At 70.2% G+C, this 461,373-nt stretch carries 353 protein-coding genes, 3 tRNA genes, 25 pseudogenes and 1 riboswitch (2 of these 382 only partly in view); of the genes and pseudogenes, 208 read left to right on the top strand and 173 right to left on the bottom strand.

Translation table 11 applies throughout. The annotated features are described in order from the left end of the window. Positions 1-100, bottom strand: partial view of a ThuA domain-containing protein gene (locus ACW4TU_RS06095; protein WP_457425372.1) — the beginning only. It extends 2,330 nt beyond the left edge of the window; 100 of the gene's 2,430 nt are visible here — the first part of the coding sequence; its start codon is at positions 98-100; its stop codon lies beyond the left edge, outside the window. Between the two features lie 295 nt (positions 101-395). Here ACW4TU_RS06095 and ACW4TU_RS06090 point away from each other — a divergent pair, with 295 nt between their 5' ends. Both ACW4TU_RS06090 and ACW4TU_RS06085 read left to right on the top strand, forming a co-directional pair. Continuing rightward, the gene (locus ACW4TU_RS06090; protein ID WP_457425370.1) at positions 396-1,409 is read left to right on the top strand and encodes a multicopper oxidase domain-containing protein; all 1,014 of its coding nucleotides are present in this window, start codon (positions 396-398) and stop codon (positions 1,407-1,409) included. A gap of 74 nt (positions 1,410-1,483) precedes the next feature. Next, entirely contained in the window at positions 1,484-2,503 is a 1,020-nt protein-coding gene (locus ACW4TU_RS06085) for a LacI family DNA-binding transcriptional regulator (RefSeq protein WP_457425368.1), read from the top strand. 106 nt (positions 2,504-2,609) lie between these two features. On the opposite strand, the gene ACW4TU_RS06080 is transcribed toward ACW4TU_RS06085, so the two are convergent. Next, positions 2,610-3,401, bottom strand: a complete 792-nt coding sequence (locus ACW4TU_RS06080) for a VOC family protein (protein WP_457429947.1) — start codon at positions 3,399-3,401, stop codon at positions 2,610-2,612. 312 nt (positions 3,402-3,713) lie between these two features. Here ACW4TU_RS06080 and ACW4TU_RS06075 point away from each other — a divergent pair, with 312 nt between their 5' ends. Together ACW4TU_RS06075 and ACW4TU_RS06070 are read left to right on the top strand one after the other, a co-directional pair. Beyond that, complete coding sequence (locus ACW4TU_RS06075) at positions 3,714-3,968, top strand: WhiB family transcriptional regulator (protein WP_457425366.1); 255 nt, start codon at positions 3,714-3,716, stop codon at positions 3,966-3,968. A 57-nt stretch (positions 3,969-4,025) separates the two neighbouring features. Further along, positions 4,026-7,385: a hypothetical protein gene (locus ACW4TU_RS06070; protein WP_457425364.1), complete on the top strand. Its 3,360-nt coding sequence runs from the start codon at positions 4,026-4,028 to the stop codon at positions 7,383-7,385. A gap of 19 nt (positions 7,386-7,404) precedes the next feature. Here ACW4TU_RS06070 and ACW4TU_RS06065 read toward each other — a convergent pair whose 3' ends face one another. From ACW4TU_RS06065 to ssgD, 4 genes are all read right to left on the bottom strand, one after another. Next, a complete protein-coding gene (locus tag ACW4TU_RS06065) occupies positions 7,405-8,382 on the bottom strand; it encodes an acyl-ACP desaturase (protein WP_457425362.1) in 978 nt (325 codons plus the stop codon). A gap of 199 nt (positions 8,383-8,581) precedes the next feature. Continuing rightward, the gene (gene ddaH / locus ACW4TU_RS06060) at positions 8,582-9,358 is read right to left on the bottom strand and encodes a dimethylargininase (protein WP_457425360.1); all 777 of its coding nucleotides are present in this window, start codon (positions 9,356-9,358) and stop codon (positions 8,582-8,584) included. A 114-nt stretch (positions 9,359-9,472) separates the two neighbouring features. Then, positions 9,473-11,089 carry an ABC-F family ATP-binding cassette domain-containing protein gene (locus ACW4TU_RS06055; protein ID WP_457425358.1) on the bottom strand — a complete coding sequence of 539 codons (1,617 nt, stop codon included), beginning with the start codon at positions 11,087-11,089 and terminating at the stop codon, positions 9,473-9,475. 287 nt (positions 11,090-11,376) lie between these two features. Beyond that, a complete protein-coding gene (gene ssgD, locus ACW4TU_RS06050) occupies positions 11,377-11,793 on the bottom strand; it encodes a spore wall synthesis regulator SsgD (RefSeq protein WP_457425356.1) in 417 nt (138 codons plus the stop codon). 198 nt (positions 11,794-11,991) lie between these two features. Here ssgD and ACW4TU_RS06045 point away from each other — a divergent pair, with 198 nt between their 5' ends. From ACW4TU_RS06045 to mmpA, 4 genes are all read left to right on the top strand, one after another. Next, positions 11,992-13,077 carry a WD40/YVTN/BNR-like repeat-containing protein gene (locus ACW4TU_RS06045; protein ID WP_457429945.1) on the top strand — a complete coding sequence of 362 codons (1,086 nt, stop codon included), beginning with the start codon at positions 11,992-11,994 and terminating at the stop codon, positions 13,075-13,077. Between the two features lie 64 nt (positions 13,078-13,141). Next, the gene (locus ACW4TU_RS06040; RefSeq protein WP_457425354.1) at positions 13,142-13,468 is read left to right on the top strand and encodes a plasmid stabilization protein; all 327 of its coding nucleotides are present in this window, start codon (positions 13,142-13,144) and stop codon (positions 13,466-13,468) included. A 31-nt stretch (positions 13,469-13,499) separates the two neighbouring features. Further along, a complete protein-coding gene (locus tag ACW4TU_RS06035; protein WP_457425352.1) occupies positions 13,500-14,201 on the top strand; it encodes an endonuclease V in 702 nt (233 codons plus the stop codon). 103 nt (positions 14,202-14,304) lie between these two features. Next, the gene (gene mmpA, locus ACW4TU_RS06030; protein WP_203690270.1) at positions 14,305-14,451 is read left to right on the top strand and encodes a morphogenic membrane protein MmpA; all 147 of its coding nucleotides are present in this window, start codon (positions 14,305-14,307) and stop codon (positions 14,449-14,451) included. Between the two features lie 40 nt (positions 14,452-14,491). Here the strand turns inward: mmpA and ACW4TU_RS06025 are convergent, their stop codons facing one another. Further along, complete coding sequence (locus ACW4TU_RS06025; protein ID WP_457425349.1) at positions 14,492-15,679, bottom strand: saccharopine dehydrogenase family protein; 1,188 nt, start codon at positions 15,677-15,679, stop codon at positions 14,492-14,494. Between the two features lie 207 nt (positions 15,680-15,886). Between ACW4TU_RS06025 and ACW4TU_RS06020 the strand changes: the two genes are divergently transcribed. The 3 genes from ACW4TU_RS06020 to ACW4TU_RS06010 all read left to right on the top strand — a co-directional run bounded on the left by ACW4TU_RS06020 (position 15,887) and on the right by ACW4TU_RS06010 (position 20,565). After that, positions 15,887-17,023 carry a CaiB/BaiF CoA transferase family protein gene (locus ACW4TU_RS06020; RefSeq protein WP_457425347.1) on the top strand — a complete coding sequence of 379 codons (1,137 nt, stop codon included), beginning with the start codon at positions 15,887-15,889 and terminating at the stop codon, positions 17,021-17,023. 46 nt (positions 17,024-17,069) lie between these two features. Then, complete coding sequence (locus tag ACW4TU_RS06015; protein WP_457425345.1) at positions 17,070-18,284, top strand: acetyl-CoA C-acetyltransferase; 1,215 nt, start codon at positions 17,070-17,072, stop codon at positions 18,282-18,284. Positions 18,285-18,378: 94 nt separating this feature from the next. Next, positions 18,379-20,565: a 3-hydroxyacyl-CoA dehydrogenase NAD-binding domain-containing protein gene (locus ACW4TU_RS06010; protein WP_457425343.1), complete on the top strand. Its 2,187-nt coding sequence runs from the start codon at positions 18,379-18,381 to the stop codon at positions 20,563-20,565. Between the two features lie 162 nt (positions 20,566-20,727). Here ACW4TU_RS06010 and ACW4TU_RS06005 read toward each other — a convergent pair whose 3' ends face one another. Beyond that, positions 20,728-22,203, bottom strand: coding sequence for a M1 family metallopeptidase (locus tag ACW4TU_RS06005; protein WP_457425341.1), 1,476 nt, complete (start codon positions 22,201-22,203; stop codon positions 20,728-20,730). Between the two features lie 254 nt (positions 22,204-22,457). Between ACW4TU_RS06005 and ACW4TU_RS06000 the strand changes: the two genes are divergently transcribed. Then, complete coding sequence (locus tag ACW4TU_RS06000) at positions 22,458-24,410, top strand: Xaa-Pro dipeptidyl-peptidase (protein ID WP_457425339.1); 1,953 nt, start codon at positions 22,458-22,460, stop codon at positions 24,408-24,410. 151 nt (positions 24,411-24,561) lie between these two features. On the opposite strand, the gene ACW4TU_RS05995 is transcribed toward ACW4TU_RS06000, so the two are convergent. Further along, on the bottom strand, positions 24,562-25,503 hold the full coding sequence (locus ACW4TU_RS05995; RefSeq protein WP_457429944.1) for an FAD-dependent oxidoreductase: 942 nt from the start codon (positions 25,501-25,503) through the stop codon (positions 24,562-24,564). Between the two features lie 90 nt (positions 25,504-25,593). On the opposite strand from ACW4TU_RS05995, the gene ACW4TU_RS05990 reads away from it, so the two are divergent. Beyond that, entirely contained in the window at positions 25,594-26,646 is a 1,053-nt protein-coding gene (locus tag ACW4TU_RS05990; RefSeq protein WP_457425337.1) for an oxidoreductase, read from the top strand. A gap of 48 nt (positions 26,647-26,694) precedes the next feature. After that, positions 26,695-28,338, top strand: a complete 1,644-nt coding sequence (locus tag ACW4TU_RS05985) for an ABC-F family ATP-binding cassette domain-containing protein (protein WP_457425335.1) — start codon at positions 26,695-26,697, stop codon at positions 28,336-28,338. A gap of 136 nt (positions 28,339-28,474) precedes the next feature. Here ACW4TU_RS05985 and ACW4TU_RS05980 read toward each other — a convergent pair whose 3' ends face one another. Beyond that, positions 28,475-30,856 (bottom strand): Tex family protein, encoded by a 2,382-nt coding sequence (locus ACW4TU_RS05980; RefSeq protein WP_457425333.1) that lies wholly within the window; start codon positions 30,854-30,856, stop codon positions 28,475-28,477. A gap of 301 nt (positions 30,857-31,157) precedes the next feature. Here ACW4TU_RS05980 and ACW4TU_RS05975 point away from each other — a divergent pair, with 301 nt between their 5' ends. Beyond that, positions 31,158-31,793 (top strand): DJ-1/PfpI family protein, encoded by a 636-nt coding sequence (locus ACW4TU_RS05975; RefSeq protein ID WP_457425331.1) that lies wholly within the window; start codon positions 31,158-31,160, stop codon positions 31,791-31,793. Here the strand turns inward: ACW4TU_RS05975 and ACW4TU_RS05970 are convergent. Next, on the bottom strand, positions 31,780-32,544 hold the full coding sequence (locus tag ACW4TU_RS05970) for an enoyl-CoA hydratase/isomerase family protein (protein WP_457425329.1): 765 nt from the start codon (positions 32,542-32,544) through the stop codon (positions 31,780-31,782). The genes ACW4TU_RS05975 and ACW4TU_RS05970 overlap by 14 nt on opposite strands. 243 nt (positions 32,545-32,787) lie before the next feature. Between ACW4TU_RS05970 and ACW4TU_RS05965 the strand changes: the two genes are divergently transcribed. After that, complete coding sequence (locus ACW4TU_RS05965; protein ID WP_457429942.1) at positions 32,788-33,297, top strand: ATP-binding protein; 510 nt, start codon at positions 32,788-32,790, stop codon at positions 33,295-33,297. Positions 33,298-33,346: 49 nt separating this feature from the next. Here the strand turns inward: ACW4TU_RS05965 and idi are convergent, their stop codons facing one another. Both idi and ACW4TU_RS05955 read right to left on the bottom strand, forming a co-directional pair. Then, positions 33,347-33,943, bottom strand: coding sequence for an isopentenyl-diphosphate Delta-isomerase (gene idi, locus ACW4TU_RS05960; RefSeq protein ID WP_164410806.1), 597 nt, complete (start codon positions 33,941-33,943; stop codon positions 33,347-33,349). Between the two features lie 199 nt (positions 33,944-34,142). After that, positions 34,143-35,081, bottom strand: coding sequence for a cation diffusion facilitator family transporter (locus ACW4TU_RS05955; protein WP_457425327.1), 939 nt, complete (start codon positions 35,079-35,081; stop codon positions 34,143-34,145). A 420-nt stretch (positions 35,082-35,501) separates the two neighbouring features. On the opposite strand from ACW4TU_RS05955, the gene ACW4TU_RS05950 reads away from it, so the two are divergent. From ACW4TU_RS05950 to ACW4TU_RS05855, 20 genes are all read left to right on the top strand, one after another. Next, entirely contained in the window at positions 35,502-37,337 is a 1,836-nt protein-coding gene (locus tag ACW4TU_RS05950) for a DUF5941 domain-containing protein (RefSeq protein ID WP_457425325.1), read from the top strand. Continuing rightward, positions 37,334-38,086, top strand: a complete 753-nt coding sequence (locus ACW4TU_RS05945) for a phosphocholine cytidylyltransferase family protein (RefSeq protein ID WP_457425323.1) — start codon at positions 37,334-37,336, stop codon at positions 38,084-38,086. Before ACW4TU_RS05950 ends, ACW4TU_RS05945 begins: the two co-directional genes overlap by 4 nt. Continuing rightward, complete coding sequence (locus ACW4TU_RS05940) at positions 38,074-39,135, top strand: iron-containing alcohol dehydrogenase family protein (protein ID WP_457425321.1); 1,062 nt, start codon at positions 38,074-38,076, stop codon at positions 39,133-39,135. The genes ACW4TU_RS05945 and ACW4TU_RS05940 overlap by 13 nt, the downstream gene beginning before the upstream one ends. After that, a complete protein-coding gene (locus ACW4TU_RS05935; RefSeq protein WP_457425319.1) occupies positions 39,113-39,895 on the top strand; it encodes a CDP-alcohol phosphatidyltransferase family protein in 783 nt (260 codons plus the stop codon). Before ACW4TU_RS05940 ends, ACW4TU_RS05935 begins: the two co-directional genes overlap by 23 nt. Positions 39,896-39,903: 8 nt before the next feature. Further along, the gene (locus tag ACW4TU_RS05930; RefSeq protein ID WP_457425317.1) at positions 39,904-40,776 is read left to right on the top strand and encodes a glycosyltransferase family 2 protein; all 873 of its coding nucleotides are present in this window, start codon (positions 39,904-39,906) and stop codon (positions 40,774-40,776) included. A 98-nt stretch (positions 40,777-40,874) separates the two neighbouring features. Then, complete coding sequence (locus ACW4TU_RS05925) at positions 40,875-41,804, top strand: ABC transporter permease (protein WP_457425315.1); 930 nt, start codon at positions 40,875-40,877, stop codon at positions 41,802-41,804. Continuing rightward, positions 41,797-42,576 (top strand): ABC transporter ATP-binding protein, encoded by a 780-nt coding sequence (locus ACW4TU_RS05920; RefSeq protein ID WP_457425313.1) that lies wholly within the window; start codon positions 41,797-41,799, stop codon positions 42,574-42,576. Before ACW4TU_RS05925 ends, ACW4TU_RS05920 begins: the two co-directional genes overlap by 8 nt. Positions 42,577-42,957: 381 nt before the next feature. Then, a complete protein-coding gene (gene hpnC / locus ACW4TU_RS05915; RefSeq protein ID WP_457425311.1) occupies positions 42,958-43,860 on the top strand; it encodes a squalene synthase HpnC in 903 nt (300 codons plus the stop codon). Then, positions 43,857-44,807, top strand: a complete 951-nt coding sequence (gene hpnD, locus ACW4TU_RS05910; RefSeq protein ID WP_457425309.1) for a presqualene diphosphate synthase HpnD — start codon at positions 43,857-43,859, stop codon at positions 44,805-44,807. The genes hpnC and hpnD overlap by 4 nt, the downstream gene beginning before the upstream one ends. Continuing rightward, a complete protein-coding gene (locus tag ACW4TU_RS05905) occupies positions 44,807-44,947 on the top strand; it encodes a DUF6380 family protein (RefSeq protein ID WP_457425307.1) in 141 nt (46 codons plus the stop codon). Before hpnD ends, ACW4TU_RS05905 begins: the two co-directional genes overlap by 1 nt. Next, positions 44,944-46,371, top strand: coding sequence for a hydroxysqualene dehydroxylase HpnE (gene hpnE, locus ACW4TU_RS05900; protein ID WP_457425305.1), 1,428 nt, complete (start codon positions 44,944-44,946; stop codon positions 46,369-46,371). Before ACW4TU_RS05905 ends, hpnE begins: the two co-directional genes overlap by 4 nt. 62 nt (positions 46,372-46,433) lie before the next feature. Continuing rightward, a complete protein-coding gene (locus ACW4TU_RS05895; protein WP_457425303.1) occupies positions 46,434-47,501 on the top strand; it encodes a polyprenyl synthetase family protein in 1,068 nt (355 codons plus the stop codon). A gap of 206 nt (positions 47,502-47,707) precedes the next feature. Then, positions 47,708-49,705 carry a squalene--hopene cyclase gene (gene shc / locus ACW4TU_RS05890; protein ID WP_457425301.1) on the top strand — a complete coding sequence of 666 codons (1,998 nt, stop codon included), beginning with the start codon at positions 47,708-47,710 and terminating at the stop codon, positions 49,703-49,705. Beyond that, positions 49,705-50,340: a phosphorylase family protein gene (locus ACW4TU_RS05885; protein WP_457425299.1), complete on the top strand. Its 636-nt coding sequence runs from the start codon at positions 49,705-49,707 to the stop codon at positions 50,338-50,340. Before shc ends, ACW4TU_RS05885 begins: the two co-directional genes overlap by 1 nt. Before the next feature lie 5 nt (positions 50,341-50,345). Next, complete coding sequence (gene hpnH, locus ACW4TU_RS05880) at positions 50,346-51,368, top strand: adenosyl-hopene transferase HpnH (protein WP_457425298.1); 1,023 nt, start codon at positions 50,346-50,348, stop codon at positions 51,366-51,368. A gap of 4 nt (positions 51,369-51,372) precedes the next feature. Next, positions 51,373-52,530, top strand: coding sequence for a flavodoxin-dependent (E)-4-hydroxy-3-methylbut-2-enyl-diphosphate synthase (ispG, locus tag ACW4TU_RS05875; RefSeq protein WP_457425296.1), 1,158 nt, complete (start codon positions 51,373-51,375; stop codon positions 52,528-52,530). A 42-nt stretch (positions 52,531-52,572) separates the two neighbouring features. Next, a complete protein-coding gene (gene dxs, locus ACW4TU_RS05870; protein WP_457425294.1) occupies positions 52,573-54,495 on the top strand; it encodes a 1-deoxy-D-xylulose-5-phosphate synthase in 1,923 nt (640 codons plus the stop codon). After that, complete coding sequence (locus ACW4TU_RS05865) at positions 54,492-55,901, top strand: aspartate aminotransferase family protein (RefSeq protein ID WP_457425292.1); 1,410 nt, start codon at positions 54,492-54,494, stop codon at positions 55,899-55,901. The genes dxs and ACW4TU_RS05865 overlap by 4 nt, the downstream gene beginning before the upstream one ends. Before the next feature lie 86 nt (positions 55,902-55,987). Then, on the top strand, positions 55,988-56,602 hold the full coding sequence (locus tag ACW4TU_RS05860; protein ID WP_457425290.1) for a helix-turn-helix domain-containing protein: 615 nt from the start codon (positions 55,988-55,990) through the stop codon (positions 56,600-56,602). Then, entirely contained in the window at positions 56,599-56,721 is a 123-nt protein-coding gene (locus tag ACW4TU_RS05855) for a DUF6126 family protein (RefSeq protein ID WP_457425288.1), read from the top strand. Before ACW4TU_RS05860 ends, ACW4TU_RS05855 begins: the two co-directional genes overlap by 4 nt. A gap of 24 nt (positions 56,722-56,745) precedes the next feature. Here ACW4TU_RS05855 and ACW4TU_RS05850 read toward each other — a convergent pair whose 3' ends face one another. Then, the gene (locus ACW4TU_RS05850) at positions 56,746-57,543 is read right to left on the bottom strand and encodes a tyrosine-protein phosphatase (RefSeq protein WP_457425286.1); all 798 of its coding nucleotides are present in this window, start codon (positions 57,541-57,543) and stop codon (positions 56,746-56,748) included. 170 nt (positions 57,544-57,713) lie between these two features. On the opposite strand from ACW4TU_RS05850, the gene ACW4TU_RS05845 reads away from it, so the two are divergent. The 3 genes from ACW4TU_RS05845 (at position 57,714) to ACW4TU_RS05835 (ending at position 62,216) form a co-directional block, all read left to right on the top strand. Next, complete coding sequence (locus tag ACW4TU_RS05845; protein WP_457429940.1) at positions 57,714-59,804, top strand: alpha-galactosidase; 2,091 nt, start codon at positions 57,714-57,716, stop codon at positions 59,802-59,804. Between the two features lie 283 nt (positions 59,805-60,087). After that, a riboswitch (cyclic di-AMP (ydaO/yuaA leader) is annotated at positions 60,088-60,267 on the top strand. Positions 60,268-60,270: 3 nt separating this feature from the next. Continuing rightward, a complete protein-coding gene (locus ACW4TU_RS05840; protein ID WP_457425284.1) occupies positions 60,271-61,254 on the top strand; it encodes a M23 family metallopeptidase in 984 nt (327 codons plus the stop codon). A 176-nt stretch (positions 61,255-61,430) separates the two neighbouring features. After that, positions 61,431-62,216: an SGNH/GDSL hydrolase family protein gene (locus ACW4TU_RS05835; RefSeq protein ID WP_457430731.1), complete on the top strand. Its 786-nt coding sequence runs from the start codon at positions 61,431-61,433 to the stop codon at positions 62,214-62,216. A gap of 131 nt (positions 62,217-62,347) precedes the next feature. Here the strand turns inward: ACW4TU_RS05835 and ACW4TU_RS05830 are convergent, their stop codons facing one another. Together ACW4TU_RS05830 and ACW4TU_RS05825 are read right to left on the bottom strand one after the other, a co-directional pair. Further along, positions 62,348-62,962, bottom strand: a complete 615-nt coding sequence (locus tag ACW4TU_RS05830) for a TetR/AcrR family transcriptional regulator (RefSeq protein ID WP_457425282.1) — start codon at positions 62,960-62,962, stop codon at positions 62,348-62,350. A gap of 112 nt (positions 62,963-63,074) precedes the next feature. After that, positions 63,075-64,265 carry a Glu/Leu/Phe/Val dehydrogenase dimerization domain-containing protein gene (locus ACW4TU_RS05825; protein ID WP_457425280.1) on the bottom strand — a complete coding sequence of 397 codons (1,191 nt, stop codon included), beginning with the start codon at positions 64,263-64,265 and terminating at the stop codon, positions 63,075-63,077. Between the two features lie 184 nt (positions 64,266-64,449). Between ACW4TU_RS05825 and ACW4TU_RS05820 the strand changes: the two genes are divergently transcribed. The 6 genes from ACW4TU_RS05820 (at position 64,450) to ACW4TU_RS05795 (ending at position 70,272) form a co-directional block, all read left to right on the top strand. Then, positions 64,450-65,724, top strand: coding sequence for an MBL fold metallo-hydrolase (locus tag ACW4TU_RS05820; RefSeq protein WP_457425278.1), 1,275 nt, complete (start codon positions 64,450-64,452; stop codon positions 65,722-65,724). Positions 65,725-66,095: 371 nt separating this feature from the next. Beyond that, positions 66,096-68,213, top strand: a complete 2,118-nt coding sequence (locus ACW4TU_RS05815) for an ATP-binding protein (protein WP_457425276.1) — start codon at positions 66,096-66,098, stop codon at positions 68,211-68,213. 80 nt (positions 68,214-68,293) lie between these two features. Further along, the gene (locus ACW4TU_RS05810; protein WP_189145958.1) at positions 68,294-68,728 is read left to right on the top strand and encodes a roadblock/LC7 domain-containing protein; all 435 of its coding nucleotides are present in this window, start codon (positions 68,294-68,296) and stop codon (positions 68,726-68,728) included. Further along, a complete protein-coding gene (locus ACW4TU_RS05805) occupies positions 68,725-69,102 on the top strand; it encodes a DUF742 domain-containing protein (RefSeq protein ID WP_457425274.1) in 378 nt (125 codons plus the stop codon). Before ACW4TU_RS05810 ends, ACW4TU_RS05805 begins: the two co-directional genes overlap by 4 nt. Next, the gene (locus ACW4TU_RS05800) at positions 69,080-69,688 is read left to right on the top strand and encodes a GTP-binding protein (protein WP_327698933.1); all 609 of its coding nucleotides are present in this window, start codon (positions 69,080-69,082) and stop codon (positions 69,686-69,688) included. Before ACW4TU_RS05805 ends, ACW4TU_RS05800 begins: the two co-directional genes overlap by 23 nt. Then, positions 69,685-70,272, top strand: coding sequence for a GAF domain-containing protein (locus ACW4TU_RS05795; RefSeq protein ID WP_457425271.1), 588 nt, complete (start codon positions 69,685-69,687; stop codon positions 70,270-70,272). Before ACW4TU_RS05800 ends, ACW4TU_RS05795 begins: the two co-directional genes overlap by 4 nt. Positions 70,273-70,326: 54 nt before the next feature. On the opposite strand, the gene ACW4TU_RS05790 is transcribed toward ACW4TU_RS05795, so the two are convergent. Then, entirely contained in the window at positions 70,327-72,213 is a 1,887-nt protein-coding gene (locus tag ACW4TU_RS05790; RefSeq protein WP_457425269.1) for a DUF2264 domain-containing protein, read from the bottom strand. Between the two features lie 375 nt (positions 72,214-72,588). On the opposite strand from ACW4TU_RS05790, the gene tdh reads away from it, so the two are divergent. From tdh to ACW4TU_RS05770, 4 genes are all read left to right on the top strand, one after another. Continuing rightward, a complete protein-coding gene (tdh, locus tag ACW4TU_RS05785) occupies positions 72,589-73,617 on the top strand; it encodes an L-threonine 3-dehydrogenase (RefSeq protein ID WP_457425267.1) in 1,029 nt (342 codons plus the stop codon). Between the two features lie 28 nt (positions 73,618-73,645). Then, the gene (locus ACW4TU_RS05780; protein WP_457425265.1) at positions 73,646-74,845 is read left to right on the top strand and encodes a glycine C-acetyltransferase; all 1,200 of its coding nucleotides are present in this window, start codon (positions 73,646-73,648) and stop codon (positions 74,843-74,845) included. Positions 74,846-74,922: 77 nt separating this feature from the next. Next, the gene (locus ACW4TU_RS05775) at positions 74,923-75,825 is read left to right on the top strand and encodes a LysR family transcriptional regulator (protein WP_457425263.1); all 903 of its coding nucleotides are present in this window, start codon (positions 74,923-74,925) and stop codon (positions 75,823-75,825) included. A gap of 82 nt (positions 75,826-75,907) precedes the next feature. After that, positions 75,908-76,267, top strand: a complete 360-nt coding sequence (locus ACW4TU_RS05770) for an MmcQ/YjbR family DNA-binding protein (protein WP_457425261.1) — start codon at positions 75,908-75,910, stop codon at positions 76,265-76,267. 15 nt (positions 76,268-76,282) lie between these two features. On the opposite strand, the gene ACW4TU_RS05765 is transcribed toward ACW4TU_RS05770, so the two are convergent. Both ACW4TU_RS05765 and ACW4TU_RS05760 read right to left on the bottom strand, forming a co-directional pair. Beyond that, complete coding sequence (locus ACW4TU_RS05765; protein ID WP_457425259.1) at positions 76,283-77,179, bottom strand: transketolase family protein; 897 nt, start codon at positions 77,177-77,179, stop codon at positions 76,283-76,285. 69 nt (positions 77,180-77,248) lie between these two features. Continuing rightward, positions 77,249-77,965 carry a transketolase gene (locus tag ACW4TU_RS05760; RefSeq protein ID WP_457425257.1) on the bottom strand — a complete coding sequence of 239 codons (717 nt, stop codon included), beginning with the start codon at positions 77,963-77,965 and terminating at the stop codon, positions 77,249-77,251. A 139-nt stretch (positions 77,966-78,104) separates the two neighbouring features. Between ACW4TU_RS05760 and ACW4TU_RS05755 the strand changes: the two genes are divergently transcribed. Next, positions 78,105-78,178, top strand: a tRNA-Pro gene (locus ACW4TU_RS05755). Positions 78,179-78,253: 75 nt separating this feature from the next. On the opposite strand, the gene ACW4TU_RS05750 is transcribed toward ACW4TU_RS05755, so the two are convergent. Then, a complete protein-coding gene (locus tag ACW4TU_RS05750) occupies positions 78,254-79,255 on the bottom strand; it encodes a glycoside hydrolase family 43 protein (protein ID WP_457430729.1) in 1,002 nt (333 codons plus the stop codon). Between the two features lie 283 nt (positions 79,256-79,538). Between ACW4TU_RS05750 and ACW4TU_RS05745 the strand changes: the two genes are divergently transcribed. Both ACW4TU_RS05745 and ACW4TU_RS05740 read left to right on the top strand, forming a co-directional pair. Beyond that, a complete protein-coding gene (locus ACW4TU_RS05745) occupies positions 79,539-81,353 on the top strand; it encodes an ABC transporter ATP-binding protein (protein ID WP_457425255.1) in 1,815 nt (604 codons plus the stop codon). A gap of 99 nt (positions 81,354-81,452) precedes the next feature. Further along, complete coding sequence (locus ACW4TU_RS05740) at positions 81,453-84,827, top strand: pyruvate carboxylase (RefSeq protein ID WP_457425253.1); 3,375 nt, start codon at positions 81,453-81,455, stop codon at positions 84,825-84,827. A gap of 337 nt (positions 84,828-85,164) precedes the next feature. On the opposite strand, the gene ACW4TU_RS05735 is transcribed toward ACW4TU_RS05740, so the two are convergent. The 5 genes from ACW4TU_RS05735 to ACW4TU_RS05715 form a co-directional block, all read right to left on the bottom strand. Beyond that, on the bottom strand, positions 85,165-85,692 hold the full coding sequence (locus ACW4TU_RS05735) for an NUDIX hydrolase family protein (protein ID WP_189146100.1): 528 nt from the start codon (positions 85,690-85,692) through the stop codon (positions 85,165-85,167). A gap of 89 nt (positions 85,693-85,781) precedes the next feature. After that, a complete protein-coding gene (locus ACW4TU_RS05730) occupies positions 85,782-86,492 on the bottom strand; it encodes a response regulator (RefSeq protein ID WP_457425251.1) in 711 nt (236 codons plus the stop codon). 131 nt (positions 86,493-86,623) lie between these two features. Further along, positions 86,624-88,630 carry an FtsX-like permease family protein gene (locus tag ACW4TU_RS05725; RefSeq protein ID WP_457425248.1) on the bottom strand — a complete coding sequence of 669 codons (2,007 nt, stop codon included), beginning with the start codon at positions 88,628-88,630 and terminating at the stop codon, positions 86,624-86,626. A gap of 269 nt (positions 88,631-88,899) precedes the next feature. Then, positions 88,900-89,586: an ABC transporter ATP-binding protein gene (locus tag ACW4TU_RS05720; RefSeq protein WP_457425246.1), complete on the bottom strand. Its 687-nt coding sequence runs from the start codon at positions 89,584-89,586 to the stop codon at positions 88,900-88,902. Between the two features lie 35 nt (positions 89,587-89,621). Beyond that, on the bottom strand, positions 89,622-89,990 hold the full coding sequence (locus ACW4TU_RS05715; protein WP_457425244.1) for a DUF4333 domain-containing protein: 369 nt from the start codon (positions 89,988-89,990) through the stop codon (positions 89,622-89,624). A gap of 154 nt (positions 89,991-90,144) precedes the next feature. On the opposite strand from ACW4TU_RS05715, the gene ACW4TU_RS05710 reads away from it, so the two are divergent. After that, positions 90,145-91,311 (top strand): sensor histidine kinase, encoded by a 1,167-nt coding sequence (locus ACW4TU_RS05710; protein WP_457425242.1) that lies wholly within the window; start codon positions 90,145-90,147, stop codon positions 91,309-91,311. A 332-nt stretch (positions 91,312-91,643) separates the two neighbouring features. Here the strand turns inward: ACW4TU_RS05710 and ACW4TU_RS05705 are convergent, their stop codons facing one another. The 3 genes from ACW4TU_RS05705 to ACW4TU_RS05695 form a co-directional block, all read right to left on the bottom strand. Further along, positions 91,644-92,126 (bottom strand): Dps family protein, encoded by a 483-nt coding sequence (locus ACW4TU_RS05705; protein ID WP_457425240.1) that lies wholly within the window; start codon positions 92,124-92,126, stop codon positions 91,644-91,646. A 35-nt stretch (positions 92,127-92,161) separates the two neighbouring features. Next, positions 92,162-92,404 (bottom strand): WhiB family transcriptional regulator, encoded by a 243-nt coding sequence (locus tag ACW4TU_RS05700; RefSeq protein WP_457425238.1) that lies wholly within the window; start codon positions 92,402-92,404, stop codon positions 92,162-92,164. Positions 92,405-92,519: 115 nt separating this feature from the next. After that, positions 92,520-93,368, bottom strand: coding sequence for an alpha/beta hydrolase (locus ACW4TU_RS05695; protein WP_457425236.1), 849 nt, complete (start codon positions 93,366-93,368; stop codon positions 92,520-92,522). 158 nt (positions 93,369-93,526) lie between these two features. On the opposite strand from ACW4TU_RS05695, the gene ACW4TU_RS05690 reads away from it, so the two are divergent. Continuing rightward, complete coding sequence (locus ACW4TU_RS05690) at positions 93,527-94,321, top strand: sulfite exporter TauE/SafE family protein (RefSeq protein WP_457425234.1); 795 nt, start codon at positions 93,527-93,529, stop codon at positions 94,319-94,321. Here ACW4TU_RS05690 and ACW4TU_RS05685 read toward each other — a convergent pair whose 3' ends face one another. The 4 genes from ACW4TU_RS05685 to ACW4TU_RS05670 form a co-directional block, all read right to left on the bottom strand. Beyond that, complete coding sequence (locus tag ACW4TU_RS05685) at positions 94,322-94,843, bottom strand: hypothetical protein (RefSeq protein ID WP_457425232.1); 522 nt, start codon at positions 94,841-94,843, stop codon at positions 94,322-94,324. Positions 94,844-94,952: 109 nt separating this feature from the next. Beyond that, positions 94,953-97,043, bottom strand: a complete 2,091-nt coding sequence (locus tag ACW4TU_RS05680) for an MDR family MFS transporter (RefSeq protein WP_457425230.1) — start codon at positions 97,041-97,043, stop codon at positions 94,953-94,955. Between the two features lie 78 nt (positions 97,044-97,121). Further along, positions 97,122-97,910 carry a precorrin-6A synthase (deacetylating) gene (cobF, locus tag ACW4TU_RS05675; protein ID WP_457425228.1) on the bottom strand — a complete coding sequence of 263 codons (789 nt, stop codon included), beginning with the start codon at positions 97,908-97,910 and terminating at the stop codon, positions 97,122-97,124. 47 nt (positions 97,911-97,957) lie between these two features. Further along, a complete protein-coding gene (locus ACW4TU_RS05670; RefSeq protein WP_457425226.1) occupies positions 97,958-98,497 on the bottom strand; it encodes a DUF309 domain-containing protein in 540 nt (179 codons plus the stop codon). Positions 98,498-98,598: 101 nt separating this feature from the next. On the opposite strand from ACW4TU_RS05670, the gene ACW4TU_RS05665 reads away from it, so the two are divergent. After that, positions 98,599-98,672: transfer RNA gene (locus ACW4TU_RS05665), tRNA-Pro, on the top strand. 167 nt (positions 98,673-98,839) lie between these two features. On the opposite strand, the gene ACW4TU_RS05660 is transcribed toward ACW4TU_RS05665, so the two are convergent. Continuing rightward, positions 98,840-104,056 (bottom strand): family 43 glycosylhydrolase, encoded by a 5,217-nt coding sequence (locus ACW4TU_RS05660; RefSeq protein ID WP_457425224.1) that lies wholly within the window; start codon positions 104,054-104,056, stop codon positions 98,840-98,842. Between the two features lie 279 nt (positions 104,057-104,335). Here ACW4TU_RS05660 and ACW4TU_RS05655 point away from each other — a divergent pair, with 279 nt between their 5' ends. Further along, complete coding sequence (locus ACW4TU_RS05655; protein WP_457425222.1) at positions 104,336-105,841, top strand: family 43 glycosylhydrolase; 1,506 nt, start codon at positions 104,336-104,338, stop codon at positions 105,839-105,841. A gap of 66 nt (positions 105,842-105,907) precedes the next feature. Here ACW4TU_RS05655 and ACW4TU_RS05650 read toward each other — a convergent pair whose 3' ends face one another. From ACW4TU_RS05650 to ACW4TU_RS05635, 4 genes are all read right to left on the bottom strand, one after another. Next, the gene (locus tag ACW4TU_RS05650; protein ID WP_457425220.1) at positions 105,908-106,969 is read right to left on the bottom strand and encodes an iron-siderophore ABC transporter substrate-binding protein; all 1,062 of its coding nucleotides are present in this window, start codon (positions 106,967-106,969) and stop codon (positions 105,908-105,910) included. Continuing rightward, positions 106,969-108,798: an ABC transporter ATP-binding protein gene (locus tag ACW4TU_RS05645; RefSeq protein WP_457425218.1), complete on the bottom strand. Its 1,830-nt coding sequence runs from the start codon at positions 108,796-108,798 to the stop codon at positions 106,969-106,971. Before ACW4TU_RS05645 ends, ACW4TU_RS05650 begins: the two co-directional genes overlap by 1 nt. After that, complete coding sequence (locus ACW4TU_RS05640; protein ID WP_457425216.1) at positions 108,795-110,492, bottom strand: ABC transporter ATP-binding protein; 1,698 nt, start codon at positions 110,490-110,492, stop codon at positions 108,795-108,797. Before ACW4TU_RS05640 ends, ACW4TU_RS05645 begins: the two co-directional genes overlap by 4 nt. Before the next feature lie 113 nt (positions 110,493-110,605). Then, positions 110,606-111,958 (bottom strand): lysine N(6)-hydroxylase/L-ornithine N(5)-oxygenase family protein, encoded by a 1,353-nt coding sequence (locus ACW4TU_RS05635; protein WP_457425214.1) that lies wholly within the window; start codon positions 111,956-111,958, stop codon positions 110,606-110,608. An 85-nt stretch (positions 111,959-112,043) separates the two neighbouring features. On the opposite strand from ACW4TU_RS05635, the gene ACW4TU_RS05630 reads away from it, so the two are divergent. Next, positions 112,044-112,991, top strand: a complete 948-nt coding sequence (locus ACW4TU_RS05630; RefSeq protein ID WP_457425212.1) for a methionyl-tRNA formyltransferase — start codon at positions 112,044-112,046, stop codon at positions 112,989-112,991. Positions 112,992-113,063: 72 nt separating this feature from the next. Next, positions 113,064-113,609 carry a GNAT family N-acetyltransferase gene (locus tag ACW4TU_RS05625; protein ID WP_457425210.1) on the top strand — a complete coding sequence of 182 codons (546 nt, stop codon included), beginning with the start codon at positions 113,064-113,066 and terminating at the stop codon, positions 113,607-113,609. Positions 113,610-114,062: 453 nt separating this feature from the next. Here ACW4TU_RS05625 and ACW4TU_RS05620 read toward each other — a convergent pair whose 3' ends face one another. From ACW4TU_RS05620 to ACW4TU_RS05610, 3 genes are all read right to left on the bottom strand, one after another. Then, positions 114,063-114,917 carry an ABC transporter ATP-binding protein gene (locus ACW4TU_RS05620; RefSeq protein ID WP_457430728.1) on the bottom strand — a complete coding sequence of 285 codons (855 nt, stop codon included), beginning with the start codon at positions 114,915-114,917 and terminating at the stop codon, positions 114,063-114,065. A 79-nt stretch (positions 114,918-114,996) separates the two neighbouring features. Then, a complete protein-coding gene (locus ACW4TU_RS05615) occupies positions 114,997-116,097 on the bottom strand; it encodes a FecCD family ABC transporter permease (protein WP_457425208.1) in 1,101 nt (366 codons plus the stop codon). 2 nt (positions 116,098-116,099) lie between these two features. Continuing rightward, positions 116,100-117,125, bottom strand: coding sequence for a FecCD family ABC transporter permease (locus tag ACW4TU_RS05610; protein ID WP_457425206.1), 1,026 nt, complete (start codon positions 117,123-117,125; stop codon positions 116,100-116,102). A gap of 167 nt (positions 117,126-117,292) precedes the next feature. Between ACW4TU_RS05610 and ACW4TU_RS05605 the strand changes: the two genes are divergently transcribed. From ACW4TU_RS05605 to ACW4TU_RS05590, 4 genes are all read left to right on the top strand, one after another. Then, positions 117,293-136,042 (top strand): amino acid adenylation domain-containing protein, encoded by an 18,750-nt coding sequence (locus tag ACW4TU_RS05605; protein ID WP_457425204.1) that lies wholly within the window; start codon positions 117,293-117,295, stop codon positions 136,040-136,042. 53 nt (positions 136,043-136,095) lie between these two features. Then, positions 136,096-136,323, top strand: a complete 228-nt coding sequence (locus ACW4TU_RS05600; RefSeq protein WP_457425202.1) for an MbtH family protein — start codon at positions 136,096-136,098, stop codon at positions 136,321-136,323. 62 nt (positions 136,324-136,385) lie between these two features. Then, positions 136,386-137,960 (top strand): amidohydrolase, encoded by a 1,575-nt coding sequence (locus ACW4TU_RS05595; protein ID WP_457425200.1) that lies wholly within the window; start codon positions 136,386-136,388, stop codon positions 137,958-137,960. Further along, on the top strand, positions 137,957-138,193 hold the full coding sequence (locus ACW4TU_RS05590) for a hypothetical protein (protein WP_164313452.1): 237 nt from the start codon (positions 137,957-137,959) through the stop codon (positions 138,191-138,193). The genes ACW4TU_RS05595 and ACW4TU_RS05590 overlap by 4 nt, the downstream gene beginning before the upstream one ends. Before the next feature lie 55 nt (positions 138,194-138,248). On the opposite strand, the gene ACW4TU_RS05585 is transcribed toward ACW4TU_RS05590, so the two are convergent. From ACW4TU_RS05585 to iolC, 5 genes are all read right to left on the bottom strand, one after another. Next, positions 138,249-139,052: a GntR family transcriptional regulator gene (locus ACW4TU_RS05585; RefSeq protein WP_457430726.1), complete on the bottom strand. Its 804-nt coding sequence runs from the start codon at positions 139,050-139,052 to the stop codon at positions 138,249-138,251. Between the two features lie 72 nt (positions 139,053-139,124). Beyond that, the gene (iolD, locus tag ACW4TU_RS05580) at positions 139,125-141,002 is read right to left on the bottom strand and encodes a 3D-(3,5/4)-trihydroxycyclohexane-1,2-dione acylhydrolase (decyclizing) (RefSeq protein ID WP_457425198.1); all 1,878 of its coding nucleotides are present in this window, start codon (positions 141,000-141,002) and stop codon (positions 139,125-139,127) included. Beyond that, positions 141,002-141,898, bottom strand: a complete 897-nt coding sequence (iolB, locus tag ACW4TU_RS05575) for a 5-deoxy-glucuronate isomerase (protein WP_457425196.1) — start codon at positions 141,896-141,898, stop codon at positions 141,002-141,004. Before iolB ends, iolD begins: the two co-directional genes overlap by 1 nt. Positions 141,899-142,010: 112 nt before the next feature. Next, positions 142,011-142,889, bottom strand: a complete 879-nt coding sequence (locus ACW4TU_RS05570; protein ID WP_457425194.1) for a Cgl0159 family (beta/alpha)8-fold protein — start codon at positions 142,887-142,889, stop codon at positions 142,011-142,013. Positions 142,890-142,959: 70 nt separating this feature from the next. Next, on the bottom strand, positions 142,960-143,940 hold the full coding sequence (gene iolC / locus ACW4TU_RS05565) for a 5-dehydro-2-deoxygluconokinase (RefSeq protein ID WP_457425192.1): 981 nt from the start codon (positions 143,938-143,940) through the stop codon (positions 142,960-142,962). Between the two features lie 283 nt (positions 143,941-144,223). Between iolC and ACW4TU_RS05560 the strand changes: the two genes are divergently transcribed. The 5 genes from ACW4TU_RS05560 (at position 144,224) to ACW4TU_RS05540 (ending at position 149,215) form a co-directional block, all read left to right on the top strand. Then, positions 144,224-145,237, top strand: coding sequence for a substrate-binding domain-containing protein (locus ACW4TU_RS05560; protein ID WP_457425190.1), 1,014 nt, complete (start codon positions 144,224-144,226; stop codon positions 145,235-145,237). Then, a complete protein-coding gene (locus tag ACW4TU_RS05555; RefSeq protein WP_457425187.1) occupies positions 145,237-146,313 on the top strand; it encodes an ABC transporter permease in 1,077 nt (358 codons plus the stop codon). The genes ACW4TU_RS05560 and ACW4TU_RS05555 overlap by 1 nt, the downstream gene beginning before the upstream one ends. A 4-nt stretch (positions 146,314-146,317) precedes the next feature. After that, positions 146,318-147,232, top strand: coding sequence for an ATP-binding cassette domain-containing protein (locus ACW4TU_RS05550; protein ID WP_457425185.1), 915 nt, complete (start codon positions 146,318-146,320; stop codon positions 147,230-147,232). Further along, on the top strand, positions 147,229-148,131 hold the full coding sequence (locus ACW4TU_RS05545; protein WP_457425183.1) for a sugar phosphate isomerase/epimerase family protein: 903 nt from the start codon (positions 147,229-147,231) through the stop codon (positions 148,129-148,131). The genes ACW4TU_RS05550 and ACW4TU_RS05545 overlap by 4 nt, the downstream gene beginning before the upstream one ends. A 112-nt stretch (positions 148,132-148,243) precedes the next feature. Then, positions 148,244-149,215: a Gfo/Idh/MocA family protein gene (locus ACW4TU_RS05540; protein ID WP_457430725.1), complete on the top strand. Its 972-nt coding sequence runs from the start codon at positions 148,244-148,246 to the stop codon at positions 149,213-149,215. Between the two features lie 31 nt (positions 149,216-149,246). Here the strand turns inward: ACW4TU_RS05540 and ACW4TU_RS05535 are convergent, their stop codons facing one another. From ACW4TU_RS05535 to ACW4TU_RS05525, 3 genes are all read right to left on the bottom strand, one after another. Continuing rightward, on the bottom strand, positions 149,247-150,251 hold the full coding sequence (locus ACW4TU_RS05535) for a Gfo/Idh/MocA family protein (RefSeq protein WP_457425181.1): 1,005 nt from the start codon (positions 150,249-150,251) through the stop codon (positions 149,247-149,249). 78 nt (positions 150,252-150,329) lie between these two features. Continuing rightward, positions 150,330-151,106 (bottom strand): SDR family oxidoreductase, encoded by a 777-nt coding sequence (locus ACW4TU_RS05530; protein ID WP_457425179.1) that lies wholly within the window; start codon positions 151,104-151,106, stop codon positions 150,330-150,332. A gap of 12 nt (positions 151,107-151,118) precedes the next feature. After that, complete coding sequence (locus tag ACW4TU_RS05525; protein ID WP_457430723.1) at positions 151,119-152,297, bottom strand: phytanoyl-CoA dioxygenase family protein; 1,179 nt, start codon at positions 152,295-152,297, stop codon at positions 151,119-151,121. Positions 152,298-152,471: 174 nt separating this feature from the next. Between ACW4TU_RS05525 and ACW4TU_RS05520 the strand changes: the two genes are divergently transcribed. Then, positions 152,472-153,494: a LacI family DNA-binding transcriptional regulator gene (locus ACW4TU_RS05520; RefSeq protein WP_457425177.1), complete on the top strand. Its 1,023-nt coding sequence runs from the start codon at positions 152,472-152,474 to the stop codon at positions 153,492-153,494. Between the two features lie 90 nt (positions 153,495-153,584). Here the strand turns inward: ACW4TU_RS05520 and ACW4TU_RS05515 are convergent, their stop codons facing one another. Beyond that, positions 153,585-154,742: a Gfo/Idh/MocA family protein gene (locus tag ACW4TU_RS05515; protein WP_457425175.1), complete on the bottom strand. Its 1,158-nt coding sequence runs from the start codon at positions 154,740-154,742 to the stop codon at positions 153,585-153,587. A 95-nt stretch (positions 154,743-154,837) separates the two neighbouring features. On the opposite strand from ACW4TU_RS05515, the pseudogene ACW4TU_RS05510 reads away from it, so the two are divergent. Then, positions 154,838-155,068: pseudogene (locus ACW4TU_RS05510) on the top strand (substrate-binding domain-containing protein); the annotation flags it as partial. Positions 155,069-155,087: 19 nt separating this feature from the next. Here ACW4TU_RS05510 and ACW4TU_RS05505 read toward each other — a convergent pair. Next, on the bottom strand, positions 155,088-156,821 hold the full coding sequence (locus ACW4TU_RS05505; protein ID WP_457425173.1) for a helix-turn-helix domain-containing protein: 1,734 nt from the start codon (positions 156,819-156,821) through the stop codon (positions 155,088-155,090). 211 nt (positions 156,822-157,032) lie between these two features. On the opposite strand from ACW4TU_RS05505, the gene ACW4TU_RS05500 reads away from it, so the two are divergent. From ACW4TU_RS05500 to ACW4TU_RS05480, 5 genes are all read left to right on the top strand, one after another. Further along, positions 157,033-158,772, top strand: coding sequence for an FAD-dependent oxidoreductase (locus ACW4TU_RS05500; protein WP_457425171.1), 1,740 nt, complete (start codon positions 157,033-157,035; stop codon positions 158,770-158,772). A gap of 22 nt (positions 158,773-158,794) precedes the next feature. Next, positions 158,795-159,703 carry an intradiol ring-cleavage dioxygenase gene (locus tag ACW4TU_RS05495; protein WP_457425169.1) on the top strand — a complete coding sequence of 303 codons (909 nt, stop codon included), beginning with the start codon at positions 158,795-158,797 and terminating at the stop codon, positions 159,701-159,703. Between the two features lie 35 nt (positions 159,704-159,738). Then, entirely contained in the window at positions 159,739-160,782 is a 1,044-nt protein-coding gene (locus ACW4TU_RS05490) for a maleylacetate reductase (RefSeq protein WP_457430721.1), read from the top strand. 75 nt (positions 160,783-160,857) lie between these two features. Next, positions 160,858-161,769 (top strand): YceI family protein, encoded by a 912-nt coding sequence (locus ACW4TU_RS05485; RefSeq protein WP_457425167.1) that lies wholly within the window; start codon positions 160,858-160,860, stop codon positions 161,767-161,769. Positions 161,770-161,910: 141 nt separating this feature from the next. Next, the gene (locus ACW4TU_RS05480; RefSeq protein ID WP_457425165.1) at positions 161,911-162,678 is read left to right on the top strand and encodes an NPP1 family protein; all 768 of its coding nucleotides are present in this window, start codon (positions 161,911-161,913) and stop codon (positions 162,676-162,678) included. Positions 162,679-162,695: 17 nt separating this feature from the next. Here ACW4TU_RS05480 and ACW4TU_RS05475 read toward each other — a convergent pair whose 3' ends face one another. After that, complete coding sequence (locus ACW4TU_RS05475) at positions 162,696-163,202, bottom strand: excalibur calcium-binding domain-containing protein (protein ID WP_457425163.1); 507 nt, start codon at positions 163,200-163,202, stop codon at positions 162,696-162,698. Positions 163,203-163,369: 167 nt separating this feature from the next. Here ACW4TU_RS05475 and ACW4TU_RS05470 point away from each other — a divergent pair. Beyond that, a tRNA-Pro gene (locus ACW4TU_RS05470) sits at positions 163,370-163,443 on the top strand. Between the two features lie 99 nt (positions 163,444-163,542). On the opposite strand, the pseudogene ACW4TU_RS05465 reads toward ACW4TU_RS05470, so the two are convergent. Both ACW4TU_RS05465 and ACW4TU_RS05460 read right to left on the bottom strand, forming a co-directional pair. Beyond that, positions 163,543-164,126, bottom strand: a pseudogene (locus ACW4TU_RS05465) (tyrosine-type recombinase/integrase); the annotation flags it as partial. A gap of 85 nt (positions 164,127-164,211) precedes the next feature. Continuing rightward, entirely contained in the window at positions 164,212-166,983 is a 2,772-nt protein-coding gene (locus tag ACW4TU_RS05460; RefSeq protein WP_457425161.1) for an AAA family ATPase, read from the bottom strand. A 173-nt stretch (positions 166,984-167,156) separates the two neighbouring features. On the opposite strand from ACW4TU_RS05460, the gene ACW4TU_RS05455 reads away from it, so the two are divergent. The 11 genes from ACW4TU_RS05455 to ACW4TU_RS05405 all read left to right on the top strand — a co-directional run bounded on the left by ACW4TU_RS05455 (position 167,157) and on the right by ACW4TU_RS05405 (position 181,391). Continuing rightward, positions 167,157-169,883 (top strand): helix-turn-helix transcriptional regulator, encoded by a 2,727-nt coding sequence (locus tag ACW4TU_RS05455; protein WP_457425159.1) that lies wholly within the window; start codon positions 167,157-167,159, stop codon positions 169,881-169,883. Between the two features lie 113 nt (positions 169,884-169,996). After that, on the top strand, positions 169,997-170,986 hold the full coding sequence (locus ACW4TU_RS05450) for a polyprenyl synthetase family protein (protein WP_457425157.1): 990 nt from the start codon (positions 169,997-169,999) through the stop codon (positions 170,984-170,986). 28 nt (positions 170,987-171,014) lie between these two features. Then, positions 171,015-173,042 carry a tryptophan 2,3-dioxygenase family protein gene (locus ACW4TU_RS05445; RefSeq protein WP_457425155.1) on the top strand — a complete coding sequence of 676 codons (2,028 nt, stop codon included), beginning with the start codon at positions 171,015-171,017 and terminating at the stop codon, positions 173,040-173,042. A 127-nt stretch (positions 173,043-173,169) separates the two neighbouring features. Further along, entirely contained in the window at positions 173,170-174,195 is a 1,026-nt protein-coding gene (locus tag ACW4TU_RS05440; RefSeq protein ID WP_457425153.1) for a polyprenyl synthetase family protein, read from the top strand. Continuing rightward, the gene (locus ACW4TU_RS05435) at positions 174,196-175,650 is read left to right on the top strand and encodes an MFS transporter (protein ID WP_457425151.1); all 1,455 of its coding nucleotides are present in this window, start codon (positions 174,196-174,198) and stop codon (positions 175,648-175,650) included. Positions 175,651-175,687: 37 nt separating this feature from the next. Next, a complete protein-coding gene (locus tag ACW4TU_RS05430; protein WP_457425149.1) occupies positions 175,688-176,857 on the top strand; it encodes a cytochrome P450 in 1,170 nt (389 codons plus the stop codon). Between the two features lie 20 nt (positions 176,858-176,877). Next, a complete protein-coding gene (locus tag ACW4TU_RS05425) occupies positions 176,878-177,093 on the top strand; it encodes a ferredoxin (protein ID WP_457425147.1) in 216 nt (71 codons plus the stop codon). 42 nt (positions 177,094-177,135) lie between these two features. Then, complete coding sequence (locus ACW4TU_RS05420) at positions 177,136-178,926, top strand: FAD-dependent monooxygenase (RefSeq protein ID WP_457425145.1); 1,791 nt, start codon at positions 177,136-177,138, stop codon at positions 178,924-178,926. 2 nt (positions 178,927-178,928) lie between these two features. Continuing rightward, positions 178,929-179,318 (top strand): limonene-1,2-epoxide hydrolase family protein, encoded by a 390-nt coding sequence (locus tag ACW4TU_RS05415; protein WP_457425144.1) that lies wholly within the window; start codon positions 178,929-178,931, stop codon positions 179,316-179,318. Positions 179,319-179,320: 2 nt separating this feature from the next. Next, positions 179,321-180,514: an acyl-CoA dehydrogenase family protein gene (locus ACW4TU_RS05410; protein WP_457425143.1), complete on the top strand. Its 1,194-nt coding sequence runs from the start codon at positions 179,321-179,323 to the stop codon at positions 180,512-180,514. Positions 180,515-180,575: 61 nt separating this feature from the next. Next, positions 180,576-181,391 carry a transmembrane-type terpene cyclase gene (locus ACW4TU_RS05405; RefSeq protein WP_457425141.1) on the top strand — a complete coding sequence of 272 codons (816 nt, stop codon included), beginning with the start codon at positions 180,576-180,578 and terminating at the stop codon, positions 181,389-181,391. Here ACW4TU_RS05405 and ACW4TU_RS05400 read toward each other — a convergent pair. From ACW4TU_RS05400 to ACW4TU_RS05385, 4 genes are all read right to left on the bottom strand, one after another. Next, positions 181,371-181,919: a helix-turn-helix transcriptional regulator gene (locus ACW4TU_RS05400; RefSeq protein WP_457425139.1), complete on the bottom strand. Its 549-nt coding sequence runs from the start codon at positions 181,917-181,919 to the stop codon at positions 181,371-181,373. The two genes, ACW4TU_RS05405 and ACW4TU_RS05400, sit on opposite strands and share 21 nt — an antisense overlap. 542 nt (positions 181,920-182,461) lie before the next feature. Continuing rightward, positions 182,462-183,613 carry a flavodoxin-dependent (E)-4-hydroxy-3-methylbut-2-enyl-diphosphate synthase gene (gene ispG / locus ACW4TU_RS05395; protein ID WP_457425137.1) on the bottom strand — a complete coding sequence of 384 codons (1,152 nt, stop codon included), beginning with the start codon at positions 183,611-183,613 and terminating at the stop codon, positions 182,462-182,464. Beyond that, positions 183,610-185,424 (bottom strand): 1-deoxy-D-xylulose-5-phosphate synthase, encoded by a 1,815-nt coding sequence (locus tag ACW4TU_RS05390; RefSeq protein ID WP_457425135.1) that lies wholly within the window; start codon positions 185,422-185,424, stop codon positions 183,610-183,612. The genes ispG (ACW4TU_RS05395) and ACW4TU_RS05390 overlap by 4 nt, the downstream gene beginning before the upstream one ends. Positions 185,425-185,436: 12 nt before the next feature. Beyond that, entirely contained in the window at positions 185,437-186,399 is a 963-nt protein-coding gene (locus tag ACW4TU_RS05385; protein WP_457425133.1) for a 4-hydroxy-3-methylbut-2-enyl diphosphate reductase, read from the bottom strand. Positions 186,400-186,663: 264 nt separating this feature from the next. Between ACW4TU_RS05385 and ACW4TU_RS05380 the strand changes: the two genes are divergently transcribed. From ACW4TU_RS05380 to ACW4TU_RS05345, 8 genes are all read left to right on the top strand, one after another. Continuing rightward, positions 186,664-187,437: an IclR family transcriptional regulator gene (locus ACW4TU_RS05380; RefSeq protein ID WP_457425131.1), complete on the top strand. Its 774-nt coding sequence runs from the start codon at positions 186,664-186,666 to the stop codon at positions 187,435-187,437. An 894-nt stretch (positions 187,438-188,331) separates the two neighbouring features. Further along, positions 188,332-191,247: an ATP-binding protein gene (locus tag ACW4TU_RS05375; protein WP_457425129.1), complete on the top strand. Its 2,916-nt coding sequence runs from the start codon at positions 188,332-188,334 to the stop codon at positions 191,245-191,247. Positions 191,248-191,362: 115 nt separating this feature from the next. Beyond that, positions 191,363-192,991, top strand: a complete 1,629-nt coding sequence (locus tag ACW4TU_RS05370; RefSeq protein ID WP_457425127.1) for a S53 family peptidase — start codon at positions 191,363-191,365, stop codon at positions 192,989-192,991. A 231-nt stretch (positions 192,992-193,222) separates the two neighbouring features. After that, the gene (locus ACW4TU_RS05365) at positions 193,223-195,340 is read left to right on the top strand and encodes a xanthine dehydrogenase family protein molybdopterin-binding subunit (RefSeq protein ID WP_457430719.1); all 2,118 of its coding nucleotides are present in this window, start codon (positions 193,223-193,225) and stop codon (positions 195,338-195,340) included. A 62-nt stretch (positions 195,341-195,402) separates the two neighbouring features. After that, a complete protein-coding gene (locus ACW4TU_RS05360; protein WP_457425125.1) occupies positions 195,403-195,864 on the top strand; it encodes a (2Fe-2S)-binding protein in 462 nt (153 codons plus the stop codon). Positions 195,865-196,253: 389 nt separating this feature from the next. Continuing rightward, positions 196,254-196,751: an RNA polymerase sigma factor gene (locus tag ACW4TU_RS05355; protein ID WP_457425123.1), complete on the top strand. Its 498-nt coding sequence runs from the start codon at positions 196,254-196,256 to the stop codon at positions 196,749-196,751. 91 nt (positions 196,752-196,842) lie between these two features. Beyond that, complete coding sequence (locus tag ACW4TU_RS05350) at positions 196,843-197,433, top strand: hypothetical protein (protein WP_457425121.1); 591 nt, start codon at positions 196,843-196,845, stop codon at positions 197,431-197,433. 124 nt (positions 197,434-197,557) lie between these two features. Further along, positions 197,558-199,111: an ABC1 kinase family protein gene (locus tag ACW4TU_RS05345; protein ID WP_457425119.1), complete on the top strand. Its 1,554-nt coding sequence runs from the start codon at positions 197,558-197,560 to the stop codon at positions 199,109-199,111. A gap of 22 nt (positions 199,112-199,133) precedes the next feature. On the opposite strand, the gene ACW4TU_RS05340 is transcribed toward ACW4TU_RS05345, so the two are convergent. The 3 genes from ACW4TU_RS05340 to ACW4TU_RS05330 all read right to left on the bottom strand — a co-directional run bounded on the left by ACW4TU_RS05340 (position 199,134) and on the right by ACW4TU_RS05330 (position 202,811). Beyond that, positions 199,134-200,471 carry an aspartate aminotransferase family protein gene (locus tag ACW4TU_RS05340; protein WP_457425117.1) on the bottom strand — a complete coding sequence of 446 codons (1,338 nt, stop codon included), beginning with the start codon at positions 200,469-200,471 and terminating at the stop codon, positions 199,134-199,136. Beyond that, the gene (locus tag ACW4TU_RS05335) at positions 200,468-201,580 is read right to left on the bottom strand and encodes an SDR family oxidoreductase (RefSeq protein ID WP_457425115.1); all 1,113 of its coding nucleotides are present in this window, start codon (positions 201,578-201,580) and stop codon (positions 200,468-200,470) included. Before ACW4TU_RS05335 ends, ACW4TU_RS05340 begins: the two co-directional genes overlap by 4 nt. 91 nt (positions 201,581-201,671) lie before the next feature. Continuing rightward, positions 201,672-202,811 carry an acyl-CoA dehydrogenase gene (locus tag ACW4TU_RS05330; RefSeq protein ID WP_457425113.1) on the bottom strand — a complete coding sequence of 380 codons (1,140 nt, stop codon included), beginning with the start codon at positions 202,809-202,811 and terminating at the stop codon, positions 201,672-201,674. 232 nt (positions 202,812-203,043) lie between these two features. On the opposite strand from ACW4TU_RS05330, the gene ACW4TU_RS05325 reads away from it, so the two are divergent. The 5 genes from ACW4TU_RS05325 to ACW4TU_RS05305 all read left to right on the top strand — a co-directional run bounded on the left by ACW4TU_RS05325 (position 203,044) and on the right by ACW4TU_RS05305 (position 207,043). After that, positions 203,044-203,163 (top strand): putative leader peptide, encoded by a 120-nt coding sequence (locus ACW4TU_RS05325; protein ID WP_343240213.1) that lies wholly within the window; start codon positions 203,044-203,046, stop codon positions 203,161-203,163. 89 nt (positions 203,164-203,252) lie between these two features. Further along, entirely contained in the window at positions 203,253-204,122 is an 870-nt protein-coding gene (locus ACW4TU_RS05320) for a glutathione S-transferase C-terminal domain-containing protein (RefSeq protein WP_457425111.1), read from the top strand. Between the two features lie 162 nt (positions 204,123-204,284). Further along, on the top strand, positions 204,285-204,374 hold the full coding sequence (locus tag ACW4TU_RS05315) for a putative leader peptide (protein WP_457425109.1): 90 nt from the start codon (positions 204,285-204,287) through the stop codon (positions 204,372-204,374). A 48-nt stretch (positions 204,375-204,422) separates the two neighbouring features. Then, positions 204,423-205,646, top strand: a complete 1,224-nt coding sequence (locus ACW4TU_RS05310; protein ID WP_457425107.1) for an LLM class flavin-dependent oxidoreductase — start codon at positions 204,423-204,425, stop codon at positions 205,644-205,646. Between the two features lie 20 nt (positions 205,647-205,666). Then, complete coding sequence (locus ACW4TU_RS05305; protein WP_457425105.1) at positions 205,667-207,043, top strand: NtaA/DmoA family FMN-dependent monooxygenase; 1,377 nt, start codon at positions 205,667-205,669, stop codon at positions 207,041-207,043. Positions 207,044-207,178: 135 nt separating this feature from the next. On the opposite strand, the gene absR1 is transcribed toward ACW4TU_RS05305, so the two are convergent. Beyond that, positions 207,179-208,264, bottom strand: a complete 1,086-nt coding sequence (absR1, locus tag ACW4TU_RS05300; RefSeq protein ID WP_457425103.1) for a beta-glucuronidase AbsR1 — start codon at positions 208,262-208,264, stop codon at positions 207,179-207,181. A gap of 96 nt (positions 208,265-208,360) precedes the next feature. Here absR1 and ACW4TU_RS05295 point away from each other — a divergent pair, with 96 nt between their 5' ends. After that, positions 208,361-210,208, top strand: coding sequence for a LuxR family transcriptional regulator AbsR2 (locus ACW4TU_RS05295; RefSeq protein WP_457425101.1), 1,848 nt, complete (start codon positions 208,361-208,363; stop codon positions 210,206-210,208). 318 nt (positions 210,209-210,526) lie between these two features. On the opposite strand, the gene ACW4TU_RS05290 is transcribed toward ACW4TU_RS05295, so the two are convergent. Continuing rightward, positions 210,527-213,094, bottom strand: coding sequence for a CHAT domain-containing protein (locus ACW4TU_RS05290; protein WP_457430718.1), 2,568 nt, complete (start codon positions 213,092-213,094; stop codon positions 210,527-210,529). 213 nt (positions 213,095-213,307) lie between these two features. Here ACW4TU_RS05290 and ACW4TU_RS05285 point away from each other — a divergent pair, with 213 nt between their 5' ends. From ACW4TU_RS05285 to ACW4TU_RS05275, 3 genes are all read left to right on the top strand, one after another. Further along, positions 213,308-214,750: a S8/S53 family peptidase gene (locus tag ACW4TU_RS05285; protein WP_457425099.1), complete on the top strand. Its 1,443-nt coding sequence runs from the start codon at positions 213,308-213,310 to the stop codon at positions 214,748-214,750. A 41-nt stretch (positions 214,751-214,791) separates the two neighbouring features. Beyond that, positions 214,792-215,436: an RNA polymerase sigma factor gene (locus tag ACW4TU_RS05280; RefSeq protein ID WP_457425097.1), complete on the top strand. Its 645-nt coding sequence runs from the start codon at positions 214,792-214,794 to the stop codon at positions 215,434-215,436. A gap of 62 nt (positions 215,437-215,498) precedes the next feature. Continuing rightward, positions 215,499-216,032: a hypothetical protein gene (locus ACW4TU_RS05275; RefSeq protein WP_457430716.1), complete on the top strand. Its 534-nt coding sequence runs from the start codon at positions 215,499-215,501 to the stop codon at positions 216,030-216,032. Positions 216,033-216,089: 57 nt separating this feature from the next. Here the strand turns inward: ACW4TU_RS05275 and ACW4TU_RS05270 are convergent, their stop codons facing one another. The 6 genes from ACW4TU_RS05270 to ACW4TU_RS05245 form a co-directional block, all read right to left on the bottom strand. Further along, a complete protein-coding gene (locus tag ACW4TU_RS05270) occupies positions 216,090-217,118 on the bottom strand; it encodes an ABC transporter ATP-binding protein (RefSeq protein ID WP_457425095.1) in 1,029 nt (342 codons plus the stop codon). Then, complete coding sequence (locus tag ACW4TU_RS05265; protein WP_457425093.1) at positions 217,115-218,131, bottom strand: ABC transporter ATP-binding protein; 1,017 nt, start codon at positions 218,129-218,131, stop codon at positions 217,115-217,117. The genes ACW4TU_RS05270 and ACW4TU_RS05265 overlap by 4 nt, the downstream gene beginning before the upstream one ends. Continuing rightward, positions 218,124-219,092: an ABC transporter permease gene (locus ACW4TU_RS05260; RefSeq protein ID WP_457425091.1), complete on the bottom strand. Its 969-nt coding sequence runs from the start codon at positions 219,090-219,092 to the stop codon at positions 218,124-218,126. The genes ACW4TU_RS05265 and ACW4TU_RS05260 overlap by 8 nt, the downstream gene beginning before the upstream one ends. A gap of 4 nt (positions 219,093-219,096) precedes the next feature. After that, complete coding sequence (locus tag ACW4TU_RS05255; RefSeq protein ID WP_457425089.1) at positions 219,097-220,128, bottom strand: ABC transporter permease; 1,032 nt, start codon at positions 220,126-220,128, stop codon at positions 219,097-219,099. Next, positions 220,125-221,858, bottom strand: coding sequence for an ABC transporter substrate-binding protein (locus ACW4TU_RS05250; RefSeq protein ID WP_457425087.1), 1,734 nt, complete (start codon positions 221,856-221,858; stop codon positions 220,125-220,127). The genes ACW4TU_RS05255 and ACW4TU_RS05250 overlap by 4 nt, the downstream gene beginning before the upstream one ends. A gap of 67 nt (positions 221,859-221,925) precedes the next feature. Next, complete coding sequence (locus tag ACW4TU_RS05245) at positions 221,926-222,822, bottom strand: proline iminopeptidase-family hydrolase (RefSeq protein ID WP_457425085.1); 897 nt, start codon at positions 222,820-222,822, stop codon at positions 221,926-221,928. A gap of 265 nt (positions 222,823-223,087) precedes the next feature. Here ACW4TU_RS05245 and ACW4TU_RS05240 point away from each other — a divergent pair, with 265 nt between their 5' ends. Then, positions 223,088-223,858 (top strand): FadR/GntR family transcriptional regulator, encoded by a 771-nt coding sequence (locus ACW4TU_RS05240; RefSeq protein ID WP_457425083.1) that lies wholly within the window; start codon positions 223,088-223,090, stop codon positions 223,856-223,858. A gap of 190 nt (positions 223,859-224,048) precedes the next feature. Here the strand turns inward: ACW4TU_RS05240 and ACW4TU_RS05235 are convergent, their stop codons facing one another. Then, positions 224,049-226,268, bottom strand: coding sequence for an NADP-dependent isocitrate dehydrogenase (locus ACW4TU_RS05235; RefSeq protein WP_457425081.1), 2,220 nt, complete (start codon positions 226,266-226,268; stop codon positions 224,049-224,051). Positions 226,269-226,457: 189 nt separating this feature from the next. Between ACW4TU_RS05235 and ACW4TU_RS05230 the strand changes: the two genes are divergently transcribed. After that, positions 226,458-228,023, top strand: coding sequence for a M1 family metallopeptidase (locus ACW4TU_RS05230; protein ID WP_457425079.1), 1,566 nt, complete (start codon positions 226,458-226,460; stop codon positions 228,021-228,023). 28 nt (positions 228,024-228,051) lie between these two features. On the opposite strand, the gene ACW4TU_RS05225 is transcribed toward ACW4TU_RS05230, so the two are convergent. The 3 genes and pseudogenes from ACW4TU_RS05225 to ACW4TU_RS05215 all read right to left on the bottom strand — a co-directional run bounded on the left by ACW4TU_RS05225 (position 228,052) and on the right by ACW4TU_RS05215 (position 231,077). Further along, positions 228,052-229,194, bottom strand: a complete 1,143-nt coding sequence (locus ACW4TU_RS05225; protein WP_457425077.1) for a mechanosensitive ion channel family protein — start codon at positions 229,192-229,194, stop codon at positions 228,052-228,054. A 209-nt stretch (positions 229,195-229,403) separates the two neighbouring features. Further along, positions 229,404-230,012: pseudogene (locus ACW4TU_RS05220) on the bottom strand (GTP-binding protein); the annotation flags it as partial. Between the two features lie 102 nt (positions 230,013-230,114). Then, positions 230,115-231,077, bottom strand: a complete 963-nt coding sequence (locus ACW4TU_RS05215) for a lysylphosphatidylglycerol synthase transmembrane domain-containing protein (RefSeq protein ID WP_457425075.1) — start codon at positions 231,075-231,077, stop codon at positions 230,115-230,117. 154 nt (positions 231,078-231,231) lie between these two features. Between ACW4TU_RS05215 and ACW4TU_RS05210 the strand changes: the two genes are divergently transcribed. The 4 genes and pseudogenes from ACW4TU_RS05210 (at position 231,232) to ACW4TU_RS05195 (ending at position 235,979) form a co-directional block, all read left to right on the top strand. Continuing rightward, positions 231,232-233,112, top strand: coding sequence for an ABC transporter ATP-binding protein (locus ACW4TU_RS05210; protein WP_457430714.1), 1,881 nt, complete (start codon positions 231,232-231,234; stop codon positions 233,110-233,112). Between the two features lie 207 nt (positions 233,113-233,319). After that, positions 233,320-233,922: pseudogene (locus tag ACW4TU_RS05205) on the top strand (MMPL family transporter); the annotation flags it as partial. Between the two features lie 120 nt (positions 233,923-234,042). Beyond that, positions 234,043-235,302: a sensor histidine kinase gene (locus tag ACW4TU_RS05200; protein WP_457425073.1), complete on the top strand. Its 1,260-nt coding sequence runs from the start codon at positions 234,043-234,045 to the stop codon at positions 235,300-235,302. Next, on the top strand, positions 235,299-235,979 hold the full coding sequence (locus ACW4TU_RS05195) for a response regulator transcription factor (protein WP_457425071.1): 681 nt from the start codon (positions 235,299-235,301) through the stop codon (positions 235,977-235,979). Before ACW4TU_RS05200 ends, ACW4TU_RS05195 begins: the two co-directional genes overlap by 4 nt. Before the next feature lie 6 nt (positions 235,980-235,985). On the opposite strand, the gene ACW4TU_RS05190 is transcribed toward ACW4TU_RS05195, so the two are convergent. Continuing rightward, complete coding sequence (locus ACW4TU_RS05190) at positions 235,986-236,135, bottom strand: hypothetical protein (RefSeq protein ID WP_457425069.1); 150 nt, start codon at positions 236,133-236,135, stop codon at positions 235,986-235,988. Positions 236,136-236,193: 58 nt separating this feature from the next. Continuing rightward, on the bottom strand, positions 236,194-236,319 hold the full coding sequence (locus ACW4TU_RS05185; protein WP_457425067.1) for a hypothetical protein: 126 nt from the start codon (positions 236,317-236,319) through the stop codon (positions 236,194-236,196). A 260-nt stretch (positions 236,320-236,579) separates the two neighbouring features. On the opposite strand from ACW4TU_RS05185, the gene panD reads away from it, so the two are divergent. The 3 genes from panD to ACW4TU_RS05170 are packed head-to-tail and all read left to right on the top strand — an operon-like array spanning position 236,580 to position 238,076. Next, the gene (gene panD / locus ACW4TU_RS05180; RefSeq protein WP_457425065.1) at positions 236,580-236,999 is read left to right on the top strand and encodes an aspartate 1-decarboxylase; all 420 of its coding nucleotides are present in this window, start codon (positions 236,580-236,582) and stop codon (positions 236,997-236,999) included. A gap of 52 nt (positions 237,000-237,051) precedes the next feature. Beyond that, a complete protein-coding gene (locus ACW4TU_RS05175) occupies positions 237,052-237,396 on the top strand; it encodes a GNAT family N-acetyltransferase (RefSeq protein WP_457425063.1) in 345 nt (114 codons plus the stop codon). Between the two features lie 26 nt (positions 237,397-237,422). Continuing rightward, positions 237,423-238,076, top strand: coding sequence for an aspartate/glutamate racemase family protein (locus ACW4TU_RS05170; protein ID WP_457425061.1), 654 nt, complete (start codon positions 237,423-237,425; stop codon positions 238,074-238,076). 707 nt (positions 238,077-238,783) lie between these two features. On the opposite strand, the gene gndA is transcribed toward ACW4TU_RS05170, so the two are convergent. Beyond that, positions 238,784-240,223: an NADP-dependent phosphogluconate dehydrogenase gene (gndA, locus tag ACW4TU_RS05165; RefSeq protein WP_457425059.1), complete on the bottom strand. Its 1,440-nt coding sequence runs from the start codon at positions 240,221-240,223 to the stop codon at positions 238,784-238,786. Between the two features lie 339 nt (positions 240,224-240,562). Here gndA and ACW4TU_RS05160 point away from each other — a divergent pair, with 339 nt between their 5' ends. Next, the gene (locus tag ACW4TU_RS05160) at positions 240,563-241,741 is read left to right on the top strand and encodes a transglycosylase family protein (RefSeq protein WP_457425057.1); all 1,179 of its coding nucleotides are present in this window, start codon (positions 240,563-240,565) and stop codon (positions 241,739-241,741) included. Here ACW4TU_RS05160 and ACW4TU_RS05155 read toward each other — a convergent pair. After that, entirely contained in the window at positions 241,731-242,861 is a 1,131-nt protein-coding gene (locus tag ACW4TU_RS05155) for a DMT family transporter (protein ID WP_457425055.1), read from the bottom strand. The two genes, ACW4TU_RS05160 and ACW4TU_RS05155, sit on opposite strands and share 11 nt — an antisense overlap. 227 nt (positions 242,862-243,088) lie before the next feature. Here ACW4TU_RS05155 and ACW4TU_RS05150 point away from each other — a divergent pair, with 227 nt between their 5' ends. The 6 genes from ACW4TU_RS05150 (at position 243,089) to ACW4TU_RS05125 (ending at position 251,985) form a co-directional block, all read left to right on the top strand. Then, positions 243,089-243,823, top strand: a complete 735-nt coding sequence (locus tag ACW4TU_RS05150) for an IucA/IucC family C-terminal-domain containing protein (RefSeq protein WP_457425053.1) — start codon at positions 243,089-243,091, stop codon at positions 243,821-243,823. Positions 243,824-243,860: 37 nt separating this feature from the next. After that, on the top strand, positions 243,861-245,030 hold the full coding sequence (gene glgA, locus ACW4TU_RS05145) for a glycogen synthase (RefSeq protein WP_457425051.1): 1,170 nt from the start codon (positions 243,861-243,863) through the stop codon (positions 245,028-245,030). Between the two features lie 53 nt (positions 245,031-245,083). Further along, positions 245,084-246,304, top strand: a complete 1,221-nt coding sequence (glgC, locus tag ACW4TU_RS05140) for a glucose-1-phosphate adenylyltransferase (RefSeq protein WP_457425049.1) — start codon at positions 245,084-245,086, stop codon at positions 246,302-246,304. A 228-nt stretch (positions 246,305-246,532) separates the two neighbouring features. Beyond that, a complete protein-coding gene (locus ACW4TU_RS05135) occupies positions 246,533-248,845 on the top strand; it encodes a GH92 family glycosyl hydrolase (RefSeq protein ID WP_457430713.1) in 2,313 nt (770 codons plus the stop codon). Positions 248,846-249,011: 166 nt separating this feature from the next. Then, positions 249,012-250,358 carry a wax ester/triacylglycerol synthase family O-acyltransferase gene (locus tag ACW4TU_RS05130; RefSeq protein ID WP_457425047.1) on the top strand — a complete coding sequence of 449 codons (1,347 nt, stop codon included), beginning with the start codon at positions 249,012-249,014 and terminating at the stop codon, positions 250,356-250,358. A 115-nt stretch (positions 250,359-250,473) separates the two neighbouring features. Beyond that, on the top strand, positions 250,474-251,985 hold the full coding sequence (locus ACW4TU_RS05125) for an SDR family NAD(P)-dependent oxidoreductase (RefSeq protein ID WP_457425045.1): 1,512 nt from the start codon (positions 250,474-250,476) through the stop codon (positions 251,983-251,985). 88 nt (positions 251,986-252,073) lie between these two features. Here ACW4TU_RS05125 and ACW4TU_RS05120 read toward each other — a convergent pair whose 3' ends face one another. Further along, positions 252,074-252,874, bottom strand: a complete 801-nt coding sequence (locus ACW4TU_RS05120) for an SDR family oxidoreductase (protein WP_457425043.1) — start codon at positions 252,872-252,874, stop codon at positions 252,074-252,076. Positions 252,875-252,929: 55 nt separating this feature from the next. After that, the gene (locus ACW4TU_RS05115; protein ID WP_457425041.1) at positions 252,930-253,388 is read right to left on the bottom strand and encodes a hypothetical protein; all 459 of its coding nucleotides are present in this window, start codon (positions 253,386-253,388) and stop codon (positions 252,930-252,932) included. A 440-nt stretch (positions 253,389-253,828) separates the two neighbouring features. Between ACW4TU_RS05115 and ACW4TU_RS05110 the strand changes: the two genes are divergently transcribed. Then, positions 253,829-254,002 carry a hypothetical protein gene (locus tag ACW4TU_RS05110; RefSeq protein ID WP_457425039.1) on the top strand — a complete coding sequence of 58 codons (174 nt, stop codon included), beginning with the start codon at positions 253,829-253,831 and terminating at the stop codon, positions 254,000-254,002. Between the two features lie 88 nt (positions 254,003-254,090). Here ACW4TU_RS05110 and ACW4TU_RS05105 read toward each other — a convergent pair whose 3' ends face one another. Beyond that, a complete protein-coding gene (locus ACW4TU_RS05105; RefSeq protein ID WP_457425037.1) occupies positions 254,091-255,434 on the bottom strand; it encodes an amidase in 1,344 nt (447 codons plus the stop codon). Between the two features lie 262 nt (positions 255,435-255,696). On the opposite strand from ACW4TU_RS05105, the gene ACW4TU_RS05100 reads away from it, so the two are divergent. Together ACW4TU_RS05100 and ACW4TU_RS05095 are read left to right on the top strand one after the other, a co-directional pair. Next, entirely contained in the window at positions 255,697-257,544 is a 1,848-nt protein-coding gene (locus ACW4TU_RS05100; RefSeq protein WP_457425035.1) for a family 20 glycosylhydrolase, read from the top strand. A gap of 29 nt (positions 257,545-257,573) precedes the next feature. Then, positions 257,574-259,133, top strand: a complete 1,560-nt coding sequence (locus ACW4TU_RS05095; protein ID WP_457425033.1) for an alpha-L-fucosidase — start codon at positions 257,574-257,576, stop codon at positions 259,131-259,133. A gap of 111 nt (positions 259,134-259,244) precedes the next feature. On the opposite strand, the gene ACW4TU_RS05090 is transcribed toward ACW4TU_RS05095, so the two are convergent. After that, positions 259,245-259,973, bottom strand: coding sequence for a FadR/GntR family transcriptional regulator (locus ACW4TU_RS05090; protein ID WP_457425031.1), 729 nt, complete (start codon positions 259,971-259,973; stop codon positions 259,245-259,247). A 165-nt stretch (positions 259,974-260,138) separates the two neighbouring features. Between ACW4TU_RS05090 and ACW4TU_RS05085 the strand changes: the two genes are divergently transcribed. The 11 genes from ACW4TU_RS05085 (at position 260,139) to ACW4TU_RS05035 (ending at position 271,709) form a co-directional block, all read left to right on the top strand. Beyond that, positions 260,139-261,218, top strand: coding sequence for a sugar ABC transporter substrate-binding protein (locus ACW4TU_RS05085; RefSeq protein WP_457425029.1), 1,080 nt, complete (start codon positions 260,139-260,141; stop codon positions 261,216-261,218). Further along, positions 261,215-262,804: a sugar ABC transporter ATP-binding protein gene (locus ACW4TU_RS05080; RefSeq protein ID WP_457425027.1), complete on the top strand. Its 1,590-nt coding sequence runs from the start codon at positions 261,215-261,217 to the stop codon at positions 262,802-262,804. Before ACW4TU_RS05085 ends, ACW4TU_RS05080 begins: the two co-directional genes overlap by 4 nt. Then, positions 262,797-263,822, top strand: coding sequence for an ABC transporter permease (locus ACW4TU_RS05075; RefSeq protein WP_457425025.1), 1,026 nt, complete (start codon positions 262,797-262,799; stop codon positions 263,820-263,822). The genes ACW4TU_RS05080 and ACW4TU_RS05075 overlap by 8 nt, the downstream gene beginning before the upstream one ends. Positions 263,823-264,034: 212 nt before the next feature. Continuing rightward, positions 264,035-265,375 carry an L-fuconate dehydratase gene (locus ACW4TU_RS05070; protein ID WP_457425023.1) on the top strand — a complete coding sequence of 447 codons (1,341 nt, stop codon included), beginning with the start codon at positions 264,035-264,037 and terminating at the stop codon, positions 265,373-265,375. Then, positions 265,372-266,127 (top strand): SDR family NAD(P)-dependent oxidoreductase, encoded by a 756-nt coding sequence (locus ACW4TU_RS05065; RefSeq protein WP_457425021.1) that lies wholly within the window; start codon positions 265,372-265,374, stop codon positions 266,125-266,127. The genes ACW4TU_RS05070 and ACW4TU_RS05065 overlap by 4 nt, the downstream gene beginning before the upstream one ends. Positions 266,128-266,183: 56 nt before the next feature. Further along, positions 266,184-267,167: an aldo/keto reductase gene (locus ACW4TU_RS05060; RefSeq protein WP_457430711.1), complete on the top strand. Its 984-nt coding sequence runs from the start codon at positions 266,184-266,186 to the stop codon at positions 267,165-267,167. Further along, positions 267,164-267,478, top strand: coding sequence for an L-rhamnose mutarotase (locus ACW4TU_RS05055; protein ID WP_164316911.1), 315 nt, complete (start codon positions 267,164-267,166; stop codon positions 267,476-267,478). Before ACW4TU_RS05060 ends, ACW4TU_RS05055 begins: the two co-directional genes overlap by 4 nt. Next, positions 267,475-268,311, top strand: coding sequence for an amidohydrolase family protein (locus tag ACW4TU_RS05050; RefSeq protein WP_457425019.1), 837 nt, complete (start codon positions 267,475-267,477; stop codon positions 268,309-268,311). The genes ACW4TU_RS05055 and ACW4TU_RS05050 overlap by 4 nt, the downstream gene beginning before the upstream one ends. Positions 268,312-268,398: 87 nt before the next feature. Next, the gene (locus ACW4TU_RS05045) at positions 268,399-268,662 is read left to right on the top strand and encodes a hypothetical protein (protein ID WP_457425017.1); all 264 of its coding nucleotides are present in this window, start codon (positions 268,399-268,401) and stop codon (positions 268,660-268,662) included. A gap of 64 nt (positions 268,663-268,726) precedes the next feature. Continuing rightward, a complete protein-coding gene (locus ACW4TU_RS05040; RefSeq protein ID WP_457425015.1) occupies positions 268,727-270,814 on the top strand; it encodes a SpoIIE family protein phosphatase in 2,088 nt (695 codons plus the stop codon). Positions 270,815-270,845: 31 nt separating this feature from the next. Next, positions 270,846-271,709: an Fpg/Nei family DNA glycosylase gene (locus tag ACW4TU_RS05035; protein ID WP_457425013.1), complete on the top strand. Its 864-nt coding sequence runs from the start codon at positions 270,846-270,848 to the stop codon at positions 271,707-271,709. A 34-nt stretch (positions 271,710-271,743) separates the two neighbouring features. On the opposite strand, the gene ACW4TU_RS05030 is transcribed toward ACW4TU_RS05035, so the two are convergent. From ACW4TU_RS05030 to ACW4TU_RS05015, 4 genes are all read right to left on the bottom strand, one after another. Then, positions 271,744-272,397: a zf-HC2 domain-containing protein gene (locus ACW4TU_RS05030; protein WP_457425011.1), complete on the bottom strand. Its 654-nt coding sequence runs from the start codon at positions 272,395-272,397 to the stop codon at positions 271,744-271,746. A 139-nt stretch (positions 272,398-272,536) separates the two neighbouring features. Continuing rightward, on the bottom strand, positions 272,537-273,052 hold the full coding sequence (locus ACW4TU_RS05025; protein WP_457425009.1) for a hypothetical protein: 516 nt from the start codon (positions 273,050-273,052) through the stop codon (positions 272,537-272,539). 147 nt (positions 273,053-273,199) lie between these two features. After that, positions 273,200-273,748, bottom strand: coding sequence for a sigma-70 family RNA polymerase sigma factor (locus ACW4TU_RS05020; protein ID WP_457425007.1), 549 nt, complete (start codon positions 273,746-273,748; stop codon positions 273,200-273,202). A gap of 140 nt (positions 273,749-273,888) precedes the next feature. After that, on the bottom strand, positions 273,889-274,365 hold the full coding sequence (locus ACW4TU_RS05015; protein ID WP_457425005.1) for a universal stress protein: 477 nt from the start codon (positions 274,363-274,365) through the stop codon (positions 273,889-273,891). Between the two features lie 146 nt (positions 274,366-274,511). On the opposite strand from ACW4TU_RS05015, the gene ACW4TU_RS05010 reads away from it, so the two are divergent. Beyond that, on the top strand, positions 274,512-275,357 hold the full coding sequence (locus ACW4TU_RS05010) for a polysaccharide deacetylase family protein (RefSeq protein ID WP_457425003.1): 846 nt from the start codon (positions 274,512-274,514) through the stop codon (positions 275,355-275,357). Between the two features lie 45 nt (positions 275,358-275,402). Here the strand turns inward: ACW4TU_RS05010 and ACW4TU_RS05005 are convergent, their stop codons facing one another. Continuing rightward, positions 275,403-276,065 carry a class F sortase gene (locus ACW4TU_RS05005; protein ID WP_457425001.1) on the bottom strand — a complete coding sequence of 221 codons (663 nt, stop codon included), beginning with the start codon at positions 276,063-276,065 and terminating at the stop codon, positions 275,403-275,405. Positions 276,066-276,397: 332 nt separating this feature from the next. Here ACW4TU_RS05005 and ACW4TU_RS05000 point away from each other — a divergent pair, with 332 nt between their 5' ends. After that, positions 276,398-276,886 (top strand): hypothetical protein, encoded by a 489-nt coding sequence (locus tag ACW4TU_RS05000; RefSeq protein WP_457424999.1) that lies wholly within the window; start codon positions 276,398-276,400, stop codon positions 276,884-276,886. An 87-nt stretch (positions 276,887-276,973) separates the two neighbouring features. Here ACW4TU_RS05000 and ACW4TU_RS04995 read toward each other — a convergent pair whose 3' ends face one another. From ACW4TU_RS04995 to ACW4TU_RS04985, 3 genes are all read right to left on the bottom strand, one after another. After that, complete coding sequence (locus ACW4TU_RS04995; protein ID WP_457424997.1) at positions 276,974-277,498, bottom strand: hypothetical protein; 525 nt, start codon at positions 277,496-277,498, stop codon at positions 276,974-276,976. A 262-nt stretch (positions 277,499-277,760) separates the two neighbouring features. Then, entirely contained in the window at positions 277,761-278,525 is a 765-nt protein-coding gene (locus tag ACW4TU_RS04990) for a bestrophin-like domain (RefSeq protein WP_457424995.1), read from the bottom strand. An 18-nt stretch (positions 278,526-278,543) separates the two neighbouring features. Next, entirely contained in the window at positions 278,544-279,299 is a 756-nt protein-coding gene (locus ACW4TU_RS04985) for a hypothetical protein (protein WP_457424993.1), read from the bottom strand. A gap of 283 nt (positions 279,300-279,582) precedes the next feature. Here ACW4TU_RS04985 and ACW4TU_RS04980 point away from each other — a divergent pair, with 283 nt between their 5' ends. The 3 genes from ACW4TU_RS04980 (at position 279,583) to ACW4TU_RS04970 (ending at position 283,900) form a co-directional block, all read left to right on the top strand. Next, the gene (locus tag ACW4TU_RS04980; RefSeq protein ID WP_457424991.1) at positions 279,583-280,563 is read left to right on the top strand and encodes an SCO0930 family lipoprotein; all 981 of its coding nucleotides are present in this window, start codon (positions 279,583-279,585) and stop codon (positions 280,561-280,563) included. Positions 280,564-280,946: 383 nt separating this feature from the next. Then, a complete protein-coding gene (locus ACW4TU_RS04975; protein ID WP_457424989.1) occupies positions 280,947-281,759 on the top strand; it encodes an SAM-dependent methyltransferase in 813 nt (270 codons plus the stop codon). Further along, positions 281,756-283,900, top strand: coding sequence for a putative bifunctional diguanylate cyclase/phosphodiesterase (locus ACW4TU_RS04970; protein ID WP_457424987.1), 2,145 nt, complete (start codon positions 281,756-281,758; stop codon positions 283,898-283,900). The genes ACW4TU_RS04975 and ACW4TU_RS04970 overlap by 4 nt, the downstream gene beginning before the upstream one ends. 106 nt (positions 283,901-284,006) lie before the next feature. Here the strand turns inward: ACW4TU_RS04970 and ACW4TU_RS04965 are convergent. Next, positions 284,007-284,185: pseudogene (locus ACW4TU_RS04965) on the bottom strand (LysR family transcriptional regulator); the annotation flags it as partial. A gap of 15 nt (positions 284,186-284,200) precedes the next feature. On the opposite strand from ACW4TU_RS04965, the pseudogene ACW4TU_RS04960 reads away from it, so the two are divergent. The 3 genes and pseudogenes from ACW4TU_RS04960 to ACW4TU_RS04950 form a co-directional block, all read left to right on the top strand. Continuing rightward, positions 284,201-284,405 (top strand): annotated as a pseudogene (locus ACW4TU_RS04960) (succinate dehydrogenase/fumarate reductase iron-sulfur subunit); the annotation flags it as partial. Positions 284,406-284,624: 219 nt separating this feature from the next. Next, complete coding sequence (locus ACW4TU_RS04955) at positions 284,625-285,398, top strand: GNAT family N-acetyltransferase (protein ID WP_457424985.1); 774 nt, start codon at positions 284,625-284,627, stop codon at positions 285,396-285,398. Next, positions 285,398-286,324, top strand: a complete 927-nt coding sequence (locus ACW4TU_RS04950; protein ID WP_457424983.1) for a lysophospholipid acyltransferase family protein — start codon at positions 285,398-285,400, stop codon at positions 286,322-286,324. Before ACW4TU_RS04955 ends, ACW4TU_RS04950 begins: the two co-directional genes overlap by 1 nt. Positions 286,325-286,474: 150 nt before the next feature. On the opposite strand, the gene ACW4TU_RS04945 is transcribed toward ACW4TU_RS04950, so the two are convergent. Beyond that, positions 286,475-287,464: an LLM class flavin-dependent oxidoreductase gene (locus tag ACW4TU_RS04945; protein WP_457424981.1), complete on the bottom strand. Its 990-nt coding sequence runs from the start codon at positions 287,462-287,464 to the stop codon at positions 286,475-286,477. Positions 287,465-287,627: 163 nt separating this feature from the next. Here ACW4TU_RS04945 and ACW4TU_RS04940 point away from each other — a divergent pair, with 163 nt between their 5' ends. From ACW4TU_RS04940 to ACW4TU_RS04930, 3 genes are read left to right on the top strand one after another with little or no spacing between them, the layout of a single operon-like run. Further along, positions 287,628-288,158 carry a DinB family protein gene (locus tag ACW4TU_RS04940; protein WP_457424979.1) on the top strand — a complete coding sequence of 177 codons (531 nt, stop codon included), beginning with the start codon at positions 287,628-287,630 and terminating at the stop codon, positions 288,156-288,158. A 45-nt stretch (positions 288,159-288,203) separates the two neighbouring features. Continuing rightward, positions 288,204-288,689, top strand: a complete 486-nt coding sequence (locus ACW4TU_RS04935) for a cation:proton antiporter regulatory subunit (RefSeq protein WP_457424977.1) — start codon at positions 288,204-288,206, stop codon at positions 288,687-288,689. 7 nt (positions 288,690-288,696) lie between these two features. After that, on the top strand, positions 288,697-289,929 hold the full coding sequence (locus tag ACW4TU_RS04930) for a cation:proton antiporter (RefSeq protein ID WP_457424975.1): 1,233 nt from the start codon (positions 288,697-288,699) through the stop codon (positions 289,927-289,929). Positions 289,930-290,592: 663 nt separating this feature from the next. Here ACW4TU_RS04930 and ACW4TU_RS04925 read toward each other — a convergent pair. The 6 genes from ACW4TU_RS04925 to ACW4TU_RS04900 all read right to left on the bottom strand — a co-directional run bounded on the left by ACW4TU_RS04925 (position 290,593) and on the right by ACW4TU_RS04900 (position 300,781). Continuing rightward, a complete protein-coding gene (locus ACW4TU_RS04925; protein WP_457424973.1) occupies positions 290,593-291,276 on the bottom strand; it encodes a response regulator transcription factor in 684 nt (227 codons plus the stop codon). After that, positions 291,273-292,499 (bottom strand): sensor histidine kinase, encoded by a 1,227-nt coding sequence (locus ACW4TU_RS04920; protein WP_457424971.1) that lies wholly within the window; start codon positions 292,497-292,499, stop codon positions 291,273-291,275. The genes ACW4TU_RS04925 and ACW4TU_RS04920 overlap by 4 nt, the downstream gene beginning before the upstream one ends. 115 nt (positions 292,500-292,614) lie before the next feature. Further along, positions 292,615-294,828 (bottom strand): MMPL family transporter, encoded by a 2,214-nt coding sequence (locus ACW4TU_RS04915; protein WP_457424969.1) that lies wholly within the window; start codon positions 294,826-294,828, stop codon positions 292,615-292,617. A gap of 201 nt (positions 294,829-295,029) precedes the next feature. Beyond that, on the bottom strand, positions 295,030-297,834 hold the full coding sequence (locus ACW4TU_RS04910) for a beta-L-arabinofuranosidase domain-containing protein (protein ID WP_457424967.1): 2,805 nt from the start codon (positions 297,832-297,834) through the stop codon (positions 295,030-295,032). Positions 297,835-297,911: 77 nt separating this feature from the next. Beyond that, on the bottom strand, positions 297,912-299,324 hold the full coding sequence (locus ACW4TU_RS04905; protein ID WP_457430710.1) for a family 43 glycosylhydrolase: 1,413 nt from the start codon (positions 299,322-299,324) through the stop codon (positions 297,912-297,914). A 242-nt stretch (positions 299,325-299,566) separates the two neighbouring features. Then, the gene (locus ACW4TU_RS04900) at positions 299,567-300,781 is read right to left on the bottom strand and encodes a right-handed parallel beta-helix repeat-containing protein (RefSeq protein ID WP_457424965.1); all 1,215 of its coding nucleotides are present in this window, start codon (positions 300,779-300,781) and stop codon (positions 299,567-299,569) included. Between the two features lie 93 nt (positions 300,782-300,874). Between ACW4TU_RS04900 and ACW4TU_RS04895 the strand changes: the two genes are divergently transcribed. Beyond that, positions 300,875-301,378, top strand: a complete 504-nt coding sequence (locus tag ACW4TU_RS04895; RefSeq protein ID WP_457424963.1) for a phosphatase domain-containing protein — start codon at positions 300,875-300,877, stop codon at positions 301,376-301,378. Between the two features lie 18 nt (positions 301,379-301,396). Here the strand turns inward: ACW4TU_RS04895 and ACW4TU_RS04890 are convergent, their stop codons facing one another. From ACW4TU_RS04890 to egtA, 5 genes are all read right to left on the bottom strand, one after another. Continuing rightward, positions 301,397-301,612 carry a dodecin gene (locus ACW4TU_RS04890; protein ID WP_164316982.1) on the bottom strand — a complete coding sequence of 72 codons (216 nt, stop codon included), beginning with the start codon at positions 301,610-301,612 and terminating at the stop codon, positions 301,397-301,399. 113 nt (positions 301,613-301,725) lie between these two features. Continuing rightward, positions 301,726-302,688 carry an L-histidine N(alpha)-methyltransferase gene (gene egtD / locus ACW4TU_RS04885; RefSeq protein WP_457424961.1) on the bottom strand — a complete coding sequence of 321 codons (963 nt, stop codon included), beginning with the start codon at positions 302,686-302,688 and terminating at the stop codon, positions 301,726-301,728. After that, positions 302,685-303,476 (bottom strand): ergothioneine biosynthesis protein EgtC, encoded by a 792-nt coding sequence (gene egtC, locus ACW4TU_RS04880; protein ID WP_457424959.1) that lies wholly within the window; start codon positions 303,474-303,476, stop codon positions 302,685-302,687. The genes egtD and egtC overlap by 4 nt, the downstream gene beginning before the upstream one ends. Then, complete coding sequence (gene egtB, locus ACW4TU_RS04875; RefSeq protein WP_457424957.1) at positions 303,476-304,798, bottom strand: ergothioneine biosynthesis protein EgtB; 1,323 nt, start codon at positions 304,796-304,798, stop codon at positions 303,476-303,478. Before egtB ends, egtC begins: the two co-directional genes overlap by 1 nt. Beyond that, positions 304,795-306,111 (bottom strand): ergothioneine biosynthesis glutamate--cysteine ligase EgtA, encoded by a 1,317-nt coding sequence (gene egtA, locus ACW4TU_RS04870; RefSeq protein ID WP_457424955.1) that lies wholly within the window; start codon positions 306,109-306,111, stop codon positions 304,795-304,797. The genes egtB and egtA overlap by 4 nt, the downstream gene beginning before the upstream one ends. Positions 306,112-306,389: 278 nt before the next feature. On the opposite strand from egtA, the gene ACW4TU_RS04865 reads away from it, so the two are divergent. Continuing rightward, positions 306,390-307,199, top strand: a complete 810-nt coding sequence (locus tag ACW4TU_RS04865) for a TIGR02452 family protein (RefSeq protein ID WP_457424953.1) — start codon at positions 306,390-306,392, stop codon at positions 307,197-307,199. A gap of 18 nt (positions 307,200-307,217) precedes the next feature. Here ACW4TU_RS04865 and ACW4TU_RS04860 read toward each other — a convergent pair whose 3' ends face one another. The 4 genes from ACW4TU_RS04860 to ACW4TU_RS04845 all read right to left on the bottom strand — a co-directional run bounded on the left by ACW4TU_RS04860 (position 307,218) and on the right by ACW4TU_RS04845 (position 311,018). Then, complete coding sequence (locus ACW4TU_RS04860; RefSeq protein ID WP_457424951.1) at positions 307,218-307,664, bottom strand: type II toxin-antitoxin system PemK/MazF family toxin; 447 nt, start codon at positions 307,662-307,664, stop codon at positions 307,218-307,220. Between the two features lie 39 nt (positions 307,665-307,703). Continuing rightward, entirely contained in the window at positions 307,704-309,191 is a 1,488-nt protein-coding gene (locus ACW4TU_RS04855) for a flotillin family protein (protein WP_457424949.1), read from the bottom strand. A 156-nt stretch (positions 309,192-309,347) separates the two neighbouring features. Then, the gene (locus tag ACW4TU_RS04850; protein ID WP_239135298.1) at positions 309,348-309,566 is read right to left on the bottom strand and encodes a hypothetical protein; all 219 of its coding nucleotides are present in this window, start codon (positions 309,564-309,566) and stop codon (positions 309,348-309,350) included. A 9-nt stretch (positions 309,567-309,575) separates the two neighbouring features. Beyond that, on the bottom strand, positions 309,576-311,018 hold the full coding sequence (locus tag ACW4TU_RS04845) for an amidase (RefSeq protein ID WP_457424946.1): 1,443 nt from the start codon (positions 311,016-311,018) through the stop codon (positions 309,576-309,578). Positions 311,019-311,285: 267 nt separating this feature from the next. On the opposite strand from ACW4TU_RS04845, the gene ACW4TU_RS04840 reads away from it, so the two are divergent. After that, entirely contained in the window at positions 311,286-312,674 is a 1,389-nt protein-coding gene (locus ACW4TU_RS04840) for a glycoside hydrolase family 43 protein (RefSeq protein WP_457424944.1), read from the top strand. An 11-nt stretch (positions 312,675-312,685) separates the two neighbouring features. Here ACW4TU_RS04840 and ACW4TU_RS04835 read toward each other — a convergent pair whose 3' ends face one another. Beyond that, a complete protein-coding gene (locus ACW4TU_RS04835) occupies positions 312,686-313,771 on the bottom strand; it encodes a helix-turn-helix domain-containing protein (RefSeq protein ID WP_457424942.1) in 1,086 nt (361 codons plus the stop codon). Positions 313,772-314,002: 231 nt separating this feature from the next. Next, positions 314,003-314,977: an alpha/beta hydrolase gene (locus ACW4TU_RS04830; RefSeq protein ID WP_457424940.1), complete on the bottom strand. Its 975-nt coding sequence runs from the start codon at positions 314,975-314,977 to the stop codon at positions 314,003-314,005. A 259-nt stretch (positions 314,978-315,236) separates the two neighbouring features. On the opposite strand from ACW4TU_RS04830, the gene ACW4TU_RS04825 reads away from it, so the two are divergent. Then, positions 315,237-316,217 carry a TerC family protein gene (locus ACW4TU_RS04825; protein WP_457424938.1) on the top strand — a complete coding sequence of 327 codons (981 nt, stop codon included), beginning with the start codon at positions 315,237-315,239 and terminating at the stop codon, positions 316,215-316,217. Positions 316,218-316,286: 69 nt separating this feature from the next. After that, a complete protein-coding gene (locus tag ACW4TU_RS04820) occupies positions 316,287-317,168 on the top strand; it encodes an LLM class F420-dependent oxidoreductase (protein WP_457424936.1) in 882 nt (293 codons plus the stop codon). A 69-nt stretch (positions 317,169-317,237) separates the two neighbouring features. Here ACW4TU_RS04820 and ACW4TU_RS04815 read toward each other — a convergent pair whose 3' ends face one another. Beyond that, positions 317,238-317,795, bottom strand: a complete 558-nt coding sequence (locus ACW4TU_RS04815; RefSeq protein WP_457424934.1) for an NADPH-dependent FMN reductase — start codon at positions 317,793-317,795, stop codon at positions 317,238-317,240. 117 nt (positions 317,796-317,912) lie between these two features. On the opposite strand from ACW4TU_RS04815, the gene ACW4TU_RS04810 reads away from it, so the two are divergent. The 3 genes from ACW4TU_RS04810 (at position 317,913) to ACW4TU_RS04800 (ending at position 321,609) form a co-directional block, all read left to right on the top strand. After that, a complete protein-coding gene (locus ACW4TU_RS04810; RefSeq protein WP_457424932.1) occupies positions 317,913-318,605 on the top strand; it encodes a TetR/AcrR family transcriptional regulator in 693 nt (230 codons plus the stop codon). Positions 318,606-318,904: 299 nt separating this feature from the next. Further along, positions 318,905-319,939, top strand: a complete 1,035-nt coding sequence (locus ACW4TU_RS04805) for a LacI family DNA-binding transcriptional regulator (RefSeq protein WP_457424930.1) — start codon at positions 318,905-318,907, stop codon at positions 319,937-319,939. A gap of 224 nt (positions 319,940-320,163) precedes the next feature. Next, positions 320,164-321,609 (top strand): aldehyde dehydrogenase family protein, encoded by a 1,446-nt coding sequence (locus tag ACW4TU_RS04800; protein ID WP_457424928.1) that lies wholly within the window; start codon positions 320,164-320,166, stop codon positions 321,607-321,609. Between the two features lie 30 nt (positions 321,610-321,639). Here the strand turns inward: ACW4TU_RS04800 and trxA (ACW4TU_RS04795) are convergent, their stop codons facing one another. Further along, the gene (gene trxA / locus ACW4TU_RS04795) at positions 321,640-322,017 is read right to left on the bottom strand and encodes a thioredoxin (RefSeq protein ID WP_006376459.1); all 378 of its coding nucleotides are present in this window, start codon (positions 322,015-322,017) and stop codon (positions 321,640-321,642) included. A 127-nt stretch (positions 322,018-322,144) separates the two neighbouring features. Between trxA (ACW4TU_RS04795) and ACW4TU_RS04790 the strand changes: the two genes are divergently transcribed. Then, a complete protein-coding gene (locus tag ACW4TU_RS04790; RefSeq protein WP_457424926.1) occupies positions 322,145-323,581 on the top strand; it encodes a dihydrolipoyl dehydrogenase family protein in 1,437 nt (478 codons plus the stop codon). A 38-nt stretch (positions 323,582-323,619) separates the two neighbouring features. On the opposite strand, the gene ACW4TU_RS04785 is transcribed toward ACW4TU_RS04790, so the two are convergent. Further along, positions 323,620-324,261 (bottom strand): peptide deformylase, encoded by a 642-nt coding sequence (locus ACW4TU_RS04785; RefSeq protein ID WP_457424924.1) that lies wholly within the window; start codon positions 324,259-324,261, stop codon positions 323,620-323,622. 207 nt (positions 324,262-324,468) lie between these two features. Here ACW4TU_RS04785 and ACW4TU_RS04780 point away from each other — a divergent pair, with 207 nt between their 5' ends. Continuing rightward, positions 324,469-325,893: a PepSY-associated TM helix domain-containing protein gene (locus tag ACW4TU_RS04780; protein WP_457424922.1), complete on the top strand. Its 1,425-nt coding sequence runs from the start codon at positions 324,469-324,471 to the stop codon at positions 325,891-325,893. Between the two features lie 75 nt (positions 325,894-325,968). On the opposite strand, the gene ACW4TU_RS04775 is transcribed toward ACW4TU_RS04780, so the two are convergent. The 4 genes from ACW4TU_RS04775 to ACW4TU_RS04760 all read right to left on the bottom strand — a co-directional run bounded on the left by ACW4TU_RS04775 (position 325,969) and on the right by ACW4TU_RS04760 (position 328,118). Beyond that, positions 325,969-326,319, bottom strand: coding sequence for a tetratricopeptide repeat protein (locus ACW4TU_RS04775; RefSeq protein WP_327699277.1), 351 nt, complete (start codon positions 326,317-326,319; stop codon positions 325,969-325,971). 41 nt (positions 326,320-326,360) lie between these two features. Further along, positions 326,361-326,822: a MarR family transcriptional regulator gene (locus ACW4TU_RS04770; RefSeq protein WP_457424919.1), complete on the bottom strand. Its 462-nt coding sequence runs from the start codon at positions 326,820-326,822 to the stop codon at positions 326,361-326,363. Further along, the gene (locus ACW4TU_RS04765; RefSeq protein WP_457424917.1) at positions 326,819-327,295 is read right to left on the bottom strand and encodes a MarR family winged helix-turn-helix transcriptional regulator; all 477 of its coding nucleotides are present in this window, start codon (positions 327,293-327,295) and stop codon (positions 326,819-326,821) included. The genes ACW4TU_RS04770 and ACW4TU_RS04765 overlap by 4 nt, the downstream gene beginning before the upstream one ends. 88 nt (positions 327,296-327,383) lie before the next feature. Beyond that, on the bottom strand, positions 327,384-328,118 hold the full coding sequence (locus ACW4TU_RS04760; RefSeq protein WP_457424915.1) for a FadR/GntR family transcriptional regulator: 735 nt from the start codon (positions 328,116-328,118) through the stop codon (positions 327,384-327,386). A 652-nt stretch (positions 328,119-328,770) separates the two neighbouring features. On the opposite strand from ACW4TU_RS04760, the gene ACW4TU_RS04755 reads away from it, so the two are divergent. The 6 genes from ACW4TU_RS04755 (at position 328,771) to ACW4TU_RS04730 (ending at position 333,476) form a co-directional block, all read left to right on the top strand. Further along, on the top strand, positions 328,771-329,286 hold the full coding sequence (locus tag ACW4TU_RS04755) for a carboxymuconolactone decarboxylase family protein (RefSeq protein WP_457424913.1): 516 nt from the start codon (positions 328,771-328,773) through the stop codon (positions 329,284-329,286). Between the two features lie 16 nt (positions 329,287-329,302). Further along, positions 329,303-329,959: a carboxymuconolactone decarboxylase family protein gene (locus ACW4TU_RS04750; protein ID WP_457424911.1), complete on the top strand. Its 657-nt coding sequence runs from the start codon at positions 329,303-329,305 to the stop codon at positions 329,957-329,959. 35 nt (positions 329,960-329,994) lie between these two features. Then, entirely contained in the window at positions 329,995-330,327 is a 333-nt protein-coding gene (gene trxA, locus ACW4TU_RS04745) for a thioredoxin (protein ID WP_457424909.1), read from the top strand. A gap of 272 nt (positions 330,328-330,599) precedes the next feature. Continuing rightward, entirely contained in the window at positions 330,600-331,436 is an 837-nt protein-coding gene (locus ACW4TU_RS04740; RefSeq protein WP_457424907.1) for an SDR family NAD(P)-dependent oxidoreductase, read from the top strand. 107 nt (positions 331,437-331,543) lie between these two features. Continuing rightward, positions 331,544-332,668, top strand: coding sequence for a hypothetical protein (locus tag ACW4TU_RS04735; RefSeq protein ID WP_457424905.1), 1,125 nt, complete (start codon positions 331,544-331,546; stop codon positions 332,666-332,668). Between the two features lie 250 nt (positions 332,669-332,918). Next, positions 332,919-333,476, top strand: a complete 558-nt coding sequence (locus ACW4TU_RS04730) for a GNAT family N-acetyltransferase (protein ID WP_457424903.1) — start codon at positions 332,919-332,921, stop codon at positions 333,474-333,476. A gap of 234 nt (positions 333,477-333,710) precedes the next feature. On the opposite strand, the gene ACW4TU_RS04725 is transcribed toward ACW4TU_RS04730, so the two are convergent. After that, positions 333,711-334,310 (bottom strand): hypothetical protein, encoded by a 600-nt coding sequence (locus ACW4TU_RS04725; RefSeq protein WP_457424901.1) that lies wholly within the window; start codon positions 334,308-334,310, stop codon positions 333,711-333,713. Between the two features lie 136 nt (positions 334,311-334,446). Further along, positions 334,447-335,295, bottom strand: a pseudogene (locus tag ACW4TU_RS04720) (zinc-dependent alcohol dehydrogenase family protein); the annotation flags it as partial. A gap of 1,027 nt (positions 335,296-336,322) precedes the next feature. Between ACW4TU_RS04720 and ACW4TU_RS04715 the strand changes: the two are divergent. The 4 genes from ACW4TU_RS04715 to ACW4TU_RS04700 all read left to right on the top strand — a co-directional run bounded on the left by ACW4TU_RS04715 (position 336,323) and on the right by ACW4TU_RS04700 (position 341,533). Beyond that, positions 336,323-336,976 (top strand): (2Fe-2S)-binding protein, encoded by a 654-nt coding sequence (locus tag ACW4TU_RS04715; RefSeq protein ID WP_457424899.1) that lies wholly within the window; start codon positions 336,323-336,325, stop codon positions 336,974-336,976. 13 nt (positions 336,977-336,989) lie between these two features. Then, positions 336,990-337,970, top strand: a complete 981-nt coding sequence (locus tag ACW4TU_RS04710; RefSeq protein ID WP_457424897.1) for an FAD binding domain-containing protein — start codon at positions 336,990-336,992, stop codon at positions 337,968-337,970. Further along, the gene (locus tag ACW4TU_RS04705; RefSeq protein WP_457424895.1) at positions 337,967-340,162 is read left to right on the top strand and encodes a xanthine dehydrogenase family protein molybdopterin-binding subunit; all 2,196 of its coding nucleotides are present in this window, start codon (positions 337,967-337,969) and stop codon (positions 340,160-340,162) included. Before ACW4TU_RS04710 ends, ACW4TU_RS04705 begins: the two co-directional genes overlap by 4 nt. A 189-nt stretch (positions 340,163-340,351) precedes the next feature. Then, the gene (locus ACW4TU_RS04700; RefSeq protein WP_457424893.1) at positions 340,352-341,533 is read left to right on the top strand and encodes an XdhC family protein; all 1,182 of its coding nucleotides are present in this window, start codon (positions 340,352-340,354) and stop codon (positions 341,531-341,533) included. A 697-nt stretch (positions 341,534-342,230) separates the two neighbouring features. On the opposite strand, the pseudogene ACW4TU_RS04695 reads toward ACW4TU_RS04700, so the two are convergent. From ACW4TU_RS04695 to ACW4TU_RS04685, 3 genes and pseudogenes are all read right to left on the bottom strand, one after another. Beyond that, positions 342,231-342,317: pseudogene (locus ACW4TU_RS04695) on the bottom strand (pirin); the annotation flags it as partial. A 278-nt stretch (positions 342,318-342,595) separates the two neighbouring features. Further along, positions 342,596-342,814: pseudogene (locus tag ACW4TU_RS04690) on the bottom strand (ABC transporter substrate-binding protein); the annotation flags it as partial. Between the two features lie 358 nt (positions 342,815-343,172). Beyond that, a complete protein-coding gene (locus ACW4TU_RS04685) occupies positions 343,173-345,344 on the bottom strand; it encodes a SpoIIE family protein phosphatase (RefSeq protein WP_457430709.1) in 2,172 nt (723 codons plus the stop codon). A 450-nt stretch (positions 345,345-345,794) separates the two neighbouring features. Between ACW4TU_RS04685 and ACW4TU_RS04680 the strand changes: the two are divergent. Beyond that, positions 345,795-345,987 (top strand): annotated as a pseudogene (locus ACW4TU_RS04680) (MarR family transcriptional regulator). A 293-nt stretch (positions 345,988-346,280) separates the two neighbouring features. Then, entirely contained in the window at positions 346,281-347,291 is a 1,011-nt protein-coding gene (locus tag ACW4TU_RS04675) for a pentapeptide repeat-containing protein (RefSeq protein ID WP_457424891.1), read from the top strand. An 896-nt stretch (positions 347,292-348,187) separates the two neighbouring features. On the opposite strand, the gene ACW4TU_RS04670 is transcribed toward ACW4TU_RS04675, so the two are convergent. Beyond that, positions 348,188-349,015, bottom strand: a complete 828-nt coding sequence (locus tag ACW4TU_RS04670; RefSeq protein WP_457424889.1) for an HARBI1 family protein — start codon at positions 349,013-349,015, stop codon at positions 348,188-348,190. 438 nt (positions 349,016-349,453) lie between these two features. Between ACW4TU_RS04670 and ACW4TU_RS04665 the strand changes: the two genes are divergently transcribed. Next, entirely contained in the window at positions 349,454-350,326 is an 873-nt protein-coding gene (locus ACW4TU_RS04665; protein ID WP_457424887.1) for an STM4015 family protein, read from the top strand. 80 nt (positions 350,327-350,406) lie between these two features. Beyond that, the gene (locus ACW4TU_RS04660; RefSeq protein WP_457424885.1) at positions 350,407-351,585 is read left to right on the top strand and encodes a wHTH domain-containing protein; all 1,179 of its coding nucleotides are present in this window, start codon (positions 350,407-350,409) and stop codon (positions 351,583-351,585) included. Positions 351,586-351,640: 55 nt separating this feature from the next. Here the strand turns inward: ACW4TU_RS04660 and ACW4TU_RS04655 are convergent, their stop codons facing one another. The 3 genes and pseudogenes from ACW4TU_RS04655 to ACW4TU_RS04645 form a co-directional block, all read right to left on the bottom strand. Further along, positions 351,641-351,913 (bottom strand): hypothetical protein, encoded by a 273-nt coding sequence (locus ACW4TU_RS04655; protein WP_457424883.1) that lies wholly within the window; start codon positions 351,911-351,913, stop codon positions 351,641-351,643. A gap of 466 nt (positions 351,914-352,379) precedes the next feature. Further along, a complete protein-coding gene (locus ACW4TU_RS04650; protein WP_457424881.1) occupies positions 352,380-352,916 on the bottom strand; it encodes a hypothetical protein in 537 nt (178 codons plus the stop codon). A gap of 85 nt (positions 352,917-353,001) precedes the next feature. Further along, positions 353,002-353,442, bottom strand: a pseudogene (locus tag ACW4TU_RS04645) (HARBI1 family protein); the annotation flags it as partial. A gap of 226 nt (positions 353,443-353,668) precedes the next feature. On the opposite strand from ACW4TU_RS04645, the gene ACW4TU_RS04640 reads away from it, so the two are divergent. Continuing rightward, on the top strand, positions 353,669-355,039 hold the full coding sequence (locus ACW4TU_RS04640; protein WP_457430628.1) for an IS4 family transposase: 1,371 nt from the start codon (positions 353,669-353,671) through the stop codon (positions 355,037-355,039). 13 nt (positions 355,040-355,052) lie between these two features. Here ACW4TU_RS04640 and ACW4TU_RS04635 read toward each other — a convergent pair. From ACW4TU_RS04635 to ACW4TU_RS04620, 4 genes and pseudogenes are all read right to left on the bottom strand, one after another. Next, positions 355,053-355,430: pseudogene (locus ACW4TU_RS04635) on the bottom strand (IS5/IS1182 family transposase); the annotation flags it as partial. Positions 355,431-355,455: 25 nt separating this feature from the next. Then, on the bottom strand, positions 355,456-356,205 hold the full coding sequence (locus ACW4TU_RS04630) for a transposase (RefSeq protein WP_457424879.1): 750 nt from the start codon (positions 356,203-356,205) through the stop codon (positions 355,456-355,458). Positions 356,206-356,931: 726 nt separating this feature from the next. Next, the gene (locus tag ACW4TU_RS04625; RefSeq protein ID WP_457430707.1) at positions 356,932-357,723 is read right to left on the bottom strand and encodes a class I SAM-dependent methyltransferase; all 792 of its coding nucleotides are present in this window, start codon (positions 357,721-357,723) and stop codon (positions 356,932-356,934) included. 112 nt (positions 357,724-357,835) lie between these two features. Further along, positions 357,836-358,006: pseudogene (locus ACW4TU_RS04620) on the bottom strand (pirin family protein); the annotation flags it as partial. A 115-nt stretch (positions 358,007-358,121) separates the two neighbouring features. Between ACW4TU_RS04620 and ACW4TU_RS04615 the strand changes: the two are divergent. After that, positions 358,122-359,252, top strand: coding sequence for a tyrosine-type recombinase/integrase (locus ACW4TU_RS04615; protein ID WP_457430706.1), 1,131 nt, complete (start codon positions 358,122-358,124; stop codon positions 359,250-359,252). A 274-nt stretch (positions 359,253-359,526) separates the two neighbouring features. Here the strand turns inward: ACW4TU_RS04615 and ACW4TU_RS04610 are convergent, their stop codons facing one another. The 3 genes and pseudogenes from ACW4TU_RS04610 to ACW4TU_RS04600 form a co-directional block, all read right to left on the bottom strand. Further along, complete coding sequence (locus tag ACW4TU_RS04610; RefSeq protein ID WP_457424877.1) at positions 359,527-360,657, bottom strand: tyrosine-type recombinase/integrase; 1,131 nt, start codon at positions 360,655-360,657, stop codon at positions 359,527-359,529. A 106-nt stretch (positions 360,658-360,763) separates the two neighbouring features. Beyond that, on the bottom strand, positions 360,764-360,934 hold the full coding sequence (locus ACW4TU_RS04605) for a helix-turn-helix domain-containing protein (RefSeq protein ID WP_457430704.1): 171 nt from the start codon (positions 360,932-360,934) through the stop codon (positions 360,764-360,766). A 1,430-nt stretch (positions 360,935-362,364) separates the two neighbouring features. Next, positions 362,365-363,018 (bottom strand): annotated as a pseudogene (locus ACW4TU_RS04600) (metallophosphoesterase); the annotation flags it as partial. A gap of 15 nt (positions 363,019-363,033) precedes the next feature. On the opposite strand from ACW4TU_RS04600, the gene ACW4TU_RS04595 reads away from it, so the two are divergent. Then, positions 363,034-363,276, top strand: coding sequence for a hypothetical protein (locus ACW4TU_RS04595; RefSeq protein WP_457430761.1), 243 nt, complete (start codon positions 363,034-363,036; stop codon positions 363,274-363,276). A gap of 74 nt (positions 363,277-363,350) precedes the next feature. Here ACW4TU_RS04595 and ACW4TU_RS04590 read toward each other — a convergent pair. The 6 genes and pseudogenes from ACW4TU_RS04590 to ACW4TU_RS04565 all read right to left on the bottom strand — a co-directional run. Further along, a pseudogene (locus ACW4TU_RS04590) lies at positions 363,351-363,808 on the bottom strand (alpha/beta hydrolase); the annotation flags it as partial. A 91-nt stretch (positions 363,809-363,899) separates the two neighbouring features. Further along, a complete protein-coding gene (locus ACW4TU_RS04585) occupies positions 363,900-367,181 on the bottom strand; it encodes a family 78 glycoside hydrolase catalytic domain (RefSeq protein ID WP_457424875.1) in 3,282 nt (1,093 codons plus the stop codon). 88 nt (positions 367,182-367,269) lie between these two features. Further along, positions 367,270-367,503, bottom strand: coding sequence for a hypothetical protein (locus ACW4TU_RS04580; RefSeq protein WP_457424873.1), 234 nt, complete (start codon positions 367,501-367,503; stop codon positions 367,270-367,272). 139 nt (positions 367,504-367,642) lie between these two features. Continuing rightward, positions 367,643-367,798, bottom strand: a pseudogene (locus tag ACW4TU_RS04575) (alpha-L-rhamnosidase C-terminal domain-containing protein); the annotation flags it as partial. 109 nt (positions 367,799-367,907) lie between these two features. Continuing rightward, a pseudogene (locus ACW4TU_RS04570) lies at positions 367,908-368,087 on the bottom strand (glycoside hydrolase family 78 protein); the annotation flags it as partial. A gap of 180 nt (positions 368,088-368,267) precedes the next feature. Beyond that, positions 368,268-369,311: a LacI family DNA-binding transcriptional regulator gene (locus ACW4TU_RS04565; protein ID WP_457424871.1), complete on the bottom strand. Its 1,044-nt coding sequence runs from the start codon at positions 369,309-369,311 to the stop codon at positions 368,268-368,270. Between the two features lie 543 nt (positions 369,312-369,854). On the opposite strand from ACW4TU_RS04565, the gene ACW4TU_RS04560 reads away from it, so the two are divergent. After that, positions 369,855-371,042 carry an ABC transporter substrate-binding protein gene (locus tag ACW4TU_RS04560; protein WP_457424869.1) on the top strand — a complete coding sequence of 396 codons (1,188 nt, stop codon included), beginning with the start codon at positions 369,855-369,857 and terminating at the stop codon, positions 371,040-371,042. A gap of 538 nt (positions 371,043-371,580) precedes the next feature. Here ACW4TU_RS04560 and ACW4TU_RS04555 read toward each other — a convergent pair. Continuing rightward, positions 371,581-373,647: a Shedu anti-phage system protein SduA domain-containing protein gene (locus tag ACW4TU_RS04555; RefSeq protein WP_457424867.1), complete on the bottom strand. Its 2,067-nt coding sequence runs from the start codon at positions 373,645-373,647 to the stop codon at positions 371,581-371,583. Between the two features lie 317 nt (positions 373,648-373,964). Between ACW4TU_RS04555 and ACW4TU_RS04550 the strand changes: the two are divergent. The 7 genes and pseudogenes from ACW4TU_RS04550 to ACW4TU_RS04520 form a co-directional block, all read left to right on the top strand. Then, positions 373,965-374,409 (top strand): annotated as a pseudogene (locus ACW4TU_RS04550) (transcriptional regulator); the annotation flags it as partial. 943 nt (positions 374,410-375,352) lie between these two features. Further along, the gene (locus ACW4TU_RS04545) at positions 375,353-376,351 is read left to right on the top strand and encodes a LacI family DNA-binding transcriptional regulator (RefSeq protein WP_457424865.1); all 999 of its coding nucleotides are present in this window, start codon (positions 375,353-375,355) and stop codon (positions 376,349-376,351) included. A gap of 377 nt (positions 376,352-376,728) precedes the next feature. Next, complete coding sequence (locus ACW4TU_RS04540) at positions 376,729-378,027, top strand: ABC transporter substrate-binding protein (RefSeq protein ID WP_457424863.1); 1,299 nt, start codon at positions 376,729-376,731, stop codon at positions 378,025-378,027. A 51-nt stretch (positions 378,028-378,078) separates the two neighbouring features. Then, entirely contained in the window at positions 378,079-378,963 is an 885-nt protein-coding gene (locus tag ACW4TU_RS04535; RefSeq protein ID WP_033530253.1) for a carbohydrate ABC transporter permease, read from the top strand. Between the two features lie 6 nt (positions 378,964-378,969). Further along, positions 378,970-379,866, top strand: a complete 897-nt coding sequence (locus ACW4TU_RS04530) for a carbohydrate ABC transporter permease (RefSeq protein ID WP_457424861.1) — start codon at positions 378,970-378,972, stop codon at positions 379,864-379,866. Next, positions 379,863-382,478, top strand: a complete 2,616-nt coding sequence (locus ACW4TU_RS04525; RefSeq protein ID WP_457424859.1) for a family 78 glycoside hydrolase catalytic domain — start codon at positions 379,863-379,865, stop codon at positions 382,476-382,478. Before ACW4TU_RS04530 ends, ACW4TU_RS04525 begins: the two co-directional genes overlap by 4 nt. Positions 382,479-382,671: 193 nt before the next feature. Then, the gene (locus tag ACW4TU_RS04520) at positions 382,672-384,105 is read left to right on the top strand and encodes a family 43 glycosylhydrolase (RefSeq protein ID WP_457424857.1); all 1,434 of its coding nucleotides are present in this window, start codon (positions 382,672-382,674) and stop codon (positions 384,103-384,105) included. Between the two features lie 452 nt (positions 384,106-384,557). Here the strand turns inward: ACW4TU_RS04520 and ACW4TU_RS04515 are convergent, their stop codons facing one another. After that, positions 384,558-385,181, bottom strand: coding sequence for a TetR/AcrR family transcriptional regulator (locus tag ACW4TU_RS04515; protein ID WP_457424855.1), 624 nt, complete (start codon positions 385,179-385,181; stop codon positions 384,558-384,560). 229 nt (positions 385,182-385,410) lie between these two features. Between ACW4TU_RS04515 and ACW4TU_RS04510 the strand changes: the two genes are divergently transcribed. From ACW4TU_RS04510 to ACW4TU_RS04475, 8 genes and pseudogenes are all read left to right on the top strand, one after another. Next, the gene (locus ACW4TU_RS04510; RefSeq protein WP_457430703.1) at positions 385,411-385,716 is read left to right on the top strand and encodes a DUF4145 domain-containing protein; all 306 of its coding nucleotides are present in this window, start codon (positions 385,411-385,413) and stop codon (positions 385,714-385,716) included. 634 nt (positions 385,717-386,350) lie between these two features. Then, the gene (gene ltrA, locus ACW4TU_RS04505; protein WP_457424853.1) at positions 386,351-387,607 is read left to right on the top strand and encodes a group II intron reverse transcriptase/maturase; all 1,257 of its coding nucleotides are present in this window, start codon (positions 386,351-386,353) and stop codon (positions 387,605-387,607) included. A 249-nt stretch (positions 387,608-387,856) separates the two neighbouring features. Continuing rightward, positions 387,857-388,450, top strand: a pseudogene (locus tag ACW4TU_RS04500) (IS110 family transposase); the annotation flags it as partial. Positions 388,451-389,424: 974 nt separating this feature from the next. Beyond that, positions 389,425-390,288: a class I SAM-dependent methyltransferase gene (locus ACW4TU_RS04495; protein WP_457424851.1), complete on the top strand. Its 864-nt coding sequence runs from the start codon at positions 389,425-389,427 to the stop codon at positions 390,286-390,288. Between the two features lie 197 nt (positions 390,289-390,485). Then, positions 390,486-391,205: a DUF6152 family protein gene (locus ACW4TU_RS04490; protein ID WP_457424849.1), complete on the top strand. Its 720-nt coding sequence runs from the start codon at positions 390,486-390,488 to the stop codon at positions 391,203-391,205. Beyond that, positions 391,202-391,699, top strand: a complete 498-nt coding sequence (locus ACW4TU_RS04485; protein ID WP_457424847.1) for a hypothetical protein — start codon at positions 391,202-391,204, stop codon at positions 391,697-391,699. The genes ACW4TU_RS04490 and ACW4TU_RS04485 overlap by 4 nt, the downstream gene beginning before the upstream one ends. A 336-nt stretch (positions 391,700-392,035) precedes the next feature. Continuing rightward, positions 392,036-392,401: pseudogene (locus ACW4TU_RS04480) on the top strand (IS110 family transposase); the annotation flags it as partial. A gap of 69 nt (positions 392,402-392,470) precedes the next feature. Then, a protein-coding gene (locus ACW4TU_RS04475) for an IS3 family transposase (RefSeq protein ID WP_457424845.1) occupies positions 392,471-393,657 on the top strand; the annotation gives its coding sequence in 2 pieces (ribosomal slippage) (positions 392,471-392,729 and positions 392,729-393,657; 1,188 coding nt in all). A gap of 187 nt (positions 393,658-393,844) precedes the next feature. Here the strand turns inward: ACW4TU_RS04475 and ACW4TU_RS04470 are convergent. Beyond that, complete coding sequence (locus ACW4TU_RS04470; protein WP_457424843.1) at positions 393,845-394,093, bottom strand: hypothetical protein; 249 nt, start codon at positions 394,091-394,093, stop codon at positions 393,845-393,847. A 167-nt stretch (positions 394,094-394,260) separates the two neighbouring features. On the opposite strand from ACW4TU_RS04470, the pseudogene ACW4TU_RS04465 reads away from it, so the two are divergent. Further along, positions 394,261-394,895: pseudogene (locus ACW4TU_RS04465) on the top strand (SMP-30/gluconolactonase/LRE family protein). Between the two features lie 25 nt (positions 394,896-394,920). Here the strand turns inward: ACW4TU_RS04465 and ACW4TU_RS04460 are convergent. From ACW4TU_RS04460 to ACW4TU_RS04445, 4 genes are all read right to left on the bottom strand, one after another. Beyond that, on the bottom strand, positions 394,921-396,936 hold the full coding sequence (locus ACW4TU_RS04460) for a beta-galactosidase (protein WP_457424841.1): 2,016 nt from the start codon (positions 396,934-396,936) through the stop codon (positions 394,921-394,923). 405 nt (positions 396,937-397,341) lie between these two features. Then, positions 397,342-398,226, bottom strand: a complete 885-nt coding sequence (locus tag ACW4TU_RS04455; protein ID WP_457424839.1) for a carbohydrate ABC transporter permease — start codon at positions 398,224-398,226, stop codon at positions 397,342-397,344. Next, positions 398,223-399,203: a carbohydrate ABC transporter permease gene (locus ACW4TU_RS04450; RefSeq protein ID WP_457424836.1), complete on the bottom strand. Its 981-nt coding sequence runs from the start codon at positions 399,201-399,203 to the stop codon at positions 398,223-398,225. Before ACW4TU_RS04450 ends, ACW4TU_RS04455 begins: the two co-directional genes overlap by 4 nt. A gap of 38 nt (positions 399,204-399,241) precedes the next feature. Next, the gene (locus tag ACW4TU_RS04445; protein WP_457424834.1) at positions 399,242-400,552 is read right to left on the bottom strand and encodes an ABC transporter substrate-binding protein; all 1,311 of its coding nucleotides are present in this window, start codon (positions 400,550-400,552) and stop codon (positions 399,242-399,244) included. Between the two features lie 505 nt (positions 400,553-401,057). Between ACW4TU_RS04445 and ACW4TU_RS04440 the strand changes: the two genes are divergently transcribed. Both ACW4TU_RS04440 and ACW4TU_RS04435 read left to right on the top strand, forming a co-directional pair. Beyond that, positions 401,058-402,095, top strand: a complete 1,038-nt coding sequence (locus ACW4TU_RS04440) for a LacI family DNA-binding transcriptional regulator (RefSeq protein WP_457424832.1) — start codon at positions 401,058-401,060, stop codon at positions 402,093-402,095. Between the two features lie 204 nt (positions 402,096-402,299). Continuing rightward, positions 402,300-404,363 (top strand): RICIN domain-containing protein, encoded by a 2,064-nt coding sequence (locus ACW4TU_RS04435; protein WP_457424830.1) that lies wholly within the window; start codon positions 402,300-402,302, stop codon positions 404,361-404,363. A 23-nt stretch (positions 404,364-404,386) separates the two neighbouring features. Here the strand turns inward: ACW4TU_RS04435 and ACW4TU_RS04430 are convergent, their stop codons facing one another. Further along, positions 404,387-404,530, bottom strand: coding sequence for a hypothetical protein (locus ACW4TU_RS04430; protein WP_457424828.1), 144 nt, complete (start codon positions 404,528-404,530; stop codon positions 404,387-404,389). A gap of 420 nt (positions 404,531-404,950) precedes the next feature. Further along, positions 404,951-406,465: an aldehyde dehydrogenase family protein gene (locus ACW4TU_RS04425; RefSeq protein ID WP_457424826.1), complete on the bottom strand. Its 1,515-nt coding sequence runs from the start codon at positions 406,463-406,465 to the stop codon at positions 404,951-404,953. Positions 406,466-406,578: 113 nt separating this feature from the next. Between ACW4TU_RS04425 and ACW4TU_RS04420 the strand changes: the two genes are divergently transcribed. Continuing rightward, positions 406,579-407,199, top strand: coding sequence for a TetR/AcrR family transcriptional regulator (locus ACW4TU_RS04420; RefSeq protein ID WP_457424824.1), 621 nt, complete (start codon positions 406,579-406,581; stop codon positions 407,197-407,199). 308 nt (positions 407,200-407,507) lie between these two features. Here ACW4TU_RS04420 and ACW4TU_RS04415 read toward each other — a convergent pair whose 3' ends face one another. From ACW4TU_RS04415 to ACW4TU_RS04395, 5 genes and pseudogenes are all read right to left on the bottom strand, one after another. Continuing rightward, positions 407,508-407,933, bottom strand: coding sequence for a nitroreductase family deazaflavin-dependent oxidoreductase (locus ACW4TU_RS04415; RefSeq protein WP_457424822.1), 426 nt, complete (start codon positions 407,931-407,933; stop codon positions 407,508-407,510). A gap of 555 nt (positions 407,934-408,488) precedes the next feature. Continuing rightward, a pseudogene (locus tag ACW4TU_RS04410) lies at positions 408,489-408,840 on the bottom strand (pyridoxamine 5'-phosphate oxidase family protein); the annotation flags it as partial. Between the two features lie 314 nt (positions 408,841-409,154). After that, on the bottom strand, positions 409,155-409,886 hold the full coding sequence (locus ACW4TU_RS04405; protein WP_457424820.1) for an SDR family NAD(P)-dependent oxidoreductase: 732 nt from the start codon (positions 409,884-409,886) through the stop codon (positions 409,155-409,157). 88 nt (positions 409,887-409,974) lie between these two features. After that, a complete protein-coding gene (locus tag ACW4TU_RS04400) occupies positions 409,975-410,790 on the bottom strand; it encodes a siderophore-interacting protein (protein WP_457424818.1) in 816 nt (271 codons plus the stop codon). 24 nt (positions 410,791-410,814) lie between these two features. Beyond that, on the bottom strand, positions 410,815-411,387 hold the full coding sequence (locus ACW4TU_RS04395; protein ID WP_457424816.1) for a TetR/AcrR family transcriptional regulator: 573 nt from the start codon (positions 411,385-411,387) through the stop codon (positions 410,815-410,817). A gap of 70 nt (positions 411,388-411,457) precedes the next feature. On the opposite strand from ACW4TU_RS04395, the gene ACW4TU_RS04390 reads away from it, so the two are divergent. From ACW4TU_RS04390 to ACW4TU_RS04380, 3 genes are all read left to right on the top strand, one after another. After that, positions 411,458-412,717: an acyl-CoA dehydrogenase family protein gene (locus tag ACW4TU_RS04390; RefSeq protein WP_457424814.1), complete on the top strand. Its 1,260-nt coding sequence runs from the start codon at positions 411,458-411,460 to the stop codon at positions 412,715-412,717. Between the two features lie 462 nt (positions 412,718-413,179). Further along, positions 413,180-413,635 (top strand): flavin reductase family protein, encoded by a 456-nt coding sequence (locus tag ACW4TU_RS04385; protein WP_457424812.1) that lies wholly within the window; start codon positions 413,180-413,182, stop codon positions 413,633-413,635. A 143-nt stretch (positions 413,636-413,778) separates the two neighbouring features. After that, entirely contained in the window at positions 413,779-414,285 is a 507-nt protein-coding gene (locus tag ACW4TU_RS04380) for an aromatic-ring hydroxylase C-terminal domain-containing protein (protein ID WP_457424810.1), read from the top strand. An 84-nt stretch (positions 414,286-414,369) separates the two neighbouring features. Here the strand turns inward: ACW4TU_RS04380 and ACW4TU_RS04375 are convergent, their stop codons facing one another. Continuing rightward, positions 414,370-415,068, bottom strand: a complete 699-nt coding sequence (locus tag ACW4TU_RS04375) for a TetR/AcrR family transcriptional regulator (RefSeq protein ID WP_457424808.1) — start codon at positions 415,066-415,068, stop codon at positions 414,370-414,372. 268 nt (positions 415,069-415,336) lie between these two features. Here ACW4TU_RS04375 and ACW4TU_RS04370 point away from each other — a divergent pair, with 268 nt between their 5' ends. The 7 genes from ACW4TU_RS04370 to ACW4TU_RS04340 all read left to right on the top strand — a co-directional run bounded on the left by ACW4TU_RS04370 (position 415,337) and on the right by ACW4TU_RS04340 (position 427,489). Next, positions 415,337-417,817 (top strand): hypothetical protein, encoded by a 2,481-nt coding sequence (locus tag ACW4TU_RS04370; protein ID WP_457424806.1) that lies wholly within the window; start codon positions 415,337-415,339, stop codon positions 417,815-417,817. Between the two features lie 165 nt (positions 417,818-417,982). Next, complete coding sequence (gene pigE / locus ACW4TU_RS04365) at positions 417,983-420,595, top strand: prodigiosin MAP biosynthesis aminotransferase PigE (protein ID WP_457424804.1); 2,613 nt, start codon at positions 417,983-417,985, stop codon at positions 420,593-420,595. A gap of 112 nt (positions 420,596-420,707) precedes the next feature. Continuing rightward, a complete protein-coding gene (locus ACW4TU_RS04360; RefSeq protein WP_457424802.1) occupies positions 420,708-420,968 on the top strand; it encodes an acyl carrier protein in 261 nt (86 codons plus the stop codon). After that, positions 420,965-422,200 (top strand): beta-ketoacyl-[acyl-carrier-protein] synthase family protein, encoded by a 1,236-nt coding sequence (locus ACW4TU_RS04355; RefSeq protein WP_457424800.1) that lies wholly within the window; start codon positions 420,965-420,967, stop codon positions 422,198-422,200. Before ACW4TU_RS04360 ends, ACW4TU_RS04355 begins: the two co-directional genes overlap by 4 nt. A 40-nt stretch (positions 422,201-422,240) precedes the next feature. Then, positions 422,241-425,450 carry a bifunctional cytochrome P450/NADPH--P450 reductase gene (locus ACW4TU_RS04350; RefSeq protein ID WP_457424798.1) on the top strand — a complete coding sequence of 1,070 codons (3,210 nt, stop codon included), beginning with the start codon at positions 422,241-422,243 and terminating at the stop codon, positions 425,448-425,450. Positions 425,451-425,516: 66 nt separating this feature from the next. Next, a complete protein-coding gene (locus tag ACW4TU_RS04345; protein ID WP_457424796.1) occupies positions 425,517-426,350 on the top strand; it encodes a methyltransferase domain-containing protein in 834 nt (277 codons plus the stop codon). 47 nt (positions 426,351-426,397) lie between these two features. Then, complete coding sequence (locus tag ACW4TU_RS04340; protein WP_457424794.1) at positions 426,398-427,489, top strand: saccharopine dehydrogenase family protein; 1,092 nt, start codon at positions 426,398-426,400, stop codon at positions 427,487-427,489. Here the strand turns inward: ACW4TU_RS04340 and ACW4TU_RS04335 are convergent. Both ACW4TU_RS04335 and ACW4TU_RS04330 read right to left on the bottom strand, forming a co-directional pair. Continuing rightward, entirely contained in the window at positions 427,410-427,847 is a 438-nt protein-coding gene (locus tag ACW4TU_RS04335; RefSeq protein ID WP_457424792.1) for a hypothetical protein, read from the bottom strand. The two genes, ACW4TU_RS04340 and ACW4TU_RS04335, sit on opposite strands and share 80 nt — an antisense overlap. A 590-nt stretch (positions 427,848-428,437) precedes the next feature. After that, positions 428,438-430,714, bottom strand: a complete 2,277-nt coding sequence (locus ACW4TU_RS04330) for an ATP-binding protein (protein WP_457424790.1) — start codon at positions 430,712-430,714, stop codon at positions 428,438-428,440. Positions 430,715-431,110: 396 nt separating this feature from the next. Between ACW4TU_RS04330 and ACW4TU_RS04325 the strand changes: the two genes are divergently transcribed. Next, positions 431,111-433,351 carry an ATP-binding protein gene (locus ACW4TU_RS04325; protein WP_457424788.1) on the top strand — a complete coding sequence of 747 codons (2,241 nt, stop codon included), beginning with the start codon at positions 431,111-431,113 and terminating at the stop codon, positions 433,349-433,351. Positions 433,352-433,870: 519 nt separating this feature from the next. Beyond that, positions 433,871-435,661 (top strand): pectinesterase family protein, encoded by a 1,791-nt coding sequence (locus tag ACW4TU_RS04320; protein WP_457424786.1) that lies wholly within the window; start codon positions 433,871-433,873, stop codon positions 435,659-435,661. A 353-nt stretch (positions 435,662-436,014) separates the two neighbouring features. On the opposite strand, the gene ACW4TU_RS04315 is transcribed toward ACW4TU_RS04320, so the two are convergent. After that, complete coding sequence (locus ACW4TU_RS04315; RefSeq protein ID WP_457424784.1) at positions 436,015-436,725, bottom strand: SDR family oxidoreductase; 711 nt, start codon at positions 436,723-436,725, stop codon at positions 436,015-436,017. A 135-nt stretch (positions 436,726-436,860) separates the two neighbouring features. Between ACW4TU_RS04315 and ACW4TU_RS04310 the strand changes: the two genes are divergently transcribed. After that, entirely contained in the window at positions 436,861-437,229 is a 369-nt protein-coding gene (locus ACW4TU_RS04310; RefSeq protein ID WP_457430701.1) for a MerR family transcriptional regulator, read from the top strand. Positions 437,230-437,302: 73 nt separating this feature from the next. Here ACW4TU_RS04310 and ACW4TU_RS04305 read toward each other — a convergent pair. From ACW4TU_RS04305 to ACW4TU_RS04245, 13 genes and pseudogenes are all read right to left on the bottom strand, one after another. Further along, positions 437,303-438,142 (bottom strand): annotated as a pseudogene (locus ACW4TU_RS04305) (IS5 family transposase); the annotation flags it as partial. Between the two features lie 120 nt (positions 438,143-438,262). After that, positions 438,263-439,080 (bottom strand): IS5 family transposase gene (locus tag ACW4TU_RS04300; protein WP_457424782.1). Its coding sequence is split into 2 segments (ribosomal slippage): positions 438,263-438,723 and positions 438,723-439,080, totalling 819 coding nucleotides; the frame shifts between segments, so codons are not numbered across the junction. 100 nt (positions 439,081-439,180) lie between these two features. Further along, complete coding sequence (locus ACW4TU_RS04295; RefSeq protein ID WP_457430700.1) at positions 439,181-440,401, bottom strand: acyltransferase family protein; 1,221 nt, start codon at positions 440,399-440,401, stop codon at positions 439,181-439,183. Positions 440,402-440,581: 180 nt separating this feature from the next. Continuing rightward, complete coding sequence (locus ACW4TU_RS04290; RefSeq protein WP_457424780.1) at positions 440,582-441,772, bottom strand: alpha/beta hydrolase; 1,191 nt, start codon at positions 441,770-441,772, stop codon at positions 440,582-440,584. Positions 441,773-441,921: 149 nt separating this feature from the next. Next, a complete protein-coding gene (locus ACW4TU_RS04285; RefSeq protein WP_457424778.1) occupies positions 441,922-442,680 on the bottom strand; it encodes a class I SAM-dependent methyltransferase in 759 nt (252 codons plus the stop codon). A gap of 126 nt (positions 442,681-442,806) precedes the next feature. Then, positions 442,807-443,502 (bottom strand): response regulator, encoded by a 696-nt coding sequence (locus ACW4TU_RS04280; protein ID WP_457424776.1) that lies wholly within the window; start codon positions 443,500-443,502, stop codon positions 442,807-442,809. Between the two features lie 1,047 nt (positions 443,503-444,549). Continuing rightward, entirely contained in the window at positions 444,550-446,703 is a 2,154-nt protein-coding gene (locus tag ACW4TU_RS04275) for an alpha-galactosidase (protein WP_457424774.1), read from the bottom strand. A gap of 74 nt (positions 446,704-446,777) precedes the next feature. Then, positions 446,778-447,104 (bottom strand): annotated as a pseudogene (locus ACW4TU_RS04270) (cupin domain-containing protein). A 120-nt stretch (positions 447,105-447,224) separates the two neighbouring features. Next, positions 447,225-447,992: an SDR family NAD(P)-dependent oxidoreductase gene (locus tag ACW4TU_RS04265; protein ID WP_457430698.1), complete on the bottom strand. Its 768-nt coding sequence runs from the start codon at positions 447,990-447,992 to the stop codon at positions 447,225-447,227. 119 nt (positions 447,993-448,111) lie between these two features. Continuing rightward, positions 448,112-449,371, bottom strand: a complete 1,260-nt coding sequence (locus tag ACW4TU_RS04260) for an MFS transporter (protein WP_457424772.1) — start codon at positions 449,369-449,371, stop codon at positions 448,112-448,114. Positions 449,372-449,564: 193 nt separating this feature from the next. Continuing rightward, positions 449,565-450,101 carry a cyclophilin-like fold protein gene (locus tag ACW4TU_RS04255; protein ID WP_457424770.1) on the bottom strand — a complete coding sequence of 179 codons (537 nt, stop codon included), beginning with the start codon at positions 450,099-450,101 and terminating at the stop codon, positions 449,565-449,567. A gap of 18 nt (positions 450,102-450,119) precedes the next feature. Further along, positions 450,120-450,785 (bottom strand): SDR family NAD(P)-dependent oxidoreductase, encoded by a 666-nt coding sequence (locus ACW4TU_RS04250; RefSeq protein ID WP_457424768.1) that lies wholly within the window; start codon positions 450,783-450,785, stop codon positions 450,120-450,122. 77 nt (positions 450,786-450,862) lie between these two features. Continuing rightward, positions 450,863-451,879 (bottom strand): zinc-dependent alcohol dehydrogenase family protein, encoded by a 1,017-nt coding sequence (locus ACW4TU_RS04245; protein WP_457424766.1) that lies wholly within the window; start codon positions 451,877-451,879, stop codon positions 450,863-450,865. 172 nt (positions 451,880-452,051) lie between these two features. On the opposite strand from ACW4TU_RS04245, the gene ACW4TU_RS04240 reads away from it, so the two are divergent. Together ACW4TU_RS04240 and ACW4TU_RS04235 are read left to right on the top strand one after the other, a co-directional pair. Further along, a complete protein-coding gene (locus ACW4TU_RS04240) occupies positions 452,052-452,936 on the top strand; it encodes a helix-turn-helix transcriptional regulator (RefSeq protein ID WP_457424764.1) in 885 nt (294 codons plus the stop codon). Then, positions 452,933-453,802: a helix-turn-helix domain-containing protein gene (locus ACW4TU_RS04235; RefSeq protein WP_457424762.1), complete on the top strand. Its 870-nt coding sequence runs from the start codon at positions 452,933-452,935 to the stop codon at positions 453,800-453,802. Before ACW4TU_RS04240 ends, ACW4TU_RS04235 begins: the two co-directional genes overlap by 4 nt. 108 nt (positions 453,803-453,910) lie before the next feature. Here ACW4TU_RS04235 and ACW4TU_RS04230 read toward each other — a convergent pair whose 3' ends face one another. The 5 genes and pseudogenes from ACW4TU_RS04230 to ACW4TU_RS04210 form a co-directional block, all read right to left on the bottom strand. Continuing rightward, positions 453,911-455,164 (bottom strand): MFS transporter, encoded by a 1,254-nt coding sequence (locus ACW4TU_RS04230; RefSeq protein WP_457424760.1) that lies wholly within the window; start codon positions 455,162-455,164, stop codon positions 453,911-453,913. 348 nt (positions 455,165-455,512) lie between these two features. Then, positions 455,513-455,844, bottom strand: a pseudogene (locus tag ACW4TU_RS04225) (XdhC family protein); the annotation flags it as partial. Continuing rightward, positions 455,763-456,383 carry an alpha/beta hydrolase fold domain-containing protein gene (locus tag ACW4TU_RS04220; protein WP_457424758.1) on the bottom strand — a complete coding sequence of 207 codons (621 nt, stop codon included), beginning with the start codon at positions 456,381-456,383 and terminating at the stop codon, positions 455,763-455,765. The pseudogene ACW4TU_RS04225 and the gene ACW4TU_RS04220, both read right to left, overlap by 82 nt. A gap of 104 nt (positions 456,384-456,487) precedes the next feature. After that, positions 456,488-458,152 (bottom strand): tannase/feruloyl esterase family alpha/beta hydrolase, encoded by a 1,665-nt coding sequence (locus tag ACW4TU_RS04215; protein WP_457424756.1) that lies wholly within the window; start codon positions 458,150-458,152, stop codon positions 456,488-456,490. A gap of 529 nt (positions 458,153-458,681) precedes the next feature. Further along, positions 458,682-459,635, bottom strand: a complete 954-nt coding sequence (locus tag ACW4TU_RS04210; protein ID WP_457424754.1) for an alpha/beta hydrolase — start codon at positions 459,633-459,635, stop codon at positions 458,682-458,684. Positions 459,636-459,852: 217 nt separating this feature from the next. Here ACW4TU_RS04210 and ACW4TU_RS04205 point away from each other — a divergent pair, with 217 nt between their 5' ends. After that, on the top strand, positions 459,853-460,743 hold the full coding sequence (locus ACW4TU_RS04205) for a helix-turn-helix transcriptional regulator (RefSeq protein ID WP_457424752.1): 891 nt from the start codon (positions 459,853-459,855) through the stop codon (positions 460,741-460,743). 62 nt (positions 460,744-460,805) lie between these two features. On the opposite strand, the gene ACW4TU_RS04200 is transcribed toward ACW4TU_RS04205, so the two are convergent. Next, the gene (locus ACW4TU_RS04200; protein ID WP_457430696.1) at positions 460,806-461,048 is read right to left on the bottom strand and encodes an alpha/beta hydrolase fold domain-containing protein; all 243 of its coding nucleotides are present in this window, start codon (positions 461,046-461,048) and stop codon (positions 460,806-460,808) included. An 89-nt stretch (positions 461,049-461,137) separates the two neighbouring features. Between ACW4TU_RS04200 and ACW4TU_RS04195 the strand changes: the two genes are divergently transcribed. Then, positions 461,138-461,373, top strand: the 5' portion of a protein-coding gene (locus tag ACW4TU_RS04195; RefSeq protein WP_457424750.1) for an IclR family transcriptional regulator. The gene runs 520 nt beyond the window's last position; 236 of the gene's 756 nt are visible here — the first part of the coding sequence; its start codon is at positions 461,138-461,140; its stop codon lies off the right edge, out of view.

Genomic DNA, 461,373 nt, shown 5'->3' with positions numbered 1-461,373 from the left:
GCGACTTGACGGACATCGTTGTCATGGACGGTTCGGGAGCCGGCCGCGCGCTCGCGGCGGGCCCCGACAGCAGACCGGCGGTGACGACTCCTGCGGCCACGGTGGCCGCCCAGGTCCGTCTCCGTCCGCTCCCGTTCCTTCCCCTGCTTCTCGCGCTCAACTCCCGTAAGCGTATGGACTCTTGATGCGATGTGAACCGCATGTGGTCACCCACCCCTCCTCGGTCACGGCAAACGCAGAGGAAGCTAGACCTCTTTGGGCGACTCGCCAAGAGGTATGACCGGAATGCCGCGAACTTTGTCCTGGTCGTGGATAAACTGGGTCGATGCCGCTACCGTCTCACCGGTTCCTCTCGTTCCCTCTGTGTGATTCCGTACCAGGGTGGGGATTTCTGCATGGACAGACGTGACTTCAACCGGCGGGTGCTGCTCGGCGGCGCCGTCGCTGTGACATCGTTGTCGGTCGCCTCGGAGGCCGGCGGCGCAACCGCCGCCCCCGCGAGGACGGCCCCGGCCGGCGGCGAGGTGCGGTACATCCAGCTGTACGCGGAGCAGCTCGCCGACGGGCAGATGGGTTACGGCCTCGCGAAGGGCACGGCGTCCGTCCCCGGGCCTCTGATCGAGCTGAACGAGGGCGACACGGCACACATCACTTTGGAGAACACCTCCAGCGTGGCCGTGAGCCTGCACGTCCACGGCATGGACTACGAGATCTCCAGCGACGGCACGAAACTGACCCACAGCGAGGTCGAACCCGGCGGCACCCGCACCTACACCTGGCGCACACACGCCCCGGGCCGCCGTACGGACGGCACCTGGCGGGCGGGCAGCGCGGGCTACTGGCACTACCACGACCATGTCGTCGGCACCGAACACGGCACCGGCGGCATCCGCAAGGGGCTCTACGGCCCGGTGATCGTCCGGCGCAAGGGTGACGTCCTCCCGGACGTCACGTACACGATCGTCTTCAACGACATGACGATCAACAACAGGTTCGGCCATCAGAACCCGAACTTCGAGGCCACGGTGGGTGATCGCGTCGAGTTCGTGATGATCACGCACGGCGAGTACTACCACACCTTCCATATGCACGGTCACCGCTGGGCGGACAACCGCACCGGCCTGCTCACCGGCCCCGACGACCCGAGCCAGGTCGTCGACAACAAGATCGTGGGCCCGGGGGACTCCTTCGGGTTCCAGGTGATCGCGGGAGAGGGCGTCGGGGCGGGCGCGTGGATGTATCACTGCCATGTACAGAGCCACTCGGACATGGGGATGGCGGGTCTGTTCCTGGTGCGGAAGACGGACGGGACGATTCCCGGGTACGAGCCGCACGGTGCTGCGAGTGGGGCGGGTGCTGCGGCTCGGGCGGGCGGGGCGCGGGAATCGCAGCCGTCGCACGAGCACTGACGGGACCCGAGAGCGCTCTCATCCGGTGCCCGGGCGGGACTATCCTGATCGGCAACCGCCGATGAGGAGCCGAAGTGACCGAGACCGCGTCGCGTCCCACCCTGGAGGCCGTGGCCGCGCGGGCGGGGGTCTCCAGGGCCACCGCGTCACGCGTGGTGAACGGCGGGGACGGCGTGCGCGAGCCCCTCGTCGAACGGGTCAGGCAGGCCGTCGAGGAACTCGGGTACGTGCCCAACCAGGCCGCCCGCTCCCTGGTGACGAGACGGCACGACGCCATCGCCGTCGTCATCGCCGAACCGGAGACCCGGGTCTTCGCCGACCCCTTCTTCGCCCTGCAACTCCGGGGGATCAGCAAGGAGCTGACCGCCCATGACTCCCAACTCGTGCTGCTGCTCACCGAAGGGCGCGACGACCACTCCCGCGTCGGCAGATATCTCGCCGGCGGGCATGTCGACGGCGCCCTCGTCTTCTCCCTGCACCTCGACGACCCGCTGCCCGGCCTGGTCCAGCGCGCCGGCGTCCCGACCGTGTTCGGCGGCCGGCCCGGCTGGAGCGACGGCACCCGCGACGCCGTGTACGTCGACAGCGACAACCGGGGCGGCGCCCGGGCGGCCGTACGGCACCTCGTCGCCCTGGGGCGGACGCGGATCGCGCACATCACGGGTCCGCTGGACCAGACCTCGGCGGCGGACCGGCTCGACGGGTTCCGGGACGTCATGCCCGGCGCCGACCCGCGACTGATCGCCGAGAGCGACTTCACCCCGGCGGGCGGGGAACGCGCGATGCGCGAACTGCTCGACCGGTGCCCGCACCTGGACGCCGTGTTCGCGGCCAACGACCTCACCGCCTCGGGCGCCCTTCGCGTTCTGCGTGAACGCGGACGGCGCGTGCCCGAGGACGTCGCCGTGGTCGGCTTCGACGACATGCTCCCGGTCGCCGAACAGACCGACCCGCCGCTCACCACGGTCCGTCAGGATATCGAGGAGATGGGCAGGCTGATGGCCCGCCTGTTGCTGGGCGCGGTCGACCATGCGGCCGGCGCGCCGGCCGGCGTGGTCCTGCCCACCACGCTGGTCCGTCGCGCCTCGGCGTAGCACTGTGTGGGTGGTCCGTCGGCTGCGGGCCGGTGGGGGCTGGTCGCACCCCGCGGCCGAGCCGCGATCCGACACAGCCCCGCGCCTCTTCGGGGGCGCCCTCTCCTTACATCTGTGCCGGCGCGCTCCTGATCACCGCGAAGCGTGCCCCGTACGGGTCGGTGAGCCGGGCGATGCGGCCGACGCCCTCCACGTCCGTGGCCGGCATCCGGACCTGACCGCCGTGTTCCTGGGCCGTGGCGACCGTCGTGTCGGTGTCGGCGACCTCGAAGTACGGCAGCCAGTACGGAGTGGTCTCGGTGCCCGTCGGATCGTCGTCCACGTCGATGACCCCGCCGAACATCCCGTCGTCCCCGGAGCCCGCCGGGTTCACGCACGTGTACGAGCCGCCCGGGAACGGCACCGCCGAGGTCTCCAGGCCCAGCACCGCGCTGTAGAACGCGGCGACCTTGGGGACGTCCGTCGTGTAGAGCTCCACCCAGCACAGGGAGCCGGTCTCGCCGGCGATGTCGAGGCCCTTGATCCGGCCGGGCTGCCAGAGGCCGAAGACGGCGCCGGTGGTGTCGGTGAGGATGGCCATCCGGCCCGCGTCCATGACATCCATGGGCGGTGCCGGGACACCGCCCCCGGCCTGCTCGGCGGCCTTGGCGGTGGCGTCGACGTCCGGGGTCTGGAAGGACACCGTCCAGGACGGCGGTCCCTGGCCCTCGCCGCTCTGCATGCCGCCCGCGACGGTCCGCCCGCCCAGCTGGAAGAAGCCGTACCCCCCGGCTTCGGGGCCCGCCGACCGGAAGTCCCAGCCGAAGAGCGCCCGGTAGAAAGAGGTGGCACCCTCGATGTCGGGGGTACCGAGATCGATCCAGTTCGGAGCGCCGGTCACAAAACGGGTGGTGAGCATCATTGCCCTCCTCTGTGGGCCCCGCCCTCTGGGAGGGACCCGTTGCCTGTTCTGCCGAGTCTTGCACCGCCCACTGACAATCGCTGCCGGAGCGCTTCTGCGGAACCGGGCGCCGACCGCGGTCACCTTGGGTGAGGCGGAAGACGCGCCTCGTCCCAGAACACTCCGCGCGCCGCCGTGCGCTCGCGCCTCCGGCGGGAGGATCATCGGGCGAACCGGTGAGACCCCCGGGCCGTTCGTCGGTCGGGCCCGGAGGCGGCCGTTGATCGGACGTTGAGCGAACGTTTTTCACCGCCCGGCACGATCTCGGGCATGCACTACGAGACGATCACCCCGATGGACAGCGCCTGGCAGGCGCAGGCCCTGTGCGCAGAGACCGGGGCCGACTTCTTCTTTCCCGAACCGGGCAGCTCGGTGCGCGAGGCGAAGCGCATCTGCGGGATGTGCGAGATGCGCCCCGCCTGTCTGGAGTACGCGCTCAACAACGACGAACGGTTCGGCGTCTGGGGCGGCCTCTCCGAGAAGGAGCGACTCGACCTCAGGCGCACCTCGCGCACCTCCCACTGACCTCTCGGACGGCAATTCCTGTACGCCGACCGGTTCCGAGCGGGCACAATCCAGCTCATGCCCCGTACCCCGCACCAGCAGGCCGACAGTCTGCTGAACGCTCTCGACCCGCTTCCGTATCCGCAGCGCATGCGTGAACTCGCCGTCCGTGCAAGCGAGTTCACACCACTGCGATTGGTGTTGGCGGAACTTGAGGAACGCGGGTCGTACGGACGTGACCTCGCGGTCGTCGCGGCGGCGGTCGGGCGGGACTCCGCATGGATCGCGGACCGGATCGCCGACCCCGACCCCTACGTGCGGGGGCACGCGCTGCAAGTCGCCGACAGCCTCCGAGTACCCGACTCCGCCTACGAGTCGGGTCTCGTCGACGCCTCCGAGGCGGTACGCCGGGACCTGCTGCGCGCGATCGTCGCGGGCCGGCGAACCGCACTCGCCGACCGGATGCTGGACGGACTCCGGCGGGACTGGGGAGACGCGGAAGCGGCACGACTACTGCCCGGCTGCACGCCGGAGACGGTGACGCGGCTGCTCCCCGAACTGTTCCACGCCTTCGACGCCTGGCGGACGCTCGCCCGACACCACCCCGACGTCCTCTTCGACGTGGCGGAACGGGAGCTGGCCGACCTGCCCACCGCGCTGTACGACACCTGGTGGGAGCGCTGCGCCGACGCCATGGCCGCCGTCGTGCCACACGATCCCCTGCGTGTCCTCGGCTTCCTGGAGCAGCGGCCGCCCCGGGTGCTCCCTCATCAACTCCGCTCCTGCATGCGCGTGTTCGCTGCCGCCGCCCCCGAGCGCGTACTGCGCCTGCTCGCCACGCCCGGCTGGGCCGCCCCGGGAGTCCGCTCGCTGCCAGCCTCCGTGCTGCGCAGGCTGGCCCGCACCGGGGGCCCCGAACTCGTCCATTACGCAGGGGCGTTGGCGGCCTCCGGAGACCTTCCGGCACTTCTGAACGCCATGCCTCCCGGCAGGCGTCACGCCCTGCTCGTGGCGGTACGGGAAGGCCGGGGCGCGGCTGCCCTCACCGCCGACGAGACGATCCTGTCGGCGCTGCCCCGCACCCACGCCCCCGACGAGGCCCGCCGGACGGCCGCCGCCGCCCGGGAACGGGGCGCCGACTGGTACGCCGTACTCCTGGTCGAATCGTTCCTGCCCGTCGACGAGGTGCGCGCCAGGATCATCGACGCCACCCGTCGCCCCGCCGCCGAAGACCGTGCCCTGGCCTGGCCGTTGCTGATCCGCAACGCCGCGCGCTCCGGCCATTCGGCCGCCGTCACCGTCGTACTGGAGGAGATGGGACGGCTGCGGAACGAGCAGGACCCCGTGCGCTCCGCCGCGTTGGGGGCGCTGGCCGACGTCCGCCCCGCCCTCTTCACCGAGGACGCCGAACCGCACCTCGACCGCATCGCCGGGGACGCCGTCGAGGCCCGCGACTCCTCAGCCCTCACCCGGCAGCGGCTCAGCGCCCTCGCCCTCGGGGTGCTGCGCGAGCACGCGGCGGGCGGGCCAAGGGAGTTGGTGAACTGGGCGCTGCGCACCCTGGTCCGCATCACCGGCAACACAGGCACCGTCGACCTCGGCCACCTCGATCACACCCTCGCGCGCGGTCAGGAACACCGTGTCTACGAGGCCCTGCGCCCCTGGATCGAGGCGGGCGCCGAAAAGGCCGACTACAGCCTCGCCTTCGCCCTCACCCGGGCCGTCGGACGACGCGCTGCCGGCATGGCCGAACTCCAGGACCTGCTCTGGCAGGCGATCCGGTACGGCGGCAAGGACTCGACCGTACGCACAGCGGTCGACCTCTGGCTGGAACCGCCCGCCACCCGCGACGAACGGGTCACGCGCGTCCTCGCCCACGAACCCTCGGCCGGAGCGCTGCCCGCGGTGTGGCGTGTCCTCGCCCGCCGCCGCACCGACCTGCTCGACCCGTTCCTGGCCGAGACCCCGCCGTACGGCCGCTTCCTGCCGAAGCGCGAGCCCTGGACCGCCCGGGTCGATCACGACGTCCGTCGCTGGCTGCCCCGCCAACACCGGGCGTTCATAAGACAGTTGGCCGATGTCGCCGGCGACTCCGCGCTGCCGCTGTACCGGCGGGTCGGCGCGATCGAACAGGCCGCGCACGTCCCGGAGTTCGGCGCCGCGCTCGTGCGGCAGTGGACCGGCTCCGGGGATGTCGTCCTCGCCGAGGCGGCTCTCGCCGCGCTCGCCCGCACCGACCGGCCCCAGGACACGCTGCCCGAACTGCTCGCGCACGCGGGCGACGACCGGGCCCGCGTCGCCGTGTACGCGGCCACCGGAGCCTCCCGGCACGCGCGGCCGTCGCTGCTGGCCGGACAACTGGGGGACCTGCTGCGCGCGCCGGACACCAAGGTGACCAGCCGCAAGGAAGCTGTCCGGCTGGCGGCGACACGCCTCCCCGCGCCGTCGGCCGCGACGCTGCTGAGCGAGACGTACGGCCGTCCCGGCACCCACCGTGATGTGCGTACCGCGTGTGTGGCCTTCGCGGGAGGCCTGGTCGCGCACGAACCGGTCTGGGAGGTGCTGCGTGACGCGGCCGGCGCCGAGCCGGTGCTGCGCCGGGCCGTGCTGCGGGTCCGGCCCCTCGACCTGCCCGAACCCCACCGTGAGCGCTACGCCCGTCTCGTGCGTGACGTGTGCGCCACCGACGACCCCGAGACCGCGGCCCTCGCCCTGGGTGCGCTGCCCCAGTGGACGCCCTGGTCGCCCGACGCGCCCGCGGTGCTGGTCCGGGTCACGACGGATCTCGACGACCGGACGAACTGGCAGATCGCGGCCAGGGGCCTGGTGGCCGTCGCGGAGGGCTCCCCGCAGGGCGCGCGCCGGCTCCTGGAGGCTCTGCGGACACTTGCCGAACCCCCGGCGGCGGACGCCGACACCGATCTGGACGCGGGGGAGATCCGCGACCGCCCCGCCCGTCGGCGCGTCGAGTACGTCGTCTCCCACCTCTGCCGGTACGGCAGCCCGGCCGCCGAAGCCGTCCGGCCCGCCGCTCTCGCCGCGAGCGAGCTGCTCGCCGGGTACGACGCCCATGTGGCACAGGCCGCGACCCTGGCGGCGTACCACCTGGACCTCGACGCCCGGCCGCCCCGCCTCGAACAACTGGCCGCGCTCACCGCCGGTCGCCCCGCCCTCGCTGTCCGCACCGCCGGTGAGCTCGGCGAACGACTGGCGCGCCGGGAACACGAGGGCGCCCCCGATGCACTGCTGGCCGAGGTCCGCCGTCTGACCGCCCATGGAGGCCATGCCGAAGGGCTGTTCGCGGTCGCCGTCACCGGAGCGTTGGGCGGCCGGACGGGCTGGGCCGCTCCCTGGCGCGAGGAGCTGAGAGCACTGCGCCGCCACCTCGTGGCCGACGTGCGGGACGCGGCGCTGGACGAGGTGACGGCGTACGAGTGACCGGTGTCGCGGGGGTGGGTCAGCCGGCGGCGCGGGCCGCCATGCGGGCCTTGCGGGCCGCGAGCTTCGCGTCGAACTTGGAGGCCTCCGAGTCCAGGCCGCCCATGAACATGCCCAGTTCCTCCTGGGCCTGGAGACCCTCGGGACCGAGGTCGCCCATGTCCATGACCTTCAGGTGGCGCAGGACGGGCTGGAGCACGTCGTCGTGGTGGATGCGCATGTTGTAGACCTCGCCGATCGCCATCTGCGCGGCGGCCCGCTCGAAGCCGGGCATGCCGTGACCGGGCATGCGGAAGTTGACGATCACGTCCCGGACCGCCTGCATGGTCAGGTCGGGCGCGAGTTCGAACGCGGCCTTCAGCAGGTTCCGGTAGAAGACCATGTGCAGGTTCTCGTCGGTCGCGATGCGGGCCAGCATGCGGTCGCAGACCGGGTCGCCGGACTGGTGGCCGGTGTTGCGGTGCGAGACACGGGTGGCCAGCTCCTGGAAGGCGACGTACGCCACCGAGTGCAGCATGGAGTGCCGGTTGTCCGACTCGAAGCCCTCGGCCATGTGCTGCATACGGAACTCTTCGAGCTTGTCCGGGTCGACCGCGCGGGAGGCGAGCAGATAGTCGCGCATCACGATGCCGTGCCGGCCCTCCTCCGCCGTCCAGCGGTGCACCCAGGTGCCCCAGGCACCGTCGCGGCCGAAGAGGCTGGCGATCTCGTGGTGGTAGCTGGGGAGGTTGTCCTCGGTGAGGAGGTTGACGACCAGGGCGATCCGGCCGAGCTCGGTGACCTTGGACTGCTCCTTGCCCCAGGCCTCGCCGTCCTCGAAGATGCCGGGGAAGTTGCGGGCGTCGCTCCACGGCACGTACTCGTGCGGCATCCAGTCCTTGGCGACCTTCAGATGACGGTTGAGTTCCGTCTCGACCACTTCTTCCAGGGCGTACAGCAGCCGAGCGTCGGTCCAGGCGCTGGACGGGCTGCCGAGGTGCGGGGAAGTGATCGTCATGAATGCTCCAGAATGACGTTGCGAGCGGGTGAGCGGACTGCCGTTACCCAACCTACGGCATCGTAGGCTACGTTCCCGTAGGTTACGCCACCGTAAGTTAAGAACGCTGTAAAGATCGCTGATCAGCGCGTTTGTGCCAGAACCTGGTAAGCCTCCGGACTCGCAGGTCCGGGACCGGACGAGTACCCCGCTAGCCCGGTCACATGTACAGCTCCCGCAGCCGAACCGAGAGGCATGTCACACAGCCTTCCAGCTTCTCGAACTCGCTGATGTCGACGACCACCGGCTCGTGCCCGAGATCGGCGAGCAGTTCGGCCGTCTTCGGCGCGCTCGCGGCCATCAGCAGCTTCCCGCCGCCCAACAGCACCACGTGCGCCCCGGACTCCTCCGGCACCGGCAGGAAGCGCGGGAAGAGGGACGGGGTGTCCACCAGGGGCTCGTACCCGATGACGGTTCCGTCCGGCAGTGCGGTGACCGCGGACTTCAGGTGCAGCACGCTGCTCACCGGCACGGCGACGACCCGGGCGCCGAGCGGTTCGAACACGGCCTTGAGCTGCTGCACCCCGGCGGCGTTGGTCCGCCCGCCCCGCCCGACGTAGATGGTGTCGCCGACCTTGAGGACGTCACCGCCCTCCAGCGTGCCCGGCTCCCAGACCCAGTTCACCGAGCAGCCGAGGCGGGCCACCGCCTCCTCGACGCCGCCGGTCTCATCGCGCCGGGACTCGGCGCCGGGCCGCGCGATCAGCGCGACGTTCCGGTGGACGACCACCGCGTCCTCGACGAACACCGAGTCCGGGCAGTCGTCCGCCGGATCCACCTCGACGGTCTCCCAGCCGTGCGTGCGCAGGGCCTCCGCGTACATCTCCCACTGCCGGCCGGCGAGGTCGGCGTCGATCTTCTCGCGCTCGATGTGCGTGACGAGGCCCTCGGTCAGGCGCGGGCTCGGGCGGCGTATGAGGGCCTTCTTGCTGGGCACGAGGGAACTCCGTATCGGAAGGGGGTGTCCGCGCACATCATGCAGCCCCGGCCTGTGCGGACAAAAGCCCCGGAGGTCAGACGGAGGCGGACCGGGGCCGCGTCCCGCTGTCGATCATCCCACCTCCTCCGGATCGATCTCCCTCAGCTCCCCGTCCAGCAGCAGCCACCGGGTGATCCCGATCGACTCCAGGAACGGCAGGTCGTGGCTGGCGACGATCAGTGCTCCCTCGTACGAGTCCAGGGCCGTCGTGAGCTGTCGCGCGCTCGCCATGTCCAGGTTGTTGGTCGGCTCGTCCAGCATCAGGAACTGCGGCGCGGGCTCCGCCAGCATCAGGGCGGCCAGGGCGGCACGGAACCGCTCACCGCCCGACAGGGTCGCCGCCCGCTGGTCGGCGCGGGCACCCCGGAACAGGAAGCGGGCCAGCCGGGCGCGGACCCGGTTGTTGGTGGCGCCCGGGGCGAACCGGGCCACGTTCTCGGCGACGGTCAGCTCGTCGTCGAGGACATCGAGCCGCTGCGGAAGAAAGCGCAGCGGCACGTGTGTCTTCGTCTCCCCGGCGACCGGGGCCAGTTCGCCGGCGATCGTCCGCAGCAGGGTCGTCTTGCCCGAACCGTTGCGTCCGATCAGCGCGACCCGCTCGGGCCCGCGCAGATCGAAGGAGCCCGCGCTCGCTCCGTACGCCAACTCCAGGTCCAGGATCGTGAGTACGGTACGCCCGGGCGGTAGGGCCGTGCCGGGCAGGTCGACGCGGATCTCGTCGTCGTCCCGTACGGCGTCCACCGCCTCGTCGAGCCGCTCCTTCGCGCCGGCGAGCCGCTCCTCGTGCATGATGCGGTGCTTGCCCGCCGACTCCTGGGCGGCCCGTCTGCGTGCCCCCATGACGATCTTCGGCTCGCGCTTCTGCTCGGCCATCTTCTGTCCGTACTTCTTGCGGCGGGCCAACTTGAGCTGGGCGTCGGCCAGTTCGCGCTTCTGCTTCTTCACGTCGGCCTCGGCCACGCGCACCATGCGCTCGGCCGCCTCCTGTTCGGTGGCGAGTGCCTCCTCGTACGCAGAGAAGGTGCCGCCGTACCAGGTGACCTCCCCGGAGCGCAGGTCGGCGATCTGGTCGACCAGGTCCAGGAGTTCGCGGTCATGGCTGACCACGATCATCACGCCGGACCAGGAGGAGACGGCCGTGTAGAGCCGTCGGCGCGCGTACAGGTCCAGGTTGTTGGTCGGCTCGTCCAGCAGGAGGACGTCCGGGCGGTCCAGCAGCAGCGCGGCCAGCCGCAGGAGAACCGCCTCACCGCCCGAGACCTCGCCGACCGTGCGGTCCAAGTCGATGTGGCCGAGGCCGAGTTCGCCGAGCGTGACCAGGGCGCGTTCCTCGACGTCCCAGTCGTCGCCGATCGTCTCGAAGTGCCCCTCGGCCACGTCACCCGCCTCGATGGCGTGCAGCGCGGCCCGCTGGGCGGAGATGCCGAGCACCTCCTCGACGCGCAGCGCGGTGTCGAGGATGACGGTCTGCGGGAGGTAACCGACGTCGCCCGCGACACGGACGGTGCCGTCGGCGGGCCGCAGTTGCCCGGCGATGAGCTTCAACAGGGTTGATTTCCCTGATCCGTTGACGCCGACGAGCCCGGTGCGGCCGGGGCCGACGGCGACGTCGAGACCGTCGAAGACGGCGGTGCCGTCGGGCCAGGCGAAGGACAGGGAGGTGACGGCGACGGAAGTGGTGGCTGACATGTGGCCTCGCGGTTGCTTGGGTCGGTCGGGGCAAACGCGTGTCGAGACACCGACGGGCGGCGAAAGAGTCCTGATGGCACGAGAAAGGCCCTGCTCCGGAGGGAGGCACGGACGGCTCGGGCACCGAGGTCGCACGCTACGCACACACACCACTGGAGGGTGTGGGGCGCGGTGTCTCAGGACCTCAGTAGAGCAACGTCCTTCTCCAATTCGACGGCAACAGGACCGCGTACAGCGTAGGAAGAGGCGTTTCAGGCTGTCAAAGGATTAAACGTGGGCTGGGGCTGTCACAGGGCGTCGCGCATCAGCTCCGCGAGGTCGCGGTCCAGGTCCGTCTGGAGATGCTCGAGACCGACGGGCACCAGCTCGGTGGTGGCCGCCAGGAAGTGCCGCAGCTCGCCGGAGCGGACATGCACGACCGCGGTCCCTTCGGGGGCGTGGAACTCCAGCACCGTACGGTCGTAGCCGTACGGCCGCACTCGTACGTCGCCGTGACCCTGAGGCTCCCGCATGCCGTCGGCGAGGAGTTCGCGGGCGAAGGTCCAGCAGACCTCCACGCCCTCCAGTGTGGCCGACGCGGGGAAGGTCATCCGGACCGCGAACGGGTCGCTCCGGTCGTACGTGAGCGTTGCGGGAATGCTTGTCATCCGCGGTGCGGCGGCGACGAGACGGGCATCTACGAGCTGCTCGATGACGGTGAACAACGCCTTGCTCCCTTGTGACGGTTGGCCGGACTCCGGGTTGGAACGGTCCGCACACTGAGAGAGACGCTGGAACGAGCCAAACAGTGCACCTGAATTTCGAGTGACCTCTGTCACCGAGTTCATTCACTGCTACGTTCGCCCGCCATGAGGATCATGAGAATGCAGCGACAGAACAGGCGTGCGAGTCGGACGAGGCGAATGGTGATGGCGGGCACGTGCGCGGCTGCGCTCGCCGCCGTGGCCGCCGGGCTGGCAGCACCCGCGCAGGCGTCCGAGGGGACGGGCGCGGTGCCCGGAGCCGGGCACCGCACGCCGCACTGGGCGCCGAAGGACAGCGGCACCACCGACGTCCGCTTCCGCGGACTGTCCGCCGTCAGCCGAGGCACCGCCTGGGTCGCCGGTACCCAGGGCACCGTCCTGCGCACCACCGACGGCGGGACGAGCTGGCGAAACGTCTCTCCGCCGGGTGTGGCCGAGCTCCAGTTCCGGGACATCGAGGCGTTCGACGCGCGGCGCGCCGTGGTCCTGGCCATCGGCGAGGGAGAGGCCTCCCGCGTCTACCGCACCGACGACGGCGGCGAGACCTGGACCGAGTCCTTCCGCAACACCGACGCCAGGGCCTTCTACGACTGCCTCACCTTCTTCGACAGCCGCCACGGCCTCGCGATGAGCGATCCGGTGGACGGGAAGTTCCGCATCCTGTCCACCAGCGACGGCGGACGCTCCTGGACAGTGCTGCCCAGCGCCGGCATGCCGGCCGCGCTGGAGGGCGAGGCGGGCTTCGCGGCGAGCGGACAGTGCCTGGTGAGTTCGGGGCCGCGTGACGTGTGGCTGGCCACGGGCGGGGGTGCACGCGCGCGTGTGCTGCACTCCGCCGACCGAGGGCTCACCTGGACGGCCACCGGCACGCCGATACCGGCGGGCGACCCGGCCCGCGGCGTCTTCGCGCTCGCCTTCCGCGACCGCGCGCACGGACTGGCCGTGGGCGGCGACTACCGCGCCGACCAGGCCTCCCCGCGCGCGGGGGTGGTCAGCGCGGACGGCGGTCGCACCTGGACGACGGCGACCACACCGCCGCCCGCCTACCGCTCCGGCGTCGCCTGGCTCCCGTACAGCCGCACGGCAGCGCTCGCGGTCGGCCCGACCGGCACCGACCTCACCACGGACGCGGGGCGCACCTGGAAGACCGTCGACACGGGCTCGTACGACACCGTGGACTGCGCCCCCGACCTGGGCTGCTGGGCCTCCGGGGAGAAGGGCCGGGTGGCACGGCTCGAATCCTGAGACACGGGTACCCGTTCACCGAACCGGCACGAGAGGGCAGCGCGAGCCAAGGGAGTGAACGGTCATGCCACGTGGTGCGAGCCCCAAGCGGGAACGCCAGTACGAGCACATCAAGGACAGTGCGCTGGACCGGGGCGAGAGCGAGAAGCGCGCCGAGGAGATCGCCGCGCGGACCGTCAACAAGGAACGCGCCCGGTCCGGCGAGTCCAAGACCGCCAGCCGTACGTCCACCCAGGACATGTCGTCCGCCAGGCGCGGCGGACAGCGCTCGCACACGGGCGCCCAGGGCCCCACGTACGACCAGCTCTACGAGGAGGCCAGGAAGCGGAACGTGAACGGCCGCTCAAGCATGAACAAGGCGCAGCTGAAGAAGGCCCTCGGCGACAAGTGACCCAGGGCCGGCTCGTACGCTCGTCGGCACCATGGAGATGAAGACGACGACCGTACCCGTTCCGGCAGGCTGGCCCACGACCGAGGAACGGGCCCGCGCGGTCCAGGACGAGCTGCGGCTGCGGGTGGTGCTGGACGAGCCGGGGCCGCCGGCCGGGACCGGGCACGTCACGGGCGTCGATGTGGCCTACGACGACGAGCGGGACCTCGTCGTGGCCGCCGCGGTCGTCCTGGACGCGACGAGCCTCGACGTCGTCGCCGAGGCCACGGCCGCCGGGCGGGTCCCCTTTCCGTACGTGCCCGGTCTGCTCGCGTTCCGCGAGATCCCGGCCGTCCTGGCAGCCCTGGACGCGCTTCCCGTCCCGCCCGGCCTCGTCGTCTGCGACGGCTACGGTCTGGCCCACCCGCGCCGCTTCGGCCTCGCCAGCCACCTCGGCGTCCTCACCGGCCTCCCCACGATCGGCGTCGCGAAGAACCCGTTCACCTTCGCCTACGAGGAGCCGGGCGCCCGGCGTGGGTCGGCGTCCCCGCTCCTGGCGGGCGGGGAGGAGGTCGGCCGCGCCCTGCGCACCCGGGACGCGGTCAAACCGGTGTTCGTCTCGGTCGGCCACCGCACGGCCCTCGACACGGCCTGCGCCCACACCCTCGCGCTCACCCCGGACTACCGCCTCCCGGAGACCACCCGCCGGGCGGACGCCCTGTGCAGACGGGCGCTGAAGGAAGCGACCGCCTGAAGGGGAGCGACCGCCCGAGGCGATCAGGTGATGGTCATCTGAGTACCTGTTCTGAGTACGTGTACGGATGTCGGCGGGCCCGGGCTGTCGGCAGGCTGTGCCCATGACCACGCACCGAGCCCCTAAGCCCGTCGCCAGCCCCGCACAGCCCGTCGAGCGGGCCGTCACGGCCGCACTGATCGTCGCCGTACTGGCGGGGCTCGCCTGGATCGTCGGCATGATCTACACGGTCACCGGCTGGGCCCAGTAAGCCCCCGGAAGCCCTTCTTCGTCTCCGAGGGCCCGGCCGGTCACCTGCTGGCCGCGACCCGGAACGTGATGCCCGCCTTGCGCAGGCGTTCGATCAGCGCGTCGCCCATCGCCACGGCGGTGGTGACCTGACCGGCCGTCGCCGGGAGGTCGTCGAAGGCCAGGGAGAGCGCCGACTCGGCGAACATCTTCGCGGTCTCGTCGTAGCCGGGGTCGCCGCCCGAGACCTCCGTGAACACCCGTCGGCCGCCGCCCTCACCCACGAACCGCACCGAGAACCAGCTCTTCGCGCGCCGCTCCGCGCTCGGCCCGTCACCCGGCCGCAGTCGCCCGGACAGCCAGCGCCGCGCGGGCGGCAGCTGGGCCGCCGCGAACACCGCACCGGCCGCGGCGATCCCGCCCGCCGCGAAGGGCAGCCGTCGTACCGCCGCGTAGTGGCGGTAACGGAAATCGGGACCGTACCGTTCCAGCGCGCGTGCCGAGCGCACCACGACCTGCGGGTCGATGGTGGGCAGTGGCAGTGCCCAGGCGTCGACCTCCCCGGCGTACCGGGGTGCGCTCGCGGGAGCGGTCGCCCGGCGGCCCAGCAGCCGCGGCTCGTGCCGTCGGCGGTCGCGTGCGGCGGCCAGCATCTGCGGTCCCCGGGAGAACTGGTTGAGGGCCGAGGCGAAGGTGCCGCCCGAGAACATCGCCTCGGCGCGCACGAACCCGTCCACGGTCAGCGGCACGCCCTTGGGCAGCTGCGCGACGGTGAAGTACGCGCCCAGGTCGTGCGGGATCGAGTCGAAACCGCAGGCGTGCACCAGCCGGGCGCCGGTCTCCCGCGCGCGCGTGTCGTGCCGGACGTACATCAGGTCGACGAACTCCGGCTCACCACTGAGGTCGAGGTAGTCGGTGCCGGCGTCCGCGCAGGCGGCGACCAGTTCCTCGCCGTACGTCAGATAGGGGCCGACCGTGGTGGCCAGCACGCGCGCGTGCCCGGCGAGAGCGCGCAGCGAGGCCGGATCGGAGACGTCCGCCTCCAGCGCCCCGACCGCGGCGGCCCCGCCGATGTCCGCGAGGCGCTCACGCAGGCGCTCCAGCTTGTCCAGGTCACGGCCGGCGACCGCCCAGCGCAGATCCTCGGGCGCGTGCGCGGCGAGGTATTCGGCGGTGAGTGTGCCGACGAAGCCAGTGGCTCCGAACAGCACGATGTCGTACGGGCGTTCCACCCTGCTCGGCCTGTTCATGACACCCCTTGCTGTGCATCCCGCGCCGTTGTCGGTGGTCGAGGCTAGCGTGAGGTGGATCGATCTCGCGCGGCCGGTCGTTGTCCGGAACGAAGCGGCTTGGCCAAGCGCTTGCTTAATCAACGTCCTGCGAAGTCTTGTGCGGAGTGGAACGCGTTCCTAGCATCGCTGGTGTCACATCGGTTCGGGTAGGGGAGTGGGGGCTCGATGTCGGTTGCGGGGACGGCGGGAAGCGGCCCGCTCTCCGGAGTGCGGGTGGTCGAGCTGGCGGGCATCGGGCCCGGCCCCTTCGCGGCCATGCTCCTCGCCGACCTTGGCGCCGACGTGGTCCGGGTGGACCGGCCCGGGGGCACCGGACTCGCCGTCAACCCCGAGTACGACGTGACCAACCGCAACAAACGGTCGGTGATCGTCGACCTCAAGGCGGCCGACGGACCCTCCCGCGTCCTGGACCTGGCCGCCCGCGCCGACATCCTGGTCGAGGGCTACCGCCCCGGCGTCGCCGAGCGCCTCGGCATCGGACCCGAGACCTGCCACGCCCGCAACCCGAGGCTCGTCTACGGCCGGATGACGGGCTGGGGCCAGGAGGGCCCGCTCGCCCGCCGCGCCGGGCACGACATCGCCTACCTCGCCCCGACCGGCACCCTCGGCCTGATCGGCAACCCGCACGAACCGCCGCCCGCCCCGGCCAACCTCCTCGGCGACTACGCGGGCGGCTCGCTCTATCTCGTCGTCGGCGTCCTCGCCGCCCTCCACCTCGCGCGCGCGACGGGCACCGGCCAGGTCGTGGACGCCGCGATCGTCGACGGTGCCGCCCACCTCGCCACGATGATCCACGGCATGCTCGCGGCGGGCGGCTGGCAGGACCGGCGCGGCGCCAACCTCCTCGACGGCGGCTGCCCGTACTACGGGACGTACGAGACCGCCGACGGCCGGTACATGGCGGTCGGCGCGCTGGAACCGCAGTTCTACGAGGAGTTCCTCGACCTGCTCGGCCTCCCGGAGCACTCCGGCGCCCGCAAGGACATCGCCCGCTGGAACGAGCTGCGCGAGGCCGTCACGGCCCGCTTCAGAACCCGTACGAGGGACGAGTGGACGGCCGTCTTCGAGGGTTCCGACGCCTGCGTGGCGCCCGTCCTCTCGCTGCGCGAGGCCCCGCACCACCCGCACCTGGCCGCCCGCGGCACCTTCACCGACCACGGCGGCATAACCCAGCCCGCCCCCGCGCCCCGCTTCTCCGTCACCCACACGTCGATCCACAGCGGCCCCGCCCAGCCCGGCGCCGACACGGCCGACGTGGCGCGCGACTGGGACGTGCCCCGGCTCCTGCGGGACGGCGGCTGACCCCCTGTCGTCCCCGCTCGCCCAACCCACCCCGAAAGGCCCACCAGTGAGCACCGAAGCGTACGTGTACGACGCGATCCGCACCCCGCGCGGACGCGGCAAGGCGAGCGGAGCCCTGCACGGCACCAAGCCCGTCGATCTCGTCGTCGGCCTCATCCACGAGATCAGGTGCCGCTTCCCGGACCTCGACCCGGCCGCGATCGACGACATCGTGCTGGGCGTCGTCGGACCGGTCGGCGATCAGGGTTCCGACATCGCGCGGGTCGCCGCGGTCGTCGCCGGACTGCCGGACACCGTGGCCGGCGTCCAGGAGAACCGCTTCTGTGCCTCGGGTCTGGAGGCCGTCAACATGGCCGCCGCCAAGGTGCGCTCGGGCTGGGAGGACCTTGTCCTCGCGGGCGGCGTCGAGTCGATGTCACGGGTGCCGATGGGCTCGGACGGCGGCGCCTGGTTCAACGACCCGATGACCAACCTCGCCGTCGACTTCGTGCCCCAGGGCATCGGCGCCGACCTCATCGCCACCGTCGAGGGCTTCTCACGGCGCGACGTCGACGAGTACGCCGCCCTCTCCCAGGAACGGGCGGCGACGGCTACGAAGGAAGGCCGTTTCGAGCGGTCGCTCGTCCCGGTGAAGGACCGCAACGGCCTCGTCGTCCTCGACCACGACGAACACCCGCGCCCCGGCACCACGGCCGACTCCCTGGCCCGGCTGAAGCCGTCGTTCGCGGACATCGGCGACCTGGGCGGCTTCGACGCCGTGGCGCTCCAGAAGTACCACTGGGTCGAGAGGATCGACCACGTCCATCACGCGGGCAACTCGTCCGGCATCGTGGACGGCGCCTCGCTGGTCGCCATCGGTTCCCGGGAGGTCGGCGAGCGCTACGGGCTGCGTCCGCGCGCGCGGATCGTCTCCGCCGCCGTGTCCGGCTCCGAGCCCACCATCATGCTCACCGGCCCGGCACCCGCCACCCGCAAGGCCCTCGCCAAGGCCGGGCTGACGATCGACGACATCGACCTCGTCGAGATCAACGAGGCGTTCGCGGCCGTCGTCCTGCGCTTCGCACGGGACATGGGCCTGCCCCTCGACAGGATCAACGTCAACGGCGGCGCCATCGCGCTCGGCCACCCACTGGGCGCCACCGGCGCCATGATCCTCGGCACGCTCATCGACGAACTGGAGCGCCAGGACAAGCGCTACGGCCTGGCCACCCTGTGCGTGGGCGGCGGCATGGGCATCGCGACGATCGTCGAGCGGGTCTGAACTCCCAGCGGATTCAGCGCGATCAGTGCAATCAGCGCTATCAGCGGCTTCGGCGGCACCAAGAGACTTCTGAGCTTCTACGGAGATCCCTGTCATGACACAGAGCACCACCATCCGCTGGGAACAGGACCGCACCGGTCTCGTCACCCTCGTCCTCGACGACCCGGCCCAGTCCGCGAACACCATGAACCAGGCGTTCCGTGACTCCCTCGCGGTGGTCACCGACCGCCTGGAGGCCGAGAAGGACACGATCCGCGGCGTCATCCTCACCTCCGCCAAGAAGACGTTCTTCGCGGGCGGCGACCTGCGGGACCTGATCCGGGTCACCCCCGACACGGCCCAGGAACTGTTCGAGGGCGGCCTCGCCATCAAGCGCGACCTGCGTCGCATCGAGACCCTGGGCAAGCCGGTGGTCGCGGCGATGAACGGCGCGGCCCTGGGCGGTGGTTACGAGCTCGCTCTGGCCTGCCACCACCGGGTCGCGCTCGACGCGCCGGGTACGAAGATCGGCTGCCCCGAGGTCACCCTCGGCCTGCTCCCCGGAGGCGGCGGGGTCGTCCGTACGGTACGCCTGCTGGGCATCGCGGACGCGCTGCTGAAGGTGCTGCTCCAGGGCACCCAGTACAGCCCCCAGCGCGCTCTGAAGAACGGCCTGATCGACGAAGTGGCCGCCACCCAGGATGAGTTGATGGCCAAGGCCCGCGCCTTCATCGACGCCAACCCCGAGTCGCGGCAGCCCTGGGACAGGCCCGGCTACCGCATCCCGGGCGGCACCCCGGCCAGCCCCCGGTTCGCGGCGAACCTGCCCGCCTTCCCCGCCAACCTGCGCAAGCAGACGAACGGCGCTCCCTACCCGGCCCCGCGCGCCATCCTCGCGGCGGCCGTCGAGGGCGCCCAGGTCGACTTCGAGACCGCGCAGGTCATCGAGGCCCGCTACTTCGTGGAACTGGCCGCCGGACAGACCTCGAAGAACATGATCCAGGCGTTCTTCTTCGACCTCCAGGCCGTCAACTCGGGCGCCAACCGCCCCAAGGGCGTCGAACCGCGCCCGGTCCGCAGGGTGGCGGTCCTCGGCGCCGGGATGATGGGCGCGGGCATCGCGTACTCGTGCGCCCGCGCGGGCATCGACGTGGTCCTCAAGGACGTGTCGGCCGAAGCGGCGGCCCGCGGGAAGAACTACTCCGAGAAGCTGTGCGCGAAAGCCGTCTCCCGGGGGCGTACGACCCAGGAGAAGGCGGACGAGCTGCTGGCTCGGATCACGCCGACCTCGGATCCGCAGGACGTGGCCGGCTGCGACGCGGTCATCGAGGCGGTCTTCGAGGACCCGGCCCTGAAGCACAAGGTGTTCCAGGAGATCCAGCACCTCGTCGCACCGGACGCGCTGCTGTGCTCCAACACCTCGACGCTGCCCATCAGCGCCCTCGCCGAAGGTGTCGAACGGCAGGGCGACTTCGTCGGACTGCACTTCTTCTCGCCGGTCGACAGGATGCCGCTGGTCGAGATCATCAAGGGCGAGCGGACGGGGGAGGAGGCGCTGGCGCGGGCCTTCGACCTGGTCCGCCAGATCAGGAAGACCCCGATCGTCGTCAACGACTCGCGTGGCTTCTTCACCTCGCGGGTCATCGGGCACTTCATCAACGAGGGTGTGGCGATGGTCGGCGAGGGCATCGAGCCCGCGTCGGTCGAACAGGCGGCGGCGCAGGCCGGTTACCCGGCGAAGGTGCTGTCCCTGATGGACGAACTCACGCTGACGCTGCCGCGCAGAATCCGGGCGGAGTCCAGGCGGGCCGTGGAGGAGGCGGGCGGTACGTGGGAGACGCATCCCGCGGAGGCGGTGATCGACCGCATGGTGGACGAGTTCGGCCGTACCGGGCGGAGCGGGGGCGGGGGCTTCTACGAGTACGGGGAGGACGGCAGGCGGGCGGGGCTGTGGCCGGGGCTGCGGGAGCACTTCGGGCGTGAGGGCGGGGAGAGTGCGGCGCGGATCCCCTTCAAGGACATGCAGGAACGGATGCTGTTCTCGGAGGCGCTGGACACGGTGAGGCTGCTGGAGGAGGGCGTGCTGACGTCGGTCGCCGACGCCAACATCGGTTCGATCTTCGGGATCGGGTTCCCGGGGTGGACGGGGGGTGTCCTGCAGTACATCAACGGGTACGAGGGCGGCCTGCCGGGGTTCGTGGCGCGGGCGCGTGAGCTGGCGGAGCGGTACGGGGAGCGGTTCGCTCCGCCGGCACTGCTGGTGGAGAAGGCGGCGAAGGGGGAGGGGTTCGGGGACGGCTAGGGTTCGGCCGCCCCCGGCCCTGGGGGCTGTGCCCCCGGACCCCCGCTTTCGGCCCTGAAGGGGCCTCGTCCTCAAACGCCGGACGGGCTGGAGAGGCCGCCCGGCGTTTGAGAAGTTCCAGGGCACCCGGTTATCGGACTGGAAACGGGTGGGTGGGAAGACTCAGTGCCCCTCGTGCACGGAGTTCGTCGCCGCGATCTCCTTCCAGGACTTCGGCGTCACCGGAACGACAGACGCCCGCACCGCCGGCGCGTCCGGTTTCGACGCCTGGAACAGCCAGGTGTCGAACAGCGTCCCCAGCGACTCGCCGGACACCTGCTCGGCGTACGCCTGGAAGTCGGCGACGGACGCGTTGCCGTACGCGAACTTCGTCGGCCACCCCTTCAGGACCGCGAAGAAGTCCGCGTCGCCGATCTCGTTGCGCAACGCCTGGAGGGCCAGCGCGCCCCGGTCGTAGACGGCCAGGTCGAACTGGTTCTCGGGCCCCGGGTCGCCCGGCTTCACGGTCCAGAACGGATCGTCGGCCGGGTGCAGGGCGTACACGTAGTCCGCGAGTTCCTGTGCCGTGCCCTCGTCCTCGTGCTCGGACCACAGCCACTGGGCGTACCGGGCGAAGCCCTCGTTGACCCAGATGTCCTTCCAGCCGGCGACGGACACGTCGTCGCCGTACCACTGGTGGGCCAGCTCATGGACGACGACGGAGACGTTCGTGCCGTTCGCGAACTGGCGCGGGCTGTAGAAGGGCCGCGTCTGTGTCTCCAGCGCGTACCCCGTGGTCGTGTTCGGGACGTACCCGCCGAGCGCGTTGAAGGGGTACCGTCCGAAGTACCCCGCCAGCCAGTCCGCGACCTCCCCGGTCCGCTCGACGCTCGCCCGCGCGGCCCCGTAGTTGTCGCCGAGGTCCTTGCTGTAGGCGTTGACCACCGGGATGCCGCTCTCGGTCGTCCCGGTCGTGACGTCGAACCGCCCGACCGCGAGGGTGGCGAGATAGGTGGCCTGCGGCTTGTTGGAGCGCCAGTTGTAGCGCGTCCAGCCGAGGCGCGAACTCGTCGACTGGAGCGTGCCGTTGGAGATCGCCTGCGAGCCGTCCGGGACGAGCACCGAGACGTCGTACGTGGCCTTGTCGAGCGGGTGGTCGTTGCTGGGGAACCACCACCAGGCGGACTCCGGCTCGTTGGCGCCGACGCCGCCGTCCGGGGTGCGGTGCCAGCTGGTGAAGCCGTACGCCTGCTTCGACGAGGGAACTCCGCTGTACCGCACGACGACGGTGACCGCCGACCCCTTGGGCAGGGGAGTGCGCGGAGTGATCTCCAGTTCGTGCTCGCCGGAGGTGGCGAAAGAGGCCCGGACACCGTTGACGCGGACCTCGTCGACGTCCAGCAGGAAGTCCAGATCGAACCGCGACAGATCCTGGGTGGTGGTCGCGAGGAGGGTTGCCGTGCCCTCCAACTCGTCCGTCGCGGGCTGGTACTTGAGCCGCAGGTCGTAGTGCGAGACGTCGTATCCGCCGTTGCCGTACGCCGGATAGTAGGGGTCGCCGATGCCCGGCGCCCCAGGGGCGTAGCTCGCGGCCGATGCCGGGATCGCCAGCAGCAGGGAGGCCGTGAGCGCGCCGGGGGCGATGAGTCTGCGGTGCACGAGAGCTCCAAGTCGTAGAGACAGTCGTAGTCGTGGGGGGAAGGTGTCGTGGGGGAAGGTGGAATCTGTCCCGAGCCTATTCATTCGCTGTGCCCCCACACGTGTCCACAGCCACCGGTGTCACACGATCGCCATTCGGCCGCCATCTACCGCCCACGCACAGGCGGTTCTCAGCCACCACATGGCGACTTCACCCCCTCCCGCCCCTCAGCTGCCCTCTTCTGTACGGGAGTTGACCGATGTACCGTCCGCGCATGCCGATACGCACGCGCTCCACGACCTGGCGAACGTTCGCTGCGGCGGCCACCGCCGCCCTCACGGCCGCCCTGCTGACCCCGGCCGTCGCCCACAGCGCCCCACGGGAGAGCAGACCCGTCTACTCCTACGACAACGCGATCCGCGAGGCCGTCTGGGTGGACACCGGACTCGACGGCGACAGCGACGGGAAGACCGACCGCGTCGCCGTCGACATCGTCCGGCCGCGCGAACCCGCCGCGCAGGGCCGCAAGGTCCCCGTGATCATGGACGCCAGCCCCTACTACTCCTGCTGCGGACGCGGCAACGAGAGCCAGCGCAAGACGTACGACGCCGACGGCAACGTTGTCCAGATGCCGCTGTTCTACGACAACTACTTCGTGCCGCGCGGCTACGCCTTCGTCGGCGTCGACCTGGCAGGCACCAACCGCTCCGACGGCTGCGTCGACGTCGGCGGACGCTCCGACATCCAGTCCGCGAAGGCCGTCGTCGACTGGCTGAACGGCCGCGCCAAGGGCTACACGAGCCGCACGGGCACCAGCCGCGCCAAGGCGACCTGGACCAACGGCCGGACGGGCATGATCGGCAAGAGCTACGACGGCACGATCGCCAACGGCGTCGCCGCCACCGGCGTCAAGGGCCTGAAGACGATCGTCCCGATCAGTGGCATCTCCTCCTGGTACGACTACTACTTCGCCAAGGGCGCCCCCCTCTACGACTCCGGCCCCGACTGGCTGTCCGACTACGTCGAGAGCCCGGCCGCCCGCGCCAAGTGCGCCGCCGTACAGCAGAAGATCGTCGACGGGGCCCCGCGTACCGGCGACCGGACGTCCTTCTGGACCGAGCGCGACTACGCGAAGGACGCCCGGAAGGTCAGGGCGAGCGTCTTCGTCGTCCACGGCCAGCAGGACCTCAACGTCCGCCCCAAGCACTTCGGCCAGTGGTGGGACGCCCTCGCCAAGCACGGCGTCGAGCGCAAGATCTGGCTTTCGCAGACCGGCCACGTCGACCCCTTCGACTTCCGCCGCGCCACCTGGGTCGACACCCTGCACCGCTGGTTCGACCACGAACTCCTCGGCTACGACAACGGCATCGACGACGAGCCGATGGCCGACATCGAACGTCACCCCGACCAGTGGGTCACCTCGGCCGTCTGGCCGCCCCGCGCCACGCACACGGTGACCCTGCGCCCCGGCACCGGCGACCAGCCCGGCGTCGGCACTCTGGGCCTGCGGCAGCAGTCCGGCACGGCGACGTTCACCGACGACCCGAGCCTGAGCGAGACCGACTGGTCCGCGCAGATCGACAGCCCCACGCCCGCCAAGGCCGGCTTCACCACCAAGCCGCTGACCAAGGACCTGCGCGTGTCCGGCTCGTCCACGGTGACCGTCACGGCCACCCCGAGCACCTCGACGGCCCATCTGACCGCCGTCCTGGTCGACCTCGGCCCCGACACCATCCGGGACTACGCCGACGGCGCCGAGGGCATCACCACGCTCACCGACCGCACGTGCTGGGGCCCGAGCACCACCGGCGACAGCTCCTGCTTCCGCTCGACGCAGGCGAGGACGACGCCCGTCGACTACACGGTCTTCAGCCGGGGCTGGGCCGACCTGGGCAACCACACCTCGGCCACGAAGGGCGTGCCGCTCACCCCGGGCAAGCCCTACACGATCACCCTCGACCTGCACGCGAGCGACCATGTGATCCCGGCGGGCCACCGCCTCGCCCTGATCGTCGCGGGCACGGACAAGGACCTCATCGACCCCCCGTCGACCACCCCGACCCTGACGCTCGACCTGTCCCGTACGACGGCCAGGGTCCCCCTCGTCGGTGGTGCGGGCGCGTTCGCGAGGGCCACGTCGGGCACCGTCACGGCCACCCCGGGTCCGTCCCTCCTCGACGGCGTCCGCGATCCGCGTGCCGCCCACCGCATACCGGGAGCCGTATGAGACCGCGCCTGGTGGCGGTGACCGCCGCACCCCGCGCCTCGGCGAGCGGGCGCCAAACCACCTGACGGCAGGGCAGCCGACGCTGACCTGCTGACCTGCTGACCTGCTGACCTGCTGACCTGCTGACCTGCTGAGCGGCGGGGCGGCGGGGCTACGCCCGGGGCTGGTCCCCTCCATCCCCGGCGAGCCTCGCCGCCTCCTGCGCGCATCCCCACGCGACCGTGATCCCCGCGCCGCCGTGTCCGTAGTTGTGGACCAGCACCTGCCCGTCGGGAAGGAGTTCACGGTCCAGCCGCACCGCGTCGCGGGTGGGCCGCAGACCGATCCGGTGGCCGAGCACCCGCGCCCCGGCGATCTCCGGCCGCACCGCCGCACAGCGCCGCACGATCTCCTCCGCCACCGCGGGATCGGGCACGAGCGACCACTCGTCCTCGTCGGCCGTGCCGCCCAGGATCAGGCCGCCCGGCTGCGGAAAGAAGTACGTGCTCCTCGTGTCGCCGTGCCCCGCCGACGCGAACCACGTCGTGATCCCCGGGTTCTCCACGACGACCAACTGCCCGCGCACGGGACGTACCGCCGGATCGGGCACGAGATCACGCGCCCCGAGCCCCGTGCAGTTGACGACGACATCCACCCCGCCGACCTCCGCGGCTTCGGCGAGATCCTTGACGGATCGTTCCTCCACCACTCCACCCGCCGCGCGGAAACGCTCCCGCAGCCAGCCCAGATGCACCGGCATGTCGATCAACGGCAGCCGCGCCAGGAGTCCTTCGTCCGTCTCCCGCAACTCCGGTATTCGTGCCGCCCACGGCCCCAGCTCGTCCAGTCGCAGCCCGGCCTGTACACCCTCGACCATGCGTACGCCCGTCTCCCCGGGCCGCTCCGCCAAGCCCTCGTAGACGGACAGCGACGTGAGCGCCCACTCCCCGGCGAAAACCTCCGGCTCGATCCGGTACGGCCACCACAGCGCGCCCGCAACCGCCGAGGTGGTCAGCTCGGCGGGCTCCCGGGTCCACACCCGGACCCGGCGCCCGCGCTCGGCCAGCACCACCGCCGTCGTCAGCCCGATGACCCCGCCGCCGACCACGATCACTTCACCACTCCGCTGCTTCTCCACCGGGGGACCGTAGCGGAATATGTCATGCCGTGCTCAGATCGGTCCCAGTCTGGGGATACTCACAGCATGTCTGCCGACTACGCGACCTTCGGCCTGGCACCGGCGATGCGTGCCGGTGGAGTCCTCGCCAACGGTGACTACCAGGTCCACCGGGACTTCCTCGACTTCATCGTCGACGGCCGCCCCCTCCTCTACCAGCTGTCCGACCTCGACGCGGTCTCCCCGCTCGCCTCCGACATCCCGCCCGCGATCTTCACCGCCCAGGTCCGCGGCCTGCTCCTGGAGGCCGACGCACCCCTGGCGGGTGGCCGGTACATCATCTACGGCTGCCCCGAGTGCGCCGACCTGGCGTGCGGCGCCGTGACGGCGGCCATCGAGAAGGACGGCGACGACTACGTGTGGCGCGACTTCGCCTGGCAGACGGACACCCACGCCGACCTGGAGCTCAACGGCTACCACGGCATCGGGCCCTTCCGCTTCCCGGGCGCCGAGTACCGGGACACGCTCGGCTCCCTCCTCGACACCGCGGAGGCCGCCGAGACGGCGCACTCCGCCGAGTCCGCTGCGGCCCGTCGCCGGGTCCTGCTGATCGGCGCCCGGGTCGCCGTCCTCGCCAAGCTCGCCGCCGCGCTGCGCACCATCGGCATCGGCGCGGACATCACCCGGGACGCCACGGACGTGCCCGCCGAGGAGCTGCGCGGCTACGGCGCCGTCGCCTTCGGCCGCGCGATCGACGAGGAGGAACGTGCCGCCGTACGCCGCTCCTTCGACCACGCGGGCGTCGAGGTGGCGTATGTCGACGGTCTCGCCCCGATCATCCCGCTCCTCGTCGCCCAGATCGAACACGCCCTGGACCGCAGCCCGTTGGAACAACGCCGGCTCACCCGTCTGGTCGCCGCGGACGGCGAGGCGGGCATAGAGGTCACCTCCACCTGTCGCGTCCACCTCACCGCGTACCGCCTGGACCGGCTGTACCGCACCCACTCGCTCGACGTGTTCGACGGCATCCTCGAACCCGGCCGGCACCGCATCCCCCTGGACGCGAAGGCGGTGAAGGGGGAGTCGTTCATCGTGGCGCGCACGTCGGGAACCGTCCTGGTGGAGCCGATGGCCCGGTGAAATCCCGGACGCGGGGCACCGCGGGCGGCAGCTAGGATCGGCCTTCTGATGACTGCCACTCTCGTCGCCAAGAACCTCGCCGCCGGCCACGGCGACCGCTCCCTCTTCTCGGGGCTCGACCTCGTCGTCGCGCCCGGAGACGTGATCGGGCTCGTCGGTGCCAACGGCGCGGGCAAGTCCACGCTGCTCAGGATGCTGGCCGGGCTGCTCCCGCCCGAGCAGGGCGAACTGCGCCTGTCCCCGCCGACCGCGAGCGTCGGCCATCTCCCGCAGGAGCCGGAGCGCCGGGAGGGCGAGACCGTCCGCGACTTCCTCGCCCGCCGCACGGGCGTGGCCGAGGCCCAGCGGGTGATGGACGAGGCGACACAGGCGCTGGTGGACGGATCCCCCGGCGCGGACGACGCGTACTCGGTGAGCCTGGAGCGCTGGCTCGACCTCGGCGGCGCCGACCTGGACGAACGGGCGGAGGAGGTCGCCGGCTCCCTGGCCCTGACCGTGGACCTGGACCAGCCGATGACGTCCCTGTCGGGCGGCCAGGCGGCAAGGGCGGGCCTCGCCTCCCTGCTGCTCTCCCGCTACGACGTCTTCCTCCTCGACGAGCCGACGAACGACCTGGACCTCGACGGTCTCGAACGCTTGGAACGCTTCGTCAAGGGTCTGCGCGCCGGCACGCTCGTCGTCAGCCACGACCGAGAGTTCCTCACCCGCACGGTCACCAAGGTCCTCGAACTCGACCTCGCCCAGCAGCAGATCAGGCTGTACGGCGGCGGGTACGAGGCCTATCTGGAGGAGCGGGACGTCGCCCGCAGGCACGCCCGCGACGACTTCGACGAGTACGCCGACAAGCGGTCCGCGCTCCAGGACCGGGCCCAGATGCAGCGCGGCTGGATGGACAAGGGTGTCAAGAACGCCCGGCGCAAGGCGAACAACGACAACGACAAGATCGGCCGCAAGTTCCGCAGCGAGGCCAGCGAGAAGCAGGCCGCGAAGGCCCGCCAGACCCAGCGCATGATCGAACGCCTGGACGTGGTCGAGGAGCCGCGCAAGGAGTGGGAACTGCGCATGGAGATCGCGGCGGCCCCGCGCTCCGGCTCGGTGGTCGCGACCCTGCGGGACGCGGAGGTGCGCCGCGCGGGCTTCACGCTCGGCCCGGTGACCGTGCAGATCGACTGGGCGGACCGGATCGCGGTCACGGGCGCGAACGGCGCCGGGAAGTCGACCCTGCTGGGTGCCCTGCTCGGCCGTGTCCCCCTGGACGCGGGTCACGCCACGCTCGGTTCGGGTGTGGTGGTCGGCGAGGTGGACCAGGCCCGCAAGCTCTTCCTCGGCCCCGAGGCGCTGCTGGACGCGTTCTGCGAGGCGGTCCCCGACACGGAACCGGCGGAGGTGCGCACGCTCCTGGCCAAGTTCGGCCTGAAGGCGGAGCACGTCCTGCGCCCGGCGGCGACCCTGTCCCCGGGCGAACGCACCAGGTCGGCCCTGGCACTGCTCCAGGGCCGGGGTGTGAACCTCCTGGTCCTGGACGAGCCGACCAACCACCTCGACCTCCCGGCCATCGAACAACTGGAACAGGCCCTCGACTCCTACGAGGGCACCCTGCTCCTGGTGACCCACGACCGCAGAATGCTGAACGCGGTACAGGTGACCCGGCGCTTCGAGGTAGCGGACGGCAAGGTGTCGGAGCTCGCATAACTGCGGGCAGTCGTGCCGCTGGGCGGCACGGGTGGGCGCAGCGGCACCCCGTAGACGCCGGGCTGCGCGGCCCACCCCAACCTCGGCACCAGCCCCGGGTGCCCTCGCGACAAGGGCACCCGGCGTCAAGTCACTCTCACCGCCGCTTGGGATCCACCAACCCGGCCTTCCGCAGCGCGTCAGCCATCGCACTGTTCCCCGGCGCGGGCGCCTGCTGCCGAGCTCCGCCACCGGATTGCCCCTGCGCCTGCCCCTGTTGCCGTTGGCGAGGCTGCGGCGCACGCCCTCCACGCTGAGGCCGGCCACCACCCTGCTGCTGCCCCTCTCCGGAGGCCACCGCCTCGTCGTCCAAGCGCAGCGTCAGCGAGATCCGCTTGCGCGGAATATCGACATCGAGCACCTTCACCCTGACGATGTCACCGGACTTCACCACGTCGTGCGGGTCCTTGACGAACGTCCTGGACATCGCGGACACATGCACCAGCCCGTCCTGGTGGACGCCGACATCCACGAACGCCCCGAACGCCGCCACGTTCGTGACCACCCCCTCCAGCACCATCCCGGAGGCCAGGTCGCCGATCTTCTCGACCCCCTCCTTGAACGTGGCCGTCGCGAAGGCGGGCCGCGGGTCGCGCCCGGGCTTCTCCAGCTCGCGCAGAATGTCCGTCACCGTCGGCAGACCGAACTTCTCGTCCACGAAGTCATCGGGCCGCAGCGACCGCAGCACCGCCGTGTTCCCGACCAGCGACGTGACCCCGGCCCCCGCCGACTTCACCATCCTCCGCACCACCGGATACGCCTCCGGGTGCACACTGGACGCGTCCAGCGGATCGTCCCCGCCCCGGATCCGCAGGAACCCCGCACACTGCTCGTACGCCTTCGGCCCGAGCCGCGCGACACCCTTGAGCTGGGACCGGGAAGTGAACGGCCCGTTCGCGTCCCGGTGCGCCACGATGTTCTCCGCGAGCCCGGAGGAGATGCCGGAGACCCGCGAGAGCAGGGGCGTGGACGCCGTGTTGACGTCGACACCGACACCGTTCACACAGTCCTCGACCACCGCGTCCAGCGACCGCGACAGCTTCATCTCGGACAGGTCGTGCTGGTACTGCCCGACCCCGATCGACTTGGGGTCGATCTTCACCAGCTCGGCCAGCGGGTCCTGCAGCCGCCGGGCGATCGACACCGCCCCGCGCAGCGAGACGTCCATGCCCGGCAGCTCCTGCGAGGCGAACGCCGACGCCGAGTACACGGATGCGCCCGCCTCGGACACCATCACCTTGGTGAGCTTCAACTCCGGGTGCTTGGCGATGAGTTCACCGGCGAGCTTGTCCGTCTCGCGGGAGGCCGTACCGTTACCGATCGCGATCAGGTCGACCGAGTGCTCCTTGGCGAGCCGGGCCAGCTTGGCGATCGCCTCGTCCCACTTGTTCGCCGGCACGTGCGGATAGATGACGTCCGTGGCGACGGCCTTGCCCGTCGCGTCCACCACGGCCACCTTCACGCCCGTACGGAACCCGGGGTCCAGCCCCAGCGTCGTGCGCGTTCCGGCAGGGGCGGCGAGCAGCAGGTCGCGCAGGTTCGCCGCGAACACGTTGACCGCCTCGTCCTCCGCGACCGTACGCAGCCGAAGGCGCACGTCGATGCCGAGGTGCACCAGGATCCGGGTCCGCCAGGCCCAACGCACGGTGTCCTTCAGCCACTTGTCGCCGGGACGGCCGCGCTCGGCGATCCCGAAACGGTGGGCGATGATCCCCTCGTACGAGGAAGGGCCCTCCGTGGGCTCCTCCGGCTCCAGGACGAGGTCGAGGACGTCCTCCTTCTCGCCGCGCAGCATCGCGAGGATGCGGTGCGAGGGCAGGGCGGTGAAGGGCTCGGCGAAGTCGAAGTAGTCGGCGAACTTGGCGCCCGCCTCCTCCTTGCCCTCCTTCACCTTCGCGGCCAGCCGCCCGCGCACCCACATGCGCTCGCGCACCTCGCCGATCAGGTCGGCGTCCTCCGAGAAGCGCTCGGTGAGGATCGAACGGGCGCCGTCCAGCGCGGCCTGCGGATCGGCGACGCCCTTGTCGGCGTCGACGAAGGCCGCCGCCGCGGCGAGCGGGTCGACGGACGGGTCCCCGAGCAGCCCCTCGGCCAGCGGCTCCAGGCCCGCCTCACGCGCGATCTGCGCCTTCGTCCGCCGCTTCGGCTTGAACGGCAGGTAGATGTCCTCCAGGCGCGCCTTCGTCTCGGCCCCGCGGATCTGCGCCTCGACCTCGGGCGTCAGCTTGTCCTGCTCGCGCACCGATTCGAGGATCGCGGCCCGCCGCTCCTCCAGCTCCCGCAGATAGCGCAGCCGCTCCTCCAACGTGCGCAGCTGCGCATCGTCGAGCATCTCGGTCGCTTCCTTGCGGTAGCGGGCGATGAAGGGCACCGTCGAACCACCGTCGAGCAACTCGACGGCGGCCCTCACCTGCCGCTCCCGTACGCCGAGTTCCTCGGCGATCCTGCCTTCGATGGACCCTACGAGGGGTGTCGTCACGATCCCGTACCGCCTTCTCCACTGAGGTTGCGCGGCAATTGTGGCAGGTGGCACCGACATCCGGGGATCAGGGCGCCACCCGGCACGCGGGGACCGGGAGAGACCGGCCATCGGGCCGGCGCACACCGGGTGTGGCGGAAAAGGTGGGAAATTCGTCATGCCGCCTTGACGTCACGGGCCCCGTCGAGGTGCTCGCGGGGGCCTCCACCCGGCACCCGGGCAGTTACCGCGTCCGTACGGCCTCACCGACCGGCGAGCCGATCCACCCCGCACCCACCGCCAGCTGAAAGGCGCACACTCCATGCTGATCGCCCTGCTGCTCTTCGACCGCTTCACCGCTCTGGACGCCGTCGGCCCGTACGAGATCCTCAGCCGGCTCCCGGACGCGGAGACCGTCTTCGTCGCCGAGGAGACCGGGCCCGTCCGCAACGACAGCGGCACCCTCGCCCTCATCGCCGACCGCACCCTGGCCGACGTACCGCACCCCGACATCGTGGTCGTCCCCGGTGGGCCGGGCCAGTCCGCGCAGATGGACAACGAGGCCCTGCTCGACTGGCTGCGCGCCGCCGACGCCACCAGCACCTGGACGACCTCCGTGTGCACCGGCTCGCTGCTCCTGGCCGGTGCCGGTCTGCTCACCGGCCGCCGGGCGACCTCGCACTGGCTGGCCCTGGGCGAACTCCCGAAGTACGGCGCCGAACCCACGGGGGAGCGGGTCGTGACCGACGGCAAGTACGTCACCTCCGCCGGGGTCTCCTCCGGCATCGACATGGCCCTCACCCTGACCGGCCGGATCGCGGGCGACGAGCACGCCCGGACCGTACAGCTCGCGACGGAGTACGACCCGCAGCCGCCCTACGACGCCGGCGCCCCGCACAAGGCACCCGCGCATCTGGTCGAACTGCTGCGCTCCCACAGCCGGTTCAACCTGAGGTAGGCGACGCCGGCTCCGGCCAGGAGAAGCCGGGGGGACGGCGCTCCAGGAACGCGGCGACGCCCTCCGCGGCCTCGCCGCTCTCCCGCGCCTGCTCGGCCCAGTACGCGTCCCGGTCGGTGCGCCCGTCCGCGAACTCCTTCGCCGCCGCCTGCGTGAGCCGCGAGCGCGAGACGAGGACGCGGGCGAACTCCGCGACCCGCTTGTCGAGTTCGCCCGCGGGCAGTACCTCGTCGAGGAACCCGGTGCGCAGGGCGCGCTCCGTGTCGATCAACTCGCCCGAGAACAGCAGGTACTTGGCCGCCGCCGGACCCACCAGTGCCGCCAGCCGCCGCGTGGAGGACGCCGAGTACACCAGGCCCAGCTTCGCCGGAGTCACCCCGAACAGCGCTCCCTCCTCGGCGAACCGCAGATCGCAGGCCGCCGCGAGCTGCGCCCCGCCGCCCACACAGTGCCCGCGAATCGCCGCGAGCACCGGCTTCGGGAAGGCCGTGAGCGCGTCCTCGGCCAGCACGGACAGTCGCTGCGCCTCCTCCGGCGAGCCCTGGAGCGTCGAGATGTCGGCCCCCGCGCAGAACGTTCCGCCCGCTCCCGTGAGCACCAGGACACCGACGTCCGGATCGGCGGCCAGGGTGGCGAGCAGCGGCGGCAGCGCACGCCACATGCCGGCCGTCATGGCGTTGCGCTTGGCCGGGTGGCGGATGACGACGGTGGCGATCCCGTCGGCGGTACTGTGGGTCAGCTGCGGCTCCATGCGCCGGATCGTATCCGCCGGTGGCGGACGTCCCGACGACGGCGGCACCAAACCCGTACAACCCGAATAGTTCACGAAGTCGGCACTGCACGACCAGGTCCAGTCGGGTGTGGGCCCGTGTCGTACGTCATCTGTCAGAAGCGCTCGATACGTGCTGACTTCTGTTCAGTTCTCCGGTGGGGACCCATCGTTGCCAACACTCATCGTGTGGTGACAATCGAGCGCGAGGGCGGCGACCGAACGATGGACAACCATGGGCGCGAGTCCGGCTCACGCCCAGCGGACGACGACGTGCCCGTGGAGCGGAGACCTCCGGATCCGCTTCCCTACGAAGGGGTCTGGAGGTTCACCGCGCCCGCCGTCGACGCCTCCGTCCCGCAGGCGCGGCACGCAGTCCGGGACCTGCTGTACCGGCAGGGTGTGCCGGCTCCGCCGGACCTGGTGCAGGGGTTGCTGCTGATCGTCTCGGAGCTGGCGACGAACGCCGTCCGGCACGCGGCGGTCCTGTCGCCGACACTCGCCGTGGAGGTCGCCGTCGGCGCCGAGTGGGTGCGGGTGTCCGTGGAGGACAACCACCCCTACCGCCCCACCGCCCTGGAGGCCGACCACGGCCGGACCGGCGGGCGAGGTCTGCTCCTGGTCCGCGAGGTCACCAGGGAGGCGGGCGGGGTCTGCGACATCGAGCACACGGCGAGCGGCGGCAAGGTCGTCTGGGCGGCCCTGCCGCTCACCCCCGCACCCGGCCGGCCCTAGGTGTATTGCCCCGCGGCGTCGCGGGGCAACTCGGAACAGGCCCTGTCCGTCACCAGCCGGCGGACGGGCCCGTCAGCTCCCGGACCGCCGGGCGCGCCGCGTCCAGCACGGTCATGAACCAGGCCGAGAACGGGTCCTTCGCATGCCGCTCCGCCAGCTCGGCCGGGGTCACGAACACCGTGTCCCCGACCTCCTCCGGGTCCGGCGCGAGCGGCGACTGCGCCATCCCGACGAACAGGTGGTTGTACTCCTGCTCCACCAGGCCCGACTCCGGGTCGGGGTGGTTGTAGCGGACCGTGCCCGCCTCGGCGAGCAGTGACGGGGAGATCCCCAGCTCCTCGTACGTCCGCCGGGCCGCCGCCGCGAAGGGCGCCTCACCGGGGTAGGGGTGACCGCAGCAGGTGTTGGACCAGACGCCGGGGGAGTGGTACTTGCCCAGCGCGCGCTGCTGGAGGAGCAGCCGGCCCTGCTCGTCGAAGAGGAAGACGGAGAACGCCCGGTGCAGCCGGCCCGGTGGCTGGTGGGCGGAGAGCTTCTCGGCGGTGCCGATCGTCGTGCCGTTCTCGTCGACCAACTCGAGCAAGATCGCTTCTGCTGTGCCGTTCGACGAACTGTTGTGCGTCGCGGTGGCAGGTGTGATCGGCATACCCATCCTTCGCCTCGGTCTTCGAGCCCCAAGTCTGCCGTACGAATCCGGCACTCCCGGCACTTCGCGGCATCCTCCGCCTGTCCGGCGCGAAAGCGGCCCGACGGTGACCGGAAAGTCAATCGTTCCCTGTCTCCCGGCCGGGAACCGCCCGCGAGGGGGGCTTGAAGAAGGAGACGCGGGCGCGCGGCGGACGGGCTCAGTGGCAGAGCTTCGACTCGTGTTCCGCGTGCCCGCTCGGCTCCAGCTGGAAGGTGCAGTGCTCCACGTCGAAGTGGTCGCCCAGACAGCCCTGGAGCTCGTGCAGCATCTTCTCGTGCCCGATCCCGCTCAGCACCTCCGAACTGACGACCACGTGCGCCGACAGCACCGGCATCCCGGAGGTGATCGTCCAGGCGTGCAGATCGTGTACGTCCTCCACGCCGGACAGCGCCAGGATGTGGGCCCGCACCTCCGCCATGTCGACGTCCCGGGGAGCCGCCTCCAGCAGCACGTTCAGTGTCTCGCGCAGCAGCTTCCAGGTACGCGGGACGATCATCAGGCCGATGACGACCGAGGCGACGGGGTCGGCCCGCTGCCAGCCCGTCGCCATGATGACCACCGCCGAGATCAGCACCGCCAGCGAGCCCAGCGCGTCCGCGGCCACCTCCAGGAAGGCGCCGCGCACGTTGAGGCTCTCCTTCTGGCCGCGCATCAGCATCATCAGCGAGATCATGTTCGCGACCAGGCCGATCAGGCCGAAGACGACGGTCACCCCGCCCTCGGTCTCCGCGGGTGTGACGAACCGCTGGATCGCCTCGTACAGGACGTATCCGCCGACGCCGAGCAGGAGCAGGCAGTTGGCGAGCGCGGCGAGGATCTCGGCGCGGGCGTACCCGAAGGTGCGGTTGCCGGTCGGCGGGCGGTTCGCGAACTGGATCGCGAGCAGCGCCATACCGAGACCCAGCGCGTCCGTCGCCATGTGCGCCGCGTCCGCGATGAGCGCGAGCGAGTCGGCGACGATGCCGCCGACGATCTCGACGACCATGACGGTGAGCGTGATGGCCAGCGCGAAACGCAGCCGCCCGCGGTACGCCGCTGCCGCCGTACCCGTGGCCGGCGCGCCGTGCGCGTGTCCGTGATCGTGCCCAGCCCCCATGGAAGCCGCCTCCTGGTGTTCGTCCCGCGTCCCGTCCCGGAATCAGTGAACTACGGGTGGGGGGTATGTGGCAACGCGGCACTGAACACCGTTGTCATGTGCCCTGACCTGCGGAAACGAAACGCAGGTCAGCGAGTGCCGAGATCGCCACGGCTCGGCGGGCGGGGACACGGCGGGGGAGGCCGTGGCGGTCCTTGACGCGGGTCACGGTTTGTGCGCGGGGTGCTGGGGCACTCATGATGATCCGGTCGAGGCGGTCGCCGGTCCGCCGGAATCGGACCCTGAACAGGCGGTGAACCAAGGCGGGGCCCCATCCGATAGCCTCTGCCGACATGCTGCCCGGCCACCGTGGGTCAGGGTTCCCCCACCATCATGTACAGGACCGGCGTGCACGCGTCGGTGTCCAGGGAGTGAGTTCGGTTGCCGACCGCCATCCTCACGGGTCAGCCGGTTCCCGGATCGTCGATCGAGGGCGATCTGCGGTCCCTCGGCTTCGACGTGCGGAGCGCGACCGACGTCGCCGACACCGAGACCCTTCTCGCCGAGTCGTCCTGTGACGAACGGGTCGCCGTCGTCGACGCCCGCTTCGTCGGGCACCTCCACGCGCTGCGCCTCGGCCTCACCGACCCCCGCTTTCCGCTGGCCGCCGTACCGGGCGCCGTGACGGCACAGCCCGGCGCCGGCCGCACCGCCCTGACCCGCGAACTGGCCCGCGAGATCTCCGCGAGCGGCGACGCCCCGAAAGACCCCGGCAGAGCCTCCTCCGCCGTCGCCGTGGACAGCCTCGTCGACCGCGTCGCCCTCGCCCTGGACGCGGACCGCCTCGGCGTCCACCGCCCCGAGCTGGGCAGCCTGACCGCCGCCGTCCCCGCCGACCCCGAGGCCCGCGAACGGGCCCGGCAGGCCGTCGCCGGCGTCGACGACGAGGCCGTCCGCCTGAAGTCGGCGGTGAAGTCCCGGGACGGCTTCTTCACCACCTTCTGCGTCAGCCCGTACTCCCGTTATCTGGCCCGCTGGTGCGCCCGCCGAGGCCTCACCCCGAACCAGGTCACCACCGCCTCGCTGGTCACCGCGCTGATCGCGGCCGGCTGCGCGGCCACCGGCACCCGTGGCGGTTTCGTCACGGCAGGCGTGCTCCTGCTGCTCTCCTTCGTCCTGGACTGCACCGACGGCCAGCTCGCCCGCTACTCCCTCCAGTACTCGACGCTCGGCGCCTGGCTGGACGCCACCTTCGACCGCGCCAAGGAGTACGCCTTCTACGCGGGCCTCGCACTGGGCGCGGCCCGCGGCGGCGACGATGTGTGGGCCCTGGCACTCGGTGCGATGGTCCTGCAGACCTGCCGGCACGTCGTCGACTTCGCCTTCAACGAGGCCAACCACGACGCGACCGCGAACACCAGCCCCACGGCAGCCCTCTCCGACCGCCTCGACGGCGTCGGCTGGACGGTCTGGGTACGGCGGATGATCGTCCTGCCGATCGGCGAACGCTGGGCCCTGATCGCCGTCCTCACGGCGCTCAGCACCCCCCGGACCACCTTCACCGTGCTGCTCGTCGGCTGCGGCTTCGCGGCCACGTACACCACGGCGGGCCGCGTCCTGCGCTCCCTCACCCGAAAGGCGCAGCGGACCGAACGGGGGACGCGAGCCCTGGCGGACCTCGCGGACAGCGGACCGCTCGCGGAGCTGATCGGGCGCGTCCCGGTGCGTACACCGGGCAGCTCACGCTTCGTCCCGGCGCTGGAGAGCACCCTGCCGTTGGTCGTCGCGCTGTGGCTTTGCTCCTACGGCAGTTGGGTGCCCGTCGCCTTCGCCGCGCTGTACGTGCTCAGCGCGGGTGTCGCGTTCTCGGTCCCTCTCAAGGGCCGCCTCGACTGGCTCGTCCCCCCGCTCTTCAGGGTTACCGAATACGGCACAGTCCTCATCCTCGCGGGCAAAGCGGAGGTAAACGGAGCACTTCCCGCAGCTTTCGGCCTCGTGGCCGCCGTCGCCTACCATCACTACGACACGGTGTACCGCATCCGTGGCAACGCCGGAGCGCCCCCGCGCTGGCTGGTACGGGCGAGCGGAGGGCACGAAGGCCGGACAATGGTGGTCGTCGTACTGGCCGCGCTGCTCAGTGCCCCGCAGTTCGCGGTCGCGCTCACGGTCCTCGCCGTGGCCGTGGCCCTGCTGGTGCTCGCCGAGAGCATCCGCTACTGGGTGACCGCCCACCAGGGCGGCGCGCCCGCCGTACACGACGAAGGAGTACCCGCATGATCGGCCTCGTGCTGGCGGCCGGCGCCGGACGGCGTCTGCGCCCCTACACCGACAGCCTGCCCAAGGCTCTCGTGCCGGTCGGCCCCGCGGGCGACGAGGACGGCCCCACCGTCCTCGACCTCACCCTCGCCAACTTCGCCGAGATCGGCCTCACCGAGGCCGCGATCATCGTCGGCTACCGCAAGGAAGCCGTGTACGAGCGGCAGCCGGCCCTGGAGAAGAAGTACGGGCTGAAGGTCACCCTCATCGACAACGACCGCGCCGAGGAGTGGAACAACGCCTACTCCCTCTGGTGCGGCCGGGACGCCCTCGCCGACGGGGTGATCCTCGCCAACGGCGACACCGTGCACCCCGTCTCCGTCGAACGGACGCTGCTCGCCGCGCGCGGCGACGGTAAGCGGATCATCCTGGCCCTCGACACGGTGAAGGATCTCGCCGACGAGGAGATGAAGGTGATCGTGGACCCGGAGCGGGGCGTACGGAAGATCACCAAGCTGATGGACCCGGCCGAGGCGACCGGCGAGTACATCGGCGTCACCCTCATCGAGGGCGCAGCCGCCGCGGACCTGGCAGACGCCCTGAAGACCGTGTGGGAGACCGACCCCCAGCAGTTCTACGAGCACGGTTACCAGGAACTGGTCGACCGCGGCTTCCGGATCGACGTGGCGCCCATCGGCGAGGTCCCCTGGGTCGAGATAGACAACCACGACGATCTCGCCCGAGGACGGGAGATCGCGTGCCGGTACTGACGAGGCTGATCCCCTCGCCGGTCGTCGTAGACATCCGCCGGGGGGCATTGAACGACCTGGCGGACGTGCTGTTCGACCAGCGGATCTCGCACTCCGGGAAGATCGCCGTCGCGATCAGCTCCGGCTCCGGCGCGAGGCTGCGCGCGCGGCTCGCCCCGGCGCTGCCCGGCGCGAGCTGGTACGAGGTCGCCGGCGGCACCATCGACGACGCGGTCAAACTGGGCGACGCCATCAAGTCCGGCCACTACGACGCCCTGGTCGGCCTCGGCGGCGGCCGGATCATCGACTGCGCCAAGTTCGCCGCCGCCCGCGTCGGCCTGCCCCTCGTCGCCGTCGCCACCAACCTCGCGCACGACGGCCTGTGCTCGCCGGTCGCCACCCTCGACAACGACGCGGGGCGCGGCTCGTACGGCGTACCGAACCCGATCGCCGTCGTCATCGACCTCGACGTGATCCGCGAGGCACCCGCGCGGTTCGTGCGCTCCGGGATCGGCGACGCCATGTCGAACATCTCCGCGGTCGCGGACTGGGAGCTGGCCTGCCAGGTCAACGGCGAGAAGATCGACGGCCTCGCCGCCGCGATGGCCCGCCAGGCCGGAGAAGCCGTACTGCGCCACCCCGGCGGAGTCGGTGACAACGCGTTCCTCCAGGTACTGGCCGAGGCCCTCGTCCTCACCGGTATCGCCATGTCGGTGTCGGGCGACTCCCGCCCCTCCTCCGGCGCCTGTCACGAGATCAACCACGCCTTCGACCTGCTGTACCCCAAGCGTGCCGCGAGCCACGGCGAACAGTGCGGCCTCGGCGCCGCCTTCGCGATGTACCTGCGGGGCGCGCCCGAGGAGGCGGCCTACATGGCCGAGGTACTGCGCCGGCACGGGCTGCCGGTGCTGCCGGAGGAGATCGGCTTCACCACCGACGAGTTCGTACGGGTCGTCGAGTACGCCCCGCAGACCAGACCCGGTCGCTACACGATCCTGGAACACCTCGACCTCACGAACGACCAGATCAAGGACACGTACGCGGACTATGTCAAGGCCATCGGTAGCTGAACTACGCCCCGTCGTCCACCCCGACGGGGTGAAGGACCGGCGCAGCGGCGAGCACTGGGCGGGACGCCTCTACATGCGCGAGGTGTCCCTGCGGGTCGACCGCTACCTGGTGGACACCAGGATCACGCCCAACCAGCTCACGTACCTGATGGTCGTCGCGGGCGGTCTGGCCGGCGCGGCGCTCCTGGTGCCGGGTCTCACCGGGGCGCTCCTGGCTGCCGTACTGATGCAGCTCTACCTCCTCCTCGACTGCGTCGACGGGGAGATCGCCCGCTGGCGGAACCAGACCTCGATCACCGGCGTGTACCTCGACCGGATCGGCCACTACCTCTCCGAGGCGGCCCTGCTGATCGGTTTCGGGCTGCGCGGGGCCGACCTGTGGGACGGCTCCGGGAGCCCCGAGTGGCTGTGGGCGTTCATCGGCACCCTGGCCGCGCTCGGCGCGATCCTGATCAAGGCGGAGACCGACCTGGTGGACGTGGCCCGGTCCCGCAGCGGTCTGGTCGCCGCCAAGGACGAGCTGTCGGTGCCGCGCTCCGAGGGGCTCGCCCTGGCCCGCAAGGCCGCCGCCGCGCTGAAGTTCCACCGGCTGATCGGCGGCATCGAGGCGAGCCTGTTCATCCTCTTCGTGGCGGTCCTCGACCTCGTCGGCGGTGACCTGTTCTGGACCCGTCTGGGCATCGCCGTCCTGGCCGGCATCGCGATCCTGCAGACCCTGCTGCACCTCGTGTCCATCCTCGCTTCCAGCAGGCTGCGGTGAGTCCCGGGATGAGAGTCGGCGCGGTGATCATCACCATGGGCAACCGCCCCGACGAGCTGCGTGCCCTGGTCGACTCGATCGCCAAACAGGAGGGCGACCCCGTCCAGATCGTCGTGGTCGGCAACGGCTCGCCCGTCCCGGACCTCCCCGAGGGCGTACGGAGTGTCGAGCTGCCCGAGAACCTCGGCATCCCCGGTGGACGCAACGTCGGCATCGAGGCGTTCGGCCCGGCCGGCCGCGACGTCGACATCCTGATGTTCCTGGACGACGACGGCCTCCTCGGTCACCAGGACACCGCCGAACTGTGCCGCCGGGCCTTCACCGCCGACCCGGAACTGGGCATCATCAGCTTCCGCATCGCCGACCCCGACACCGGCCTCACCCAGCGCCGCCATGTACCCCGCCCCGGCACCACGGACCCGATGCGCAGCTCCCGGGTCACCAGCTTCCTGGGCGGCGCCAACGCCGTCCGTACCAAGGTCTTCGCCCAAGTGGGCATCCTCCCCGAGGAGTTCTTCTACGCCCATGAGGAGACCGACCTCGCCTGGCGGGCCCTCGACGCGGGCTGGATGATCGACTACCGGGCCGACATGCTGCTCTACCACCCCGCGACCGCGCCCTCGCGGCACGCGGTCTACCACCGCATGGTCGCCCGCAACCGCGTCTGGCTGGCCCGCCGAAACCTTCCCGCCCCCCTCGTACCCGTGTACCTGGGGGACTGGCTGCTTCTCACACTCCTCCGCAGACCCTCCCGCCCGGCGCTCCGAGCCTGGTGGGGCGGGTTCAAGGAGGGCCTGACCACCCCGTGCGGACCACGCCGGCCCATCCGGTGGCGTACGGTGTGGCGGCTGACCCGACTGGGCCGTCCCCCAGTGATCTGACAAGCTCTCCCCAGAGCCCCCGCGGTCCGGCCGCATCCCGGCCCGGCCCGCCCTCTGCCCCGTTCGGCTGCGCATATTGAAGACGAAAGTTTCCATTTGTGAGTGAGACAACGCATGACGGCGGTGTCGCGGTGAGCGACCGCCCGTCACCCGACGACGGCCTCTCCGCGGCCGAACTCGCCGCGAAGTACGGACTCGCCGTCAGCGGCGCCCGTCCCCGACTCGTCGAGTACGTCCGCCAGCTCTGGGGACGGCGTCACTTCATCCTCGCCTTCTCGCAGGCGAGGCTGACCGCCCAGTACAGCCAGGCCAAACTCGGCCAGTTGTGGCAGGTGGCCACACCGCTGCTGAACGCGGCCGTGTACTTCTTCATCTTCGGCGTGATTCTCAAGGCCGACCGCGGCATGCCCCGCGAGGTGTACATCCCGTTCCTCGTCACGGGCGTCTTCGTGTTCACCTTCACGCAGAGCTCGGTGATGGCGGGCGTACGCGCGATCTCCGGCAACCTGGGCCTGGTGCGCGCCCTGCACTTCCCGCGCGCCGCCCTGCCGGTCTCCTTCGCGCTCCAGCAACTCCAGCAGCTGCTCTTCTCGATGCTGGTGCTGTTCGTGGTGTCGATCGGCTTCGGCAGCTACCCGAAGGCGTCCTGGCTGCTGATCGTCCCGGCGCTGGCACTCCAGTTCCTCTTCAACACCGGGCTCGCGCTGATCATGGCCCGGTGGGGCGCGGCGACCCCGGACCTCGCCCAGCTGATGCCGTTCGTGATGCGTACGTGGATGTACGCGTCCGGCGTGATGTTCTCCATCCCGGTCATGCTCTCCGACAAGCCCCAGTGGGTCGCCGACGTCCTCCAGTGGAACCCGGCCGCCATCTACATGGACCTGATGCGCTTCGCGCTCATCGACGGCTACGGCTCGGAGAACCTGCCGCCGCACGTCTGGGCGGTCGCGGGCGGCTGGGCCGCGCTCTTCGCCGTCGGCGGTTTCGTGCACTTCTGGAAGGCGGAGGAGAGGTACGGCCGTGGCTGACCCGATTCCCGGGGACAAGATCCCCACTGTCATCGCGGACGAGCTCCACATCGTCTACCGCGTCAACGGCGCCAAGACCGGCAAGGGCAGCGCCACCTCCGCACTCAGCCGCATCATCAGGCGCGGCGAGTCACCCGGTGTGCGCAAGGTGCACGCCGTACGGGGCGTCTCCTTCGTCTCCTACCGCGGTGAGGCCGTCGGCCTGATCGGCTCCAACGGCTCCGGCAAGTCGACCCTGCTGCGCGCCATCGCCGGCCTGCTGCCCGCCGAGAGCGGTCATGTGTACACCGACGGGCAGCCCTCGCTCCTCGGCGTCAACGCCGCCCTGATGAACGACCTCACGGGCGAACGGAACGTCATATTGGGCGGTCTCGCGATGGGTATGACCCGTGAGGAGATCAAGGAGCGCTACCAGCAGATCGTCGACTTCTCCGGCATCAACGAGAAGGGCGACTTCATCACCCTGCCGATGCGCACCTACTCCTCCGGCATGGCGGCGCGGCTGCGGTTCTCCATCGCCGCCGCCAAGGACCATGACGTCCTGATGATCGACGAGGCCCTGGCGACCGGCGACCGGTCCTTCCAGAAGCGTTCCGAGGACCGCATCCGCGAACTGCGCAAGCACGCGGGCACGGTGTTCCTCGTCAGTCACAACAACAAGTCCATCCGCGACACCTGCGACCGCGTCCTGTGGCTGGAACGCGGCGAACTGCGCATGGACGGGCCGACGGACGAGGTCCTGAAGGAGTACGAGAAGTTCACCGGCAAGTAGCCGGGCGGTGAACCGGTGATCAACCGGGCGAATCGGGGCCCCGCCGGAACTGTTCCGGCGGGGCCCCGCGTCTGCAAAGGAAACGTCAACTCCGTGGCGTCCTAGGAATCTTGACGCCAATCGGTGCGTTCTTGTGATGCGCAGGACACCCCGACGGACCATGGCGCGTTGTACAACGTAAGCTGTACCAGTGCTGAATCGCGGCAAGTGGGGCGATAACACGCGACACCCGGCATCGAACCGCCGCGTGGGCGGCTGGGCGGCGTGTCCGAAATAGTGCCCATTGGGTCCGCAGTGTAGAACGGGAGATGTGACGGCGATGGCTACGGAAACTCCCCAGCTCCCCACAGCGTGTGCCGTCCCCGCCCCGGGTAGTGACCGGTGACGGCAACCGGCCCCGCGCGCACCGACGACCCGGTGCGCGGCACGCTCGACAAGGCCGCGGCCGAGAACTTCCCCGTGGCACCGTTCTTCCTCCCCAGGGCCTGGCGCACCGACCTCATGGCCGTCTACGGCTTCGCGCGCCTCGTCGACGACATCGGTGACGGCGACCTGGCCCCCGGCGGCGCCGACGCCCGGCTGCTCGGCGTCACCCCCGAGGAGGCCGACGACCGGCTCGTCCTCCTCGACGCCTTCGAGGCCGACCTGCGCAGGGTCTTCGACGGTACCCCGCACCACCCCCTGCTGCGCCGGCTCCAGCCGACCGTCCGCCGCCGCTCGCTCGCCCCCGAGCCGTTCCTCGGCCTGATCGCCGCCAACCGCCAGGACCAGCTGGTCAAGCGGTACGAGACGTACGACGACCTCCTCGCCTACTGCGAGCTGTCCGCCAACCCCGTAGGCCGCCTCGTTCTCGCCGTCACCGGCACCGCGACGCCCGAACGGATCCGCCTCTCCGACGCCGTCTGCACGGCCCTCCAGATCGTCGAGCACCTCCAGGACGTCGCCGAGGACCTCGGCCGCGACCGGATCTACCTGCCCGCCCAGGACATGAAGCGCTTTCATGTCCAGGAGGCGGATCTCGCCGCCCCCACCGCAGGCGCCTCGGTGCGCGCCCTGATCGCGTACGAGGCGGAACGCGCCAGTGGCCTGCTGAATGAAGGCACCCCTCTTGTGGGTAGCGTCCACGGCAGGCTGAAGCTGCTGCTCGCGGGTTTCGTGGCGGGGGGAAAGGCGGCGGTCCGAGCGATCGTCGCCGCCGAATACGACGTACTTCCCGGCCCGCCCGAGCCCGGCAGGATCCAGTTGCTGCGCGAGGTGGGCACAACCCTGCGAGGAAAGGGGTGATCCGGAGCGTGGAGTCGGAACCACACGTGTCCGCACCGGTACTCGCCGCCTACAGCTACTGCGAGTCCGTCACCGGGCAGCAGGCCCGCAACTTCGCGTACGGCATCAGACTGCTGCCGACGCCGAAGCGGCGCGCGATGTCCGCCCTGTACGCGTTCTCGCGCCGCGTCGACGACATCGGTGACGGCACGCTGGCCCCCGAGGTCAAGGCGGCGCGGCTGGAGGACACCAGAGCGCTGCTCACCCGGGTGCGCGAGGGCGCGATCGACGAGGACGACACCGACCCGGTCGCGGTCGCCCTCAGCCACGCGGGGACCCACTTCCCGATCCCGCTCGGCGGTCTCGACGAACTCATCGACGGCGTCGTGATGGACGTACGCGGTGAGACGTACGAGACCTGGGACGACCTCAAGGTCTACTGCCGCTGTGTGGCCGGGGCCATCGGGCGGCTGTCACTGGGCGTGTTCGGTACGGAGCGGGGCGCGCGCGGATCGGAACGCGCCTCCGAGTACGCCGACACGCTGGGGCTCGCACTCCAGCTCACCAACATCCTGCGGGACGTCCGTGAGGACGCCGAGGACGGGCGGACCTATCTGCCCGCCGACGACCTCGCCAAGTTCGGCTGCTCGGCCGGATTCAGCGGGCCGAACCCGCCGGAGGGCTCCGACTTCGCGGGCCTCGTCCACTTCGAAGTGCGGCGCGCCCGCGCCCTGTTCGCCGAGGGCTACCGGCTGTTGCCCATGCTCGACCGGCGCAGCGGCGCCTGTGTCGCCGCCATGGCCGGCATCTACCGACGGCTCCTGGACCGTATCGAGCGCGAGCCGGAGGCCGTGCTGCGCGGCCGGGTCTCGCTGCCCGGACGCGAGAAGGCGTATGTCGCGGTGCGCGGCCTGTCGGGTCTGGACGCCCGGCATGTCTCCCGGCGGGCCGTCAGGAGGCGCGTCTGATGGACAATTCGGTGCAAGCTGATGTGCCCGCGGCGAAACGGCGCGCAACCCTCCGGTCACGGACGGCGTCCCTGACTTCAACGGCCTGCCGTGCGGCGTTCATCCGGCGCGGCGGGCGCACAGGGGGGAGTGCGCGATGAGCGAGGGTACGCAGCCCGGGGAACGTCCGGGTCACCACGGTGAGAAGACCGCCGTGGTGGTCGGCGGCGGCCTGGCCGGCATCACCGCGGCGCTCTCGCTCGCCGACGCCGGTGTCCGCGTCACGCTGCTCGAAGGCCGGCCACGGCTGGGCGGGCTCGCCTTCTCCTTCCAGCGCGACGGACTCACCGTGGACAACGGCCAGCACGTGTACCTGCGTTGCTGCACCGCCTACCGCTGGTTCCTCGACCGCATCGACGGCGCCGCGCTCGCTCCGGTGCAGCCCCGTCTCGACGTACCCGTCGTCGACGTGGCGAAGCCGGCCGGGCGGCGTCTGGGCAGACTCCGGCGCGACGCGCTGCCTGTTCCTCTGCATCTCGGGCGCAGCCTGGCCACGTATCCGCACCTCTCGCTCGCGGAGCGCGCCAGAGTAGGGCGTGCCGCGCTCGCGCTCAAGGCGCTGGACCTCGCCGACCCGGCGCTGGACGCGCAGGACTTCGGCAGCTGGCTGGCCGCGCACGGTCAGTCCGAGCGTGCCGTCGAGGCACTGTGGGACCTGGTGGGGGTCGCCACCCTCAACGCGGTGGCCGGGGACTCATCCCTGGGGCTCGCCGCGATGGTGTTCAAGACCGGTCTGCTGTCCGACCCGGGCGCGGCCGACATCGGCTGGGCGCGCGTCCCACTGGGCGAACTGCACGACACTCTGGCCCGCAAGGCGCTCGACTCCGCGGGCGTGCGTACCGAAGTCCGTACACGCGTCACCTCCATCCAGACCATCCAACACAGCGAGAACGGCCGCTGGACCGTTCAGGTTCCCGGCGAGACGTTCGAGGTGGACACCGTCGTGCTCGCCGTGGCCCAGCGGGAGGCGCACGACCTGCTGCCGGCGGGCGCGCTCGACGCCCCCGAACGGCTGTTGGAGATCGGCACCGCACCCATCCTCAACGTGCATGTGGTGTACGACCGGAAGGTGCTGAGCACGCCGTTCCTGGCGGCGCTCGGCAGCCCGGTGCAGTGGGTCTTCGACCGGACCGACGCGTCCGGGCTCGGCGGCGACGGCCAGTATCTGGCGCTGTCACAGTCTGCCGCGCACGACGAGATCGACGAACCCGTGGCGGCGCTGCGCGAACGGTATCTGCCGGAGCTGGAGCGGCTGTTGCCCCGCACGCGGGGCGCCGGAGTACGGGACTTCTTCGTCACCCGGGAGCGGACAGCGACGTTCGCCCCCACTCCCGGCGTCGGACGGCTGCGGCCCGGCGCCCGTACCAATGCCCCCGGCCTGTACCTGGCCGGCTCGTGGACCGCCACCGGGTGGCCCGCGACCATGGAGAGTGCGGTCCGCAGCGGAGTCAGCGCGGCCGGTGCCGCGCTGGGCGCCCTGGGCCGGCCCCGCCACCACCTCTTCGACGTGGAGGAGGCGGCCTGATGCTCGACCATCAGCACACGGCAGGTCCTCGCACCCCCAGCACCGCAACAAGAGGAGAGACTGTGCCCACTGTGCCCCCGGCTCCGAAAGCCGCCGACGCGGTGGACGTGACCGCGCTCCTGGAGCGCGGCCGGACCCTGGCCACCCCGGTACTGCGGGCGGCGATCAACCGTCTCGCGGCGCCCATGGACACCGTCTCCGCCTATCACTTCGGCTGGATCGACGCCCAGGGCAGGCCCGCCGCCGGCGACGGCGGCAAGGCCGTACGTCCCGCGCTCGCCGTGTTGTCCGCCGAGGTCACCGGCGCCGACCCCGAGGTCGGCATCCCCGGCGCGGTCGCCGTCGAACTGGTGCACAACTTCTCGCTGCTGCACGACGACCTGATGGACGGCGACGAACAGCGCCGCCACCGCGACACCGTCTGGAAGGTGCACGGTCCCGCCCAGGCCATCCTGGTCGGCGACGCCCTGTTCGCGCTGGCCAACGAGATCCTCCTGGAACTCGGCACCGTCGAGGCCGGCCGCGCCACCCGCCGCCTCACCACCGCGACCCGCGCCCTCATCGACGGCCAGGCCCAGGACATCTCCTACGAGCACCGCGACCGCGTCAGCGTCGAGGAGTGCCTGGAGATGGAGGGCAACAAGACCGGCGCCCTGCTCGCCTGCGCCAGCTCCATCGGCGCGGTCCTCGGCGGCGCGGACGCCCGCACTGCCGACACCCTGGAGAAGTACGGCTACCACCTCGGCCTGGCCTTCCAGGCCGTCGACGACCTCCTCGGCATCTGGGGCGACCCGGAGGCCACCGGCAAGCAGACCTGGAGCGATCTGCGTCAGCGCAAGAAGTCCCTGCCCGTCGTCGCCGCCCTCGCGGCGAGCGGCCCGGCCGCCGAACGGCTCGGTGAACTCCTCGCCGCCGACGCGAAGAGCAGCGACTTCGAGAACTTCTCCGAGGAGGAGTTCGCCGCCCGCGCCGCCCTGATCGAACAGGCGGGCGGCCGGGAATGGACCGCCGAGGAGGCGCGCCGGCAGCACACCATCGCCGTCGACGCACTGAGCGCCATCGACATGCCCGACCGGGTGCGCGCGCAGTTCACCGCGCTCGCCGACTTCGTCGTCGTACGAAAGAGATGATCACTATCGGTCGAATAAACCTCGCGTAGTCGCCGGCCGGCGCCGCGTTCACTCGGGTTCGCCCCGCAGTGTTCGCGCCGTTCACACCTGCTGAGCTGTCTGTCTGCTGGGGGTCCGGGGGTTATCCCCCGGATTGACGCAGCCAGTGGCGCACCGGCCGACGGCGGACCCACAGCAGAGACATTCCACTGCACGAAGGGGAAGCCATGACAGCGACGACCGACGGAAGCACCGGGGCACTGCCGCCTCGCGCTGCCTCGGCCAGCGAAACCGACACCGACACCAACACCCCAGTGGCGGCAGGGGTTCAGGATGCCGCCGAGCGTGCGATGAGGCGCGCCACGGATTCCCTGCTCGCGCGGCAGGACGCCCAGGGCTGGTGGAAGGGCGACCTCGAGACCAACGTCACGATGGACGCCGAGGACCTGCTGCTCCGTCAGTTCCTGGGCATCCGCGACGAACAGACCACCCAGGCGGCCGCGTTGTTCATCCGCGGCGAGCAGCGCGACGACGGCACCTGGGCCACCTTCTACGGCGGACCCGCGGACCTCTCCGCCACCGTCGAGGCGTACGTCGCCCTGCGGCTGGCCGGGGACACACCTGAAGCGCCGCACATGGCGAGGGCGTCCGCCTGGATCCGCGACCGGGGAGGCATCGCCGCCGCCCGGGTCTTCACCCGGATCTGGCTGGCCCTGTTCGGCTGGTGGAAGTGGGACGACCTCCCCGAACTCCCGCCGGAACTCATCTACTTCCCGAAGTGGATGCCGCTCAACATCTACGACTTCGGCTGCTGGGCCCGGCAGACCATCGTGCCGCTCACCATCGTCAGCGCGAAGCGCCCGGTCCGCCCGGCGCCCTTCCCGCTGGACGAGCTGCACATCGACCCCGACCTGCCGAACCCGGGCAAGTCCTTTGCCCCGCTGGCCAGTTGGGACGGTGCTTTCCAGCGTCTCGACCGGGTCCTGCACGGCTACCGCAAGGTGGCGGTGCGCCGGCTGCGGAAGGCGGCCATGAACGCCGCAGCCCGCTGGATCATCGAGCGCCAGGAGAACGACGGCTGCTGGGGAGGTATCCAGCCGCCCGCCGTCTACTCGGTGATCGCCCTGCACCTGCTCGGCTACGACCTCGAACACCCCGTCATGCGAGCCGGGCTGGCGTCCCTGGACCGCTTCACGGTGTGGCGCGAGGACGGCGCCCGGATGATCGAGGCCTGCCAGTCACCGGTGTGGGACACCTGCCTCGCCGTCATCGCCCTCGCCGACGCGGGGCTGCCCGCCGACCACCCCCAACTGGTCAAGGCCGCCGACTGGATGCTGGGCGAGCAGGTGGTCCGGCCCGGCGACTGGTCCGTACGCAGACCCGAACTGCCCCCGGGCGGCTGGGCGTTCGAGTTCCACAACGACAACTACCCCGACATGGACGACACCGCCGAGGTGGTCCTCGCGCTGCGCCGGGTCCGGCACCACGACCCGGAGCGGGTCGAGAAGGCCATCGGGCGCGGGGTGCGCTGGAACCTCGGAATGCAGTCGAAGAACGGTGCCTGGGGCGCTTTCGACGTCGACAACACCAGCACGCTCCCCAACAAGCTGCCGTTCTGCGACTTCGGTGAGGTCATCGACCCGCCGTCCGCCGACGTCACCGCGCATGTCGTGGAGATGCTCGCCGTCGAGGGCATGTCCCACGATCCGCGCACCCGCCGCGGCATCGAGTGGCTGCTCGCCGAACAGGAGCCCAGCGGTGCCTGGTTCGGCCGCTGGGGCGTCAACTACGTCTACGGCACCGGCTCGGTGGTGCCCGCGCTGACCGCCGCCGGCCTGACCGCGGCGCACCCGGCGATCCGGCGCGCGGTGGGCTGGCTGGAGAAGGTCCAGAACGACGACGGTGGCTGGGGCGAGGACCTGCGCTCCTACGACGACAGCGCGGGCTGGAGCGGGCGGGGTGCCTCGACCGCCTCCCAGACGGCCTGGGCGCTGCTCGCCCTGCTTTCCGCCGGGGAGCGCGACTCGAAGGCCGTCGAACGCGGGGTCGAGTGGCTCGCCGCGACCCAGTTGCCGGACGGCTCCTGGGACGAGCCGTACTTCACCGGCACCGGCTTCCCCTGGGACTTCTCGATCAACTACCACCTCTACCGCCAGGTCTTCCCACTCACCGCGCTCGGCCGGTACGTCAACGGCGAGCCCTTCGCCGAGGTCAAGGGGGGTTGATGGAGAAGCGGCCCGAGCCGGCCCCGCTGCTGATCGCCTGCGCGCTCGGCATCGAACGGCTCGCCCTGCGCCGGGGCGGACGCGGCGACGGAACCGTCACCGTGCTGCGTACGGGAATGGGTCCGGCGGCGGCCGAGGCGGCCGTCACCCGGGCCCTCGCCGACCCGGCACTGCGCGACGCCGCCGTGCTGGCCACCGGTTTCTGCGCCGGACTCGCACCCGGTATGCACCCCGGTGACCTGGTGGTCGCCGAGGAGACCCGGGACCCGCGCGGCACCACCCGCTGCGTCGGCACCGAACTGCTCGTCAAGGAACTGCTGCGTGCAGTGCCCGGGCGCACGGTCCACACCGGCCCTCTCACCGGCTCCGATCACGTCGTGCGCGGTCACGAACGGTCGGACCTGCTCGCGACCGGCGCAATCGCGGTCGACATGGAGTCGGCGGCCACGCTCCACAGCGCCGGGCGCACGGGCGTGCGCCCGCTTGCGGCCGTACGGGTGGTCGTGGACGCTCCAGAACATGAACTCGTCCGGATCGGCACACTTCGCGGTGGAATATCGGCCTTCCGCGTTCTTCGTTCGGTCCTTCCCGTTTTTGTCGAATGGCACCGTTCCTTGCTGCTCCCCCGGAGGTGAGCCAGATGGCCATGCCGCTCCGTCAGTCCATCAAAATCGCTACGTATTTGGCCGAACAGAAAATCCGCAAGCGGGACAAGTTCCCGCTGATCGTCGAACTCGAACCGCTCTACGCCTGCAACCTCAAGTGCGAGGGCTGCGGGAAGATCCAGCATCCGGCCGGTGTGCTCAAGCAGCGCATGCCGGTCGCGCAGGCCGTGGGAGCGGTGCTGGAATCCGGGGCCCCGATGGTGTCCATCGCGGGCGGTGAACCCCTGATGCACCCTCATATCGACGAGATCGTGCGGCAGTTGGTGGCGAGGAAGAAGTACGTCTTCCTCTGCACCAACGCCATGCTGCTGCGCAAGAAGATGGACAAGTTCACGCCCTCGCCGTACTTCGCGTTCGCCGTGCACATCGACGGCCTGCGTGAGCGGCACGACGAGTCCGTCGCGAAGGAGGGGGTGTTCGACGAGGCCGTGGCCGCCATCAAGGAGGCCAAGAAGCGCGGATTCCGGGTCACCACCAACTCGACCTTCTTCAACACCGACACCCCGCAGACCATCATCGAGGTGCTCAACTTCCTCAACGACGACCTCCAGGTCGACGAGATGATGATCTCGCCCGCCTACGCCTACGAGAAGGCCCCCGACCAGGAGCACTTCCTCGGCGTCGAGCAGACCCGCGAGCTGTTCAAGAAAGCTTTCGGCGGCGGCAACCGGCGACGCTGGCGGCTCAACCACTCCCCGCTCTTCCTGGACTTCCTGGAGGGCAAGGTCGACTTCCCGTGCACGGCGTGGGCGATCCCGAACTACTCGCTGTTCGGCTGGCAGAAGCCCTGCTACCTGATGAGCGACGGGTACGTGACGACGTACAAGGACCTCATCGAGAAGACCGACTGGGACTCCTACGGCCGCGGCAAGGACGACCGGTGTGCCAACTGCATGGCGCACTGCGGCTACGAACCGACGGCCGTCATGGCCACCATGGGGTCCCTCAAGGAGTCCCTGCGCGCCATGCGCGAGACCGTCGCCGGAAACAGGGAGTGACGTCGTGACCGCCGTCTCCTTGGGCGTTCCCGAGGTACCGGCCCGTCCGATCGCCGAGCGCCGGGTCTCCCGGCGTATCGAGGTCGGGCCGGTGGCGGTCGGGGGCGGGGCCCCGGTGTCGGTGCAGTCGATGACGACGACGCGTACGTCCGACATCGGCGCCACGCTCCAGCAGATCGCCGAACTCACCGCGTCCGGCTGCCAGATCGTCCGCGTCGCCTGCCCCACGCAGGACGACGCGGACGCGCTGGCGACGATCGCGCGCAAGTCGCAGATCCCGGTGATCGCCGACATTCACTTCCAGCCGAAGTACGTGTTCGCCGCGATCGAGGCCGGCTGCGCGGCCGTTCGGGTCAATCCCGGCAACATCAAGCAGTTCGACGACAAGGTGAAGGAGATCGCGCGGGCCGCCAAGGAGCACGGCACGCCGATCCGGATCGGGGTCAACGCCGGTTCGCTGGACCGGAGGCTGCTGCAGAAGTACGGGAAGGCGACGCCCGAGGCGCTCGTGGAGTCGGCGCTGTGGGAGGCGTCGCTCTTCGAGGAGCACGACTTCCGGGACATCAAGATCTCGGTCAAGCACAACGACCCCGTGATCATGGTCAACGCCTATCGGCTGCTCGCCGAACGGTGCGACTACCCGCTGCACCTGGGCGTCACCGAGGCCGGTCCCGCCTTCCAGGGGACCATCAAGTCCGCTGTCGCCTTCGGGGCGTTGCTCAGCGAGGGCATCGGGGACACCATCCGCGTCTCGCTGTCCGCGCCGCCCGCCGAGGAGGTCAAGGTCGGCATCCAGATCCTGGAATCGCTCAACCTGCGGCAACGGCGGCTGGAGATCGTGTCCTGCCCGTCCTGCGGACGCGCCCAGGTCGACGTCTACAAGCTCGCCGACCAGGTCACGGCCGGGCTGGAGGGCATGGAAGTGCCGTTGCGCGTCGCGGTCATGGGGTGTGTGGTCAACGGCCCCGGCGAGGCGCGGGAGGCGGACCTCGGGGTCGCCTCCGGCAACGGGAAGGGGCAGATCTTCGTGAAGGGCGAGGTCATCAAGACCGTGCCCGAGTCGAAGATCGTGGAGACCCTGATCGAGGAGGCGATGAAGATCGCCGAACGGATGGAGCAGGACGGCGTCGCGTCGGGGGAACCGGCGGTCACCGTGAGCTGAACAGCACGGGCTGGCGAGTACGGAAGAAAAGGGGGCCCGAGCGTGACGATTCTGGAGAACATCCGGGGACCACGCGACCTGAAGGCGCTGTCCGAGGCGCAACTCGGTGAACTGAGCCACGAGATACGGGAGTTCCTGGTGCACGCGGTCGCCAGGACCGGCGGGCATCTCGGACCCAATCTGGGGGTGGTGGAACTCACCGTCGCGCTCCACCGGGTCTTCGAGTCACCGGTCGACCGCATCCTGTGGGACACCGGCCATCAGAGCTACGTACACAAACTTCTGACAGGGCGTCAGGACTTCTCCAAGCTGCGCGGCAAGGGCGGCCTGTCCGGCTATCCCTCGCGCGAGGAGTCCGAGCACGACGTCATCGAGAACAGCCACGCGTCCACCGCGCTCGGCTGGGCCGACGGGCTCGCCAAGGCCCGCCAGGTGCTGGGCGAGAAGGGGCATGTCGTCGCGGTCATCGGCGACGGCGCGCTCACCGGCGGGATGGCCTGGGAGGCGCTCAACAACATCGCGGCGGCCAAGGACCGGCCTCTGATCATCGTCGTCAACGACAACGAACGCTCCTACTCGCCCACCATCGGCGGCCTCGCCAACCATCTCGCGACCCTGCGGACGACGGACAGCTACGAGCAGGTGCTGGCCTGGGGCAAGGACGTACTGCTGCGCACCCCTCTCATCGGCAACACCCTCTACGAGTCGCTGCACGGCGCGAAGAAGGGGTTCAAGGACGCGTTCAATCCGCAGGGCATGTTCGAGGACCTGGGGCTGAAGTACGTCGGCCCGATCGACGGGCACGACATCGGGGCGGTGGAGTCCGCGCTGCGGCGCGCGAAGCGCTTCCATGGACCCGTGCTCGTCCACTGTCTGACGGAGAAGGGGCGCGGCTACGAGCCGGCGCGCTCGCACGAGGAGGACCACTTCCACACCGTCGGGGTGATGGACCCGCTCACCTGCGAGCCGCTCGCGCCCTCCAACGGGCCTTCCTGGACCTCGGTGTTCGGCGACGAGATCGTCAGGATCGGGGAGGAGCGGGACGACGTCGTCGCGATCACCGCGGCCATGCTGCACCCCGTGGGCCTCGGCAGGTTCGCCGAGCGGTTCCCCGACCGGGTGTGGGACGTCGGGATCGCCGAGCAGCACGCGGCCGTGTCGGCGGCGGGACTGGCAACGGGCGGTCTGCATCCCGTCGTCGCCGTGTACGCCACCTTCCTCAACCGTGCCTTCGACCAGTTGCTGATGGACGTCGCGCTGCACCGGTGCGGGGTGACGTTCGTCCTGGACCGCGCCGGGGTCACCGGAGTCGACGGAGCGTCGCACAACGGGATGTGGGACCTGTCCATCCTCCAGGTCGTGCCCGGCCTTCGGATCGCCGCACCGCGCGACGCCGACCAACTCCGCGCCCAGCTGCGGGAGGCGGTGGCCGTCGACGACGCGCCCACGCTGATCCGGTTCCCCAAGGAGTCGGTGGGGCCGGCCATCGAGGCGATCGGCCACGTCGGCGGGATGCATGTGCTGCACCGGTCCGAGGAGCCCGCCGACGTACTGCTGGTGGCCGTCGGCGTGATGGCGCCGGTGTGCCTGCAGGCCGCCGATTTGCTAGAAGCACGCGGTATCAACTGCACGGTCGTGGACCCGCGTTGGGTCAAGCCTGTCGATCCCGCGCTGCCGGGACTGGCCGCCGGACACCGGATGGTGGCCGTCGTCGAGGACAACAGCCGCGCGTCCGGGGTCGGCGCCGCTGTGGCCCTGGCGCTCGGCGACGCCGAAGTCGACGTACCCGTGCGGCGGTTCGGGATCCCGGAGCAGTTCCTCGCGCACGCCAAGCGCGGTGAGCTGCTCGCCGACATCGGCCTCACACCCGTCGAGATCGCCGGACGGATCAGCGCCGGGCTGGCCGTCAAGGAAGAGCTGTCCCAGGGGAAGTCCAAGGGGAAGGCCAAGGAGAAACAGGAATGACAACCGCTGAACCCGGGTCCCCGTCGAGGGAGTTCGATCTCGGCGCGCTGCTGGCCGAGCGCGGGGCCGAACGCTACGAGCTGCACGGCAGGCATCTCAACCACCAGCTCCCGCGCATGCTGCACACCATCGGCTTCGACAAGGTCTACGAGCGGGCCGAGGGCGCGTACTTCTGGGACACCGACGGCGACGACTACCTCGACATGCTCGCCGGGTTCGGGGTGATGGGCCTCGGCCGCCATCACCCCGTGGTCCGCAAGGCGCTGCACGACGTCCTCGACGCCCAGCTCGCCGACCTCACCCGCTTCGACTGCCCGCCGCTGCCCGGGCTGCTCGCGGAGCGGCTCCTGGCCCACAGCCCGCACCTGGACCGGGTGTTCTTCGGCAACAGCGGCACAGAGGCGGTGGAGACCGCGCTCAAGTTCGCCCGGTACGCCACCGGGAATCCGCGCGTCCTGTACTGCGAGCACGCCTTCCACGGTCTGACCACCGGGTCCCTCTCCGTCAACGGCGAGGACGGCTTCCGGGACGGTTTCGCCCCGCTGCTGCCCGACACGGCGGTACCGCTCGGTGATCTCGACGCCCTGGCACGTGAGTTGAAGAAGGGGGATGTCGCCGCCCTGATCGTCGAGCCGATCCAGGGCAAAGGCGTGCACGAGGCGCCCCCCGGATATCTGCGCGCCGCCCAGGAGTTGCTGCACAGGCACAAGGCGCTGCTGATCGCGGACGAGGTGCAGACCGGTCTCGGGCGGACCGGCGACTTCTACGCCTACCAGCACGAGGACGGGGTCGAGCCCGACCTGGTGTGCGTGGCGAAGGCGCTGTCCGGCGGATACGTGCCCGTGGGTGCCACGATCGGCAAGGAGTGGATCTTCAAGAAGGTGTACTCGTCGATCGACCGCGTCCTCGTGCACTCGGCCAGCTTCGGGGGCAACGCCCAGGCCATGGCGGCGGGCCTCGCCGTGCTGTCGGTCATGGAGAACGAGCAGATCGTGGCCAACGCCCGGGCCACCGGAGACCGGTTGAGGACCCGGCTGGCGGCACTCGTCGACAAGTACGAGCTGCTGGCCGACGTACGCGGCCGGGGTCTGATGATCGGCATCGAGTTCGGGAAACCCAAGTCGCTGAAGCTGCGCGGCCGTTGGACGATGCTTCAGGCCGCCCGCAAGGGGCTGTTCGCCCAGATGGTCGTCGTGCCGCTGCTGCAGCGGCACCGGATCCTGACACAGGTTTCCGGCGATCACCTGGAGGTGATCAAGCTGATTCCGCCGTTGGTCATCGGCGAGCGGGAGGTGGACCGTTTCGTGGACGCCTTCACCGCCGTGATGGACGACGCGCACAGTGGGGGCGGACTGATGTGGGACTTCGGGAAGACGCTGGTCAAGCAGGCGGTGGCCAACAGGTAGGGGGAGTGGCGAGGGCGTGAGCCAGGCGTTTTTGCCTCTGAGGCAAGAGATTTGCCTCAGAGGCACTCCTGCGGCTGAATGGAGGCATGAGCCTTCCCGAAGAGTCCGGGCCGGTCGAGAACCTGCCCGACGTCGCACCGCAGCTGCGGGCGCTGCGCCGCCGGGCCTCCCTCACACTGGAGGCCGCGGCCCGGTCCGCCGGGTTGTCGCCCGCCCATCTCTCCCGCCTGGAGACCGGCCGACGTCAGCCTTCCCTGCCGATGCTGCTCGGGCTCGCCCGCATTTACGGTACGACGGTTTCCGAACTGCTCGGTGAGACGGTCGCCGACCGGGACGCGATCGTACGCGCCGCCGACATGGAACCGACGGCCGCGGGCGGCTGGTCCTACTGGCCGGCCGGCGCGTCCGGACGTGGAATGCAGGCTCTGCGCGTCCATGTGCCGGACGGGGCGCAGGGTGACATGGTGCGCGTCCACCCCGGCGAGGAGTGGCTGTACGTACTCAAGGGGCGGCTGCGGCTGCGCCTGGGTGACACCGCGCACGTCCTCGCACCCGGCGACAGCGCGCACTTCGACTCGCTGACCCCGCATCGCCTCGCCGCCGACGGCCGCGACGGCACCGACCTGCTCTTCGTCCACACCCTGCTGCAGAGCCCCACCGCCGGCCTCTGCATCGGCCCGACCACTGGAGTGACGCCATGACCGACATCGAGGACAAGTTCCCCCGGGCCCTGTGGGTCCGACTGATCATCTACATCGCGGTCGGACACCTCTTCGCCGGCTTCGTCTACCTGCTGTTCGAGGTGGGCGCTAAGCAGTAGCGGTCACGGACGGCGGGTTCGGCCTCAGTCGAGGAACCGCTCCCGCAGCCGCTCCCGCATCTCGGGGGTGACGCCCAGTCCCTGCTCCAGGTAGTTGTCGACGCCGCCCCAGATCTCCTCGACCGTCTCCATGGCCGCCGTCAGATACTCGGGGCGGGTCCCGAAGAGCGGGTTGAGCAGCTCCAGGACCTCGGGGCTGTAGACCTTGGCCGCGGTGCCGTTGCGACGCACCTGGTAGCGGCGGTGCTGCGCGTTCGACTCCATGTAGTCCGCCGCGATGGCGTCGCGCTCCACCCCGACGGCGAGCAGTGTCACCGCGATGGACAGGCCCGCGCGGTCCTTGCCGGCCGCGCAGTGCATCAGGGCCGGGACGCTGTCCTCAGCCAGCGCATGGAGCATCCGGGAGTGCTCGGCCGTGCGGTCCCGGACGATCTCCCGGTAGGAGTTGATCATCCGCTGCTCGCCCTTGCCGTCGCCCAGGAGGCTGCGCAGTTCGTCGAGATCGCCGTCCCGGACCATCTTCCAGAACTCCGCGCCGTGCGCCGGGTCGGACAGCGGGATGTTCACGTTGCGCACGCCAGGCAGCTCGACGTCCGGCCCCTCCAGCCCGATGTCCGCCGCGTTGCGGAAGTCGAAGATCGTGTGCAGCCCGAGAGAGCCGAGAAACGCCGCGTCCTCGTCGGTCGCGTGGGCGAGATGGCCACTGCGGAACAGCCGTCCGTGCGCCACGCGTCGGCCGTCCACCGTCGGCAGTCCGCCCACGTCACGAAAGTTTCGTACGCCGCCCAGCTCGGGCTCGGTCGACGGGACCTGCTGCGTCACGGGGGCTCCCCTCCCACACCGCCCCGTGGACGCTGCTCGTCGACGGGCGCGCTTCGACGATACGACATGAGTGAGCAGGCCAATGAGTTTTCCACAGGCGTTGCCGTCCGGGGCCGTGGCGCTGATGATGTTGATGCTTGAGCGTGCCTGTTCGGATCTGTGGGGACATGATGCTGGAAATTGCCGAAACCGGTCGTACATGGCTCCTCTCGGGGCCCACCAGCAGTTACGCCGTCCATCTGACCGAGGACGACGAACTGCTGCACCTGCACTGGGGCCCACGGATCGCCCTGGCTGACGCCGAGGCGCTCGCCGTCCGTCCGCTGCCGGACTACTGGCCCTTCGAGGCCCCGCTCGACGGTCGCGAGGAGTATCCGGTCGAGGGCGGACCCCGGTTCGCACGGCCCGCGCTGTCCGTGCGAACCGACGAGCGCCGGGGCACCGAGTGGCGCTTCGAGGCGTACGAGACCGAGGGCGCCGACGGTGACGAGTTGCTGCTGCGGTTCCGTGACGCGGGGCTGGCGATCACCCTTCACTACCGGATGCGCCACGACGTGGTGGAGCGCTGGGTGACCCTCACTCATGACGGTGCCGACGGAACCGGCCCGCTGGAACTGCTCCGCGCGGACTCCGCCACCTGGACGCTCCCCGAGCGCGACGGCTGGCGTCTCTCCCAGCTCCATGGCCGCTGGGCCGCCGAGTCCCGGCTCGTGAGGGCGGACCTCACCTACGGTGAGAAGGTCATCGGCAGCCGGCGCGGCCACACCGGGCACCAGCACCTGCCCTGGGTGGCGCTGGACACCGACGCGACCGAGGAGCACGGCGAGGTGTACGCGTGCGCGCTCGGCTGGTCCGGCTCCTGGCGGATCGCCGTCGCCCAGCTGCCCGACGCGCGCGTGCAGATCACCGGCGGCGCCGGATACGACGACTCGGGCCTGTTGCGCCTGGCGGTGGGCGGGTCCTTCACCACGCCCGTCTTCGCGGGGCTGTGGACCGATACCGGGCACGGTGGGGCGAGCCGGGCGTGGCACGCGTACCAGCGCGCGTTCGTCGTCCCGGACGCGGACCGGGACCGGCCCGTGCTCTACAACTCCTGGGAGGCCACGGAGTTCGACATCTCCGAGGAGCAGCAGGGGACGCTGGCCCGGCGCGCCGCGGCGATCGGCGTCGAACTGTTCGTCGTGGACGACGGCTGGTTCGGGGCCCGCACCAGCGACCGGGCCGGCCTCGGTGACTGGACGCCGAACCCGGACCGTTTCCCGGCGGGCCTGGGGCCGCTCGCCGAGTACGTGCACGCCCTGGGGATGCAGTTCGGCATCTGGGTGGAGCCCGAGATGGTCAACCCGGACAGTGACCTGTACCGCGCGCACCCCGACTGGGTGCAGTTCCAGCCGGGACGAAAGCGGACGGAGTTCCGCAATCAGCTCGTTCTGAACCTCGCGCGCGAGGATGTCCGCGAGTACCTCTGGGAGCAGCTCGACGGGATGCTCTCCAGCGCCCCGATCGACTATGTGAAGTGGGACTTCAACCGCTGCTTCACCGACGCCGGCTGGCCCGGCGAGGACTACCCGCAGCGCCTGTGGGTCGACCACGTGCACGGGCTGTACGCCCTGCTGGACCGGCTGCGGGCCGCGCACCCGAACGTCGCCTTCGAGTCCTGCTCGGGCGGCGGCGGCCGGATCGACCTCGGTGTCCTCGCCCGTACGGACCAGGTGTGGACGTCCGACAACACCGACCCGCTGGACCGCCTCGCCATCCAGGAGGGCTTCAGCCAGATCCATCCGGCGCGGGTCATGGCCGCCTGGGTCACGGACAGCCCGAACACCCAGCTCAACGGCCGGGTCAGCTCGTTGCGGTTCCGGTTCGTGAGCGCGATGGCCGGGGTGCTCGGTGTCGGCGGCGACCTCACGGACTGGACGGAGGAGGAGCTGACCGAGGCCGGCGAGTGGGTGGGGATCTACAAGGAGATCCGGCCCGTCGTGCAGCGCGGCGACCTCTACCGGCTGCGGCGGCCGACCGGCGGGCTGAGCGCGGTGCAGTACGTGCTCGGGGGCGAGACCGTCGTCCTCGCCTGGCTCCAGGCGCAGCATCACGGAGAGCCGGTGCCGGCGCTGCGGTTGCGCGGACTCGACCCGTCGGCGACGTATGAATGCCGCGAAACGGGAGAAGTTCATCGGGGTGCCGTGCTCCTGCATCGCGGTCTGCGGACCGGATTGAAGGGCGACCTCGATGCGGCAGTTTTCCGGCTGCGTCGCATCTGACGCTTCTGTCCGTTATGGCGCCTTCATTCCAACTCGCCGGGAAATGGGGGTTGCTGTGAATCGGGCGCGTGAGCAGCGTCATATCCGTGACCCTGAGTCGCCGTCATGTTCACGTAATTTCGGCGTGTTTCAAGGGAGTTCCAGGGGCTGAAGGATCCGGAATTCACGGACAGTGACCGGGAATTCTGGGGAGGATCACAGGAAATCCGTACACAGGGAACGTGAGGCTTGTTCCGGTGCGTCCTGGTCGCTTACGTTCGCCACCAATCCGGACGGACGCCCAATCCTGCCGCCGCCCGGAGCCCGCATCGAACATCCGGGAACGGCAGGAGCGGGGGACCCACAGGTAGAACGCCTGTTCCGGTCTCTGGAACAGGCTTGGGGTTAAGTCACGTTCAGGCGTGGCCGGACATCTCCAGTCCGCACCCGACAGCTCACCCCGCAGGCGACGGAGAAGGAATTCGCCATGCCCGCGAAGGGTAAGCACCGCCGTCCGAAGACCCAGCGATTCACCCGTTCGATAGCCGTCGCCGGAACCGGCGGAGCGGCTCTCGCCCTGCCGCTCCTGGGAGCCACCGGCGCCCACGCGGCCACGGCTGAGTCCGCGACCCAGTCGTTGTCGTCGCTTTCGGAATCCGCCAAATCCGTAACGGCGAATTCCGTTTCCGCGAAGACGGTAAAGGCCGAAAAGGCCGCCGCTTCCGCAGGCAAGAAGGCGAGCGTCAGGACCTACGCGGTCCAGGCCGGCGACTATCTCTCGAAGATCGCCCAGGAGCAGAGCGTCAGCGGTGGCTGGCAGAAGCTCTACTCGGACAACCGCACCGCCATCGGCGCCGACCCGAGCCTGATCCACCCCGGTCTGAAGCTGACGATCGGCAAGAAGGCCGCGTCCGTCTCTTCGCCTTCCTCGTCCTCCTCGTCCTCCTCTTCCTCGTCGAAGTCCGCGCGGACGGAGGCGGCCAAGCCGGCCGCCGCGAGCGCGACGACCGAGACCTCGACGACGACCGAGGCAGCCGACACAAGCAGCTCCAGCAGCGCCAGTGGTTTCACCCTCCCCGTGTCCGGTGCCACCATCGGCACCGGTTACCGCGTGGCGGGCAGCATGTGGTCCAGCGGTTACCACACGGGCGTCGACTTCGTCGTCCCGACCGGCACCTCCCTCAAGGCCGTCGGCGCCGGCACCGTCGTCTCCGCCGGCTGGGGCGGCGCGTACGGCAACCAGGTCGTCATCCAGCTCGCCGACGGCTACTACGCCCAGTACGCGCACCTCTCCCAGCTCTCCGTCTCGGCAGGCCAGAGCGTGACGGAGGGTCAGCAGATCGGCCTCTCCGGTGCCACCGGCAACGTGACCGGACCGCACCTGCACTTCGAGATCCGGACCACCCCGGACTACGGCTCCGACGTGGACCCGGTCGCGTACCTCCGCTCGAAGGGTGTCGCCGTCGGCTGACGGGCGCACGACGAGGTGGTCCGCGAGTCACGTTCTCCCGTTATTCCGGGTTGACCAACACTTGACGAGTGGCTTATCTCACCGCGAGTCAACCCCTTCCTACGGTCGCGTAGCTCACATCGGAAGGTGAATCATGGGCCGATGTGGCAGACGATTCGAAGAATGACAGCAGAGCAGTGATCGGGTCGTACGTGGCGGTGGGGGACAGCTTCACCGAGGGCGTCGGCGACCCCGGCCCGGACGGGTCGTTCGTCGGCTGGGCCGACCGGTTCGCGGTACTGCTCGCGGACCGGCGCCCCGAGGGCGACTTCGACTACACGAACCTCGCGGTACGCGGGAAGCTGCTCGACCACATCGTGGCCGAGCAGCTTCCGCTCGCCAGGGAGCAGGCGCCGGACCTGGTCTCCTTCTGCGCGGGCGGCAACGACATCATCCGGCCCGGCAGCGACCCGGACGAGGTCGCCGAGCGCTTCGAGCGAGCGGTGATCGGCCTCACCTCGGCGGTCGGCACGGTCATGGTGACGACCGGCTTCGACACTCGCAACGTCCCGGTGCTGAAGCACATGCGCGGCAAGATCGCCACGTACAACGGGCATCTCCGGGCCATCGCCGACCGGTACGGCTGTCCCGTGCTCGACCTGTGGTCCCTGAAGACCATCCAGGACCGCAGGGCCTGGGACGGCGACCGGCTGCATCTGTCGCCCGAGGGGCACACGCGCGTGGCGCTGCGCGCGGGACAGGTCCTCGGCCTGGAGATCCCGGCCGACCCGGACCAGCCCTGGCCCCTGTTGCCCCCGCGAGGCACCTTCGAGATCCGCCGCGACAACGTGCACTGGGCCCGCGAGTACCTGGTCCCGTGGATCGGCCGACGCCTGCGCGGCGAGTCCTCGGGCGACCATGTGACGGCGAAGGGGAGCCTGTCGCCGATCGACATCAAGAGCCGGATCGACTGGGTCGCGTGAGTCGAGCACGGGGTCCGATCACTTTTCAGCGCCGGGCGGGCACTTTCAGCCCGTCCGGCGCTTGAGGGCGAGGCCGTCCAGGACGAAGCGGGGGCCTGGGGGCGGCAGCCCCCGGTAGACGGCCACGACACTCAGCCACCCGATGTCAACGCCGCCCGCTCCAACCCCAGTTCCCCAGCCAGCGCAGCGTCCACCCACTGCTCGGCCCGCGCCCGCGACACCCCGTCGTACGCCGTCATCTGGACGGCCAGCCCGTCCAGCAGCGCCGTGAGCCGCAGCGCCGTGCCCGCGGGGTCGGGGCACTCGAACTCGCCCGCGGCGACTCCCTCCGCGATGACCTCGGTGATCGCGGCCTTCCAGCGCCGGTCCAGGTCTCCGGCGACCTCCCGCAGCGCGGGGTCGCGCAGGGACACCGCCCACCCCTCGATCCACAGCCGCCAGCCCTTGGCCTGGCCGGTCGGCGCGTACCAGCGCACGGCGGACCGCAGTCGGCGCAGCGCCGGGGAACGGCGCCCGAGGAGCTTGCCCAGGTGGGTGAGGTCGGCCTCGGCCGCATATCTGAACGCGGCGGCGACCAGCTTCTCCTTGGTCGAGAAGTGGTACAGCACCAGTGCGTTGCTCACCCCGAGGACGGCGGCCACGTCGGCGATCCTGACCGCCGCCACGCCCCGCGCCTCGATCTGCTCGATGGCGGCCCGCAACAACTCCTCGCGCCGCTCGGCCACGCTCAACCGCACCCTTGCCACGCGGCCACACTAATCCGTCACCGGACACGATGGCGGGGCAGCCCTGTCAATCCCTGCGAATCCCCGTCAATACGGCCGGTTCGCGGTGACGGCCCCCGTTAGCCGGTCACCGTCACCGGTACCACCCGAACCGCTCTGCGATCACCGGCAGCCGGTCCTCGACGATCGCGTGCGCCGCCGCCCGCGGAGTCGTCCCGTCGGCCTCCGCGCGCGCGAGCACCTGGTCGATCAGGGCCCGCATCGAGCGCCGGGTGTACGCGAACGCCTCCTCCGCGTCCGCGCCGATGTCCCCGAACAGCGTCCACCACCACCAGGCGTTCGTCCCGGAGTTGACGACCACGTCCGGCAGTACGACGACGCCGCGCGCGGCGAGCAGCTCCTCGGCCTCCGGCAGTACGGGCATGTTGGCGGCCTCGACGATCCAACGCGCGGTGATCCCCGCCTGGTTCCCGCTGTCGACGGCGTACGAGACCGCCGCCGGCACCAGCACCTCCGCCGCCACGGACAGCCAGGCCTCGCCCGGCAGTTCGCGGTCGTCGGGGCGCAGCACCGCACGGTCCACGGTGCCGTACGTGTCCCGGGCCGCGAGCAGCGCCTCGATGTCGAGGCCCGCCGGGTTGGCGATCGTGCCCTTGATGTCGGCGACGGCCACCACCGAGAGCCCCGCGCGCGTGAGGAAGCGTGCCGTGGCCCCGCCCATCGTGCCGAGCCCCTGGACGGCGGCCCGGGTCCCGGCGTACGGCACCGCGGCCCGGTCGAGCGCCGCGAGCACGGACTCCGCGACCCCGCAGCCGCCGACCAGCTCGTCGAGCCCGATGCCGTCCACCTCGACCGCGAACGCGTCCGCGAGCCGCGCGCGGGCCACCGTCTCGTCGTCCAGCAGCGGATAGACGGCCTGGATCGACGACACGAGCCCCGCCTCGGAAGCCGCGCGGTCCACGACGTCCTGGCTGAGGCCCAGATCCTCGCCCGTGGTCCAGACGCTCTCGACGTACGGCCGCATCGCGCGCAGATATCGCACCAGCAGGCCGTACGCCGCCGGGTCCTGGGGGTCGCAGTCGATCCCGCCCTTGGCGCCGCCCAGTGGGATGTAGCGGCCCTCGGGGTTGTAGTGCAGGGCTTCCTTCATGGTCATGCCCCGGGCCAGTCCGGCGACCTCGTCCAGGGTGCAGCCCTCGCGCATCCGCAGCCCGCCGCTGGACACACCCCGCACCAGCCTGTCCACGACGAGGAAGCCCTGGCGGCCGGTGAGGTGATCGGTCCAGGTGAGGGAGAGCAGGGGAGCGCCCTGGAGGGTTGTCATGCGGGGAATATACTGACTCGTCGTTCAGTTGTGTGCTGCCGTGGGTCATCGGCCCCACACCCTCCGCCTGCCGTTCGGAACTTTGGTCTTTCCTTGGAATGACCCGGTCGACACACGCATGACGCCGGACTGTCGGAGGGGGCGACCATAATGGAATGTCTGACCGACTCCACCTGGAGGTACCGTGACCGGATTCCCCTCTCCGAACTCAGGGCTGCGCGCGCTGCGGCCCGCGGCCTTCGGTGCGGACCCGAGTGGGGAGCGCCTGGCGCGGATCCGCAGATCGCCGCACTTCGCGGACGGTGTCTTCCAGAATCCGCCGGGCACCCCTCGGCCCGACGGCGCCATGCTCGAGTTCGCCAAGTCCTCCCTGCGCAAGGAGGACCGGGTCCGCCGCGCCCCGGCCGGGACCGTGCCGGTGCACGCCACGACACTCGCGGACCTCGCCAAGCCCCCGGTCAGCGGTCTCCGGCTGACCTGGATGGGCCACTCCAGCGTGCTGACCGAGATCGACGGACAGCGGGTGCTCTTCGACCCCGTCTGGGGTGAGCGCTGTTCGCCGTTCGCCTTCGCCGGACCCAAGCGGCTGCATCCGGTGCCTCTGCCGCTGGCCGCGCTCGGCCCGGTCGACGTCGTCGTCATCTCGCACGACCACTACGACCACCTGGACATGCCCACGATCAAGGCGCTGGCCGGCACGGACACGCTGTTCGCCGTGCCGCTCGGTGTCGGCGCCCATCTGGAGCGCTGGGGCGTCTCGGCCGACCGGCTGCGCGAGCTGGACTGGCACGAGGCGACGAAGGTCGGCGGCCTGACCCTGACCGCCACCCCGGCCCGTCACTTCTGTGGCCGCGGTCTGCGCAACACCCAGCACACCCTGTGGGCCTCCTGGGTCGTCGCCGGTGCGGAGCACCGCGTCTACCACAGCGGCGACACGGGGTACTTCGAGGGCTTCCGGGACATCGGCGCAGACCATGGCCCGTTCGACGCCACGATGATCCAGATCGGGGCCTACAGCGAGTTCTGGCCCGACATCCACATGACCCCGGAGGAGGGCATGCGTGCCCATCTCGACCTCCAGGGCGGGGCGGCCGGCGGTCTGATGCTGCCGATCCACTGGGGCACCTTCAACCTGGCGGCGCACGCCTGGTCGGACCCCGGCGAGGGCACGATCGCCGCCGCTCGCAAGGCGGATGCGCGGATCGCGCTGCCGCACCCGGGCGAGCCCTTCGAACCCACGGCCGAGACCGTTCCCTCGGAGCCCTGGTGGCGGGGCGTGGCCGTGCTCCCGGAGGGTGGCTGGCCGGCGGTCGACGCCGACGGGGCGGCCGATGCCCTTCGTACGGCCGATATCACTCGTACGGCTGATATGGACGATGCCCGGACCGACACGCCCGGTGACATTCAGGGCGGAACTGGCGACGGCAGTGGAGAGCCCGAGGCGGTTTCCGCGGGCTGACGGCGACGGGCGAAAACGGACGACGGACGGACAACCGTACGAACGGCGAGGGCCGGGGAGCAGCTGACTCCCCGGCCCTCGCCGTCCGTATGTGACTGGTTCTGACCAGCCCTGATCGATTTGATGGGGCGAGGGAACGTGCGTCCGAAGGGCTTATCGGTTTGCCGTGCGAGGTGTCATACCAGAGCGGGACCCCGTTCGGGGGAGTTTGTCAACTGCCCACCGCACGTGATGCGTTGCCGACTACTGTGAGTGGCCGCCGGACAACACAGGGCCGTTTTCTCGGTTCTCGACCGGCACCGCGATGGCGCACGCCCGGGTCGCGCAGACGCGCGGTCCCCAGGTCCCGACGCACCAGTACGAGGACGAAGATGTCTCACCTCCGAGCACCGGCCCCCCGTGCAGACCGCCGTGAGGGCGGGCGGCACGGTCGGCCGGTCGCGCGTACTGTCCCCCCACTGCCCGAGACCCAGATACGGCCCCAGCTCATGCGGCTCGCCGTGCTGCCGCCCCTCGCGGTCGCCCTCAGCGCCTGCGCGGCCGTCCTGTTCATCGTCCGCTCCACCGGGGTGCGGCCCACCCTCACCCTGTTCGCCGTGCTCGCCGGGGCGATCGGCGTGGCCCTCGGGGGTGTCGTCATCGCCCTGGTGGCCGCCGACCGAGCCGCCAGATCCGTGCACGAACGCCTCGGTGCCCTGCGCCGCACCAGCGCCCGCGGTGAGGTGGAGCTGCGTGCCCTCGTCGAGGGACTGCGGCGCGGCGACCCACCACCGGCCCGCAGGACCCGGGGCGTACCCGCTGCCGACGCCGACGACTTCGAACTCCTCGGCGCCGACCTCGCCCGGGCCCACGACAGCGCCCTCACCGCGGTCGTCCAGGCCTCGCAGCTCTCCAGCCAGGCGGGCAGCGAACAGAAGGTCGAGGTCTTCGTCAACCTCGCCCGGCGCCTCCAGTCGCTCGTGCACCGCGAGATCTCCATCCTCGACGAGCTGGAACACGAGATCGAGGACCCCGACCTGCTCAAGGGCCTCTTCCACGTCGACCACCTCGCCACCCGCATCCGAAGGCACGCCGAGAACCTCGCCGTCCTCGGCGGCGCCGTCTCACGCCGCCAGTGGAGCAACCCGGTCTCCATGACGGAGGTGCTCCGCTCGGCCATCGCGGAGGTCGAGCAGTACTCGCGGGTCAAGCTCGTGCCCCCGATCGACGGCACCCTGCGCGGACACGCCGTCGCCGACGTCATCCACCTGCTCGCCGAACTCGTCGAGAACGCCACCGTGTTCTCCGCCCCGCACACCCAGGTGCTGCTGCGCGCCAACCTCGTGACCTCGGGGCTCGCCATCGAGGTCGAGGACCGCGGCCTCGGCATGCCCGTGGACGAACAGCACAAGATGAACACGCTGCTCACCGACCCCGACCAGGTCAACGTCGCCAGCCTGCTCCAGGACGGCCGTATCGGGCTCTTCGTGGTCTCCCAGCTCGCCCGTCGGCACGGCATCCACGTCCGCCTCCAGAGCAACATCTACGGCGGTGTGCAGGCCGTACTCGTCGTACCGCAGGCGCTGCTGGGCACGGAGACGGGACCCGGCGGAGTCGTGGGCACAGCCCAGTCGCGGCCGCAGGCACCGGCCCCCACCCAGGCCCCGACCCACGAGACCGGGAGCATGCGCAGGGTGGCCGAGCCGCCCCGGCAGCGTCCGTCGGCCGCCGGCCACGACGCCCGGCACCCGGCGCCCGCGACTCCCGGCCCCGGCACGCAGTCCGGCGACTCGACGCGGCGGCGGCAAGAGGCACCCCGGCCCACCGCACCGGCGCCGAACGGCCGGGGCCCGGCTCCGCTGCCCGTACGCGGGGCCCGTGTGGAGCGGCCCAACCCCGCGGAGGCGATGCCCGGCGTCCGCCCCGACGACCGGCGGACCGTCGCGGAGAACGTGGCCGCGCCGCCCACCCCCCGCAACAGCGCCGTGCGCGGCACCATGGGCAAGCCCCAACTGCCCCGCCGCCGCGCCCAGGAGCACATCGCGCCCCAACTGCGCGGCGGCCCGGCGGCCCCCCGCCCGGAGAGCGAACACGTCGCGCACGACCCCGGACTCATGGCCGCCTTCCAGCGCGGCATCGGGCTCGCCGAGGCGCGCCAGCTGGAGTCGGACTACACGGACCCGGCCGTGGCGGCGATGGAGAGGGCGTACGAGGCGGAGTACGGGGAGTCGGCGCACGCTCGGACGCCCGCCGGGCGACCGGCACTCCCGGAACCGACGTACGCGCCGGCCTCGTACCCGGCCGGGTACGAGGCCGCAGACCCGCAGCCGGTGTCCATCCCCCCGACGCACGAGGGCGCGGGCCGCACCGATGTCGCCATGTCCGCCACGGACTCCATGGACGTACCGCCCACGGACACGTCCCCCATATCCGAGGCGCACCGGCTGCTTGCGCCCGGACACGACCTGGACCTCACCGCCCGGCACGACGGGAGCGCACCGGCCGGATGACCATCCCCCGCAGCACCACCACCCCTGCCCCCCACCCCAGCGCTCCCGCAGACCTTCGTACCCCAAGGAGTCGATCCACCATGGCGAGCGATGTGCCGACCGGCCATGTATCCGATCTCGACTGGCTGATGAGCGGCCTCGTCCAGCGAGTACCGCACACCACGAGCGCGGTACTCCTGTCCTGCGACGGACTCGTCAAGTCCGTGCACGGACTCGACCCGGACAGCGCCGACCACATGGCCGCCCTGGCCTCCGGTCTCTACTCCCTCGGACGCAGCGCGGGCGTCCGGTTCGGTGACGGCGGTGAGGTGCGGCAGGTCGTCGTCGAACTCGACTCGACCCTGCTGTTCGTCACCACCGCCGGCTCCGGCACCTGTCTCGCCGTGCTGGCCGGCCGTGAGGCCGACGCCGCTGTCCTCGGCTACGAGATGGCGATGCTGGTCAAGAGCGTGCGCCCCTACCTGATGACCGCCCCCCGGCAGTCCGCCGTCGAGCCTACGGCGATGAGGCCTTGAGCGTCACGGCGGCCGGCGACGGGCCCTGGCTCGACGACGCGGCCGGACGGCTCGTGCGCCCCTACACCGTCAGCAACGGCCGGACCCGGCCGACCACCGCCCTCGACCTCATGTCCCAGGTGATGACCACCGGGGCCACCCCCCTCGGGTACCTCGGCCCCGAACACACCCAGGCGCTCGACCTGTGCCGGGAACCCGTCTCGGTCGCCGAGGTGTCCGCCCAGCTGAAGTTGCCGGCGGTGGTCACCAAGGTGCTGCTGTCCGACCTCGTCGACTGCGGAGCACTCACCACGAAACCGCCCGAGTTCTACCACAAACCCACTGACCGGTCACTTCTGGAGGCAGTGCTCGATGGACTACGACGACAGCTCTGATCCCTTCCCCACCGCCTTGAAGATCCTGGTGGCGGGAGGGTTCGGAGTCGGCAAGACGACCCTCGTCGGCGCGGTGAGCGAGATCGCGCCGCTCAGCACGGAGGAACTGCTCACCACGGTGAGCGCCTCGACCGACAGTCTCGAAGGCATCGAGAACAAGGTCGAGACCACCGTGGCGATGGACTTCGGCCGCATCACCCTGGACCCTGAACACGTCCTCTATCTGTTCGGTACGCCCGGACAGGAGCGGTTCTGGTTCATGTGGGACGAGCTCTCCGAGGGCGCGCTCGGCGCGGTGATCCTCGCCGACACCCGGCGTCTGGAGGACTGCTTCGCGGCCGTCGACTTCTTCGAACAGCGCGGCCTCGGCTTCATCGTCGCGATCAACGAGTTCGACGGCTCGTACCGCTACGACCCCGAGGAGGTGCGCGCCGCCATCGACCTCGACCCCGACATCCCGATCGTGCGCTGCGACGCCCGGATCTCCAGTTCGGGGGTGCAGACCCTGCTCACCCTCGTACGGCACCTGCTCGCCCACGCGCCCGCGCCCGCGGCCGGCGCCCACAGTGAGGGAGCCCGCCCATGAGCTACGACCCGCCCCGCCCGGCCGGTCGTCTGCTGCTGACCCCCGAGGACGACGAGGCCCCGGCCCGCACCCGACGACTGCGTGGACTGGGTTTCGGGGAACGGGCCGAGCCCGCCCTCGACGCCTTCGCGGACCGCCTCGCCGAGCTGGCCCGCGCGCCGTACGCGATGGTCAACTTCATCGGCGAGGAGCGGCAGTTCTTCGCCGGGCTCCATGTCCCCGGCGGTGCCGACCCGGGCACCGGTCGTGCCGCCGGTGCCGACTCGGACGGGGGGAAGCCGCGGGTGGGCCGCCGGCTGCCGCGCGACCACGGGTTCTGCCCGCATGTGGTGGTCCGGCGCAAGGCACTCGTCCTGGAGGACGTCCGCGACTATCCGCGGTTCGCGGGCAACCCGGTCGTCGACGAGTTCGGCATCCGCTCGTACCTGGGCGCGCCGCTCATCGACAGCGCGGGCATGGCGCTGGGCACGGTGTGTGTCGCCGACTTCGAGCCGCGCCGCTGGGGGAGGGCGGGGCTGGAGACCATCAAGGCGATGGCGGCGGAACTGGCCGGACAGCTCGCGCCGGGGGAGGCCCCCCTCTGAAGGACGTCTCCGTCATAAGGAGAGCGTCAAGTGGAGAGCGTCGTACGGATACGGTCATACGGAGACCGTCTCGCCGTCCGGGAACATGATGAGGGCGCGGCCCTCCTCCGTCACCGCGCACGACACCGCCTCGCGCAGGGCCTGTGGATGCACGGCGTCCCGGGTCAGCGCGACCAGGGTCACGAACAGCCTGCTCGCGCCCGGGGATTCGGCCGCGCGCTGGAGATACGGCGTCGCCGAGTGCGGGCCGAAGGCGTTCGCGTCGACCTCGCGGGCCACGCCCGTGGCCTCGTCCCAGCCGTGCAGCGCGACGACCACACTGGTCAGCCCCGAACCGGTACGGGTCAGGGCCCAGCCGTCACCCCGCTCCGCCTCGGGCAGGGCGGTGTCGGCCACCGTGTAGCCGCCCTCCCGGACCGCCGCGTCGGCCGGCACCTGTACCCGGTGCACGCGGATCTCCCAGGAACCGTGCAGCACGCTCGTCGACTCGACCCGGAACTCCCCCTCCACGCCCGGGATTTCGGCCTCGTACCGGGACGCGGCGACCCGCCCCGAGCAGTGCAGCGGAAGGATTCTGCGTCGGCGCGACGCCGTGCCGTCGGGGGCGAGGAGAGCCAGGTGGCCGTCCACGTTCCGCTCCCAGGCCGACGAGCCCGTCTCCGGCGCGGTGGCCGTCGAGTAGCCGAACTTGGCGTAGTGCGGATCGTCGTCGGCGGGTCCCTCCATCGGGTTGTGGTCGCTGCCGTGGTTGACGAGACGCACGATGCCGTCGTGCCGGGTGCCGTGCAGCAGCCAGCCCGGTCCAGGCAACGCCGTGTACTGGTCGGACTCCTCTACGGGCAGCGGGCGTTCGCGCGCGGTCCACACCGAGTGCTCCGGGGGCAGCAGCAGGCCCAGGAAGGCCATGCTCGACCAGTACGGCGATCCGGGCCCCGAGTACGCCTGGGTCGCCGGCAGGAACGTGCCGTACCAGCCCAGCGGCAGCAGCCCGCGCTCGTCGGGCACCCCGCGCTCCACGAAGTGCGCCACCGCGCCCGAGGCCAGCCGCCTGGTCAGCCCCGGCGCCAGCGGAGTGCACTCGGCCAGCGCGCCCAGCCACACGGGAGCGGTCGCGGCGAAACGGTACGTCAGAGAACGGCCCTGGTGGACCGGGGCGCCGTCCGCCCCGAAGAAGTGCGGGTAGGAGGTGAGGAACTGGGCCAGCCGGCGCTGGTGGACCCGGCCGCGCCCGCCGTCCTGGCCGCCCGTCATCCGGCACCACAGCAGTGGATACAGGTGCAGCGCCCAGCCGACGTGGTAGTCGAACGTACGGCCGTCGCCGTCGCTGTACCAGCCGCCGCCGACATACCAGTCGTCGATCCGGTCGAGCCCGCCGTCGATGTCCTCCTGGCGGTGCGGCGCCCCGACGGAGGCCAGGAACTGCTCGGCGACCACCTGGCACAGCCGCCCGCTGTCGTCCCGGGTACGGCGGCCCACGAATCCCCACAGCCAGTCGACGATCCGCTCCTGAACGTCCACGTCGAGCCGGTCCCAGATCCACGGCCTGGTCTCGTGCAGCCCGATGGCGATCGAGGCCGCCTCGGTCATCGGCTGGGAACAGTCGGTGAGTTCGGGCCAGGCCTCGCCGCTGTCACGGTCCGTGCCCGATGTCAGACCCTGCGTATAGCGTTCTACGAGACGAGGATCCACCTCGCCCGCCGCTCCCGCGATCCGGAAGGAGGCCAGCAGGAATGACCGTGCGAAACCCTCGAGGCCGTCCGACACCACGCCCGCCGAGGAGTTCCGGCCAGGCAGCCGGTACTGCGCGAGACCCGGCGTCGCATAGGGGACCAGCGCCTCCAGCTGCCGGTCTGCGAGCGCCTCCCAGTGCGCCCGGGTCCAGCCGGTGAACAGGGACAGGACCCGGTCGTTGGGCGGAAGCGCCAAGTGCGGTGCGGGCATGACGGGTTCCTGACTCCTTACGGCCCCCGGCGGGGCGCGGCTGTCGGTTCCGTTGTCGGTTCGCGCGGTTCCTCAGAAGGGATACGGCTGATCGTTCCGGTCGGATCAACAGGTGTGCCGCTGTTGTCGCTCTTCCGGCCAATGGGGATATGCCAGTCGTCGTCCGGCGTGAAGGAGAGCTGCGGCGCCGCTTAAGAAATCCTTGATGGACCTGGGAGCCGCCGTACGGCAGATTTCGACTCGCGTTCTCGCGTTCTCAGGTACGCGTTCTCAGGTCCGGGTTCTCGTCGGTCCTGCCGTCGACGTCACCATTCTCCCCGCCACGGGCTCCTTCGGCGTGCCCTGCCCCGGGGTCCTACCCACAGGAGCGTTGCGTTGAAGGCGCTGGTCAAGAAGAAGGCGGAGCCCGGACTGTGGCTCGCGGACGTACCGGAACCGGCGGTCGGCCCCGGTGACGTGCTGATCAAGGTGCTCAGAACCGGGATCTGCGGCACCGACCTGCACATCCGGGCCTGGGACGGCTGGGCGCGGCAGGCGATCCGTACGCCGCTGGTGGTCGGGCACGAGTTCGTCGGCGAGGTCGTCGAAACCGGACGCGATGTCTCCGACATCGGGGCCGGCGACCGGGTGAGCGGCGAGGGGCACCTGGTGTGCGGCCGGTGCCGCAACTGCCTCGCCGGGCGCCGCCACCTCTGCCGGGCCACAGTGGGGCTCGGCGTCGGCCGGGACGGTGCCTTCGCCGAGTACGTGGTGCTGCCCGCCGTCAACGTGTGGGTGCACCGTGTGCCCGTCGACCTCGACGTGGCGGCGATCTTCGACCCGTTCGGCAACGCCGTGCACACCGCCCTGTCCTTCCCGCTGGTGGGCGAGGACGTCCTGATCACCGGGGCCGGCCCGATCGGGCTGATGGCGGCGGCGGTGGCCCGGCACGCGGGGGCGCGGAACGTGGTCGTCACCGACGTCAGCGAGGAACGGCTCGAACTGGCCCGCAAGATCGGCGCGAGCCTGGCGCTGAACGTCTCCGGCGCGACCATCGCCGACGGCCAGCGCACCCTGGGTCTGCGTGAGGGCTTCGACATCGGCCTGGAGATGTCCGGTCGCCCCGAGGCGCTGCGGGACATGATCGCCAACATGACGCACGGCGGACGCATCGCCATGCTCGGTCTGCCCGCCGAGGAGTTCGCGGTCGACTGGTCCCGGATCGTCACCTCGATGATCACGATCAAGGGGATCTACGGCCGTGAGATGTTCGAGACCTGGTACGCGATGTCGGTGCTGCTGGAGGGCGGCCTCGACCTCTCCCCGGTCATCACCGGCCGCTACGACCACCGCGACCACGAGGCCGCGTTCGCGGACGCGGCCAGCGGCCGGGGCGGCAAGGTCATCCTCGACTGGAACACGTAACCCCCCTCATATCCACAGGAGCTTCCTCATGTTCGACTCCGTGCGTGACGACCTGCGCGCCACCCTCGACGAGATCCGCGCCGCCGGTCTGCACAAGCCCGAGCGCGTCATCGGCAGCCCGCAGTCCGCGACGGTCTCCGTCACCGCGGGCGGGCGCCCCGGCGAGGTCCTCAACTTCTGCGCCAACAACTACCTCGGCCTCGCCGACCACCCCGAGGTCGTCGCCGCCGCCCACGAGGCACTCGACCGCTGGGGCTACGGCATGGCCTCCGTCCGCTTCATCTGCGGTACGCAGGAGGTGCACAAGGAGCTGGAGGCCCGGCTGTCGGCGTTCCTCGGGCAGGAGGACACGATCCTCTACTCCTCCTGCTTCGACGCCAACGGCGGTGTCTTCGAGACCCTCCTCGACGCCGAGGACGCGGTGATCTCCGACGCCCTCAACCACGCCTCGATCATCGACGGGATCCGGCTGTCCAAGGCCCGCCGCTTCCGGTACGCCAACCGTGACATGGCCGACCTGGAACGGCAGCTGAAGGAGGCCACGGAGGGCGGCGCGCGCCGGAAACTGATCGTCACCGACGGCGTGTTCTCCATGGACGGCTACGTGGCCCCCCTGCGCGAGATCTGCGACCTCGCCGACCGCCACGACGCCATGGTCATGGTCGACGACTCGCACGCCGTCGGATTCGTCGGTTCCGGCGGCCGGGGCACTCCCGAGCTGCACGGCGTCATCGACCGCGTCGACATCGTCACCGGCACGCTGGGCAAGGCGCTGGGCGGTGCGTCCGGGGGCTACGTGGCCGCGCGCGCCGAGATCGTGGCACTCCTGCGTCAGCGCTCACGGCCGTACCTGTTCTCGAACACGCTTGCCCCGGTGATCGCCGCCGCCTCGCTGAAGGTGCTCGACCTGCTGGAGTCGGCGGACGACCTGCGGACGCGGCTCGCCGGGAACACCGGCTTGTTCCGCCGCCGGATGGCCGAGGAGGGCTTCGTCATCCTTCCCGGCGACCACGCCATCGCGCCCGTGATGATCGGTGACGCCACGAAGGCCGGCCGGCTGGCCGAGCTGCTGCTGGAGCGCGGCGTGTACGTGATCGGCTTCTCGTACCCGGTCGTCCCGCAGGGGAAGGCCCGGATCCGTGTCCAGCTGTCGGCGGCACACTCCACCGAGGACGTGAACCGTGCGGTCGACGCCTTCGTCGCGGCCCGGGCGGAGCTGGAGGGCTGACCGGACGGCCCCCGGGATACCTTCCCGGGCATACCGCTCCGGACACACTGTGCCGGACGTACTGGATAATCGATCGCATGATCGAAGCGCGGCGGCTCCACATCCTGCGTGCGGTGGCCGACCACCGGACGGTGACAGCGGCTGCCGCCGCGCTGTATCTCACTCCCTCGGCCGTCTCCCAGCAGCTCACGGCCCTGGAGCAGGAGACCGGCCGCCGGCTCGTCGAGCGCGGCGCCAAGGGGGTACGGCTGACCCCGGCCGGCGAGATCCTGCTCGCCCACACCAACCTGGTCCTCGCCCAACTGGAGCGGGCCGAGGCTGAGTTGGCCGCGTACGACTCGGGCGCCGCCGGCACGGTCACCGTCGCCGCCTTCGCGACCGGCATCGCACTGGTCGTCGCCCCCGCCCTGGCCCGCCTCGCCGAAACCGCCCCCGGTATCCGGGTCCGCGTCCAGGACGCCGAGGGCGACGCCAGCCTGCCGATGGTGCTCGACCGGCAGGTCGACGTCGCGGTGGCCGTCGAGTACCGCGGAGCGCCGCCCGCCGACGACCCGCGCCTCACCCACGTCCCCCTCTACGCCGAGCCCTTCGACGCGGTCGTCCCGGTCACCCACCGTCTCGCCGACGCCCATGAGGTGCCGCTCGCCGAACTGGCCAAGGACGCGTGGATCGGGCCGTACCCGGGCAACCCCTGTCATGAAGTGGTCGTCCTGGCCTGCGAGAACGCCGGATTCCGGCCCCGCCTCGAACACTCCTCCGACGACTTCCGGGCGGTCGTGGCCCTGGCCTCGGCCGACGCCGGCGTGGCCCTCGTACCGCGTTCGGCGCTGCGCGGCATGGAGCTGACGGGAGTGGTCGTGCGCCCGGTCGACGGAGTGGCGCCCACCCGGAGGGTCTTCGCGGCCGTACGCAGGGGGACGGAGGAACACCCCCTGATCCGCCCGGTGCTGGAGGCGCTCGGCACCGCCGCGGAGGTGTAGACGGGCGTCCTGGCGCGAGGAGTGGGCACTGTTGCTGGGCGACCGCGGGTGATTGTCAGTGGCATTGGCTACGGTGCGTTGCATGCCGGAAGCCGAAGACGTACGCCGTATCTCCCTCTCCCTGCCGGACACGACGGAGAAGATCGCCTGGAGCATGCCCACGTTCCGGGTCGCGGGCAAGATGTTCGCCACGCTGCCCGAGAACGAGACCTCCATCGCCGTGCGCTGTCCGAAGGAGGAGCGCGACGAACTGGTCATGGCCGAGCCCGAGAAGTTCTGGATCGCCGACCACGAGGCGGGCTTCGCCTGGGTCAGAGTGCGCCTCGCCGCACTGGAGGACGAGGGCGAACTGCGTGACATCCTCACCGATTCCTGGCGTCAGGCGGCCCCGCCCCGCCTGCTGGACGCCTACCCGGAGCTGGGAGCGCCGGACGCCGGCTGAACCAGGGAGGCGAGCTCAGGCCACGAACCCCAGGATCCGCTGCCGGAGCGCCTGTGCGTCGAGCCCGTGCGCGGCCACATGATCCTCGACGTCCCCGTAACGGCGGAGTTCGCGGCGGCCCACGCCGAGGCCCAGCACCCGGTGGGGCACGTCGGAGAGCGCGTCGTTCACGACGGCTGTCGTCGTGCCCGCGAGGTACGGCTCGACGAGGACGACATCGGTGCCCGCCGCCTCCGTGGCCCGGCGCAGCGCAACCGTGTCGAAAGGTCGTACGGTCGTCGCGTACAGGACGGTGACGTCGAGCCCTTCCGTGGCGGCGAGCACCGCGTCGAGCATCGGCCCGACGGCGATCACGACCCCGGAGCGGCCCTCGCGGACGGTGAGGAACCGTTCGCCGTCGACCGCGAGCCCTTCCGCGTTGGACTGCGCCGACAGCCGTACGTACACCTTGTCGTCGCCCGCGGCGACCGCGTGCCGCAGCAGCGTCTCGGCCTCGTCGGGGTGCCCCGGTACATGGACGGTCCAGCCGTCCAGGGTGTCGAGGAGGGCCACGTCACCGGGTGCCATGTGCGTGTAGCCGCCCGCAGGCCAGTCGAAGGAGGCGGCGGCGCTCACGAGTACGGCGCCGACGTCCTGGTGGCCGAGGTCGAGCTTGACCTGCTCGAAGGGGCGCTCCACGAGGAAACTCGCGAACGTGTGCACGACGGGACGCATACCGGTGAGCGCCAGGCCGGCGCCCGCGCCGACGAGGAGCTGCTCACGGATGCCCACGTTGATCACCCGGTCGGGATGCCGGGCCCGTGCCCGAGCGAACGCGTCGGCGCCGATCTCGGCGAGGACGACGGCGACGCGTGGGTCCTCGTCGAGCAGCCTGGTCAGGACGGGGGCGAAGCGGTCACGCATGGTGTCCATGGGGGGTGGATCCCTTCGGGTCGGTGAAGTGGGGCGGGGGGACGGGTCGGACAGGTCGGACGTGCGGGGTCACTCGGACTTCGGTTCGACCCGTGCCACGACCGCGTGCGGGCGGCCGGGATGCGGCGTGGTGAAGGCGGCGTACAGGGCCTCGTGGTCACGGCCGTCGACCGTTGCCGTGGACCAGCCCGCTGCCTCGAAGCGGGCGGCGATGCCACCGGGCCGGGCATGGCCGGCGGACGAGTTGTCGACGACGACGGTGTGCAGGCGTTCGAGACCGGCGGGACCGGCGAAGGCGATCGCCTCGTGGTTGCTGCCCTCGTCCAGTTCGGCGTCGCCGATCAGCACCCACACCGCGGGCCCGTCGAGCCGCTGGGCGCGCAGCCCCAGCGCCGAACCCACGGCGATCGGCAGACCGTGCCCGAGCGAGCCGCTGCCGATCTCGGCCCCCGGCACCAGCACCCGGTCGGGGTGGTGGCCCAGTGGCGAGTCGTACGCGCCGAAGCCCGGCAGCCAGTCCACGGGCAGGAAGCCCTTGGCGGCGAGTACCGCGTAGTACGCCATGGGCCCGTGCCCCTTGGACAACAGGAACCGGTCCCGCCCGGGATCCGTCATCCGGTCCGGGCCGATGCGCAGAACCCGGTCGTAGAGGACCCAGAGCACGTCCAGCGTGGAGGTCGCCGCCGGCCCGTGCTTCTCGTCGCCGGTCATCAGCCCCATGAGCCCGGTCAGCTCGGCGTACTCGTGTGTGTGGCGCGTGTCGATGTGCGTGGCTGTGGCTGTCATGGGGACGATCGTGCGACCTCAATCAAACTTGAGGTCAAGGGCCGGGTGTGCGAACAAAAGGAGTGCGCGACCATCGACCCGAGTGCGGTATTGTTTCCATGCGTGTTCAGGCCAGGGGAAACCCCAGGTCAGACCGTATCGGGACGTGGCGCAGCTTGGTAGCGCACTTGACTGGGGGTCAAGGGGTCGCAGGTTCAAATCCTGTCGTCCCGACTTTACGAAGTCGGAGGTCGGAGGCCGTTCTCCCAGAAATGGGAGAACGGCCTCCGACGTTTGCGCACCGCGGCGTCAGCCACCGCCGTCGAGGTCGGCGCGCCGCCGGAGCACCCGCAGCTCGTCGCCGGCGAACTCCATCTCGTACAGCTTGCCCCGCGCGTTCTCGAAGGGGCGGTGGAGCACCATCATCAGCAGGCCGTCGAACGTGCGGAAGAGCATGCCGTGACCGCTGTCGTCGCGGACCAGCGGCCGGTGCTGCCGCCACGGCCCGGTGATGGTGCCGGACTCCGAGGTGGCGTACGTCTGCACATAGCCGCCGCTGATGTTCCCGTCCCGGCCGGCCACGTTCTTCTCGTAGGTCGACCACAGCATGAGCAGTGACCCGTCAGGCGTGCGGTGGAGCTGCGGCCCGTCGGTGATGTACGGCGGGAGCTGGTTCGGCAGGCCGGCGGGGATCTCCTCGGTGAGCCAGGACGCGTCCGAGGCCTTGAACAGGAACACCGGATCCCCGATCGTCCGGGACAGGTCCGGGGCCAGTCGGATCGCTTCCATGGTTCCGTCGATGGTCTGCAGCCACTCGTGCGCGTACACCATCCACGGCTGTCCGGACGGGTCGACGTAGAGCGTGCCGTCGAGGGTCATGAGGTTCGCGGGCGGGGTGGGGCGTGCGGGGTCGACGACGGTGAACGGGCCCAGCAGTGAGGAGGAGACGGCAGTGATCGTGCCGCGCATGTAGGCGGGAATCTGGAACGGCGTACCCCACTGGTTGGGCGGAGGCACCGGAAGCGGCCTGTCCTCGTTGTGCAGGGTGGTGAAGAGGTAGTACCTGCCGTCCCATGCGTGGACCTCCGGCGCCCAGCCGCCGTCGGTCGCCCAGATCCCCTTCTGCCCGGCAGCCAGGAAGACCACCACGGGCGGCGTCCAGTCGCGCAGGTCGTGGCTGCGGTAGACCATCGTGCCGGTGCCGTCCACGCCCGATACGGACGGGTCGTTGGACGTGTAGAGGTAGTAGGTGCGGGTCTTCTCGTCGGCGACGACGAACGGATCGTGCAGCGGCATGTCGGGAAGCCGCATCGCCTTGCTCTCGGTATCGGTTTCGGTTTCGGTGTCAGCCACGGTGGAAGGATAAACGCGCCTTTCCGGACCGGGCTCGCACGCGCGTTCGGGCCCGCCGTTGGCCGAGAAAAACGCTTGGACCGGGTGGGCGCCGACGCGGGACACTGGGTGTTCTGGCCTGCCCGTACTCGCACTTCGACGCCGCCGCGAACTTCGCGGGGGCTCCGTCGTTGTGCCCGTCTGCCGGGACGACTCCGGCGACAGCGTGTGGCGGGCCGCCCTACGACGACACAGGGTGGGAATGGGATCGCCTGAATCTCGCGAGGTCTCACCGGGCAAAGGGCCGGTAATCCTCGCACTTCGCTATTACGGACGGGAGTTGGCCCGCCTCAGGCGGCTGACGCTCCCCGCGATGCTGCTGCCGGCGCTCGGAAACATCGGCCTCTCCTACATCGCGCCGCTGGTCGTCGCGAAACTCGTCGGCCGGATCGCCGACGACGACGGCATCACCGCCGGCTCGGCCATGCCCTACGTCCTCGCCTTCGCTGGCGTCATGCTGCTCTCGGAGGTGCTGTGGCGCCTGGGCCTGCACTGCCTGAACCGCGTCGACGCCCGGGGTATCGAGCACCTGTACGTGATCGGCATGGACGAGCTGTTCGCGAAGGACGCCGCGTTCTTCCACGACAACTTCGCCGGATCCCTGACCAAGCGCGTCCTGAGCTTCGCCTCCCGGTTCGAGGAGTTCGTCGACACGCTGACCTTCCAGGTCGTGGGCAGTCTGGTGCCACTCGTGTTCGGTTCGGTGGTCCTGTGGCGCTACGAACCGCTGCTTGTGGTCGGCCTGTTGGCGATGCTCGCCCTGACGGCGCTGTGCGTGGTGCCCCTCATCCGGCGCCGCCAGGCGCTCGTCGCCAAGCGCGAGGAGGCGATCGCCCGGGTGTCGGGCCATGTCGCCGACAGCCTGATGAACATGGACACGGTCCGGGCGTTCGCCGCCGAGGAACGTGAGGCCGCCGAGCACCGCTCCCGGGTCGCGGCGTCGAGACGGCTCACGCTGCGGTCGTGGGACTACGGCAACCTGCGCATCGACACGCTGGTCGCGCCGCTGTCCGTACTGACCAACGCCCTGGGCCTGCTGCTCGCGATCACGCTCGCCGGGGGCGGGCACGGCGTGGAGACGGTCGTGGTCGCCTTCACGTACTACTCGAACGCCACCCGGATCATGTTCGAGTTCAACCAGATCTACCGCCGGCTGGAGAGCTCGATGACGGAGGCCGCGCAGTTCACCGAACTGCTGCTGACGTCGCCGACCGTGCTCGACCCGGCCGCGCCGGAGGCCCTTGGGTCCCGGGCCGCCGACGTCCGCTTCGAGAACGTGACCTTCGCCCACGCGGGCGCCGAGCCGCTCTTCGAGGGACTCGACCTGGCGGTGCCCAGCGGGGCGAAGATCGGCCTCGTCGGCCGTTCCGGCGGAGGCAAGACCACCCTCAGCCGGCTGCTGCTGCGGATGACGGACATCGACGCCGGCCGGATCATGATCGGGGGCCAGGACATCAGCCGGCTGCGCCAGACGGACCTGCGCGGACTGATCGCCTACGTGCCGCAGGACCCGGCGATGTTCCACCGCACGCTGCGGGACAACATCGCGTTCGCCCGGCCGGACGCCACCGACGCCGAGATCCGCCGCGCGGCCGAGGCGGCACACGTCACGGAGTTCGCCGACGCGCTGCCGGACGGCTTCGACACCATGGTGGGCGAGCGCGGAGTCAAGCTGTCCGGCGGTCAGCGCCAGCGGGTCGCCCTGGCCCGGGCGATCCTGCGCGACGCGCCGATCCTGCTGCTGGACGAGGCCACCAGTGCTCTGGACTCCGAGAGCGAGATCCTCGTCCAGGAGGCGCTGTGGCGGCTCATGGAAGGCCGCACGGCGCTGGTGGTGGCGCACCGGCTGAGTACGGTCGCCACCATGGACCGACTCGTCGTCCTCGACCGCGGCCGGATCGTCGAGCAGGGCACGCACCAGGAGCTGCTCGCGACGGAGGGTGCCTATGCGAAGCTCTGGCAGCACCAGTCGGGCGGCTTCCTGGACGACACCCCTGCCCGGGCCGATCTCCACTGAACGCGGTCCCGACGGGTATGAGTGGCCCGGCTCACATGGCGCGCGCCGGGCTGGGCCGACACCATGGGGCGCGTCACCGGCAGGCTGAAGGGATCCAGGATGTTCCGCAAGGTGCTGGTCGCCAACCGAGGTGAGATCGCGATTCGCGCGTTCCGCGCCAGCTATGAGCTGGGCGCGAGGACCGTGGCCGTCTTCCCGCACGAGGACCGCAATTCACTGCATCGGTTGAAGGCCGACGAGGCCTACGAGATCGGCCGGCCGGGACACCCCGTCCGGGCGTACCTCTCCGTGGAGGAGATCATCCGCGCCGCGCGACAGGCGGGCGCGGACGCCGTGTACCCCGGCTACGGGTTCCTCTCGGAGAACCCCGATCTGGCGAGCGCCTGCGAGGCAGCCGGCATCACCTTCGTCGGGCCCAGCGCCGACACGCTGGAGCTGACCGGCAACAAGGCGAGCGCCGTGGCCGCCGCCCGCGCCGCCGGCGTACCGGTGCTGGCCTCCTCGGCGCCCTCCGCCGACGTGGACGAACTCGTCCGCGCCGCCGAGGACATCGGCTTCCCGATCTTCGTCAAGGCAGTCGCCGGCGGTGGCGGGCGCGGCATGCGGCGGGTCGAGGAACCCGCCCAGCTGCGCGAGTCCATCGAGGCCGCGGCGCGAGAGGCGGCCTCCGCGTTCGGCGACTCCACGGTCTTCCTGGAGAAGGCGGTCGTCGAGCCACGCCACATCGAGGTGCAGATCCTCGCCGACGGGCAGGGCAACGTCATCCACCTCTTCGAACGCGACTGTTCGGTGCAGCGGCGCCACCAGAAGGTGATCGAGCTGGCCCCCGCGCCGAACCTCGACCCGGCACTCCGCGACCGGATCTGCGCCGACGCCGTGCGGTTCGCCCGGGAGATCGGCTACCGCAACGCGGGCACCGTCGAGTTCCTGCTCGACCGTGACGGCAACCATGTCTTCATCGAGATGAACCCGCGCATCCAGGTCGAGCACACGGTGACCGAGGAGGTCACCGACGTCGACCTCGTGCAGTCGCAGCTGCGCATCGCCTCCGGCGAGACACTCGCCGACCTGGGGCTCTCCCAGGAGACCGTCACCCTGCACGGGGCCGCACTCCAGTGCCGTATCACCACCGAGGACCCTGCCAACGGCTTCCGCCCGGACACCGGCAGGATCAGCGCCTACCGCTCGCCCGGCGGCTCGGGCATCCGGCTGGACGGCGGCACCACCCACGCCGGTACGGAGATCAGCGCGCACTTCGACTCGATGCTGGTCAAACTCACCTGCCGGGGCCGCGACTTCGAGACCGCGATCAGCCGGGCCCGGCGTGCCGTCGCCGAGTTCCGCATCCGCGGCGTGGCCACCAACATCCCGTTCCTGCAGGCCGTGCTCGACGACCCGGACTTCCGGAACGGCCGGGTCACGACGTCGTTCATCGAGCGACGCCCGCATCTGCTCACGGCACGTCACTCCGCCGACCGAGGTACGAAGCTGCTCACCTACCTCGCCGACGTCACGGTGAACAAGCCGCACGGTGAACGGCCCGCCCTGATCGACCCGGTCGGCAAGATCCCGCCCCTGCCGAGCACAGAGCCGCCCGCCGGCTCCCGGCAGCGGCTCGTCGAACTCGGCCCGGAGGGCTTCGCCCGGTGGCTGCGCGAGTCACCGACCATCGGCGTCACGGACACCACGTTCCGCGACGCCCATCAGTCACTGCTGGCCACCCGGGTCCGTACCAAGGACATGCTCGCCATCGCACCCGTGGTGGCGCGGACCCTGCCCGAGCTGCTGTCCCTGGAGTGCTGGGGCGGTGCCACCTACGACGTCGCGCTCCGCTTCCTCGCCGAGGACCCCTGGGACCGCCTGGCCGCCCTGCGCGAGGCCGTGCCGAACATCTGCCTGCAGATGCTGCTGCGCGGCCGTAACACCGTGGGCTACACGCCGTACCCGACCGAGGTGACCGACGCCTTCGTCCAGGAGGCCGCGGCCACCGGAATCGACATCTTCCGGATCTTCGACGCGCTCAACGACGTCGGGCAGATGCGGCCCGCCATCGACGCCGTACGCGAGACGGGAACGGCGATCGCCGAGGTCGCCCTGTGCTACACGTCCGACCTGTCCGACCCGTCCGAGCGGCTCTACACTCTGGACTACTACCTCCGGCTGGCCGAACAGATCGTCGAGGCCGGCGCGCACATCCTGGCCGTCAAGGACATGGCGGGACTGCTGAGGGCCCCGGCCGCCGCGACCCTCGTGACGGCACTGCGCCGCGAGTTCGACCTGCCGGTGCATCTCCACACGCACGACACGGCGGGCGGCCAGCTCGCCACGTACCTCGCCGCGATCCAGGCCGGCGCGGACGCGGTCGACGGTGCGGTGGCGTCGATGGCGGGCACCACCTCGCAGCCGTCGCTGTCGGGCATCGTCGCCGCGACCGACTACTCCGAGCGGCCCACCGGGCTGAGCCTGAAGGCCGTGGGCGACCTGGAGCCGTACTGGGAGAGCGTCCGGAAGATCTACGCACCGTTCGAGGCGGGCCTCGCCTCGCCTACCGGGCGCGTCTACCACCACGAGATCCCCGGCGGGCAGCTGTCCAACCTGCGCACCCAGGCGGTCGCGCTGGGCCTCGGCGACCGCTTCGAGGCGATCGAGGCGATGTACGCCGCCGCCGACCGGATCCTCGGCCGGCTGGTGAAGGTCACCCCTTCGTCGAAGGTGGTCGGCGATCTCGCGCTCCACCTGGTCGGCGCCGACGTCTCGCCGGACGACTTCGAGGCGACGCCGAACAGGTTCGACATCCCCGACTCCGTGATCGGCTTCCTGCGCGGCGAGCTGGGCAACCCGCCCGGCGGCTGGCCGGAGCCCTTCCGCACCAAGGCCCTGGAGGGCCGTGCCGCGCCCAAGCCCATGGCGGAACTGACGGCGGACGACCGCACGGGCCTGGCCAAGGACCGGCGGGCGACGCTCAACAGGCTGCTGTTCCCCGGGCCGACGCGCGAGTACGAGACACACCGTCAGACCTACGGCGACACCAGCGTGCTGGCCAGCAAGGACTTCTTCTACGGGCTGCGTCCCGGGACGGAGTACGCCGTCGACCTCGAACCGGGCGTACGGCTGCTCATCGAACTGGAGGCCGTCGGTGAGGCCGACGAGCGCGGTATGCGCACCGTGATGTCCACGCTGAACGGCCAGCTGCGGCCGATCCAGGTGCGCGACACCGCTGTGTCCTCCGACATCCCGGCGACGGAGAAGGCGGACCGGGCCAACTCCGGCCATGTCGCCGCGCCGTTCGCCGGAGTGGTGACCCTCGCCGTCGCCGAGGGGGACGAGGTGGCGGCCGGCGCCACGGTGGCCACCATCGAGGCGATGAAGATGGAAGCCGCGGTCACCGCATCGAGGGCCGGGAAGGTGACGAGGCTGGCCATCAACAGGATCCAGCAGGTGGAGGGCGGCGACCTGCTCGTCGAGATCGCCTGAATCCGGGACGGCCCGGCGCCCGGGCACCAGCGACAACCCCTCGGGAGCCGGGGCTCAGGGCGCCTGTCCGCCGTAGGAGCAGCCTTTGGGGCCCGCCGACCACGGAGCACGGGGGAGGCGTGAGCGAGGGCGGGAACGGCCCGGCCGGATCGACGGAGGCCTCAGAAACGCCGGGAGGGCCGGTGGAACGCCACCTGCCCTCCCGGGTTGCCAGGGCCCGTACGTCAGTTGCCCGCCCAGGGCGCTACGGGCTCGCCGAGGTGCGGGCGCCGAGGTCGCGCCTGCGGGAATGCTGCGGACATCTTCGTCATTGCCGGGTTCTGATTGTCGGCGCTGTTCAGGACAGGCAGCCGACATGGGCGAGGGCCTGCTTGAGGAGGACTCCCTGGCCGCCAGGCATCTCGTTCTGGACCACGGGGGAGGACGCCTCCTCCGGGCTGAACCAGACCAGGTCCAGGGCGTCCTGGCGGGGGCGGCAGTCGCCGGCCACCGGGACGATGTAGGCGAGGGACACCGCGTGCTGGCGCGGGTCGTGGAACGGGGTGACCCCGAGCGTCGGGAAGTACTCCGCGACGGTGAAGGGCTGTGGGGAGGCCGGGACCCGAGGCAGCGCCACCGGGCCGAGGTCCTTCTCCAGGTTGCGCAGGAGGGCGTCGCGCACGCGCTCGTGGTGCAGGACGCGGCCTGACACCAGAGCACGGCTGACCGTGCCGTCCGAGCTGATGCGCAGGAGCAGGCCGATCTTGGTGACTTCGCCGTTGTCGTCGACGCGCACCGGTACGGCTTCGACGTACAGGATCGGCATCCGTGCGCGAGACTGTTCGAGCTCGTCGGGTGCCAGCCAGCCGGGCGTGGTTTCGATCATGTCAGACATTGGCTGATCGTACTTTCAACTCGTCCTGTTTCTGCATAGCCTCTCCACGTCGAACGCGCCACATCCGGGTGACCCGCCACTCACGTCTCCGGGCGCGCATGCCCGTTCTGCCATGCCCAGGCCGCGATCTCCACCCGATTCCGGGCGGCCAGCTTCGCCTGCACGCTCGACAGGTGCGTCTTGACTGTGGAGAGGGAGACGAACAACGCGGAGGCGATCTCGGCGTTGGTGCGGCCCAGGGCGACCAGCCCGACCACATCGAGTTCCCGGTCGGTGAGCGGTTCCCTGAGCGTCGCCGCGGAGACCGGGGGCGGAGCCGTGGGGCGGGACGCGGTGGCCTGCGGGGCGGTGATGTGCTGGAGCAGCCGGACCGTGATCGACGGCGACACCAGGGAGTCACCGGCAGCCGCGGCCCGTACCGCCTCCGCGAGGAGGATGGGCCCCGAGTCCTTGAGCAGGAACCCGCAGGCGCCGCCGCGCAGTGCCCCGTACACATACTCGTCGAGGTCGAAGGTGGTGACCACGACGACCCGCATCGGGTCGGTGACACCGGGACCGGCCAGCAGCCTGGTCGCCTCCAAACCGTCGAGCTTGGGCATCCGGATGTCCAGCAGGCACACGTCAGGACGCTCACGGCGGGCCAGCGTCACGGCCTCCTCCCCGTCGGAGGCCTCGGCGACCACGGTGATGTCGGGCTGGGCGTCCAGGAAGAAGCGGAAGCCGGTACGGACCATGTCCTGGTCGTCCGCGATGAGAACACGGATCGGAGGGCTGGGCGGGGCGGCGGTCATGGCTCGATCATGCCTCAGGGGTGGGAGGGGAGGGTGGCGGAGTGGGGATAGGGACCGAGAGGATCGTGGGGAAGGAGCGGGGACCGGTCGCGACGGTCTCCTTCCCCTCGCCCCTGACGTCGACTTCGTTGTCAGTCCACCGTCTGCGCCGCATCCGCGGTAACCGCCCGCAGCAGGGGTCTGCTCGCTCCGATCGCCCCGAACATGGCCAGCGCGCCCACGGTCACGCACACCGCCAGGGTCATCGCGCCGGAGGTGCTGATCGTGGTGCCGAACAGCTTGTTGACCTGGAAGGCGGCATAGATTCCGGCAGCGGTGGTGCCGCCGGCGAGGACGACCAGCGGGAGGACCGTCTCCCGGAACCTGGCCCGGTCGAGGAGCTTCAACGGGGTGCCGGCCAGCCGCAGCAGGGCGTAGACGCGCCGCCGGTCGAGGACGTTCGCGGCGGCGGTCAGCCCGGCGGAGGCGGTCGCGACGAGGAAGCTGACGGCGAGGGCGGCGGTGCCGAGTTCGCCGAGCCGGCCGGTGAAGGCATCGTTCTCGGCGTTGGCATATGCCTGGGTGAACGGGAGCCGGCCGGGCACCAGGTCCGACAGTGCGGTGACCGCCGTGTCGAGTTGTGAGGCGCTGCCGGAGACGTGGACGACCGCTCCGGGTGTACCGAACAGTATGCCGTCGTCGCCGTCGCTCGTGGTGACGGTCGCTTTCACACCGGCCGCGTGGAGCAGCGTGCGGGCCTCGGCGGTCGCGGTGCGGGCCGTGGCGGCGCTGGTGGTGGGTACGGCGACCTGGCCGGGGAAGCGGTAGTCGTCGATGCTCACGTTGCCCACGGTGAAGAACCCGGCGACGAACCCGGCGAGGACCAGCCCGCTGACGGTGCGCCAGGAGCCGCGCGGGTCGTCGCTGAGCCGGCGCGCGGCCAGCAGAGTCGCCGGGCGGCGGGCGAAGCGGGCCGTGAGCCGCCCGAGTCGGTCCACGACCCACGGGCCGAGCAGCCAGAAGGCGCCGTAGAACATGAGCAGCATCACCAGTTGCTGACGGGCGCTCGCGTCGCCCGACGAGGCCGTCACGTAGATGTAGATCAGGACCGCGGCGAAGAGGACCAGGCGGATGAGGCGCGTACGGCGCGGGTTCGCCTGCTGGGCCACGCCGAGGGGAGAGATCGCCACCTGACGCAATGTCGTCATGGCGCTCAGTGCGATGAGGCCGGCCACGAACACCACGACCGCCAGCAGCCAGGGCAGCCCCACCCACAACCGGCGGATGTACCAGGTGCCGATGCCGAAAGGGATCTCCGCGAGCGCGGGCAGCAGCAGACAGTACGCCAGCGCGCCCGCCAGGGCCCCGGCCGCGCCGACGACCAGCGACTCCAGGCCGGTCATCGCGAGGATCTGACGCGGTGTCGCTCCCGCCAGCCGCAGCGCGGCGAGCCGTTGCTCACGCCGGGCCGCCCCGAGTCGTCCGGCGGCTGCGGCGAGCACGATCACGGGGACGGCGACGATGGCCACCCCGATCGACACTGCGGGCTTGTCCGCCGAGGTGAACACACTGACGTCGGTTCCGTCGAAGCCGGAGACCACCGAGCGTGCGGTCTGGCCGCCGAACTGGCCGAAGAGGCCGAGTGGTTCGGCTGCGGTGGAGACCGCCGGGTCGGAGGCATCCCTCCCTAGGACGGCCACCAGCTCTTCGGGTGCCGCGAGGCCGGCGTCGCCGATGGTGCCGTACGAGGACACCTTCGGGAAGCGGTCGGCGAGTTGGTTCGCCGGTGTCCTGTGCAGCAGGTCGGCCAGGGCGGGCGAGACGTACACCTGCCCCGGCCCGGGGAACGAGGTCAGCCCCGGGGGCGCCGGAGTCGCCTTGCGGCCGGGCAGCTGGGCCAGTGACACGACGGTTATCGGGCGGTCCCCGAGATAGGTCGTCCCGAGCGTCTGTACGGCGGTGCCGTGCCGGTCGGGGGCCGGGGTGCGCCAGGCCGTGTCGTGGGCGCGGGCACCGCTGCCGAAGAAGGCGGCCGTCAGCACCAGCAGGATCAGCGAACCGACGGCCGCGGCGCCGGCCGCCAGCAACTGGCTGTGTAGGCCGCGGCGGCCGGAGCGGCGTGCGAGGAACCACGTCAACTGTGGGACGGGCGAGGACATGAGGGCTCCGGGGTACTCGGAAGGGGCGGAGAAGGCCGTGCTCGGGCAGGCGCGGGGATGCGGAACGCGGCGGGACGGGAGACGGCGGGTGAGCAGGGGCGGGACGGAGGAGAGGCGCGGGAGCGTCGGAGGGCGGAGCCGTCGGCGGTCGCGGTGCCGATGGCAGCGGCCGGTCGCGGGAGGCGGAGGACGGGAGGCAGTGGTGACGGAGGAGGGCAACGTGGTGGGACCGTCTGCCGGGCAGGGCGTCGCGGCGGCGGGCCCCAGGCTCAGGGCGTGACGGTGTACTGGTGGTGGCCCGTGATCCGGCCGTCGCGGACCTGGAGGACGCGGTCGCAGTGGGCGGCGACGTCCGCGTCGTGCGTGACCATCACCAGGGAGGCGCCCTGTTCACGGGTGACCGAGGTCAGCAACAGGACGACCTCCTCGCTGGTGACCTGGTCCAGCGCGCCGGTCGGCTCGTCGGCGAAGACCACGTCGGGCTGGACGACCAGCGCGCGGGCTATCGCGACGCGCTGGGCCTGACCGCCGGACAGCTGACCGGGGCGGCGCTTCTCCAGACCGTCGAGGCCGAGCGGGGCGAACCAGCGGCGGGCGAGGGAGACGGCCCGGCCACGGGGTATGCCGTCCAGCATGAGCGGCAGGGCGATGTTCTCCTCGGCGGGCAGTTCGGGCAGCAACTGGCCGAACTGGAAAACGAATCCGAACCGCTTGCGACGCAGTTCGCTCAGCCGGTTCTCACCCAGGTTGTCGATGCGCTCACGATGCAGCAGAACCTCACCGTCGTCCGGGCGGACGACTCCGGCCAGGGTGTGCAGGAGGGTCGACTTCCCTGACCCCGACGGACCCATGATCGCCAGAGACTCGCGGACGCCGACCTTCACGTCCACGCCGTGCAGTGCGACGGTGGAGCCGTACTTCTTGGTGAGGCCGAGACCGGCCAGGACGGTGCTCATGATCTTCTCGTTCTCCTTGGTCTCCTCGCTGCTGTTCAGCGCTCGAACTTCCAGGTCACGGAGGTGGTCGTCGCCGCGACCACCGTCACCGGTATGTCTATGTCCTTGCCCGTGCCGGTGTGGCCCGTGCACGTGATGCTCGCGCCGGCCACGGCCTTCAGTCCGGTCGGACAGGACACCCGGGAGACCTTCGTGCCCACCCAGGGCAGCGGGTGGAACTTGCTCTGGGCGCGACCCGCGACGATGTCTGCCGCCAGCGCCTTGTGGCCGTCGACCGCCACCGTCGTGTACTTGTCCAAGGAGCTCGTCGACTCGGTGCCCGCGAGCAGATGGGTTCCGACGCCGGCCAGCGCGACCGCGGCTGTCGCGCCGCCGATCACGCTGATGAGGGCTTTGCGATGCATCTCGTACTCCTGAAGGTGGGGCGGGGTGGGCAGTGGCTCCACTCTGTCCCGCGGGCAGGAGTGCGCGCCTCGGCCGTCCGGCCAGCTTTCACGGACCCGGGCCTCGGCCTTTCGGCCGATACGGCCGCGGCCGTCCGCGCATACGGTGATTCGCATGAGATCGGATTCGTCCCGCAGCTGCGCCACGACTTTCGTCGTCACGCTCCTGGTCATGGCCGGGATCCTTGACGTGGTCGACGCGAGCGAGAGCGGTTACGCGATCTGGCCACATGCGGTCGTCCTGGTTCCCGGGTTCGCCGCCCTGCTGTGGCCCGGCCGGCGGCGTCCGGACTGGCTCACCCCGCAGCTGCGCACGGGCGCACCGGCCGTCGCCTCGCTCTTGTTCACGGCGGGTTCGCTGCTGCTGGGCAGCCAGGTCTCGTTCGGCCCGGGCGAGACAGTCGTCCTGCTGAGTCTGCTGTTCATCGCGGTACGGCACTGTCCCCAGCCCTGGGCCGTCGTCTGCGGGGTACTGAACGGCGCCGCGCTGCTCGGAACACCCGCGCGCTTCTATCAGGACGACATGTCCACTCTGATGGCCTTCATGATGGTGGCGCTCGTCCTGATCGGCCTCGTCGGCGGTCTGGCCGCGTACCTGCGCTCACAGGACTACCGGCGGACCGTGGCGGTCGTCGAGACCCGGCGGGCGGAACGAGTGGCGATCGCCACCGACCTGCACGACTTCGTCGCCCACCATGTCACCGGCATCCTCGTCCAGACCCAGATGGCCCGGATGATGGCCACCGCCCAGCCGGAGAACCTGGACACCGTCCTCGCGGGCATAGAACGCGCGGCCACGGAAGCCCTGGCGTCGATGCGCCGTACCGTCGGCGTGCTGCGGGACACCGGCCCTGACGCCGCCGACCGCAGACCCGTCGGCGACCTGGCCGGCATCGCGGAACTGACGGACGGCTTTGCGAGTCCGGTCCAGCACGTCACCCTCGACCGTGACCCCACAGTGCCGGACGACCTTCCGCACGAGGTCCAGGCCGCGGCGTTCCGGGTGGTGCAGGAGGCGCTGACGAACGTACGGCGGCACGCGGCCGATGCCGGCGAGGTCACCGTCCGGCTCCGCCACGACGGCCGCCGACTGGAGGTCGGTGTGACCGACGACGGCCGGGGCGGCACCCAGCTCCCGCCCGCCGCACACGGTGGCGGCTTCGGGCTGGTCGGCCTCATGGAGCGCGTCACGGCCTTGGGCGGGGACCTGCGCGCGGGGCCACCGATCGGACAGACGCAGGGGTGGGAGGTACGGGCGCTCTTCCCCACGGGGAAGGCATGATGAGGCGGAGGTGGCGACCGTCAATGCCGGTGTGACCGGCCTTGTCCGCGCTCTCGATGTCGAGCTCGCGCCGATCCGGGGGAACGCCGTGCACCCGGGGGGCATCGGCCGCAGGTCCCTGCTGCCGCGACAAACCCGGCGGGTGTACTGGCCGGACCATGGGCCCGTACACCCGCCGGGTCGTCGCGCCACGATGGCGACGTGGTGGACGCTGTGGATTTCCTGCTGCGCAGCCGCTCCGTTACGTCAACGCGATCGACCTGAGCGTGGACGGGGTGGCTGTTGGGGTGAAGAGGGGAGGGGAGCCAGGGGGAGAGGCGCGGAGACTCGGGTCAGGCGCCGCGAGTCGCGTTCTCCGCCTCGAACATCCAGCGCTGCTTCTCGAGTTCGGCCGTGATGCCGATCAGCAGGTCCTGGGTCACCGGATCTGCCTCTTCCGTGGCACCAATGCGTTCGCGCAGGCGTTCGATCGCCGTTGTCAGCGCCTCGACGAGGAGCCGCACGACGTCCGTGTCCTGGATCCAGCCGTCCTTCGGGCCCTGGAACACGGAGGCCGAGGCGACCGTTTCCGGGCGGCCGTCCGGCGACACGCCGAGCGCCGCCGCGCGCTCCGCGACCGTGTCGGAGAACGCGCGGGCCGCAGTCACGACCTCGTCGAGGTGCAGGTGGATCGAACGGAACCTCGGCCCCACGATGTTCCAGTGGGCCTGCTTCCCGATCAGTGACAGCGCCAGCAGATCCACCAGAGTCGCCTGCAGGGCGTCGCCGGTGATCCGGCGCTCCGGCTCGGGCAGGCTGCTCTTCACGACAGTCATGGGTGCTCCTCATCGTTTCGCGGCCCGGGTTCTCGCTACCGGACCCGTTCTCTCGCGGTACGGAGCAGTGCGGCGCGTTCCTCTTCGCAGGTGCCGCCCCACACACCCGCGGTCTGACCGCTGCGCAGTGCCCAGTCCAGGCACTCCGGGGTCACCGGGCAGTGGGCGCACACACGCTTCGCGGCGGCGATGTCCCGCACCGCCGGCCCCTTTGTGCTGACGGGGAAGAACAGTTCGGGGTCTTCTCCCGTGCAGGCTGCTCGCCGCAACCACTCCATGGAAACGCGGGTGCCCAGGTCGAACGGACGGAAACGTGACGGAACCGGCCACGGGAGGCGGCGGAGAGCGATCGGGGGTCGGCGGGGAGGGTGATCAGTGCTGTGGGGAGGGTGATCATTCGGCCCGGGGCGTGAGCACCCGGTCCACGAAGGAGGTCAGCTCGGCGAAGGCCGCCGCCCTGTCCGTCTCCAGGAAGACGTCGTGCCGGGCGCCCGGAAAGATCCGCTCGGTCCAGTCGGTGCCGCGCAGCTCCTCGATGCCGACACGGCTTCCGGCGAGCGGGACGAGCCGGTCGTCGTCGCCGTGCAGCCACAGCAGCGGCAGTGGTCCGATGGCACCGCTCTTCGCCACGGTTTCCAGCGTCTGTACGAACGCCTCCAGCGTCGGCCGTTTCATCGGGCCGTGCCAGACCAGCGGGTCGGCCATGTACGCGGCCCCGACCGCCGGATCACGGGACAGCGCGGCCGGGTTGATGGGTCGGTCGGGGATCTCGTCGAGTTCGAGCAGCCGCCCCGGGAGGTCCCAGCTGCCGAGTACGGGCGCGGACAGGACGAGCGCGGCGAGTTCGTCGCCGTACCGCTGTGCGAAGCGGGCCGCGATCAGGCCGCCGGTGGAGTGGCCGATCAGGACGACCGGCACGCCCGGGTGGGCGGACCGGGCGAGGTCGGCGACGGTGTGCAGGTCGGTGACGACGTCCTCGAAGTCCACGATCACCGCCCGTTCGCCCGCCGACCGGCCGTGTCCCTGGTGATCGGGGCCGAGGACGGTCGCGCCGTGGGCCACGACGGCGGCGGCGAGTTCCTCGTAGCGGCCCACGTGCTCCCCGTACCCGTGGGAGAGGAGGGCGAGGTAGAGAGGTGGGTCGAGCGGACGTCCGGAATCGCTGTGGGTTGGCCGCCGCCACTCGCGGACGGTGATCGCGCCCCTGGTGCCGGGGAGGACGTACTCGCGGGACTCGGCCATGGCTTCTCCGGGTGCGTCGTTGAACGTGTGCGTGGTGTGCGTGGATCTTCCCAGGGGCCGGGCGGCCGGTCCACGGTGACGCGTCCGGGTGGGGCAGGGGTCACCTGGCGAGACGGTCCTTACGGCCGCAGTTGGGTGGGCTTAGCATCAGTGTCCGCATGAACACGATGACGCTCTGGCACATGACGCACTGGGAGTTCGCCGCGCTCGCCGCCGCGGCGGTGCTCGTCGGCTTCTCCAAGACCGCCGTCAGCGGGGCCAACACGGTCAGCCTGGCGATCTTCGCGGCCGTCCTGCCCGCCCGGGAGTCCACCGGTGTGCTGCTGCCGATCCTGATCGCGGGGGACGTACTCGCCGTCCTGACCTACCGCCGACACGCCCACTGGCCGACCCTGTGGCGGCTGTTCCCGGCGGTCGCGGTGGGCGTGGTCGTCGGCACGGTGTTCCTGGTGTGGGCGGACGACGACGTCGTACGGACCTCGATCGGGGCGATCCTGCTGTTCATGGCCGGGGTGACGGTGTGGCGCCGACGGCGTGCGGAGGCGGAGGCAAAGGCGGAATCGGAGGAGGACGAACCGGACGCGGTGAGCACACCCGCCGGCCGCCTCAAGGCCCGCTCGTACGGTGTCCTCGGCGGCTTCACGACGATGGTCGCCAACGCGGGCGGCCCGGTCATGTCGATGTATCTCCTCTCGGCCGGCTTCCGGAAGCTCGGCTTTCTGGGCACGTCGGCGTTCTTCTTCCTGATCGTCAACGTCTCGAAGGTTCCCTTCAGCGCCGGCCTCGGCCTGATCGACGGCCACTCGCTCCTGCTCGACGCGGCGCTCGTGGTGTTCGTCATCCCCGGTGCGTTTCTCGGCAAATGGGCTGTGAACCGAATCAACCAGCGGCTGTTCGAGCAGTTGGTCATCGCGGCGACCGTGGTGGGCGGGGCACAGTTGCTGCTGCGCTGATCAGCGGCGGTTCGGGTGTTGGCTCGCGCCGAGCGTGGCCTGTATTCGGTCGATGGCGCGCAGCACCTCGTCCCGGTTCTTGGCGCTCTTGATCCATACCGGCAGCCGGGCGACCAGGGTCATTTTCCGACCGGTGTCGTACCAGGGCGCCCGTTCGCGCAGGGAGGCCGCGACGAACCGCCTGATATAGGCCAGGTGTTCGAGGTTGTACGCCCACAGCCGACCGTGACGGGTCTCCGTCTGCAGCCACACGGGGAGGTGGAAGTACGGGTCGCGTGCCGTGGCGGCGGTGCTGCCCGAGAACATGACCGAGCTGCCGGACCAACGACGGGACAGACCGCAGCCGCCGCACACGAGGCGCCGCGGCGCGAACAGCACCGAGTGGATCGCCTGGTCCGGCTCGTGAGGGTCCGGTTGGACATGTGCGGGACGCGCACAGCGCGGACAGCGCACCAGGACCGAGCCGATGAAGTCGTCCTTCGTGCTGCGGGGGTCGCGGAAGCGCACCGGGGCCGGGGGCATGACAGGAGTATGGCCGTGACCCGAATGACGGGGCATCTGGTTTCTCGCTCCCGGGAACGGCCTCACGCGAGAGCCGACGCGTCCGACCGTGACTTCCACGGGACGCCGACTACGACCCGGACGTACCTCCGCCCGCTCCCGACAGTGCCGCCGGACGGGTCGGCAGGCTGCTGCTGAGGTCCTCCACCAGGAGGCGTTTGGCGATGGTGTCCACCGCGGCGCGCAGGTCGTCGCCCGAGGGGCGGCCGAGGTCCTGTTCCACCCGGCCGGCCAGCCAGGTGCCCCAGGCACTGCTGATCACCTCGGCCTCGCGGGTGCCCGCCCCGGTGTGGGAGAAGAAGGAGCCGGTGCGGGTCAGATAGCCCTCCTCGACCATGCGGTCGAAGACCGGCAGGAGCACCTCGGGCGGCATGTGACGGCGGGCGGCGATCAGGCCGAGGCCGGCGTGGCCGACCATGCGGGTGAACAGCTCGACCTGCATCACGGCCCAGGCGCCCGCGATGTCGAGGCGGGTGTCGGAGTCACTGACGATCCGGCGCGCGGTGTCCAGATCCGTACTGCCGATGATCTTGCCCACGGAGGCTTCCAGCAGTCGGCGCGAGTCCGGGTTGCTCGGCGTCGCGAAACCGTCGCCCATGTCCGTCGACGCCATCCGGGCGCTGTCGCGCAACTGGACCTGCTTGAGGAACAGGGCGACGACGAAGCCGAGGAGTGCGACCGGCACGGTCCACAGGAAGACGGTCTGGATGGTGTCCGCGTACGCGCCGATGATCGGCTCGGCCGCCTTGGCGGGCAGTTGGTGCAGGCCGGCCGGGCTGGTGGCCGCCCTGGTGATGGTGGCCTGGTCCGCCGTACCCGTGCGGGCGGCTTCCGCGATGCCCTCGGAGAGGTTCGGTGTCAGCGAGTTGGTGTAGAGCGTGCCGAAGACCGCGGTCCCGAACGAACTGCCCAGCGTACGGAAGAAGGTGACGCCGGAGGTCGCGGTGCCGAGGTCGGCGTACTCGACGGTGTTCTGGACGGCGATCGTCAGCACCTGCATGCCCAGGCCGATACCGGAGCCGAGGACGAACATGTAGAGCGAGGCCAGCCAGGTGCTGGTCGACGCGTCCATGAGGGAGAGGAGATACAGGCCCAGGCCCATCACCGCCAAGCCGATGACCGGGAAGAAGCGGTACTGACCGGTCTTGCTGACCACGTTGCCACTGAAGACGGACGCGATCAGCAGGCCCAGCACCATGGGGAGGGTGCGTACGCCGGAGACCGTCGCCGAGTCGCCGTCGACGTACTGGAGGAAGGTGGGGAGGTACGTCATCGCGCCCAGCATCGCGAAGCCCACGATGAAGCTGAGGATCGAGCAGACCGTGAACACGGGGTTGCCGAACAGCCGCATGGGCAGCATCGGTTCGGCCGCGCGGGACTCCGCCCAGCAGAACAGGCCGAGCGAGGCCGCGCCGCCGACGAACAGCGCGACGATGACGCCGGAACCCCACGCGTACTGGTTGCCGCCCCAACTCGTCGCCAGGATCAGCGCGCTGGCGCCGATCGCGACGAACGCGATGCCCAGATAGTCGATGACCGGGCGTACCGCCGACTTCACCACCGGAATGGTGCGGGCCGCCGCGACCACGACCGCGATCGCGATGGGAACGTTGACGTAGAACGCCCAGCGCCACGTCAGATGGTCGGTGAACAGGCCGCCGAGCAGCGGTCCGATGACCGTCGCCACACCGAACACGGCGCCGATCGCGCCCTGGTACTTGCCGCGCTCCCGCAGCGGGATGACGTCGGCGATCAGAGCCATCGCCGTGACCATCAGCCCGCCCGCGCCGACGCCCTGCATGGCCCGCCAGACGATCAGCAGCGTCATGTTCGTGGCGAGTCCGCACAGGAACGAACCGGTGATGAAGACGATCGCCGAGACCTGGAAGACCACCTTGCGGCCGAACAGGTCGCCGAACTTGCCGACCAGCACCGTGGCCACGGTCTCCGCCAGCAGATACGACGTCACCACCCACGACATGTGCTCGGCACCGCCCAGGTCCGACACGATCGTCGGCAGGGCCGTGCCGACGATCGTCTGGTCCAGGGCGGCCAGCAGCATGCCGAGCATGATTGTGACGAAGACGACGTTGCGGCGGCGGGAGTCCAGCACAGGTGGCTGCGCGGCGGCGGGCGGTGCGGTGTCCTCGGCGACTGTCACGAGGTCACGATCACACCGGTGGTACACCCGTGCAAGGGGTGGCGTCCGGCCGGGTATCCGGCTCCCGGCCCCCGGTGCCTACGGCTGCTCGGGCCGAGGCTCCCCGGGGTTCCGGCGCAGCAGGTACGTGTCCATGATCCAGCCCTTGCGCTCACGTGCCTCGGCACGCAACCGCTCGATACGGGGTGCGGCCTCGGCGATCGGCCCGGAGACGAGGATCTCGTCCGGCGTGCCCATGTAGGCACCCCAGTAGATGTCGATGTCCTCGTCGGCGTACTCCCGGAAGGCCTGATGGGCGTCCAGCATCACCACCACGTCGTCGACCCCCGCCGGAAAACCCTCGGCGAGCCGTCGCCCGGTGGTGATCTGGACGGGACGCCCGACCCGGTTGAGCCCTGTGCGGTGCCGGGCGACCAGCGCGGAGACACTGCTGATGCCGGGCACGACGTCGTACTCGAAGTCCACCGTGCCCCGCCCGCGGGTCTCCTCCAGAATCCCGAGCGTGCTGTCGTACAACGAGGGGTCGCCCCACACCAGGAACGCTCCGCTCTCCTCCGCGCCGAGTTCACCGGCGATCAGCCGCTCGTAGATCTCGGCCCTGGCCCGCCGCCAGTCCCCGACCGCGGGGGAGTAAGCGGCGCCCCCGGCCGTCCGGTCCCGCTCGGGATCGCGCACCTCGACCAGGCGGTACGTCCCTTCCGGCACATGCGTGTCGAGCAGGTGCCGGCGCAACCGCACGAGGTCGGACTTGGCCTCGCCCTTGTCGAGGACGAAGAACACGTCGGTGTCCCGCAGCGCCCCGACCGCCTGCAGGGTGAGCTGGTCGGGGTCGCCCGCGCCGATACCGATGACATGAATCCTCCGCACGCCCCGAGTCTGCCGCACACCACTGACAACGCGGCCGTCGGCCCAGGTCAGCCGCCGACGGTACGGTTCGACAGGCGTGGCGCCCGAGCCACCGCGTCGACGGCCGCGGCCTCCCGCTCCACCTCCGTCGCCAGCTCCCGCGCCCACGTGACGACCCCCGCGAGATCCATCCCGTAAGGCTGCGACCGTGCGCCCACGGCTGCCCACTCCTCGACAGCGCCGGCTCCGCGCCGCAACAGCCGGACACCGCCCGTCACGTTCCCGCGCGCGGCGTGCGTGAGCCCCACGGCCAGCTGCGCGAGCCCTCGCCACAGGCCGCGCTCCTCCTCCGGCCCCGACTTCCAGGCGTCCTCGAACACCTCGTGCGCGTGGAACGGTTTGCCCGCGTCCAGCAACGCCTGCGCCTCGGCGACGCTGTCCTCGGGACGGCGTACGACCCCTTCGGGCTGCCGGTCCACCCCATGCTCGCCGTACGGCAGCGGGCGCCCGAGCCCGTCCCGTGGCCGCGCGTTGCGTGCTCGTCCCTCCCCGTCCCGGTCCCGTCGCCCGCCTGCTGCTGCCCGACTCTCCGACGCACTGCTGCTCATGCACCGATTGTCGCGCGCCACCTGCCGCCTCCGGGGCAGACCCTGGCGTGGGGTAAAGTTCTGCTCGCGTGATCACGCGGGGCAACCGCGGGACGACGCAACGGGACGTGGCGCAGCTTGGTAGCGCACTTGACTGGGGGTCAAGGGGTCGCAGGTTCAAATCCTGTCGTCCCGACTTGTGAGAGTCGCGGTTCAGGGGCTGTTTCGGAGCAATTCGAAACAGCCCCTGAGCCGTTTTCGGGGACCAGAACGCCGAGGGCGCGCACATCGAGCGGGCGGTCAGGCCCAACTCGGTGTGCGCGCCCTCGGGTCCGGATGTCCGGCGCGACCTGTGTCCGCGGCCTATCGGCGGAAGACGATGCCCTTGGTCGCGGTCCCCGTGCGGTTGTCGTACACGACGTCGCCCGTGGACTTCTTCCAGATCCGGATGCGGAACGTGTCCGGCTTGTCCGTCGCCGTGATGAGGAAGGCGTAGCCGTCCTTGCCGTTGACCGTGCCGGAGCCCTGGTACACCGCGGTGGAGCCGGTGACCACCAGCCAGTCCGAGGACGTGGAGCGGAACCGCACCTTCGCCTTGGACTTGCCGGGCGCCGCGAGGTCGAAGGAGGCCGTGGCCGTCGGGACCGTGGCGTCCTTCCGGTAGAAGGCGCCGAAGGAGAAGGCCGCCTTGCCGGTCAGCTTCGGGTCGGCCGGGTAGGCGCCCGGCCGGGAGGCGATCACGCCGGTGCCCGCCACACCGGCCTTGGGGTCGAACACGATCAGCTCGGGGAGCTGGGCGGTGGCCTCGGCCTTGTCGTCGTCCGTCACCGTGACCGTCGGCCGGAAGATACCCGCCTTCAGGTAGGCGTGGCTCGCCTCACAGGTGCCGTTCGTGACCTTGCCGGATGTCGGGGTGGTGCCGTCCTTCCAGTCGATCCTGCAGGTGTGGGTGTCGGCGCGGCCCGGGTCGGTGAACTTCGCCGAGATGCGCACCGGGGTGTTCTTGCCGGCCGGGACCGGGGTCTTCGGACCCTGGACCGAGGTGATCGACGGCGGCGCGTTCGTGACCGTCACCGTCAGGGTGTCCTTGCTGCGACCGCCCGTCAGTGTGACCTCGTACGTGCCGTTGTCCTGGCAGGTGATGGACGTCGGGATCGTGGTCCTGCTGGAGAACGTGCAGGGGGTTGTCGGGCTCACGCTCCAACTCGGCTTGCCTGCACCGGAGATGGTGCCCGTGAGCGGGATCGCGCTGCCTTCCTGGCCAGTTGTGTCCGCGCCCGCGTGGACGATCGTCACCGGGTCGATGCTCGACAGGGTCGGGACGACCTTCTTGATCGATCCGTCGGCGTCGAACTCCATCTTGTCGATGGTCGTTTCGCGGTGCATGCCGTCACCGCCGGGTATCGCGAAGCGGTGGTAGACGATGTACCAGTCGTCGGTGTTCGGGACGTGGACCACCGAGTGGTGGCCGGTGCCCTTGATGCCCAGGGAGAGGTCCTTCTGGAGGATCACACCGCGCTTGGTCCAGGGGCCTGTGGGCGAGGAACCGGTCGCGTAGGCCACCTGGTAGTTCTCGTCCCGGGTGTCGTTCTCCGACCACATCAGGTAGTAGGTCCCGTTGCGCTTGATGACGAACGAGCCCTCGTTGTAGTTGCTCGGCGTGATGTCGGTGACCTTCGACGTGTCGAAGGAGACCATGTCCGCGTTGAGCGGGACCACGTAGGCCCTGCCGTTGCCCCAGTACAGGTACGACTGGCCGTCGTCGTCGGTGAAGACCGCCGGGTCGATCATCTGGCCCGGGTGGTCACCGGCCTTCAGCAGCGGCTTGCCCAGGGCGTCCTTGAAGGGGCCGGTCGGCGAGTCCGACACTGCCACGCCGATGTTCGCGTCGGCGCAGAAGTAGAAGTAGTACTTGCCGTTCTTCTCCTCCATGGTCGGCGCCCAGGCGCGGCTGTCCGCCCAGCTGATGTCGGGACCCAGGTCCAGGATGACGCCGTGGTCCTTCCAGTGGACCAGGTCCGTGGAGGAGTAGGCCTTGAACTGCGTACCGCTCCAGCCCTCGAAGCCGTCGGTGGTCGGGTAGATGTAGAAGGTGTCGCCGAACCTGACGATGTTCGGGTCCGCGTTCAGACCCGGCAGCACCGGGCTCCTCATCTCCACGGCCGTCACGGTCCAGGTGCGCTTCTTGCCGTCCGAACCGGTGACCTCGTACTTCACCGGCTCGGTGAAGTCGTGGAGGGTACCGGAGGCGGGGCTGATGCTCGCGCCGTGGGCCAGGGTGAACTGCGGTGCCAGGGCGGTGACATCACTGCCCGGGGTGAGCGGCAGGACGACCTTGCTGTCCGTGTCGGTGATGATCGCGTCGACCTTGAGCGCAGGGTGGGTCACCGCGGCGATCCCGGTGGTGTTGCCGCTGAGTTCCAGGACCTCGGCGGGCGTCAGGGCCCGGTTGTAGATCCGGAAGTCGTCGACCTCGCCACCGAAGTACGGGTCCGGGGAGTACATGGACCTGCCGATGTAGCCGGAGTAGTCCTTCGCCGGGTCGTACAGATCGGAGGGCTTGATGGTGACACCGCTCACGCGGGCCGTCTCGGCACCGTCGACGTAGAGGATCGCCGTCTCGGTCGCGCCGTCCAGGGTGACGGTGAGGTGCTTCCACTCGCCCTGGGTGAGCTGGGAGCCGCCGATCATCTGCTTCTCACCGGACCAGGTGGCCTTGGTGATCGCGGAGAACAGCTTGCCGCCGCCGTTGGAGGGCGTGGCGAACAGGTACTTGTTGCTGTCGGGGCCGAGCCCGAACAGCCACTGGAAGTTGTCGCCGCCCTTCCACTTGACGTATGTGGAGACGGTGACGCTGGTGGTGTCCTTCAGCACGCCGTTGGGAATCTTGACGTACGGCGAGCTGGAGCTGCTGTTGCCGCCGGACATCTTGAAGGAGCCGCCCTCGACTCCCGTACCGAAGTCGGGAGTTCGGACGTACGTGCCGTGGTAGCCGTGGCCGCTGGAGTCACGGGCGATGTTGCCGCCCGTCTCGTCGAAGTCGTAGTGCAGGACCAGGTCGGCCGGAACGTCCGGGCCCTCGGCCGAGACCGTGACCGCGGCGTGGACCGGGAGGGCCTCGCCGTTCGGGAGGGAGCCGATCACACTGAAGGTGCCGGGCTGGGCGTACGCCGACGCGGGGACGGCGTCCCAGGTGACGGTGACGGGACGCTTGACGCCGTCCGCGTACGTGGCGATGACCGTGGCCGGGAGGACCGGGGCCTCACCCGTGCGCGTCTTCACCGTGATGTCCTCGACGGACTGGACGAGTTGGTCCGGCTGGTAGGTCTTCAGGAGCCGGTCGTACTCGGCCTGGGTGACCGGGAGCACGGTGCCGTGCCGGGGCTTGGACGGCAGGTCGTAGCCGGTGGACGGGGTCCAGACGCCGGAGGCCAGGTCCGTCGTCTCGAAGGGGATGTAGCCGCGACCGCCGAACTCGTCGAGGAACGCGTACCACTTCTCCTCGGTGTTCGACTTGAACACCAGGGGACCCTCGGCCGCGCTCATCGCGCCCTTGCCGATGCCCTCGGCGACGGCGGTGTAGGACGGGTTGAGGATCGAGTCGCTCTTCTCCTCGAAGATGAACTTGCTGTTCGGCGTCGAGGAGCTGTTGTTCCGCTCGTCCTTGGACAGGCGGTAGTAGGTGTCCTTGTCCTTGATCATCGTGGAGTCGATGACCGAGTAGCCGCGGTCGATCCACACCTTGGGCGTGCTGAAGGTGCGGAAGTCACGGGTGGTCGCGTACATCATGCGGTTGTACGTGTCGCCGGAGTGGTCGGCGTTGTCGTAGAGCTTCGAGGCCCAGAAGACGACGTACGAGCCGAGCTCGTTGTCGTAGAACGCCTCGGGCGCCCAGGTGTTGCCCGCCGAGTCGGGGGAGACCTTCACCAGGCGCTGGTCGGTCCAGTGGACCAGGTCGGTGGACTCCCACACCATGATGGACTTGCTGCCGGTGCGCTGGGAGGCGTCCCAGTCGCCGTTGCCGTAGATCCGCAGGTCGGTGGCGATCTGGTAGAACTTGTCGCCCTCGGGGGAGCGGATGATGAACGGGTCGCGCAGGCCCTTCTCGCCGAGCGTGGAGGTCAGGACGGGCTTGCCGTCGTTCAACTCCCGCCACTTCAGCGGGTCGTTGCCCTTGCTGAGCGCCGCGTAGAGCTGTTCGCCGTCCGAGGTGCCCTCGCCGGTGAAGTAGCTGAACATATAGCCCTTGAGGGCTTCCTTCGCGGGGAGTTCGGGGACCTTGGCCGTCAGGGTGCGGGTCGTGGTGGCGGTGCCCTTGGTGATCGTCGCGGTCAGGTCGACCGTCGTACCGCCGGCGCCGTGCGCGGGGCGGTGGACCACACCGTCGGCCGCGATGACGTCCGGGTTCGCCGAGGACCAGGCAACCGCCGTGCCGTAGACGCCCGTTGACGGCAGCGTGATGTTGCCGCGTACGTCGTCGATGTTCGGGACGGTCAGCGCGTCGGCGGCCCGCTGGGTGGCGGTGGCGTCGTCGAAGGTGGCCGGGACCGTGACGTCGAAGGTCTTGGTGTCGCTCACCGGGCCCTTCTTCAGGGTCGCCGTGAGCGTGGCGTGACCGTCCGGCGAGCCGGCGGCGGGGCGGGTGACGGCGCCGGAGGCCGAGACCACGGAGGCGTTGTCGGTCGCCCAGGTGATGGCGGAGCCGCCCGAAGGGCCCGCGCTCGGCAGGGTGAGGTCGGCGATCACCGCGCTCGTGTCGCCCAGCGTCAGGGCCGACTTGTCGGCGGCGACGCCCTGCGTGGCGACGGGGAGGGAGAGTTCCTCGACCTCCGTGCCGGCCAGCGCCCGGTCGTAGACCCGGAAGTCACGGATGTTGCCCTTGAACAGGTTGTCGCCGGGGTACACCGACTTGCCTATGTAGTTGGCGGTGGTCGTGCCCGCGCCGATGGAGCCGGGGGTGAGGGTGATCGCCGTGTTGCGGCCCACCTCCACGCCGTCCTCGTAGAGCACGCCCGTGTTGCCGGTCTGGGTGTAGGTGATCTGCTTCCACACCGCGCGCTGCAGGTTCGTACCGGCTGTCCGCGTCGTCTGCTCCGTCGACCAGTTGCCGCTGGCGATGGACGTCCGGTACGAGTTGCCCGTGGTGAACAGATAGCCGTTGCCGGCCGAGCCGCTGGTGTTGCCGAAGCCGTAGATGAAGTACGGGCTGGACTGGGTGGAGTCGACCTTCACGTCCATCGAGACGGTGATCGAGGTCATGCCGCTCATGATGTTGTCCGGCACCTTGACGTAGGTGTCGGAACCGTTGAAGGCAAGCCCCTCACCGGAGTTGGACCACCCGGCGGTCCCGTTCACCGTGCCCGTACGGCCGTTGCCCGAGGCGTCGGCGACGGTGGTGCCGGAGGCCGCGTCGAGCTTGTACCAGAGGGCCAGCCCGTCGGTGATGTCGGCTGCGGCGGCGTGAGCGGGAACCGACATGGCCAACGGCCCCGCGAGGCCGAGGAGAAGCGATGCGGCGGTCAGTCCGGCGAGCCGTGGTGACCAGGGTCTGCTGCGGCCGCGTGATCTCGCGAGATGCATCGTTTCGGCTTCCTCTGCTCGGACACGGGGGGAGGTAACGGGAGACATCAGATTTCGTCTGTGTGTCCGCGCGTTGCGAGAGTGTCAATCGATGCGACCAGGGGCGTCAAGGGTTTTCGAACAACGTTCGGCAGGTCGGACAACAAGTTTTTTACGCGATGGACGCAAACCGGAACCGAACCTGTCACAAGCGTTGACGTGCGCACCCCGCGTATCTAGGTTCTGGTCGAAGTTACGTACGTAGTCCGGGATTTCGAACAATGTGACAGCGATGTGATCATGAGAAGGGACCTGTTTGTGTTCCGTACCCGTCACTGGCTGACCCTCCTGGCGGCGCTGCTGGCGCTGCTCGTACCTGTCGTCGGCATCCAGCCCGCCGCCGCGGCCGAAGGGCGCCCGTACACGAACCCGGTCAAGTCCCAGAAGGGCGCCGACCCCTGGCTGGAGTACTACAACGGCAGCTACTACCTGGTCACCACGTCCTTCACCGGTGTCCTGACCATGCGTAAGTCGGCGACCCTGGCCGGGCTGTCGACGGCTCCCAGCGTGCAGGTCTGGAGTGACACCACCTCGACCCGCAACAACAACTTCTGGGCGCCCGAGCTGCACTTCTTCGACGGCCACTGGTACCTGTACTACTCCGGCGCGCCGAGCGGGGCCGCCTGCTGCGACCAGCAGCGGACCTACGTCGTGGAGAGCGCCGGCACCGACCCGATGGGCCCGTACACCTTCAAGAACCAGCTCACCGGGTCCAACCTCGACCCGGGCGGCTGGCTCATCGACGCCACCGTGCTGACGTACAACAACAAGCTCTACCTGATCGGCAGCGGCGCCATCGGCGGCAGCAAGCAGAGCCTGGTCATCGCGCCCATGACCAACCCGTACACGGTCAGCGGCTCCACCTTCAGCCTCATCTCGCAGCCGACGCTGGCCTGGGAGACCTCCGGGGCACCCGTCAACGAGGGCCCCGAGCCGCTCTACCACGACGGCCGGACCTTCCTCACCTTCTCCGCGAGCTACTGCCAGACCGCCGACTACAAGCTCGGTCAGCTCGAACTCACCGGCAGCGACCCGCTGTTGGCGTCCTCCTGGACGAAGAAGCAAACGCCCGTCTTCCAGCGCAACGACGCCGCCGGGGTCTACGGGCCGGGCCACAACGGGTTCTTCACCTCACCGGACGGCACCGAGAACTGGATCGTCTACCACGCCAACGACTCGGCCTCGGGCGGCTGCGGCAACGGCCGTACCACCCGCGCCCAGAAGTTCACCTGGAACGCGGACGGCACGCCGAACTTCGGCACCCCGGTCGCGCTCGGCACCACGCTGCCCGGCCCGTCCGGCGAGACCGCCGCGACCCCGACCGCGTACACGCTGGTGAACCGCAACAGCGGCAAGTGCCTCGACGTGGAGGGCGGGAACACCGCCGACGGCACCAACATCCTCCAGTGGACCTGCAACGGCGGCACCAACCAGAAGTGGCGCATCGAGGACCAGGCCAACGACACCAGCCGACTGGTCAACGTCGCCACCGGCAAGGTGATGGACACCGCGGGCTGCGCCACGGCCGACGGCACCGATCTGCGCCAGTGGTCCTGGCTGAACAACAACTGCCAGAAGTTCAGGCTTGTTTACACGGCCACCGGCGACTATGTCCGGATCGTCAACGAGTCCACCGGCAAGGTCGCCGACGTCGCCGACTGCTCCACCGTGAACGGCGCCGACGTACGCCAGTGGACCTGGCTCGGCAACAACTGCCAGCAGTGGCAGATCAGGCCCACCACGTGAGCCGATGAACGACATGGGTGCGGCCCGGCCGGAACTCCGGTCGGGTCGCACCCATATGAGTAGGCGTCAGCTCGTCGGCTCGGTCACCTTCGTGGCCGCCTTGCCGTCGACGGCCGCCGTCAGCTGCGGGACCAGCCGCTCGAGCATGTACGGAAGGCTCAGCACCGACACGAACGACACCGAGTTGCCGTAGTCGCTGCTCTCCTTGACGAAGACCTCACGGTCCTCCTTGGCCACCTTCAGGTCCGCGTACAGGGGGTCCTTGCGCAGCGTCGCCTTGTCCTTGGTGGTGTCGGAGACGATCCACACGATCGCGTCCGTGTCGAGGAGATCGGTGCGCTCCTTGCTGATGTTGGCCCCGAACTCGTCACCGATGACCTTGTCCAGGTCGGTGGGCAGCTTGAAACCGAGGTTCGTGAGGACGCGCGAGCGCGGGTCCTGGCTGCCGAAGACGAAGATGCCCTCGTACGGGGTCGCCATCACGGCGCTTGCGCCGGCGAACTCGGGGTGCTCGGTCGCCGCCTTCTTGAAGTCGGACTCGACCCCGGTGACCAGTTCCTTCGCCTTGGTCTCCTGGCCGAGCGCCTTGCCGATGATCTCGGTCTGGTTCTGCCACGGCACGCCGTAGTCGTTGTACTCCTTCGGCTGGGCCACCACCGGGGCGAACTTCGACAGCGTGTCGTACTGCGCCTTCGTCAGACCGCCGTAGACCGCGAGGATCAGGTCCGGCCGGAGCGCGGCGATCTTCTCGGTCTGCGGGCCCGTGCCGGTGTCCTTGAGGACGGTCGGCGTCGCCGCGCTGCCCAGCTTGTCCGCCGCCCACGGGCCGATCGCGCCCTTGTAGCCGCCCAGCCACTCGGTCGTCCCGACCGGCACCTTGCCCAGCGCGAGGACGGCGTCCTGGTCGGTCAGACCGACCGTGACGATCCGCTTGGGCTCGGACTTGATCGTGGTGCTGCCGTACTTGTGCGAAAGGGTCACCGGGAAGGCGGAGTTGGCGGACGCGTCGGCGGCGGAGCCCGCCGTGTCGGAGTCGTCGTCGGAGCCACAGGCGGTGGCGGCGCCGAGGAGGAGCAGTACGGAGGTGAGCGCCGCGGCGAGCCGAGTGCCTCTGGGAGAGCCGAGCATCAGTGGTCCTTCACGGTGGTGGTTGTGTCGGTGCTGGGACGCGTGGGGGGCTTCTCGGCCGGCGAACGGGTGCCGGACCAGGCCTGCCACAGGGAGGCGTAGGTACCGGCCGCCGCGCACAGCTCGTCATGGGTGCCGCTCTCCACGATCCGGCCGCCGTCCATGACGACGATCCGGTCCGCGTCGGCGGCCTGGGTGAGACGGTGGGCGACCAGGAGCGCGGTGCGGTTCCCGATCGCCCGGTCGGCGGCCTTCTCCAGCAGCCGCGCGCCGGTGCTGCCGGCCTCGGCCGTCGCCTCGTCCAGCACGGCGACCGGCGGATCCGCCAGTACGAGCCGGGCCAGGGCGAGTTGCTGGACCTGGGCGGCGGTGAGCCGGTGCCCGCCCTCGCCGACGACGGTGGCCAGGCCCTCGGGCAAGGTCAACGCCCAGTCCAGCGCGCCCACTTCGGTCAGGGCCGTACGCAGGTCCTCGTCCGAGGCGGCGGCGCGCGCGAGACGCAGGTCGTCGGCGAGCGGCCCGGCGAAGACGTGCGTCTCCTGGGTGACCAGGGCAACCGGCAGACTGCCGGAGGAGGTTGACGCGCCGGTGAGCCGAACCGTGCCGGAGGTCGGCTCGTGCACACCGGCGATGAGCTTGGCGAGCGTCGTCTTGCCCGCGCCGCTCGACCCGACCAGCGCGACCCGCTCCCCGGCGGCCAGCGTGAGATAAACGTCCCGGAGGACGGGACGCCCGGGCAGATACTCGTGGTGGACGCCGGTCACGGTGACCGTGCCGGGCTCGCGCCGCTGTGCCGTGGGCGCCGGGGGAGTGGCCTCGGGCTCCGGGATGTCGGCGACGCCGACCAGTCGGGCCAGTGCCGCCGTCGCCGACTGGGCGTCGTCGAGCAGCGCGAGGGCCTGGTTGACCGGGCCGAAGAGGCTGTGGAAGTAGAGCGCGGCGGCCGTGGCCGTACCGATGGACACGGAGTCGGCGCGCACCAGCAGGAACCCGGTGACCAGGACCGCGGCGAGGCCGGTGTACTCGGCGATGTGCAGCCGGTTGTAGAAGTCGAGCACCAGCCGCACACCCCGCATCGTCAACGCGACCGCGGCGGACGAGCGTCGGGTGACGGACTCGGTGTGCGGCTCCTCCAGCCGGAACGCCCGTACGGTGCCGGCGCCCGCGATGGTGTCCAGCAACTGCTGCTGCTGGGCCCCCATGGCGATGCGCTGCTCGGCGTACAGCGGCACGGCGTTGCGTACGTACCAGCGCGCGGTCCCCGCCTGGATGGGCACCGCGAGCAGCGCGGCCAGCAGGAAGCGCCAGTCCAGGAGGGCCATCGCGGCGAAGGTCAGCACGATGGCGAGCAGGGAGCGGGCCAGTTCGGGCAGCGCGTTGCGCACGGCCTCGCCGACCACCGAAACGTCCCTGGTGACACGGGCGTTGAGGTCGCCGGACCCGGCCTTCTCCACCTGCTCCAGGGGCAGCCGCAGCGCCCGCTCGACGAACCGCTCGCGCAACTGGGCCAGCACGGTCTCGCCGAGCCGGGAGACCAGGGACAGTCCGAGCGCGGTGGCGGCGCCCTGCGCGACGGCCACCAGGACCAGGAGGACGGCGGGGAGGGTGAGGTCGTCGGGCGGACGGTGCTCGGCGACCAGGTCCACCATGCGGCCCAGCAGCGGCTGGACGAGCAGCCCGACAGCGGTCGCCGCGACCATCACGGCGAAGGCGCCGAGGGCCGGCCGACGGCGCGGGCGGACCAGTTCACGGACCGCGGCACGGGTGCGCCGGGGTGTCGCGGTGGGCAGCAACTCTTTTGTGCTGGCTGAGAGTTCGTTGCCGTTCATGCCAGCACCGCCGCTCTGTAGGTCTCGTGACGGTCAATCAGGTCGGCGTGCGAGGCGGTGTCGGTGACTCGGCCGTCCTCCAGCAGTACGACCCGATCGGTGACCGACAGCAGCGCGGGACTGGTGGTCACCAGCACCGTCGTACGCCCCTTGCGGATCTCCCTGACTCCGGTGGCGATGCCCGCCTCGGTCACCGTGTCCACGGCGGTGGTCGGATCGTGGACCACCAGGACGGGCCGCTCGGCCGCCAACGCCCTTGCCAACGCCACGCGTTGACGCTGCCCGCCGGAGAGGGAGCGGCCCCGCTCACTGACCGCCGTGTCCTCGCCGTCCGGGAGGGTCTGCGCGACCTGGGCCACACCGGCCGCGGTCATCGCCTGGCCGGGGTCCGCGTGGTCGGGTGCGGCCGCCGTGACATTGCCGCGGACGGTGCCCTCGAAGAGGTCGGCGTCGTGCTCGGCGACCAGCAGAGCGGTGCGCAGCTCGGCCGGGTCCAGGTTGCGGAGAGGGACGCCGTCGAGTTCGACGGTGCCCGCATCGGGGTCGGACTGCCGGGCCAGGCAGCGCAGCAGGTCGGTGGCGTCCGCGGGGTCGGTCGCGACCACGCCGAGCAGCTCACCCGGTGCGATGTCGAGGTCGAGGCCCTTGAGCCCGCCGAGGCTGAGGGCGGTCAGGCGGATCGCGCCGCGCACCGGCTGGGCCAGGGTCGCCGTGCCCGGGGTGACGATGTGCGGAGCGGCCAGTACCTCCGCGATGCGGGTGGCCGAGGCCCGGCCCTGGGCGAGCTCGGCGTTGACCCACGCGAGGGTCTCCAGCGGGCCGACGAGGAAGACGGCGAGCCCCACGGCCGACACCAACTGGCCCAGGCTGATGTCCCCCTGGGCGGCGAGCCGGCCGCCGACGAGGGCTACGGCGGCGATCAGGCAGCCGGTGAGGGCGAGCACCATGCCGCTCTGGAAGGCCTGGGCGCGGGCGGCCTTCAGGGTGGCCTGCAGGGAGTCGCGGCTGGTGGTGCGGTAGCGGGCGAGCGCGGTGGACTCGCCGCCGATGCCCTTGAGGATGCGCAGGCCGGCCACCAGATCGGCGGCCACGGCCGAGGCGTGTGCGGCCCGCTCCTGCTCGGCCTCGCTGCGCGATTCCAGGGGCTTGCTCAGCAGGTGGCCCAGCCACAGCAGAACAGGAGTGCCGAGCAGCACGACGAGCCCGAGCGTGACGGACATGCGCAACAGCACGACCGCGCCCACGAGGATGCCGGCGAGGGACGAGATCCCGCCCATGGCCGCCATGCTGACGGCGCCCACGCGTTTGGCGTCCTCGGTGGCGATGTTGGCGAGGGCGCCGGGCAGCCGGCCCTCCTCCGCACCGCCTCCGGGATCCAGGACCCGGCGTACGAGGGTGACGCGGAGGGTGTGTTCGGCCTGGGCGGCGGCCCGGTCGGCGGACCAGGCGCCGAAGCGCCAGCTGAGCGCGAGTCCGACGTAGACGACGGCGAGGGCGGCGAGCCAGCTCAGCAGGGCGCCGGTGTCGGAGTCCGTGACGGCGCGGTCGATGACCAGGCCGATCACGACCGGCACCATCACTTCGCCGAGTTGGTGGCCGGAGCCGAGGAGCGCGCCGAGGGCGACGTCACGCCGTTGCCCTCTGACCGCCTGCCGCAGGACGTCCCGCCCCGACAGCTGTGAAGGACTACTCACCCGTAACCCTCCGGGATCGGACGACAGTTATCGGACGACGGTTTACGCCGGTAGGACCTGTCCGAGGCCGTGCAAGCGCACCCGGACAGGCCTGAAACTTAGGTAAGGCTACTCTAAGTTGATGCTGGCTGCCCAGCTCCGACGACGGCATCGCTGGTGCGACGGGCGAGCAGGGAGTCGAGGATCTCTCCCGAGCGCACGGCGGTCGTCGACAGCAGCGTCGAGGTGAGACCGTGCGTGTGTTCGGTCGCGCCCTGGAGATAGATGCCGGCCGTGACCTCGGACGAGACCTCGACCCGGTGGTCGCGGCCGACCCGTACGGCGTCGTTGTCGTCCCGCAGGCAGAGCTTGGAGGCTCTGCCCAGCATGGTGTCGAGGTCGCGGGGGCGGTAGCCGGTGGCGTGCACGAGCACGTCGCAGGAGAGCACCTCCCGTTCTCCGGTGGGGAGATACTCGACGGTGACGTCCAGCCGGTCGTCCAGCTGCTCGACGTCCCGGATGCGGGAGACGTTGCGCATCCGCAGCCGCTCGGTGCCCTGGACCTTCTCGCGGTACATGGTGGCGTACAGCGTCTCGATCAGGTCCATGTCGACCACCGAGTAGTTGGTGCTGCGGTGGTAGTCGTGCAGGGACTGCTTCACCTCCGGCCGGGACCGGAAGTAGACGTCCACCGCCTCCGGGTCGAAGATCCGGTTGGCGAACGGGCTGTCGTCGGCGGGCGTGTAGCCGTACTTGGCGAAGACCGCGCACACCTCGGTGCCGGGGAAGGAGCGGTGCAGGTAGTCGACCGCCTCGGCGCCGCTCTGACCTGCGCCGAGCACCAGAATGCGGCCCACCGAGGCGCCCGAGCCGGTCAACTCGCGGGTGCGGGGGACCAGTTCGCTGTTGTGCCAGATACGGTCCGACAGTGCGGTGCCCGGCGGGACGTGCGGTTCGAGACCGACGGCGACCGAGATGTTGCGGGCCCGGCGGACCACCGTACGCCCCGGATCGCCCGGCACGCGGCTGACGACGTCGAACCAGCGGACCTCGCCGTCCTCGGTCAGCACGGGCTCCACGGAGACGACCTCGGCGTCGTACGTCACCTGGTCCGCGATCCGGGCAGCCGCCCACTCGAAGTACTCGTGGAACTCGATCCGCAGCGGGAAGAGGGTCTTCGCGTTGAGGAAGTCCACCAGCCGGCCGCGGTCCCGCAGGAAGCACAGGAAGCTGAAATCGCTGGTCGGGTTGCGCATGGTGACCAGGTCCTTGAGAAAGGACACCTGCATGGTCGCGTCGTCGATGAGCATGCCGCGGTGCCAGCCGAAACGTGGCTGGCGTTCCAGGAACTCGGCGTGGATCCGCTCCTCGGGCGCGGCTTGTGCGTTGTGTTCCGCGATGGCTATCGCCAGTGCGAGATTTGACGGGCCGAAGCCGATACCGAGCACGTCATGGATGGCGTCCGGCTCGTCGTGCAGTGCGTTCACCGCAACTTCCCTTCCCCTAGGCGCCACTGATATTAAATAAGGTTAGCCTTACCTTGCAATGGTGTGTCCTACGGAAGGATCGGATATGCGGGTCGTCATGTTCGGCTATCAGACCTGGGGGCACCGCACGCTCCAGGCCCTGCTGGAGTCCGAGCACGAGGTGGTCATGGCGGTCACCCACCCCAAGAGCGACCACGTGTACGAGAAGATCTGGGACGACTCGGTGGCCGACCTGGCCGAGAAGCACGGCATTCCGGTCCTGTTGCGCAACCGCCCCGACGATCCCGAACTCCTCGCCAAACTGGGGGAGTTGGCGCCGGACCTGATCGTCGCCAACAACTGGCGAACCGTCCTGCCCCCCGAGATCTTCGACCTCCCGGCGCATGGCACGCTCAACATCCACGACTCGCTGCTCCCGGCGTACGCGGGCTTCTCCCCGCTGATCTGGGCGCTCATCAACGGCGAACGGGAGGTCGGTGTCACCGCCCACCGCATGAACGCAGAGCTCGACGCCGGTGACGTGCTGTTGCAACGGGCGGTCCCGGTGGGCGCGCGCGACACGGTGACAGACCTCTTCAACCGCACTGTGGACTTGATCACACCGGTCGTCCACGAGTCTCTCGGGCTCATCGCCTCGGGCCGTGCCGAGTGGATTCCCCAGGACCGCAGCCGGGCGAGCTTCTTCCACAAGCGTTCCCTGGAGGACAGCCGCATCGACTGGACCTGGCCGGCGGAGTCCCTGGAACGCCTGATCCGCGCTCAGTCGGACCCGTATCCCAACGCGTTCACCCATCACAAGGGGCAGCGGATACGCATCGTCGACGCCGAGGTGTCCGAGGGCTGCTACGGCGGGACCCCCGGCCGGATCTTCATCCGCGAGGGCGACGGAATCGTCGTGGTCGCGGGCACGGAGGCCCGGAACGGGCGCCTGCGGGGGCTGCTGGTGAAGCGGGTACGGACGGAGGACGGCTCGGAGCTCGCGGCGACGGACTACTTCCGCACGATGGGCGGGTATCTGACGGCGCGTCCCTGACGGAGGAGGCCGGATTCGCGGGTGGGCCGATTCCCGGTCGACGCGGGTACGCGATCACGTCAGGATGACGCCATGCCAGACCTGCGAACCGAACGCCTCGTCCTGCGCTCCTGGCGCCCTTCCGACCTCGTCCCCTGGGCGGCCATGAACGCCGACCCGGAGGTCCGCGAGCACCTCGGAGGCGCCCTCACCCGTGAACAGAGCGAAGCCTCCGCCGCCCACTTCCAGACCGGCCTCGACGAACGGGGCTGGGGCTGGTGGGCGGTGGAGGTCACGGGCACCGGTGAGTTCATCGGGTTCGCCGGGCTGGACCCCGTCGAGGACGACATGGCGTTCGACGGGGTCGAGGCGGGGTGGCGGCTGGCCCGGTCCGCCTGGGGGCACGGATACGCAACGGAGGCTGCCCGGGCGGTGGTTGCCCACGCCTTCGACGAGAAGGGCCTCGGCCTCGAAGAGGTCCTCGCGATCACGACCGCCACCAACCTCCGTTCGCAGGCGGTGATGCGCCGCCTCGGCATGACCCACGACCCGGCCAAGGACTTCGTCGACCTGACCGTCCCGGAGGGGCCGCTGCGGCGGAACGTGGTGTGGAAGCTCCGGGCCGGCGCCTGGGGCTAGCCGATACCCGGGGTGTTTCAGACGTGCCGCATCCAGACGTTGGGCTCCTGGTACACGCTCTCGTCGGCGACACGGTCGACGCGGAGCAGGCCCTGCGGGGGCGGGACGGCGGCAGTGCATGAAGGTTTCGATCGGGGTCAGGGGTAGCGCGCCTTGGGGGTCGGGCGGACCGGTGTGAGGCGCGGCTCACGGCCGTCAGCGTCCCGTTCGCGGATCACCGGGTTGTTCGCCCCCGCCGCCCCTACCCTTCCCGTCCTCGGGGGCGCTGCCCCCGAACCCCCGCTCCTCAATCGCCGGAGGGGCTCGATCTTCCAGCCCGTCCGGCGTTTGAGGACGAGCGCGTTCAGCGCGACAGGGGGGTCTGGGGGCGCAGCCCCCAGGGACGGGACGGGTAGGGGCGGCGGGGGCGAGGAACCGGACTGTCACGCTCGTCGGTTCGCTCGGTCCTCAGGTTCATGAGGTCGTCCTCGCGCGCACGTCCTGGTGGTGGCGGCCCATCGGGATCACCATGGGGGTGTCGCTGACCGGGTCGAGGGTGATGCGGCACGTCAGGTCGAAGACGTCCTCCACCGTCTCCTCCGTGATGACCTCCGCAGGCGGCCCCTCCGCCACGATCCGGCCGGACTTCATGGCGACGACGTGATCGGCGTACCGGCAGGCCTGGTTGAGGTCGTGGAGGACCATCACGACGGTGCGGTTCTCGCGGCGGTTGAGGTCCGTGATCAGGTCCAGCACGTCGATCTGGTGGGCCAGGTCGAGATACGTCGTCGGCTCGTCCAGGAGGAGTACGGGGGTGCCCTGGGCGACCGCCATCGCGATCCACGCCCGCTGCCGCTGGCCGCCGGACAACTCGTCCACCGGGCGGTCCGCGAGGTCGGTCATGTCGGTCGCGGCGAGCGCCTCGTGCACGGCCTGTTCGTCCGCCTTCGACCACTGCCGCCACCACGTCTGGTGCGGCGACCGGCCGCGGTTGACGAGGTCGATGACCGTCAACCCCTCGGGCGCGACCGGGCTTTGGGGCAGAATGCCCAGACGCTGCGCCAACTCCCGGGTGGGGATGGCCTGGAGCGTCCGGCCGTCCAGGTGGACGGCACCTTCGCGGGGTGCGAGCAGCCGGGCCAGGGCGCGCAACAGCGTCGACTTTCCACAGGCGTTGGCACCGACGATGGCCGTGATCCGGCCGGGCGGTATCGCCAGGTCGAGGCCGTCCACGACCACCCGGTTGTCGTACGACAGCCGCAGCCCCGTGGCCCTCAGGTCCGGGTCGGCGGCCGGTTCCGCGGTGTTGGGCAGGGGATCGACCGGCATGGCGTCCTCGGTGGAAGTGGTCGTGGCCTTGGCCGTCGACAGGGCGTCGGCCGGCATCCTGGGGTCCGTCGACATGCGATCAGCCTCCTGAACCCGCGCGGTTGGCGCGGACGAGCAGCCAGAGCAGGATCGGCGCGCCGAGCACGCCGGTGACGATTCCGACCGGCAGTTCCGTGCCGGAGACGAGGGTACGGGCGATCAGGTCGCTGCCCAGGACCATCAGCGCCCCGGTCAGGCCCGAGGCGAGTGTGGGCGGCCAGGCGGTGCGCGCGAGGCGCAGGGCGATCTGCGGGGCGGCCAGCGCCACGAAGGCGACGGGTCCGGCGGCTGCGGTCGCGAAGGCGATCAGCCCGACGCCGGTGAGCAGGACGGCGAGGCGTACCGGCTGTACGCGGGTGCCGAGGCCGGTCGCCACGTCGTCGCCCAACTGGAGCGTGCGCAGCAGGCGGCCGAGCAGCAGTGCCGTCGGCAGCAGGACGGCCAGGGCGATCGCGAGCGGCCCGACGTCCGACCAGGTACGGCCGTTGAGGTTGCCGACCAGCCAGCCCAGCGCGGCCTGTGCCTGGAAGCGGCCGCCCCTGGCGACCAGGTAGTCGGTGGCGCTCGTGCAGATCCAGGCGACGCCGATACCGACCAGGATGATCCGGTAGCCGGTGGTACCCCGCCGCCAGGCCAGCGCGTACACGACGAGGGCCGTGGTCAGCGCGCCGAGCAGACCGAGCGCCTGGGTGCCGAGGCCGCCGTCCCAGCCCAGGACGATGCCCGCGACCACGAAGGTGCCCGCGCCCTGGGTGAGGCCGATCATGTCGGGGCTGGCCAGCGGGTTGCGGGTCATGGTCTGGAACAGCCCGCCGGACATCCCGAACGCGATCCCGGCCAGCAGCCCCACCAGCGAGCGCGGCAGCCGCAGTTCCTGGACGACGAGCACGGTGCCGGGGTCGCCGGAGCCGACCAGGGCGCGTACGACGTCGGTGAACGCGATCGGGTAGTCGCCGATCGTCAGGCTCCAGCAGAAGAGGAGGAACGTGCCCACGGCGAGCAGCGCGGTCACCGTGACCAGGCGGGGCCGGAGGATGCCGGAGACGGGGGGGACGGCCAGCCGGTAGGTCCGCTGGATGCGGAGAGAAGGGCGGGCGGGCGCCAACGCGGCTGCGTCGACGGCGGACTTGGGGTTCGTCATCCTCACACCTCCGCCAGTTTCCGGCGCCGCACCAGGGCGATGAAGAACGGCCCGCCGATGAAGGCGACGATCACACCGGCCTGGACCTCGATGGGCCGGGCCACCATGCGCCCGACGATGTCGGCGGCGAGCAGCAGACTCGGCGCGAGTACGGCCGACAGCGGCAGCAGCCAGCGCTGGTCGGGGCCGATCCCCGCCATCTGGGCCAGCACGCGGGCGACATGGGGCACCACGAGCCCGATGAAGACGACCGGGCCGATGACCGCGACGGCGGCCCCGGTCAGCAGGGTCACCGCGGTGACGCCCTGGAGCCGCACCAGACCCAGCCGTCGGCCGAGGGAGGCGGCCACGTCGTCGCCCAGGGCCATGCTGTTGAGGGCGGGCGCGCTGGCGAAGGCCAGCAGCGCGCCCACGGCGAGGAAGGGCAGGATCCGCAGGACGGTCTCGCCGTCCTGGTCGGCCATCGAACCGGCCGACCAGAAGCGGTAGCGGTTGAGCGCGTCGGGGTCGGTCAGCACGATCGCGCTGGTGAAGGAGGACAGCAGGGAGGTCACGGCGATGCCCGCGAGCGCCAGTTTGACCGGTGTGAGCCCGGAGCGCCCGAGGCCGCCCAGCAGATACACGAGGACACTGGCCGCCATCGCACCCGCGAACGCGAACCACACGTACCCGTAGAACGACCCGACTCCGAACACTCCGACAGCCAGCACGATCGCGAACGAGGCACCGGCACTCACCCCGAGGATCCCGGGGTCCGCCAGCGGGTTGCGTGTCAGCGCCTGCATGAGCGCGCCCGACATACCGAGCGCCGCCCCGGCCGACAGTCCGAGCGCCGTGCGAGGTACCCGCGCCGACCAGATGACGTTGTCCACGAACCGGCTGGGCGCGTCACCGAACAGTGCCCGCACCACCTGATCGGGCGGAATGCTGGCCGCGCCGAGGGCGAGTGACAGAAGACACAGTCCGAGCAGGACGGCGCCGAGAACTGCCACGAGAAGAACGGGGCGAACCCTTCTCCCCGGCGTCACCGTGCGGTCTCCACCGGATAACTCCCTTAGGTTAGGCAGGCCTTAATAGTAGTGGTGAGAGGCGGGTCCGCCGAGAGTGGGGTCTTTTGGTTAGGTAATGCTTACCTTAGTATGGCCTGCGGTCCTCCGGCTCAGCCGGTCCGTACACCCTGGAGGCACGGTCGCCTGTGTCCGGTTTCGAAGTACGTGTGCCCGGTGTCGACGACGACGCGGAAGGCGCGCTCTCGGCCTTCTGGCGGCGGCGCCTCGCACCGCTCCCGCAGGAGACCGCTCTCCCGGTCGACTTCCCGTACCCCCTGCGCCCCACGGGTGAACGGCACACCCTTCGCCGCCCGTTGACGGCGACGGCCGACGAACCGACCCTCCTCGCCGCGTATGCCGCACTCCTGCACCGCTACAGCGGCGGCCACGACATCACCTTCGGGTACGACGGTCTGCCGCTCCGGATCGCTGTCGACGGCGGCGCGTCCTTCACCGACCTGCTACGCCAGGTGACCCGGGCGCGCGAGGATGTGCGGGCCCACCGGGTCGAACACGCCACACTGGTCGCCTGGTTGAGCCCGGAACCAACCCGTGGCGGTGGCCTGCTGTTCAACACCGCGTTCGGTGACGTGCCGGGCGCCGGTGACCGGCTGGACCTCGTCCTCGAAGTCCGCGCCGGCGATCTGTACGTGACCTACCGCCGGGACCTCTTCGAGACCGCGACCGCCGAACGCGTCGCCGACCACTACGCGACCCTGCTCACTGCCGCCCTCGCCCACCCGCACAATCCCGTGGGTGAGTTGGAGCTGCTGGGCGCCGAGGAGCGCCACCGCGTCCTGCTCGAGTGGAACGACACCGACCACGACATCCCGCTGCGGACCTGGCCCGAGATGTTCGCCGACCAGGTGCGACAGCGCCCGAACGACATCGCGCTGGTCTTTGAGGACACCTCGCTCACCTACGCCGAACTGGACGACCGCGCGGGCCGGTTGGCTTCCGCCCTGATCGCCCGAGGTGCCGGACCCGAGCGCGTGGTCGCCCTCGCGGTGCCCCGCTCGGCGGAACTGATCGTCGCCGAGGTCGCGGTACTGAAGTCCGGTGCCGCCTATCTCCCCGTCGACACCGACTACCCGGCCGACCGTATCTCCTACATGCTGGCCGACGCCGGCCCCGTCTGCCTGGTCACCACAGCCGAGGTCGCCGCGGACATCCCGGCGAACGACGGCATGACTGTCGTCGTCCTCGACTCACCCGACTGCGCACGGGAATTGACGGAACGTCAGCCCGCAGACGCCGATCCGAGCGCGCTGACCGTCACCAACGCCGCCTACGTGATCTACACCTCCGGCTCCACCGGTCGCCCCAAGGGTGTCGTCCTCACCCACGCGGGTGTCGCCAAGCTGGTCGCCACGCAGACCGAGCGGTTCGGGATCGGCCCGCACAGCCGGGTGCTCCAGTTCGCCTCGCCCAGCTTCGACGTGGCGTTCTGGGACCTGTGCCTCGGCCTGCTGTCCGGCGGGCGGCTCGTCGTCGTACCGTCCGAGCGCCGGGTGCCCGGCCCGGCGCTCGCCGACTACGCCCACGCGCACGGCATCACGTTCATGATCCTGCCGCCCGCGCTGCTCGCCGCGATGCCCGAGGACGTCGAACTCCCGCCCGCCACCCTGCTCGCGGGCACCGAACGCGTCTCGCCCGAGCTGGTCGGACGGTACGCGCGCGACAGGATGATGTTCAACGCGTACGGCCCGACCGAGGCCACCACCAACTCCACCCTCGGCCTGTGCGACCCGGACATCCCGGCCGGCTCCATCGTCCCGATCGGCCTCCCGGACCCGGGCACGCGCGCCTACGTCCTCGACGCCCGCCTGAAGCCCGTCCCGGCCGGTGTTCCGGGCGAGCTGTATCTCGGCGGCGCCGGGCTCGCCCGCGGCTACCTCGGGCGTCCCGACCTGACCGCCGAGCGGTTCGTCGCCGACCCGTTCGGCGCCCCCGGCGAACGCCTCTACCGCACCGGAGACCTGGTGCGTTGGCAGGCCGACGGCCGTCTGGTGTTCCTGGGCCGCGCCGACTCCCAGGTGAAGATCCGCGGCTTCCGAATCGAGCCGGGCGAGATCGAGTCCGTACTGCGCGGCCACCCGGCAGTGGACCAGGTAGCGGTCGTCGTACGCGAGGACCGGGCCGGGGACCGGCGGCTCGCCGCGTACGTCGTCCCGGCCCTGGACGGCGAGACGGTCCCGGACGCCACCGAGCAGGTCCGGGAGTGGAAGGACCTCCATGAACTCCTGTACGCGGCAGCCGGATCGGAGGGCAGTCAGGAGCAACTGGCCGGTTTCCGCGAGAACTTCGCGGGCTGGAACAGCATGTACGACGGGCTGCCCATCCCCGTCGAGGAGATGCGCGAGTGGCGCTCGGCGACCGTCGCCCGCATCGGGGAACTCGCACCCCGCCGCGTGCTGGAGATCGGCGTCGGCAGCGGCCTGATCCTCTCCCGCATCGCGCCCGGCTGCGCGGAGTACTGGGGCACCGACCTCTCCGAGGAGGCGGTACGCGCCCTGCGCACCCAGGTCGACGCGATCCCCGAACTCGCCGACCGGGTCTGGCTGTCCGCCCAACCCGCGCACGACACCACGGGGTTGCCGAAGGGTCACTTCGACACCGTCGTCATCAACTCCGTCGCCCAGTACTTCCCGAGCGCCGACTATCTGACCGACGTCGTCCGGGCGGCCGGTGCTCTCCTCGCCCCCGGCGGCCGACTGTTCATCGGCGACGTGCGCAACGCCCGGCTGCTGCGCTGCCTGCGCGCGGCCGTCGAGAGCCGCCGCACCCGCGATACGGAGGACAAGGAGGCCCTGCGGGCCGCCGTCGAGCGGTCGGTCGCCTGGGAGGGCGAACTCCTCCTGGACCCTGACTACTTCGCGGCCCTCGACGGCTTCGACGCCGAGATCCACGTCAAGCGCGGCGCCCACCACAACGAACTCACCCGGTACCGGTACGACGTGGTGCTCAGCAAGCGAACCACTGCCCGGGAGTCCGCCGAGGTCCAGGAGACCGTCTGGAGCGGACCGGAGGCGCTCGAAGCCCGCCTGGCCGAGGGGCCCTCGCTGCTCCGGGTCACCGGCGTGCCCAACGCCCGTCTCGCCGAGGACCTGGCCGCGCTGTCCGCCCTGGACGACAGCAGCCGTACGGCGGACGCCCCGGACCCCGAGGTCTTCCACGCGCTCGGCGCCCGGTACGGCCACCGGACGGCCGTCACCTGGAACGGCTCCGCCGACGACGGCAGCCTCGACATCGTCTTCGCCCTCGGCGACACCCCCCTCACCGGCCTCTACCGCCCGTCGGGCAACGCCCCGCACGCCAACCGTCCGGCACCCTTCCGGGACGTCAACGCCCTGATGAGGGCGCTGCGTTCGTACGCGGCCGACCAACTGCCCGAGTACATGGTCCCCGCGGCCGTCGTCCCCCTCGACCGCCTCCCGGTCACCCCCAGCGGCAAACTCGACGCCGCCGCGCTGCCGATCCCCGACTACGGCGCCCTCAGCACCGGCCGTCCGCCCCGCGACGCCCGCGAGGAACTGCTGTGCGCGGCCTACGCCGATGTCCTCGGCCTGCGCTCGGCGACCATCGACGACGACTTCTTCGCCCTCGGCGGCGACAGCATCACCGCCATCCAGCTCCTCGTCCACGCCCGCCGTGCCGGCCTTCGCCTCACCTCACGGGACGTCTTCAGGCATCGCACGGTCGCCGCCCTCGCGGCGGCAGCCGGCGAACTCGTCCGCGAAGACCGCCAGGACGCGGCGCCGGACGCTCCGCTCGTCAGCCTCACCGATGCCGAACTCGCCGAGATCCAGGGCGCGTTCCCGGTCACCATCGAGGAGTCCCTGCCACTGAGCCCTCTCCAGGAGGGCTTCTACTTCCACTCCCTCGTCGACGGCGCGGACCTCGACGCGTACGTCGTCCAGCAGGCCCTCGAACTGACCGGACCGGTCGACAGCGAAGCCCTGCGCCGGGCCGCCCAGCACGTCCTGGACCGGCACGCCCCGCTGCGCGCCTGCTTCCGCCGCCGCCCGGACGGGCAGCCCGTGCAGATCATCGCCGCAGACCTCGAACTGCCCTGGCGAGAAGTCGACCTGACCGTCCACGACGGACTAGCCCGCACACCGCTGGCCGACGCGGTCGCCGCCGCCGAACGTGCCCGGCACTTCGATCTCGCCGACCCGCCCCTCATGCGCTGCGCGCTGATCCGCCTCGACGAGCACCGCAGCCGACTTCTCCTGACGTTCCATCACATCGTCGCCGACGGATGGTCGTTGCCCGTCCTGCACCGCGAGCTGATGGCCTCCTACGGGGACACCCCGGCCGCGCTGCCGCAGCCTGCGCCCTACAGCGCCCACCTGCGCCGACTGGCCACCGCCGACCGTGAGGCCGCGCGCACGGCCTGGCGTACGGCCCTCGCCGGGATCGAGGAGCCCACCCGGCTCGTCGAGACCCCGGCCGACGGTACGCCCGTCGAGCCCGCGCAGATCCGCCTCGAACTGTCCGAGCAGGTGACCGCCCGTCTCGCGGCGCGGGCACGCGAGCACGGAGTGACCCTGGGGACTGTCGTCCAGGGGGCCTGGGGGCTGCTCATCGGGCGGCTCACGGCACGCCAGGACGTGGTGTTCGGTACGACGGTCTCAGGGCGTGACGCCGAGGTCGAGGGCATCGAGTCCATGATCGGCCTGTTCATCAACACCCTCCCGACACGCTTCCGTTGGGAACCCTCCGACACGCTCGCCGACCTCCTCGGCCGCCTCCAGGACGAACAGGCCCAGCTGCTGGACCACCAGCACCTCGGCCTCGCCGAACTCCAGCGCGTCGCGGGACTGGCGGGCGCCGGTGAACTCTTCGACACCCTGGTCGTGTTCGAGAACTACCCGGCCGCGACCGACCTCACCGACCCGACCGGCACGCTCCGGCTGACGGGCCACGAGTTCCACGACGCCGTCCACTATCCGCTCGCCCTGATCGTCAAGCCGGGCCGACGTCTCGACCTGCGCCTCAAGCACCACGTTCAGCGGCTCGACGCCGAGGCCGTACGCCGGATCGCGGACCGTCTGTCCCGCATCCTGCACGCCCTGGCCGCCGATCCGGGTCAGTCCGCCGCCGACGTGGACCTGCTGTCGGCCGAGGAACTCCTCGACGCCCACCCGACCGGCGAACAGCGGGACATCCCCGGCACGACCCTCGCGGCGGCCTTCGAGGCACAGGTGGCCCGCAGCCCGCAGGCAACGGCGGTCGTGTACGAGGGTGAGACGCTCACCTATCGCGAACTCGACACCAGGGCAGGGGAGTTGGCGCGTCGGCTGACCGCCCGGGGCGCGGGTCCCGGCACGGTCGTCGCCGTCGCCGTACCCCGCTCCGCCGAGCTGATGGTCGCGCTGCTCGGTGTCCTGAAGGCGGGCGGCGCCTATCTCCCGGTCGACGTGGACTATCCCGCCGACCGGGTGGCCCACATGCTCGCCGACTCCGGTGCCGAGACCGTGGTGACCACCTCGGCGACGGCCCCGCAGCTCCCGGTGGGGCACGCCCTCCTGCTGCTCGACGCCGAGTCCGAGGCGGGTCCCGAACCGCTCCCTGCCCACCCCGACGACCCGGCCTACCTGATCTACACCTCCGGCTCCACCGGCCGTCCCAAGGGTGTCGTCGTCACCCACCGGGCGATCGTCAACCGGCTGGCGTGGATGCAGGATGCGTACGGACTGACTGCAGGCGACCGGGTGTTGCAGAAGACCCCCGCCAGCTTCGACGTCAGCGTCTGGGAGTTCTTCTGGGCGCTGTGCGAGGGCGCCGCCGTGGTCCTCGCCCGCCCGGACGGACACCGCGACCCCGCCTACCTGGCCGGGCTGATCCGCGAACAGGGCGTCACCGCACTGCACTTCGTGCCGTCGATGCTGGAGGCCTTCCTCCAGTCCGACGAGATCACCGCCGACCCGGCCTGGGCCGCGTCGCTGCGCAACGTCTTCAGCAGCGGCGAGGCGCTGCCCGGCGCCGCCGCCGCACGCTGGCGCGAGCTGACCGGCGTACCGCTGCACAACCTGTACGGCCCCACCGAGGCCGCCGTCGACGTGACGTACCACCCCTACGACGGCATACCCGGCACCACCGTGCCCATCGGGCGGCCGGTGTGGAACACGGGCCTGCGCGTCCTGGACTCCTGCCTGCGCCCCGTGCCCGAAGGGGTGCCCGGCGAGCTGTACTTGACGGGCGTCCAGCTGGCGCGTGGCTATCACGCCCGGCCGGAGCTGACCGCCGAGCGGTTCGTCGCCGACCCGTACGGGGAGCCCGGTGCGCGCATGTACCGCACCGGTGACCTCGTGCGCCGCCGTGCCGACGGTGTGATCGAGTACCTCGGCCGCACGGACCGGCAGGTGAAGATCCGCGGCAACCGGATCGAACTCGGCGAGATCGAGGCCGCGTTGAGCCGTCAACCGGCGGTCGCACAGTCCGCCGTCACCGTGAACGGCGGCCAACTGGTCGCGTACGTCGTGCCGGCCCGTGACGCCGATGCCCCACCCCCCGCCGAACTTCAGGCCGTGCTCGCCCAGGAGCTGCCCGCCGCCGTCATCCCGGCCGCCTACGTCGTCCTCGACGCCCTCCCGCTCACCCCCAGCGGCAAGCTCGACCGGGCCGCGCTGCCCGCCCCGCAGGCCGTACGAGCCGAGACGCGCGCTCCGCGCAACGAGCGGGAACACGCTCTCACCGGGATCTTCGCCGCCGTACTGAAGCTCGAAGACGTCGGTATCGACGACGACTTCTTCATGCTCGGCGGCGACAGCATCACCTCCATCGGAGTCTCCAGCCGCGCCCGCCGGGCAGGCCTGGACCTCGACCCGCGTGACGTCTTCGAACACCGAACCCCGGCCGCCCTCGCCGCGGCGGCGGCACCAGTCGCCGAAGTGGCCGCCCTGCGCTCCTCGTTCGCCCTCACGGCCGAGGAGACCGAACGCGTCCACCGGCTCAGCCCCACCCCCGTCGAGGACATCTGGCCGCTGGCCCCCCTCCAGGAAGGCCTGTTCTTCCACTCCACGTACGACGACAGCGCCCTGGACGTCTACACCGTCCACGAGTCCTTCGACCTCGCCGAACCCCTCGACACCGGCCGACTCCGCACCGCCGTAGGGGTGTTGCTGGACCGCAACCCCAGCCTGCGCGCCGGGTTCACCAGCGATGGCCTGCGCCAGCCGGTGCAGTTCATCGTGCGCGACCCCGAGATCCCGCTCGAAGAGGTCGACCTGTCCGGGCTGCCGGAAACCGAACAGGACATACGCCTGCGAGAGTTGACCGACGCCGAGCGTTCCCGCCGCTTCGACCTCACCCGGCCGCTGCTCTTCCGTATGCTCCTCGTCCGCCTCGGCGCGGACCGGGGTGACCGGCTGGTCGTCGGGCGTCATCTCCTTCTCTGGGACGGCTGGTCCGCCTGGATCTTCCTCGACCAGCTCTTCGCCCTGTACGCGAACGGCGGCGACGCGAACACCCTGCCCGCGCCCGGCAACTACCGTGACTACCTGACCTGGCTGGAGGTCCAGGACACGGCCGTCGCCACCGGCGCCTGGCGCCGCGCCCTCGCCGGACTCGACGAACCCACCCTGCTCGCCGCCGCCGACCAGGGCCTGGAACCGGACATCCCCGAAAGCCTCGACGTCCTCGTCCCGGACGAGGTGGGCGAGCGGCTGCGCGCCATCGGACGCAGACACGGGCTGACCCTCAACACCGTGCTCAACGCGGCCTGGGGGCTCACCCTGGCGAGCGCGACCGGACGCACCGACGTCGTCTTCGGCACGACCGTCGCCGGCCGGCCGAGCGAGGTGCCGGACATCGAGCACGTCATCGGCATGTTCCTCAACACCGTCCCCGCCCGCATCGCCTACGACCCCGCCGAGCCGGTGCTCGGGCTGCTGCGCCGCGTCCAGGACGAGCGGCTCGCCGTGATGCCGTACGAGTACCTCGGCTTGGGTGTGCTGCAGGCCGAGACCGGGCACCGGCGCCTCTTCGACACGCTGTTCGTACTGCGCAACAACGACACCGAGGATCGGCTCGCCGAGCTGAGCGACCGGCACGGTGCCACGGCCGTCGCCAACGTCGACGCGACCCACTACCCGGTCAACCTCGTCGTCACCCCGGGGCGTTCCATCCAGGTCACCCTGACCCACCGCGCCGACGTCGTCGCCCGCCCCCAGGCACAGGAACTGCTCGACCGCTTCACGCTCCTCCTGGACCGCCTCACCCACGACCTCGACGCCCCGGTGGGCGGCCTTGACCCACTACTCCCGGCCGAGCAGGCCGAGTTGGAGCACGAGCGGGCCGCCGGACGGGTCCCCGACCCCACGGACACCATCGCCGACCTGCTGGCCGCGCAGGCCGCCGCCACCCCCGACGCCACGGCCGTCGTCTTCGGTGACCGCACCCTGACCTACGCCGAACTCGACAGCCGCATCAACCGGATGGCCCGGCTGCTGATCGCGCGGGGTGCCGCCCCCGAGCGGGTCGTAGCCCTCGGGCTGCCTCGCTCCCTCGACATGGTCGTCGCCCTGTTCGCCGTACTGCGCACGGGCGCCGCCTATCTGCCGCTGGAGCTGGACTACCCGGACGACCGGCTCGCCGCGATGCTCGACGACGCCCGGCCGACGATGCTGCTGTCCACGGCCGCCGTGTCGGCGCGACTGGTGGGCGAGACGCCTCGCGTACTGCTCGACGATCAGGCGATCGCCGCCGAACTCGCCTCGCTGTCGGGTGACTTGGTCTCCCTCACCTTCAGCCTGGAACACCCGGCGTACGTCATCTACACCTCCGGTTCCACCGGCCGCCCCAAGGGCGTCGTCACGCCGTACCGGGGTCTGACCAACATGCAACTCAACCACCAGAAGGAGATCTTCGAACCGGCGATCGCGTCGGCGGGCGGACGCAGGCTGCGCATCGCGCACACCGTGTCCTTCGCCTTCGACATGTCGTGGGAGGAGCTGCTGTGGCTGGTCGAGGGGCATGAAGTCCACATCTGTGACGAGGAGTTGAGGCGCGACGCCGAGGCCCTGGTCGCCTACTGCGAACGCCATCGCGTCGACGTCGTCAACGTGACCCCGACCTACGCCCATCTCCTCATCGAGGAGGGCCTGTTGGAGGGCCACCGCCCGCCGCTGGTGCTGCTCGGCGGCGAGGCCGTGTCCGAGACGGTGTGGAACCGGCTGCGCGACACCGAGGGCACGTACGGCTACAACCTCTACGGGCCGACCGAGTACACCATCAACACCCTGGGCGGCGGCACACTCGACAGCGCGACACCGACCGTCGGCCGTCCGATCCGTGGCACCCGCGCCCACATCCTGGACGCCTGGCTGCGCCCGGTCCCCGAGGGCGTCCCGGGCGAGCTCTACATCGCCGGCATCGGCCTGGCCCGCGGCTACCTGGACCGGCCCGCCCTCACCGCCGAACGGTTCGTCGCCGACCCGTTCGGCGAACCCGGCGAGCGCATGTACCGCACCGGTGACCTGGTCCGCCGTAACCCCGACGGCAATCTCGACTTCCTCGGCCGTACCGACGACCAGGTGAAGATCCGTGGCTACCGCGTCGAGCTGGGCGAGATCGAGACCGCCCTCGCCCAGCACGACCGGGTCGCCCACGCCGCCGTGATCGTCCGCGACGAACGCCTCGTCGGATACGTCGTCCCCGCCCAACTCACCGGCTCCGACCGGGCCTTCGCCGAACGAGACCAGGTCGGCGAGTGGCAGGAGATCTACTCCGACGAGTACGAGGAGATCAGCACCGCCGTCTTCACCGAGGAGTACGCCGGCTGGGACTCCTCCTACGACGGACAGCCCATCCCCTTCGACCACATGCGGGAGTGGCGAGAGGCCACCGTGGAGCGCATCCGGTCACTGAAGCCCCGCAGGATTCTTGAGATCGGCGTCGGCTCGGGCCTGCTGCTGTCCAAGCTCGCCCCTGACGCGGAGGCCTACTGGGCGACCGACTTCGCCGCCCCCGTCATCCGGAAGATCGGGGAAGAGCTGCTCCAGGAACCGGAGTTGGCTGCCAGGATCACGCTCCGTGCCCAGCCCGCCGATGACCTCACGGGCCTGCCCGGCGACGGCTACTTCGACACCATCGTCATCAACTCCGTCATCCAGTACTTCCCCAGCATCGACTACCTGACCTCCGTGATCCGGGGTGCGATGGAGCTACTGGCCCCCGGCGGCGCGCTGTTCGTCGGAGACGTCCGTAACCTGCGGCTCGCCCGCGCCTTCCAGACCGAGATCCAGGAGGCGAAGGGCACCAGTGGCGACGCGCTGGGCCGGGCCGTCGAACGCGGCCTGCGCCTGGAGAAGGAACTCCTGGTCGACCCCGACTACTTCACCACCCTCGGCTACGGCGTCGACCTGCGCACCAAGCAGGCCCGCCACCACAACGAACTCACCCGCTACCGCTACGACGCCGTGCTGTACGCCGACGAGCCGGGCCTCCGGCTGAACGAGGTCCCGACCGTCCCCTTCAACTTCAACGACCAGCAACTCGGCACCGACAGTACTGACTTGGCGGACCTGCTGGCCGCGATCCCACTGCGCCTCACCGGCATCCCCGACGCACGTATCGGCGCCCCCGGCGGAGTCGACCCGGAGACGCTGCGCGACCTCGCCGCCGGACTCGGACACCGTGTCCTGACCACCTGGTCCGGTCAACCCGGCACGTACGACGCCGTGTTCGTCACCGGCGAGGTGCCTCCGCTGACCTCCGGGCTCTATCTCCCCGGCGGCGGAGCGGTCCCCTACGCCAACTCCCCGACTGCCGCCCGTGACGCCAACAGCCTGATCCGGCAGCTCCGTGACGACCTCAAGCAGCGGCTGCCCGACTACATGGTCCCGGCCGCGTTCGTCACCCTCGACCGGCTGCCCATGAACGACAACGGCAAGCTGGATGTGCGTGCCCTGCCCGACGCCGAACCGGCCGTCGCCCTCGGTACCGGCCGAGGACCGCGCACCCCGCAGGAGGAAGTGCTCTGCCGGCTCTTCGCCGAAGTGCTCGGCCTGCCCGAAGTGGGCGCGGAGGACGGCTTCTTCGACCTGGGCGGGCACTCCCTGCTCGCCACCCGTCTGATCAGCCGGGCCCGCACCGAACTGGGCGCCGAACTTGCCATCCGCGACCTGTTCGAAGCACCCACGCCCGAGCAGCTCGCATCCCGCGCCGACACCTCACGCCCGGCCCGACCGGCCGTCACCGCCGCCGCCCGACCCGAGCGCATCCCGCTGTCGGCCGCCCAGCGCCGCCTGTGGCTGGTCGAACGGATCACCGGCAGTGGCGTCGCCTACAACTTCCCGCTGGTGTTCCGCCTCCGCGGCGACCTGGATCTCGACGCGCTCCGGGCGGCCGTACGGGACGTGGCGGAACGCCATGAAGCGTTGAGGACCTTGTTCCCCGAGCAGGACGGGGAGCCGTACCAGTTGATCGTCCCGGCGGCCGAGGCCGACCCCGAATTCACCGTGACGGACTGCGGGGAGGAGGAGCTGACGGACCGGATCGAGTCGGCCCAGCGCCGCCCCTTCGACCTAGCCGCCGAACTCCCGTTGCGCTGCCAGGTGTTGAGGGTCGGTCCGGCCGACCACGTCGTGGCCGTCGTCCTCCACCACATCACCACCGACGAGTGGTCCGACCGCCCGTTCCTGGCCGACCTCACCACCGCCTACCGGACCCGGCGCGCGGGCCGCGCCCCCGAGTGGGTGCCCCTGCCGGTCCAGTACGCCGACTACACCCTCTGGCAGGACGAGCTGCTCGGCCGGGTCGGCGCGGACCAACTCGCCCACTGGGCCGGGACTTTGCGTGACCTCCCGGCGGAACTTCAGCTGCCCCTGGACCGGCCGCGCCCGGTCGAGCCCACCGGGCGGGGCGGCAAGGTACGCCTGGAACTGCCCGCAGACACCGGCCTCGCCCTGCGTGACCTGTCCGGCACCACCGGCACCAGCATGTTCATGTTGTTCCAGGCCGCCACGGCCGCTCTGCTGCACCGCCTCGGCGCCGGTGACGACATCCCCCTCGGCGCCCCCATCGCGGGCCGCACGGACGACGCCCTCGACGACCTCGTCGGCTTCTTCGTCAACACGCTGGTGCTGCGGACGGACCTGTCGGGCGGGGGCCTGACGTTCCGCCAACTCCTGGCCCGTGTAAGGGAATCGTCGCTGGCCGCCTTCGAGCACCAGGACCTCCCCTTCGACCAGGTCGTCGAGGCGCTCAACCCGGCCCGGGTGCCCGGCCGCAATCCGCTCTTCCAGGTCATGCTGGGCTACCACCACCGGCCCGACGGCGACCCCGACGTACTCGGCATGCCGACCGAGTGGTTCGACATGGACACCGGCATGGCCAAGTTCGACCTCCACTTCACCTTCGTGGACGAGTCGGACCGCCTGACCCTTCTCCTGGAGTACGCGACCGACCTCTGCGACGAACCGACGGCCACCAGGACAGCGGGGCGTCTGGTGCGGCTGCTGGAGCAGGTGGCGGGCCACCCCGATCTGCCGGTGCGGGACCTGGAGGTGCTGGAGAAGTCCGAGCGGCGGACCGTTCTGGGCGACTGGAACGACACCGCCCGCGAGGTGGCGTCCACCAGCCTGCCCGAGCTGTTCCGGGCCCAGGTGGCCCGTACGCCGGACGCGTTGGCGCTGGTGTTCGGCGAACAGCGGCTGACCTACGCGGAGTTGGACGAGCGGGTCGAGCGGACGGCCCGTGTGCTGGCCGGCATGGGTGTGGGCCCGGAGCGTACGGTCGCCGTCGCGCTGCCCCGTTCCGTGGACCTGGTGGTCGCGCTGCTGGCGGTGCATCGGGCGGGCGGGGCGTATCTGCCGCTGGACGCCGACTATCCGGCGGAGCGGCTGGCCTTCATGCTGGCGGATGCCCAGCCTGTGGTCGTGATCCGGGATGCCCTTCCGGAGGCGGCGGCGGAGGGCGAACTCCCCGAGTTCCACGACCTGTCGAGTCCGGCGTACATCATCTACACCTCCGGTTCGACCGGCGCCCCCAAGGGTGTTGTCGTGCCGCACGAGGGCATCGTGAACCGTCTGCTGTGGATGCAGGCGGAGTACGGGCTGACCGCCGACGACCGCGTCCTGCAGAAGACGCCCTCCAGTTTCGACGTGTCGGTCTGGGAGTTCTTCTGGCCGCTGATCACCGGCGCGACCCTCGTGGTCGCCAAGCCCGAGGGACACAAGGACCCCGTCTACCTGGCCGGGCTGATCCAGGAGCAGGGCATCACGACCGTGCACTTCGTGCCGTCCATGCTCCAGATGTTCCTGGAGGAACCCTCGGCGGCGGGCTGCCTCGGGCTGCGGCGGGTGCTGTGCAGCGGGGAGGCGTTGCCCGACGAACTGGCCCAGCGGTTCCGTGCCGTGCTGCCGGCCGAACTGCACAACCTGTACGGGCCGACGGAGGCGTCGGTCGACGTCACCGCGACCCAGGTCATCGAGGCGACCGGCCGGGTGTCGATCGGCCGTCCGGTGTGGAACACACGTGCGTATGTCCTGGATGCGGGCCTGCGCCCTGTTCCGCCGGGTGTGGCAGGGGAGCTGTACCTCGCCGGTGTGCAGCTGGCGCGTGGCTATCTCGGGCGCCCAGGGCTGACGGCTGAGCGGTTCACGGCCGATCCCTTTGGTGAACTCGGTTCACGCATGTACCGCACAGGTGACCTGGCACGCTGGACAACAGAGGGAACACTCGAATACCTGGGCCGGACCGACGACCAGGTCAAGATCCGAGGCTTCCGTATCGAGCTGGGCGAGATCGAGTCCGTCCTCGCCCGGCACGACACGGTCGCCCAGGTGAGTGTCGTCGCCCGCGACCAGCACCTCGTCGCCTACGTCGTGCCGGCCACCGCATCCGCTGCCGCCGATACCTCCGCACTCCGCCGGCACGCGGCCGCCGCGCTCCCCGAGCACATGGTCCCCGCGGCTTTCGTCGTCCTCGACGCACTGCCCCTCACCCCCAACGGCAAGCTCGACCGTAAGGCACTCCCCGCCCCCGACTTCACAGCGGCGGCGACCGGGACGACCGACGGCCTGCCGCGCACCCCGCGCGAGGAGATCCTCTGCGGCCTGTTCGCGGACGTCCTGGGCCTCGAACGCGTCGGCGTCCACGACGACTTCTTCACCCTCGGCGGGCACTCCCTCGTCGCGATGCGACTGGCCGCCCGGATCCGGGCCGCGCTCGCCGCCGAGGTCTCCCTGCGCACGGTGTTCGAGGCGCCCACGGTCGCCCGGCTCGCCGAGCGCCTCCGGGAGGGCGGCGAGGAGACCGGCGTCGGTCTGCCCGTTCTCGCACCGGCCGAGCGGCCGGAGCGGTTGCCGCTCTCCTTCGCCCAGCAGCGCCTGTGGGTGCTGTACCGGGTGGAGGGACCCAGCCCCACGTACAACATCCCGCTCGCCTGGCGGCTCACCGGACGGCTCGACGCCGACGCCCTGCGACTGGCCGTCGACGACCTGGTCGCCCGGCACGAACCGCTGCGCACCGTCTTCCCCGAGGAGGACGGGCGGGCGTACCAGCTGATCCTGGAGCCGGCACAGGCCCGCGTCGACGTGGCGGCCGAGACCGTCCGCAACGAGGAGGAACTCGCCGAGCGACTCGCAACCGCCGCCTCCTACGGCTTCGCACTGGACCGGGAAGCCCCACTGCGCGCGCACCTCTTCCGCACCGCCGAGGACGAGCACGTACTGCTGCTCCTGCTCCACCACATCGCGGGCGACGAGTGGTCCGACGCGCCGCTCACCCGCGACCTGGCCACCGCCTACGAGGCCCGCGCGGCGGGCCGCGCGCCGGAACAGGCGCCGCTGCCGGTGCAGTACGCCGACTACAGCCTGTGGCAGCGGGCGATGCTCGGCGACGAGAAGGACCCCGAGAGCCCGGCGTTCCGCCAACTCGCCTTCTGGAAGCGCATTTTGGACGGGCTCCCCGAGGAACTCGCCCTGCCCGCCGACCGGCCGCGCCCGCTGGAGGCCACCTACCGCGGTGGCATGGCGGACATCGCACTCGACGCGGAACTGACAGCCGGGCTGCGCGAGTTGGCCCGGTCGAGCAACGTCAGTATGTTCATGATCGTCCAGGCGGCGGTGGCCGCACTGCTGACTCGACTGGGCGCCGGCACGGACATCCCGCTCGGCAGCCCGATCGCCGGACGCACCGAAGAGGCGCTGGAGGACCTGGTCGGGTTCTTCCTCAACACCCTGGTGCTGCGCACCGACGCCTCCGGCGACCCCGCGTTCCGCGAACTGCTCGCCCGGGTACGGGAGACCGACCTGGCCGCCTTCGACCACCAGGGCGTGCCCTTCGAGCGCGTGGTGGACGTCCTCAACCCCGCCCGTTCGCTGTCCCGGCATCCGCTCTTCCAGGTCATGGTCGTGTACCTGGCCGCGGGTGCGGACGAGGGAGGCTTCGCCGGGCTGGAGTCGCGGCGGGAGGAACTCGGCGCCACCGGCGCCAAGTTCGACCTCTCCTTCGACTTCGTGGAACGTGCCGGCGGACTTGGCGTCGACGGTGTGCTGGAGTACAGCGCCGACCTCTTCCACGCCGCGACCGCCGAGGCGATCGGTGAGCGCCTGGTCCGTCTCCTGCGGGCGGTGGTCGTCGCCCCCGACACCCCGATCGGCCGCATCGACATCCTCGGCGCCGCCGAACGCCACCGCATCCTGACCGAGTGGAACGCCCGGCCGCTGCTCGCCGGGCCGACGACGGTGCCGGCCCTCTTCGAGCGGCAGACCGCACTGACCCCGGACGCTCCCGCCGTCGCCTCCGACGGTGTCGAGCTGACGTACGCGCGGCTCAACGCCGAGGCCAACAGGCTCGCCCGGCTGCTCGTCGCGCGGGGCGCCGGCCCGGAGCGGCTCGTGGCGCTCGCTCTGCCCCGAACCGCCCGCACGCTGCTGGCCATCCTCGCCGTACAGAAGGCCGGCGCCGCCTATCTGCCGCTTGACCCGGACGCCCCGGCCGGTCACCTCCGGGACACGCTCGACGACGCCCGCCCGGTACTGACGCTCACCACGCGGAACATCGCGCGGCTGCTGCCCGCCGACGGCCCGCCGACGCTGGAGCTGGACGCCCCCGCGATCGCCGAACTGCTCGCCGCGCAGGACGCGACCGACCTCCTCGACGGCGACCGCCTCGCATCCCTCACCCCGCGCCACCCGGCGTACGTCATCTACACCTCCGGCTCCACCGGCCGCCCCAAGGGCGTGGTCATCACCCACGAGACCGTCGGCAACCTGTTCCACAGCCACCGCGAGACGCTGTACGCACCGGCGAAGGCCGCCACCGGCCGCCGTCATCTACGGGCCGGACACGCCTGGGCGTTCTCCTTCGACGCCTCCTGGCAGCCGCAGCTGTGGCTCCTGGACGGGCACTGCGTGCACGTCGTGTCCGACGAGACCCGCCGTGACCCGGAGCTGCTCGCGGCAGCCGTCGTCGAGCACGGCTTCGACTTCCTGGAGGTCACCCCGTCGTTCTTCGCACAGATGGCCGAGACGGGTCTCGTCCGTGACGACGGGAGCTGCCCCCTCGCCGTCGTCGGCGTCGGCGGCGAGGCCGTACCGGTGGCGCTGTGGGAGCGGCTCGGGCGGCTGACCGGCACCGAGGCGTTCAACCTGTACGGGCCCACCGAGTCCACCGTCGACGCCCTCGTGGCACGGGTGCGCGACAGCGACCGGCCGCTCGTCGGCCGTCCCGTGGCCGGCACCCGGGCGTACGTCCTCGACGACCGGCTGCAACCCGTACCACCCGGCGTGACGGGCGAGCTGTACCTGGCAGGCGGCGGCCTCGCCCGTGGCTATCTGGGCCGCCCCGCGCTGACCGCCGAGCGCTTCGTCGCCGACCCGTTCGGCGCACCGGGCTCCCGGCTCTACCGGACCGGTGACCTGGCCCGCTGGACCGCCGACGGCTACCTGGACTACCTCGGCCGGGCCGACGACCAGGTCAAGATCCGCGGGTTCCGTATCGAACCCGGCGAGATCGAGTCCGTACTCGCGGCCGAACCGGACGTGGCCCAGGTCGTGGTGACGGTACGTCAGGACGGTGCGCGAAAGCTGCTGGTGGCGTACGTGGTCCCGGTTTCCGGTCAACTGCCCGACCCGGGGCGGCTGCGCGGTCAGGTCGGTCGGCAACTGCCCGACCACATGGTGCCGTCGGCCGTCGTCCTCCTGGACCGGCTGCCCGAACTCGCCAACGGCAAGCTGGACCGATCGGCCCTGCCCGCCCCCGACTTCGCCGCCCTCTCCACAGGCCGGGCTCCGGGCTCCGCCCTGGAGAAGGCCCTGTGCGGTGTCCTCGCCGACGTGCTGGGTCTGGACGAGATCGGCGTCGACGACGACTTCTTCGCCCTCGGCGGCGACAGCATCATGGCGATGCAACTGGTCAGCAGGGCACGGGCGGTGGGCGTACGCATCACCCCGCGACTCGTGCTGCGTCACCGTACGGTGGCCGGTCTCGCCGAAGTGGCGACCACCACCGGGTCCGCCGCCGTCCGTCCCGTGGACGACGGAACCGGCACCGTGCCTCTCACGCCGGTCATGCACTGGCTGCGCGAACTGGGCGGCCCGTTCAAGGGCTACCACCAGTCGGCCCTCGTCCAGACGCCCGCCGCCCTGGACCGGCCGAAGCTCGCCGCAGTACTCCTGGCGCTCGCCGACCGGCACGCCATGCTGCGCAGCACCCTTGTCCGTACGGAAGCCGGTCACTGGACCCTGGAGGTGCCGGCGGCCGGATCGGTGGACACCGGGGCGTGGATCGAGCGGGTCGACGTCGCCGGACTGGACGCGGAGGAGCTGCGTGCGGTCGTCGCAGACCGTGCGCACGCCGCCCGCGCGGCACTGGACCCGGACACGGGCGCCATGGTGCGGGCCGTGTGGTTCGACGCGGGCACGGAACCCGGAAGGCTCCTGCTGATGGGTCACCACCTCGTCACCGACGGCGTGTCCTGGCGGGTCCTGCTGCCCGACCTGGCGGCTGCCTGGACCGACGTCGAGGCCGGGCGGCCGGCGGAACTCGCGCCCGTCGACACCTCCTTCCGCACCTGGTCCCGCAAGCTCGAAGAGCTGGCCCAGGATCCGGCCCGCGAGGCTGAACTGCCGTTCTGGACCGGCGTACTCGAAGGAGCCGCGCCCCTCCCGCTCGACAGGCCGCTCGACCCGGCCCGCGACACGGCCGGCACGGTACGGAACCTGGAACTGCGGCTGCCCGCCCGGATCACCGGCCCGCTGCTGTCCGCCGTGCCGTCCGCCTTCACCGCGAACGTCAACGACGTGCTGCTCACCGGCCTCGGCCTCGCCGTCGCCGACTGGCGGCGGCGCCACGGGGACGGCGAGGGCGGTCCGGCCCTGGTCGACCTCGAAAGCCACGGCCGCGACGAGGAGTTGGCGGGAGACGCCGATCTCTCCCGTACGGTCGGCTGGTTCACCAGCGTCTTCCCGGTCCTCCTCGATCCCGGTCCCGTCGACCTGGACGCGGCCCTGGCCGGCGGGCCGGAGATCGAGGAGGCGCTGGCCAGGGTGCGCGCGCACCTCGGGTCGCTGCCCGCGAACGGCGCAGGCTACGGCATGCTCCGCCACCTCAACCCCCGTACGGCGCCCGTCCTGGCGGGCTTCGCGGCACCGCCGATCGAGTTCAACTACCTCGGCCGCTTCGGCATCCCCGAGGCGACGGACTGGTCGTACGCCCCGGAGGAGGACGTCTCGGACATCGGCGCCGAGCCGGGGATGCGGGAGGGACACGCCCTCGGCATCAACGTCGTCACCGAGGACCGCGCCGACGGCCCTGTCCTGGCCGCCCACTGGTCCTGGCCCGCCGCCGTCCTGTCCGAGGAGGCGGTCCGGGACCTCGCGGAGACCTGGTTCCGGGCACTCAGGGCCCTGGTCGCACGCGCCGAAACACCTGACCGGCACTGATACCCCTGACCGGCACCGGCCCCAGTCATCCACCCCAACCAAGGAGGACCCGCATGAGCGGCAGCAGCACCAACCCCTTCGAGAACCCCGACGGCGTCTACTCCGTGCTCGTCAACGACGAGGGCCAGCACAGCCTGTGGCCCGACTTCGTCGACGTACCGGCCGGCTGGACCGTCGTCCACGGCCCGGCGCCCCGCCAGGAATGCCTTGACCACATCGAGACCAACTGGACGGACATGCGGCCCAGGAGCCTGGCGGAACGCATGGAGCGGACCGGCTGAGCCACGATCGGTCCAGAAGGGATGCGCTCGCCCTTCGGCCCCGGAACGAGGAACTGACTCCCATGCTCACCACCCGACTGACCAACGCCCGCGTCCTCACCATGGACCCCGACCACCCCGTCGCCCACGACCTGGGCATCTGGCGGGGCCGGATCGTCGGCCTGGACGAGGCGGTGACCGGGCTGCCCGCGCAGCGGGTGATCGACCTCCAGGGCGCCACCGTGCTGCCCGGGTTCATCGACAGCCATGTGCACCTCGCCTGGACGGGGTTCAAGGCGGCCACGCCCACGGTCGCGCCCTGCGTCCGGGTCGAGGACGTACTGGCGGTCGTGGCGGAGGCCGCGGCGCAGGTACCGCCCGGCGGCTGGGTGGACGTCGCGGGGTACGACCAGCGGGGGCTCGGCCGGCATCTGACCCTCGCCGAGCTGGACAAGGCCGCCAGTGGGCGCAAAGTGCTGCTCATGCACGACTCCGGACACGGCTGCGCGGTCAGCAGCCCGGTGCTGGAACTGCTGCCCGGCGTGGTCCCGCACGAGGGCGCATTCCTCGCCGAGGGGGCCATGGGCGCGGCCCGGGCGCTCCGACTGCCGCACTCCCAGGTGGAGTTGGCGGAGGCGATCGGACGGGCCGCCCGGGCCTGTCTGGCCGAGGGCGTCACCGCGTGCGCCGAGGCGGGCATCGGCGGCGCCCTGCTCGGCAACAGCCCGGTCGAGCTGGGCGCCTACCAACTTGCACGGGAACGCGGCCTGTTGCCTCTGCGGGTCCAGCTGATGGTGGCCGCCGACCGACTGCACTCAGTCACCGCCCACGAGGCCGACCGCATCCCGCGAGCCCTCGACCTCGGGCTGCGTACCGGCTTCGGCGACGACTGGCTGTCCGTCGGCGCGCTGAAGGTGTACACCGACGGCGGCATGATGGCCCGTACCGCCGCGCTCACCAGCCCCTACCAAGGGCTGGACACCGCAGGGCAGTTGCAGGAGGATCCCGAACTCCTCAAGCGGACCATCGTGGACGGGCATCTCGCGGGCTGGCAGCTCGCCGTGCACGCCATCGGCGACCGCGCTGCCGACGTCGCGCTGGACGCGCTGGAGGAGGCGCAGCGGCTGCGGCCCCGGCCGGGCGCCCGGCACCGGATCGAACACGCCGGACTGATCCGGCCCGACCAACTGCCCCGGCTGGCACGGCTCGGTGCGACAGCCGTCGTACAGCCCAACTTCCTGCGGTACTTCGGCGACGACTACGCGTCGATCATGGGGGAGGAGCGGGCGCCCTGGCTGTACCGGGGGCGGGGATTCCTGGAGCACGGCATCCGGCTGGTGGGGAGTTCCGACCGGCCGGTGGCGGACGGGTCGCCGCTGCGTGCCGTGCAGTTCATGGTCGAACGGGCTTCGCTGTCAGGCCGGTTGATCGGGCCGGACGAGGGCGTCACCGTCGATGAGGCGCTGCGCGCGTACACCGTCGACGGAGCCTACGCCTGCCACTGGGAGGACAGCGCCGGCAGCGTCACGCCCGGAAAGCGTGCCGATCTGGTCGTGCTGGGAGACGACCCCCGAAGCGTCGACAGCTCGCGCATCGGGGACATCGAGGTCGTGGCGACACTCGTCGACGGCAGGGAGAACGAGGAGGGAACGCTGTGAGCGCTCCGACGACGGACGTCATCGGCGAGTACACCCAGCTGTGGCAGGACTCGCCCCACGCACCCCGATGGGTGCTCTGGGACACCGCCGGGGACGTCCTGGTGTTCGACCGGGACGTCAACTGCCCCCTCTACATCGACGACGAGGCGATCCGGGGCGAGGTGCTGCGCCGCATGCGCGCGGCGGGCGTGCCGGAGAGCGCGGAGTACCCGGGACGCCCCTGTTCCCGATAGCCGTACGAAGTACGAAGGGACGGGAAAGGCAACGGGAACAGGGGCGGGGGCCGCCTCAGGGGCGCATCAGCAGCTGGAAGTCGAAGGCGTAGCGCGACGCCCGGTAGATGTGCGTGCCGAACTCCACGGCCCGTCCGGTGTCGTCGTACGCCGTGCGCTGCATGGTGAGCAGGGCGGCACCCTCCGGCTCCTCCAGGCGTTTGGCCTCCGCCGCCGTGGCGGAGCGGGCGCCGACGGTCTGGCGGGCGCTGTGCAGGGTGATGCCCGCGGTGCGCATCATCCGGTACAGGCCCGTCGACTCCAGCCGGGCGCCGTCCAGTTCGAGGAGTCCCGAGGGCAGATAGTTGCACAGGAACGCCATCGGCTCGCCGTGTGTGCAGCGCAGCCGCTCCAGCACGACGACCTCGCCGCCCTCCTTCACCCCGAGGGCCGCGGCGACCTCGGCCGACGCCGGCTGCCGCTCGTTGCGCAGGACCCGCGTGGTGGGCCCCTGTCCGGCCGACTCCAGGTCGTCGTACAGACTGCTCAGTTCGAGCGGACGCTTGACCTGGCTGTGCACCACCTGCGTACCGACACCTCGTCGGCGTACCAGCAGACCCTTGTCCACCAGGGACTGGATCGCCTGGCGGACCGTGGGCCGGGACAGGCCCAGACGGACCGACAGGTCGATCTCGTTGCCCAGGAGATTGCCCGGCGCCAGGACCCCGTGCTCGATCGCCGCCTCCAGCTGCTGAGCGAGCTGGTAGTAGAGCGGAACCGGGCTGGAGCGGTCCAGCGTGAAGCCCAGGGTGTCGAGCGGGGAGCCGGACACCGCACGGGCACGATCACGGGGTGTCGCCACCGGGGCACCTCCCTTCATTTCCTTCATGCGATGACGATGTGTCAGGAGCGGCTGGGGAGAACGAGGTTGATACCGCCGTCCACCGGGAGGTCAGAGATGCCGTCGGCGGTCGGCGACCTGGCGGTCGTACTCCTCGCGGGCCCGTACGGCGGACTCGCGGGCGGCGGTCTCGGCGACCGGTACGTCCCACCAGGCCTCCGCCGGGGGAGAGGTCGGTGCCGGATCGGTCTCGACGTACACACAGGTCGGCCGGTCCGAGGCGCGGGCCGTCGCCAGAGCTGTGCGCAGCTCGCCGACGGTCTTGGCGCGCAGGACGTCCATGCCGAGGCTGGCCGCGTTGGCCGCGAGGTCGACGGGCAGCGGGTCCCCGGTGAAGGTGCCGTCGGCGGCCCGGTAGCGGTAGGGGGTGCCGAAGCGCTCACCGCCGACCGACTCGGAGAGGCCGCCGATGGAGGCGTAGCCGTGGTTCTGGATGAGGACCAGGTTGACCGGCAGGCCCTCCTGGACGGCGGTGACGATCTCGGTCGGCATCATCAGATAGGTGCCGTCGCCGACCAGCGACCAGACGGGTGTGTCCGGGGCGGCCTGCTGGACGCCGATCCCGGCCGGGATCTCGTAGCCCATGCAGGAGTAGCCGTACTCCAGGTGGTACTGGCGGGGGCTGCGGGCCCGCCACAGCTTGTGCAGGTCGCCCGGGAGCGAACCGGCCGCGTTGATGATCACGTCGTCGTCGCCGACGACCGAGTCCAGGGCGCCCAGCACCTGTGTCTGGGTGGGCACGGCGGAGTGGTCCGCGGCGGTGAACGCGGCGTCGACAACCTGCTCCCAGCGTTCCTTGCCGACGCCGTACTCGGTCTCGTAAGCCGAGTTCACACGGTGGCCGGACAGCGCCTCCGTCAACGCCGTGAGGCCCGCCCTGGCGTCGCAGACCAGCGTCCGCGCCGCCAGCTTGTGGGCGTCGAACGCGGCGACGTTGAGGTTGAGGAACCGCACGGCCGGATTCTGGAACAGAGTGTTCGAGGCCGTCGTGAAGTCGGTGTAGCGGGTGCCGACGCCGATGATCAGATCGGCGGTGCGGGCCAGGTCGTCGCTGACGGCCGTACCGGTGTGGCCGATGCCGCCCAGGTCGGCGGGGTGGTCGTAGCGCAGGGAACCCTTGCCGGCCTGGGTGGACGCGACGGGGATGCCGGTGGCGTCCACCAGCGCCTTCAGCGCCTCCTCGGCCTGGCTGTGGTGGATTCCGCCGCCCGCGACGATCAGCGGGCGTTCGGCGGCCCGGACGGCCCTGACCGCCTCGGCCAGCTCGTACGGGTCGGGCGCGGGACGCCGGACGTGCCAGACGCGCTCGGCGAAGAACTCCTCCGGCCAGTCGTACGCCTCCGCCTGCACGTCCTGCGGCAGAGAGAGGGTGACCGCACCGGTCTCCACCGGGTCCGTGAGGACACGTACGGCGTTCAGCGCGGACGGGATCAGCGCCTCGGGGCGGGTCACCCGGTCGAAGTAGCGCGAGACCGGGCGCAGCGTGTCGTTGACGGACAGGTCGGCCTCGACCGGGTGCTCCAGCTGCTGGAGCAGTGGGTCCGCGGTGCGCGTCGCGAAGTAGTCGCCGGGGAGCAGGAGCACCGGAAGGCGGTTGATCGTCGCGAGTGCGGCGCCGGTGACGAGGTTGGTGGCGCCCGGGCCGATGGACGTGGTGACGGCCTGCGTCGAGAGCCGGTTCAGCTGACGGGCGTAACCGACGGCCGCGTGGACCATCGCCTGCTCGTTGCGGCCCTGGTGGAACGGCATCGCGTCCTCGCCGGCCTCCAGAAGCGCCTGACCGAGGCCCGCCACATTGCCGTGGCCGAAAATGCCCCAGGTGCCGGCGATCAGCCGGTGGCGTACGCCGTCACGCTCGGTGTACTGGACGGACAGGAACCGCACCAGCGCCTGGGCGACGGTCAGACGGCGGACAGGGGTGGTGCTCATCAGGACTTCTCCGGGGCCGTGTAGAGGGGCAGACGGGGGTCGACGGGCTGCTCGGGCCAGGTGCCGCGGACCCAGGCGTGATCGGGGTGGTCGCAGATCAGCCAGGCGCGGTCGGCCTCGGGGCCTGCCATGACGTTGAGGTAGTACATGTGGTGGCCCGGCACGGCCATGGAGGGCCCGTGCCAGCCGTCGGGAATGAGGACGACGTCCCCGCCGCGCACCTCGGCCAGCACATCCGTGTTGCGGCCCTGGCCGGACGGGGACACCCGCTGGTAGCCGAGGCCGGGCGTGCCTTCGTGGTCGGCGAACTCGAAGTAGTAGATCTCCTCGAGGACGGACTCCTCGCCGGGCCGGTGCTCGTCGTGCTTGTGCGGCGGGAAGGACGACCAGTTCCCGCCCGGTGTGATCACCTCGACGGCGATCAGCTTGTCGCACTCGAAGACGCCGGCCGCGCCGAAGTTGTTGACCTGCCGGGAGGAGTTCCCGGTGCCGCGCAGCTCCACGGGGACGGAGGAGGCGGGCCCGTAGCGGGCGGGCAGCCGTCGGGTGCAGCGCGCGCCGGTGAGCGCGAAGCGCCCGCCCTCGGCGGAGGTGATGGTCGTACGCGCGTCACGGGGCATGTACACGAAGTCGCTGACGCCGCTGAACACGCTGTCGCGGCCGTGCACCTCGAAGGTGGAGTGGCCGAAATCGTCGGTCGTGTCGACCGTGCAGGCGCCGTTAAGGGACAGCGCGATCCACTCGCTGTCGCCGGTGGAGAAGGCGTGCGAGCCGCCCGGGGGCAGCTCCAGCACCCGGAGGCTGGAGTAGCCCCAGCCGGCCTTCTCGGGGGTGACGTCGACGACGTACGGGCCGCCGAGAGCCTTGCCGGCCGGGAGGTGGTAGGCGGTGGTCATGATCTGTCGCTCCTGTTCACAGCGGGTCCTGTGTTGACCCTGTTCACGGCCATGCCTTTGTCACTTCGATTCACAGCGGTGCCGCTGTTGACTGTCCCGCTGTTGATTCGGTTCACAGCAGTCCCACCGCCGTGTCCACGGCTGAGTCCACACTGCCCGAAGACGGGTAGAGCAGCGACCGGCCCACGACCAGCCCCTGCACGGTCGGCAGCCGCAGCGCCTTGCGCCAGCGCTCGTACGCGCCCTCCTGGTCGTCGCCGACCTCGCCGCCCAGCAGCACGGCGGGCAGCGTCGACGTCTCCAGCACCTCGGCCATGTCGTCCGGGTCGTCGGTCACGGGGAGTTTCAGCCAGGTGTAGGCGGAGGTGCCGCCGAGCCCCGACGCTATGGCGATCGAGCGGGTGACCGCCTCGGCGGACAGATCGCTGCGCACCCGGCCGTCGACCCGGCGCGAGATGAACGGCTCGACGAACAAAGGCAGTTGGCGCGCCGCCATCTCGTCCACGGCCCGGGCGGTGGACTCCAGGGTGGTGAGCGAGCCCGGGTCGTCGTAGTTGATGCGCACCAGCAGCTTGCCCGCGTCGAAGCGGAGCCGGGCGATGTCCTGGGCGCGGTGCCCGGTGAAGCGGTCGTCCATCTCGAAGACCGCGCCGGCCAGCCCGCCGCGGTTCATCGACCCCATGACGACCTTGCCGTCCAGCACCCCGAGGAGCAGCAGGTCGTCCAGGATGTCGGCGGTGGCCAGCACGCCGTCCACACCGGGCCGCGACAGCGCCGTACACAGGCGTTCCAGCAGGTCGGCGCGGTTGGCCATGGCGAGCCGGCGGTCGCCGACGCCCAGGGCGCCGCGCGCCGGATGGTCGGCGGCCACGATCATGAGCCGCCCGCTGTCGCCGATCAGCGGTCGCCGTACCCGGCGGGCGGCGGCCTCCGCGACGGCCTCCGGGTGCCGGGCCCTGACCGTGGCGAGGCCGGCGATGCTGATGGTCAAGACAGGCTCCGTTCAGGGGTACGGGTCGCCCGTTCGGGCGCCCCCGGGATCGTCGCGGTGCGGAGTTCGCTCATCGGGGCGATCCGCTCGCGATGAGGTCGTCGACCTCGGACCCGGTCGGCATCGCGGACGAGCAGGCGAGACGGGAGGCGACGAGGGCGCCGGCCGCGTTGGCGTACCGCATGGTCCGCTCCAGCTCCCAGCCGGAGAGCAGTCCGTGGCACAGGGCGCCGCCGAACGCGTCCCCTGCCCCCAGGCCGTTGACGACCTCCACGGGCACCGGCGGGACCTCGGCGGTGGTGCCGTCACGGTGCATCGCCAGTACCCCCTTGGGGCCCTGTTTGACGACGGCCAGCTCGACCCCGGCCGCCAGCAACGCCTCGGCACAGGCGTGCGGCTCGCGTACGCCGGTGGCGATCTCGCACTCGTCGAGGTTGCCCACCGCCACGGTCGCGTGGCGCAGGGCCTCGGCGTAGTACGGGCGGGCTTCCTCCGGGTCGCGCCAGGCCGCGCTGCTCCAGAGCGCCGGTCGCCAGTCCAGGTCGAACACGGTGATGGCCGCCCGGTCGCGCGCCTTGAGGGCGGCGAGTGTGGCCGAGCGGCTCGGTTCCTCGCTGAGGCCGGTGCCGGTGATCCAGAAGACGCGCGCGGCCCTGATACCGAAGAAATCCAGCTCGTCGGTACGTATCTGCAGGTCAGGTGCGGTGGGCCGGCGGTAGAAGTACAGCGGGAAATCGTCCGGCGGGAAGAGCTCGCAGAACGTGACCGGAGTAGGCAGTTCGTCGACCGGTGTGACCCAGCGGTCGTCGACCCCGAACTCCCCCAGAGCCTGGTGCAGATAGTCGCCGAAGGCGTCCGCGCCGGTACGGGTGACGACGGCCGAGGAGCGGCCCAGACGGGCCGCCGCGACCGCGACGTTGGCGGCGGACCCACCGAGAGATTTTCCGAACGTCTGCACTAGGGTCAACGGTGCGCCGGACTGCAGCGGATAAAGATCGACTCCGATGCGGCCCATGGTGACCAGGTCGAAGGGCGGGGCTGACTCGGTCATGCGATGCTCCTTCGAGCTGCGGAGGATGCCGGTCCCGAGGGGTCTGTCGTCTCCCCAGGTGTAGGACTCGGAGGGCGACGCTGTCAAGCGTTTGTTCTTACATTCTGACCTGCTCGTGAAATGATGTCTTAACAAAGTATTGACAGCGGACATGTCCAAGGATTTGGATTCGGTCCCAGCACGACCGCCGTGTTCGCGGCACACGGCCCGGACCTCCGGGACCCGGGCCAGGGATCGCTGAGATCCCACCCTCTCCCCGGTCGCACAGTGAGGTGCAGGAAAGATGGACCGCTCTTCTCGCTCCCGCAGAATCGCCCCCGTCGTTGCCGCTGCCGCGGCAGCGGCCTTGGTCCTCGCGGGCTGCTCCAGCAGTTCCGGCGGCAAAAAGTCCGAGGACGGCGGTGCCGACGCTTCGGCGGGCAAGGCCACCACCCCGCGGATGACCGTCGCCCTGGTCACCCACCAGGCGCCCGGCGACACCTTCTGGGACATCGTCCGCAAGGGTGCCCAGGCCGCCGCGGACAAGGACAACATCAAGCTCGTCTACTCGGCCGACCCGAACGCGGGCAACCAGGCCAACCTCGTCCAGAACGCGATCGACCAGAAGGTCGACGGCATCGCCATCACGCTGGCCAAGCCGGACGCCATGAAGGACGTCGTGGCCAAGGCGACGGCGGCGGGCATCCCCGTCGTCGGCCTCAACTCGGGCCTGAGCGACTGGAAGCGGCTGGGCCTCCAGCAGTTCTTCGGCCAGGACGAGTCCGTCGCGGGCGAGGCGTTCGGCAAGAAGCTGAACGAGCTCGGTTCCAAGAAGGCCGTCTGTGTGATCCAGGAGCAGGGCAACGTCGGCCTCACCCAGCGCTGCGACGGTGTGAAGAAGACGTTCACCGGCACGCTGGAGGTCCTCAACGTCAACGGCACCGACATGCCGTCAGTGAAGTCGACGATCACCGCGAAGCTCAACCAGGACAAGGCCATTGACTACGTGGTCGCGCTCGGCGCCAGCTACGCGCTGACCGCGGTGCAGTCGGTGGGCGACGCCAACAGCAAGGCCAAGGTCGCCACCTTCGACCTCAACAAGGAGATGACCGACGCCATCACGAAGGGCGACATCCAGTTCGCGGTCGACCAGCAGCCCTACCTCCAGGGCTACTTGGCCGTCGACTCGATGTGGCTCTTCAAGAACAACGGCAACTACAGCGGTGGCGGTGAGCAGCCCGTGCTGACCGGTCCGGCGTTCGTCGACAAGTCCAACGTCGAGAAGATCGCCGCGTTCGCCGCCAAGGGCACTCGGTGATGTCGAGTCAGGCAACGGCACCGGCGGCGAGCTCCTCGCCGCCGGCTCCGCCGGTGACTCAGAAGGACGGCCGCACCAACCAGCGGTCCCTGGGGCGCAGGCTGCTCGGCCGCCCCGAGGTGGGCGCCCTCATCGCGGCGATCGGTGTGTACCTGTTCTTCTTCGCGGCGGCTCCCTCCTTCCGGGAGACCAGCGCGCTGGCGACGGTGCTCTACCAGGCGTCCGTCATGGGCATCATGGCGCTGCCGGTGGCCCTGTTGATGATCGGCGGGGAGTTCGACCTGTCCGCCGGTGTCGCGGTCACGACCTCGGCGCTGACCGCCGCGATCCTCAGCTTCCAGCTGTCGATGAACGTGTGGACCGGCGTCTTCGTCGCCCTGATCGTCTCCCTCGCGGTGGGCGCGTTCAACGGCTGGCTGCTGATCAAGACCGGTCTGCCGAGCTTCCTGGTCACCCTGGGCTCGTTCCTGATCCTGCAGGGCGCCAACCTCGCCGTCACGAAGGTCTTCACCGGGAACGTGGCGAGCGACTCGATCGCCGACATGCAGGGTTTCGACCAGGCCAAGAAGGTCTTCGCCTCCGAGTTCACCATCGGTGACGTCAGCTTCAAGATCACGATCGTGTACTGGCTGGTGTTCGCCCTGATCGCGACCTGGCTGCTGCTGCGCACCAAGTTCGGCAACTGGATCTTCGCGGTCGGCGGCAGCAAGGACTCGGCCCGCGCGGTCGGTGTCCCGGTGAACTTCACGAAGATCGCCCTGTTCATGGGCGTGGGCGCGTGTGCCTGGTTCGTGGGCATGCACCTGCTGTTCTCGTTCAACACGGTGCAGTCCGGCGAGGGCGTCGGCAGCGAGTTCCTGTACATCATCGCCGCGGTCATCGGCGGCTGCCTGCTGACCGGCGGCTACGGCTCCGCGATCGGTTCGGTCATCGGTGCCTTCATCTTCGGCATGGTCTCCCAGGGCATCGTCTACGCCAACTGGAACCCGGACTGGTTCAAGGCGTTCCTCGGCGTGATGCTCCTGGTCGCCGCCCTCGTCAATCTGTGGGTCCGCCGCCAGGCGACCCGGAGGTGAACTGATGACAACCAACGAAACCTCTCCCAACGGCACACTCACGATGGAGAGTTCGCCTAAAGACGCCGCGCCGATCGTCGAGCTGCGGGGCACCGGCAAGTCGTACGGCAACATCCGAGCCCTGCACGGCGTCGACCTCGCCGTCCACTCCGGCCAGGTCACCTGCGTGCTGGGCGACAACGGCGCCGGCAAGTCCACGCTGATCAAAATCATCTCCGGGCTGCACCAGCACACCGAGGGCGAGTTGCTCGTCGACGGTGAGCCGGTCCACTTCGGTACGCCCCGTGAGGCGCTGGACGCCGGTATCGCCACCGTCTACCAGGACCTGGCGACCGTCCCCCTGATGCCGGTGTGGCGCAACTTCTTCCTCGGCTCCGAGATGACCAAGGGCCCCTGGCCCGTACGCCGTCTCGACATCGAGAAGATGAAGCAGACCGCGGACGCGGAACTGCGCAACATGGGCATCGTCCTGGACGACCTCGACCAGCCCATCGGCACCCTCTCCGGCGGCCAGCGCCAGTCCGTGGCCATCGCCCGCGCCGTCTACTTCGGCGCACGGGTCCTCATCCTCGACGAGCCCACCGCCGCCCTCGGCGTCAAGCAGTCCGGTGTGGTGCTGAAGTACATCGCCGCCGCCCGGGACAAGGGCCTCGGCGTCATCTTCATCACCCACAACCCGCACCACGCCTACATGGTCGGCGACCACTTCAGCGTCCTGCGCCTGGGCACCATGGAACTCTCCGCCGCCCGCAGCGAGGTCACCCTCGAAGAGCTCACCAACCACATGGCCGGCGGCGCCGAACTCGCAGCCCTCAAGCACGAGTTGGCCCAAGTCCGAGGCGTCGACGTCGAGAAGCTCCCCGAGGTCGAGGACCTCCAGGCGCCCGTCGCGTCCCCTTCGAAGGGGACGACGGCATGACGACTCCGCTCGACCGCATCCGGGTCGGCTCGGCGCCGGACTCCTGGGGTGTCTGGTTTCCCGACGATCCGGTACAGGTGCCCTGGGAACGCTTCCTGGACGAGGTCTCCGAGGCCGGCTACCGCTGGATCGAGCTGGGCCCGTACGGCTATCTGCCGACCGACCCGGCCCGTCTGACGGACGAGATCGCCAAGCGTGACCTCAAGGTGTCGGCCGGTACGGTCTTCACCGGCCTGCACCGGGGTCCGTCCGAGTGGGAGTCGACCTGGGAGCACGTCAGCCAGGTCGCCGCGCTCACCCAGGCGATGGACGCGAAGCACCTGGTCGTCATCCCCTCGTTCTGGCGGGACGACAAGACCGCGGAGATCCTGGAGCCGCCGGAGCTGACGGCCGAGCAGTGGGGTCACCTCGCCCGGGGCATGGAACGGCTCGGGCGCGAGGTGAAGGAGACGTACGGGCTGGACATCGTCGTCCATCCGCACGCGGACACCCACATCGACACCGAGGCGCACGTGGAGCGGTTCCTCGACGCCACGGACTCCGGCGTGGTCAACCTGTGCCTCGACACCGGGCATTACGCCTACTGCGGGGGCGACAGCGTCAAGCTGATCGAGACGTACGGTGAGCGGATCGGGTACCTGCACCTCAAGCAGGTCGACCCGGCGATCCTGGCCGACGTGGTCGCGGGCGGGGTGCCCTTCGGACCGGCTGTGCAGCGGGGAGTCATGTGTGAACCTCCGTCTGGAGTGCCGGAGTTGGGGCCTGTACTGACCGCGGCGCAGCAGCTCGGGGTGGATCTGTTCGCGATTGTCGAGCAGGACATGTATCCGTGTGAACCGGACAGGCCGTTGCCCATCGCGGTGCGGACCCGGCAGTTCCTTCGGTCCTGCGGCGCGTAGGGTCACAGCCCCGAGCCCGTAGGTGGGTTGGACCTCCCGCGCCTCGAAGGGGCACCCTTCTCCAGTGAGAGACCATGACGTGCTCGGCGTGCTCGTGATCGGTACCGGCAAGATGGGTGCCGATCACGTTCGCCGGATCCAGGAAGTCACCAGTGGTGCCCGGGTCACCGCCGTCGTGGACATCGACCCCGAGCGCGCCGAACTGGTCGCTGCCGGCGTCGACGGCTGTACGACCTACACCGACCCGCTCGCCGCCATGGCCTCGCCCGACGTCGACGCCGTGCTCATCGCCTCGCCCGGGGCCGCTCACGAGGCGGCCCTGCTCGCGGCGTTCGAGCGGGAGCTGCCCGTCTTGTGCGAGAAGCCGCTCACGCCCGACGCGGCTTCCGCGCTGCGGGTCCTGGAGGCCGAGCAGAGGCTGGGGCGCCGCCTCGTCCAGGTCGGGTTCATGCGGCGGTACGACGCCGAGTACCTGAAGCTCAAGTCGCTGCTCGGCACAGGGCGGTTGGGCCGACCGCTGATGCTGCACAACCGGCATCGCAACGTGGCCTCCCCGCCCTGGTGGACCAGCGCGATGCACATCAACGACTCCGTGGTGCACGAGATGGACGTGACCCGGTGGCTCCTCGGACAGGAGATCACCGCGGTCACTGTCCTGTGTCCGAGGCCGTCCGGGAACGCGCCGGAGGGTCTGCGGGATCCGCAGTTCGTCGTGATGGAGACCGACGGCGGTGCGATCGTCGACGTCGAGATCAACGTCAACTGCGGCTTCGGGTACCAGGTGCGGGCCGAGGTGGTCTGCGAGCGCGGGACCGCGCGGATCGGCGACGGTCATGGCATGGTCGTCAACTCGGCCGGGCACTGGGGCGGAAGCATCGCCCAGGACTTCATCGAGCGGTTCGAGGACGCGTACGACCGTGAGGTCCAGGCGTGGGTCGACGCCACCCGGCGCGGCGAGGTCACCGGCCCCGGTGTCTGGGACGGTTACGCGGTGGCCGCCGTCTGCGAGGCCGGCGTACGCGCGCAGACCGAGGGCCGGCGTGTCGAGGTGGAACTCGTCGAACGGCCCGCGCTGTACCGCTGACAGCGCGGGCCGGCCGTCCGACTGGCCTTGCTCAGACCGTGCGTACGTCCTCGACGCGCACCGGGCGGTGCTCCTGGAGCGACAGCGTGCACGCGTCCGCGATCCAGCCCGCCTCCAGCGCCTCGGCGACCGTGCACGGGGACGTACGGGTGCCCGCGACGACCTCCGTGAACGCCGTCAGTTCGGCGCGGTAGGCGGGGATGAAGCGGTCCATGAAGAAGTCGTGCGGGACTCCCGCCGGGAAGGTCACGCCCGGCTCCACGGAACGCAGCGGGAGCTTGTCCTCCAGGCCGACGGCGATGCTGTCCTGGAAGCCGTGGATCTCCATGCGGACGTCGTAACCACGGGCGTTGTGGCGGGAGTTGGAGACCACGGCGATCGTGCCGTCGTCCAGGGTGAGGATCGCGCCGGTGGTGTCGGCGTCACCCGCCTCCTTGATGTAGTCGGCGCCGTTGTTGGCGCCCACCGCGTACACCTCGGTGACCTCACGGCCCGTCACCCAGCGGATGATGTCGAAGTCGTGCACCGAGCAGTCCCGGAAGATGCCACCGGAGGCGGCGATGTACGCGGCCGGCGGCGGCGCCGGGTCCAGTGTCGTTGACCGTACGGTGTGCAACTGGCCCAGCTCACCGCTCCGCACGGCGGCCCGCGCGGCGACGAAGCCCGCGTCGAAGCGCCGGTTGTAGCCGATCTGGATCTCGACGCCGCTGTCCTTGACCGCGTTCAGCACCGCGACACCCTCGGCCATCGTGCGGGCCACCGGCTTCTCGCAGAACACCGGGACACCCGCCTCGACGGCGGCGAGGATCAGGGCCGGGTGGGCGTCCGTCGCGGCGGCGATCACGATGCCGTCGACGCCGGCGGCGAGGAGGGCCTCGGGGGAGTCCGCCACCTGGGCGCCGAAGCGCTCGGCGGCGGTCTTCGCGGCCTCCGCGAACGGGTCGCTGACGACGAGGGAGTCGACGGCGTCGAGACCGGAGAGGGTCTCGGCGTGGAAGGCGCCGATGCGGCCGAGGCCGAGGATTCCGATGCGCATGGGCTGTGGTGCTCCTTGGGAGTGGTGCGGGTGTCTTGCGAGGGGAGGAAAGAAGGAAAGGAAGAAAGGGAAGGAGGGTCAGTCCAGGCCGCCCAGGACGTTCTGGTCCCAGTCGATCACCGAACCGGTGACCACGCCCGACCGGTCGGAGAGCAGGAGGACCACGAAGTCGGCGATCTCGTCCGGCTGACCGAGCTTGCCCATGGGCAGGCGTTCGGCTGCCTGGTCGAGCCAGTCGTCGCCCGCTCCGTGGAAGGCCCGCTGGGTGGCGTCCTCGCCCTCGGTCGCGGTCCAGCCGATGTTCAGGCCGTTGATACGGACCCGGTCCCACCGGTGGGCGTGCGCCGCGTTGCGCGTCAGGCCGATGAGCCCGGCCTTCGCGGCGACGTACGGGGCCAGGAAGGGCTGTCCGCCGTGCGCCGAGGACGTGATGATGTTGACGACCGTGCCGGGCGCCTTGCGCGCTACCATGTCCGCCACCGCCGCCTGCATGGCGAAGAACGGGCCCTTGAGGTTGATCGCGATGTGCGCGTCGAACAGCTCGGGCGTGGTGTCGAGCAGCGTGCCGCGCGAGGTCAGGCCCGCCGAGTTGACCAGGCAGTCGATCCGGCCGTGGGCGGCGATCACCTCGCCCACGGACGTCTTCGCCTGCTCGGCGTCCGAGAGGTCGGCGCGTACGTACATGGCCTTGCCGCCCGCCGCCGTCAGCTCCGCGACCAGTGCCTCGCCCGGTTCCGGGCGCCGCCCGGTCACCGCGACGACGGCACCTTCACGGACGGCCGCGCGGGCGATGGCCGCCCCGACGCCCTGGCTGCCGCCGTTGACGAGGACGATCTTGTCCTGGAGAAGTCCCATGAGTTCGGTTCCTCAGCTCTCACGTCGTTCGGCGCCGGCCCGCAGTTCCTCGCGGAGCGCCTCGGGGATCCACTCCTCGCGCAGCGCACGCCGTACGAGGTCCGCCTGCGAGGGCGGGGCCAGGCCGTCGACCGGCGGATCCCGGTCGAGGTTGGTGGGGAAGGGGTAGCCCTCGGCCGAGGCCGCGACGACCGCCTCCAGCCACGCGCCGCTCGCTCCCTCGGCCTTGCGGGCGAGCAGCACGGGGTAGACAGCGTTCACGATCGCCTCCCGGTCCACGGTCTCCATGGCCCGGCCGAAGGCGGAGGACACCTGGAGGAGGTTCGCCATCCGGCGGATGCCCGCGGAGCGGTTGGTGCCGGCCGCGTGGAAGAGCGCCGGGTTGAAGAACACCGCGTCACCCTTGGCCAGCGGCAGCTGCACGTGGTGGGCGTCGAAGTACGCCCTGAACTCCGGGAGCCGCCAGGCCAGGTAGCCGGGCTCGTACGACTGTGAGTACGGCAGGTACAGCGTCGGGCCGGACTCGACGGGCATGTCGCAGTGGGCGACCGCGCCCTGCAGGGTCAGTACCGGGGACAGCCGGTGGACATGCGCCGGGTACGCGGCTGCCGCCTCGTCGGACAGGAAGCCGAGGTGGTAGTCGCGGTGCGGGCTCTGCGCTGCGCCACCGGGGTTGACCACGTTGATCTGCGAGGTGACCTGGTAGCCGGGGCCGAGCCAGGCGGTCGAGACGAGGGCGATCATGTCGTTGGCGTAGTAGTCGGCGAACGCCTCCGGGGCGCGCAGGGCCGCCTTCTCGAGGGCGTTCCACACCCGGTCGTTGGCCCCCGGCGTGGCGAAGTGGTCGCCCGAGACGGTCCCGGCGGCGCGCTGGTCGGCGATGAGCGCCTCGAAGGCGGCGGTCGCCCGGTCCACGACCGACAGCTCGGTGAAGGCCCGCTGGAGGACCACGACGCCCGGTCCGTCGGTGAGCGCCCGGACCAGCTCCGCCAGGACCTCCAGGCGCCCGCCCGGCGTAATGACGGCGGCGCGCAGCCGCTCACTGTCGTAGACGAGGACGTGTCCGCGGACGGTGGTCGCGTACGGGTAGTCGGCGGCGTCGGTCGTCCGCTCGACCTCGGCGCGGAAGGCGTCGAGATCGCAGTCCTGCTCGGACAGCCACGCGCGGCGTTGTGCGGCGGTGAGGGACATCGTCGTCCTTCTCTCGGTCATCAACCTCGTCAACGTCATCAACATCATCAATGTCGTCGATATCGCGACGTCATCCACGACGACTGGATGCTGTCATTGTTGTCATGACAAAGTCGTCAAACAACCAGCAGGCAGCCATCAAAAACCCCTCAAGCGGAAGCCGAGGAACCTCCCATGGGCCACCCCTATCCGATCCGGGAGATCGCGCGGCAGGCGGGCCTCAGTGAGGCCACCGTCGACCGCGTCCTGAACGGCCGGGGCGGCGTGCGCGAGAGCACCCGGCGGGAGGTTCGGCAGGCCATCACCGACCTGGACCGGCAGCGCACCCAGGTCCGGCTGGTCGGCCGTACGTTCATGATCGACATCGTGATGCAGACGCCCGAGCGGTTCTCCACCGCAGTCCGGGCCGCTCTGGAGGCCGAACTGCCCGCCCTCCACCCGGCCGTCGTGCGCTCCCGCTTCCACTTCCGTGAGACCGGCCCGGTGGCGGGACTGGTGGCGGCCCTCGACCGTGTCGCCCGGCGCGGTTCGCAGGGCGTCATCCTCAAGGCACCGGACGTGCCCGAGATCACGGCCGCCGTCGGCCGGCTGGTGGCCGCCGGCATCCCGGTCGTCACCCTGGTGACCGACCTGCCCTCCAGCGCCCGCCTCGCCTACGTCGGCATCGACAACCGGGCCGCGGGCGCCACCGCGGCCTACCTCATGGGCCAGTGGCTCGGCGAACGCCCCGGCAACGTGCTCACCAGCCTCAGCAGCGGCTTCTTCCGCAACGAGGAGGAGCGCGAGATGGGTTTCCGGGGTGCCATGCGGGCCCGGCACCCCGAGCGCGCCCTCGTCGAGATCACCGAGGGTCAGGGCCTGGACGCCACCCAGTACGACCTGGTCCGCGACGCCCTGCAACGCGACCCCGACATCCGGGCGGTCTACTCGATCGGCGGCGGCAACATCGCGACGCTACGGGCCTTCGAGGACCTGGGACGCGAGTGCGCGGTGTTCGTCGCCCACGACCTCGACCACGACAACACCCGCCTCCTGCGCGAGCACCGCCTGTCCTGCGTCCTGCACCACGACCTCCGCCAGGACATGCACGAGGCCTGTCGCACAGTCATGCGAGCCCACGGCGCCCTGCCGCCGGCCGGCCCGACCCTGCCGTCCGCGATCCAGGTGGTGACGCCGTACAACATGCCGCCGCGCTGACGGCTCGTACGGGACGGGCGGTATCCGGTCTGCGGCTCCGCCGCGTGGGCGCGAGGAGCGCACGCCGGCCCGCGGCGGACGAACCGACCCTTACGCCCCGAGCGTCACCCACGCCCCCGACTCCACGGACCGGCTCATCGCATCCAGCGCGGCAGCGCTCCGCACCGCGTCCGTCAACGTCGCTCCGTACGGAATCCCTTCGGCCACCGAGCGCACAAAACGGTGCGCCTCGATCACCTTCAGGTCGTCGTACCCCATCGCGTTCGCCGCCCCCGGCTGGAACGCCCCGAACTCCCCGTCCCCCGGACCGACGTACACCGTACTGACCGGCTGGTCCTGGTACGACGTACCGCTGCTCACGCCCAGCTCGTTCATGCGGCGGAAGTCCCAGAAGACCGCGCCCTTCGTGCCGTGCACCTCGAAGCCGTAGTTGTTCTGCTCGCCGACCGACACCCGGCACGCTTCCAGGACCCCCCGGGCGCCGGAGGCGAAACGCAGCAGGCAGGAGACGTAGTCCTCGTTCTCCACCGGGCCCGGTTCACCGCCCGACGCACGGGTGTGTCCGGCCGTGGCGCCCGTCGGACGGGACCGTTCGGGCACGAAGACCGCCGTGTCGGCGGTGAGCGCGGCGATGTCGCCGAGCAGGAAGCGAGCCAGGTCCGCGCCGTGCGAGGCGAGGTCGCCCAGCACTCCGTTGCCGCCGCGCTCCCGCTCGTACCGCCAGGTCAGGGCGCCGTCCGGGTGGGCCGCGTAGTCGCTGAACAGGCGGATGCGGACATGTGTGACCGTGCCGATCTCGCCGGACGCGATGAGCTGCCGGGCCCGTTCCACGGCGGGCGCGTTGCGGTAGTTGAAGCCGACCGTGCCCTGGACGCCGGACTTGGCGACCGCGTCGGCGACGGCGCCCGCGTCGGCCGCGGACAGGCCGACCGGCTTCTCGATCCAGATGTGCTTGCCCGCCTCCGCCATCGCGACGCCGATCTCCCGGTGCAGGAAGTTCGGCGCGGTGATGCTCACCGCCTGAACGCGCGGATCGGCGGCCACGGCACGCCAGTCACGGCTCGTCGAGGCGAACCCGAACTGCGCGGCGGCCTCCTCGGCCCGGCCCGGCACCTCCTCGGCGACCATGACCAGTTCGGGCCGCAGCCCCAGCTGGGGGAAGTGGTGCGGCAGGCGGACGTACGCCTGGGTGTGCACCCGTCCCATCCAGCCGAACCCCACGACGGCGACACCGAGCGTACTTGCCATGACAGCCCCTCTTTGGACCGGTCCAGAACGTTTCCTACTCACCCTCGGTGCCTTCAGGCTTTCCTGTCAATATTTTGACAGGACATAAGGACCACCGGAGTGTCGTACGGTTGCCCGGCGGGCCCGCCGGGCGGCCCACCGCCGTCTTCGCCGTCAACGGCATGACCTCCGTCGGCGCCCTCTCCGCCGCCGGGGAACCGGGGCTGAGCGTCCCCCGTGACCTGTCCGTCGTCGGCTACGACAACACGGACATCTCCCGCCTGCGCCACGTCTGGCCCACCACCGTGGACAGCGTCGGTCACGAGGTCGGCCGCCGCGCCACCCGCCCCAGGCGGTGACCCCGTCTCAGGCCCGGTACTCGCGCAGCTTCCGGTAAAGCGTCGCGCGGGCGATGCCCAGGGCCGCCGCCGTACGGGCCTTGTTGCCGCCGTTGCGGCGCAGCGCCTCCAGGATCGCGGTGCGCTCGGCGTGCTCCATCGGGCTGAGCGGGCGCGCGGCGGGCCCTTCCCGTACCGGGTCCGGGAGTTCGGCCCGCCCGACCGGGCCCGAGGCCCGCCGGGTTTCCGCCAACGTCCTTACCAGGTGGGTGAGTTCGGTGAGGTTCCCCGGCCACGGATACCGCTCCAGCGCCCGCAGCGCGTCCAGCGTCCAGGTGAGCGGCGGTGTCCCGTCGGCTGGCCTCGGCGCCAGGACCGGCAGCAACTCACGGATGTCCTCCGGGCGTTCACGCAACGCGGGCACGGTGACCGAACGGGCCGCCAGCGTGTCCAGGAGCCGCTGAAGACACGGGCCCGGGGGAGTGCCGGGGGTGTACGTGGCCAGTAGATGGACATCCGGACGCTCGTCGAGGAGGCCGTTCAGCGCGGCGACATCCGACTGGGCCAGCCGCTCGGCATGACGGAGGAGCAGCGGGCGGGACCCCGACAACCCGGCGTCGCCCAAAGCGAGTTCGGGCGCCTCGGCCGCGTCGAGGACCAGCGGCTCGGCGCCGCCCAGCAGTTCGCGGGCCAGCGCGGTCTTGCCGGACCCGCGCTCCCCGGTCAGCAGGAGCGGTTCGCTGCCGTGCGCCAGCTCCCCTGCCCGGCCCACCGCGTACAGCCACGGCACCGAACTCCCGGCCAGCCGCCCCGCCACCGGCCGCGGCACCGCCCGTACCACCGCCGCCTCCGCGACCGGCTCCAGCACGGCGACGATCCCGAGCACCCGGCCGTCGCCCCGCTCCTGCACCGGACGGAACTCGGCGGTGCAGCCGGCCCCTTCGGGCAGTGCGATGTCGTACGACCCGACAGGCGCCGACGACTGCAACAGCGCCCGCGCGCCCCGCTCCAGCGACTCCAGCACCTGCGGTGACACCAGCCGCACCGCCGCCTCGGTGACCAGACGGTTGCGGCCGTCCAGCGCCACCACCGCGCGCTCCTGCCCACCGCCCGGCCTGCGCGCCGCGCGTGCGTAGGCGTCGAGGAGGGTCCGCTCGGCCGAGCGGGAGCGGGCCAGCAACTCCGCCTCCACCGCCGCCGCTGCCGCCTCCGCCAGGGCGGCGCCGGGATGCGGGCCCGCGTCGGCGCACAGTCCGGAGGCGACCGTGACCGTGCCGAGGGGGCGGCCGGACTCCGGGGCGAACACCGGCACGCTGACCGCCGACACGTCCTGCCACATGTCGAGGAAGTGCTCGGGGCCGTGCACCTCGGCGCGCCGCCGCACGCGCAGGGCGAGCGCCGCGCTGTTGTGCCCGACCTCCTGCTCCGCCAGATCGCTGCGCACCTCGCCCCAGGGCGCGCCGCCCGTCGCCCACAGCACCCGCGGCCGTTCGTCGGTGAGCAGCAGCGCCGACCGGCTGCCGAGCGCCGGGGCGAGCCGTTCGAGGACGGGCCGGGCCGCGGCCAGCAAGGCCGACGCGAGGGCCCGCCCGTCGACGGAGTCGGCCTGACGCACGTCGTGCCGTACTCCGAGGAAACGGGCGCGGCGCCAGGCGGCGACGGTCTCGTCGGGGACGTCGTCGGGCAGCGGACGGCCGGCCAGGAACCGCTGGCGCGCCTGACCGATCAGGAGGAGGGCGGGAGACACTTCGGCTGTGGTCATGTCACCACTCACCGTATCGGGCCGGTTCCGGCGACCGTCGAAGAGGTGTGCGGAGACACCTGGACAGACACCGGAACAGATGCCGGAACAGATGCCGGGAAGTACCGGGTGTCTCGAAATGAGACACCCATGAACCGCCGTGCCGCTCCACGATCACGGATGGCCGCCCGGCTGTTCCGGGCGCGGCCTGCCCACCGTTTGGAGTGCTCCCGTGCCTGCCGTTGTCGACACCGACGTACTGATCGTGGGCAGCGGCCCGGCCGGGGCGTCGGCCGCACTCGCGCTGAGCACCTACGGCGTACCCAACACCGTCGTCACCCGGTACGCGAGCCTCGCCGACACGCCCCGTGCGCACATCACCAACCAGCGCACGATGGAGGTCCTGCGCGACCTCGGCGTGGAGGGCGACGTGGTCGCCAGGGCCACGCCCCAGCACCTGATGGGCAACACCACGTTCTGCACCGGTCTGGCCGGCGAGGAACTGGGCCGGATCCGCTCCTGGGGCAACGACCCGCTCGTCCAGGCAGCGCACGAACTGGCCAGCCCCACCCGTATGTGCGACATGCCGCAGCACCTGATGGAACCGGTCCTCGTCGACGCGGCCGTCGCACGCGGCACCCAACTCCGTTTCCAGACCGAGTATCTGACGCACACTCAGGACGGGTCCGGCGTCACGGCCACCGTCCGCGACCGGCTGCGCGGCGACACGTACGAGATCCGGGCCCGCTATCTGATCGGCGCCGACGGCGGCCGGTCCAAGGTCGCCGAGGACGCCGGACTGCCCATGGGCGGCCAGATGGGCGTCGCCGGCAGCATCAACATCGTCTTCGACGCCGACCTCACCCGGTACACGGCCCACCGCCCCTCCACCCTCTACTGGGTGCTCGCCCCCGGTGCCACCGTCGGCGGCATCGGCGCGGGCCTCGTCCGCAACGTCCGCCCCTGGAACGAGTGGATGATCGTCTGGGGCTACGACGTGACCGCCGGCGCCCCCGACCTCACCACCGAGTACGCCGAGGGAGTCGTGCGCAGGCTCGTCGGCGACGACGACATCCCCGTGACCATCAGGTCGTCCTCGGCCTGGACGGTCAACGAGATGTACGCCGAGACCTACGCCAACGGGCGCGTCCTCTGCGCCGGCGACGCCGTCCACCGGCACCCGCCGTCCAACGGGCTCGGCTCGAACACCTCCATCCAGGACGCCTACAACCTGGCCTGGAAACTGAAGCTGGTCCTCGACGGCGTCGCAGCCCCGTCGCTGCTCGACAGCTACACCGCCGAACGCGCCCCGGTCGGCAGGCAGATCGTCACCCGCGCCAACAAGTCCATCGGCGAGACCGCCCCGATCTTCGAGGCGCTCGACGGGCTCTCCCCGCAGACCCCCGAGGAACTGTGGGCCAACATCGCCGCCCGCAAGGACGCCACCGAGGCCGCCGCGAAGCAGCGCGCCCGGCTGCGCGAGGCGATCGCCGCCAAGGTGTACGAGTTCAACGCCCACGGGGTCGACCTCAACCAGCGCTACGAGTCCGCCGCGATCGTCCCCGACGGCACCCCCGACCCCGGCTTCGCCCGCGACCCCGAACTGCACCACCAGCCCTCCACCCGCCCCGGCGCGAAGCTTCCGCACGCCTGGCTCACCTCCGGCACCCGCACCCTGTCCACCCTCGACACCGTGGGCCGGGGCCGCTTCACCCTCCTCACCGGGATCGGCGGCGACGCCTGGGTGCGCGCGGCGAAGACACAGCCCCTCGACATCGCCACGGTCGTCGTCGGCCCCGGCCAGGAGTACGAGGACCCGTACGGCGACTGGGCCGCCCTCAGCGAGGTGTCCGACGCGGGCGTGCTCCTCGTACGCCCGGACGGGTTCGTTGCCTTCCGACACGCCGAAGCGGCCGAGAACGCCGAACAGTTGCTGACGGACGCGCTGCGACAGATCCTCGGACATGCCTGACGGACGGGACGAGGAGCACGGAATGACCACTGAACCCGAGACACGTGACAGCGGTGAGGGTGCCGGATTCACGACCGCCGTCACCGAGGCCGTCGTCGACAGCATGGGCGGGACCGCCGACTCGCGCCTGCGCGAACTGCTCACCGCCCTCACCCGGCACCTCCACGCCTTCGTACGGGAGACCGAGCCGACGATGGAGGAGTGGGAGCGGGCCATCGGCTTTTTGACGGCGACCGGGCAGACCTGCACCGACACCCGGCAGGAGTTCATCCTCCTGTCGGACGTCCTCGGCGTCTCGATGCTCGTGGAGACCCTCAACGGGCACCGCGACCCGGCCGCGACCGAGTCGACCGTGCTCGGTCCCTTCCACATGACCGAGTCGCCGGTACGTGAACTCGGCGCCGACATCGACCTGGTGGGCGCCGGTGAGCCGTGCGTGGTCAGCGGGCGGGTGCTCGACCGGGACGGAACTCCGCTGCCCGGCGCGGTACTTGACGTGTGGCAGGCCGACGCCGAGGGCTACTACGACGTCCAGCAGCCGGATATCCAGCCGCCGGGCAACGGCCGCGGGCTCTTCACCGCGGACGCGGAGGGCCGCTTCTGGTTCCGCACCTGCGTGCCGAGCCCGTACCCGATCCCGACGGACGGCCCGGTCGGCGACCTGCTCCACGCCACCGGCCGGCACCCCTACCGCCCCGCCCACATCCACTTCATCGCCACGGCCGGGGGTCACGAGCCCGTCACCACCCACATCTTCGTGGCGGGCAGCGACTACCTCGACTCGGACGCCGTGTTCGCGGTGAAGCAGAGCCTCGTCCAGGACTTCACCCAGACCGAAGACCCGTCCCTGGCGGCCGAGTTCGGCGTACCGATTCCCTTCCGCCACGCACGCTTCGACCTCGTGCTGGAGAAGGCGGAGAGGAAGTCGTGATCGGCGCACCGGACTTCGTGTACGAGGCCCAGCCGATGCGGGTCGTGCTGCGGGCCGGGGCCGCCGTGACCGCGACCGCGGGGGAGGCCGAACGGCTCGGTCTGCGAAGGCTGTTGGTGGTGTGCGGCGCGCGGGGGAAGGGCACCGCGCAGGCGGTCGCCGACTCGCTCGGACCGGCCCTGGCGGGTCTGCACGACGAGGCGCGGATGCACGTACCCGTCGAAGTCGCCGACCGGGCCGTCGAAGTGGCGCTCGCGGTGGGCGCCGACGGGTGTGTGGCGGTCGGCGGCGGCAGTGCGATCGGCCTCGGGAAGGCGATCGCGCTGCGCACCGGGCTGCCGCTGATCGCCGTGCCCTCCACTTACTCCGGCTCGGAGATGACCTCCGTCTGGGGCCTGACCGAGCAGGGCCTGAAGCGCACCGGCCGCGACCGGTCGGTCCTGCCGCGCAGTGTGGTGTACGACCCCGAGCTGACCCTCTCGCTGCCGGTCCCGCTCTCGGTGACCAGCGGCATCAACGCGATCGCGCACGCCGTAGAGGCCCTGTACGCCCCCGACGCCTCCCCGCTCGTCTCGCTGATGGCACAGGAGGGCGTACGGGCGATGGCCGGGGCGCTCCCGGACGTGGCCGCCGACCCCGCGTCCCCCGACGCGCGCGGCCGGGCCCTGTACGGGGCGTGGCTGTGCGGCTCCTGCCTGGGCGCCACCACCATGGGCCTGCACCACAAGCTCTGCCATGTCCTCGGCGGCACCTTCGGCCTGCCGCACGCCGAGACCCACACGGTCGTCCTGCCGTACGCCCTGGCCTACAACGCGCCCGCCGCACCGGACGCGGCCGACGCCGTCGCCCGTGCGCTGGGCGGCGCGGCGGACGCCCCAACTGCCCTGTGGGAGCTGGCGGGACGCCTCGGCGCCCCGCGCTCCCTCGCCGAACTGGGCCTCACCGAGGCCGATGTGACGGTGGCGGCGGCCCAGGTCACCGGGCAGCGGCCGTACGCCAACCCGCGCGAGGTGACACCCGAGGGCGTGCTCGGTGTGCTGCGGGCGGCGTACCGGGGCGCGGTGCCCGGCACGGACTGAGCCACCGCCACCCCACCCGACCATGACGGCACACAGTAGAAGAACAGAACAGTAGAAGAACAGAAAGGTGAACCCATGGCCCTCGCACTGCTCAGGCGCCTGCGGTCCAGAGGAGTCTCCGATCGCGAGGGCCTCTCCCTTCCCCTCCCGCCGGGCGCGGGTTCCCTCGGCTGCGAGGTGCTGGATCCGCTGGGCCAGCCCATGGGCGGCGCCGAGGTGACCGTGAGCGCGACCGACGCCCACCAGGTGATGGCACGCGGTACGACGGACCCGTACGGCTACTTCCTCGCCATTCTTCCGTCGGGCCGCTACAGCCTGATGATCTCCGCCGAGGGTCTGACACCGCACCGCGAGACGGTCGATCTCCTCGACGGGGTGATGCTTCCGACGCAGCGTGTCCAACTGGAACCGGCCCGGCGGCTGGACCTCCCCGTGCCCGGCACCTGGCTGTTCGACCCGCCGCACACCGCGATCCGGTTCATCGCCAAGCATGTCGGAATGGGCCATGTGCACGGCCGCTTCGAGCGGTTCGAGGGCGGCATCCAGGTGGCGCAGTCGATGGCCGAGTCCCGGGTGCAGGTCCGTATCGACGCGTCGAGCATCACGACCGGGAACCGGACCCGGGACAACCATCTGCGGTCGGCGGACTTCCTGGACGTCGAGCGGTTTCCGTACATCGACTTCGTGAGCTCGCGGTTCTCCTACCGGGCCGGTGCGAAGTGGGTGGTGCAGGGCTCGCTCTCGATGCACGGGGTGAGTCGCTCGATATCGCTGGACACGACCTACCTGGGGTCGGTGAACGGCGGCTACGGCGAGGAGTTGCGCTGCGCCGCCCGCGCCCGGGCGGAACTGCACCGGGAGGACTACACCCTCAACTGGCGTTCCATGCTGGCCCGGGGCATCGCGGTGGTCGGTCCTACGGTCCAACTGGAGCTGGACGTCCAGGCGATGTACCGGACGCACGACACTCCTACCCCGCCGGAATAGCCGACCGGAGTAACCGACCGGAGTGGCCAAGATGTCTGCCGGGCGCCCCTGAAGCTTTCCTTCCGAGTGACCCATCCGTGATATGGGCATGCCAATCTGACCGAGCACGTCCCCTCGGACGTCATCGATCAGGAGGCCCCCGTGAAGAGATCTGAGCGCACCCGCAGAGCCTCGCTCGTCCTCGGCAGCGCGGTGGCGCTGGTCGTCGCCTTTCCCGGCACCGCGCTCGCCGCCCCGCCCGGAGCCCTGCCGGCCAACGCGGACAGCACCGAGCAGACGTACCAACCGGCGTACGACTACGACACGGACGGCTGCTACTCCACCCCCGCCATCGGCTCCACGGGCACTCTCAACGGCGGCCTCAACCCGACCGGCGCCCTCAACGGGTCGTGCCGTGACGCCTCCGACCTCGACAACACCAACGGCTACTCCCGCTACAAGTGCAACAACGGCTGGTGCGCGATCATCTACGGCCTCTACTTCGAGAAGGACCAGGCCCTCGCGGGCACCAGCATCGGCGGGCACCGGCACGACTGGGAGCACGTGGTGGTGTGGGTCAAGGACGGAGTGGCGCAGTACGTCTCGACCTCCAACCACGGCAGCTTCAGCGTCCACACCCGCGACCAGGTCCGCTGGGACGGCACCCACCCCAAGATCGTCTACCACAAGGACGGCATCAGGACGCACTGCTTCCGCCTCGCGAACACCAACGACGAGCCGCCGGAGAACCACAAGGGAACCTGGCAGTTCCCGGCGCTGGTCGGCTGGAACGGCTACCCGTCAGGCATCCGCGACAAGCTGACCGCCGCCGACTGGGGGAGTGCCAACTTCGGCCTCAAGGACGGCAACTTCAACTCCCATCTCGCGGCGGCCATGCCGGCGGGCATCGCGTTCGACCCGAACGCCTGACCCCGACGCCGTACCCGTCACTCGCAGCCGACGCCGTCACCGTCCCGGTCGAGATGCCGCCCGTAGCCGGGGTCACCGACATGCACGGGGGCGGCTCCGGCCGCGCGGGCAGCCGTGCAGTTCTGGTAGTACACGTCGTCGCCACCGGAATCGGATCCGGCGCCGCCGTCGGAACCCGTGACGGAGCTTGTGTCGGTGTCGGTGTCAACGGCCGGTTCGGCCGTCACCGTCCTGGTCGCCGACACGGTGACGGCCGGGGCGGGTTCGGGCGTAACTGTCACGGTGGCCGTGGCGGTCGCCGTGGTCGTGGCTGTGACGGTCGCGGTGGGCCGCGGGTCGGCCGACACCCTCTCGGGCTTGTCCTCCTGGCCGCCGATGGCGATCCCGGCGAAGAGCGCGAGCCCGAGGGCGGGCAGTACGAATCTCTTACGGGCCCATCTCGGCCCCTGCCGGTCCGGTGCCGGAGTCGGTATCGGACCCGGAGCCGGTGGCGTGTTGCCGGGAGTGTTGTACGGGTTGCTCATGATCGTCCCCCTGTTGCGTTTCGGGTGGGACGACGGTAGAGCGGCGGATGAGGCGATAAGGGGCACTTGATGTCCCGGTGACCGTTCCGTAACCGCTCGGAGGCACGGGCGTGTGTGCGGTAGGGTTTGTCTGTGCGATCACGCGGGGCAACCGCGGGTCGACGCAACGGGACGTGGCGCAGCTTGGTAGCGCACTTGACTGGGGGTCAAGGGGTCGCAGGTTCAAATCCTGTCGTCCCGACTGGAGACAGTCGCAGGTCAGGGCCGGTTTCGGAGAAATCCGAAACCGGCCCTTGGCTATTCTTGGGGACCAGTTGGGGACCAGGGTCCATGACCGGCGTCAGCAGGTCATGACGATCGGGCTCGGCGGGGAGTGTGGGGCGCGGAGCACGCTGAGGTGCGCGGAGAGTGCTGCGCCTGCGGCTGTGATCTTGTGTACGTCCGGGTGGAGGTAGCGCCGGGTGGTGGTCGGCGAGCCGTGGCCGGCGATCCTGCGCAGGACATGGACTCGCACTCCCGCGTCGGCATTACCAGATCAGGCCGGTGTGCCGGAGGTCGTGGCGGCACAGGTGCTCGTAGCCGAGTTTGGTGACCACGTCCTCCCAGTGGGTGGCGTCACGCAGGACGGCGGTGGAGGCGCGTCCACCGCGCGGGCCGGTGAAGAGTCGGGCGTCGGGGTCGGTGCCTGCGGACAGGATGTGCTGGGTGACGCGAGGGGGCGGATCTCCTCGACGACGGGAACCCTGCGGGCGCGCTTGCCCTTGGTGTCCTTGTCGGGCAGTCCGCCGGGTGCGGGTGTGGTCTGACGCCGCACGGTCCAGATCCACTGGCGGTGTCGATGTCACCGACGCGGCATCCGGACACCTCGCCGATCCGGGCGGCGGTGCATGCGGCGAAGGGGAGGGCGTCTCCCCACCCGCGGTAGATGACCGTTCGGCTGTTTCACGGATGGTGAGCTGGTCGACCTGGAGCACCGGCAGGTCTCCACGATTTCGAGGAGACGGTCAGTTCAGGCACGGTACTCGTGTGTCAGCATCGCCGAGGCCAGCTCGACGCGGGAACGGTAGCCGGTGCGCTTGAAGAGTCTGCCCAGCCGGCTCTCCACGCTCTTCGCGCTGCCGCCCAGCACGGCGGCCAGCTCGCGGTTGGTCAGGCCCTCGGTCACCAAGGTGGCCAGCAGCCGCTCGTTCTCTGCGATGACGACGCCTCTGTGCGGTACGGCGACACCGCGTTCGCGCATCAGGTTCCGCAGCTGTGCCCTGCGCAGCAGCGCATCCAGGTCGCCGTAGACCGCGTATGCCTCAAGCAGTAGCTCGGCGTCGGCCACTTCGTGGCGGACCGCCATGGCTATGGTGTCGGCCAGCTCCAGCGGCTGGGCGCGTTGCCGGGCGAGCCGGACCGCCTCCGCCGCGGCGGCGCGGTCGCTGTGCACCATGGCGGTGGCGAGCAGGTGGCACAGGCGGGCCCGGCCGGTGCCGATCAGCTCAGCTGTCCTGCGCACCCTGGTCACGCACCGCTGTGCCGTCGCCCGGTCGCCGCGGGCCAGTTCCAGCTCCGCCCTCCTCAGCCACAGAACGTCCATGCCGACCACCAGACCTCGTTCGACGGCCTGGGCCAGGCCGTCGACGATGACGCGGCCGGCCTGTTCGGTATTACCCAGAGCCTCGTCCAGGAACGATTCCGGCACGGCCAGCAGGTGGAGCATCACGGGCTGCACGGTGCGCGCCCGCTCGATCACCAAGCGGGCCTCGGTGAGCCGGCCGCGCGCGCCGAGTATGACGCTCGTCTCGCGGGACACCAGAGTGTGGCTTGGCAGCTCACCGACGGAGAAGCCGGTGGCCAGGCCCAGCCGGGCCAGATCGAGTGCGCGGTCCCAGTGCCCGCTCTGACTGGCGGCCACCACATGGTCGGGCAATGTCCGGTACCTGGAGGGCAGTTCGTAAGCGGTCAGCAGCCGGTCCGCGCGGTCCAGCTCGCCGAAGGCCATCAACGTCCGGGCCAGCTGCCTCAGCCGCTCGAAGCGGTGTCGCGTCCCCGACGCCCACAGGGCCCATTCCGGCGGATCCGCGACGGCCTGGTCGAGCGGCTTGGTCCGGCCCAGGTACGCGTCGACGCACTCGCTGATCTGCAGGCCCAACGCGACGACGACATCGTTGTCTCGTCGCCAGATGTGCCGTTGGGACACCAGGTGTTCGTCGGCTTCCCGCCACCGGTCCAGATGGCACAGCGCGACGCACCGGACCAGGATGCGGTGCCCCTCCCCGCCCGGCAGTGAGCGCCGGCCGCCGTCGCAGATCTCGGTGAGGGCAGCCGTGTTCAGGGTTCCGGCCAGCGCGGCAATATAGACCATCTCCATCTCGAACAGCGCTTCGGAGCTGACCAGATGGGCGTGTTCGGACAGCACTCTGAACGCGCTGTCGCCGGCCTCGGCGAACCGCAGATGGACGTGGCAGGCGGTGGCGTGCGTGACCAGTGCCCAGGCGCGTTGCTGCGGCTCGGTGATCAGCTCGATGGCGGCGCGCAGACAGCGCTCTGCGAAGTATCCGTCGTCCAGCATGGCGGCTGTGCCCTGGGCGAGCAGTTCTCTGGACGCCCGCCGGGAGTCCACGAACCGTCCTGCGGTGACCAGTTGCTCGGCGAGATACCGGTCATCCGCGGTGGCGTCGCCTGCCCAGATCGCGGTGACCGCCAGTTGGGCGAGCCTGCGTCGCTCGTACGGCCCGAGGCAGCCGGTCAGGGCGGAGGTGAGCAGTGGCAGCCGGAACCGCCAGTGCCCGTTTTCCGGACCCTGCCGGAGTACACCCTCGGCGCACAGCGTCAACAGCGAGCCACGGACCTCGTCCTCGCCCCGACCCACCGCTTCGGCGATCAGCCTGGTCGCCGCGCCGCCCAAGGGGAGAAGCACCGCCGCTGCCTTGGCCACCGACCAGACCGGACCGCCCAGCCGGCGCAGGTACTCGATCGGCGGCAGGTCGATGGGCAGTTCGGGCGGCCGGTCCGGCGAGGTGAGGTAGACGTGCCGGTCGTATACGTAGAGCTCTCCGGTGCGTTGGTGCCCCGCCAGGGCAGCGAGCACGGCGGCGGGCCTGCCGCGGCACTCCCGTTGCAGATAGGAGAGCAGTGCTGCGGTCGGCCGGGCCTGCAGCCTCCGGGCGATCAGCGCGCTGATCTCCGGCTCGCGCAGCGGACGCAGCGACACCACCTCGGCGAGCGAGGCGGCCTGCAACTGCTCCAGCGCGGCCAGGTCTCCCGCCGGGTCGGCGGGTGAGGGGCGCACCGTGCAGACGAACGTGACCGTGCCCGCGGCCAACGTGCGGGCGAGCGGCAGCAATACGGCGCGGGAACCGGGATCGGTCCAGTGCGCGTCGTCGATGAGCACAGTGAGCTTGTCGCTCGCGGTGAGGGCCGACCGGAGCTCGGCGGCGACCTGCCGGCCGGCCTCCGCGAGCGGCGCCGTGTCCTTCGCCGTACGCCTGACGTCGCCGCCCTGGTGGAGGGCGGCGAGCTCGGCCGAGAGCCTGGAGGCCAGGGAATAGGGGCGGTCCCGCTCGTTGCGCGCCACCCGCAGCGACAGGGGAGTGCAGCCCCGCGCGACCAGCTCGCTCCGGACGGCGGCCAGCACCGTACTGCGCCCCATGCCGATGGGGCCGGTGATCAGGACGAGCGGCGCAGAGTCCGGGGAGATGGCGAGGTCGACGACCCTCGCCACGACGTCGTCACGGCCGACCGGTGCCTCCACCGGCCGGGCCGTGTCGGGCGCACTGCGCCAGTGATCGATCACCCGTCCAGTATGCCTGCAGCGCCCGACAGATTTTTGAAAGGTAATACGATATACGGGCAGCGTTGGCCCGGTGTGAACGAGCGTTGTGCCGCTCGAAGTTGGCTGCGGAGACCAGGTACGGCAGCAGCCCTGCGGGCTGTTGCCGCGCGAGGCGCCACAGGAGGAGGCGGGCAGTGGCCCGAGCGCGTGCCGCAGTGCGGGGCAGGGATCATGAACTGACGGCGCTGCGCACGGCGCTGGCGCCCGAAGGTGGACGCCTGATCGTCCTCAAGGGACCGGCCGGTATCGGCAGGACCACACTGCTGGACGCGGTGGGCCGGATGCTGGCTTCGGACGGGACACGGGTCCTGCCGCTGCGGTTGGGCGCCGGTCCGGACAGCGATGGCGACGCGTTCGCACTCACCGTGCTGGTGCGCACCGTGCGCGAGCGGTTCGAGCAGTTCCACGAGGCCGGGCTGGCCGAGGCGCTCAGTACGGTGGCCCGGCTGCGCGACGCGGGGGGACAGGACAGCGGCGGATGGACGCCGTCCATGGTCGCCGCGCTGGGCGGCTTGTTCGACACCATCGGCCGTCAGGAACGCGTCGCGGTCCTCGCCGACGACGCGCACGCGGTCGCCGAGCCCGCCCCCGTGCTGACCGCGGCCCGCCGGTCCGGCTGTCTGGTCGTGGCCACCTGCGAGGAGGGCGCCCAGCGCGGCCCGGGGCTCGCCGAGCTGCTGACCGTCGCCGACCAGGTGATGACGATCGGTCCGCTGGCCGACGACGTCGCGGAGTCCCTGGTCCGTCGCGTGAGGGGAGCACGCCTGGACGAGGCGGTGCCGGCCGCCCTGCGCACGGCGTTGGGACCGCTGTCAGGCAACCCGGGCACAGTCCTGAGCACCCTCGACGAGCTACGCGGAAGCGGACGGCTCATCGCCTTCCGTGGTCGGCTGTGCCTGAGCGCGCCGATGGAGCCGGTGGCACTGCCCGCCGACCACCCCCTCCTGCGCCATGCGGCTTCACTGGGCGATCCGGCGGTGCGGCTCCTGGTCGCGGTCGCGGTCCTGAACGGCCTCCGCGTGGACGACCTGCCGCTGCTCGCCGAGACTCTCGGGACCGACCCCGCCGACTGCGGCCAGCTGCTTGACCTGCTGATCGAGGCGGGGGTGCTGACGGCCGACCCGGCGGGCCTGATCTCCTGCCGGTGCCCCGCCCTGGCGGCCACGGTGGCCGGCCGCTCAGGCGCCCGCTGCGGCATCTCGCTGCACGCGTCGATCGCCGAGCGGCTGCTGGCCCGGCACCGGCGGCACGGCGGGGTCGACCCCGTGTCGCTCGCCGACCACATCGCGCGCGGCGGAGCGGCCGTGACGCTCGACGACGACATGGTCCGCTGGCTGATCGACCTGAGCGCGACAGCCGAGCCCGACGAGCCGGAGCGCGCCGCACTGTGGTACTCGGCCGCACTGCGGCACCTGCCGCCGAAGGGGCCCGAACACACCCGCACGCTGACCAGACTGCTCGCCCTGGTCGTCCGTACCGGCCGGTACGAACTGCTGCGAGAGGTGCTCACCCGGTACGCGGAGCAGGGCTGCGCCGAGGACGCCCTGACGGAGATCCGCCTCGCGGCCGTTCTTGTCGCCCTGCACACCGGCGAGCTGCCCGCCGAACGTGCCGTACGGTCGCTGCTGGACGCACCTTTCGCGGGCCGCGGGCCCATCGGCTTTTCGGAGTGGTGGTTCGGTCGTCGCCTCACTCCTGGCGCACGGCAGCCGCTCCGCCCGGACTCGGCGCGGGCGGCCCGGGCCGGGGCCGAGTGGATGGACCTGTTCAGCGCGGCGCTCTCCGGTGACGTCGACGCCTGCGAGCGGGCCTGGCGCGGCTCGGGCGGCACCGTGCCCTCCCCGGAGCTGGACCAACTGCTCTGCGCCACCTCGGTCGCCGACATGGCCGATGTGGCCCGGCTGACGCTCGGTGCCCGCTACCAGGTGCCGGTGACCGGTGTGCTCGGTGCCTACCACCGGGTGGTACGGGGCTACGCCGACGCCGACTGGACGCAGGCCATGTCCGCGGTCCGGGAACTGGAACTGTCGGGCGCCGAGGACACGCTGGCGCATCACGCGGCGCGCCTGTTCGCCGCGGACATGTGCGCCGCCCGCGGCGAGTTCGGGCAGGCGGCCCAATGGCTGGCCGCCGCGACCCCGGCCCCCAGGCTCGCGGTGATGCGGACCTGGGTGCGCGTCGGCATGGCCGACAGGATGGGCGACCCCGGCCGGGCGGTGCGGTTGGCCCTGCTGGCCGGACCGAGGCTGCGCCGGGCCGGACTGCACGCGGGTCTGTACTTTCTGCTGTCGCGGGCGGTACGGATCGCGGTGTCGAGTGACGCCCACGAAGACGCCGCGGAACTGCTGGCGGAGATCGAGCTGCTGCCCCAGGAGGACCGCGCGGACGCACGGGAGAGCCTTCTGCTGGCGCGCGGCCTGGTACGCCGCGACCTGGGGTCGGCCCGGTCGGCCACCGACCTGACGCGCGCGAGAGGGGATCTGCCCGCGCTGCTGGAATCCTGCCTGGCCATCGCCCGGTTCGCGGAGGACCCGCGGCCCTGGCTGCGCGAGGCCCACACACTGGCCACGCAGTGCGGTGCGTCGGTGCTCCTCGAGCGTATCCGCCGGGCGACCCGTGAACGCGGGGTCCCCGCCCCGCGCACCCGCGGTCGGCGTGACGCCCTGGCCGTCACCGAGCAGCGGATCATCGAGCTGATCGGCGAGGGCCTGACCAACCGGCAGATCGCGCTGCGCCTGCAGCTCAGTGAGAAGACCGTGGAGAACTACCTCACCCGCCTGTTCGCCCGCACCGGCTGCCGTTCGCGGGTCGAGCTGGCCGCGGCCAGCCTGAGCGGCCGGCTCACCCGGACCACGACCTGAGGGCCGCCGTGGCACGGCTGCCGGGGCCGGAAGATGCCAACGTGCGGTCCCACTCGGGCACATGAGGACCGACGGCGACGACAGCCGGATACGGCCTGCCTAGTGTCTTGTCCATGACCAACATCGATGTGCCTCAGGTCGCAGATCGCGAACTGGCAGCGATCGTGGGGGCCGAGGTCGAGGGCCGGTGGCCGGACGACGTTTCGGGCCTCGACGAGATCGTTCGCTACGGACTGGTGCCCTTCGGGAAGATGATGGGGCCCTGGCTGGTTACCCACTCCTGTCTCGCCGTGGGAGGTGACAGAGCGACTGTCCTCCCCGCCGCGGTGGCCGTGGAGTGTGTCCAGGTCGGGGCGATGATGCACGACGACATCATCGACCTCGACGGAGAACGGCGCAGCAAGCCCGCCGCCCATACCGTGTTCGGGCAGCCGACGGCGATCGTCGGCGGGGACGGGCTGTTCTTCCACGGCTTCGCCGCCCTCGCCGAATGCCAGGAAGCCGGCGCGCCCGCCGAACGGGTGGCCCAGGCGCTGGTGGTGCTCTCCAAAGCGGGACTGCGCATCGGGGACGCGGCCATCCGGGAGATCCGGATGAGCCGTGTGGTCTGCTCAGTCGACGACTATCTCGACATGATCGCGGACAAGAGCGGCGCCCTTCTGTGGATGGCCTGCGGCGTCGGCGCCACGCTGGGCGGCGCGGACGACACGGCCCTCAAGGCGCTCAGCCAGTACAGCGACCAGCTCGGCATCGCCTACCAGATTCGCGACGACCTCATGGCCTACGACGGCACACGGGCGGGCAAGCCGAACGTCTCCGACGTCCGCAACGGCCGGCCCACCCTGCCCGTGCTGCTCGCCCACGAACGCGCCCCCGCGGCACAACGGCAGCACATCGAGCAACTGCTCGCCGACACCGTCATACCGGTCGAGGAGCGCTACGAGGCCATGGCGGAACTGGTCCACGCCTACGACGGCGTCCCGGCGGCGCGCGAGGCGTCGCACCGTCACGTGGAGCTGGCTGCGACGGCGCTGGAGAGCCTTCCCCCCAGTGTTCACAGGGACGCGCTGGCCGATCTCACCGTGCCGGGGCGCCTGGTATAGCGCGGACCGAACCCGAGGAGCTGTGCTGATGACCGCCCCCACCTATGCGACGTATCTGCACCTCGACGAACTGCTCACCCTGCAGCGCCCGCTGACCTCGGTCGAGCAGCAGGACCTCAGGGACAGCGAACGGAACTTCATCGTCGTGCATCAGGCGTCCGAGACCCTGCTCAGCCAGGTTCTCGTCGACCTGCGGCACATCGACGCCGGCCAGTGCGGACAGGAGTGCTACGCCCAGCGCCTGGAACGGGCGACGCGGTTGGTGGACTCCATGGAGGGACAGCTGACGCTGTTGCGCCATACGCTGCTGCGGGAGGAGTTCATGCTCTTCCGGGACCGGTTCGGCACGGCGAGCGGATTGCAGTCGAAGCAGTTCCACGAACTGTTCGGCCTCGTCGGACAGTTGGTGAAAAAAGGCGCTGAGGGCCGTCCGTCGGCGGACTCCCGGCGGCTGACCGGACTGAACGACGCCGTACGGCGCTGGCGGCGCACCCACCTGGAACTGGTCGGTCATATGCTCGGCGACGAGCCGGGCTCGGCCAAGACCTCCGGGATACGCTTCCTGGCCGCCAGGCTGGACGACACCTCCGCGGACGAACCGGCGGGCGCTGACCGGGCAGCCGTCGCGCCGCCGCGGCCGGCGGACACCGATGACGTCGCCGGCAGCCGTCCTCTGCCCGCACCGTCCGGGCGGTCCGCACCGTCCGGGCTGGGACATGTGGTCGTGGTGGGAGGCAGCGTCGCGGGGCTGCTGACCGCACACGTCCTCGCCGGCCACGCGGAACGCGTGACGGTACTCGAGCGTGACCAGTACGAGGATGCCCCGGGGCCCCGCGCCGGCGTGCCACAGTCACGCCACACCCATGTCCTGCTCACCAGCGGCATGAACGCCCTGGACGAACTGCTGCCCGGCCTGCCGTCGGCACTGGTCGACTCGGGGGCCCCGCGGCTGGCGGTCCCCGGCGACCTCGGCGTGTGGCAGGCGGGGCAGTGGATATCCCGCCGTAATCCGTCCGAGCCCATCATGACCCCGTCCCGTCCGTTTCTGGAGCACCACATCCGCCGACGAGTCCTGGACGGTTCCCGCATCCACGTCCGCACCGGTGTCGAGGTGGCCGGCCTGCTCGGCCGACCCGGACACATCACCGGTGTCGTGGTCCGTGACCGGGGCGGCGACCACCACACCCGGCAGGAGATCGAGGCCGACCTCGTGGTGGACGCCACCGGACGGGCCAGCCGCACCCCGGCCTGGCTGGCCGAGATGGGTGCCCTGCCGCCGGCCGAGGAACTCGTCGAGACCGGGCGGGCGTACGCCACCTGCATCTTCCACGCCGACGAGGGGCCCGAGGACCTCAGCGGCTTCTACATCGTGCCCGACGCCGGCCAGCCGCTCGGCGCCATCATCCTGCCCGCCGAGGGCGACCGCTGGATGGTCACCCTGTCCGGGCCGCGCGACCAGGCGCCCCCCAACGGCACCGAGGACTTCATCGACTTCGCCGGCCAACTGCCGCACTCCGCCCCGCACAAGTGGCTCAGCTCGGCGCGTCCGGTCGGCCGGCCCGTGGGGTACCGGCACACATCCAACCGGCGTCGTCGCTACGACCGCATGGGACGGCACCACACCGGACTGCTCGTCGTCGGAGACGCGCTGTGCGCGCTCAACCCCGTCTACGGACAGGGCCTGTCCGTCGCCGCCCTGAACGCCGTCGCCCTCGGAAAGGCACTGGCCGGCAACCGCACCCCCTCGGCCAACGCCCTTCAACGGGCGGTGCTGCGCTCCTCCCGCTCGGCGTGGGAGGTCGCGACGGGCGCCGACAGCCCGATGCCGGGCGTCGCGGGGAACGCGGTGCGGTCCGGGCCCGTCGCCCGGCTGTTGACCCGGTACCTCGACCGAGTGCGCGATCACGTGCCCCACGACCCGGTCGTGTGCAGCGCAAACCGTGACGTCCTCTTCCTGCTGGCCCCGCCCCGCACGCTCGTCACCTCCTTCAAGGTGCTGCGGCGGGCCCTGCTGAGCCCACCCGGGCCGGCCTCGCCCGATCTACCCACTCCGTGACCATCACGAGCCGACAGCGAAGGTGCACCATGCGACACGCCAGCGTGCTCCCGGACCGCCCGAGAAGGGACCGGTGCCGAACCGGGCCCCGGTTCCCCCTCCGTCGTACGGGCGGCCGGTGGACCTCATGACGACGACGCCGATCCGAAGCCTGTCCGCCGTTCTCGACACCGGCCGGACGCTGCTCGACCCCGCCCTGCGTGACGCCGTCGGTCTGCACCTGGGTCCGGAGACCAGCAGGATCGCCCAGTACCACTTCGGCTGGGCGGACGCCGACGGGCGTCCCACCGGCACCTGGGGCGGCAAGATGGTCCGGCCCGCCCTGGCGCTGCTGTCGGCCCGGGCGGCCGGCGCGGCGGCGGCGGACGGCCTGCCCGCCGCGGTGGCCGTGGAACTGGTGCACAACTTCTCGCTGCTGCACGACGACATCATGGACGGCGACGAGACCCGGCGGGGGCGGGCGACCGCCTGGACCGTCTTCGGGGTGCCGGGCGCCATCCTGGCAGGTGACGCCATGGTCACCGCGGCCACGTCCGTACTGATGAGCGCGCCGGGCACGGGCGCCCGTTCCGCCACCCTGGCGCTGATGACCGCGACCCAGCGGATGATCGACGGCCAGGCCGCCGACGTCGCGTTCGAACGACGCGAGGACGTGACCCTCGCCGAGTGTGTGCGCATGGCCGGTGACAAGACCGGCGCCCTGCTCGGCAGCGCCTGCGCGCTGGGCGCCGAACTGCTCGGCGCCGAACGGCACCTGGTCGAGCGGCTCGGCGCCTTCGGGGAACACGTCGGGCTCGCCTTCCAGCTCGTCGACGACCTGCTGGGCATCTGGGGCGACCCGGACAGCACCGGGAAACAGGTGGCGGCCGACCTGCGGGTCCGCAAGAAGTCCCTGCCCGTGGTCGCGGCACTCGAGGCACCAGGGACGGACGAGCTGCGCGCCCTGTATCTGCGACCGGAGCCATTGGCCGAATCCGACATCCGACGCGTGACCGAACTCGTGGAACGAGCAGGCGGACGGGACTGGGCGCGGAACGAGGCGGACCGTCAGATCGCCGCGGCGACCGAGTGCCTGACCGTCGTCGGTATGCCCGACGACGTGCGCGGCGAATTCCAGGAGGTCGCCGACTTCATCGTGGGCAGGCGGATATAGATGAGGGAGTCACGCCCTGCCCCGTCGGACGTCGCCCGGCCCGGGGCGCGGCCGCTCGCCCCCTCCGCCGAACGCCGGGCCGTCGTGGTCGTCGCCTCCGCCGCAGGGATTGCCGCGATGGCCCAGACCATGATGGTGCCGCTGGTGGGGGAGTTGCCCAGGCTGTTGCACGCCGGGGTGACAGGCGCCTCGTGGGTCGTCACCGCGACGCTGCTGGGCGGCGCCGTCACCAGCCCCGTCGTCGGTCGGCTGGGCGATCTCTACGGCAAGCGGCGGCTGATGCTGAGTGTGCTCGGCGTGGTCACGCTGGGCTCGCTGCTGTGCGCGGTCGCCGACTCGGTGCCCCCGATGGTCGTCGGGCGCGCCCTCCAAGGCGTCGGAATGGGGCTCATACCGCTCGGCATCAGTCTGCTGCGCGATGTGCTGTCCGAGCGACGACTAGGCTCGGCGATCGCACTCACCTCCTCCGTCCTGGGTGTCGGTGCGGCGGCAGGGCTGCCGCTGGCCGCGTTGGTGGCCCAGTCCGCCGACTGGCACCTGCTCTTCTGGGCGACCAGCTCACTGACGGCCCTGATGGCCGTGCTGGTGGCCCGACTGGTCCCACCTGCCCCGGCGCCGGCCGACGGGCGTTTCGACGGCGTCGGGACGGCGGGCCTCGTTGTCGGCCTCACCGCGCTGCTCGTGGCGATCTCCTACGGCGGCGAGTGGGGCTGGCTCAGCGCTTCCACCGTGGGCCTGGCGATGGCCTCCGGGGTGGTACTGGCGCTGTGGGTCGTCTGGGAACGCCGGGTGACCGATCCGCTGATCGACCTGGGCACCGCGGCACGGCGGCCGGTCCTGCTGGTGAACATCACCTCCATCGTTGTCGGCTTCGCCCTGTACGCGCAGCTCCTGATGGTGCCTCAGCTGCTGCAACTGCCGACCCGCACGGGCTACGGACTGGGGCGCTCGATGCTCCAGGCCGGTCTGCTGATGCTGCCGGCCGGGCTGGCGATGATGGGCGCGTCCACGGTCGGTGCCAAGTTGTCAGCGGCGCGCGGCCCCAAGTTCTCGCTCCTGCTGGGCACCGTGCTGATCGGCCTGGGGTATGCGGCCTGCCTGGCCCGGATGGACTCGGTCCCGGTGCTGGTGATCGGCACCGTGGTGACCCAGGGCGGCGTCGGCTTCGCCTACGGAGCGATCCCCGCGTTGATCATGGCAGCCGTATCGCCCGCCGAGACCGGGGTCGCCAACGGGTTCAACACACTCATGCGTTCCATCGGTACGTCACTGTCCGGCGCCGTGGTCGGGGCGATATTCGCCGATCTGAGCGGGTCGCTCGGCACGCCATCGGTTCCCACACGCGAGGCGTTCGTGCTCGTCGCCGTGGTCGGCATGACCGGCGCGGCGTTCGCCCTGGTGACCGGGGCCGCGATCCCCGGCCGGCCGCGCACGGCTCCACGTTCCGCTCTTTGAACATCCGCTCCTCACGACACGAAAGCAGGGCCGTCTCATGACCGAGTCGACAACCATCCCCATCGGCGGACGGGCCGCCCAATGCCCGTTCGCCCCGGTTGCCGAGCTGTACGACGCGCAGAAGGACGACGAGTTCAGCCGGGTCAAGGTGCCCAGCCCGATGCTGGGCGAGTTCGAGGCGGTGGTCGTCACCCGTTACGAGGACGTCAAGAACGTACTCGCGGACGACCAGCTGCACATGGGCGGCTCGATGCCGTACCAGCCAGGCAACCTGCTGAGCTACGACGGCCCCGAGCACACCCGGCTGCGGAGCATGCTGACCGGGTCGTTCACCACCAAGCGGGCGCGCGAGCTGCGGCCGAGTATCGAGACCGCCGTCGATTCCGCACTGGACGCGCTGGCGGAGGCCGGTCCCGGCGCTGACCTGGTGCAGGTCTTCTGCACCCCGATCCCGACCCTCGTCATCTGCGAGCTGCTGGGTGTGCCCTACAGCGACCGCGAGGGGTTCCAGCGCCGTACCGCTCTCGCGCTGGACTTCGGCCAGAGCCGCGAAGTCCAGATGGAGAAGGCCGCCGAGATGATGGCGTACATGGCCGAACTCGTGGCGCAGCACCGGGAGAGCGCGGGCGAGAACGTACTGGGCCGTGTGGTGCGTGAATTCGGCGACCAGCTGAGCGACGAGGAACTGGCCGGTATCGGCAACATGCTGCTCATCGCCGGGCACGAGACGATCGCCAGCACCCTTTCGGCAAGCATCGCCCTGCTGCTCCAGCACCCCGAGCAGCTCGCGGCGGTACGTGACGACCCCTCGGTGACCGACAGCGCCGTCGAGGAACTGCTGCGGTACACCGCCCCGGCCACCGTCCTGCCGCGGCAGGCGGCCGGGAACATCTGCGTACGCGACCAGGAGATCAAGGAGGGTGAGCACGTGGTGGCGTCCGTACTGGCCGCCAACCGGGACCCCGGCACGACCGGTCAGGATCTGGACAGCCTGGACGTGCGCCGGCCCCCGCAGCGCCACCTCACCTTCGGCTTCGGCCCGCACCAGTGCCTGGGCCAGCAACTGGCGCGTATGGAACTGCGCGTCGCTCTGCCGGCCCTGTTCGCCAGGTTCCCCACGCTGCGCTCGGCGATCCCGCACGACGAGGTGGAGTACCGCACCAACGCGCTGGTCTTCGGTGCGAACGCCCTGCCGGTCACCTGGTGACCGGCAGGGGGGAGACGACCATGAAGGTCGAAGTCGACGACAGCAGGTGTTACGCCGTCGGGAACTGCGCGCGGCACGCGCCGACGGTCTTCGACCAGAACGACGACGACGGCAGGGTGGTCCTGCTTGAGCCGGTCCCGTCGGAGCGAGAGCACGCACAGGTCCGGGAAGCAGCTCTGCAGTGCCCGGCCGCGGTCATCGTCCTGCACGAGAACAAGGCGGCTCACGAAGAGTGACCCGCTCTGCCAGTAGTTCGTCCGAAGCTCAGGGGAAGAGCAATGTTTGACGTAGAAGTGCCTGTTCTCGTGGTCGGCGGTGGCGGCTGCGGACTCGCCGCGTCGGTGTTCCTGTCCGACGTGGGGGTGCGCCACCTGGTGGTGGAGCGTCGCGAGTCGACGTCGGTCCTGCCCCGGGCGCATTATCTGAACCAGCGCACCATGGAGATATTCCGGCAGCACGGCATCGCCGACGACATCTACCGGATCAGCTGCCCGCTCCCGAACATGAGTGAGGTCGCCTGGCGTACCTCGCTGGGTGGCGACGGCCCCGTGGACGGGCGGGAGCTGTACCGGACTGACGCTTTCGGCGGCGGCAGCACGGCCGGACCCTACGCCGCCGACAGTACGGGACCCTCGACCAACCTTCCGCAGCACCGGCTCGAACCGCTGCTGCGGCGGCATGCGGAGCGACGGGCTCCGTCCAGCCTGCTCTTCAACCATCAGATGGAAGAGATCACCCAGGACGAGAACGGGGTCCGGGCACGGGTGACCGACCGGGTCACCGGCGAGGTCGGCACGGTCCGTGCCCGGTATCTGCTGGGCGCCGACGGCGGCAGGAGCGTCGGCGGTTCGCTCGGCATTCCGATGGACGGCGCAGGCGGCGGGTTCACCATCATCTCGGTCCACTTCAGCGCGGACCTCTCCCCCTGGTGGAGCGACTCGCTGCTGATGACCCACATCTTCGGCCTCGATGGCGAGGTCTCGGTACTCGTCGCGTCCGGACCCCACTGGGGCTCGGCGTCCGAGGAGTGGGCACTGCACTTCCGGGTACCGCCGGGCACGGCCGCGGGCGACCTCGGCGCGGAGGCGCTCGCGGGCCGGGTGCGGGAACTGCTGAAACTGCCGGAGGACCTCGGCATACAGATCCACCATGCCGGCGAGTACCGGCCGGAGGCCGTCGTGGCCCGGTCGTTCCGGGCCGGCCGCGCCTTCCTCGCCGGCGACGCCGCGCATCGGCAGCCACCCGCCGCCGGCGGTGGCCTGAACACGGCGATCCAGGACGTGCACAACCTCGCCTGGAAGCTCAAGGCCGTGCTCGACGGCCGGGCCGACGACGCGCTGCTCGACTCCTACGAGGCGGAGAGGCTGCCCGTCGCCAGGCGCAACGTGGGCTGGGCGATGGGTTGTCTGCTCAACTACGGGACCCTGTTCGCGGTCCTCGGCATGGTGCACGGGAAGCCGGCGGCCACCGAGGCCGGCATCCGCGAACTGCTGGCCGACACACCGATGGGCGAGACCCGGCGGTCCGTGGTGCGGGAGGTGTTCGGCACCCAGCGCATCGAGTACCAGGCGCACGACATCGAGCTCGGTCACCACTATGCGGCCGGCGCGGTGCTCCCGGACGGCACCCCGCCGCCGCCCCGGGACCCGATGGGCGCGGTCTACCGTCCGACGACCCGGCCGGGGCACCGGCTCCCGCACGTGTGGTTGCGGCAAGGCGGCACCCGGGTCTCCACACACGACCTGGTCGGCGGCGACGGCGGCTTCGTACTGATCACGGGGCCGCTGGGCGAGGGATGGGCGTCCGCCGCCAAGAAGGCCGCGGACGCCCACGGGGTGGCGCTCACCGTGGTGCCCATCGGTAGCGAGCCCGACGCGATGGGCCACTGGGACGCAGAGGGCGCCTGGGCCGCGGTGCGGGAGATCGACGACGACGGCGCCGTCCTGGTGCGGCCGGACCAGCACGTCGCCTGGCGCGGTGTCAATCTTGGCCGGCACGCCGACCAGGAACTCGGCGCGGCCTTCGACCGGCTCCTCGGCCGGACCGACGCGACGAACAGAGGGTGCTGACCATGTCTTCCACCGACGCCGAGCGTCTCGTCCATGACTTCCTGACGTCGATGGGGCCGACCCCGGCGGACGTCCGGGCGGCCGTGGACCGTTGTCTGACCGACGACTGTGTGTGGGAGAACCCCGGCTCCCCAATATGCCGGGGCAAGGTGGAGATCCTCCAGCTCATGCCGCCCGACTTCGCGCGGCTGGAGGTGAGGTTCCGGCACATGGCCACGGTCGGGGGCACCGTCCTGGCCGAGCGCATGGAGAACATGCTCCGTGTCGACGGCACCCCCATCGCATTGAACCTGAAGGTGATGGCGGCCTTCGAACTACGGGCCGGCCGGATCAGTGCCTGGCGGGACTACTTCGACTTCACCAACCTCATCACCAAAAGCCCGGAATGGTGACCATGACGAACATCCGAACGGACCCGATGGAACTGCGGACCCAACTGGTGGACAGGGTCCACAAATTCGGGCCGGTCTTCGCGGACGGCGTCGCCGAGGGGGAGCGGGAGCGGCGGTTGCCCGACGCCACGGTCCGGGCCATCGACGAGGCGCAGCTGGGCATGCTCTGGACCGCGAGGGCCTACGGCGGCCTTGAAACCGACGTCCGGACCATGAGCGAGGTTGCCAAGGCCCTCTCCCACTACTGCCCGTCCACCTCGTGGGTGGTCAACAACATCAACGGCTCCAACCTGCTCGCCGCGAAGTTCCCCCGGACGGCGCGGGACGAGGTGTTCGGGGACAACCCCGGCGCCAAGCTGGCTTCGGTCTTCGCGGCCGCGGGCACCGCGGTACGCACCGAGGGCGGCTATCTGCTCACGGGCACCTGGCCGTACGGCACCGGCATCCTGCACGACGACTGGGCGATCCTGGTCGCCCGGGAGCTGGATCCTGACGGGGAGCCCGTCGGCGGGCTCTCCGTGCTGGTGCCCGCCGCTGACCTCACCATCGACGACACCTGGCACACCGTCGGCATGCGTGCCACCGGTAGCCACACCGTCGTGCTCCGGGACGCGTTCGTCCCCGAGCACCGGGTGATCCCGGCCGAGGTGCAGCGCGGGCGGGAGAACGCCACCGACGTCAGCCTGCCGCCGCTGTTCCGCACAGCCGCGATCGCGGCCCTGGCGGTGGTCTGCGCCTCCGTGGTGGTCGGCGCCGGCCAGGCAGCCCGCGCCTTCGTCGTGGAGAAGGCGCCCCATCGAGGCATCGCGCCCACCAAGTACACCAGCCAGACGGACTCACGGACCTTCGTGTCCTCGCTCGGCAGGACGGCTCTGTCGATCGACGCCGCCGAGATGCATGTGAACCGGGCCGCGGACGTGATCGACGAGGCCGCCCGCGCGGCCGTCTCGCTGCCGGAGGGCGAGCTCCTGCGTATCCGCGGCGATGTCGGCCAAGCGGTCAGCCTGGTGACCGTGGCGCTCGACGAGTTGCTGTGGGCGCACGGTGCGGCGTCCTTCGCCGAGTCGAACCCGTTGCAGCGGTACTGGCGGGACGCCAATACCGCGGCCCGCCACGCGATGCTCAACGTTCACGTCGGTCACGAACTGTACGGCGGGTCGTTCTTCGGCCTGGAGCCCATCGTGCCCAGCCTCTGACCCGTCTTCTGCCCGTCTCACCCCGCCCGTTCCGCCCCGCCCTGACCCACGAAGGATCCCCATGGTCTGGCTGCCCCCCTCTCTCTTCCCGATGTCACAGGTCGCACCGGTCACGGTGGGGGCGGTCGACGTTCCGGACGGGCTCTTCGCGGCGGTCGCCGGGCCGACCGCGCTGGGCTGGATAGTGACGTATGTCCTGGCGATCCGACAGGGACGTCAGGACGGGCGCGTGGGGATACCCGCCTACCTGGTGGCGGTGAACTTCGCCTGGGAGTTCAGCCTGACCTTCCTGCTGGAACAGACACCGACCCAGCGACAGATCAACGTGCTCTGGGTCATCTTCGACGTCGTCCTGCTGTACCAGGCACTGAGGTACGGGCCGCGCGACCACCCCGGTCTGTCGGCGCGGATCTTCCGGTGGACACTCGCCGGCGTGCTGGTGTGGGCGTCGGTGATCGTCATGGTCGGCGCGAACGAGTTCCACGACCGAGACGGCATGTACACCGGAATGATCATCCAGGTACCGCTGAGCGCCTCGTTCATCCTGTTGCTCAGGCGCCGCGGGTCCAGTGTGGGACAGTCGATGTACATCGCCGTCGCGAAGACCGTGGGGTCCCTCTTCGCCGGGCTGACCGCCTTCGTCGTCTACCCCTCCCACCACCTGCTCCAGGTGCTGGTGCCGACCTACGTCGCTCTGGACTTCGCCTACGTGGTGCTGCTGCACAGGGCGATGCGCCGGGAGGGACGGCCGCCGTGGGCGTTTCGCGCGCCGACGGCCGTCAATGTGGTTCCGACAGGATCCGCGGCCACGGGTTCCGGGGCCGGCCCGTCGTCCCTCGCGGGCGCCGGACCTCGGTCAGATGACGCCGCTTCGTAAGGCATACGCCACCGCGTGAGGCCGGTTGCGGAGATTCAGGCGCTGGGTGACCCCGAAGACGACGCGTTTGACCGCCCGTTCCGACAGGCACATCCTGGTGGCTATCTCGGCGGTGTCCAGGCCCTCCGACATCAGCCGCAGCACATCGATCTCCCGGGGAGTGAGCCCGGAGGTGTGCAGGCCGTGCGGTGACAGGACCTCACGCTGCATCCGCTCGAACTGCCGGAGCAGTTCGCCCAGTAGTTTCGAGGGCAGCACCCCCCCGCCGGACGCGGCCGTCAGCACCGCCTCCTCGATGCGGTTGCTGGTGGCGGCGACCCGTGGCAGTACCGCGACCACGTTGCACTCCACCGCGGTGAACAAGTCGGCACGGTCGATCTCCGACGGGATGAGCACCACCGGTACCCGTACGGAATCCTTCAGCTGGCGCAGTAACGACGTCACTCCCACGGTCATGCGGTCGATGACGACCACGGCCACGTCGGCCGGGCCGGGGCGCTCCAGCGTGACGACTTCTATGTTCGGCAAGGCGCCGAGCTGATTGCTGATCGCTGAATGCGTCAGCGGATCCGCCGCCCGGACCAGTGCCTTTACCGGACGTATCGTGGTTTCAGCAGTCTTGACCTTGGTGATCATGACAAAGCCTCCAAGGAATAAGCAGCGCGGCAGCCGGGGTGTTCGTCTCTGCGCCGGGTTTCGGGCATGACGCCCCGGATCGAGTGTCGTTCTGCGCTTTTCACTCGCGTATGCGGCATAGCTCGCTCGGCAAGTCCTGAGGGGATGACGAAACGGGACTGGTCGACCGCAGGACGGGCCCGGAGGGTGGATCGAGCCGCGCTTCCTCGAGCGGTATCGCTCTGGCACTGCCGGTTTTCCGTTCACCGCCGGAAGGTCGGCGTTCGGGGTAGGTCCAGCATGGAGTCAGGTAACGCGATCACATCAAAACTCCCCGAATGTGGCCCCATATAGTCATTGACAGTCGGAAAGGCGACGTCAGTGACCTTACAGTGGTCCACTCCGGGGAGTTGGGTGATCGAGCTGTTCTTGTTCCCCCAGGGGGAATCCCTCATTCAGCCAGTGACGACCGTGACGGATCCTCCGGCCTCCGGGTCCATCGTCTCGGCGAGGTTCATGGCCTCCTCGATGAGGGTCTCCACGATGCGGTGCTCGGGAACGGTCTTGATGACCTCGCCCCTGACGAAGATCTGGCCCTTGCCGTTGCCGGACGCCACTCCGAGGTCGGCCTCGCGCGCCTCCCCGGGACCGTTGACCACGCACCCCATCACAGCGACCCGCAAGGGCACCTCCATACCCTCCAGGCCGGCGGTGACCTCGTTGGCGAGCTTGTAGACGTCCACCTGCGCCCGGCCGCACGAGGGGCAGGAAACGATCTCCAGCTTGCGGGGCCGCAGATTGAGCGACTGGAGGATCTGGGAACCGACCTTGACCTCCTCCACCGGCGGCGCCGAGAGGGAGACGCGGATGGTGTCACCGATGCCCTGGCGCAGCAGCGTACCGAAGGCGACCGCGGACTTGACGGTGCCCTGGAACGCCGGCCCCGCCTCAGTGACGCCCAGGTGCAACGGGTAGTCGCACTGCTCGGCAAGGATCTCGTAGGCACGGATCATGACCACTGGGTCGTTGTGCTTGACCGAGATCTTCAGCTCGTGGAAGCCGTGCTCGGCGAAGAGTGATGCCTCCCACAACGCGGATTCGGCCAGCGCCTCCGGGGTGGCCTTCCCGTACTTGCGCATCAGGCGTGCATCCAGTGACCCGGCATTCACTCCGATCCGGATCGGGACGCCGTGGTCCGTGGCCGCGCGGGCGATCTCGCCGATTCTGTCGTCGAACTTCTTGATGTTGCCCGGATTGACACGCACCGCGGCGCAGCCGGCCTCGATGGCCGCGAAGACGTACTTCGGCTGGAAGTGGATGTCGGCGATGACCGGGATCTTCGACTTCCGGACGATCGTGGGCAACGCCTCCGCGTCGTCGGCGCTCGGGCAGGCGACGCGAACGATGTCGCAGCCCGCGGCGGTGAGTTCGGCGATCTGCTGGAGCGTGGCGTCGACGTCGGCCGTGACGGTCGTGGTCATCGACTGCACCGAAACAGGGTGCGCACTGCCCACCCCGACCGAACCGACCTGCAACTGGCGGGTCCTGCGGCGGGTGGCGAGTGTGGCAGGCGGTGAAGCGGGCATACCGAGCGCTACCTGGGTCACCGTGGTGTCCTTTCCCGACGAGGTGCGGGTGCGTGGGGCGTCGCCGCGGCGTTGTGCAGGGCGAGTGCGGTTTCGGCGATGGACTCTGAGCTGAGACCGTGTTCGGCGAGGATGCCGGGTCGGTCACCTTGGCGGAGGAACCTGCGGGGCAGCCCCAGGGCGTGCACCGGCGTAGTCACCCGGGCATCGGCGCATGCCTGAGCCAGTGCCGCTCCCACACCCCCGGTGCGCACCCCGTCCTCGACGGAGAGCATCAGCCGGTGCCGGGAGGCGAGATGGACCAGGACAGGATTGACGGGCAGCACCCAGCGCGGGTCGACGACCGTGACCCCGACGCCCTCGTCGGCCAACAGCTCCGCCGCGCGCAGCGCGGTGCCCGCGAGTACCCCGGTACTGACGAGCAGGACGTCCAGCGGTCGGGACCGAGTGCGGTGCAGGATGTCCACGCCCTCCATACGGGTCAGAGCGGGGATCTCCGGGCCTGCGCTGCCCTTCGGGAAGCGCAGCGCGGTGGGACCGTCCCGCGTGTCCAGCGCCTCGTCCAGCAGTTCCGCGAGCCGGACGGGGTCGCGCGGCGCGGCGACACGCATACCCGGCACCGTCCCCAGCAGGGCGAGATCCCACATGCCGTGGTGGCTGGGTCCGTCGGGACCGGTGACGCCCGCACGGTCCAGGACGAAGGTCACCGGCAGTTCGTGCAGGGCCACGTCCATCATGATCTGGTCCACGGCCCGGTTGAGGAACGTGGCGTACAGACAGACCACAGGATGCAGGCCGCCCATGGCCAGCCCTGCGGCGCTGGTCACCGCGTGCTGTTCGGCGATGCCGAGGTCGAACACCCGGTCCGGGAAGCGCTGGGCGAACCGGAGCAGACCGACCGGTTGCAGCATCGCGGCGGTCAGCGCGACGACGTCGGGCCGCGCTTCACCGATCCGCTCCATCCGGGCGCCGAACGTACCGGTCCACGAGGGTGTGGAGCCGCCGCGCGACCGGCCGGTGGCGGGGTCGATGACGCCGATACCGTGCATGCGGTCGGCCTCGTCGTTCTCGGCGTGGGGGTACCCCCGGCCCTTCTCGGTGACGCAGTGGACCATGACCGGACCGTCCAGGTCCGTCGCCTGTCGGCACGCCTGCTCGACGGCGGCGATGTCGTGCCCGTCCACCGGGCCGAGGTAGGTGAAGCCGATGGTCTCGAAGAGGTTGGGCCCTTGGTGCAGGCCGGCACGCAGGGCGGTCAGGTGCTCGGCCAGCCCGCCGATCGTGGGGTCGTAGGAGCGGCCGTTGTCGTTGAGGACGACCACCACCCGATCGGTGCCGCGGCCGAGGTTGTTCATGGCTTCCCAGGCCATGCCGCCGGTCAGCGCGCCGTCCCCGGTGACCGCGACGACGCGACGGTGGTCCTCGCCGAGCAGCCGCCGGGCCTTGGCCAAGCCGTCCGCGTAGGACAGCGCCGTGGAGGCGTGCGAGTTCTCCACGAGATCGTGCTCGGACTCCTCGCGGAGCGGATAACCGGACAGGCCCCCGGCGGTGCGCAGCGAGTCGAAGGCGGCCTGCCGACCGGTGAGCATCTTGTGGACGTAGGACTGGTGTCCGGTGTCGAACACCATCCGGTCCGTGGGGGAGTCGAACACCCGGTGCAGCGCGATGGTCAGCTCCACCACACCGAGGTTCGGGCCGAGGTGCCCGCCGGACGCGCAGACCTTGTCGACCAGGAACTCCCTGATCTCGCTTGCCAACACGGGCAGTTGATCCGGACGCAGCCTCTTGAGGTCCTCAAGGCCGGTGATACGGCCGAGCACAGAGAATGACACGTCTTTCCTCGCTCAGCTGGTACGGCCGTCCGCCGGCCGCCGCGCGTCGCCGCGCACCGCCGAAGGAAGGTCGAAACGGACGGTTTCGCGGGCGATCTCACGTTCCTCGACACTGACCGGTCCGAAGGTGTTCAACCAGGTCACGACCTCCGTCACCAGGGCGGGCGGTGCCGAGGCGCCGGCCGTGAGCCCTACGGTCCGCACGTCATGCAGCCATTCCGGCCGGATGTCGGCGGCACGGTCGATCAGCTCGGCGCGGGTGCCCTCGCGGCGCGCTGTCTCCACCAGGCGGACCGAGTTGGAGGAGTTCTCCGAGCCGATGACCAGGACGAGGTCCGACTCCTGGACGATCGCCTTGAGTGCGGCCTGCCGGTTGGTGGTGGCGTAGCAGATGTCGTCGGACGGCGGCTCCTGGAGCAGCGGGAACTTCTCCCTCAGGGCCTCGACGACCTCCGCGGTCTCGTCGACGGCCAGCGTGGTCTGAGTGAGGTATGACACGTTACGTCCGTCAGCTCCGGACATTCCGCGTACCTCGTCGGCAGTCTGGACCAGCACCATGGACTCCGGTGCCTCGCCGAGGGTGCCCTCGACCTCCTCGTGCCCCCCGTGTCCCACGAGGACGATGGTGTCGCCCCGGGCCGCGAAACGACGCGCCTCGGCATGCACCTTGGCGACCAGGGGACAGGTTCCGTCGATCACGTCGAGACCGCGCCGGGCCGCCTCCTTGCGCACCGCGGGCGAGACCCCGTGTGCGGAGAACACCACCGTCGCGTAGTCGGGCACCTCGTCCAGTTCGTCGACGAACACCGCGCCACGTTCCGCGAGGTCGTCGACAACGGTGGTGTTGTGCACGATCTGCTTGCGGACGTAGACAGGGGCGCCGCGCGATTCCAGCGCCCGCTCGACGATCTCGATGGCCCGCTCGACACCCGCACAGAAGGATCGGGGACCGGCCAGCAGCACGCGGCGGGTCACACCGCTGTCCGCATTCTCATCCGAGCTCACATTAGCCACGCCCGGCAGACTAGGGAGGGTGAGGTCACGCCCTCAACAGGCGTTTCCACTTTCCGGAACGACCATGGCAACGGCAGCCCGGGTCGCCGGGCATGGGCCACGAATGTCAGAAGGGGCCCAATGCCATGGTTCCTCGGGACAGTACCTCCGGTCGATCTTGAGTTCGCCGTGCGCGCACAGGTAGGCATGGATCAGTTGGATGCGCTTCAGCGACGGGAGTTTCGCGTGGACGATGAGCGAGGTCCTCTGGCGCCCGGAGCCGCAGGAGGCCCGCTGCGCAAAGCGCTCGCCGTCCTGGAGACCCTGGCCGAGGCGTCGCGGCCGCTGACCCTGTCGGAACTGTCACACCTGGTGAACCTCCCCAAGTCCACGCTGCACCGTTTGATGCGGGTGCTCACGGACATCGGCCTCACCGCACGGAAGGAGTCGAAGTACTACGAACTCGGCACCTACTTGCCGCGGTTGGCGGCCGCCGGCGGTTCCGAGTCGGTGCAGTGGCTCAACTATCCGGTCACTCCCTTTCTGATCGAACTGTTCCAGCTGACAAACAGGATCGTCAGCCTCGGCACGCTGTCGGGCACCATGGTCCAGCACGTCGGCACCCTCTTTGGCCAGGAGCACGTCCGGCTGGCGATGGCGCTGCGGCAGCCGGTCCCCGCACACGGGTCGGCGGCGGGCAGGCTTCTGCTCGCGATGGCTGAGCGGAACCCGGCCGACCTCTTCGCCACCACGATGCCCGGCTCACGCGTGATCTCGGCGAGAACGGATGCGCTGCGGCGCGAGTTCGAACGGATCCGGCGGACCGGACTGTCGTACGCGAGGAGCGAGCACATTCCCGAACTGGTGGAACTGGCCGCCCCGGTCCGCCTGGGCAAGGCCGGTCCGATGGCCGCGATCGTGGTGGGCGACACGGTCAGGAACCGGGATCTGCGCACCGTCGCGCGGGATCTGCTGGAAACGGTGGACGCCATCGAACAGGACCTCGTAGGTGTGTGCTGACCGGCAACCGGTCCGACCTTTCGGCTTGACCCTGTTGGGAATCTTGGAGTTTCCCGGTGCAGCAGCATGATCGGAAGGCACGCTCGGGCCGCTCCGATGACCGATGCAGCTGCCGATGTGTCCGTTCCGGTGAGCAAGTCCCGTCTCTGACCACGCAGGTCGCGAGGGCGACCGAGCCGACCGCCTCTTCGACCTCGCGCCGGCCGGTCTCAGGAGGGCCGGGCTGGTGCGCGAGCACACCACGCAGCGCACCGACTCCACCCATGTCCTGGCCGCGGTGCGCGACCTGAACCTGAGGGGCCCCGAAGTCTCCGGACAGGCACCCTGGCGGCCTTCCAAAGAACGGCCGGGATTTCACGGAGGTGGGGGCTGACGGCAGCTTGCGCCGCCGTCGAGCGGCTCACGGAGTGCAGGTGACTGAGCCGATGAACCGGCGCGTTACGGTGTATGGGTCGAAGACGGCGACGGCCCAGCGGGTGTGGTTCCAGGTTTTGTTGCTCTTGAACTCGGCAGTGAGTTTGCGGCAGAGGGCCTCCTCGGTGGCACCTTCGAGGTTGGACTGCGAAGCGCGGCTGGCGAATCGGCTGTTGGGGTCACGGTGTGCCCGGTGGCGCACGTCAGGCCCTCGCATGCACTGTATGCGCCTAGCTCAAGCCTGCTATGTCCGGATAATGCTTCCGACCCTCACTCCTGGGGGTCAAGGGGTCGCAGGTTCAAATCCTGTCGTCCCGACGGTGTGACGGCGAAGGGTCTTCGCGGGCGGGAGTCCGCGAGGGCCCTTTTCGCGTGGGCCGTGGCGGAGCGATTGACAAGCCGAATCCGGCAAGGTTGTCATGGGCACATGATCCAGTTCCCCGTCACCTGCCGTGCCAGGGCCGAGGGCGGGCGTCCTCCATGGGCGAACCGTCCGTGACCGGTCGCCGCGAGCTGCTCGACACCGCCCGGGCCGAGTTGGCAGCCCGTCAGGGAGTCCTCCTCCACGGACCTGCGGGGATCGGCAAGTCCACTCTCGTGGCCGCCCTCATGACGTCCCTGGCCGTCCACGCCCAGCCGTCCGGAACAGTGCTGCACTGCTCGCCCGCCCCGGCGGAGGCCGGGCTTCCGTTCGTCGGCCTCGTCGACCTGTTCGCGCGGGTGCCGGAGAGCTGCCTGGCGGCACTGGCGCCCGAACCCCGGGCGGCACTGAGGGCGGCCCTGCTGCACCACCGCGAGCCGGCCGACGAACGCAGCCGGCTCGCGGTGCGCGTCGCCGTTCTCGAAATCCTGCGCGTTCTGGCCGCCGTCGGCCCCGTTCTGCTGGTCGTCGACGGTCTCCAGTGGCTGGACGAGCCGACCGCCGAGGTGCTCGCCTTCGCCGTACGCCGGGTCGCGGGCCTCGACATACGGATGGTCGCCGCCGAGCGCGTCGCCGACGGTGAGCAGCCCGAGCGGCTGCGCCGCTGCCCGCCGGACACCCTCGAACTCCCCGTGCCGCCTCTGGACGACGGCGAGGTGGCCCACCTCGTGCGCACCGTCGCCGGCACCGATCTGCCGCCGGGCGTACTGCGGGCGGTCCAGGACACCGCCGCCGGAAACCCCTCGTACGCACTCGAGTTGGCGCGGGCCGCCCCGCGCGACGCGGCGCCCCTCGGCCTCGGCCGCCCGCTGGCGGTGCCCCGAAGGCTGCGCGACCGGCTTCTCGAACCGATGCGCTCACTGCCGCCGACAGCCCGGCACACCCTCCTTGTCTCGAGCGCCGCCGCCCACCCCACCCTCACCCTCCTGCGCGCCGCCGGACTCCCCGATCCCGCCGCCGACCTCGCGGAGGCCGAACGGCTCGGCGTCGCGACGGCCGACGCCGACGGAACCGTAGGCTTCCGGCATCCGCTGATCCGGGCCGCCGTCCACGCCGACGCACCGGAATACGGGCGCCGTGAGGCGCACACCCTGCTGGCCCACGCGGTCACCGAGCCCGTGGAGCGCGCCCGGCACCTCGCCCTCGCCCACCCGCACGAGGACGAGACCACCGCCCGCACGCTGATGTCCGCGGCCGAGACCGCACGCCGCGACGGCACACCCGACGCCGCCTTCGAACTCGCCGGCCTCGCCGCCCTGCGTACGCCCGCCGACCGCCCCTCGGACCGGGCCGACCGCCTGCTCGCCGCCGCCGAGTACGCCTGCGACGGCGGACGGCTGGAGGAGGCGGGGCAGGCGGCCGGAACCGTCCTCGCCGGGTCCGGCTCCGCGCGGCAGCGGGCGCGCGCCCGGGTGATCCTGCTGCGCAACGCCGGGCAGGCGCTGGAGGGCACCCGGGACCTGATCGGCGAGGGCCTGCGGGACGCCGCCGGCGATCCGGAGGCGGAGGCCTGGCTGCACTACTGGGCGGCCGTACGAGGCCTGCTGTGCGGGGAGTTGGAGGAGGCCGCCCGGCATGCCCGGCACGCTGCCCGGCAGGCGGACCGGGCCGGTGACACGGACACCAGGATCGGGGCACTCGCCACCCTCGCCCGGGTGTTGTCCCTGACCGGGGAGTCGGTCGCCGCGGACGCCGCCCTCGAGGAGGCGCTCGCGCTGACGGGCGGCGCCGACGCCGGCCCGGAGAGCTGGGGCCTGATCCGGATGCGGGCGATTCTCGCCCTGGACTCCGACAGGGTCACCGAGGCGGGGGAGCGGGTCACCCGACTCCTGGCGGACATCGGCGAGTTCGCGGGGGTCGAGGAGACCGTCGCGACCCTGGTCGCGCTGACCCGTATCCAGGTGCGCGCCGGGCACTGCCGGGAGGCCCTGCGCACCGCCGCCCACTGCTCACGCACCCTGGAGGAGACAGGCGTACAGACCGCTCCGGCGCTGTACGCGGCGGCGCTCGCGGCGACCGCGGGCGGCAGCGCCGACGAGGCCCGTCGCCTCGCCGAGCAGGCGGTACGGGCCTCGGAGGCGGACGGCGACCGGCTGTTCCTGCTGCGCGCGCTGGCGGTGCTCGGCCAGGCCGAACTGCTCGCCGGCGACCCACGGGGTGCCGCCGCCGCGGTCGAGGTACTGCAACGCGTCAAGCGACTGGGCGAGGCGATGTGCGCGGCCGACCCGCCGTTGCTGCACTGGTACGCCGACCTGGCCGAAGCCCTGGTCGTGCTGGGGGAGACGGACGCGGCCGGAGCCGTGCTCCACGACGCCCGCACACGCGTGTCCGGCGATGCGCCCGCGAGCGTACTGGCAGCCCTGGAACGGGCCGAGGGACTGCGTGAGGCGGCGCTCGGCCGGGCGAAGGAGGGGGCGCTGCGGCTGCGTACCGCCGTGGACCGGCTGCGCCGGCTCCCGTTGCCCGTCGAACTGGTGCGTGCCCTGATCGCCCTCGGCACGGTCGAACGCCGGTCACGGCGCAGAAGCGCGGCGCGGACCGTCCTGCGCGAGGCGCTGGAGACCGCGCAACGGATCGGCGCCGCGCCGCTCGAGGCACGGGCCCGGGACGAGCTGGCGCGGGTGGACGCAGGGGAGCGCACCGGAGAGACAGGCGCGGGCGAACCCGAACTCACCCCCACGGAGGCCAGGATCGCCGAACTGGTCGGCGGCGGGGCCACCAACAGGGAGGTCGCCGCGAAGCTGTTCATCAGCGTCAAGACGGTGGAGGGCGCCCTCTCGCGGGTGTACCGCAAGCTCGGGGTCCGCTCGCGCACCGCGCTCGCCCACGCGATGGCGGTCGCCGTCCTCGCCTCCGGGGCCGCCGTGGCGTACGGCGACGACGACCAAGTGACCACCGTGCCACAGGGAGTGACGATCAGTCAGCCCAGCCGGGTCCGGACGCCCCAGCGCACCCGACACACGCCGTTGACATGACATGTGCAGTTAACACGGAGAGCAAGGGTTCCCCCGCTTACGGGGGAGGGGCCGCCGTTCCTACGGTGAAGTCGTTCCGCTTCCGGGACACGCCCCCACTCTCCGGAGGATCTCAGTGAAGTCACGCCTGAAACTGCTCGGTCTGGTCGCCGCACCGGCCCTGCTCGCCGCCGCGGTCCCCGCTGCCTACGCGGCCAACACCGTGCAGCCGCACACCACTCGCGCGGCTGTCACCGGAGACGTCCTCAAGGGCCTGAACAAGCACGCGACCCGCACCGGCAAGGTCGCCGCCGGGAAGCGCATATCGGTGGCGATCAGCCTGACCCCCAGAAACAACAAGGGCCTTGACACCTTCGTCGCCAAGGTCAGCGACCCGCGGTCGAGTTCCTACGGCCACTACCTGACGAAGGGTCAGTTCGCAGCCCGCTTCGGCCGGACCGACGCCGAGGTCAAGCAGCTCAAGGACTATCTGCGCAGCCAGGGCCTCACCGTCGGCAAGGTCCACTCGGGCAACCTGCTGGTCGACGCGAGCGGCACCGCCGCCCAGTTGGAGAAGGCCTTCGGCACCAAGCTGTCGACCTGGAAGGACGCGTCTTCCGGGCGTTCGTTCTACGCCAACGACGCCGCGCCGACCCTGCCGACCTCCGTCGCCGCACTGGTCAGCGATGTGGCCGGCCTCAACAACCGCACCCAGCTGCACCACCAGTCGGTCTCCCGGGTGGCTCCCCGCAACGGCCCCGGCGGCGGCTACACCCCGGCCCAGCTCAAGGGCGGCTACAACGTCTCCGGCACCTACACCGGCAGCGGTCAGAAGATCGCGCTGCTGGAGTTCGACGGCTTCGCGCAGTCCAACATCACGAAGTACGACACCAACTACAGCCTGGGTTCGCCCACTCCGACCGTGTCCAAGGTGGACGGCGGCTCCGGCGCGCTCGGTGACGGCCAGGTCGAGGTCGAGCTGGACATCGAGGTGCTGCACGCCATCGCCCCCAAGGCGAACGTCACCGTCTTCGAGGGCCCCAACTCCGACGCCGGTGAGGTCGACACCTACCAGGCCATCGTCGACAGCGGCATCCCGACCACGTCGATCAGCTGGGGCGCCTCAGAGAGCGCCCGCACCACCTCCAACATCAACGCCGTGGACGCCGTCTTCAAGGCGGGCGCCGCCCAGGGTCTCGGGTTCTACGCGGCCTCCGGCGACGACGGCTCCGACGACGCGGGCGACGGCACCACCACCGTCGACTACCCGGCCAGCGACCCGTACGTCACCGGCGTCGGCGGCACCAAGCTGACCGTCACCTCGGCCAACGCCTTCAGCAAGGAGGTGGCCTGGTCCGGCGGTGGCGGTGGCAAGTCCTCCGTCTTCAAGATCCCCAGCTGGCAGACCGCGGTCCAGAAGAGCGCCGGCGGCGGCTTCCGCCAGGTCCCGGACGTCTCCGCGCACGCCAACCCCAGCCCCGGCGTCTCGATCTACTCCCAGGGTTCCTGGGCCGCGGTCGGCGGCACCAGCGCCGCGGCGCCCGAGTGGGCGGCGTTCGCCGCGCTCTACAACCAGCAGGCCGCGGCGGCCGGCAAGGCCAACCTCGGCTTCGCCAACCCCGCCCTCTACACGGCGAGCGGCACCGGCTTCCACGACATCACCAGCGGCAGCAACGGTGCCTACTCCGCCGCCACCGGCTGGGACTTCACCACCGGCTGGGGCTCGTACAACGCCGCGACCCTGGCGAGCAAGTTGCTCGGCTGACCCCGCCGACCGACGATCGACGACCGTAGCGCGGGCCGGGACCACTCCCGGCCCGCGCTCGTCCGCGCCACGCGCCGGGTCGCCCGGTCGCCCGGGGCGTGTTCGCGGGCGAAAGCCCCGTCGGCACACGCAACCACGAAGCCGCCCGGCCCCTCCTACACAGGAGACGCACGGGCAGCGGGCGAAGCGACAGGGGTGGCGATGGAGCGGCAGTGGTCCCGTCGGAGGTTCATGGTCTACTCGCTGGCCGCGACCACCCTGACCGTGGCCGCGCCGATCGGCTGTGACTCGTCGGCGGAGGGCGCCGAGAGCCGGGCGGCGGACGCGGACGCGAGCGCGCGGTCCGGCGTCGTGGTGACCGGTGACGACGACGAGATGCTGGTCCTGGAGGTCACCGCCGCGAACCGGGTGGTCGTCCGGCTGCCGCGCGTCGAGGTCGGCCAGGGTGTCACCACCGCCGTCGCCATGATGATCGCCGAGGAACTCGACGCCCGCCTGGCCGACGTCGACATCCCGCTCGCCGACGCCCGCACCAGGGGAAACCAGTACACCGGCGGCTCGAACTCGGTCAGCTCCCTGTACGGACCGGCCCGCGCGCTGGCGGCCACCGCGCGCGCCCGACTGGTGACCGCCGCCGCCCAGCACTGGCGCCTGCCCGCGCGCACACTGCGGACCCGGAACACCATGGTGGTCGCCCCGGACGGGCGTACGGCCACCTTCGGATCGCTGACCGCGACGGCCGCGAAGGTCACCCGGCCGAGGGTCTCCAGCAAGCCCAAACCGTCCTCCCGGCACAAGGTGATCGGGAAACCGACGACCCGGATCGACGCGCGGGACATCATCACCGGCAAGGCGCGGTACGCGGGCGACCTGAACGTGGCCGGCGCGAAACCGACCGTGGTGGCCCGGCCACCGACGCTCGGCGGGAAGATCCGTACGGTCGACGACCGGGCGGCCCGCGCCCTGCCGGGCGTCCGCGCGGTCGTGCGGGTCGCGGGCGGAGTCGCCGTGGTCGCGGACACCTTCCACCACGCCTTCCAGGCCCGGGACGCCCTGCGGATCACCTGGGCCCCGGGCCCACTGGCCGCGCTGTCGGACGCGGCGATCAGATCCCGGCTGCGCGCCGCCGTTCCGCCGCTGGGTGCCGCGCCGAGCGGATCCACGCAGGTGACGGGGGAGTTCGAGTTCGCGTTCGTCGGCCATGCCCCGATGGAGGTGCTGACCGTGGTGGCCGACGTCCGCGCGGACCGCGCCGAGCTGTGGTTCTCCACCCAGACACCGATGGACGCCCGGGACGGCATCGCCTCGGCGACCGGACTCCCGGCGTCGAAGGTCAAGGTCCATGTCATGCGCGGCGGCGGCTCGTTCGGCCGGCGGCTGAACCACGACTTCGCGATCGAGGCCGCCCTCGTCTCCAAGGCGGCACGCCGGCCGGTCAAGCTGATGTGGAGTCGCGGCGACGACCTGCGGCACGGCAGGATGCGCCCGGCCACCCACCACCGGATCAGAGCCAGCCACCAGGGCGGCCGAGTGGTCGCGTTCGTCCACGCGACGTCGTCGGTGAGCGAGTCGTGGGAGGGGGAGGGCCTCGCCGCGCAGGGCGGGGTGACGTCCGTGGCCGCACAGACGGGGCGTGTCCGGGCGGCGGGCCCGCTGCCCAGCGACAGCGGGCTGTACAACTTCGGCCGGCTGTCCGGGGATTCGGGCGATGTGGCACTGGCGGCGATACCGCTCGGCGCCTGGCGGTCGGTGGACTCCGGGACGACCCGGACCGCCGAGGAGATCATGGTCGACGAGATCGCCCGCAGCCTCGGCAAGGACCCGGTCGCCTTCCGGCGCACCACACTCCGGAGCAAGGCCGTACGCGCCGTGCTCGACAGGGCGGCGTCCGCCGGGAGTTGGGGCCGGACCATGCCGGCCGGGCACGGACAGGGCATGGCGGTCCACGAGGAGTACGGCTCCTGCGTCGCGTGCCTGATCGAGATGGACGCCACCGACCCGAAGAACCCGCGGGTGACCAGGGCGGTGATGGCGGCCGACGTCGGAACGGCCGTGAATCCACGCGGACTTGAGGCCCAGCTCATGGGCACCGCGATCGACGGCATCTCCACCGTCCTGCGGGCCGGCCTCCACATCGACCGGGGCGCGGTCCGCGAGGGCAGCTTCGCCGACTTCCACTACGCCCGCCAGCGGCACGCCCCGCTGCACTTCGAGGCGCACATCATGCCGTCCAAGGGGGAGCCCGGCGGGGCCGGGGAACTCGGGGTGCCGGCCGCGGCGGGCGCGGTCGCCAACGCGTACGCCCGGGCGACGGGCACCCGACCCCGCCGCTTCCCGCTCACCTTCTGACCCGCGCCCCTTCCCCGACTCCGCCTCACCCCCGCCCCGACCTCGCCTCCGAGAGGGTTCCGATGCCCCGCTACACCTTCGACCTCAACGGCGAACCGGTCACCGTCGAGGCCCCGGCCGACATGCCGCTGCTCTGGGTGCTGCGCGACCTGCTCCAGGTGACCGGCCCCAAGTACGGCTGCGGGGTCGGGGTCTGCCGCGCCTGCACCAGCCATCTCGACGGCGCGGAGATCCAGCCCTGTGTCGTGCCCGTCGCGGACTGCGCGGACCGGAGGGTCACCACCATCGAGGGGCTGGCCGACGGCGACACCCTGCACCCCGTCCAGCAGGCGTGGCTCGACCGCGATGTCGCGCAGTGCGGTTTCTGCCAGCCCGGGCAGATCATGGCCGCGGTGGCGCTGCTCCGGCGGACCTCCGAGCCGACCGACGCGGACATCGACGCCATCGAGAACGTCTGCCGCTGCGGCACGTACTCCCGGATCCGCGAGGCCATCAAACAGGCCGCCGGGGTGACCGAGGACTGATCCGCGGGGCGGAAGCAGGTCGGCCGGTATTGGCGAGTTCGGTTCCCCGATGGCCGATATGGGTACGCTGCCCGTGAATAATTCCCTCGGCCTGATCCTGATGTGACGTTTCTGCATAAATGCGCCGGTCCGGCAGTCGTACGGGTTTTTATAGCATGGTGTGCCGTGCACCGAAGACGGTTCTTTCGTTTTCCATTCGGACGAGTGGTAGGCAATCGGCTCGGTTTGTCCGTGAGTTGACCCGGACAGTCCTTTCCCGTCGGATAGGGATAGGCAGTGCGAATATTCTGGATTCGCACCCAAGGGATCATTTCGGGGCCGTGTACTGCATGAATTCGGAAGACTGCTCAGATGAGCTCGTAATCGTCGACGGAGAAATCCTTCGGGAGTTGTCCTGGGAAGAGATCGCCGGCCACCGGGAACGACTGATGCGACTGGTCCGGCGGCGGCTGCCGACCGCCCAGGACGCGGAGGACTGCGTCCAGGAGACGATGTTGCGGGCGGCGGCCCACGACAACCTCGACCGGGAGCGGATCGGGCCCTTTCTGACCTCGGTCGCACTGCGACTGTGTGTCGACCACTACCGCGAACTGGAGCGCAGACGGCGCCTGGTGGGCCGTACCGCGCACGTCAGCAGGCCCGAGCTGCCGGACGAGGACGTGTGCGACGAGGACTTCGGGCGGTGGCTGCTGCGCCAGGTCCAGCAACTGCGGGGCCGGGAGCGCCAGGTCATGCTGGCCCGCGCCGACGGCATCTCCACGATGGAGTTCGCCCGTATGCACCAGATCTCGCTGAAGGCGGCCGAGGGCGCGTTCACCCGGGGACGGGCTCGGCTGCGGCTCGTGTGCGCCCAGACGCTGGACGGGGTCACGAAACACCACAGGTAACGGACGGCCGAATTAATTCTCGGTGCACGTCCGGCCTCTTGTGAACGACTTCCGGATTTCGGGAGTTCAGTCGACAGGGAAGGCAGTTGCAGTGGGCAGGAACAATGCGCAGGACACGATCAAGGACTTCATCGGCGATATCGCCGACAGTACGAAGAAGGCCTTCGATGAGATTCTCGACCGAAAGGGCGACGACTTCCGTACCGTGGACTGGATCACCGCGGGGAATCCGTACCAGGCGTTGAACGGATTGCCCGCGGACGTGCTGCGGACCGTCAGCGCGCTCTCGGCCCTCGGCGGGGTGGCCAATCCCGTCGCGGCACTGGCGAACGCCGCCAACGCCGGCGCCGGAGTCGGCGCCGCCAGCCCGCTCGCCGCTCTGACGGGCGCCGCCCCCAATCCCCTGGCCGCCCTCACCGGCGCGGCCCCGAACCCCCTCGCCGCGCTCACGGGCGGGGGAGCGAATCCGCTGGCGCTGTTCGGACAGGTGGCGGGCGGGGCGTCGTCGGCCGTCTCGGGAGCGGCGGACATGGCGGAGGGCCTGGCCGCACTGCCGCGTCAGATCGCCCAGCTCTCCGAGCTCGTCGCGAACCTGGTCGGCGTGCTGGAGAGCGTCCAGGGAGTCGCCGGAGCGGTGACGGGCGGTGGCGGCCGGACACCGGCGGCGCGGAAGAGCAGCTGACGGAGGGCAGCTGACGGCGGGGCGGGGTTCGCCCCGCCCCGCCGGGCCCGCCACCGCCCACTCCCGCACCGCGTACGTACCCACGTACTTCAGGAAACGCGGCACACACAGAAGGTCGTGACACATGGGCAGTGCCCTGCTCGGCAGTCGGCTCCGGCTGGTCGTGAAGGTGCTGGGAGGTCTCGCAGCCGAAGAGGCCGGCCGGCTGGCCCGGGACCGCCGCCGCTCCCGGCGCGGAACCGGCGGCGAGGACGACGAAGGGGACGGCGCGGACGGAAGCCGGCGCGCCAGGGCCGTACGGCACGCCCTCGAAAGCCTCGGCCCCTTTTACGTGAAGCTCGGGCAGATCCTCTCCACCCGGCCCGACATGGTGCCGGCCTCCATGATCGCCGAGCTGCAGAACCTGCACGACCAGGTCGACGTCCAGCCCTTCACCGTCTTCGAACCCGTGCTCAGGGACCAGCTCGGACCGGACTGGAAGCGCCGTTTCGACGACATCGACACCGTACGACCGCTCGGCGCGGCCTCCCTCGCCCAGGTGTACCGGGTCACCCTGCCCGGCGGGCGCCCGGCGGTGGTGAAGGTGCAGCGGCCCGGGATCCGGGACGCGGTGCGCGCGGACATGGCCCTGATGCGCAAGGCGTCCAGGATCCTCGCCCGCACCGCGCCCCGCTTCAACGAGGTCATCGACATGGAGGCGATGCTCGGCTCGATCTTCGACGCCATGGAACCGGAGCTCGACTTCACCGGCGAGGCCCGCAACATGGACGAGGCCCGCGAGCACATCCGCCGCTATCCGAACCTCGCCGTGCCGGGGGTCGTCCACGCCACCCCCAAAGTGCTGGTGCAGTCCCTCGCGCCGGGTTCCTCCGTACGGCATCTCGATCGCGGCCAGTTCAGTGACCGGGAGCGCACGGACATCGGCAAGGACCTGCTGCGCTTCATGTACCGCGGCTACTTCGTCGACCGCATGTTCCACGCCGACCCGCACGCCGGCAACGTCTTCGCGCTGCCCGGCGGCCCGGCCACGCTCATCGACTGGGGCATGATCGGCCGCCTCGACCGGCGTACGAGCCTGCAGTTGCTGCCCCTCCTCATGGCCCTCGCCCAGAACGACGGCCACGGCCTCGCCTGGGCGTGGGCGGACATGGGGCGGGTCACCCCGTGGTCCAACCTGCCGGCGTTCGCCGCCGACATGGCCGCGCTGGTGCCCAAGGTCGCCACGGCCTCCCTGGAGGACATCAACTTCGGGGTGTCCCTGACGACCGTGCTGGAGAAGGCGACCAAGCGGGGCATCGGGTCGGCGCCCGCCATCTCCCTGCTGGGCAAGTCCTTCGCCAACCTGGAGGGTTCGGTGCGCTGTCTGGCTCCGGACATCGCCCTCGCGGACGTCTTCAGGGCGGAGGCGCGGGGGATCGTCATGGCTCTGCTGCGCGAGTACTTCTCCCTCGACCAGGCGGCCCGCAACACGATGGACTTCCTGTCCTTCGCCGTGTCCGCGCCCGAGCAGCTGCGCGGTCTCCTCTCCGACGCCGCGAACCGGCAGTCCGCCCTCCAGCTCCACGAACCGCACACGCCCGCCGGCCTGGGCGGGCAGCGGCCCTGGACCCCCTCCCGGGGCCTGCTGGCGCTCGGTGCCGCCGCCCTCCTCTTCGACCGTCGCCGCCCGCATCACTGACCCCTCTTCTCCTTCGTGGGCGTCAGCCCACCCGCCGCGCCACGTCGTGCAGCGACTCCTCCAGGGTCGTCAGGAAGAGCCGCACCTCGTCGTCGCCGACGATCGCCGGCGGTGTCAGGCGCAGCACCCGGGAGGCGTTGAGGGAGTGGTTCACCAGGACGCCCCGGCCGACGAGTTCGAGGATCAGCTCGCCGACGGCCCGTTCCCCGGTGAACTCCAGGCCGATCAGCAGCCCCCGCCCGCGCACCTCACGGACCAGCCCGCCGACGTACGGCGCACAGACCGCGCCGACCCCCGCGAGCAGCCGCTCACCGAGCCCGCGGGCCCGGGCGACGACATCCTCCCCGGCCAGTGCCTCGACCGCGGCCCGCGCCGCCGCACAGGCGATCGGTGAGGCGGCGAACGTCGACGTGTGCAGGTAGGGGTCACGGGAGAACGGGCCGTACGCCGCCCCGGTCGCGACCATCGCCGCGACGGGCACGACCCCGCCGCTCAGCCCCTTGCCGACGAGCAGGACGTCCGGCGCGACCTCCCCGGCACCCTCGACGCCCTCCTGCCCCTCCCCGTCCAGACCCCACCACGAGCCCAGCCGACCCAGCCCCGTCTGGATCTCGTCGACGATCAGGAAGGCGCCGTACGCCCGGCACAGCCGGCTCACCTCCGCCAGATAGCCCGGCGGCGGAATCCGTACCCCGCCCTCGCCCTGCACCGGCTCGACGATCACACAGGCCCGTTCGCCGAGCAGACCGAGTATCGCCTCCAGCGCGTCCGCGTCCCCGTACGGGACGACGTTGCTGTCCGGCAGCAACGGGCGGAACGGCTCCTGGTACTTGGCGTTGGCGGTGGCGGAGAGCGCGCCCAGGGTCTTGCCGTGGTAACCGCCGGCCATGCTGACCAGCGCGGTGTGCCCATGGGCGCGCGCCAGTTTGAGGCCCGCCTCGGTCGCCTCCGCACCGGAGTTGACGAAGTGCACCCGGTCGAGGCCGGCTGGGGTGTGGGCGACGAGGGCCTCGGCGGCGCGGGCCGCGACCGGCTCGAGGAAGACCCGGGAGGCCAGCGGATGGGCGTCCACCTGGCAGTGCACGGCCGCCGTCACGGCGGGATGCCGGTGGCCCAGGATGAAGACTCCGTACCCGCCGAAGTCGAGGTAGCGGCGACCGTCCTCGGTGAAGATCCACGCCCCGTCGGACGCCGTCTCCAGCATGCCGCCGAGCACGGTGCCCATGACGGCACGGCCGGAGGAGAGGTGCTCGCGGTAGAGGCGGGCGATGTGCTCGCGGCTGTCGGGCGTGGCCGTGCCGCTGTCCGGCCGGAGCGCGGTCTCGACGGGGGTGAGGGGGGTGACGGGTACGGTGGTCATGACGCCAACTCCCTTGTCCGGGACGCCTGATGGGGTGCGCCGGGGACGGTGTCCGGTCGGCCGCGCTGCCGGCCGCGCATTCCGCCGGGGCGGGCGGCCCAGGCGTCCAGGTTGCGCACCAGGGCCTCGCGCAGCTCCTCCTTCACGACCGCCCGGCCGCAGTGCGGCGTACCGAGGGACGACTCGAAGGGCAGCGCCCGCTGGAAGACGAGCAGCAGTTCCGCGTAGGTACGGAAGCGGCGGCGCAGCGACTCCGGGAACGTGGGCCCCTCGATCAGCGGCAGCAGCAGCCGGTGCACCGACTCCAAAGGAATCAGCCGGGGCGGGTGCGGCCGGGGCCCGTACCGGTCCGCGAACTCCAGGCAGGTGTCGATGACTTCGGTCTGGAGCAGCACCTCCGAGCCGGCCGTCAGCCAGTACTCGCCCCCGGTGACCCCGCCGCGCATCAGGTCGCCCACCGCACGGGCGACGACGTCCTGAGGCACCATGTCGATCCGGGAGTCCGGCCCGCCCGGCATGACCGGAACCTGGCCCTTGACGATGGCCCCGAGCGCCCGCGTCAGGCCCTGCATCCCGGCGATGCGGCCGGTCACCGAGTCGCCCATCACCACCGACGGCCGCATGATCACCCCGGGCACCGGAGCCTCCCGTACCGCCTGTTCGGCCTCCGTCTTCGAGGCGAGATACGCGGCGGCGCCCGGAAAGCGCTCCTGCTCCTCCGGGGCCAGCGGATTGGCGACGAACGCGGTGCTCATGTGGAAGAAGGGCGCGTCGGCGCGGGCGGCGAGATCGAGCATCGTGCGCGTGCCGTCGAGATTGGCGCGCCGGATCAGGCCGGGTTCCCACTGCCAGTTGGTGGCGGCGGCGGAGTGCAGCACCAGGTCGACGTCGGTGGCGAGACGATCGAACTCTGCTGCGGACAGGCCGAGTCGGGGCTCCATCAGGTCGGCGCCGAACTCGTGCACCCGGGAGTCGCCCACCGGCGTGCGGTGGCGCAGGCAGACGATGCGGAAGTCGGGCAGGAGCTCGTCGATCAGAGCTCTGCCGAGCACTCCGGTGCCACCGGTGAGCAGTACGGTGGGCCGGGTGCCGGTCCAGGTTTCGGGCATGGCGAACTTCCCCCTCGGTCGGGTGAACGGCGGTTGCCGTCAGGTGGGTTGGCGTCAGGGCGTGCGGGCGTGGGCCTCGTACCGAAAACCCTCAGGCGACCGTCAGCGGTGCCTCGTCGAGATAGGCGGCCAGCGGGCCCGTCATCCGGGACCTCGAAGGCGGGTGCAGGGCAAGGCCGTTGACGCAGGCGGCGAGGTAGCCGACCTCGTCCGAGGCCATGAAGGTGAGCCCGCCCAGCAGTTCCACCGCGCGTGGGACGACACGGGCGATCGCGTCCTGCACGGTGTAGCGGACGTACAGGGAGTCGGCGAGCGCGGACTCGTCGGGGGCCGACTCGTCCACCCGCCGGGCCAGGCCCTCCACGGCGGCCATCGCGCCCTCCGCCTCCACCAGCAGCCGCACCCGTTCCGCCTCGGGCACCCGGTCCTTGCGCAGCACCCGCTCGACCAGGGCGCTCGCGGCGCCGAGGTAACTGCCCGTCATCAGCAGCTCGAACCAGGCGAGCCCGGCGGTCTGCACCTCGTCGAGCCGGGACCCGGCCGGGGACGCGGTGCGCACCAGCAGTTCCGGCGGCACCAGGACGTTGTCCAGCGTGACCTGGTCGCTCTCGGCGCCCGCGAGGAAGGCGCTCGCCCAGAAGGCGCTGACGCTCAGCCCCTCCGTCTCGGCCGGCACCAGCGCCACGGCCAGCTCCTCGCCCTCGCCGTTCTCACACGGCACCATCACGCTGGCGGTGAGCAGGTCCATGGACCGGGCCAGACTGCACGGCCGTTTCACACCGGTGATGCGGACGCCCTCGGGGGTCACCGTGGCGGACATCGCGGGGGAGAGGATGCCGGTGCCGCTGCGGCCCTCCGCGAAGCCGGACGCCATCAGCCGGTTGTCGGCCGCGACACCCTGGACGAGCATCCACTCCAGCCCCTCGCCCGTGCCGGACTCGCTCAGCCCGACGAGCGTGGCCATCGAGAAATGGTGCATGGTCGTCGCCACGGCCAGCGAGGGGGAGCGACTGCCCAGCGCCCGCTGCACCCGTACCGCTTCGAGCGCGGTGGCGCCCCGTCCCTGGAGAGCCGTCGGTGCCAGCAGCCCGGGTCCTCCGCACTCCCGGAACAGCCCGATGCCCGGACTCTTCGGGCTCTCCAACGTCATCAGCGGCAGGGCCCGCAGGCCGTCGTCGAGACCGGGCAGCAACTTCGTGAGGGCCGCGCGCTCGCGCTCCAGGAATCTCATGTCGTCCCCTGCTTCCTTGGTCCTCGGATGCCGTCGGCGTCGTCGGCTCTGTCTTCACGAGCTTTACGAGCCCACTACGAGGACCCCTCGGCGGTGGGGACAGCCGGAGATCAGTGGGGACACCGGAGACATGTGGGGCCGACACCGTCCGCCGTACGAGACGCCCTTGACGTGGGCCGCGAGCCGATCGACACTCCCCATGGGAATCCTAGTGAAAAGGTAGGGAAACGAGATGCGCGTGGAGTCGAACGCCAGTCGGGTGGTTCACACACCCCGGCCGACCCCGCTGCTGACCTCCCGCCGGCACATCGACCTGCAGCGCGTCTGCAGCTCCATCAGCCCCCTGCGCTGAGCCCGGCCGCCCACCCCTGCGCCACAACGGCGGCCCCCGACTACGCCTTCCGCCGCGCGTACGTCTGCGCACCACACCTGGGGAGACTCATGACCGTCACACCACTGGCCGCCACCTCCGCCCGCCCGGTCCCGGCCTTCCGCGGCCGGCTCGGCCGGGACGCGCGCAGCGGCCACTACGCCGTGCCGCGCCGCTACCGCCTCCACCTGTCCCCGGCCGACCCGGACTGTCTCCGGATCGCCGTCACCCACAGCCTGCTCGGCCTCGGCGCGGCCTGTCCCGTGACCGAACTGCCCGCCGTGCCCGACGCCCCCGGCGGCGAACACTCCGCACTGCGCCCGCTGTACGAGGCGAGCGCGCACCGCTACTCCGGCGCGGCCACGGTCCCGGTGCTCAGCGACGACTGGTCGGGGCGGATCGTCAGCACACACACCCCGGACATCCTGCGCGACCTGTCCCGGCACTTCGGTGGCGGTCGTCCCACGCTGTACCCGTGCGGGCAGGAGGCGGAGATCGAGGCCGTCGAACGCCTGTGCGTCCAGGGTATCGACACGGCGGCCCAGCGAGCCGGAGACGCCGCCGCCGAGGACGACGACCGCACTGACGCGCTCACCTCCCTGCTGCGCACCCTGGGCTCGCTGAACGCGCGGCTGGCCGCGGACCCGTATCTGCTGGGCGACCAACTGACCGCCGCCGACGTGGAGTTGTGGGTCAGCCTGGTCCGCCTCGACACCGTGCACCGCTGGCACCTGGACGCCGCCGCCGTGCACCGCGTCGCCGACCACCCGGCCCTGTGGGCCTACGCCCGCCGCCTTGCCGCCCACCCGTCCTTCGGCCCGCACCTCGACCTCGACGCCATCGCCCGCCGGCACCACGCCGACTGCCGGGGGCTGGAGGCCGCGGGGGCGGCCGTTCAGATCCTGGACTGGGCCGCGTATGCGGAGCGCTCCGCCGGATAGGCGGTTCGTAGGCCGCGGGTTGGTGGGGCTGGTCGCGCCCACGCGGCGGAGCCGCATGCCGACACAGCCCCGCGCTTTTTTGGGGCGCTGAACCCGGCCGGTGTTCATCCGGCCGACACAAAGAACCGGAACACGCGGCGTCGCCGGGTTGTTGACCACGTCGTGCCCAAGCCCCTTCCGTGCCGTCCGAGGCTGTACTCGCGGCGGCACATCGACCTCCTGCGTGTGGCCGGCGCGCTCTGTCGCCCCTGACCTGCTGTCTCGTCCTTTCGTACGGTCGATCAGGAAGGCGTCACTCTCGTGTCCTTGTCACCCTCTCCTCTGCATCTCGCTGTCGCCCTGGACGGTGCCGGCTGGCATCCGGCCGCCTGGCGTGAGCCCGTGGCCCGGCCGCGTGAGCTGTTCACTGCCCGGTACTGGGCCGATCTGGTCGCGGAGGCCGAGCGGGGGCTGCTCGACTTCGTGACCGTCGAGGACGGTCTCGGTCTCCAGTCCTCGCACCTCACCGAGCCGGACGGCCGCACCGACCAGGTCCGGGGCCGTCTGGACGCCGTCCTGATCGCGGCGCGGGTGGCCCCGCTGACCCGGCACATCGGCATCGTCCCGACGGTCGTGGCCACCCATACGGAGCCGTTCCACCTTTCGAAGGCGATCGCCACCCTCGACTATGTGAGCACCGGCCGTGCGGGTCTGCGCGTGCAGATCACCGCCCGCCAGAACGAGGCCGCGCACTTCGGCCGCCGCCCGGTACCGCACATCGATCCCCTTAACGGCCCCCAGGCGTGGGAGTCCGTGGCGGCCCTCTTCGACGAGGCTGTCGACTATGTGGAGGTGGTGCGTCGGCTCTGGGACAGCTGGGAAGACGCGGAGATCCGTGACACCGCCACCGGCCGTTTCATCGACCGGGACAAGCTGCACTACGTCGACTTCGAGAGCCCGCACTTCAGCGTCAAGGGTCCCTCGATCACGCCTCGCCCGCCGCAGGGCCAGCCGGTCGTGACGGCTCTGGCCCACGCGACGGTTCCCTACCGGCTGGTGGCCCGCTCGGCCGACGTCGGCTACGTCACCCCGCACGACGCCGGCCAGGCCCGGGCGATCGTCGAGGAGATCCGCGCCGAGCAGTCGGCGGCCGGCCGCTCCGGTGAACTCCTGCATGTCTTCGGGGACTTGGTGGTCTTCCTCGACGACACCGAGGCCGCCGCGACATCCCGCCGGGAACGCCTGGACGGCCTCGCCGGATACGCGTACACGAGTGATGCCCGGATCTTCGCCGGTACGCCCGCGCAACTCGCGGATCTGCTGGAGGAGTTGGCGTCGGCGGGGCTGTCCGGGTTCCGGCTGCGGCCGTCCGTCGCCGGGCACGACCTCCCGGCGATCACCCGGAAGCTGGTTCCCGAACTCCAGCGCCGTGGCCTGTTCCGCCAGGCCTACGAGGCCGACACCCTGCGCGGACTGCTCGGGCTTTCCCGCCCCGCCAACCGCTACGCGACCACGGCCACTGCTTCCGCTGCTGTCAGCGCCTGAACTGGAAGGACCGTACGACCATGAGCAAGCCGCTGAAGCAGATCCATCTGGCCGCGCATTTCCCCGGTGTCAACAACACCACCGTGTGGAGCGACCCGCAGGCCGGCAGCCACATCGAGTTCAGCTCCTTCGCCCACTTCGCGCAGGCGGCCGAACGCGCGAAGTTCGACTTCCTCTTCCTCGCCGAAGGCCTGCGGCTGCGTGAACAGGGCGGCAGAATCTATGACCTGGACGTCGTGGGACGGCCCGACACCTTCACCGTCCTGACCGCGCTCGCGGCCGTCACCGACCGGTTGGGTCTGACCGGGACGATCAACTCCACGTTCAACGAGCCCTACGAGGTGGCCCGCCAGTTCGCCAGCCTCGACCATCTCTCCGACGGCCGCGCCGCCTGGAACGTCGTCACCTCCTGGGACGCCTTCACCGGCGAGAACTTCCGCCGCGGCGGCTTCCTGCCCCAGCAGGAGCGCTACGCACGGGCGAAGGAGTTCCTGCAGACCGCGGGCGAGCTCTTCGACTCCTGGCACGGCGAGGAGATCCTCGCCGACCAGTCGAGTGGCACCTTCCTGCGGGACGCGAAGGCGGGTGCGTTCGTGCACCAGGGGCAGCACTTCGACATCGAGGGCCAGTTCAACGTGCCCCGCTCCCCGCAGGGCCGCCCGGTCATCTTCCAGGCCGGCGACTCCGACGAGGGCCGCGAGTTCGCCGCCTCCACCGCGGACGCCATCTTCAGCCGGTACGCCACCCTCACCGAGGGCCAGGAGTTTTACACCGACGTCAAGAACCGCCTCGGCAAGTACGGCCGCCGCCCGGACGAGCTCAAGATCCTGCCCGCCGCGAGCTTCGTGCTGGGCGACACGGACGCCGAGGCGGAGGAACTCGCCCGCGTAGTGCGCCGCCAGCAGGTCAGCGGGGCCACCGCGATCAAGCACCTGGAGTTCGTCTGGAACCGGGACCTGTCCGCCTACGACCCCGACGGCCCCCTCCCCGACATCGACCCCGACCTCGGCGAACACACCATCGCCCGCGGCCGGGCCCAGGTACGGATGTACCGCGATCCCCTGGCCACCGCCCGCGAATGGCGCGAGAAGGCACAGGCCAACAACTGGTCCATCCGCGACCTCGTCATCGAGACCGGCAACCGCCAGAACTTCGTCGGCTCCCCGGAGACGGTCGCCGCCACCATCAACGACTTCGTCCAGGCCGACGCCAGCGACGGCTACATCCTCGCTCCGCACATCACCCCGACCGGCCTCGACACCTTCGCCGACACCGTCGTCCCGCTCCTCCAGGAACGCGGCGTCTTCCGCACCGAGTACGAAGGCACCACCCTCCGCGACCACCTCGGCCTCGCCCACCCCGACGCCGAGGCAGTGGGCGAACGCGCGGCGTCCTGAAACCGACGTGCATGGCGTGGTCGAGGACGTCACCCTCCCCCATGAAGGTGACGTCCTCGACCGCTCCCCCGAGTGCCCGACGGTGGTCTGATTCGTTCGCGGCGGCCGTCATGTGCTGGTCTCTGCCCCCCGGCTTCACCAGCACATGACGGCCGTTTCCCCCGATCCCCATGTGGAGTAGAGGCGTACGCGGACGAAGTAGTGGCGGCCCTTGACGAGCCGGATCCTGACGTGGGCGTTGTGCGGAGTGCCGCCGTCGTCCTCGGCGGAGAGGTAACGGGGCTCGCCGTCGATCTCCTCGAAGACCGCGACGACCGTGTCGCTCTCCCCGAAGGTCCCCACGGTGTAGTCACGGGTTTCCGGCGGCGCGATGCCGAAGTCGGCCTGCTCGCCCGCGCCGAGGCACAAGGGTGCGGACCTGAACGGCGCGAGTTCGGCCGGCCTGCACGTGCCCGTCGGCGGATACCAGCGGAGCACGAACTCCTTGTCGGCCGGGGACAGCGTCCCCAGGGGCCTCACCCCGGACCGGAACTGCTCCGGTTCGAGGACCAGCCCCGCCGAGAACGGATACTCCATGATCGACAGCGGGTCCCAGACGGAGCCGTTGACCTCGTCCGGGTCGAGCTTGCGGAGAATGTTGAAGTACGTCTTGTCGCGGCCCCAGAAGTTGGGCGGCCCGGCCAGGTCGTCGTACACGGCCTCGTCGTCCCAGTGGATGCCGGCGAACGGGTTCTGGTGCTCGTGGAGCAGGCCCAGGGCGTGCCCGATCTCGTGCAGGGCCGTCGCGCGCTCCCCGTGCGCGGTCAGATCCCAGCCGAAGTTCATCGTGCGCCGCCCCAGGCCCACCGAGAGTGCGTCCCGCCCGACCGTGGAGTACGAACCGTCACCGGTCTGGAACCCGATGCGCAGTTCGGCCTCCGAGCGGTCGCGCACCTCGACGAACGACAGCCCGATCCCCAGGTCGAGCCACTCCCGGAAGCAGTCGCGGACGACATCGCGCTGTGCCTCGGCGCCGACCCACGACTCCCACCGCGATTCCCCCGTCCCCGGCAGTGGGATGACCGAGCCGTCGCTGTCCCGGTCGAAGAAGTAGTAGTGCAGCACGGTGCCGTTCACCCACATCAGGCGCCCCGAGAGGAGCGCACTGAGCCGCTCGGCCGGCAACCCCGGTGTGAAGGTGGGGGCCGGTTGCTGCGGAAGCGAGCAGAACCGTGCGTTCATGCGGAACAGAGTGCTGCTCACAGGGGCTCGGGCGCCTGAGTCGGGGGCTACTCAAGTCGGCCTGTATCAAAGCTGAGTAGCCCCGCTCTTGTTCACGTGACGACTTTCGTACAGGACACCAAGACCCTTGAACTGCCCTGGCCGTTCACCGGCCGGGTCGACGAACTGGAGCTGATCCGCCGCTCGTTGGCGGCCGAACGGCACGGCGTCGTGGTGACAGGACCGGCCGGGCGCGGCAAGACCCGTCTCGTCACGGAGGCCGTCCGGGGCACCGACTGCGCGAAGGTGATCGGCACGCCCGAGACCCGGGGCATCCCCTTCGCCGCGTTCGCCCACCTCCTCCCGGAGCAGGTCTCCCTGCACCGTGCGGTCCAACTCCTGTCCGAGGTACGAACGTTGCTGGTCGACGATGCCCATCTGCTGGACGACTCCTCGGCCGCCCTGGTCCACCAGCTCGCGGTGCACGGACGCACCCGGCTGCTCGTGGTGGCCACGGACGGCGCCCCGGCGCCCGGCGCGGTGTCCCGGCTGTGGACCGGCGAGGTGCTGCCGCGTCTCGCGCTGGAACCGCTGCCGCGCGAGGAGACCGCCCAACTGGTCGCGGCCGGCGCCGGCGGTCCGGTCGAGCCGCTCACCGCCCGCCGTCTGCACCACCTCTGCCAGGGCGACCTGCGGCTGCTGCGCGATCTGGTCGGCGCGATGCGTGAGCGCGATGAACTCACGCTGGAAGAAGACGAGTTGATGTGGCGAGGCCCGGTTCCCATGACGGCTGCGGTACGCGAACGGGCCGGCCGGGGCCTGCACCGCGCCTGCGCCGAGGAACGGGACGCCCTGGAACGCCTGGCGTTCAGCGAACCGCTCCCGCTGGACCTGGCCGACCTGGACCTGGGCGCACTCGAACGCCTCGAAGCCGACGGCCTGATCCGCGTCGACGCCCTGTCCGAGGTCCGCCTCGCCCACCCCGTGCACGGCCCCGTCCTGCGCGCGGGCGCCGGGCAACTCCGGGCCAGGCGGCTGTCCCGCACCCCGGCCGAGTGCGCGTCGGCCCTGGACGCGGAACGCGCCGAACTGGCCGACCGCATCGAACGCACCGACGTCCAGGAACCGGCGGGCCCCGTCGGAGACTGGCTGACGGCCGAGAGTACGGCCCCGCACCCTGCCGTACCGGCCGACTACGCGACCGTACGGGCCCGCTTCGCCCGACTGCGCGGCGAACTGCGCGAGGCCATGTCCTGGGCCCGGGAAGGCTTGCGCGCCGCTCCGGACGACCCGTCCTGCCGAACGGAACTGGCGCTGGCGGCAACCCAGTTGAGCGAGGTCGCCACCGCGTCCCCAGGGCGGGCCACGCCGTGGCTGAGGGCGGCGCACGGCGACATCGCCGGGGCGCTGGAGTCGGTCACGGACCCCGAGGGCGGAGAGGGGGAGGCGTACGTTCTGTACGACGCCGTACGCCTCGGGGCCCCGCACCTGGTCGCGGACCGGCTTGCCCAACTGCCCGGCGAGGGCGCCGAACCCCTGGCCCGGCACGCCGACGCGCTCGTCCGCCAGGACGGCCCCGCGCTGGACCGGGCCGCCGAACTCCTGGAGCGGCGGGGCCTGTTGCTCTTCGCGGCCGAGGCGCACGCCCAGGCGGTCCCGGCGCACCGCGACCCGCGAGCCGCCCGCAGGTCCCGTTCCCGTGCGATGACCCTGGCCCGGCGCTGCCAGGGGGCCCGGACCCCGGCCCTGTCCGGTCTGGTCCTCGGCGAACTCACCGCCCGCCAGCGCCAGATCGTCACTCTGGCGGCGACCGGCCTGAGCAACCGTCAGATCGCGGACCGGCTCACACTGTCCATCCGCACGGTCGGAAACCACCTGTACAGCGCGTACACCCGACTGGGCGCAAGCGACCGGACCACCCTCTCGTGGCTCCTGGACGAGCCCTCTGCCGCTCAGTCCGCGTGACGGTAGGGGTCGGCTCGGGTGGCGTGCATGGCCTGGGCGGGGGAGGGACCTGTGCAGGGGGCCGGGCTGGTGTCGGTGTGGCCACGGCTTCGTTGTTCACCGGCGCGCTGTTGTGGCTCCTGGACGAGCCCTCTGCCGCCCAGTCCGCGTGACGGTAGGGGTCGGCTCGGGTGGCGTGCATGGCCTGGGCGGGGGAGGGACCTGTGCAGGGGGCCGGGCTGGTGTCGGTGTGGCCACGGCGTTGTTGTTGACCGGCGCGTTGTTGTGGCTGGTGGACGAGATCCCGGCTGCCCCGTCCGCGTGATCGCCGGGCGGGGCTCAGGCTGAGCCGAACGCCGAGAAGGCCCAGCCCGTCGCCTGGTGCGTCGCGTCCCCTGGTAGGGACGCGCGGGCGTCGCGCAGGGCCTCGGCCAGGGAGAGGCCCGCGCTGAGGCCCTTGTGGAGGGCCAGCATCAGTGGGACCACCGCCGCGTCGTTGACCGGTGCGCTGCTGGCCACCACGCCCGCCGTGCCCAGCGGGAGCAACGCCGTCACCAGGCCGAGGAGTTCGTCCGCGCCGACGTTCGCCAGGCGGCCGGTGTCGCAGCTGGACAGGATGATCCGGTACGGGCTGCGGTCGAGGCGTTCGAAGTCGTGCACGATCAGCGGGCCGTCGGCCATCCGCAGCGACGAGAAGAGCGGACTGTCCGCCCGGAAGGTGCCGTGGGCCGCGATATGGGCCAGCACGGCCCCGTCGAGCGCGTCCAGCACCGCGGGTACCCGCGCGCCCTCGTGTTCCAGGACCGTCGGTCTGCCGTACCGGTCGGCCAGGTCGGGCACCTCGGCCCCGCCGCTCGCCAGGCCCGGCCCCCGGACGAGGACGTGCCGCCCGCCCGGCGGGGGCCCGGTCTCCTGGGCGCGCAGCCAACTGCTCGCCGACGGGGACACACTGAGCACCCGCTCCCGCAGGGAGGGCAGCAGGGCCCAGGGGACCCGGTGCAGCCTCCCCGGCGGGACCACGACCACCGGGCCGGGGCCCAGGTGAGGGACCGCCGCACCCAGCAGCAGCTCCTCCAGCCGGCGCCCCGCCGCCTCCAGCACCGGCAGCCTGCCCTCGGCCCCCGGATGCGCGAGCCGCCGCAGCCCGGCCTGTACGTGCTCGGCCTCCGTCACCGCGTCCGCGAGGAGCCCCGCCTCGAAACGACGCACCCGCCCCTCGCCGCACAACAGCACCTGCACCCGGCCGTCCACGACCGCGATCTCGACCAACCGCACGCCACCGCCGAGACGTTCGAGCAGCCGGCCGGGGTCGAAGCGGCGTCCGCTGCCGGGTGACTCGCCGCGGATGTGGAGAGTGTGGGCGCGCACCTCCCGTTCCAGGCGCCGCTGTTCGCGCTCCAGCGCCGGTACCGGGCGGCCGTCGATCCGGGCCTCCTCCGCGCGGGCCGCGATCTCCCGGAAGGCGGTGAGGCTCTGTACGAGCGCCGGGTCGTCGGGCGGCCGGACGGGCGGCGCCGACAGGACCGTGGCCCGCAGCCGCTCGCTCCACACCAGCAGCCGCCGCGGCCCACCGGACTCCAGGGTCGCCCGCTGTGCCAGCGCGGCCAGTTCGGCGCCCTGCGCCGTGGCCCGGGCCCGCAACTCCGAGGCGCCGAGCGTCATCCGGTGGTCGTCCAGGACGGCGAGCCCACGCCGGCAGGCCTCCAGTACACCCCGCCCCGACCCGGCCGCCTCCGCGCGCAGCGCCTGCGCCGCCCAGCCCGTCATCCGCGCCAGCGGCGGACCGACACGCCGGCTGCGGGCGGCGACCCGCAGATGCTTCTCCGCGTCCTCGGTCCAGCCCAGCGCGAGCGCGATCCGGCCCGCGAGCAGCGACGCCTCGGGCGCGGCCGGCGAACCGAAGGCGGCGAGCCGGTCGGCCAGCGCCGCCGCGTCCGCGACCAGCCGACCCGACGTCCGCCCGGTCGCGACCCGCGCCTCCAGCAGCACCAGCCGGGCGTGCACCTCCCACCAGCTGCGCCGCTGCCCGGCGAACAGACGTACGGCCACGGCCGCGCGGGCGATCGCGGTGTGCGGATCGTCCGCGAGCCGGGCGGCCTTCGCGGCGGTCAGCAGCAGCTCCGCCTTGCGGGTGCTCTGCCCTCCGATGCCGTCGAGCACCCCGAGCGCCGCATCGGCCTCCGCGACCGCCTCGGGGGCCAGCCCGGCGGCCATCAGCACCTCGCAGCGGCGGATGTAGAACATGAAGATCGGCGTGCCCAGCCGGGCGTACCGCTCGGCCGCCTCGTCGAACAGACGCAGCGCCGCCGGGATGTCACCGGCCCGGTACGCGGCCAGCGCCCGGCTCTCGACGACATCGGCCTTGTCGTGCTCCTGGCCCGTGGTGTCCCACAGCTGCTCGGCGGCGGTGAAGTCGGCGTCGGCCCGCTCGGGTCGGCCGAGCGCCAGATGCACGGTGGCCCGCAGGGTCAGCGCCCGCGCCGTCCAGATGGTGTCGTCCGCCTGTCGCAGCACGGGAATGGCCCGCCGTACGTCGTCCAGCGCCTCGCGATGATGCCCCAGCACCCACCACGCGTACGCCCGCCGGTACAGCACGCGCGCGCGTGTATGGCCCGTACCCCGGTCCACGCCCTGCTCGAACGCCGCCAGGCCCTGTCGGGTACGGCCCGCGTGGACCAGTGCCACGCCGAGCGTGCCGAGGACGTCCGCCTCACGCTCCGCCGACCCGGCGTCCGCCGCGAGATCGCGGGCGCGCCGCAGATGGCGCAGGGCGACGCGCATGTCGCCGAAGTCCCGCTGCCACATACCGATCACCTGATGGGCGACCGAGGCGTGCAACGGTGTCGGATCGCTGCCGAGAACGTTCTCCGCGCGCGCGAGGGCGTCCTTCGGACGGGCGAACACCATCGGCAGTAGTTCGAGAACCGTGTCGCTTCCCGCTGTCACCCCACGGATGGTAGTGCTCCGCGCCCCGCGTCACACACGTTTGGCCATGGATAACTCGTTGTCCGTCCCTGATCGATCCCTGTATCAACGGACGTGTCGCGGCCCCTGTATCACGCGGCTGCGCGGCGGCTCTCCATAGAGGCAACAGGGGATCGGTTCAAGGGGGGACATTCCATGGCACCTCAGCGTTTCCAGGAGCAGTTCGACCAGATCCAGCGCTCCATGCCCGGCGTCGAGCTGGCGATGGGGCCGGACGACGCCGCCGAGTTCATCTACGAGAAGGGCGTCGTCCTCGCCCGCGACGGCGAGGAGGCGCGGATCGTCGAGGACGCCGTGCGCGCGCACTTCACCGCGTCCGCCGGCCTGACCGCCGACGACGTGCGCCGGGCGAGCCCGCAGACCAACCGGTCGGGCATCACCCGGATCCAGGTCGGCGACCCGGCCGGGGGCGGCCGGCGCGGCGACCGCGCGGTGGCGGGCGCGCTGCGCGCGCTCAGGGAGACGGAGGGCAACGCGGGGCGCCGCCTGGTCAGCCGCAACCACGTGGTGCACATCGCCTCTGTCAACGCCTGCCCCGGCGACGAGCCCGTGCCCGTCCCGTACACCGCGGGGCCCAACCCGGCGGTGGCGGACAGCGGCTACGACGCGGACAGCGCCGTCGGCGTCCTGGTCATCGACACCGGCCTGATGCACGACTACGCGTCCTACCCGGCGATGGCCCACGTCCAGGGTGACGCCCAGCTCGACGAGTGCGACGCGGACGGAGTGCTCAAGCAGTACGCCGGGCACGGCACGTTCATCTCGGGGCTCGTCGCGGCCGTCGCCCCCAACACGGACATCGTCTCCCGCAACACCCTCAACGACGCCGGCGCGATCCTGGAGTCCGAGTTCGGCGACAAGCTCTTCGAGGCCGTCGAACGCGACGGCTGGCCGGCCATCATCAGCCTCTCCGCGGGCACGTCGAACGGCAGCACGGAAGGCCTGCTCGGCCTCGCCGCGTTCATGGAGGCCCTGCGCGAGCAGCCGCGCACCCTGCTGGTCGCCGCCGCCGGTAACAACGCCAGCGCCACCCCCTTCTGGCCCGCGGCCTACGCCGACAAGCCCGAGTACGCCCAGTCGGTGATCTCCGTCGGCGCCCTGCGCAGCGACGGTGAGTTCGGCGCCTGCTTCACCAACCACGGCGCGTGGGTGAAGGTCTACGCCCCCGGCGAGCGTCTCACCGGCGCGCTCACCGGCTTCCAGGCACCGGTGCCGTACATCTACCAGCACAGCACGTACGGCACCTGCCGCCACCACTTCACCTACGCCTGCACCTGCCAGGCCCCCCAGCACCTCGGCGTGCTCTCGGGGGACCACGAGACGACCTCGGGCACCCCGGACCAGGTGGTGTTCGAGGGGTTCGCACAGTGGAGCGGCACCTCGTTCGCCACCCCGGTGGTCGCCGCGTTGATCGCCGCCCACATGACCGCCCACAAGGAGGCCGACCCGCGCGTCGCCCGGCAGCAACTCCTCGCGGCGAACACCGAGTTCGCTGAGGTCCGGGGCGCGGTCGTACCCGCGCTGATCCCGCCCACGTGGAGCCCGGTGCCGGTCGTGGACATCCCGCCCGCCAGCTGAGGTCAACAGGCCTCCGTACAAGGACAAATCGAGTGAGGACCATGCGCAGGACGAGTGGAGCACCCCCTTCCACGGCGTACGATGACTGGCCGTACACGAGGGGTGGGGACGTGGACCGAGCTGCGGTCGGCGCGTTGGTCCGGTCCGCCGTCGACGGCGACGCGGCGGGCTGGAAGGCGCTGGTGGAAGGGCTGAGCCCGCTGGTGTGGTCGGTGGCGCGCGCCCACCGGCTGTCCGACGCGGACGCGCACGAGGTGTACTCGACCGTCTGGTTCCGCTTCGCCCAGCACCTGGGCCGTATCCGTGAACCGGAGAAGGCCGGTTCCTGGCTCGCGAGCACCGCACGGCACGAGTGTCTCAAGGTCATCAAGAGCAGCCACCGGCTGACACCGACGGACGACGCCCAGCTGCTCGACCGGATCAGCGACGACCGTACGCCCGAGCAGCGGGTGATCGAGTCCGAGGAGGCCTCCACCGAGGCGGAGCGCATCCGGCGGTTATGGCAGGAGTTCGAGGAACTCGGCGCCCGCTGCAGGCAGTTGCTGCGCATCCTGATGTCCACGCCGCCACCGAGCTACCAGGAGATCTCCGCCGGCCTCGGTATCGCGGTCGGCAGCATCGGCCCCCTGCGCCAGCGCTGCCTGCGCCGGCTGCGGGTACGGCTCGTCGCCCGGGGGGTGCTGTGAACAACGCGCACGACAACGACGGATTACCCCACGACTCCGACGACAGGGACGGCGCGGCCGAGATGAACGGCACGGATGGTACTGAAGGCACGGACGGCTTCGACGAAGAACTGGACGCCGACGCCGCCGGCCTGGCGGAATCAGAGGGCGACGACTCGCTGGACAACGACCTCCTGGAGGAGACGCTGCGTCAGGCCGTCGCCATCATGGATCCGGTTCCGGCGCAGCTCCAGCAGACCGCCGTGGAGGCCTACGCCCTGTTCTCGCTCGACACTCGACTGGCCGAGCTGACCTTCGACTCGCTCGTCCACGGCATCCCCGTCAGAGGCGCTGAGGACCCACCCCGCATGCTGACCTTCCACACGGATGAACTGACGGTCGACATCGAGGTGACCGCGCAGGGTCTGATGGGGCAGGTGTTACCGCCGCAGGAGGCCAGGATCGAGGTGCTGAGCGGTCCGCAGCTCGCCTCGCCGCCCACCCTCACCGCCGACGACATGGGCCGCTTCGCCGGCGACCTGCACGTCACCGGCCCCTTCGCGCTCCGGCTGCGGACGGACGCGGAGGTCGTCATGACGCAGTGGCTGCGCGTCTGACGCGACGCACGACCGCCGGGGGCGGATCCACTGAGGACCCGCCCCCGGACGCCGCCGTCAACTCACCGCCACCAGCGGGTAGTGGCAGGCGACCGCACTCCCCGCCACCGTCGTGACCAGCCGGGGCCGCTCCACCGCGCACACCTCCCGCGCGTACGGACACCGCGTGTGGAAGGTGCAACCGGCCGGTTTGGCCACCGGGTTGGGCACGTCCCCGGTGAGGACGATCCGCTCCCGGCGCGGCGCGTCCGGGGCGCCCGTCCCGTCGTCGATCTCCGGGACCGCCGACATCAGCGCCTCCGTGTAGGGGTGCGCGGGAGCCCCGTACAGCGTCTCCGTGTCGGCGAGTTCGACGATCTCGCCGAGGTACATGACCGCGATCCGGTCCGAGACATGACGGACCACACCCAGGTCGTGCGCGATGAAGACGTACGTCAGCCCGAACTCGTCCTGGAGATCGGCGAACAGGTTCAGCACCTGCGCCTGGATCGACACATCGAGCGCGGACACCGGTTCGTCGGCGACGATCAGCTTCGGGGACGTCGCCAACGCCCGGGCGATACCGATGCGTTGACGCTGGCCGCCGGAGAACTCGTGCGGGTACCGGTCCAGATGGGCCGCGGCCAGCCCCACCACGTCGAACAGTTCGGCCACCCGGCGCCGGACGGCGGCGGCATTCCCGTACCGGTGGATGAGCAGCGGTTCGGCGACGATGTCCCCGGCGCGCCGGCGCGGGTTCAGGGAGGCCTGCGGGTCCTGGAAGACGAGCTGTATCCCCGGCCGCACGGGACGCAGCCGGCGCGCGGACAGCGTGGTGATGTCCTGCCCGTCGAACTCGACCCGCCCGCCCGTGATGTCGGTGAGCCGGACCAGACAGCGGCCGAGCGTCGACTTGCCGCAGCCGGACTCGCCGACGATGCCGAGGGTCTCACCCCCGCGCACCTCCAGCGAGACCCCGTCCACGGCCCGCAGCACCCTGCGGCGTCGGGTGAGGGAGTCGCCGCGCAGGGGGTAGTGCTTGGTGACGTCCGTGGCGCGCAACAGCACGTCGGCGCCGCCGGTTCCGGTCTGGGGGTCCGTGGTCACGGTGCTGCCTTCCTGTCCGGTGTCGAGTGCGCCGTACGGGCCGACGCGCGCTCCTCGCCCGGCAGCCAGCAGGCGTCGAGGTGCCCCGACTCGCCGCTCAGTACCGGGCGTTCGTCGCACCGGTCGTGGCGCGCCGGGCAGCGCGGCGCGAACGCGCACCCCGCCGGCACACTGTCCGGCGACGCGGGCACGCCCGCGATGGTGGGCAGCCGGCGCAGCCGCGGCCCGCCGACCCGGGGCACCGAGTCGAGCAGCCCCCAGGTGTACGGATGCCGGGGGCCGTGGAACACAGCCTGGCGCGGGCCCTCCTCGGCCGCCCGCCCGCCGTACATGACCAGCACCCGGTCGGCGATCTCGGACACCACACCCATGTCGTGCGTGATGAGCACGACCGCCGAACCGCGCGCGTTCAACTCCCGCATCAGGTCGAGGATCTGGGCCTGGATCGTCACATCGAGCGCGGTGGTCGGCTCGTCGGCGATCAGCAGCGCCGGACCGCAGGCGAGGGCCATCGCGATGACCGCCCGCTGCCGCATACCGCCCGAGAACTCGTGCGGGTAGGCGTCGACGCGCGAACCGGCGTCCGGGATGCCCACGTCCGACAGCAGCCCGACGGCCCGCGCGAGCGCCTCCTTCCTGGACACCCTCTCGTGCGCCCGGATCTGCTCGGCGATCTGCCAGCCGACCGTGTAGACCGGCGTCAGCGCGGTCATCGGGTCCTGGAAGACCATGGCGATCTCCCGGCCGCGCACCGACCGCATCTCCTTGTCGGGGAGAGCGAGCAAGTCCCGCCCACGGAAGAGGACTTCGCCCGTCACGGTGACGTTGGGGCTGGTCAGCAGCCGCAGCACGGCCAGCATCGAGACGCTCTTGCCGGAACCCGACTCGCCGACCACACCCAGGATCTCGCCGGGGGCGACCGAGAAGGAGAGCCCGTCGACGGCCGTGACCGTGCCGGTGCGGGTACGGAAGGTGATCCGCAGATCCCGTACGTCCAGCAGGAGTTCAGACATGGCGGGCCCTCGGATCGAGTCGCGCGTACAGGATGTCGACCAGCGCGTTGGCGAGGACCACGAAGAACGCCGCGTACATGACCGTCCCCATGATCACGGGCAGGTCCAGGTTCTGCAGCGCGTCGAAGGTGAGCTTGCCGACACCGGGCAGGCCGAAGACGACCTCGGTGAGCAGGGCCGCACCGCCCACCAGCGCGCCGAAGTCCAGGCCGAACAGCGACACGATCGGGATGAGCGAGCAGCGCAGCGCGTGCCGGACCAGGATCCGCCGCTCGGACAGCCCCTTGGCCCGTGCGGTGCGTACGTAGTCCTCGCCGAGCGCGCTGACGACCTCGCCGCGCAGCAGCCGGGCGTAGATGCCGGCGTACAGCAGCGCCAGGGTCAGCCACGGGAAGAGCAGGTGCAGTGCCCACTGGCCGGGGTCCTTGCCCAGCTCGACGTACCCGGGCGGTGGCACCCAGGAGAACACCGAGTCGTGCAGACGCTTCTGGGTGAGCAGGTTGACGACCTCGCCGAGCCAGTAGGCGGGCAGCGAGACGCCGACGACGCCCACCAGCATGATCAGTGGATCGGCGGCCGTGCCGCGCAGCGTGGCCGCCACCGTGCCCATGAGGATGCCGACCGTCATCCAGATGACCGCCGCCCCGATCACCAGCGACAGCGTCACCGGCATGGCCTGCACGATCTGCGGGATGACCTTCGAGCCGCGGTTGACGAACGACTCCAGGTCCCGGTCGATCAACAGGTGCCGCATCATCAGCAGATAGCGGACGGGCAGCGGCCGGTCGAGGCCGAAGGAGTGCCGTACCTGGGCGAGGGTGGCCGGGTCGGCGTTGCGGCCCGCGATCCGGGCGGCGGGGTCGACTCCCGGGGTGGCGAAGAAGATCAGGAACACCAGCACGCTGATCGCGAACATCACCAGCAGCGCGGAGAGGAAGCGCCGCAGCGCGAAGTACAGCATGGGATCACACCCCTCCGCGCAGTCGGGCGTTCGGGTCGAGGGCGTCGCGCACCCCGTCGCCGAGGACGTTGAGGGCGGCAGTCGTCAGCGCGATGAGCAGCCCGGGGGCGATGGTCACGGTCGGGCGGGTGTACAGCAGTCCCAGGCCGTCCTCGATGATCGTGCCCCAACTGGCGTCGGGCGGCTGGACGCCGACCGACAGGAAGGACAGCGCCGACTCGGTGAGCATCGCCAGCGCGGTCATCAGCGGCAGGAACACGATCGCCGTGGGCAGTACGTTCGGCAGCACCTCCCGGCGCATCACCCGCAGCGCGGGCGCGCCCGACCCGATGGACGCCTGGATGAACTCCTTGTTCCGCAGCACCAGCACCTGCCCCCGCATCGGCCGGGCCACGTACGGGACGTAGATCGCCGCGATGATCACGACCGGCAGCCACAGACTCCCGGCCTCGACGGTGACCGGTCCGAGGCTGAGACCGTCGGTGAGCAGGACGACGGACAGACAGATGGCCAGCAGATACACCGGGAAGGCCCAGATCACGTCCAGGACACGGGCGATGACCGCGTCGACGACCCCGCCCGCGTACCCGGCGAGGACCCCTACCGCCGTACCGAGGACACAGCACAGCAGCGCCGCCGTGACCCCGATGAACAGGCTGGTACGGCCGCCGTACAGCAGCCGGGCCATCACGTCCCGGCCCTGGTTGTCGGCGCCGAGGAAGTAGTGGCCGAAGTCCCAGGTGGGGCCGATGGGCGTGACGCCGAGGCCGAGCCCGGTACTGCTCGGGGTGAGCACCGGCACGGTCTTCCCGTCCACGACGGTCGTCCCGGAGACATGGGACTGGAACGGGTCGGTGTGCGCGATGTGGTCGGCGTACAGCGGGGCGCACAGGGTCACCGCGACGACGGCGAGCAGCACGAGGGCCGCGGCCATCGCCGACCTGTTGCGCAACAGGTCGGCGGCGGCGGTCCGCCAGGGGCCCGGCGAACGTCGCCGGGCCGTGGGGGAGGCCAACTGGGTTGCTGTGCTGCTCACTTGACCCACAACTGCCCGACGAGCATGTAGAACTGCTTGCTGAACCGGTAGTTGCCGACCCGCTTCGACGTGAAGTCGATGATCTTCGGGTTGATCACCGGTACCACCGGGGACTGCGCCATGATGTCCTGGTCGATCGTGCCCCACTGCTGGTCGGCGGCCTTCTGGTCGGTCTGCCCGGTCTTCAGCGCGGTCTGCATCCGGGCGTCGATCCCCTTGTCGCAGAACCCGGCTATGTTGATGCTGGAGTCGCTGCCCGGGTGGAACGAGGCGCAGGACAGCAGCACGTTGAGGAAGTCGGAGGCGGCCGGGTAGTCCTGGTACCAGGACGTCAGCGCCAACTGCACCTTGTTCTTGGTGTTCTGGATGTACGTGAACTGGATGTTCGCGGACAGCGGCTTGAGCGTCGCCTTGTAGCCGAGCTGGGTCAGCAGGCTCTGCAGGTACTGCCCGATCGACTTGTTGACCTCGTCGTCCTGCACGACGATGCCGACCTCCTGCCCGGCCGTTCCCGACTGCTTGACCAGCGCCTTCGCCTTGGCGAGGTCCGGCGCCGACCAGGACTTCCCGCCGCCCTTGGTGTACTGGCACTTGTCGACGTGCCCCGGGAAGCCCGGCGGCAGGATCGTGCACGCGGGCGAGGCGAGGTTCTTGCCGCCGTACAGCCCGACCACCGCGTTCCGGTCGACCGCCCAGTTGATGGCCTGGCGCGCCAACTTGTTGTTGAACGGGGCCGAGTTGACGTTCAGCGTGACGTACCAGAACGCGGTCAGCGGATTGACGTGCGCCTGGGAGGCGTACTGCGTGCCGATCTCGTTCAGCCGGTCGGCGGGCGGCGGGTCGAACATCCAGTCCGCCGAGCCGTTCTGGACGGCGGTCACCTCGGACTCGACGGTCTGCCCGAAGGTGTAGTCGACGTTGTCGGCGTAGGCCTGCGGCTGCGCCTGACTCGACCACTCCTTGAAGTACGGGTTGCGCACCAGCTTCAACGCCCGGTTCGGGTCGTAGGAGGCCGCCATGTACGGGCCGGTGGTGGGGAGCGGCTCGGTGCCCGCGTCCTTCGTCGGCGAGTCCTTCGGCACGATGCTCGCGTGCGGAACGGCCAGCTTGTACGGGAACTCCGGGTCCGGCGCGGTCAGGTTGACGGTGACCGTGCCGGCCGCCGCGTCACCGACGACGCCCTTGGCGAGGGTGCAGGACGCCGGGGTCTTGAGACAGGCGTCCGCGCCGACGATCCCGTTGTAGAAGGTGCCCGCGGTCGGGCTGGACACCTTGAAGACGCGCTGGAAGGACGCCACCACGTCGTCGGCGGTCACCGCCTTCCCGGTGGAGAACCTGATCCCCTTGCGGAGTGTGAAGGTGTACGTCTTCCCGCCGTTGCTGACCGTCGGCATGGCCGCCGCCAGATCCGGAACGACGGTGAACGACTCCTGCCCGCCGGTCTTCTTGAACGCCAGCAGACCGTCGTACATCGACTGGTACAACTGCCAGTACTGGAGCGTGTAGTTGACCTGCGGATCGAAGGTTCCGGCGGCTGCGTGGGCGACCAGCTTCAGCGTGCCGCCCTTGTGCGCGGGCTGGAACGCGGCCGACTCGGTGCCGCCGTTGGCGGTGGAGGTCGGGTTCGACGCGCCGTCGCCGCCGTCGTCGGAGGACGAACAGGCGGTCGCGGTGAGGGCGAGCGCGGCGGTCACGGCGGCGAGGGCGGTACGTCTGGTGATCCGGGTCATCGGGGAACTCCCGTCGGTGGAGCGGGTGCTGAAGCTGCTGAGGGCTGAGGGGGACTGGGCCGGAGCCTCAGTCGACGGAGTCGAGGAAGTCGCCGACGATCCGGAGGTAGAGCTCCTCCTCCTCGACGTGCGGCATATGGCTGGAGTGCTCGAACATGTGCCAGCGCACATCGGGGATGAGATCGGCGAAGGGCCGGAGTGTTTCGGGTGTCGCCTCGTCGTATCGGCCGGACACCAGCAGGGTCGGCGCGTCGATCAGATGCAGCCGGTCGACGACCGACCACTCCTTCATGGTCCCGATGACATGGAACTCGTTCGGCCCGTTCATCGTGTGGTAGACGGTCGGGTCGGCCGCGATGTTGTCCCAGGTCGCCTGCACCTCGGCGGGCGCCGGGACCGTACGGCACACATGGCGCTCGTAGAAGACCTGCTCGGCGGCGTGGTAGTCGGGGTGGTCGGTGGTCCCGGCCGCCTCGTGGACGAGCAGGGTCTTCTGCACCTCGGGCGGGAGCGCGGAGCGGAGTTCGGCGGCGCCCGCCAGCCAGAGCTCCATGGAGGCGGGGGAGTTGGCGATGACCAGACCGCGCAGCCCGGCGGGACGGCGCACGGCGTGCTCGGCGGCGAGGATGCCGCCCCACGACTGGCCGAGCAGGTGGTAGGCGTCGGCGATGCCCAACTTCCCCAGCAGGTTGTCGAGTTCGTCGAGGAAGAGCTGGACGGTCCAGAAGCCGGCGCCATCGTCGGGCAGATGGGTGGACCGTCCGATGCCGAGCTGGTCGTAGTGGACCACCGGACGGCCCTGCTGGGCGATGCCGGCGATGCGCAGCGTGTAGTCGTGACCGGCGCCGGGGCCGCCGTGCAGGACCACCAGCGGTGTCCTGCCGGGTTCGCCGGTGATGCGGTACCAGGTGGACCAGCCGTTGAAGTCGATGGTCCCGGTGTGTTTGGGTTCGGGTATCGCCACTGAAGAGCCTCCGGGGACGGGCAGAATCAAGCCAGTCGGCGTCTGAAAAGGATTGGTGTCCGGGGATGACTGACATACTGTTTGGGTAAATGCTCAGTCCACAAGACCTTTTAAGTCCTTTTAGCGGGGGCCCGGCAGAAGTAACTGCGCGTTCACGCGCCCGGAATCCGCGACCGACCGGGGAGGACCGCTGACCGTCGTATCGGAGTCACCAGAACCGCCTGAGCCGTCGGCACGATCAGGTGCCGGGGACGAGTTCTCGCGGGTGCTCGACCGTGCCCTGTCCGGCGGTGGCGCGCCCTCGCCCGAACTGCGCCCGGTGCGGGTGGCCTCGGCGGTCGACGAGGTCTCCGACCGGCTGCTCACCGCCATCGCCGTGGGCGACTTCCTGCCGGGGGAGCGGCTGCCGGTCGAGCGCGAGCTGATCACGCTGCTGGGGGTGAGCCGTCCCACGGTGCGTGAGGCGGTCGGCCGGCTCCAGGCGGTCGGTGTCATCGAGATCCGCCGGGGCCGCAACGGCGGTGCCTACGTGCGCGACAGCTGGAGCGAGTCCTCCGGCGCCGCCGTCCGGCGCACCCTGGTGCCGCGCTGGGCAGAGTTCGAACAACTCTTCGACCTGCGTGGGCTGGTGGAGGGGATGGTGGCGGCGACGGCGGCCCGGCGCCGACGCCCCGAGGACCTCGTACCCATGCGCGACGCCCTGACCGCCTATCTGTCCGCGCGCGACCCGCGCGAGGAACACGCCGCCGACAGCGCCTTCCACCGCAGCGTCTGCGACGCCACGCACAATCCCCAGATCGCCATGCTCAGCCGCGACCTGCTGGCCCGGGCCAGCCTCGGCTTCCCGGTCGAACCCTGGGGCAAGGGCGAACGCACCCACTTCCACAGGGGCGGCGAGGACCACAGGGCGCTCTACGAGGCGGTCGCGGCCGGTGAACCGGAGCAGGCGGAGAAGATCGCCCGCGAGCACTTCACGATCAGCGCGGACATGATCCGCGACGTACTGGCAAGAGTCAGAAACACCGGCCCGTCATGACGATCGGCCCCCGGGACGCAGGTGCGGGTCCCGGGGGCCGATCGGTGAACTGCTGAACTCGGCTGCGGTGGAGCGGCCCGTAAGGGGCGCGGGGCTGTATCCGGCTGCGGCTCCGCCGCGGGGCGCGACCGGCCTCCGTCGGCCCGCAGCCGACGAACTGCCTACCCGAACCGCTCAGGCGCCGCAGGCACTAGCTCAGGGTCGCCAGCGTCTCGTTCCAGGTGGCCGACGGCCGCATGACCGTCTTCGCCTTCTCGACGTCCGGCTGGTAGTACCCGCCGATGTCGACAGGCTTGCCCTGAACGGCGTTCAGCTCGGCGACGATCGTCTCCGCGTTCGCGGTGAGCGCCTCGGCGAACGCGGCGAACGCCTTCGCCAGGTCGGCGTCCTCCGTCTGCGCCGCCAGCTCCTGCGCCCAGTACAGGGACAGGAAGAAGTGGCTGCCCCGGTTGTCGATGCCGCCGACACGGCGGGTCGGCGACTTGTCCTCGTTGAGGAAGGTCGCCGTCGCACGGTCGAGGGTGTCGGCGAGGACCTGGGCACGCGCGTTGCCCGTGGTCGTGGCGAGGTGCTCGAAGCTGGCCGCCAGCGCGAAGAACTCGCCCAGGCTGTCCCAGCGCAGGTAGTTCTCCTTGACGAGCTGCTGGACGTGCTTCGGGGCGGAGCCGCCGGCGCCCGTCTCGAACAGGCCGCCGCCCGCCATCAGCGGGACGACCGACAGCATCTTGGCGCTGGTGCCCAGCTCCAGGATCGGGAACAGGTCGGTCAGGTAGTCGCGCAGCACGTTGCCGGTCACCGAGATGGTGTTCTCGCCGCGCCGGATGCGCTCCACCGACAGCTTGGTCGCGTCGACCGGGTTCAGGATCCGGATGACCAGGCCCTCGGTGTCGTGCTCGTCCAGGTACGCGTTGACCTTGGCGATCAGGTTGGCGTCGTGCGCGCGGGTCTCGTCCAGCCAGAACACCGCCGGGTCACCGGTGGCGCGGGCGCGGGTGACGGCCAGCTTCACCCAGTCCCTGATCGGCGCGTCCTTGGTCTGGCAGGCGCGGAAGATGTCACCGGCGGCGACCGACTGCTCGATCACCACGTTGCCCGCCTGGTCGACGAGCCGGACCGTACCGGCGGCCGGGATCTCGAAGGTCTTGTCGTGGCTGCCGTACTCCTCGGCCTTCTGCGCCATCAGACCGACGTTCGGGACCGAGCCCATGGTCGACGGGTCGTAGGCGCCGTTGGCGCGGCAGTCGTCGATCGCGACCTGGTAGACGCCGGCGTAGGAGGAGTCCGGGAGGACCGCGAGGGTGTCGGCCTCCTGGCCGTCCGGGCCCCACATGTGGCCGGAGGTGCGGATCATGGCCGGCATCGAGGCGTCGACGATGACGTCGGACGGCACGTGCAGGTTGGTGATGCCCTTGTCGGAGTCGACCATGGCCAGCGCCGGGCCCTCGGCCAGCTCGGCGTCGAAGGACGCCTTGATCGCGGCGCCCTCGGGCAGCGCCTCCAGGCCCTTGTGGATGCCGCCGAGCCCGTCGTTCGGGGACAGGCCGGCCGCCGCGAGCGTCTCGCCGTACTGCGCGAACGTCTTCGGGAAGAACGCGCGCACGACGTGGCCGAAGATGATCGGGTCCGAGACCTTCATCATCGTGGCCTTGAGGTGCACGGAGAACAGCACACCCTCGGCCTTGGCGCGGGCGATCTGCGCGGTGAGGAACTCGCGCAGCGCGGCGACGTGCAGGACGGAGGCGTCGACGACCTCGTCCGCGAGCACGGGTACGGACTCACGCAGGACGCTGGTCGAACCGTCCTCGCCCACCAGCTCGATACGCAGCGAACCGGCCTCGGAGATCACCACGGACTTCTCGGTGGAGCGGAAGTCGTTCTCGCCCATCGTCGCCACGTTGGTCCTGGACTCGGGGGTCCAGGCGCCCATGCGGTGCGGGTGGTTCTTGGCGTAGTTCTTCACCGAGGCGGGGGCGCGGCGGTCGGAGTTGCCCTCGCGCAGCACCGGGTTCACGGCGGAACCCTTGATCTTGTCGTAGCGGGCGCGGATGTCGCGCTCCTCGTCCGACTTCGGGTCGTCCGGGTAGTCGGGCAGCGCGTAGCCCTGGCTCTGCAGCTCGGCGACCGCCGCCTTGAGCTGCGGGATCGACGCCGACACGTTCGGCAGCTTGATGATGTTCGCCTCGGGCGTCTTCGCCAGCTCACCGAGCTCGGAGAGGGCGTCCGCGATGCGCTGGCCCTCCTCCAGGAACTCGGGGAAGACGGCGATGATGCGGCCGGCCAGCGAGATGTCCCGGGTCTCGACGTTCACCCCGGCCTGCGAGGCGTACGCCTGGATCACGGGCAGGAACGAGTGGGTCGCCAGTGCGGGCGCCTCGTCAGTGTGCGTGTAGATGATGGTCGAGTCAGTCACCGGGTGCTCCGCTCCACGTCTGCAACATTGCTCGACATCAAGATATCTCAGAGGTCCCCGCGGAGGTCGGTCGGGATCTGTTCGGCGCTGATGCAACCGATTCCGCCGATCTTGTGGTCTAGGGGGTAGACCCGCACACCTGATCGACGGCCGGACCTGACCAGCCGGGCACCCGAGTGAAAGCGACCCATGAGATATCGCACCAGACTGACGGCCCCTGCGGCAGCCCTGCTCGGTACGGCGGCGGCCACCACCCTGGCCCCCTCCGCGCACGCGGCGTCCGGGGGGACGTCCAGGACGGCTTCCGTGAAGGACGCCGCCGCCCCGGGCCCCGAGACCCTCGGTGACCCCGTCTTCCCGAGCCTGGGCAATGACGGCTACCGCGTCGACGCCTACCATCTCGACCTCGCGTACGACGCCACGACCAAGCTGGTCGACGGCACGGCGACGTTGCGCGTCCGCACCACCCAGGACCTGAGCCGCCTCTCCCTCGACGCCCTCGGCCTGGACATCCGCTCCGTCCGCGTCGGCGGCCGTGCGGCCACGTACGAGCAGGTCGACGAGAAACTGCGGATCACGCCCGCCCGGGCGCTGCCGGCGCAGGCCCGGACGACCATCTGTGTCGAGTACGGCGCCGACCCGCGCCGCGCCCTGACCCACACCGCCTGGGTCCCCACCGCCGACGGCTTCGCGGTGTGTCCGCAGCCCAACTCCGCGCACACCGTCTTCCCGTGCAACGACCACCCGGTCGACAAGGCCGACTTCACGTTCCGGATCACCGTGCCGAGCGGCCTGCGCGGGGTCGCGAGCGGCACCCTCGTGCGCACGGAGACCCTGGACGGCGACCGGACCGCGTACTCCTACCGCTCGCGCTCGCCGATGGCGACCGAGCTCGTGCAGATAACCGTCGGCGACTACGTGGTGAAGGACCGACAGGGCCCGAACGGGCTGCCGCTGCGGGACGTCGTCCCGGTCGCGCGCGCCGAGGCCCTCGAACCGGCGCTGGCGCTCACGCCGGGCCTGGTGGCGTGGCTCGAACAGCGGCTCGGCGCCTACCCGTTCGAGACGTACGGTCTGCTGCCGTGCAACTCCGACGACCCGGCCGCCTTCGACTTCACGGGCCTGGAGACGCAGACCCTCACGCTCTACAAGCCGAACTACCTTCTCCAGGAGGAGAAGTTCATCGGCTCGCACATGATGCACGAGCTGGTCCACTCCTACTTCGGCAACAGCGTCAGCCCCGGCACCTGGGCCGACCTGTGGCTCAACGAGGGCCACGCCGACTTCTACGGACTGCTCTACCGCTACGAGCGCGGCTGGACCGACTCCCTCGGCCTGACCACCCTGGAAGCGCGTATGAAGAACACGTACGCGCGCGGCGACCAGTGGCGCCGCACCTCGGGACCGGTCGCGGCCCCCAACGAGGCCAACCTGTTCGACAGCCAGCGCTACCTGGGCGGCGTCCTCGTCCTCTACGCGCTGCGCGAGTTCGTCGGCGAGGCCACCTTCGGCGCGATCGAGCGCACCTTCCTCGACCGCTACCGCAACGCCTCGGCGACGACCGAGAACTACATCTCGGTCGCCTCCGAGATCGCCGGCCAGGACCTCTCCGGCTTCCTGCGGGACTGGCTGTACGGCATGACGACACCGCGGATGCCCAATCACCCGGACTGGACGGTCACCCCGGTGACCACGTCACTGGTCGCGCCGCAGAACCGCACGGCCGGCCATCACGACAACTCCGCGACCCTCTGAGCTGAGCCTGCCGGCTGAGACGTGAGTCTCATCTGTCGAGCTTGTCGAGTCGGTCGAGCAGGGTGGACGCCGGTCCGCCCTGCTCCACGCCGAGCCCCAGGTCGGGTTCCGCGTGGCCGCCCCGCTGCTGCGGAATGACCACCGCGCCCTGCTGCAGGGCCACCGTCCGCGCGGGCGCCGGGATGCTGATGCCCTCCGACCGGTAGCGCTTGTGCAGGCGCTTGATGAACTCGTGCTTGATCCGGAACTGGTCGCTGAACTCGCCGACCCCCAGGATCACCGTGAAGCCGATCCGTGAGTCGCCGAAGGTGTGGAAGCGCACCAGCGGCTCGTGCTCCGGGACGGCGCCGGTGATCTCCGTCATCACCTCGGCGACGACCTCGCAGGTGACCCGCTCGACCTGCTCCAGGTCGCTGTCGTAGGCGACGCCGACCTGGACCAGGATCGTCAGCATCTGCTCCGGGCGGTTGAAGTTGGTCATGTTGGTCCCGGCGAGCTGCCCGTTCGGGATGATGACCAGGTTGTTGGAGAGCTGGCGGACCGTCGTCTGACGCCAGTTGATGTCGACGACGTACCCCTCCTCGCCGCTGCTCAGCTTGATGTAGTCACCGGGCTGGACGGTCTTCGAGGCGAGGATGTGGATACCCGCGAAGAGGTTGGCGAGGGTGTCCTGGAGGGCGAGCGCGACGGCCAGACCGCCGACTCCCAGGGCGGTGAGCATCGGCGCTATGGAGACGCCCAGCGTCTGGAGTACGACCAGGAAACCCAGGGCCAGGATGACGGCCCGGATGATGTTGACGAAGATCGTCGCCGAGCCGGCGACCGCCGACCGGGACTGGGTGACGGCACTCATCAGACGGGCGACCACTCTGGCCACCGTGAGCGTCGTGACGCCGATCAGGAGCACGGTCAGCGTCTGGTTGACGTTGTGCCCGACGGTCTTCGTCAGCGGCAGCGCCGCGGCGGCGGCTGCCACGCCACCGGTGAACGCGGACCACGGCACCACCGTACGTACCGCGTCCACGATGACGTCGTCCCCGCTCCAGCGGGTGCGGTCCGCGTGCCTGCCCAGCCAGCGCAGCAGCATGCGCAGCAGGAAGGCCGCCAGCAGGCCCACGGCGAGGGCGATGCCCGCGACGACCAGGTCGTCCACGGTGAGTTCCCGCTTCACCGCTCACCTCCGAGGAGTGGTTCCGCGGCGCCCCGCGCCACCGACGGCCGGATGTGAAGTCTCGTCACTTGCCACCTGTTCGAATGTGCGAAAAGTCCTGGATACGCGATCAATGACCGGACGTCTGTACGACATCCGGCGACCGCTCATCCTGCCGCATCCGGCCGGCCGATCGTCACCGAGCGGTGGCAAACCCGCCATTGAGCAGCTCAGACGGGGAGCGCATCGCAGACGTCCGCCGGGTGCACCTCCCACGCGGGGAAGGGGTCCTCGTACTCCGTGTGCGCCAAGTCCCCTGCGTACGCGGCCAGTTCCTCCTCCGTCAACAGGCAGCACGACAGCGCCAGTCGCAGCGACTGGCGGCGCAGATCGGTGCCGATGAACACCAACTCCTGGCCCTGTACGGGGGAGTCGGCACTCGTGGCATCACCCGTAGCGACCGGCTCGAAGCGGGCCACCGAGCCCGCCTGTGACCACAGGCCTGTGGTGCCGGGCCGGGAGGCGAGGGTGAAGAAGCCCTTGGAGCGCAGCACCTGGCCGTAGTGGCCCGCGTCGAGCGGACCGGTGAGCAGGTCCCAGAGGCGGCCGGGGTGGAAGGGGCGCGGGTCGCGCAGCACGAGCGAGGAGATGCCGTACTCCTCCGTCTCCGGCACGTGGTCCCCGTTCAACTCGGCCACCCAGCCCGGCGCCCGCTCGGCCTTCTCCAGGTCGAACAGACCCGTGCCGAGGAGTTCGGCGGGGTCGATCGTGCCGCGGACGGTGCGGTGGACGCGGGCGGCCGGGTTGAGGCGCCGCAGGGTCGCCTCCAGGCGGTCGGCCGTGCACGGTCACGGGCAGGCGGGGGTCACTGGAAGTGGTGGGCATGCCTCCGCACGCCAGCTTATTGGAAATCGTTTTCACAAACGACCGCCAAGACGGCTTCAGATCACCTTCAACCGCACCAGCGCCCCCAACGTCAACGCCCCCGGTAGCAGCGGAACCCAGACGGTGATGATCCGGAACGCGAGCACCACCGCCGTGGCGACGGCCACCGGCCCGCCGACCGCGACCAGGGCCACGATCAGCGCCGCCTCGACGGAGCCGATACCGCCCGGCGTGGGGATGAGCGCGACGGCAACGGTCGCGGCGAGGTACGCGAGCGCCATGTGCCAGGCCGGCACCGGCAGCCCCAACGCCGTGCCCACCGCGGTCAGTCCGGCGGCCTGCAACGCCGGGAACGCCAGCGAACCGCCCCACAGCGCCAGCGCCCGGGACGGCCGCAGGTGCACGGAACGGGCCTCGCCGAGCGCCGTACGCAGGAAGGAGAGGACGGCCGTGCGCAGCCGCCGTATGCACACCAGCGCGCCGACCGCCGCCAACAGCACCACGCAGACGCCGATGAGCAGAGGGCCGAGTGCCGTGCCGGGAACGAGACTGCCGAGCCGCAGGGCGTGCGGGAACGCGATCAGCAGGGCGGCCAGCAGACCCAGCCGGCCGACGACCTCCGCGAGCATGTACAGGGCGAGCGCCGCCGAGGAGCGGGCCAGCGGCAGACCGCACACCGTCATGAACCGCAGGTTGACCGCGCTCGCGCCGAGCCCCGTCGGCAGCAGGTGGTTGGCCGAGCCGGCCGCGAACTGTGTGGCGAGCAGCCGCAGCCGGGGCAGCCGCTCGACGACGGCTCCCTGCCGGCTGACGGCGGCGGCCACCCAGGTCAGACAGGTCGCCCCGGCCGCCGCCAGCAGCCAGGGCCACTTGGCCGTCGCCAGGTGGCCGAAGCCCTCGACGAGCACCTGCCGGTGGCGCACCGCGACCACGGCGACCAGGAGGAGCGGGAGCAGGCACAGGACCTGCCGCACCGGTATGCGCCGGTGCCGGACCGGGGGAGGGAGAACCGCTGTCACAACGGGAGAGGTTCTCCCTGCCGCACCAACACCGGGTTGCGGGCGCACGGCCATCGGCCGACGCGCCGGGCAACGGCACGAGGGGCACGGCGTCCACGCCTTTCGCCGTCCTTGACCTCAAGGTCGCTTGAGGTCGTACGGTCACAGCATGAGTATGGAGACCACAGCCTGGATGCAGTTGCACAGCGTCATGAACTCCCAGCAGGACCGGCGCCCCTTCGCCCGCGCGACCCTGCGCCGCATCGCGGAGTTCGCACGCCCGCACCGCCGCCGCATCATCCGTTTCGTCGTCCTGAGCGTGCTCACCGCGCTGCTCGCCGTCGCCACCCCCGTTCTCGCGGGCCGGGTCGTCGACACGATCGTGTCGGGCGGCGCCGAGAGCACGGTCGTCCGGCTCGCGCTGCTCATCGCGGTCATCGCGGTGGCCGAAGCGGTCCTCGGGATCCTCGGCCGCTGGCTCTCGTCGACGCTCGGGGAAGGACTGATCCTCGATCTGCGGACGGCCGTGTTCGATCATGTGCAGCGCATGCCGGTCGCGTTCTTCACCCGCACCCGGACGGGAGCGCTGGTGTCCCGGCTCAACAACGACGTCATCGGCGCGCAGCGCGCGTTCAGCAACACCCTGTCCGGCGTGGTGAGCAACCTGGTCACCCTGGTGCTCACGCTCGCCGTGATGCTCACCCTGTCCTGGCAGATCACCCTGCTCGCCCTGGTGCTGCTGCCGGTGTTCGTGATCCCCGCCCGGCGGATGGGCAGCCGCATGGCCAGACTCCAGCGCGAGGCCGCCGACCTCAACGCCTCGATGGGCACCCGGATGACCGAGCGTTTCTCGGCCCCCGGCGCCACCCTCGTCAAGCTCTTCGGACGCCCCGACGAGGAGTCCGCCCAGTTCGCGGCCCGCGCCCGCCGGGTACGTGACATCGGCGTACGGACGGCCCTCGCGCAGTCGGTCTTCATCACCGCCCTCACCCTGGTGTCGGCCCTGGCGCTGGCCCTGGTGTACGGGCTCGGCGGCTGGTTCGCGCTGCGCGGCACCCTGGAACCCGGCGCGGTCGTCTCGCTCGCCCTGCTCCTCACCCGTATGTACGCGCCGCTCACGTCTCTCGCAGGGGCGCGCGTCGAGGTGATGAGCGCCCTGGTGAGCTTCGAGCGCGTCTTCGAGGTGCTCGACCTGAAGCCCCTCATCGAGGAGAAGCCGGACGCCCGCGAGGTGCCCGAGGGCCCGGTCGCGGTGGAGTTCGACAACGTCCGCTTCGCCTACCCCGCCGCCGACCGCGTCTCCCTCGCCTCCCTGGAGGAGGTGGCCGCCCTGGACACCAGGGGCGGTACGGAGGTCCTGCACGGAGTCAGTTTCCGAGCTGAACCGGGCCAGACGATCGCTCTCGTGGGCACCTCCGGCGCCGGAAAGTCGACCATCGGACAACTCATGCCCCGCCTGTACGACACCGACGAGGGCGCCGTACGCATCGGCGGCGTCGACGTCCGTGACCTGAGCGCCTCCTCCCTGCGCGCCACCCTGGGCATGGTCACCCAGGACGGCCACCTCTTCCACGACTCCGTGCGCGCCAACCTGGTGCTGGCCCGCCCCACGGCGACGGACGACGAACTGTGGGCGGCGCTGACCCGGGCCCGCCTCGACGACCTGGTCCGCGAGCTGCCCGACGGCCTCGACACCGTGGTCGGCGAACGCGGCTACCGCCTCTCCGGCGGCGAACGCCAGCGCATGACCATCGCCCGGTTGCTGCTGGCCCGCCAGCGTGTCGTCATCCTCGACGAGGCGACGGCCCACCTGGACAACACCTCGGAGGCCGCGGTCCAGGAGGCCCTGGCGGAGGCACTGGCGGACCGCACGGCCGTGGTGATCGCCCACCGCCTGTCCACGATCCGGGCGGCCGACCTGATCCTCGTGGTCGAGGCCGGCCAGATCCAGGAACGCGGCACGCACGACGAACTGCTGGCCCTGGACGGGCGGTACGCGGAGCTGTACCGGACACAGTTCGCGCACCGGCCCGGCGAGCCGGTGGAGGCCGCGTAGGCCCGGCCCGACAGGCGGAAACGGCACACGGACATACCGCGGTTCCTGTAGGTGCTCCTCCCGTTTCGGTACAGCGGATTGCCAGCAGGGGGACGACGACCGGGAGGCCCTTCCCGGGACAGCCTTGGCGGGTACGCCCGACCCGAGGTGAGGTTCCCTGCCGTGGCTGCTTTTCTGTATCGACTGGGCCGTCTGTCCTTCCGGCGGCGCTGGTACGTCGTCCCCCTGAAGGCGGCTCTCGGCTTCCTGCTCTAGGTCCTGGCGGCCCTCGGCGCGGTCGTCGTGGTCTTCCAGCAGGGCCATGGCGCGGGCCTGTTCGGGGTCGAGCAGACCGGCCCGATCATGAGCCTGATGCCGATCTTCCTGGTGGGCATCGTCTTCGGCCTCGCCATGGACTACGAGGTCTTCCTCGTCTCCCGGATGCGGGAGGCGTACGTCCACGGCGACACGGCCCGGGAAGCGGTGGTCTCCGGGTTCAGGCACAGCGCCCGCGTGGTCGTCGCCGCCGCGCTGATCATGATCGCGGTGTTCGCGGGATTCGTCGGCGAGGACGAATCCATGATCAAAATGATCGGGTTCGGCCTGGCCACCGCCGTCCTGCTCGACGCCTTCGTCGTCAGGATGGCCCTCGTACCCGCCGTCCTCGCCCTCCTCGGCGACAAGGCCTGGTGGCTGCCCCGCCGACTGGACCGGCTGCTGCCCCGCGTCGACATCGAGGGGGAAGCCCTCACTCGCCGCCCGGCCGACACCACGGACCGCCGGCCCAACCCGGACCCGGCCCCGGACGAGCCGGTCGAGGCGCGCGTCTGACCTGGCCGGTCTCCTCGGCCGTCCCAGGGCCGCCCCTGGCCTTCGCTACGGGCGGCCCAAACGGCGTTGTGCGCCGAATGTCGTTCATCATGGGCCCAAGCCCTTCATCCGGAGATACAGATGACCACCAGACTGGAGCGCTACACCGGGCGCCGCCTCACCGCCACCGACGTAGTCATGGCTCTGGGCCTCCTTGGGACCGTGAACCTCGGTGCCGCGATCTCCATCCCCGGCGTCAGCCAGCCGCACCCGTCCTGGCCCGCCGAAGCCCTCGCAGCCGTGTCCTGCCTCGTTCAGCTGAGGGCACGCACCCACCCGCGCACCGCCGTAGTCGTGGCCACGGTCTGCACGGTGGTCACCCTGGCCCTCGGCTTTCTGCTGACACCCCTGCTGCTCGCCCCCCTGATGATCGCCCTGTACTGGCTGGCCGCCGGCACCGACCACAGCACCAGGCGCCTCTACGGTGCCCTCACCATCGCCGTGGTCGTCGCCACCGGCGTGTTCGACGCACCCTCCACCGGGATATTCCTGCTGCGCACCATCGGACCCCTTCTGTGGCTGGCACTGCCCCTCGTCGGCGGCGGCCGGTCCCGCCTGCGCCGGGCCTACACGGACTCCGTGCACGCGCGTGCCACCTACGCCGAGCGCACCCGCGAGGAGGAGGCCCGGCTACGGGTCGCCGAGGAACGGATGCGCATCGCCCGCGAGCTCCACGACGTCGTCGCCCACCACATGGCCCTCGCCAACGCCCAGGCCGGCACCGCCCGCCACCTCGCGCCCACCCACCCCGCTCAGGCGATGAAGCTGCTCGACGAGCTGAGCGCCACCACGTCCTCCGCACTCCTCGAACTCCGCGCCACGGTAGGGGTGTTGCGCCAGACCGGCGACCCCGACACCGACTCCCTGGAACCCGCTCCCGGCCTGGACCGCCTCCCCGAACTGATCGCGACCTGCGAGAGCGCGGGCATCGAGGTCACCGTCACCACCGAGGGAGAACCGCGTTCCCTGTCACCGGGCGTGGACCTGACGGCGTACCGGATCATCCAGGAAGCCCTCACCAACGTCACGAAACACGGCGCGGGCACAGGCGCGAGCATCCGGCTCGCCTACTCGGACTCCCGGCTGCTGATCTCGGTGACCAACGACGCGGCCACCACCACTCCGTCGGTCCCCGGCGGCGGTTACGGTCTGATGGGCATGCGTGAGCGCGCCCACTCCGTCGGCGGCGACCTGCACGCCGGTCCCCGCCCCGACGGCGGCTTCGAGGTCGCCACCGCGCTCCCGCTGCACCCCCTGGCCCCGGAGGACGAGCCGCACCTGCGCGCCCCGGAAGACGACCGGAAAGAAGACGACCGGAAGGAAGACGAGGTCACCGCGTGACCATCCGTGTCCTGCTCGCCGACGACCAGGCCCTGCTGCGGGGCGCGTTCCGGCTGCTGATCGACTCCTGTGCCGACATGGAGGTGGTCGGCGAGGCGGCCAACGGCGACGAGGCGGCCGACCTCGCCCGCACCCACCACCCCGACGTCGTCCTCATGGACATCCGGATGCCCGGCTCGGACGGTCTCGCCGCCACCGAGGCCATCTGCGCCGACCCCGACCTGGCCGGCACCCGAGTCCTCATCCTCACCACGTTCGAGACCGACGAGTACGTCGCCAAGGCCCTGCGCGTCGGCGCCAGCGGCTTCCTCGGCAAGTACGTCACCACCGACACCCTCCTCACCGGCATCCGCACGGTCGCCTCCGGCGAGGCCCTGCTCTCACCCGGCGCCACCCGCGCCCTCATCACCCGCTTCCTCACCACCCAGGCCCCCGGAGGCCTTCTCGCACCCCCGGAACGCCTCGCCGACCTCACGCCCCGCGAACGCCAGGTCACCGCCCTCGCCGCCCAGGGCAAGTCGAACGCCGACATCGCCGAGGAGCTGGTCCTGAGCGTCCTGACCATCCGCACCCACATCCAGCGTGCCCTGACCAAACTCGGCGCCCGTGACCGCGCCCAGCTCGTCGTCATCGCCTACCAGACCGGCCTCGTCCGCCCCGTCGTCCGGGATCTCTGACGCCCGTCAGGGATCCAGACCCAGCAGATCCCGCGTCCGCACCGGAAGCCCCGTCTCGCAGGAGCGGTTCACGGCCAGGCCGGTGACCAGGGAGTGGGCGCCGTCGGCCGCGCCCGCCGCGCGGTGCAGGGGGTCGTGGACCTGGGTGTCGAACACGTCTTCGAGCGTGCGGGCGTCGCCGTACGGGCGCCCGGCCCGGGTCGGCGTCCGTGAGTCAACCGTTGTGGACGGCCATCCGGTGCGCGTTGACATCGCAGAGGCCGGCCAGCTCGAACCGGTCCGCGTAGGGGCCGGCCAGTGCCTGGACGAACAGCTGTGCACGGGCGCCCAGCCCGACCACGGCGGCGCGGCGGCGTGGCGGCGTGCGGTGTCGGGGGACATACGGGTCTGCATCCGATGGGCGAACGAGGCGTACGAAGGCTGCTGGGGTCGGGCAGTTCACACTGGCACGGGCCGCCGACCCCGTGTACCGGCGGCCAGTGACCGTTTAGGCTGCAGCCATCCCTCGCGGGCCGGCGCACACGTCGGGCGGCGGCCGTGAAGAAACAGCCCTTGACCTGCATTGACGCGGGCAGGGAGCCTAGCTTCGGGAGTACCTCCATGCTGCGTACCATGTTCAAGTCCAAGATCCACCGCGCCACCGTCACCCAGGCCGACCTGCACTACGTCGGCTCCGTGACCATCGACGCCGACCTCCTCGACGCCGCCGACCTGCTGCCCGGCGAGCTCGTGCACATCGTCGACATCACCAACGGCGCCCGGCTGGAGACGTACGTCATCGAGGGCGAGCGGGGGTCCGGCGTCGTCGGGATCAACGGGGCGGCGGCCCACCTCGTCCATCCCGGAGATCTGGTGATCATCATCAGTTACGCTCAGGTGACCGACGCCGAGGCGCGGACGCTGCGGCCGAAGGTGGTCCACGTGGACCACGGCAACCGCGTCGTGGCGCTGGGCGCCGACCCGGCCGAGCCGGTGCCGGGCTCGGACCAGGAGCGCAGCCCGCAGGCGGTCACCGTCTGACCGTCCGGCGTGCGGCGCGTCCGACGATGCGACGACCCGACGAGGAGTGTCCATGAGCGACATCGAGATCCGCGACGACCGGACGGCAGGCCGCCTGGAGGCGGTCGTGGCGGGGGAGGTCGTGGGCCACATCGCCTACTTCGTGCTGGCCGCACGGGGACGCGCGCTGGTCCCGGTCCACACGATCGTCGAGCCGGCGCACGAGGGACAGGGCATCGCGGGCTCACTGGCCCGCGAGCTGTACCTCATGGCGGCCCGTGAGGGCATCGTCGTGGCCCCCCTGTGCCCGTACGTCGTGAAGTGGGCCGAGCGTCACCCCGCCGAGGCCCCGGCCGCTGACCCGCAGCTTCTCCGCGCCGCCAAGGAGTGGCTCGTGGCGAACCCCGACCGCTTCTGACGTCCGGCAGGGGGACTCTCCGCACCGTGCTCGCCCTTCTGCACACCTCGCGCGTGCACGTCCCGGTGTTCGACGCCCTGCGCGACGAGGACCACCAGGGCCTGGAAATCGTCCACCTCGTCCACGAGGACCTGCTGACCAGGGCCCGGACGGAAGGGCCCGACGCCGTGGCCGGTGACGTCCGGGCCGTCCTGGAGCAGGCCGTGGCCGGCGGGGCCGTCGCCGTGCTCTGCACCTGCTCCTCCATCGGCGGTGTCGCGGAGGCGGCTGCCGGGGAGGTCGGGGTGCCCGTGCTGCGGGTCGACCGGCCGATGGCCGCCGCCGCGGTGGCCATCGGCCCGAGGGTGGTCGTCGTCGCGACCTCGGAGAGCACCTTTGGGCCCACGGTGGCCCTCGTCGAGGAGGAGGCGCGCCGCGCCGGACTCCCCGCCGACGTACGGAAGCTGTTCGTGGACGGCGCCTGGGCCCTCTTCCAGGCGGGTGACACGGAGGGCTACGTCCGTTCGGTGGCCGACGCGGTGAACTCGATCCCCGGCGACAGCGCCGACGCGATCGTCCTCGCCCAGGCCTCCATGACCCCGGCGCAGGAGCTCACGACGACCGCGTTGCCGGTGTTGTCCAGCCCCCGGCCGGGACTGGCGGCGGGCGCGGCGGCGGCGCGGGCCCCCTTGACCGGGTGACGGTGACCCACCCAGGGCCTGTCCGGCCGAACATGCCCGGGAGGCAGGGCTCACGTGCGCTGATGCGCCGCCGCTTTGTCTTCCGACCCGATCCGCCGGACTCACCCTCGCCCGCGCGCGTAGCGCGAAGGAGTGAGTGGAGGCGCGTGCGCCGGGTACGCGGGGGAGAAGTCCAGAGCCGACGAACCCACTGGCTGGAGGACACAGTGACCCAACCGGACCCGTATCCCCACCCCGTACCGCCGACCCCCACCCCCGGCCCCTTCCCGGGCCCGACCCCGGGCCCCGACCCGGAGCCACCGATCCCCGGGCCGATTCCGACACCACCGGCCCCAGCCCCGCCCCCCGTCCCACAGCCTCCGGGCCCCGAGCCGGCACCCGACCCCGAACCGGGCCCGCCGCTGTACTGACGCGGTGACGCCAGGTGGGCGGCCGGGCAATCCGGCCGCCCATGTCACGCCGTACCGTCGGGGGAGAGGCGGCCCTCGGCCTCGCGCCGGGTCCGCCGCTGTCGTGACGGGGCGCCGAGACGGTAACGCCGAGCGGGCCGCGGGAATCCGGGCTGCCCCCTGTCACGTCGTACCGCGATCGCGGAGCGGGTTCCCGACCCCGCCGCTGTTCCGGGAGCGTGGTCGAGGCCGTAACGCCAGATGGGCGACCGGGATTCCCGGTCGCCCATCCTCACTTCGTACCGCCGGAGGCGATTCTCAGCCGGTGATCTCGGACCGGTCGCCGCCCCACAGGGTGTGGAACGCGCCCTCGCGGTCCGTGCGGCGGTAGGTGTGCGCGCCGAAGAAGTCCCGCTGGCCCTGGGTCAGCGCGGCCGGGAGGCGCTCCGCGCGCAGCGCGTCGTAGTACGCGAGGGCCGCGCCGAAGCCCGGCGTCGGGACACCCTGGCGGGTCGCCGCGACCAGCACCTCGCGCCAGTCGTCCTGCGCCGCCGCGATCTCCTGCGCGAACGTGTCGTCGGACAGCAGGCTCGGCAGGTCCGCCCGAGCGTCGTACGCGGCACGGATACGGTCCAGGAAGGCCGCCCGAATGATGCAGCCGCCGCGCCAGAGGGCGGAGACGGCACCGAGGTCGATGTCCCAGCCGTACTCCGCGCCGCCCGCCGCGATCTCGTGGAAGCCCTGCGTGTACGACACGATCTTCGACGCGTACAGCGCCTGCTCGACGCGGTCGGCGAAGGCAGCCGCCTCCGACTCGCTCAGCGGCGTCGCCTTCGGGCCGGCCAGCCCGCGCGACGCCTCACGCAGCGCCGCGTGCCCGGACAGCGAGCGCGCGAAGACCGCCTCGGCGATGCCCGACACCGGTACGCCCAGGTCGAGGGCGATCTGCACGGTCCAGCGGCCGGTGCCCTTCTGCTCGGCCTGGTCCACCACGACGTCCACGAACGGCTTGCCCGTCGCCGCGTCCACGTGCGACAGCACCTCGGCGGTGATCTCGATCAGGTAGGAGTCGAGACGGCCCGTGTTCCAGGTGCGGAAGATGTCGGCGATCTGCGCGGGGGAGTACCCGGCGACATCGCGCAGCAGCTGGTACGCCTCACCGATGAGCTGCATGTCGGCGTACTCGATGCCGTTGTGGACCATCTTCACGAAGTGCCCGGCGCCGTCCGGCCCCACGTGCGACACACAGGGCGTGCCGTCCTCCGCCTTCGCGGAGATCTTCTCCAGCATCGGCCCGAGCGAGTCGTACGACTCGACCGGGCCGCCCGGCATGATGCTCGGGCCGAGCAGCGCGCCCTCCTCGCCGCCCGAGACGCCCATGCCGACGAAGTGGATGCCCTGTGCGCGGAGGTCGCGCTCCCGGCGCCGGGTGTCCGCGAAGTGCGCGTTGCCGCCGTCGATGATCATGTCGCCGGGCTCCAGGAGCGGGGCGAACTCCTGGATCACCGCGTCGGTCGGCTCACCGGCCTTCACCATGACGACCAGGCGGCGCGGCCGTTCCAGCGCGGCCACGAACTCCTTGGCGGTGTCGGCCGCGACGAAGTCGCCCTCGGCCCCGAACTCCTCGACCAGAGCGTGCGTACGCGCCGCGGTCCGGTTGTGCAGCGCGACCGTGTAGCCGTTGCGCGCGAAGTTACGGGCGAGGTTGCGGCCCATCACCGCGAGTCCCGTGACGCCGATCTGGGCTGAGTTGCTCATGCGGATGGCTCCTAGTGGGTCCTGGAAAACGGTGGTGCCGGTAGGTCCTGGAATCGGTGGTGCCGTTCCTGCTCGTCAGTATTGCCCTTCGGGCCATCCTGACGTGCCGGTACGCCGACCGCACATCCGGGCTGCCGTTCCTGCGTACGCAGATACGGACCAGAACCCCCACCTGCCTCAGCATTCACGCAACGGGCTCGTATTCCTGGCCACTTCGGTCTCCCCTCGGTTTCACCCGGGGCGAACTTCGGCCGTACGTCGGCTGGTTTGCGGTCTTGTCGTGGCCTGTTCAGTGCGTTTACTTTTGCGGTTCCTGGCAACGGACGAGGGGGCTCTTCCATGGCCGTACGCGGCAAGCATCGCCGTTACCAGCCGAACCGGATCAACCGGGCCTCTCTCACCGTCACCGCGGGCAGCGCCGGTATCGCGCTCCCGCTGGTCGGCGCCGGAGTGGCGGACGCGGCGGACGTGGCGACCTGGAACAAGGTCGCCGCCTGCGAGTCCACGAACGACTGGAACATCAACACCGGCAACGGGTACTACGGCGGGCTCCAGTTCAGCCGGTCCACCTGGGAGGCGTACGGCGGCACGGCCTACGCCGGGCGCGCGGATCTGGCCACCAAGGACCAGCAGATAGCCGTGGCCGAGAAGGTGCTCAAGGCACAGGGTCCCGGCGCCTGGCCCACCTGCTCGGTCCGCGCCGGCCTCACCCGGGGCGGGGACACCCCCGACATCAACCCCTCCGGCAACGCGCGCCAGGCGAGCGACTCGGTACGCAGGTCCCAGCGGACCGTCCGTGACGTGAAGCCGCAGACCACGCCCCAGTCCCAGGCGGGCACCGCCGAGATGTACACCGTCGTGCACGGCGACACCCTCTCCGGTATCGCCGACGACCGTGACGTCCGGGGCGGCTGGCAGCGCCTGTACGCGGGCAACCGCACGACGATCGGCACCGATCCGGACCTGATCGTCCCCGGCCAGCGGCTGAACCTCCGTACGAAGGCCGCACCGCACGCCCCGGCCACCGCCGAACCCGCCCGCGAGTCCAAGACGGAGAAGGCCCCCTCGCACACCGCCGAGAAGGCCGCCACCAAGGCTCCCCGCACCACGACCACCACGCTCACCGCGCCCGTGAGCGCCGCGACCGGGACGCCGTACCACAAGGCGGGTTCCTCCTGGTCGAAGGGCTACCACACGGGCGTCGACTTCCCGGTGCCCACCGGCACCTCCGTGAAGGCGATCGGCGTGGGCGAGGTCGTCGACGCGGGCTGGGGCGGGTCCTTCGGGTACCAGGTGGTGATCCGGCACGCCGACGGGCGCTACTCGCAGTACGCGCACCTGTCCGCGATCTCCGTGCGGGCCGGGCAGTCGGTGTCCGTCGGGCAGCGCATCGGGCGCTCCGGTTCCACGGGCAACAGCACGGGCCCGCATCTGCACTTCGAGGTGCGGACGGGGCCCGGCTTCGGCAGCGACATCGACCCGCTGGCCTATCTCAGGGCCGGCGGCGTCAGGATCTGACCCGCATGCGGTGCCGGTCGCGAGCGGATATCGGGATCGGCACGTAGGGGACGCCGTAGAACGCCCCGTAGGGAACGGGCTCTTCGTCGAGCACGTCCTGCGCGGTCACCGGTGCCGCCACGGGGACCGGAAACGGCTGGGCCGAATCCCCGCTCACCGCCACCAGCTCCTCGTGCTCCTCGGTACCGGATCCGTTCTGTTCCGGTACCGAGGGTGCCGAAGCGACGCGAGCAGGTGAAGCAGGTGCGTCAGGGGCAGGAAACGCAGAGGACAGCGCGTCTGTGTGCGGGGCGTGCTGCAGCCGCTCCGTGGTGAGCAGGATCAGGCCGCCCGCCGCGACCACACCGCAGCCCAGCGCGAGGATGGTGCCCGTCGTGCCGTACCGGAACGTCTCGCCGAACATCGTGATGCCGACCGCGGCCGCCACCACCGGGTTCACGACCGTCAGCGTCGCGAGCGGCGCCGTGAGGCCGCCGCCCCGGTAGGCCGCCTGCGAGAGCAGCAGACCGGAGACACCGAGTACCGCGATCAACGCCAGTGACGGCACATCCGCCGTCGTGAGGCCGCCGGACCAGTCCACGGCGACCACCTTCGTGAACACCGACGACATGCCGAAGGCGATACCGGACGCGATCGCGAGCAGGGTGCTGCGCACCGCCGGGTGCCGGTGCGCCGCGCGCCCCGCCACCGTCAGCGCCACCACCGCGGCGCCGGTGACCACGGCCAGCAGCACCCGCTCGGTGGTGCCCAGGGACCGTGCCTCGGACGTACCGACCAGGGACAGCAGCCCCGCGAGTCCGAGCGTCGCCATGATCGCGCCACGCCAGGCCGCCGCCCCGGCCTTGCGGCGCACGAACAATGCCGCCATCGGCAGCGCGAACACGATGGTCAGGGCGCCCATCGGCTGGACGACGCTCAGTGGCCCGAACGCCAGCGCCACCACGTGGAGCACTCCGCCGAAGCCGTTCAGCGCCACGGCGGCCCACCAGACCGGCCTGCGCATCGGCGCGTAGGACGGGCCGTGTCCGGAGTCCGCGACCCGCTCCTGCACGATCGCCCCGCCCGCGTAGGCGACAGCGGAGACGAGCGACAGCAGGATGGACAACGCGAGGGCGCTCATGAGCAACTCCTCTGCGTGCGGCGGGGGCGCGGGGCCCGGCGCGGCGAACGATCGGCTTCCATGGTGACCACGATCCCCCCTCGCGAGCGTCTGCGCGTCGTACCAGAGCATCCATTGGGTCCTACTGCCGATGGAGTACGCCGGGCCCCACGTCCTCCCCAGGGTGGGTGACGCGGGGACGGAGCTGCTGCTCTCGGCTACTGCCCGACCTGGTACTACTGCCTCTCGTGGACCTCGACCCCGATCTCGCGGCGCTCCGACCGCTCGGCGGCTTCTTCGTACTACGCGCGGCCGGAGCCCCCGCCGACCCGCCGCCGACACTCGCGCAGGCGTACGCGCATCGCGGCGAGGACGTTTACGCGGATTCCATAACTTTTCGTGTCCGGCTGGTCGCCGACCGTATTCATACCTCTGAGCTGCGGGTTTCCGCGTCGATCGCCCAACAGGCGCTCGCGGCCCGCCTGTGGTCCATCGCCCTCGGCTGCGCCGTCCTGTACGGCAGCGTCCCCGACCTCGATCCCCGCCTGCTCCACTGGGATCCCGCCGCGAGCGCCCCCGACGACCTGTGGCCGGCCGAGGTGCGCCCCCGTCCTGCCGACCCGGCGACGATCGCGGACCTCGTCGTACGAGGGCATCTGGAGCCCCTCGCAGCCGCCCTGCACGCCCGCTACGGCGTCGCCGAGGGCCTGCTGTGGGGCAACGCGGGCTCGGCACTGGCCGGCGCGGCGCGCGAACTCGGCCGCTGGGCGCGCGGGGCGGGCACGGACGCCGGTGCCCGCGCCCACGCCCTCGCCGCCGAACTGTTCACCCACCCCCGTCTGGCCCCCACCGGCACATTCACCGGCAGTGCCTTCCGGCGGCGCAGCTGCTGCCTCTACTACCGGGTGCCCGGCGGCGGGATCTGCGGCGACTGCTGCTTCACCAGGGCACCATGGTCTTCCCCGAACGCCGCATCTGGGTGACCATGTGGGAACCAACCGCAGAGACAGGGAGATTTGGGTGCGTGTGGGCCTGCTGACCCGGGAGTATCCGCCGGACGTGTACGGCGGCGCGGGCGTCCATGTCGAGTTCCTCGCCCGGGAGCTGGGCGCCCTCACCGACCTGGAGGTGCACTGCTGGGGCGAGGGCCGCGGCGTCGGCGTCGTCCGGCACCGGTCCTGGCCGGCGCTCGACGGGAGCAACGACGCGCTGCGCACCTTCTCCACGGACCTGTCCATCGCCGCCGCCCTCGAAGGCCGCGAACTGGTCCACTCCCACACCTGGTACGCCAATCTCGCCGGCCACTTCGCCAAGCTCCTGTACGGCGTCCCGCACGTGATGACCGCCCACTCCCTGGAGCCCCTGCGCCCCTGGAAGGCCGAGCAGCTCGGCGGCGGATACGCCCTGTCGAGCTGGGCCGAGCGCACCGCCGTCGAGGCCGCCGACGCCGTGATCGCCGTGTCCGGGGCCATGCGCGAGGACATCCTCGCCTGCTACCCGGCCCTCGACCCGGCCACCGTCCATGTCATCCACAACGGCATCGACACCAGCCTCTACCGCCCCGACCACGGCACGGACGCCCTCACCCGCATCGGCGTCGACCCCGACCGTCCGTACGTCCTGTTCGTCGGCCGGATCACCCGCCAGAAGGGCGTGCCCCATCTGCTGCGCGCGGTACGGGACATCGACCCGGCGGCCCAGGTCGTGCTGTGCGCGGGCGCCCCGGACACCCCGGAGATCGACCGGGAGTTCCGCGAACTCTTCCAGGAGCTGAACGCCGTACGCGAGGGCGTCTTCTGGATCCCGCAGATGCTGCCGCGCCCGGACGTCATCCAGCTCCTCACCCACGCCGCCGTGTTCGTCTGTCCCTCGGTGTACGAACCGTTGGGTATCGTCAACCTGGAGGCGATGGCCTGCGGAACTCCTGTCGTGGCCTCGCGGGTCGGCGGCATTCCCGAGGTGGTGGAGGACGGGAAAACCGGGGTACTGGTGTCCCTGGACGACGACCCGGGGGTCTTCGAGGCGGACCTCGCGCGGGCCCTGGACTCCGTCATCGGTGATCCGGAGGCCGCGCGGCGCATGGGAGACGCCGGGCGGGAGCGTGCGGTGGAAGAGTTCGGCTGGGACGCCGTGGCCAGACGGACGGTAAGGCTTTATGAGGAGACCCTCAAACAAGGTCAACAGGCTTAGCCCGACCGGCGTACGGGAAAGCATGGTGCACAACCACGGTGAGGGGAGCGGCGATGCGTCGTGGTGGGCCTTCTGTGCTCGGGATCGTGCTGGCGGGCGGAGAGGGCAAACGTCTGATGCCCTTGACCGCGGACCGCGCGAAACCAGCGGTGACCTTCGGCGGAACGTATCGCCTGGTCGACTTCGTCCTGTCCAACCTCGTCAACGCCGACATCATGCGCATCTGCGTGCTCACGCAGTACAAGTCGCACTCGCTGGACCGGCACATCACCACCACCTGGCGGATGTCCAGTCTGCTCGGCAACTACGTCACCCCGGTCCCCGCCCAGCAGCGACTGGGGCCGCGCTGGTACCTGGGCAGTGCCGACGCCATCCTCCAGTCGCTCAACCTCGTGTACGACGAGCAGCCCGACTACGTCGCGGTGTTCGGTGCCGACCACGTCTACCGCATGGACCCCCGGCAGATGCTCAACCAGCACATCGAGAGCGGCGCCGGGGTCACGGTCGCGGGCATCCGGGTGCCGCGCGCCGAGTCGTCGTCGTTCGGAGTGATCAGTCCGGGCTCGGACGGCCAGACCGTGCAGGGCTTCCTGGAGAAGCCCGCCGACCCGCCCGGCCTGCCCGACGACCCCGGGTGCGTCTTCGCCTCGATGGGCAACTACATCTTCACCACCAAGGCCCTCATCGAGGCCCTTCAGCGGGACGCCGAGGACGGTGACTCCGTGCACGACATGGGCGGCTCGATCCTGCCCTCGCTCACCGACCGCGGCGAGGCCCAGCTGTACGACTTCAGCCAGAACCACGTGCCCGGCGAGACCACCCGCGACCAGGGCTACTGGCGGGACGTCGGCACGCTCGACGCGTACTACGACGCCCACATGGACCTGATCGCCGAGCGGCCCGCGTTCAACCTCTACAACCGCAGCTGGCCCGTCTACACCCACTCCGGCCAGCTGTCGCCCGCCCGCTTCAACGCAGGCGGCATCGCCAGCGAGTCGATCATCAGCGCCGGCTGCCTGATCCGGGGCCAGGTCACGCGCTCGGTGCTCTCGCCCGGCGTCCGGGTCGATCCCGGTGCCGTCGTGCAGGGGTCGGTCCTGCACGACAACGTGCGCATCGGGCGGGGCGCGATCGTGCGCGGGGCGGTCCTGGACAAGAACGTCGAGGTCCCGCCGGGCGCGACGATCGGCGTCAACCCGGAGCGGGACGCCGATCTGTACACCGTTTCCAAGGGCGGTGTGATCGGCCTCGGGAAGGGCCAGCACGTGTCGTAGGCAGGTGGACCCATGCCGACGGCCCCGGTGAGCCCGTGCTCACCGGGGCCGTCGGCGTGTCCGGGGCCGGCGAGTGAGCCGAACGGGCTGTTGCCGTACGGCCGCGAGGTGACCGTGCCGGGTGCGGCGCGGATCGGGACGCCCGGCGAGGAACGGATCCGGGACACGGACCCGGGAGCCTCCCGGGGGCCGCCCCGACATCTGGCCGAGCCGACGGAGGACTTCCCTGTGAGATGGACGCTGCGCACCACGGGTGCGGTGACGGCCGCCGCCCTGCTGGCCGGCGCGCTCGCCGCCCCGGCCGCCCAGGCCCGTGACGAGCGGCTCACCGACCTGGTCAACCCGTTCATCGGCACGGAGAACGAGGGCAACACCTTCCCGGGCGCGACCGTGCCCTTCGGCATGGTGCAGCTGTCGCCCGACACCGGGCACAAGACCGGCTACCGCTACTCCCAGACGCGCATCCGGGGCTTCTCCCTCGTCCACCTCTCCGGCGTCGGCTGCCGGATCGGCGGCGACCTGCCGGTACTGCCCACGACCGGCGACATCACGAGCACCGACTACGCGTCCTACGCCGCCGAGTTCGGCCACGACGGCGAACTGGCGAGCCCCGGCTACTACAAGGTGGGCCTGGAGTCGGGCATCGGCGCCGAGCTGACGGCGACCGCCCGGACCGGCGTCCAGCGCTACACCTTCCCGGCGACCGCGAAGGCCAACGTGCTGCTCAACGCGGGCCAGTCGCTGCACACGAAGGTGTCGAACCGGGTCGAGATCCTCGACGACCGGACCGTGCGCACGACGATCACCGGCTCCGGCTTCTGCCGGGGCACCAAGCCGTACACCGTCCACACGGTCACCCGCTTCGACCGGCCCTTCACCGCGTACGGCACCTGGGACGGCACCACGGTCACCGGCGGCTCCCGGACCGGCGGCGACGGCGCCTACGTCCGCTTCGACACCACGGACGGCGACCGCACCGTCGAGGCGACCACCGCCCTGTCGTACGTCGACGCGGACGGTGCGGCCGGCAACCTGCGCGCCGAGGGCGGGCGGATGTTCGACGAGGTGCGGGAGGCGGCCCGGGACGCCTGGGAGGCGCGCCTCGACGACGTCGGCGTGACGGGCGGCTCGGACACACTGCGCCGGACCTTCTACTCGTCCCTCTACCGCAGCTTCCTCGCCCCGAACACCGGCAGTGACGCCGACGGCCGCTACACCGGCTGGGACCTGAAGACCCACCGCGCGCGGGACTTCACGTACTACCAGAACTGGTCCCTGTGGGACACCTACCGCACCCAGGCGCAGCTCCTGTCGCTGCTCGCGCCCCGTGAGGCCCGGGACATGGCGCTGTCGGTGCTCAAGATCGACGAGGAGGGCGGCTGGCTGCCCAGGTGGGGGTACGGCACGGTCGAGACCAACATCATGACCGGCGACCCGGTCACCCCGTTCCTCACCCACGCCTACCAGCAGGGGCTGCTGCACGGCCACGAGGAGCGGGCCTACCGCGCCCTGAAGAAGAACGCCGACGGGGTGCCGCCCGCCGCGCTGCCCATGCTGGGGCGCGAGGCGAACCGGGAGTACATCGCGGACGGCTTCGCGCCCTATCTCAAGGGCCGCCCGCGCACCAAGCCGGGCGACTCGGACTACCACTGGGGTGCGTCCGTCACCCTCGAGTACGCCCTGTCCGACGCGATGCTGGCCCAGATGGCACGCGAGCTGGGCCACGAGGCCGACGCCGCCCGCTACGCGGACCGGGCGCAGAGTTACCGCGACGTCTTCGATCCCTCGACCGGCTTCTTCCGGCCCCGGGACGGCTCGGGGGCCTTCGCGGGCGACCCCGATCCGGCCAAGGACGAGGGGTTCCACGAGGGCACGGCCTGGCAGTACCAGTGGCTGGTCCCGCAGGACCTGCCCGGCCTGGTGGCCCTGCTCGGCGGCAGACAGGCGGCCAACGAGCGGCTCGACGCCTTCTTCGCCTACGACCGGATGAAGGCGGACCCGGCCGGGACGGCCCGCGACGTGTGGGTGAACGGCCCGTACGCCTACTACAACGCGGACAAGTACAACCCGCAGAACGAGGTCGACCTCACCGCCCCGTACACCTACCTCTCCACCGGCCAGCCCTGGAAGACGACCGAGGTCGTGCACGCCGCGCTGACCCTCTACACGGACGGCCCGACCGGGATGACCGGCAACGACGACATGGGCACCATGTCCGCCTGGCACGTCCTGTCCGCGATCGGGATCTTCCCTGTGCAGCCCGGCTACGACATCTGGGGCCTGTCCACGCCGGTCTTCGACCGGGTCGACCTCACCCTCGACCCCCGCTACCACCCGCTCGGCGCCCTCACGGTCACGGCACCGGGTACGTCGGACAGCCGACCGTACGTCCAGTCGGTGGCCGTCGGCGGGTCGCCGTACAGCCGTACGTATGTGACGAGCGGGATGTTGCGGGGCGCTCGCTCGCTCGACTTCACGGTCGGCCCGGAGCCGTCCGGGTGGGGAACGGACGCGGACGCGGCGCCGCCCGCCCTGAAATAGCCCTTCCGCAGCCTGACGCAGGCTCACACGTCACTAACGTCCCACCGCTCCCGCAGCGGTGGGACGTAATCCGTTGTTAACTGAGCGTAGCTTGATCGTGCTTGACCGTAATCGCCCGCAGGCGATTGACTGCTGGTTCACCCGTCGTCGACGCGAGAGCGATCCCTTGACCTCTGAGACCTCGGACCTGCTCGCCCCCCTCGACCTGGCCTTCTGGCACATCGACTCCGACCTCCACCCCATGCACCTGGGCGCACTCGGTGTCTTCTCCGCCCACTCGCCGACCGCCGGAGCCCACGCGGCCGATCTGCTCGCCGCCCGCGCCGCCGGCGTACCCGGACTGCGCATGCGCATCCGGGACGTCTGGCAGCCCCTGCTCCCGCTGGCGTTCGGGGGTGCCACCCGCGAGTCCGCACCGGACTTCGACCCGCTCGACCACGTCCGGCTGCACGCCCCCACCTCCGACTTCCACGCCGAGGCCGGCCGGCTCATGGAACGCTCACTGGAACGCGGCCGGCCGCCCTGGGAGGCCCATGTGCTGCCCGGCGAGGACGGCACCTCCTTCGCCGTGCTCTTCAAGTTCCACCACGCCCTGGCCGACGGCCTGCGCGCACTGACCCTCGCCGCCGGCGTCATGGACCCCCTCGACCTGCCCAAACCCCGCCCGCGCCCCGAACAACCGGCCGCCGGCCTCTTCCCGGACGTGCGCAAACTGCCCGGGCTGGTGCGCGGCGCCCTCTCCGACGTGGGCCGCGCCCTGGACATCGGCGCCTCCGTCGCCCGGTCCGGGCTGGACAACCTCAACAACCGCTCGTCGGCCGCACTCGTCGCCGACCCGACCGGAACCCGCCGCACGGCCGGAGTCGCCGTCGACCTCGACGACGTCCACCGCGTGCGCAAGACCGTCGGCGGCACCGTGAACGACGTACTCATCGCCGTCGTCGCGGGAGCCCTGCGCCGGTGGCTCGACGAGCGCGGCGACGGGTCCGAGGGAGTCGCCCCGCGCGCGCTCATCCCCGTCTCCAAACGGCGACCGCGCACCGCGCATCCGCAGGGCAACCGGCTCTCCGGATACCTGATGCGTCTGCCCGTCGACGACCCGGACCCGCTCCGGCGCCTGGCCCGCGTACGCCAGGCCATGGACCGCAACAAGGACGCCGGACCCGGGCGGGGCGCCGGCGCGGTCGCGCTGCTCGCCGACCATGTGCCGCCGCTCGGGCACCGGCTCGGCGGACCGCTGGTCAAGCAGGCGGCCCGGCTCTGGTTCGACATCCTCGTCACCAGCGTGCCGCTGCCCAGCCTCGGTCTCCGGCTCGGCGGCAACCCCCTCACCGAGGTCTACCCCTTCGCTCCGCTCGCCCAGGGCCAGTCGCTGGCGGTCGCCATCTCCACCTATCGCGGGCAGGTCCACTTCGGGCTCGTCGCGGACGCGGAAGCCGTCCCGGACCTCGACCGGTTCACCGCCGCGCTGTCGGCCGAGGTGGAGACGCTGGTCGCCGCCTGCGCCCTGTGACCCGCGTCATGATCGTCGCGGGTTTGGTGACTGGGCCAAGGCTTCCGTAAAATCGCGTGTTCGAGAGCGGGCGCGGTCTGAGCGCCACGAAGGCGACCCAGGGAACGGCAGCGCGATGACGGTGACAGAGGACGGCCCGACGGCCGTGGACGGCCTGGACGACGTGGCAGACGTCTCCCACGGCCCCGGCATCGACCCCGAGCGCATGGCCGTCTGCCTCAGCGTGCTCGAAGAACTCGACAAGCTCGACGTCGACCACCCCGACGCCATCGCCGTGCGCCGCGCCACCGCCGGCGTCTACCGCACGGTCAAGCAGCGCCGCCGGCAGGAGCGCCGGGCCTCCAAGACCGCCCACGACAAGGCGGTCACTGAGTCCACGGCGACCGGCTCCGCCCAGCGCATCGACGACGAGACCGAGGGCATCCTGCCGTCGTCGGTGACCGAGGAGGGACAGATCGCGGGGATACTCCAGCGCCCGCGCTCCTGCTACACCTGCAAGGCGCGCTACGTCGAGGTCGACTACTTCTACCACCAGCTCTGCCAGAGCTGCGCCGCCGAGAACCGCTCCCGCCGCGACGCCCGCACCGACCTCACCGGCAAGCGCGCCCTGCTCACCGGCGGCCGGGCCAAGATCGGCATGTACATCGCCCTGCGGCTGCTGCGCGACGGCGCGCACACCACGATCACCACGCGCTTCCCCAAGGACGCCATCCGCCGCTTCAAGGCCATGGACGACTCCGCGGACTGGCTCCACCGCCTGGAGGTCGTCGGCACCGACCTGCGCGACCCGGCGCAGGTCGTGGCCCTGGCCGACCGGGTCGCCGAACAGGGCCCGCTCGACATCCTCATCAACAACGCGACACAGACCGTACGCCGGCTGCCCTCCGCGTACGCCGCGCTCGTCGAGGCCGAGAGCGCCCCGCTGCCGGCCGGTGAGCTGCCCGCCCACCACGTGATCGGCGCCTTCAACTCCGGCGCGGTCGACGGACTGGCCGCGCTGCCCGTCGGCATCAGCGGCCTCGACGCCCAGAAGGTCGCCGACCTCGCCCTGGTCGCGGGCAACGCCAGCATCGCCCGGCACCTCGACGGCACGGCCATCGACGCGGGCGGCCTCGTCCCCGACGTCGTCGACACCAACACCTGGGTGCAGACCATCGAGCAGATCTCCCCGGTGGAGCTCCTCGAAACCCAGCTGTGCAACTACACGGCGCCGTTCATCCTGATCAGCAAGCTGAGGCCGGCGATGGCCGGGGCGGCGCGCGACGCGGTGAGCAAGCGTGCGTACGTCGTCAACGTCTCGGCGATGGAGGGGGTGTTCGGGCGCGGGTACAAGGGTGCGGGCCATCCGAACACGAACGCCGCGAAGGCCGCGATGAACATGGTGACGCGGACCAGTGCGCAGGAGATGTTCCAGGCCGACGGGATCCTGATGACGTCGGTCGACACCGGGTGGATCACGGACGAACGCCCGCACTACGACAAGCTGCGGCTGGCCGACGAGGGGTTCCACGCGCCGCTCGACCTTGTCGATGGGGCGGCTCGGGTATACGACCCGATCGTGCGGGGTGAGGCCGGGGAGGATCTGTACGGGGTCTTCATGAAGGACTACGCGCCCGGTAAGTGGTAGGCGGGGGTTGGGTCGTGCGTCTGCGGGCCGGTGGCGGCCTGTCGCGCCCACGCGGCGGAGCCGCATATTGACACGGCCCCGCGCCCCCTTAGGTGGGTCTGTGTTGCCGCATGTGGTCATGGACCGTGTATGTCGTGGTCGTTTGCGCGGGGCGGACGCGGGTTCCGCCGTCCACCAGCAGGTCGGCCCCCGTTATCCACTCCGCCGCGTCCGACGCCAGCCAGAGCACCGCGCGGGCGATGTCCTCGGGTTCGCCGATCCTGCCGAGGGGGAGCCCGGCGGCGACGGCGTCCTCGCCGTGCTCCCAGACGAAGCGGGCCATCTCCGTCCGTACGAGTCCGGGGGAGACAGAGTTGACCCGTACCCTCGGGGCCAGCTCACCCGCGAGTTGCCGCGTCAGGTGCAGCAGTGCCGCCTTGCTGGTGCCGTACGCGCCGATGTTGGGGCCGACGTGCGTGGCACCCTCCGTGCAGATGTTGATCACGGCGCCGCCGTGGTCGCGCATCCACGCCCGCCACGCGCACTGCGTCAGCCGCAGCGGAGCCTCGACGTTGATCGTGAACGCCTCGCGCCACGCGTCCGGGTCGGCGTCCATGAGCGGACCGTAGGGCTGGTTGGTCGCCGCGTTGTTCACAATGATGTCGAGACGCCCGAACGCGTCGAGTGTGAACTCGGTCAACGCCGACAGGTGCCCCGGGTCGGCGACACTGCCCGCCAGCCCGACCCCGCCGAGTGTCTCGGCGGCCCGCCGCACCCCCTCCGGGTCCCGGGCCGTCACACACACCCTCGCCCCCGCTCGCGCCAGCGCCCCGGCGACGGCCAGCCCGATCCCGCGCGTGCCCCCGGTGATCAGGGCGACCCGCCCGTCGAGTCCGTACGGCGACGTCATCCGCGTACCGTCTCATGACGAACCGTCAGTCAACAGCCCCTGGACATACGGGGGTTCAGTCGGCGGCGCCGAGCCGGGAGTGCTGCTGCGCGACCAGTTCCAGCAGCGTGCGCCAGTCCTCCAGGACACCCGCGTCGAACCCCGGGACCCGGCCGGCCTCGTCCGCCTGGCGCAGGGCGAGCGCGTCGGCGTCCAGGTACGGGTCCAGGTCCGTGGCGTACGGGCTGTCGTGTACGAGGCGGGCGACCCGTTCGCCGAGCAGGTGCCGGACGGCGTCCGCCGCGACCCGGGCGTGTCGGGTGGGGGCGCCGGGTACGAGGAGCAGGCCGATGACGTGGACCAGACCCGCGACCTGGAGTTCCTTGTCGGCGGGGCGGCCTCGGCGCAGCAGGGCCGCCGTCTGGAGGGCGTGCTGGTGCAGATCGACCGGACCGACCGGGCCGCCGCCGTGCCCGGGGGTGCCCCGGCAGGCGTGCAGCAGGTCCATCAGCTCCTCGACGCCGCGCAGCTCCATACGTCAGTCCTCCCGAGTTCCGCCGCGGGACCAGCCGTTGCCGTCGGCCAGCACACCATGGCCGACTTGCGGGCGGGCCAACGGGAGCTGAACTGCCGGACGTGTTCGGGCGGTGGCGTACGCGGGTGCGTCGACTGAGCCGTACGGGTGATGCGCAAACCAGGCTCAAGCTCTCAAACAACCGCAGATTATGGCTGAATGAACACTGAGCGACTTGAGTTCTTTACTCCTTGTTTTCACCCCATCGAGCGGGCGCCCGCTCATTTGGTTAATACTGGGGCGGACGGGCAGCACGACTGGGTTCCACCCACACCCACGGTCCGTTACCGGCGCCACCGCGTCCTGACTGCTCTTGACCCAGACCCGAGTGGACGTAGAGCGGCCGGCATCAGGCTGGTCCCGAATGTCCTGAGGGTGACCCGACACATAAGGAGTGCGCGGTGACACCGGAGAAGACGAATCTCGAACAAGTCCCTGAAGAACGCACGGCGACCCCGGTCGACCGAAGCGACCGGCTCGGCAGCCTCGACGTGTGGGCCAGGTCGGCCCCGATCCGTCTGGCGGGCTACGAGGACGACCTCGCCGAGCCCCACATCCTGCCCAGCGTCGACTGACGCCCCGACAGGACCTGCCGGGATCGCCGTCGGCATGGGCGCGCCGGACTCACGCCCATGCCGTCCGAAGAGAACCGGCAAGCCTTCGTCAGACGAGCGGAGCCGTGCGCTGCCAGGGGTGCAGTTCCTCCAACTGCTGGGCCACGTCGAGGAGTACGGCCTCCGAGCCCGGGCGGCCCACCAGCTGTACGGCGCAGGGCGCGCCCGAGGGCAGGGTGCCGAACGGCACCGCCATCGCCGGCCAGCCCGTCAGGTTCCACGGGGGCGTCATCGGCGAGTAGTTCGTGTTGGCGAGGACGTTGCGCAGCCAGCCCCGCTCGTGCCAGTCAGCGGCGGTGGGTGAGCGCCGGGCGAGTGCCGGGGTGAGCAGCACGTCGTGCTCGGCGAAGAACGGTTCGAGGCGCCGGCGCAGCTGTTCCTTGTGCTGCCCCCGCTCGACGTAGCCGACGAACCGGCGCCCGACGGCCGCGTGGACCCGGGTGCGCCGGGTCAGCCCGCTCCGGTCGAAGCCCTCCGCGTCCCGTGCCGTGCCCGCCGTCCAGTGGGTGAACGAGGTCACGCCGATCGACAGCGGGTACGGCGGATCGGCGGGCCGCACCTCGTGACCGGCGCCGTCCAGCAGCGCGGCGGCCTCGCGCGCGGCGGAGGTGTACGGCCTGCTGATGGTGACGCCGGTGATGGGGCTGCGGACGGAGAGGGCGACCTTGAGGCCGGCGTGCGCGTCGGACCGTACGAACGGGGTGTCCGCGAGGACCGACAGCATCAGGCGGGCGTCCTCGACGGTCGTCGCCAGCGGACCGTTCTCCGACATGCCGAACCAGTCGCCGTTGCCGATGCCCGCCGGGACGACCCCGAGGCCCGGCTTGATGGTGACGACACCGCAGTTGGCGGCGGGGATGCGCAACGAGCCCATACCGTCGTTGCCGAGCGCGATCGGCACCATCCCGGCGCCGACGGCCGCGGCGCTGCCGCCCGAGGAGCCGCCCGCCGTGCGGGTGGTGTCCCACGGGTTCCGGGCCGTGCCGAGAGGACCCTCCGTGGTGCCCCAGATGCACAGCTCGGGCACATTGGTGACCCCGACGACGATCGCGCCCGCCGCTCGGAGCCGGGCCACGGTGACGTGGTCGTGGCCGGCCGGAGTCTCCGGCGTCGCGGTGGAACCGTGCCGGGTCGACTCGCCGCGCACGCCCAGGTTGTCCTTCACCGCGATGGGCACGCCCGCGAGCGGAAGGTCGGCAAGGTCCGCGCGGTCGGCCACCTCGTCGGCCTCGGCCGGCGCCTCCTGGGCCCGCACCCGACGGAACGCGCCGACCCGGGCGTCCAGCAGTTCGATGCGTGCGAGATGCTCGGCCACGACTTCACGCGGCGTGACGCGCTTCTCGCGTACGGCGGCGGCGATCTCGACGGCGGTACGGCCGACCCAGCTGGTCACAAGTGCTCCTCGGGGTGGATGCGACACATCGTGCAACGCGTGAGGCGATGAGGCTACTCGCGAGTACGGAGGGGCGTCGAGTGTCGTCGAGCTTGGACATTCGGCCCGTGTCTCTTGGACTTTTCTGGCGCCGGGCCATCCGGTTCCCGTCACAGAGTCGCTGGTCATCCGATCACTGGCCGAACTCGTCTGACCCCAGGGCCCATTGACAGTGTCCAGGGCGCGCTCAATCATCACACCTCCGATGAATGGGAGCTTCCAGATGAGTAGGTATCCACGACGTCGGCTTCTGGGTGCGCTGGTGGCCCTCCTGCTGCTGGCCGCCCCGGTCCCGGCCGTCGCGCGCACATCAGTGGCGAGCGTCCCGGTCACCGTGCCCGCACTCGCCAACTGGACTGCGGAGCAGGGGAATTACGAGTTCGGCGGCTCTGCCCGACTGGTCGCCGACTCCGCACCCGAGCGCAGGGTCGCGGACACCCTCGCCGACGATCTGCGCGACGCGGGCCAGGGCGTCGTCCCCGTGGTGAGCGGCGGCGCGCGGGCCGGTGACATCGTTATCGACGTGGCCCCGGGTCGGACCTCCCTCGGCGCCGAGGGGTACGAACTCCGGTCGGGAACAAGGCTGTCGGTGACCGGCGCCACCGAGACCGGTGCGTTCTACGGCACCCGCACCCTCCTGCAACTCCTCGCCCAGGGCGACCGGATCACCGGCGGACGCACGGTCGACGTACCCCGGTACGCGGAGCGGGGCGTCGGCGTGTGCGCCTGCTACGTCCACATCTCGACGCCGTGGCTGGAGAACCTCGTACGCGACATGGCGTACCACAAGCTCAACCAGCTGCTCCTGGAACTCAAGGTGAAGAGCGACACCCATCCGGAGGCCAACACCTGGGGCTACTACACCAAGGACGAGATGCGGCGGCTCGTCGCCCTCGGCGACAAGTACCACGTCGAGATCGTTCCGGAGATCAACTCCCCTGGCCACATGGACCCCTGGATCGAGAACCGCCCGGACCTGCAGCTCACCGACTCCGACGGCAACAGGCAGCCCAGCCGGCTCGACATCACGCAGCCGGCCGCCTTCGACTACTACACGAGCCTGATCGACGAGTACGCGCAGGTGTTCACCGGCGGTTCCTGGCACATGGGCGCCGACGAGTACATGCTCGGCTCCGACTTCGCCAAGTACCCGCAGATGCTCCGGTACGCCCGGGAGAGGTACGGGGCGAACGCCACCCCGCAGGACGCCTTCGTCGACTTCGTCAACCGCGTCCGGACCTATCTGGCCGCCAAGGGCAAGCACCTGCGCATCTGGAACGACGGCCTCACCGGGGCCAACACCGTGCCGGTGAGCGCGGGCACGACGGTCGAGCACTGGCTGAACGTCGCCGTGAAACCGAGCCAACTCCGCGCCCAGGGCTATTCGTTGATGAACGCCGCCTATGCGCTGTACCTGGTCCGGGGCGGCTTCCACAGCGACACGAAGGGCCTGTACGACCAGAGTTGGGACCCGCGCAGCTTCGAGGGCGAGAAGCTCGCCTCCAGCCAGGGCATCACCGGTGCGAAGATCAGCCTCTGGCCGGACAACGGGCGCGGTGAGACCGAGAACGAGGTAGCCGTCGACACCGACCCCGCGCTGCGACAGCTCGCCCAGGCCACCTGGGGCGATCCGCATCCCGACGCCACCTACGCCCGGTTCACCGCGCGGGGGACGGCCGTCGGGCACGCACCCGGCCGACGGGACCTGACCCGGGTACCGGTCGCGGACGGGACGTACACCCTGCGGGCGGACGCCGCCTCCCTCACCGCCGACGTACGGCGCACACCCGACGGATACGTCACCCTGCGGACCGCGGACGGCTGCCTGGAGGTGCGCGGCGGAAAGCTCACGCTCAACACCCCGCTCCAGCCCGGCGTCGAGCTCACCCCGCAGACCTGCGATGCCGCGAACACCCTGCAGCGCTGGGCGTTGGAGCAGTCCGCGGGCGGCTTCGAGCTCGTCAACGCGATCACGCGGATGGCCGTGGCCGTGACCGACGACGGTCGTCTCGTGCAGTACCCGCCGGACCGACTCCCGCCCGCTGTATGGCGCTTGACCACCGTCCACTGATCCGAACCGATCCGAGGAGTCCGTTCCCCATGACAGTCTCCAGACGTCTCTTCGTCACGGCAGCCGCCGCGATCGTCGCCTCCAGGGGCACCTCGCTCGCCCTGGCCGCCCCAGGCCGGACCGCTGCCGCGATCGCGGAGGAACCGGCCTTCCGCATCCCCGTCGGCTCCACCGACTCCGCCGAGGTACTCGTCCGCAAGGCCTCCCAAGTCCGGCCCACCGCACGGCAGATCGCCTGGCAGCGGCTGGAGAGGACCGCGTTCCTGCACTTCGGCGTCAACACCTTCACCGGCCTCGAATGGGGCACCGGCGACGAGGACCCGGAGGTCTTCCAGCCGACCGGCCTCGACACCGACCAGTGGGCGCGGGCCCTGCGCGACGGCGGCTTCAGGCTCGCCATCCTCACCGTCAAGCACCACGACGGCTTCGTCCTCTATCCCTCCCGGTACACCAACCACTCGGTGGCATCGAGCAGTTGGCGCGGCGGACAGGGCGATGTGCTGCGTTCCTTCGCCGACTCCATGCGGCGGTACGGGCTGAAGGTCGGCGTGTACATCTCGCCGGCCGACGAGAACCAGTACCTCCACGGCGTCTACGCCAACGGCAGCGCGCGCACCGAGCACACCATCCCGACCCCGGTCGCGAACGACGACCGCCCGGACGGCCCGGCGTTCACCCTCCCCGCCACCGACTACGGCGCCCATATGCTCGACCAGCTCTACGAGGTCCTCACCGAGTACGGACCCGTCGACGAGGTCTGGTTCGACGGCGCCCAGGGGCGTATCCCGCCGGACAAGGTCGAGAAGTACGACTGGGACAGCTGGTACACCCTTGTCCGCACCCTCGCCCCGGACGCCACGATCGCCGTCTCCGGCCCCGATGTCCGCTGGGTCGGCAACGAGGGCGGGCTGGCGCGCGAGAACGAGTGGAGCGTCGTACCGGTCACCGAGAAGGACTACGGCCGGACCGACTTCGCGCTCTCGTACGACGCCGCCGACATGGGCGGCCGGGACGCGCTCGTGGCCGCGCGTTCCGTCGCGGACTACGTGCAGTGGTGGCCCGCCGAGTGCGATGTGTCGATCCGGGACGGCTGGTTCTACCACGCGGACCAACGACCCAAGACGGTCGACCAGTTGACCGAGATCTACTTCGGCTCGGTCGGCCGCAACGCCGTGCTCCTCCTCAACGTCCCGCCGGACACGGACGGCCTGCTCGCCGCCTCCGACGTCACCAGGCTGCGCGAGTTCCGGGAGCGCGTCGACCGGGAGCTGCCGGCCGACCTGACGGCCGGGGCCACGGTCACCCGGACTCCGGGTGCCGTCACCGTCGACCTCGGCAGGGAGCGCGAGGTCGACCGGGTCCGGCTCGCGGAGGACATCCGGAACGGGCAGCAGGTCGAGGCCTTCGTCGTCGAGGCGTTCACCGGGGGCCGCTGGACCCGGGTGGCGGGGGCGGGCACGGTCGGTGCGAGCCGGATCCTGCTGCTGGCGGCTCCTGTCCGGGCACGACGGTGGCGGGTACGGGTGACCCGGACCCGGGCGGAGGTGCCGATCGCGGAGTTCGGGCTGTACCGGTCGGCTGTGGGCTGACGGTCGAGGAGGCGCGTCTCGCGCCCCGCAAGAGGCGCGGGGCCGTGACCTGTGCGGCTCCGCCGCGCGGGCGCGACCGGCCGCCAACCGGCCCGCAGTCACATCCCGGCCCTACCGCGGAGCGTCAGGCTGGCCCCGGAGCCACTGTTCCACCTCGCCGACGTGGGCGGCTGCTGCCGCCCGGGCAGCCTCCGGGTCCCGGGCGACGAGCGCGCGGTGGATCGCCGCGTGCTCACGGCGGGTGCGGGCGAAGGCGCCCTCCTCCTGGTAGGCGCGCCATACGCGGGCGCGGAACGTGCGTGAGGAGAGCCCCTCCAGGATCGCCGCCATGCTGTCATTTCCGGCCGCCGCGGTGATCTCGCGATGGAAGGCCAGGTCGTGGGAGAGGATCTCCTCGGGATCGTCGGTGGCGTTCATCGCCGTGAGGTGTTTCTCCACCTCCGCGAGCTGGTCCGGAGTGATCCTGGCGGCAGCCAGCGCGGTGGCCGTCGACTCCAGGATGCGCCGGACCTCCAGCAGCTCGGCCAGCTGCGGGCCCCGCGAGAGGTCCGCGACCACACCGAAGGTCTCCAGCAGGTCGCCGGCCTCCAGCTGGGTCACGTAGATGCCCGAGCCGTGCCGGGCCTCCAGTACGCCCATCACGGTGAGCGCCCGGATCGCCTCCCGCATCGAGCTGCGCGAGATACCCAGCCGGGCGGCGAGATCGCGCTCGGTGGGCAGCCGCTCACCCGGCTCCAGCCGGCCCTCGCCGATCAGTGCCTTGATCTGGTCGATGGCGCGCTGCGTCACGGTGCCCTTCTGCGGGGCGGCCTCGCTGTTCCTGGCCGGGATCTCATCCACGCCGTGTCCTCCTGATCGCCGGGTCCGCCGCAGTCTAACCAGAGGGTTGGTCGGACCACTACAGCCGGAATCTAGGAAAATTTGGCTCTGTGGGCTGTTCCAACCGGGAAGTGGTCTGATAAATATGCGGCAACCGCTCGATCACGCTCAACGAGGAGCTACCAAATGCTCGACCGAACAGTGGGGACACCGAAGAGGCGCGGCAGAGCGCGGAGCCTCGGTGTGGTGGCCCTGGCCGCCTGTACCGGCCTGGTGCTCAGCGCCTGCGGCAGCACCAAGGACACCGTCTCCTCGGGTGGTGACGGCGACGGGACGGGCAAGGTCGGAGTGATCCTGCCGCTGCTGACCTCGCCGTTCTGGCAGTCGTACAACGACTACGTGCCGAAGATGGCCAAGTCCGAGGGCGTCGACGCGCTGAAGACCGTCAACTCCAACAGCGACCCCTCGCAGCAGATCACCGACATCAACAACCAGCTCAACCAGGGCGTGAAGGGCCTGGTGGTCGCGCCGCTGGACAGCGCCGCCATCGAGGCCGGCCTCGACCAGGCCGAGCGCAAGGGCGTGCCCGTGGTGGCCGTCGACGTGGCGCCCGAGAAGGGCAAGGTCGCCATGGTCGTACGCGCCAACAACGTCGCGTACGGCGAGCAGGCCTGCGACTACCTCGGCAAGCACATCACCTCGGGGAAGGTCGTCCAGATCATGGGCGATCTCGCGTCGGTGAACGGCCGGGACCGGTCGGAGGCGTTCCGGGCCTGTGTGAAGGAGAAGTTCCCGAAGCTCAAGGTGCTGGAGATCCCGGCCAAGTGGGAGTCGGACACCGCGGCCTCCAAGCTCGACACGCTCCTCAACGCCAACCCGGACATCAAGGGCATCTACATGCAGGCCGGCGGCGTCTACCTCGCGCCCACGCTGCAGACCCTGAAGTCCAAGGGGCTGCTGAAGAAGGCGGGCGAGGCCGGTCATATCGCGATCGTCTCGAACGACGGCATCCCGCAGGAGTTCGACGCCATCCGCAAGGGCGAGATCGACGCGACCGTCTCGCAGCCCGCCGACCTCTACGCCAAGTACGGCATGTACTACATCAAGGCGGCGATGGCCGGGAAGACGTTCAAGCCGGGGCCCACCGACCACGACTCCGAGATCGTCAAGCTGCCCAGCGGCATCCTGGAGGACCAGCTGCCCGCGCCCCTGGTCACCAAGGACAACGTCGACGACGCCAACCTCTGGGGCAACTCGGTCGGATGAGCAGCCAGCAACGGGAAAACCCGGACACCTCTCCCGTACCGCTTGTCGAGGCACACGGCATCGCCAAGCGGTACGGTCCGACCACCGCGCTCCAGGACGGTCAACTCACCGTCCTGGCCGGTGAGTCGCACGCCCTGGTCGGCCGCAACGGCGCCGGAAAGTCCACCCTGGTCACCATCCTCACCGGTCTCCAGGCGCCCGACGAGGGTACGGTCCGCTTCGACGGCCGGCCCGCACCCCCGCTCACCGACCGCGACGCCTGGCGCTCCAAGGTGGCCTGCGTCTACCAGAAGCCCACGGTCGTCCCCGAGTTGACGGTCGCCGAGAACCTCTTCATCAACCGGCAGCCCACCGGCCGGGGCGGAGTCATCAGCTGGCGCCGGCTGCGCACCGAGGCGGCCGAACTCCTCGGGACCTGGGACGTCCACGTCGACCCGGAGGCCCGCACCGCCGACCTCAAGGTCGAGGACCGGCAAATGGTGGAGATCGCACGGGCGTTGAGCTTCGGCGCCCGGTTCATCGTCCTTGACGAACCGACCGCCCAGCTTGACAGCCGGGAGATCGAGCGGCTCTTCACCCGGATGCGCGCACTCCAGGACTCCGGCGTCACCTTCCTGTTCATCTCGCACCACCTCCAGGAGGTGTACGAGGTGTGCCAGACGGTGACCGTCCTGCGCGACGCCCGCTGGATCACCACCGCCCCCGTCGCCGACCTCCCGCGCCAGGCCCTGATCGAGGCCATGGCCGGGGAGTCCATCGCCGAACAGGCCGTCACCCTCAAGGGAGTCGATCCGGCGCAGCCGGTGCTGCTGGCCGCCGAGGGGCTCACCTCACCGGCGTACGAGAACATCGACCTGACCGTTCGCCGCGGTGAGGTCGTCGGGCTCGCCGGGTCCAGCGGCAGCGGCAAGATCGAGCTGGCCGAGTCCTTCGCGGGACTGCACACACCGACCGGCGGATCGGCTCAACTGGACGGCGGGCGGCTGCCGTTCGGAGATGTGCAGGCGGCGCTGACGGCGGGCGTCGCCTGTGTGCCGCGCGACCGGCACGAACAGGGGCTGGTCTCCGGCATGACCGTCGGCGACAACGCCACCATGAGTGTCCTGCGCAGGCTCGGACGGTACGGATTCGTCTCCGGGAGTCGCAAACAGGACTTCGCCACCGCGCTCATCGAACGCCTCGACATCCACACCGAGGGCGCCGACCAGCCCGTCTCGGACCTGTCCGGCGGCAACGCGCAGAAGGTCGTCATGGCCCGCGCCCTCGCCTCCGACCCCAAACTGCTCGTCCTCATCAACCCCACCGCGGGCGTCGACGTGAAGTCCAAGGAGTCCCTCCTCGCGCGCATGGACAGCGCCCGCGAGGACGGCGCCGCGGTGCTGGTCGTCTCCGACGAACTCGACGACCTGCGCCGCTGCGACCGCGTCCTCGTCCTCTTCCACGGCCGCGTCGTCGCCGAACATCCGGCGGGCTGGCGCGACCACGAGCTGATCGCCTCCATAGAAGGAGTGGACCATGGCTACTGTGTCTCCCCGGGGGACGACCCCCGGACCCCCGGCCGAGGAGAGCGGGCCCAGGGTGACTGAGACGCAGGCCCCACCGCTCGCCGCCCCACGGGCCCCGGACCCGCGTTCGGCCAAGACCGTACTGCTCCGCCGCGCCCGTGAACTCGCCCTGGTGCCAGCCCTGTTGCTGCTCATGGTGCTGGGTGCGGTGGTCAACGACTCGTTCCTCACCGAACGCAACCTGATCTCGATCCTCGGTGCCTCCGCCGCCCTCGCGATGGTCGTGCTGGCCGAGTCGCTGGTCCTCATCACCGGCAAGTTCGACCTCTCCCTGGAGTCGGTCGTCGGCATCGCCCCGGCCATCGGCGCGCTGTTGGTGCTGCCGGTGGCGCAGTCCGGGTGGGGAACCGAATTCCCCGCCGTACTCGCCCTGTTGGCGATTCTCGTCGTCGGCGGCCTGGTCGGCGCGTTCAACGGATTCCTGGTCGTCAAGCTCAAGCTCAACGCGTTCATCGTGACGCTCGCGATGCTGATCGTGCTGCGTGGACTGCTGGTCGGCTCGACCAAGGGCAAGACCCTGTTCGGCATGCCCGACTCCTTCTACTCCCTCGCCACCACCACCTTCCTCAGCGTGCCCATGTCCGTGTGGGTGGCCGGAGCCTGCTTCGCCGTCGCCGGGCTCGTCCTCAAGTACCACCGCGTCGGCCGCGCCCTGTACGCGATCGGCGGCAACGCGGACGCGGCCCGGGCCGCCGGTATCCGGGTCGAACGGGTGATGCTCGGCGTGTTCGTCGTCGCCGGTGTCCTCGCCTCCGTCGGCGGGGTCATGCAGACCGGGTACGTCGGCGCGATCAGCGCCAACCAGGGCAACAACATGATCTTCACCGTGTTCGCGGCGGCCGTCATCGGCGGTATCAGCCTCGACGGCGGCAAGGGCACGATGTTCGGAGCCCTGACCGGCGTACTTCTGCTGGGCGTCGTGCAGAACCTGCTGACCCTGGCCCAGGTGCCGTCGTTCTGGATCCAGGCGATCTACGGCGGAATCATCCTCGTGGCGCTGATGATCGCGCGTGTGACGACAGGGCGGGCGCAGGACTGATGGGAGCTCCGCCGGATACGCGGTTCGTCGTCCGCGGGGCGGGGGCTTGTCGCGCCCGTGCGGCGGAGCCGCGAATGCCAGAGCCCCGCGCCCCTCACCAGGCGCGCTACTGCGCCCGACAGAGCCGGCTCGGCTCAGCCCTCCCGCACGGTCAGCCGTACCTCTGAGGCTCCCCCCTGTGAAGCCCCCTGCCCCTCACCGAAAGGCATCCCGTGTCACCGACCTCCGCCCGCGTCATCGCGGTCGACACCTACGACATCCGGTTCCCCACCTCGCGTGAGCTCGACGGCTCCGACGCGATGAATCCCGACCCCGACTACTCGGCGGCCTATGTGGTGCTGCGTACCGACGCGGCCGACGGGCACGAGGGGCATGGATTCACCTTCACCATCGGGCGGGGCAACGAGGTCCAGGTCGCCGCGATCGACGCGCTGCGCGGTCATGTGGTCGGCCGGTCCGTCAACGAGCTGTGCGCGAACCCGGGCACCCTGAACAGCGACCTCATCGGTGACAGCCAGCTGCGCTGGCTCGGCCCCGAGAAGGGTGTGATGCACATGGCGATCGGCGCGGTCGTCAACGCCGTATGGGATCTCGCCGCGAAACGAGCGGGTCAGCCCCTGTGGCGGCTGCTCGCCGAGGCCGAACCCGAGTGGCTCGTCCAGCAGGTCGACTTCCGCTACCTCACCGACGCGCTCACCCCCGAGGAGGCCCTCGACCTGCTGCGCCGGGGCAGGGAGGGCGCCGCCGAGCGCACGGCCGACCTGCTGGCGAAGGGCTTCCCCGCCTACACCACCTCCGCCGGCTGGCTCGGCTACGACGACGCGAAGCTCACCAGGCTCGCCGCCGAGGCCGTCGCCGACGGCTTCACACAGATCAAGCTCAAGGTCGGCGCGGACCTAGAGGACGACATCCGCCGCTGCCGGGTCGCCCGCAGCGTCGTCGGCCCCGACATCCGCATGGCGATCGACGCCAACCAGCGCTGGGACGTCGACGAGGCGATCCGCTGGACCAAGGCGCTCGCCGAGTTCGACCCCTACTGGATCGAGGAGCCCACCAGCCCCGACGACATCCTCGGCCACGCGACGATCCGCCGGGCGGTGGCCCCCGTCAAGGTCGCCACCGGCGAGCACGTCCAGAACCGTGTCGTCTTCAAGCAGCTCCTGCAGGCCGACGCCCTCGACATCGTGCAGATCGACGCGGCCCGGGTCGGCGGCGTCAACGAGAACCTCGCCATCCTGCTGCTCGCGGCCAAGTTCGGCGTCCCCGTCTGCCCGCACGCGGGCGGAGTCGGCCTGTGCGAACTCGTCCAGCACCTGTCGATGTTCGACTACGTGGCCCTGGCCGGCACGACCGAGAACCGGGTCATCGAGTACGTCGATCATCTGCACGGCCACTTCCTCGACCCCGTGGTGATCAGGCAAGGTCACTACCTGGCACCGGCCGCGCCGGGCTTCTCCGCGAGCATGCGGCCGGAGTCCATCGCGGAGTTCACGTTCCCCGGCGGCGGCTTCTGGGCCGCCGACCTGGCGAAGGAGAAGGGGCAGGCCGCATGACCGACTTCGAGGGTCTCAAGGCGCTGGTCACGGGCGGCGCGTCCGGCATCGGCCGGGCCACCGCGGAACTGCTGGCGGCGCGCGGCGCACAGGTCGCCGTCCTCGACCTGGACCCGTCGTCGGTCGAGAAACCCCTGCTCGGCTACCGGGCCGACGTCACCGACGACGCGTCCGTACGGGAGGCGGTCGCCGCCGCCGTAGCCGACCTCGGCGGACTCGACGTCGTCGTCAACAACGCCGGCATCGGTGCTCAGGGGACCGTCGAGGACAACGACGACGACGAATGGCACCGCGTGTTCGATGTCAACGTGCTCGGCATGGTCCGCACGGCCCGCGCCGCCCTGCCGCACCTGCGGAACTCCGAGCACGCCGCCATCGTGAACACCTGCTCGATCGCGGCCACGGCGGGCCTGCCGCAACGCGCCCTGTACAGCGCCACCAAGGGCGCCGTGTATTCGCTGACCCTGGCGATGGCCGCCGACCATGTGCGTGAGGGCGTCCGCGTGAACTGCGTCAACCCGGGGACGGCCGACACCCCCTGGGTCGGCCGCCTCCTCGACTCGGCCGCCGACCCCGCCGCCGAACGCGCCGCGCTGGAGGCCCGCCAGCCCTCCGGTCGCCTGGTCTCGGCCGCCGAAGTCGCGGGCGCCATCGCCTACTTGGCGAGTCCTCTGTCCGGCGCCACCACCGGCACCTCACTCGCCGTCGACGGCGGTATGCAGGGCCTGCGACTGCGTCCGGCGGCCCGGTGAACACGCCGGACAACACCTCGCCGGGCTCTCCGGTGTCCGTACCCGTACCCATGCCGGTGCACGCGCTCGGCCGCAGCGGCGTCGAGGTCACCGGCCTGGGCTTCGGCGCCGCCGCCATCGGCAACCTGTTCACCGAGGTGAGCGAGGAACAGGCGCACGACGCCGTGTCCGCCGCCTGGGGCGCGGGCATCCGCTACTTCGACACCGCGCCGCACTACGGCATCGGCCTCTCCGAACGCCGCCTCGGCGCGGCCCTGCGTGAGCACCCGCGCTCGGCGTACACGATCTCCACGAAGGTCGGCCGCCGCCTCGAACCCACCGGGTCCCCGGCCGGCGACGACCTCGCCAACGGCTTCGCGGTCCCCGCCACCCATCACCGCGTCTGGGACTTCGGTGCCGACGGCGTACGCCGCACCCTGGAGGCCAGCCTGGAGCGGCTCGGCGTCGACCACGTCGACGTCGTCTACCTCCACGACCCCGACGACCACGCCGAGGAGGCGTTCCGCGAGGCCTACCCGGCGCTGGAGAAGCTCCGCTCGGAAGGCGTCGTACGGGCGATCGGCGCGGGCATGAACCAGGCGGAGATGCTCACCCGCTTCGTCCGGGACACGGACGTCGACGTGGTCCTGTGCGCCGGCCGCTACACGCTCCTCGACCAGAGCGCGCTCACCGAACTCCTGCCCGCCGCCGTCGAACGCGGTACGTCCGTCGTGATCGGCGGCGCCTTCAACTCCGGTCTGCTGGCCGACCCGAGGCCCGGGGCGACGTACAACTACGCGACGGCGTCGGGTGAGTTGTTGGACCGCGCTCTGCGCATGAAGGCTGTCGCCGACCGGCACGGCATCACCCTGCGGGCCGCCGCGCTCGCCTTCTGCGCGGCCCACCCGGCCGTCGCCGGAGTCCTCGTCGGCACCCGTTCGGCGGCCGAAGTCCGCGACTGCGCCCAGCAGTTCGCCACCCCTGTGCCCGAGGCCTTCTGGCAGGACCTCGGGGACGCCGGCCTGCTGTCCACCGAAGAGCCGTCGGAGGAGCCGTCATGAGAGTGGCCCTGCACACCAAGGTCCGCGCCGACCGCGTCGCCGAGTACGACGCCGCCCACCGCGAGGTCCCCGTCGAGCTGACCGACGCCATCCGCGCCGCCGGTGCCACCTCCTGGACGATCTGGCGCAGCGGCACCGACCTCTTCCACGTCCTGGAGTGCGCCGACTACGCCCTGCTCCTCGCCGAGTTGGAGAAACTTCCGGTCAACGTGGCCTGGCAGGCCCGGATGGCGGAACTCCTCGACGTGGTGCACGACTACTCCGCCGAGGGCACGGAGTCGGGCCTGCCGGTGGTCTGGGAGCTGCCGTGACGGTCGTCGACGCGCACCACCACGTGTGGGACCTGTCGGTCCGGGACCAGGACTGGATCGCCGAGGACAGCCCACTGCGCCGGGACTTCACCATGGAGGACCTCCGGCCGGAGACCCGCGCGGCCGGTGTCGACCGCACGATCCTCGTCCAGACGATCACCGTGCCCGAGGAGACCCCGGAGTTCCTGGCGCTCGCGGCGGAGCAGGAGCTGATCGCGGGCGTCGTCGGCTGGGCGGATCTGACCCGTACCGACATCGCCGACGAGCTCGCCAGGCTGCGTGAACTCCCTGGCGGCGAGTACCTGAAGGGCATCCGCCACCAGGTCCAGGGTGAGCCGGATCCGGAGTGGCTGCTGCGTCCGGACGTACGCCGTGGCCTTGCCGCCGTAGCCGAAGCCGACCTGGTGTACGACCTGATCGTCCTCCCGCACCAGCTGCCCGCGTGCGTCAGGGCGGCCGAGTCGCTGCCGCGACTCACCTTCGTCCTGGACCACCTGGGCAAGCCGCCGATCGCCTCCGGCGCGAGGGAACCCTGGGCCTCGCACCTCCGCTCCCTGGCCGCCCTGCCCAACGCGGTGGGAAAGCTCTCCGGCCTGGTCACCGAGGCGGACCACGCCTCCTGGACGCCCGCCGGCCTGCGCCCGTACGCCGACACGGTCCTGGACGCCTTCGGCCCCGGCCGGCTGATGTTCGGCTCGGACTGGCCGGTGTGCACCCTCGCGGCGACGTACGGCCAAGTGATCTCCCTGGCCGAGGAGTTGACCGCCTCCCTCGACACGAGCGAACGCGAGCAGGTCTTCACGGGCACCGCCACCCGCGTCTACGGCCTCTGACCCGACCCGGTGAGCCGCGTCGGCGGCCGACCGTGCGTGACCGTTCTCGGCTTGCGTACGCCGAGAGGGCGACGCAGACAATGGGGGATGCACCGAACCCTTGTCACCACCTGCGTACTCTCCGCGGCGCTGCTCGTCGGCGGCTGGGACGGCGACCCGCCGGGCGAGGAGGCCGTGTCCCCGGACGACGTCGGCCCCGGTTCGGCGCAGGACGTCTGCGGCGACATCGGCCCCGACCGGGTCCCGGAGATCCCCGACCTCCCCGACGGCGGCGGCCTGATTCCGGACGAGACCACCACCGCGTACGGCTCCTATGTCCCCTACGACCCCTGTGAGGGCTTCGGCGAGTGAGAGTCGCTCCATGAAAGGCGTCGGACAAGTCGAAGAATCAGCCAAATACTGACAGGGTGGGCCCATGGCTGATCGGGGAGCGAGCGCCCTGTCACTCCCGGACGACTGGCCCGCCCACCCGGACCCGGTTCTGGCGCTCAACCGCATGGGGACGTTCGACTGGGACCTGGACGCAGGCCTGTTCCACATGGACGCCCTGGCGCACGAGATCTTCGATCTGCGCCCCGACGAATACGACGGCCACCCCGAGAGCCTGGGCGTGCGGGTGCCCCGGATGGAGGGCCTGAGGCTCGACTCCGTCGTCGCCGAGGCCATGAAGGACGGCAGCGAGAACTACGGCGCCTACTTCCGTCTCCGCCGCCGCGACGGCGTCCTGCAATGGACCCACACCCAGGGCTACATCCGCCGCGACGAGACGGGCCGCCCGCGCCGGATCATCGGCCTTGTCCGGGACGCCACGCAGGAGCTGCGGGACAGCCAGGCCCGTACCGAACAGGCCGCCCAGGACGAGGTCCGGCGCCGCCAGACCAACGTCGTACAGGTCATCACGGCGGCCCTCGCGCACGCCCGTACCGTGGAGGACGTCATCGACGTCCTCACCGACTCCCACGACGTCCCCCACCTCGGGGCGGCCAGCCTGGTCATGGGCCTGGTGGAGGCCGGCCGCATCCGGCTGGTCGCCGAGGGCCCGGCGGGCGCCTCCGTGCCCGGCACCCGCATCACCCGTATCGACGAGCCCTACCCGATGGGTGACGTCGTACGGACTCTCAGCCCGCGTTTCATCGAGTCGCCGGAGGAGTTCGCGGACGGGTACCCGATCCTGTGGCCGCACCTCACCGACCTGAAGATCACCTCGGCCGCCTATCTGCCGCTCATCGCGCAGGCCCGGCCGATCGGCGCGATGGGCCTGCTCTACAACGACCGGTACGGCTTCTCGGCGGAGGACCGGGCCGTACTCGTCGCGCTCGGCACCGGCATCGCGCAGAGCCTCCAGCGGGCCATGCTGTTCGAGCAGGAGAAGGACCTCGCCCAGGGCCTCCAGCAGGCCATGCTGCCGCGCTCCATCCCCGGCGTGCCCGGCGCCGACATCGCCGTCCGCTACCGCGCCGCCTCCTCCGGCGGCCAGCTCGGCCGGGACATCGGCGGCGACTGGTACGACGTGATCCCGCTGCCGGGCGGCCGGGTCGGCGCGGTCATCGGGGACGTACAGGGCCATGACACGCACGCGGCGGCCGTCATGGGCCAGCTGCGGATCGTCCTGAAGGCCTACGCGGCCGAGGGGCACCCGCCCGCCACGGTGATGGCCCGTGCCTCCGTCTTCCTGCACGAACTCGACACCGACCGTTTCGCGACCTGCCTGTACGCGGAGGCGGACCTGTCCACCGGGGTGGTCCAGGCGGTCCGCGCCGGACACCTCGACCCGCTGGTGCGGCGCGCCGACGGCACCTGCCACCGCGTCCCGGTCGACGGCGGGCTGCCGCTCGGCCTCTCCGCCGAGTTCGGGCGCCTCGCCTACCCGGTGACCACCCTGGAACTGGACCCCGGCGAGACCCTGGTGCTGTGCACGGACGGGCTGATCGAGCAGCCCGGCGCCGACCTCGACGACGGACTGCGGACCCTCCGGGCGCTCATCGCCGCCGGCCCGGAGAGCGTCTGGGAACTCGCCGACCGCCTCATCGAGGTGGCCGACGAGCGAAGCGGGGACGACGACGTGGCCCTGCTGCTCCTGCGCCGCCGGGGGCCGTCCGCCGTACAGTCCGGCGGCCGGCTCCAGCAGCACGTCGCGGCGGCCGACCCCGACGCACTGAGCGGGGCCCGGCACATGATCGGCGCGGCGGTGCGGGCGTGGGGCGCCCGCGAGCGTGCCGACGAGGTCGAACTGGTGGCTGACGAGCTGATCACCAACGCCCTGATGCACACCGAGGGCGCGGCGGTCGTCACCCTGCGCGTGCTGAGCGGCGCCGAACGCCGGCTGCGCGTCGAGGTCGAGGACTCCTCCAGCGCGCTGCCGCGCCGGCGTGAGGCGGGGGAGTCCGGGGTCTCCGGGCGCGGCCTGCTCCTGGTCGACCTCCTCACGGACGCCTGGGGCGTCGAGGCGCGGGGCGGCGGCAAGGTCGTGTGGTGCGAGTTCGTGGTGCCGCCCACGAGCTGAGCGCCGGGGCGTGCGGTGGCACTCTGGACGTATGCCGGAACTTCCCGAGGTCGAAGCGCTCAGGGGCTTCCTGACCGAACGGCTCGTGGGCCATGAGATGGTCCGCGTGCTGCCCGTCGCGATCAGCGTCCTGAAGACGTACGATCCACCGCTCACCGCCCTGGAGGGCCGTGAGGTCACCGCCGTGCACCGGCACGGCAAGTTCCTCGACCTGACAGCGGACGGCGGCCCGCACTTCGTGACCCACCTGGCCCGCGCGGGCTGGCTGCACTGGCGCGACCGCCTCCCGGACGGCCCGCCGAAGCCGGGAAAGGGCCCGCTCGCACTGCGTGTCGCCCTGGAGACGGGCGAGGGCTTCGACCTCACCGAGGCCGGCACCCAGAAACGGCTCGCGGTGTACGTCGTCCACGATCCGCAGGAGGTGCCCGGCGTGGCCCGCCTCGGTCCCGACCCGCTCGCCGACGACTTCGACGAGGCCCGCCTCGCCGGTCTGCTGGCGGGGGAGCGGCGGCAGCTGAAGGGCGCGCTGCGCGACCAGAGCCTGGTCGCGGGGGTGGGGAACGCCTACAGCGACGAGATCCTGCACGCCGCGCGGATGTCCCCGTTCAAGCTCGCCGCCTCACTCACGCCGGAGGAGAACCGGCGGCTGTACGAGGCACTGCGCACGACGCTCACCGAGGCGGTCGAGCGCTCCCGGGGCCTTGCGGCCGGACGCCTGAAGGCGGAGAAGAAGAGCGGCCTGAGGGTGCACGGCCGGACCGGCGAGCCCTGCCCGGTCTGCGGGGACACCGTCCGCGAGGTCTCCTTCAGCGACTCCTCGCTCCAGTACTGCCCCACCTGCCAGACGGGCGGCAAACCGCTCGCGGACCGTCGTATGTCACGCCTGCTCAAGTAACCCGACAGGCGGCCCATGACGGACACCTGTCGGGCTAGGGGGCGTCCAGGGTGACCAGGCGCAGGCCGTCCGTGGTGCGCAGCTCGTACTTGTCGATCTGGTCCGGGTGGAGGGTCGAGGCGCCCATCATCGTGCTCTCGCGGGCGTCGTGCTCGGGCACGTTCCAGTTGGTCAGCGTCTCTTCCGTGCCGTCGTCCGCGATGGCGACGAGGTGGCAGGCACGGGGGCCGGCGCCGTCCTTGACCTTCAGTTCGATCTGGCTGCCCCAGACCGTGTTCTCACTGGTGACCTGCGCCCAGACGCCCGACCGCTCGTCGGTCGCGGTGACCTGCTGCGTCGGGTCCGCGTTGCCGCTCGCCATGATCGCGATACCGGGCCCGGCCACGGCGAAGACCACCGAGGCGGCGACGGCGTACAGCCAGCGCCGACGGCCGGCCCGCTGCCGGGTCGCGACCTCGCCGAGCAGCCGGTCCAGAAGCCTGGGACCGGGTTGGGCCATGGGGTGCACGGAGCGCGGCGTGGCTCGCCGGTACAGCAGCAACTGCCGTGCGGCGGGACCGAATTCGGTCACATGGGCCGTGCACTCAGGGCACTCCATGAGGTGGTCCTCGAAGCGGAACGCGTCCGCCTCGTCGAGCACGCCGAGCGCGTATGCGCCGACGTCGCGATGCCGTTCCAGGGACCTCATGCCGAATCCTCGTGCCGATGGTACGGGTGGGGTGGTGTTGCTACCACCGGTACGCACCGGACCGCGGAATCACTCAAGCCCCATACCGAATCGAGACCAAAGGTGTTCGGAGCGGAGGGGAGCTCGGATTGGTCGGATTCTAAAAAAGATGGATCGCCAGATGGCCGAGAGGCAGTCCCAGCCGCCAGGCCGGGGTCCACACCTTCGGTCCGTCGTCCTCACCGAGCACGGGCCCGCCTCCCGGTACGGCGTCCAGGTCCGGGGCGAGCAGCTCGGTCTCCTCCAGCCAGCGCCAGGCGGCAGCGGCCATGTCCAAGTCCGGCGTCGGCGCCCTCGATTCGAGTGCGTCGGCCGCCAACCTTGAAATACGTGTCCGGACCCAGTCCTGCCAGGGCTGGTCGTACGCCGTCAGCGAAAGCCACTTCTCCAGTTGAGTGATGACCCGGATGCCCGAGAGTTCACCGCTGGTGTCGGACAGGAAGATGGTGAGTGCCAGCGCGTCCCGACCCGCGCGGAACTCGAAGGACGTGGGCGGCATCAGGTCGCCCGTCCGCAACAGTTCGTCGGCGATGTACTCGGCGTACAACCAGGCCATGGGGACGGTGAGTTCGCCTCCGCCGGTGCCGTCGGTGCTCTCTGGACCTCTGTGCAGCATCCCTTCCTGCCTTCCTCCGGTGCGTGCGCGTCGCCCGACCCCGGGCCTCCGGGACTTCGCCCGGTCCGCACACGGATGAAGACAGCTGATTGCTCAACCATGGTCCTCAGCAAGGCACTTTACCGAGGTTTGACCCGACCATTGGTTTCACCGCAGGTCGGCCGCATAACCCGGAAGGACTCGGCGCAGGGCGCGCAGCGCGTAATACGCGCGGGACTTCACCGTACCGGGCGGGATTCCGAGTGCCGTCGCGGCCTCCGCCACACTCGCCCCCTGGAAATACACCAGCACCAGGACTTCACGGTGCTCGGGAGTGAGTGTCTTCACAGCCTCCCGCACATCGAGCGTCGCCGCGGACCGTTCCGCGTGATCGGCACACACCCGCGCGTTCTCCAGGACCGCGTCCCCGACCTCGGCCGGCCGCGCCTGCCGGGCCCGCCGCGCGTCGATGGCGAGCCGCCGCCCTACGGTCAGCAGCCACGGCCGTACGGAGTCGAAGTCGTCGGCGCGCAGTGCCTCGGGGTGCTGCCAGGCGCGCACGAGGGTTTCCTGCGCCAGGTCCTCGGCGCGCTGCCGGTCGCCGTCGGACAGGCGCAGCAGCAGGGCGAAGAGCGGTCGGCCGTGCTCGCGCTGCAGCGCGGCCAGCTCGTGCTCGGCGGTCGTCGTCCCGTGGGTGATGGTGGTTCCGGCCGTCATGGCCGTATGGCATCGCAGCGCCCCGATTCGGGACAGACCGCGGACCGGAGTGTGCGGCGGACGGTCGGACCCGTCGACGAACGGTGCGACGAACGGTCCGAACGGCGGGTTCCTCACCCGTTCAGTGGACCTGGGCGCGGCTACGGCACGACGGTGACCGGCCAGCGGCCGGCCTTCACCAGGCGGACGGCGACCGAGCCGATGATCCGGTGGCCCGCCTGCTCGGACGTACCGACGACCACCGCGTCCGCCTTGAGGTCGTCGGCGGCCTTCACCAGGCCCGTGTACGGGTCCCCGCGAAGGGTGTGGAACTCCCAACGGACATCGAATATCCCCCTGACCTGCTCGGTCGACTCCCGGATCTGCGCGATGAGATCCTCCGCGATGCTGTCCGTCGTCTCCGCCACGGGCGCCCCGAACGCGGCGCCCGCCGTCATCACCGGCTGTACGTACACCAGGGCGAGCAGGGCGTGCTGGCGCCGGGCCAGCCCCGCGGCGTAGGCGGCGGCACGGAGCGAGGAGTCGGAGCCGTCGACGCCGACCACGATGACCTTCGGGCCGTCCGTGCCCCGCTCGAACTGATGTCCGCCCTTGGGTGAGTGCTGGTGTTCCGTCACCCTCCGAGGCTATCGGGAGCAGGGGGTCCACCGGGCATGCGGGGCGGCCGTGATCAAACCCGCCTACTGGTCCAGGCGGGTGTTTTCCTGCCGCCGCACCGGTGTCGATGCGGGGCGTCAGGACCGGACCGGGCGACTGATGAGTCATGACGAAGGATCAGTTGCTCACACGGCGCCGGGCGTTGACGATCGGCGCAGCCGCCGCCGTGGGAGCGGCCGGTACGGCCGCGCTGCTCACCGCCGGCCAGGACACGACCCCGGCCGCCCGGCCCGCCGCCCCCGCCGCGGGCCCCCCGGCGCACCGCGCGCTCAAGCCCTCCGCGTACCGCCTCGAACCCCTCACCGGTTACGGCCCGCCGCACACCACCGCCCACGGGCGCACCCTGGTCCGCCACGAACCGCTGCTGCGCGTGTCCGGACGGGGCCGCACCATGGTGCTGACCTTCGACGACGGCCCGGACCCCCGCTACACCCCGGACATCCTGCGGACCCTGCGCGAGCACGACGTCCGCGCGATGTTCTTCGTGTGCGGGGAGATGGCGGTCGACAACAAGGACCTGCTCGCCGAGATGACCGACGACGGGCACGTCGTCGGCAACCACACCTGGTCCCACCCGTTGCTCACCCGCCTCACGCGCTCCGAGATCCGCTCCCAGATGGAGCGCACCAGCGAGGTCGTCGAGGATGCCTGCGGTGAGCCGCCCGTCTGGTTCCGCGCCCCCTACGGCGCCTGGAACCGGACCGCCTTCCAACTCGGCGCCGAACTCGGCATGGAGCCGCTCGCCTGGACCGTCGACACCCTCGACTGGATGACTCCCGGCGCCCGCACCATCGCCGACCGGGTCGAGCGCGGTGCCGCCCCCGGTGTCGTGGTGCTCTCCCACGACGCGGGCGGAGACCGCTCGCAGAGCGTCCGGGCGCTGCGCGACTATCTGCCCGAACTGCTGGATTCCGGGTACCACATCACCGTACCGACCCGGCATTACACATAACCGGATCGCCGGTCACGGGCTTTCGCCCGCCCGGCCGGGGAACGCTCAGCGAACCTCGACCAGGCGGGCGAACACCACCACGTTCCCGTTGTAGCCGTTCTGCTTGGAGAAACCGCCCCCGCAGGTGATGACCCGCAGTTCGGGGGTGTTCCTGCTGCCGTAGACGCGGTCGCCGGGGAAGTTGTTCTTCTCGAAGACCTCGATGCCGTAGATCTCGAAAACGGCGACCTTTCCGTCCTGGCGCTGGACCTCGACGCGATGTCCCTTCTTGAGGGCCCCGAGTCCGTAGAACACGGCGGGGCCCTGTTTGTTGTCGACATGGCCGACGATCACCGCGGTGCCCTTCTCACCGGGCGACACGGCGCCGGTGAACCAGCCGGCCAGGTTCGGGTCCTCCGGCGGCGGGGCGTCCACCCACCCGGCCGCGTCCAGACCCACCGGCAGCACCGGCGCGTCGACCGAGATCGCCGGGATCCGCACCCGGTCGACCACGGAGTACGGCAGTGCGGCCGGGACGCTCGAGAAGGTGCCGCCCGGGAGGCGGCTGTCCGCTGCCGCCGCCGAGGCGGGCTGCGGCGGACCCATGTCGAACTCTCCGGAACCATTCCGAATGAGAGCGAGGCCGGTCAGCAGAACAAGCGCTATCACGCCCCACGGAGCGCGCTTCTTCCGCCGCTCCTCTTCTTCCGCCAGCTCGGACGCAGACATTCGCCATCCCCTCTCGACCCGGCCGTCGCCGTGTCAATCGCGCATACGAGAACGCTAAGTGCCCGGCGGGAAACCGGCGACGGGGGAGCGGCGAACGGGTGGCGGGCATGTCGTTCGTGAGCCATCCGGGTCGGCACCGAAAGTATTTTTTCTGACGGTCCGTGACCTGCGGCAATATCTGATTGTGCGGTCTTCCGTCGGCGTGTCCACTCACCAGGACGGACCATTCCCGAAATGCGGCTGCGCGCAAGGCATCTGAGGGTTCGTCTGGGAGGCGTTTTCTCGCCGATCGACCGGGGACGGGTCCCGGGGCGCCTTCCGCGGAGGTTCACATGCGTACAACTCGTGCCCTGGTGGTGTCTGCCGCCACGGCTGCCGCGGTGGGGCTCGCCGCCCCGGCGGCCTCGGCCTGGGACCAGCCGTCCAGCGTCACGGCCGCACCGAGCGTCATCGCCGCGGGCGGTCAGTTGGTGCTTACGGTCGATGGCTCGGCGTGCACCCGTGCCAACAGCACCATCAGTTCGAATGCCTTTCCGAGGACCACTCTCGTCCCCAGGGGGACCAACTCGGCTACGGCAACGGTGACCGTCAACTCGAACGCGAGCGCAGGCTCGTACAGCGTCACCACCACCTGCGAGGGCAGGCCTCAGGCGTTCTCCGGGGTCTTCACGGTCATCGGTGGCGTCCGAGGCGGTCTCGGTGGCAGCAGTTCCACCGGGGCCACCCCGACCGACATGGCGATCGGGGGCGGGCTGGTGGCCGCCGCGCTCGTCGGTGGTGGCGTGTTCTGGATGCGCCGCCGGTCCGAGAGCCGGATCTGACGCTCACCCCCTCGGAGCGGACAGCGCGTCAACAGCCCTTCGCCCCGGAACCCGTCAGGGTCCGGGGCGAAGGGCTGTGCGGTGCCGTCAGGCGTTGTCGTCGCCGGTGCGGCGGCGCGAGAAGTGGTACGCCACCGCCAGGGACCCCGCGATGAGCGCGGCTCCGAGGCCGATCTCCTTGAGGTCGAAGCCGGCGACGCTGCCGCCCTCGCCCGCGTGCACACCCCGCTGGACAGGCAGGGGGTACCGCGTCGGGTCGCTCGGGTGCCCGAGGGCAATGGTGAGGTCGGTGTGGCCGCTCTCGCCGCCACAGGTGAACGTCACCCGGTACGCGGCTCCCGGTTCGGCGTCCCAGTCGACCTTCGCCGTCGCCGACGAGTGCCCCTTGGGGATGGTGACCGGATCGAAGACACCGGAGGACACCCGGGTGTCGTCGTCGCAGCTGTCCACGCGCAGGGTGACCTGGCCGCCCGCCGCGACGGTCGAGGGCGCGACACTGAAGCCGAACGACGTGACGCTGTTGTTCGTGACGGCCGCCTGGGCGGCGGGCGTGGTGCAGACGAGGGCGGTGGCGCCCAGCAGTGCGGCCGAGGCGACGCGTATCGCGTGCATATGAGTCCTCCGGGTCCCCGAGGAGCAGCTGCGGACCTTTTCCGCTCGCGCCGTACCGGTCGCGCCAGAAATGCACCTCGATGACCGAAACGCTAGGAACACCCGTGCGTACGCGCGATCGGTGTCGTGCGAATGGGGCACGGATGTGGGCCGCTCAGGGGATCTCGTTGAGCAAGCCGGGGGACACGCGCGCGTGGCGGGTGTCCCCCGTGGACGCGTCCGGTGAGGAACCGTCAGCCGGTCCCCACCGGAGCGCGGTCGGTCAGCGGCCCGCGCCCGGGAAGAGCATCAGGAACGGATCGGCCGTGGCCGTGATGCCACGGCTGTAGGGCGCGTCGAAGTCCCAGATCAGGAAGAGCAGGAAGGCGATCAGGGTCGAGAAGAGTCCCGCGAGGATCAGTTCCCGGGGTGTGCGGCGGATCTGGAGCGCGAAGATCATGCCGACCGTGATCGTGGCCCCCGCGATCAGACCGAACCAGACGACGCCGGGCATGGTCGGCCCGGTCGAGTCCGCGCGGGCCGTGCGTGCCTGGTCCGCCGTGGTCACCTGGTCGATGAGCGGCTGGTAGGCCTGCGCCTCGAAGTCCGTCCTCGGCTCGTAGTCGGTGACGTCGACGCGGACGCGCTGCAGCAACTGGTCGCCGCGCTTGGTGACCCGGCCGTTGTCGGCCATCTCCTGCCACTCGGTTTTGACGACGTGTCCGACATAGGCGTTGACGTCGTCCCGAATACGGTCACGGACGTCCGGCGGATAGACCCGGACCCGCTCCGAGATCTCGTGCAGTGCGTGGGCCTCGGTCCCGACGTGGTCCTGGGCGACGCCGCGCGCCTCCCAGACCCCGGCGATGGCCAGACCCAGCACGATGGCGTACACCACGCCGATCCACATCGTCATGTACTCGATCACGTCCGGGGTATCGGACGGATCCTCGTCCTCCGGGGCCCTGCGGTCCCGTACGAAGGTGATGAGGATGACGACCGCGCACGCGGCCGCGATCGCGACGGCGAGAACAAGCCATTCCGACAAGGGGATGCCTCCAAGGGGTCAGCGCGGACGCAGTGCGGCGACGGCGATCACGGCGGGCAGGGTGACGAGCAGGGTGAACGAGACCAGCGACGGGCCGCTGCGGATGGTCCGTTTGCGGGCGGACACGTGGTACGGCGGATAACTCACCGGAGCCGGAATCGGTGACGCTGTCGGGCTCGGGCTCGGCTTCGGGGTGCGCGTCGGTGGGGGCGCGGGAGCGGGGGGCGGCGGCGGACTCGGGGGTGGCGGCGGACTCGGGGTCGGCCGCGGGGCGGGGGCGGGCGGGGCGGCCGGTGGCTTCGGCTCCGGTGCCGGCGTTGGCTTCCGCGGGGGAGTGGGCTTCGGGGTCGGGGTGGGTGTGGGCCTCGGTTTCGGTGGTGGCGGCGGTTCCGGTGTGGGCGTCGGCGGCGGTGTGGGTGTGGGTGTCGGGGTGGGCGTCGGCGTGGGGCAGGGGGGAGTGGGTGTCGGGCTCGGGCACCAGGAGCCGGTGCCGACGACGACCGCCGTACCGTTTCCGGTGACGGCCGCTCCACCGTTGCCCGCGCTGACCGACCAGCCGTCTCCGGTGGAGACCGGGACGCCGGTGCCGACCGTGACCGTGGCGCCGTGCCCCGTGACCGTCACCGAGGTGCCGTTGCCCGAGCCGGTGGCGACGGAGACGCAGGTCGTCGCGTCGGCCATGCCGACCGGCACGCCGACGAGCAGCCAGGTCAGGGCCAGCAGCGCCAATACCCGTATGGCGAGGGCGAATCGCGTCCGTGTGGGTCCATACACGACGAAGATCATGTGCGCTGGGCGCTCCCGCGCGCGCGGGAGCGCGAGGAGATTGCCCCGAACGAGTGACATGGGTGGTGCAGCGGTTTGGATCACGCGTTCCAGGTGCGGCCAGTGATCGTCCTCACGTGCGAGGCGGGGTCGGTGTGACGGGTGTGGCCACAGGGTTCGGAAAGAATTTTGTGCGGTGGTTGAACACAGTGACCGTCCCCGCCCGTACCTAGGACCGTGCGGCGGCCCAGCAGGGCGTCGCAACACCCTAATGATTTACGGGGAGTACGTAATGAAGACCTCCTGGCGGAGCGCCTCACTCGTAGCGTCAGCTGCGGCCGTGCTGGCGCTGACGACGGCGTGCGGTCAGGACAAGGCCACCGACACGAGCAGCCAGAACGTCGGCGCGGCGGCTCCGGCCGCCGGTGGATACGGGTCCGTGGCCGGCACGAGCACGGCAGGCACGGGTACCGGTACCGACACGGGTACGGACACCGGCACGGAGGCCAACGGAGAGCAGGCCGCCGCCGGTAACTCGGCCGCCGCGGGCCAGTTGAACGTGGTCACCAACGCGCAGGTCGGCAAGGTGCTGGCCAGCAACAGTGGCCGTACGCTCTACCGCTTCGACCAGGACACGGCCGAACCGCCGAAGTCCAACTGTGACGGCGACTGCGCCACCACCTGGCCGCCGGTTCCGGCGGACGATGTCACGGCCGGTGTCGGTATCGATGCCGCGCTGCTCGGCGAGGTGACCCGTTCCGACGGCAGCAAGCAGCTCACCGTCGGTGGCTGGGCGGCCTACTACTACGCCAAGGACACCGCGCCCGGTGACATCAAGGGCCAGGGTGTGGGCGGCAAGTGGTACGGCCTCGCTCCCGACGGCAAGAAGGCCACGCTGGCCGCGCTGCCCGGTCTGTCCACCCGCAACGACCCCAAGCTCGGGACGATCGTCGTCGACAAGAACGGCATGACGGTCTACCGCTTCCTGAAGGACCAGGCCTGGCCGAAGCCGGTGTCCGCGTGTGTCGGTGCCTGCCTGGACAAGTGGCCGGTCGTCGAGCCGGTCGCCTTCAAGAACACCAAGGACATTCCGCAGAAGGGCTACATGAACTTCACCCGGCCCGACGGCGCCGAGCAGCAGACCCTCAACTGCTCGCCCATCTACACCTTCATCAACGACAAGAAGCCCGGTGACACCAACGGCCAGGGCGTCGGCGGCACCTGGTACGCCGTGGCCCCCAACGGCAAGCTGGTCGGCGCGCCCAACCAGTAGCAGCCGAACCGGCAACAGGGGAGACCGACTTCTCCGGGCCTGCTCCCTCCGTCCCGCACAGTCCGTGCGGGACGGAGGGAGCAGGTCGCTTCGGCATGTCCGGAACTCGTCGGTAGGCAGGGCGATTTGCCGGTGAATCGTCCCCGGCTCGCCGTAGTCCCACCAGGAGCCGGCGGCGACGCTTCGTAACCCTTGAGAACTCTTTGGAACGCTCCGGACACTTTTCGGAGGAACTTCGCGATACGTCAATTCGGCACGTGCCGCAGGCAGTGACCGGGAACGGATGGTCAATTTCCGTTTAGGCTCGCCCCTTTGGCAGGCGATCAGTAACCTCAGCTCGAACACTCGAGCGCCACGCCTGCCAACTCCTGGGAGAGAGATAGATGGAGCGTCCTGCCTGGGCCCCCCGGGGCATCGACATCTCGGTGCCGAGCGTTTCCCGGATCTACGACTTCTACCTGGGCGGTTCGCACAACTTCGAGGTCGACCGGGAGGCGGCCCGCAGGGCCATGGAGTTCATGCCGGGACTTCCGAAGATCATGCAGGCGAACCGCGCGTTCATGCGCCGGGCCGTCCGCTTCGCCGCCGCCGAGGGCATCACCCAGTTCCTCGACATCGGCTCCGGAATTCCCACCTTCGGCAGCGTCCACGAAGTGGCCCGGGCGGTCAGCCCCGAGGCGCGGGTGATGTACGTCGACCACGACCCGGTTGCCGTCGCACACAGCCAGGCGGTCCTGGCCGGTGACGAGCGCGCGGACGTCCTCGCCGCCGATCTGCGCAAGCCCCGGGAGATCCTGGACAGCCCCCAGGTGCGGGGTCTGATCGACCAGAACCGGCCAGTGGCCCTGCTTCTCGTTGCCATACTGCATTTCGTGGAAGACGCGGACGACCCGTACGCGGCGGTCGCCGAGCTGCGCGACGCGCTCGCGCCCGGCAGCCTGCTCGTCCTGACGCATGCCTCGTACGAGGGAATCCCGCTGCCGCCGGAGCGGGCCGAGGGCACGGTCGACGTATACAAGGGCATTCGCAATCCGCTGGTCATGCGCTCGCGCGAAGCGATCGCGCGGTTCTTCGAGGGGTACGACATGGTGGAACCGGGACTGGTGCCCATGCCGCGTTGGCGGCCGGAGACAGCGCCGGAGGACGAGGACGCGTACTCCTTCTCCGGCTTCGCCGGCGTGGGGCGTACGGCGTGACCGCGGAGCCGGACGGACCTCAGGACAGACTCCGCAGGTTCGCGACCATCTGGAGCCGGGCGGTCTACCAGGTGACCTCCACGTCACTCACCCGGGTGGAGTTCGAGGAGCAACTCCTGCCGCTCGCCGGGCGGTTGAGCGAGGCGTTGCTGGCCCGGACGTTCGACGCCGAGGAGGGCCGGGCGGTCGGCGCCGCGCTGGTCTCCGCGCACTGCACCGACCCCGAGGCACTCAGCCGCTCGCTCGACTGCGTGGACGCCTATCTGGTGCTGTACTGCGGCGAGGACGGCCCGCAGGAAGACCTGCGCGCCCGTTCGGCGAGGCTCCAGCACGCCATGGCCGCCGGATACGCCGGCGCACTGCGCGACCGGACACTGGCCGAACAGGAGGCGATCGCATGGGCCGCGCAGAGCGCGCGCAGCGCGGTCGCCGAGGCGCTGCACGACAGCGAGGCCCGCTTCCGGGCGGTCTTCGAGGGCGCGGCCATAGGGATCGGCATCGCCGACCTCGACGGGAACATCCTCCAGATCAACGGCGCGCTGCAACGCATGTTCGGCGGCTCGGAGCAGACCGTACGGGGCCGCCGGGTCACGGACTGGACCCACGCGGACGACGCCCCGCAGGTATGGCGGCTGTACGAGGAACTCGTCCGCGGCGAGCGTGAGCACTACCACGTCGAGAAGGCGTTCTACCGTCCCGACGGAACGGTCCTGTGGACCAACCTGACGGTCTCCCTGCTGCGCGACGCCGACGGCCGGCCGCAGTACCAGCTGGCCCTGATGGAGGACACCACCGAGCGCCGGCTCCTCAACCTCCGGCTGCGGTACGAGGCCACGCACGACGCGCTCACCGGGCTGCCCAACCGCACCCTGTTCTTCGAACGCCTGGAGAAGGCGGTGTCGGCGGGCGAGGGCCAGCGCTTCGGCCTGTGCTACCTCGACCTCGACGGCTTCAAGACCATCAACGACAGCCTCGGCCACGCGGCCGGCGACCGGCTGCTCGTCGAGGTCGCCGACCGGCTGCAGTCCTGCGCGACCGCGCCCGGTGAGATGGTGGCCCGGCTGGGCGGCGACGAGTTCGTGGCGCTGACCACCGGCCCCGACACCGAACGCGAGGTCGACGAACTCGCCGTCCGCATCATGAACGCGATGATCGCGCCGGTCAGCGTCGACGGCCGTGAACTGACCGTGCGCGGCAGCATCGGCATCGTCGAGGGACCGGCGGGGGAACGAGGCCCGGCGGAAGTACTGCGCAGCGCCGACATCACCATGTACCGGGCGAAGTCGGCGGGCGGCAACCGCTTCGAACTGGCCGATCCCGAGGCCGACTTGAGGGCGATCACCCGCCACGGGCTCACCACGGCGCTGCCGGCGGCTCTGGACCGCAGCGAGTTCTTCATCGAGTACCAGCCGCTGGTACACCTCGGCGACGGCAGTGTCCGCGGCGCCGAGGCCCTGGTGCGCTGGCTGCATCCGCAGCACGGCGTCCTCGGCCCCGACCGCTTCATCCCGCTCGCCGAACACACCGGCCTGATCGTCCCGCTCGGCCGCTGGGTCCTGGAACAGTCGGTGCGCCAGGCCCGCGACTGGCAGGAACAGTACGGCGGACACCCGGCCGGCGGCCCGCTGCGCATCAACGTCAACCTGTCTCCGTGCCAGCTCACCCACCCCGGTCTGGTGCAGGACACCGTCGACATCCTGGAACGCGCGGGCCTCGACCCCGAGGCGCTGTGCCTGGAGGTGACGGAGTCGGCGTTGATCGGCGCCGACGACGACCTCCTCAAACCGCTGCGCCGCCTCGCCGAGATGGGCGTCGACATCGCCCTGGACGACTTCGGCACCGGCTACTCGAACCTCGCCAACCTGCGTCGTCTCCCGGTGAGCATCCTCAAGCTCGACCGCTCCTTCACCCAGGGGATGCAGCAGTTCCCGGCGGACCCCGTCGACCTCAAGATCGTCGAGGGAATCGTCTCCCTCGCCCACAGCCTGAACCTCACGGTCACGGTCGAGGGTGTGGAAACGGGCGCGCAGGCCGAACAGCTCCGCATACTCGGCTGCGACACGGCCCAGGGCTGGTACTACGCCCGCCCGGGCCCCCCGGAACGCCTGCACGACCTGACGTTGGTGGACGCGACGGGGTGACCCGCCCAGGGGCGCGCGCGGGGCTCTGACATGTGAGGCTCCGCCGCGGGGCGCGGCCGGCCACGCATGGCCCGCGGGTCCACGGCCCCGCCCAAGCGCCGCCGGTTCATCGCTCGAGCGACATCCGCTGCGACTCCCGAGCCGCCCGAGGCGGAGCCACATCGCCGCGGCGGGCCAGGGCGATCACCCGGAACAGCCCAGGCCGTGCCGGCGGCGGCACCCTTGGTCCGCGCCCCGACCGTTTTGCCCCATGCGCGGTACGACGGCCCCGCCCAGCCCAGCCCCGCCCGCACATACCCCGGCGGCTACGTCACCGCCCCACCGGCGCCGCCTCCGAGGCCCACGCCACCCCCGTACCGACACCGGACGCCGACTTCGCCTCGACCGGACCGCGATGCTCGCCGGGGAGTGCGCCACCGCCGGTCCGAAGGGTATCCCCCTCGTCACCATCACCGGGATGAACACGGAGTGGCTGCGGGCGACGCGCGAAGTGTCCGGACGCTGACCCCGGAACGTTCGCCGGCAAGGTGCGGACGGCCGGGACCGGAGTGGTGCTCGACCCCGGTCCCGCCCGGCACCCCTGGCATTCAACAAGCCCACACCCCACCTCTCTTCGAGAGTCACGCGCAGGACAGCCGCGGTCGGAAGAACTGATACGGCCGGACGTAACGGGACCGGCCAGCTCGTCGCCTCGCCGTCCCCGGCCCGTGACCAGGAGAGAGCCATGACCGGCGTTTCCACCATCGAACGTCCCCCGCTCCCCGCCACACCCACCCGCTACACCGTCACCCTCGCCCGCGACGAGGACGACGTACGAGCCGCGCAGCGGCTTCGCCACGACGTCTTCGCCGGTGAGCTCGGCGCCCTGCTGTCCTCCCCGCAGCCCGGTCTCGACATCGACCCCTTCGACGCGTACTGCGACCACCTGCTGGTCCGCGACACACTCACCGGCCAGGTCGTCGGCACCTACCGGCTGCTGCCCCCGGAGCGGGCCGCGATCGCCGGACGCCTGTACTCCGAGGGCGAGTTCGACATCTCCCCGCTCGACGCGATCCGCCCCGGCCTCGTCGAGGTCGGCCGCTCCTGCGTCCACCCCGACCACCGGGACGGCGCGGTCATCGGCCTCATCTGGGCCGGGATCGCCCGCTACATGGTCGACCGGGGCCATGACTGGCTGGCCGGCTGCTGCTCCATCCCGCTCTCCGACGGCGGCGCCCTCGCCGCCGGCACCTGGGACCGCGTCCGGGCGAAGCACCTGGCCCCGGAGGAGTTCCGGGTGCGCCCGCTGCTGCCCTGGTCCGCCGAGGGTGTGCCCCGGCCCGCCGGCCGCACCGAACTGCCCCCGCTCCTGCGCGGCTACGTCCGCCTGGGCGCCTGGGTCTGCGGCGAGCCCGCCCACGACCCGGACTTCGGGGTCGCCGACCTGTACGTGCTGCTGTCGATGCGCCGGATCAACCAGCGCTATCTGCGGCACTTCCTCTCCCTCGTGCCGGCCTGATGAGCGTCTGGCTGCCCAGCGCGCCCTGCACCCCGAGGGCGTGTGTGGAGACGACGGGTTCCACGACGGCCGTACCCCTGGCCGTGCTGCGACTGGTGACCGTCCTGGCCGTCCTGCTCGTGGGCATCATGCTGTGCCCGCTCGGCAGGAGGATCCCTGCCGGGTGGGTACGGCGCTGGGCCCGCACGATCGTGCGGGCCGCGGGGGTCCGGCTCCGGGTGAGCGGCCCCACCGCGCCCACCGGGGGCGTGCTGCTGGTCGCCAACCACATCTCGTGGCTGGACATCCCGCTGCTGGCCGCCGTACGACCGGCGAGGATGCTGGCCAAGGCCGAGATCCGGCGGTGGCCGGTGGCGGGCGTGCTGACCGCGAGCAGCGGTGCGCTGTTCATCGAGCGCGACCGGCTGCGGGCGCTGCCGGGGACCGTCGCGAAGATCACCGGCGCGCTGCGCGAGGGCACGGCGGTCGTCGCCTTCCCCGAGGGCAGCACCTGGTGCGGCAAGGCACAGGGCCACTTCCGCCGGGCGGTGTTCCAGGCCGCCCTGGACGCCGGCGTCCCCGTCCAGCCGGTGCACCTGCACTACCGGCTCGCCGGGGGAGCGGCCAGCACTGCGCCCGCCTTCGTCGGCGAGGACTCCCTGCTGACGTCGGTGTGGCGGGTGGTGTCGGCACGCGGGCTGGTGGCGGAGGTCGAGGTACGGGACGCCATAGCCCCCGGGAGCCACCGGGACCGGCGTGCCTTGGCCAAAGCCGCCCAGCCGCCGCTCCTCGGCCCTCACCGGCCGTCGCCGGCCGGGGTACGCGACGCCGATGCGCCGGGCGCCCGTCCGTATCGGCTTGCTTCGGCCCCGATGGCTGGTGCCGGCCCGGCAGTCGGCTCCGCCGCACGGGCGGGCCGACGGCGGCCGGTCGCGCCCTGCGAGTAGGGGTGCGTCCTCGGCTGCGGGTCCGCTGTGGCTGGTCGCGCCCCGCGGCGGAGCCGCAGATCGGTACAGCCCGCCCCTATGGGGCGCGTCGTCACTCGGCCGCGTCGTGATGCCGGGGTGATCTGCGGCTCCGCCGCGCGGCCGGGTCGGTCACGCTCTCAGCAACCCGGCCAGTCGCCGGTAGGAGTCCAGCAGGGCCTCCCGGTCGTACGTGCTGGTCGTCACCAGGATCTCCTGTGCGCCCGTCTCCTTCACCAGGGTCTCCAGCCCGTGGGTCACCTCGTCCGCCGTACCGGCTAGGTGACCCACGAGCCCGGACTCGTAGAAGCCGCGTTCCTTGGCGGTCATCGTGCGGGACTCGACCCGTTCGGCGGGCGGCAGCGGCGGAAAGGTGCCGTGCGTGCGGGAGTACGCCATCGACCAGGCCTCGGGGACGAGGAGCCGCCGGGCTTCCTCCGGGGTGGCGGCCACCGCGACCGTCCCCGAGACGACGACGTACGGTTCGCTCGCCCAGCCCGAGGGCCGGAAACGGGCACGGTAGGTGTCGATGCCGCGCAGCATCCGCTCGCGGGAGCGCAGGTCGCCGATCACCATGGGCAGGCCCGCCCGGGCGGCGATCGTGGCGCCCTCGCCCATGGCCAGCACGAAGGGCGGTACGGCGAGGCCTTCGGCGGGGCGGGCACGCACGCCCGTCGGGGAGGTGCCGCCGAACCAGCCGAGCAGCTCGTCGAGCTGGGCCGAGAAGTCGTCGGCCACGTCCTTGTCGCGGCCCAGCGCCCGGCGTACCCCGTCGGTGAAGCCGACCGAACGGCCGAGCCCCATGTCGATCCGGCCCGGGAACAGGGCCTCCAACACCCCGAACTGCTCGGCCACGACCAGGGGTTGGTGATTCGGCAGCATCACTCCGCCCGTGCCGACCCGGATCGTACGGGTCGCGGCTGCCACCGCCGCGGCCAGCACGGTGGGCGCGGACCCGGCGACGCCGGGCACGCCGTGGTGCTCGGAGACCCAGAACCGGTGGAAGCCGAGCCGTTCCGCCTCCCGGGCCAGCGCGACCGTGTCCCGCAGCGCCTCGGTGTCCGGGCGGCCCTCCCGGGTGCGGGACCGGTCGAGCACGGAGAACCGGGTCGCGGACAGCACCGAGCCTGATCCTGACTCCGGCCCCGGTCGCTGTGATCGCTCCGGCTGATCTGCTGTGCTCGGCATGGCTGCTCCGGACGTCCTCGGCTGTGACCTTGTCAGCGATCTCCCGGACGCCGGTATTCCTCGCGGCCCACCGGGCACCTGTGGAAGGGTGCAGAACATGTCGACTACACCGGACGGCCGCCCCATACCTCCCGCGAACGCCGACGAACGAGCCATGCTGAGCGCCTGGCTCGACTTCCACCGCGCCACCCTCGCCCTCAAGTGCGAGGGCCTCGACGACCGGCAGGTCAGGCTCGCCTCCGCGGCGCCCTCGGAGATGACCCTGCTCGGGCTCGTCCAGCACCTGGCCGAGGTGGAACGGAACTGGTTCCAGCGGGTGTTCACGGGCCTCGACGTGCCCCTCGTCCACACCGAGGGCAAGGGCGACGGGTTCACGCTCGTCCCCGAGCGCGGGCTCGACGAGGCGCTTGCCGACTGGCGGGCGGAGGTCGCGCGGAGCCGGGAACTGGTCGCCGCCGCTGCCTCACTGGACGAGTCCGGACACCTGTCGGAGACGGAGGCGGCGCTGGCCGGTACCCAGGGGCTGTCGCTGCGCTGGATCATGGTGCACATGATCGAGGAGTACGCCCGCCACAACGGCCACGCCGACCTTCTGCGCGAACTCGTCGACGGGGCCACCGGGGCCTGAACCCCGGCAAGGGGCCAACACAGCCGACCAGTAAGGGGATCCAACGTGTCTGCGCCACGCCTGCGGGCGACTCCGCTGCCGGGTATCGGGGTTCAGTACGACCTCGTCACGCGTGAGCAACGGCATCTGTCGGTGGTGGCCCACCGCGACGGCGGCCGTACCGTGAGCCTGTACCGGGACGACGATCCCGACTCGTGCGCCCAGTCGCTGCGGCTGACCGCGCCCGAGGCCGCCTCGCTGATCGACGCGCTGAGTCCCTCGCACCACAGCTCCAGTCTGCTGTCCACGACGCCGCTGGGGCTGGTGGCGGAGCGGGTGGAGGTGGCCGCCGGATCACGCTGGAACGGACGGGTCCTCGGGGAGACACGGATGCGGACGGAGACCGGCGCGTCCGTGGTCGCCGTGCTGCGGCGGGCCGAGGCGATCCCCTCCCCGACGCCCGCCTTCCGGCTGGCCGGCGGGGACGTCATCATCGTGATCGGCACCCGCGAGGGCGTCGACGCCGCCGCGGCGATACTCGGACGGGAGTGACAGCGCCATGCACTCCCAGGTCCTGCTGATCGAGTTCGGCTCCGTCATCCTCGCGCTCGGGCTGCTCGGCCGGATGGCCGCCCGGCTGAGCTTCTCGCCGATACCCCTCTATCTGCTCGCCGGTCTCGCCTTCGGCAAAGGCGGTCTGCTGCCGCTCGGCGCGAGCGAGGAGTTCATCGCCACCGGCGCCGAGATCGGTGTCATCCTGCTGCTGTTGATGCTCGGCCTCGAGTACACGGCCAGCGATCTCGTCTCCAACCTGAAATCCCACTATCCGTCCGGCCTGGTGGACTTCACCCTGAACGCGCTCCCCGGCGCAGCCGCCGCGCTGCTGCTGGGCTGGGGCCCGGTCGCCGCCGTCGTGCTTGCCGGGGTCACCTGGATCTCGTCCTCCGGTGTCATCGCCAAGGTGCTGGGCGACCTGGGCCGGGTCGGCAACCGGGAGACCCCGGTGATCCTCAGCATCCTGGTCCTGGAGGACCTGGCGATGGCGGTCTACCTGCCGATCGTCACCGCGCTGGTGGCCGGCGTCTCGCTCGCCGCCGGCAGTGTCACCCTGGCGATCGCCCTCGGGGCCGCCGGCCTGGTGCTGTTCGTGGCGGTCCGCTTCGGCCGGGTCATCTCCCGCTTCGTCTCCAGCGACGACCCCGAGAAGCTGCTGCTGGTCGTCCTCGGCCTGACCATCCTCGTGGCGGGCATCGCGCAGGAACTCCAGGTCTCCGCCGCCGTGGGGGCGTTCCTTGTCGGGATCGCGCTGTCGGGAGAGGTCGCGGAGGGTGCGCACACCCTGCTCAGTCCGCTCAGGGACCTGTTCGCGGCCATCTTCTTCGTCTTCTTCGGGCTGCACACCGACCCGGCCAGCATCCCGCCCGTGCTGCTGCCGGCCCTCGCCCTGGCCGTCGTCACGACGGGCACGAAGATCGCCACCGGCTACTGGGCGGCCCGCCGCGCCGGAATCTCGGTCAAGGGCCGCTGGCGCGCGGGCGGTGCGCTCGTCGCCCGCGGCGAGTTCTCCATCGTCATCGCGGGCCTCGCGGTCACCGCCGGCATCGAGTCCGACCTCGGCCCGCTGGCCACGGCGTACGTCCTGATCCTGGTCGTCGCCGGGCCGCTCACCGCCCGCTGGACCGAGCCTCTGGCTGCCCGGGTCGGCGCGTGGCGAGCCCGGCGCGCCGGTCCCCGGACTCCGGCCACGGCACCGACGGACGAGGCGGTGCAGCCCACGACGGTCGGCGACTGACGACCATCCCGGCGGGTGGCTTCGCCGACACGAACACCGAAGACGACGCGGGCGGGTCCGCCGACGGAGACACGGCTGACGACGCATGGCCGGCCCGGCGGTACCGATGGGAACAGGGCCGGCGGCGGCCTGCCTCCGTCGGCGCCGTGGGGACGGACATGACCCCGGCGGGCCGGGCGGTGGAGACACCGGTGGTGATGCCGGGACGGCCGGCGGTACGGCCGGGGGCAGCCGCACGGCGGCGGCCTCGTCTCCCTCGGCGGACGCCGTGGGGACGGACACGACTCGGGCTGCTCCGTCGGCGCGGACTCAGGCGGCAGGGCCGGGACGACCCGGCGGTACCGGCGGGGGGCAGCGGCACCGGTGGCGGCCTCGCCTTCGTCGGTGCCGAGGCCGCAGGGATGGATACGACTCCGGCGGGTCCGCCGGTGGAGACGCAGGCGGTGCTGCGGGGACGACCCGGCGGTAGCGGCTGGGCGACAGCACCGGCGGCTCGCCTCCAGCGGCGTCGGAGGTGTGGCGCCGGAGGCCACTCGGGCGGGTTCGCCGGGACGGCCACGGCCGGTCGGGTTGCCTCCCCCGCGGCAGCGGGAGGCAACCCCCGGACTCCGCCGCCGCAGCCGAACGGAGTGAACCGGAACGGGACCCTTGTCGTCCCGCGAGTCAGTTCGCCTGCGGTGGCAGGGCCCTCACCAGCCCCGACTGGTAGGCGATCACGACCAGTTGGGCCCGGTCCCGGGCGCCCAGCTTCGTCATCGCGCGGTGTACGTGGGTCCGCACGGTCAGCGGGCTGACGTACAGCTTCTCCGCGATCTCGTCGTTCGAGCCGCCCTCGGCCGCCAGGCACATCACCTCCCGTTCCCGGGTGGTGAGCGCTTCGAGCGCCTCCGGGGTCGCCAACTGCATTCCCGGAGCAGGGGAGTTGAGGAAGCGGGTGATGAGGGTGCGGGTGGCGTTGGGGGAGAGGAGGGACTCGCCGGAGGCCACCGTGCGGATGCCGACGAGCAGTGCTTCGGCGGTGACGTCCTTGCCGAGGAAACCGCTGGCGCCGGCCCGCAGTGCCTGGGCCACGTACTCGTCCGTCTCGAACGTCGTCAGGATCAGTACACGCGTCGCGGACAGTTCCGGGTCGGCGCAGATCGCGGCGGTGGCGGCCAGTCCGTCGGTGCCGGGCATCCGGATGTCCATGAGGACGACGTCGGGGAGGTGGGTGCGGGTCGCCTCGACCGCCTCCCGGCCGTCGGTGGCCTCGCCGATCACCGTCATGTCGGCCTCGGAGTCGATCAGGATCCGGAACGTCGCCCGGAGGAGGGCCTGGTCGTCGGCGAGCAGGACACGAATGGTCATGAGGTGCGCTCTTCTTCTTCCGAGGGCTGGGGGTAGAGGGGCAGCGCGGTGGAGACCTCGAAGCCGCCCTCCGGACGGTGTCCCGCCTCCAGGTTGCCGCCGACGGACTGGGCGCGCTCCCGCATCCCGATCAGACCGAAACCGCGCGCCGGCACGGCTGTGACGGGGTGGGGGGGACCGGCGGGGACGGTGGCGGTGGCGTTGTTGGTGACCGTGATGGCCAGTCGGTCCGTCGAGTACGCGAGCCGCACACACGCCACCGCTCCGGCCGCGTGCTTGGTGATGTTGGTGAGCGCCTCCTGCACGATCCGGAACGCCGTCAGATCCACCCCCGGCGACAGCGGGCGTTCCCTGCCCACGGTGGTGACAGTGACCCCGAGCCCGGCGGACCGGACCGTGTCGATCAGCTCGGGGAGCAGGGAGAGGCCGGGGGCCGGTTCCAGAGGGGTGTCGACGTCGTCGGCGTGGCGCAGCAGACGGACGGTGGCCTTGAGCTCGCGCAGCGCCGAGGAGGTGGTGCCGGTGAGGTCGTTGAGCATCCGGCGGGTCTGCTCGGGGTTGCTGCGCGCCAGATGCGCGGCGGTGGTCGCCTGGGCGTTGGCCAGGGCCAGATGGTGGGCGACGACGTCGTGCAGCTCCCGGGCGATGCGCATGCGCTCCTCCGTCACCCGGTGGCGGGCCTCCTCCTCGCGGGTCCGCTCGGCGTGGTCGGCCCGGGCGTGCACGGCGTCCAGATAGGCGCGGCGCATACGGCGCGCGCTGCCGGTGGTGACCGGGACCAGCACATAGGCGATGGGGGCGACCGTCTTGAGGACGAGCGGGTGGTCGACCGGGTCGAGGAGCGTGGCCGTGGCCACCAGCATGACGATCACGCCGATGCAGGCGAAGCGGGTCGTCCGCCGGTCGGTGAGGACCGCCAGCCAGTAGATCGCCACCATGGCGGGGGCCAGCATGAGCACGGTGAGCAGATAGCCCAGCGCACTCGCCGTCATGGCACAGACCGTGGTCACGACGACGGCCGTACGCGGGTGGCTGCGGCTCAGCAGCACACCCGCGCACGCGTTGACGGCGAGGAGCACGGCGGGCCACAGGGCCTCGCGCCGGGTGGCGCCGGGGAGGCTGATCCCGGCGCCGACCAGGAAGAGGACGAACAGCGTCACGACGGTCACCGTGTCGACGACACGGGGATGCTCCGCGATGTATCGCTCGATGTCGATGCTCATCGGCTCTCTCCGGTCGAAGGGCGTGGACCCATGGTCCACGACAGCGCGTCACGACGTCCGACGAGGGCCGCCCGTGTGTCCAGCACGGGCGGCCCCCAGGGCGTACGGCCGAATGTCAGACCCGGACCGCCTCCCGGTCTGCCGTTCCGTCCGCCCCGTCCTCGGGTGTGGCCGTCCGGTGGGCGAGTGCCTCGCCCTCCACGTCGACCTTGGGCAGCACCTTGTCCAGCCAGCCCGGCATCCACCAGGCGGCCTTGCCGAGCAGGGCCAGTACGGCGGGGACGAATGCCATCCGGACCACGAAGGCGTCGAACAGGACGGCCACGGCCAGTCCGAAGCCGATCATCTTGATGATGGACTCGCCGGCCCCGATGAACCCGGAGAAGACGGCCATCATGATCAGCGCGGCGGCGACCACGACCCGCGCGCTGTACCGGAACCCGGTGACGACCGCCTGCGCGGGCCCGTCCCCGTGGACGTACGCCTCCCGCATCCGGGCGACCAGGAACACCTCGTAGTCCATGGCCAGTCCGAAGACGATGCCCACCAGGAAGATCGGCATCATGCTCATGATCGGACCGGTCGTCTCGACGCCGAGGAGTGAGGCGCCCCAGCCCCACTGGAAGACCGCGATCACGGAACCGAGCGCCGCCAGCACCGACAGGAGGAAGCCGAGAGCCGCCTTGACCGGCACCAGGATCGACCGGAAGACCAGCAGGAGCAGCACGATGGCCAGACCCACGACCACGATCAGATACGGGACCAGCGCGTCCTGCATCTTCTGGGCGACGTCGATGTTCGCCGCCGTGCTGCCGGTGACGCTGAACTCCGCGTCCGTGCCGGACACCGTGGCCGCCCGCTCGGACCGGATGGTCTTCACGAGGTCCTGGGTCTTCGTGCTGGTCGGCGCGTCGGCCGGGACGGCGGAGAAGATCGCCGTGTCGCCGGCGGGATTGAAGCGGGCCGGCGAGACGGACACGACCCCCTTCGTGGCGGCGATCTTCTCGGAGACCGTCGCCACCGCGCCCTTGGCGTCGGCAGCCCCCTTGGCGTCCACGACGATCGTCAGGGGGCCGTTGAAGCCGGGGCCGAAGGCCGTCGCGAGGTCGTCGTAGGCGCGGCGCTCGGTGGTGGAGGTCGGCTTGGCCTCGTCGCCGGACGTGCCCAGCTGGAGGTCCATCACGGGTATCGCGAGGGCGCCGAGACCGGCCACCGAGGCGATCAGTACCGGGATCGGGCGGCGCAGCACGAACCGGGCCCAGCGCGTGCCGCCGTTGTGCTCGACGGCCTGCTTGACCTGCCCGGTCTTCCTGGTGGAGCGCGAGAGCAGGGCGTTCGGCCAGAACCCGACCAGGGCCGGGACCAGTGTCAGCGCGATGAGCACGCCCACGCCGACCGCGCCGGCCGCCGCGAGCCCCATCTTCGTCAGCATCGGCACCCCGACCACCATGAGCCCGGCCAGCGCGATGACGACGGTGAGACCGGCGAAGACGACCGCCGAACCGGCGGTACCGGTCGCCAGAGCCGCCGCTTCCTGCGGGCCGTGCCCCTTGCCGCGCTCCTCCCGGTACCGGGAGACGATGAACACGGCGTAGTCGATACCGCAGGCCAGCCCCAGCATGCTGGCGAGCGTCCCGGTCGTCGAGGACAGACCCAGCGTGCTGCTCAGCGCCAGGATCGACGCCATGCTGACGCCCACACCGATGACCGCGGTCAGCAGCGGCAGTCCGGCGGCGGCCAGCGAACCGAAGGTGACGATCAGGACGAGGGCCGCGATGGCGATACCGATCGCCTCGGCAGCGCCACCCGCCGAGGGCGTCGTCGCCAGTGCCGTACCGCCGACCTCGACGGTCAGCCCCGAGCCCTGCGCCTCCTTGACGGCGTCCTTGAGACGGGTCTTGGTGGCGTCGGTGAGATTGTCGGGCTTCGCCTTGTAGTTGACGGTGGCGTACGCCGTCGCGGCGTTTTCGCTGACCGCCTGTGCCTGGAAGGGGTCCGTGGCGGACGCGACCTGTGAACCGTCGGCCACCTCGCCCACGAACTTCTCGATCGCCGCCCTGTTCTCGGTGGCGGTGACCTTCTCGCCGCCCGGCGCCACGAACACCACCCGGGCGTTCGCGCCGTGCGCGTTGGAGCCGGGGAACCGCTGGTCCATCAGGTCGAAGGCCTTCTGGGACTCGATCCCCGGCATCGAGTTGTCCGCGTCGGGAGCGGCGGGCGCCGTCGCGGCACCGGCACCGACGGCGGCGAGCACCGCCACCCACATCAGGGCGACGTACCAGCGTCGCCGGAAGGCCAGTCGGCCCAGCTTGTACAGGAAGGTGGCCACGAGGGGGAGGTCTCCACATCATCGGATCTCGGGTACCTGACAAGATTCCCGGGACCGACCCCCTCCCGTCGTCGTGCACCTGTCGACAATCTCGACTACTGAGAACGCAGTACAGGCACCCTCGCCGGTAGTCCGCACGCAGGACGGGCGGTACCCCTCGGGTAGGGGTACCGCCCGCGACGGTCAGGAGACGTACGCAGGTCAGGACACGTACGACGCCCCTTGCGCCGTGCTCACCACCGTGTCGGCCGCCGTCTGTGTGAGCAGCCCCGCCGTCACCCAGGCCGCCGTCGTCGACCGGACCCGCGTGACCAGCGCGGCCTTGTTCGCGAAGGGCGCCCCCGCCCAGATCTCGTCGAGCAGCGTGGTGCCGTCGGCCTTCGCCGGATTGGCGACCCCGGAGTCGACGGTCCCGAACACGACCTTCGGTTCGGCGCGCCGGACATAGGCGTGCGTCGGGTCCTCGGTCCCCTCGGAGAAGGGGGCGAACTCGGTGCCGTTCAGCGTGTAGTGCAGCGGCTTGCCGCTCACCGGGGTGAGGGACGGCAGCAGATCGCCCGAGAGCGCGGCGTTGCGGTACAGCCCGACGGACAGATAGCTGGTGCTCGAACTCCGCGCGACCAGGTTCACCGGCCCGTAGAACAGGGCCTGCAGTGACGGGTCGTCGAGCGCCTTCTCGACCCGCAGCCGGAACGGCACACTGATCCGGACGACATCTCCGCTCTGCCAGGTCCGGGACACCGCGAAGTAGCTCCCGGGGACCGGAGTCCCGCTCACCGCCTGCCCGTTGACGGTCACCCGGAACCCGGCCGTCGCCCACACCGGCACCCGCAGCCGCAGCGCGAAGGCCGCGCTGCCGCCCCCGATCGTGAGCGTGGTGCCCTGCTCCTTCGGATACTCGGTGGCCTGGGTGACCGTGACGCCCTTCTCGGCCCAGTTCAGGGTGGACGCGCTGTACAGGTTGACGTACAGGGAGGCGCCGTCGGCCGACTTGAAGTACACCGAGTCCTGGTACTTGGTGGCGCTCTCCATGCCGGTGCCCTCGCAGCAGGTCGTGCCCTGCTTGGGCGTGTAGTCGCGCACATGCCCGGGCGTGAGCCCGATGAAGTACGTGACGAGCGGCTTCTCGGCGTCGGCCTTGTCCTGCTTGGAGCCGAGCACCTGGTTGTGGAGCGCCCGCTCGTAGTAGTCCATGTACTTCGGGTCCTGCTCGTGGAAGAACAGCATCCGGCTCAGCTTGAGCAGGTTGTACGCGCAGCAGGTCTCGGCGTTGGTGTCGCTGACCGTCCCCGCGATCACCCCGCGCGCCTTCCAGAACTCACCCGTGCTCGTGCCGCCGATCCCGTACATGCGCTGCGGTACGACCATGCCCCAGAAGTTCTTCGCGGCGGTCAGATAGCGCGTCTCGCCCGTCGCGTCGTACAGCCGTACGTATCCGGTGAAGATCGGGATGTGCTGGTTGGCGTGCAGGCCGTTCAGGGTGTCGGTGTTCGCCGCGCACGCGTCGATGAGCGTGTCGAGGTCGAACAGCTTGGCCAGGGCGAGGTGATCGGCCTTGCCGGTGATCGTGTACAGGTCGACGATGGTCTCGACGATGCCGCCGAACTCGCCGCTGGAGAAGATCCCCCACATCCGCTGCAGGGTGGCGTCGGGCAGCTTGGACAGCCGGGAGTACATCCAGTCGCACATGCCCGACGCGAGGTCGAGTGCCCGGGAGTCGTCCGTGGCGAGATAGGCGTCCAGCAGACCCTTGAGGATCTTGTGCGCCGTGTAGTAGGGCGCCCACACCTTCGTGTAGTCACCGCTCGTCATCGACTCCAGCGCGATGAACTGCGTCTCCGGGTAGGCGGCGAGGAAGCCCTGATGGCTCGGGCCGCCCCAGGTACGGCGCAGGGTGGCGGTCAGTCCGCGCCCGGAGGCGTCCCCGAACGTGCCGCCGGAGGTGGCGGAGAAGTAGTACGAGGCGAGGTTGCCGAGCCCGGCGGAGGAGTTCTTGGCCTCGTTGCCCTGGAGCGAGGTGATCTCGGCCGCGGTCAGCGCGCGCGAGTAGACGTTGAACTCGTCGAAGGCGCCCGCGTAGACGGGGTCGCCGGAGTAGTTCGAGCGGCCGAGCCAGTTGTTCGTCAGGGTGCCGAGGACGGACGGGTTGAGGGTCATCGCGGTGTTCGTGGCGACGGCGGTGCCGTTGACGTAGAGCGTGCCCGTGGTGCCGGTGATGGTCACCGCGAGGTGGCTCCACTGGTTCAGCGGCAGCGCGGCGGTGCCGTTGAGGCCCTGTTCCCCGCCGGCCCCGCTGGTGGTGATGGCGAACCGCGGCACCCCGCCGGCGTTGCGGGAGGCCAGGTACATGTACCGGGTGGTGTCGTTGCCGAAGTCGAGGACACGCTGCCAGTTGGCGTCGTGGGTGGGCCTGACCCAGATCGACAGGGTGATCGCCGCGGCACCGCCCGGCACGGCCGCCGGGAGGTCCACGTACTGGTAGGAGCCCCGCACGTTCTCGTGCGCGCCGCCCCACCTCCCGGTGACGGTGAGCATGCGCGGGTCGGTGCGCAGCGCCGCGCGCACGTCGGTCAGCGCGCCGACCATGGTCGAGATCTTGTCGGCGTAGGCCTGCTCCCCGGTGCTCGCGTACGCCTGCGACAGCATGCTCAGGAAGTGGCCGGTGTAGTGGCCGCGCAGGTTGCCGTTGGCCTCGCCGTCCAGGCCCTCCCAGCCGCCCGGGGCGACCGCCCCGCCGGTGGAGAGGCCCGCGTTGGCGCGGAACACCTGGAGCAGCCGGTTCACGTCGTAGCCGCGCCCGTGGTCCAGCATGAGCTGGCGCTTGCTCGCGAAGACGCCCTGGCCGAGCGAGACGTCCTTCAGCTCGAACGGGCGGAGCGTCCAGGCGGACGGCGCGGGCAGGGCAGCGGCGGCGGCCCGGCCGGCGGCGGCGTAGGCGAACGCGGGCGCGGCGGCGGCGAGCACCGCGCTCTGGAGCAGAAACCGTCTCGACAGGTGGGGGGTCACATGTGCCTCGTCTCTGAGGTGACTGACGTAGCTGAGCTCTGAAGTCCCTTGATCCGTAAGGGTTTTCGCCCGGCGGGCTACTCGGTGTAGTAGGTCGCGTCCTGCTGGTCGAGCGAGGTGCTCAGCGGCTGGAGCTGGATCAGGCCGTTGTAGTGCCGGATGTAACGGCCCGGGAAGTTGTACGACTCGAAGGACACCCCGGCCGGGTCGGCGAGGCCCGCCCGCCGGGTGAAGGACGCGTCGGCCAGGAAGGTGGCCGTGCCGCTGTTCTTCTCCACCCACAGCTCGTAGTTCTTGTGCCGGAGGTAGTAGCCGGGGAAGTTCGCCGACTCCAGCGAGACGGTCCCGGAGCCGGTCAGTCCGGTGACGATCCGGAACTGCGAGTCGGCGAGGTTGGTGACGTTCGCCTCCAGCTTCGCCCGGTACTCCCAGTGCCGGATGTACCGGTCCGGGTAGTTGAACGACGAGAAGCGGACCGGGGTGAGACCGTCGGAGACCGGGATACCGAAGTTCGGGGTGCCGTCGGCGTTCCAGTACAGCTTCTGGTAACGGGTGCGCCGGTTGGGGTCGTTGAGCGGATCGCCGCTGATGTCCTTGTAGTTGCGGTCGTGGTAGACGAGGACGTCGGACTTGCCGTCCTCGGAGACCGTGAACGTGTTGTGGCCCGGCCCGTACTGCCCGGTCGAGGCGTTGCTCGTGAACACCGGCTGCGAACTCTTCGTCCAGGAGGCCGGGTTGAGCAGATCGGCGGAGGCGGACGCGGTCAGCAGACCCAGGCAGTAGTTGGCGTCGGTGGCGCTCGCCGAGAAGGACATGAAGACCTTCCCGCCCCGCTGGATGACGGAGGGCCCCTCGTTCACCGTGTGTCCGATGATCTCCCAGGACAGTGTGGGCCGGGAGATCATCGCCGGAGTGCCGCTGATGGTCCAGGGGTTGGACATCTTCGCGAGATAGATGTTGGTGCCGTCCCCGACGGCCGGGTCGTTCTGCGCCCAGCTCAGATAGCGGGTGCCGTTCACCACGAAGGTCGTCGCGTCCAGCGAGAAGGTGTCGAGCGGCAGCGCGATCCGGCCCTTCTCCGTCCAGGTCCCGGTGACGGGGTTGGCGGCCGAGGACTCCAGGACGTACGGGCGGATCTTCCAGATGTCGTTCGAGGCGCCGGCCGCGAAGTACACGTACCACTTGCCGTCGATGAAGTGGATCTCCGGAGCCCAGATGTGGGCGCCCATGTCGCCGGTGGCGTGCTTGGTCCAGATGGTCGTCTCGGCGGCGGTCGCCAGGCCCTGGAGCGTGGTGGCGCGCCGCAGCACGATCCGGTCGTACGCGGGGACCGTGGCGGTGAAGTAGTAGTAGCCGTCGGTGTGCTTGTAGATGTGCGGGTCGGCGCGCTGCTCGGCGACCGGGTTGGTGAAGGTGACGGCCGGGGAGGCCGGGACGGCGGCGAACGCCGGGGTGCCGATGGCGACGGGCACGGTCACGGCGACGACCAGGGCCGTGCAGGCCTTGAGGAGCGTGCGTCGGCTGGTCGAGCTGCTGCGGGTGCGGTCCACGGCGAGTCTCCTTCAGCGGCCTGTTTCCGGGCCGATATTGTTCGATATATGGAACGGTGTGCGGAGGTTCGACCGAAAGATAGGTAGGGGGCGTGAGTGAGTCAATGTTTCCGACAGATTGAATTCCGGTTGACCCCTCACACCCCCCCCGATATGCCTCCGCCACTCCCTGCGAAGATCGCCTAGAAGCGGGCTCCGATGGCCGTTCCGGCGCGCGGCACGAGGAAGTTGGGGGCGGCGGGCAGCGAACCGTCCGAGCGACGCGCGCCCGTGATCGCCGCAGGGTCGGTGCTCAGCACCGAGGCGGCGTTCCAAGTGCCTCCCAGATCCCAGGAGTTGCCGGTCGAGACGGTGGCGGAGCCGAGGGCGGCGGCACGTCCGTCGGCGACCGACAGGTTGGCGGTGAGGGTGGCGTGTCCCGCGGTGACGTCGAAGTCGAAGCCGGTGCCCGCGTTCCCGTACGCGGTACCGCGGTTGACGCCGATGGCACCCGGATTGCCGTTGTCCGTGAAGCCGTGCGCCGCGTTCTTGAACGCGGCGGTGTTGCGCAGGACGTGCGCCACGGCGGGCGCCGGGGTGCCGCCGCCGAGCTTGAAGCCGTTGCCGTCGCCCGCGAAGTCGGGGAAGTTCCAGCGGTTGACGCCGTTGCCGTACGCGATGGTGTTCTCGATCGTGACCGGCGAGGTGAACTTCCAGGCGTCGAAGCCGTCGTCCACGTTGTTCCACAACCGCGCGCCCCGCACGATGTTGCCGGTCCCGCCGCCTTCCTTGATGGCCAGCCCGTCCGCGCTCTCACCGTTCTTGCGCGGGTCGCGGTTGCCGTAACTGTCCAGGTCCAGGATCTGGTTGTTGCTGGAGGCACCCTGGAGCTGGAAACCGGACTCGTAGTTGTCGTGGGTGACGAGGCGGGCGAAGACGTTGTAGTTGCAGCCGTCGCAGTAGACGCCGTACGGCCCGTTCACGATCTCCAGCCCCGAGATCCGCCAGTACGAGGCCTCCTGGTGGATCGCACCGCGCTCGGCGCGCGGGATGCTGCCACCGACCGGTGTGTGACTGGCGGGCAGCCGCTCCCCGTCGACGACGACCCGCTCGCCCGCGTAGGTGCCCAGGGTGATGGGCTGGGACGCGGTGCCGGAGGTGGCGATGGTGATGTTGTCGGTGAGCGCGTAGGTGCCCCCGCGCACGGTGATCGTGTCGCCCGGTTTCGCCAGGTCGACGGCCTTCTGAATGGTCCTCAGGGGACGCGCGAGCGTGCCGGGCGCCGAGTCGTCGCCGCCCGTCGCCACCACGAGCGTCGTCGCGGCGCTCGCCCCCTCGGCGACGCCCACGAGCATCCCCGCTGTCATTAACGCGGTGCCCAGTACCGCCGTTCCCGTCCGGATCGCTGCGTTGCGCATGTACGGCTCCCGCCTCTGCCTCGGCTGTGTCGCCAAGGAGTGGCCACCGACGCCGTGGAGGTTGCCGGGTCCGGCTGACTAGGGTCAGGGACCGTGACGCAGAACAGAAACCCGAGCGGCAGCAGACCGCTCGCCGTGTTCGACCTCGACAACACGCTCGCCGACACCGCGCACCGGCAGCGGTTCCTGGAACGCAAGCCGCGCGACTGGACGGCGTTCTTCGCCGCCGCGCCGCACGACCCGCCGCTCACCGAGGGTGTCGCGCTGGCCCTGGAGAGCGCGCGGGAGTGCGAGGTCGTCTACCTCACCGGCCGGCCCGAGCGCTGCCGCCGGGACACGCTCGCCTGGCTGGCCGCGCACGGACTGCCCGAGGGACGTGTCTGGATGCGGCGCGACGACGACCGCAGACCCGCCCGCAGCACCAAACTGGAGACCCTGCGCCGGCTGGCCCGCGACCGCGAGATCCGCGTCCTGGTGGACGACGACGAACTCGTCTGCCAGGACGCGGAACGCTCGGGCTTCAGGGTCGTACGGGCCCGCTGGACGGCCGAGTCGACCGCGCTGAAGGAGGCGCAGGAGGCCGAGGGCCGGACCTGAGCAGACGGCCCACGGCTGTCACTCGCCGTCGTCCAGCCGGAAACCGACCTTCAGACCGACCTGGTAGTGCTCGACCTGCCCGTCCTTGATCTGGCCCCTGACCTGCGTGATCTCGAACCAGTCCAGGTTGCGCAGGGTCTGCGAGGCCCGGCTGATGCCGTTGCGGACGGCCTGGTCGACGCCTTCGTGCGAGGTGCCGACGATCTCGGTGACCCGATAGGTGTGGTTCGACATGCGGGTGCTCCTTCGCGGTACTGGAGGTACTGGAGGTACTCGGTGTAATGGATCTTCCTGGCGGCATTCCACGTTCCACCGTGCCCCATGTGACGGCGGTTCGCGAGGTGTCGCTAACGGGCGACGCTCAGCGACAGGGCGAACAGGCCCCGCTCGTCCGTCCACCACCGGGTCGGCTCCAGCCCGGCGGCGGCCAGTTCGGCGCCCACACCCTCCTTCCTGAACTTCGCCGACACCTCCGTACGCATCTCCTCACCCACCGCGAAGTCCACGGCGAGATCGAGTACGGGGATCTTCACGGTCTGCTCGGCGAGCGAGCGCAGCCGCATCTCGATCCACTCGTTGGCGGAGTCCCACAGGGCGACATGCTCGAAGGCGTCAGGGTCGAAGTCGGCGCCGAGTTCGCGGTTGACGACAGCCAGCACGTTCTTGTTGAACCGGGCCGTCACACCCGCCGCGTCGTCGTACGCCGGGACCAGCACCGAGGCGTCCTTGACCAGGTCCGTGCCGAGCAGCAGCGCGTCGCCGGGCGACAGCAGGGAACGCACCGAGGACAGGAACGCGGCCCGCTCGGCGGGCAGCAGATTGCCGATCGTGCCGCCGAGGAACGCCACCAGCCGGGGCCCGGGCGTGCCCGGCAGCGCCAGCCCGCCGGTGAAGTCGGCGATCAGCGCGTGCACACCGAGCCCGGGCCGCTCGGCGATCAGCGCCTCGCCCGCCTGTCGCAGCGCGCTCTCACTGACGTCGACCGGGACGTACGTCTCCAGGTCCGGCAGCGCGTCCAGCAGATGCCGGGTCTTCTCCGACGAGCCGGAGCCCAGCTCGACCAGCGTGCGCGCACCGGTCGCGGCGGCGATCTCCCCGGCCCGGGCGAGCAGGATCTCGCGCTCGGACCGGGTCGGGTAGTACTCGGGCAACCCGGTGATCTCGTCGAAGAGTTCGCTGCCGTGGGCGTCGTAGAACCACTTCGGCGGGAGGGTCTTGGGCGTGCGGGTGAGCCCGTGGAGGACGTCGGCGCGCAGGGCGGCCTCCGTGGCGTCCTCGGGCAGGGTGCGGGTGACCAGAAGCGGACTCACGTACGAAGCTCCTCGGGTGGTACGGATGCCAGGTCGTCGCTCATGTCCCGGAGCGGGGTGAGCCGTACCCCGGTGCGGCTCGCGATGACGAGGGTGCGGTCGGGTACCTCCTGCCAGCGGGGATCGTCGTCGTACGGCTCTGACGCCACGACCGTGCGGGGACCGGGTCCGGTCAGGTGGAAGAGGGTGTCGCCCCAGGTGGTCGCGGCGATCGTCGTGCCGTCGGTGAGCAGCAGGTTGAGGCGGGAGCCGGGGGCCGCCGCGTCGACCTCCAGGACGGTGCGGGCCAGCGCCCGCCCGACGTCGTCGCCGGCGTGCAGCCGGTGCAGCACCAGGGCCCACAGGAACGCCGAGTCGGAGCGTGCCTCCATCGACAGCAACTCCTCGCCGGGCAGGGCCTGTACGAGAGGCGCGAGGGACCCCGGCCAGCCCCTGACCGCCCCGTTGTGCCCGAACAGCCAGGCACCGGCGGCGAAGGGTGCCGCCGCGGCCTCTCCGTCGGCGCCGGCCAGCGTCGCGTCCCGTACGGCGGCGAGCAGCGCGGTGGTGCGTACGACCCGGGCGAGGTCGGCGAACGACGCGTCCCCCCAGACGGGCCCGGCACGCCGGTAGCGGGCCGGCACCGGATCACCCTCCGCGTACCAACCGACGCCGAAACCATCGGCGTTGACGGTCCCGTGCCGCTGGTGCCGGGGTGCCCAGGACTGCCGGTACAGCCCGTGCGGCGGCTCCACGACCACACTGCCGATCGCCTCCGGGGTTCCCAGGAAGGCTAGTTGACGGCACATCAGACGGCCTCCGGGGTACGTGCGGTGCGGAACCCGGAGAAGATCTGCCGCCGGATCGGATAGTCCCAGTTGCGGAACGTCCCCCGGCAGGCCACCGCGTCCACGGCGAACGAACCACCGCGCAGCACCTTGTACTCGGGCCCGAAGAACACCTCCGAGTACTCCTTGTACGGGAACATGCTGAACCCCGGGTACGGCAGCAGATCGCTGGCCGTCCACTCCCACACGTCACCGATCAACTGCCTTACCCCGAGCGGCGATTCACCGGCCGGGTAGCTTCCGGCGGGCGCCGGACGCAGATGCCGCTGACCGAGGTTGGCGTGCTCGGGGGTGGGGTCGGCGTCGCCCCACGGGTAGCGCGTCGAGCGGTCGGTCGCCGGGTCGTGCCGGGCGGCCTTCTCCCACTCCGCCTCGGTGGGCAGCCGGCGCCCGGCCCAACGGGCGTAGGCATCCGCCTCGTACCAGCAGACGTGCACGACGGGCTCCTCGGGCGGCACCACCTCGGTGACGCCGAACCGGCGCCGCAGCCACTGCCCGCCGTCCCGGAACCAGAACAGCGGTGCGTACAGGGAGTGCTGGCGTACGTGTGCCCAGCCGTCCGGCGTCCACCAGCGCGGGTCGTCGTAGCCGCCGTCCGCGATGAACGCCTGGTAGGCGGCGTTCGTCACCGGGGTCGTGTCGATGAGGAAGGGCGCCACCTCGCGCCGGTGTGCGGGCCGTTCGTTGTCCAGGGACCACGGCTCGGTGGAGGTGCCCATCGTGAACGGGCCACCGGGGACCAGGACTTCGGCCGGACCGGTGAAGGGGGGAGCGGGCTCGGGGTCGGGAGCGCTGAGAACCGCCGGCCCCTTCCGGAGCTGATGGGTGATCAGCATCGTCTCGTCGTGCTGCTGTTCGTGCTGGGCGATCATCCCGAAGGCGAACCCGGCCTCGGTCAGCCGCGCGCCCGTACCTTCGAACGCGGCGCTCTCCAGCACGTCCAGGGCCCGGCCGCGCACCTCCGCCGCGTACTTACGGGCCTCGTCGGGCGGCAGCAGCGGCAGGGAGGGCCGTTCGGCGCGGGAGTGCTCGAAGGCGTCGTACAGACCATCGATCTCGGGCCGCATCGGCTCCCGCCCGGCGACCGCGCGCAGCAGCCACATCTCCTCCTGGTTGCCGATGTGCGCGAGGTCCCACACCAGCGGGGACATCAACGGCGAGTGCTGGGCGGTGAGTTCAGGATCGTCCACGGAGGTGAGGAGCGCGGTCCGCTCCCGCGCGGTGGTGAGCGCGGCAAGGGCGCGCTCCCGGAGCGTCTCCGGGTCCAGGGCGGGGTCGGTCATGTGCGGAGATTCCTTCCGTACGAAGTGCCGTGCGCACGCGGGTCCGTGTCGCGCAGGCTGTCGAGCAGGTCGTCGGCCGGGCAACGGCCTTGAACGACGTAGCGGTCGAGGTACGCGGCGACAGCGTCGACGACCTCCCGGCTCGCGCCGAGCCGGGGCAGGGCGTCCAGCGCGGCCGTGAAGCAGACGAGGGCGACCTCGTGCAGCTCGGGGTCGGCCAGGCCGTGGCGGGCCGCGTCGGACCACAGCGGATTGTGCGGGGCGGGCAGTGACCCGGTCCGCTCGGCGAGCGGCTTGACCGCCCGGTAGGCCAGCTCGGCGGCCTCGGGGTCGTCGAAGAGCGCGGCCGTGACGGCGAGCGGGACGATCCAGCCGTCGTCGCCGGGCTGGGCGTCGATCATGCGCAGTTCGAGATGGCCGCGCGGCCGGACCGGGGGGAACAGGGTCGTCAGGTGGTAGTCGAGATCCTCACGCGTCGGCGGCCGGGGCACCCCGGACCGGATCCACTCCCGGAACGTCAGCCCGTCCTCCGGCACGTCCCAGGGCCCGTCGTCCCGCCGTACGCACATCACCGGGGCGTCGAGCACATGCCGGGCCCAGGCCTGCCGCGGCTCGGCGTCCAGCGGCTGTGCCCCCGCCCGCCCGGCGCCGATCTCCATCCACAGCACCTGCCGGGTGGACCGCCAGCCGGTGGGGCTGCCCACGGCGAGCGGGGAGTTGGCGAAGGCGGCCACGAGGACCGCGCCGAGCTGGTGCGCGAGCCACCAGCGCCGTCCGTGCCCGAGGGGGCCCGGCTCCTCGTGCCCGGCGTCGAGGCACACCTGCACGGAGGCCGAGGTGCACATCATGGCGCGGCCGGCCGGACCCGTGAGGTCGAGGGACCGCTCCAGGGCGTCGTAGCGCGGCTCGTGCAGGAAACGACGGGGCGGGTGCCAGGGGTCCTGGCCGATGCCGACGATACCGAGACCGTGCTCGCGCAGTACCGCGCGGACGGCGTCCAGGTCGGCGGAGACGGATCCGACGCACTCCATCAGGGAGTCGGCGGGAGCGGAGCTGAGCTCCAGCTGACCGCCCGGTTCGACGGTGAGCGCCGACCTGAGAGGCAGGGTCCGCAGTGCGGCGTAGGCCGCTTCGAGCCGTTCGGGTGTCACGGGGAGCCGCGGTTGCCGCAGCTCGTGGACGAGCCATTCCACCTCGACACCGAGGGTGCGCGGCGGTCCGGTCTTGAAGCAGATCCCCCGGACCAGGGCTTCGACCTCGGCCTCGGAGAGAGCGGTGCGGCGCTTTGTACAGCCGCTTACCGAATCGGACATGTCGGGATCCTCCTGAGATTCCACCATGCCGCCGGCCCGGCTTCGGGTGGGCCGGACAGGCAACGATCGTCCCACCCAAACTCCTCGCGCCGAATCGCACAAGGGTGCACATGGGCACTTTCAGGACGATGGATCTCCGTTTCCATGGCGTTCGTGAGCCGTTCACATACCCGGAAAACTCTGTTGCACCGGGTGTCCAGCATCACCCACGATGCCTGTATGAGCACGGCGGGGGAGCGAGTACCGGGCACGGTCATGGCGCACACGGGGGTGGCGCCATGAGCGCCCGCCTGCGCGACCTCGCGCGTGGTACGGAGGAGATCGTCGCGGCCGGTTCCTATCGCGCGTCCGACGGACGCGAGGTGCGACTCGCCGCGGCGATCAAGGCCGCCCGGGCGGGCACACGACTCTACGGCCCGGGCCCGCTGGACGTCCCTGTGGCGGCCTCACCGCTGGACACCTCCTTCGAGGTCACCGGCGAGAGCAGCCTGGAGGCCGCCCGCCGCCTCCCCGGCCCGGTGGCGGTCCTGAACTTCTCCTCGGCCCGCAACCCGGGCGGCGGCTACCTGAACGGCGCCCAGGCCCAGGAAGAGGCCCTGTGCCGGGCCTCCGCGCTGTACACCTGCCTGACGGAGGTGCGCGAGTTCTACGACCACCACCGCACCCACCGCGACCCGTTCTACACCGACCGCGTCATCCACTCACCCGGGGTACCGGTCTTCCGCGACGACCGGGGCCGCCTCCTGGACGATCCGTACACGGCGGGTTTCCTCACCTCGGCGGCCCCGAACGCGGGCGTCGTACGGCGAACGGCCCCCGAGCGGGTGACGGACATCCCCCGGGCCCTGGCGTCACGCGCGGAACGCGTCCTCGAAACGGCGGCCACGGAGGGCTACCGCCGCCTGGTCCTGGGCGCCTGGGGCTGCGGAGTCTTCCAGAACGACCCGGCGACGGTGGCGACCACGTTCAGAGACCTGCTGGTGACCGGCCGCTTCGAGGGCAGATTCGAGAAGGTCGTGTTCGCGATCCTGGACCGGACGACCGGCACGACAACAAGGGCGGCTTTCGAACGTACCTTCGCGTCGTAAGGGTGCGGGGCTGTGACCTCAGCGCCACCCGTACAGCTCTTGCAACCGCCGCACAACGGAGTTGAACCGCATCCGGTCCAACGCACAGGCCTCCCGCCGCATCCCGTCCTCGAACAGCCGCAGCACCCGATCCACGTCGACCCACGAGTCCCGGCCGGTCCGATCCCACGGCCCGCTCCCGATCGGAACCCACTCCCGGTCCCCGTCATGCCGTTTGCTGGACAACTGCACGGCGAGAAAGGTCCCGGCGGCCTCACGAGCGACAACGAGCACGGGCCGGTCCTTCCCCCGCCCGTCGTTCTCCTCGAACGGCACCCAGGTCCACACGATCTCGCCCGGATCGGGATCGCCGTCGTGGGCGGGCGAGTACTCCGTACGCACCCGCCCGACGTCGCGAGGATCGGCCTCGGTGGTGGCGGAGGGGCCATAACGCCCCGGAACATCGGCATCGGTGAAGGCAGTCACGGGGCTCACGTTAGAGCCTGAGCCCCGTGACTCACCGCATCACCCCTCGTTCTTCTCCACCGGCACCTTCTGAACCGTCGGCGCCGCCAGCCCGTTCAGCGCCGAAGTCCCGTTCGGTGTCTGCCCGTTCTGGTTCATGGACGTGAGCAGTTGCCGTGCCAGCCCCAGCCCCGTTCCGCCCATGGTGAGCGCCTTGGCGAGCATCTCCGCCATGCCGTCCGCACCGTTGAGCACCACCATGTTGTCCACGCTGCCGAACGCGGACGCACCGGCCTTCACGATCTCCGGCCAGTTCTCGGCGAGTTGCTGGGCGACCACCGCTTCCTGGTTCTCCGCGAGCGCGGCGGCCCGCGCCTTGATGGTCTCCGCCTCCGCGAGCCCCTTCGCCCTCGTCGCCTCGGCGGCGGCGAGGCCCTTGGCCTGGGACGCGGCGGCCTCGGCCTCACCGGTGGCCCTCGTCGACATGGCGACGGCCGCACCCCGCGCCTTGGTCGCCTCGGCCTCGGCGTTCGCGGCCGTCTTGACCCGGTTCGCCTCGGCCAGGGCCGCGAGCTCGGTCTCCTTGGCCTTGGCCTGCGCCGCCGAGATACGCGCGTCACGCTCGGCCTCGGCCCGCGCCCGCGTCTCGTAGGCCTGCGCGTCGGCCGGCTTGCGGACGTCCGCCTGGAGCTGCTGTTCCCGGCGCAGGGCGTCGAGTTCGGCGATGCGTGTCTCCTGGATGACGACGTCCTGCCGGGCGGCGGCGTCGGCGAGCGGTCCGGCCTGCCGGGCCTTCGCCGCGGCCTTGTCGCGCTCCGCCTGGTATCCGGCCTGCAGGATCTCGCTGTCCCGGGTGGCCTCCGACATCCGCGCCGCGGCCTTCTGCTCGGCCTCGGTGGCGAGACGGTTCGCCTCGGCCTGCGCGATGCGCGCGTCCCGCTGGACGGCGGCGGCGTGCGGCATGGCGAGGTTCTTGATGTACCCGGTCGGGTCCTCGATCTCGTGGATCTGGAGGGAGTCGACGATCAGGCCGAGCTTCTCCATCTCGGTGCCGCACGCGGCCCGGGTCTGCCCGGTGAGCTTCTCGCGGTCGCGGATCATCTCCTCGACGGTCAACCCGCCGACGATGGAACGGAGATGACCGGCGAACACGTTGTGCACGCGCTCGGCCATCATCTTCTGCTGGTCGAGGAAACGGCGGCCAGCGTTGGCGATCGACACGAAGTCGTCGCCCACCTTGAAGATGACCACGCCCCGCACCTTGAGCGGAATGCCCTGGGTGGTCACGCAGTCCACATGCAGTTCGGTCTCGTTCAGGTCGAGCGAGATCTTGCGCACCGCCTGGACCCCGGGCAGCACAAGGGTGCCCCGCCCGGTGACGATACGGAACCCCATGCCTGCCTCAAGGCCTTCGGTCCTGTGCTTGGAACCGGAGATGATGAGTGCCTCGTTGGGTTCAGCGACCCGCCACATCATCTTGAAAATACCGATGAGTGCGAGGACGGCTACTACCGCGACCCCCGCAACGACGCCGACGAACATCGGCATACGCCCCCTTTGCCTGGTGCCCTTTCGGCACCGAACGACGCAAGGGTGCTCCTGTGCGAGGCCTGGGTACAGCGGCTGAGGAATCCTTGTTGCAAGCTTGACGCACACGTGATCATCCGCAGACGTACGGACCCCACGACAGCACGTCCGCCGGGCTCAGCCGTCGTACGCGGAGGTGACGTACACGGTGCGTGGCGGCAGGTACTCGACGACCATGACCACCGTCCCCCGCTCGATACGATCCTGGGCCGCGGAGGCGTACGCCAGGAAGTGCTCGGCGCCGCCGCGCACCCGGACGATCACCTCGCCGACCAGCCCCGGCCCGATCGTGCCCGTCACCCGCCCCATCAAGCCGACCATCGCCGCGTCGTCCATGGTCACAGCCTACGGGCCCAAGCCCCCTTGTGCCGCCGTCGAGTCGGCGGCGGGTTGCAACGGCGGCCACCGCTCGTGCCAGCGCAGGTCGGCCTCCAACTGCGCGGCCAGGGAGACGAGCAGCGGCTCACTGTTCGCCGGACCGAGCAACTGGGCGCCCACCGGCAGCCCCTCGCCCACGAACCCGGCCGGCACGTTCACCCCGGGCCAGCCCAGCACGTTCCACGGCCAGGCGTACGGGCAGGCGGCGATCATCGCGCGGTCGGTGGCCAGCCCGTTCAGCTCCAGCAGCGCACCGATGCGCGGCGGGGGAGCGGCCGTGGTCGGCGCCAGGATCACGTCGTACGAGGAGAAGAGGACGCCGATCCGCCGGTGCAGGGCGGACTCCGCACGCCGGGCCAGTCGCAGCGGCGGTCCGCCGAGCAGCCGGCCCAGCCGGGCGGAATTCCGGGTGCGCCGGTCGAGCAGCGCGGGGTACGGGGCCTCGCGGACCCGCTCGGCGATGCCGGCGGTGGCGCGGGGGACGAAGGTGAGCCCGATCTGCCCGTACGCCGGGTCGGCCTCCTCGACCGTGTGGCCCAACGAGGCCAGTTTCTCGGCGAGTTGGACGACCCGGGCCCGTACGTCGGGCTGCAGCCGTGCGGGCAGCGCCGTGAACGGCGGTGTGAGCGAGAGGGCGATGCGCAGCCGTCCGGGGTCACGGCCGGCCGCCTCGGACGCGCTGATCGTCGGCGGTCGGTGCGGATCCCGTACGTGGTTGCCGCTCGCCGCGTCCAGGAGGAGGGCCGCGTCCGCGACCGTACGGGCCAGGGTGCCGTTGACCGTGATGCCGTGGAAGGACTCGGGGCGCGGCCAGGTGGAGATGCGCCCGCGCTGCGGTTTGATGCCGATCAGCTGGGTCCAGGAGGCCGGGATGCGCACCGAACCGGCGCCGTCCGAGCCGAGGGCGGCGGGGACCAGGCCCGCGGCGACGGCGGCGGCCGAACCGCCGGACGAGCCGCCCGGGGTGTGGCCGGGGTGCCAGGGGTTGCGTGTCGCGCCGAAGGCGGGGCCCTCGGTGAAGGGCCACTGGCCGAACTCGCAGGTGTTGGTCTTGCCGACGACGATGGCGCCGGCCGCGCGCAGCCGCCGTACCGCCTCGCCGTCCTCGGGCACCGGCGGGAACTCGCCCCGGCAGCCGAACGCGGTCGGCTCGCCCGCCACGTCCGTGTCGTCCTTCACGGCCACCGGTACGCCGAGCAGCGGCCGGCGCCGGCCGGCCGCCAGCTCCCGGTCGGCCGCGTCGGCCTCGGCGAGCGCGGCCTCGGCCCGCACGATCCGGAAGGCGTTGAGCGTGCCCTGCGTCGCCGCGATCCGGGCGAGGGCCTGCTCGACGAGCGTCCGCGAGGTCACCTCGCCGTCGGCCAGCGCACGGGCACACTCCACGAGCCCGGGGGCACGCTCGGCAGTCATACGGACACCTCCGTCGTACACCGTCGCACCGCGTCGATGTGTTCCCCATAGTGATTGCACAGCTTCACTACCGCACGGTAACCGTTGACGGGGCGGCGCGGTGCGAGATATCGAATGTGCCGCGTCCGGAGAGAAACTCACAGGTCCGGAGCGTGTCCGAAGTATTGACGTGCGCACGACTCGGATTTACGGTCTGACCGATTTACCGAACCGCGTTCGCAATGTCGAACGCGGAGAGCCGTCGGTTGGATCACCAAGGAGCCGCACGTGACCAGTCCCCGCCCCACGCCCTCCCGCCGCAGCCTGCTGCGCGCGCTGGCCGTCCTGCCCGCCTCGGCGCTCGTCCTGGGCGAACTGCCCGGACTGCTCGGCACCGCCGCCGCGGCGGCCCCGCCCAGCGGCTCCGCCACGCGCTACACCATCGTGCCGTTCCTCAACAGCAACGACGGCACGGTGAACGTCTACCAGTCCGACGACGCGACCGACTTCCGGCTCGTGCAGTCCTCGGCCTACACCCCGCCCAGCAACCGCATCCGCGACGCGAGCGTCCTCAAGCACACCAACGGCTACTACTACGTCACCTACACCACGCACACCTGGCAGGACGCCAGCACCACCATCGGCTTCGCCCGCAGCTCGGATCGCGTCAACTGGACCTTCCTGTACGACTACACGGTCCCGATCGCCGGCCTGTCCCGCGCGTGGGCACCCGAGTGGTTCGTCGACAGCGACGGCAGCGTGAACATCATCGTGTCCTGCTCGGTCACCAGCGACGAGTGGATCTTCACGCCCTACCTGCTGAAGGCGACCAACTCCGCGCTCACGGCGTGGAGTTCACCGGTGGCCCTGTCGGGCATCGGGTCGAACCACATCGACACGTGCATCGTGAAGATCGGTTCGACGTACCACGCCTTCCCGAAGAACGAGACGACCAAGTACATCGAGTACGCCACCGCCTCCAGCCTTGCCGGCCCCTACACCATCTCGAAGACCGGCGACTGGGCCGGCTGGGGCAGCTACCGCGAAGGCCCGTCCGTGGTCCAGCTCGACAACGGCGGCTGGCGGATCTTCTTCGACGGCTACGGCGACGGGAAGTACTACTACAGCGACAGCTACGACACGTTCGCCACCTGGACCGCCGCGAAGGCACTGCCCTCGATCTCCGGAACGGCCCGTCACTTCACGGTGGTCAAGGAGACGGTCAGCGGCGGCCCGACCCTGTCGAAGGGCGTCACGCGCTCCTTCCAGTCGGTCAACTACTCGACGCGGTACTGGCAGGTGCAGTCCTCCCTGCTCAACCTCCCCGTGGTGAGCAGCTCCAGCACCACCGCGCTCAAGCAGGCGTCCACCTTCACGGTCGTCGCGGGACTGGCCGACGGCAACGGCTACTCGTTCCGCGACAGCTCCGGCAACTACCTCCGCCACTGGGACTTCCGCGCCCGCTTCGACGCCAACGACGGTACGTCGACCTTCGCGAAGGACGCCACGTTCATCGCCCGGACGGGCACGGCGTCGGGGTCGGTGCGCTTCGAGTCGTACAACTATCCGGGCTACTTCCTGCGCCACTACAACTACCAGTTGCGGGTGGACGTGACGGACGGCACGGACACCTTCCGGCAGGACAGCTCGTTCGTGCCGGTGACGGCCTGGGCGTAGTCACCGTCCCGCTATGGGCGCCCCAAATGCCTCATGGTCAGGGCCAGTTGCAGCCTGAGTCGGCCCTGGGGGGTACGGACGGGCCAGCCGAGGAGCGCCTCGGCGTGGCCCAACCGGTCCTGGAGCGTGGAGTGGTGGACGTTGACCTCGACGGCGGCGCCCCGCAGGCTCGCCGTCGAGGCGACGGCGTGCAGCGTCGTCAGCATCCAGGGCGCGTCCGCGACCGCGGCCTCCAGCGCCTGTACGTCGGGCGGCGGATCCGCCCCCGGTACGACGAGCTCGGCGAGCAGCCCGATACCGCCGAGCTCGTCGGCGTACACGACCCGTGGCCCGGGGGCGTGCGGGGTGCCGTCGGCGGTGAAACGGAGCGCGGTGCGGGCGGCGGCCCAGGAGCCCGGCAGTTCGAGCACGGGCACGGCGGGGCCGACACCGACCCGGCCGGACGGGAGGGCGAGGCCGGCAGGTCCGGTGTCGGCGGCGGCCGGCCTGGCGCGGGCCGAGTCCTCCGGGGCCGGCGGCCGGCCTTCGACGGGTGCCGATCCGCGCAGTGCGGTGGCGGCCAGAACGCGGGGCGGACCGACCGACGGCGCGATCGCGTGGGCCGGGGCGGCCGGGTCCAGGCCGAGCCGACGGGCCGCGTGCAGCCGTGCCTGCTCCGGTGCGGTGGCGTCGAGAAGGGTCTCGACGAGTGCCGGGTCGTCGGCGGGGGCCGCCGGCGCGCGACCGCGCGTGCGGTCCAGGACGTCCCGGGCGGCAGCCGCCGCGCGCTCCAGGATCACCGCGTCGACGACGCTGGGCGCTCCCGCCCGCTCCAGCCACAGCGCCGGGGCACCGTCCGGCGACAGCGAGGCGGACGGCCAGGCGGGGTCCGGCGGCTGGTCCGTGTCCCGGCGGCGCCCGTCGGTCTCGACGCGCAGACGCACCCGCCGCCCGGCGTCGGCGAGCCGCGCCGGACACCCGGCCAGCACGGCGGCCCCGCGCACCAGTGCTTCGAGGCCGGCCCGGTGCTCGGCCAGCCGGTCGAAGTAGGCGATGACCCGGACAGCGGCGCCGGCATCCGGATCCAGCGCGGTCAGCCGCCCCGCGAGCTCTTTCATGGCCCCATGGTGCCAGTTGCTCCGCAGGTTGTGCGGTTCGTTGGCCGCGGGCCCGGTGTGGGCTGTTCGCGCAGTTCCCCGCGCCCCGGGGGGCGCCCCCCCGGGCCCTGGCCATGCTCCTCGCGGGCTGGTGGCTGAGTGTTCCGCCGCGGGCCCGGTGTGGGCTGTTCGCGCAGTTCCCCGTGCCCCTGGGGGGTCTGTGCCCCACGGGGCGCAGACCCCCCAGCCGCCCTACTCCGCGAGCAGCCTGCGCAGCCACTCCAGCTGGGCCGACTGGCAGGCCTGGGAGAGGGCCGCCTGGGGGGCGAAGCCGTCGAAGCCGTGGAAGCCGCCCGGCCATACGTGCAGCTCGGCGACTCCGCCGGCCTGCCACAGGCCCGTGGCGTAGGCGACGACCTCGTCGCGGAACGTCTCGGCGGAGCCGACGTCGAGGAAGGCCGGGGGAAGGCCGGACAGGTCCGTCGCGCGAGCCGGAGCGGCGTACGGGGAGACGTCCGGGCCGCCGCGCCGCTCGCCGAGCAACGCGGTCCACCCCGTGTCGTTGGCCGTGCGGTCCCACACCCCGAGGCCCGCCATCTGGTGCGTGGACGGGGTGTCGTTGCGGTCGTCGAGCATCGGGCACATCAGCAGCTGGCCGACGGGACGCGGACCCTTGCGGTCCCTGAGCAGCAGTGCCAGCGCGGCCGTCAGACCACCGCCCGCGCTGGCGCCCGCGATGACGATCCGCTCCGGGTCGGCGCCGATCTCCCCGGCGTGTTCGGCGGTCCACAGCAGCCCGGCGTACACGTCGTCGACGGGCGCCGGGTACGGGTGCTCCGGCGCCAGCCTGTACTCCACGGACACCACGACCGCGCCGAGCTCCTTGCCCCATCTCAGCGGGCCGTCCACACCGACGCGGTTGTTGCCGAGCACCATGCCGCCGCCGTGGACGTGGTAGATCACCGGCAGCGGCCCGTCGGCCGACGGAGCGACCGGCCGGCAGATCAGCAACGAGATGTCGGGCGCGTTCTCGGGGCCTGGCACGACCCGGTCCTCGACCTCGAAGGCCCCGTCCAGGGTGAGGTCCATGTCCGCCAGCATCTCTATGCCGGGTCCGTTGCGGGTGGCCTCGATCTCGTCCATGGTCAGCCCGGGCGGCAACGTGTCCTTGATCATCTCCAGGACGGCGGCGAGTTCCGGGTCGAACGGGGGCGGCGTAAGCGTCATTGCCTCTGCTCCTCATGCTGCGTGCGGCGGCTCGTACGGCGATGATCCGCGCGTCCCCGGGGCTACGGCACACCGCCGTACGGCGGGACTTGCCCGCCATTCGGCGGGTAATCCGGTCGGCCCCGCCCCGACCGAATCGATGCCTGTGTCACTGACCTGGGGATTTTGCCAGGTGATGAACCTTTGTTCACCGCATTGGGGTGGAAAGGATCACGGGTGGTGACAACGCTGCCATTGCCCCCCTTCCCCTGGAGTACCTGTGAACGTCTCATTCGCCGTCTGGACGCTGACCGTCGTCGGCCTGTGCGTCCTCGTCGCCGTCGACTTCTTCATCGGCCGCAAACCCCACGACGTGTCCCTGAAGGAGGCCGGCACCTGGACCGTGGTGTGGGTCGTCCTCGCCTGTCTGTTCGGGCTCGGCCTGGCTGTCTACGGCGGATCCAAGCCCACCGGTGAGTTCTTCGCCGGGTACATCACCGAGAAGTCGCTGAGCGTCGACAACCTCTTCGTCTTCGTCCTGATCATGGGCAAGTTCGCGGTGCCCTCGCAATACCAGCAGCGGGTGCTGATGGTCGGCGTCCTGGTCGCCCTCGTGCTGCGCGCCGGGTTCATCGCGGCGGGCGCGGCGATCATCTCCACGTTCTCGTGGGTGTTCTACATCTTCGGCGCCTTCCTCGTCTGGACCGCCTGGAAACTGGTCCAGGACGCCAGGAAGGGCTCGCACGAGGAGGGGGCCGAAGGGTACGAGGAGAACAAGCTGCTGAAGATGGCCGAGAAACGGTTCGGCGTCGCGGACCGGTACCACGGTACGAAACTCTTCGTCGTGGAGAACGGCAAGCGGATCATGACGCCGATGATGGTCGTCATGCTCGCGATCGGCTCCACGGACGTGCTGTTCGCGCTCGACTCCATCCCCGCCATCTACGGGCTGACCCAGGACCCGTACATCGTCTTCACCGCGAACGCCTTCGCCCTGATGGGCCTGCGCCAGCTGTACTTCCTCATCGGCGGCCTGCTGAAGAAGCTGGTGCACCTCAGCTACGGCCTGTCGATCATCCTCGGCTTCATCGGGGTGAAACTTGTGCTGCACGCGCTGCACGAGTCCGGCGTCCACGTCCCGGAGATCTCCATCCCCTTCTCGCTCGGCTTCATCGTCCTCGTGCTGGCCGTCACGACCGTGACGAGCCTGCGGGCGTCGAAGAAGCAGGAGGAGGCCGAAGCGGCCCGGCTTCGGGCTTGACTTCGTGTGCGCTCCAGGAACTAGCGTCGTTCCCGGAACACCGCTGGATGCAGGCGAACGGAGACGGACATGCGACTCGGCGTGCACATCAATCGGTTCAACCACCCCGGAGGCGGCCCCGCGCTCGGCCCCGAGCTGGCGGCAGCCGGCGCCGCGGCCGAGGCGGCGGGCGTCCACCGGCTCACGGTCATGGACCACTACTTCCAGATGGAGTTCAACGGCGGCGCCGAGGACCCCATGCTGGAGGCCTACACGACCCTCGGCTTCCTCGCCGCCCACACCTCCACGGTCCGCCTCGGCGCGCTGGTGACCGGTGTGACGTACCGCCACCCCGGACTGCTCGCCAAGATCGCCACCACGCTCGACGTGCTCTCCGGCGGCCGGGCCACCCTCGGCATCGGGGCGGCCTGGTACGACCGTGAGCACGCGGGGCTCGGGGTGCCGTACCCGGCGACGGCCGAGCGGTTCGAGCGGCTGGAGGAGACCCTGCGGATCTGCCTCCAGATGTGGGACCCGGACAACAACGGGCCCTTCGAGGGCACGCACTACCGTCTCGCCGAGACGCTCTGCGTCCCGGCGCCTGTCAGCTCACCGCGCCCGGAGATCATGATCGGCGGCGGGGGAGAGCGCAAGACCCTGCGCCTGGTCGCCCAGTACGCGGACGCCTGCAACCTGTTCGCGAGCACTCCGGACGAGATCGGGCACAAGCTCGACGTCCTGCGCGGCCACTGCGACAGCGTGGGACGCCCGTACGACGACATCACCAGGACGCTTCTCTACATGGGCGACGCGTCCGAGAAGAACGACGTCGACGGCTTCGTCCGGGACATCGAGGGCTACGCCAAGTTCGGCATCGAAACGGTCATGCTGGGACCGCGTACGGGTGAACCCGCCGCGTGGATCGAGCGGTTCGTGGCCCCGGCGGCGCGGCGCGCGGCCGAGCTGGGCTGAGGCCGGCGGACATGACGGAGGGCCGGAGCCGCCCTGCGCGGCTCCGGCCCTCCGTCATGCGTACGTCGATCAGGCGGCGGCGGGCGATACCTCGGCGTGGAGCAGGCCGATGAGCTCGGTCAGCTGCGCGGCGACCTCGGCGTCGTCGGAGGGGTGCGTCTCGGCGAAACGGACCAGCGAGCCGGGGATGGCGAGCTTGACATCGAGAACCTTGGCACCGGCGATGCCGGCGGCCTTGCGGGCCTCGTCCTGCGCCCAGACGCCGCCGAACTGGCCGTACGCGGTGCCGACCACGGCGAGCGGCTTGTCGGTGAGGGCGCCGGCACCGTACGGGCGGGACAGCCAGTCGATGGCGTTCTTCAGGACGGCCGGAATCGTGCCGTTGTACTCGGGCGAGAAGAGCAGCAGCGCGTCGGCCGAGTTGGCGGCCTCGCGCAGGGCGACGACGGGGGCCGCCAGGCTGCCCTCCACGTCGATGTCCTCGTTGTAGAACGGGACGTCGGCGAGGCCTTCGAACAGCACGACCTCGGCGCCTTCGGGGGCGAGCTTCACGGCCGCCTCGGCGAGCTGGCGGTTGGTGGAACCGGCACGAAGGCTGCCGACGAGGGCGAGAATACGAACAGACATAAAGGACTCCACAGGGGCTGAAACGTTGTCGTCACGATCCGGACCGAAGTCCGTTTGCAGTTCTATCAGTGAAACGGACCGCGGTCCAGTTTTCTTCCGAGGCGTTACGCTGTCTTCATGTCCGACACCCTGCCGCCCTTCCCGACGCCCCAGTGGGGGGCCGGCGAGCACCTGCTGCTGGAACTGGGCAGCGGAGTCGGCGCCGATGTCGAGCCCGAGGCCGGAGCCGACGAGCCGTGCCTGCGCGCCGACGCCGCACGCAACCGTGCCCGCCTGCTGGAAGCCGCCGCACGGCTGGTGGAGCAGTTCGGCGCGGCCGGCGTGACGATGGAGGCGGTGGCCGCCGCGGCGCAGGTGGGCAAGGGGACGGTGTTCCGGCGCTTCGGGGACCGCACCGGTCTGCTGATGGCCCTGCTCGACCACTCGGAGCGGAAACTCCAGGCCGCCTTCCTGGCCGGTCCGCCGCCGCTCGGACCAGGGGCGCCGCCCGTGGAGCGGCTGCGCGCGTTCGGTGTCGCGGTGCTGCGCCGGGCCGTCGACGAACTGGAACTGCAACTGGCCGCCGAGGGGGAACCGGACCGCCGCTTCGCTTCCGCACCGCGCATGGTGCTGTCCGCCCACGTCACCATGCTGCTGCGCCAGGCGATCCCGGGTGCCGACTGCGAACTCCTCGCGAAAACGCTGATGGGATATCTGGATCCGGCCCTCATCCATCACCTGACCAAGCAGTGCGGGATGGCGCCGGCGCGGCTGGAGGCGGGCTGGATCGACCTCGTCGACCGGATCGCGGGCGGTACGCCTGCGCGGTGAGAGCGAGTTTCGGCCAACTGCGCCGGCCGCACTCCGGCGTGCGGGATTGGTCAACCGGTCGCACCTGTCCGGGACCTGACGCAGGGTGTCCGGAAAGCGCGTTCGGCGCGCGGCGGTATGGAATAGGGCCGTGAAGTGGTCGTACAACAGGCCCCGGGCCGCTGGGAATGATCTTATTGAGGCGTTCGAGTAAAGCGCTTTCCCGAACCGCTTTCGTCAACTGCCTTTGCTATCGGGTCGATTGCGAAGTTCCCCCGGTCAAAAACGTGCCCCGAGCTTCTGCAAAGATGCCGTACGTCATGGTGCAGATACCGAATTCGGCCGCCCCGGCGGTACCCCAGCCGCGCTCCGTGCCCACGAGCGCGGATGTGGCACGCCTGGCCGGCGTCTCGCGCGCAACCGTCTCCTACGTCCTCAACAACACCAGTGCGGTCCGGATCAGCGAACCCACCCGCCGTCGCGTCCACGAGGCCGCGAAGGAACTCGGGTACGTTCCGCACGCGGCGGCCCGCAGTCTGCGGGCCGGACACAGCCGCATGGTCCTGATGCCCGCGCCGAGCGTGCCGATCGGCCCGCTCTACAGCCAGTTCATCAACGAACTCCAGTGGGCGCTCAGCCGTCTCGACTACACCGTCGTCCAGTACGCCTCCGTCGGCCTGCGCGGCGACGAGGCCGCCCGGGCCTGGGCCGAGCTGCGGCCCGCCGCCGTCCTCGTGCCCGTCGGCGGGATCGGACCCGAGGGTGTGGCCGTCCTCAAGCGCTCCGGCGCCCGGGCCGTCGTCACGCTCGGTGCCGAGCGCATCGCGGGTGCGCACAGCCTGCTCGTCGACCACGCGGGAGTCGGCCGCGTAGCGGGCGCGCACCTTTACGCCAGTGGCCGCCGCCGGATCGGCGTCGTCGTGCCCGAGGAGCCCGGGCTGAAGGTCTTCTCCAAGCCCCGCCTCGACGGGGTGCGCAGCGCGGTGGAGGGCACGGACGCCTCGGTGACCGTGCTGCCACTGGCGTACGAGGAGGACTCCGCGGCCCGGCTCGCCGCCCGCTGGCCCGAACTCGGCCTGGACGCCGTCTTCGCGTTCAACGACGAGTACGCGATGCTCCTGATGCGGGCCCTGCAGGACGCGGGCGTCTCCGTCCCGGACGACACGGCGCTGGTCGGTGCCGACGACCTGGTCCTCGGCCGGTTGCTGCGGCCCAGACTGAGCACGGTGCACATCGAACTCCCGGCCGGCCGGGATCTCGCGGAACTCGTCGACCGCGCCGTGCGCAACCCCGGCGCCGACGCCGAGACCCACCACGTCCACGGAGCGACGCTCGTCCACCGCGACTCCAGCTGATCCGCTGTCCGCCCGTGGCGACTTGGGCGGCGCGGTTCTCGTACGGCGTGACTAGGATGTTGCACGCTCAACCAGTGGGGATGCCGTCGACCACCGGAGGCCGCGTGCTGCTCTGCCGCGCACCGGATCACCGCATCCCGCCCCGCGGCTGACGAACAGCCGCGAACCACACGGGACCCGTGTTCGCTCCGCGCGTCCCGCCGGTGACGAAACGGAGAGCCGCAATGCCGTTGCTCGACCCCAAGACCTGGCAGTCCCATGCCGCCCGTCCCCTGTCGGGCCCCGAGTACGCCGTCACCGAGCCCGCCACCGGCGAGGTACTCGGCACGGTCGTGCTCGCCGCCGGCGAGGACGTCGGACCGGCCGCGCAGGCCGCCCGCACCGCCCAGGCCGCCTGGGCACGCACCCCGCACTTCGTGCGTGCCGGAGTGCTCCGCAGGGCGGGCGACCTGTTCGCCGCGCACACCGAAGAGCTGCGCGACTGGATCGTCCGCGAGTCCGGCTCGATACCCGGCAAGGCCGAGTTCGAACTGCACGTCGCCGCCCAGGAGTGCTACGAGGCCGCCGCCCTCGCCTCCCGCCCGGTCGGGCAGGTGCTGTCCTCGGAGGCGCCCCGGCTGTCCTACACACGGCGGGTGCCCGTCGGGGTGGTCGGCGTCATCTCGCCGTTCAACGCCCCGCTGATCCTCTCCATCCGCTCCGTCGCCCCGGCCCTCGCGCTCGGCAACGCGGTCGTACTGAAGCCGGACCCGCGCACGGCGGTCTGCGGCGGGCTCTCCCTGGCCGCGGTCTTCGCCGAGGCGGGCCTGCCCGAGGACCTGCTGCACATCCTGCCGGGCGGCCCGGACGCCGGCCAGGCGCTGGTCGCCGACCCGCTGGTGCCCGTCATCTCCTTCACCGGCTCCACGGGAGCGGGCCGGGCCGTCGGCGAGGCGGCCGGCCGCCACCTCAAGCGCGCCCACCTCGAACTCGGCGGCAACTCCGCCATGATCGTCCTGGCGGACGCCGACCTCGACGCGGTGATCTCCACCGCCGCCTGGGGCTCCTTCTTCCACCAGGGCCAGATCTGCATGACGACGGGCCGTCACCTGGTCCACCAGTCGTTGTACGGGGAGTACGTCGAGCGGCTCGCCGCCAAGGCCGACTCCCTCGCCGTCGGCGACCCGCACCGCGCGCAGGTCCATCTCGGCCCGATCATCGACGGCTCCCAGCTCGCCAAGATCCACGGCCTGGTGGAGGCCAGCACGGCGAGCGGCGCGAAGCTCGCGGCGGGCGGCACGCACGAGGACCTCTTCTACCGGCCGACGGTCCTCGCCGACGTCGACGACCGGACCCCGGCCTACGCGGAGGAGGTCTTCGGCCCGGTCGCGCCCGTACGCCCCTTCACCACCCTCGACGAGGCCGCCGCCCTCGCCTCGGCCGGCCCCTACGGGCTCTCCCTCGGCATCGTCACCCGCGACACCTCACGCGGCCTCGACCTCGCCGAACGCATCCCGACGGGCATCGTCCACATCAACGACCAGACGGTCAACGACGAGGCCGTCGCCCCCTTCGGCGGGGTCGCCGCCTCCGGCACCGGCGCCCGGTTCGGCGGCGAGTCCAACCTGGAGGCCTTCACCGACGTCCGCTGGACGACCGTACGCGGAGACGTGGCGCCGTACCCCTTCTAGGAGTTGGCGCCGGTGTCGGGCCCGGCGGGGCTACTCGCCCTGCTGGGCCTGCTGCTCGGCGACCGACTTGCGGACCTCGTCCATGTCCAGCTTCCGGGCCTGCCCGATGACGTCCGTCAGGGCGGCCTCGGGCAGGGCGCCCGGCTGCGCGAACACGGCGACCTGGTCCCGGACGATCATCAGCGTCGGGATCGACTGGATACCGAAGGCCTGCGCCAGCTCCGGCTGCGCCTCCGTGTCGATCTTACCGAACACCAGGTCGGGGTTGTCCTCGGCGGCCTTCTCGTACACCGGGGCGAACTGACGGCACGGCCCGCACCAGGACGCCCAGAAGTCGATCAGCACGAACTCGTTCTCCGTGACCGTCTGGTCGAAGTTCTCCTTGGTGAGCTCCACGGTGCTGCTCATGACCTGGTTCCTCTTCTTCCTGCTGTCGGGTCGTTGCCGGTGCGCTCGCACAACACGGCCCGGCCACCGCGTATTCCGCGCCCATACCCGTGTGGCCACGGGCCACGCCACCTACCAGACTGACCCCATGACGGAAACGGAAACCAACGTGTACGACGTCGTGGTGCTCGGTGCCGGACCCGTGGGGGAGAACGTGGCCGACCGCACCCGCGCGGCCGGCCTGTCCACCGCGATCGTGGAGAGCGAACTGGTCGGCGGCGAGTGTTCCTACTGGGCCTGTATGCCCAGCAAGGCCCTCCTGCGCCCGGTCATCGCCCGCGCCGACGCCCGCCGGGTACCCGGCCTGCGCCACCTCGTCCAGGGCCCCCTGGACGCCGAAGCGGTCCTCGCCCACCGCGACTACGAGACCTCGAACTGGCAGGACGACGGACAGCTCGGCTGGCTGGAGAGCATCGGCGCCGACCTCTACCGTGGCCAGGGACGCCTGGCCGGACCGCGCACCGTGTCCGTGACGGGCGAGGACGGCTCGACGCGGACGCTGACGGCCCGGCACGCGGTCGCCGTGTGCACGGGCACCGGCGCCCAACTGCCCGACCTGCCGGGCCTCGCCGAGGTCGGGCCCTGGACCAGCAGGGAGGCGACCAGCGCCAAGTCGGTACCCGGCAGCCTGATCGTGGTCGGCGGCGGTGTCGTCGCGGTGGAGATGGCCACGGCCTGGCAGGCGCTCGGCTCGCGGGTCACCCTGCTCGTCCGAGGCAAGGGCCTGCTGCCCCGCATGGAGCCCTTCGCGGGCGAACTGGTCGCCGAGGCGCTGGCGGAGACCGGCACCGACGTCCGCACGGGAACCTCGGTCCACTCGGTGACCAGGGAGAACGGCACCGTCGTGGCGGTCACGGACACCGGCGACCGGATCGAGGCCGACGAGATCCTCTTCGCCACCGGACGCGCCCCGCGCACCGACGACATCGGCCTCGACACGGTAGGCCTGGAGCCGGGCTCCTGGCTGTCGGTCGACGACAGCCTCCGGGTCACCGGCAGCGAGTGGCTGTACGGGGTCGGCGACGTCAACCACCGAGCCCTCCTCACCCATCAGGGCAAGTACCAGGCCCGGATCGCGGGCGCCGCCATCGCCGCCCGCGCGGCCGGCACACCGCTCCTGGAGACCGACCCCTGGGGCGCCCACTCGGCCACCGCCGACCACGGCGCCGTCCCGCAGGTCGTCTTCACCGACCCGGAGGCGGCGTCCGTCGGCCTCTCCCTCGCCGAGGCGGAGCAGTCGGGCCGCCGGGTGCGCGCTGTCGACGTGGAGTTCTCCTCGGTGGCCGGCGCCGGCTTGTACGCCGACGACTACCGGGGCCGCGCCCGCATGGTCGTCGACCTGGACCGCGAGACCCTGCTCGGCGTGACCTTCGTCGGCCCCGGCGTGGGCGAACTGATCCACTCGGCGACCGTCGCCGTCGCCGGCGAGGTGCCGCTGGGACGGCTGTGGCACGCGGTGCCGTCGTATCCGACGATCAGCGAGGTCTGGCTGCGCCTGCTGGAGGCCTACCGGGACGGGAAGTAGACACCGGCGTCCGGACGGGGGTGGTCAGAGGGAAGTGATCAGAGGGGGAAACCCAGCTCCTCGGCCGCCTGCGCCGGGGTCGGCTGGGTCCACCGCTCCGCCATGGCCGCGCTGGAGGACAGCGAGCGCAGCTCCGCGCGGTCGAGGTAGAGCGTCCCGTCCAGGTGGTCGGTCTCGTGCTGGACGATCCGGGCCGGCCACCCCGTGAACACCTCGTCCACCGCGTGCCCGTACTCGTCCTGGCCCGTGAGCCTCACCGCCGCGGGCCGGGACACCACCGCCTGCCAGCCCGGGACGCTCAGACACCCCTCGAAGAACGCGGCCCGGTCGGCTCCGACCGCCTCGTACGACGGATTCACCAGCACCCGGAACGGCAGCGGCACGCGCCCGCGCACCACCCGCACCTCCTCCGGCACCGGCGCCGGGTCCTCGACGACCGCGATCCGCAGTCCCACCCCGACCTGCGGCGCCGCCAGACCGACGCCCGGTGCGGCGTGCATGGTCTCGCGCAGCGCCTCGACGAAGCGGGCCAGCAGCTCCGGGCCGAGCTGGCCGTCGAAGGGCACGGTGCCACGGCGCAGCACCGGATCGCCGGCGGCGACGATCGGCAAGGGGCCGCCGGCGGCGAGGAGTCGTTCGACCCGGTCAGCAAGGGTGCTCGGGTCATGGGGAGTTGCCATGGCGCCAGGATGTCACGCACCTCCGACACCCGGCGCCCTCCTCTGTGACGTACGCCACTGACGGGGCCGGGAACTCGACGGCCCGGCGGTCCGACTACTGAACCGTCCCCACAGTCGTACCGCCCACCGCCGTACATCCCTACAGCCGTGTACCCCCACAGCCGTCTTCCCCGTTCACCGTCCCCAGCCCACCGGAGAAGCCCGCCGATGTCCACCGCTCCCACGACCACGACGGACGAAACCCCGGACGCACCGGACTCGTCGAAACCCTCCGCCCCGGCGAAACCGTCCGCAGCCGCCACCCTGCGCCCGCTCGTTCTGCGGCTGCACTTCTACGCGGGCCTGCTCGTCGCCCCGTTCCTGCTGGTCGCCGCCCTGAGCGGTGCTCTGTACGCGGCCTCCTTCCAGGCCGAGAAGGTCATCTACGCCGACGAGTTCACCGTCTCCGTGGGCGACACCAAGCTGCCGATCTCCGAGCAGGTGGCCGCGGCCCGCAAGGCCCATCCCGAGGGCACCGTCGCGGCCGTGCGCCCCTCGCCCGAGGACGACGCCACGACGAGGGTCATGCTGTCCGGTGTGGCCGGTGTCGGTGCGGACCACACGCTCGCGGTGTTCGTCGACCCGTACACCGCGAAGGTGGAGGGCGCGCTCGAACAGTACGGCTCGACGGGCGCGTTGCCCCTGCGTACCTGGCTCAGCGAGTTCCACCGCAATCTGCACCTCGGTGAGAACGGCCGCCTCTACAGCGAACTCGCCGCGAGCTGGCTGTGGGTGATCGCGGGCGGTGGTCTGGTTCTGTGGTTCGCCCGCCGCCGTAGCCAGCGCAAGGTGCGCGGCACCAGCGGACGGCGCCGCACCCTCGGTCTGCACGGCACCGTCGGCGTCTGGGCCTCGGCCGGCTTCATCTTCCTCTCCGCCACCGGCCTGACCTGGTCGACGTACGCGGGCGCCAACATCGACGTCCTGCGCACCTCCCTCGGCCAGTCCACCCCGTCCGTCTCGGCGGCGGCGGGCGGCGAGCACACGGGCCACGGCGCGGCGGCCGGTGCCGGAAGCACCGGCGAGCACGGCGTCGGCCTCGACAAGGTGCTGGCCGCGGCCCGCGCCGAGGGCCTGGGCGACCCCGTCGAGATCGTCCCGCCGGCGGACGAGTCCTCCGCGTACGTCGTGAAGCAGGTCCAGCGCAGCTGGCCCACCAAGCAGGACGCGGTCGCCGTGGACCCGTCGACCGGCGAGGTCCTCGACGTCCTCCGGTTCGCCGACTATCCGGTGCTCGCGAAGCTGACCCGCTGGGGAATCGACGCGCACACCGGGGTCCTGTTCGGGATCGTCAACCAGCTCGCGCTGATGGCCCTCGCGCTCTCCCTCGTCCTGCTCATCCTGTGGGGCTACCGCATGTGGTGGCAGCGCGGCCGGGCCTCCGCCTTCGGCCGCCCGATCCCGCGCGGCGCCTGGCAGCAGGTGCCCCCGCTGCTCCTTGTGACGCTGCTGGCGGGCGTGGCCGTCGTGGGCTACTTCGTTCCGCTGCTCGGCATTCCGCTGGCCGCCTTCATCGCCGTCGACGTGATCCTGGGCGAGATCGACCACCGGCGGGGCGGGCGCACCCGCGGCGAACGGGTCGGCGCGAAGTAGACACGGGACGGCCCGGCTCCCCCTTGAGTGTGGGGAGCCGGGCCGTCCCGTCCGTCGTACGGAGATCCAGGAGATCTACTCGAAGTCGCCCGCGAGGGCCGAGGCGAGCTTCATGTGCGGTGCGGCCTCCTCGTGGCGGCCCTGGCGCTGGAGCGTGCGCCCGAGCATCAGCCGGGCGTACTGCTCCACCGGATCGCGCTCGACGAGGACGCGCAACTCGGCCTCGGCGCGCTGCAGTTGAGCCGAGTGGTAGTAGGCGCGGGCCAGCAGCAGCCGGGGTGCGGTCTGCTCCGGCACCTCCTTGACCAGCCCGTCCAGAACACGCGCCGCGCCGGCGTAGTCCTTGGCGTCGAAGAACAGCCCCGCCCGCTCCCAGCGCTCCGCGGCGGTTCCGTGGTCGTAGTACGTGTACGTCGTGGTCTCCACTCGTGCCTCCTTCGGAGGCGGTAACCGGCTCGGGCGGTTGTTCATTCCGCCCCTGGTCCGCCCATGGCGGCGAGCTCCGCGTTCGCCCGCTCGTTGATCACCGACAACACCCGGCCGGCGGTGGCCAGATCGTCGGCCGGGATACCGGCGTAGATCCGTGCGGAGATCGGAGCGGTCTCGGTGCTCGTGGTGCGGTACAGCTCGCGTCCCGCGTCCGTGATGGTGAGGGAGGCCGTGGACTCGGCTGTCAGCAGCCGGCTTTCGACGAGTTCCGCGACGATCGCGTGCACGGCCGCCTCATCGGTCTTCAGCGCGTCGACGACCTCGCCGACGAGCCACTCACGGTCGACGGGCCCGTCGGTGACGGCGACGAGCCTGAGCGTCACCGACTGCTGGAAGGTGGCGCCGTGTCGGGCCAGCACGTTCTCGAGGACCGCCCGTCCGGCGTAGTGGGCGAGGGCTATGACGCGGGGGTCGAGGGCGGGCGCGGTGGGTGAGGTCATGACTGCTCCTTCTCGGGGTCGGCGTGGAGAGGGGTGTCGAGCAGTAGTGCCAGTTCGCGGGTGAAGTCCCGGGTGCGCTCGCTGTCCAGGCCGCCGAGGGGTTCCAGCAACTGCTGAAGCAGCCCCTGTACGACCTTGATCGCGCGCCGGGTGATCTCGCTGCCCTCCTCGGTGAGGGCCAGCCGCACCGCACGGGGGTCCTGTGGGTCCCGGGTGCGTTCGAGCAGGCCGGCGGTCTCCAGGGCGCGGGCGAGCTTCGACACATAGAGCGGTTCGAGGCCCGTGTGGTCGGCGAGCTGCCGCTGACTGGGGCGCAGGCCGGCGCGCCGCATGCCGTGCAGCGAGGCGACCAGTGCGTACTGCGCGTGGGTCAGCCCCAGGGGGGCGACCGCCCGGTCGACGGCCACGCGCCACTTCGTCGACAGACGCCAGACCAGGTAGCCGGGGGTCGCGTCCTCGGATGTCGGACTCATAGCCGATACGGTACATGGCTACTATGTACATGGCTACTAAATTTCCACGAAGCCCGGTAGCGGCTGCAGCAGCAGTGGGCGGTGATGGTCAGGTGCCGGTGGCGGCTGTCGTCGGCGTTCGGTAGGTGAGGGGGTCGACGGAGCGCAGGTGTTCTCTCAGTCCCTGCTCGGTGCTGCTCACATGCAGCAGTGCGGCGGCCTGGCTGAGGGAGGCGTCGCGGGTGGACAGCGCCCGGTGGATCGCCTCGTGCTCGGCAAGGGTGCGGTCGGCGGCCCGGGCGTCCACCAGGCCGCGCCAGATGCGGGCGCGCAGCGTACGGCCGGAGATGGCTTCCAGGAGAGTGAACAGAGTGTCGTTGCCCGTCGCCGAGACGACGGCGCGGTGGAAGGCCGCGTCGTGGGCGTTGAGCCGCTCGACGTCGTCCCGGGACTCGCGCATGGCGTCCAGATGGCCCTTGACCGCGGCGAGCTGCTCGTCGGAGATCCGGGTGGCGGCCAGCGCGGTGGCCATCGGTTCCAGGAGCCGGCGCACCTCCATGAGGTCCTGCAGGGCGGCCGAGTCCCCCTGGAGCAGTTCCACCGCCCCGCCGAGGCCCTCGAAGAGCAGCCTGGGCTCCAGGCTGGTCACATACGTTCCGTCGCCTCGGCGGACCTCCAGGATCCGCGCGACGGCGAGGGCCTTGACAGCCTCGCGGGCGAGGTTGCGGGACAGGCCGAGCTGGGCGGCCAGTTCCGGTTCCGGCGGGAGCTTCGATCCCGGGGGCAGGGCGCCGGTGCGGATCAGCTCACGGATCTGCTCGATGGCCTTGTCCGTCAGTGACAACGCGAACTCCTTCCATGACCGCTCTTGGCGGGCAGGTCCGACCTGATCGGTGCCTGGGCGGGAAGATCGTCCCAGAGGTGAGGGGGAGAGCCTGTCCCGAGCATCCGGGACCGGCGGCTCGGAGTTCCCTGTCCGCCGCACCCTTCCGCGCGGCTTCAGCGGCGTCCCGGGCAACTCCTGGGCGCGGCCGACGAAGTTCCACCACACAGCGAACCTCGCCGTTGTCTCCGCAGGTCACGAACCGTCAGCAGCAGTCGCGCGGAGTCGGTTGGCCGTCGCCCAGGATTCACTGGCTCGTGGGACGGGGGCGTTCTTCAAGGAGTGCGAGCATACGCGGTCGAGGTGGTCGAAGTGCCCTCACCCGTACAGGATCCGGTATCGGTCGACGACCGGGAGGCGGGCGGAGGAGTCCGGGTTCGAGACCCGGGGCGACGCCGTTCGAGGACGGTCCCGGCGGCATCCGCGTGACGACGGGAGCGTGGCGGCTGCCGCGTCCGCCGGGACACCCTCAGCTGGTGCTGTCGGCAGTCTTGACAGCCATAGGGTTGAATCGTTTAGTTATATTAGATAAATCACCCCGTGCGTGCCGGCCGCTCGGCCGCCTTCCGGGCGGGAGCCCTCACGGATCCGGTGCACAACCCATGGAGGAGTCATGACGAGAGTCAAGAACCTGGCGGCGGGCCCGACCGAGCTCGACCAGGTCTGGGGGCTTCGCTCTGATTTCTACAAGCTCTTCCTGGAGGACTACGGCCGTTCCCTCGCTCGCCTGGATCCTGTTCTCGTAGAGCTCTGCAGAGTGCGTATCGCGCAGCTCGTCGAGAGCGATTTCGACCTGGCACTCCGGTACAAGCCGGCGAGCGAGGCCGGGCTGACCGAAGAGAAGATCTCCGCCCTCTCGGACTACCCGACGTCCGATCTGTTCAGCGGGCGTGAGCGGAACTGCCTCGAGTTCACCGAGCAGTTCGTCATTCAGTCGAGCAGCATCTCGGACGACGACGTCGCGCGGGTCCAGACCGTGGTGTCCCCCGAGGAGTTCATCTATCTGTGCAAGGCGCTCAGCGTCATGGACCAGTTCGCCCGCGCCAACTCGGCCTTCCGCCTGGCCGCGCCTGCGGAGGTACCGCGAACCCTGCCCCAGTTCTCGATCCGCGAAAAGGTCTCCGTCTAGAGAGGAACGAGCCGCGATGGCAACGACGCCACGTATTCCCCAGGAACTCGTCGAGGGTTTTTTCATGCAGGTCGAGGACGACGGCAGTCCTGCCGCCGCCATCGCGATACCGGTCGAACTGAGCCGCTTGGCGGCCATCCCGGTCAGGACCGCGAAGTCGTTGCAGCTCGACCCCGTGCTGCACGAACTGATCAGGCTGTACAACGCCAAGTACCAGGACTGCCAGTACTGTCAGCATGCCCGTCAGGCTGTCGCGGTCCAGCACGGCCTTGAGGAGGACATGGTCTCCGCGCTCGGCCACTTCGAGACCAGCGACCTGCCCGAGCGCGTCAAGGCGGCGCTGCGCATCACCTCCGCCCTCGCGGTCAACCCGGCCCAGCTCACCGATGACATCTGGGCGGGGGCCAGGGAGTATTTCACCGAGCAGGAGGTGGTCGACATCGTGTTCCTGTCGATGTTCACCACCGCGAGCAAGGCCACGATCACCCTGGGCCTGGATCCGGGAAAGGAAGCCAGTTCACGTCTGTTCTACCCGACCGAAGACGTGTACGGGAGTTCACCCGAGTTGCAGGAAGCCATTGAGGAACTCGAGAAGAGGGGCATCTCGGTACGTCCGGACGTGGACTCGACCGTCCTGGAATCCGCAATGGATTCGACCCGCAGTACCGCATGACGCGCCCAGTGCTGCCGAAATCTGGAGATCGATCGATGGGATCCGTCAAAACGGTTACCAACGCGAGTTTCTCGCAGGATGTGCTCGACAGCGAAAAGCCCGTTCTGGTGGACTTCTGGGCCGACTGGTGCGGTCCCTGCAGGATGATGGCACCCATGCTCGAGCAGATCGCGGCCGAGTACGGAGAAGAAATCACGATCGCGAAGTTGAACATCGACGAGAACCCGGAAACCGCCGCTCTGTACGAAGTCATGTCGATTCCGACGCTGGCGGTGTTCGTCAACGGCGAGGTGACGAAGAGCATTGTCGGGGCGAAGGCGAAGGCGGCACTGCTGCGCGAGCTGGACCCGCTGCTCCGACGGGACTGAACCAGATCGTGGTTCACAAAAGCGCAGGTGACTGACGGCCGTCGGACGGAAGGTGATGGTTCCGCGCCGTCGCCTGCCGAACGCGCATGGACGGGCCGGAGTGCACCCGCGCGTAGTACCCGGAGCGAGGGCTGAGGTCGCGGTACCGCGCCCCGGGCGGGCACTCTCCCGGTTCCCAGGAGCAACCAGTGGCGTTGCACGGGCTGTTGCCGTGAGCGGACCGCTCCCGCGGTCCGCCGACAGGACGAATCCAAGGAAAGGTGGTGGTGACGGTGACGACATACCGTCGGCTCGAGGGGAAGGTCGCCGTGGTGACAGGCGGCGCGTCAGGGATCGGCGCGGCGACGTCGCGACGTCTCGTCGCGGAGGGGGCTCGCGTCGGGATCGGCGACATCAACGGTTCCGGCGCGGAGGAGTTGGCCAAGGAACTCGGAGACGCGGCAGTCGGCATCCAGTTCGACGCAGGCGATGTGGTGTCGGTCGAGCGGCTGGTGGAGGCCACGGTGGACAGGTTCGGCCGCCTGGACATCCTCCACAACAACGCGTCGCTCATGGCGCAGGACCACATCGCGAAGGACACCAACCCGGTCGACATCGACTTCGCCGTATGGGACCGGACCTTCGAGGTCAACGTCCGTGGCTACCTCGCGGGTTGCAAGTACGCCATCCCGCACATGCTGGAAGCCGGCGGGGGATCGATCATCATGACCGCCTCGGGCTCGGGCAAGATGGGCGACCTCGCGACCATCGCCTACGGTTCCTCGAAAGCGGCGATCATCGGCTTCACCCGCTACGTCGCGACGATCTACGGCAAGAGTGGCATCCGCTGCAACGCCATCAATCCCGGCCTCATCCGTACCGAGGGCGGCAGGAAGAACGTGTACGGCCCCATGGTCGGGATCATGGAAAAGAACACCCTGACGCCCCGCCTCGGGCAGCCCGAGGACGTCGCGGCCATGGTCGCCTTCCTGGCCTCGGACGAAGCCGCCTTCGTGACCGGCACGAACATCGACGTGGACGGGGGCATGCTCTGTCACGCGCCGTACATGTCCGACGTCCTGGCGCTCTACGGCGAGGGCCAGGCGTTCGGCAGCCACGAAAGCTCCTGAGGGCCGCCGCCCCGGACAGCGCCGGCCAGAGGGTTCCCGGTCCTCGGCCCGTACAGCCCTCTGCCTGTCCCGCGCGACAGCATCCCGGACCTTCAAGGAGCGAGGCCATGAGCGACGACTACAACGACAAGTACAAGAAGATCGAGGCGTCCCACGCCCCGGTCACCCTGGCGGACGAGGACACCCACTTCGAGGCCCTGGCCGTTCCCTCCAGCGCCACCGACCTGTGGGAGGAGACCGCCACGGGACTGGTGGCCGAGGCCGGCGAGTACGACGTGCTGCTCTGGATGGCCGGATACGCCCTCTTCGGCAACGGCAAGGGGCTGTGGGGTCCGGGCCGGTCGGCCGAACGCGAGATCCAGCTGATCGTCGTCCCCAGGAGCCAACGCGGCAAGATGACCGACAACAACTTCGTCCGCGTCGGCTGGACCCCGGACTCGCGCCTGCGCGGCGACAGGTTCACGGTCACCAGGACCGAGTCCAGCGTCACCTGGGACTTCGACGGACTGCGGTTCACCGCCCGGCCGCCGGAGTGGACGGTCGACGGCAAGGCGGGCGAGGCCGAGGTCGACCTTGTCTACGAGCAGGTGGGCACGGCTCTGTGGAACTGGGGGCCGTTCGAGAAGGCCCGTGAGAGCGACCGCGCCGGCTACGACGTGTTCACCAAGGTCAACGGCACTGTCCGGACCGGCCTGCACGACCTGCGGATCACCGACGGCTACGGGGTCCGCGAGCACATCATCACCGGCCAGTCCAACGACCCGGTGAAGAACCTGCCCGCGCCGATGTGGATGTGGTGGCTCTACACCATCAAGGACGACGTCCAGCTCAACTTCTTCCAGCCTGGCCCGCTCGGCATCGGGTTCGTCAAGTACGCCGGTGAGCAGATCGACTTCGGCCCCGGCAAGGGGACCGTGTCCTACCAGACCCTGGAGACCTGGGAGGATCCGCGCACCGCGATGAACATGCCCGTGCGCTGGTCCCTGGCCATGGAGAACGCGGGCTGCCGGGTCGAGGTGGAGATCGCCGCCCACGGCCGCTCGTACAGCACATGGACCATGTCGAACGGGAACCGCATGTACTGCTACCTGTTGTGCACGACGAACGGCACCGTGCACCTCCCCGACGGGCGGGTCATCACATACGACGACCATCTCACCGTCAATTCGTTCCATCGCACTGTCCAGATCAGCAATGAGACCGCCGCCGGGCCGGTCTTCGACCTGGCCTGACCCGGGCGGCCACGGCTGCCGGGTGTTCACGCGCGGACTCCCGCCCGGCCCGGTACCGGCGGTGTTCTACGCCCTCTGGGCGGCCACTCTCCTCATCCCGTGACCGGAGCCGTCATCCCTGACGGCTCCGGATCCGGCCCGACGACCACCGGCCACCCCTACCCCGAGGCGTACCAGGGCGGACATCCCGCATAACCTCGGAGGTGGCCGGGCAGGCTGACTGCCGGGCGTCGCGGGCGAGAGGACTGGTATGGGCGAGGTGTTCTTCCGGAGGCTGAGCCGGTGGCAGGCCGAAGGCGACCGGGAAGAGCTGGCGGACCTTTACGTGGCCGCCTACGAGGAAGCCCCGGGCGAGGAATTCCGCAACCGGGAACGCTTCCTGGCCAGGCTCGCGGAGGATGTCCAGCGGCCGGGCTTCGACATGGTCGTGGCCGACGACGGGGACGGCGATGACGACGAACCCGCGGGGGTGGCGTACGGGTATCCGCTGCACCGTGACGGCTCGTGGTGGCGGGGATTCGTCGGCGTGGTTCCCGACGAGGTCGAGGAACTCACCGCTTCCGGGAAGGTGTTCGTCGTCGCAGATCTGATGGTGCTGTCGAAGCACCGCCGTCGCGGGATCGGCGGCCACCTCCAGGACAGGCTGCTCTCCGCCGGCGACGTGAAACTCGTGGTCGTGCTGCTCGACCCCGCCAACACGGGGGCACAGGCCGCGTTCCGGGCCTGGGGCTGGGACGAGCTCGGCGAACTCCGTCCGGACGAAGGGGATTCCGTCCTCCAGGTGCTCACCCGGGCCTTGCCGGACTGAGCTCCAGCCGCGTGCCTCGCCCGAACAACTGCCCCGCCGGCCTGGCTTGTTCGGCGGGCCCTGCGTCAGCCCGAATGCCCGCTCATCGCCTGCTCGGAAACCGTCCCTGAAGACGAACGACACCCAAGCGGATACGTGGCACCGCTGATCGCACGACCGCCGTCCGGCGGTTTGTCGACGACGGCCGCGAAGGGCCTGCTCCGTCCCGTCTCTGGTGACCTCGTCCGCATCGGGCTACTCGTAGGTCCGGGCTGCCGAGAGCTGCAGGGCTGTCGATCGCCAGGTGACCGGTTCGAGTCGGGCGTGGCCCGGGGTGTCGGCGCCCAGCCAGGCGGCCCAGGCGTCGAACCAGTCGTAGAGGGTGCCGTGTGCCCAACTGCCTCCGTCGGCGGCCCACTCGCCCCGGCTGATCTTGGCCTGGCGCTCGCGTTCGTCGCGGGCGAAGTCGACAGCCAGTGTCGCCGCGTACATCCGCAGGTCGCCCGCGGTGTCGACCTCCTCCCGTTTGGTGTGGGAGGCGGCGAGCGCGCGGTCGAATCCCGGCGGGGTGGTGCGAACGGTGTCGAGTTGGTAGGCCAGGCCCTGCCACCCGGGCCGGCCGGGGGCTTGTTCGTGCAGTAGGTCGGTGCCCTCGACGCGGCTGCTCAGCAGATGGACCCAGCCCCACAGGAAGCCGTTGATGGTCCGGTGGGTCCAACGCCGCGCAGTGGATGCCTCGGAGTCCCGACCGACGCGGGAACGCTCGGAGTCGGAGGCCAGGAATCCGAGGAAGGCACCGAAGTCCGCTCGGGACTCCACTTGTTGCCAGGACTCGGTGTGCCGGGATGCGACCACACGGAGAGGCTACGATCCCCAACTCGCCCGCGTCGACGACATCGTCGGTGGCGTGGGTCTGCCGACGCCCACGGTGGGTGTGGTGGGGGTGGCGGGGGCTGGACACCGGCACGGCATCCAGCCCCGCGGGGTGGGGTCAGGGCGTGAGGAGTGCCTTGATGGCGCGGCGCTCGTCCATCGCCTTGTAGCCCTCGGCGACCTGCTCCAGGGGCAGGGTGAGGTCGAAGACCTTGCCGGGGTCGATACGGCCGGTGAGGACCCGCTGGATGAGGTCGGGCAGGTAGCCGCGTACGGGTGCGGGGCCGCCGCGGAGGCCGACGTGGGAGAAGAACAGTTCCTGGCCGTCGACCTGCACGTCGTGCGGGACGCCGACGAAGCCGACGTTGCCGCCGGGCCGGGTGGAGCGCAGGGCCTGCCGCATCGACTCGGCGGTGCCGACGCACTCCAGGACGGAGTCGGCGCCGACCCCGTTCGTCAGTTCCTTCACGCGGGCGATGCCTTCTTCGCCGCGTTCGGTGACGATGTCGGTGGCACCGAACTCCAGGGCCAGTTTCTGCCGGGAGGCGTGCCGGCTCATGGCGATGATCCGCTCGGCGCCGAGCTCGCGCGCGGCGATCACGCCGCACAGTCCGACCGCGCCGTCACCGACGACCACGGCCGTCGAGCCGGGCTTCACCTCGGCGGCGACGGCGGCGTACCAGCCGGTGCCCATCACGTCCGAGATGGCGAGCAGGCTGGGCACGAGTTCGTCGGCGGGCAGTTCGGGGGTGGCGACGAGGGTGCCGTGCGCGTTGGGGATACGGACGTACTCGGCCTGACAGGTGCTCATGAACTCGCGGCGAACGCAGTTGGACTGGTAGCCGGCCCGGCAGTTCGGGCAGGCGTTGTCCGAGGTGGCGAAGGAGCCCACCACGAACTGCCCCGGCTTGACGGACGTGACCTCGCTGCCGACCTCCTCGACGATGCCGACGTATTCGTGGCCCATTCGGCCGGCAGCTTCATGGTCGGAGGCTGCTTCAGGAGTTCCATCGTGTTTCTCTCCTCGTGGCGGGTGTCGCCGAGTCGGTGCGGCGGCGGCCGCGCGGATGGGCTGGGCGGCTTGTGGACGGGGGCGTCCTCCGGTGACCCTGCCACTCTCGCGCGAGCCCGCAAAGAGAAGAATTCCACCCTGGGAGCACATCATCCAGGGAGAGAATTGTCCCCCTCTCCTCCCTGGTGAACGGTGCCAGACTGGCGGACATCACCAGTAGCGTGCCCGGCGGCGAATGGACAGGGCTTCTCGCGACATGTGATGTCGATCCGAGTCCATGCAAAGCCGTCCTGTGATTAAAACGTCCCCTCGCCATGTGAATATATTGTGTGAGAGTGTCTGCATGGAGAGCAGCATATATTTGAATGCGCTGGGCGCATTTGGCAAAGCCCGACAGCCCGGCCGTGCGCGGGCTCAGTAGCCCGTACTGCGCGCACCTGGAGCAGGGGCGCGTAGGGCCGGCAATGCCGAGCAGCGGTTGGTGGTCTGGACCGCCGAGCCGGGTTCGGCATCCCACGACAGCCTGCGTTTCCTCTCGGCCTGGACGGCACAGCCGGCGGCCCCCGCGTCCGACACCCCCTGCCCCTGCCCAAGGCCGGGCAGTTCGGAAGTCCCGCACGTGAGCGGCCGAAGGCATTCGGGGGATGCCTGCCGTCGTGCGCAAGCCTTCGGGCCCGCCAAATTGGTGAATGCTACATCTTTACCGGCCGCTGTCACCGCCCTATACCGGCACCCGCACGTTCAGGGGACTCCGCCCTTCGGGAGCGGAACAGAGTTCCCTTTGAGTGAAGAATATCCAGGGACAAAACTCTCCCTCCCACGGGTGATGCCGATGATGCAAGACTTCCGGGCGTGACCAGCCGCGGTCGGGCAGCACGTGCGAATTCCGAATACACGGTGGTGACGAAGTCGCGCGATTCGCCCCGTCCCTGCCGCCGCGCAGGCCAGGTGCCCCATCCGCCGAGCCCGAAAGCGTATGTAAATGTCCTCCACTGAGTTCACTGATCCAGATGCGCCTCCCCCCACCGGCTCCACCGAGTCCCTGACCGCGCCGACACGACGCACCTTCATCGCCACCAGCACCGCGGTCGGTGGCGCTGTCGTCGTCGCCGGCACGATCGGCGGAACCTTGCTCGCCGGCGGGGAGGATGTGGCTGCCGCCGAAGCGGCGCCTGCCAGCCGTGTCTCCCTGACGGTCAACGGCACCCGGCGCACGGTGACGGTCGACAACCGCACCTCGCTGCTGGACCTGCTGCGTGAGCACCTCGACCTGACCGGCTCCAAGAAGGGCTGCAACGCAGGGGCCTGTGGCGCGTGCACGGTGCTGGTCGACGGACAGCGGGTCAACTCCTGTCTGACGCTGGCCGTCCGGCTGGAGGGTGCCGAGGTCACCACCATCGAGGGCCTGGCCAAGGGCGACCAACTCCACCCCCTCCAGCAGGCGTTCATCGACGAGGACGCCTTCCAGTGCGGTTACTGCACCCCGGGGCAGATCCTGTCCGGCGTGGGCTGCATCCAGGAGGGCCACACCGACTCGCCGGAGGAGATCCGGGAGTGGATGAGCGGCAACATCTGCCGCTGCGGCTGCTACGTCAAGATCGTGCGCGCGGTCGAATCGACCGCGGGCCGGAAGTAAGGAGCGGCCCACCATGCATCCCTTCACCTACACCCGGGTCTCCGACACCCGCGAGGCCGTCAACGCCGGTCACCGTGGCGGGCGTTACATCGCCGGCGGCACCACCCTGGTCGACCTGATGCGCGAGACCGTAGAGCGGCCCGAGACGCTGGTCGACATCTCCGGTCTGCCGCTGCGCCAGATCACCGTCACCGAGCGCGGGGGCCTGCGCATCGGCGCACTCGTACGGATGGCCGAGGCCGCCGCCCACCCCAAGGTGCGCACCCTGTATCCCGTCGTCTCCGAGTCGCTGGAACTGAGCGCCTCGGCGCAGTTGCGGAACATGGCGACCATCGGCGGCAACATCATGCAGCGCACCAGGTGTACGTATTTTCGTGACGTAAGTGCCGCCTGCAACAAGCGTGAGCCCGGTTCGGGTTGTGCGGCCCGGGAGGGCTTCAACCGGATGCACGCGATCCTCGGCACCTCCGACGCCTGCGTCGCCACGCACCCCTCCGATGTCGCCGTGGCCTTCGCCGCCCTGGAGGCGCGGGTGCATCTGCTGGGCTCGGACGGTGAGCGTCAAGTCCCCTTCGCCGAATTTCTGTTGCGGCCCGGCGGCACCCCGAACCGTGAACAGGCCCTCAGGAAAGGGGAGTTGATCACGGCGGTGGAGATCCCCGCGCTTCCGCGCCCACTCAGGTCGGGCTATCTGAAGGTGCGTGACCGGCAGTCCTACGAGTTCGCCCTGACCTCGGCGGCCGTCGCGCTGCACATACGCGGCGGAGTCATCCAGGAGGCCAAGGTCGCCGCCGGGGGAGTGGGCACGGTTCCGTGGAAGCTGTCCGGCGTGGAGCGGCACCTCATGGGTGAGCGTCCCTCGGAGTCCCTGTGGACGGCCGCCGCCGCGAAGGCCGCGGACGGAGCCCGTCCCCTTCGGCAGAACGGCTTCAAGGTCGAACTCCTGAAGCGGACCGTGGAACGCCAGCTGCGCATCGTAGGAGGTACCAAGTGAGCCCTCAGCCGCAGGCAGCCGTGGGTGCGCCGCTGTCCCGGGTGGACGGCCGGCTCAAGGTCACCGGCAAGGCGGTGTACGCCGCCGAGCACGACGTCGACGGAGCCGTGCACGCCGTGATCGTGGATGCGAGCATCGGCCGTGGCCGTATCACCTCTGTCGACACCGGTGACGCCGAGAGGCATCCGGGTGTGTTGCGGGTGATCAGTCATCGCAACGCGCCGAAGCTTCCCTATCGCGACAACGCCGGGTCCAACAACCCTCCCGGCCGCAGACTGCGGGTATTCCAGGACGACCGGGTGCTCTTCCACGGTCAGCCGGTCGCCGTCGTCGTGGCCACGACCCTGGAGGCCGCGCAGCACGGGGCGAGTCTGGTCAAGGTCCGCTACGAAGCGGAGGAGCCCTCGACCGACCTGCACGAGGCCGAGCCGGGCAGGCCGATGGACTACGCACGCGGTGACGCGGAAGCCGGCCTGCGCTCCTCTGCCGTGCGGCTGGACCTGACCTACCAGCTGGCGCGCAACCATCACAATCCGATGGAGCCGCATGCCACCATCGCCCGCTGGGACGGCGGCAAGCTGACCGTGTGGGACAAGACCCAGTGGGTGATGGGCACGCATGACGAGCTCGCCGCCGTGTTCGACCTGCCGGCGGACGCGGTGCGGGTCATCAACCCGTTCGTCGGCGGCGGGTTCGGCAGCGGGCTGCGCTGCTGGCCGCACACCGTGGTCGCCGCGCTGGCCGCGCGGGAGACGGGCCATCCGGTCAAGCTTGTGCTCAGCCGCAAGCAGATGTACTTCGGCACCGGCTTCCGGCCTTCGTACGAATATCGGCTGCGCCTCGGGAGCGACCGGCGGGGCCGCCTGGCCGCCGCGGTCCATGACATCGACGCGGAGACCTCGTCGTTCGAGACGTTCACCGAGGCCGTCATGGGCGCGGGCCAGATGCTCTACAGCATGCCCAACGTCAGTCAGGCGTACCGGCAGGTGCCGCTGGATGTGAACACGCCGATCTGGATGCGTGGCCCCGGCTTCGCGTCGGCGTCGTTCGTCATCGAGTCGGCCATGGACGAGCTCGCGCACGAACTCGGCATCGACCCGATCGAGCTGCGCCGGCGCAACGAACCGAGTGAGGACGAGTCGAGCAGCCTGCCCTTTTCCACCCGGCAGCTGCGCGAGTGCTACACCGTGGGTGCCCGGGAGTTCGGCTGGCAGCGCCGCTCGTCCCGGCCGCGTGCGCGGCGCGAGGGTGACTGGCTGATCGGCCTGGGCATGGCAGCCGGCGTGTATGACTGCGGGCGTTTTCCCGCGGAAGCCAGGGCCCGCCTCGATGCCGACGGAACCGCGGTGGTCGAGGCGGCCACCAGTGACATGGGGCCGGGCACCTACACCTCCCAGACCCAGGTGGCCGCCGACGCGCTCGGGCTGACCATGCGTACGGTGACCTTCCGGCTCGGCGACTCCCTGTATCCGCAGACCGGCCCGCACGGCGGCTCGTCGACCATGGCCAGCGTGGGCTCGGCCGTCGTCGACGCCTGCAACCAGGTGCGGCAGCAGGCGATCAAGCTGGCCGTCGAGGACCGTGAGTCGCCGCTGTACGGAGTGAACGCCGATGACGTGGTGGTCCGCGGCGGCCGGCTGCACGTGCAGGGCAACCCGGCGCGCGGTGAGACCTACCGGAGCCTGCTCGCCCGCAACGACCGCTCCCATCTGGAAGCGCGCGGCAACTACGCCGGGGCGCCCAGTCCAGCGCGGCGCTCCTACTTCGCCTACAACGCGACCTTCGCGGAGGTCGCCGTGGATGCGACCCTGGGTCTGGTGCGGGTGCGGCGGATGCTCGGGGTGTACGACGCGGGCCGCATCATCAGCCCGAAGCTGGCCGAGAGTCAGGCGTTCGGCGGCATCGTGGGCGGCATCGGTACTGCCCTGCTGGAGCACACGGTCACCGATCACCGGGACGGGCGGATCGTCAACGCCAGCCTGGCTGACTACCTCGTACCGGTGAACGCCGATGTCCCCGAGGTCAGGGCGATCTATCTGGACGGCGAGGACAACGACGGCAACGCGCTCGGCGTCAAGGGACTCGGCGAGGTCGTCCAGGTCGGTGTGGCGGCCGCGATCGGCAACGCGGTCTTCAACGCCACCGGCCGCCGGGTCCGCGAACTGCCCATCACTGCCGAGGCGTTGCTCTGACACGGGTGCGCCGTGGCGGGCCATGGCCGAACGGTCCGCTTCGGGGCACTCATCATCTACCGTCCGGCCGCCCGTACTCCTGAGCGCCGGACCCTCCAGGGCCGCCGCCGCGCACCGATACTCCCCCGTATGCGCGGTGGCGGCCCGCCCAACTCCGCGGCCCCGCGCCGCCCTCCTGGAGAAACGCTGATGTTGAACATCGCGGACACGCTGCACCGCTGGTGCCGCGAGGCACGCCCCTTCGCCCTGGCCACCGTCGTCGATGTCACCGGCAGCGCACCCCTGCCGGTCGGTACGTCGGTCGCGGTGGACGCCGATGGCAACGCGGTCGGCAGCATCTCCGGCGGCTGCGTCGAGGGAGCGGTCTACGACCTGTGCCGACAGGTGCTGCACGACCAGGGACCGCCCCAGCGCGCCTGGTTCGGCTACTCCGACGACGACGCCTTCGCCGTCGGCCTGACCTGCGGCGGCGAACTCGACGTCCTGGTCCAGCGCGTCGATCCCGCCACCGACCCCCAGCTCGGTGCCGCCCTGGATGCGGTTGCCCAGGGGATGCCCGCCGCCGTGGCCCAGGTGGTCGACGGTCCGCACCATCTGCTCGGCCGCACGCTCTGTGTCCTGGGCGACGGCGCCGCCTCCTACGGAACCCTGGACGGAGGGCCGACTGACCGCGCGGTGACCGCGCAGGCGAGCGCCCTGCTCCGGTCGGGACGTACCGCCCGCGTGGAGCTGGGCGGGGACGCCGACACCTGCCCGGACCGGCTGGCGGTCCTCGTCCATGTGGCCGCGTCCCGCCCCCGCATGCTGGTCTTCGGAGCCGTCGACTTCGCCGCCGCCCTCAGCCAGGCCGGCCACTTTCTCGGTTACCACGTCACCGTCTGCGACGCCCGTCCCGTCTTCGCCACGCGCGCCCGCTTCCCGTACGCGGACGAGGTGGTGGTCGACTGGCCCCACCGCTACCTGGAACGCACCGAGGTGGACGGCCGTACCGCCGTCTGCGTCCTCACCCACGACTCCAAGTTCGACATCCCCCTGCTGCAGCGCGCCCTCGGCCTGCCCGTCGGCTACGTCGGTGCGATGGGCTCCCGCCGCACCAACGCCGAGCGCCTCCACCGCCTGCGCGAAGTCGGCGTCACAGAAGACGAGTTGGCCCGGCTGCGCTCCCCGATCGGCCTCGACCTCGGCGCGCACACACCGCAGGAGACGGCCATCTCCATCGTGGCGGAGATCATCGCCTCCACCAACCTCGGAAGTGGCCTGCCCCTCTCCCGGGCAACGGGACCGATCCACCGCGCGGTGCCCCGGTCGCCCAGCGCGGTCCATGCCCGGCCGACGAAGCTGGAAGATGCAGCCGCACGCGCCGGTGTGTAGCGACGACGTGTCACGACTGAAAGGGCGCCTGGCGTGACCCGGACGGCCCCAGGCGCAGGCGGCGTTCCCGAAGCCGAACCAGCCGCCCGGACGGTTCCCTTCCGGTAGGCGCACCACAAGGAGATCGGTGGTGCCAACGCTCCGCCCCGGCCACGGCCCCATCCCTGTGAGAAACGGCCGATACGGCCGATACAGCTGACACGACTGGCGGCGCGCCCCATGGAGTTGGGTTAATCCGGAAAATCCGCCGTGCGGGTACCTCGACTTCGAGGAGGCCCCCCCTCTACGGGGTGCTGTGATGCAGACCGGCGGGGCGTTGTCAGCAGGCGCAGGCGCAGGCGCAGGCGCAGACGTTCCGTGAGCGTGCGGTGTGGACGCACCGCAGCACGGATCCGAGCCGCAGATCAAGCGGCTGGTCGAAGGGCTCGGCGTCCCCCTGAGGCCCTGCGCGCGCAGGTGGGGCATGGGGTGCGGGCGGCGTCGGCGATGACGAAGGCGTCGCGGGCGTCGGCCGTGCCCGTGCCGGGGTGCAGGTCGGCCGGTGTATCGACGGGCTCGGCGGATGGGCGACTTCGCACCCACAAGCGCGGGCGACGGTCACGGCCACCAGGGTGCCGATGGCGGCCGGCCGGCCAACCACGCCGAGGACCTTCCCCTGGTGTTTGAGGTGGTTGCTGCCCTCGCGAGCCCGTGGCAACGGAGATCGAGGTGCACGGAGGGGAGCGCCGTCGTAGCCCTTCACCTCGCCGAACCGGGTTCCCTTCGCCCAGTCGTCGCGCGCCTGGGCTGCTGCCGGTCAGTAGACCGTCAGCATCAGTCGCGAGGAGTTGGTTGACCGTGGCCCGGGATTCGTTGGCCCGTGGGATGGGGCGGAATTCCATATATTCCTTGAGGTCGAAGTCATCGAGACCGCTCCCGTGGTCCTGTCGCAGCGCATGGAGACCACGCAGATCATTCGGCCTCAGGAACTGCATGGCGTCCAGGTGAGTGAGCTCGAAGGTCCCCCTGCTGCCCGGGCACTCCGTGCGGGTGTGTCCCGAGTGTGAGCGCACGAGGTGGTCGAGGGTGTTCGATGGCCTCCGCGAACCCGGGGTCGTCGACGGGCAGCGGCTCATAGGCCGGGCGGTCGGCGCCGTTGAGAATCTTGTCCGTCATGGACTCGCGGTCCACGGCGGCGTCCAGGGCCTGGCGGATCACCCGGTCGCCGGCGACCTTGTTCTCCTTGGGGAGGGTGACGGCGCGGAAGTCGTAGGACTTGGCGTCGTAGGTCTTCCTGTCGCTGCCGTTCGTGAGTACCGCTCCGGGGCGTCGGCCCCTCTGGTTCCTGGCCCCCGTTCGCGATCTTTCTCAGCGCCCTGCACACGATCGTGCGGGACGTACGGCAGCTCCGCACGGGGTCAGCTGCCTGACGAGCGGCGCCGGTTGCGACCGGCTCCGTCGGCCGTTGTCGGTGTGGCCGTAGACGGGTTGGTGGTTCCTCACGCGCGGAGTTCAGCCCTGCGCGGGCACTCCAGTCCATAGGCGGGCGGATTCCATCCAGGTCTGACGCCCTGCGACGCCGCTTGAGCCGGACGCCCCCCTTTGCCGCGCCCCGAGCCGCCGAACCTTCTCGCCTACGGGCCGCCGGGCTTCTTGCCGGTTACAGCCGGAGGGTGAACCAGGTGGTCTTCCCGCGTTCGTCCGGGCGGACTCCCCAGTTGTCGGCGAGGGTGTCGACGAGGATGAGGCCCCGCCCGGACTCCTCGTCCCGCGCGGCCAGCCGTGGCTGCGGCAGATGCGGACTGAGGTCGCCGACCTCGACGGCGAGTTCGCTGACAGTGCGACGCAGATGGAGGACGAGAGGGCCCTGCGCGTGCTGAACAGCGTTGGTGAGGATCTCGGAGACCAGCAGCCTCGCGTCGTCGGTCTGCTGGGGGCAGCCCCAGGCGGCGAGGGTCTCTCCCACGAAGGCGCGGCCCGTGGGCACCGAGGAGGCGGTGGCCAGCAGTTCTGTACGGGCACTGTCCAGTGGGGCGGCGGGCACCTGGGCCAGCAGCAGGGTGACGTCGTCGTCGTGTCCCTCGGCGTCGGGCAGCAGTGCGGCAAGGACGTGATCGGCGGCGGCGTCGAGGCCGTCGGTACGGGTGAAGGCGTCGTCGAGTGCCGTGGTGAGTTTGTCGATCTCGTCCTCGATGTCGCTGCCGGGGGTTTCGATCAGGCCGTCGGTGTACAGCACGAGGGTGGCTCCGGGCGGGATGTCCGCACTGGACTGCTGGTAGAGGATGTTGCCGACGCCGAGAGGTGCGTTCACCGGCGCGAGAAGCCTGCGCGCGCTGTCGCCGGGGGTGGCGACGAGGGTGGGCAGGTGGCCGGCCGAGCACAGGGTGACGGATCCGGCGTCCGACGCGATGATCAGGTAGCAGCAGGTGACCAACTGGTCGGGGACGTTCAGGTCGGCGACGACCGCGTCCAGAGCCTGCATGAGCTGGCGGGGCTGCATGCCGGTCTTGGCCAGGGCATGGGCGGCGGAGCGCAACTGACCCATGACGGACGCCGCTTCCAGGCCCCGGCCCATCACGTCGCCGATGAGGACGCCGACCCGGCCGGCGCCGAGCGGGACCAGGTCGAACCAGTCGCCGCCCACGCCGGCGCCCTGGGTGGCGGGCCGGTAGCGGCTGGCGGCTGCCAGGCCGGGGATGGCGGGGGGAGTACCCATGAGGCTGCGCTGCAGGGTGAGGGCGATGTGCTTCTGCTGCCTGTACAACTCGGTGAGTTCGGCCTCGGCGCGCTTGCGGTCGCTGATGTCGCGGATGATGGCGCAGGCGCCGATGACTGTTCCGGTGGTGTCCCGGGTCGGCCACAGGGTGACGTCGACGTCGAGTGCGGCGCCGGTGCTGGTGACGCGCAGGGTTTCGAAGTGCTCGATCTTCTCGCCCTGCCGCAGCCGCTCCAGCAGCATGACGACCTCGTCCTTGTGCTCCGGCGACGCCAGCATGGACACGTGCCGTCCGATGGCCTCCTCGGCCGTATAGCCGTACAGCCGCTGCGCGGCGGCGTTCCAGTACGTGATGCGGCCGTCGAGAGTCTTGGCGAGGATCGCGTCCTGGGACGACTCGACCAGGGCGGCGAGTTCGTTGATACGGGCTTCGGCGGCCTTGCGTTCGCTGACGTCGCGTACGGCGGCGGAGACGAGGAGCCCGTCGGCGGTTTCCAGGGGGCTGAGGCTGATCTCGACGGGGAACTCGGTGCCGTCCTTGCGCAGTCCGTGCAGCTCCAGACCTGCACCCATGGGCCGCACCTGCCGCGTGTTGGTGTAACCGTCGCGATGCCGGGTGTGGTTGGCCTGGAACCGTTCAGGCACCAGCAAATCGACCGGACGGCCCAGGAGTTCGTCCCGTCGGTAACCGAAGAGGGCCTCGGTCTGGGCGTTGACGAGCCTGATGATCCCAGTGTTGTCGACGATCACCATCGCGTCCGGGGCCGCCTCCAGCAGTGCCCGAAACCTCTCCTCGGCGGCCTTGCGTTCGCTGACGTCGCGTACGGCGGCGGAGACGAGGAGCCCGTCGGCGGTTTCCAGGGGGCTGAGGCTGATCTCGACGGGGAACTCGGTGCCGTCCTTGCGCAGTCCGTGCAGCTCCAGACCCGCACCCATGGGCCGCACCTGGCGGGTGTTGGCGTATCCGTTGCGGTGCGTGGCATGGTGGGCGCGGAACCGGCCGGGGATGAGGATTTCGACGGGGTGGCCGAGGAGTTCGTCCCGTCGGTAACCGAAGAGGGCCTCGGTCTGCGCATTGACGAGGCGGATGATCCCGGTGCCGTCCACGATGACCATCGCATCCGGGGCTGCCTCCAGCAGTCCCCGGAACCTGTCCTCGGCCGCTCCCGGCTCGCTCACCCGGCTCGGGACGCCGGATGGGTGATGAGCCTGCTCGGCAGTTCCTGCCCCGTAGGTCGACCCTGATGTGATCATGTCGCTCATGGCGGCCCCAACTGACTTGCAGTTTGCGGTGAATCGAGCCATCTCAGCGCATGCCGGCCATGCCCGCCCGGGTCTGCCACTTACTGGCCCCAAGACGTCCGTACTTGCCTGCTTGCGACCGGACGCCACTCCTGTCTGGTGAAAACCAGAGGAGCGATGCGCTGGCCCAGACCAAAACCCCGCATTGATCAGGGAGTTGGTTTTTTTTGGGGGGTGGGAATCTCCGCCCATGATGAGCCGGACGGTCGCACGGAACAGATACTCCAGAAGGCCGAAGGCACTGCTGCGAAAGCGCTATGCCGAGTGGCTCATCCATGGGAGATCGCGGCGTACATCGGTGCGCGGACCGACTCGGTGCGTTCCTACCGCAAGCACGGCCTGCTTCCGCCTCCCGACCTGGTGGAGGGCGGCAAACCGTATTGGCTCGCGGATACCGTCCGAGCCTGGCTGGCCCGTAGCCGCCATGAACCGCCCCCGCCGTGACACCAACGACTAAAGAGAAAGGGGTATCCCCACGTGCCCCTCCCGTACAGGGCTGACGGCCGGTACCGTGCCCAAGTCGGTAAACACTGAGAGTGAACCAGGGCAATCAACCGGGGCCAGGCTCGATACACGCCGGCCGGCCCGATCGGTGCCACGGGGGGATCCATGAGTACACCGCCACCGGCTGGCCCGCCGAACACACCGCCACCTGTTCCGCCTCACCCACCACAGCCGCCGGACCCAGCCGCCGTCGCGGCCGCGGCGGAACGCGAACGCGAACGGCGGCTGCTGCGGACACAATGGGCGATGGTCACCGTAACCGGCCTGCCCGGCATCGCCGCCGTCATCGCGCTCATCTTCACCTTCGCCACCGTGCGGCAAGCCCAGGACACACTGAACGTCACCGAGCAGGGCCAGATCACCGACCGTTACAACGACGCAGTCGCCAACCTCGGCTCCGACACCGTCGACACCCGCCTCGGCGGCATCTACGCACTCCAGCGCATCATGACCGACTCCGCCCGCGACCAACCCACAGTCATCCGCGTCCTCAGTGCCTTCATCCGCGTCCACGCCCCCGCATCCGACGCGACGAAACACCAGGTCCGGTGGGAGGGCCCCGCACCGGACATAACAGCAGCCCTCGAAGTCCTCGCTACGCGCCGCCCGTTCAACGACGGCACGGCCCTGGTCGATCTGCACAGCGCAGACCTGCGGGGAGTGAACCTTCCCCGGTTCCAGCACGGAGAATACACACGGACAGAACTGGCTGGCGCGGACCTTCGGGAGGTGAATTTCGATCACGCGCGCCTCAACGGCGCGAACCTCAACGGCGCTCATCTCGCCGGCGCGAACCTCGGCGCCGCGAACTTCAGCGGCGCGCGCCTCGTCGGCGCATACCTCAGAGGCGCGGACATCGGCGCCGTGAACTTCAGCGACGCGGATCTCAGCAGTGCAAACCTCGACCACGTCAACGCTTATTCGACGTACCTAAACCGTGCGAACCTCAGCAACGCAAACCTCAGCGACGCGGTCTTCGTCGGCGCGAATTTCAGCAACGCAGACCTCAACGATACGGACCTCGAAAACACGAGCCTCAGCGACGCGAACCTCCAGGATGCTCACCTTACGGGCGCTCACCTTGAAAACACGAGCCTCAAAGGCGCGCGCCTCTACGGCGCGGACCTGGCCGAGGCCAGGTCCCTCACTGTCGAACAGGTAGTGAGTGGCTTTCCCTATCCCTCAACCAAGCTTCCGAAAGGGCTGGCCTTGGATCCGCAGGTACGCGCTCGGATTGCCGAAATCGTAAAAGGTTGACCTCCATCGTCTCCGCTCTCCCGAACAAGACCCCCTGCAGCCAGTCCGAATACGGCTTCTGCCCCGGCGTGGAGAATTTCTCTATCGATGCTTGGAAGTCGGTCGTCCATTCGCGCCACGGCGCCGGCCAGGACTGGGTGGCTCCGTCGCCGGTGGGCGGTTGCGGCGTCGATGAGGGCCTGCGCGAGGTTCTGGAGGAAGGCCTGCCAATGGGCGATGGCGAGCACGATGGGCCCGCGGTTGACCGAGGTCTCCATGGTGCGCCGACCCTGGGTGCCGGGGCTGGCGGCGGAACCTCGCCATCAGCGTCTTCCGCCAAGACGGTCAGACCAACATCGCCGCCGCCCTCCACCACGCCGGCCGCGACTACCACAGGCCCCTACGAGCCCTCGGTCTCACGTAACGAACCCGGAATGCCATGGCCCTGGGGATACAGGAGCCATCACTTACGACCAATTGTCCCCGGAGTAAGAGGTAGCGGACTGCGCAAGCCTCACGCATCATGTCGACGCTTGGAGCTTGCACTCCGTGCCGCCCGCCTTCTCGACGAGTTACCACATCACGGACATGAGCGGGTCATCAATGATCCTTCGGAAGGACTGTCCCGGACAGGCCCCATGAGCGCGGAGAGAAAGGCGTGCATCGTCGAGCGCTGGGGGTGCTGGCGTGAAGTTGCATTCTCAAGGCATGACTACTTCGTTGCCGTGGGTCGTGAGTAGTCGCCAACGTCAATCCGAAACGGGCCGCTGTTAGGCCACGCCTTGCAAAGGAAGCGGCCCACGCCAGGTTAGCAACCCAGTTCTAGCCAGCGAGAAAGACTCGTATCTCAGCCACCCGAAGGTGAGGGCTGCTCACTGAGCCTTTCCCAGTAATGGACCATGACGTTGTGTGATTGTTCAGATGGTGCGGTCGTACTCGAGTTGAAGCAGGACGAGGGCTGCGGCGGCAATCTTCGTGATGCGGCTGGGGTCGAGGCTGACCCGGCGCAGGGCCTTGAAGGTGGTCTTGAGCAGGGAGTTGGCGCGCTCGCAGACGCCGTGGATGCCGCGGATGACCTTGTTGCAGGTCTGCTGAGCCTCGGTCAGCTCGGCTCCGGCGGGCTTTTTGACGGGGTGGCGGAAGCCGTCGTCGGCGTTCTCGTAGCCGAGGTCGACGAGGGTCGGCATGTCCAGCTCGGCCGCGATGCGGTTGAGGGCGTCGACCAGCCCGTGGTGGCGGGCGCAGGTGGTGTCGTGCTCCCGGCCCGGCCGTACTGACGAGACCCAGATCGGCCAGCCGTCCGGAGTCGAGATGACCTGTACGTTCCCGCCATGGTGCTTGTGTTTTCCCGACCACCAGAGGTCTGCGCCGTGGGGGCCCGGGGCGGCGACGCGGTCGGTGCGGATGACCGTGCCGTCGAGGTTCAGATGCGTCAGCCCGGCTGCCTTCGCACGCTCCAGCGCGGTGGACAGGTCCGGTGCTCCGGCGGCCAGGACGGCCAGTCCTTCGTGGAGGTAGCGGAAGGAGGTGGAGGCCGACAGTCCGTTGCCACGGGCGAGTTGAGCCAACCGGGTGCCGTCGAGGAACCAGCGCAGCACGAGTACGGCCTGCTTGAAGCAGCCCAGCGCACGTCGGCCCTCGCGGGTCCTGGCCACGATCCGGTGGTCACGCAGGAGGCCGGCCAGATGCTCGGCGGTGGTCCGCTTCGCATCGAGCACGGCGGTGTATGTGACACTGGTCGACACGTGAGGCCCCTCGGTCAGAACAATCTGTCGCAAGATCGTTCCTACCAGGGGCCTTACGCCTGCACGGACTTGACGACCGCACGGGGCCGCAGCGCCAGCATCGCGATCACAGCGAGCGACGGGTGCTTACCGGGAAAAGCTCAGTGAGGCTGAACGCGGTCCGGCTCCGCGAAGCACCGCCCCGGCCACCGGCGAGGCTCAGCTGCACGGTCTCGGGCGAATGCGCGCAGCCCGCGAAACGGCCTTCCGGACCAACACCACCGGATCTGGATCCACTTGTCAGAGGCGACTGATAGAAAAACACTGAACAGCCGCCAGGTCTGGAGTGTAGGGAGTCACGTTTTGTCTTATGTGCACCATGTCGAGCGGTTCTACGGACTGCCCACATTCACTTTTTCACCGCAGGTGAACCCCGAGAACCTTCCTGATCCGGGTTCCGTGGCCTGGCGCATCCAGTGCGCGGAAATACCCCACGAGGCCGACTACATGGGGCGCGTCGACGCCTACTGGGCACGCTTCACCGAGTCGGTCGAGCTGGAGAAAGTACGGGCGCTGGTATTCGGTCACCCCTGGTACGACGCCGACGGCGGGCTTCCGGACGAACCGCTGATCGGCCTCCGCTCCCGGCTGACCGGACTCGAAGCACTCTTCCTCGGCGATCTGGAGGACGAGGAGTCGATGATCTCCACGATATACCTGGGCAATGTCGCGCCCGTCCTGGAGGCGTTCCCCGGTCTTCGGGAGCTGGTCCTGCGCGGTGGAGAAGGCCTGGACTTCCCCGTGACGGGCCACGGAGAACTGCGTGTGCTGCGCGTCGAGTCCGGCGGGCTGCCCCCGGAGGCGGTGGCGCAGATCGCCGCAGCCGATCTGCCTTCCCTGGAGCGCCTGGAGCTGTGGCTGGGTGACGAAAGCTACGGCGGTGGGACCACTGTTGAGCACCTCGCCCCGCTGCTCGCGGGTGCGGGCAAGCCCGCACTGCGCCACCTGGGGTTGCAGAACAGCCCGGTCCAGGACGAGTTGGCTGCTGCGCTGGCCTCCGCGCCGGTCATATCCCGGCTCACGTCGCTGAGCCTGGCGCTGGGCACGCTCACCGACGCGGGCGTGGAGGCACTGCTGCACGGTCAGCCGCTCAGCCACCTGCGGGAGCTGGACCTCTCGCACCACTTCCTCAGCGACGCCATGATGCTGCGGATCTGGACAGAGCTGGAGCCGCAGGGGGTTCGTGTGAATCTGACCGCCAGGCAGGAGGACGACGGGGGCAACCCCGAGTGGGGGCAGGAACACGGCCGGTACATCGCGGTCGCCGAATGACCGCCGTCGCCAGGTCCTGACCCTCCACTTCTCTCTCTCGTTCCCCGTCACCGCTCCCAGCGCCGTCGAAAGGCCGCACGATGTTCCAAGCCCCCGAGTCCCAGGACCCGGACGACCGCCGGATCGCCAGTCGCGAAGTCAATGGCCGCCGCCCCTGGCTCCTGCCGGCCGAACAGGTTCCGTACGGCCACGTGTTGCACGCCGCTGCCCTGCTGAGGTGGAGCCCCGCCGCCGTAGTGGCACGGCTGACCGCCATGGGGCACACCGACATCCAGCACCCCGAGACGCTGCCCGACACCGTCGCCCTCGACGACATCCCGCTGGTCAGGGACACGAGCGCGGAATCCAGGCCTGCATGGCTCGACGTCGGCAAGCCGGTGTCCCTGCGCCAGATACTCGAATCGGCGGGCCTGGCCGATCGAGGTCCTGCCGACGTCGCACGGCGGCTGACCGCTCTCGGCTACCGGCTCGGTGGCGATGGCAGGGCGCTGCCCGAATCCCCCGATCGCGGTGACGCCACGCTGATCAGCGTCAACCCCGGCCCCTATGTGAAGTGGCTCGACTGGGACGACGAGGTGCCCGCGTCCCACGTGCTCGGCGCGGCCGAGCACTTGAGATGCAGCCCGCACACCGCCGCCACGCGACTGCTCGCGTTCGGCCTCCGGCTGCCGTACACCCCTGACCCCGGCGACGAGTTGCTCCTCAGGTCTTCTACAGAACACGGTGCTCGCCCCCTCTACGGGGCTCAATCCATCGGGCACATTCTCGCTGTCGCACAGGAATTGGGCCGCAGTCCGGCGGACGTCGCCGCCCGGCTGACGGAGCTGGGCTGGGCTCAACCGGTCGTGCCCGACCACCCGGAGGCCGACGACCTCACCATCCTCAGTGAGGAACTCGACGGCCGCGCGCCCTGGTTGCTGAAGAACACTGTCGTCGGGCTACAGATGCGGCACATCCTGCGCGCGGCCCTCACCACGGGACGGAGCCCCGCGGACATCGCCGAGAGGCTGGCCGCGCTGGGGCACTGGCTGCACGAGAACGCGAAGCTGCCCGAGACCGTCGACGAGGAGGACATCCGGCTGCTGGAGACGGTCGACCGCTCGTACCTGGACAACGTCCACCTGGAACACGTCCTGCGCAGCGCGAGCCTGACGGGGAGAAGCCCGGCGGACGTCGCGGCGCGGCTCACCGCTCTCGGCCACCGGCTGCCCGACGAGGTGGACTACCCGGAGGTCCGGGCCTCTCTGGCCACCTCGTGATCTTCGCGGCACCGGCGCGCGTTCGGGCGGACGGGCGGAGCCGGACTTCGTACGGTCAGCGCGTGTCGAGCCAGTCCGCCACCTTGTCGATGGTCCTGGCCGCGCCGCCCAGGTTCTGGGCGGTCTGCTCCAGCTCCCCGATGAGCTGACTCAGGCGGGCGTCGTCCCTCTCCCCGACCGTCCCGGTGGCGTCGGAGTCGACAGCGCCGGAGCCGGGTACCGCCGTGCCGCGGTATCCGATGACGCCCTCGCCCGCACGCTGGTAGGACCCGATGAACTTGTCCGGGGTACGCGGGGCGGCAGCGGGGGAAGCCCGGAAAAGACGCACCTGCGACAGTTGCAGTTCCCGCGAGCCGCCGTTGCGCGTGATGTGCAGGCGATAGTGCCGGTACGCCGTGGTGTTGCCGAAGGAGTAGCTCGCGAACTGGAAGCGCTCGGTGAAGACCTGCTGGGTCCGGGAGTCCAGGGTCGTCCACTGGTTGCCGTCGTGCGATCCTCGGAAGTGCCAGCTCCGGGGATCGCGGTCCCGGGCAGTCGTTGGCGGATGTCAGTGTGTACGACGCGACAGCCGTGGGCTGCGAGAGGAGGAAGTCCAGGCGGGCGCTGTTCTCGTGGGACAGCCACTTGTTCCTGGCACGGTCGAGAAGGTTGGCGGCGATCTCCCCCGCGGCCCGGAATTCGTTGCTCGCGTCGATGTCTGTCACCTTGGCGGTGACGTCATGGGTGTGTGCGTCGGCGGGCCGGGAGCCGGTGCCCCGCAGGCTGACCGAGCCGGAGTTCTCCCGCTGGTCGCGTCAGGCTATGCGCTCCACGGGTGCGCCGCCGTCGTCGACCAGCAGCCGCAGCTCCGAGGACGCGTGCCAGGACCCGCCCCACCCCTCCTCCGTACGGAATCGGAGGACCGGCATGTCCGCGGGCCCCTCCGAGAAGGCCAGCCGCTCTGTGAGACTGCCGCGGAACTCGCCGATCGCGCCGTCCGCGGCCCGGTAGGAGCCGTAGAAGCCGGACATGCCCGACGCGAAGCTGACCGTCGCCTCCGCCCCGTCCGCTCCGCGCCAGGAAAGCTGCGAGGGCAGCGTCTGCTCGCCCCGGTCGACAAGGAAGCGCAGCCTCGGGGCGGACTCCCAGGACGCGGAGTCCAGCACCCGTCGCTCGCTGCTGAAGCTGAAGACGAACGGCTTGCCGGCCTCGGCGTCCAGAGCGCGCTCGGAGCAGCCCCGGTCATGGACGGAGTCCAGGGTGATCCGGTAGAGCCACAGTCTGCTGCGCGCCTCGGTGGAACTGCGTATCTCCAGGGTGTTGGTGCCGGGAACCAGCAACGTGCCGGGCACCGCGAGCACATTGTCATGGGGAAGGTCGCCGCCACCGGGCACAGTGAGCCTGTCCCAAAAATGGACCATGACGTTGTGTGATTGTTCAGATGGTGCGGTCGTACTCGAGTTGAAGCAGGACGAGGGCTGCGGCGGCAATCTTCGTGATGCGGCTGGGGTCGAGGCTGACCCGACGTAGTGCTTTGAAGGTCGTCTTGAGCAGGGAGTTGGCGCGTTCGCAGATGCCGTGGATGCCACGGATGACCTTGTTGTAGGTCTGCTGGGCCTCGGTCAGTTCGCCTCCGGCGGGCTTCTTGACGGGGTGGCGGAAGCCGTCGCCTGCGTTCTCGTAGCCGAGGTCGACGAGGGTCGACATGTCCAGCTCGGCGGCGATGCGGTTCAGGGCGTCGATCAGGCCGTGGTGGCGGGCGCAGGTGGTGTCGTGTTCCCGGCCCGGGCGGACCGGTGAAACCCAGATCGGCCAGCCGTCCGGAGTGGAGATGACCTGTACGTTCCCGCCATGGTGCTTGTGTTTTCCGCAACGCCGGTAAGTTACGGGCCCGTCAGAGTCCTTGACGTGGCAACAGGGCCCCTGTGTCGACTGGTTTCGACCAAGAAATCCGCCGACCACGGAGGCCCTGTTGCCCACCCATGCTCCTGCCGCAGAATCCGTTTCCGCAAGCCAACCCCACGCTTCCCGGTACGCACCAGTCGCCGGGCAACTGACGCTGGGAGCCGTCACCGAGATCGTCCCACCGGCCCTGATCGACGAGGTGATCACCCGGTGCGGCCGCCGGGAGCGTCGCGTCCGTAAGCTGCCGGCCCGGGTGACGCTGTATCTGGTGCTCGCATTGTGGCTGTATCCGAGCGTCGGCTACCGGGAAGTACTGCGCATGCTCTTCGAGCAGTTGCACCACCGTGCGGGCGCCCGCCACCTGCGGGTGCCCAGTGCGCCGGCGGCGGTGCAGGCGCGTCGCCGCCTTGGCCGTGAGCCCTTGAAGTCCCTGTTCCTGTTGTTACGGGGTGCTCACTGCGGACCGGAAGATCCCGGCGCGACCGCGTTCGGGCACGATCTGGCTCTGCTGACGACCGCCGTGGACGGCACGACCCTCGATGTCCCGGACACCGTGCCCAACCGCGCCGCGTTCGGCCCGGCTCCCGGCCGCAGCAACAAGGATCCGGGCCGCTGCCCGCAGATCCGCGTGCTGACTCTGATCGCGTGCGGCACCCGGGCCATCCTCGACGCGGCATGGGGCGGCCGCTCGACCAGCGAGGGAGCGCTGCTGCGCAAGCTGGTGCACGGCGGGTGTCTGCGCGCGGGCATGCTGGTCCTGGCGGACCGGTACTTCTCGGGGTCCGCGCACGTCGCGACCGTCCGGGCCACCGGCGCCGATCTAATCATTCGGGCCATCGCCAACCGTCGGCTGCCGGTCCTGCGCCGCCTGCCCGACGGCTCGTACCTCTCTCATCTGCCGGCCGCCAACCAGATCACTCCCGACCTGATCGCCAGGGCCCGGGCCAAAGGCGTGCGCCCCCAGCGACGCGGAGTGCGTGCCCGGCAAGACGCGGGCATGCCCATCCGCGTCATCCAGGCCGATATCACCGTCGTCCCCGAGCACGGCGAGTCCCGCAGCGAGTCCTACCTGCTGATCACCACTCTCTTCGACCACGTCACAGCCCCGGCGCTACAGATCGTGAAGCTGTACGCGGAGCGCTGGGAAGCCGAGACCGGCTATGCCGACCTGAAGATCCACCTGAGCGGGATGCGGAATGTGCTGCGCTCAGGTGAACCCAACGGCGTCGCCCAGGAGTTGTACGCGCTGCTCATCGTCTACCAGATCGTGCAGATCATCCGGGCCCGCGCAGCACGCGAGAACCCCGAGGACGTCCCTGCGGACCCGGACCGCATCTCCTTCACCGTCACGCTCCGCGCGCTCGTGCGCAGCGTTGGCCGCGGCACCCCGCCAGCACTCCTCGACGTCTTCCACGAGATCTGGTCCAGCCCCCGCCTTGAGCGCCGGCGACGCACCAAGACCCGCGAACGCAAAGGCACTCTCGCCTACGCCCGGGCAGTAAGCAGAACGCCGTTGAGCAGGGCGGAGTACAAGATCACCATTCAGGCGCCGCAGCCGACGGGCCCGTAACTTACCGGCGTTGGTGTTTTCCGGACCACCACAGGTCTGCGCCGTTGGGGCCCGGGGCGGCGACGCGGTCGGTGCGGATGACCGTACCGTCGAGGTTCAGATGTGTCAGCCCGGCCGCCTTCGCGCGCTCCAGCGCGGTCGCGAGGTCCGGTGCTCCGGCCGCCAGAACGGTCAGCCCCTCGTGAAGGTAACGGTAGGCGGTGGAGGCCGACAGGCCGTTGTCGCAGGCAAGTTGGGAAAGCCGGGTGCCGTCGAGGAACCAGCGCAGGATGAACACCGCCTGCCGGAAGCAGCCCAGCGCACGCCGCCCCTTGCGGGTTCCGGCCACGATGCGGTGATCGCGCAGCAGCCGGGCCAGGTGCTCGGCGGTGGACCGCTTCACATCAAGCACGGCGGTATATGTGACACTGAGCGTTTCAGCGGTGCCGCTCCAGGGTGAGGACGGCGGCTGCGATTGACGACATTCGGTTCGGGCTGCACCGAGCTTTGCGGAAGATGCGCCAGGACTTCAACCGTGCGACGCCTCGCTCGACCGGTGCGCGTGCCGCCGACAGTGCGCGGTTGACGGTTTGCTGGGTGGGTGTGAGATCGCGGCCGGGTGGGCGCCTGCGTGGTGTGGTCACCCATGGGCCGGCTCCGATGTAGGCGCGGTCGGCGAGGATCGGGATGCCCTGGCGTTCGCAGATTCGGATGATCCGGTGAGTGCGGGCCGCGGTCAGGTCGTGCGCGCGGCCGGGCAGTGCGGGCGAGATCCACAGCAGTCGTCCGGCTGAATCGGTCACCACCTGCACGTTCACGCCGTGACGTCGGTGTTTTTGGGAGAAGTCGGCCCGACTGTCGCCTACCCGGTCGCACTCCGTGAGGGTGCCGTCCAGCAGGACGTAGTCGGGGTCGGCTTCGCGCAGGCTTCGCAGAAGCCCGGGTGCGCGGTCGGCGAGCAGGTCGATGACGGCTGTCGTGTAGGAGTGGGCGGTGCCGACGGAGATGCCGAAGCCGGCCGCGAGTTGGGCGAGGGTGTCGTGCTTGCGTAGGTACACCAGGCCGACGAGGGCACGTTGGTGCGGTGGGAGCTTGCAACGTCGGTCACCCTCACGGGTGACGATGATCATGGTGACCCACTCGACCAGGGCATGAGGCAGGTCGAGTGCGGCAGGATAGGCAACCAACAAGGCTCCTGCGCCGATGAGTTGAGACGTCGAACACCTCCCTCAACGGCATAGGGGCCTTGTCCGTTGCGGACGTCGACGTCGTCACCCGATCAGTGGCCACTCTGAAAGAGCTCACTGATCGACACGTGAGGCCCCTCGGTCGGATCTTTCCTTCGCAAGATCGTTCCTACCAGGGGCCTTACGCCTGCACGGACTTGAGGACCGCACGGGGCCGCAGCGCCAGCATCGCGATCACAACGAGCGACGGGCGCTTACCGGGAAAGGCTCACTGGATCGATAATGAGCGAACCTGGCTCATTGGGGACAACTTTTCCAATCTGCGCCGGCGGAAGTACGGCGATGCCCATTCCACTTACGTGAAGCCCCGGAGGAGACGATCCGAGATCGCTAGACTCCAGGAGAAGGAGCAACCTGGAAGCTCGTCAGCGAGGCGATTGACATGTCGGATTCGTTGCCAGAACCCCCTTCTCCAAGTCCACCTGCGACGCCACCCCAACCATCCGCGCCACCAGCCCCCGCACAGCCAGCGCCACGACAACGCGCAGATTTGGTTGGGTTCTCGGCACTTGTGAGTTCGTTTGTGGGTCTCGCTACCTTTGCGGTGGGATTTCTTGCTCTTCCGGCGGTGGGCGTAAACTCCCCAGCGCAGGAAGCCATCCCGCAAGCCACTGTGACAGTCACCGCTAATGCCACTATGCCGTCTGGGCCGGTCCCGCGGCTGGGTCAGCCCGGCTTGACCGCCAGTGTCGCAAAATAGTGCGACATGTATTGAGCAGATGCGTTGGATTGGTGCGGCGCTTCCGCGAAGCCGGTGAGGACGAACCCCGCGGCGAGTTGCCCGCCGATCTGGTCGGTGAGGGTGTGGCTGTATTCAAGAGGGGCATCCGCGCCGAACTTCGTGGCGCGTTCCTCGGCGGAGTACTGCGTGACATCGCTGTAGGGCAGCTTGTGCACGACGATCAGCTCGCCGCGCTCGTCGAGCGCCTCGTGGTCGAACAAGTACACATCAGGGTTGAGGAAGCCCACGAGCAGAGTTCCGCCCGGTCGCAGGACGCGGAAGCACTCGCGCCACACCGGTGCCAAGTCCGGTACGAACAGGTTGGAGACCGGATGGAGTACGACGTCGAATGCTGCGTCGCCGAAGGCCCTGAGGTCGCGCATGTCGCCCAGGACGGTGCGCAGCTCGAGTCCGTCGCGCGCCGCCACCATCTGGTCCTGGCCGAGCTGGCGTGGTGAGTTGTCGAATACGGTGACCCGCGCCCCTGCGGCGGCGAGGATCGGACCCTGCTGGCCACCACCGGAGGCCAGGCACAACACGTCCTTGCCGGTCAGGTCCGTCGGCAGCCAGGAGCGGTCTACTGGCTCACGTCCGATGAGAACAATCGACCAGTCGCCCATGCGGGCGCGCTCGACGTCCTCAGCACTCACCGGCCTCGACCACTCGTTGCCCTCTTGGGCATACCTGTCCCAGGCTGCCCGATTGTGGGCAACGGGGTCGACAACAATGTCCTGCACGTTCAACTCCCTGGGCAGCATCCGAGGCGCGGCGCTGCGAAAGATCCTGGTAACTGCACAGGCTGACAGCCGGTCCCGGACGCCCGGGACCGCCGGCTCGGGTTTCCCCTGGTCAGCGCACCCTTCCCCGTGGTTTCAGCGGTGTCTCGGGCAGAGACGGCGCACGGAGAGGATCGCCGTCGTAGCCCTTCACCTCGCCGAACCGGGTTCCCTTCGCCCAGTCGTCGCGCGCCTGCACGATCTCCTCCTGAGTGCGGCCGACGAAGTTCCACCACATATCGAGCGTCGCCACTGTTTCCGCAGGTCAACGACCTTCGGGACGGCTGCTGGTCAGCAAACCGTCAGCATCAGTCGCGAGGAGTTGGTTGACCGTGGCCCGGGATTCGTTGGCCCGTGGGATGGGGTCGTTCTTCAAGGAGTGCGAGCATACGCGGTCGAGGTGGTCGAAGTGCCGTCACCCGTACAAGATCCGGTATCGGTCGACGACCGGGAGTCAGGCGGAGGAGTCTGGGTTCGAGACCCAGGACGGGGCCATCGGGCGTTTGTTGGAGATCTACAACGAGAAGAAGGCGGCCCCGCAGTCTCAGTCGAAGGCGGAGCGCATCCGGACGTACGGGGAGATGTCATTCGAGGAGTACGTGGAGGAGTGGAAGGCCGGGCAGCGGCACCTGGCTGTCACCTCGGTAGGGCACCTCGACTCGCTCTTGAAGCACCACCTTTATCCGGCGCTCGGCAGCCGGCGGATGAACTCCTTCGACCTCAAGGTGGTTGACGGCTTCATCCGCACCATGGAGCGCAAAGGCGCCGGTCTGGCAACCCAGTCCAACGCCTTCGACAAGCTGCGAGCGGTCCTCCTTGACGCGTATCGGCTGGGCCTCTATCCCGAGAACCCCGTGGCCGGCGTCAAGCCGCCGCAGTACAACCCTGCACGGGCCGTGATTCCCTCTCCGGAACAGTTGCGGGGGATACGGGCCGCAGGCGATGACGCGTTCACGTTGATCGTCGATTTGATGAGCGGCTGTGGCCTGCGGAACGGTGAGGCGGCGGCAGTGAACCTCAAGAGCATAGTGGCCGATGACGTGTATCGGGTTGCCGAGCAGACCATCATGTCCACCCGGCAGTACGGGCCGCTCAAGCACCGGAAGCCGGGAGAATACCGAGACGTTCCTTTGCCGGCTCGGGTCCGGGAGACGATTGAGTGGTACGCCCAAAAATATGGGACCATCGATGGTTACCTGCTGCGTCAGCCCACCGATGTCAGCAAGCCGTATCCGCATCACGGGATGGACAATCAGTGGCGGCGGATCAAGGCGGCGGGCGTTGTGGACATTCCGGAAGGGATGGTGCTCTACGGGAACCGCCATTTCTTCGCGTCGAACTGCCTGAACAGCGGGATTCCGATCACAGACGTTGCCGAGTGGATGGGGCACAAGAGCCTCGACATCACCTTCAAGGTCTATCGCCACCTCATGCCCGGCTCGATCAGCTCAGCAGCCAAAATCCTCAACCTCAACCTTGCGGCTGAGTGAAGGTCCACGGACGGCGGAAGCAGCAATGCCGGATGCTTGTGCTGCATCGGGCGGCCGTCGCCCCGTTGCGACGTGCCGTCCAGATGGCTGGTGTTGCGGATCGAACAGGTCGCTAGGCTTCGGCTGGTCACTGAAGAACTTGGATAGCGGCGCCGGTTGATCTGGCCGTGCACTCCGAGGTGACCGGGCCCACTACGTCTGTGGCGTCCCGTGACAGGACGTTACGGGTGCGGGGCAGGCGGATCATCGATCTGCCTCAGGCATGGGTTGACAGCTACGCGACGAGGTCCAGATTGAGGACACTGGCGGCTGTACTGATCGAGCCGGGCATGAGGTGCCGGTAGATCTTGAAGGTGATGTCGATATTCTTGTGCCCCATCCACTCAGCCACGTCGGTGATGGGTACGCCGTGGCTGAGGCAGTTGGAAGCGAAGAAGTGCCGGAAGCCATAGATCACCATCCCCTGGGGGATCTCTGCTCGTCCCTTCTCCTTGATGCGTCGCCATTGGTTGCTGAGGCAGTAGGACGGGAACGTCCGAGACGAATCGTTCGGGTGGCGCAGCAGGTAGCCGCCGACGGTGCCGTGTTTGTCCGCGTACCACTCAATGGTTTCTCTGACCCGGGCAGGCAGGGGAACATCGCGGTAGTCGTTCGGCTTGCGGTGTTTGAGGGAGGCGTACTCGCCGGTCGTCTGGTTTACCTGTTCTGTGATCCGGTAGACGTCGTCGGCCACGATGTTGCGGAGGTTGACTGCGGCTGCCTCGCCGTTGCGGAGACCGCAGCCGCTCATCAGGCTGACGATCAACGCGAACACGTCATCGCCTGCTGTGCGTATCAGACGCAACTGCTCTGGTGAGGGAATGACCGCGCGCTTGGGGTTGTACTGCGGGGCCTTGACGCCCCTGAGGGGGCTCTCGTCGAACAGGCCCAGTCGGTGGGCGTCGAGCAGGATGGCTTTGAGCTTGTCGAAGGCGTTGGACTGGGTGGCCAAGCCGACGCCGCGCCGTTCCAGGGTCTGGATGAACTCCTCGACGACCTTGTGGTCGAACGTGTCTATCCGCCGGCTGCCCAGCGCGGGGAAAAGGTGGTGCTGCAGCAGGGAGTCCAGGTGGCGCACTGAGGCTGGGGCCAAGTCTCGCTGTGCCGCCTTCCATTCGGTGGCGTACTTTTCGAAGCGCATTGCCCCGTAGGCAGCGACTCGCTCCGCCTTGGATTTGGCTCGCGGACCGGCCTCCTTCTTCTCGTTGTAGATCTGTGTCAAACGCCCGATGGCCTTGTCCTGGGTTGCGAACCCTGACTCCTGCACCTGCTTCCCGGCGGCCGACCGGTACCGGATCTTGTAGAGGTGAGGGCACTTCGACCACCGTGACTGCGGATGCTCACATGTTTTGAAAAATGAACCCATCCCACGGACCAACGCACGAGACATAGATTAAATACCCGATCACGAAAATTGTAACGTCTACGGCCAGATTGTGCCGACTAGATGTGCATCGACACTTGGCTCTTTGCTACAGAGTGCGCTGTTGTTTAACCCACGCTTCGACTTCTGACACTTTGAATCGAATCTTGGCGTTGCGTCCCGCTCCAAATCTGTAGGGAGAGAGTCCTGAGTGGGTGGCATTTCTGTATACCCATGAAGTGGACACATTTAGATATTCTGCTGTTTCCTGGATGGTCATGAACTGTGCTGGCATGGTTCCTTAAGGCGTTGCAATGTATTCAGCGGTTGCACTTCGATCTCGTCGGCAGCTGCGTGTGGATGGTTCAATGGTCTGGACGATCGCCGGTTTGGGTAACCGGCGAATACGCGCTACAGTGCGGGCCGCTCAAGTCCTGAAAGCGGCTTTTGGCAGCTCTGAGGAGCTGTGGAGGCGTTGCCCATCGGGGTGTGGATCAGTGCTGTTGACCCGCACGACTCCAGCGAGGCGGTAGGTGATGAAGCTTTGCATGTTGGGGCCATCCCTGTCGGTGTACGGCCCGGCGGCACGCACCGACTGCAAGAACGTTGTCCCCGCCGCTGATGGTGGGCCAACTCGATGTCGCGGGAGTCGGTCAATGAAGCTCTGTCACGGGATGGCGAAGTGGCCGTCGGTGCAGGCCTCTCCTTTTCTCTTGCCGCAACCGGCGGCGGTGGATACACGCCCGGGGCAACGGTGTAGTCAGTCGGCGCTACCGGTGGCGAGAACAGCCGAATGAGAACGCATTGCAGACATTTCTCAAGCTACTCGGCCAGGGAGGGTTCGCGAAGGTGAGGCAACTGGCCCCGCAGGGGCGGGAACCGCAACCATTTCAAACCGTTGCCCAGCCAGCACTGGCGGTCCGGTGGAGTACAGCCGTTAGCGCTCTGCGCTACGTTGATCTGCCCCGAGCAGCCGGATGTGGCGCCACACGTGCGCGTTGCTGCGGTGCACCGCACTCATCCAGGAAGGAACTGAGTGCCAGTCGGCGGCCACCTCGCGCTCGCCCCAGGCCACTTGGATGATTCGGCCATCAGTGGCGAGGGCCTCCCGACATCGCTCGGTCAGATTCGCATCCCCGAGCTACCGAGAGGCCCTGCCCTCATGCGCGAACAGCCAGAAGATCACCCGACCAGGAACCCTGTTCGACCTGCACGTTTTATGATCGGTTGAGATACGGCTTCTGAAGCCAACGGGTCCGTGCGCTGCTGTCTGTGGGACGACGGAGGCGACTCGCACCGACTGGTGGGCACAGCGGCCGGAGCTGTGGTCCCGACCCACTTCGCCAGAAGATCGCCACCCCGCAAGGGTCACGACTACACACGGCACCGAGACTCTCTGCGGAGCACCCCTCATTCTGGATGTGCCAGCCTTGCTTTCCCGCCATTGGCCAGCTGGCTTGCGGCAGGAGTTTCGAGTATGCAACGCAGTTGGCTGCGGAAGGGAGGGACCCAGCAGGTTCTTCGTCTGCTGGTGGTGCAGGCGTCACGCGTCGCTGACCTGCGTAGAACGTGGCCACGTATGGCTCGTTGGAGCCGTCGGCCCGGGAAGGGTCCGGATCTTGTCCTCAGCGAGACGGGACTGGTCATCTGCCGACGCCGTACCTCTGGGCTCGTGGACTGCTCCAAGCGGATGTGCCGGCCCGCCCAGTGCTACGGCGTGGTGGGCCGCTGTGGGGAGCGGAGTACGAGCAGGGTGATCTCGCTGGGGGCGAAGACGCGGAACGGCGGGCCCCAGAAGCCGGTGCTGCGGCTGGTGTAGAGGAGGGTGCGGGTGCCGTGGTGGCTGAGGCCGGCGACGGCGGGCTGGTCGATGCGGACCAGGTGGTGGAAGGGCCAGATCTGGCCGCCGTGGGTGTGGCCGGAGAGTTGGAGGTCGATGCCGTCGGCTGCGGCCCGGTCGACGAACTTGGGCTGGTGGGCCAGGAGCAGGACGGGCAGGTCGGGGTCGGCGCCGTTCAGGGCTCCGGAGAGGTGGGCGCGGTGGCCTGGCAGGCCGGAGGACTCGGCGGTGACGTCGTCCACGCCGGCGACCACGAGGGTGTCGCCTCCGTGTTCGAGCAGCAGATGGCGGTTGCGCAGCGGCTCCCAGCCCAGCTCGTCCATCAGGTCGACCCAGCCCTGGGCTTCGCTGTAGTACTCGTGGTTGCCGGTGACGTAGACCCGGGCCCGGCTGGCCTGCACGGTACCGAGTGGGACGGCCTGGGCGCGGCGGCGTTCGGCCGTGCCGTCCGCGATGTCGCCGGTGTGGCACACCAGGTCGGCTTCCAGGGTGTTCACCGTCTCGCATACCCGCTCCGACCAGCGAGTGATCTCGTCACCGTGCACTCGAAGGCGGCCGACCGTACCCCGACCCTCCTGATGACCCTCGAAGGCCGCGACGCCCGCGAGGCCCAGGTGCACCTGGCCGCACGCGACGTCCTGGCCCCCGCCGGGTCGTTCTACGCGTACGAGCCCTTCGCCGCCCTGAAGTTGCAGGATCCCGTCCTGCGCGTGGGCCTGGCGCCGTACAACACCGCCGATGACGTGGACAGGCTCCTCGACGGTCTTTCCTCCTTCCTCTGAGGGTGCCCGGCAAGCTCCCGCATCCGCTCATGGTGCGGTGATCCGCACGTTTCCTCACTCCCCGAGCAGCCGGCCCAGCCCGCAGTCGTGCCGCCTGGATCGCCTGACACCTCGGCCTGCGGTGCCATCATGTCGGAGCCGTGGAAACCGCCGGGCCACACGTGGAGTTCGGCGATCCCGCCGTCCTGCCAGATCCACGAGGCGTACGCGACGGTCTCATCCCGGAAGGTCGCCGCGGAGCCGACGTCCAGGAAGGCCGGAGGGAGCCCGGACAGGTCTTCGGCCCGGGCTCGGGCGGCGTAGGCGGGTACGTTCGGGCCGCTGCGCCGGTCGCCGAGCAGCGAGGTCCAGCCCATCTCGTTGGAGGCGTGATCCCACACGCACAGGCCCGCCATCTGGTGGCTGGACACCGTGTCATTGGGGTCGTCCAGCGGGTCAGCAGGGCCAGCGCCGCGACCTGGCCGTCGCCCGCACTGGCTCCCGCGATGACGATCCGCTCGGCGTCGCCGCCGATCTCGGACCTCGACCTGGCCGGTGGGGGAGAGCAGTAGGCGCTGACCACGGCCAGGTCGCCCGCTTCCACAGCGGCGTGAGGTCCCTGGGGGACCTCACGCCGCAGCGGTCTACTTGTGAGCGCTGTGGACGCCGAAGCGGTAGGTGCCCGACCCGACCTCGAACACGGCGGCCCCGTTCTCCATCCGGAGGAACCGGACTCCCTTCGCCTTCTCGACCGGTCCGCCGCCCTCGGTGACCGCCCGGCGGGTCTCGGACGGCACGTGGACCTCGGCGACGGTGTTGACCGGCACGGTCACCTTCAGGTCGAGAGCGCCGTCGCGGGTGCTCCACTTCGAGGAGAGAGCGCCGTAGACGGTCTTGAGACTTCCGGAGCCCTCGGTCAGGTTTCCGCCGGGCACCGGTGCGATCCGGGAACGCTTGTAGCCGGCTTCGATCGCGGAGAGGCCGCCGATGTTCTGGAACATCCAGTCACCCACGGCGCCGTAGGCGTAGTGGTTGAAGGAGTTCATGTCGACCGGCCCGAAGTCGCCATTGGGCATGATCGAGTTCCACCGCTCCCACATGGTGGTGGCACCGCTGGCGACCTCGTAGCCCCAGGACGGGTAGTCCTTGTGGAGCAGCATCTTGTAGGCGAGGTCGGCCCGGCCGATCCTGCTCAGCGCGGGCAGCAGCAGCGGTGTGCCGATGAAGCCGGTGCGCAGGTGGTAGTCGGTCAGCGCGAGTTTGGCGACGAACTTCTCGCCGGTCTTCTCGACCAGTGCCGGGTCGGAGACGAGGTTCATGCCGAGAGCCATGGCGTACCCGGTCTGGGAGTTGCCCTTGACCGTGCCGTCGGCGGCGACGTAGGCGCTGGTGAAGGCGGTGCGGATGTCGGCGGAGAGCTTGGCGTATTCGGACGCCGCCGCGTCGTCGCCGAGAGCCTTGGCCGTCTCCGCCATCATGCGGGCGTTCTCGGCGTAGTAGGCCGTGCCCAGGATGCCCTGCTCGGTCGGGTCGTCCAGGTGCAGCCAGTCGTTGGTGAAGAACGTGGTGCGGCCGGGTTCGAGAAGGTCCGGTCCGGCGCTGTCGCGCACGAACTGGAAGAACTTCTGCATGGCGGGGTAGTTCTCCCGCAGGATGCGGGTGTCGTCGTAGGAACGCCACACGGAGTACGGCACGGTGATCATCACGTCGGACCAGCCGACACCGCTGTCGCCGAACTGGCCCTGCGGGGTCGGGACGACGGCGGGCAGATCACCGTTGGCGTATTGGGAGTTGCGCACGTCCGCCATCCAGTGGGACAGGAACGCGCGGGTGTCGACGAGGTAGTTGGCCGTCGGCGCGAACAGGCTGATGTCTCCGGTCCAGCCCAGGCGTTCGTCGCGGGCGGGGGTGTCGGTGGGGATGGAGAGGAAGTTGCCCCGCTGGCTCCAGGAGATGTTGCTGACCAGCTGGTTCAGCATGGTGTCCGAGGTCTTCAGGGTGCCGGTGGACGGGAGGTCGGAGCCCCACACGACGCCCTTGACGTCGGAGAGCGCGGAGGGCTCGCTCACGCCGGTGATCTCGATGTAGCGGAATCCGTGCTGGGTGAAGGTGGGTTCGTAGGTCGCCGTTCCGGTCTTGGCGAAGGTGTAGCGGTCGGTGACCCGGGCGCTGCGGAAGTTGTCGGTGTAGAGGGTGCCGTTCTTGTTGAGCACCTCCGCATAGCGGATCCTGACCGTCTGGCCGGCGGAGCCGGTGAGGGTCAGCCGGGACACCCCGACCATGTTCTGCCCGAGGTCGTACACGTAGGCGCCGGGGGTGGGCTCGGTCATCGTGCGGGCCTTGAGCACCTGGGTCGCGCGCACCGGCTCGTCGCTCTGCGGGACCAGGAGGGCGCTCCGGGACTCCAGGCTCGTGGCGGGCTCCCATGCCGCGTCGTCGAATCCGGGCCGGCTCCAGCCCGAAGGCTTCAGACCGGCGTCGTAGGTCTCGCCGTCCTGCAGGTCGGCCTTGACGTAGGGGCCGCCGGCCGCCTTCCACGAGTCGTCCGTGGCGATCCACTGGACCGAGCCGTCGGTGTAGGTGATGCGGACCTTCGCCACGAGAGCGGGGGTGTCCCCGTACTGGCGGCTCCAGCCGATGCCGACCTTGCCGGCCCACCAGCCGTTCGCCAGGGACGCGCCGATCGCGTTGTCGCCACGGGCGAGCAGCTTCGTCACGTCGTACGTCTGGGACTGGATGCGCTTGCGGTAGTTCGTCCAGCCCGGGGCGAGCACCTGGTCGCCGACCGGCTTGCCGTTGATCTCCAGCTCGTAGACGCCGAGCGCCGACGCGTAGACGCGTGCGGAGGCGATCTTCTTGCCGGCCTTGGTCGCGAAGCCCTTACGCAGCAGGGGCAGCGGCCGGACCGCGGGGCCGCTGAGGGCGTCCGTGGTGCCGGACACCACGAGGGCGGAGCCGACGATCTCACCGCCGGTGAACGGGTTTCTGTCGGCGGCGAAATCGGTGTCGAGCAGCGTGCCGCCGTCGGCGCCGGTCACGACGGCGTCGTAGACGGTTCCCTGCTCGCCGCAGCATCCGTGGGTGCGGAAACCGAAGTAGCCCTTGCTGAACGTGGTGTCCGTGAAGGTGTTGACCAGCTTGCCGTCGAGGGTGGTCGTGATGGTGGTGCCCGCCACCTCGAAGCGGACGGTGTGCCGGTCGGTGAGGAGGCTCGCGTTGGTGAAGCCGTAGGGCGCGAGATCAATCTCCTGCAGCACGCTGTAGTTCCCCTGGACCTGCTTGTGCAGTCTCAGCATCGGGGTTGAGCCCGTGACGTTGAACTGCCACATGTAGCCGTTGCTCGCGTCGGAGGCGCGCAGGAACATGCCGAGGGCGGCGCTGTCGATCTTGAAATCGGCCTTGGCGACGTAGTCGGTCCACTTGCCCGGCTGACTCGCGGCCTCCGGACGAGTGATCCACTGGGCGCCGTCCCAGTCGCCGGAGTCCAGCAGGCCAGTCTCGAAGGACGCGGGAGCACTCCACGGGCTCGCGGCGTTCCTGTCGTCCCAGGCCCGTACACGCCAGTAGTAGCGGGTGGCCGGCTTCAGGGCGGGCCCGCCGTACCGAACGCCGACCTGGCGGTCGGACACGACCTTGCCGGACTTCCACACGTCGGCGGACCCCGGCGCGCGTCCGACCTGGACCTCGTACGCCTTCTGCGAAGTCGCCCGCCGGGCCGACGTCGACTGCCAGCCGAAGACCGGGTCCTCACCCCCGATGCCCAGGGGGTTCACCCGGCCGTTGGTGGTCGGAGTCTCCACGGAGAACTTCCCGTCGCCCGACGCGGCGGAAGAGGCGGACGCGGGCACGACCGCTGTGCCTCCGACCACGGCGAACACGAGAAGGCCTCTGAGGAGGACGAACAGAAACGAGCGTTTACGCGGCATGGCATCCCCATGTGAGCTGTTCCAGGTGCTCGCGGCTGGTGGCGCCACGAAGCACGGTGTGCGGATGTGCGGGTGTGTGTTGTGGAGGTCAGTGCGTGGCGCTGCTCAACAGCGCCTCCAGGTCGGCGGCGGCGCCGGCGCCGCCGTCCTCGAAGAGGACCTTGTTGGCCAGCGTGGGCAGCTCACGCGCCGGCACGTCCAGATACGGTTCCAGTCGCCGGGCCAGCCGGGCGGGATCCGTGCCGAGGCCGTTCCGGACCAGGACACCGACCGTGCGCTCCCACAGGCCGGGGTCGTCCATCAGGTCCCGTACGGTCGCCACCGCGGTCGGGGCCGGCGGGCAGGGATCCTCGGTCGTCCAGAAGTGTCTGCCGTGCGTCGCGGTCAGGGTCCGGCCAGCCCTCGCCGGGCAGGTGAACGGTGGCCCGAGCCCCCACGGGGACGGTCACCTCCAGATGGAAGCGCCCGTTGTCGCGCCGCCAGCTCACCGACGCCTCCCCGTAGGGAGTGATGTGCCGGGCGGAGGCATGGGTGAGTGCCCGGTCCGGCAGCGGCCGTACGGTGAACTCCCGGTAGCCGGGGGCCGCGGGGGCGAGTCCGGCCACCGTGCGGTGCATCCAGTCGGCGACCGCTCCGAGCGCGTAGTGGTTGAAGGAAGTCATCTGGCGTACGGGAAGGTAGGGGTTCGAAGGGCCACGGCACCAGGATCTGCTCGTCCGACCCGACCCGTACGACGGTGTCGCCGTCCAGCTCCACCTCGTACGCCGTCTGCCCCCACCCGGGGTCGCTCGTGCGCACCTGCCAGGACAGCCGGGGCTCCGGGGTGCCGACGCCGAGTGCGTCCTCCCGGTGCTCGAACCGGATGGAGAACACCGTGGTGTCGGGTTCCGGACGCTCAAGGCTCATACCGATCTGTGCTCCCTGCATTGTGTGGCACGTTCTACGTTTGAAACGACTCAACCCTGAGGTGAAAAAGTCCGGCACGTCAAGAGGAGAGACCCAGAAATTTCCCGGCGGGCACCCCGGCGCGAGTCCGAACCCCGTTCGGCGCTGGTCCGCACGTGAGAGGCGAGGGTGTCGACCGGATCAGGCGTCGAGCAGCAGTGCGGTGCTGCCGCGTGTCACCAGGCGCGGTGTCGAGGCCATGACGACAGAGCGGTCGCGCCGCTTCTCGATCCGCTCCACCAGGAGTCGGGCCGCGGTCTCGCCCATGATGGCGCCCGCCTGGTCCACGCTGGTCAGGTTCACGGGGGTGAGGGCGGCGATGGAGGTGTTGTCGTATCCAGTGAGGGAGAGGTTCTCGGGGATGCGCAGGCCGAGTTCGGCGGCGGCGCGGAAGACGCCGGTCGCGGCGACGTCGGCGCCGGCGAAGATCGCGGTGGGCGGGCGCGTGGAGGTGAGCAGTTCCATGGCGCCGCGGTAGCCGCCCTCGTCCGAGTACCCCGAGTTCACGACCCGGGCCAGGTCGGCCAGACCGTGCCGGGCCATCGCGTCACGGTAGGCGGCACGTACGTGGTGCTCGGGCCGCTGCTCCCACTGGCTGCCGGGCACCGTCGGATGCGACACATGGGCTATGTCTCGGTGTCCGAGTGCGACCAGGTGGTCGACGATCAGGTCGACGCCGGCCCCGTCCTGGTTGACTACGCGGTCGTACGCCGGTGAGGGATCGTGGTGCCCGACCACCACCGTCGGCACATCGGCGGCGATGCGCACCACCTCCGCACGCGCCACAGCGGGCGCGACCAGGATCAGACCGTCCATCTGCCGGTCCACCATGGCGTGGATCAGCTTGGTCTGTTCCTCCATCTCGGAGGAACAGCTGGAGCCGATGAACACCGCGTACTCGGTGTCGCGCAGCGTCGCGTTCACGCCGTCCAGGAGGTCGGCGTAGAAGGCGTTGCGGACGCTCGCGAGCAGCACGCCGATCGTGTAGGTGCGGCCCCGCATGCCGCGGGCGGCGGCGTGGGGGCGGTAGCCCAGTTCGACCACGGCCGACTGCACCCGCTCCCGCATCGCGGCGCTCACGCCGTAGGCGTTGGTCAGCACCTTCGACACGGCGGAGGTGGACACGCCCGCAGTGCGGGCGACGTCCGTGATGGTGATCCTCTTCGAGCCGCTTGCCGGTCGCACTGGTGCGCACCTCCGTTGTCATGCACCGCTCTGCCCGATTTGCGTTTCCGGAACGTTACTCGCGGATGACTTGACGACTCGGGCACGTTCGCTTCGATCCTTGGGGCATCCGTTTCGTGGAACGTTACATGAAACGGATCGCATGACCGAGCCCACTGGCAGGTGGCTGCGTCAGAACCTGGCCGCTCAGGGTGTCAGATGTGCCGACCGCAACCGGAGGACCCGGAAGCTGCAGCCGAATCGTCGTCCCGCTTTCCCGCATCGGAATCGTCCGAAAGACGGGAAACCCAGCCCGTCCCCGTCCCCGCGTTTTCCCTCAGGCCGGTCCGAGTCGGCCGCGACCCGGTGGAGGTTCTCCATGAACCGGCACGTCGCCTCCGCGTCGACCGCCCTGCGGCCGATGTGTGCGCGGGTGGGGGATGGGCGGCGGGGGTGGGTGCTCATGTGCGCCGCAGGGTCACCAGTCCGTCGCAGCGCTGCCTTGAGGTATCACACCTTGCTGTTTGAAACGATTCAGTCGCCGCTTGAAACGAAGGACCATCAATGAGGTCCATCACTCGCACCAAGAGAAGAGCCGCAGTCGCCGTTCTGCCGCTCGTGTTGAGTGCGTGCAGCGCGGGCTCGCTCGGCTCGTCCAGTGGGAACGAAGGCGCCGCGACGTCGATCAAGTTGCTCGTCGACAACGCGCCCGACAACCTGAACGCGGCCAAGCAGCTGGCGAAGAACCCGAAGGTCAGGGTCAGTGTGGAGACGCGTCCCGGCGGGACAGAGGGCGACAACCTCATCAAGACGCGGCTGCAGACGGACAGCATGTCCGACGTCTTCCTGTACAACACCGGTTCGCTGTTCCAGCAGATCGACCCGACGAAGACGCTCACGCCGATCACCCAGGACTCGTACGTGAAGAGCCTGGACAAGTCCTTCGTCCCGCAGGTCACGGTCGGCGGCCAGACCTACGGTGTGCCTTTCGGCTCGGCTCTGGGCGGCGGTGTCCTCTACAACAAGAAGGTCTACGCCAAGCTCGGTCTGGCGGCGCCGAAGACCTGGGCGGACTTCATCGCCAACAGCGAGAAGATCAAGGCTGCCGGTATCGCTCCGGTCATCCAGACCTACCAGGACACCTGGACCTCGCAGCTTCTCGTTCTGGGTGACTTCCACAACGTGTCCGCCGTGGAACCCGGCTTCGCGGAGAAGTTCACCGCGAACAAGGTGAAGTTCGCCTCCGATGTGAACGCGGTGAAGGGCTTCGAGCGCGTGGGGCAGATCCACGACCTGAAGCTGCAGAATTCCGACTACGCGTCGGCCACGCTGGTCAAGGGCCTGCAGATGCTGGCCACCGGCAAGGGCGCCCAGTACCCGATGCTCTCCACCGTCATCGGCGCGATCAAGGCGAGCAACCCGGATGAGCTCAACGACATCGGCTTCTTCGCGCTGCCGGGTGACGACGCCGCCGACAACGGCCTGACGGCGTGGTTCCCGAACGCCCTGTACATCCCGAAGACCACCACGGGTGACAAGCTCGCCGCGGTCAAGAAGTTCCTGGCGTTCGCCGCGAGCCCGGCCGGCTGTGCCTCCCAGGCGAAGGCGTCGACGCCGACCGGGCCCTATCTGGTCGAGGGCTGCACCCTGCCGACGGACGTGCCGACGATCACCAAGGACGTCGCCGCGTACTTCACGGCCGGCGCCCAGAGCCCGGCACTGGAGTTCCTGTCCCCGGTGAAGGGCCCGTGACCAGGCTTGCCACGGCACCCGCCCAGGAGGCAGGTTTCTCATCGAAGGACCTGTCAGCCTCGATGGCGACGGCGCCCGCGGCACTCGAAGCACTTGGGCTCGGGGAAGCCGCGGGCTGTTGGCTCGCGGAGGGGAGCGCTGATGAACTCGTGCTGGGTACCGGCTCGTACGGGCGAAGCAGTACACGCAGGTACTGCTTCCCCCTCGGAGTCTTCTCGTGTCCGAGGCGGGAGGCATGAGGCAGGGTCGTTTCAAAGTCCTGCTTGCGGGTGATCGTGCAGGTGTCAGGCGATGCCGAGTAGGTCGAGCGGTCTGTTGAAGGGGTCGTGGCCGCCGCGGTCCGGGCTCTGGGTCTGAGCTGGGGGTGCTTCAGTCGAGCTGCGGCTGACGGCGAGCGGTCCCCGCGTGATCGAGGTCAACGGTCGGCCGGCGGGTCGCCCGAGACGCTCGCTGATGGTTGGCGAGGGGGAGCGGCCAGCCGGGATGTTCGGACTGGCTGCTCTCAGCTCGGGAGTTTCCGGCTCGGTTCGGTCGTGCTTCATCTGTCCTGCACGATGAAGCAGGCCCGTTCGTAGAGCTCGTCGAACGTGATGACTTCGACGTCCTGGATGGATCGCCTGTACTGCTCGAAGGAAGTCATCTTCTCGGGGTTCGCCGCGCTGCCGTCGGTGAACTCGTTGAGGCTTCCGATGACGAGCACCTGTCGCGGGCGGACGGTGGAGACCTCGATGCCGGTCGGGGCACCGTCGTCCCGGAACTGCCTGTGCAGTTGACCGTTGACCAGTTGTTGGGCCTTGTAGGCGGTCTTCTGTACCTGCGCCACGGCGCCGACGACTTCCTTGGAGACCTGATAGACGTCCGGCGCCCGGTACGGTGCGCTGGCCAGCAGGGATGTCAGATGGGTCTTGATCTCGCAGAACAGCAGGCTGCTGATGAAGCCCTTGGAACGCATGACGGCGTCACTGCGCTTTCCCGCCCCGGCGAAGATGTTCGCGCCGGTCGTGATGCGTTCCAGCTTGCCGTCGTCGTAGGGGCCACAGGCAACGAAGGTGAGACCGTATCCGAAGATCCAGGGATTCTTTTCGAAGAAGCCCTGCCAGACCGCTTCCGGCCCGGCCACCTGAGCGCGTCCCTGCTGGAAGAAATCCGCGTCGTTCAACAACCGGTCGAACCTTTGGAGTTGGGCTTTGCGGTTGCTGATCAGTCGGATGTCCTCTTCGGTGAGGGCGCCGCCGACGGCGGCTCTGACGGCTTCGAGGAGTGTTGTGCGGTCCTGGTCGGCCAGGAGGCGAGCCAACTCTGCTTCGTCGCCGACGACCAGCCGCAGGCTGCTGTCAGGGATGTCCAGCCCGATGCAGCTTTCGAGGAAGCGGATGACCTTCCAGAAGCTCTCGTGGGCGTCACTCGCGTCGACGAGTGCCTTGACGATCTGAGGGGCCTCGGTGCCGGGTATCGTTTCCGTGGCTGCCGTCTTTGCAGCCTTGCTCTTGTCCTTCTTCCACAGCTTGATCCTGGGTGAAAGGACACCGTCCTTGTTGATGAGGGTCACGTTGCACAACGTGGCCACCCGCTGCCGGTCATCCAGAAGGAAATCGGTGATCAGGCGACTTCCGCGGGTGTCGTAGAAGTAGGGGAGCCCTTGGTCCTGGTCGCGAATCTCAAGGTCTGAGAAGTCCTGCGCCGTGACATCGAACTCTGTGGTCGGAAGGCCGATGCGGAAGCCCCGCAGGACGGGGAGATCAGGCTCGGCGGTCTGGCTCCTCCAGTCCGGTGAGACGGCCGGCAGCGGGCCCAGGTCGCCTTCGACGACGAGGGACTGGACGTCTGCGCGTTGGAGATGGGTGAGTACGGCTTCCAGTCGGGGCCAGACTGCGTTGATGACGGTCTCCGTGAATGCCGGCAGGAGGACGGAAGGCACGGTGAGGACTGCCTCGTACGTGGCGTCCGTCCATCCGTCACCGGGCATGGGGTGGTAGATGCCGCCGTCACGGCGCAGCGTCAGGACAGTCGGGCGGAGCAGGTCTCGGGCGATTTTCTCGCCGTCGCGGTCGAGGAGGCTGTAGGTCTGTCCGAGGACGAGGTCGAGTTTGCCGGTGTCGTCGTCATCGAGCGGCACGGAGACCAGCGGACCGGTGGCCGGCGCGGGAGCTGAGGCGTAGACCGGCCGCCCCGATATGAACGTGAAGGGGCGGAGCGTCCAGCCGTCCGGCCCGAGGAGACGGTTCAGCTTCGCGACCCGTTGGGATGCGTGGTCGACGTCGGGCTGCACCTCGGGATGCACGAACCGCGCCAAGAAGGCGAGAAGAACCTTGTCAGGGCCGTCGTGGAGTTGGAAGTGGGGGTTTTCGAAGACCCAGTTGTCTTCCCAGTCGAGTGGGTTGTCGACTCGGTGCTTGATGATGTCTTCTCGTGCTGTTGTGTACCGGGAGTCCGTCGATGGAAGCCTGTCGAGGTCGTACAGGGATCTGAGGAAGTCGATCTCTTCGAGCCGACCCCACCAGGGGCCACCCTCACCAGTCAGGTAGTCGACGATGTCGCGTCGCGTGAGAGTCGTGATTCTCTGCGTGCTATTGCTGTGTGATGCCGGGGCGGCGGACTGCGTCATGGCCCCAGGATGAACGCACTCCGCCTCACGTGGTGGGTGATTGAACATCAAATGTCTCTGACCGCAGTGGCAACATCGCGGATGCTGCGACCGAGTGCAGTGTTACCGCCTGGCCGCGACAAGGGATCTGTTTGGCCTGGCCCGGGATTTCGTGGCTCTGCTGGCTACCTCGCGGAAGAACCGTGCCGCGATCGAGGGCGGCGTATCGCACGGTGCGGTGGGAAACGGTGCGGGTCCGTGCCGACTGCGTTCGGCACGGACCCGCCGGACTATGGCCCCTCAGGAAGGGGCGCGCACACCGCAGTGGGGCCGCCTGGCGCGGCCTGCTCGTGCGGCTGCGCTGCCTCACCCGCACCGAGCACGCCCAAGCCCCAGCCCGCATGGCCGGGTTGACCGTCACAGCCCGCACGGTGCAGGCCTGGCTCGCCGGGGCCCGCACGCCGTCGCGAAAGAACCTCGCCGCGATCGGGCAGGCCTACCGCACGGTGCGGCGCGTGAACGTCGCCCGCTACCTCCTGGCCCGCCTCAACCGCGGCACCCGCGTGGAGATCCACCCGCTCAACCAGTCCCAGGTGAGCCGCCCCCACCAACGGACGGTGGGGTACCGGTCGATGAACGTCCGTCACTGGGACCGGATCGTCGCCGCGTGGGCGGCCGGTGACGACCAGGGCCTCGATGACCCATGGGGTGGACGTGCTCGTTGGCCTCGGCTCTGAGTGGGGTCAGTACGAGTACGTCACCAACATCGGCTTCGCCGCCTGACCTGCCCGACTGCCCGCTGCGCCTGGTCGGCCTTCCGCTGGCGCGGTCCTCCGCTGTTCCGCGTCGGGGACTGGATGCACTCGTGTGAGGCCGTCAGGGGTCTTGGTGGAGGCCGACGCATGTCCCGGCTGGTGCATTGACGGGTCTCATCGGTGTCCTGTCCGGGGCTTCGGCGATCAGCGTCGTTGTCGCGTCCGGCCGGTGACAGCAGAGCGTCTCCCCAGGGGCGCCACCGGAACCCGGGGATGCTCATCACGAGACGCCGACGTATCAATCGGGTAGGAGGGCCGGGTGGCCGGCCCTCCTACCCGATTGATGCTCCGTCAGAAGAGCAGCTCCGGCTCAACTTCTGAGAAGCATCCGCAGGAAGAAGAACGAACCGATGCAGAACGCTGCTATGACGATGAACAGACAGTTGGGCATCCTGCGGCTGGAGGGGTCGTCTGGGCCTCGCAGGGCGATTGTCCGCAGGCTGGTTCCGCCCGGGCTGGGACCTCATCACAGATGACCGTAGCCATGTTACGTACCGAGGCCGGCCGCAACCTGCGGTGGTCCGCTGATTGATGCGCTTCAATCAGCTCGGCGGAGGAGACTCTCGCACCCCCTGCGGGCCGTCACGTTTCGGTGCAGCGGTTTCCCTGATCAGCCATGCTCCGCTTTCGTCCGCCCGTGCCGGTCGGTCACCCCGGTCGGCGGGCTCTCGCCGGGGGGCACGTCGGAGCTGTGCTGTGACCGGGCGGTTATCGACTGGCCTATCTGCCCTCGTATCTGGCTGGTCGCAAGCGCTTGGAGCGTTTCAACGCGCGTCATGTATTCTGCGGCTTGTCCGCGACGCCTGGTCACTGTGAGTGCCGTGCGGTCCGGGGTCGAATGAGACCGGAGGTCGAGGAGCACTGTGGCAACCGCCCGTCCGCGAGGAGTACAGGGGCATGCCAGTCCGAGCATGCAGGACGTCGCCGACGCCGCGGGCGTCTCGGTCGGCACTGTCTCCAACGTGCTGAACCATCCGGCGAAGGTGAGCCCTGCGACGGCCGAGCGGGTCCGCGAAGCCATCGGCCGACTGGGTTTCGTGCGCAATGACGCCGCCCGGTCGCTGGTGTCGGGCTCGACCAACAGCGTCGGCATGGTGCTGGCCGACATCGAGAACTCCCTGTTCATCGACATGGCGCACGGCGCTCAGGACGCCGCCCGCGCGGTCGGCCAGAACCTGCTGCTCGCGAACACGGCGTGCGACATGACGCTTCAGGACGACTACCTGGACCTCTTCGACGAGTCCCGGGTCACCGGCGTCCTGCTGGCTCCGATGGAGGACTCCACCGCCGGCATCGCCCGCATCCGTTCGCACGGACGCCAGGTCGTGCTCCTTAACTACGCTCCAAGACCGGGCACTTGTTGTTCGGTGCTGGTCAACAACGAGCACGTCGGATATCTGGCAGCCCGCCATCTCATCGACACCGGGCGGACACGACTGGCCTATGTGGTGGCGCACGACGACTACCAGCCCGTGCGCGACAGGCGCAGGGGGGTGCGTGCGGCGGTCGAGGAGGCGGGAGGCGGCATCAGCCTGGAGGAGATCGACAGCGGCGGCCTGACCACATCCCACGGACATGTGGTCGGGCAAGATCTCGCGCGGCGAGCCTCCGGCGATCTGCCGGACGGCCTGATCGCCGTCACCGATGAGCTGGCCAACGCCATCATTCATGAGCTCCATACCGTGGCAGGGATCCGCGTGCCCGACCGGATCGCGGTCGTCGGCTGCGAGAACAACCGCACGGCCGGCGCCGCGGCGGTGCCGCTGACCGCGGTGGACATGCCGGGCCGGATGATGGGGCAGGAAGCGATCCGGCTACTGATGGACGAGGTGGCTTCGGGCAACCAGCACCGTCACGCCACCGTCGTGCTGGAGCCCGAACTGATCGTCCGCGCCAGCGCACCGAGCTGATCGTCCGTGCCAGCGCGCCGCCAGGCCGCGCCAAGCGCTCCGCCGGAGCTGCCACGAAGTGCTGCCGAGTTCCGTGAAACCATCGTGACCGGGCGAGGTTCCCCGCGCCCTTCGCAGCGCTCCCGAACCGCAGCACTTCGCCTGACCTGCGCGCCCGTCCGCAATTCTGATCGTCCGCCTTACCGCAGCCCGCCGCGCTGACCGGCAGTTCGTCACCTCGCGTTCGTGGCCGCTCCCGTCGGCCGGGCGCCCCGACACCCTGCAGATGCGGTTCGGAAACATCCACGACAGATCCTTGACACACATAGAAACGAGTCATATGTTCCCGGCATCCCTCCATTGAAGCGTTTCAACGCACCGCACGCCGAGGAGCACCTGTGCACAAGACCCCCAGAACCCGCCGTATCACCCTCCTGGCGACCGCTGCCACCACGAGCCTGCTGCTGAGCGCCTGCGGCGGCGGGAGCACCTCGGGCAGTGACGTCAAGGAGTTCACCCTCACCATCAACGACGACAACCACATCGTGCAGCAGGAGCTCACTGCCCTGGGCAAGGGCTCGTGCGCGTCACAGAACAAGGCTCTGCCGCTGAAGATCCAGACGCTGCCGATCGGCAACGTCGACCAGAAGGTGCAGCTTCTCGCCGGCCAGAACGCCCTGCCGGTGCAGTTCGCTGCGGGAGGCACACCGCAGCTCACCAAGACCCTGGACAAGGCCGGGCAGGTCCTCGACCTGGAGAAGACGCTCAAGGACCTCGGCGTCTGGAACGACCTCCAGCCGGCCGCCGTCAAGACCGTCGAGAACCTGTACGGCAAGTTCAACGTGATGCCCTACCAGTTCAACATCGAAGGCATCTGGTACAACAAGAAGCTCTTCGCCGACAACGGCATCGCCGTCCCGACGACGTACGATCAGTTGGTCGCGGCGGCGGCGAAACTCAAGGGCGCCGGTGTCACCGCGTTCTCCGCGGACGGGAAGGACGGCTGGCCCCTCACCCGTCTGGTCAGCGGCTACATCTACCGCGCACTCGGCCCGGACGCCCTGCAGGCGGTGGCCGACGGCAAGGCCAAGCTGACGGACCCCGCCTACGTGAAGGCCGCACAGGCCATCGCCGACCTGGGCAAGGCGGGCTACTTCGGCAAGGGCGTCGGATCGATCGACTACGACACCGCATCACAGCAGTTCCTGACCGGCAAGGCCGCCATGTACTACATGGGCAGCTGGGCGCTCGGCGACTTCAACGACCCGGCCAAGAACAAGATCGGTGCGAACAACGTCGGCTTCATGCCGTTCCCGGCCGTCGCGGGCGGCAAGGGCAGCGCGGACCAGATCCCGGCCAACGTCGGCCTCCCGGTCGCCGTCTCCGCCAAGTCCTACAACGCCGAGGTCGGCGACTGGCTCTCCTGCATCACCAAGAACTACGGCGCCGCCTCGCTGAAGGACCAGGGCACGGTCTCCGGGTTCAAGCCCAACGGCGACACCGGCACACTGCCTCCGCTCACCCAGACCGTCCAGGACACCATCACCAAGACCAAGACCAGCACCCTGTGGTTCGAGGCGCTCTTCAACACGAAGGCGACAGAGACCAGCCAGACCAACGCCGCGCCGCTCGTCAACGGATCCATCTCGGCCAAGGACTTCATGCAGAAGATCCAGGCCGACCTCGACAACGGCTGACACCCCGCACCACCGTGATCCGCACCAACCCCCCTTCGTGAGAGAGCCGACATGCGTTCCGTTCTGGGAGACCGCCGTGCCATCGCCGTCCTGCTGGGTCCGGCGTTGCTGGTGTACACACTGGTAATGCTGGTACCGATGGGCTGGTCCCTCGGCTACACCTTCTTCAAGGGCAACGTCATCGAGGGCTTCACCTTCGGGGGGCTCGGAAACTTCGACAAGCTCTGGCACGACCCGCAGGCGCACTCGGCCCTGTGGTTCACCTTCAAGTACGCGATCGCGGTCAGCGCCGGGCAGGTCCTCTGCGGGTACCTGCTCGCACTGCTCTATGTGTTCGTCCTGCGCAAGTCGTCCGCGGTCGTCCGTACCCTGGTGTTCTTCCCGGTGATCCTTCCAACGGTCGCCGTGGCCCTGATGTTCCAGAAGCTCTTCGCCGTCGCGCCGCAGAACGGCCTGGCCAACGTCGCCCTCGAAGGGCTCGGGATCCACCACGGCGACTGGTTCGCCGGCGCGGGCGGCTCCTTCATCGTCCTGGTCGTCATGGACGTGTGGCGCTCCATGGGCTTCTACGGCGTCCTCATCTTCGCCGGGCTCCTCGACATCCCTGACGAGACGCTCGAGTCGGCGCGGATGGACGGGGCCACCGGATGGCGGCTGATCCGGCACATCGTCCTGCCGCTGTCCGCGCCCGTGCTGCTGTCGTCGGTCGTGTTCAGCATCAACGGCACCCTCAAGGTGTTCGACTCGGTCCTCGCCCTGACAAACGGCGGGCCGGGCAGCGACACGACGCCCCTGACCCTCTACATGTTCCGCACCGCGTTCTCCTACGGCGACTACGGCTACGGCAGCACGATCGCCTCGCTGCTCACCGTCGTCTGCCTCGGCGTCACCCTCATCATCTTCCGCTTCTCGCGCCGCGACCTGACCAAGGGCTGAACCTCCATGACCGACACGATGACGGCACCGCGGCGGGAACTCCTGCCCAGCCCGCGGCCGCGCACCGTCCGAGGGCGGGCGTATGCCCGGCGCCTGACGCGCAACCTGCTCGTCGCACTGCTGGTGGTCGTCGAGGTGACTCCGCTGCTGTGGCTTGTGCTGAGCTCCTTCAAGACCCAGTCCGAGTTCGTGAACGACCCCGCCTGGTCGCTGCCGGGCAAGTGGGACCTCCAGAACTACGCCGACGCCTGGACGAGCGGGAACGTCGGCCTCTACATCAGCAACAGCCTCCTGGCCACCGTGCCCTCGCTCGCCCTCATCATCGTCCTCGGCACTGCCGCCGGCTTCGCCCTGGAGGTCATGATCTGGCGCGGACGCCACCAGGTCCTCCTCGTCTTCCTGCTGGGCATCATGGTGCCGAGCCAGATGATCCTGCTGCCCCTGTTCCGGGTGTACTTCCAGAGCGGTCTCTCCGGCACGATGTGGCCGCTGATCATCACCTACACCGCGGTCGGCCTTCCGCTCACCGTCTTCATGATGGCCACCTACTTCCGGGCGGTCCCGCGCGAGATCTTCGAGGCCGCCACCCTCGACGGGGCGAGCATGCTCACCGCGTTCTGGCGGATCGGATTCCCCGTCGTCCGCAACGCCGTCTTCACGGTCGCGCTGGTGCAGTTCTTCTTCATCTGGAACGACCTGCTCGTCTCACTCACCTTCACCACCGACGACAGCCTGCGCACCATCCAGGTCGGACTGCTCAACTTCACCGGTCAGTACGGAGAGACGGCGTACGGACCGCTGTTCGCCGCGATCAGCATCAACGTCGTCGGCGCCCTGGTGCTCTACCTGCTGATCAACCAGCGCATCATCAAGGGCCTGACCGCCGGCGCGGTGAAGGGATGAGCGACGAGCGGATACCTGCGGTGGCCATCCCGACCGCGGAACATCACCGGGAGCCGTTCGGCATCGGCGAATCGTCGCCCCGGATCTCCTGGAAGACCACAGCACCCGCCGGCTGGACGCAGCACGCGTATGAGATCGAGGCCACCCGCGCCGACGGGACGCACCGCACGGGCTGGCTGACCTCCCAGGACTCCGTGCTCGTCCCCTGGCCCCTGCGGCCACTGACGTCCCGGGAAGCCTGCGAGGTCCGGGTGCGGGTCCGCGGAACCAACCAGGCGGCCAGCGGCTGGAGCCCACCGCTGCGGATCGAGACGGGCCTGCTGACACCGACGGACTGGACGGCCCGGGCGATCTCGCCGCACGAGCCACACCGGTCGGACAGGCCGGACGCCGAGCGCCGACCGCCCCTGCTGCGCAAGGAGTTCGCCGTTGCCACGGACGTCGAGCGCGCACGGCTGTACGTCACCGCCCACGGCCTGTACGAGATCGAGATCAACGGCCGACGGGTTGGCGACCACGCCCTCACGCCCGGCTGGACGAGCTACCACCACCGGCTGCGCTATCAGACCCACGACGTCACCGACCACCTGCGTGCCGGTGGCAACGCCCTCGGGGCGTGGCTGGCCGACGGCTGGTACCGAGGGCGGCTGGGCTTCGGCGGCGGCCACGCGGATCTCTACGGCGACCGGATCGCGCTCATCGCCCAACTGGAGATCGTCCACCGCGACGGAACCGTCACCGTCGTCGGCACCGACACATCCTGGCGCGCCGGTCGGGGCCCCATCCTTTCCTCGGGACTGCTCGACGGCGAGACCTACGACGCGCGCGAGGAACTGCCCGGCTGGTCGAGTCCAGGGTTCGACGACGGCGACTGGTCGCCGGTGCACCTCGTCGACCGGGACCCGGCGACTCTGGTCGCACCCAGCGGTCCGCCGGTGCGCTGCACGCAGGAGATCACCCCTGTCCTGGTGACCGCTCTCGACGCCGACCGGCTCCTGGTGGACTTCGGGCAGAACCTCGTCGGCAGGGTCCGCATCACCGTGTCCGGTCCCGCCGGGCACACGGTCGTCATTCGCCACGCCGAGGTGCTCCAGGACGGAGAACTGTGCGTGCGCCCCCTGCGCGACGCCGTGTCCACCGACCGCTACACCCTGCGCGGCGGCGCACCCGAAACCTGGGAGCCGCGCTTCACCATCCACGGATTCCGGTACGCCGAGATCACCGGCTGGCGCGGCAGCGGCGACCCGGACCGCGACATCGTCGCCCGCGTCCATCACACCGACATGGCCCGCACCGGCTGGTTCGAATGCTCCAACGAGCAGGTCAACCGACTGCACGAGAACGTGGTGTGGAGCCTGCGCGGCAACTTCGTCGACCTTCCCACCGACTGCCCGCAGCGTGACGAGCGGCTCGGCTGGACCGGCGACATCCAGGTCTTCGCGCCCACGGCCGCCTTCCTGTACGACTGCCACGGCATGCTCGCCTCCTGGCTGCGCGACGTCGCCGTGGAACAGCACGACGACGGGACCGTCCCCTGGTACGTCCCCTCGATCCCGGGGGGCGAGCAGTGGACCCCCGCCCGACCGGGCGCCGGCTGGGGCGACGTCGTGGCACTCACTCCGTGGGACCTCTACCGGGCCTCGGGCGACACCGCTCTGCTCGCCGCCCAGTACGAGAGCGCACGGCGATGGGTCGACCTCATCACCGAACTCGCCGACGAGTCGGGCCTGTGGAATCGCGGCTACCAACTCGGCGACTGGCTCGACCCGTTCGCACCGCCGGACGACCCCGGAGCCGGCCGTACCGACCGGCATCTCATCGCCACGGCGTACTACGCCTGGTCGCTGCGGCATGTGGCATGGACCGCAGACGTCCTGGGACGTGAAGACGACCGGGACCGCTACGGGGAACTCGCGCGACGAATCCGGCAGGCGTTCGCCGACGCGTACGTGCTGCCCGGCGGCCTGATGACCAGCGACACCCAGACCGCCTACGCCGTCGCCCTCCAGTTCGACCTCCTCCTCGACGAGGCAGCCCGAACCGCCGCCGGACGGCGCCTGGCCGAACTGGTCACGGCGGGCGGGCACACCATCCAGACCGGATTCATCGGCACCCCGCTGGTGGCACCCGCGCTGAGCACCACGCACCATCACGACACCGCCTACGCCCTGCTCCTCCAGCAGGAGTGCCCCTCGTGGCTGTACGCGCTCAAGCACGACGCCACCACCATCTGGGAACGCTGGGACAGCATGCTGCCCGACGGCACCGTCAATCCCGGCGAGATGACCTCGTTCAACCACTACGCCCTCGGCGCCGTCGCACAGTGGCTGCACAGCACGGTCGCCGGGCTCAACGCGGGTACGCCGGGCTACCGCGACATCGTCTTCCGCCCAAGACCGGGCGGCGGCATCACCTGGGCGAGCGCCGCCCACGAGTCGCCGTACGGTCGCGTGGCGATCCGATGGGAGCTGCGGGAAACGGATCTCACCGTCGAAACGACCGTGCCCACGGGGGCCACCGGACGGATCGAGTGGCCCGACGGAGGCGTAAGCATGCTGCCGACCGGGACCACCACCACCCGACGACCGTATCCCGGCTCCGACTCACACTGATCCGTCCATGATCCCGGGCCGAAATGCTGCCGAAAACCGGCCCACACACCCGGCAGGTGACTGTCCTTCGCGTACGCAGCGGAGCCGCCCTCCAGGAGCCGGCAGTACCCACTGACCCGCGGCCCACCGCGAGCCAGGACGAACCCGTCCTGCCGGTTGGCACCAACACCACAGCGAAACAAAGGAGTCTCGCATGAGCAGCCATCACGCCACCGATGAGTCCCGCCCGGAGATACGCAGACATCGTCAGCGTTCCGTCCTCGCCACGATCGTGGTTGCCCTCCTGACCGTTCTCGGCTTGATCACGACTTCCCCCGCACAGGCACTCAGCGGTGACGTCCGTATGCACGACCCGAGCGTCATCAAGGTGGGCAGCTGCTACTACGGCTTCTCCACCGGATTCGAGAACGACTCGCTCAACCCCAGTGGATCCATCACCATCCGCAGGACGTGCGCCGGCACCGCGGCATCCGGATGGACCAAGGTGGGGAACGTCTGGGAGTCGACCCCGTCCTGGATCACCAGCGCGCTGGGCTCGACCCCGCCGAACATCTGGGCCCCGGAGATCAAGTACTTCAACGGCAAGTACCACCTGTACTACGCCGGTTCCCGCTGGGGCACCAACTACGCCGTAATGGGCCTGGCCACCGCCACGAACATCGAGGGCCCCTGGACGGACCAGGGCATGGTCACGGACGTCAACTACCCGATCGACCCCAACGTCGACTGGGGCCCGGACGGCCGGCTGTACATCTCCTGGGGCTCCTGGACCGGCTCCGGCACCTACATGCACGTCCTGGACGAGTCCACCGGAAAGCTGTCCACCACCGACCACAACCTCTGGCACATCTCCGTCGACATCGAGAACCCGACGATCATCCTCAACGGCGGCTACTACTACCTCTTCGGTTCGAAGGGCCTCTGCTGCAGCGGGACCAACAGCACCTACTACACGGTGGTCGGACGGTCCACCAGCATCACCGGCCCCTACCTCGACCAGAACGGCACGAACATGGCCTCCGGCGGCGGAACCACCGTCCTCACCGGTGCATACCCGAGAGTGGCCGCGGGCGGAGCCGACGCCTACGACGACGGCTCGTCCAAGTTCCTCGCCTACCACTACTACGACGGCGACAACTCCGGCCGGGAGGCGCTCGACATCCGCCAGGTGACCTTCGCGAACGGCTGGCCCGTCATCGCCGGTCCGCTCGGGGCCGCGAACAACCACCTGCTGAACCGCAACAGCGCCAGGTGCGCGGACGTCTGGTCCCTGAGCACGGCGGACGGCGCGGCGGTCAACTCCGGCACCTGCAACTCCGGCGCCAACCAGCAGTGGGTGCCCACCGCGGTGGGCTCCAACTATGAACTGGTCAATGTCAACAGCGGCAAGTGTCTGCAGATCTCCGGCGCCTCCACCGCCGACGGCGCGGTGGCCGTTCAGTCGACGTGCACCGGGGCCGCGCACCAGCTGTGGACGAGGACCGCGGTGATCGGCGGCTACGTCACCTTCACCAACGTCAACAGCGGCAAGTGCCTCCAGGTAGCCGGGGCGTCGACCGCCAACGGCGCGGCCCTGGCCCAGGCGACGTGCACCGCCGGCGCGAACCAGCAGTGGATGGTCGTCTGACGCGCAGGGCAACCGCCGACCGGCGGGAACTCCGGGCGGGCCGTGCACCTCGGCCTGCCCGGAGTCGACACTAGCGCGGGATCACTGACCGCCACGTCGCGCGACAGCGACGGGGCTGTGATGATCGGTTCCACCTGCGACTACCCCCTGCTGTTCGCTGTCGGAACCGTCGGCGTCGCGGCCGCGGCCTTCGCCCTCACAGCGGACTTCGCCCGGCTGCTCCGCGTTGGGACAGCCTACCTTCCGTCGTCGGGACGGACTTTCGCCCACCACCGGGCGCGGGCGCGATCCGCTGGCCGCCCTCGGCCTGATCCTGGCCGCCGCCACCGGTATCGCCGCCGCGCTCACGCCGCCCAACGGAAGAAGAGTAGGCCGGATGCGAAACGCACCGGCGCTGCCTCGAGCGCAACGTGCACGGGTGTGCTTCAGCGGCCTGCCGCGTTGCCGCTCCTTCACGTGTCGCCATCTGCATGGCCCGGTCGTCCGCGCAGTGAGATCGCAGCGGCCCAGAGGCGGGACAGGTGATCGACGACTTCATTCTCGTCGAGTGGTTCCCTGAGCGAGTACATGATGTGTGCGACCTGCTCGACCATGGCGCCGAGGGCGATGGCGGTGAGCCGGGGATCGAGGCTCGGGTCCGCCAGCCCTGTCGCCTGCATGCGCCGGAGGCCTTCCTCGCCACGGGTGACGTACAGCTCCCGGACCTCCAGGACCATCTCGCGCATGGCTTCGTCCGAGTCAGCGCCCTGCTCGACCATGCGCAGCACCTTGGAAGCTTCGGCCCAGGCGCGCAGATACCGGCGGTTCGACTCGACGATACGTGTGTACGGGTCGTCCGCCGTTGCCGACGAGACGAGGCTGGCGGCGAACATCTCGCCGGCAACGGCACGTACGAGGGTGCGCAGGAGGTCTTCCTTGGATTCGAAGTAGGTGTAGAACGTGCCGTAAGAGACGCCTGCGGCCTGGGCGACCGTCTCGGGGCTGAAGCCGGGCAGCCCACTCTGCTCGAGGATCTCCCGCCCTGCCGAGATCAGCGCATCACGTGTGCGCCTCCCCCGGGTCGTCGCGGAGCTCACCGCGTTCAAGACGCTTGCCGTCTCCCGGCTCACGGCCCAGCACGAGGAGATCGAGCGTCTGCGGAAACAGGCCGCCGTGATCGGCACCGTCCGTCGCCTGACCGCCGCCGGCAGCGGGACGGCCCCCTACGGCTCCAGCAGTTGAGGCCGTCTCGGCCCGGGTGTCCGTGCGGCCCGCAATCACGTACGAGGACAAGCCGAGCATGTAGGAGGGGCCTATGACGGGCATCTGGGTTCTTACGCAGCCACCGGCGGCACCCTGGCGAAGAAGATCGAATGGCTGCAACAGAACAACAAGATCGAAGGCCGGCTCCTGGACTGGGCGACTGCCCTGCGGTTCGTCGGAAGTGACGGAGCTCATGGCGACGCGGTCAACCGGCAGGACGCTGAAGACGCCCTGACATTCACCGAGGCACTGCTGGAACATATCTATGTGCTGACGGTGCAGTACGAGAAGTTCTCGGAGCGTCGCCAGAAGAAGGCGGCGAAGAAGTCTGCACCTGCTCCGCGAAGTCAGGCGGCTCTACCGACTTGATCGGGTTGATCGAGCCATTCGTAGGGTTGGGTCACCCAGGGGTGCTGGGTGTTTGTGTCCTGAACGTGGATGGAGCTGGTTATAGGAGCAGTTCTTGAAGTGATGCTGTGCGGAAGATGAAGGTTATTGGCCCTTCGGAGTCGCCCTGCGGGGGGAGGCTTCAAACCACCTCGTGCTGCGTTGGCTGAAGACCGTCGTGGTGAGCGACGAGGAAAAGGCGTCGTAAGAGGCGTCAGGTGGGGACCGGGAAGACGAACGCAAGTGAATCGCTGCTGACGTGTCGTAAGAGCCAAATCTGACATCAAAACCGGGGTGTATACCCAATCCCGGGATGAGTCTGGCGGGTGCCCGTTTACTGGCCAGGTGGTGTCCGGCATGCAGGCGACGTGAGCCCGGTCTGCGGCTTCCGCATGGAACAGGAGAAGGCGCGTCTTGCCGCTGCTCGTCATTATGGCGGGTGAGAGGGAGTGTCCCAAGCAGCTGAAACTGCGAGGGATCGAGTACCGAGGCCGGACGCGCCGGCGGACCGGCTCGTAGTAGTGGTGAAGCTCCTGTAACGGGGGTGGAGCGAAGGGGCCGGGTCGTTCGTGGCTGAGTTGATCGCGTCAACCGGGCTGTGCTCGGGAGGAATTCGGTGGACCAGTTGAAGTCACAGGCCAAGCCATTTGATATTTCGAAGTGGGAAGTCAAGGAGGCGTGGGAGGACGTTAGGGCGAACAAGGGTGCTCCCGGAGTGGACGGTCAGTCCATCGACGAGTTTGAGAAGGATCTGAAGAGCAACCTCTACAAGATCTGGAACCGGATGTCGTCGGGGTCTTACTTTCCGCGGCCGGTGCGCTCGGTGGAGATTCCCAAGCCGCAGGGCAGAGGTACGAGGGTTCTTGGAATTCCTTGTGTGGCTGACCGGGTGGCGCAGACTGTGGTGGCCAGGCATCTCATGCGTCGGGTGGAACCTGTATTCCATCCGGATTCGTATGGATACCGGCCCGGTCGGTCGGCGCTGGACGCGGTCGCACGCTGCCGGGACCGCTGCTGGAAACGGAACTGGGTCATCGATCTCGATGTCGCCAAGTTCTTCGACAGCGTCCGGTGGGACCTCCTGGTCAAGGCGGTGGAAGCCCACACCGATGCCGTATGGGTGATTTTGTATGTGCGGAGGTGGCTCCAAGCGCCGATGCAGCAGCCCGACGGCAGCCTGCTGGTCCGAGACCGGGGAACCCCGCAGGGGTCGCCGGTCTCGCCCGTGCTGGCGAACCTGTTCATGCACTACGCGTTCGACACCTGGCTGACCCGGGAGTATCCCGGTGTCTGGTTCGAGCGCTACGCGGACGACGCGGTCATCCACTGCGTCACCGAGCGGCAGGCCGCAGAGATCCTGGCCGCGCTGATGGACAGGATGGAACAGGTCGGGCTGCGTCTGCATCCCGACAAGACCCGGATCGTTTACTGCCAGGACGGAAAGCGCCGAAACTCGTATGAGAACACGGCGTTCACCTTCCTCGGCTATACCTTCCGCGCCCGCAGGAGCCGGGACAAGAAGGGGGAGAGCTTCCTCTCTTTCGACCCGGAGATCAGCAAAGAGGCCCTGAAGAGGCTCAGTGCGGAGGTCCGTTCCTGGCACCTTCACACTCGGGCCGACCTCTCCTTCCAAGATCTCGCCCGGTGGGTCAACCCACGGGTGGCGGGATGGATGCAGTACTACGGCCGCTTCCGGCGATCGGGGCTGGATCCCCTTCTGACGCGCATCAACGCCTACTTGGTGCGATGGATCCGCAAGAAGTACGAACGGCTCAGGGCGAAGCGAAAGGCCATCGCAAAAATGGAGGAGATCGCCAAGCGGTATCCCCGCATGTTTGCGCACTGGCCCTGGACCACCGCCTCGGCCTGGTGACCAGGACGGCAGGAGCCGTGTAACGAGAGATCGTTCCGCACGGTTCTGTGAGAGCCGAGGGGTGAGATTCCCCTCGGCTACTCGGCGGCTATCAGGCGGCTGCCGTCTCGTTGTTTCCCTGGCTTCGCCGCCCAGCGCCCCACGACGACTCGGCCGCCGATGAGGAAGTGCGAACAAGTCGCTGTGTAGAGCAATGCCGGCGAGGTCGTCCGTGGCACGAAGAACGGGAATGCGAACGTCAGGAGCACGATGAGCCGGATATGGGCGGGGATCGACAGCGGCAAGGGCCATCACCACGGCCTTGTTCTGGACGCGGAGGGCAAGACCCTGCTGTCGCGGCGGGTGGCCAACGACGAGCCCGAGCTGCTGAAGCTGGTCGGTGACGTCCTGGACCTGGCCGACGGCCGTCAGGTCACCTGGGCCATCGACATGACCGGCGGCGAACCGGCACTGCTGCTGGCCCTGCTGGTCAACCACGGCCAGGAGGTCCTCTACATGCCCGGCCGGCAGGTCAACCGGGCAGCCGAGGGCTACCGCGGTGAGGGCAAGACCGATGCCCGTGACGCCTACGTCATCGCCGACCAGGCCAGGATGCGTCGCGACCTGCGGCCCATCCGCCCCGGCGACGAAGGCGCCATCGAGCTGAAGCTGCTGACCGGATGCCGGGCAGACCTGGTCGAGGACCGCACTCGCGTCGTCAACCGCCTGCGAGGCACCCTGCTGAGCATGTTCCCGGCTCTGGAACGGGCCCTGGACGTGACCAACACCGGACCGCTCAAGCTGCTGACGGGCTACCAGACCCCGGCCGCGATCCGCCGGGCCGGTGTCACGCGACTTGCGACCGACACCGCACCCGTCGGTGCCTGAACCACCTGCTCGACCTGCTCGTTCTCCACGGCGGTCTCCGTCATCAGACGCATCTCCTTGATCATCAGATCCGCCGTTGATTAGACACTTCCCCCAGTTGTCGTGCACCCCCGAGCGGCTCAGCCCGCATATCCCTATGGGTCGGCCTGGGCCTGGCTGTGTCGTGTCGGCTGCTGCTGCTTGGCCACATGACGCCAAGGGTATTTGTACACGCCTGCAGATCAGGCCCGCACCTCTGCCCCTTACACATCGCTTACACGACGCCAATTCACCTAAAGCGTAAAGTAAGTCCAAAGTGGGAGTAAAGCATCCAGGGAGGAAAACCTCCCTCCCACAGGACATGAGACTGCTGTCATGCTGACCGAACGAGAGAACGCGAAAATTTTCGCGGCCTCGATTTCGGCGCCCCGACGCCCCTCGACGGCAATGCAACACCCACTCGGGTCTCGCACCCTAAGGAGCAGCAACAATGAACCTCTGACAACGGTCGGAGCGCGGATCGTCGACAGCACCGAGATACGGGCCCCACGATCGGACGCCGAGACGCCGAGACGCCGAGACGCCGAGACGCCGAGACGCCGAGACGCCGAGACTCAGGGGCACCGGGGCCTGGGCAGGCAGACCGGCGGCCGGGTGGTGACACCGCCGCCGTCCTCGCCCTCTCACCGCCAACCATGCACAAGCTCGCTGACACGGCTCCTTCCGTCGTCGGCGCATCCGCCGGGAACGGCGTGATGCCTCCGCGCCACGGATTTCACGGCCGGGATCCGCCGCGCGCCGAGCGGACGGCGGCAGCACCGTCTTGACCCCGTGCTCTTCGAGGGGGACGGGACGGCTCACTCCACGACCTCCCCGCAGTCAGGACTGTCGGGCTTCACAACCCCCGCTCAGACGTCGACTGTTCACCGGGGGGACGGTAAGCACTGATACGAACGAGAAAGCGGAAGACGATGAACGAACACGCGACGCCGGGCACGGAGACCACCCTCAACGCCCACACCGACTATCTGATGGGAAGCTCCGACTTGGAGCACCGGCGTCTCATGCTGCAGGGACGGATCCTGCGTCCCTCGACAGAGCAGTTCCTGCACCTGGGTGGTCTGAGGCCCGGCATGTCCGTCCTCGACCTCGGTTCGGGGATGGGCGACATCTCGATGATGGCCGCCTCGATGGTGGGGCCGCGCGGCCGGGTTCTCGGCCTCGACCGCGACCCGGTGATCACGGAGAAGGCCCGCCGCAGGGCGTTGACCGAAGGCTTCGACGGGAGCCTGGAATTCGAGGTCACCGACCTCGACGATTTCGACACGGACGAGCGCTTCGACGCTCTGGTGGGCCGCTTCGTCCTGCTGTACCAGAAGGACCCCGCCGCCACGCTCCGCCGGTTCACCCGGTTCCTCAGGCCGGGCGGGATCGTCGTGTTCCACGAGATTGACTTCACCGTGCAGAACCCCAGTTGGCCGCCGAGCCCCCTCTGGGACGACAGCTACCGGCTGCTGGCCGACACGTTCCGGGCCAACGGCACACCGCCGGACTTCGGCCGCCGTCTGAACCGTACATTCCTCGATGCCGGACTGCCCGCTCCGACGGTCGAATGCCGGGCCCCGGTCGCAGCGGGCAGTGACTCGCCGCTCGTCCCCTGGCTGGCGTACACGCTGCGCGTCCTCGAACCGGCGCTGGCGGGAGTGGGCCTGTCCCTGCCTGCGGGCCTCGTCGCCGACGACACCCTGGAGGACCATTTGGCGAAGGCCGTGCAGGAACAGGGCAGCCAGATCCTGGGGGCGTTGCAGTACGGCGCCTGGACCCGAAAGCCGTAAGGCTACGGGTAGGTGGCGTCCCGCCACCTGCAACGTCGCTGCTTTTAGCCGTGCGCTGTCTGAGGCGCCTGGTCATGAAGCCCCTGATCGGCATGACCACCCTGATCCTGGGAGAAAATTGACCCTTCTTGGCCGGACGTTTGTTGAGGTTCACTCACTGCGGCACACCCCAAGACCTTTCGAAGGAACAACTCGGTATGCACTTCAACCCGATCGCCGCACCCGCGGCTCGTAAGAGCGCCCGTCTCGTCAGGCTGGCGACAGCGTCCCTGGCCTCCGCGGTGATGCTCACCTTGTTCTCGGCAGGTGCCGCGCAGGCGCATCACGGGTTCGACGACTTCGACACTGATCGCCTCTACTACATAGCGGGGACCGTCTCGCAGGTCCGCTGGGGCGAGCCTCACTCCTACTTCAACGTGACCATCGACAGCGATCTCCCCGCTGACACACCCGAACGCGATCTGCCCGAGGGACTCCAGGACGCCCCCGACAGCGACCCGATCAACGCCGCACCGTCCTACAGCGGGTCTCAAGACGAGCTGGAGGTCACCATCGCGCCGCCGAGCTTCACGGGGATGTGGGGCCTGGACCGCGAGCTCGAAGACGGCGAGCGGATCGAAGCCGTCGGTTACGTCGGCCGGAGTCACACCGACGAGTTCCGTCCGGTCGTGTTCTGGTACGAAGAGGGGAAGCCTGTCAACCAGGTGCTCAACGAGGAACTCCCGGCGAGGCCGCTGCCGGTCCCGTATCCGGAGCGCGACGCGGCGTCCGCTGACGCCGACGAGGATTCCCCGTCGGCCTCGGCGGACTCCGAGGGCACGTCACCGACCGTGGTGTGGACCACGCTCGGTGGCGTACTGGTCGCCGTCATCGCAGGTGGAGCCTTCTACCTGCGACGACGCTCGCCCAGAGCGTGACGGCGCTCGTCATGGACAGTGTCTTCTCCTGGCTGGAGGGCAGCGGGTTCGCCGAGGCCGTCCGTGGCACGGCCTACCTCTACCCGATGCTCGAAAGCGTCCACATCATCGGCATCGCCCTCCTCATCGGCCCGGCCGCGGCATTCGATCTCCGGCTGCTGGGACTCGGCCGGCGGGCACTGCGGGTGACGACCGCGGCCCACCACCTGCTCCGCATCTCACACCTCGGCTTCGTGATCGCGGCAGTCACCGGCGTGGTCATGTTCCTGCCCGGCGCGAGCCTCATCGCCGACCGTGGCAGTGCTCCGTGGAAGCTCGGCCTCATCCTGCTCGCAGGTCTGAACATCCTGATCTTCCATCGGCGGACCTACCGCAGCGTGGCCGACTGGGACATGGACCAGCCGACGCCGGTCGCCGCCCGGGTCGCCGCGTTCGTCTCCCTCACGTCGTGGTCGGGTGTCACGATCGCGGGGAGGCTCCTGGCCTACACCTGACGCCGCCACAGCAGCACGCCCCACCGCGACCGCCTCCACTTCGAACGGCTCACGTGCTCTCACGGGGACCCACGGGCTCGTCGCCCGCGCAGGGTGGTGCGGCGCATGACCCGGTGCCGGTCGCCGTAGTCGCGGTTGGCGTAGTGGGCGGTGCTGCGGTTGTCCCACAGCGCGGTGAGGGAGGGCTCGCTCCGGGGCCGGCCGCCTGCGCAGGCGCGGCGCTACGCGGCGTCCAGGGCCTTCTGCTGCATCTCGTCGGCGCTCATGCGCCCCTATACGTCGTCGTACGGGGCGGTCCATGTCCAGCCGTCACATCATGGCGTCCGGGACGTGGCTCACCCGGACGCTGACGTGCTGCTGAGCTTCCCCGGGCTCGGACTTCAGCTCGGCGCCCGGGTGCTTGCCGAGATCGGGGACGACCGCGACCGCTTCGCCGACGCCCGCGGCCTGAAGGCATACGCCGGCTCCTCTCCCATCACCAGGGCCTCGGGGAAGAAGTCGACTATCACCCGCCGGTGGGTCAAGAACGACCGGCTCAACCACGCCGGATATCTGTGGGCATTCTCCGCCCTCCGGGCCTCGCCCGGCGCCATGGCCCACTACCGGCGGCGGCGCGAAGATCACGGAGACTGGCATACCGCCGCCCAGCGGCCTCTCTTCAATCGCGTGATCGGCCAGCTCTACCGCTGCCTCCAGAAGTGAGCTGCTCTGAGTTTGGTGGAGTCCCTGATGCCAGGGTTACGATCCTGGCGAAGGAGATTCACCAGCACCATGCCAGCACCCCGTAAATACCCCGACGAGCTCCGCGAGCGCGCGATCCGCACCACCGGCCGCCCGATCGCGCACGTCGCGAAGCACCTGGGCATCCACAAGGAAGCCCTGCGACGCGGCTGGGTCCGCCAAGCCGAGGCCGGCCACGGTGAGCGGGACGACCGTCTCACCACCGTCGAACGCGACGAGCTGAAGCAACTCCGCAAGGAAAACGCGGAGTTGAAGCGGGCGAACGAGATCCTCAAAGCCGCGAGTGTCGTTTTTGCCCAGGAGCTCGACCGTCCCCGGACGAGGCCGACGCGGTGATCAACCACCTGCGCGAGAGCGGCCTCGGGGTCGGGCCCGTATGCCGGGAGCTGGACCTGTCGGAGTCCGCGTATTACGCACGCAAAAAGCGGCCGAAGTCGGCACGCCAGCTCCGTGACGAGCAGCTCATGCCCCTGATCGAAGAGCTCCACGAGGAGTCCGGCGGCACCTATGGAGCCCGCCGGATCACTCGCGCCCTGCGGCGCAAGGGGGTGCACGTGGCCCGCTGCACCGTCGAGCGGCTGATGGCCGAGCTGGACATCGAGGGCGTCATCCGCGGCCGGCGCCGCCGCACTACGGTCCCCGAGCCGTCGGCGCCCCGCCCGCCGGACCTGGTCGACCGTGACTTCACCGCTTCGGGCCCGGACCAGCTCTGGGTCGCGGACATGACCTACGTCAGAACCTGGTCGGGCTGGGCGTATGTGGCGTTCGTCCTGGACGTGTACTCACGCATGATCGTCGGCTGGCAGGTCGCCGACCACATGCGTACCGAACTCCCGCTGGACGCTCTGGAGATGGCACTGTGGAGACGGAGGATCAAGAAGGTCTCCGGCCTCATCCACCATTCGAATCGCGGCAGTCAATATGTGTCTATCCGCTACACCGAGCGGCTGACAGATGTCGGCGCATCCGCCTCGGTTGGCTCCGTCGCGGACTCATATGACAACGCCATGGCCGAGGCCCTCAACGGCACCTTCAAGGCCGAGCTGATCGATATGCAGGGCCCTTGGCGGGACTTCGAACAGGTCGAGCGGGCGATCTGGCAGTGGGTGACGTGGTACAACGAGGAACGTCTCCACTCCGCGCTCGACTACGTACCGCCCGCCGAATACGAACGCGACTTCCAGCGAAGCCTGGAAGAAGAACCGCAGACCGCCTGAAACATGACCGGCGGACTCTACGAAACCCGGTTCAGCTCAGGCCTGGCTGCCTCTGCCGCTGGAGAGTCGCTCGCTCCTTCAAGATCACTGCGTTGTGGCTATGGGGATCACCTTCTGGACCCAGAAGGGGTCAGGGTGTCCGGCTCGGGTGTGGCTGGGTTGGGAGTGCCCTGATGGGGGAAACGGGCTACGACAGCGCAATGCGCAGTTGACGGTTCTCCGCGGTCAGTTGGTTGACGGCGCGGACTAATTGGTTGACATCAGTTCGAAGCCGCCCCAGCTCCTTGGCGTCTGCTTGGCGGAGTTCCTGCAGTTGGACGATCTGTTTGCGCAGGCGGACTTCTGAGTCCGGCATGTGACCTCGTGCCCTGACCTGCGCATAGAAACTATTCTTGAGGTCCAAGTGCCGCTGGGTCAGCGCGTTGCGGGGCACCATGCAGGATGCGGTCCATGGCCGCGTGACTACGGTCGCGTTCGTCGGGTGCGGGGCTCATTCGGAGCCGTCCTGGAGAGTAATTCGGGTGCGGGGGTGGGCGTCGGTGAGACGGCGCAGGCGGTCGGCATTGCTGCAGAGACGATCGCCGAGCGGGCCGGGGACGTGGGCTGCCCGCACGTCGAGGACGTTGGCACGGCGGCGGAGGCTGGCGGCGCCGGTGGGGGACCGACCTGGCACGTGGATCACCCGCCGCGGGCACCGGCATCGCGCTGCTCACCGCCGACGGCGCACAACAATGGCTGGACCGCCCCGAGGACCGCACCGCCGTCCCCAGCTGCGTGAACGACGGTGTCGCGGACCCCTCCGGCTGCTTCTGCGCGGGCAGCATGGCCTACGACGGCACCCATGGCGCAGGCTCGCTCTACCGGACAGACCCCGACGGCACGGTCGTACACGTCCTCGACGGTCTGACCATCGCCAACGGCCCGGAGACCTTCGCCCAACTGCGCGACGGCGAAGGCAGCCCCGACGGAATGACCGTCGACGGCGAGGACTGCCTGTGGGTCGTGATGTGGGGTCCGGCACAGTCCGCCGCTACCACCCCGACGGCCGCCTGCTTCACACCGTGACCGTCCCCGCACCGCACCCCACGTCGGTGTGCCTGGCCCCCAGTGGCAGCCGCCTCTTCGTCACCACGGCCCGCTACGGGGTGCAGAACCCGACCGCGGCCTCGGGCGCGGTGCTGAGCGTTCCCGTACCGGTCGCAGGAACAGCGGCCTGCTCCTGGCGTGTTGGGCGCTGACGTACTCTCCCCACCGGCAGGTGGATCAGCGGGGCTCGCGGATCACGGCGACGCCTCCCGGGGGGACGGTGACGGTTCCGGTGACCGGTGTGCCGGTGAGGAGTTCGACGCCTTCGGCAGGTGCTTCGGCGCCCTTTCCGGTGTGGTCGATGAGGAACAGGTAGTCGGCCTGCGCGCCGCGGCGCCGGACGACCTCGATCCCGGCGGGCGCCTCGTGCGTTGGTGTGACGCCGGCCTCCCGGCGGATGCGGTGGAGCAGGGCGGCGAGGGTGTGCGGGTCGGGGTGGGTGGCCAGGTACCAGGCGGTGCCAGTGCCGTACTGGTGGCGGGTGACGGCGGGGTGGCCGGCCAGGGGGCCGTCGGCGTGGGAGGCGACGGCCTGTGCGCCGGTGAGCCGTATGCGTTCCGACCACAGGTCGGCTGTGGCGCCCGACGCCACGTCGCCGGTCAGGCCGGTCGTCTCGCCCGGCAGCAGGGGGAAGAGCTCGTCGGTGACCACGCCGAGGACGTCGCGGAACGCGCCGGGGTAGCCGCCCAGGTATACGTGGGTGTTCTCGTCGACCATGCCGCTGTGGAAGCCGACGGCCAGTGTGCCCCCGCGTTCGGTGAACCGGGTGAGGTTCGCCGCGGCTGTCTCCGTGACCAGGTACAGCGAGGGTGCCAGGACGAGTTTGTAGCGGTCGAGTTCGGGGTCGTCGGGGCGTACGAAGTCGACGGCGACCCCGGCCCGCCACAGGGGGGTGTACCAGTCCCTTACCAGGTCCTGGTAGCGCAGTTCGGCGCTGGGCTGGGAGGGCAGTTCCAGTGCCCAGCGGGCGTCCCAGTCCCACACGATCGCCACCTGTGCCGTGCTGGTGGAGTCCCGCACTTCGGCCAACGCCCGGAGGTCCGCGCCGAGTTGGACGACATCGCGCCAGATCTGGCTGTCGGTGCCGGCGTGCGGAAGCATCGCCGAGTGCCACTGCTCGGCGCCGGCCTTGGCCGCCCGCCACTGGAAGAAGGCGATGCCGTCGGCTCCGTGGGCCACGTGCGCGAGCGCGTTGCGGCGCATCTCCCCGGGCTGCTTGGCGCGGTTGACGGGCTGCCAGTTGACGGCGCCGGTCGAGTGCTCCATGAGGAACCACGGCCCGCCCGCGAGTGAGCGCATCAGGTCGCCGTGCAGGGCGATGTCGACCTCGGCCTCCGGGTCGTCGGACAGCAGGTAGTGGTCGTTGGAGAGGATGTCCAACTCCGGTGCCCAGCGCCAGTAGTCGAGGGCGTCGATGGTGCGCAGGACCAGGAAGTTGGTGGTCGCGGGGGTATCGGGAGCGGCCCGGCGCAGTACCTCGCGTTCGGCGGTGCACAGGGAGAGCAGTTCGTCGGAGCAGAAGCGGCGCCAGTCCAGCTGGTGGGTGGGGTTCGGGGGAGCCGCGGTGGCGCGGGGCGGCAGGATCTGGTCCCAGTCGTAGTACCACTGGCTCCAGAACGTGGTGCCCCAGGCGTGGTTGAGGGCGTCCAGGTCGTCCTCGTAGCGGGCGCGCAGCCAGGTGCGGAAGGCGGCGGCGCTGGTGTCGCAGTAGCAGGCGTCGTTGTGGCAGCCGTATTCGTTGTGGATGTGCCACATGGCGACGGCCGGGTGGTCGGCGTAGCGCTCGGCGAGGGCTTCGGCGATCCGCAGCGCTGCTGTGCGGTAGGCGGGGCTGGACGGGCAGAAGGTCTGGCGGCTGCCGTACGACAGTATGCGGCCGTCCCGGTCGATGGGCAGTGCCTCCGGGTACTTGTGGAAGAACCAGGCCGGCGGTGCCGCCGTCGGGGTCGCGAGGTCGGCGGCGATGCCGTTCTCATGAAGCAGGTCGAGGATCTTGTCCATGCGGCCGAAGTCGTAGACGCCCTCGGCCGGTTCGAGCAGGGCCCAGGAGAAGATGCCGACGCTGACCATGGTGACCCCGGCCTCGCCCATCAGGCGCATGTCCTCGGCCCAGACCTCCTCGGGCCACTGCTCGGGGTTGTAGTCACCTCCGTAGGCGATGCCGGGAATGCGAAGACGGCGTGCGGTACTCACTGGTGATGCTCCGGAAGGGGTGTAGGGGAGGGGCGAGTGGGGGTTGATAACTGCTCGCCAAGGAGTGCGCACGAGGTCGAATTAGCTCGATCGTGTGATCGCCTGCTTGCGGGCTTGCGGAGTCCTGGGCTGATCGGGCTAACGTGGTTGTGCGACCTGGGACACCGGGTGCGGCGTCAGCGTGCGGGGCCCCTGTTCCACCAGAGGATGGTTCAGGGCCTCCCCGTCGCCTCTGGCTGTACCCACTTGGCCAGGTGGGGAGGGAACTGGCCTCCCGGGCCCGGACCATGCACAGGATGCGTGTCGCCACCCGGGGTCGAGTACGCCGGGGACCAGCTCGCCCAAGACCGTTCGGGGCGCGTGGCTGAATGGACTCACTCCCGCTCAGTCCACGGGAACGGTGTGTCAGCCCTTGTTGGCGCCCAGCGTGAGGCCGCTGACGAACTGGCGCTGCAGCACGAAGTAGACGATCAGGGTGGGGATCGCGGTGAGCAGGGCGCCGGCGGCGACCAGGTTGGGGTCGGTGAAGTACGCCCCGGTCAGGTTGTTCAGCGCGGAGGTGATCGGCATGTTCTCGCCGGTGGAGATGAGGACCAGGGCCCAGAAGAAGTCGTTGTAGATCCAGATGGACAGCAAAGTACCCAGGGCGGCCATCGCGGGCCTGCACAGCGGCAGCACGATCTGCCAGTACATGCGCCACACCGAGGCGCCGTCGACCAGGGCGGCCTCGGTCAGTTCGTGCGGGAGCGAGCGCATGTAGTTGGCGAGCACGAAGGCGCAGAAGCCGGACTGGAACGCGACGTGGATGAGGACCAGGCCGAGCGCGGAGTCGTACAGCTTGCCGGACATGGTGATGCCGGGCAGGTCGATGAGCAGGTACAGGCGGTACAGCGGCGTGATGATGACCTGCTGCGGAAGCAGGTTGCCCGCGGTGAAGACCAGCAGTAGGGCGAGGTTGAGGCGGAAGTCGAAGCGGCTGACGTAGAAGGCCACCATCGACGACAGGAACAGGGTCACCAGCACCGCCGGTACGGCGATGATCAGCGTGTTGACGAAGTAGTGCCCCATGTCCGACTGCGTGAACGCGTTCGTGAAGTTGTCGAAACTCAGCTTGTCGGGCCAGGAGACATAACCCTTCTCGCTGGTCTCCGCGTACGGCCGCATCGCCGAGTACATCGCCCACAGCAGCGGTGCGAGCCAGGCCAGCGCCGCGCCCGCGAGGAACAGGTGCAGCAGGACCCGGGCGGGGCGCACGGGCGTACGGACCTTGGTCATGACAATGGTGCTCATGCGCGCCGCTCCTTCCGGAAGGTGGACACCAGGTACGGGATGATCACGACGAGGGAGATCAGCAGCAGCACCACCGCGATCGCCGAGCCGTAGCCGATGCGGCTGGACTCGCCGATGATGTTGTTGGTGACCAGGATCGAGAGCAACTCGGTGCCCTCGGCGCCCTTGTTGAAGACGAAGACCAGGTCGAAGGCGCGCAGGGCCTCGATGATGGTGACGACCAGCACGACGGTGTTGGTGGGGCGCAGGGTCGGGAAGATGACGTTCTTGAACGTCTGCCACTCGTTCGCGCCGTCGAGCGAGGACGCCTCGCGCAGGGACGGGTCGACGCCTTTCAGACCGGCCAGGTACAGGATCATCATGTAACCGGTGTGACGCCAGGACGCGGCGATGAGGATGGCCCAGAGATTGAGGTCCGGGTCGCCGATCCAGTCGATGTACTTGCCTGGCTCGTTGGCCCCGATGATGCTGTTGATCAGACCGGTGTCGGGGTTGTAGACGAGCTGCCAGACGAATCCGATGACCGCCATGGACAGCACGACGGGCAGGAAGAACGCCGTCTGGTAGACCCGGCTGAACCGGATCTTCTTGTCCAGCTGCACGGCCAGGAACAGGCCGAGTGGCGTGGGGATCGCGATCAGGACGACGAACCAGATCACGTTGTGCTCGAGGGCGGGCCAGAACTGCGGGTTCTGCTCGAAGAGTTCCTTGAAGTTCTGGAGCCCGACCCACTTGATGGAGTCGAAGCCGATGCCGTCCCAGGTGGTGAAGGCGAGGGCGATGGAGGCCAGGGCGGTGACCCAGACGAGGGCCACGTGCAGGATCGTCGGCACGCCGGCCATCAGACCGAGCGCGATCCGGTCGCGGCGGGTCAGCAGGCGCTGGTGGCCCTGCGGAACCCGCCTCTCCGGCGTCGGGGCGCCCGGAGGCGGCACCGCGGCCGCCTCCGGGATCTTCGTGGTCGTTTCGGAGCTCATGGTGTGGGTGTTCATCCGCTTCAGAAGGGGGGCCGGGCTCAGCCGGAGGCGAAGATCGTCTTCTTCTGGCGCTCGATCGAGGACAGCAGGCTGTCGATCCCCTTGGGGTCACGGATGAACTTCTGCAGCGCGGGCTGCATCACCGTGGCGGTGAAGTCCGGGCGGCTGTCGCGGTCCATGAACTGGGTGAGGTGCTTCGCCTGCGCGATCATGTCGTAGCCCTTCTTCTGAAGGGTGCTGTAGGCGGAGGTGTCGGCCTTCGTGGAGGCGGCGATAAGGCTCGGGTCGGCCTTCAGGTAGATCTCCTCGGCCTCCGGAGTGCCCAGGAATTCGAGCAGCTTGACCGAGCCAGCGTGGTTCTTGGGCTTCTTGCTGAGCATGATGCCGTCGGTCGGCGCCTCGACGGTGTCCTGCCCGTACGCCGGGTCGATCTCGGGGAAGGGGAAGAAGTCGAGGTCGTCCAGGTCGGCCTTGTTGCTGAACTGCTGGGCCACGAACATGCCAAGCATGTACATGCCGGCCTTCTTGGCCACCAGGGTCTGGGCGGCGTCCTGCCAGGTACGGCCGACCGCGCCCTCCTGGTGGTAGGGCAGGGTCTCGGCCCAGGTGTCGAAGACCTTGCGGACCTTCGGGTCGGTCCACGAAGCCTTGCCCGCCATCAGCTCGACGTGGAAGTCGTAGCCGTTGAGGCGGAAGTTGATTTGGTCGAAGGAGCCCATCGCCGGCCAGGCGTCCTTGTCGCCGTACGCGATCGGGACGAGCCCGTCCTTCTTCATCCGCTTGCACAGGGCGACGTACGCGTCCCACGTGGTGGGGACCTCGTAGCCGTACTGCTGGAAGACGCTCTTGCGGTAGAAGACCGCCCACGGGGACGTGGTCAGCGGAACCATGTAGTACTTGCCGTCCTGACCCTTGCTCAGGTCGTGCATGGCACTGGGGAAGTTGCCGCCGATCGTCTTCCACACGTTGTCGATCGGAGAGGCGAGCCCCTTGGCTGCGAAGAACTGCATCCGGTAGCCGGCGAACCACTGGAACACGTCGTCCGGTGTTCCCTGCAGGTAGGTGTTGATCTGCTCCTGGAAGGTGTTGTGGTCCTTGGTGTTGATGTCGACCGCGATCCCGGACTGCTTCGTGAAGGCCGCGTAGACGTCGCCGTATCCCTTCTTCGGGACGGCGTCGGACGCGTTGGAGCCCACGGTGACGGTCTTGGAGTCCGACGAGGCGGAACTGCCGGCGCAGGCGCTCAGCAGGGGGATGCCGGCACCCAGTAGCGCGGCTCCGCCGAGTCCGCGGAGCACGGTGCGGCGGCTGGTGACAGGCATGGGCTGACCAAGGGATGAATGGTGCATTTTGACTCCTGACAGGGCTGGCGGTACCCAGACATGGCGCGTCAGCCGGAGGGGGGTGGCGGAGAGACAGCCGCTGAGTGACCAGAACCAAACACGATCAAACAAACGCGATCGCTGGACGCCAGGAAGCGTGAACGCTCCGTGTACTCGCTGTCAAGACTGCGCGTCCTGCAATTCGTGATGGATCAGGTCCGGCCGGGGGCCCGACCTGCGGGCGGCCGGAGTGGCCGGACAGTTCTGACATGGCCGGCCGTCACGTTGACCTCTATGGAGAAAGTGCCACTTGAGCTGCGGGAATGCATGCCGGAAACGCTTCATCGGGCGTCTGCGGCACCCGCCTTCGCCCGGCTACGGCCCCGAGCCCCGTTTCCCATCGGAAGCGATTGACGCTGCGGGAACTCTTGACGTGCGTTCGGCGGATGCGTAGACATTGACCGCGCGGTCAGACCGCGCGGTCATGTAAGTGACCTCGTTCGATGGAGAACACACGGCCATGGGAGACGTCATGACATCAGGGCTGGAGCGCGGTGCCGGCTCTTCCGCGCCGCGCAGTGAGGACGTGGCCAGGCTGGCCGGCGTCTCACGCAAGACGGTCTCCCGGGTCCTCAACAACGAGCCGTACGTTTCCGACGAGTCCCGCCGCCGCGTCCTGGCGGCCGCCGAGGAACTCGGCTACCGGCTCAACCACGCCGCCCGGGCACTGGCCTCCGGCCGTACCCGCTCCATCGGTGTGGTCGCTCTGGGAACAGCCGGGTATGGAACCGCCTCCCTGCTCGTGGGCATCGAACAAGCCGTACGGGACGCCGGTTACGCGCTTCGCGTGCTCAACACCCCGGACGGCAACCCGCAAAGCATCGCCGCCGCGCTGGAATCACTCCTGGAGCAGGGTGTGGACGGCATTGTCGTCTCCGAACCCATCGTCGAAGGTGAAGTCCCGCTCGGCGTCGACGTGCCGGTCCTTTTCCTCGGAGCCCCACCCGCCTTCAGTGCCGCCCGGACTTTGAGCGTCGGCGTGGGCGCCCATCAGCTGGCGCGCGCGGCCACCGATCACCTCCTGGACCTGGGGCATGCGACCGTCCACCACCTCGCCGGTCCGCGGCGGTGGTACGCCACCACGGACCGTATCGAGGGATGGAGGGCCGCGCTGGCGGCCCGGGGCGCGCATGAACCACCTGTGCTGAACGGCGACTGGTCGGCGGCCTCCGGGTACGCCGCGGGCCTGGAGCTGGCCTCGGACCGTTTAGTGACCGCAGTGTTCGCCGCAGGCGACGAGATGGCCATCGGACTGATCCACGGCCTGCGGGAAAGCGGTCGTCGGGTGCCGGAAGACATCAGTATCGTCGGTTTCGACGGAAACCCGGTCTTCGCCTACGTCTCCCCGCCTCTGACCACTGTCCGTCAGCCTTTCGAGGCCGCGTCGAGCGAGGGGATCAGGCTTCTCCTCCACGCCATGGAGAACCCCGACGCCGACCTGCCGCCGGCGAACGACCCACCCGTCGAACTGATCGTCCGCGGGTCGACCGCGCCTCCGCCCTCCCGCTGACCCACCTCCTGGTGTCACTGCCCCGGCGCCCCCACACGCCGGGGCGCCCCCAGCTCCGCCAGTCCGCGCCCGTCGCGCCGCGCCCCGCGCTCGCGAGCCGCGCCCGGATGTCCCGCGGGCGACGCGCCCATAAACCCCGCCGCGTCACTCTGAGCCGTTCCGAGCCGGCGGACACCCGAAACACCCCTTCCCCTGGGAGCCGCAATGTCCCCTGCGCAGACAGGCGCCAGACCCGGCGCCGCTCCGCATTCCCGTCCACCTGTCTCCTTCCTGTCCCTGGCGTTCATCCTGCTCGTCGCGGTGATGACCATGACCCTGCCCGTCGGCCGGGCCGAAGCCCTGGCCCGGCCCTCGCAGACGATGTACACCCCGCCGTCGGGCGCGCCCTCGCCCGGGTCGCTCTACCCGCGGGCGATGCGTATGCAGCACAACGGCTCAGCCAACGGCACCATTCTCGCGACGTTCGAGCAGTACACCTCCGGCACCCCGGTCCTCCCGATCTACCGCAGCACCGACAACGGCAACTCCTGGTCGAAGATCTCCGAGGTCGCCGACACGCAGAACGGCTGGGGCATGCGCTGGCAGCCCGAGCTGTTCGAACTGCCCACCGCGGTGGGCGGTTTCCCGGCGGGCACCATCCTGGCCGCCGGTGCTTCGGTCCCCGCCGACCGTTCCGCGATCAAGATCGATGTCTACGCCAGCACGGACCGCGGACAGACCTGGGCGTTCGTCAGCAACATCGCCACCGGCGGCCCGGCGTTCGACACGAACGGCAACGGCAACACCCCTGTATGGGAGCCGTTCTTCCTCTACGCCAACGGCAAGCTGATCGTCTACTACTCCGACCAGCGTGACTCCGCCTATGGCCAGAAACTCGTGCACCAGGTCACCACGGACCTCAGCACCTGGGGTCCGGTCGTGGACGACGTGGCGATGCCTACCTTCAGCCAGCGGCCAGGTATGGCCACCGTCGCGAAGCTGCCCAACGGCAACTACGTCATGACGTACGAGTATGGCGGCTCGCCCTCGGGCGACTTCGCCGTCTACTACAAGATCTCCGCCGACCCGGAGGCGTTCGACTCAGTCACGGGCATTCCCCTGCGGTCGACGGACGGCGTGGTCCCCACCAGTACCCCGTACATCACGTGGCTGCCCACCGGCGGTCCGAACGGCACGCTTGTCGTCGGCGCCTACAGCACCAGCGACCTGTTCCTCAACACCCAGAACGGCGCCGCGAACACCTGGACGCGTATCAGCTCCAACGTCGCAGGCGGCTACAGCCGCGGCATGGTGCCCCTGTCCGACGGCCACAGCCTGCTCGTGCTCAGCGGCGGCAACGGAGGCAGCAACCTCTCCAACCCCGTCACCTACAGCACCATCGACCTGGGCGGAGGCATCTCGGACGGTGCCAACTACACCGTGTCGAACGCGGGTAGCAACCTCATGCTGAGCATCGCGGGTGGCTCCACGACCAATGGCACGAACGCCACCCAGCAGAACGCCGACAACGCCACCGACCAGCAGTGGCGCTTCGTGCAGCAGAGCTCCGGCTACTTCAAGATCTTCAACGTCGCCAGCGGCAAGGTCCTCGGTGTGGAGAACCAGTCCACCGCCGACGGTGCCAAGATCCTCCAGTGGGACGACAACGGCACTCTGGACCACGAGTGGGCCGTCTCCCCGCACCAGGCTGGCGGGTACAGCATCACCAACCGTGTGACCGGCAAGTACCTGGAGATCCCGAACGCCTCCACCGCGGTCGGCACCGCCGCCGTCCAGTGGAGCGGCACCAGTTGCGCCTGCCAGCGCTGGAACCTCACCCAGACCGCTCTGCCCCCGCTGGGTACCGGGCAGTACGTCCTCGTCAACAAGAACAGCGGGAGGTACCTGGACATCCCGCAGGGCTCGACCGCCACCAACACGGCCGCCCAGCAGTGGCAGAACTCGGCCTGTTTCTGCCAGCTGTTCACCTTCCAGTCCGCCAGCGGCGGAGCCTGGACCATCAGGAACGCCAACAGCAACCTGAACCTGGACATCCGTAACGGCTCCACCACCGCCGGAGCCGCCGTCGTCCAGAACACGCCGTCCACCGCGAACTCGCAGAAGTGGACCCTCACCGACTCGGGCAACGGCTATTACAAACTCAAGAACGTGGGCAGCGGCTTCAACGTCGCCGTCGCCCAGTCCTCCACCAGCAACGGCGCGGCACTCGTGCAGTGGAACGACCTGAACATCGACGACCAACTCTGGAAGATCGTCCGCATCAACTGAGTGACCGTCCGCAGAAGGACGTGTCAGGCGGTCGTGCCGGTCACCGAGTCCCCGGACTCGGTGACCTGGTACGTCACCATGACACCGCTCCAGAAATGGAAGGTGAGCGCCACCCTCGAGTCGTCTGGACCGACGACGGTGAGGTGCACGAGGCGCACGAGGTGCACTCGCTCAAGCGTCGCGCGGCAAGCGCGACGCGGCCTGTGCCCATCCCGCCGCAATTCGTACGCATGCTGCGTGCCCATGTGAAACGGTACGACGTGGCACCCGACGGCCGACTCTTCCGGAACCAGGCTGGCAACTACGTGGACGCTGCCGCATACGGCATCACGTGGGCGCGGGCCCGGGAGTACGCCCCGACTCGTGCCCGAGCGCACTTCTCGCCTGGCCAAGCGACCATACGATCTCCGGCACGCCGGGATCTCGTTCTGGCTCTACTCCGGAGTGGACCCGGCGGAATGCGCCCGCCGCGCCGGCCAGAGCATCGAGGTTCTCTTCCGCCACTACGCCAAGTTCCTCGACGGCCTTCGAGAGCAGGCGAACCGGCTCATCGGCAAGGACGGCGGGCGCGGTCGGCGATGTGGACGTCAGGCGTTCAGGAAGGGTGCCGGTGTGAGGGCGGCGAAGACCGACTTGGTCTGCAGGTAGGGGTCGAGGCCCTCAGGACCCAGTTCGCGACCCCAGCCGGACTGCTTGTAGCCGCCGGCGGGCACGGAGTTGTCCAGAACGTAGTGGCAGTTGAGCCAGACGAAGCCGGCCTGGAGCTTCTTGGCGGTCAGGTGGGCCTTGCTGATGTCCATGGTCCAGATCGCGGCCCCGAGGCCGTAGGTGCTGTCGTTGGCCATGGCGACGACGTCATCGATGGTGTCGAAGACGATGGCGGTCAGGACGGGGCCGAAGATCTCCTCCTGGATGACGCGTGCGCCGGGTTCCGGGTTGGCCAGGATGGTGGGCTGTACGTAGTAGCCGTCCCGATCCACGCGTTCGCCGCCGGTGACGAGTTCGGCGCCTTCTTCGATGCCGCTGGAGATGAGGGACAGCACGCGGTCGAGCTGCTTCTGCGAGACGATCGGCCCGATCTGGGTGGTGAGGTCGGAACCGGGCCCGATCTTCAGATTCTCGGCGATCCGCGCTATGCCGTGCACGACCTTGTCGAACACCAGGCGCTGCACGTAGAGGCGTGAGCCGGCGGCGCAGATCTGGCCGGAGTGCATGAAGATGGCGTTGGCCGCGCCCGCGATTGCCGCGTCGATGTCGGCGTCGTCGAAGACGATGACCGGGGACTTGCCGCCAAGCTCCAGGGTGACCTTCTTGAGGTTGCCGGCGGCGGCCTTGACGATCGACTTGCCGACCTCGGTGGAACCTGTGAACGCGATCTTCGCGACCTTGTCGTGCGCGGCCAGCGTGGCGCCGGCGGACTCGCCGTAGCCGGTGACGACGTTGATGACGCCCCGCGGGACGCCGGCCTGCTCGAACAGCTCGGCCAGCCGCAGTGCGGTGAAGGGAGTCTCCTCCGACGGTTTGATCACCACCGAACAGCCTGCCGCCAGTGCAGGAGCCACCTTCTGTACGGTCAGCGTGCTCGGAGCGTTCCACGGAATGATCAGCGCGCACACGCCGACCGGCTCGCGCAGCGTGTAGGTGTGGTACTGCGCTTCGAGCGAGGAGATCTCACTGGTGATGCCGTACAGCTTGGTCGCCCAGCCCGCGTAGTAGCGGATCGTCTCGGCGGCGGTCGCGATCAGGGCCTGGGCCATGGGAATGACCATGCCGTTGTTCAGCGATTCCAGGGCGGCCAGTTCTTCTGTGTGCTGCTCGATCAGGTCGGCCGCACGCCAAAGGATCTTCTGCCGGGCGGCGCCGGACAGGCCCCGCCAGACGCGCTCGTCGAAGGTGCGCTCGGCCACGGCCACCGCGCGGTCGACATCTGCTGCCTGGCCGTCCGGCGTGGTGCCGATCAGTTCACCCGTGCTCGGGTCGAAGACGTCGATGGTGCCGCCCGCCAGGGCCGGTATCCGTTCGCCGTCGATCAGCATCAGCTGCTCGCCCGCGCCCGGGACCGTGGGCCTGTCTGCCGCTTCGTCACGCGTAAGGGTGGTCATTGTGGCTTCTCCTCCAAGATGCGTGCACCTAGATGTCTGCACTGAGTGCAATTTGAATTTACTGCACTTGGTGCATGAATGCAACGAGTGTAGAAATCCTGTATGCTCTAGGTGTGACGGAGGAAGGGGTGCGCGCACGGAAGGCGCGCCAGACGAAGCAACGGATCGCCGAGGTGGGCCTGAGGCTTTTCCTCGACAACGGTTTCGAGGCCACCACGCTCGACATGATCGCGGCGGGGGCCGACGTGTCCCGCCGCACCCTGTTCCACTATTTCGACTCCAAGGACGCCATCCTCACGGCTTGGGTGGGCGAGTTGGAGGAGCTCGTACGGTCCGTCGTCGCCGAACAGCCACCCGAAGTCGCCCCCCTGGCGGCCGTCCAGCAGGCGATGCACGCGCTGACCGCCCGGTACCAGACGGAAGAGGCCCTGGCCATCGACCGGCTGATGCGCTCGACCGACGCCCTGCGGGCACGCAAGCAGGCCAACTACGAGCGTCAGGAACGCTCCCTGTACGCCGCTCTGGCCGAACGCCGGCCCGACCCTGCACGCCAGCCCGAACTCCGCCTCGTCGCCGTCGTCGGCATCGGTGTACTGCGCCTCGCTATCGAGAACTGGGGCCATGACGCGCACCGCGGTCCGCTCTCCGACCACCTGGACGTCGCCTTCGCGACTCTCCGGTCAGCCCTGGCACCGAACGAAGCGCCGCCCTCCGACGGCCGCGCAAGTGAGTGACTCCGACCGGGATAGCCGGCACCCGCGGGCCGTCACCCTTGTCGCGGGCGCTTGGGCACTGCGTCGATCAACTTGGCGTAGGCCCTGAAGCCCGAATGTGTGCGGTGAACCGCCTCGGGTTCGTCGGAGGCTCCGTTCGATCCGGGGCGGTTCAGGCCGGAGTAGTCGACTCCTCTCCTTGCAACTACCACTGCATGACAGCGACTTCACGTCGCACTGAACGCGCGAGGCTAGCAGGAACGGCTCTGGGCGGCCGTCCATTCGAAGGATCATCGGCCGACTCGGTGGAGCCTGCAGAGGAAGCGCCCTCACTGGTCGGTTCGGGGTTGGAGGATCACAACCGGGATCTCACGTTCGGTCCATTCCTGGTACATCTCGAAGTCGGTGTAGACCTCCAACAGGAGGGGCCAGAGGCGAGAGCGTTCTTGCGGATCTGCGGTGTGGGCGCGAACCGGTCTTCGCTCGGCGCGGATCTGTATGTGGGTGTCGGGGTGGGAATGCAGGTTGAGGTACCACTGAGGGTGCTTGGGGAGCCCTCCCTGGGAGGCGACGACAACCGTGTCCGGCCCATCGGCCATGTAGAGCAGCGGCGTGGTGTAGAGCCTGCTGGACTTTCGACCGCGATGGTCGAGGAGCAGGACAGGCACGGGCTTGTGGAAGCCTGCGGCTACGCGCCACGTCCCGCCGAGTCGGCCACGGGTGCGGCGGTAGACCCACACTTGCGTCTTGGCCATGTACTTGAAGAGTTTCGGCAGTAGTGGGGAATCCAGTTGCTTGGGTCGTGGCTGCTGATGCGGCACGGATCGCCTCCGATAGGGCAACTTGCCGGTTGCTGCGGTTGGCCGAGCGCCGAACACCACCTGTGGTGTCCACGCTGGGAGTTACTACCGCCACCAGGTATCAAAGGCAATGGACACGACACTCGATCCGGTGAATGCGCCCACACTGCTCTGCATCTCGGTCCGGAGGACGAGGAGACGGACGAGCCCCGCGACAACCGGCCGAACTGATCTTGGAAGACCTCTTGTCATGGCCGTGCACGGATCGCGCACGCCGACGGAACGCGTCCGGCTTTCGTCTGCGGACTGTTGTTGAGAGTAGTGAAGCAACGATGAGGGTGTGAGCCCCCAAGATCTTGTGTAGATCGGTTTCAGGAGAAGCCGCGTCGACTGTCCGGGCGGAGGGCGGGCAGCAGTCGGATGAGCCGCTGAAGGCGTGCCGAGTGGAGCGGCTTCTGCAAGTCCGCGAACTTTCTCTGCTGGGAGAACGGTCGAGGTGCCCCGTGGTTGCTACAGCTTGCGGAAGTCCCAGGAGCCGTCTTCGACGGTGTCAGGCGGATCCACGCATGCCGGCCATCATGAGGCATTGCTTCGAGACCGAAGTTCTTACGGGCGAACAGCGGTTCCATGGTGTCGAGCTCGATGGAGGGTGCCGCGGTACGGGGAATTTCGCCCACGAACTCCACTGTGCCTGACAGTTCGACTCCGCACAGTTCCCCGTACCCCTCGCCGGAGTCGATGACGATTGCGGCGCGCGGGTCGTGACGAAGATCGGCCCATCACTTGTTGCGCACGATGGGGTACAGCCACAACGAGGTGCCATCCCATGCGAACCAGAGGCGCGGACATGCGGGGCGCCGTTGTTCTCGGTCGGCTGCACGATGCACAGTGGGCCCACAGCTGGCACGAACAGGGCAGTGACGGCCTTGGGCCGGGGGTACGGGCCTGGTGCCACGGCGCGGCGCTGGCGGTGGCGAGCCGGAACCCTCAACAGGACCGGCTTGCGGTCAAGGGCGACGGGGCCGACGTGGCCGTGTTGGTGCGGCGGATCCTGGAGGAGATCGGCCCGTCCTGCCTAGTCTCGGGGGAAGCTGCCTTGATTGATGTGCTGGTGCGGCAGCTGCCCAACCTGGCGCCGGTCCCAGGTTCTTCGGACGCGGAGTTGGTGACGGGGGATCAGAGTGCCTTGAGCATGCCGCCGTCGATGACGTATTCGGCGCCGAGGATGTTGCCGGCGGCGTCGGAGAGGAGGAATGCGATCAGGGCTGCGACTTCGTCGGGCTCGTTGACGCGACCGCTGGTGATGTTGAGGGCCTGCGGCATCTGCTGGAGGAGCTGTGCCTGCTGGTCGAATGTGGAGGTGCGGGTCACCCCGGGGGTGACGGTGTTGACGCGCACACCCTGGGGGCCGAACTCTTCGGCCAGGGACTTCCCGAGTGAGGTCAGGGCCGCCTTGGCCGCACCGTACGGGGCCGGGCCCGCGCCAGGTTGCCGGGCCACGATGGACGAGATGTTGACGATCGCGCCGCGGCGTTCGATCAGGCTGGGCAGTGCGGCCCGGGTGGCACGGACGGCGCTGAGCAGATTGAGGTCGAGGAAGCGGGTCCACTGGGCGTCATCGGTCTCCAGGAATCCGGGGACGGTTTCTCTGCCTCCGACGTTGTTCACCAGCAGGTCGATGCCGCCCGGTTCTGCGAGGGCGCTGTCGATCAGGGCGGTGACGCCGTCGGCGGTGCTCAGGTCCGCCGGGAACGTGAGAGCACCGGTTTCCCTCAGTTCAGGTGTGATGGTGCGGGCGGCACCCAGGACGCGGACGCCTTCGGTGATCAGGGTGCGGACGGTGGCCAGTCCGATGCCGCGGCCGGCGCCGGTGACAACCGCTGTCCTGGAGGTGAGATTGAGGTCCACGATGCTCCCTTTCTTGAACTGCCTTACGGACATGGGGAGGAAAAGCTGCTCGCGGTGGCACGCCGAGGCGCGTATGGGGGGATATCGCTCAGCCGGGGCTGTTCTTGCCGTGCTTCCAGTAGCCGAGAAAGGAGATGTCGGACTTCGGTACGCCCTGGTCCTTGACCAGGTGGCGCCGTAGACCCGTGGGAAGGCCGCTCTCGCCCGCCACCCAGCAGTAGATGCGCTGCCCCGGGGCGAGCTTCCAGGAGGACATGACCGTCTTGAGGGCCAGTTGTCCCGGGACGGCGGTGTGGTCGTCGCGGGGCAGCCAGCGGACGGTGACTCCGGCGGGTCCCGTGACCGGTCGGATGTCCCTGCTGTTGGGCACTTCGAGGTAGGCGTCGCCGGTGAGATCGGGCGGTGACTGTTCCAGGATGGACAGGAGAGCCGGTACGGCGCTCTCATCGCCGACGAGCAGGTGGGACTGGGCGGTCGGTGTGGGGAGGTAGCCGATGCCTTCGGGGAACAGGCCCACTGGGTCCCCGGGGCGGGCGTGTAAAGCGAACGTGGAGGCGGGGCCTGCGTCGGCGTGGTCGCCGTGCAGGACGAACTCGATGTCCATCTCCTGCACTTCGGGGCGGAACGCGCGCATGGTGTAGAGGCGGACCCAGGGGCGGACGGCCTGCCGCATGAGCATGAACTGGGCCAGCCAGCCGTTGTGCGAGGCGGTCGGCATGGCGAGTTCCCGCTGGCCGTCGCGGCGGAAGAAGAGCCGGCATGACTGGTCGACGCCCATGGGGTCGAAGTCCGCCAGGTCGGGGCCTTGGAGGGTGAGGGTGATGAAGCTCGGGCTGGTGCGTTCAGCGCGGGTGACCTCGGCGCGGAGCATCCTGCGCCGGGTCGGTGACTGGTGTCGGGGCATGCTGGATCTCCCGGTGGGAGTGGGTCAGGCGGGGTAGGTGAAGGCGGGCAGAAGGATTTCGTCCGTCAGGCGTTCCAGGAACGCGTCCGTGACGGGGACGTCCGCCACGAGAGTCCGATTGATCAGTACGCCCTGGGCCAGTTCGCTGAGCCAGGATGGGTCCACGCCGGAACGCAGCTCACCGCGGTCCTGGGCCCGCTCGATGACCTGTTCCCACATGCCGTCGAGGGGCTGGGCGAGCTGACGTTCGGTCGCCTCGCGCAGGTCCGCGTCACGGCGGATGGCGTCCACGAGGTTGCGCAGCATGGCGCCGTCGCGCTTGAGCCAGTTGCTGACCAGGCGCAGGGCTTCGAGGACGTCGGCGCGGAAACTTCCCTGGTCGGACACGGTGAAGGAGAAGTCCACCCAGCGGCGTACGGCGTCGATGACCAGTTCGTGCTTGGTCGGCCAGCGTCGGTAGAGGGTCGTCTTGGACACGCCCGCCCTGGCCGCCATGAGGTCGAACGTCAGCCGGTCGAAACCGACCTCGCTGAGCAGCTCCACAGTGACGGTGAGGATGTGGCGTTCGCGTTCTCTGATCTTGGCCTGGGATTGCATAGTACGAAACTGTAGCGTACTACTGAAGCGAGGCGAGTCTTAGTGATCACGATCTGAGGAGCGACGACCCATGTCATTGACCCCCCAAGCCGAGGTTCTCCAGACAGCTAGGCCCGTAGGAGCCGACGCGCCCCGGCCTTCCCGCGAATCCGCGGGCTACCTGGAGCGCGTCGACGGCATCCTGCCGCTGCTGAGGGCGAATACGCTCGAGGCCGCCGAGCTCCGGCGCATACCCGAGGAGAGCATCCGGGCGATGGCGGATGCCGGTGTCTTCCGCGCGGTGCAGCCCCGGCAGTGGGGCGGGCTCGAGGTCGACCCGTCGACCTGGGAGGAGGGGCTGGTCCGACTCGGTACGGCGTGCCCCGCCGCCAGCTGGGTCGGCGCGCTCCTGGGCGGCCACGCTTGGTACCTCGGCCTGTTCTCCCAGCAGGCCCAGCAGGACGTCTGGGGTGAGAACCGGAATGCTCGTGCGGCCTCGTCCTTCGCTCCCACCGGCAAGGCGGAGCGCGTCGGTGGCGGATTCCGTCTCACGGGGAAGTGGAAGTTCCTCAGCGGAGTCGACCACGCCCAGTGGATCCTCCTCGGAGGCGTCATCCCGGACGAGGGCGACGGCCCCGAGTTCCGGGCGTTCCTGTTGCCGGCGTCCGACTACGAGATCGATCAGGACAGTTGGCGGGTCGCCGGCCTCCAGGGGTCCGGCAGCAAGGACGTCACCGTCGACGCCGTCGTCCCGGAGTACCGGACGCTGACCGTCGACGCGCTCTACCACCACACCGAGCCGGGCAGGGCCGTCAACACCGGCCCGATCTTCGACCTTCCCTGGATGTCGATGTGGGCATTCAACATCGCCTCCTGCGCGATCGGTGCCGCGACAGGCGCGCTCGACGCCTTCATCGACGACAACCGGCGCCGCGTGTCGGCCGTGACCGGCGCGCCCGCCGCGCAGAACGCGGCCCTGCACACCCGGCTGGCCGAGGCCGTCACCCTGGTCAGGGACGCGCGTGCGCGCATCCCGCGCACCTGGGACCCCATCTACGCCGACGTCGTCGCCGGCGAGCCCGTCTCCGCCGAGACGCGCGTCCAGTCCCGGTTCGAGGCCTCCCAGGCCATTGCCCAGTGTCTCGGCGCGGTCAACAAGGTGTTCGAGGTCAGCGGTGGCGCCGTCATGGGCAGTGACAAGCTGTTCCAGCACTACCTGCGTGACCTGATGGGTATGCGCAACCAGCCCATCGCGATCTACGAGAACCAGGCAGGGCTGTACGCCACCACGCTGTTCGGCGCCCCGGCGGAACTGCCGTTCACCAGGGCGCACATCGGCTGCGTGCTCTGAGGCCGACACGATCTCGACGTGACGTCCGTCCCGTCGCAGGTCTGCCCGGCGGCAGAGGCAGGCCCGCGGCACGGCCGTGGACTGAAGCGGGCGCGAGGTGAAGGTCACCAGCTCGGCGGCGCTGTTACCCAGCATGCGTCGCGGCCTTCATTGGCGTAGGCCCGTCATGGCTCAGCAACTCCACCAGGACATGCGGATCCGCATCCACGACGATGAGTCCGGACCTGTCCAGCTATACCGAACGCCCCGTCGATCGCGGCTGGTTGGCCGACTCCATAACTGCTGGAGTGCCGCCGGGAGCTACCTTCGACGGCGCCACCCCAACCTGAGCCCGCGACCCCAACCTCAACGCCTCTCTGCGCACCACGCGCACAAGGCTCAATCTCCATCACGCGCTTGGTGGGAGTGAACGCTCTTATGACAGACATCATCAGTACCGAAACTCGCCGCTTCCGAGAGGCCATGGCGTCCTTCCCTTCCGGCGTCACCATCGTCACCACCAGCGACGCGACCGGAAAGTGGCGCGGGTTCACGGCGACCTCATTCTGCTCGGTCTCGATGGAACCCCCACTGGTCCTGGTGTGCCTGGCGGCCAACGCCGAATGCCATCCCGCCTTCACCAGCGCCGCACGCTGGCTCGTCCACGTCATCACCGACGAGCACACCGAACTCGCCATGCGGTTCGCCACCCGGGGCGCGGACAAGTTCGCGCATCCCGCCTTCGCCCCCAACGAGCACGGGCTTCCCACCCTCGACAGCGCCGCTGTCATCCTCGAATGCAGCACCTACGAGATCCACCCGGCCGGTGACCACACGATCCTCCTCGGCCGCGTCGACAAGGCGCGCGTCAGCGAGGGCATCCCAACTCTCTATTATCAGCGCGACTTCCATCCCCTTGAGCTCGTACCAGGACGATGAAAGTCCGCCCGAAACCGAGTGGATGAACCACGCCCGGGTGTTTCAGAAGCCTTCCGTTTACCGTTCGACAGGCTTGATCATTTGAACACGGTTCCTGTTCGGGTGCTCTCTCGGCAGCCGGGACATTACTGCAGGGCCTCCGGGTGGCTCCGGGTCGCAATCCCAACCGAGCAGCGCCAGGAGGCGCTAGGGAGTCGATCCTGCGGACGTTCCGCCGCGAGTTCAACTCCGTTCTGGGCGCGCTGGGTTACCGCTACGAGGAGTCGCCGGTCTGTGTGGCCGACGGCACCGCGCCCACACCTGACACGCTGGACGAGTACATCCCGACAGCACGGCCTGGTCATCGGGCGCCGCACGCGTGTCTCGCGCCCGGGGTCTCCACCCTCGACCTGTTCGGGCGGGGGTTCACCCGGCTCGCCTTCGGCAGCGGCATGGCGGCGACCGAGGAGTGGGTCGCGGTGGCCGACCGCAAGGGTGTGCCGTTCCAGGTCGTGCCGGTCGACGACGCGGAGGCTGCGGCTCTGTACGAGTGTCCGTTCGTACTGGTCCGACCAGACGGACATGTGGCCTGGCGCTCGGCGGCGCCGCCCGGCAACGTCGACGAGATCCTCGCCGTGGTAAGCAGCGGCATGGTCACAGGACCCGCCTGACAGCAGGGCTTCGTATCGTCTGTCCACCCTGTCTTCAAGAACAGCCGGGAAGAGCAACGCTGACAGCAGCGGGCGCCGGCGCCTTCACCCCTTGGTCGGTGACCAGCAGTCGCAGGAGAACCCTCTGGGCTTGTCGCTCGGTGGGCCCGGGGCGGGCAGCAGGAGTCGCAGCAGCGACTGCTCCAGCTCGGTCAGGGTGGCCTCGCTGCCGACGACGGCGCTCGGCAGGGTGCTCCACAGGACCAGTTGGCCGTGCAGGGCCGTCCACAGGTGCGTGCCCAGGACCTCGGCCTCGTCGCGGCGGCCGGGGCTGACCACCGCCAGGTACGTGTCCACGGCGTCGGTCCACGCGTGTCCCACCGCGCTGAGGGGGTGGTCGTCGGCAGGCCAGTTCCCGGGCTCGTACTCCAGGCTGAACATCAGCCGGTACCGGCGAGGCTTGTCGACGGCGAACCTGCGGTAGGCGGTGACGGTGGCATGTATCCGCTCCTGCGGATCCGCGCCGCGCCCGGCGGCCGTTTCCCCGGCCTCGGTCATCTCGCTGACCAGCGCGCCATAGGCGACGGCGAGCACCGCCCAGACCAGGTCGGTCTTGTTCTTGAAGTGCAGATAGATGCTGGGCGCGGCGATGCCAACCTCGCGGGCGACTCCCCGCAGGGACAGTGCGTTCTCCTGACCGGTCTCTTCCAGAATGCGGGTCGCCGCGCTCAGGATCTCCTGCCGCAGACGCTCCCCTTCGCCCCAGGCGTTGTGGGCTCGTCGGCCCGGCCCGTCCGCTCCCATGGGTCCCCCTTTTTCGTCCTTCTCCGAGTCACCTTACGGTGTTAGCCTGTACGGACATTCACCTAACGGTGTTAGGTGAAAGAAGAGGAGCAGCCATGTCTTCGTCTCTGCCTGCCCGGATGCGCCTGCTTGACCGACCCACGAACGCGCTTCCGGCCTCGCCGTCCCGCAAGGGAGACCCCCCGCAGCGCCCGCCCCGCCTGTTATCGGGCCAGAACGACTCCCACGCGCTGCGACCGGCCGCTGCCCGGCGTGCGGAGACGACGTCGTGACGTCGAGTTCCGCCGACGGTACGGATTCGCCGCACCGCTTCCTCGTCGCCTCGGTGAGTAAGCGCCCCGACTTCCACGCTCTGGTGTGGCAGGCGCTCGTAGACGTGACCGCCGGCTCCGGACACCTCCTGTCCGACCCGTCGAGCTCCGACCCGAGCGCATCTGCCGACGACGGCGTTCACACCGCACGACAGCCCGCCCACCAGTCCCTGATCGACAAGGCGCGCCGGTTCCTCGTCCGGGCCCTGCCGCACCCGGATCTCCGGCTGGTCACCGCCGACACCCTGTCGGGCGCGGCCCGATCGCTGCACCGGCACTCGACCGGACCTGGGGGAGTACCGCCCCTGGTGCTGATCGACGCGGCGGGTACGGGACCGGAGACGGCACCGCTCGACGCGCCCCTGGCCGATATGGTGGGCACCCTCGCTGACCTCCTGGGAACCACCGAGCACGGCTCCCCACTCATGCGGAACATGGCCGTGTACGTCACCGGACCACCCTCCGAGACCCGGATCGCCCAGCCCTACGATGTCGTGCGCCTGCCCGACGACCCGTGGGTACTCACCGCCGACGTGGCGCGCCGGTTCACCGACCACGTCCAGCACCACCTCGGCAACCCGGCACTGCGCGCCGCCTTCCGCGGCGAGCCCCCGGTGCTCGCCACCGCGCTGCACGACTTCCTCACCGCCCAGGCCGGCAACCGCTGGGGTCTGCACTACTTCACCGGCTCGGTCGTCTCGGGTCTCATCGACGAACTGGACCGCCTCGCCACCGAGGCGGGCAACCCCGTGCTGGGCGGACCCAATGAACACAGCCTCGCCTGCGGTGCGCTGGCCCGCTGGCAGCTGGACGAGGCCCCGTTCCTGATCGTCGTCACCAGCGGGATGGTCGACGAGTTCCGGGGCACCCTCGCCAACCTGCGGGAAGCACGGGCCCGCGGGATCATCGTCTGCGCCGACTCCCCGCGCGGCGCGTGGTTCCCCCTGCAGGGCACCGTCCACGACGCCGAGGACTCCCGGACGGTACTCGCGGCACGCCGTATCCCGTACGTGTACGCGGAGGACCCCGCCACACTTCGGGAAGACCTCGCCGCCGCGTACGACGCCTACCACAAGAGCGACGGCCCGGTCGTGCTGCTTGCCACGCCCTCGGTCCTCTCCTCGGCCGTGCCGCTGCCTCCGGCCCGGTCCGGACCTCGGCGACCGCCGCGTGCCGGGGCCGAGGTTCGGGACGATCAGCTGGCGCCGGTCGTGGACCTTGTCAACTCCGGTCCCGCCAGGCTGCTGTGGCAGTGCGGACCGCTCGGCGGCGAGGAGTCGGCCCTCGTCCACGAGATCGCGGCCCGCGCGGGGGTGGCCCTCGCCGACTCGCCGACCCGACCGGGCAGCGTGACCGGCCACCGTGACGGCCGCAAGGTTGCGGAGTACCTGGGCACCCTCGCCCTGTACGGCTACTCGGCCCGCGTCCACGCCTTCCTGCACCGCGAAGGGCGACTGCGCCCCCGGGACGAACAGGCGGTCCTCTTCCTCAAGAGCCGTGTCAGCGAGGTGTCCACACCGTTCTCGCCACACGCACTGTCCCGGAGACTTCGCGTGGTCCAGGTCACCCGCGAGGCCGCGCATCTGGCCCCGTTCACGGATCACCCGGTGCACGCCGAAGCCCTGCCGTTCCTGCGAGCGCTGCGCGAGCGCCTCGACGTCGGCCCCGAGCTGTTGGCCCGGCGCCGGGCCGCCATCGCCGAGACCCGGCACAGCCCGGACGATGCCGTGCACGCCCTGCCCGTCCTGCCCATGTCCGCCAACTACTTCTTCCACCAACTCGGCCGCCTGCTGGAGCGGTTGATCACGGAGGAGGGCTACACGTACACGGGAGTGTTCGACGCCGGACGCGGCGGCATGTCGGCGATGCGCAACCTCCCCAGGACCGGTCCTGGTTTCTCCGGCTGGTACGGGCGGGCCCTGATGGGTGACGCGCTCCAAGCCGTGCCCACGGTGGCGCTGACCCGGGACGACAACGTCCTGGCCTTCGTCGGCGACGGAGCCTCCGCCCTCGTACCCGACATCGTGCCCACCATCGTCCAGCAGGTGTGCGTGTACGGGCAGCGGCTGCGCCGCAACCTGACCGTGTTCCGGCTCATCGACGGCGGGCTCTCGATGATCCGTTCCTTTGCCGAAGGCCGCGCGGGCGCCGGGCTCCACCGCCAGAACCAGGTGCTCACCCTGCTCGACCCCGAGTGGACCAGAGATTTCGGCCCTCTCACGGTTCGGCACCGCCACGTCCAGGACGTCCACCCGGAGCACCTGCGCGACTGGCTGACCCAGCCGGCCACCGTCAACCTCTGCTCGGTCCTGCTGTCCCACAACAACGAGGGTGACGGGCTGAGCCCGCTGTCCGCACTGGGCTGGCAGCGCGACGAACTCTCCCCCCTCACCCTCCCCTCGCCCATCACGCCGGGCACGGTGCGCGACCGAGCCTGAGCACGCTCCCGCTCTCGCCCGGATCGTCCGGCAGCAGGGCCGGCGGCGTCACGTGCCGGTACCCGGTACACCGAGGCTCGGCCACGCGCTACGTACTGCCGGTCGCTCCCAGCCCTCCGCCTCCTGTCTCCCCCCACCCTCGTGTCTTCACCCGAAGGAACGGTCTTGTCCCTCACGGCGATCCCCCCTGCTCTGCCCACACCCGCAACCGAGGCGGAATCCCCGCCCACCCCCGACCCCGTCCCTTTCGGCTTCCTCGCCCATGCCGCCACCGACGCGCACCGGAACGAGGTCCGTGCCTTCGATCTCCTCGGTCGGCTCCTCGACGAACACCGGGGCATCGAACGCGCGGCGAGCGGGCACCCCAGTGTGCTCGTACCGCTCTTCACCTCGGTCACCTCGCCCACCGGCGCCCGGTGCACCGGGAAAGTGTGGCAACTCCCTTACACGGCAGGCCAGTTGCTGCGCCACCCCGTGACGGCCAGGGAACTGGTCGCCACCGAGGCCGCCCGGCTGCGGGACGACGGCGCTCGGCTGATCGGCCTCGGCGGTGCCACCTCGATCGTCGGCGACCGCGGGGTGTGGACGGCCCGCCACGTCGGTACCACGATGACCAGTGGTAACTCACTGACCACGTACGCCGCTCACCAGGAACTCCTCCATGTCGTACGGCTGCTGGAGCTGGCGCCGGAGCGGACGAGAGTGGCCGTGGTGGGCTACCCCGGCTCGATCGCGCTGGCCATGGCGAAGCTCCTGCTGGCCGACGGCTTCCTCCTGGACCTGGTGGCCCGACGCGGCACCAGGCCGCCCGCCGCCCTGCTCGCCCATCTCGACGCGAGGGACCGCGAGCGGGTGCGGCTCGTGGACGAGGTGGCTCAGTGTGCGGGGGACACCCGACTGTTCGTGTGCGCGTCGTCGGTCGGCGGTCTCGTGGACCCCGATCTGCTGCCGCCCGGTTCGGTGGTGGTCGACGTGGCGTTGCCCCGCGATGTGAGCGCCCGGCCGCGCGCCACGAGCGACGTACTCGTCGTCGATGGTGGCCTGGTCAGCGGATCCGAGAGGGTCGTCATCGGGAACGGTGATCTTCCCAGCCCCGCCCAGCAGCTCAACGGCTGCCTCGCCGAGACAGTGGTGCTGGCCCTGGAAGGCCGCGCGGAGTCGTTCTCGCTCGGGCGTGAGCTGCCGCTCGAACGGGTGCGACTGATCGGGGAGTTGGCGGCGCGGCACGGCTTCGTACCCTTCCCACTCGCCTCGTTCGGGCGTCGGATCGCGGACGAGGACGTGGAGCGGCTGGCGCGCCATCACCGCCCGGCCCGCACCGCCACGGCTCCCGGCGCCGACGTGGCGCCGGTGGCTGCACCGGTCACCGGGCCGACCCGACGGCGCTTCGCCGAGCGGATCAACCCGCCCATGGCACGGCTGTTCGCCGCCCACGGTCTGGACCGGGTGTTCACCGGGGCCCGCGGATGCGTCCTGACCACCGAGGACGGGACCGACTTCCTGGACTTCGTCGCCGGCTACGGGTGTCTGAACCTCGGTCACAACCACCCCGAGGTGACGCGGCGGCTGCGGGAGTTCCTCGACCACGGTTCGCCGACGTTCGTGCAGTACGTGTCGATGCCGGTGCAGACCGCCGAACTGGCCGAGCGGCTCAGCGTCCTCGCGCCCGGTCGGCTCGACCGGGTGTTCTTCAGCAATTCCGGTACGGAGGCGGTGGAGGCCGCGCTGAAGGTGGCTCGCGCCGCGACGGGCCGTACCCGGCTCGTCCACGCCGACAACAGCTTCCACGGCAAGACCCTGGGCGCGCTGTCCGTGACCGGCCGTGACCTGCACCGAAAGCCGTTCGGTCCGCTGCTGCCCGACACTCTGGCGGTCCCGTACGGCGATTTGGACGCCCTGGCCTCCGCGATCGATGGGGCGGCCGCGTTCATCGTCGAACCGGTGCAGGGCGAGGGGGGTGTCGTCCTGCCCCCGTCCGGCTATCTCAAGGCCGCCCGTGAACTGTGCCGCCGTAGCGGAGCGGCCTTCGTCCTCGACGAGATCCAGACCGGCCTCGGCCGCACCGGACGTCTCTTCGCCGCCGAGCACGACGACCTCGACCCCGACGTGCTCTGCCTGGCCAAGTCGCTCTCCGGCGGCCTGGTGCCGATCGCGGCGACCCTGTGCGACGCCGACCTGTGGGACGCGGCCTACGGCAGCACCAACCGCGCTCTGCTGCACTCCTCGACCTTCGGCGGCGGCAACTTCGCGGCCGTGGCGGGCCTGTCGACCCTGGACGTGTTGACCGCCGAGCGGCTGCCGGAGCACGCGCACAACGTCGGAGAGCACCTGCGTGCCGCGCTGCGGAAGGCGTGCGCGCCGTATGGCTTCGTCAAGGACGTCCGTGGCATCGGTCTGATGACGGCCATCGAGTTCGACGGAGACTTCTCCGGCGCGGCCTCCGCCCTCACCGACGAACTCCTCACCCGCCTCCCCGGCGATCTGCACGCGCTCGCCGACTGGCTGCCCGACAGCCTGCGCACCGCGCTGACCCGTGCGGGTACGGCCGTGGAATCCGCCTTGGGCGATCTGTTGTGCCTCCGTTTCGTCGCCTCGCTCGCCCGCGACCACCGCATCCTCACCTTCGTCACGGCGAACCACACACAGGTCCTGCGGATCCAGCCCCCGCTTGTGGTCTCCTTCGCCGAGGCCGACCGGTTCGTCGAGAGCGTCGAGGCGGTCTGCCGTGACCTGTCGCTCCACGCCGATGTCGGCGCCTGGCGAGGGACTGGTACCTGACGTGCCGTCACCGGAGCGTGGGCGCACCGCGCGCTGCCCGGCGGGCCGTACCCCGACCGTCCTCGCCTCCGGGACAGGTCCTGCGAACACGTATCACGGACAGGAGATAATCATGAGCGGCACAATCGAACAGCGTCTCGTCGACGCCCTGGTGGACCGCCTGGGGCTTCAACCCGAGGAGCTCACGCCCGACGCCCGTTTCAGGGAAGACCTGGGACTGGACTCACTGGACATGGTCGATCTGGTCTCGACGCTGGAGAACGAGCTCGGCGTACCCGTGACCGACAAGATGGCGCTCGCCCTCACCTCGCTCGGCGATGTCGTCGCCTACGTGGACGCCCAGCATGCCGCCTCCCACGAGCCGACGGCATGAGCGGCCGTCGCGTGGTGGTCACCGGGCTCGGCCCGGTGACCCCGGTCGGAGTCGGCGCCAAGGCGTTCCACGCGGGCCAACTGGAGGGCCGCAGCGCCGTGCGCCCGATCAGCAGGTTCGACGCCTCCGAACTGCCCTCGCGGATCGCGGCGGAGGTCGACCTTCCTGACGAACTGCGGCTGCCGCGACGAGACGTGCTCAGCACGGACCGCGTCACTCAGCTGGCCGCCGCCGCGGCCGAACTGGCCATCGAAGACGCCCGACTGGACATGGCAGCGGCCGACCGTGACCGGATCGGTGTGGTCGTGGGCACCGGTTGCGGGGGCTCCCAGACCATCTGCGACGGCGGGGCGGCGATAGCCCTGAAAGGGATGAGAGGAGTCGGAGCGCGCTTCATTCCGATGTCGATGTGCAACAGCCCCGCGGCCTGGATCGCCATCCGCCACGGAATCGGCGGCCCCGTCACCACCACCGTCACCGCATGCGCCAGCGGCGCCGACGCGCTGGTGGCCGCCTACCAGATGATCGTCTCGGGCGAAGCCGATGTCGTGCTCGCGGGTGGCGCGGAGGCCCCGCTCACCAAGCTCGTGATGAGTGGCTTCGCCAGGATGAAGGCACTGTCCCCGCACAACGAGGAACCGGCCCGGGCCAGCCGCCCCTTCAACGCCGACCGTACCGGCTTCGTCCTGGGCGAAGGCGCGGCCGTGCTCGTCCTGGAGGAAGCCGGTCACGCACGGTCCCGGGGCGCCAGAGCACTGGCGGAGCTGCGCGGTTACGGCCGCAGCAGCGACGCCCACCACGTCGTGGCGCCCCGCCCGGACGGGGCCGCCGCCGCTCGGGCGGTCACCGCCGCACTGCGCTCGGCGGGGGTCACTCCCGAAGAGGTCTCCCATGTCAACGCGCACGGTACCGGCACCGTCCTTAACGACGCCGCCGAGGCTGCTGCCCTCGTCACGGCCCTGGGCCCGGCCGCCGAACGTATCCCGGTGACCGCCACCAAGTCGCTGATCGGCCACACACTCGGCGCCGCCGGCGCGATCGAAGCGGTGGCCGCCGTGCAGGCGCTCCTGCACCAAGTGGTCGCACCGACGGCCAACCTCGACGATCCCGACCCGGCGATCGGCCTCGACCTGGTCAGGGGGCGCCCCCGCGACACCCAGGTCTCGACCGTGCTGTCCAGCTCCTTCGCGTTCGGCGGGCACAACGTGGTGCTGGTCCTGGGACAGCCGTGATCGCCGTACTCCGACCCTCGCGGAAAGGAAGCCCATGTCCATGAGCAGCGCACCCGCACAAGGGACCGCGCCGATCCCGCAACGTCCGGCCCTGCCCCTGATAGGCCACGCGCTCAGTGTGCCCACGGGCGACGACGGCCTCCCGTATCTGCTGGACGAGGCCAGGAAGCAGGGGCCGCTGTACAAGCTCCGCATCTTCGGCACCGAGTACAACATGGTGTCCGGCCTGGACCTTGTCACCGAACTGTCGGACGAGACCCGGTTCGTCAAGAACGTGCACCCGGACCTGATGGCGCTGCGCGAGATCATCGGGGACGGGCTGATCAGCGCCCGCAACGACGAGCCGAACTGGCGCAAGGCGCACGACATCCTGATGCCGGCGTTCTCCCTGGGCGCGATGCGCGGATACCACGGCACGATGGTCGAGGTCGCCCGGAGACTGATCGCCAAGTGGGACCGGGCGGCCGGAGAGCACCCGGTGGACGTCACCGCCGACCTGACCCGGCTGGCCTTCGACACCATCGGGCTGAGCGGCTTCGGCTACGACTTCGAGTCGTTCCGCAGCGGCGAGCCGCATGCCTTCACCCAGGCCCTGTCACGGGCGTTGGACTTCGTCCAGTACGTAGGGTGGAAGTCCGGACTCGGCGCTTTCCGACGGAAGCCCGCCCAGCGGTTCCGCGAGGACGTCGCATTGATGAACGACCTGGTCGGCGAGGTGGTCCGGCGGCGCAGGGCGGCGGACGACCGCGGCACCGAAGACCTGCTGGGCCGGATGCTGCACACCCGCGACGCGGTGACGGGCGAGCTGCTGGACGACGCCAACGTGCGCTACCAGGTGATCACTTTCCTCATCGCCGGGCACGAGACCACCGGCGCGACCTTGTCGTTCGCCCTGTACTACCTGACCAAGCACCCCGAGGTGCTCGCCCGTGCCCAGGCGGAAGTGGACGCGCTGTGGGGCGACACAGACGTGCCGGACCCGCGGCACGGGGACATCGGCAAGCTGCGCTATGTCCGCCAGGTGATCAACGAGAGCCTGCGGCTGTGGCCGCCGGCACCGGCGTACGCTGTCGAACCGCTGGCGGACACCGTCATCGCCGGCAAGTACGCCTTACGCAAGGGCGAATCGCTCATGGTGTTCACCCCGGCACTGCACCGGGACCCCGCCTGGGGGGACAACGTGGAGCTGTTCGACCCGGAACGGTTCTCGCCGGAGCGGGAGGAGAACCGCCCGGTCCATCTGTACAAGCCGTTCGGCCACGGTGAACGGGCCTGTCTCGGGCGTCAGTTCGCGCTGCACGAGGCGACGCTGGTGCTGGCGCTGCTGGTGCACCGATACCGTCTGATCGACCACGCGGACTACCGGCTGCGGGTGGGGATGACGCTCACCATCAAGCCGGCCGAGTTCGCGCTGGACCTGGTACGGCGCGCGACCGGCGAACGCCGTCTGCCGGGCACCGCCGGGAGCGGCGAACCCACCGGGCCGACGGCCCGGCGAACAGCTGGCACCGCGCTGACCGTGCTGCACGGCTCCAACCTGGGAACCTGCGAGGCCATCGCCCGTGACCTGGCCGCCGACGGCGACGAACACGGCTTCCACACCACCGTCGCCCCCCTCGACGACGCCGTCGGCAGGCTCGCCTCCGCCGACGGTCCCGTGGTGATCGTGGCCGCCTCCTACAACGGCCGCCCCACCGACGACGCCGCCCGGTTCCTGGCCTGGACCGAGCAGCTCCGGCCGGGATCACTCGACGGCGTCCACCACGCCGTGCTCGGCGTCGGCGACCGCAACTGGACCGCCACCTACCAGCACGTCCCGACCCTGATCGACGAGCGGCTGATCGCCGCCGGGGCCACCCCGCTCCTTGAGCGCGGCATCGCCGACGCCTCCGGACACTTCGCCGGCGCCGTCGACCGGTGGACCGGCGACCTGCGGACCACCCTGCTGGAGAAGTACGGCGCCCCGGCGAAGGCGGAGCCCGACGCCGAGACCGGAACCGCGCCGGACGGCGGCCAAGGGCTGTACGACCTTCAGGCAGCGCCGGAATCGGTCACCGGGCGACTCGCCGCACAGTACGGCGTACGGCCCATGGAGGTGCTCGACGCCCACGAACTGGTCGACATGGACCATCGGCTCGGCCGCTCGAAACGCCGTGTCCGGCTGCGGCTGCCCGAGGGCGTCACCTACCGCACCGGCGATCACCTGGCGGTGCTGCCCCGCAACCCGGACGACCTCGTCCGGCGCGTCGCCGACCGCTTCGGTCTCGACCTGGAGCGCACCGTCCTGCTGCGGGCCCGCCGCAGCAGCCGCAACGCCCTTCCCGTCGACAGGCCCCTGAGCCTGCGCCACCTGCTCACCGACTTCGTGGAACTGCAGGACCCGGCTACCCCGGACCAGATCGCCGCACTGGCCGCGCACACCACGTGCCCGCCCGAGCACCGTCCCCTGGCCGCACTCGCCACAGCGCACCCCGACGCCTTCCGCGCACAGGTCACCGACACCGGGTGCAGCGTCCTGGACCTCCTGGAGCGCTACCGTGCCTGCGAGCTGCAGTTCGAACGGTTCCTGGAGATGCTGTCCGTTCTGCGGCCACGCCACTACTCCATCTCCTCGTCCGCCGAGGCCACACCCGACACGGTGGACCTGATGGTGTCGCCGCTGGAGGAACCCCACCGCGGCGGTGCGGGTATCTTCCGTGGTATCGCCTCGCACCACCTGAAGACCGTGGGCACCGGCGACACCGTCCACGCCCGGGTCCTTCCCTGCGAAGACGCCTTCCGGCTGCCGAAGGACACCTCCGTGCCCGTGATCGTGGTCAGCGCGGGCACCGGTCTCGCCCCCTTCCGCGGAGCGATCCTGGACCGCCTGCACAGCGGGTCCACCGGCACCCTGCTGTGCTACTTCGGCTGTGACCACCCCGAGGTCGACTACCTCCACCGCGCCGAACTCGAGTCGGCTCAGCGAGCCGGAGTCGTCAGCCTGCGCCCCACCTTCATGCACGCCCCCGAGAACGGCGTGCGCTTCGTCCAGGACCGTATCGACAGAGAGGGCGACGAGATCTGGGCCGTGCTGGAAGCCGGCGCACATGTCCACGTCTGCGGTGACGGCTCCCGCATGGCCCCTGCCGTACGGGAGGCGTTCCGGGCCGTCTACCGCCGGCACACCGGCGCCGGGGACGAAGAGGCCACCGCATGGCTGAGCGCCCTGATCGAGTCCGGCGCGTACGTCGAAGACGTCTGGACGAGCTGAACGCCCCTATCCTCCACGACCATCCGATCCTCCACGACATGACCATCCGAAAGGACCGCCCTCGAAATGACAGAGAACCAGATTCCTCAGCCGGCCGATGTCGGAGAGATGTACGACCAGGTCACCGAGCAGTTCATGCGGGCTCTCGGAGACAACGTCCACTTCGGTTTCTGGCACGACGACAAGGACGACACCCCGGTCCAGGAAGCCACCGACCGGCTCACCGACATCGTCGCCGACCGACTCGCCCTCTCCACCGGCACGGAGGTTCTGGACATCGGATGCGGCACCGGCCGGTCCACTGTCAGGATCGCCGCCCGCCATCAGGCGAACATCACCGCCATTACCGTCAGCCCACACGAACTGGAGCTGGCACAGGCGTACGCGGCGACCGGGCCGCACGCCGGCCAGGCCACGTTCCGGCTGGCCGACGCGATGGCCCTCCCTTTCCCCGACGGCTGTTTCGGAGCGGCCTACGCCATCGAGTCGCTCGTGCACATGCCCGACCGGGCCAAGGCCGTCGCCGAGATCGCGCGAACCCTGCGCCCGGGCGGACGCCTCGTCATCACCGACATCCACCGGCACGGAGACATCGATCAACAGGAAGCCGACCGCATGGCCGCCGTCGCGCGGCTCGTCCAGCTCCCGCCGTTCGACAGCACCGAGCACTACGAACAGAACATCGCCGCCGCCGGTCTCGATCTCGTCGATTTCGAGGACCTCAGCGACAACGTCCACCGCAGCACCTCGTTGGTCGCGGAGTCCCTGCGGCAGGCGGCCAAGGAACCCGGCCTGGACCCGGGAACCCGTGCACATCTGCACGACGTGGTGAGCGCGGTCGAGACGCTCACAGGTCACCCGAACCTGCGCTATTCGCTCATCACCGCACGACGGCCCTGATCCGCGCACGGCCTGCGGATTTCCGTGAAGAGAGAGAAGGAAAGATCGTGGCTCCAACGGAACAAGAGCACCGGGCCGCCGGACGAATCCTTGTCATCGGCGGGTACGGGGCCGTCGGTACGAGGGTGACATCGACCCTCGACGCATGGTTTCCGGGCATGGTGGTCCCGAGCGGGCGGGACGGGGTCCGGGCACGCCGGAGCGGAGGCGTCCGCGTGGACGTCACCGACCCCCCGGGCTTCCGGCGGGCACTGGACGAGCTGGGTGACGTGGCGGTGGCGGTACTGTGCGTCGAACCTCCGGACGGAAGCGTCGCGCGCGCGTGCCTGGAGCGCGGAATCCACGTCGTCGACATCAACGCCACCAGGCCGTACCTGGGTGCCGTGGAGTCGCTGGACACCACGGCGGTCGACAGCGGTGCCACGGCCGTACTCAGCGTGGGTGTCGCTCCGGGACTGACGAACCTGCTCGCCCGCCGCGCCCACGAGAGTGTCGGTGGTGCCGAGCGCCTCGACCTCACCGTGCTGATCGGAGCCGGTGAGCGGCACGGCCCCGACGCGCTGCGCTGGACCCTCGCGGGTCTTGCCGAGCCCCCCTCCCGGGCCCGCCCGAAGCGGACCGTGCTGCCGGGACACGGCACGAGGACCGCCTACCCGTTCCCCGTCTCCGACCAGTACACCCTCGCCCGCACGCTGGACATCCCCGCGGTCACCACCCGGTTGTGCCTGGACTCCCGGCCGCTGACCACCGCACTGTTCGCACTGCGCCGGCCCGGGCTGCGGCAAGCGGTCGGCCGGCCCGCGGTGCGGCGCGGACTGATCGGTGCCTTCGGCCGCGTACACCTGGGTGGCGACGGCTTTGCGGTACGTGTCGACGCACGGCGTGGCGATCAACACGCGACCTGTGCGCTCACCGGACGCGAACAGAGCAGTGTCACCGGCCTGGTGGCCGCCCACGTCACCCGTGAACTGATCCAGGCGTCCTTCCCTCCGGGCGTCCACCACATCGAGCAGCTGCCGACCCTGGCTGGACTGCCGGAGATCCTGGCCAGGCACGGTGTCACGCTGCTGCACCCGGTTCGGCTGCGTGGACCTCGAGCGCAGGATGAAGCCGGCGCCGGTGGTCGTACTCGGCCATGACGGCAGCGGCGATGCGATGTCTCGTACCTCGTGTGGTCGTTTCCTGCTGATCAACGGTTCCGCCGTGCTGGGGGACAGCGAGGCCGGCGGGCAGGCCCCGGAGAACCGGAACGGCGACGTCGTGGATGTGGCGGTTGATCAGCGTGCGCAGGACGGGCCACTTCTCGATCAGCAGCTCGTGATCGAGGAAGGCGACGAGGTCGCTCTGCTGACCTTCGGTGAGCACGGTCCGGTACAGGCCCACCCGGACCTTCGGCCGGTCCAGGGTGAAGCTCGTCAGCCCGGACCGGGCCACATGCAGGGGGAGCGCCTCGACACCGTGCTTGGGACCCGCCAGGACTTCGAGCTGTGCGGGCACGCGGCGACGGTAGCGCGCCCGGAGTATGTCGCTCGCATCCGCCGGACCGGAGGAAGTGCCCGTGTCCAAGCCTTGCAGTGCCCGCCCGCTGTCAAGCGGGGTTCTCCTACCGGTATCGAAGTCGCCTGCCAGGAAGGTTCTCCGACCTGTCGCCAGGGCATCGCGGACGGTGCGCCGAAGGCCTGTCCAGGTCAGCGATCACTTCGACTTGTGTGTTCTCGGCGATCCGCGCCGGTTGCCCGACTCGGGGATCGCGGAGCGGCCCTGCAGATGCGCGTGCAGGATCACCTGCGCGTGCTTCTTGGCGTGGGCCTGCGCGATCGCCTGGACGGTCGGGTCGGCGAGCGTGCTCTCTCCGGTCTCGTCCTCGTCCCGGTAGAAGGTGATTCCGCCGATCGGAGAACACTCCTGGGGCAGGACGCCGTGCTCCGTGCTTCGCCGTCTGAATCACGGGCTGCGCGAAATGGGGTGCAGTTCGACCTGGTTCAGTACGGGTGTGGTGGCGGTTCGTCCGGCCGAGCAGAGCCGACAACCAGCCCGGGACGCTCGGCCGTTCCCCCTGGCCTTCGCCGTAGTGGAGGGTATGCCTACTAGATGGACGAATGGTTGGCTGTCCACCAGGCGGCGATCTGGGCCCGGCGTCCGAAGGCCAGCTTGGCCAGGATGTTCTTGACGTGGAACTCCACCGTGCGCGCGGAGAGCGACAGTGCGGAGGCGATCTGCTGGTTGCTCCTGCCCTGCGCCACCAGAGCGGCCACTTGCTTTTCTCGCTGGGTCAATGGAGTGGTGGCCGTGCCGGGGGCGGTGTCGGCGCCGGGCCGGGTGCCGTCGGTTCCCAAGGCGTAGTCGATCGACCGTGCGGGGGTGCTGTAGCCGGCGCCTTCGTCGAACGCGTCAGCGTAGGCGTGCGGTCCCAGGGCCCGTACGACCGCCTTCTCGCGTTCTCTGCGGCTCCGGGCCGCTGCGGGATTGACGGCGGCGAGGTCGGTTCCCAACTCGCGCAACATGGCGGTGGCGGCGCCGAGCAGCCGTGCCGCCTCTATGTGGTTGCCGCCGTCGGCTGTGAGGCACGCGAGCAGTTCCAGTTGCTGTGCCGTGCCGTGGTAGTCGCTGAAGGATCGGCCCGCGTCGAGGCTCGACCGGGCGAACCTCGTGCCGGCCTCCAGGTCACCGCGTGTCCAGGCATCCCAGCCCAGCAACCACAGCGCGTATCCCCGGCCCATCAGGTCGCCGTGGTCCTCCGTTGCGGTGAGCGCCTCCTCGCAGGTCTGCGTGGCGTGAGGATCTCTCAGGAGGATGCGGAGGAAGCCCAGGACCAACAGCGCGTACACCTCTCCGGGCCCGTCTCGTAGAGCCCTTTGAGCGGCCAGCGCTGCCTCGGCCCGGACGTGTGCCTCCGCCCAGTGTTCCTGCCTCGTCGCCAGAGAAGCGCGCAATGTCTCCACCCAGGCCATCACCGACGGCAGGCCCAGATCGTCCCCCAGCTTCTCCGCCTCGGTGAGCCACCGGTCGGCGACGACGAAATCACCCTGGGACAGCGCCACCCAGGCGCCGCAGCTCAGTGCACCGGCTCGGGCCGGGGTGGGCTCGGGCGCGGCGGCGAGTGCCCGCTCCAGCTGACGGCGCCCCTCACCCAGGAATCCGCCCAGGACCCAGTGGAAGCGCAGTGCGGTGACCATCGCCAACGTGGCCTGCGGGTCGGCGCCGTACCTGAGCACGGACCGGAGGTTGCCGTGGTCCGCCCTCAGTCGGGCCATGTTGTCCGCCTGCTGTGGCCCGAACCAGTCGCCGTCGATCCGCTGCGCGAGGGCGAGGAAGAAGTCACGGTGCCGACCGCGCAGCAGCTGCTCCTCACCGGACTCGGCCAGACGCTCCAGCCCGTACTCACGGAGCGATTCCAGGAGTCGATAGCGGGCATGGTGCCCTTGCTTGTCGGTGGCGAGCACGATCGACTGGCCGACCAGCCGGTCCAGCAGATCCATCACCTCGTCAGGGGCCAGCCCGTCGCCGGAGCACACACCCTCGGCCGCGTCGAGGCTGAAGCTGCCTGTGAACACCGACAGCCGTTGCCACGTCAGCCGTTCGGCCGGGTCGCACAGTTCGTAGCTGTAGTCGATCATGGCCTTCAGGTTGCGCTGGCGTGGCGGCCCGAGCCGGTTGCCGTGTGTGAGCAGGCCGAACCGGTCCGCCAGCCGGTCGACCATCTGCTCCACGCTGAGGGTCCGCAGCCGCGCCGCCGCCAGCTCGATGGCCAGCGGCAGGCCGTCCAGCTCCGCGCAGAGGCGGGCACAGGCCGGCGAACGCGCATCGGTGAGCCGGGACTTCGGTCCCATAGCCGCAGCGCGGTCCCGCAACAGTTCCACCGCATCGGCCTGTGGCAACGGGTGAACCGTGAACAGCCGCTCGGCCGGGATGGCCAGCATATGGCGGCTCGTGGCCAGAACGTGTAGTCCGGGAGCGTTCGACAGCAGTGACTGCGCCAGACCGGCGCAGGCGTCGATCACATGCTCGCAGTTGTCCAGCACGAGCAGCACCTGGCGACCGGAAAGGTAGCTCGCGAGATGCTCGGGCACGGGCCTGAGACCCAGTTCCAGGCCCCCGAGCGCCATCGCGACGGTGCCCGCGACCTCCGAGGGATCCTGTACCGATGCCAGGTCCGCCATCCACACTCCGTCCGGAAACCCCTCTCGGGCGGCGGAGGCGGCCTCGATCGCCAGCCGTGTCTTGCCCACCCCGCCCGCGCCGGTGAGCGTGACCAGCCGAGCTTCGCCGAGGAGCCGCCGGACCTCGGCGACATCACGCTGCCGACCCACGAAGCCGGTGAGGGACACCGGCAGGTTGCCCTGGACTGTACTGAGGTCGGTCACGCCCATCACTTCGCCGCACTCCGTTCTCGTCTCCGCGCGAACCGCATCGTGCGCGCCCATGGGGAACGACGGTCCTGACGGGCCCCTCGTTCCATGAATCCGGGCCCGCGACACCACCCGAAGCGCGGTACGGAACCGTAAACCGGCCGATGAGAGCATCATCTCCTGATTTGCCTCATTCGTCGGCCTAGATCCCGAGAAGCCTGCTCTTGGCGGGACGTGAGACTTCAGTCACAGCCGACACCTGGGGCGATGTACCCATGAGTACTGTTCGGTGGCATAAGTGCGCTGTGTCCTTTCTGGGTCAGGGCGGCGGGTGCGGCACGGCGACAGACGATTGCGAGCCGTTGGAAGGCGAGAAGGTACGTGACCATCCAGGCATCGGATGCGGGGAATGTGCCCACGCCTCTGACCACGTTCGTGGGCAGGGGCAGAGACCTCGCCGAGGTACGTCGGCGTCTGGGGGCGACGCGGGTGCTGACGCTCACCGGCGCGGGCGGGGTGGGCAAGACACGGCTGGCGCTGGAGGTGGCCGCCGCGTCGGCGACGGATTGCGCCGACGGCGTGTGGCTGGTGGACATGGCAGCCGTACGGGACCCGTCACTGGCGGCGAACGCCGTTGCGGCCGCGCTGGGAGTGCCGGACCAGGGAACCCGGCCGGTCCTCGACCAGCTCGCCGTCTTTCTGGCCCACCGGGCTCCGCTGATCCTGCTGGACAACTGCGAGCACCTCGCCGATGGCTGCGCCGAGGTCGCGCAGGTGCTGCTGTCGGCCTCCCCTGGCCTGCGTGTGCTGGCGACGAGCCGCCAGGCGCTGGGAATCTACGGCGAGCAGGTCCTCGCCGTTTCTCCGCTGGCGCCGGATGACGCGGTGGAACTGCTGCGGGACCGGGCCACAGCCGTCTGCCCAGAGTTCCGGGTGACCGACGCGAACCGCGCCGACGTCTTCCGGCTGTGCGAGGGCCTGGACGGTCTGCCGCTGGCCATCGAGCTGGCCGCGTCCCGACTGCGGACCCTGACCGTCCACGAGGCGACGACGCGGCTGGAGGACCGCTTCGGGCTGCTCACGAGCGGCAACCGGGTCGCCTGGCCGCATCAGCGGACGCTCCGCGCGCTGATCGACTGGAGCCACGAACTGTGCACCCCGGCCGAGCGGCTGCTGTGGACCCGGCTGTCGGTTTTCGCCGACGCCTTCAGCCTGCACGGTGCCGAGGAGGTGTGCGCGGGCGACGGCATCGACCGCGACGAGGTACTGGATCTCCTCGACCGGCTGATCGTGCAGTCCGTCGTCCTGCTGTGCGATCGCGAAGGACTGCCCCGCTACCGGTTGCTGGCGACCGTCCGCCAGTACGGGCGGGAACGGCTCGCCGAGTCGGGCGAGGAAGAGCTGCTGAAGCGACGGCATCACGCCTTCTATCTGGCCCTCGCCGAGCGCGCCGCCGACGGATGGCACGGCTCCGGCCGGCTGAGGAGCCTGATCCTGCTGCGTGCCGAGCACGCCGATCTGCGCGCGGCGCTGGCCCGGGGCGGCGACCCTCAGGCCACCCTGGCGCTGGCCGCGGCGCTGCGCCTGCACTGGTGCGAGGGCGGATTCCTGGGCGAGGGACGCCGCTGGCTCGACCACGCGCTCGCCGCCGCCCCCGAACCCAGCCCCGCCCGGGCCAGGGCGCTGTGGGTCGCTGGCTGGGTGGCGGCGCTACAGCGTGATCACGCTACGGCGTACCGGCGGGTGGACGAGGCCGCGGAGCTGGGCGAGCGGCTGGACGACCTGGTGGTGCGCTGCCACGTCCAGAGCCTGCGGGGCACCTTGGCACTGTTCAGCGGGCGGCTGGAGGAAGCCGTCTCTCTGCTGGAGGAAGCGGCGATCGCTCTCGAAGGGGCTGGCGAGGACATCGGGGCGGTCTATGCGCTGATTCAGCTGGCCACCGCCCAGTCCCACCTCCGTGATCCGCGCACCGCTCAGACCTGCGGGCAGGCGGTCGCCCTCGCCGAGGTGCACGGTGAGCGCCTGGCCCTCGGGCACGTGCTGTGGACGCTCGGCTACGACGCCTGGATTCGCGGCGACCACAAGGAGGCCATAACTCTGCTCCGCACCGCGCTGGAGAGGGAGCAGGGCTTCAACGACTACGTCAGGGTGGCCCTGATGCTGGAGCAGCTCGCCTGGGCCACCGCCGCACACGGCGGTCGGGAGGAAGCGGGGCGCTTGCTGGGTGCCGCGCGCGTCCTGTGGCGGGACACCGACACCCCCATCTCGACGTTCGGCCCGCACATGGCCGAGCAACACGATCGGTGCGAGGAAGACGTGGTGCGGACCCTGGGCCCGGCGGCGTACGAGAAGGCCCTCGCGGACGGCGGGCGCCACCGCGGCCCCGACGACGCCATCGCCCACGCCCTGCGCTCCGAGTCCGGGCCGACCGCCCCTGAGGCAGCCATTGCCTCGAGCCCGCTGACCCCACGGGAGCGGGAAGTGGCCGAGCTGGTGGCCAAAGGGATGAGCAACCGCGAGATCGCCTCCACTCTCGGACGCTCCCCGCGAACAGTCGACCGTCACATCGAGAACATCCTGGCCAAGCTCGACTTCGGCTCCCGCGCCCGGATCGCGTCCTGGTGGACAGCGAACCAGGCACCCACCCCGTAGGACAACCTCGTAGAAATACCCAGACCCGGGGCGAGGCCTCCTCGGGGAAGTACGCATGGCCAAGGGACACCCCCTGCGTCGAACCTGTCTGCATGACGCACAACAGGGGGCGCTCTCCCGGACCGTGGGCTCCGAAGCCGCGCTCAGGAGCGCATCCCCTGCCGCACGCCAACAACGGTCGGTGACGGCAACCGTGGCGGAGCACGCCCCATCGATGGCATTCGCCATCCTCCGTGTTCCGTCACGCTCGGATGTCGCCTACCTGCGGCCTCAAATTCACTGGACCGGTGTCGCGGCGTACGCCTGCCGGCAGGTGGCACGCTCCTGGCCCAGGACGGCTGCGGCCACAGCACGCGGCATTCGGATCAATGGCCACGCACACCAAAAGGACCTGATGTGACGAGCACGACACGGGATGGACTTCCCAGAAGATCATTTCTCACTGCCGCAGCGGCAATGGGAGCCACCAGCCTTCTGGCTACCGGCTTGGGGGTTGCCAACGCCCCCCGCGCAGCTGCCGTGACCGGCGCGAACGGCGCGGACGTCACCTGGCAGGTCACCAGTGAGCCCGCAGACGCCAGGACCACCTACGCAGAAGCGATCAAAGCGATCATGGATCAGGTGAGGGGCTACCAGATCGAGCCAAGACCCGGCGTCCGCCCCGTCGCGGTCACCAATGAAAACGGGGCGCTCCAGTTCGTCACCATTGATCTGCACGCCGAGGACAGACCTGAGTTCATCCGGCTATTCATGCGCCGGTCGGACGCCTACATTCAGGGATGGCGCCAGGGTGTCGTGAACGGTGCTGGCAACGTTACCTTGGGCAACTTCTTCACGCTGGAGGCCGCAGCGGCGCCAACCCTGCAGGATGGAGCCCCCAACCCTGCTCGGCTGCCGGGGTCCACGACCGAGAACACGGACACACGGCACGAGGGACTCGCGACCTACACTGAGTTGGAGCGGCAGGGCGGCATCTCCCGCGTGGGTATGCAGATCACTCCCGCCAGCCTCAACAACGGCGTGCTGGTCCTTCAGGGCGGCGCCAACAGTTCTGTCAGAGACGTGGCGCAGTCTCTCCTGCGGATCATCGTGGCGTTCGCCGAAGGATCTCGGTTCCTGGATCAAGCGGCTGCGACCGCGACGGCCTTCGGCAACGGTCTGCCGTACACCGTGACCGCGGAGCACGCGCGACAGCAAAACAACTGGGTTACTCTCAGCGAGGAGTTCTTCGCTTGGATTGCTGCGAATTGGGGGAACAGAAACGTCAATTACTCCCCAGCGTTGGCTGGCCTGATGATGGCGCACTACCCGAAGCGGGGCAGCACTCACCGCGACAAAGAGCTTCTCGAGTTCTCAACGATGTACGTCGCGCAGGACGGTTTCGCCGACCACACGACCGTGCAGGATGCGATCGACATGGTAGGCGCCGCCGGTGGCGGCGAGACTAGAATCATCATCGACAAGGGCGTCTATCACGAGGTCATCAGTGTTCCCTCGTCCGCGAGCTTCCTCACGATCGAGAGCCTCACCGGCTGGGCCCCGAACGTCGTCATCCAGAACACCCGGTGCCACGGGATGATCAACCCCGCGACCGGCCAGAAGTACGGCACCCAGGGCAGCGCCGTGGCCACCTTCAGGGCGCCCAACCTGACGGTCAAGAACATTACGATCAGCAACACGTTCGACCGCGCCGCGCACCCGGAGGTCAGCCCGTTCGAGACCCAAGCCGTCGCGGTCGCCGCCATGGGCGACCGGCAGGTGTTCGACAACGTTACGATCCTGGGCCACCAGGACACCCTGCTCGTCAAGTCGGAGACACCCACCACCCAGGCCCGGCAGTACTTCTACCAGTGCTTCATCCGGGGCGACGTGGACTTCATCTTCGGTAACGCCACCGCGGTGTTCCATCGGTCCAACATCCAGGTCCTTGAATGGCCCGGCGGCACAGTACTGGCGCCGAACACCGACAAGAGCAAGAAGTACGGGATCCTCATCGCCGACAGCTTCATCAACTCCACAGCGCCGGCAAGGACGGCCTTTCTCGGCCGGCCGTGGCACAACGGGCCGGACGCCTGGCCTCAGGCGGTGGTCCGGGACACCCAGATCGCCTCGGTCGTGACCGAGACCCATCCGTGGACCGACATGACACCCGACTACCCCTGGTCGCAAGCCCGGTTCAAGGAGTACCGCAACTCCGGTCCCGGAGCCGGCGTCGGTTCCAACGCACCACACATGAGCGATATCGAGGCCCGCGAGTACACACCCAACAGGTACTTGTTCGGCACCGATGCCTGGAACCCGGTCCGGTGACGGCGCCCAAGGTGACAGGCACACGAGCTGCCGGGGGCGACCCAGCCCTCGCGCCACTGTGAAGCACGGCGGGGCCCGGACAACACGACTGTCCGGGCCCCGCCTTTCTGGCCCCCCACTATTTCGGCTGAATCGCGGTTCTGGATCACTATCACCGAATGCGAGACAGGGCCGTTGATTTAGAGAGCCCGGCGGTAGGCGTCACTTGAGTCTTCTGGTGGTGGGTAGGTGTCCCAGCGGTCGCGCGGCGGACGCGCGTGCGGAGCGTGACGAGTACGCATGGCCGCGCCCGGCTGGTCCGTGGATCCTCGAACGTCGGCTGAAGCCTGGCCGGGCGGGCGGCTGCCGAAGGGTCAGGCGGCGGGAACCGCCTGCGGATAGAGCACGCTCGGGTCGGCGGACAGGGCCGCCTTGAGCTGGACGCTGTTGTTGTCGGCGAGGATCTCCATCTTTCCGGCCTCGATACCGTCGAGGGCGGCGCGCACGACATCGGCGGGGTCGTTCTTCTCCACGTCCCACCCGGCCATCATGTCGGTGTCGGTGCTGGCCAGGTGCAGGCCCGTCACCGAGGTTCCCTGGCCCGCGAGTTCGAGGCGGATGCCGTTGGTGAGGCTCCACGCCGCCGCCTTCGCCGCGCTGTAGGCGTTGGCCCCGTCGTAGGCGAGCCAGGACATCGCCGACAGGACGTTGAGGATGGCCCCGCCGCCGTTGGCGGCCAGGACGGGGGTGAACGCCCGGACCATGTTGAGGGTGCCGAAGTAGTTGGTGTCCATCTCCAGCCGGATCTTCTCGGGGTCCCCGGTGACGAGGTTCTGCTGGGTGAAGACGCCGGCATTGTTGATCAGGAGGGTGACGTCCGAGGCCGCGCCCGCCGCGGCGGCGACCGAAGCCGGATCGGTGATGTCGAGCCGCAGTACCTCCACACCGGGGAGGTCGACGAGGTGGGGGGTGCGCGCGGTCGCGTAGACCTTGGTGGCGCCCCGGTGCAGGAGCTGTTGGGCGAAGTGCCTGCCGATGCCGCGGTTGGCGCCGGTGACGAGGGCGACGGAACCGGTGATCTTCATGGGGACTCTCCTGGCAGTGGTGAGGTGATTCCTGTCCGGGCTGTCCGAGCTGCCCGGGCTGTTCACGGGTTACGCTAGAACCTGACGTTGACGTCAGAGGCAAGGAATATGACCCAGGTCACGGAGGGGGCGTTGATGCGCATCGGTGAGCTGGCCTCAAGGGTGGGCGTGAGTGTGCGGGCACTGCGCTACTACGAGGAGCAGGACCTGCTGGCCTCGGCGCGCAGCCCCAGCGGCCAGCGGCAGTACCCGGACAGCGCGGTCGACCGCGTCCAGCTGATTCAGCAGCTGTACTCCGCAGGGCTGCCGAGCAGGGCGATCCTGGAACTGCTGCCGTGCGTCGAGACCGGTGACGTGACCCCCGCGCTGCTCGACCGGCTGTCGGCCGAGCGGGACCGCATCGATGCGCAGGTCAGCACCCTGGTGAAAACCCGGGACCGGCTCGACGCCATCATCACCACGGCTGTCACAGCCAGGAGCGCGGGCCGGCCCTGCCCTCGTTGAGCAGCGCGCCTTCCCCAGGCGTGCGGCAGTGCTTGTCCGCCCGACGCAGAGGGACGCCCGTCAGCAGGCGTGACTTGAGTCTCTTGGGGGTGGGCCGTCCGTCCCAGCGGTAGAGCGGGGTCGCGCGGCGGATAAGCATGCGGAGCGTGACGATTGCGGCGGACAGACAGAGGTAGAGGTCCACAGCGCACTGGCTCTTCTCGGTGCAGCGGCGGACCTTGCCGAAGCCGTTCATCCATGCGTGGCTCCGCTCCACGACCCACCTCTTGCCGGCCTGGATCGGTGCGGGCACGCCCTTGCGGGCGATCTCGCCGGTGAAGCCCAGTTCCTCGAGCGCGGCTCGGGTCTTGTCACTGTCGTAGCCCCGGTCCAAGTTGACGTTGACCTGCTCGGGAAACACACCGATCTGCTTCTTCGCGGCCTCCAGGGTGGGCACGAGCAGCGGGGAGTCATGACGGTTGGCCCCGGCCGAGACGAGACCGATCGGGACGCCGCGGGCTTCGGTGGCCACTGAGCGCTTCAGGCCCTGCTTGCCCCGGTCGACCGGGGAGCGTCCGGCTCTCTCGCCGCCGCAGGGAGCCTTGGTGATGCACCCGTCGACGGACAGCTCATGGAGTTGGAGGCCGATCATGCGGTCGTACGCCTGCACGGCCGGCCCGTGGACCTGCTCGGCCATGCCCAGCTGTGACCAGTACTTGACGCGACGTCGGATGGTGCGGTCGGAGCACTGGCGGTCGGCGATCCGCTCGTATCCGGAGCCGTGCACCAGGGCGGCGATGACTCGCTCGAAGACAATCCGGTCCGGCATGCGCGGATTGTGGCAGCCGAGCGGATGGGTATCGACATGCTCGGGCAGCAGCGCTGCGAACTGGTCCCACGGGGGTTCGAGCAGGCATGATGGCAGGACAGGCACGAGCCCTCCGGTGATCACCGAGCGTCAAGAACTCCATGATCACCCAGGCTCGTCCCTGTCTTGCCTCCGGGTCGTCACACGGCCATTCGCCACACCTACCGCCGGGCTCACTTAGAGGTCCTAACAAAGGCGTTGGACGTGTCGGTGGGTGATGAGGCAGGTGGCGAGGCCGAGGAAGGCTTCGTGGATGTCGTCGCGTCGTTCCCAGCGGATCCGCAGGCGCCGGAAGCCGTGCAGCCAGGCGATCGTGCGCTCTACCACCCAACGGAAGATGCCCAGGCCGGAGCCGTGTTCAACGCCTCGTTCGGCGATGACCGGGCGGATGCCGCGCTGCCACAGCAGGCGGCGGTACTTGTCGTGGTCGTAGCCGCGGTCGGCGAGGAGCGCGTCGGGTCTGCGTCGGGGCCGGCCGACGACGCCTGCCACCGCCGGAACCTTGTCCAGCAGCGGCAGCAACTGCGTGACGTCGTTGCGGTTGCCGCCGGTCAAGGACACCGCGAGCGGGATCCCCTGCCCGTCGGTGAGGACGTGGTGCTTGCTGCCCGGCCGTGCGCGATCGACCGGGCTGGGCCCGCTTTTGGGCCGCGCCGCGCCGCCCTGACGTGGGAGGAGTCGATCACCGCCCGCGACCAGTCCAGCTTCCCCGCGGCCCGCAGCTTCCTCAGCAGCACCAGGTGCAGTTCCTCCCACACACCGGCCTCGTTCCACGCGGCCAGCCGCCGCCAGCACGTCATCCCCGACCCGAAGCCCAACTCCTGCGGCAGGTACTCCCATTGGATGCCCGTATGCAACACGAACAAGATCCCGCACAACGCCTGCCGGTCCGGGACCCGCGGACGGCCCTCCACCAACTTCGGCCCCGGCCCGGGCAGCAACGGCTCGATCAGCGACCACAGTTCATCCGACACGACCCATGGCCGCGACTGTCGTTTCCCCACGACCAGACCAACGACCACCCAAGCCGAAAGTCACATGATCAACAACTTCTGTTAGGACCTCTTAGACACTTCCCCGCATCGCATCCCTGCGAAAGGCGGCTCAGACGACCGCCAGGGCATAGCAGACGAAGGCTCCGGCCAGCACAGCGACCGCCGCTCGGCGGGGCCCTCGGATACTGGTCCAGGGTGTTTCGAAGCGGTGGGCGAGGCGGCCCAGGGCGAGCAGGGTGGCGGCGATGAGCGGCAGCCAGGCGAGCCGGGCGAGTATCCAGACGGTGGTGTCCGGGGGAGTGGTGAGCCCCGGGATCGGGCCGCCGAGGAGCGAGGCGGGCATCGCCAGGGTGAGCAGGGCCGTCTGGTGCCAGCAGAAGATCGTCATCGCGGACAGGTTCACGGCCACGACCGCCGCCCACAGCCCGCGCCGGCGCCGCAGCAGCGCGTCGAGCCGGTCCCGCAGCAGGATCGCCGCCCCGCACTGCACACAAGCCAGCGCGAGCACGAGCAGTGACGGCGGGTGGGAGTTGGTGCGGCCCGTGCCCGGCACGCCGACCATGCTCGCCGGGTAGTGCAAGGCGAGGAGCAGTACGGCGAACAATGCGCCGCCCCCGAGCAGCATCCGCCGGGCGCCGAGCCGGCCGAGCCGGCCCTCGCCCCAGCAGACGCCCAGTTGGTAGGCGAACAGCCAACCCGGCCCGAGGTTGAGCAGACCCAGCCAGGACGGCATGCCGTCCGCCCAGGGGCCGTACCGCAGCAGGTCCACGACGGCGACCGAGCCGAGCAGCGGTACGGCGGCCCACCCGCCGTACGTCCGCGCGGCGCGCACGCACCAGGGCGTGAGGGCCGTCACCAGCGCGTAGATACCGACGAACCACAGCGGCTGCACCACCAGCACCACCCCGGTGCGCAGTGTCCCGGCCGGCACCCCGGCGGCGTACAGCACCGGCAGGAGTGCGGCCCACACCGCCGCGACGCCGAGGACGGGGCGACCGAGACGGGCCAGCCGACCGCGCAGCCAGACGCCTGTCGGCACCCCGCGTTCGGCCGAGCGGCGCAGGGACAGACCGGAGGCACGGCCACCGACCAGGAAGAAGATGCCGAGCAACTGCAACACCCAGCTCACCGGGGCGAGGAACCCGAAGGCGCCGAGCGGGCTCGTGTTGTGCAGCGCGCCCTCGGAGCCGAGGGTGAGACCGCCGAGCAGCCAGTGACCTACGGGGACGGACACCAGCGCGAGAGCGCGCAGCCCGTCGAGGGCGCGGTCGCGGTGGACGGGGGTGCGGTGCTCGACACGGGCGGCCGCGGCGGCGGCTGCGTGGCGCAGTCGCTCACGGGCCGGGAGCCACCCGCCTGTTCGCCCGTCGTCGGGGGGCGTCCGGGTGTCGGCCGGGTGCCGTCGGGCGGCCCGGGAGGGACTGGCGCATCTGCCGGGCGGGCCGGGCCGAGTGGTGTGTGTGGGGTCGCGGGCAGCGGATTTCGGGTGTCGGCGGCCCGAGGGGGGAGATCAGTGAAGCCCATGGCGGCAGTCCTCCGAGGCGTTCGGGGCGGGGTGGGCACAGGTCACGGCCCCGTAGTGGCCGACGGCGATGTCGGCGTAGTTGCGCAGGGACGCGGTGCCGGGGGTGAAGTAGCCGGTGTGGCCCTGGGCCCCGGCGGAGGAGACGACGCGGGCGCCGAAGTCAGGGTCGGCCGGGTCGGCGCCGTGGCCGAGACCGAAGAGCTCGACGGGAGGGACCCGGCGGATCCAGTCGGTCGCGTCCCGGGCGGTCGCCCACAGCCGGGACCGTGCCCCGACGGGCACTTGGCCGGCCCGGCCGATACGCATACCGGGCGACGCCGCGACCACGAGATCGGACACCTGCCGCCCGGTCAGCCTGTGGGCGGCGGCGCCGCACAGCACCGAGCCGTAGCTGTGGCAGAACACCGAGGGCGGGCTCACCGGGCGGGTTGTCGCGGCCAGGCCCTCCAGGAAGCGGAGAAGCCGGGGCGCTCCCTCCTCCGCGAGGTGTCCGGTGGCCGCGTCCCAGCCGACGCCGACCGGGGTCGTGTAGCCGACCCACACGATCACCGCCGGGCGGTCGGCGGGCGCCAGCCGGATCATCTCGGCGCGCAGATCGAGGGCCATGTCGGCCGTGGCGTCGTACGAGGCAAGGTCGGTGTCGGAGCCCGGTACGACGACCGCGATCCGGCGGGCGGTCCGCAGCTCCCCGTACACCTCGGCGACCTGGCCCCGCCCCCGCGGGTCGAAGGCGAGGATGTGATGCCCGGGTGCCAGCAGTCCCTCGTACGTCACCGCCCGTGTCCGGGCCTGTCGGCGGACGTCCTCGGGCTGCTCGGGGTCGGTGGCGCGGGCCAGTTCGCGGTCGCGTCCGGCGGTCAGGGCGCGGGCGTTGGCGGTGTACCGGAGCTCGGGCGGGGCGCCGTCGAGGCCCCCCACGACGAGCGGGTGACGCTCGGCCAGTACCGTCCGCTGCGCCGCCGTCAGCCCGGTGAGGAACCGCGCGACCTGGGCGGGCGCCGCCGACGCCGGGTCCGGCAGCCGTCTGCCGAGCACCTGGTCCGCCGTCCACGCCGCCGAGCCCGGAGGCGGGCCGGTGACGGCGGTCTGCACATCGCCCGCCGCCCAGCCCGCCGTCCCCGCGACCGTCGCCAGCACCAGTGCGCAGACGGTCAGTGTGCGCTTGAGACGCCTCATGGTGTGTCTCCCCGTTTCCGTGCTTCCGTCGCCGCCGCCTTTCCGTGGGCGACCTGATGGGCGGAAGGTAGGGAGCGGGGATGCCGGACGGCGTCACACCGGGGAGCCAATCTCCGGGTAGCACCCAGGTAGGGGGCGCCGGACATGCCTCACCGTAGAGTGAAGAAGATCATCGGGTTGTCGCGGCTCTCCCGTACCGGGTGGCCCAGCGCGAGGGACCGCTTGACGTCCTTCAGCCGGTCGTGGATCTCGGGAGCGTGGGCCCGGGAGGCGGTGAAGAAGGGGTTCTCCCGCTCGGCCAGCCAGCGCAGCACCACCGCCCCCTCGGTGAACGGCAATGCCCTGCGTCCGTGGAAGACGTCGTGGACGCACACCGGTATGCCCGGCCGCAGCCGCGGGAACAGGTGCCGGATGTACCAGCGGGCGAAGCTCGCGGAGTGCGCCGCGTCGATGAACAGGAAGTCCGCGCCGGCGGGGATCTTCTCGAGGTTCTCCCGCGCGTCCCCCTGCGTGAACGTCCAGCGGCCCGCCGAGAGGGTGTCCGGCACCTCCCGTACGACGTGGTCGACGATGTCGTGCGAGTACAGGTGCCCAGTGCCGTTGTCGCGCAGGGCGCGCAGGATCCAGGTCGTGGACCAGCCGTGGAAGGTGCCGATCTCCACGACCGTCTCGGGTCGGGCCTCGCGCAGGAGGAGATAGGTGATCTCCGCCTCGACGTCGTCGAGCTGGGCCTTCATCGAGGTGGGCGGCGCGAGCAGCGTGCGCTGGCGTTCGCGGGCCCGGTCGAGGTCCTCAGCGAAGGTGCGGTAGAGGCGGCTGATGTGGTCGAGGTCGATGGGCTGATCGTCGAGGGGACGGTGGTTGTTGGACTGGCCGTCGACGGGCTGGTGGCCGATGGGCTGGTACATGCGTCACGCTCCTGCGAAACCGTTTCCGTGTTCGGGGTGCGGTGATGCTGGAGCGTGGGTGGGGGACCGCACATCACACCTGGGTGCCAACTCGGGTGTCGCACCCTGGCACGACACGGTGACCGGTCAGGCAGGCGAAGCCCCGGGCACGATGAGCCCTGACTCGTACGCGAAGACGACGAGTTGGGCCCGGTCGCGGGCGGCGAGCTTGGCGAGCAGTCGGGTCATGTGCGTCTTGACGGTCTGCTCGGCCACCACCAGCCGCGCCGCGATCTCGGTGTTCGACAGGCCCCGCGCCACCAGCGACAAGACCTCCGTCTCCCGGGGCGTGAGGCCGTTCAGACGCAGCCGGGCGGCCCGGGGCGCGGCGGGGCGCCTCAGGGCCACGTCCTCGATGAGGCGGCGGGTGACGGACGGCGCGAGCAGCGCGTCACCGGCGGCGATCACGCGTACCGCATGCACGAGTTCGGCGACCGGCGCGTCCTTGAGCAGGAAGCCGCTGGCGCCGACGTGCAGCGCCTCGTAGATGTAGTCGTCGATGTCGAAGGTGGTCAGCATGAGCACCCTGGGCCGGTGGACGACACCGCGCGGCGGGTCCAGCAACTGCCGGGTGGCCTCCAGGCCATCCATCTCGGGCATCCGTACATCCATCACCACGACGTCGGGATGCGTGTGACGGCTGACCTCGACACCGACCCGGCCGTTGGGTGCCTCGCCCACGATGTCGATGTCGCTCTGCGCGGACAGCAGCGCGGCGAACCCCGAGCGCACCATGTCCTGGTCGTCGACGACGACCACCCGAATTGCCGTGCCGCCTGTCATGCCGCCCTGCTTTCTTGAGTACGTCCGTACGCCGGTAAGTCGAGGTCAGCGGGCAGGCAGACCTGCCGACGCGGGCCGCTTGCGTGGCGATCAGCGCGGCCACAGCCAGCGCCGTGACCCGCGCCAGGTGCCGGTTTGTCCGCCTGCCGCGCGGCGGTGTCCTCGTCATGTCCGGCTCCCTCGCAGCCCGTGCACCTCTGCGGGGTCCGGCAGCCCAATCTTGCGCTCGGGAGGGCAGCAATGCCTCAACCGAACGGCCGGAATCCGGGGCCGGGACCGCCTCTGTACTGGCCGAACGGTGGAGGAGGGAGTCTAGAGAGAACCGTTCACCAGCCCCTCGTCAGAAACAACGCCGATCTCTTTGCCAACCCGACGCCACCCCGTCCGTGTGCGGCGACCACGGAGGGGTGGGGATCACCTGGGTGAACCGTTCCGGGTCGAACGGAGGCTCCGACTGCCCCGAGTTGGGTGGAGTCATGGCACGTCCCTCCCCCCTGAGCTGCACAATTGTGTGGTCCGCATAGTCGCCGAGGTGCGGCCCGAGTACGCCACCGAGTGAGTCGCGATGAAGGCGGTCGCGAGCAAGCTGGGGATCGGTTCGACCGAGACGCTGCGCTCATCGGTAGGCCAGGGTCACCGGACGACGCGCTCTGCCGAGCGGAGAAAGCCATGGCGGTTGGCTCGGAATGCTACGAAGGAGGGTCGGCAGCCAGGACAACGCCCTGCGGGACGCATGTCGAAGGCCACGTATCCGTGATGTCTGCAGCCTAAACCGGTGCTGCACGTAGAGGGTCCCGGCCCCGTCTCCGAACATCAACGCCTCCTCCGCGTTGATCCGACAGCACCGGATCGATCGCCACTACATGTGGGCAATGCGGACTACTCCCAGACACTGGCCTTCGGCCGGCCGGCGTCCAGCCGTGTGGTCGGGACGGGCGAAGAGGGGCGTCGGCCACGCGCCGCATACACAGTGGCAGGGGAACGGTCCCGGCCGCCCAGCGGCCGGGACCTTCAGTTCTACCCGACTTCGAGCCAAGCGGCGGAGGCTCAGCCACTCGTGAGGTGGAGCAGGATGAGCTGTTCGGGGTGGAGGGTGGGGAGCCGGATGCCGACGCGTTCCAGGACGCTGCCGGGCAGTGTGATGCCGTTCTTGGTGCACCAGGCGGGGGTTCCGCGTTCCATGCCGGGGGCCTGGTCGGCCGGGGGCAGCGGGCGCAGGTGGTACGTGGTGTGCGGGTCGAGGCCGGGCAGCCGTAGCGTGCCGGGGTGGGCGGCGACTGGGGTGGCCACGGCTGTGAGGGCGAAGACGGCTTCGGTCCGGTCGTGGGAGATGACTCCGTGGGCCCACAGGGCCGGGTCGGCGTGGTCGACGCGGACTGCACGGCCGGTGTGCAGCAGGCCGCGGAGCTGCTTGTGGAGGGAGACCCAGCGGGCGAGTTCGGTGCGTTCGCTCTCGCTCGCGCGGGTCAGGTCCCATTCGATGCCGAGGTGGCCGAAGAGCGCGGTGCCGGCCCGGAAGGCGAGGTCGTGGGTGCGGCCGGTGGTGTGGGAGCGGGCGGCGCCGATGTGGGAGCCGACGAGTTCGGGTGGGAGGAGCAGGCCGGTCCAGCGGTTGATCGACTGGCGTTCCAGGGCGTCGTTGCAGTCGCTGGCCCAGATGCGGTCGGTGCGCTCCAGGATGGCGAGGTCGACCCGTCCGCCGCCGCTGGAGCAGGATTCGATCTCCAGGCCCGGGTGGCGTGCGCGCAGTGCGTCGAGCAGGGCATAGACGGCGAGAGTCTGGCGGTGGACGGCGGGTTCGCCGCCCGGTGAGTGGCCGGCGTCGACCAGTTCGCGGTTGTGGTCCCACTTGAGGTAGGCGATGTCGTACTCGGTGAGCAGGGCGTCGAGCCGTTCCAGGATGTACGCGTACGCCTCGGGGTGGGTGAGGTCCAGGACCTGCTGGGAGCGGCGGTCGGCGGGGATACGGCCGCCGGTGGCCAGGATCCATTCGGGGTGGGCGCGGGCCAGGTCGGAGTCGGGGTTGACCATCTCCGGTTCGACCCACAGGCCGAACTCCATCCCGAGCGCGCGGACATGGTCGATCAGCGGGCGCAGGCCGTCGGGCCAGACGGTCTCGTCGACGTACCAGTCGCCGAGCCCTGCCCGGTCGTCGCGGCGGTGACGGAACCAGCCGTCGTCCAGGACGAAGCGTTCCACGCCGACCTGGGCGCCGAGGTCGGCGAGGTGGGTGAGCTTGTCGAGGTCGTGGTCGAAGTAGACGGCTTCCCAGGTGTTGAGCACCACCGGGCGGGCCCGGCGCGGATGTCCGGGGCGGGCGCGGAGGTGGTCGTGGAAGCGGGCGGACAGACCGTCCAGGCCCTGGTCGCTGTGGGAGCCGTAGAGCCAGGGGCCGGTGTACTGCTCGCCGGGGCCGAGGATCACTTCGCCCGGAAGCAGCAGTTCACCGGCGGCGACGACCGGGCGGCCGGTGGGCAGCCGTTCGGCCAGGATCCGGTGGTTGCCGCTCCAGGCGATGTGAAGACCCCACACCTCGCCGAAGCCGAAGCCGAAGCCCGGTGTCCCGGCAGTAAGGACCAGGGCGGCGTCGGGGCCGGTGCGGCCACTGCGGGTCTCGCGCAGCCAGGTGCCGGCGTTGAACGGATGGCGCTGCGGGGCGCGTTCACGGCACCAGCGGCCGGTGAGGTCGAGCAGTTCGGTGGCGGCATCGGGGACCGGCAGCGCGAGCATCAACCCGTCGAGCGTGAACGGCCGTACGGAGTCGTCGTTGCGCACGGCGGCCCGCATCCGCACCAGCCCGGACGGGGTGAGGCCGGCCTCCAGGACGAGGCCGAGGCGGGCGGTCCGGTCAGTGGCCCGGATCCGTACCGAGAGGCTGTCGGCCTCCACCGAGTCGAGGGTGAACAGGGGTGACCAGTCGGCGCCTTGGCGATGCCCGGTCAATCCTGGCTGTCCTGGCCATCCGGTGCCGTGCTCGGGCAACAATGCGACCCGCGGCACGACGTCGTCGAACCCCGGCATGTTCGGCATGGTGACGGCCTCGGCCAGCTGTGACAGCTCCTGCTGGGTGAGGTCGCCGAGGTCGGTGCCCCAGTGGAGGACGGTGGGCAGGCCGTTGCCCCGCGTGTCGAGCACCAGGCTCACGCCTGCTGCCCGCATGTGGATGGGGCCCTCGGCTGCGGCATTGATCGGGGTCTTCATGGAACGGGTCGTCCTTAGCGTGTCAGGGGCGGGATCAGGCGGTGGCATGCGGCAGTTCGCGGGTGCGGACCCTTCTACTGCTGGTCGGTGACCGGTTCGGCCCAGGTGGTTTCCGTGGTGCCGTCGCCCTTGGCTTCCCACAGGGCGAGGTGCTCCATGAACCGGTCGGGGGCCGCCCCGTGCCAGTGCTCTTCGCCTGCGGGCAGGGAATCGTTTCGCCCGGGTGGGTCTCGAAGATCGTGCCGTCCCGGGTGCCGATCAGGGCGATACCGGAGACGACGCGTAGGGTCTGGCCCAGCACATGGGAGTGCCAGTTGGTGTGCGGCGCTCGGGGGAAAGCGGACCATGTTGACGCGAATCCGGGTTGGCTCCTGGCCGGCCACGATGACGTCCCACCACACGTCACCTGTGAACCGGTCCGCCGGGGCCTTGCTGCTTGACGAACTGCATGGCTCCTCCTACATCGTTGCCTACGAGCGGGGTTTGGGATGCCGGCCCGATGACGGCGTCGTGGCCCGTCCTTATCGGGCGACGTAACCTCCGTCGACGGGGAGGGCGACGCCGACGACGAAACCGGCTCCCGGGCTGCACAGCCACAGAACGGCGTGGGCGATCTCCTCGGCGGTGCCGAGCCGGTTGATCGGCTGGTTGGCCTCGGCTTCCGCGCGGTCGAGTTCTCCCTTGGCGATCATGTCGCTGACCATGGGGGTGTCGATGGTGCCGGGGCAGACGGCGTTGATGCGGATACCGCGCGGGGCGTATTCGAGGGCGGCACTGGTGGTCAGGCCGATCACGCCGTGTTTGGAGGCGTGGTAGGAGGCGCGGCCGGGAAGACCGACCAGGCCGCCGAGTGAGGAGCAGTTGACGATGGCGCCACTGCCTTGGGCACGCATGTGCCGTAGCTCGTGCTTCATACAGGCCCATACGCCGCGGAGGTTGATGGCGTTGACGCGGTCGAAGCGTTCGGCGGGTTCGTCGGCGGCGTCGCTGGGCGGGATCTGGATGCCGGCGTTGTTGTAGGCCATGTCGAGGCGGCCGAAGGCCTCGACGGTGCGGTCGACGGCGGCGGCGACCTGGTCCTCGTCGGTGACGTCACAGGTGAGGGCGAGGACCCGGTGGCCCGCGTCGGTGAGTTCCTTCGCGGCCGCGTTCAGGGCGGCTTCGTCGATGTCGGTGAGGGCGACGGCGGCTCCGGACTCGGCGAAGGCGCGGGCGGTCGCCAGGCCCATGCCTGAGCCTGCTCCGGTGACGAGGGCGACCTGGCCGGTGAAGTCGTAGGTGGGGTTCACGTCGTGCTCTCCCATCGTGGCGATTTGTGGTTTTGGCGTTCTCCATTCCATTCATGGCGGGGGCTTGCTTGTTCTGTGCGCTGGGCCACGTCAGCGGTGTGCGGTGGCCAGGGCTGGGGTCAGCGATGCGACGGTGTCTGTGCCGGCTCGTCATCCAGCGCGCGGGCCGGGGCAGCAGGGTGCTGGGCGACGATTCGGCTCCTGCCGGAGGTGCCGTGGACGGCGAGGGCGATGAGCGGGAGCAGGGTGAGTACGGCGATGACGGTGCCGACCAGGGGTGGGCCGGTCAGGCCGAGGGAGGAGTCCAGGGCTGCGCCCGCGATGAAGGATCCGCCGGCCACGCCGACGTTGAAGGCGGAGGTGGTCAGCGCGGAGGTGAGGGTGGGGGCGTCGCCGGCGAAGCGCATGGCGAGCGCCGTGACGACGGGGTTCACCGCGAAACCGGTCAGGCCCATGAGGAAGACCAGGATCGTGGCCGTGACCGCGTTGGTGGACAGCGGGATCATCAGGAACAGGACCAGGGCGGTGGCCGCGGCGGCGGTGATGGTGGTGGCCATCGGACGGCGCTCACCCAGACGGCCGCCGGTGGTGGTGCCGCCCAGGGCGCCGACGCCGAAGGCGATGAGGACGAACGGGACGACGCTCGCCGGAATGCCGGCGCGGTCGGTCAGCAGCGGGGTGACGTAACTATAGGTCGCCAGGACACCGCCCATGATCAGCATGGCGGCGCTCAGCGCCAGCCACAGCCGGCCCTGGCGCAGGGCGCCGAACTCGGCGCGCAGCGAGACGTTCGCGCGTTGTTCCTGGGTGGGGATGAAGCGGCCGATGAAGACGGCGGCGAGCGCGGAGAGGGCGGCCAGGGCCCAGAACGGGCCGCGCCAGCCGATGAACTGGCCGGCGAAGGAGCCGATGGGTACGCCGACGACGTTGGCCAGGGTCAGGCCGCCGATCATGACGCCGGTGGCGCGGGTGGCCCTCTGCGGGCCGGCGGAGGTGGTGGCGACGACGAATCCGACGGACCAGAACGCTCCGGTGGCCAGCGCGGTGACGAAGCGGGCGGCGAGGACGACGGTGAAGGAGCTGCTGAGGGCCGCCACCACGTGACCGAGGCTGAAGACGGACAGGGCCAGGATCAGCGTCTGGCGCTGGGGCAGGCGCAGGGTGGCCAGGGCCATGGTCGGCGCCCCGATGATCATGCCGACGGCGAAGGCGGTGATCAGTAGCCCGGCCTGGGAGGTGCTCACACCGAGGCCGGTGGACAGTTCGGGTAGCAGTCCGGCGATGACGAACTCGGTGGTGCCCATCAGGAACGTGCCGGCGGCGAGCACCCAGACGACGAAGGGGAGCTTGCCGGGGGTGGTCCCGGATGTGGAAGGCATACGGGTGGACTCTCCTTGAGCGGAATGGCGGAGTGGCAGATCGGAATGCGGTCAGGCCACGGGGATGGGAAGGCCGCCAGAGCGGACGGCGGCCACCTGTTCAAAGGTTCCACGGCCGAAGGGGGACGAAAAGGGGGGAATGCTCTCCCCTTCTGGGGCGCCGGCCGCCTGCTTGCGGTGGCTGTCGGCCGGGTCAGGGGGCGACTTCGATAGTGATGTGTTTGGCATTGGCGAGCCGTTGGGCGTCGCTGTCGTCGACGTGGCCGAGGATGATCAGGTCGGCGGAGGCGGAGCCGCCGTCGCGGTAGAACAGGGCCATGTTGCCCCAGGGCGCGTAGTAGGCCAGGTCGCCTGCCTTCACTGCGGCCGGGTCCGGGGCATCGGAGATGTCCAGCTTGCGCGACAGGTAGGCGATTCGCTCCGTCTGGTGGAAGTCCTCCAGATCGAGGCTGAGCGGGAGCAGGGAGGCGAAGTCGCGGGCTACGGCGTTGTCGTTGAGGGTGGCGTCGACCGGTTGGCCGTCGATGGTGACCTGGATGTTCATGGCGGTGTTCCTGTCGGACGATGCGGTGGCTGTCGGGCGGGTTGGTGTCTGGTGCCGTACGGAAGGGGACGACGCGGAGGGCGTGGAGGAGGTGGCGGGCGAGTTGTCGGTGCAGGCGGTGACGGCAAGCAGCAGGGCTGCGGCTGCGGCGCTGCGGGCCGCCCAGGTCGGGAGGGTGGTCGGCATCACGGGGCGTCCAGGGGTTCAGTCGGGCAGGGGCTCGGAGTAATGGCGGAAGCCGTTGCGCTCGCGGTGGATGTCGTACAGACGCCGGGCCAGGGCGTCGGGGCTGCTGTGCTCGGCGTCGGGCCGGATGGCGCCGGGGACGATCAGCTGGGCGACGTGGATGTCCTGCGAGGCGAGCGTGTCGTGGAGCATGCGGGCGTAGGCGCTTTCGGCGGCGAAGGCGATCGAGGTGCCGGCGACGTTCGGGTTGGGTCGTACGGCGCTGGAGCCGTTGACGAACAGCAGGGTGCCGCGGCCGAGGTCGCGCATGCCGGGCAGGACGGCGTTCACGGCGGTGACGGGGCCCTTGACGGAGAAGGCGAGGGGGGCGTCGAGGTCGTCGGCGCCGGTGTCCAGGACCGGCTTCATGAAGTCCGCCCGGGGCACGGGGCTGAACTGGAGGATCTCAACGGTTCCCAGCGAGGTGCCGGCCGCGTACAGGGCCGTGGTCAAGGACTCGATGTCGAGGACGTCGGCGGCGAAGCCGCGGGCCTCGATGCCGTCGCGGGCCAGCTCGGCCGTGAGGTCGTCCAGCTTCTGGGCATTGCGGGCGATGAGGGCGACGGAGTGGCCGGCGCTTCCGAAGCGGCGGGCGGTGGCGAGCCCGAGGCCGGGTCCGGCACCGATGAGAGCGAAAGTGGTCACGGTGAGTCCTTGGTGGGGAGGGGTAGCGCAGGGGCCGGGCTTCGGATGCCCGGCCCGAGTGGCGGGACGGTTTACGGTCAGGGCTTCAGAAGGGCCTTGATGGCGCGGCGCTCGTCCATCGCCTTGTAGCCCTCGGCGACCTGGTCAAGGGGCAGGGTGAGGTCGAAGACCTTGCCCGGGTTTATCCGGCCGGTCAGGACCCGGTCGATCAGGTCAGGCAGGAAGCGGCGCACCGGGGCGGGGCCACCCCGCAAACCGACCTGGGAGAAGAACAGCTCCTGCCCCTCAACCGCAACGTCATGCGGGACGCCGACGAAGCCCACATTGCCGCCGGGGCGAGCGGAGTGCAGGGCCTGCCGCATGGACTCGGCGGTGCCGACGCACTCCAGGACCGAGTCGGCACCGATACCGCCGGTGAGGTCCTTGACGCGGGCGATACCTTCGTCGCCGCGCTCGCTGACGATGTCGGTGGCGCCGAACTCCAGGGCGAGCTTCTGCCGGGACTCGTGGCGGCTCATGGCAATGATCCGCTCCGCCCCGAGCTCCTTCGCGGCGATGACACCACACAAGCCGACCGCGCCGTCGCCGACGACGACGGCGGTGGAGCCGGGCTTCACCTCGGCGGCGAGGGCGGCGTACCAGCCGGTGCCCATCACATCCGAGACGGCCAGGAGACCAGGCACGAACGCGGCGTCCGGGTGCTCGTCGGTGGCAACCAGCGTGCCGTGGGCGTTGGGGATCCGCACGTAGTCGGCCTGGCAGGTACTCATGAACTCGCGGTGCAGACAGGAGGACTGCCAGCCGTTCAGGCAGTTCGGACAGGTGTTGTCCGAGGTGGCGAACGACCCGACGACGAACTGGCCCGGCTTGACGTGGGTGACCTCGCTGCCGACCTCCTCGACGATGCCGACGTACTCGTGTCCCATCGGGTGGGGCTCGTCCACTGGCTCCGCGCCACGGTAGGGCCACAGGTCCGAGCCGCACACGCAGGTGGCGACCGTGCGGATGACGGCGTCCGTCGGGCGGCTGATCTTCGGGTCGTCCAGGGTCTCGAAGCGCACGTCGCCGGGGGCGTGAATGACTGCTCCGCGCATGATGGATGTTTCCTTTGGTCCGAGGGTCTGGAACCGCAGCCGGAAATCTGGGACGACTGCTCGGAATCGAGCCTCGCATGCGTGGGCGGGCGCGAAAAGCGGAGGAATCTATCCGGGGAGAGGAACATCCAGGGAGAAAATTCTCCCCCCTTCCCAGGGTGCGATCGATGTAATGCTGGGAAGCATGACCAGCGATGTCGCCCCGAATGAAATGGGAGAATTCCTCAAGAAGCGCCGCTCACAGCTGAGCCCGCCCACGGTCGGACTCCCGTCGACCAGCCGACCCCGCCGGGTGGACGGGCTGCGCCGTGAGGAGGTCGCCCAGCTCGCCTCGATCAGCACGGACTACTACACGCGTCTTGAGCAGGGCCGTATGCAGGCGTCTGCTCCTGTGCTGGACGTCCTCGCCCGCGTACTCCACTTGGACGACGACGAGCGGGACTATCTCTTCCAGCTCGCGGGCAGGGCTACTGTACGTACCCGCCGCCGTAGCGTGCAGAAGGTCCAGCCGCAACTGCAGCGGGTGCTGCAGGACCTCACCTCCGTCCCAGCCATGGTCCAAGGGCGGCGCGGTGACATTCTGGAGTGGAACGCGCTGGCGGCCGCGCTGATCACCGACTTCTCCCGTATTCCGGAGAAGCACCGCAACTACCCGCGGCTCATCTTCACCGAGCCGGCGATGCGCAGCCTGTACGCCGACTGGGAGGGCTCGGCGCGGATCGCCGTGGCGCAGCTGCGGATGGAGGCGGCGAAGCATCCCGAGGACCCCCGTCTGATCGCGCTTGTCGGTGAACTGTCCATGCGCGACCAGCAGTTCGCCCAGTGGTGGGGCGATCACCGCGTCGCCGCCCGCACCGTGGGCACCAAGACCCTGATCCATCCGGTCGTGGGCGAGGTCACCCTCGACTGCGACACCTTTACCGCCAGCACCGACCTCGATCAATACATGACGGTCTGGACCGCCGCCCCGGGATCTCCCGCGCATGACCAGCTGGGAATCCTCGCCTCGTGGGCCGCCGACCACGACTTTCCGGCCTTGTCAGGATGGGAAGCATGACCAGCAACGTTCCTCTCAACGAACTCGGCGAATTCCTCAAGAAGCGCCGCTCCGAACTGAGCCCGCGCACAGTCGGGCTGCCGGAGACGGGCGGCCCCCGCCGGGTGGACGGGCTGCGCCGGGAGGAAGTCGCCCAGCTGGCCTCGATCAGCACGGACTACTACACGAGGCTTGAGCAGGGCCGCATGCAGGCGTCCGCCCCTGTGCTGGACATCCTCGCCCGCGTCCTGCATCTGGACGACGACGAGCGGGGCTATCTGTTCCAGCTCGCGGGCAGGACCACCACCCGCACCCGGAGCCACGGCAGGCAGAAGGTCCAGCCCCAACTGCAACGCGTACTGGACGACCTCACCGCCACCCCGGCCATCGTGCAGGGGCGGCGCGGGGACATCCTGGCGTGGAACGCGCTGGCCGCCGCGCTGGTCACCGACTTCTCCCAGGTACCGGAGAAGCACCGCAACTACCCCCGGCTCATCTTCACCGACCCGGCGATGCACACCCTGTACGCCGACTGGGAGGGCTCGGCGCGGATCGCCGTGGCGCAGGTGCGGATGGAGGCGGCGAAGTATCCCGAGGATCCCCGCCTCATCGAGCTGGTCGGTGAACTGTCCACACGCGACAAGCAGTTCGCCCAGTGGTGGGGCGACCACAAGGTCGCCGGCCGCACCGTGGGCACCAAGACCCTCAACCATCCGGTCGTCGGCGAACTCGTCCTGGACTGGGACACCCTCACCGCCAACACCGACCCCGACCAGCACCTCACCGTCTGGACCGCCGCCCCCGGTTCCCCCACCCACGAACGGCTGCGCATCCTCGCCTCCTGGGCCGCCGACCAGAACCTGTCACCCTCTTCGTCCCTCCGCTGACCGGGTGACGCACCTACACCGAGGTTGACCCCGCCGGGCTGTACCCCACGCTCGGTCGATCCGCGGGCGTGACCTGCTGCTCACGTGTGGGACGAGCCGAGAGCCGCGTCAGGCAATGTCCTGAGTGCCGCACCCGATCGGCTGGACTGCGGCAGCTGCTCGAGGCTGAGGCGGGGGAGTCTCGGAGCGGGTGGCGCGCATCAACGCGAGTACGGCCAGGGGCACGAGGGTGAGGGCGACCGCCACGGTGCCGACCATCGGGGGCCCTGCCTGCTCCAGCGGTGAGGTCAGGGCGATGCCCGCCGTCCAGGAGCCGATGGCGATACCCACGTTGGGCGCCGAGCCGCTGAGGCCGGAGACGAGGTTGGGCGCGGAACTGGAGAAGCGCAGGGCCAGCGCGCCGAGCACCGGGGTTGCGGCGAAGCCTGCCAGCCCCATCAGTGTCACCAGAATGACGGCCGCCACGGGGCTCGTGGAGAGAAAGGTCAACAACAGCAGGACCAGCGTGGTCGTGGCAGCGGAGGTGATGAGCGTGGCAAGGGGGCGACGGTCGCCCAGGCGCCCGCCGGCCGTGGTGCCCAGCAGGGCTCCCAGGCCGTAGCCGGTCAGGACCATGGGTACGGCTCCAGCGGGGATGCCGGCCCGTTCGGTGAGCAAGGGCGAGATGTAGGTGTACGTCGCCAGGACACCGCCCATCAGCAATGTCATGGCACTCAGCGTCAGCCAGACCCGCACATCCCGCAGCGCGGCGAACTCGGCCCGGACGGACGGCGGTTCGTGCCGCTCGTCGGCAGGGATGTACCGGCCGATGACCGCCGCCGCCCCGGCCGACAGCACGGCCAGCACCCAGAACGGCCCGCGCCAGCCCGACAACTGCCCCAGCCACGCACCTAGTGGTACGCCGGCCACGGTTGCCACGGTCAGACCCCCCAGGAGCATGCCCAGAGCTCGTGACGTAGCTGCCGGCCCCGCCGCGGTCGTGGCCACGACCGCGCCGACGCACCAGAAGGTCCCGGTGGCCAGTGCGGTCACCACACGGGCCGCGAGCACCAGCGCGAAGGACGAACTGAGCGCGGCGGCCAAGTGGCCGAGGGAGAAGACGACGAGCGCGAGGATCAGTGTGGAGCGCCGCGGCAGGCGCAGCGTCGCGATAGCCATCACCGGCGCCCCAACGATCATGCCTGCCGCGAACGCCGTGATCAGCAGACCTGCCTGAGACACGCTGACATGCAGATCGCCGGCGATCTCGGGCAGCAGGCCCGCGATGACGAATTCGGTGGTGCCCATGAGAAATGTCCCGACGGACAGCACCAGGACGACGAAGGGCAGCTTGCGGGATCGGCCGTCGGGTGTGGGTGGCATTCGGTTGCATTCTCTTTTCAGGCGACACGCGACCGCTGCGGGGCGGGGACGCCGTAGAGCATCGCACCGCACGGGCGTTCTGTGAGGGGGAGGAATTTCTCCCTGCTTCGTGGCGGAGCGGCGAGTGATCTTTCTTTTCGACAGCTGCCGCTTCACGGGATGAAAAACTCACTTGTTCCGGCAGAGACGTGGCAGCGGTGCGCCAGCCACCCAGGTATTGGAGGGGCCAGAGACCAGCAGCACAGCCTGCGTCCTGGGGCTGTGCCCGTTTCCGTGGCGCCTTGCCGGCCGTCGGCCAGGATCTGCCGCCTCTTCCCTCAGCCGACCGTGGTCGGACTTCAGTGGGGGAAGCGGCCGGTGGATCGGTCCGGTGGCCTGGGACAGGGGCAGCCCCGTGACTCGGTCGGTGTGGGCGATGATCTCCGTGGGGATGGAGAAAGCAGTCTCCTCGGCGGTGTGGGCCCCGAGGCCGATACAGGCGGGGAGTTGGTCCTCGGCAACGTCGGCCTTGCTCAGCAGGCGGAGACGTTCGTCGTGGGTGCGCCGGGAAAACCCATCGCGCCGACATAGCCCACCGGCAGGTCGAGGGCGAGCTGCATCAGCGGGATGCCGAATTTGGCGTCGTGGGTGAGGACGCAGACGGCGGTGCGAGAGTCCACGGCCGTCTGAGGCAGGTAACGGGGATGTCCTGTGTGCCGTGGAGGAGCAGGAACGGCGGCGCCTCGGCGGTGACGTAGGTAATGGGGCTCGCGGCCCGTTTCGCCTCGCAAGCGTGGCTTCCCAGGAACGTGCCGACGATGTCGTACGGGAGGCCGGGTTCCAGGGGTTCGGCGGATGCCGGTTCCTCGTCTAGCTCGGAGTCCAGGTCGGACAGCCCGTACCCGTCCACGCAGACCCGCACCGAGCTGTCCGGCCCCAGCACGCCCACCTCGCCTTCCAGTTCCGGCAGCCCGCCGGTCAGGGCGGCCATCGCGGCCAGGTGCCCGCCGGCCGACTCGTCCCAGATGCCGATCCGGTGCGGATCCAGGTCGAGGTGACCCGCGTAGTGGCGCAGGTAGCGGATGGCGGCCTTGGTGTCGTGCAGCTGCGCGGGAAACGGGGCCTCGGCGGAGATGCGGTAGTCGATGCGCGCTTCGCTGCTATGTAGACGGCCTGGCCCTTGAAGCTCCTGCTGCCAGTGCCGTGGCCTGGTCTGGGGCCACGGCGACGTGATCGTCACGGCGCCTCGACTTTGGTGGAGTTGAGGCGCCGTCGGCCATCTGACGTCAGACGCGATAAGGGGCCGCGGTGTGGTCGCGGCCCCTTCCTTTATGGGCCTGTGGGTCAGCGACGGTCCATCACGGTGCGGGATGCGTTGGCGAGGTCGGTGGGGACTTTGGTGTGTGTCTGGCAGCCGGCGTCGGCGCCAGGCGCCTTGACGGTGTCGGGGTAGGCGCAGATGGTCCGCTGGACGTTTGCGGCGGTGTCGTTCTGGTTGAAGGACTTGGGCGCTTTTCCGTGTTCGGTCCAGGCTTGGAGGGCGTCGAGGAGTTGGGACATGGCGGGGGCTGAGCCGGTGAGGGCCGGGGGCTCATGGCCGATGTTGGGGAAGTAGAAGGTCCGTACGAAGGAGCGGGTGCCCTGGACGCCGTATCGGTCGAAGAGGCGTTGCTGGTAGTTGTAGGAGCCGAAGGGCACGATCAGGGGGTCGTTGGTGGGGACGTAGTAGAGGATTTTGCCCTTGTTGTGGCGGACGTCGGTCAGGTCGGTGCTGTCGGTCGAGGCGGTTCCCGCGAACTTGCGGTAGGCGGCTTGGAAGGTCTGGGGGAAGTTGGTGGTGGTCAGGTGGGAGCGCCAGTCGTAGGTGGCGTCCTGCTTGAGCCAGTGGCGGATCCAGGTGTCGATCATCGGGCTCATGTTGTTGCCGCCGGGCAGCAGGGTGGAGAAGGAGGTTCCGCGGGTGATGCCGCCCCACAGGCGACCACCGTGCGCGTCGCGTGGGCCGTCCCAGATGAGGTTGACGGCCTTGGCCTCCTGAGGGGTCAGGTCCTTGACGTTGCGGGCGTCGTAGGTGCAGCGGCGGGGTTCGGCGATGACACTGTCCTTGACGCCGTCCTGGCTGTCGCAGGCGGTGATGGCGGCGGCGTTCGCGGCGTCGCTCTTGGCGGGTGTCAGGCCTTTTGAGCCGAGCAGTTCGTTGACGACGATGGCGGGCCAGGCTTCCGCGACGGGGAAGCGGTTCCAGTTCATGGCGGGGAAGCCGATGAGGAAGCCGTCGTAGAGATCGCCGTGGTTCTGGGCCATCTGCCAGCCCTGTCGGCCGCCGGTCGATGCGCCGACCCAGTAGTTCCTGCGGGCCTTTTCGCCGTAGTAGTTCTTGGTGAGTTTGAGGGCCCAGGTCGTCTGGGCGTATTCGCTGCGGTCGATGAAGTCTTTGACCTGCGAGGTCAGTAGTTTGCCGCGGGGGTCGAGGACGAAGCCGCCGCCGATCAGGCCGCAGTCCGGCTGGGCGTTGGTGAGACCGGTTTTGGGGTTGGTGGCGTTGCACCAGGCCTGGTTGTGGCCGGTGTCGGTGTTCGAGCCGACCTCGCCGCGTTGCAGGGGGAAGGAGAGGTCGGAGATGATTCCCTGGTAGCCGCCGCCGCCGATGTTGAGGACGCGTCCGTTCCAGGCACCGGCCTCGGTTCCGCCCTCGCCGCCGTCGGCGTCGTTGAGGGGGAGAACGACCCGGATGTTGATAGCGCGTTCCGGTGTCAGGTCGACCTGGCAGTGGGCGGGTACGTCGGGTGTTGCGGAGACGACCTTGGACGTCGCCGACTTGACCTCATGCTTCTTCAGCAGACCAGAGGCGAGATCGGAACACGCAGCGCTCCGTGGAGTAGTGGCAGTCGCGTCGGCGGGCGTGACCAGCGTCCAGAGCGAGACCGAGGCAGCGGCCAGGGCGCCGCCGGCCAGCAGCCAGCGAGAGCTTCGGCTCCTGTGGGATCGAGGATGTGGGGATTGCTGCATCAGAAGCCTTTCTGAGATGACTCCAGCAAATGACGACAACTCAGCCGTCACAGGCGTGGGATGGAATCGTGTGGCGCTCTGTGGCACGGCAGCGAGAATGCTCTTCCGAAGTGGCGTGACGGGCGTCAGACGACGCTGTCGAGGAGATGCGGGCCAGCCTGTGGAGTCTGCGCGTGCCAGTCCCCGTTGGATTGTTTGGGCTGGGAGGGGAGGGGCAAGAGCCGTGGAGGTAGTGCTGGTCATCGGGCTTCCCAGGCCGGGCCTCCCGCCGGGTGGCCTGTCAGCGGGCACCGTCGGCCGACTGCCGCATCACGCAGCAGGCCTGGTGGTGGACACGCTTCCGTCAGCGATTAGCCGGTGCCGCCAGGACTGGTGACAGCACTTCTGCAGATCATCAACGTCAGGGGCAAAAGAGTCCTACCGGCCCCGGGGGCCACGAGCCCGAACCGGGCTCTACGAGGAAGGTGCTTGTGATCGTTGAGCTGCGGCCCGGGGTTCACGCGAACGCACTACAGTCCGCAGCCGGGGATCACCCGAGGTTCTTGGTGAAGAACTCCGACAGCTTGTCGAACGGGATCAGATCCGTTTTGTCGTACAGGTCCACATGGCCGGCGTCGGGAACGACGTGGAACTCCTTGGGCTCCGCCGCCAGTTCATAGGCGTCCTCGCTGAAGTAGCGTGAGTGAGCGTGCTCTCCCACGACGAACAGGATGGGCCGTGGCGAGATCGTCTTGATGTGAGTGAGCAGCGGGAAGTTCATGAACGACATCATGCTCGTCATCGTGAACTGGGTGATCGAGTTGGGGTGGTAGCCCCGTGGGGTGGAGTAGAACTCGCCGAACTCGCGGCCGATGGGGTCGGTTGTGTCGTCGAACCCGATCGGCGCTCCACGCGGTGCCAGCACGGGGCCATAGCCCTCGAAGTCCACGTATCGCTGTTGCGCCATCGCGTCCAGCATGCCGTTTCGCGCCTCGTCGGTGAGCGAATCCTGCCAACCCTTCGAGGCAGCCCGGGAGATGTCGTACATGACGACGGTGGCGACCGCCTTGAGGCGCCGGTCGACCTGTGCGGCACTGAGCAGAAATCCGCCGCTGCCGCACATGCCGATCCCACCGATGCGCTCCCGGTCGACGAAGGGACGTGTGCCGAGGTAGTCCACCGCTGCGCTGAAGTCCTCGACGAAGAGGTCAGGGGAGGCGACATGACGTGGCGCGCCACCGCTGTAGCCGTTGTACGACGGGTCGAACGTGAGGGCCACGAATCCGCGCAGGGCCAGATTCTGGGCGTAGATGCCGGGCCCCTGCTCCTTGACGCCACCGAACGGTGCGCCGATGACGATCGCCTTGTGCTGCTGGGACTCGTCGAAGTCCTTGGGCCGGTAGAGGTCTGCCGCGATGGTGATCCCGAACCTGTTCTGGTACGACACCGATGTGCGCGTGACGTTCTCGTCCAGGTCGAAGATGTAGTTGTCCGGGACTGGCATCGTTCTTGTCCTTCTTCCTGTGCGTATAGCCGTGAGGGGCGCTGCTGGCGGGCTCCGTGGGCCGGTGTGCCGTGCCGGCGTTGTCGGCCGAGTGCTCATAGTCGCGTACGCGCCACACAGTGCAGTCAACCGGCTCTCCGTGTTCGCAGGGAGTCTCTGGCAAGGGGTGTACTGGCAGTACACCCCTGCCAGCCTTAGTCGGGCGTACCGTGCAGTAGTGGACCATCGTGAAGAGATCCGCGAGTTTCTGATCTCGCGGCGAGCCAAGATCACACCTCAGCAGGCAGGGCTGCCCGCCGGTAGCAAGCGCCGCGTTCCCGGGCTGCGGCGCAGTGAGGTCGCCGCGCTGGCCGACGTCAGCGTCGAGTACTACGCCAAGGTGGAGCGCGGCAACCTCGCCGGCGTGTCCCCGGGCGTACTTGAGGCAATCGCCCGTGCGCTCCAGCTCGACGACGCCGAACGCGTGCACCTGCTCCACCTGGCCCAGGCAGCCGACGGCTCTGACACCCTTGCACGGCCCCGCCGCCGCGCTGCCAAGCAGTGGACCGCGCACCCGAGCCTGCAGTGGACCCTGGACGCCATCACCGCGGGACCCGCCTTCGTCGGCAACGGCCGTATGGATCTGCTTGTCATGAACCACCTCGCCCGCGCCTTCTATTGCGATCTGCCCACTGCCGGACAGCGGCCACCGAACCTCGCCCGGTACGCCTTCCTCGACCCCGCCGCGCAGCGCTTCTACGCAGACTGGGAGCAGGTCGCCGACCAGACCGTCGCCATCCTGCGCGTCCAGGCCGGCCGCGACCCCTACAACCGGGATCTTCACGACCTGGTCGGCGAACTGTCCACCCGCAGCGACGCATTCCGCACCCGCTGGGCCGACCACAACGTCCGCCTGCACGGCACCGGAGCGAAGCGGTTCCACCACCCGGTCGTCGGCGACCTCACCCTCTCCTGGGAGGGCCTGGAGATGATCGCCACACCCGGCCTCGCCCTCACCATCTACACCGCCGAACCCGGCTCACCCTCCGAGGAAGGGCTGCGTCTGCTCTCCTCTTGGGGCGCCACCCAGGAAACGGCCTCCTCGACGCCACCGCCCACGGTCGGCTGACGCGCCGGCCCGGCCGGCACCCGGGGCGCGATGCCCCGTGCGGGCGCAGCGGCCATGGCTCGTCACGCTGCCTCGGCTTGCCTTGTTTGGCATCCTGAGTCAGGTTTCCGCGAGCCGTGGAACGTTTCGGGAAAGTAATGCAGCTCGGTCTGGATACTTGCCTGGAGCAGCCGACGGGTGTATCTCAGACCTTTGCCGCGCAACCGGTCGAAGTCGCAGACGGCGACATACGCGGGGAGGCCGACTGGTGAGATCTCGGCGTGGACTGGCGCGTGCCACCTCGGCTTGTCAGTGAACGCACGCATCGATGGGTTCTCCAGCCAGTCGTCCACTTCTGAGATGCCGAGTAACTGGAAGCACGACGCCGGACCACCAAGACGAGGGGAGGGCGCAGATGGGCGAGTCCGTCCTGTCGCGGGCGGTGCGGATCCTTGAGGTGTTCACGCCCGATGAGCCGGCTCTCACCGTCTCCGAGATCTCGCGGCGCACGGGACTGCATCTGGCGACGGCGTCGCGACTGGTGGCTGAGCTTGTCACGCACGGGTTCCTGGCGCGGGATGCGGACCGCCGGGTGCGGATCGGCGTGCGGCTGTGGGAGCTCGGGACGCGAGCCTCGCCCACCCTGTCGCT

Source organism: Streptomyces kryoterrae, assembly GCF_054072135.1.
The sequence above is the reverse complement of the archived record's forward strand: the minus strand, read 5'-3'. Positions and strand labels throughout refer to the sequence as shown.

Bases quoted from the DNA above. Each gene is read 5' to 3' on its own strand.
- ACW4TU_RS04865 (WP_457424953.1), top strand. From the start codon at position 306,390: ATGAGCGCCCGCCTGCGCGACCTCGCGCGTGGTACGGAGGAGATCGTC.
- ACW4TU_RS06055 (WP_457425358.1), bottom strand. From the start codon at position 11,089: ATGTCAGCCACCACTTCCGTCGCCGTCACCTCCCTGTCCTTCGCCTGG.
- ACW4TU_RS04940 (WP_457424979.1), top strand. From the start codon at position 287,628: ATGTCGACTACACCGGACGGCCGCCCCATACCTCCCGCGAACGCCGAC.
- ACW4TU_RS04535 (WP_033530253.1), top strand. From the start codon at position 378,079: ATGCGTTCCGTTCTGGGAGACCGCCGTGCCATCGCCGTCCTGCTGGGT.
- ACW4TU_RS04210 (WP_457424754.1), bottom strand. From the start codon at position 459,635: ATGCCAGTCCCGGACAACTACATCTTCGACCTGGACGAGAACGTCACG.
- ACW4TU_RS05630 (WP_457425212.1), top strand. From the start codon at position 112,044: ATGCGGGTCGTCATGTTCGGCTATCAGACCTGGGGGCACCGCACGCTC.
- ACW4TU_RS05530 (WP_457425179.1), bottom strand. From the start codon at position 151,106: ATGGGACTTCTCCAGGACAAGATCGTCCTCGTCAACGGCGGCAGCCAG.
- panD (WP_457425065.1), top strand. From the start codon at position 236,580: ATGCTGCGTACCATGTTCAAGTCCAAGATCCACCGCGCCACCGTCACC.
- ACW4TU_RS05545 (WP_457425183.1), top strand. From the start codon at position 147,229: ATGACGACTCCGCTCGACCGCATCCGGGTCGGCTCGGCGCCGGACTCC.
- ACW4TU_RS04310 (WP_457430701.1), top strand. From the start codon at position 436,861: ATGCGCATCGGTGAGCTGGCCTCAAGGGTGGGCGTGAGTGTGCGGGCA.
- ACW4TU_RS05375 (WP_457425129.1), top strand. From the start codon at position 188,332: ATGGGCGAACCGTCCGTGACCGGTCGCCGCGAGCTGCTCGACACCGCC.
- ACW4TU_RS04280 (WP_457424776.1), bottom strand. From the start codon at position 443,502: ATGACAGGCGGCACGGCAATTCGGGTGGTCGTCGTCGACGACCAGGAC.
- ACW4TU_RS04770 (WP_457424919.1), bottom strand. From the start codon at position 326,822: ATGACCTCACCCACCGCGCCCGCCCTCGACCCCCGCGTCATAGCCCTC.
- ACW4TU_RS04810 (WP_457424932.1), top strand. From the start codon at position 317,913: ATGTCCGACACCCTGCCGCCCTTCCCGACGCCCCAGTGGGGGGCCGGC.
- ACW4TU_RS04995 (WP_457424997.1), bottom strand. From the start codon at position 277,498: ATGCACGCGATACGCGTCGCCTCGGCCGCACTGCTGGGCGCCACCGCC.
- ACW4TU_RS04845 (WP_457424946.1), bottom strand. From the start codon at position 311,018: ATGACTGCCGAGCGTGCCCCCGGGCTCGTGGAGTGTGCCCGTGCGCTG.
- ACW4TU_RS05445 (WP_457425155.1), top strand. From the start codon at position 171,015: ATGACCGCCCCCACCTATGCGACGTATCTGCACCTCGACGAACTGCTC.
- ACW4TU_RS04450 (WP_457424836.1), bottom strand. From the start codon at position 399,203: ATGAGCTCCGAAACGACCACGAAGATCCCGGAGGCGGCCGCGGTGCCG.
- hpnE (WP_457425305.1), top strand. From the start codon at position 44,944: ATGAGCGAGGGTACGCAGCCCGGGGAACGTCCGGGTCACCACGGTGAG.
- ACW4TU_RS05365 (WP_457430719.1), top strand. From the start codon at position 193,223: ATGGTCTACTCGCTGGCCGCGACCACCCTGACCGTGGCCGCGCCGATC.
- ACW4TU_RS04755 (WP_457424913.1), top strand. From the start codon at position 328,771: ATGACGAGAGTCAAGAACCTGGCGGCGGGCCCGACCGAGCTCGACCAG.
- ACW4TU_RS04925 (WP_457424973.1), bottom strand. From the start codon at position 291,276: ATGACCATTCGTGTCCTGCTCGCCGACGACCAGGCCCTCCTCCGGGCG.
- ACW4TU_RS05695 (WP_457425236.1), bottom strand. From the start codon at position 93,368: ATGGCCGAGTCCCGCGAGTACGTCCTCCCCGGCACCAGGGGCGCGATC.
- ACW4TU_RS05085 (WP_457425029.1), top strand. From the start codon at position 260,139: ATGCTCGACCGAACAGTGGGGACACCGAAGAGGCGCGGCAGAGCGCGG.
- ACW4TU_RS06000 (WP_457425339.1), top strand. From the start codon at position 22,458: ATGCCGATACGCACGCGCTCCACGACCTGGCGAACGTTCGCTGCGGCG.
- ACW4TU_RS04975 (WP_457424989.1), top strand. From the start codon at position 280,947: ATGGAGCGTCCTGCCTGGGCCCCCCGGGGCATCGACATCTCGGTGCCG.
- ACW4TU_RS04815 (WP_457424934.1), bottom strand. From the start codon at position 317,795: ATGTCTGTTCGTATTCTCGCCCTCGTCGGCAGCCTTCGTGCCGGTTCC.
- ACW4TU_RS05125 (WP_457425045.1), top strand. From the start codon at position 250,474: ATGACGGTGACAGAGGACGGCCCGACGGCCGTGGACGGCCTGGACGAC.
- ACW4TU_RS05495 (WP_457425169.1), top strand. From the start codon at position 158,795: ATGACCACTGAACCCGAGACACGTGACAGCGGTGAGGGTGCCGGATTC.
- ACW4TU_RS05490 (WP_457430721.1), top strand. From the start codon at position 159,739: ATGCGGGTCGTGCTGCGGGCCGGGGCCGCCGTGACCGCGACCGCGGGG.
- ACW4TU_RS04890 (WP_164316982.1), bottom strand. From the start codon at position 301,612: ATGTCGAACCACACCTATCGGGTCACCGAGATCGTCGGCACCTCGCAC.
- ACW4TU_RS05080 (WP_457425027.1), top strand. From the start codon at position 261,215: ATGAGCAGCCAGCAACGGGAAAACCCGGACACCTCTCCCGTACCGCTT.
- ACW4TU_RS05520 (WP_457425177.1), top strand. From the start codon at position 152,472: ATGGGCCACCCCTATCCGATCCGGGAGATCGCGCGGCAGGCGGGCCTC.
- ACW4TU_RS05320 (WP_457425111.1), top strand. From the start codon at position 203,253: ATGACCGTCACACCACTGGCCGCCACCTCCGCCCGCCCGGTCCCGGCC.
- ACW4TU_RS04545 (WP_457424865.1), top strand. From the start codon at position 375,353: ATGCAGGACGTCGCCGACGCCGCGGGCGTCTCGGTCGGCACTGTCTCC.
- ACW4TU_RS04290 (WP_457424780.1), bottom strand. From the start codon at position 441,772: ATGAGGCGTCTCAAGCGCACACTGACCGTCTGCGCACTGGTGCTGGCG.
- hpnH (WP_457425298.1), top strand. From the start codon at position 50,346: ATGGCCATGCCGCTCCGTCAGTCCATCAAAATCGCTACGTATTTGGCC.
- ACW4TU_RS06080 (WP_457429947.1), bottom strand. From the start codon at position 3,401: ATGCTCACCACCCGTTTTGTGACCGGCGCTCCGAACTGGATCGATCTC.
- ACW4TU_RS05505 (WP_457425173.1), bottom strand. From the start codon at position 156,821: ATGACCACAGCCGAAGTGTCTCCCGCCCTCCTCCTGATCGGTCAGGCG.
- ACW4TU_RS06075 (WP_457425366.1), top strand. From the start codon at position 3,714: ATGCACTACGAGACGATCACCCCGATGGACAGCGCCTGGCAGGCGCAG.
- ACW4TU_RS04440 (WP_457424832.1), top strand. From the start codon at position 401,058: ATGACATCAGGGCTGGAGCGCGGTGCCGGCTCTTCCGCGCCGCGCAGT.
- ACW4TU_RS05770 (WP_457425261.1), top strand. From the start codon at position 75,908: ATGCCGGAAGCCGAAGACGTACGCCGTATCTCCCTCTCCCTGCCGGAC.
- ACW4TU_RS04240 (WP_457424764.1), top strand. From the start codon at position 452,052: ATGCTGGGAAGCATGACCAGCGATGTCGCCCCGAATGAAATGGGAGAA.
- ACW4TU_RS05330 (WP_457425113.1), bottom strand. From the start codon at position 202,811: ATGAGATTCCTGGAGCGCGAGCGCGCGGCCCTCACGAAGTTGCTGCCC.
- ACW4TU_RS04230 (WP_457424760.1), bottom strand. From the start codon at position 455,164: ATGCCACCCACACCCGACGGCCGATCCCGCAAGCTGCCCTTCGTCGTC.
- ACW4TU_RS05210 (WP_457430714.1), top strand. From the start codon at position 231,232: ATGGAGACCACAGCCTGGATGCAGTTGCACAGCGTCATGAACTCCCAG.
- ACW4TU_RS04470 (WP_457424843.1), bottom strand. From the start codon at position 394,093: ATGGTGCCCCGCAACGCGCTGACCCAGCGGCACTTGGACCTCAAGAAT.
- ACW4TU_RS04735 (WP_457424905.1), top strand. From the start codon at position 331,544: ATGAGCGACGACTACAACGACAAGTACAAGAAGATCGAGGCGTCCCAC.
- ACW4TU_RS06020 (WP_457425347.1), top strand. From the start codon at position 15,887: ATGTCGGTTGCGGGGACGGCGGGAAGCGGCCCGCTCTCCGGAGTGCGG.
- ACW4TU_RS04980 (WP_457424991.1), top strand. From the start codon at position 279,583: ATGAAGACCTCCTGGCGGAGCGCCTCACTCGTAGCGTCAGCTGCGGCC.
- ACW4TU_RS05885 (WP_457425299.1), top strand. From the start codon at position 49,705: ATGGAGAAGCGGCCCGAGCCGGCCCCGCTGCTGATCGCCTGCGCGCTC.
- ACW4TU_RS04435 (WP_457424830.1), top strand. From the start codon at position 402,300: ATGTCCCCTGCGCAGACAGGCGCCAGACCCGGCGCCGCTCCGCATTCC.
- iolD (WP_457425198.1), bottom strand. From the start codon at position 141,002: ATGAGCACCACCCCTGTCCGCCGTCTGACCGTCGCCCAGGCGCTGGTG.
- idi (WP_164410806.1), bottom strand. From the start codon at position 33,943: ATGCCGATCACACCTGCCACCGCGACGCACAACAGTTCGTCGAACGGC.
- ACW4TU_RS05625 (WP_457425210.1), top strand. From the start codon at position 113,064: ATGCCAGACCTGCGAACCGAACGCCTCGTCCTGCGCTCCTGGCGCCCT.
- ACW4TU_RS05230 (WP_457425079.1), top strand. From the start codon at position 226,458: ATGAGATATCGCACCAGACTGACGGCCCCTGCGGCAGCCCTGCTCGGT.
- ACW4TU_RS04390 (WP_457424814.1), top strand. From the start codon at position 411,458: ATGTCATTGACCCCCCAAGCCGAGGTTCTCCAGACAGCTAGGCCCGTA.
- ACW4TU_RS04360 (WP_457424802.1), top strand. From the start codon at position 420,708: ATGAGCGGCACAATCGAACAGCGTCTCGTCGACGCCCTGGTGGACCGC.
- ACW4TU_RS04350 (WP_457424798.1), top strand. From the start codon at position 422,241: ATGAGCAGCGCACCCGCACAAGGGACCGCGCCGATCCCGCAACGTCCG.
- ACW4TU_RS05065 (WP_457425021.1), top strand. From the start codon at position 265,372: ATGACCGACTTCGAGGGTCTCAAGGCGCTGGTCACGGGCGGCGCGTCC.
- ACW4TU_RS04785 (WP_457424924.1), bottom strand. From the start codon at position 324,261: ATGGCAACTCCCCATGACCCGAGCACCCTTGCTGACCGGGTCGAACGA.
- ACW4TU_RS05935 (WP_457425319.1), top strand. From the start codon at position 39,113: ATGTCAAGGCCATCGGTAGCTGAACTACGCCCCGTCGTCCACCCCGAC.
- ACW4TU_RS05005 (WP_457425001.1), bottom strand. From the start codon at position 276,065: ATGTCTGCGTCCGAGCTGGCGGAAGAAGAGGAGCGGCGGAAGAAGCGC.
- ACW4TU_RS05200 (WP_457425073.1), top strand. From the start codon at position 234,043: ATGACCACCAGACTGGAGCGCTACACCGGGCGCCGCCTCACCGCCACC.
- ACW4TU_RS04415 (WP_457424822.1), bottom strand. From the start codon at position 407,933: ATGGCCAAGACGCAAGTGTGGGTCTACCGCCGCACCCGTGGCCGACTC.
- ACW4TU_RS05780 (WP_457425265.1), top strand. From the start codon at position 73,646: ATGTTCGACTCCGTGCGTGACGACCTGCGCGCCACCCTCGACGAGATC.
- ACW4TU_RS06010 (WP_457425343.1), top strand. From the start codon at position 18,379: ATGACACAGAGCACCACCATCCGCTGGGAACAGGACCGCACCGGTCTC.
- ACW4TU_RS05650 (WP_457425220.1), bottom strand. From the start codon at position 106,969: ATGCTCGGCTCTCCCAGAGGCACTCGGCTCGCCGCGGCGCTCACCTCC.
- ACW4TU_RS06045 (WP_457429945.1), top strand. From the start codon at position 11,992: ATGGTGATGGCGGGCACGTGCGCGGCTGCGCTCGCCGCCGTGGCCGCC.
- ACW4TU_RS05275 (WP_457430716.1), top strand. From the start codon at position 215,499: ATGAACGGCACGGATGGTACTGAAGGCACGGACGGCTTCGACGAAGAA.
- ACW4TU_RS04800 (WP_457424928.1), top strand. From the start codon at position 320,164: ATGCCGTTGCTCGACCCCAAGACCTGGCAGTCCCATGCCGCCCGTCCC.
- ACW4TU_RS05700 (WP_457425238.1), bottom strand. From the start codon at position 92,404: ATGGAGTGGTTGCGGCGAGCAGCCTGCACGGGAGAAGACCCCGAACTG.
- ACW4TU_RS05100 (WP_457425035.1), top strand. From the start codon at position 255,697: ATGAGTAGGTATCCACGACGTCGGCTTCTGGGTGCGCTGGTGGCCCTC.
- ACW4TU_RS04560 (WP_457424869.1), top strand. From the start codon at position 369,855: ATGAGGTCCATCACTCGCACCAAGAGAAGAGCCGCAGTCGCCGTTCTG.
- ACW4TU_RS05450 (WP_457425157.1), top strand. From the start codon at position 169,997: ATGACCAACATCGATGTGCCTCAGGTCGCAGATCGCGAACTGGCAGCG.
- ACW4TU_RS05615 (WP_457425208.1), bottom strand. From the start codon at position 116,097: ATGACGAACCCCAAGTCCGCCGTCGACGCAGCCGCGTTGGCGCCCGCC.
- ACW4TU_RS05055 (WP_164316911.1), top strand. From the start codon at position 267,164: ATGAGAGTGGCCCTGCACACCAAGGTCCGCGCCGACCGCGTCGCCGAG.
- ACW4TU_RS05430 (WP_457425149.1), top strand. From the start codon at position 175,688: ATGACCGAGTCGACAACCATCCCCATCGGCGGACGGGCCGCCCAATGC.
- ACW4TU_RS04850 (WP_239135298.1), bottom strand. From the start codon at position 309,566: ATGGACGACGCGGCGATGGTCGGCTTGATGGGGCGGGTGACGGGCACG.
- ACW4TU_RS04585 (WP_457424875.1), bottom strand. From the start codon at position 367,181: ATGCCGCGTAAACGCTCGTTTCTGTTCGTCCTCCTCAGAGGCCTTCTC.
- ACW4TU_RS05410 (WP_457425143.1), top strand. From the start codon at position 179,321: ATGACGAACATCCGAACGGACCCGATGGAACTGCGGACCCAACTGGTG.
- ACW4TU_RS05905 (WP_457425307.1), top strand. From the start codon at position 44,807: ATGGACAATTCGGTGCAAGCTGATGTGCCCGCGGCGAAACGGCGCGCA.
- ACW4TU_RS05660 (WP_457425224.1), bottom strand. From the start codon at position 104,056: ATGCATCTCGCGAGATCACGCGGCCGCAGCAGACCCTGGTCACCACGG.
- ACW4TU_RS04455 (WP_457424839.1), bottom strand. From the start codon at position 398,226: ATGAGCACCATTGTCATGACCAAGGTCCGTACGCCCGTGCGCCCCGCC.
- ACW4TU_RS05600 (WP_457425202.1), top strand. From the start codon at position 136,096: ATGAGCGGCAGCAGCACCAACCCCTTCGAGAACCCCGACGGCGTCTAC.
- ACW4TU_RS05560 (WP_457425190.1), top strand. From the start codon at position 144,224: ATGGACCGCTCTTCTCGCTCCCGCAGAATCGCCCCCGTCGTTGCCGCT.
- ACW4TU_RS04490 (WP_457424849.1), top strand. From the start codon at position 390,486: ATGCACTTCAACCCGATCGCCGCACCCGCGGCTCGTAAGAGCGCCCGT.
- ACW4TU_RS05865 (WP_457425292.1), top strand. From the start codon at position 54,492: ATGACAACCGCTGAACCCGGGTCCCCGTCGAGGGAGTTCGATCTCGGC.
- ACW4TU_RS05705 (WP_457425240.1), bottom strand. From the start codon at position 92,126: ATGACTGTCGTGAAGAGCAGCCTGCCCGAGCCGGAGCGCCGGATCACC.
- ACW4TU_RS05440 (WP_457425153.1), top strand. From the start codon at position 173,170: ATGACGACGACGCCGATCCGAAGCCTGTCCGCCGTTCTCGACACCGGC.
- ACW4TU_RS05735 (WP_189146100.1), bottom strand. From the start codon at position 85,692: ATGATCGAAACCACGCCCGGCTGGCTGGCACCCGACGAGCTCGAACAG.
- egtA (WP_457424955.1), bottom strand. From the start codon at position 306,111: ATGTCCGATTCGGTAAGCGGCTGTACAAAGCGCCGCACCGCTCTCTCC.
- ACW4TU_RS05550 (WP_457425185.1), top strand. From the start codon at position 146,318: ATGACAACCAACGAAACCTCTCCCAACGGCACACTCACGATGGAGAGT.
- ACW4TU_RS05000 (WP_457424999.1), top strand. From the start codon at position 276,398: ATGCGTACAACTCGTGCCCTGGTGGTGTCTGCCGCCACGGCTGCCGCG.
- ACW4TU_RS05175 (WP_457425063.1), top strand. From the start codon at position 237,052: ATGAGCGACATCGAGATCCGCGACGACCGGACGGCAGGCCGCCTGGAG.
- ACW4TU_RS05720 (WP_457425246.1), bottom strand. From the start codon at position 89,586: ATGAGCACCGTCCTGGCCGGTCTCGGCCTCACCAAGAAGTACGGCTCC.
- ACW4TU_RS04780 (WP_457424922.1), top strand. From the start codon at position 324,469: ATGTCCACCGCTCCCACGACCACGACGGACGAAACCCCGGACGCACCG.
- ACW4TU_RS05815 (WP_457425276.1), top strand. From the start codon at position 66,096: ATGTCTCACCTCCGAGCACCGGCCCCCCGTGCAGACCGCCGTGAGGGC.
- ACW4TU_RS04385 (WP_457424812.1), top strand. From the start codon at position 413,180: ATGGCGTCCTTCCCTTCCGGCGTCACCATCGTCACCACCAGCGACGCG.
- ACW4TU_RS04660 (WP_457424885.1), top strand. From the start codon at position 350,407: ATGTTCCAAGCCCCCGAGTCCCAGGACCCGGACGACCGCCGGATCGCC.
- ACW4TU_RS04255 (WP_457424770.1), bottom strand. From the start codon at position 450,101: ATGCCGACCACCCTCCCGACCTGGGCGGCCCGCAGCGCCGCAGCCGCA.
- ACW4TU_RS04730 (WP_457424903.1), top strand. From the start codon at position 332,919: ATGGGCGAGGTGTTCTTCCGGAGGCTGAGCCGGTGGCAGGCCGAAGGC.
- ACW4TU_RS04855 (WP_457424949.1), bottom strand. From the start codon at position 309,191: ATGCCGATGTTCGTCGGCGTCGTTGCGGGGGTCGCGGTAGTAGCCGTC.
- ACW4TU_RS04900 (WP_457424965.1), bottom strand. From the start codon at position 300,781: ATGCGCAACGCAGCGATCCGGACGGGAACGGCGGTACTGGGCACCGCG.
- absR1 (WP_457425103.1), bottom strand. From the start codon at position 208,264: ATGAACGCACGGTTCTGCTCGCTTCCGCAGCAACCGGCCCCCACCTTC.
- ACW4TU_RS05655 (WP_457425222.1), top strand. From the start codon at position 104,336: ATGAGAAGGGACCTGTTTGTGTTCCGTACCCGTCACTGGCTGACCCTC.
- ACW4TU_RS04520 (WP_457424857.1), top strand. From the start codon at position 382,672: ATGAGCAGCCATCACGCCACCGATGAGTCCCGCCCGGAGATACGCAGA.
- ACW4TU_RS05825 (WP_457425280.1), bottom strand. From the start codon at position 64,265: ATGACAACCCTCCAGGGCGCTCCCCTGCTCTCCCTCACCTGGACCGAT.
- ACW4TU_RS04245 (WP_457424766.1), bottom strand. From the start codon at position 451,879: ATGCGCGGAGCAGTCATTCACGCCCCCGGCGACGTGCGCTTCGAGACC.
- ACW4TU_RS05425 (WP_457425147.1), top strand. From the start codon at position 176,878: ATGAAGGTCGAAGTCGACGACAGCAGGTGTTACGCCGTCGGGAACTGC.
- egtB (WP_457424957.1), bottom strand. From the start codon at position 304,798: ATGACCGACCCCGCCCTGGACCCGGAGACGCTCCGGGAGCGCGCCCTT.
- ACW4TU_RS04315 (WP_457424784.1), bottom strand. From the start codon at position 436,725: ATGAAGATCACCGGTTCCGTCGCCCTCGTCACCGGCGCCAACCGCGGC.
- ACW4TU_RS05930 (WP_457425317.1), top strand. From the start codon at position 39,904: ATGAGAGTCGGCGCGGTGATCATCACCATGGGCAACCGCCCCGACGAG.
- ACW4TU_RS05345 (WP_457425119.1), top strand. From the start codon at position 197,558: ATGGGCAGTGCCCTGCTCGGCAGTCGGCTCCGGCTGGTCGTGAAGGTG.
- glgC (WP_457425049.1), top strand. From the start codon at position 245,084: ATGCGTCGTGGTGGGCCTTCTGTGCTCGGGATCGTGCTGGCGGGCGGA.
- ACW4TU_RS04685 (WP_457430709.1), bottom strand. From the start codon at position 345,344: ATGGTCATCGTGGACGGCACCGGGATCATCCGCCTCGTCAATGCGCAG.
- ACW4TU_RS04555 (WP_457424867.1), bottom strand. From the start codon at position 373,647: ATGACGCAGTCCGCCGCCCCGGCATCACACAGCAATAGCACGCAGAGA.
- ACW4TU_RS05760 (WP_457425257.1), bottom strand. From the start codon at position 77,965: ATGACAGCCACAGCCACGCACATCGACACGCGCCACACACACGAGTAC.
- ACW4TU_RS05045 (WP_457425017.1), top strand. From the start codon at position 268,399: ATGCACCGAACCCTTGTCACCACCTGCGTACTCTCCGCGGCGCTGCTC.
- ACW4TU_RS05415 (WP_457425144.1), top strand. From the start codon at position 178,929: ATGTCTTCCACCGACGCCGAGCGTCTCGTCCATGACTTCCTGACGTCG.
- ACW4TU_RS04700 (WP_457424893.1), top strand. From the start codon at position 340,352: ATGTTGAACATCGCGGACACGCTGCACCGCTGGTGCCGCGAGGCACGC.
- ACW4TU_RS05595 (WP_457425200.1), top strand. From the start codon at position 136,386: ATGCTCACCACCCGACTGACCAACGCCCGCGTCCTCACCATGGACCCC.
- ACW4TU_RS05340 (WP_457425117.1), bottom strand. From the start codon at position 200,471: ATGACCACCGTACCCGTCACCCCCCTCACCCCCGTCGAGACCGCGCTC.
- ACW4TU_RS05020 (WP_457425007.1), bottom strand. From the start codon at position 273,748: ATGACGGCCGGAACCACCATCACCCACGGGACGACGACCGCCGAGCAC.
- egtC (WP_457424959.1), bottom strand. From the start codon at position 303,476: ATGTGCCGTCAACTAGCCTTCCTGGGAACCCCGGAGGCGATCGGCAGT.
- ACW4TU_RS05285 (WP_457425099.1), top strand. From the start codon at position 213,308: ATGGCACCTCAGCGTTTCCAGGAGCAGTTCGACCAGATCCAGCGCTCC.
- ACW4TU_RS04820 (WP_457424936.1), top strand. From the start codon at position 316,287: ATGCGACTCGGCGTGCACATCAATCGGTTCAACCACCCCGGAGGCGGC.
- ACW4TU_RS05730 (WP_457425251.1), bottom strand. From the start codon at position 86,492: ATGACCGCCGCCCCGCCCAGCCCTCCGATCCGTGTTCTCATCGCGGAC.
- shc (WP_457425301.1), top strand. From the start codon at position 47,708: ATGACAGCGACGACCGACGGAAGCACCGGGGCACTGCCGCCTCGCGCT.
- ACW4TU_RS05845 (WP_457429940.1), top strand. From the start codon at position 57,714: ATGCTGGAAATTGCCGAAACCGGTCGTACATGGCTCCTCTCGGGGCCC.
- ACW4TU_RS05040 (WP_457425015.1), top strand. From the start codon at position 268,727: ATGGCTGATCGGGGAGCGAGCGCCCTGTCACTCCCGGACGACTGGCCC.
- ACW4TU_RS06065 (WP_457425362.1), bottom strand. From the start codon at position 8,382: ATGACGATCACTTCCCCGCACCTCGGCAGCCCGTCCAGCGCCTGGACC.
- ACW4TU_RS05725 (WP_457425248.1), bottom strand. From the start codon at position 88,630: ATGTCCTCGCCCGTCCCACAGTTGACGTGGTTCCTCGCACGCCGCTCC.
- ACW4TU_RS05535 (WP_457425181.1), bottom strand. From the start codon at position 150,251: ATGCGCATCGGAATCCTCGGCCTCGGCCGCATCGGCGCCTTCCACGCC.
- ACW4TU_RS05765 (WP_457425259.1), bottom strand. From the start codon at position 77,179: ATGGACACCATGCGTGACCGCTTCGCCCCCGTCCTGACCAGGCTGCTC.
- ACW4TU_RS05840 (WP_457425284.1), top strand. From the start codon at position 60,271: ATGCCCGCGAAGGGTAAGCACCGCCGTCCGAAGACCCAGCGATTCACC.
- ACW4TU_RS06070 (WP_457425364.1), top strand. From the start codon at position 4,026: ATGCCCCGTACCCCGCACCAGCAGGCCGACAGTCTGCTGAACGCTCTC.
- ACW4TU_RS05985 (WP_457425335.1), top strand. From the start codon at position 26,695: ATGACTGCCACTCTCGTCGCCAAGAACCTCGCCGCCGGCCACGGCGAC.
- ACW4TU_RS05795 (WP_457425271.1), top strand. From the start codon at position 69,685: ATGAGCTACGACCCGCCCCGCCCGGCCGGTCGTCTGCTGCTGACCCCC.
- ACW4TU_RS04610 (WP_457424877.1), bottom strand. From the start codon at position 360,657: ATGGGTTCATTTTTCAAAACATGTGAGCATCCGCAGTCACGGTGGTCG.
- ACW4TU_RS06090 (WP_457425370.1), top strand. From the start codon at position 396: ATGGACAGACGTGACTTCAACCGGCGGGTGCTGCTCGGCGGCGCCGTC.
- ACW4TU_RS05525 (WP_457430723.1), bottom strand. From the start codon at position 152,297: ATGTCCCTCACCGCCGCACAACGCCGCGCGTGGCTGTCCGAGCAGGAC.
- ACW4TU_RS05025 (WP_457425009.1), bottom strand. From the start codon at position 273,052: ATGCTGCACAGAGGTCCAGAGAGCACCGACGGCACCGGCGGAGGCGAA.
- ACW4TU_RS05435 (WP_457425151.1), top strand. From the start codon at position 174,196: ATGAGGGAGTCACGCCCTGCCCCGTCGGACGTCGCCCGGCCCGGGGCG.
- mmpA (WP_203690270.1), top strand. From the start codon at position 14,305: ATGACCACGCACCGAGCCCCTAAGCCCGTCGCCAGCCCCGCACAGCCC.
- ACW4TU_RS05250 (WP_457425087.1), bottom strand. From the start codon at position 221,858: ATGACCCGGATCACCAGACGTACCGCCCTCGCCGCCGTGACCGCCGCG.
- ACW4TU_RS05030 (WP_457425011.1), bottom strand. From the start codon at position 272,397: ATGAGGTCCCTGGAACGGCATCGCGACGTCGGCGCATACGCGCTCGGC.
- ACW4TU_RS04525 (WP_457424859.1), top strand. From the start codon at position 379,863: ATGAGCGACGAGCGGATACCTGCGGTGGCCATCCCGACCGCGGAACAT.
- ACW4TU_RS05475 (WP_457425163.1), bottom strand. From the start codon at position 163,202: ATGAGCAACCCGTACAACACTCCCGGCAACACGCCACCGGCTCCGGGT.
- ACW4TU_RS05970 (WP_457425329.1), bottom strand. From the start codon at position 32,544: ATGGAGCCGCAGCTGACCCACAGTACCGCCGACGGGATCGCCACCGTC.
- ACW4TU_RS04955 (WP_457424985.1), top strand. From the start codon at position 284,625: ATGACCGGCGTTTCCACCATCGAACGTCCCCCGCTCCCCGCCACACCC.
- ACW4TU_RS05990 (WP_457425337.1), top strand. From the start codon at position 25,594: ATGTCTGCCGACTACGCGACCTTCGGCCTGGCACCGGCGATGCGTGCC.
- ACW4TU_RS04830 (WP_457424940.1), bottom strand. From the start codon at position 314,977: ATGACGCTTACGCCGCCCCCGTTCGACCCGGAACTCGCCGCCGTCCTG.
- ACW4TU_RS04530 (WP_457424861.1), top strand. From the start codon at position 378,970: ATGACCGACACGATGACGGCACCGCGGCGGGAACTCCTGCCCAGCCCG.
- ACW4TU_RS04425 (WP_457424826.1), bottom strand. From the start codon at position 406,465: ATGACCACCCTTACGCGTGACGAAGCGGCAGACAGGCCCACGGTCCCG.
- ACW4TU_RS05260 (WP_457425091.1), bottom strand. From the start codon at position 219,092: ATGCTGTACTTCGCGCTGCGGCGCTTCCTCTCCGCGCTGCTGGTGATG.
- ACW4TU_RS05670 (WP_457425226.1), bottom strand. From the start codon at position 98,497: ATGAGCAGCAGTGCGTCGGAGAGTCGGGCAGCAGCAGGCGGGCGACGG.
- iolC (WP_457425192.1), bottom strand. From the start codon at position 143,940: ATGACCGAGTCAGCCCCGCCCTTCGACCTGGTCACCATGGGCCGCATC.
- ACW4TU_RS04950 (WP_457424983.1), top strand. From the start codon at position 285,398: ATGAGCGTCTGGCTGCCCAGCGCGCCCTGCACCCCGAGGGCGTGTGTG.
- ACW4TU_RS04805 (WP_457424930.1), top strand. From the start codon at position 318,905: ATGGTGCAGATACCGAATTCGGCCGCCCCGGCGGTACCCCAGCCGCGC.
- ACW4TU_RS04835 (WP_457424942.1), bottom strand. From the start codon at position 313,771: ATGAAAGAGCTCGCGGGGCGGCTGACCGCGCTGGATCCGGATGCCGGC.
- ACW4TU_RS05540 (WP_457430725.1), top strand. From the start codon at position 148,244: ATGGGTGCCGATCACGTTCGCCGGATCCAGGAAGTCACCAGTGGTGCC.
- ACW4TU_RS04495 (WP_457424851.1), top strand. From the start codon at position 389,425: ATGAACGAACACGCGACGCCGGGCACGGAGACCACCCTCAACGCCCAC.
- ACW4TU_RS05160 (WP_457425057.1), top strand. From the start codon at position 240,563: ATGGCCGTACGCGGCAAGCATCGCCGTTACCAGCCGAACCGGATCAAC.
- ACW4TU_RS04445 (WP_457424834.1), bottom strand. From the start codon at position 400,552: ATGCACCATTCATCCCTTGGTCAGCCCATGCCTGTCACCAGCCGCCGC.
- ACW4TU_RS05095 (WP_457425033.1), top strand. From the start codon at position 257,574: ATGACAGTCTCCAGACGTCTCTTCGTCACGGCAGCCGCCGCGATCGTC.
- ACW4TU_RS05155 (WP_457425055.1), bottom strand. From the start codon at position 242,861: ATGAGCGCCCTCGCGTTGTCCATCCTGCTGTCGCTCGTCTCCGCTGTC.
- ACW4TU_RS05280 (WP_457425097.1), top strand. From the start codon at position 214,792: ATGCGCAGGACGAGTGGAGCACCCCCTTCCACGGCGTACGATGACTGG.
- ACW4TU_RS04345 (WP_457424796.1), top strand. From the start codon at position 425,517: ATGACAGAGAACCAGATTCCTCAGCCGGCCGATGTCGGAGAGATGTAC.
- ACW4TU_RS05115 (WP_457425041.1), bottom strand. From the start codon at position 253,388: ATGGAGCTGCGCGGCGTCGAGGAGCTGATGGACCTGCTGCACGCCTGC.
- ACW4TU_RS05715 (WP_457425244.1), bottom strand. From the start codon at position 89,990: ATGCATCGCAAAGCCCTCATCAGCGTGATCGGCGGCGCGACAGCCGCG.
- ACW4TU_RS04395 (WP_457424816.1), bottom strand. From the start codon at position 411,387: ATGCAATCCCAGGCCAAGATCAGAGAACGCGAACGCCACATCCTCACC.
- ACW4TU_RS04605 (WP_457430704.1), bottom strand. From the start codon at position 360,934: ATGACCATCCAGGAAACAGCAGAATATCTAAATGTGTCCACTTCATGG.
- ACW4TU_RS05740 (WP_457425253.1), top strand. From the start codon at position 81,453: ATGTTCCGCAAGGTGCTGGTCGCCAACCGAGGTGAGATCGCGATTCGC.
- ACW4TU_RS04200 (WP_457430696.1), bottom strand. From the start codon at position 461,048: ATGCGTGCGTTCACTGACAAGCCGAGGTGGCACGCGCCAGTCCACGCC.
- ACW4TU_RS04615 (WP_457430706.1), top strand. From the start codon at position 358,122: ATGGGGTCGTTCTTCAAGGAGTGCGAGCATACGCGGTCGAGGTGGTCG.
- ACW4TU_RS04675 (WP_457424891.1), top strand. From the start codon at position 346,281: ATGGTCACCGTAACCGGCCTGCCCGGCATCGCCGCCGTCATCGCGCTC.
- ACW4TU_RS05010 (WP_457425003.1), top strand. From the start codon at position 274,512: ATGACGAAGGATCAGTTGCTCACACGGCGCCGGGCGTTGACGATCGGC.
- ACW4TU_RS04765 (WP_457424917.1), bottom strand. From the start codon at position 327,295: ATGAGTCCGACATCCGAGGACGCGACCCCCGGCTACCTGGTCTGGCGT.
- ACW4TU_RS05325 (WP_343240213.1), top strand. From the start codon at position 203,044: ATGCGCGTGGAGTCGAACGCCAGTCGGGTGGTTCACACACCCCGGCCG.
- ACW4TU_RS05945 (WP_457425323.1), top strand. From the start codon at position 37,334: ATGATCGGCCTCGTGCTGGCGGCCGGCGCCGGACGGCGTCTGCGCCCC.
- trxA (WP_457424909.1), top strand. From the start codon at position 329,995: ATGGGATCCGTCAAAACGGTTACCAACGCGAGTTTCTCGCAGGATGTG.
- ACW4TU_RS05965 (WP_457429942.1), top strand. From the start codon at position 32,788: ATGGACAACCATGGGCGCGAGTCCGGCTCACGCCCAGCGGACGACGAC.
- ACW4TU_RS05485 (WP_457425167.1), top strand. From the start codon at position 160,858: ATGGCCCTCGCACTGCTCAGGCGCCTGCGGTCCAGAGGAGTCTCCGAT.
- ACW4TU_RS06040 (WP_457425354.1), top strand. From the start codon at position 13,142: ATGCCACGTGGTGCGAGCCCCAAGCGGGAACGCCAGTACGAGCACATC.
- ACW4TU_RS04715 (WP_457424899.1), top strand. From the start codon at position 336,323: ATGTCCTCCACTGAGTTCACTGATCCAGATGCGCCTCCCCCCACCGGC.
- ACW4TU_RS05955 (WP_457425327.1), bottom strand. From the start codon at position 35,081: ATGGGGGCTGGGCACGATCACGGACACGCGCACGGCGCGCCGGCCACG.
- ACW4TU_RS06025 (WP_457425349.1), bottom strand. From the start codon at position 15,679: ATGAACAGGCCGAGCAGGGTGGAACGCCCGTACGACATCGTGCTGTTC.
- gndA (WP_457425059.1), bottom strand. From the start codon at position 240,223: ATGAGCAACTCAGCCCAGATCGGCGTCACGGGACTCGCGGTGATGGGC.
- ACW4TU_RS04750 (WP_457424911.1), top strand. From the start codon at position 329,303: ATGGCAACGACGCCACGTATTCCCCAGGAACTCGTCGAGGGTTTTTTC.
- ACW4TU_RS05775 (WP_457425263.1), top strand. From the start codon at position 74,923: ATGATCGAAGCGCGGCGGCTCCACATCCTGCGTGCGGTGGCCGACCAC.
- ACW4TU_RS05645 (WP_457425218.1), bottom strand. From the start codon at position 108,798: ATGAACGGCAACGAACTCTCAGCCAGCACAAAAGAGTTGCTGCCCACC.
- iolB (WP_457425196.1), bottom strand. From the start codon at position 141,898: ATGACCACCGCCTACCACCTCCCGGCCGGCAAGGCTCTCGGCGGCCCG.
- ACW4TU_RS05975 (WP_457425331.1), top strand. From the start codon at position 31,158: ATGCTGATCGCCCTGCTGCTCTTCGACCGCTTCACCGCTCTGGACGCC.
- ACW4TU_RS05405 (WP_457425141.1), top strand. From the start codon at position 180,576: ATGGTCTGGCTGCCCCCCTCTCTCTTCCCGATGTCACAGGTCGCACCG.
- ACW4TU_RS05750 (WP_457430729.1), bottom strand. From the start codon at position 79,255: ATGCGGCTTCCCGACATGCCGCTGCACGATCCGTTCGTCGTCGCCGAC.
- ACW4TU_RS05585 (WP_457430726.1), bottom strand. From the start codon at position 139,052: ATGAAGGGAGGTGCCCCGGTGGCGACACCCCGTGATCGTGCCCGTGCG.
- ACW4TU_RS05420 (WP_457425145.1), top strand. From the start codon at position 177,136: ATGTTTGACGTAGAAGTGCCTGTTCTCGTGGTCGGCGGTGGCGGCTGC.
- ACW4TU_RS06035 (WP_457425352.1), top strand. From the start codon at position 13,500: ATGGAGATGAAGACGACGACCGTACCCGTTCCGGCAGGCTGGCCCACG.
- ACW4TU_RS04790 (WP_457424926.1), top strand. From the start codon at position 322,145: ATGACGGAAACGGAAACCAACGTGTACGACGTCGTGGTGCTCGGTGCC.
- ACW4TU_RS05335 (WP_457425115.1), bottom strand. From the start codon at position 201,580: ATGCCCGAAACCTGGACCGGCACCCGGCCCACCGTACTGCTCACCGGT.
- ACW4TU_RS05860 (WP_457425290.1), top strand. From the start codon at position 55,988: ATGAGCCTTCCCGAAGAGTCCGGGCCGGTCGAGAACCTGCCCGACGTC.
- ACW4TU_RS04215 (WP_457424756.1), bottom strand. From the start codon at position 458,152: ATGCAGCAATCCCCACATCCTCGATCCCACAGGAGCCGAAGCTCTCGC.
- ACW4TU_RS04275 (WP_457424774.1), bottom strand. From the start codon at position 446,703: ATGAAGACCCCGATCAATGCCGCAGCCGAGGGCCCCATCCACATGCGG.
- ACW4TU_RS05515 (WP_457425175.1), bottom strand. From the start codon at position 154,742: ATGGCAAGTACGCTCGGTGTCGCCGTCGTGGGGTTCGGCTGGATGGGA.
- ACW4TU_RS04285 (WP_457424778.1), bottom strand. From the start codon at position 442,680: ATGTACCAGCCCATCGGCCACCAGCCCGTCGACGGCCAGTCCAACAAC.
- ACW4TU_RS05800 (WP_327698933.1), top strand. From the start codon at position 69,080: ATGGACTACGACGACAGCTCTGATCCCTTCCCCACCGCCTTGAAGATC.
- ACW4TU_RS05745 (WP_457425255.1), top strand. From the start codon at position 79,539: ATGGGATCGCCTGAATCTCGCGAGGTCTCACCGGGCAAAGGGCCGGTA.
- trxA (WP_006376459.1), bottom strand. From the start codon at position 322,017: ATGAGCAGCACCGTGGAGCTCACCAAGGAGAACTTCGACCAGACGGTC.
- ACW4TU_RS05305 (WP_457425105.1), top strand. From the start codon at position 205,667: ATGAGCAAGCCGCTGAAGCAGATCCATCTGGCCGCGCATTTCCCCGGT.
- ACW4TU_RS05690 (WP_457425234.1), top strand. From the start codon at position 93,527: ATGAACACGATGACGCTCTGGCACATGACGCACTGGGAGTTCGCCGCG.
- ACW4TU_RS05620 (WP_457430728.1), bottom strand. From the start codon at position 114,917: ATGCCGGTCGATCCCCTGCCCAACACCGCGGAACCGGCCGCCGACCCG.
- ACW4TU_RS04235 (WP_457424762.1), top strand. From the start codon at position 452,933: ATGACCAGCAACGTTCCTCTCAACGAACTCGGCGAATTCCTCAAGAAG.
- ACW4TU_RS04710 (WP_457424897.1), top strand. From the start codon at position 336,990: ATGCATCCCTTCACCTACACCCGGGTCTCCGACACCCGCGAGGCCGTC.
- ACW4TU_RS05810 (WP_189145958.1), top strand. From the start codon at position 68,294: ATGGCGAGCGATGTGCCGACCGGCCATGTATCCGATCTCGACTGGCTG.
- ACW4TU_RS04260 (WP_457424772.1), bottom strand. From the start codon at position 449,371: ATGCCTTCCACATCCGGGACCACCCCCGGCAAGCTCCCCTTCGTCGTC.
- ACW4TU_RS04400 (WP_457424818.1), bottom strand. From the start codon at position 410,790: ATGCCCCGACACCAGTCACCGACCCGGCGCAGGATGCTCCGCGCCGAG.
- ACW4TU_RS05685 (WP_457425232.1), bottom strand. From the start codon at position 94,843: ATGCCCCCGGCCCCGGTGCGCTTCCGCGACCCCCGCAGCACGAAGGAC.
- ACW4TU_RS05265 (WP_457425093.1), bottom strand. From the start codon at position 218,131: ATGTCTGAACTCCTGCTGGACGTACGGGATCTGCGGATCACCTTCCGT.
- ACW4TU_RS04375 (WP_457424808.1), bottom strand. From the start codon at position 415,068: ATGGGAGCGGACGGGCCGGGCCGACGAGCCCACAACGCCTGGGGCGAA.
- ACW4TU_RS05360 (WP_457425125.1), top strand. From the start codon at position 195,403: ATGCCCCGCTACACCTTCGACCTCAACGGCGAACCGGTCACCGTCGAG.
- ACW4TU_RS05290 (WP_457430718.1), bottom strand. From the start codon at position 213,094: ATGGTGTTCGCCCGTCCGAAGGACGCCCTCGCGCGCGCGGAGAACGTT.
- ACW4TU_RS04930 (WP_457424975.1), top strand. From the start codon at position 288,697: ATGCACTCCCAGGTCCTGCTGATCGAGTTCGGCTCCGTCATCCTCGCG.
- ACW4TU_RS05035 (WP_457425013.1), top strand. From the start codon at position 270,846: ATGCCGGAACTTCCCGAGGTCGAAGCGCTCAGGGGCTTCCTGACCGAA.
- ACW4TU_RS05555 (WP_457425187.1), top strand. From the start codon at position 145,237: ATGTCGAGTCAGGCAACGGCACCGGCGGCGAGCTCCTCGCCGCCGGCT.
- ACW4TU_RS05710 (WP_457425242.1), top strand. From the start codon at position 90,145: ATGAGATCGGATTCGTCCCGCAGCTGCGCCACGACTTTCGTCGTCACG.
- ACW4TU_RS05855 (WP_457425288.1), top strand. From the start codon at position 56,599: ATGACCGACATCGAGGACAAGTTCCCCCGGGCCCTGTGGGTCCGACTG.
- ACW4TU_RS04920 (WP_457424971.1), bottom strand. From the start codon at position 292,499: ATGAGCATCGACATCGAGCGATACATCGCGGAGCATCCCCGTGTCGTC.
- ACW4TU_RS05790 (WP_457425269.1), bottom strand. From the start codon at position 72,213: ATGCCCGCACCGCACTTGGCGCTTCCGCCCAACGACCGGGTCCTGTCC.
- ACW4TU_RS05120 (WP_457425043.1), bottom strand. From the start codon at position 252,874: ATGACGTCGCCGTACGGACTCGACGGGCGGGTCGCCCTGATCACCGGG.
- ACW4TU_RS04355 (WP_457424800.1), top strand. From the start codon at position 420,965: ATGAGCGGCCGTCGCGTGGTGGTCACCGGGCTCGGCCCGGTGACCCCG.